Here is a 461,373-nt window from a genome sequence, read left to right as displayed (position 1 = left end):
ATAGGAGACAAGCCGAGAAAAACAATTGGAGCTTTTCAGAAAAAATCATCGGCAATTGCCAAAAAAGCAGTGGCTTTAAACAATAATATTCCGTCGCAGTTCAATCAGCCGCAAATAAAAAGCCGAATTTCTATTTTGATTACTAAAATCAAAATGATGGATTTGTTTATTCATTTAAATCAAATTCCAGATGATAAAGTCGCTTTTTTGATTGGAGAAATCAACAAAGAACTGGTTTCGCTGGAAAGACAAATGGATAAGATTGTCGAAAAAGCCAAAATTCCAAAAGAACAAGGAGAAGAAGATTTCCTTAAAATGTTAGATACAACACGCGCCATTCAAAATACAGAACCGCTAAAAGAGCCAAACCTGCCAAGAGTTGAGTAAAAACGCCTTATATACAACATACGATAATCTGCCAAAAGCACAGCAGATTGCCACAGGTTTACTGGAAGGAAACCAGGTAAAAATGAACATCAGCGGATTGTTAGGATCTGCAGTTTCATTTATTATCCGTTCCGTTTTCAGAAAAACCGAACTGCCTTTTCTGATTGTTTTAGACAATAAAGAAGAAGCCGCTTATTATTTAAACGATTTGGAGCAGATGATTGGCGAGCAGGATGTATTGTTTTATCCCGCTTCATTTCGCCGTCCGTATCAAATTGATGAAACCGATAATGCGAATGTTCTGCTTCGTGCCGAGGTTCTAAATAGAATTAATTCTAGAAAAAAACCAGCCGTAATTGTTACGTATCCAGAAGCACTTTTTGAAAAAGTAGTTACAAGGAGAGAACTGGATAAAAATACTTTAAAAGTCGCGCTGAACGATAAAATTTCGATCGATTTTATCAACGAAGTTTTATTTGAATACGAATTCAAAAGAGTAGATTTCATCACAGAACCCGGAGAATTTTCGGTTCGTGGAGGTATTGTCGATGTATTCTCTTTTTCAAACGATCATCCTTACCGAATTGAATTTTTCGGAAATGAAGTAGACAGCATTAGAACTTTTGATGTTGAAACACAATTGTCTGTAGAAACCCATAAAAAAATCACGATTATCCCGAATGTGGAGAACAAACTTTTTCAGGAAAACCGTGAGAGTTTCTTAGATTATATTGCCGAAAAAACAGTTCTTTTCATCCAAAATACTGAAGGACTTTTTAGTCAGTTGGACAAACAATTCGCAAGAGCAGAAGAAGCTTTTGAGAAACTTTCGAAAGAAATAAAACACGCCACGCCAGAACAATTATTCTTAAATCAGGCGTCATTTATAAAAAGATCTTTGGATTTTTCAGTTGTAGAATTGGCTTCAAGACCCGTTTATAAAACCACTAAAAAATTCGAATTTCATATTCAGCCGCAGCCATCTTTCAACAAACAATTTGATTTATTGCTGAATAATTTAAGCGATAATCATTTTAACGGATATGTAAATTATCTGTTTTGTTCGAATGATACGCAGGCAAAACGTTTTCATGATATTTTTGAAAGCTTAGACGAAGCCAATTCAGAAAACATCAGAAAGCAATATCATACTATTGTACTGCCTTTATACCAAGGTTTTATTGATGAAGAAAATCAAATAACGGCTTATACCGATCATCAGATTTTTGAGCGTTATCATAAATTCAACATCAAAAACGGCTATTCTAAAAAACAGAATATCACTTTAAAAGAATTAACGGCACTTTCTGTAGGCGATTATGTAACGCATATCGATCATGGAATCGGGAAGTTTGGCGGCTTACAGAAAATTCAGGTGGAAGGCAAAACGCAAGAAGCTATAAAATTGGTGTATGCCGATAATGATATTGTGTACGTTAGCATTCACTCGCTTCATAAAATCTCGAAATACAACGGAAAAGATGGAACGCCTCCGAAAATCTATAAATTGGGTTCGAACGCTTGGAAGGTTTTAAAACAGAAAACCAAAGCACGCGTAAAACATATTGCATTCAACTTGATTCAGCTGTACGCGAAACGTCGTTTAGAAAAAGGATTTCAGTTTGCGCCAGACAGTTATCTTCAAAACGAATTGGAAAGTTCGTTTATTTACGAAGATACGCCAGACCAAATGAAATCGACGGCAGAAGTAAAAGCCGATATGGAAAGCGATCGTCCAATGGATCGTTTGGTTTGTGGTGATGTTGGTTTTGGTAAAACGGAAGTTGCCATTCGTGCTGCTTTTAAAGCGGTTGACAACAGCAAACAAGTTGCGGTTTTGGTTCCGACAACCATTTTGGCTTATCAGCATTATAGAACTTTTTCGGAACGTTTAAAAGATATGCCAGTTTCAATTGGTTACTTAAACCGATTTAGGACTGCGAAACAAAAAACACAAACATTAAAAGATTTAGCCGAAGGAAAACTTGATATCGTTATTGGAACACACCAATTGGTCAATAAAAATGTGGTTTTTAAAGACCTTGGTTTATTGATTGTCGATGAGGAACAGAAGTTTGGAGTAAATGTAAAAGATAAATTAAAAACGATTGCTGCAAATGTCGATACGTTGACATTGACAGCAACGCCAATTCCAAGAACGTTGCAGTTTTCATTAATGGCAGCACGAGATTTATCGGTAATTACAACGCCTCCGCCAAATCGTTATCCGATTGAAACAAATGTGGTTACTTTTAATGAAGAAATTATCCGTGATGCGATTTCTTATGAAATTCAACGAAACGGACAGGTTTTCTTTATCAATAACCGAATTGAAAATATAAAAGAAGTGGCAGGAATGATTCAGCGTTTGGTTCCAAATGCAAGAGTCGGAATTGGCCACGGGCAAATGGACGGTGCCAAATTGGAAGAATTGATGTTAGGTTTTATGAACGGAGATTTTGATGTTTTGGTTGCCACCACAATTATCGAAAGCGGATTAGACGTTCCGAATGCCAACACGATTTTCATCAATAACGCCAATAATTTCGGATTATCCGATTTGCATCAAATGCGCGGCCGTGTTGGGCGAAGCAATAAAAAAGCATTCTGTTATTTCATTTGTCCGCCATATTCATCAATGACTGAAGATGCCAGAAAACGTATTCAGGCGTTGGAACAATTCAGTGAATTGGGAAGCGGTTTCAATATTGCGATGAAAGATTTGGAAATTCGTGGAGCAGGAGATTTATTAGGCGGTGAACAAAGCGGTTTCATCAATGAAATTGGTTTTGATACGTACCAAAAAATCATGAACGAAGCGATTGAAGAATTGAAGGAAAACGAATTCAAAGATTTGTATCCTGAAGAAAATGACATCGACACAAAAGAATATGTGAAAGACATTCAAATCGATGCCGATTTCGAGTTACTATTCCCAGATGAATATATCAATAACGTTTCAGAACGTCTGGTTTTATACAACGAATTAGGCGCGATAAAAGACGAAGCTGGTTTACAGGAATTCGAGAAAAAACTAATTGACCGTTTCGGACCATTGCCAAAACCTGCTGTTGCCTTATTAAACAGCATCAGAATTAAATGGATTGCAACAAGAGTAGGAATCGAGAAATTAGTCTTGAAACAAGGCAAAATGATTGGTTATTTCGTATCCGATCAGCAATCAGATTATTACCAATCGGTGAAATTCAGAAATGTTTTAAACTTCGTTCAAAAACATAGTACACTGTGCAAAATGAAAGAAAAACAAACTGTAAACGGATTACGTTTGTTATTGACTTTTGAAAATGTGAAGTCGATAAAACGTGCGCTAGAGTTGATGGAGTTGTTTGAGGAATAAAAAAAGAAATGAAAATAGCTTCAAAAAGCCTTTATAAATTTGGTTTTGTGGGATTGATTCCAAATTTCGGATTAATTTCTGGAGCAATTCTGATTGTTCAAGGCTTTGTTAGAAAAGATAAAAAAATGAAAATGATAGGATTGGCAGGAATACTTTTCACTCCTCTGTTTTGGTATTTTTATTTAACTAGTGATTTTCATAAAGAACATTTAATTCAATTCACAAATCATCAATTGAATGAAGTTGTAAAAGATTTGGAGTTTTACAAAAGTAAAAATGATCGATATCCCGATAGTTTAGCACAATTGAAATCTCAAAATAAATTCTTTCGGGATGATGAATTTTTCAGTAATAAATTCGATTTTGAGAAAGCGAAATCTGCACGATTTTATTATAAAAAAATTGGAAATGATTATATGCTAAAATCATTTGGTCCAGATTTGATTTTGAATACTCAAGATGATATTTATCCGGAATTGAAAAAATAAAAAATTAAATTTTATTTACCTTTTATTTAAGAAAAATCATGTAAACATAAAGTTTTCTTTTGAATAAAAATATAGATTAGTATAAGTAAGGCTTTTGGTTTTAAACTAAAGGTCTTTTTTGTTTTAAAAAATGTCTTAAGATATTGCTTTAAAAACTTTTGTGTACAAATTTGTTTTGATGCTATAAATAAATTTGCAGGATATAACAAAAAGCAATATGAAAGATAATAGTTTTAGTTTGGCAGAATTTGGAAAAAATTTTCGATCAAAATTAATTGAAGCAATCAAAAACGATTATAACAGATTGAAAAAGAAGATTAAATCTGAGCAACCTTGTTCGGTTGCTCTAGTGCTTGATAGTGATTTCACCTCATTATTTTTAGCACTTAATACAATTGAGTACTTAGATAAAAAAAAGAAAGGATTAGAAGGAGAAAGAGAACGTATAAATGTAAAATTTTCAGAATATTTGAGTAAGGAAGAGTTAAATGAATTTTTTGGAGATAGTGTGAAAAACTTAAATTCTTTACAATGGATACCAGACGAATGGCGTAATGGTGACAATGATTTGAAAAATTCAGAAATTTCAAGTGTAAGTCAATATCTATCAGCTAGTGTAGAAAAGTTAAGATACAATTACTCCGAATTTGAAATGGAGGAAAAAATAATAGAAGAAATAACTTTTTCTTTAAAAGAAATTATTGACGAAGGCTTTTGGAAGAATGATGAAATGTTCTTTTTTGTGAGTATGTCAGACGATGATCGAGCAGAAAAAATTGAAAAGTTTTCAGCAGAAAAATTGAACGATAAATTGGCTTATGAGACCTTTCTTCAAAAACTTCAATAAATGAGTTTATAATTAGCGAAGCCTATAATTGAAAGAAAAACAAACCGTAAACGGATTACGTTTATTATTGACTTTTGAAAATGTAAAGTCTATAAAACGTGCGTTGGAGTTGATGGAATTGTTTGAAGAATAGTTTTTTAATATAAGATATAGTAAAGGCTTTTGGTTTTAAACTAAAAGCCTTTTTTTATTGAATATTGTCTTAACTTATTGTTTTAAAGCTTTTTTGGGAAAGTTTTTGTTCTTTAAGAAATGTACGTTTGCATTTTTAAAAGAAAGATTAACATGCTTGAATTAAACGAACAACAAATTAAACATTTGCTTGAAACAGACGGAAGAAGTAGATACGAATTTTCGATTAAGAAAATAGTAGATTGGGAAGAAGCGTGGGGACTTTATAATGACGGATGGATAATGTTTGAAGACAGTAAGGGAAATATGGTTTTTCCAATTTGGCCTGCAAAAGATTTTGTAGAACATTATATTAAACAAACAAATAAAGATTGTGTGCCAAAAGAAATATTTCTAGATAACTTAATGGATGATCTGCTTCCTGATTTAGATGATGATAATATTGGTGTTGGAGTTTTCGATATTCCAGAACGCGAAGATACACCGGTCGTGAAAGCAAAAGATTTTTTAAGAGATTTAGAATACGAATGCAGTAAATATTAAATAATTAAAGAAGTTTAAAATTATAGTTTGATTAATGATATAGAACTCGCTTTACAGATTTTAATTGGGAATGTTCAGACAAAAAATATTGAAACTTTTTTATTGTTTGTTGAATATCTGATGAAGCTAGGTTTTTATAAAGAAGATATTGCAGATGTGATTGAAAATTTTTTTGATTAGAAAAATGAAAAAAGCTTAGAAAGAACTTACTCAATTGACATAGATCTCTAGATGTAGGTTATCATTAATTTAAAAATAAGTAAAAATGCCAAAAGTATTTAATAATCTCCAGTCTCTTGTCAACGATGTTGAAAGTAATAAACGTAATGAATGGCTATATATTAATCCAAAAGAATGGTTAAACAATCCTGAAGGAACTCGTTTCTTTTATATCGAGGAAGAATATATTTGGGATTTGGAGGAAGAAGGTCTTTATGTCGAAAATGAAGCAGGCGACTCTATTCCGAAAGAATTTGAAAACGAAGGTCTGGAGATTTGGATTGAATCGCAAACATTTGATGATATTATAAAGTATGCAAAAAATAAAAATTTAAATGTTACTCTGAATGAACTAATACTCGCAATAAATTATTACCTCGAATATGATGCTTTTAAGGAGAATTAAAATGGGATTTTTAAAGAGATTATCTAGTAATAAAATTAGTATGTTATGAAAACTTTAGTAGATTTTGTAAACTCAACAACTTATGATGTATTATTAGAGAATGTTAAATTAAGAATTAATATTGAAATCGATGATAATATTCCTGATGTTGTTTGGGGTTTCTCAATAAAAGAATTGAATTTGGCAAATGTTACAGTAGATGATTTAAAGTCTCTAATAGAATTACATACAGATTCAATATCGGCTTATGTAGAAATAAAACTCAAAAAATACTCTGATGATATTGAACAAGAATATCCAGAAGGATATGAACCTGAAGAAGAAAATGATGAAATTGTAAACCTACCATTTTACAAAAACTTTCTTATCATTTACTTAGCAGAATATTGGATATTAAAAGAAAATCCAAAAGAAATTGAAAATTATGTTCGAGCTCTTCGTATTCCATATGCTAAAAAATATGCTAAAGAGATAACAGTTATTTATAATGATATTAATTCGTCAAAGTAAGATTTGTATGTATTGCTTTGCTTGGTTTAGAGCAGATATACAATAAAAAATATTGGAAACTTCCTTTGATTTATGGATCAATTGGTTTTATTATGAATTATTATTTTTTAAGAAAAAGATAGCCACGAATTCACGAATTATTCTATTTAAATTGATAAATAAAGCTTCTAAATAAAAAAAGCGCATGAATTTCATGCGCTTTTCTATTTTACATTAAATTGACTTATTTAACGATCAATTTTTTAGTTACGTTAAAATCTTTAGAAACAATATTTACAATATAAATTCCTGAAGATAAATGGTGGTTAATTTGTCCTGATGAAGAAAGTCTTTCAGTTAAAACCGTTCTTCCATTCATATCTGTAACTGAAATTTCAGCATTTCCATTTGTTAATTCAGGCATCAAAATATGAAATTCATTATTTGTTGCAGGATTTGGATAAATACCAATTACGGGTTCAGTGAAAGCTTCTCCAATATTCAATGCTGATTTTGATGTTCCAACGGTTGTGGGTTCTAATTGCCATTGTGCGCTGTACCAGCCATCTTGTGAATTTCCGTATTGAGCAGAACCTGTTTGATTTTCGATATGAATAATATTTCCGGTCTGCCATCTGTTTCTTAAACGAGTCCAAGTTCCGTCTATGTAATCGCTTGACCACTGGGCACTCCAGAACGTAGTATCAGTAATATTACATTGAGCACTTCCAGTTTGTCCTTCGATGTTCATTAATTCGCCTGTTGCTACATTTTTCAGTACGAAATAAGTAGCATCAATTGCAATTTTCTGCCATTTGTAATTGTTACCAGAAACTGTTGTTCCATAACCAGTATTTGTTCCTGCATCAGATAAATAAGCACCCGTCCATCTGTTTTTGATAGTGTAATAAGAACCTCCAGATGGAGCTGTACTAACGGTAACCGTACAGGTACTTGTTTTGCTTCCGTCAACAGTTGTTACTGTGATGGTCGCCGTTCCATTCGCAACAGCGGTAATTAAACCAGAAGTATTTACAGTTGCAACAGATGTGTTGTTTGAACTATAGGTTACTGATTTATTTGTTGCATTTGAAGGAAGAACTGTTGGAGTAAGCTGCTGTGTTCCGCCAACGTTTAACGATGCCGTGGTTGGACTTAAACTCACACTTGTAACCGCAACACCAGTCCCCGGGTTTGAATCGTACCAAACGTTGTTCATGTACCAGCCGGTTTTGTTTCGGCTTAAATCGGCAGTTTGATTGGTTCCGTCGTTAAAGATTAAATTCGTTGAGGTTACATTTGTAAACGTATAGCTGTACCAGCCGTTTCCTGCGTTGGTCATGTTTACACCTGGCCAAGATGCATCAGCTAAAACTCCTGATGGTAAAGCGCTCCAATAATAAATTTTGATTCCAGTTCCCCAATTTGATGGTTTGTAAAAATAAACCGTGAAATTCGTATTTGGATTTACTGTAATTGTTGCCGAAGAAGTTTTATTTCCGTCCTGCGTTGTAGCTGTAATCGTTGCTGTTCCTGCCGAAACCGCTGTTACGAAACCAGAGCTGTTTACTGTTGCCACCGAAGTATTGCTAGATGACCAGATAACATTTTTATTAGTTGCATTTGCTGGTGAAATCGTTGCTGTAAGTTGCTGCGTATTTCCGGCATACAAACTAGCTGAAGTTGGAGAAACTGCTACAGATGAAACTGGGATTGCAGCCACTGTTATGGCAGAAGATGCTGTTTTATTCCCATCAGCAGTAGTAACGGTTATAGTTGCAGTTCCTGCAGAAATAGCTGTAACTAATCCCGAATTATTTACAGTGGCTACTGAAGTATTACTTGATGACCAAGTTACGTTTTGATTCGTTGCATTTGCAGGAGCAATTGTCGCATTTAATTGCTGCGTTGTTCCTAAACCAACGGTTGCGGTTGTTGGACTAACTGAAACGCCTGTAACCGCCACAACCGGAGCATTCGTATTAGTTAAAACCAAATATTCGAAAGCCGCAAAATTACGTGTAGAACCTGCTGTTAAAGTTACCGAAGCATTATTATTGTACGGATTAACATATGTTCCTGCTAGAGCCGCTGGAATAACGTATGATTTTGAAGCATTTCTTAAATTCGACATTACGATTACTTTTTCTGAACCTAATGTTTTGGTGAAAATGCTGATATCGTCGTTTGCATAAGTAGTTAAATCTCCACGACGAATTGCGGCGCTTGCAGTTCTAAAATTTAGAATTTTAGCAAAATCGGCAGCAGCAGTTGGGTTTTGCGACCAATTGAATTTGAAGTTCTGCCAAGGCCAGTCGGTTTTGGGTTCGTAGTCAATTTCTTGTCCGCTCATTAGGAAAGGAACTCCTCTCATGTAAGCCGAAACCAAAAAGTTAGCTACAATTCCATTATGGTTTTTAAATGCAACGAATGGCCTTCTTACGCCATCATCATTGGTGTAGGTGTCATGATTACCCGTATATCTAACGATCTGCTGATTTCCGGTTGCTTTAGCATATTCATACGTAGTCTGGTCTTGAAGTCTTTGCGAAACGGGTCCTCCATTCGCAATATCGTACAAACCGCTATGAAACCATCTGTCGCCGTAATTCATGTCAAAACCAACCTGAAAGTTTTCTTGTCTGTCACCTTCGGCTAACATTAATAAGTTGTGAGACGTTATGCTTCGAAGATTTGAATTTACTTCTGACCAAAAATCTAAAGGAGGATTATTGGCATAATCACATCGGTAACCATCAATATTGGCCGCGAAAATCCAGTAACGCATGGCATCTTTTATAGCTGCTCGTGTAGCTGAATTGTTAAGATCAAGAGCTGCAATATCTCCAAAATTTCCTAATTGCTGAATAGTTGTGCCGGTTCGTTTGTAATATTCAGGATGAGAAACGGTCCAGCCATGATCCCAAGAAGTTCCGTTGATGGCAATATCTAAAATAACTGCCATTCCACGACTGTGAGCGCCGTCAACCAAAGTTCTTAAATCAGCTAAAGAACCATATTCAGAACCGACAGCTTTGAAATCTTTGATACAATAGGGCGAAGCCGAACTTCGGGAATCGGTTCCGTGGGGGAAAATCGGCATTAAATAAATAACATTGGTGCCGAGTGCTTTTATATTGTCTAATCGGGCAGTTACTCCGGCTAAATTTCCGTTGGCACTAAACGGACGAATATGCACTTGATACATGTTGATATCTCTCGTATCCGGTACTCCTGCGAATGGCGTTCCGTATTGAGCAGGATCTTGTGCATAAACAGAACTTGCTAATAATAACAGAAAACAAAATAGTGTTTTCGTAATATGAAATAATCTCGTGGTAATGTTGATTTTCATAATAGTAGTTTTTGCATGCTTGTCGGCATTTTTTAACTAAAATTCATTCTCACTCGTATTGGTTTTTAAATTCGACAAACATTTTGTGGTTAATAGTTTTCAATAGTAAGTTTTTAATTTTTTGCTCTTAAATGAGCATAGTTTTTCCGCCACGAATTCACGAATTAGTACAAATTTTATCTGTGTTCTTAATTCGCGGAATTCGTGAATTGCTTCGCCTATTCGCTATCGCTCGGGTCGTGGCGGAAAAAACTTAGTAATCTATAATTTTTTCAATCCTTTTAAATCAGAAGCAGTTCCTTCTTTGATGCTGATGGCAACACCTCCGCCGGGAGCTAAATACTGCTTCAATTTGCTTTTTGAGTTTACGATCACTTTAGTAACAGTATATTTCTGCGGATTCTGATTCCAATTTGCCTCTTTAGCATCGGCATAAATAGTGGCGACGAAATTTTTTCCTGCAGGTAAATAATCAAATGAAAGGTTTGCTGTTCTTGCATTTTCATCTGTAATTCCGCCAATAAACCATTCGTTTTTGCCTTTTGCTTTACGTGCAATTGTAATATAATCTCCAGGTTCTGCTTCTAGAATATAACTGTTATCCCAATCTACAGCCACATCTTTAATAAACTGAAATGCATCTGGAAAACGCTCATAGTTTCCTGGAATGTCAGCAGCCATTTGCAGCGGGCTGTACATGGTTACATAATAAGCCAATTGTTTTACTAAAGTCGTATTTACTCGTTGTGAACTTCCTGTTCCGTAATACGAAAGATCAGTCTGGAAAATTCCAGGCGTATAATCCATTGGACCTCCCATTAAACGGGTAAAAGGTAAAATTGTAGTGTGATCTGGAGCTAAACCTCCCATAGATTCGAACTCAGTACCGCGCGCTGATTCCTGAGCAATCCAGTTTGGAAAAGTTCTGTTTAATCCTGTTGGTCGAACGGCTTCGTGGCTGTTGATCATAATTTTATAATCGGCAGCACGTTTGGCAACGTTAATGTAATGGTTTACCATCCATTGTCCATCGTGATGTTCGCCGCGAGGGATAATCTGTCCTACGTAACCTGTTTTTACAGCATCATAACCATTATCATTCATAAATTGAAAAGCACGATCCAAACGACGTTCGTAATTGGTAGCTGATCCAGAAGTTTCGTGGTGCATGATAATTTTTACACCTTTAGAAGCAGCATAAGTATGAACTGCTTTTACATCAAAATCTGGATATGCGGTTACGAAATCAAAAACGTCTTCTTTCCAGTTGCCAATCCAGTCTTCCCAGCCAATATTCCAACCTTCTATAAGGATTGCATCGAAACCATTTTTAGAAGCAAAATCAATGTATTCTTTTGCACGTTCTGTTGTAGCTCCGTGTTTTCCGTTTGGAGTCAGTTTGGTGAAATCATCCGTCATTTTTACGTTGTTTTCTTTTCCAAAAGCCCAAGTACTTCTTCCGGCAACAAAATATTCCCACCAAATTCCGATGTATTTCACAGGTTTAATCCATGAAACATCTTTATAACTCGTTGGTTCGTTAAGATTTAAAATCAATTTTGAAGCTAAAATATCGGTTGCTTTATCGCTTACCACAATGGTTCTCCAAGGTGTTTGGGCATCAGTCTGCATATATCCTTTTGCTCCAAGAACATCTGGTGCCAAATGACTGGTCATTTTGTTGGTTTTAGCATCAACTTCAAGATACATTGCCGGATAATTGATTAATCCTGCTTCGTGAATGTTGATATATAATCCATCATCAGATTTCATCATAGATGGCGTTTGTACAGAAAGTTCTTTGATGGGCTGCTGTGCATTAATTTCAATGGTTGCTTTTTTCATCAAAGACGGAATTTCTGAAATCTTCGAAGTCGTATAAGCATATTCGTTGGTATCGTAATCTCCAGGAATCCAGAAAATTTTATGATTTCCTGCCAATTGAAATTCGGTGCGCTCTTCTTTAATTACAAAATAATTCAGATCATTCTGTTTTGGAAATTCATATCTAAATCCCAATCCGTCGTTGAATAAGCGAAAACGAATACGGATAAATCTATTGTTATTTTTTGCCTGAGCTAAGGTGACAACCAATTCGTTGTAATGATTGCGAATGGTTTTTTCTTCTCCTAAAACTGGATTCCAATTTTCATCAAAAGTAGATTGAGCGGTGTTGGTAATGGCAAAACCATCCATAAACGAAGCCCTGTTTTGCAGTTCTAAACCTAATGAACTGGGTTTAATAACAGGTTTCTGTTTGTATGATAATTGGTAAGACGGAATGCCGCCTTCTTTTAATTCAAATTTTAAGGAAAGGTTTTTGTCTGGCGAAGTTATTTCTTGTGCCTGAAGCCAGAATGTGGCAAGGATAAAAAATAAAAGCGCTGTTTTTTTGCTCAAACGCATTTGAAGCAATGATTTTTGGGATTGAAAATTCATGTTATTTAGTTTTGTGCAAATTTAGGTTTTAAAGTTGCTTTAGGTATTAATTTTTCAGCACTATATATTGATAAGGCTGAAGTGTGATATCTGAACCCACTGTTACGGCTGCTCCAGTAAAGGCATCTTTCCAGTTTCCTTTTAAGGTATTTGGAATAAGATGTTTTACAGCTGAATTGGTTAAGTTAGAAAGAACAAATACTTTTTCGGTATCGTTTACCATGGTGAAAGCACTTACGGCATCGCTGCTGTAACCTGTAAATGTTCCTTTTTTTATAGCATTACTGGTATTTCTAAAAGCAATGATTTTTTTGTATTCGGCCAGCATTTCATTATCTGCTGTCGACCAATCGATTGGTGTTCTTGAGAAATAGTTTAGTCTTTGTGCATAACCAATTTCCTGTCCGTTGTAAATCATTGGAACTGATTTTAAATACGCAGCGACAACAAATGTAGCTATAGAGCCTTTTTTACCTCCAAAAAGTTCCAAAGGTGTTCCTTCAGAAAGGTTTACGTCATGATTACTGGTGTATCTTACGACTCTGTTTTCAGGATTATAATTGTTGGCATATTCTGTAGCATTCGAATCCTGAAGTGTAGTTGCAGGTTTATTGTTTTTGAAAAGCTGCTCTAAAGTATAGAAAAAATTAAATCCAAAAGTATAATCGAAACCTGATGCAAAGTGATTGTATTTTGATCCTTCAGCTAACATCAAAATGTTTTGATTTTTTTTAATTTTTCTCAGTTTTGTTATGGCATCTGCCCAGAAATTATTCGGAACAAAATCAGCATAATCACATCTGAAACCATCAATGTTAGCATTGTAAACCCAGTAAGACATTGCATCAATCATCGCATCTTTCATTTCTGTGTTATTGAAATTTAATTGTGCCACATCGTTATAATTTGTTCCAGGCGGAATGATGATATTACCATTTGTATCCTGCTGATACCAATTTTTATGCTGTGTAATCCAAGCATTGTCCCAAGCGGTGTGATTGGCAACCCAGTCGAGGATAACAGCCATGTTTTTTTTGTGCGCTTCTTCAACTAAAGTTTGAAGGTCTTGTAAAGTTCCAAAATCAGGATTTACGGCTTTATAATCTTTCACAGCATAAGGCGATCCTAATTCTCCTGAAGCTCTTTCTTTTCCAACTGGATAAATTGGCATTAAGTAAATAACATTTGCTCCTAATTCCTGAATTTGTGTTAATCTGTCCTGAACCGCTTTTAGGGTTCCCGCCTGACTAAAAGCACGAATGTTTACCTGATAAATTATGGCATCTTCTTTCTTTGGCATTTTTTCAAAAGGTGCTCCATATTGCGTATACGGAGATTCAGGAGTTTTGTTGTCGTCATCAGAAGAGCTGCATGACATAAAGGCTAATGCAAGCAATAATCCGTAAACGATTTTTATATTAAATTTCATAGTTTGTCAATTTAGTTAATAAATTCGACAAGTTTAAGATAGCCTGCCTTTCGCTCAAAAAAGGCAGGTATCACTCAAACTAATCTAGCTTTATTATAATGTTAGATTATTTTTTAACGATAGTACAAGTTGCAGTTGCAGGATAACCTGTGGTTGCAGGATCTACTTCGTTTATTGTAAAGGTTACTTCATAGGTTCCTGCTTCGCCAATAGTGTAAGCACCTCCGTTATCCAGATTAATGGTGTTTGTACCCGGATCTGCCGGTCCGTAGTTGATGGTCCATGCATCGTTTAGTCTGAACTTTAAAGCTCCCGCAGCTAAATCGGCAGTAACTTTCCAAGTTTTTGTCTGATGATCATAACTCATTGGGGTGCTTTTGTCCCAGCCACCTGAAGTTGCGGTTCCTATGATTCCCCATGCATACGGCGCTTGTGACCATTTTAGGGTGTTTAAATTCACTTTGATTTGATAAGATCCTGCTCCTGGAAGGACAAAATCAGTATCGCTCATGTTTTTCAAATCATTATTTGTAGCACCAGCACCATAGAATTGCGCCCAGTTTCTTTCGGTATTTAATTTAAATCCAGGTCCTGCTCCTTCAGCAACCGTCATGTACCCTTGATACACTCCTTTTTGAATTGCTGTTAAAGCGGCTGCGGTTTCAACTGCCCAGCCTTGATAGCTTCCCGGCATATAAATTTCACCAAAAACTACACTTTTTTCATAAGGAGTTATCGTAAGGGTGATAGGATTTGAATAGATTTTTCGATCCATTGCAGCTTCTACACGAACTACTAATTTTCCGGGGATATCTATAGGAAGTCCTAAATCGACTGCAATTTTGTTAAGTTCCTGACCAGTTAAAGATTTGCTTAAAACATCGGTTCCTACTTCGATGCGTTTGGCTTTCTGCCAAGCCGTGCTTCCGCTTGTGTCTCCAATTAAATCAAACTGAACAGCGTAGGTTACAGGAGCTTCAATGGGAAAAGAAACTGAAGGCCATGAAATTAGTAAAACAGGATCATCGGCTGTGTCTTCTGTAAGAACTAATGTACTTGATGAAACGGTAATTTCAGATGGAAAACTAACGGATTTCAGGGTCGTTAGTTCGGCACCGCTGTCACAGGAAGAACCCAGAATGAGCAGACTGCCTAACAAGAGTAATTTATTGATATATTTTTTCATGATCGTTTTGTTTTTAGTAACCCGGATTTTGTTTTAGTCCTAAATTGGCATTTAATGCAGAAGTTGGAATTGGAAATAACTTTCTGTAAGCAGGAGATGCTGGTCTGAATTCGTTTGCCAATAAAAATTTGTCAAAACGAATCATATCTTGTCTTCTGTGTCCTTCCCAGTTTAACTCAAATCCTCTTTCGTTGTAAATGTCATCAAGAGTAGGATTGTGATCTAAAGCATTTAATCCGGCACGTTGTCTGATCTGATCAATAAAAGGTTTTGCTGCTCCGGCATTTCCTAATCGAGTATTGCATTCTGCGATCATTAAAATGATATCAGCATATCTAAAAATTGGGAAATCGTTAGAAGCACCGCCTCCGGTTCTTGGTGTTGCAGGATAAAATTTTACATTACGAACTCCCGCTTGAGGAGCTGCTCCCGGATTGTCTAATGAAGCCACATCAAGTGTGTAATTGAAACCTCCCGGTTGTTCTCCGAATAAAAATTGTTTTCTGCGGATATCATTTTCATCGTATTTCAAGAAAAATTCTTTTGGAACAATAGTACCATTCCATCCGCTGTACCCAAATAATGCCTGAGCATGAGGTCCGTATAAACTGCGGACTGCATACACATTACGAGAAACAATGTCTAAAGTTGCATAAATAGATAGGATTGTTTCATCTTCAGGAAGTACATCTCCAAATAGTTCGTAATATTTATTTCCAAGCGGATTTGCTGCATCTGCTGCACCTGAATGAAGTGAAAAACCACCTTCGGCAACTTTGTTACAAGCTGCTAAACATTCGTTCCATTTAGAAGTTCCTGTATATACTTGGGCATTTAGATATACTTTTGCTAATAAAGTATAACCAGCCCATTTATTGAATCTTCCGTAATAATTACCACCTTTTGTACCAGATAATAAATCAACGTTTTCGGTTAATTCTTTCACAATAAAATCATACACTTCTTTACGGCTTGATTGTGGGATTTTATCAACTGTGATGTTGTTATCCGTAAAGAAAGGAACATCACCAAAATCATCAATTAATAAATAGTAGAAGAAAGCTCTTAATACTTTTGCTTCGGCAATTTTAGAAGATTCGGCATTTGATTTTTCTAATAAACTTACGGCTAAATTAGCATTGAAAACAGCTTTGTATAACCAGTTCCAAGTATTGTTGATAATGAAATCGGTAGGCAGCCATTCGTGTTTGTGTAAACGGGCAAAATCCTGCTGCCAGTCACCTGTATTTCTGTGAGGTATAACCTGCTCGTCAGATGACATACAGTTCATATCGTACCAGCCGTTATCGGCACCGGCATATCCTACTCCAGAAGCACCTTCTCTTGCAAATTCACCCGGAATTTGTGCGTATACATTGGCAAGTGCGATATTAGCTCCTTCAGGAGTTCCGTAAAATTCATCTGCAGGATATCTGTCATAGACATTTTCATTGATATCTGTACAGCTAAAAAGTGTCAGGAAACACGCGCTTCCTGCTATTAGTATATTTTTAATTTTCATCTTTTTTACTATTTAAATTTTACAGTCAAACCAAACGCAACACTTCTGGTACGAGGATAAATTCCTTTATCGCCTCCGAAGTTATCTCCGCTGCCGCTTACGTTTAATTCAGGATCCATACCTGTATAATCTGTAATCAGGAATAAGTTGTTTCCTGTAAGCGAAAGTCTAATAGTATCAATATATTTATCTGAAAAACGGAAACTATATCCCGCTGTAAGATTTTCTAAACGGATAAATGAACCGTCTTCTAACCATAAATCAGAACCGTAAGGAGAAGTATAAATTCCTTGATCTACAGCACTCGCCAGAACGTTCGATTTACCAATATTTTCCATTCGGCTTAAATTAGAACGTAAGCCGTTGTAAATTTTATTTCCTCCAGAACCTCTTACTAACATCGAAGCGTCGAAGTTTTTGTAACGGTAAGAAGGGTTAAATGAAAAAGTATAAGTTGGAAGAGCCGAACCTGCATAATAACGGTCTGGACTTCTAGTTCCCTGATCAATTACCCCATTTCCGTCACGATCCAAAACGGTTTCAACATTGTTTTCATTTTTACCAGTATGCTGAAGGATGTAAAATGCTCCAACTGGTTTTCCTTTTACTAAATAAGAGTTTTCAGCTCCCCAGCCTACATAATCAGTATTCAAAGGAACTCCGTTGATGCTGCCGCTTAAGTTAAGTACTTCATTTTTCATGAAAGAAAGGTTTCCTGCAAGTGTAAGCGTACTATTGTCTGTTTTAATTACGTCGTAAGCAAGAGATACTTCAAGACCTTTGTTTGAAATACTTCCCACATTTGCCATGATTCGATCGTGTGGAAATGGCGGCTGAGGTACTACATAATTAAATAATAAGTTTTCTGTTTTAGAGGTATATACATCAACAGTTCCTCGTAATCTATTGTTTAAAAGTGCAAAATCAAGACCTAAGTTTGTCTGTTTTTTAGTTTCCCATTTAAGATCCGCATTTGAATTTTGAACAACAGCATAATTTGTAATAAGCTGTCCTCCAAAATTTACAGTACCCGAACGATCAACTAACGCAATTGACTGCTGCGGATAAAGTCCTTGCTGATTACCTGTTACACCGTATCCTGCACGAAGTTTTAATTCATCAATTAAGGTCTGGTTGTTCATAAATGGTTCTTTGTTAATCTGCCATGCTACAGATGCAGAAGGGAAATCTCCCCATTTATTATTAGCTCCAAAAACAGATGAACCGTCACGACGAATACTCGCTGTCAATAAATAACGGTCTAATAAAGAATAATTTACTCTTCCTAAAAATGAAACTAAACTTCTGTCATTTTTATAGGAAGTCATATCTCCGGGACGAACGCTTGACATGTCACCAAATTGAAGCGCATTGTAAGTTGTTTTATCATTCATAAAACCTCTTGCTTGTGCATAATTTCCTTGATAAGTCTGACTTTGCCATTCGTATAAACCTAATACGTTTATATTGTGTATGCCAAATGTTCTTTTATAATTAAGGCTGAGGTTGGTCAGCTTTTCATTTTGTCTTTGATTATTGATGTTCGCAAACCCTTTTTGATCAATAGCAAAAGCAGCTGTTGATTCTACAGGTTGGAAATAACCATAGGTTACATTAGTTTTTCTCCAGCTCCCAAACCAGTTTGCGGTTAAACCTTTTGCTAAATCCAAATCAGCTTTTAAACTTCCGAATAAATTATCGTTTTGCGCTTCGTTAGTAGTAGTTTGTGCCGCCGCATAAGGATTTAAGTATTGAAATACGTTTGGATCTGTAAAGTAAGTTCCATCTGTATTATACACAGGGTCTGTTGGACGCATCAAATAGGCATTTGTAATTAAATTTGATGTAAAAGCTGCTGTACCAATGCTTTGAATACTGTTTGTAGTATTGTTTACACCAGTATTTAAGTTAAATGTCAACTTCAGTTTATCATCAAAAGCTTGTTGAGTTGCCTGAATTCGTCCGATGTATTTTTGATTACTCGAATTGATAACAACTCCGTCTTGAAGAATAGCCGTTAAAGAAGCTCTGTAATTGAATTTATCTGTTCCGCCTCCAAAAGATAAAGTATGTGTTTGTGTAATCCCAGTTCGTGTTAAAAGTCCGTACCAGTCTGTATTTGAGCCATGATTTGCCGATGCCGGAACACCGACACTTTGCGCTGCCGACCACCATTCATCAGCATTTAACATGTTTAATTTCTTCGGAATAAAATCTAAAGCAGTAGAACCAATATATTCCATAGTAGTTTTTCCGGCTTTGTTCTTTTTGGTAGAAACGATAATAACTCCAGGTGCACCGCGAGAACCGTAAACGGCAGTGGCAGAAGCATCTTTTAAGATATCGATACTTTCGATTTCACTGGGCGGAATTTGGTTTAATAAATCCATATTGCCTTGAATTCCATCTACTACTACTAAAGGGTCACTCCCTCCAATTAAAGAAGAAATTCCACGAATACGAACGCTTGGTCCAGTACCTGGTTCGCTACCAACTTGGGTAATGTTTACACCCGCAGCTTTTCCAGAAATTAATTGCAGCGGATTTACAATTGCGCCCTGATTCATGTCTTTTGCAGCGATTGAAGAAACCGCTCCTGTTACATCTCTTTTTGTAGCAAGACCATAACCTACTACTACAATTTCCTGTAAATCAGTTGCGTCTGGAAACAATTGAATGTTGATTGTATTTTGATTCGCAGTTACTCTTTTTTCCTTGTATCCTACAAAAGATACGATAATTACAGACTGGCTGCTTTCGACAGTAAGTTTGTATTTACCATCGAAATCTGTAACCATTCCGTTTTTTGTTCCTTCTTCAATAACAGAAGCTCCCGGTAAGGGCATGCCGTTTTCATCTGTAATTACACCCGAAACTGTTTGTTTTTGAAATTCGATAATTTGGGTTTTGAGTTCTGGTTTTTTTAGGATAATCTGCGTATCGCGAATTTTAAATTCGGTTGGAGTTCCTTTAAAAAGCTTGTCTAAAACCACATATATAGACTGATCTTTTACAGAAATTGAAACCGTTCGATCTAAGTCGATATCATTCAATTTGTAAATAAACCTGAAGTCTGTTTTTTGCTCAATGGTCTCAATAACCTTTTCGATTGTTGAATTGTTTAATTCTAGGGTGACTTTTGTTTTTTGGGCATAAGTATTTCCTCTAATATTAAACATGGCGACCAAAAGAAGTAGGGTAGTTAGTTTCAATTTTAGGTCATTTTGGAACACTCGGTATAAAAACCCAGTATTCTTTGATTTTTTTTTCATAATTTTGTTAATTGATTGTAGTTAATTCGTTATATTCAATCACTTAGTTAATCGGAAATTGTTCGCAGCTCTTTCCGATTTTTTTATTCCCGTAATGTTATTTCGTCATATTTGTATTTGGTTTTAGTGGTTATTTAATTAGTATCTGATTGTTTTTTATCGTGTAGTTAATGCCATGGATTTCGTTAAAATAACTCATCACATTTTCTATAGATTCCTCTTTAAAGCTGGCATTGAATTTCTCGCTGGCGAGTTTCTCATTTTTGTTTACAATTGTAACATTATAACGTCTTTCAAGCTTCGTAATAATGTTTTTGAAAGTCATATTTCTAAACGTTAAACCTCCATCAATCCAAGAAGTATAAATATCTGTGATAACCGCTTTGGTTGAGATTTTTGCATTTTCTTTATTAAAACTTCCTTTAAATCCAGGTTTTAAAATAGTGTTTTTTGCAGCATCAAATTCCTGACTTGATTCGTACATTCCAACTGAACCTTCTACTAAAACAACATCTGTCAGTGCATCTTCTGGATAATTAGATACGTTGAAATGCGTTCCTAAAACACGAACATTCAATTCATCTGCATTTACGATAAACGGATGTTTTTTATCTTTAGCAACATCAAAGAAAGCTTCACCATCTAAAAATACCTGTCTGTTTTCGCCAGCAATAAATTTCACCGGATATTTCAGCGTTGTTCCTGAATTCAAGTGAACAAATGTTCCATCAGATAATTGCAGACGGAATTTTTTTCCATACGGAATTTTAATTGTGTTGTAAATTAATTTCTCAGAATCAGAATTACTTTCATATACTAATTTGTCTCCGTTTTGATTTCCAACAATATTTCCTTTGGCATCTTTTACTTGAGCCGAATTGTGTTCAGAAATTACCTGAACTTCACCGTTTTCAAGTTGTAAAACAATATCTGAGCTTTTAAAATCGAATTTTGGTTCTACAGCTTTGTTTGACATATTTTGTTTGTAAAAAAAGCCAATTCCCAATAAAACAATTACAGAGGCAGCAATCGAAATATACTTTCTGTAATTTGATTTTCTTGACGGAAGCTCGATTACTGTTTCTTCTTCTTTTGAAGTCTTTAAGATATCCGCAAAAATATCATCGGCTTTCTGCTTTTCCATTTTCGGCATTTCTGCTAACAGATTTTGGATATCTTCCACAGTTGGGAAGTCATCGGTAAGCTGATTTTTTTTATAATAAGCAATTACCTCGTTCGTTTCTTCGGGTGTACATTGGTTTAAAACAAACTTTTGTAAAAGACTTTTTATTTCAGGATTTGAATTCATTACGAATTATTTTGTTGGGGGTTTTAATAGTATACAGTTGAAAAGCATTTGAGTACTACTCAAACGTTGTAAATTTTTAAATTTTAACATTTAAAAACGATTGTTATATTGTAATTATTTGAATTTTAAACATTTGCAAGATTATGATTTTTGTTAAAAATGCGATATATTTTTTTTTCAAGCTTATTAATTAGCTGCAGGCAGATTTAAAAAGGAATAAATGGTACACAGAACCTAAGGTTTCAACTTGGGAACGGAAAGAATGATAATAACCCATTTTTCGAGATTGAGACCTTAGATGCGGCAAAAAAAAATCACTCTTGGCAAAGAGTGATTCAATTGGTTAAAATGTGGTTTTGGTTAGATAATTTCATCATGAACCTGAAAAAAGACCCGCATCGATTCTAATGCTTTGCTCATTTGATTCCTGACAGTATTTATAGATATGCCGAGTTCCTGACTTATTTCTTCGTAACTCATGCCTTTCTTTCGTGACATTTTGAATATTTGTTTCCGCTTTGGCGGTAATTGTTTCATGGCCTGCTTTCGGAGTTTTTTGCAGTCTTCTTCACGAATCGCGTAATCTCCGTATTCATGTGATTTCTGGCTTTCATAAAAAACAGCTTCCTTAAGTTCTAAATCATTTGCTGCTTTGTTTAATAAATTAAAAGCCTGATTTCGGGCAATTGTAAAAATATAAGCTTTAAAAGATTGTTCTGTGTTTAAGTTCTCGCGATGCTGCCAGACTTTCATAAAAACATCCTGAACATTCTCCTCTGCGGCTTCTTTCGATTTTAAAAGACTAATGCTGTAGCCATATATATCTTGATAATACAAATCAAAAAGAGCACGAAACGCTTTTTCGCTGCCATTTTTGAGTTCGCTCACCAACAATTTGTCACTATGGTCTTTGGCTTCCAACATTAAATTAATTAGTTTGTATTTTAATCTAATTATATTACGATACTATCAAAAATCGACATTCTAATCCCTTGAGAGATTAGCAAATATATAAAAATATTATTCTCATAAAAAAATGCTAAAATCAACTTATTTGTGGTTTTTTGCAGTAAAACTATCGTAATCTCAATAAATACGCTGTAAATTGCCTATTATTAAGTTGATAAATTTTTGGCTTAAAAAATAAAAATTAACTATTTTGCGGTTTTAATTTTGAGAATATTCTTATTCTGATGATAATTAAATGAAGAATTAAGAATGCATATTCATAAAAAAAATCCTTTTATCTTAGAAAGACAAAAGGATTAAATTGAAAATTGAATCTATTTAAGATATAAAATTAAATTTTTATCAAATTAGTTTTTAAGGTCTTTGATTACTTTAAAAGCAACATCAACCTGATCTTCACCTACTAAAATAGTGAATTCGTTTGAAGTAGAAATTACTTCATTGATGATGATTCCTTCCCAAGCCAAACGTTGGAAAATGAAGTAATAGATACCAGGAACAACGATATTTTCTTTTGGTAATTTTACTGTAATGGAAGCAAGATTATCTAATTTCTGAATTAGTTTTTCTCTCATAAAGTGTTTTTCAACTAAATGATTCACACTGCTGCTCACTACAATATTCGTTTCGTTTACGCCACGTGATGAGGTATAGAAAATATCAGATAATGCATTTATATCAGAAATTAAATCAGCTTGTTTATTCAATACAGTTTCTGAAGCTGCGAATGTGTAATCCGTCAATTCTGATCTTACTGTAATTTCACCAATATTCTTGATTACTTTGTTGATTTTGTGGTTTAATTTAAAATCTAATTCTTCAGTCAATCGTTTCAGAGACATCACTACAGCACCTTGTTTTACCTCTTTGCCAAATTCATTTTCCAGCTCAGTCATAATGTTCCGAGATAGAGAAGTCAAATTGATAATTCCCAGTGATAACGCGTTTAAAAGAAATGGTTTTGTTTTGATGTAATTTTCGACGATGGATGAAACGGTTTTCATAATTTTTTTTCTTTTTTTTTGTAACTTAAATTGGTTGGTTTAGTTAATTTGATGTTATAAATCTTTGCAAATATAAATAAAAAAACAAATTGTTACAATTATAACATTAAAAAATTATGTTAAAAATGATAAAAAGCATCAGTAAGGTGCTCAATTGCAAATGATTCCTCATTTTTATGGATCGCAATTATGTCAAAACGGATTTCTAAATCATCTTTAAAATCCTTTTCCCTATCGTTTATGTAGGCATTTACTGCTTTTATGAGCAGCTGAATTTTTTTCTGTTTGACAAAATCCTGCGGGGAACCAAAATCTAAATTCGATCTTGTTTTTACTTCAACGATGGCTAAAACAGCATCTTTTTGGGCAATAATATCTATTTCGGCTTTTTGTGGAGAAATCCAGTTTCGATCTAGTATGGTATACCCTTGTTTTTCGAGATGTTCTGTTGCCAGGTCTTCTCCTAATTTTCCTAAATCATTATGTTCGGCCATTTTTTAAAAGTTTTTTAGTTTGAGTCTCGGTTTTCAGTTTTAGTTTCGGTCGAATTGCGAGATTCTATAGGCAAGCAAAAACGCGAAATCACAAAGTATAATTGAACTTTGCAACTTCGCGTTTTTGCGATATGTAATAGGTGGTATTTTTGAATTTCCTTAAAAAGGATTCGTATAGTTTTATTTCTGGAACGTAACAGTACTTCCAGATGCGTTTACATCAATTGAAATAGTGCTTCCCATAATCAAAGCTCTATTATCCTGAATATGTCCGGCAGGAAAGTTAAAAATTACTGGAATATTGTATTTCTTAGTTACGTCATCAATAATTTCCAGAGCATTTTTTCCCCACGGCACTTCGTTGTCTTTCATTTTCGTCATACCACCAACGATAATTCCTTTTAAACTTTCGATACAGCCGTTTCGACGTAAATTCATCATCATACGGTCAATATGATACAAGTATTCATCTAAATCTTCAATAAATAAAATCTTGTCTTTACAGTCAATTGCAGATGGTGATCCTAATAAGCTGTATAATATAGAAAGGTTTCCTCCAACAATTTCTCCAGTTCCCTGTCCGAAACGATTCATGGCATGCGGAGGAATAGAATAGGAAAGTGGCTCGCCAAATAGACTTGATTTCATTGAGCTAATAGCAGCAGGAGTAGCACGCGGAATCGTAACCGGCATAACACCATGAATAGATTTGTAACCCATAGTATTTAAATGATTATGCAAAACCGTTACATCGCTAAAACCAATAACCCATTTTGGGTGTTGCTTGAATTTGGTAAAATCCAATAAATCTAGCATTCTTACAGTTCCGTATCCGCCTCTAACACACCATATTGCTTTAATATTTGGATTGTCTAATTGTTTTTGAAAATCGGCAGCACGCTGTTCGTCTGTTCCTGCCAGCTGGTGATAATCCAGACTAATTGAACTTCCTACGACTGCTTCTAAGCCCCAGCTTTTAAGTAAATCAATGGTTGGTTTTAAATTGTCATCGATGTTTTTTCTTGCAGTTGCGACAAGCGCTACAGTATCTCCTTTTTGTAAATAAGGCGGTGTTATCATGATTTGTTGAGATTGACAGTTGAATGATTGTAAAGCAAAAATAAGAAATGCGATTTTACAAAAGGTAAAACGTTTCTTGATGTGCCCAATATTTAAGTTCATAAGTATTCTTTTGCTTAAAATTATACATTATTTTTTTAAAACCCTGCTAAAATCAGCCTCCATATTGTTCCTGTAATTTATTTAAAAGAATCATTAAGCCTTGATCTGCTTCTTCTGATTGTACATTGGCAAATAAAATGAAAGCTTTGTTAATTGAAGGGCAAAGATACACTTTGGTTAAAAAAGTGCCCGGACTTCCGTTATGAAACGAATATTTAAGTCCGTTTTCTTTGATTTCAGATTGCCATCCAAACGAATATTCAGGAAAGCCGTAATGCATATTATTGAATTCTTCTGCAGTCAAAAGTTTCGATTTTCCTAATAAGCCTTGAAGTTGCATTTGCGTAAATTTACAATAATCAGGTAAACTACAGTTGATATTTCCTGCAGATGAAAGCCAGTTTAGTTTATAATTTAGAGCAGGTTTTTCGGGTTTTAAGTTTTCATCATGACCCCACGGTTGATTTTTATCTTTAATATTAGGTTGTCCAAAATCAAAATCGATATTTAAAGATTTTCCTAATTCTTTCACTAGAGTTTCATACGCTTTTCCAGTTGCTTTTTCAAGCATTAATCCTGCAGCCACATAACTAGGATTTGACCAGTAAATATCTTGTTTCTCTACATTAAAATTCTGTCTGAAAAACCAAGCTATAAATTCATATCGTTGCTGCTGGTTGTTTCCAGTAATTTCCTTTTGTGTTGGTGTTTGATTTCCGTATGACCAGATTGGGAGTTTTGCTCGAAAAGTCAAAAAATCTTGCAAGGTAAAATTATAAGTGTTTGGATTGCTTTTGGTTTTTAATTCAGGATATAAATCAAAGAATTTAGTGTCCCATTTTATCTTTCCTTCTTTAACCAAAAGTGTTGCAATATAACTCGTAATGGTTTTTGTCATTGACCCTAAACGAAATCGGTCATCAATTTTAGCTTTAGAAGATGGATTATTTCGCTGATATCCCAAAGCTTCCATTTCAAATATAGAATCTGAAGAAACAACTGCATAAGCCAGTTCGGGAATTTTGTATTGTTCTCTGATTTTCTCTGCCAATGCATTATTTTTTTGTGCATAAAAAGCAGGAACACAATTAAGAAAAAAGATAAAAACAAGGATTTTTTTCATTGATAAAAGCTTCAGATTTTTTAAGCAAGTTACATGACATTTTCTGAGAAACAAAAATATAAAACAGAAAATAAATTAATATAAATTTCTTACAAATATTTATTTTCTTAAATTGTGCCTTTTTAAATGCCGAAGAATTATGCGTACCATTTTCAAGCTTTATTTATTTTCTTATTTATCTGTTGCATCGTTATTCGCTCAGCCAAAAAAATACAACATTCACACAATCGCTTTTTACAACTTTGAAAACCTTTTTGATACCATTAATGATCCAAGTACAAATGATGACGAATGGATGCCAGCTGGAAGGCAGCATTGGACAAAAGAAAAATACGAACAAAAACTGAAAAATCTTTCAAGAGTAATTTCTGAAATTGGAACTCCCGAAAACTCTAATGCACCAACTTTAATTGGTTGTTCTGAAGTAGAAAACAGAGGTGTAATTGAGGATTTAATTAAACAGGAAAAACTATCAGGTTATGATTATGGAATCATTCATTTTGATTCGCCCGATCAGCGTGGAATTGATGTGGCACTTCTATATCAGAAAAAATATTTTCGGCCAACAACTTTCTCCAATATTCCTTTATTGATTTATAAAAATAAACCTGTTGCTGAAGAAGTTCAAAACGAAGATTTAGGAGATGTTGAAATCAAAATTGATAACAACCGAATTTTTACTAGAGATCAACTTTTGGTAAGTGGTTTTCTAGAAAATGAAGAAATTCATATCATTATCAATCATTGGCCTTCGAGATCTGGTGGAGAAAAAGCCAGCAGTCCGTATCGCGAGGCAGCAGGAAAACTAAATCGAAGGATTATTGATTCGCTTCAGCAAATAAATCCGCAGGCAAAAGTGATTACGATGGGCGATTTAAATGACGGCCCTTTTAATAAAAGTATAAAAATAGCTTTGGGAGCAAAAGCCAAAAAATCGGAAACCTTAGAATTTGAAACCTTTAATCCCTTTGAAGAAATGGCTGAGAAAGGTATGGGAACTCTAGCATTTAGAGATTCCTGGGATATTTTTGATCAGATTATCATGACACAGTCTTTTATTCAGCCCGATTTTTCCAGTTATAAATTTTGGAAAGCTGGGATTTTCAATAGACCTTATCTCATTCAAACTTCTGGAAAATATAAAGGATATCCATTGCGGAATACGTTAACAGAAGCGGGATTCAGTGATCATTTTCCTGTTTATATTTATTTAGTGAAAGAGTTTTAGTTTCGGTTTTTAGTCGCAGTCGCAGTTTTCGGTCTCAGTTTCAGCAAATCTGAAAACTGCGACTGCGACTGAAAACTAATAACCATTGACTGAATACTTTTCATTAACTTAGCTATTCATAAATTTAGAATCCAAAAAAATGGCTATAGCAAAACCTTTCAATCTTACTCAATGGATTGAAGAAAACCGACAATTACTAAAACCACCTGTTGGAAATAAAAATCTGTATGTTGATTCCGGCGATTATATTGTGATGATTGTAGCGGGACCAAATGCCCGAAAAGATTATCATTATAATGAAACAGAAGAACTGTTTTATCAATTAGAAGGAAATATAAAAGTTGTCATTCAAGAAGATGGAGAGCGAAAAGAAATGGTATTAAATGCGGGAGATATGTATCTGCATCCTGCTAAAGTGCCACATTCACCAGTTCGTTCAGAAGGTTCAATTGGTTTAGTAATTGAGAGAAAACGTGCCGGACTTGGTTATACTGATGGATTGCTTTGGTATTGTGATAACTGCAATCATAAGCTTTATGAGGTGTATTTTGAACTTCATAATATCGAAAAAGATTTCCTGCCTCATTTCGAGCATTTTTATAATTCAGAAGAGTTAAGAACCTGCGATAAATGCGGAACTATAATGGAAAGTGATCCGAGATTTACGGCTAAGAAATAATATTGATTCAATCTAAAATATAGACCCGATAAATTTAAAATCTGTCGGGTTTATTTATGATTATTTTTTAATAAAAAATCTTTCTCTATCTATTTTGATTTATATTTGTATCATATATGATATAAAAAAGAATTGATTATGATACAAGAAATTATTGCCTATAAGAATATTGTAGATAATATGGAGGATTTAATGAATAAATCACCTTTTAAAAAAAATTATATTATTGAACAAGTCGGAATCCCAAGTCCAACATTTTACCGTAAATTAAAAACACAGACTTTTACTCCAGATGAAATGCTCTTAATAGCAAAGATATTATCACCAGAAGAAAACTATATGTTAGAATTGAAGGCTGATATTGAACAAGGAAAGCTGGATATAAAGAATGGAAATTTTATCACACATGAAGAAATGTTAGCTAAACTCAAGAAAAGAAATCTTATATAAAGATATCTATTGGTTTTTGTCGATTGTTGTAGAAAGTAATCAATTCGATATACTCATCTGTTACTTCATAATATAATGTAACGGTTTTTGAAATGACGATACTTCGGCATTGTAATTTTGGGTTGTATTTTCCAAGTGAAGGATTATTTTCAAGCAGAGTTATTATGTGTAAAACATCATTAATAAACTTTTGAGCTATGACAGGTGACCAAAAATGTTTAAGATAATTCTCAATAGTTTCAAAGCTGTATTCTGCTTTTTTAGACCAAATAATTTTCATTTACAATTTCATTACTTGGCTAAAATATAAAAAATAACTTACAAAAAATGTAGCTATAACTCAAATTTCTTCCCTTGCTCAGGATAAATAATCTGTATGTCTAAATCATTTTGAGCTTTGAGCTGTTCTTTGATTTTAATAATGTTCTTTGCGGGAGGTTTTAAATGTGTGATAATAATTTTGAAATTTTTTAGAGAACCTTTTCCAGCTAAATCTTCCAGCACATGAAGTTCTTTCATTAAATAGTTTGGAGTTAAATGCCCGAATAAAAACTGATCTGGCTGTTCATTCGGAAACGAAACTTCAATAAAAATACCTTTCAATTGTTTATTCTGTACTAAATGAGCAACAGCTGTCCACAAGGCTTTTAATTTATCGCTTTTTTCTACTGAATCTGGACCAGTGTCTCCTAAATACAATGCATAAGAATCTTCATTTTTAACCAAAAATGCGGTACTTTCAAATGGGTTTACATGACTTAATGGAAAAGCTTTCACCTTCATTTTTGTATTTGAAACAGGAGTTTCTTCTGCTACATTTAAGGTTTGGAAATGGTATTTTTTTAATGGAAATCCAGGACCTTTATCGCCAAAATTAGCCCAAGTCTGATCGTTAAAATAATGGTTCTCCATCATTTCCATGCATTTTTCTGTAGCATAAACTGTTTTGGAAGAATCTGCTGGAGAATTAATTATTAAACCAGAAACATGATCCAAATGTGCATGCGAAATGAAATATCCTTTTATATATTTTCGTAAAACATCACTGGTTGATATTTTAAAAACTTTATTATCAATTGCTTTTTCTATTCCCGCATTTATGGTTCCGGCATCAAGACAGATAAAATCAGTTGTATTAGATGGTGCCAATAAATAAGCCGAAAGATTTTTTTCATCAATACCACCTTTTATTCCTAATGGTACAACTTGAAATGAAGATTTATCTTTTTGCGAGAAAACAGTTGTTGAAATTAAAAGCAGACAAAGCAAGAAACGAGAGAAAGTGGACATATTTTATATATTAAGTCTTGCAAATTTCATTAAATAAATCAATAAATGCCTCTTCATTTCTGTTAATACTATCAAATAAGCTTAAATTTACTTTGATTTATGAATTCATTTCAATTTGAAATTAATTCTAAAACAATATCTTTACATAAAAAATATAACAATTTTAACTAAAAAAGTTACAATGACAACAATAGCATCACAATTTGGCATGAATGAAGCACTTGAAAAACTAGGAATAAAACTAGTAAATGAAGGAACTTCAACAGGAGTAGAAAACTTTTCATCGGGTGAGATTCTAGACAGTTTTTCTCCTGTAGACGGAAAACTTATTGCTTCGGTAAAAACTTCAACACTTGAAGATTATGAAAAAGTAATGCGTTCAGCAACTGAAGCTTTTAAAACTTTTAGATTAATTCCTGCGCCGCAGCGTGGTGAAATTGTGCGTCAGTTTGGAGAAAAATTACGTCAGAATAAAGAAGCTCTTGGTAAATTGGTTTCTTATGAAATGGGAAAATCATTGCAGGAAGGGTACGGAGAAGTACAGGAAATGATTGATATCTGTGATTTTGCGGTTGGATTATCACGTCAGTTGCACGGTTTGACCATGCATTCTGAAAGACCTGGACACCGTATGTATGAGCAATATCATCCGTTAGGAATTGTGGGGATTATTTCGGCATTTAACTTTCCTGTTGCGGTTTGGTCATGGAATACGGCTTTAGCTTGGATTTCGGGTGATGTGTGTGTATGGAAACCTTCTGAAAAAACACCTCTTTGCGGAATTGCCTGCCAAAATATAATTGCTCAGGTTATTAAAGAAAATAATCTTCCAGAAGGGATTTCGTGTTTGGTAAATGGTGATTATCAAATAGGTGAGTTGTTGACGAAAGATACTCGTATTCCGTTAATTTCGGCAACAGGTTCTACCAGAATGGGTAAAATTGTGGCTCAGGCTGTTGCAGCGAGGTTAGGAAAATCATTGTTAGAGTTAGGAGGAAACAACGCAATTATTGTAACTCCAGATGCTGATATAAAAATGACTGTTATTGGAGCTGTTTTTGGAGCAGTTGGAACAGCTGGACAACGTTGTACTTCTACAAGAAGATTGATTATTCATGAAAGTATTTATGATAAAGTTAAAGATGCTTTAGTAGCAGCGTATAAACAATTACGAATTGGAAATCCTCTTGATGAAAACAATCATGTTGGACCGCTAATCGATACTCACGCAGTTGAAATGTATGCAGTAGCACTTAATAAAGTGGTAGCAGAAGGAGGAAAAATTTTAGTGGAAGGCGGAGTACTTTCAGGAGAAGGTTATGAAAGTGGTTGTTATGTAAAACCAGCAATTGCAGAAGCTGAAAATTCTTTTGAAATTGTACAGCACGAAACGTTTGCTCCAGTTTTATATTTGATTAAATATTCTGGTGATGTTGATAATGCAATTGAGATTCAAAATGGTGTAGCGCAAGGATTGTCATCTGCAATTATGACAAATAATTTGCGTGAAGCCGAAAGATTCTTATCGGTTACAGGTTCTGACTGTGGAATTGCAAATGTAAACATTGGAACTTCTGGTGCAGAAATTGGAGGCGCTTTTGGTGGTGAAAAAGAAACCGGCGGCGGACGCGAATCTGGATCTGATGCTTGGAAAATTTATATGAGACGTCAAACAAATACAATCAATTATACTACCAATCTTCCTTTGGCACAAGGTATTAAGTTTGATTTGTAAATTGTCAAACACAATAAATTAAACCGCTTTTTTCACCTTTGAGAAAAGCGGTTTTTTAATGCCATCTGCACTAAATTTTTTATTTTTACATTAAAACCAAAACCATGAAATGTAAAATACTCACTGTATTATTTTTGATTTTAGCTGTAAGTTGTAAAAAAGAAACTGAAAAAGCTTCAGTAACAGAAGATAGTAAGGTTTTGTCTGATACAATACAAGATCAAACAGATGGGGATGTAGTAGAAAACAGTCAGCTGCCCGTTTTTCCTAAAGCAGGAAAAAAGATTGAGGATTTTTTGTTGGAACCTTATAAAGTGCAGTATGAAGCAGAAGGATTTTTAAATGATGATGAGTTGGAAGACATTGTATTGGTGTTGCAGAATAAAAACGATAATACAGATGTAAGACCTACATTGGTTCTTATAAAGCAAAGTTCCGGTGGATATCGTTTACAAGAAACTTCGTGGCAGGCTTTAAATCCTGAATATTCTTATGAAGGAAATAAAATATATGATTACGAAGATATTACTATTGGAAAAGACAAAACGCTTACTGTTACTCTAAACGGAATTGGCCCAGTAGGAACTCAGGAAACAACCTATAAATATGTTAATAATGAATTAGTTTTCACTAAAATACATGTTTTTAATATGGGAGCCGGATCGCAGATTGCTGTCGATTACGATTTGATTTCAGGAACTGCGGAAATGGAGTTAGTCAATACGATGGTTGACAGTATGCCAAGCACTCATGAAACCAAAAAGTTCAAGTTGGAAAAACAGCTTTTTGTGTATGACAGCCCAGAAAGAGTTCTTAAAAAACTTCCTGCTACAGACTGGTAAATATTTATAAGAAAGGCTTCCAATCAATGGAAGCCTTTTCTCTTTTGAATCTATTTTTTAATAATCTTTTGGTTGATCAGACCAGTATTGGTTTGAATTTTAGCAATATATGTTCCAGTAGATAAATTACTGATATCAATGCTTTCAGTATTTTTTTGAACCGTTTTTACCAAAGCACCCAGAAGGTTGTAAATTTCAATAGTTTCAACTTTCTGAGCATTATCAATTAAATGCAAAGTGCTATTAACTGGATTTGGATATAATAAAACTTTTTCTTCAGATTGAACAAGAGTTTCAGAATCTGCAATTCGTAAAGTACCAGTGTTGTAAAAAGTACTCATATAGAACAGATTGGATGTGTCTTTTTTAGTAATTGTATGATTTCCTGCAGCAAGCGAAACCGTTACAATTCCTCCAGAAGCAGTTTTGTCAGCTCCATCCACTTTAATAGTCGCTGCAGATTCTACAAATACAAGAGTTAAAGTACTTGTTTGTGATGTAGTAAAAGTAATGCTTGTAGAAGATTCTATTTTTAGGCATTGCGTCAATGTCAAACCATTGTAAGTTACTGTTCCTTTTGTTGTGGAAAGATTTCCAGTTATAGTATAAAAAGAACTGGTTTTTCCAGATGCTGTAAAATTATGGATTTCATTACCAGAACTGCTCGTTGTTACTGTTATCGTTCCTGATGCAGTTGCTGTGGTTCCAGTTCCGGTAGTAGTAACGGTATAAGAAACATTGGCTGTTGGAGTTCCTGTAATAGTAATAGTTTTTGCGGATGTATTTTTTACAAAACTAATTCCAGAAGCTGGAAGTCCTGTTACTGTTGCATCTGTTGCAGTTCCGCCCCATGTAAATACAATAGAATTAATGGCAATTCCGCTGGCTACAGTTTGACTGTTATTGTTTGTGGAAGTTAAGGTTTGTGCACCCGCCGCCGTAACTGTAATGGTTCCTGATCCTGTTGCAGGAGTACCCAAATTTCCGATCGTAGCTATTGAATAATTTACTGTAGCGGTTGGAGTTCCTGAAATTGTAATGGTTTTTGCAGAAGTATTTTTTACAAATGTCAATCCAGAAGCGGGTAATCCTGTTACAGTCGCATCTGTTGCGTCGCCTCCCCAAGTAAAAACGATTGAAGCAATTGCAGTTCCACTGGTTACCGTTTGATTGGTATTGGTGGTTGAAGTCAATGTTTGATTTCCTGTTGCAGATTCACTTTGTACAAAGACAAGATTTGTTTGGTATCCTGTTAATGCTGCTTTTAATCCTGTATTTACAGCGTCTGCACTATCATCAACAGCATTATTGAATGTCCATTGTAAATCTCCTCCCGAAATACGTCCAGCGTATTGCATTACGTTTGTTCTCGCTGTTTCAGGACTATCAGGCGTGTAAGAATACATAATACTTGAATTCGTGTCGAAGTTGTTGTAAGTTTTAGCTCCTTTTTTAGAAGTAATACTGCTGCTGATGGTTTCATTTCTTGAAGCCGCAACATAAGCATCAAATTCAACAGGATAAGTGGAAGCATTGTAAGTCACAAAACGTGTCTGACCGCTCATAGTATTATTGAATGCTTTTATAGTTCCTCCATCTTCGCTCGAAAAAGTTCCTGTTGCTCCATTGTACACATCAGTTCCTTGCATAGAAGTCAGCATTGGATATTTACAGTTTCTAAAATAGTTGGCTTCCACAAAAACTGAGGACCCCATAGTAGATCCAACACCATATTTTGAATTTCCATCATAATAATTGTTGTAGACATGAGCTGAATAATACCTAACTCGGGGATGACGAGAATCTGAATGATCATACCAGTTATGATGATATGTGATATACAAACCTGCCGTTGTTCCTTCACTTAGACCTAAAAGATTTGATTTTCCAGAATCCCAAAAGTGATTGTATGAAAAAGTAATATAAGTAGATTTTTTACAGTCCAAAGCACCATCACCTTTTACCTGATCGGCATCGCTTCCTGCATTTCCATAAAAGAAATCGCAATTGTGTACCCAAATATAATCGTTGTCTTGCTGTAAACCAATGTTGTCACCTTCACCGCTGTCACAATTCATTGTTCCTATATTTCTGACTTCAACATTTGACGCATTTTTAATTCGTATTCCCCAGCCGTCAGCTACTGCATCGTTTCCAATTCCTTCTAATGTAATATAACTTGAAGCATAATTATTGTTTTCGATTACAATATCACCATTTAGCATGTATGACAAATCTGTTATTTGTCCAATGATTCGGATTATTAATGGTCTCGCATCTTTACCCTTTTTATAACCGTCTAAAATTGTTTGTAAACCCACGCAAGGATTGGTTGTAGCTCCTGTTACGGTTAACGAAACAGTGTTTTTAGTTTGTTCAGTGATATACAAAATCACTGCATTGCTTTTAGGAGTTCCATCTGCATTATAAGCGCCAGGAACGCGTGAATTAGCAAAAGCAAATCCTGAACGATCGTGTGCTTTAACAATTAAAGAGCTGCTTGTTGTTCCTGTTCCTTCAGTTCCTGAAATTACGGGTTTAATTTTTACAGTATAAGTCCCAGCTTTTAATCCCGGAATATCTGCACGAAAATAACTGCCGTAACTTCTAATAAGCTGTGTGTCAATTTTTCGGTCAACTATTCCTTCTCCGGAATAATAAATATTATACGATTGAGCATTCGAAACAGACTGCCATTTTACAAAAACAGATTCAAGCCATCCGCTGGCTTCAGTAATTTGCTGTGCCCAAGTTTGTGACACAAAAAGAAAGACCGCTAGAAAAAGTAAGTTTTTTTTCATAATAGTTTAAGTTAAACATTAATAATAGTTTTTGTGGTTTTTTGTAATTGTGGTTTTATGATTTATTGTAATCGATTACACTAAATTATATAAAATTTTGATATTCTTATTAATTTTAGCCTTAAAATAGTTATATATTAAAATATTATCTTTTAAATGATTATAATGTAATTTATTGCATAAATTGTAATAAATTACACATTAGTATTGATGCGGTTTAAGAAATCTTTTACCTTATATTTTAAATTTTTTAATGGATTTTACCAATTTTTGTTAAATTTTTTAGTTAGTAAGTTTTTTCTTCTTTTTCGTTTGAAATTATTAAATTTGTATGTAGTTAAAAATGAATATTTTAAAAGATTTTAATTAAAAGTGCTCAAGTGAAATTGGTAATTTATGCGATTTATTCAGGAGATGGAAAAAATTTGTTTTCATGGAAACCTGAGGACGATTTGGTTTTTATAGAGTCTATACTTATGGATATAGGAGAGAAAAATAAAAAAGGAGCGGATCTTTTTTCTATAAGAATTGCGACTCCTGAAGGGTTAAAGCTTTTGAAGGCAGAAGATGGAATACTGGCAGCACGTCCTTTAATTATTGTAGAGAAATATGATTTTAATGAACTATGGACTTATTTGAATAAGATTGTCCTTTCTTGCGAGGCAGATAGTTGGAGTGATTGTGTTGAAAAATTACGATATCATTTTAATTGGGAATATGATGGCTATCGATAAATTATGATCTATATTCTGTATATACACTTAAAATAAAAAAGCCTTCTTGATTTTCAAGAAGGCTCTGTAATATGTTTTAGACCTAAATTTAGTCTTTACTTGAAATTTTAGCAAGTAATCTTAAAAACTCAATATATAACCATACAAGAGTAATCATTAATCCCATGGCTCCGTACCATTCCATGAATTTTGGCATTCTTTCTTGAGCTCCTTTTTCAATTAAGTCAAAGTCTAAAAATAGATTTAAAGCAGCTACGATAATGACAAAAACACTAATTCCAATACTCATCAATGAGTTTCCATAATGTACTGGAGTGAAATTGAAAATAAGCGATGCAATCCAAGAAATTAAATAATAAGTAGCAATGGCAAGTGTTGCAGCAATTACGATTGATTTAAATTGTTCGTTAACTTTTACAACTTTAAATTTGTATAAACCTAAACAAACCAAGAATGTTACTAATGTTGCGCCTACGGCATTGATTACGATTCCTGGAAATTTAGCTTCAAATATCGCAGATATTCCTCCTATAAATAAACCTTCAAACAAAGCATATCCCGGTGCTAAATACGGAGAAGCTTGTGGTTTAAAAGCTGAAATTAAAACTAAAACAAATCCAACAATTGCACCACCAATAGCTGGCAGCATAATGTTCATACCATTAAATGCCATCCACCATGTAACCATTGCAGATCCGCATAGTATTAAAAATAAAATAGCCGTTTTATTAATGGTACCAGAAATAGTCATTTCCTGATTGTAATCAATAATCTGAGCTTGATGTACTTCTTCGGCTTTTGAAGCAGCATTTGAAAAACGCTTGCTGTTTAAAAATGGATTTTTTGAATTAAAGTTCATGTTTTTGATGCTTTGATTTAGCCCAAATATATGGAGTTTTTTTGAAGTTAGATTGTTTTGTCCGTTTTTTTAACACGATATTTTCTTTTAAAAAATCAATTGTAAATAAAAAGTCCGTCAGAGAAATTCTTGACGGACTTTAATTATATGAGATGAAATTTTATTTATTTCAAAAGATCTAATACTAAAGAAGGGAATAAACCTAAAGCGATATTCAATCCTATTGAAATAACTGCAACAGCATAAATAAGGAATGGTTTTCCAGTGCGCTCTTCGTTTGGTTCTTTAGAATACATGGCTAAAATAAGTTTGAAGTAATATCCAACACTTATAATGGAGTTGATTACTGCTACGATTACTAAAATTACATATCCAGCTTGAATTGCTTGATCGAATAAAAATAATTTTGCGAAGAATCCAGAGAAAATAGGAATACCCGCCATAGATAATAATGAACCGGTCAGGATTGCAGCTAATAAAGGATTTGTTTTTCCTAAACCATGGAAATTGGTAACATCTTCATTATCTTGATTTTTACATACATAAAGGATAACACTAAAAGCAGCAATACCCGCTAAGGCATAAGCCGCAGTGTAATATAAAAGTACACCAGCAGAAATACTTATACTTAAGAAAGTCATTAACATAAAACCTGCGTGTGAGATTCCTGAAAAAGCCAGCATACGTTTTACATTTATTTGACGCAATGCCATAATATTTCCAACAGTCATTGAAGCAATAGAAATAGTAATTACAACATTGATAAATGTATACGAAAGATCTTGATTTTCTAATGAAGGGATTAAATTTAATCCAGATGCTAATTTGTATAATGTAGCAATGGCAATTACTTTTGCTAAAGTGCTCATTAAAGCAGTTGTTAAAGCAGGAGAACCTTCGTAAACGTCTGGTGCCCAAAAGTGAAACGGAACTGCAGCAATTTTAAAGAACATTCCAATAACCATTAAAATCATTCCAATTGGAAACCAGATTGGTAATTCGGCAGATAAAGCGCTATCGTGGATTTCTGTAATATCAAAAGTTCCCATTGCTCCGTAAATCAAACAAATTCCGAATAAGATAATTCCAGATGCGAAAGATCCCATTAAGAAATATTTCATTCCCGCTTCGTTACTCTTAATATTCAAACGATCACTTGCTGCTAAAACATACAATGCAATAGATAAGATTTCAATTCCAAGGAAAAACATCGCTAAGTTTCCAAAAGAAACCATAGCAACCCCACCTGCTAATAAAAATACTTTTATCGCTACGTAATCAGAGATTTTGGTCTGATGGTTTTCGTAAAAATTATGGCTTAACGCTACCAGGAAAATAGTTAGAATTATAAATAATGATGAAAACGCAGTCGAAAATTTGCTTACTGCAATCATATTATTGTAATAACTTGCTGTCGATCCAAATTCGTAATAGTTAAGTGCTAAAACGCCCAATAAACCTAAAATGGTAAACGGAACAATGCCTTTTCTAAAATTTAGAATTTCAAACAATAGGCAGAAAATACCCAATCCTGTTATAGCTATTAATGTATTCATTTTTGTTTTTTTGATTTAGGAAATCTAAAACTAATGACGCCCTAATTTTTATTTTTATTTAAAATATTAATTTTTGTTGATAACGTTTAAAATAGTTTCTAAACTTGGTGTAATCAAATCTGTAATTGGTTTTGGATAGAATCCGAAGAACAATAAAACTCCAATAATTACAGCCATTGAAATTCCTTCGTTAACCGAAACATCTGCAAAAGTTTTTGAATTTGTTTCTCCAAGCATTACATTTTGAAACATTTTAAGCATATAATAAGCTCCTAAGATAATCGTAGTTCCGCCCAAAACAGCAAACCAGATATTCACTTGAGAAAGACTGTATAATACGGTAAACTCTCCAACAAAGTTAAAAGTACTTGGCAACGCAACAGATGCCAAAACCAAAATCAAAAACATTGAAGTAAATTTTGGAGATTGCGTACGGATTCCGCCCAATTCATCAATTTGTCTCGTTTCATATCTTCTAAAGATAATTTCTGCAGCAAAGAATAAACCTACCACAACAAAACCGTGAGCAATCATTTGTAGAACAGATCCTCTTAAACCATCAAGAGTTAAAGTGTAAGATCCGGCTGCAATTAATCCAACGTGAGCTAAAGATGAATATGCTAATAATTTCTTTAAATCTTTTTGTCTTAAAGCGACAATCGATCCGTAGATAACTCCTGCAATTCCTAATACAATAAAAATGTTCATGTATTCTTTTGCTGCAAGTGGTGCAAGCGGTAACTGCCAACGGATAACGCTGTATAATCCCATTTTAAGCATGATACCTGATAAAAGCATGGTTCCAACAGTTGGTGCTTTTTGGTACACATTTGCCTGCCATGTGTGAAAAGGAATAATTGGAATTTTGATTGCATAAGCAAGGAAGAAAGCTAAGAAAACCCAAAGCTGTTCGAATGCTGATAAGTTTACTTTATACAAATCCTCAATTAAGAAGCTTCCTGCTTTTTGATATAAATAAATGAAAGCTGTTAACATGAACAACGAACCTGCAAGTGTGTAAATAAAGAATTTAACTACTGCTTTTCTACGTTCATCAGCATCTCCGTTACCCCAGATAAGAGCAATAAAATATATAGGAATAAGAGCTAATTCCCAGAAAATATAGTATAAAAGACCATCTGCAGCAAGGAAAGTTCCTATCATTGCAAACGCCATAAATAAGATTAGTGCATAAAAAGCTTTAGCATTTTTATAGTCATTTCCGAAAGAAGAGAATATAATAATTGGAGTTAAAGCAGTTGTTAGTAAAAGCATCGCAATTGCTAAACCATCGGCATTTAAAGCAAATGAAATTTTAGGCTGATTGATCCATGCATTCATAAAGCTGATATTTTCTCCAGCATTCAAATGGTTTAACAATACAACCGAACAGCCAAGAGCTGCCAAACTAAAGAACAAAGCTACTTTTGAAGCGAGTTTGTCACCAGCAAAATAGGTGATAAATGCACCAACTAAAAGAATAATTAATATAAGAGAAACGTTCATAGTTATAAAATTATTGAGCTAAAAATATATAGGAAATGATGGCACAAAGACCCAAAACAAAAACAAAAAGATATAATCCGATACTTCCGCTTTGTAATTTTTTTCCTTGAAATGCTAATTCATTCGTTACTTTTCCTAATCCGAAAACAAGTGCTGATAAACCAGTCTCGATATAATCTCTAAAGAATCTTGACAATCCGTTTACAGAACGCACAAATACTGCATCGTAAAATTCATCAACATAATATTTGTTGTATAACACTTTTGCAATACCAGTAATATTTTCATCACTTTCAGGAACATTATCTTGTTTGAAGTATTTCACATATGCAATTAAAATACCCAATAATCCGCCTAATACGGCAACTCCCATTAAAGTATATTCAGTTGCGCCTAAATGATGTTCTTCTCCGGCTGCTTTTGTGAAAAGAGGTGCTAAGTACTCATTCAACCAGCTGTTTCCTGGCAAGCTGATTAATCCTCCAAAAGTGGCTAAAATTGCTAAGATGATAAGTGGAATAGTAATTAAGGAACCACTTTCGTGTAAATGATGTTTCTGCTCTTCTGTTCCTCTAAACTCTTTGAAGAAAGTCAAGAACATTAATCTAAACATATAGAAAGCTGTCATAATCGAAGCAACAGATCCAACAACGTATAATGGAATACTGTGGTGGAAAGCTGTCAATAAGATTTCGTCTTTAGAGAAGAATCCAGAGAAAAATGGAACTCCAGAAATGGCTAATGAAGAAATCATCATAGTCCAGAACGTAATTGGCATCGCTTTACGCAAACCTCCCATATTACGCATGTCTTGCTCACCATGTAAACCGTGAATAACAGAACCTGAACCTAAGAATAAACAAGCTTTGAAGAAAGCGTGTGTGATTACGTGGAAAACAGCTACTTCATAAGCTCCAAATCCTAATGCTAAAAACATTAACCCTAATTGTGAAACGGTAGAGTAAGCCAATACTTTTTTGATGTCGTTTTGAACTAATCCAATTGTTGCAGCAACTAATGAAGTAATAGCTCCAATAACCGCAATTACGGTTTGAACGTCAACTGCTAAATCAAAAACAAAATTTAATCTAGTTACCATAAAGATACCTGCAGTAACCATTGTTGCTGCGTGTATCAATGCAGAAACTGGAGTTGGTCCAGCCATCGCATCAGGTAGCCAAGTGTATAACGGAATTTGAGCCGATTTACCACAAGCTCCAATAAACAAACATAAAGCAGCTAAAGAAAGTAAAGGTAAATTTAAGTTTGAAGCTCCAGTAATTGCCGTTTTTAAAGTTGCGTAATCTAAAGTAGAGAACATTGAACCAATGATGAACATACCAATTAAAAGACCTAAATCCCCAATTCTGTTCATGATAAAAGCTTTCTTTGCTGCATCATTGTAATCTTGGTTTTTATGCCAGAATCCAATCAATAGGTAAGAGCAAAGTCCAACACCTTCCCATCCAATAAATAGTACTAATAAGTTGCTTCCTGTTACAAGTGTAATCATAAAGAATACGAAAAGATTTAAATAGGCAAAAAATTTGTGCATATTCTCATCATCGTGCATGTAACTGATAGAGTATAGGTGAATCAAAGATCCGATTCCGGTTACGAAAAGCAACCAAAGAACAGACAATTGATCTAATAAAAATCCAAGATTAATTTTTAAGTTGCTTATCTGAATCCAATCAAACAAAGTAACTTCAATTGCTTTTCCAGTTGAAGTAATTTGATTAAAAAGTACAAGAGTAACAATAAAAGGAATTACTACAGCAACAGTTCCGATTGCTCCTGAAACTGTTTTGCCTAAGCTTTTTCCAAAGAAAACATTGATTAAAAATCCTAAAAAAGGAGTTAATACTAAAAGTAAAGCTAAATTAATATCCATTTCTTTTTATCCTTTTAAATTTTTTAAGTTATCGATACTAATTGAACCAATGTTTCTGAAAATAGAAACCAGAATTGCTAACCCAACTGCAACTTCGGCAGCTGCAACGGCCATCGAAAAGAACACAAATACTTGTCCTTGTGCATCCTGATGATAAGTTGAAAAAGCCACAAATAAAAGGTTTACTGCATTAAGCATGATTTCGATTGACATAAAAACGATGATAGAATTTCGTCTGTATAACACACCAAAAACACCAATACAAAAAAGTACAACACTTAAAAAGATGTAATTTTCAATACCTATTTGATTTAATATATTACCCATTACTTATTTAATTTTTCTTTTTTAGACAATAATACAGTTCCAATCATTGCCACTAAAAGTAGGATTGAAGCAAATTCAAATGGTACCATATATTCGTTTAATAATATTTTACCTAGTACTTCAATAGACTGGAAATCTTCTCCTGTTGAGTCGTATTCTCCAACAATTGGTTTAGAGTTGATGAAGATTGCAATTAAAACAATAACAATTAAACAGAAAGAGACAATTGCACCCAAACGCGTAATTCTAGGTCGGTGAACATCTTTTTGTTCGTTAAGGTTCATCAACATAATCGTAAACAGGAACAAAATCATGATTGCTCCAGAGTAGACTATAATATGTACAACAGCTAAAAATTGAGAATTCAATAATAAATAATGACCGGCAATTGAGAAGAAACAAATCACTAAGTAAATAGCTGAGTGAATAGGATTTCTGCTGAAAATAGTCAAGAAAGCAGTGATTACTGTAATAAACGCTAAGATACAGAATATCACTCCAACAGGAGTTGCGTTTGCAAGATCTGGAATGTGTATCATTTAGTTAGCGTTATTAAGTTGAGTATTTTTAATTGCCATTTCTAAAGGCATCACTAATTTATCTTTTCCAAAAATGAAATCTTCTCTGTCATAATTAGCAGGAACTAATACTTTAGATTTTGTCAAATAGATGGCATCTTTCGGGCAAGCTTCTTCACACAATCCGCAGAAAATACAACGAAGCATGTTGATCTCATAGATTTCAGCATATTTTTCTTCTCTGTATAAGTGTTTTTCATCTGGTTTGCGTTCAGCAGCTTTCATAGTGATTGCTTCTGCAGGACATGATAAAGCACATAATCCACATGCAGTACAGTTTTCACGACCTTGCTCATCGCGTTTCAACATATGTTGTCCACGGTATACAGGACTCATTTCACGAACCTGCTCTGGATAGTGAATGGTAATTTTTTTTCTAAAAAGGTGTTTTAATGTAATAAACAAACCTTTTACAATCGCCACAAGATACAATCGCTCAATAAAAGTCATGTCTTTATTTGACACCACTTTTTTTCTACCCGATAATGATATAGTTTCTATTGACATTTTATTAGTATAATTTATGATTCAAAATTTGATGAATCAAATTCAAATCTATTTTGTTTTTATTTGATACTGATTACGGTTCTTAGAATCCTAACGCTGCTGCGATATCGTGTCTTAATATAACAGCACCTGTAATCATGATGTTAATAATCGAAAGCGGAATTAAAATTCTCCAGCCTAAGTTCATTAACTGGTCATATCTAAATCTTGGAATCGTCCAACGTACCCACATGTAAAAGAATATGAAGAAACATATTTTTACAAACAATACTGCAATTCCTAATAAGTTTGCTGAATTTACGCCAACATTATCTACCATCCACTGCATTCCTGGATAGTTATAACCTCCAAAGAATAATACAGAAATAATAGTAGCAGAGATAAACATACTTGCATATTCAGCAAATAAATAGAATCCCATTTTCATAGATGAATATTCGGTATGATAACCTCCAATTAATTCGTTTTCACATTCTGCTAAGTCGAAAGGAGTTCTGTTAGTTTCTGCAAATGAACAAATTAAAAAGATTAAGAAGGATAATGGCTGATAAAAAACATTCCAGTGCATTCCTGGCTGTTGTAATGAAATTTCTTTTAAGCTCATTGTTCCAGTCATCATCAATAAAGCAATCATCGATAATCCCATTGCGATTTCGTAAGAAACCATTTGAGAAGCCGCACGAACAGCTCCCATTAATGAGAATTTATTATTAGACGCCCATCCACCAATCATGATACCGTAAACTCCAACAGAAAGTACTCCAAAAATGTATAGTAAAGCGATATTAACATCAGTTGCCTGAAGAATAATGTCTTTTCCAAAAAGGTGAAGTTTGTCTCCCCACGGAATTACAGCACTTGTCATTAAAGCGGTACTCATGGCTATTGCCGGACCTACGATGAATAAAAATCGGTTTGGTGTATTTGGGAAAAATTCCTCTTTTGAGAATAATTTCATACCATCAGCAAGTGGTTGTAATAAACCTCCCCATCCGGCACGGTTTGGACCAACACGATCCTGAAGGAAAGCAGCAACTTTACGTTCTGCCCATGTAGAATACATTGCCATAATCATTGTTACCGCAAAAACGACAACAATAACAACACTTTTTTCTATAATAAATGCACTTTCCATTTCTTACTATTTTTTATCTTTATTAGTTAATGGAATTGCTGCCATACTAATTTTTTTACGGTCAACATCACGGCCTAAAAGAATGTTCTTTTCAGTATCGATTTGAACTTTCTCTAATTTTTGAGTATAATTATTTTGGTTGATTACAGAATCTTTTTCAAATTCTCTTGGACCTTCAATCACCCAGTCATTAACATCTTTATGGTCAAAACGACAGCTGTTGCAGATAAACTCTTCAACTTCATGGTACTCGTCTTTACGACCCGTTACACGCTGAATTTCTCCACCAAACATCCAAACGGTAGTTTTACCGCAGCATCCTGGAGTTGTACATTCTCTATGTGCATTGTAAGGTTTGTTAAACCAAACTCTTGATTTAAAACGGAAAGTTTTGTCTGTTAAAGCTCCAACCGGACAAACGTCAATCATGTTTCCAGAAAACTCATTGTCGATTGCTTTAGAAATTCCGGTAGAAATATTAGCGTGGTCACCACGATCTAATACTCCGTGAACTCTGTTGTCTGTTAATTGATCTGCAACTTGTACACATCTTTGACATAAAATACAACGGTTCATATGTAGTTGAATATTTGGACCAATATCTTCTGGTTCAAATGTTCTTTTTTCTTCAATATAACGTGATTTTGGGTTTCCGTGCTCAAAACTTAAATTTTGAAGATCACATTCACCAGCTTGATCACAAATAGGGCAGTCTAATGGGTGGTTGATCAATAAAAATTCTGTTACAGATTTACGGGCATCCATAACTCTGGCAGAAGATTTACTGTTTACTTCCATTCCGTCCATACATCCTGTTACACAAGATGCCATTAATTTTGGCATTGGTCTTGGGTCAGCTTCACTTCCTTTCGAAACTTCAACTAAACAACAACGACATTTTCCACCGCTGCCTTTTAATTTTGAGTAATAGCACATGGCTGGCGGCACTAAATCTCCACCAATCATACGTGCAGCCTGCAGGATTGTTGTTCCTGGCTCTACGTCTATACTTTGACCGTCTATCGTTACTTTCATCTCTTTGTTTTGTTTTTTTAGTTTCAGGTTTAAAGTTTCAGGTTATTGAACTTGAAACCAAAAAAACATGAAACTTGAAACTATATTTTAAACTGTTTGTTTGCCTACTAAATGCTTAACTTGTGAGAAAGGCTCGGCAACAAAGTGATCTCTATTTTTGATTTTTTCTGGGAAACGAACATGATATTCAAATTCATCTCTAAAGTGACGAATTGCAGCAGCTACTGGCCAAGATGCAGCGTCTCCAAGAGGACAAATTGTGTTTCCTTCAATTTTACTTTGAATGCTCCACAATAATTCGATATCTTCTTCACGGCCATGACCGTTTTCGATTCGGTGTAATACTTTTTCTAACCATCCAGTTCCTTCACGGCAAGGCGTACATTGTCCGCAAGATTCGTGGTGGTAGAAACGAGCAAAGTTCCAAGTGTTTCTTACGATACAAGCAGTGTCGTTGTAAACGATAAATCCACCAGAACCTAACATCGATCCAGTAGCAAAACCACCATCACTTAAAGATTCGTAAGTCATTAATCGGTCTTCACCGTTTGCTGTTTTGAAAATTAAATCAGCTGGTAAAATGGGCACAGAAGAACCTCCTGGCACAAATGCTTTTAATGGACGATCTGAAGACATTCCTCCTAAATATTCATCAGAATTCATGAATTCGTCTACACTTAATCCCAATTCAATTTCGTAAACACCAGGGTTCTTAATATGTCCTGAAGCAGAAATTAATTTAGTACCTGTAGAACGTCCAATACCAATTTTTGCGTAATCATCACCAGAATTGTTTACAATCCAAGGCACAGTCGCAATTGTTTCAACATTGTTTACTACTGTTGGATTTGCCCAAAGACCAGAAACCGCTGGGAAAGGTGGTTTAATACGAGGATTTCCTCTTTTTCCTTCTAACGACTCAATAAGAGCAGTTTCTTCTCCACAGATATAAGCTCCAGCACCACAGTGAACGTGTAGTTCAAGATCGTAACCCGAACCTAATATGTTTTTTCCTAACCAACCAGCAGCTCTTGCTTCGTTGATTGCTCTTTCTAAAATTTTGAAAACCCACATATATTCTCCACGAATGTAGATATACGATAGGTTAGCGCCTAATGCGTAGCTTGATGTAATCATTCCTTCGATCAATAGGTGAGGAATAAATTCCATCAAATAACGGTCTTTGAATGTTCCCGGCTCAGACTCATCGGCATTACACACTAAATGTCTTGGTCTTCCTGATTTTTTATCAATAAAGCTCCATTTCATTCCAGCAGGGAAACCCGCACCACCACGTCCGCGAAGACCTGATTTTTTTACTTCTTCAGTAACTTCGTCTGGAGTTAATGTTTTTAAAGCTTTTTCTACAGATGCATAACCACCGTTTTGGCGATATACTTCGTAGGTTTTAATTCCAGGAATATTGATTTTATCTAATAATATTTTTTGTGACATCTTATTTATCGTGTAATATTATTTTATCATCTCTACAATCAGCAATAATCTGATCGATTTTTTCTTCTGTCAATTTCTCTTTGTAGAAATCCCCCAACTGCATCATCGGAGCGTATCCGCAAGCACCTAAACATTCTACACCAGCAATGGTAAACATTCCATCTGGAGTTGTTTCGCCCATTTTAATGCCTAATTTTTCAGAAGTGTAATCCATTAAATCTTCGGCACCTCTTAAACAACAACAAGACGTCTGGCAGAATTCAAACATGTACTTACCAATTGGCTTCTGGTTGAACATCGTATAAAAAGTTACCACTTCATAAACCTCAATTGGTTTGATCTGAAGAATTTCGGCAACTTTATCTTGCAGTTCAATGCTAAGCCAGTTGTTATGCGCATCCTGTACTTCGTGCAAAACAGGCAGTAAAGCCGATTTTTGTTTGCCTTCCGGATAATGGCTGATCAATTCATTGATGCGGTTCATCAATGCCTCAGTCATGTTTATTTCTTGTTTGTAATGTTTACGTTCCATTTTTAATTTTAGATTTTAGATTTTAGATTTTAGATTTTTTTAATCTTGTTCTATAATCTATGATTCTTCCATCATTATTTAAGTTTTAGATTCTTCAATCTGAATTTTTCAATTCCTAATTATAATTTTTAGATCTACATTCTAAATTCTGCATCTCCATCAGAATCTAAAATCTACAATCTAAAAACCTGCAATTTGTTAGGCATCTAATTCTCCTGCAATTACATTTAAACTCGATAAAATGATAATGGCATCTGAAAGTAATGCACCTTTAATCATTTCAGGGAATGCTTGATAATAAATAAAACAAGGTCTTCTAAAATGTAATCTATATGGAGTTCTACTTCCGTCAGTTGATAAATAAAAACCTAATTCTCCATTTCCTCCTTCTACAGCATGGTAAATCTCTGCAACTGGAACAGGAACTTCACCCATAACAATTTTAAAGTGATAGATTAAGGATTCCATTGAATTATATACGTCTTCTTTTGGAGGAAGGTAATAATCCGGAACTTCTGCGTGGTATTCGTTTCCTGCAGGCATTTTTTCTAAAGCCTGACGAATAATGCTTAAACTTTCCCAAACTTCAGCATTACGAACACAGAAACGATCATACGTATCACCTGATTTTCCAACAGGAACAATAAAATCGAAATCTTCGTAAGATGAATAAGGATGTGCCACACGAACGTCATAATCAACTCCAGCAGCACGTAAGTTTGGACCTGTAAATCCGTAAGCCATTGCTTTTTCGGCAGTGATTCCACCTACGTTTACGGTTCTGTCAAGGAAAATTCTGTTTCTTTCGAATAAGTTTTCGAATTCTTTCCAAGCTGGAGGGAATTCTTCAAGGAATTTATCTAGTTTTCTGAAAGCTTCTGGAGACCAGTCTCTTTCAAAACCACCAATTCTTCCCATATTTGTAGTTAAACGAGCTCCGCAAATTTCTTCGTAGATTTCGTAGATTTTTTCTCTAAATTGAAAAACGTATAAGAAACCTGTATACGCACCAGTATCTACCCCTAAGATTGAGTTACAGATAATGTGGTCTGTAATACGAGCCAGCTCCATAACGATAACTCTTAAATATTGTGCTCTTTTAGGAACTTCAATACCTAACAGTTTTTCTAATGTCATCCACCATCCCATATTATTAATAGGAGATGAACAATAGTTCATACGGTCTGTAAGAGGTGTAATTTGATAAAAAGGACGATTTTCGGCGATTTTTTCAAAAGCTCTGTGAATGTAACCAATAGTAGGTTCAGCTTCTAAAATTCTTTCACCATCCATCAATAAGATATTTTGGAAAATACCGTGAGTCGCAGGGTGAGTTGGACCTAAGTTAAGAACCGAAAGCTCGCTTCCGTCTTCATTGTGTCGCTCCTTAATTATTTTAGCATAACGATGCTCTGGTGGTAGTAATAGTTCTGACATTTTATAATGTTGAATTATTTAGCAATTTGATACTGTTCTTCCGAAGAATCTGTCGTCTTTGTCAGTTCTTCCGCTGTCTTCTAATGGAAATTCTTTTCTCATTGGGAAAGACACCATTTCATCCATATTTAAAATACGTTTCAATTGCGGGTGACCAATAAAGTCAATTCCGTAGAAATCGTATGTTTCTCTTTCCATCCAGTTTGAACTCAAGAATATATTTGAAATAGTTTTGATCTCAGGTTTTTCTCCGTTTAGGTAAACTTTGATTCTAATACGTTTGTTTTCGAACCAGTTGTGTAAGTGGTATACAACTGCAAACTGACGTTCTAATTCATTATCAGGATAGTGAATCCCGCATAAATCCGTTAAAAAGTGAAATTGTAGTTCAGGATCATTTTTTAAGAATAGAATCAATGCTGTAATTTTATCTGCAGAAGCTTCTAAAGTATAAATATCTCTTTCTTCGTGAAAGTTGAAAACATCATTATTAAATGTTTCTGTAAGTTTGTTTTGAATTTGGGTATTTTCTAAAGCCATCTTATGAGATATTATATGATGCTAATAATTCTTGGTATTCTGGAGAGCTTCTGCGTCTAACAGATTCGCTTTTTACCAATTCTTGTAATCTCATTACTCCATCGACAATTTGTTCTGGTCTAGGAGGGCATCCTGGAACGTAAACGTCTACTGGAATTACTTTGTCAATTCCCTGAAGTACTGAATATGTGTCGAAAACACCACCTGAAGAAGCACAGGCTCCTACGGCGATTACCCAGCGAGGTTCAGACATTTGTTCGTAAACTTGTCTTAAAATTGGCGCCATTTTTTTAGAGATAGTTCCCATTACAAGCAGCATATCGGCTTGACGAGGAGAGAAACTTACACGTTCTGAACCAAATCGGGCTAAATCGTAATGTGCAGCCATTGTTGCCATAAACTCAATTCCGCAGCAAGAAGTTGCAAATGGTAAAGGCCAAAGAGAATTCGCACGTGCCAAACCTACGACATCATTTAGTTTTGTAGCGAAGAAACCTTCACCGGCAAGACCTTCAGGAGGAGACACCATATTTACTTTTGAATCGCTCATTTTATTTTAGATTTTAGATTGCTGATTTTAGATTTTATCAATCTTAGACTGAAATCAATATTTTAAAAATCAATATTATATTTTGAGGAATTTTATTTTTCAAATTTCTAAATCAAAAACAATCTAAAATCTAGAATCTGAAATCTAAAATTCTTTATTCCCACTCTAATGCTTTCTTTTTGATGATGTAGAAGAATCCCACTAAAAGTAAAGCCATGAAAACAATCATTTTCAACATTCCTTCAACACCAAGATCTTTAAAGTTTATTGCCCATGGGTAAAGGAAAATTACCTCTACGTCAAACAATACAAACAAAATGGCAACCAAGAAGTATTTTACTGAAAATGGAATACGGGCATTACCAACAGATTCGATACCGCACTCAAAGTTTTTATCTTTAACTTCCGAGTTCCTTTTTGGGCCTAATTTTCCTGAAATAATGATTGTTCCTACCACAAAACCAACAGCCAGAACGAACTGCATTAAGATAGGAATGTAACTGTATTGATCGGATTGCATAAACTTAGTTTTTTTACTTTAAGAATAAGCCACAAAGATAGCTTTCAACGTTGTAACACACAAGCTAAACGGGGAGATAAGTAGACTATAAAAGCTCGTTTACATGTAATTTTTATTCATTATAAATAACATCATCTTTTTTTAATATTTTTTTAAGAAATGGGCAAAAAAAAACGTTCCGAAATTAATCGGAACGTTTTAACCATTCAGAGGCAAAAAAAATAAATTGCTATATTTTTCTTAGATTACTGCCACTTTAGCAGCAACTTTCCCTTTTCTTCCTTCTTCTTCTTCGTAGCTTACACGGTCACCTTCGCGTAATTCTTCCGCGTTAATTCCTGAAGCGTGAACGAAGATGTCCTTTCCTGTTTCTTCGTCTGTAATGAATCCATAACCTTTAGACTCATTGAAAAATTTTACTGTACCTGTACGCATTGTAATTGTAATAATAATTTATAATAAAGCAAATGTAACATATAAATTCATACAAAAGACATCAAGCTGTTAATTTTTTGTAAAAATTATTGATTTACAGTGTTTTTGCGTAGTTTATTGCATCAATTTATTTATAAAATACCATTATTTGAGAATCATTAATTGTAAGAATATAAAAATGAGTGAATTGTAAGAATTTGATAATTCGAAAAATGAATGTCTTGGGATTTTTCTTAATATTTTGATAAAAACAAAAAGACGCTGAAATTTCAGCGTCTTTTTAAGCTTGTAATTAAATTTTTACAATTATATCGTATCAATTTTAATGTGAAGTTCTTTCAACTGTGCATCATCAATTGCCGCAGGAGCATCGATCATGACATCACGTCCTGAATTGTTTTTAGGGAATGCGATAAAATCTCTAATCGTTTCTTGTCCGCCTAAAATAGCCACAAGTCTATCCAAACCAAAAGCTAATCCTCCGTGAGGCGGTGCTCCAAATTGGAAAGCATCCATTAAGAACCCGAATTGTGCTTTAGCCTCTTCCTCAGTAAATCCTAAATATTTGAACATTAATTGCTGCGTCGCTTTATCGTGAATACGGATTGATCCTCCACCAATTTCGTTTCCGTTTAAAACCATATCGTATGCGTTTGCACGAACTTTTCCTGGTTCTGTTTCCAGTAAAGCCATGTCTTCTGGTTTTGGAGACGTAAACGGATGGTGCATAGCGTGATAACGACCGCTTTCTTCGTCTAGTTCTAATAATGGGAAATCTACAACCCAGAGAGGTGCAAATTCTTCTGGGTTACGTAATCCTAAACGAGTTGCTAACTCCATACGTAATGCAGAAAGCTGAGCACGTGTTTTGTTTGCAGGACCAGAAAGTACAAAAATCATATCTCCAGGATTTGCTTCTGTTGCTTTTGCCCAGTTTGACAAATCTTCATTATCATAGAATTTATCTACAGATGATTTGTAAGTTCCGTCTTCATTGCATTTTACGTAAACCATTCCAGATGCACCCACTTGCGGACGTTTCACCCAGTCAATTAATCCGTCGATTTCTTTACGAGTATAATTTCCTGCTCCAGGAACCGCGATTCCAACAACTAATTCAGCTGCATTGAAGACAGGGAATTCTTTGTGCTGTGCAAATTCGTTTAATTCGCCAAACTTCATTCCGAAACGAATGTCCGGTTTGTCGTTTCCATATGTTTTCATGGCGTAGTCGTAGGTAATCCTTGGAAATTTGTCTACTTCAATACCTTTAATTTCTTTTAATAAATGTCTTGTTAAGCCTTCAAAAACATTTAAAATGTCTTCTTGCTCTACAAACGCCATTTCGCAGTCAATTTGAGTAAATTCTGGCTGACGGTCTGCGCGTAAATCTTCGTCACGGAAACATTTCACGATTTGGAAGTATTTATCCATTCCCCCAACCATCAATAATTGTTTGAAAGTTTGTGGAGATTGTGGCAGTGCATAAAACTGACCTTCATTCATACGGCTTGGCACCACGAAATCTCTTGCTCCTTCTGGAGTCGATTTGATTAAGTAAGGCGTTTCAACTTCGCAGAAATCAAAATCAGATAAATATTTACGAACTTCCATTGCCACTTTATGACGGAATAATAAACTGTTTTTTACCGGATTTCTACGAATATCCAAGTAACGGTATTTCATTCTGATATCTTCCCCGCCGTCCGTTTCATCTTCAATTGTAAATGGAGGAGTTAAAGCAGTATTTAAAATCGTTAATTCAGAAACTAAAATTTCGATTTCTCCCGTTGGAATATTTTTGTTTTTAGCTTCACGCTCAATAACAGTTCCTTTTACCTGAATTACAAATTCACGTCCAAGAGTTTTAGCCAATTCAAAAACGTTTTTTTCAGTACGGCTTTCATCAAAAATAAGCTGCGTAATTCCGTAACGATCTCGAAGATCTACCCAATTCATAAATCCTTTATCACGTGATTTTTGTACCCAGCCTGCAAGAGTAACTTCGGTATTAATATTTGAGGCATTTAATTCGCCGCAATTATGACTTCTATACATAATCAAAATTTTAGACTGCAAAAGTAAATACAAAATTCAAGATAATATAGTAAAGTGGTAAACTTGATGCTTATAATTTTAAATATTTTGTTAATTCTGAAATTTCAAAGCGGTTATTTCTTTAGATTTGAATCACTAAAAACAAACTATATTCTATATGAAAAATCTTTTTGCTGCAGGTCTGCTGATTTTTAGTACGTTGAATGCTATTGGTCAAGCCAAAAATGAAATAAAATTTACCGCTAAAATTGCTAACAGAAACAGTGATACTTTGGTAATTAAAGGAAGAAATAATTTTAAACAAGTTATCCCAATTAATAATAAGGAGATTTTTGCTGCGAATTTTGAAGCTCCAAAAGGGTTTTATGTTTTCTCTGATGGTAAAGAATCTTCAAACATCTATTTAAAACCAGACTCTGAAATTAATCTGACAATGGATGCCAAAGAGTTTGACGAAACAATTGTATATAAAGGTAAAGGAGTAAACGAAAGTAACTTTTTGGCGCAACAATCTTTAAAAGATGAGAAATTCCAAAATGAAGCTTTTTCTAAACCAGAAGCCGAATTTACGTCTCTTTTGGAAACCAAGAAAAAAACAGATTCTGAAAGTCTTGAAAAAGGAGATTTTGATCCTGAGTTTAAAACGGCCTTGAAAATGAGTTTTGAAAGTTTTAATCAATACGCATTTCAAGAATACGAAAGAGCATCGAAAGCTGCTAAAATGACTGGAAAAGCTTCGCCTGAATTTGACTATGAAAATTATAAAGGCGGGAAAACCAAACTTGCTGATTTAAAAGGGAAATACGTATATATAGATCTTTGGGCTACTTGGTGCGCGCCATGCCGAGCTGAAATTCCTTATTTGCAAAAAGTAGAAGAGATGTACCACGGTAAAAACATCGAGTTTGTGAGTATTTCTATAGATAAGGCAAAAGATCATGAAAAATGGAAAAAGTTTGTAAATGATAAGAATTTAGGGGGAGTGCAATTATTTGCCGATAAAGATTGGGAATCAGACTTCGTAATGAAATATGGTGTAACTGGAATTCCAAGATTTATTATCATTGATCCAAAAGGTAATGTGGTAAGTTCTGATGCTGCAAGACCATCTGATCCAAAGCTTCAAGAGCAGTTAAACGGCTTATTGAACTAATTTATTTACGAAATTGAAAACGTTATCGTAATTTTCTTTTTTGATAAAAATACCAGTAAAACCAATGCCTGAGCATTGGTTTTTTTTGTTGTTGGGAAATTTCCAATGTTAAGTTTTTATTCAATGTTACCAAATTGTTAAGCAAAAGTTTTTTTAATGTAAACAATTAATTATATTTGGTAAAGATTTCTTAACATTAAATACCTAAAGATATGAAAAAGAGTGTAATTTTAGCTGCAATATTGTTCTCAGGAATTGTAGTTGCACAAGAAGGAAAGCCTGAATTAGAAGCTGTTGGAAACAAGGTAAAAGCCACTTATTATTATGATAATGGTAAAGTACAGCAAGAAGGCTTTTTTAAAGATGGTAAATTAGACGGTGTCTGGGTATCTTATGATGAAAAAGGGAACAAAAAAGCCGTTGGAGAATACACAGACGGTGTTAAAACCGGAAAATGGATTTATTTTAATGAAAACAATTTAAACGAAGTTGCTTATGTAGATAATAAAGTAAGTTCGGTTAAGAGTTTACAAAAAAATGCTTTAGCAAATAGAAATTAATCACATAATTTCAGACTTTATAAAAAAACCGTTCCGTTTTTAGGACGGTTTTTTTATGCTTTTACTTTTTTTAGATTTTCGGCTTCTTCCAAACCAAATTATAAATCCGCTTACAGGCAGAGCAGAAGCAATTAAACTAACTGTGAAAGCTATAATTTTTCCAGGAAGATCTAAAACTTGTCCGGTGTGAATTCCATAATTCATTTCGACAACCTGTAAGCCTAAAGATTTTTTATCGAAAGTCTGGCTCTGAATTAATTTTCCGCTTGACGGATGAAAATAATAATTGCTCTGCTGATCATATCGCAAAGTATGCGGATAAGCGCCTGTGCTTACAATATCGCCTTTTTGCTGTGGAATCATGACAAAAAACATTTCAGCTTTTGGCTGTAATTTCATTGTCTGCACAAAAGCATTATCAATGGCAGTAATTGAATTGGTTTTGAATGTCGTTGTGTCGATTACGGGCGTTTTTGTTTCAGCTGCTTTATCTCCTCCTAAATTGAAGGATTTGTAAATTCCTTCACCAACCCATTCGTATGTAAAAGTAAGTCCGGTTATGGCTAAAATTAATGCGATTAGAGAAATGTAAAAACCTGTAGTATTATGCCAGTCATAATTTACGCGACGCCATTTTGCAGACCATTTTATACTGAAACTTCTTTTAATATCGCTTTTACGTTTGGGCCACCATTGTATAATTCCTGAAATCAATAATAAAATAAAGATTATGGTTGCTCCGCCAATGATATGTTTTCCAATATAATCCGGAAGAAGCAGATAGAGATGAATGTATTCTACGATTATAAAGAAATCAGTATCTGGATTTTCACATTTAAGATATTTTCCAGTATACGGATTGAAATAGAGATACCGATTTCCAGTATCTGAAAATGTATAGACAATTGCCGATCTATTTTTACCATAATAGGCCACCATGCTGGCTTTATTTTCTGGAAAAGCTTCTTGAGCTTTTTTCTGTAATTGAGAGGGTAATAAGAAAGGTTTGTTTTGAGGTTCTACAAAACGCCATTCTTTTCGGGTAATGTCTTTTATCTCATCGTGAAAACAAAATATACATCCGGTAATACAGATTATAAAAACAATAAGCCCGGAGATTAATCCGAGCCATTTATGTAGAAAACGTATTTTTGTTTTGAAGCTCATTTTTGATTAAAAGCGTAAAAGTATACGCAAAATCAATAGAGCACAAATTATTTTAAGCTAATTTTTCTGAAACCGCCTTTTTAGGTTTTAAATGATAGACAACATATAATGAAGTTGCTGCAAGAAAAATCCAAAAAACATCAATAAAGAAAATCTGGATTTTGTGCTGCATAAAAGAATTCCAAAACCAATTTCCAGTTACGATTCCGTTAGTAATTGGAATGAAGAAACCTAATATACTTCCCGAAATCAAACAGAATTTATTCGTAAAGGCATCATTCTTTTTAATGATAAAAAAGATTGTGAGCAATAACCATCCGCCAAAATAAAGGATGTATAAATTAGATTGGCTTAGAGGATAGAAAAGTTTACTCCCTATAAAAGCTAAAGCGGTAATTGGATACATACTTAAACAGATGGCAAGATAAATTCTAACCACTGTGGCGTTAAAACGTCTTTTCTTTTCAGGTATGTTGTTTTTTTGTCGGGCAACGAGCCAGATCATTACTCCTGAAATGATGACAAAACAAGAAATAATTCCCAAAATGAAACTCACGATTCTTAAAGCATATCCGCCATAATCACCAAAGTGTATTCTATACAATACATTTTTTACAACGTCAAGATAACCATTTTGAGTAATGGGATCTTTTTTGGCAATTTCTTTTCCGTCAGAAACCCGATAGATTACTTTTCCAATGCCAGTAAATTTCTTCTGGCTCGGCAATTCACCTTCAATTAAAAGATGCATATTGATATCGCCATAATTTTGAATTATAACACGTGTAATTTCAAAATCAGTCCAATTGCTTTTTGCTTTTGCAACAAGCTCATTAATATTAAAAGGATTAGCTAATTTTTTGTTTTCAAATTTATAATCGGCGTCTGTGTATTCCAGTTCTTTATAAAGTTTGTCTTGATCTCCTTTATATAAAGCCATTACTGCGGGCGCTACAATTAAAAGTTTAATCATGAAAAAAGCTCCGGTTACGGCATAAACAAATTGAAACGGAAGTCCGATCATTCCTAAAGCTGTATGAGCATCTGTCCACAATGTTTTTAATTTTTCCTTTGGACGAAAAACATAAAAGTTAGAAACGATTTTTTTCCAGTGTAGTAATACTCCAGTAATGATGGCAAATAGAAAAAACAAAGCTGTAAATCCGGCGAGATAATATCCAGTTGGATAAGGAATTTGTGCCAGGAAATGCAAACGATATAATAATTCTCCTAACGAATAAGATTCTTCGTATGTATAAGGTTTGAAGGTTTTATTATCAAGGTAAAAGAAAGATCCTTCTTTTTGTTTGGCTGGTGCCAAAGTATCTTTGGTGCCTTCCATGTAAACCGCAACTCTATTTTGTATTGATGGTTTAGAAATGGTAATATTTCTTCCGTGTAAAATGTGTTTTTTATCAAGATTTTCTAAAGCGCTATTGTAATCTAACTTAATTTCTCTGCTTACAGCAGTAGATTCACTTCTTTCCCAATTGATGATTTCATCTCTAAAAAAAGAAAAGGACCCTGCAAAGAAAATTACAAAAAGCACTACGCTGATAACAATGCCGCTTACGGTATGCGTATGAAAATAGATATTGTAATGACGATTATTCATAGATTATGCCGCAGGATTATAAGTTTGACCAAGATAGATAAGTAAGGAAAAAAGCAAAGAAAGCAGAATGTAAATACCCCAGATTTTCCATCCGCTTTTGGCAAGAAAAGCGATAATCATCAACACCACCCATAAAATAAAACCGCTAAATGCCATTGTAATTAGAACATCTGCACGACTGAACCATGAAGCCAAAGCGAGATGAAAAGTTACAGAAACAAAGTATCCACCAAGGATAGCCGCCGTAATTTTAGAAAAACGAGGCCAAAAAGCAGGTGTTAAGTATTTTGGATTTGCAGGCATTGTTAGGTATGGTTTTAATTGTAATAAAATTCTAATAAAGCTGCGATAATCAAAATTGCTAAAAGAACTTTACTATTTACTTTTTTTAATGGAGTAAGAATGATAATTAAGCTTCCAATTGTCATAAGCTGAATAAAAAACATCAAAGTACCACAGCCAATTGATTGTGTAAAAAGCCACATCATATAAGCAGTTAAAAGCAGAATCAATCCTGTAATTTTTGTTTGTTTTGGATTTTTCTGCATCCATTTTTCAAAACCTAAATCATATGATAATGCGGCTCTTTTTGAAGTGTAATACAATGTGTAAAAAGCTAAAAAGACTATAAGACTTGCTATTGTTATCATAATTTTTAAAATTTAAAAAACACCTTTCCAATTAAAGAAAGGTGTTTTTGTTTAACTTTTTTTAGAATCTATAAGAGAAATTCGCCGCAACAGTTCTCATGTTTCTTGGATGAATAGTTGACCATCCATCATAGGTGTCAACATTGGCAATATTGTCTAATTTTAGTGTCAATGTGTATTTTTCTGTTCCGTAGAAAATAGAAGAATTTAAAACAGTGTAAGAAGGTAGTGCAAACTGACCTACAACATTTCTGTTCATAATTAGGTTTTTATCAGCATAGTTTCCTCCAAAACCTAAACCGAATCCTTGTAAATCTCCTTCTTGGAATTTATAACTTGCCCAAAGATTTGCCAGATTTCTTGGTCCAGAGCTTTCGGGTCTGTGACCTACAAATGAAGGGTCTCCAGCATTTAAGATAGCGTCAACATAGCTATAACCTGCAACAATGTTTAAACCATTAATTGGGTTTGCCACAAATTCTGCTTCAAAACCTTTGTTTCTTTGTGCTCCATCTTGATGAGCGATTTGAGTTGTTGCTCCATAAACGATGTAAACCTGATCTTTTACTTGAATATCGTAGTAGCTGAATGTAGCGTAAAGTTTATCTTTAAATAGATTTAATTTTGTTCCAACTTCAAATTGATTAGCGTGTTCTGGTTTAAAAGTTCTCGGACGAGTACTTCCATCTGCCAAAATTTCTGTAACAGGAGCAGAATTAGCAAATCCGTCCATGTAGTTCGCAAAAATCGAAACTTTATCAAGAATTGGTTGGTATACTAAACCAAATTTTGGTGAAAAAGCAGTTTGATTAAAATCATCAGATTTTGTAGTTACATTACCAGCAGTAATGAAACGGTCTACACGTAAACTAGCCATTGCAGACAAAGCAGGAGTGAAGTTAAATACGTCAGAAACGTAAGCGCTGTACACTTCTTGTTTTGTTTTGTTGTTGCTCATACCTGCAGAAGCGATAAGTGCATCAGTTCCTGCTTTAGTTAAATTTCCATTATCTCCATTTGTAATATACTTAGCAGGATCAGTAATTCCATAAAGATTTTCGTTTACAGTTTTTAAATCTAGATTACCAATATAGATATTTCCATTTGATACATAATTAGAACTATTATCGATCACACCTCTATTGAAGTAATCCAAACCGGCAACAATTCTGTTTCTCATGTTTCCAATTTTGAAATCTCCAATAAAGTTTTGTTGGATATCAGTTGTAAGTGTTGTTGAATTTTGATAGTTCATAAAACGTCCCAAAACAATTCCTTGATTTATTGCAGCTGGAGCGTATTGTGTACCTTCATAAATATAAGAGTAGTATCCTTCAGATGAAGATGAACCTCTTGAAACTACAGTTTGTGAAGTCCATTGATCATTGAATTTATACATCATTTGACCTTGTAAATTGTATGATGGAGTTTCGATTGCTAATTCATTACTAGTGTAAGAACGTTTGTTATCGTAACCTAATTCATCAATATTATGAACTCTTAACGGAGCGCCTCTGTCTAAAAACAACATTGTAGGATTCGTCTGTTTGTTATTCATAAATTCTGTATTAATGAAAAACGAAAGTTTGTCACTAACTTGGTAAGATAATGATGGAGCAAAAAAGAATGATTTTTTGAATCCAGCATCTTGAAAACTATTTTCTGTATGGTAAGCTGTGTTTACACGGAAGTTAATTCTGTGTTCCTCATCTACAGGCGTATTAATATCAGCAGTAACTCTGTTTAAGCCATTGCTTCCAGCTGTATAACTAACTTCTCCGCCAAAGTGATCGTAAGGTTTTTTAGTAGTCAAGTTAATTAAACCTCCATAAGAAATTAAGCTGCTTCCGAATAGAGTTCCTGAAGGTCCTTTGATTACTTCAATTTTGTCAATATTTGCAGGATCTAAACCTCCGTTTGATAATCCAGGTAATCCATTAATCATAGTGGGCTGAACAGCAAATCCTCTCAAAGAGAAATATCCTGCTCCATCACCTCCACGACCTGTAGAAGCCCAAAGTGGTGTTAATCCTGGCGCATTTTTAAGTGCATCATCAATGTTTGTAACTACTTGTTCTTTTAAAAGTTCGGCAGTAATAGTGGTATATACTTGTGGGTTTTCAAGATTTTTAAGTGGTAATCTTGATACTTGTTGAGTTTCTTTACGTGCTAATGGATTTCTTTTCCCATTTCCGTTTACTACAATTTCATCTAACTGTTCAGAATTAGCATTGATTTTGAAATCTTCTATAATAGCGTCTCCACTATTTAGAGAAACACTTTTTTCTTTAGAAGAATAACCAATCCCAGAAACTCGAATCACATAATTTCCTGGTTTAATGTTTTTGATTTCATAAAAACCATTCGCATCTGTTGTGGTTCCTATTTTTGTTCCTTTTAATACTACAGAAACATTATCTACAGCATCATTATTGGTTAAGCTGATCTGACCTTTGATAGATGCTCTTTCTTGTGCCCAAACTGCTGGTCCAGTAAAAAGAGCAAAACAAAAAGTTAAGAGCAAAATTGTATTTTTTAATCTCATTTTTATTTAGAATTAATTTTGATAGTGCAAATGTATGTTTTGAATTGCAACAAAACAAGTTGTTTTAATTTATTCTAAATAAAATATTTAAAAAAATGTAAAAATTACGTTTTTAACAAGAAAGACTCTATTTCTAGAAGGCTTAAAAGCAAAAAACCTGCTCAGAAACTGAACAGGTTTTTTATATATATTTTAGAAATTATCTTCTAATTACAATTCTAAAGCTCGTTTAGCATCGCCATTCATTAATAATTCTAATGGGTTTTCTAGAGCTTCTTTTACAGCAACCAAGAAACCAACTGACTCACGTCCGTCGATGATTCTGTGGTCGTAAGAAAGTGCTACATACATCATTGGGTGAATTTCAACTTTTCCATTCACAGCAATCGGACGCTCGATAATGTTGTGCATTCCTAAGATTCCTGATTGAGGAGGGTTGATGATTGGAGTAGATAACATACTGCCAAAAACTCCACCATTTGTAATTGTGAAAGTTCCTCCAGTCATATCGTCAACTGTAATTTGACCATCACGAGCTCTTAAAGCTAATCTTTTGATTTCAGCTTCAATTCCGCGGAAAGTTAAGTTTTCAGCATTACGAACAACAGGAACCATTAATCCTTTTGGTCCAGAAACTGCGATAGAGATATCACAGAAATCGTATCCTACTTTGTAATCTCCATCGATCATAGAGTTTACATCTGGATATAATTGAAGTGCTCTTGTAACTGCTTTTGTAAAGAATGACATGAAGCCTAAGCCAAGACCACCGTGTTTTGCTTTGAAAGCATCTTTATATTCATTACGGATATTGTTAATTGGCGTCATGTTTACTTCGTTGAAAGTAGTAAGCATAGCTGTTTCGTTTTTAGCCGAAACAAGTCTTTCTGCTACTTTACGACGTAACATCGATAATTTTGTACGTTCAGTTCCACGGTTTCCTCCAGTTGGAGTTCCCATTGAAGCTACAGCTGTTGCATTTACTGCATCATCTTTAGTAATTCTGCCACCTTTTCCAGTTCCTGTAACTGCTGCCGGAGCAATATTTTTTTCGTCTAATATTTTTCTTGCTGCTGGAGATGGAGTTCCTGCTGCATAACTTGTTGCTGCTGGAGCTTGAACAGGTTCTGCTTTTGGAGCTTCAGCTTTTACTTCAGCCTTTGGAGCCTCAGCTTTTGGTGCTTCTGCTGCTGGAGCTGCAGATCCGCTTCCTGCAGGTTTCGCTGCATCTGTATCAATTAAACAAACCACAGCACCTACTGCTACTGTATCACCTTCTTCAGCTTTTAATGTAATTACACCGCTCATTTCAGCAGGTAACTCAAGAGTAGCTTTATCTGAATCAACTTCAGCAATAGCCTGATCTTTTTCTACATAATCTCCGTCTTTTACTAACCAAGTTGCAATTTCAACTTCTTTTATTGACTCCCCTGGTGATGGGACTTTCATTTCTAAAATCATCTTTGTTTTTGTTTAAGGTTTTTAAGGTTTCAAGTTTCAGGTTTCAGGTTGTTAAACTTGAAACTTAAAACTTGAACTTGAAACATATTTTAATTATCTAAATAAATTTTTATCGAATACCATTCTAATTGCATCTGCGTGACGACGTTTAGCACGTGTGTAACTTCCTGATGCTGGAGCAGCGTATGCTTTTAATGAAGCTAATCTCCATTTTACAAGATCAAAGTTCATTAACATAAAGCTGTAAGCGCCCATGTTTTTAGGCTCTTCTTGTGCCCAAACATAATCATCTGCATTTGGATATTTTGCTATGATTTCTTTGATTTGCTCAACAGGGAAAGGGAATAATTGCTCAATACGAACAACTGCAACGTCATTTCTTCCGTTATTTTCTCTTTCGGCAACAATATCATAGTAGAATTTACCTGTACAGAAAACTAAAGTTTTTACTTTCTTTTTATCTACAGCATTGTCATCAATTGTTTCTTGGAAACTTCCGTTTGCTAATTCTTCAACGGTTGATACGCATCTTGGATCACGTAATAAACTTTTTGGAGAGAAAACAACTAAAGGTTTACGGAAATTTGTTTTCATCTGTCTTCTTAACAAGTGGAAGAAGTTTGCTGGAGTTGTACAATCTGCAACATACATATTTTGTCTTGCACAAAGTTGTAAGTAACGCTCCATTCTTGCAGAAGAGTGTTCTGCACCTTGTCCTTCATATCCGTGTGGCAATAACATTACAATACCATTTTGGTTGTTCCATTTGTCTTCACCACAAGAAATGTACTGGTCAATCATAATTTGAGCTCCGTTAGAGAAATCTCCAAATTGTGCTTCCCAGATTGTTAAGGCTTTTGGATTTGCTAATGCATATCCGTAATCAAAACCTAAAACTCCGTATTCCGATAAAAGTGAATTGAATACGCCAAATTTTCCTTTTTTGTTTTCGATTCCGTTTAATAAAATTACTTCTTCTTCAGAATCTTCAACTTTAACTACGGCATGACGGTGAGAGAAAGTTCCTCTTTCAACATCTTGACCTGAAATACGAACATCAAATCCTTCTGTTAAAAGTGAACCGTAAGCTAAAGCTTCTGCTGTTCCCCAGTCAACAGTATTATTGTCATATCCAGATTTTCTGTCCGTAACAATTTTAGTTATTTTACTGATGAATTTTTTGTCTTCTGGTAATGTTGAAATTGTATTGATGATAGAATCTAAACCTTCTTTAGGGAAAGTAGTATCTACTTTTTGAAGCATTTGTGTATCTGTTACCTGAACAAATCCGTCCCATTCGTTTTTCATGAATGGAGTAATGATTGTTAAATCTTTTTTACGGGAAGCTTCTAAGTTTTCTTCTAAAGCAGATTTATATTCTTTTTCTAAACCATTTACATAAGAAGCATCGATTACGCCTTCAGAAAGTAATTTGTCAGCATAAATGTCTCTTGGGTTTTTGTGTTTAGCAATGATTTTATATAAAACAGGCTGCGTAAAACGAGGTTCATCACCTTCGTTATGGCCGTATTTTCTATATCCTAATAAATCGATAAATACGTCACGTCCAAACTGCATTCTGTAGTCTAATGCAAAAGATACAGCGTGTACAACAGCTTCAGCATCATCAGCATTTACGTGTAATACCGGTGAAAGAGTTACTTTAGCAACGTCTGTACAATATGTAGAAGAACGAGCGTCTAAGTAGTTCGTTGTAAATCCAACTTGGTTGTTGATTACAATATGGATTGTTCCTCCAGTTTTGTAACCATCAAGCTGAGCCATCTGGATAATTTCGTATAAAATACCCTGACCTGCGATTGCAGCATCTCCGTGTACCGCAATTGGCAATACTTTAGAGAAATCGTCAGCGTAATATTTATCTTGTTTAGCTCTAGTAATACCTTCAATAACAGCTCCAACAGTTTCTAAGTGAGAAGGGTTTGGCGCTAAGTTAATATTGATGTTTTTACCAGATCTTGTTTTTTTGTCTGCAGTAAGACCTAAGTGGTATTTTACGTCACCATCAAAATATTCTTGATCGTAATCTTTACCGTCGAACTCACCAAAAATATCTTGAGTTGATTTTCCGAAGATGTTTGCCAAAACGTTCAAACGACCACGGTGAGCCATTCCCATTACGAATTGTTCAACACCTTTTTCAGCAGCCTGCTCGATTAAAGCATCAAGAGCTGGAATAATCGATTCTCCACCTTCTAATGAGAAACGTTTTTGCCCAACATATTTAGTGTGAAGGAAGTTCTCAAAAGATACGGCTTCGTTTAATTTATTTAAGATAGTTTTCTTTTCTTCTGTAGAGAAATTAGGCTGATTTGTATTTACAGCTAATTTATCCTGAATCCATTTTACAACGCCAGGATTTCTAATATACATATATTCAATACCAATATGCTGGCAGTAAATTGCTTTAAGACGATTTACGATAGCTTCTAATGAAGAAGGAGTCATTCCGATTGTCTGCGCAGCATCAAAAACAGTTGAAAGATCAGCTGAAGATAATCCGAAGTTTTCAATATCTAAAGTTGGCGACGATTGTCTGCGGTCACGAACTGGATTTGTTTTGGTAAACAAGTGTCCGCGTGTACGGTAACCATCGATTAATTTTAGAACGTTAAACTCTTTCTGTAATTTTTCTGAAACCTGACTGTAATCTGTGTTTGGGCTAGTCACATACTCAACTATCGTCTGCACTGGATTTTCGTCATTGTAAGTAGTCATTCCAAAGTCAAAACCTTGAAAAAAACTTCTCCAGCTAGGCTCAACGCTGTCTGGGTTTACTAGATATTGATCGTATAATTGTGCAAAAAACTCGGTATGCGCTGCATTTAAAAATGAAAACCTATCCATAATATTTTATTGAATATACTTTTTGTTAAATAGAATGGCAAAAGTACAACAATCGCCTCTATTTAAATCTTTTTTTTACGTACTTTTACGTAAAAATTTGTTAAAATAAACGTTAACTATGAATAAAATTCAATTTTCAATCGATTGCAAATCTTTTTTTGTGATTTTGACAGTGTTATTTTCAAGTTATACTATTGCACAGCAAACTTATGTTATTGATAACAAAAACGATTTTTGGGATAAAGTTCAATTTGGAGGAGGGCTTGGATTAGGAATTGGTTCGGGTTATACTGACATTTCTGTAATGCCAAGTGCAATTTATAATGTAAATGAAATTGTAGCAGTTGGAGTTGGAGTACAGTTTGGTTATTTGTCTTCAAAAAATTATTACGAGTCCTATGTTTATGGGGGAAGTTTAATTACTCTTGTAAACCCAATTCCCGAAGTTCAGTTATCTGCCGAGTTAGAGCAGGTAAGAGTCGATACGAGATATGAATCTAATGTTAACAGACCGGCTTTTTCAGATAGTTATTGGAATACGGCCTTATATCTAGGCGCTGGTTACCGAACTGGAAATGTTACTATTGGTGCTAGATACGACGTTTTATATGATCCTAATAAAAGTCTTTACGGTTCTGGATTTATGCCTTTTGTTAGGGTTTATTTTTAAAAGGTGCTAAGATGCAGAGGTACAAAGAAGTAAAGTTTCAATAGAGAGAAAACCTTTTTACTTGAATTTCTGCATCTCTAAACTAAAAACAAATAAAAAAGCGGTCCAATTGGACCGCTTTTATTTTGTTTTCAAGGTTTTATTTACAATACACAAAACATCGAATACATACTGCGAGGATCTGTGTGCTCTGGAGCTGCCACAACTGTACTAGTACCTCCTATAATTTTTTTAGCTTCTTCTGAATTAAGCTCAATAATGTTAGTTTTTTTTAACACTAATTTTTTTAAGTTATTTTTTTTCATAATCTTTGGGTTTTGAATGGTTTTTTAATTGGTTTTGAATGTGTTGTGAAAATCATATGGTGAAATTATCTCAAAAAAGCCTCAAAAAAAAGTCATAAATCCCCAGATTTATAAAAATAGTCTGTTTTAGAATCCAAGTAACTACCTGATTGTTAATGTTTTATTTTTAAAAATAAACAAATATGAATGTAATAAGTAAGATTTATACCTTGGTTGTATTATTTACGATCAATTTTACTTTTTCTCAAAATAAAATTGAAACTTATAAGGATTCTGTTAAAAGCTTATTGTACAATAATCCCACGAAAGCGAAATATTATTGTCATAAGGTTCTTAAATACGCTAAAGCCAATGATTTGGTCGTTGAAGAAGCGAAATCATATTGCTTTTTAGCTGATTTAAGCGGCGCTTTAACCCAAAAAGACAGTGCTTTTTACTATTTTGACAAAGCCATTCAGAAAGCAGATGCAATCGACAATCAAAAACTAGAAATGGTTTTTAAAATCAATAAAGCGAATTATTTATTCAATGAATTTGATTTCCAGGAAGCTCTTACATTGTACGAAGAGTGTGTCACTTTATCCAAAAAACTCAATGATACCGATGCTTACAACTATATCTCGATAAAAAAAGGAAGTATTGCTTACGAATTAGAACGTTATCAGGAAGCACTCAAAATTTACAAAGAAAATCTGTCTAAAAAAGGTTTTAATAATGTAAGCAAGCTGGACATAAAATTAGGCTTAGTTAAAACTTATATTAATTTAAATAAACAGGACTCAGCCTATGTTTTTATAAAAAGTGGTATTGAAGAATCCCGAAAAAACCATCTAAAAGAGCACGAAATCCATTTTTTGGAACAATTGGGTTTAATTTATATCGATAAAAAGGACTTTTCAAATGCAAAAATAACCTTCGAAAATGCCCTTAAAATTGCTGAAGAAATTGACAGTAATAATCTAATTACCGAAATTAATATCAGGATTTCTAAACTTTATTCGCTTCAGAAAGAATATGATAAAGCAATCGACCTTTTAAAATCGATTATTAAGAACGAAGCGCCGTCAAATATACCGGTCGAGAAGCTTTCTGAGATCTATTATTTACTGGCAGAGAACTATAAATCGATCGAAAACTATTCAGAATCAAATTATTACTACAGTCAGTTTATAGATAAATCCAAGAAAATAGGTGAAAAGCGAATTGAAGCCATAGATCACCTGCACAAAATTGACATTAATGAAAGTAAAGAAAGAGAAACAGAACAGAAGAACCAAAAATGGATATTGCTGGGTATAACGGGTTTTCTGATTCTTTTATTTATTGGGTTTTTCATTAAAAGAAGAAAAGAATCTATTCAAAACCAAGTTAAATTTGAGGAACTGCTGCTTAAAATCCAAAATTTTGAGAACCAGAAATCTTCCGAAGAAACGGCAGTTACAGCCCATAATGCGGAGACTGTAGACACTTTTATTGATAAAAAAGACGAAGAGTTTGAGACTGAACTTATATCTAATAGTATAGTAACAATCAATAGTCCTTCTGACGGATCAAGCACAGAAGAAGATCATATTGATGCCGATATCGAAAGCGAAAACATTGATATTGAAGAAACTGCCAATAGTAATTTCATTATAAAAGATGAAACCAGAACAGAGATTTTGGACAAACTAATTAAGCTGGAAGAGAAAAAATTGTTCTTAAGACAAGACTTTACGCTTCATAATGTTGCCAAACGATTAAAAACGAATACAGCTTATTTGTCTAAAATCGTGAATAGTGAGCTGGATAAAAACTTCAGTTCCTATGTAAATGAGCTTAGAATTAACTTTATTATTATCGAATTAAAGAATAATGTGAAGCTAAGATCGTATTCAATTAATGCAATTGCAGAAGAAATTGGGTATAAAAGTCCTGAATCTTTTACCAAATATTTTAAGATTGCAACCGGAATCAGCCCCTCAATTTATATAAAAAAGATAAATCAGATGAAGGAAAACGAAAACAAGTAGTTTTGTTGTAACTTGTTGGAAATAAATGTTTTAAACCTTAAAATAGACCCCCTTATTTTATAAATATGGGGGTTTTTCGTTTTTTTTTCAGGAAAAAAGCTTTTTACTTTGTCTCAGAAATTAATCGGAAAAACAAGATTAGTTTCGACTTTGGTTTTGAAGGGTGGCGAAAGCGAAAGTGAGTAGCCACTTCAAAAACAAAACCAGAGTAAAAAAATAAAACAGAGTGTGGAGACTCTGTTTTATAAGTTGATTTAACAAAAACGTAATTACTAACAAGTTGCCAGAAATTACTTCTACAAAAGTAAAAAAAAATGTGTTTAATAAAACTTTTTTTTACTATTTCTAAAAGTACACTTCTATAGGGCATTACTTGTTAGGCAAAAAGAAAATTTTATGACTAATAGTAATCAGTCTGGCCCAAAACGCCTCAGCAAAAATTCAATTTTTAAGATTGAAGACAATGATGCTGTAAAACAGCCTAAGTCGTTGTTTTACAAACTCAAAAAACGCATTTCAAAACTTTTCAAATAGGACTTTGTCTGGATTTTTTCCGGAACTAATTTCTGTGCTTTTTATTTAAGCATTGCCAAAACTTAGATCTAGTATCTATTTGAAATTGTTATGCATTTCATCCAGCTAAATCATTTTTTAGCCAACTCATCATGCTCTATTTTGAATCATTGATTCTCAATACATAATTATTTGCACAAGCTATTCAATAACTAAAAAATTAAACAAGATGAAAAAACAAAATCAAAACAAACTGATTTTCAGCAAATCTGCTGTAACAGAACTAAATGTTCTACAATTAAGAAATATAAACGGAGGAATATCTGGATATGATATTGATACGAATCCTAATTCTGGATGTATATGTGATCCAATTTTAACGAAAATAACTGTAATTAAACCTAATCAATTATAAAATATGAAAGACTTAAGCCTAAACAACAAACTGTATTTCAAGAAAGCAGATGTTACAGAACTAAACGACAATTTATTAGCCGCAATCAACGGAGGAACTTCAATTATTGGAGGCGACGAGACCTGTACAGGATGCTGCTGCTTAAAAGTGACATTCGATTTAATGTAAAATAATAACCTAAAAATCATTTAAATATGAAAAATCAAAACCCAAAGAACAAACTGGCTTTTAATAAAGCAGCGGTTACAGAATTAAACAGTAATCAATTAGAAACTGTAAATGGCGGAACAATAACGGTGACAACCACAAGTCTTATCATCGTAACTGTTATAACTCTTCAAGCTGAATAATATGAAAAATCAAAATCCAAAGAACAAACTGGCTTTTAATAAAGCAGCTGTTACAGAACTAAACAGTAATCAATTAGAAAATGTTAAAGGTGGAACGTCTACATCTACAACAGTAGGAACTACAAGTCTTGTCATCGTAACCATCCTAACTCTTCAATCTGAATAATATGAAAAAACAAATCCCAATGAACAAGCTTTCTTTTAATAAAGCGGCTGTTACAGAACTAAACAGTAATCAATTAGAAACTGTAAATGGTGGAACTTCAACAACAACTATAAGTACTACAAGCTTAGTTACAATATCTGTTGTGCTTACTGCCGAATAAATAACATCTTAAAATTTAAATCATTATGAAAAAACAAAACCTAAACAACAAGCTTGCTTTCAACAAAGTGGCTGTTACCGAACTGAATGACAAACAAATGCAGGATGTCGATGGAGGAACTACACTTCTTTGTACCATCATATTTATTACTGTCGTTGTTGTTGTCGAATAATCTCTATCCTTAAAAATTTAAAATAGTATGAAAAATCAAAACCCAAACAAACTGGCTTTCAATAAAGTGGCTGTTACAGAGCTTAATGACAAACAAATGCATGATGTAGACGGTGGCACAACCTCTCTTTGTATCGTAGTTTTCACAACAATATTTCTGGCAGCAGAATAATTATTAACCCCTTTAAATTATAAATAAGATGAAAAATCAGAACCCAAACAAATTAGCTTTCAACAAAGCAGCAGTAGCAGAATTAAACGATAAACAAATGCATGATGTAGACGGCGGAACAAGCCCTTTATGCATCGGAGTGATCATCGGTCTTACTATCACAATCTACGCAGACTAATCCATTAACCCTTTAAATTATAAATAAGATGAAAAATCAAAACCCAAACAAATTAGCTTTCAACAAAGCGGCAGTAGCAGAATTAAACGACAAACAGATGCACGACGTAGACGGCGGAACAAGCCCGTTATGCATCGGAGTGATTATCGGTCTTACTATCACAATCTACGCAGACTAATCCATTAACCCTTTAAATTATAAAAAAGATGAAAAATCAGAACCCAAACAAATTAGCTTTCAACAAAGCAGCAGTAGCAGAATTAAACGACAAACAAATGCACGATGTAGACGGTGGAACAAGCCCTTTATGTATCGGAGTGATCATCGGTCTTACCATCACAATCTACGCAGACTAATCCATTAACCTTTTAAATTATAAATAAGATGAAAAATCAAAACCCAAACAAATTAGCTTTCAACAAAGCAGCAGTAGCAGAATTAAACGATAAACAAATGCATGATGTAGACGGTGGAACAAGCCCGTTATGTATCGGAGTAATCATCGGTCTTACCATCACAATCGCTTCAGATAATTAATTAACTAACCCTTTAAATTATAAATAAGATGAAAAATCAGAACCCAAACAAACTAGCTTTCAACAAAGCAGCAGTAGCAGAATTAAACGACAAACAGATGCATGATGTTGATGGTGGAACAAGCCCATTATGTATTGGAGTGATCATTGGTCTTACCATCACAATCTACGCAGACTAATCCATTAACCTTATAAATTATAAATAAGATGAAAAATCAGAACCCAAACAAATTAGCTTTCAATAAAGCGGCAGTAATAGAATTAAACGACAAACAAATGCACGACGTAGACGGCGGAACAAGCCCTTTATGCATCGGAGTAATCATTGGTTTAACAATCACAATCGCATCAGATAATTAATTAACTAACCCTTTAAATTATAAATAAGATGAAAAATCAAAACCCAAACAAATTAGCTTTCAACAAGGCGGCAGTAGCAGAATTAAACGATAAACAAATGCACGACGTAGACGGTGGAACAAGCCCTTTATGTATCGGAGTAATCATCGGTCTTACCATCACAATCGCTTCAGATAATTAATTAACTAACCCTTTAAATTATAAATAAGATGAAAAATCAGAACCCAAACAAATTAGCTTTCAACAAAGCAGCAGTAGCAGAATTAAACGATAAACAAATGCATGACGTAGACGGCGGAACAAGCCCGTTATGCATCGGAGTGATTATCGGTCTTACCATCACAATCTACGCAGACTAATTAATTAACTAATCCTTAAATTATAAATAAGATGAAAAATCAGAACCCAAACAAATTAGCTTTCAATAAAGCAGCAGTAGCAGAATTAAATGATAAACAAATGCACGACGTAGACGGCGGAACAAGCCCGTTATGTATCGGAGTGATCATCGGTCTTACTATCACAATCTACGCAGACTAATCCATTAACCCTTTAAATTATAAATAAGATGAAAAATCAGAACCCAAACAAATTAGCTTTCAACAAAGCAGCAGTAGCAGAATTAAACGATAAACAGATGCATGATGTAGACGGCGGAACAAGCCCGTTATGTATCGGAGTGATCATCGGTCTTACAGTTACAATTGCAGCAAAATAATCCATTAACCTTTAAATTATAAATAAGATGAAAAATCAGAACCCAAACAAATTAGCTTTCAATAAAGCAGCAGTAGCGGAATTAAACGACAAACAAATGCATGATGTTGACGGTGGAACAAGCCCATTATGTATTGGAGTTATCATCGGTCTTACTATCACTATCGCTTCAGATAACTAGTCCCCGGTTTTTCTCAAAAAACAAAAACGTAGACAACAAGCATGTCTCTATATAAAGAGTTTACAATGTTGAATAATTTTCAAATGAATGACGAAGATGGTGGATGCTCTTCTCATAAAAAAGCACATTTGAATTAACTTTTGTAACATGCATATTCTAAAAAAGCATTATCAATTTGATTTGATAATGCTTTTTTTATGCTCTAAAATCGTAAAAACCAGATCTCTGGAAGTTTTGCGCCTAATTATCTAAAATCAAAAATAAGTCATTGATTATCAGTGTTTTATTTGCTTAAATTGAATACGATTTTTTATAAAAATGGGGGTTTTTCATTTTTTTCTTCCTTAAATAATAGGTTCATTTGCCATAGAAAATTAATACAGATAATTATGAACGATAAAGAAATTTTTCCAGAAGAGATTTTAAACAACACTGTTGAAAGTCATATTATTAAACACAATAAAAAAACATCCCGTTTATTTGTGATTACATTTTTAGCTTTATTAATAGCTTTTATTTCGCTTCCTTTTATATATATAGATGTTTACACAACTAGTAGAGGAACTATCATTCCACAGGAAAAGAAACTAACACTTTATTCTCCTATAAGCGGTAAAATATCTTTTTTTAATGTTGAAGAAAATAAGAAAATCAAAAAGGGCGACACCTTACTTATAATAGATCACAACATATTAAAAGAAAGAGAAAATTTAAACACGATTCAGAGTTCAGAAAATGCTCTCTACTTAAGCGATCTAAAGAATCTTATAAATCATAATTACAGTCAGGTTCAGTCAGATCAATATAAAAGAGAACTTTTAAAACACCAGCAGGAATTATACAATCTTGATATAGTGGTTAAAAATACTCAAGCCGATTTTGACCGAAAAGAACAGCTGTATCGAAAAGAAGTTATTTCAAAATCAGAATTCGAAAAGGCAGAACTGGAACTCAACAAAATCAAGAACGACCGAATCAATCTGATCAAACAAACAGAATTGTCCTGGCAGAAAGAATACACACAGCTGAGCCAGTCGAATAAAAACATTTATTCAAATCAGAAACAGCTTAAAGAAGAGGAAAACAATTACATCATAATTGCCCCAATTGATGGCGAACTGGTCAATATGCAAGGTTTTCATAAAGGAAGCGGAGTCGCCGCTGGAAATCCGATAGTAGAAATTTCTCCAGATAAAAACATAATCGTTGAAACGTATGTAAATCCATCAGAAATAGGATATTTAAAAGAAGGCGGAGATGCCATTTATCAAATAGACGCTTTCAATTCCAATCAATGGGGATTTGCAAAAGGAAGAATCTTCGAAATAAGCAAAGATGTTTTAATCGTAAACAATGCTCCTTATTATAAAATAAAAAGCAATCTGCACAATGACAGTTTAACACTAAAAAACGGAGCCAAAGGAAATCTCAAAAAAGGAATGAGTTTAACCAGCCGTTTTTTCCTGACTAAGCGAACTGCATTTCAGTTAATATTTGACAAAGTAGAAGATTGGTTTAATCCTTACAATAGCAAAAATGAGTAAAATAGAAATAAAACAACATGATTTTTCAGATTGTGGCGCTGCTTGTTTAGCTTCAATTTCGGAACATTATAATTTAAGCCTGCCAATTTCAAGAATCCGCCAGTATGCCAATACTACTCAAAAAGGAACAACATTACTTGGATTACGAGAAGCAGCAGTTAAATTAGGTTTCCTGGCTAAAGGAGTAAAAGTAGATTTTGAAGGATTAAAAGACCTGCCAATTCCGGCTCTTTTACATGTTGTAATAAAACATGAAGGACACGAATTTCCTCATTATGTTGTTGCTTACAAAATAACTAGTAAATACATCCAGATCATGGATCCTTCAAACGGGAAACTGGAAAAAAAGCCACTAGCCGAATTTGAAGAAATGTTTACAGGTTATGCCTTAATATTAGTTCCGGATGATGATATTTTCAAGGAAAAAAACGAGAAAATATCAAATTTTAAAAGAATACTATTTTTATTAAAGCCTCATAAATACATTTTATTACAAGCCATAATTGGAGCCGTTTTATACACTTTATTAGGTTTTTCGGTATCGATTTACGTAGGTAAGATTACAGATTTTGTACTCGTAAGCGGTAACAAAAGCTTACTAAACCTTATGAGTGTTATTGTTATTGGATGTTTGCTGCTGCAGATTGTATACAGCGTTTTAAAAGATGTTTTCATCCTAAAAACAAGCCAGCAGATCGATTCACGATTAATTCTGGGCTATTACAAACATCTTTTCACCATGCCTCAAAAGTTTTTTGACACGATGAGAATTGGTGAAATCATGTCTAGAATAGGCGATGCAGTAAAAATTCGTGCCTTGATAAACGAAACTGCTTTAAGTATTTCAGTAAACGTGCTTATTGTCTTTTTTTCCTTTATTTTTATGTTTTCATTCTATTGGAAACTGGCACTGATTATTTCGCTTATTATTCCGTTTTATGTTATTATTTATTTGATAACAAATAAATTGAACAAAACAGCAGAACGTTCTATAATGGAAAAAAATGCCATGCTCGAATCACAGCTGGTAGAATCCATAAAAAACATTGGAACTGTAAAAAGACTGTCTTTAGAAGATTTCTCTAAAACCAGAACAGAATTAAAATTTGTCGATCTGTTGAAAAGCATTTACAAATCAGGAATGAACGGAATCTTTTCAAGAACCGCTACTGATTTTATTTCCAGATTGTTTACCATCATTCTTTTATGGGTAGGAACCTATTATGCTATTGATGGAGATATTACGCCGGGTGAACTGTTTTCATTTTACTCTATTATAGGATACTTTACAGGACCGGCATCACAGTTAATTGGAACAAATCAGGCGATTCAGAATGCCATGATTGCTTCAGACCGTTTATTTGGAATCATGGATTTGGACAGAGAAGAAATGGAATCAAAAGTAAATCTAACCAGAAACAACTTTGATGATATTAAATTCAAAAACATTGATTTCTCATACGAATTAGGACGTTACATTTTTAAAGATTTAAATATTACCATCAAAAAAGGAGCTTTCACCGCCTTTGTTGGAGAAAGTGGAAGCGGAAAAAGTACCATTGCCTCATTAATTCAAAACATTTACAGTCCAAAAGAAGGTAAAATATTAATTGGAGAATACGACTTAAATTACATTTCAAAAGACAGCATAAACGCTCTTATTACAACTGTGCCTCAAAACGTTGAGCTTTTTGACGGAACAATTGCCTTCAACATTTCTATTGGAGAATCAAATCCCGATATGGAAAAGATAATTGAAGTCAGTAAAAAAGTTGGCGCTTATGATTTTATCGAATCTCTGCCAAACGGATTCAATACCTATTTAGGAGAATTTGGAGCCAATTTATCGGGAGGAGAAAAACAGCGAATTGCCTTTGCCAGAGCGCTATATAAAGATCCTGAAGTATTGATTTTAGATGAAGCAACATCAGCACTGGATTCTGAATCAGAAATGGTGATCAAAAAACTAATTGACGAACTGCATGCACAAGGAAAAACGATCATTGTAATTGCACACAAACTACAGTCAATTAAAAATGCTGACGTTATTTATGCCTTCAAAAAAGGAGAAATCGTCGAATCTGGCTCACACCAAGAGCTTATGAATAAAGAAGAATACTATTATAGAATGTGGAATAATATAATTGTTTAATAAGGAAATTTAACAAAAATGAAAAATTACTCTTTTGCAAAAACGGCTATTGTGAGAACTCCAATTGAAGAAAAACAAATGGATCTTACTTGGGAAAAAATCGTGGAAATTTTTTCTAAAAAAGAAAACAGAGAAGCATTGTTTATTGGTTCTCCAAACATTTATAAAGCACTTGTTATGTGGGAAACTGGAGAAGGTTTTCAAACAGAAGAGGAACTAAAAAACCTAAAAGGATCATTATACAAATATGCTTCACGTTTAGCAAACCGAAGCACGCCTTTTGGAATGTTTGCTACAGTAGCCGCAGTGGAATTAAATTCGGAAACCAATCTTAATATTGCCGAAAGCACTTTAGGAAGATTCACCAAATTCGACATGTACTTTTTAGGAAGTTTTCTGCCGGTGATTGTGAAAAATGACGCCATCAAAAACGTATTGAAATATTACAGCAACAATTCAATCTATACCGTTTTTGATAAATACCGTTATGTCGAATATTACTTCAAAGACAACGTGCGTTTTCACAAAATTTCAGAAGTTGAAATAAGCGATTATTTGGAACTTATTTTCGAAAAAGCAAAAGACGGTGTTTTATTAAGCGAACTGGCAGAATTACTTGTTTCTGATGAAATTACACTAAAAGATGCCAACGAATTTATCGACACTTTAATCAAAAGTCAGTTTATTGTATCTGAATTAGAATTTACAATTACAGGCGAAGATTATTTTGAAAAACTTCTAAAAACATTCTCTGAAAAAAGATTTGATTTTTATGAAGCCGAAGTTATCAGAGAATTAATTACCAATTTAAAAACCAAAATCAATAATCTTGATACAAATACTATTAACGATCCTGCTTTATATACTCAAATTCATGAGTTAATAAACGAAGAATTAGATCACGTAGACATTTCAAAACTATTTCAAGTAGATAGTTTTAGAAAAATTGAAAATGGCTCGATTAGCTTTAAAACCTTAAAAAATCTGCGCCCAGCGTTAACCGCTTTAAATAAATTGCAATCAGGTTCAGAAAATGCAAACTTAAAAGAATTCAAAAAGAAATTCCTAGAGCGATATGAAGAGTACGAACAGCCTTTGGTAAATGTTTTAGATCCAGATGTTGGAATTGGATATGCAAAAACATCAGGTGCAAAATCGCCGTTAGTTGATGATTTGCTAATTAGTGGAAACCAAGCGCAGGTAAATCAGATCGCGATGGATGCCAAAAAATCATTTCTGTTTAAAAAACTGCTTCATGCGGCTAAAAATAATTTACAATCAATCGAATTAACTGATGAAGAAATCAACCAATTCGAAGAAAATGAAGCTTTGTATCCTGATACATTCTCGGCATTTGTAAATGTGTTTCACGAAAACGGAACCGAAAAAATCAATATTAAAACAGCCAGCGGACCATCTGCAAATGGTTTAATTGGACGATTCGGGCATCTTGATACTAAAATTCTGGATCTTTGCAACGAAGTAGCTTCAGTAGAAAACCAGCTGAACTCAGATAAAATTATTGCCGAAGTAGTGCATTTACCGCAGGCAAGAACCGGAAATATTCTATATAGAAACTTCCAGAGAGAATATGAAATTCCGTATTTAGGAAATGCTTCTGTAGACAGAGATCACCAAATTATGATTGATGATTTGTACGTTTCTGTAAAATCAGGAAAAGTAGTGCTGCGCTCAAAACGATTAAATAAAGAAATCATTCCAAGATTAAGCAACGCACACAATTTTGCCTCAAATGCATTGCCAATCTATCACTTTTTATGCGACCTGCAGAATCAAAATTCATTTGGATTTGGATTCAACTGGGGCGGACTTCAGAATGAATTTGATTTCCTGCCAAGGGTTAATTACAAAGACACCGTGTTCAGCAGAGCTACATGGACTCTTAATAAAACAGAAATTGAAAATCTTGTTGCCGCTGCCGAAGCAAAAAATCTTGATTTTATTACTGATTTCAAAGAAAAAAGAAACATTCCAGATGTCGTATATATTTCTCAAGGAGATAATGAAGTCCTAATCAACTTCAATAACGAATTAAGCCGAAATGTTTTTTACTACATGCTGAAAGGAGAAAATGTGATTAAGCTGAAAGAATTTTTATTTGCAGAAAATACCATCACACCAGATTATTGCAATGAAATTATCTTCACGGCACATAAAAACATAGAGAAAAAGGTTGAAGTTGCTGAGGTAAATCAATTCGTTTCTCAAGAAAACAAAAACAATGTTCAAACTTCATTTTCAATAGGAGAAAAATGGCTGTATTATAAATTTTACTGCGGAGAAAGAGCAGGAGAAGAGCTTCTTAAAAAAGGCATTACACCAATTGTAGAAGAATTACAAGCAAAAGGTTTAATCGACAAATGGTTCTTTATTCGTTATTATGACGTTCAAGGACATCATATTAGATTCCGTGTTTTATTAAAAAACAGCAATTTATTTACAGACTGCATCAACATTATAAAACAACACGTTGAACCATTTGAGCAGACAAGAATTATCTGGAAAACACAAACAGACAATTACCTGCGCGAATTACAACGATACGGATATGAAGCAATCGAAGCAACAGAATCATTGTTCTTTAACGACAGTGAATGCACTTTGAAATTTGCCGATATGATCGAAGGTGACACTGGAGAAAAAATAAGATGGATGTTCTCATTATTATCGATCGACCATTTCTTAAATGATTTTGATGTAAAATTAGAAGGAAAAGTGAAGTTGTTCAATGCGGCTAAAACTAGTTTTGGAAAAGAATTCAACCGTTCTGGAAGACTAAACAAACAAATCAACGAAATGTTTGTACAGCACGAATCTGAGATTGAATCCTTCTTAGATCCAAACTTGATGGATGAAATTTACGAACCATTAATTGAAATCCTTGAAGAACGTTCTCAAAAAAATGCGCCAATAGTAGCAGAGATAAAAGAGCTAAGCAAAGAACACCGTTTGCCAACTTATCTTGACAACATTATGTTGAGTTATGTACACATGATTTGTAACCGAATCTTCTTGACCAAACACAGAATTCATGAAATGGTAGTTTACGATTACTTATACAAATATTACAGCAAACAACTTCATACAGGAAAAAAGAAAGAAACCAAAGAAGTTGAAGAATCTATAGCGTAACAAAAAGGGGAATTCAGGAGAGGTTAGAATTTAATAGTTTTTTCTAAACCAAACCTTCTGCCATTCCCTTTTTAAAATTAAAAAAGAAACTTGTTCGGCAAGGATTACCAAATCTGAGCCGTCAAGTTTTTTTATTTCATTTTCGGGAACATCAATAATATAAAGCAGATTCAGGTATTCAGCAAATTTGTACTGAATCATTCGGTAGACTTTTTCGTGAAGCTGGATTTTCAATTCTTCAGGCGTAATACTCATCGGGAAATCAATTCCTTCATTAGCCAGATTAAAATCCTTATTAATCTGTCCGATTAAGTTTAGATATAAATTTTCTTTTTCGGCATCAGCCAATAAAAAATCAGTATTTTCAGGAATCGGAAACATTACGAATCGTTAAGAATTGATGCAAAGTTAGAATTAAAAATCATTTAATGGTAGATTCTCTTTCTATGATTCTAGTAGGAAGTTCAATAATTTGATGGGTAACTTCGCGATGCTCTTTAATATCAGCTATTTCATCAATTAAAATCGAAACCGCTGTATGTCCCATTTCAAATCCAGGCTGGTCAATTGTGGTTAATTTTGGCGAAATAACTGTACTCATAAACCAATTGCTGAATCCAAAAACAGCCACCTGATCCGGCGTTTTTATTCCAGCCTCATTAAAATATTTAATAATCCCGATCGCTACTAAATCGGTAATCGCAAAAATGGCATCGACATCAGGATGTTCATTCATTATTTTCTGAGCATTTTCGTAACCATCTTCAAAATCAGTATTGTTGTCGCAAACATAGACCAGTTTCGAATCATATTCAATTCCGTGTGCTTCAAGTGCCCTTTTATAGCCTAAAAAACGATCAATAGAATTTTGAGGAACATATGAACCTCTAAAATGGGCAATTTTTTTGTAGCCTTTATTAATAAGATATGAAACCGCATCAAAAGCTGCTTTGGCATCATTAATTACCACTTTGGAACAATTCACTCTTTTGGCAATTTTATCAAATAAAACCACTGGCGTATTTTTTCGGATCGCATCATTAATATGAGAGAAATCATCCGTTTCATTCGAAAGCGACATCAAAACACCATCAACCCTTTTCTGAATTAACAATGCAAGCTGTTTTTTCTCCAGCTCATATTTTTCGTTCGACTGCAGAATAATAACCAGATAACCTCTCTTTTCAGCCTCTTCTAAAATCCCGTTCAGCACACTCGAAAAAAAGTGATGAACCGTAGCCGGAATAATGACACCAATAGTTTTGGTTTCGTTCGTTCGAAGGTTAACCGCAACAGAATTAGGAATATAATTCATCGTCTCAGCCATTTCGAGAACCTTGGCACGAGTTGATTTACTTATATCTGTATATCCTTTGAGAGCTTTAGAAACCGTTGTAACCGAGATTCCTAACGCCGAAGCTATATCTATTAATTTAGTATCATTCATAAAATAAATGTACTAAAAAATCAATTTCATAATCTAAAAATTAATTTTCGAAAACGTTTTAGGTCATTTCGAAAACGTTTTCGATTTTTAATTCTTAAATTCAAATTAATTAGTATTTAAGTTTACATAGATGAAATGAAAATTTTACTAACGAAACCAAACCAAAATGAAAAAACAGCATTATTATTTACAGATATTATTTTTGATATTTTGTATAATTTTTGTTCCAAACAGTTTATTCGCTCAGGCAAAAAATACTGTTTCGGGAAAAGTTTTAGATGAGAATGGACAAACCATTCCGGGAGCAAATGTATCTTTAAAAGACACAGGAAAAAATGTAATAACAGACGAAAACGGAAACTTTATTTTTACCGATGTTATTGCAGGAAACTATTATGTAGAAGCCACAAACGTGGGTTATAAAACGTATAAAAAAGAAATTTCAGTAAAAGAAGGACAATCGGTAACCGTAGATTTACTGCTGGAAACTGAATCTCAAAGTTTAAAAGAAGTAGTTGTAACAGGTTCATCTTCGCCAAGATCCAAATTAGAATCGAGCGTTGCCATTACAACAATGGGAGCCAAAGCTATTGAAGACAGAGCGCCATCGAGTACTGCAGCCTTATTGCAGACTATTCCGGGATTTGTGGTTGAAGCATCAGGAGGAGAAATAGGAAATAACCTTTTTGCAAGAGGTATTCCATCAGCCGGAGCGTATGAATATGTACAAATTCAAGAAGATGGACTGCCGGTTTTTGAAGATGGAGCACTTCAGTTTGCTAATGCCGATACTTTTTATAGACTCGACGAAACCGTAAGTAAAATGGAAGCCGTACGAGGAGGTTCTGCATCAATTTTTGCCAATAATGCGCCGGGAGGAATCATCAACTTTATTTCGAAAACGGGACAAAATGATTTTCAAGGAAGAGCCAAATTCACCACTTCTGATTACGGAATGTTCAGAACTGACTTAAATTTATCTGGTGCATTAGTTCAGGATAAATTATTCTTTAATGTTGGTGGATTTTACAGAACCGATAATGGAGTAAGAAATACAGGATTTACAGCCAACAAAGGTGGACAAATCAAAGGAAACCTTACATATAAATTTGATGAGGACGATTATTTAAGAGTAAACTTCAAACATTTGGATGACAGGAACACATTTTATCTGCCAATTCCTTTAAAAAGCAACAATGGAAAAATAGAAGGAATTCCAGGTTTCAATCCAAATTACGGAACGTTGACTTCAGTTAATTTTAGTCATTTAAACGTTCCTCAATATGGAGGAGGTACTTTCAGTGCTGATTTAGAAGATGGTTCACACCCAATTATCAACTCAATTGGAGCTGAGTTTAAAAAGAAAATTTCAGATAAAGTTACGTTCAAAAACGTTTTCAAAAAGACAGCGATCGATTTAAATTACAATGCTATTTTTCCTAACGGAGGGCCGTGGACACAAGATGCATACGCAACAGGAGTTCAAAACACAACCGCTTCTAACTTGACTTATAGTTATGTAGATAACGGACAAACATTAGATCCAAATGCATTAATCATGCGCGCTGATCTTTGGCACATTCAAAAGAAAATGGACAATTTTGCGAATAATTTCTCTTTCTCTTTCGACTTAGATCCAGTTAAATTAACAGCTGGTTACTACTATTCTAATTGGAAATCAAATCAATACTGGAACTGGAATTCGTATTTAGTAAGCGTTTCAGACAATCCAAGATTATTAAACGTAAAAGACAATACAACTGGAGTAGACCATACTTGGAACGGTATCGAGCGAATCACTTGGTTAGAAAGAGATGCACAAACCAAAGGACTTTTAAATGATGTTTACGCTGACGCGGAAATCAAAGCAACCGATAAATTGACTTTTAATGCCGGATTACGTTACAACAAAGACAAATATTCAGGTTATCGAGACAATGCAAGATTTTTTGCTGAAGACTTAGGAATTTTAGACAACAATACAGCCGATGATGCCGTAACAACCGTAAAAGGAAATCCATACACTTATTGGAGATATGATGTAAGCGAATGGTCATATACAGCAGCGGGGAACTATAAATTTAATGATAACATGGCATCTTACGTTCGTTACAGCCACGGATTTAGATCACCAATCGAAGAATCATTTTATGATAACGCAGCCAATTTAAGCAAACTTGAAAACACAGAAGTAAATCAATTCGAATTAGGATACAAATACTCGAATTCATTCTTCTCTGTAAACGCTAACTTATTTCACATGAATTTGAAAAATGTTGCTTTTACTGATATTTTATCCGATGGTTCATCCGAAAATAAATTTGCCGATGTAAACAATATTGGTTTAGAAGTCGAAACCAATGCGAGATACAAATTTGCTAAATTGAACTTTACGTTTACGGTTCAAAAACCAGAATACGACAACTTTACAGGAACAAATGCAGATGGTTCTACGTTTGATTTTAATGGAAATACAGCACGAAGAATTCCTAAATTTTTCTGTAACTTAAGACCAGAAGTAGATATTACAAAGGACTTTACCGCTTATGTACAGTTTTCATATTACGATAAAAAATACACCAATCAAGACAACAAACAAGTTTTACCAGCTTACAAAGAAGTAGGAGCAGGTTTAAATTATACCTACAACAATCTTCGTTTTGCGGTTGATGCTTCGAACTTGTTCAACGAAATTGGTTTAACAGAAGGAGATCCAAGACAAACTACATCTGCAGCCAGCGATGTGTTTATGGCAAGACCTATTTTAGGACGTGCGTTTAGATTTTCAGTTGCCATTAATTTCTAATTTTATATAGATTAGTGGCGTAATTTTTAAAAATATTAAACACATAGAAACATAGATTTCATCATTAAACAAGAGCAAAAAAGAAACTAGTTTCTACACAAAGCTATGTGAATTTGATAAAAGTGAAACGCCTTTTGAATGCGAATTAAAACTATGTTTCTATGTGTTAAAAATTAAATATAGAGTATAGATGCTGTAGAAGCGCACACCAGTGCGTCTACACTGCGCAACCACAAAGAAGAGAACAAAAAAATGAAAAACATAGGAATTAAAATCTCACTCTATCTCAATTATTTTGTCTTCGCTATTTTATTAAACAGCGTTGGGATTGTGATTTTAAAATCGCAGAAAAACTACGGAGTCGACGAAGTGCAGGCCAGCATTTTAGAAGCTTTTAAAGACATGCCTATCGCCATAGTATCCTTTTTTATAGCCTCTTTTTTACCCAGAATCGGCTATAGAAAAGCCATGCTTACCGGATTAGGATTGGTCACTCTGGCGTGTATTTCTATGTATTTTGGAAACTCTTTTGACAATGCTAAAATTCTATTTGCAGCCGTTGGAGTCTCATTTGCCCTGATTAAAGTTTCCGTTTATTCCTTAATAGGAACCGTTACAGAAACCAAAAAAGAACACAATGCCTTAATGAGCAGTATCGAAAGCTTTTTCATGATAGGAATTGCGCTGGCTTACTTTTTATTTCCAGCCTTTAACAATGAAAACGATCCCAATTCATGGCTGAATGTCTATTGGTTATTGGCAGGATTATCCTTTTTATCATTCTTGTTTTTATTCTTTGTAAAATTCGAAGAAACCCAAGCAGCAGGAGCGAACTTAAAAGATGATTTCAGTCAGATGTTCAAATTAATCATAAAACTGCTGACGATTATTTTTGTCATCAGCGTCTTTTTATTCGTTATGATCGAGCAAGGAATTCTATCTTGGCTGCCTACATTCAATACAAAAGTCCTTCGTCTGCCGGAAAACATCAGTATTATGATGGCCAGTATTCTGGCTGTTTCACTGGCAGTAGGAAGATTTATTGCTGGAATTGTAACCAAAAAAGTAAACTGGATTTGGGTGTTAAGTGTCTGTATAATATCGGCAATGCTGCTCGTTATTTTTGTACTTCCCAAAACCGTAGGATTAGAAGTTAAAGAAATTCACACACTTTCGGATATTCCTTTAATTGGATTCGCATTTCCCTTAATTGGACTTTTTATTGCGCCAATTTATCCGTTGTTAAATTCGATTGTATTAAGCGCCTTGCCCAAAAACCTGCAAAGTTCCATGACGGGATTAATCGTGATTTTTTCGGCTCTTGGCGGTACTTTGGGTTCCAGAATAACAGGATGGCTTTTTAAACATCAAGGACCTGAAAACGCATTTTATTTTACCCTGATTCCGATGTCCTTGTTATTGATATCCTTTTTTATTCTTAAAAAAATAACTGCAGAAGATGAAATTTAAATTACATATAACCCAGACCATTGAAAAATTATTGGCTCAGGAAGATACTGATGGCGATAAAAAAATAACGATTGACGATAACGGTCCGAAACAATTTCTGCTGATAGATGAAAACGGAAATTCAGCAAAAATTGAAGGAACTTATCAGCTTTCGAACTTACTGCAGGAACTGGCTTTAGCCAAAAAAGAAGAAACTGAATTTGCCGAAATAACACTCGACATTATTACCGAAGATCCTGTAAAAAGAATTTCTCGAAAAATAAAAGATTTATATTGGAAAGGACTTACCAGAACCATTGATGCTGTCGGCGTAAAAAAAATACTGGAAGACGATAAAATTGAAAATGAAATCTCGTATTTGTATGTTCCGTTTGGCGATGAAATAGTACTCGATTATTTTCAAAAACTCGAAGCGGTAACTCCGAAGTTAAAAGCAGTACAGTTGCCAAAAAACATCACGCCAGAATATGTTTTGTCACTCAACAAAAAACCAGGAATTTTGGCATTGGCACTACAGATAAAAAACAATGAAATCTCTGGAGTTCCTTTTGTAGTTCCGGGCGGAAGATTTAATGAAATGTACGGCTGGGACAGTTATTTTATTGCCAAAGGACTTTTAATAGACGATGAAATTGATCTCGCTTTGGGCATTGCAGAAAACTTTAAATACCAAATTGATCATTACGGAAAAATTCTAAACGCCAACCGAAGCTATTACTTGACGCGAACACAGCCGCCACTTTATACTTCTTTGATTATGGATGTTTTACAAAAGTCTGATCCTGATATTTTTTGGATTGAAAGACATTTAAAAACGGCTATAAAAGAATATAAAACCGTTTGGATGGAAGAAGGAAAACGACTTACAGCCAATGGTTTAAACCGATATAAAGCAGAAGGAATCGGACTTCCATTTGAAGTTGAAGAAGGACATTTTGATGATATTCTCGAGCAATACGCTCCAAAATACAATCTCTCTACACGAGAGTTCGAAAAAAAATATCTTGAAAGAGAAATCGTTGATCCTGAACTAGATAAATATTTTACCCACGATAGAAGTATGCGTGAAAGCGGACACGACACAACACACCGTTTAGTGGGAGTTTGTGCCAATTTAAACACCGTTGCCATCAACAGTCTGCTGTATAAATATGAAACTGATATTGCCTTTTTGATCGAAAAGTATTTTAAAAATGAATTTCAATATTTTGAAGACAAATCCTATTCTGGTGATTATTGGAGAGAAAAAGCAGCCATTAGAAAGGAGCGTATCAACAAGATTTTGTGGAATCAAGAAAACGGCATTTACTACGATTATGATTTTGTAAATGAAAAACAGCACGTTTTTGAAGCTGCGACTACTTTTTATCCGCTTTGGGCGAAAATAAGCACGCAGGAACAAGCCGAAATTCTGGTAAAAAATACATTGCCAAAATTTAAAATGAAAGGAGGAATTGCAGGAAGTACAAAAGAATCTATTGAAGATGTCGATAAAAATTCACCAATAAGACAATGGGATTATCCGTTTGGATGGGCGCCGCACCAAATGCTTTTATGGGAAGGACTTTTAAATTACGGTTTTAACGATGAGGTTCAGGAAATGGTGTATCGCTGGCTTTGGCTCATTACCAGAAATGCGGTCGATTACAACGGAACCATTCCGGAGAAATTCGATTTATCCATCAGTTCCCATAAAATTTTTGCAGAATACGGGAATGTAGGAACCGAATTCAATTACATAACCGAAGAAGGTTTTGGGTGGATGAATGCTTCTTATCAGTTTGGTTTGACAATTCTAAAAGGCGATTTAAAACAAAAATTATCAGATTTGGTTGATCCAGATGAACTTTTCAAATAAACAAGCCTTCGACTTTGCTCCGGATAACATTCAGTTCTATGATCACGTTTGTCTAGCTGAGCGGAGTCGAAGCCCTTTTACTATACTTTTCTTCCCATTAAGTTTTCACCAAATGTTTTAAGAATATCTTTTTTCTCAGTACTGATATCCATTTTATCCAAAGTTTCAAAAGCTTTAAAAGTATACATTTCAATAGCTTCCTGAGTCGCTTTTGAAGCACCAGATCCATTAAAAATGGCTTTGGCAGTTTCTATTTTTTGAGAATTATCTTCTAGCTGTAAACTGAATAATTGTTGTAATTCACTTGCTTTTTCTGGATTTGAAAACTCTAACGCTTTTAAATACAAATACGTTTTCTTGTTTTCAATAATATCACCTCCAACCTGTTTTCCAAACGTTTCAGGATCACCAAAAGCATCCAGATAATCATCTTGTAATTGGAAAGCCAATCCTAAATTCAATCCGAAATCGTATATCAAATCACCTTCTTTTTCTGAAGTTTTGGCTACAATTGCTCCCATTTTCATCGCAGCAGCTACTAAAACAGCTGTTTTGTATTCAATCATTTTTAAATACTCAGGAACTGTAACATCTTTTCTGGTTTCAAAATCAACGTCCCATTGCTGTCCTTCGCAAACTTCAAGAGCGGTTTTGCTGAAAAGCTTTGCTAAATCTCTAAAAATCTCGGGTTCGTATTGCTCAAAATACTGATATGCCAAAATTAACATCGTATCTCCAGAAAGAATGCTGGTGTTTAAATTCCATTTTTCATGAACGGTCACCTGTCCTCTTCGCAAAGGCGCATCATCCATTATATCATCATGTACGAGTGAAAAATTATGAAAAACTTCAACCGCCATGGCAGCCGGAAGTGCTACCGTATAATCAGTATCAAAAACTTCTGCAGCCATTAAAGTTAAAACCGGACGCATACGTTTTCCGCCAAGTCCTAAAATGTATTCAATAGGTTCGTAAAGATTTGTGGGTTCTTTGTGTATGTCTTGTTTTTTTAAATAATCAATAAAAAAATCTTGGTACTGACTAATATCGTGCATAATGAAATTCTGATTTGCGAGCCTCAAAGATACAATTCAAATATGAATAATTTATGAGCAATATCATTAAAAGCAAATTAATGAACTAAAACGTTTTCAAATTTCTTCTCATTTTAAATATGTTAAAATTTTTTTCAAAAAACTTGGAAACTTTTTTGGTATTCAGAGTTTCCTGTTTATATTTGCGGCAACAAATGGAAACTCGGAACACTCAAAAAGTTTCCATTGTAGACTTAAGAAAAGTATAATATCAATAAAATCAGATATTTATGAAAACAAAATGGACTTTAGATTCTACCCAATCGGATGTTTTAATTAAAATGAGACATTCTAGAATTGCTTACTTAGGAGGAAATACAAATAAGTTTGGTGGTTATGTGAATATTGAAGATAATGAAATTGAAGATGCATCGGTAGAGTTTTCATTAGATATAAATAATAAAAACGAAAGTTTCCAGCAGATAGATTCTCATTTACAGCTTCAAGATTTTTTTCAAGAAGATGAGCATCCAATCATCAGCTTTAAATCAACTTCATTTCAAAAAGTGAACAACAACATTAACTTCTTCAAAGGCGATTTAACCATAAAAGATGTAACTAGAGTAGTAGAACTCGATGCAGAATTTATTGGTGTGAATAACTATAACGGAGAGAAAAAAGTAGCTTTTGAGATTAAGGGCGATATTAAACGCCAGGATTTCGGACTAGATTATAATTCTTTCAATCACCAGAATGGAGAAGCACTTGGAAAAGATATTAAACTGATTGCCAACTTGGAATTTAGTATATAAATCTTACATCAAGAATAATTTAATGTAAAATTATTACAAATAGTGCGGAAACTATTTTTTAAATTTTAGTTTCCTAAGTATATTTGTGATGCAATAGGGGATCACCAAAATGAAAGAGAAAATTATATCGAAAGCAAGTGAACTTTTTTTAAGACTTGGTTTTAAGAGTGTTACGATGGATGATATTGCAGGAGAAATGTGTATTTCAAAAAAAACGATCTACAAATATTTCTGTAATAAAGAAGTCTTAATTGAAGAAAGTACTTCGATGGTTCATAGACAAGTTCATGAAATTATGGACACAATTGTAGCCAAAAACTACAATGCGATTCATGAGAATTTTGAAATCAGAGAAATGTTTCGTGATATGTTTAAGAACAATATTGATACTTCTCCAATTTATCAGCTTAAAAAACATTATCCAGAGATTTATCAAAACATCTTGTCGCATGAAATCGATCAGTGTACACAATGTTTTAGAGATAATATCGAAAAAGGAATTCGTGAAGGACTTTACAGAAGTGATTTAAATGTAGAGGTATATGTTAAATTTTATTACACATTGATTTTTCACATTAACGAAAATACAGTTTCTGAAAGTGAAGCCCAAAGAATAGAGTTAGAAGCATTGGAATACCACACAAGAGCAATGGCTACTCCAACTGGTATTACAGAATTAGAAAAACAGCTTCAAAAAGTTAAAGTATAATCATCAATCTATATAAATAAGATGATTTTTTAATCATCAATAAAAACCAATAATAATAACTACATATGAAACGAATAGTTCTTATATTTTTATGCACAATAGGTCTGTCGGCCAGCGCGCAGGTAACCACTTTAACCTTAAAAGAGGCAGTTAACTACGCACTTCAAAATAAAGCCGATGCTAAAAAAGCGAAACTTCAGGTTGAAAATAGTGAATATAAAATTCAGGAAGTACGTTCAAGAGCATTGCCGCAAATTTCTGCAAACGGAAATTTAACTTACAATCCAATTATTCAAACTACTGTTATTGATGGAGCAGCATTTGGCGCACCGGGAACAACCATTCAGGCAGCGTTTGGACAAAAATGGACTTCAACTGCTGGGGTTTCTTTAACTCAGGCAATTTTTGACCAGTCAGTTTTTACAGGATTAAAAGCGGCAAAATCTACTCGTGAATTTTATCAAATAAACGATCAGTTAACAGAAGAGCAAGTTATTGAAAGAGTTGCCAATAACTATTACTCAGTGTATGTACAACAGGAAAGATTATTGCTGTTAGACAGCAGTTATGTGAACACTACTAAAGTACGTGACATTGTAAAAGGACAATTTGACAATGGTTTAGCAAAAAAGATTGACTTGGATCGTATTGTGGTAAAAATGTCAAATATCGATACGGAACGCCAGCAGATTAAAAATCAAATTACTTTACAAGAAAATGCTTTGAAGTTTTACATGGGGATGCCTATTGAAACGCAAATCGTATTGCCAAAAGAAGAATTTGAAGTAGTTCCTGCAGCATTAACACAAGAGCCAAATATTGAAAACAGAACCGAATACCTGCTTTTGAAAAAACAAGAAGAGCTTTTAGTTTACAATAAAAAAGCAGTTCAAGCTGGATATTACCCAACACTTTCTTTAACCGCTGGTTACAATTATATTGGTCAGGGACCAGAATTTCCTTGGTTTGCAAAACCAGAAAAAGGTGTTTACTGGTCTGATTTCTCTGCCATTGGATTAAACTTACACGTGCCTATTTTTACAGGTTTTGGAACTCGTGCTAAAGTAAGACAAGCAGATGTTGAAATTAGATCGCTTCAAGAAGATATTAAAGACACCAAACTTTCTCTTGATTTAGATTATAGAAATGCCATGGCTCAAATAGAGAACAACTTGGTAACCATTGAAAATCAAAGAGAAAACATGCGTTTGGCAACAGAAATTCTAAGTAATACTAAAAACAATTACCTTCAAGGTTTAGCTTCTTTAACCGATTTGCTGGACGCAGAAAATGCATCTCTTGAAGCGCAAAATAATTATACAAGAGCAGTTTTAAATTATAAAATTGCCGAAATATCTCTAATCAAATCAAAAGGCGAACTTAAATCTCTTATTAAATAACTAATTACAATGAAGAAAACTATTATAACAATCGTAATCATAATTGCATCTCTGGGTGTAATTGGATATGTCTTAAATAATAATAAGAAAAAGAACAAGGAGAAAACAGATATCGTAGCTGAGAAAAATGCAGCGATTTCAGTTAAAGTATCTCCAGTAAAAACAGAAGAAGTTTCATTAGATTTCGTTGCAAACGGAAACTTTCAGCCAATTCAGGAATTAACTTTCTCTGCAGAAAAATCTGGAAAAGTGATCAGCGTTTTAGCTAAAGAAGGTGACTATGTACGAGTTGGACAGACATTATTAACCGTAAGAGGAGATGTTATTAATGTCAATGCGCAACAAGCTCAAGCAGTATATCAAAATGCAAAATCAGATTACAGCAGATATGAAAATGCATTTAAAACTGGAGGGGTTACAAAACAACAATTAGATCAGGCAAAATTAGCTTTAACAAATGCAGAATCTAACTTAAAACAAGCTAACATCAATGTTGGAGATACTAAAGTAAAAGCTCCAATCAACGGATTTATCAATAAAAAATATGTTGAGCCAGGATCTATTTTAGCAGGAATGCCGGCTACAGCGTTATTTGATATTGTAAACGTTTCTAAATTAAAATTAGTAGTTACGGTAAACGAAAATCAAGTAGCAAGCTTAAAAGTAGGAAACCATATTAATGTAACAGCTAGTGTGTATCCTGATAAAAATTTCTCTGGAAAAATTACTTTCATTGCTTCAAAAGCAGATGAGTCATTAAACTTCCCAGTAGAAATTGAAATTACAAATAATGCAAACAACGACCTAAAAGCAGGTATGTACGGAACGGCAAACTTTGCATCAAACCAACAAAAACAAAACTTGATGGTTGTTCCTAGAAATGCATTCGTAGGAAGCGTGAGCAGTAATGAAATCTTTGTTGCAGAGAACGGTGTTGCAAAATTAAGAAAAGTAGTTGCTGGAAGAATTTTGGGTGATAAAGTAGAAGTTATCAAAGGATTATCTGATGGAGAAAAAGTAATTGTTACAGGTCAGATTAACTTACAAGACGGAAATACAGTAGAAATTATTAAGTAATTGTACCGCTTTAAGCCGTAAGTAATAAGCTTTAAGCATTTTAATAAAAGCCTAAAGCCGACTGCTTACAGCCTACAGCCTAAAACAAAATATATGAAATTAGCCGAAATATCCATAAAACGTCCGTCGTTGGTAATTGTGTTATTTACAATTCTAACACTTGGTGGATTGTTCAGCTACAGCCAGTTAGGTTATGAGCTGATCCCAAAATTTGAACAAAACGTTATTACAATTTCTACTATTTATCCTGGAGCTTCTCCAAGTGAGGTAGAAAATACAGTGACCAAGAAAATTGAAGATGCGATTGCATCTTTAGAAAATGTCAAGAAAATTGATTCAAAATCATACGAAAGTTTGTCTATTGTTTCCATTACATTGACCTCAAATGCTAAAGTCGATTTCTCTTTAAATGATGCGCAGCGTAAAATCAACGCCATTATTAGTGACTTGCCAGATGATGTTAAAACACCGGCATTAACTAAATTCTCGCTGAGTGATTTACCAATTATGACACTTGGTGCCAATGGTAAAATGGATGAAGCGGCGTTTTATGACTTAATTGACAAGAAAATCGCCCCGATTTTATCTCGTGTACAAGGTGTTGCTCAGGTAAATATTATTGGTGGTTCTGAGCGTGAAATTCAGGTAAACCTTGATGCTGTAAAAATGCAAGGTTACGGACTTTCTGTTCCTCAGGTACAACAGACCATTTTGTCTTCAAACTTAGATTTCCCTACTGGAAATATCCAGACTCGTAATCAAAAAATATTAATTCGTTTAGCGGGTAAATATAAAAATGTTGAAGAATTAAGAAACTTAGTAGTTTCTTCTCAAAACGGAATTCAAATTCGTTTAGGTGAAATTGCTGATGTTCAGGATTCACAAAAAATTGCCGAGAAAATATCTCGTGTAGATCAAAAAAGTGCCATCGTTTTACAAATCGTAAAACAATCTGATGCAAATGCCGTAGCGGTAAGTGAGCAGTTATTAAAAACGGTTGCTCAGCTTGAAAAAGATTATAAAGTAAATCAATTAAAACTTGAAGTAGCAAAAGATAGTACCATCTTTACACTTGAGGCTGCAGATTCTGTAGTTCACGATTTATTGATTGCCGTAATTCTGGTAGCATTTGTAATGTTGTTCTTCCTTCACAGTATTAGAAACTCATTAATTGTAATGGTTTCTATTCCAGCGTCGTTGATTGCAACTTTCATCGGAATTTATTTAATGGGATATACATTAAACTTAATGAGTTTATTAGGATTATCTCTTGTGGTTGGTATTCTGGTCGATGATGCGATCGTGGTATTGGAAAATATTTACAGGCACATGGAGATGGGTAAAAGCCGAATTCGTGCATCATATGATGGAACAGCTGAAATTGGTGGAACCGTAACTTCGATTACTTTAGTAATTGTGGTGGTGTTCTTGCCTATCGCGATGAGTTCTGGATTAGTATCGAACATTATTACGCAATTCTGCGTTACGGTAATTATATCAACGATGTTGTCTCTTTTAGCGTCGTTTACTATTATTCCTTGGTTGTCTTCTCGTTTCGGGAAATTAGAGCACATTGAAGGAAAAAATTTATTTGGAAGAATAATTCTTGGTTTCGAAGATTATCTAACACGTTTCACAAACTGGGTCTCTCATTTATTAACTTGGTGTTTAGATCATTACATTAAAACAATTGTAGTTGTAGTTATCTTGTTCTTTGCTTCTACAATAGGATTAATGGGTGGAGGATTTATTGGAGGTGAGTTTTTTGCATCATCTGATAGTGGTGAGTTCTTAGTTCAAATCGAAATGCCAAAAGACGCATCGTTAGAACAAACTAACTTCATGACTCAAAAAGCTGAAGCATTCTTAAAACAACAAGAATACGTTCACAGTCAGATTACAACAGTTGGACAAACTTCTGAAGGTTTTGGAGCATCGCAAGCTACAGCTTACAAAGCAGAGATCGACGTAAAAATGATCGAACAAAAAGATCGTACAGATGATGCGAATGTATATGCTGCAAAAATTAAACGTAAGTTAGAAAAAGTATTAGTTGGAGCAAAAGTTAAAACCGTTCCAGTAGGTATCTTAGGTACTGCAGAAGATGCAACTTTAGGATTAATTGTAACTGGTCCTTCAACAGAAGCGGCAATGGCTTTTGCTAAACAAGCTGAAGCAGAATTACGTACTATTCCTGGAACAACAGAGATCAAATTAACGGTTGAAGATGGAAATCCAGAAATCAACGTAAAAGTAGACCGTGATAAAATGGCTGCTTTAGGATTAACACTTCAAACAGTTGGTTTAACCATGCAGACTGCTTTTAGTGGAAATACAGACGGTAAATTCAGAGCCGGTGAATATGAGTACGATATCAATATAAGATATAATGCTTTTGACAGAAAAAGTATTACTGACGTTAGTAACCTGATTTTTGTTAACTCAGCTGGACAGCAGATTAAATTATCTCAATTTGCTGATATTACAGAAGGTTCTGGGCCTAGCCAGTTAGAACGTAGAGATAAATCTGCATCTGTAACAGTAAAAGGACAAAACGTCGGGGTTCCTTCAGGAACAATTGTTCAGCAATGGCAGGCAAAATTAGATAAATTGAAAAAACCAGCAGGAGTAAACTACATTTGGGGTGGTGACCAAGAAAACCAATCTGAAGGATTTGGTACTTTAGGAATCGCTTTATTAGCCGCTATTATTTTGGTTTACCTTGTAATGGTGAGTTTGTATGACAGTTTTGTGCACCCATTCGTAGTATTATTTGCTATCCCGCTTTCGTTTATTGGGGCAATGCTTGCACTTGCTTTGACAAACAACTCATTAAATATCTTTACCATCTTAGGTATCATCATGTTGATTGGTCTGGTGTGTAAAAATGCGATCATGCTTGTCGATTATACCAACCAGCGAAGAGCGGCTGGAGAATCGATCAGAACAGCCTTGATTCAAGCTAACCACGCACGTTTACGTCCAATCTTGATGACCACAATTGCCATGGTATTTGGTATGTTCCCAATTGCATTAGCATCTGGGGCAGGAGCAGAATGGAAAAACGGACTAGCATGGGTAATCATTGGAGGTTTGATTTCATCATTATTCCTAACCTTGATTGTAGTGCCTGTAATTTATAATATCATGGAGAAAATTATTCATAAATTCTCTAAAGGAGAAAAAATCGACTACGAAGCTGAAATGGTTGCTGATTATACACCAACAGAATTAAGCGAAGACGGTTTTAATCCTAAACATACCCATTAATTGATTTAATTTTAGACGAAAAATCCCAGATTCCGAAAGGAGTTTGGGATTTTTTATTTTTAAATATTGAATTTTTTCTCTTACTTAAGATACAGATAATGATTAAAATAATCAATAATTGCTTTTCCTTCCAATAAAACGTCAGCGCCAATAATGCCGTGAACTGGTTTTGCTTTGTACGATTCTAAAGCTTCGTTTACATGCGAAAGATCAAAAATAACAATGCTGAAATCTTTATTCTGCCAGCTGCCTAATTGCAATTGATTTTGTGATGAAATCTGGGTTTTCATTCCTGTGGCTCCCGCTCCAGAAGCTTTGGTTTTTGATTTTTTAGCATTTAATTCAAAATACTCAATACTTTCAAAACCAATACAAGTGTTTGATGCGCCGGTATCTAAAATGAAATTTCCAGAAACACCATTGATTTTGGCTTTTATTAAAAGATGCTGGGTTTTGGTAACCTTGAATTTTATTTTTTTGTATTTCTCCTTTTTGAGAATCTCGTGAAGATTTTCCATTTTGTATAATGATTGAAAACCAAAAATAAGGCAATTACCGTCAATATACTAATCACATAATAGATATAATTTGTTGATTTATCTGCTGTAGAAATAGAACCATAATACACAAACGAACTCCAGTAATAAGGAGATTTCTTAGCGTTTGGAATTGATTTGTTGTTCAAATAATCACGTTTTGCATGGGTATTGGCTTCAAAATAAGAAGCATCGTTTTTGATGTTTTTATAAAAATCCGACATAAAAACCGAGGTCGTAAAGTCGTTTACTTTCCATAATGAAAACAATAAATTCTGCGCTCCCGCAAACTGAAAACCTCTTGCAATACTCATAGCGCCTTCAGCCTTGTATAATTTGCCAATTCCCGTTTCGCAGGCGCTCAAAACCACTAAATCTGGATTGATATGCAGATTATACAATTCAGAATACAATACTTCCTGATCGTAAAATTTAATGCTCGCCGGAGTTTCAATATCGCCCGAAGAAGCATGTGTACTTAAATGTAGAATTGAATATTGAGAAGCATTGTTTTTGAAATTATCAAAACGTGCATCAGCATTTTCTAAATATTTTCCTTTAAAATTGTTTCGAATAGATTCTAATTCTTTCTTCGAATAACTCAGTTCATAAGCTGTTTTCTCAAAAACCGGAAAAACGCCCAAAACGGTTTTTTCAGATTTAGAATTAGATTTTGAATTCACATAAATATTGGCCGAAGTATTATAAGCAATCTTAAAATTATTTAGAAAATAATGCATTTTGGCAAAATTTGTCGTTTTGGATTCTTTCGTAATCAAAGCTTCAAAAGGAAGGAAATTCAAAATACCGTCTGGAACAATAATGAGATTTGAATAATCATTAATTAAGGGAAGTTTTAATAAATCATAAACATCTTTTCCATAATGATTGTAACCCGAAATATCATTTGTAATGGCATCAGGACTATTGAAATAATCAATAAATTGAGCAATTCTCGGAATACCAAGATGCGTTATGTTGATGTAATTTAAGGCAATCCGATTATGCTGTAAAACAAAATAATACAGTTTTTCTGAACCCATAAAATAATATACCATCATCGCTTTGTCGTTTTCTAATTTTGAAAACAAAGCTTTGATATCGCATTTTTCAGGGATATAATCAGGATTTTGCGATTGGATTTTTTTCAGCGAAATCATCAGTTCGTGCTGTTTTTTTATAAACTGATTGATCTTCGAAATATTCGCCAAATCACCTTTTTGCTGTTCTTTTAAAATGTGGTTATTTAAATTTTGAAGTTGTTGCAAAAGCTGTTTTTCTTCTGCGGAAGCGTTTTTAATATTCGATCTATAGCTTTTTAAGATTCCTGCTTTTGTTCTTTCAGATAATTGAAAAGCGTCTTCCACATATTGGGTTTTGCCTTCCTTTTTAAACAATTGATCGTAAATAGAAATGCATTTTTCGGTTCGGTTACGCGATCGTAACTGCATTAGGATTTTCGAATTTTCATATACCAAAGCATTCATCAAAACTTCTTCTATATAAAATGAAAGTTCAAAAACTTTGAGTGCTTTTTTGGGTTCGTTTATCTTTAGAATTTCAGCTTGTAAATCGAGTGCATCCACCAAAACACTTTCGGCATATAATTGGTCTTGATTTGGAAGTATATTTTTTGAATTGTAATTCGGAATCAGTGTTTTAAAAACAACCGAAATCTCCTGTATGCTTTCGTCGTATTTTTTTTCATCAAAAAGGAGTAAAGCCTTTTCATAGTGCAATTTGGCAACTTTACGAGGTTGCTGATTGGGAGTTTCTAGAAACAATTTTTCAGCTTTTTCCATATATGAATCTGCAGTGTCAAATCGATGCCACTGACGGTTCATGGAAGCCAGATTCCGATAAGAATTTGATAACGTTTCTGATTGATTTTTTTCTTTTTCCAAATATTTAATAGAGGATTTAAATGCTTTTTCAGCGTTGTCGGAAGCATTTTTAAGCATTAAACTATTTTGTGATCCCAGCCAATAATTATTGCCCAGGTTATTCAATAAAATACCTTTTTGAATATTGCTTAATTTCTCTGTTTTTAAAGTGTTTTCTAATATTTCAATGGCGGAAGAAATCTTTCCTGAACTTTGATAAACATTCGATAAATTCAAGATCGCAGCAAATTTTTGCGCAGCGGTATCTGGATAATTTTTGGAAGTGTTGATTATAAAATAGTACTGTTTTATAGTGTTTTCGGCACTATCGTAATCACCTAAAACCGTATATAAATTGCCCAAAGGCTTAAGACAGTATTCAATAATATCATAATCGCCGAGTTTGTTTTTCTGATAAATCTGCCAGGCTTTTTCATAACTCGAAACTGCATTTTGAACCTGTCCAAACTGATTTTCATAATAGCCTTTATTGCAGTTTAAAACCACAATGGCCAGTAATTCGCCTTTGGTTTTTGGTTTTTGACTTTTCCAGAAATCAGCTTCAGCATTTGCTAAATTTTGTAGCGCTTTCGCGGAAGGATGAGCTGTAAAAACATCAACGGCATGGTATATTTTATCTTCCCGACTCTGTCCAAAAACAGCCAGACTCAAAAAAAGAAAAATAAAACCAGATAAGCGATGTAAGTGCATATATAAAAAGTTGATTGTATTTAGGTGTCAGTCTGAGCGGAGTCGAAAACCATTTTTGTTATAAAGCCTTCGACTCTGCTCAGTATAACATTATTTTTTAAAACTTCCATATTCCATACACTTGGAAATAATTGAAATTCTGTTCAAAATTCATCACATAACGCGCTCCTAAACTCGGACCGATTCTGGCAAAACCAGCCGTTAAATCAAATAAAAGTCCTGTTTTGATATCGGTAAAAGTGTTTTTGATTTGGTTTGAAGTTGTAGTAGAACTAATTAAAAAGCTTTCTTTATCGCCTTCATAAAGATCCGTTTGTATACTCTGGTTTTGTTCTGATGCAACATTGACATTCGCCTGAATTCCAGCTCCGATTCCGATGTAATTATTGATGTTATAGCGAATCAGAATAGGAATTTCCCAATTGATATTTTTGTTTTCGGTTGCCGTAGTAGTACGCTGCAATTGTCTTACTCCATTGGCGTTGGTTATTGACTGATCGACAACCGTAACATCGCTATTGTATTTATTTAAAGCATTTTCCCATTCGACCTGCCAATAAAAACGGTATGATTTAAAAGGCGAAAGAGTTGCACCCACAAAATAACTGGTGGATTTGTCTAAATCAGGATAGAAATTATAACCTGCTTTTACACCAATTGAAATTCCTGGAAGAAATCGGGTAGTGGCGTAATTGGTAATAATAGGTTCGTTTTTATCGAAAATAATAGCCGTTCGGCTTTTGGTTTTTACTTTATGAAAATCTTCGCCAAACTTCATCGAATACTTGACAAAACCTTTTGTAGAATCTTTTTCATGCACATTTTTCTGTTCGCTTCCTGGCAGATAAATATTCTTAAAAGTAAAAATGATTTGCTTTTGTTTGATGATCGTATCGAGACAGCTTACCGTTGGTTCTTCACCTTTTGGGCAAATCGGACATTCTGGGTACATGCTTTCGATCTGAAAAGTCTTTTTATCAAACATATCAGGGACATCGGTTTCTAGGCGGATTTTTCGCGCCGGACCTTCACCATTATTTTGAAAACGGGTTTTAAAATTCACTCTTTTAAAACGCACCAATCTGTAATTCATAAAACTTCCGTTAGATCCCATTTTGTTAGGATCGTGAGAAGTCACAATTTCCATTTCGAGGTTTTTAATTTTATGATTTTTATAGCTTCTATTCGGAACAAAAATACCACGCATTGTAACTGTTGCGCTGGTATCTTTAATCATTTCGGGAGTGGTTTTAAAAGTATAGAAAACATTTCGGGTTTCTCCCGGATTGGCATCATCAAATTCTAAAACCGATACATTGTGATAGATTTTATTGGCGTCTAAAAGTGACGCATCTAAATCTTCTTCGGTAGTAGTATTTCGGTATTTTTTGGTTTTGAAATTTCCTTCGGCGGAAGCCACAAAATTATTCGAATCGTCAAGATCATTTACAGAAGCCACAAGGTTTTCTTTTACCTCACGTTCGCCAGCGTAGGTTCTGAAATCGCTTAATTCGAAATTGTTGTTTTTGAATTGCTTTTCATTATAAAAAAGATACAGTTTTCCGCTTGAAACATAATTCTCCAGATTTTGATAACTTACTACGACTACCATTTCTTGTTCTGGAATAGGATCGCAGTTTTTAATAATAGCAAAACCATTCTGGTCTGCAATAGAAGCAATGTCTTTATAATTATTATCTGTAATATCGTTTACAGCCACTTTTTTTGGTCGTGTCGCTGGAGGTTTTCCGTTGTCGTAATTATTGGTTACAGCAAGTCTGGCGGTATAAGTGCCTTTCTTTTTGTAAACATGTTTTGGTTCTGCTTCTTTGCTGTAATGTCCGTCGCCCAATTCCCATAAATACGAATAACTCGGTTTTGGCGCACCCGCAATCGGAATCAAAGGCGGCGTTTCGGGTTTATAAGAAACGGCATTTCCGTTTTGGATAAAACCAATATTGGCTCTTCGGGTTATGGTGTCTTTTACTTTGGTTTGACCTATGCAGAAAATAGAGAATAGCAACAAGAAAATAGACAGTTGTGGTTTCATAGCTAGACAGTTTTTAGCCTTAAAATCATCAGAATCAATTTTAAAACGGGATTAAATGTAAAAAAAAGTGATGAGCAAATCACCACTTTTTCTTAAAAAAGCATTTGTAAGTTACTGAATAGCATTGATTGCTGCTACCAATTGCGCTTCGGTACCGACTGTTGTTTCGGAAAGATTAAAAGTATACACAGCATTTGCAGTTGTAGTTACTCCTTTAATGGCATATCGCCAGTTTCCGTTGTCTTCTGTTGCGAAAATAATGTGGCACGCAAGACCAATTGGGATTTGTCCGTAGTGTTCGCTAAACAATCCTTGGGCTGTATAAGTATCTAGTTTAGCAAGAGCGTTTGTACCTTCACCATCATAAGAAAGATAAACTGCGCTGTTTGTATTATCATATCCTTCTGGAACATCCACCAAAATAGTTGTTTTTGGTCTTGGATCGCTGTAAAAACGGTCAACGTTTGTCCATCCGAAGTTTCCAAAAGTCACATAATAATTGTTTCCTTCACCTTGTACACCACCTTTTCCGTCAGCACCTCTGGCATCTTTCCAAGCCAAATCACCATCCTCATCAATAACTCCAGTCCATAAAGTCATTAAGTTATCAAAACCATCAGTTAAACTCGTTGGTACAATCATGTTCATATTGCATGACGTTTGTAATTCGACTCCTCCCTGAGTTGCTTTGATGAAGAATTCTCCTCCCGAAATTAAAAGATTTCTGTTTCCGTCAGGCATGATTCCCATGGTTGGTTTATTGGTTACCAGCATATTTCCTTTGTCAAAAAGTTCGATATATTCGATATTAACTTCTCCAGTTACAGGATTTCCGTTTTTGGTTAAACAATCACCGTTAATGTATAATTTTACTCCTTTTGCAGAAGTTAAAGTCACAACGCCGTTTCCGGCAGTTAACGTAAAGTTTTGTGTATTTCTTTTTACTCCTTTTTCGCTGATACTTTTGAAAGCGGCTGCAGATGGAGGAGAAATTTTGATATCGTCTCCGTCGCTGTTATCACAGCTTACAACAGAGATTAGTAGAAAGAATAAAAGTCCGATTGTTTTAAATTTTGTGTTCATAATTTCTGGTTTTAATGATTATTATATTGATAGATGTTCGGGGTTTAGAATTTGTTACCCCTCTTTTTGAAAGTTTTTTATTTAAATCGAAAGGCATTTGTCTTCAAACAGATTTCCGTCTTCGTCAACAGCCACAAGAATGCTTCTCTTTCGCGAAAGCGTAACAATTAAATACAGCCATACAATTGACCAAAGTCCGAAAGTGAGACAAGTAAGCAATAAATGTAATGTGTGTTTGATGACTTTTTTTTCTTTCGATAAAACAACATAAGGGAGTTTCTCGTTATGTTCTACGACAACAAAACCGTTTCGTTTTTTAGCCGAAATCATTTCGTAAAATTTGTTCAGTGCCTTTTCATTTGTAAATTGATACGTTTCCATTTTCTCTTAATTTTAACTGTTTTAAAAGATTTTTGTTCTCTTATATCCACTCACATAATGAATTGTTACCCTATAATTTGAAATTTATTTAATATTCTTTTTTAACTTTAGCTGATAAAAAGTTTTTTATGGGGCGAAATAAAATACATCCTGATCAAAAATATATTGATGGACTTGCTGCTAACGATTCGGTAATAATTAAGTCTATTTATAAAAAGTTTGTTCCTAAAGTGGTCATGTTTATCATGAACAATTCCGGCGATAAAGATCATGCTCAGGATGTGGTACAGGAAATTTTGATTTTGCTATTCAATCAAGCCAAAGAAGGTTCTTTGCAATTAACCTGTCCGTTTGATGCTTACTTTTTTTTATTGTGTAAAAGAAAATGGCTTAATGAATTGAAAAAGACTTCTAATAAAGGGGTAACAATTCTGGAAGATGTTTTATCTATCAATGAATCAGCACATGAACTGATTGGACATACCGAAGAATTTGATGAAAAACAACAGCTTTTTGATGCCATGTTCCAGAAACTTGGAGACAAATGCAAAGAAGTTTTAAAGCTGAGTTTTGAAATTAAATCGATGGAAGAAGTCGCAGAAAAACTAAACGTAACGTATGGCTATGTCCGCAAGAAAAAGTCGTTATGCATAGGTCAGTTAACGCAGTGGATTCAGGAAGCAAAAAACTTTAACTCTTTAAAAAACAATTAGTCATGAACGAAGAACGCTATATATTATTTGATGAATATCTTCAAGACGAATTAACGCCTGGGGCAAAAACTGATTTTGAAAACCAACTTACTCAAGATCCTGAATTTGCGTCGCAGTTTGAGACTTTTAAAAACGTTCACACACAGCTGAACACCAAATTTGGAATTGAACAGGAAAGGCAAGCTTTTAAAGAAAATCTAACTCAAATATCTAAACAACATTTCGATAAAGACACCAAAGTAATTGGGTTAAAACCTTGGTATCTGGCCGTTGCGGCTTCGGTTGCGGTTTTATTCGGATTGTTCTTTTTCAATTACAATCAAAATCCATCTTTTGCGGATTACAATAATCCTGAACATGCTTCATTTACCGAAAGATCAACAGCTGATGAGACTTTAAAACAAGCCGAAACCGCTTATAATAAAAAGAGATACAACACTGCGATTCCGCTTTTCGAAACCATTTTGCAGAAACAAAAAACAGCCGAAATCCAGTTTTTTTACGGAGTTTCACTTTTAGAAGAAAGTCATTATAAAAAAGCGGAAGACGTTTTTAACGCACTGAAAAATGGAACTTCGGTGTATAAAGAAAAAGCATTGTGGTATTTGGCTTTGTCTAAATTAAAACAAAAAGATTACGAAGAATGTAAAAAAATCTTAGAATCTATATCTGAAGATTACGAAGATTACGATCAAGTTGAAGAACTTTTGCATCAGCTGGATTAGCAGGAATTGAATTTCAATAAATAAAAATCCAAATACCAATTAACGTTTTAAACCTTTGTCAAAATTCAAAACTTTGACAAAGGTTTCGCTTTTTAAGTGATAATTTAAAAAATCCGTGTCTCATGCACATGAAATTGCTATTCTTTTAATATTGTCGTAATTTTGATGACTTTAAAATTACAGCTTTGAATTCAACACCTATTATTACCGATACGCATACGCATTTATATTCTGAAGAATTTGATCAAGATCGTGACGAGATGATTCAGCGTGCTATTGATGCCGGAATTACCCGTTTTTTTATTCCAGCAATCGATGCAGCAGCCACTCAGTCAATGTACGATTTAGAGAAAAATTATCCTGAGAATGTTTTCTTAATGATGGGTCTGCATCCCACGTACGTGAAAGACAATTATCTAGACGAGCTGGCTCATGTAGAAACGGAATTGTCTAAGCGAAAATTCTATGCTGTGGGCGAAATAGGAATCGATTTGTATTGGGATAAAACACATTTAAAAGAACAGCAGATCGCTTTTAAAAAACAAATTCAGCTTGCAAAACAACACAAACTTCCTATCGTAATTCATTGCCGTGAAGCATTTGATGAAATTTTTGAAATTTTAGAAGAAGAAAAATCTGAAGATTTGTTTGGGATTTTTCATTGTTTTTCCGGAACTTTAGAACAAGCGAAGCGTGCGATTTCTTATAAAATGAAACTTGGAATTGGCGGAGTGGTGACTTTTAAAAACGGAAAAATCGATCAGTTTTTAGATCAAATTGATTTAAAACACATTGTTTTAGAAACAGATTCACCTTATTTAGCACCAATTCCGTATAGAGGAAAACGAAATGAAAGCAGTTATCTAATCAACGTAATTTCAAAACTTGCAGATATATATAAAGTTTCTGAAGAGGAAATAGCAGCAATAACAACGCAAAATTCAAAAGAGGTTTTTGGTATTTAACGCATGCCTTACAAAACTTTAATTTTTTTTTTGTTCTTTTGCCCACTTTAAACAATTATAAATAATGCAGAAATTTGATGCCATTCGACCGTTTTATGATTCCGAAATAAATGAAGCACTTCATGCTGTGGTTAATCATCCTATGATGAAAACTATGATGAACTTTACTTTTCCGGAGGTAGATGATGAGGTTTGGAAGGATCAACTAAAGAAAACACACTCTATTCGTGATTTTCAATGCAACTTTATTTACAATACCATTCAAAAAGTGCTGGAAAAAAGCTCTGAAGGTTTAACGACTTCGGGGTTTGAAAAACTAGAACCCAACACTTCTTACTTGTTTATCTCAAATCATAGAGATATTCTTCTAGACACCACTTTGCTGAATGTTTGCTTGTTCGAACATGGTTTGGTCATGACGGCATCTGCAATTGGAGATAATTTAGTGAAGAAAGCTTTCTTATCAACTTTAGCCAAATTAAACCGAAACTTTTTGGTTTTAAGAGGATTATCGCCTCGTGAAATGCTGCAAAGTTCTAAACTGCTTTCTGAATATATGGGACAATTATTACTTCGCGAAAACCGCTCGGTTTGGATTGCACAAAAAGAAGGAAGAACTAAAGACGGAAATGACGAAACCAATCCGGGAGTTTTAAAAATGATTGGAATGGCTTCTGATGAAGATTTGATGAGTTATTTTAAGAAATTAAAAGTAGTTCCAGTTTCTATTTCATACGAATACGATCCAACAGACGTGTTGAAAATGCCGCAGTTAATGGCAGAAGCTAACAACGAAGTTTATATAAAAGATAAAAACGAAGATTTCATGAATATCATCAGCGGTATCATGGGAACTAAAAAAAGAATACACATTTCTGTAGGCGACGTTTTAGATACCGAAATCGACCAGATTGCAGCTGAAAATGACAATGCAAACAAGCAAATTCAAGCTTTGGCACAAACTATTGATGATGTGATCTTGAAAAACTATCAATTATGGCCGACAAACTTTATTGCTTATGATATTTTAAACGAAACTGACCGATTTGCAGATAAATACAAAGAAAGTGAAAAACAACTTTTTGAGCGTCGTTTAGAAATGAGAATCGGAAGTGATAATCCTGTTACCAGACAGGGATTTTTGGCCATGTATGCAAATCCTGTTGTCAATAAATTAAAATACCAAGATGTCATCTAAAGCAAAAATACTATTGATTTATACCGGAGGAACCATCGGTATGAGCAAAGACTTTGAAACTGGAGCACTTAAAGCCTTCAATTTTGGTAAATTAATTCAGAAAATACCCGAAATCAAACAATTGGATTGTGAAATTGAATCGATTTCATTCGAACATCCAATTGATTCTTCAAATATGAATCCTCAAATGTGGACCAAAATAGCCACAATTATCGAGGAAAATTACGCTTCTTATGATGGATTTGTGGTTCTTCACGGATCAGATACGATGTCGTATTCGGCTTCAGCATTGAGTTTTATGCTCGAAAATTTAGCCAAACCAGTTGTGTTTACAGGTTCGCAATTGCCAATTGGAGATTTGCGTACCGATGCTAAAGAGAACCTAATTACAGCGATTCAAATTGCGTCACTTTTGGAAGACGGAAAACCGGTTATTACAGAAGTTTGTCTGTATTTTGAATACAAATTATACCGCGGAAACCGAACTTCAAAAGTAAATGCGGAACATTTTAGAGCATTTACAGCACCAAATTATCCGGAATTAGTAGAATCTGGCGTTCATTTAAAATTAAATAAACATTTATTTCTTCCGTTAAATAAAGATGCAAAACTGATTGTTCACAAAAATTTAGACAATCACGTTGCGATTATTAAAATGTTTCCAGGAATGAGCGAAATTGTTTTGGCTTCAATCTTGGCAACTCAAGGTTTGCGCGGAATTGTTCTGGAAACATACGGTTCAGGAAATGCACCAACCGAAGATTGGTTTTTACATTTAATTGAAAAAGCAATAAAATCAGGAATGCATATCGTAAACGTAACCCAATGTTCAGGCGGAAGTGTGAATATGGGACAATACGAAACCAGTACTGCCTTAAAATCTTTAGGCGTTATTTCTGGAAAAGACATTACTACCGAAGCCGCCATTACAAAACTAATGTATCTGCTGGGACACAATATTCCTCAAAATGAGTTTAAAGATATTTTTGAAACGGCTTTACGCGGGGAAATATCTTAAATTGAAATTCCAAATATTAAAAAATCCAAATACCAACACTTTTGGAATTTGGATTTTTTTTGCTCCATTATCATCCTGAGCGAAATCAAAGGATTTTTACCGTAAGAACTTTGTCAAGGTTTTAAACTTTGTCAAAGTTGAAAAAGTTCAGTTTGTCATTTCCACTCCAATATTGGAATTTGGGGTTTTTGTTTTTGGGATTTTCTTAGAATTGGAATTTAATTTTTGGAATTTGTATACGTTACCGGACAAGTCTCTAAATCCTCAATTGCTTTGTGTTTTTTGTAATACAAATAAACAAGTACCGAAATAATACAAATGATTCCCTGAATCGCAACTGTGGTTCTTACGCCAAGAGAATGAGAAACGTAACCAATAATTAAACTTCCCACAGGAATCATTCCCTGATACGCCATCATATAATAACTAATACTTCTAGAACGCATATTTACAGTGCTATGCGTTTGAATGTAAATGTTGATAGAAGAAGTTTGTCCCATCATCCCGATTCCGCTTAATGTCATACAAATCAAAGCAATTGTAATACTGCTTGAAACCGCTAAAATAATCACACTGAAACCCAAAAGTAAACTCGCTGCAATCATCAATTTGCTCATATTTTCGGAAGATTTTAGATTTGCTAAATAAATTGCAGACAAAACAGAACCAATTCCGGCAGCACTTTCGAACCAGCTGAAGGTTTCGGCATTTCCTCTAAAAATATCTTTGGCAAAAACGGGCATTAAAGTGTTAAAAGAAATAACAAACAAGCTACTGCATGTTAGCATTAACAACATTCTGGCCATTTCGGTTTCTTTTTTTACATAATCTAGACCTTCAATAAGATCGTCTAACATATTTAATTTGTTTTCGGCTTTAATGTGAGGCGTAATTTTCATCATCATTAATGAAATTAAAACCGGAACATAACTCACAAAATTCCCAATAAAACAAATATCTTCTCCATATTGATGCAGAATAATTCCGGCAAGCGCTGGACCAGCAATTCGGGCAGAATTATTTAGAGTTGAGTTCAGTGCAACAGCATTGGACAAATCTTCTTTATTATCGACAATATCAATCATCATCGTTTGTCGGCAGGTCATATCAAAAGCATTGATGATTCCCTGAATAAGGCTCAGCGTCAGAATAAAGTTGATATTGTAAATTTTGAAATAAATCAGTAACGCTAAAGTTCCCGCCTGAAGCATTGCCAAAGACTGTAAGACCATCATAGCGCGGTGACGATCGTAACGACCAATAATACTTCCGGCTAAAGGTGCCAGAAACAAAGATGGAATCATGCTTAAAAACGTTGCTAATCCCAATAAAAACACAGAACCTGTTATGCTGTAAACCATCCAGCTTACTGCGGTTTTCTGCATCCAGGTACCAATCACCGAAACAGATTGTCCGTAAAAGAACAATTTGAAATTTTTAGATTTTAAGGCTTTAAACATAATCTTAATTATTTGATACAAAGTTCGTGATTATGATTTCATTAGAAAAATTAATAATTTTACTGATAATAAGTACTTAAACTTATCAATATGGAAATTTATCAACTTGAATATTTTGTTAAAACGGCTGAAGTATTGCATTTTACAAAAGCAGCAGAACTTTGTTTTGTAACGCAATCTGGACTTTCGCAGCAAATAAAAAAACTCGAAGAAGAACTCGAAATGCCTTTGTTTGTTAGAATTGGGAAAAAAGTACAGCTTACCGAAGCCGGTTCTGTTTTCTTGATTCATGCCAAAAAAGTTCTCGAAAATGTCCAGAACGGAAAACAAGCCATTGAAGATTTAAACCAAATGATTGGTGGTGAATTGCGAATTGGTGTTACCTACATTTTTGGATTATTGATTCTGCCCATCGTTAACACATTTGCCAAAAGATATCAAAACCTAAAAATTATTGTCGAATACGGCACAACAGAATCATTGGAACAAAAACTCATTAATAATGCTGTCGATGTAGTTTTGGTAATTCCATCTCATGCCATCGAGCGTCCTATTCAGAAAGTGCCTTTGTTTACTTCAAATATGGTGATGGCGGTTTCTAAAAATCATGCTTTGGCAAATTTGGATAAAATTGCTTTTAAGAAAATAGAAGAGATCCCGCTGATTCTGCCCGGAAAAGGTTCTAATTCAAGGGAATTTGTCGAAGAATTATTTCAGAAGTTTAACATGAAACCTAAAATTTCAATCGAACTGCATTCCATTCATGCTTTATTGCAAATGGTAGAAAACAGTGATTGGTCCACCATTGTTGCCGAAAAAGCCCTGAAAGGCTGGGATCAGCTTCGTGCGATACAAATTACAGGAGTTGCAACAAAGCGTGAAGCTTTTATGCTTACTATTGGCGGATATCAGAAAAAAGCAGTAAAAATATTTATGGAAGAATTTAAAAAGAGTATTTAAGGATTATGAAAATTGCTTTTGTAAAGTCATATTTTTTTGTGTTCTTTGCAGTCCTAAAATAGAAAGGTGTCCGAGTGGTTGAAGGAGCTAGCCTGGAAAGCTAGTATATGGGTAACTATATCGAGGGTTCGAATCCCTTCCTTTCTGCGAATTAATTTAAAAAAAAAACCTCGGAATGAAGATTCCGAGGTTTTTTTATTACAGGAATTTATTTCCCTTTCAATAACGTCTCTAAATACTCATTTTTATCTTTTTCAGATTGAAGTAATCTTTCGTAAAGTTTTTTGTTTTCCTCATAAACTTCAACCAATTTGTCTAATGGATTGAATGTACAATGATTAGATTGTGGTGCGACAATACTTCCATTAATTTCATTGTCATAAAAATTATTGAAATAATTAATCACATTTTCTTCAGAAAAATTTTTGATTGCTTCAACAGTAACACCAAGCGCTTTTGCCACTTCTTTAAGTTTTTCTTCGTCTATGTTTTCGCTGTTTTCCATAGCCGAAATTGCCTGCTGGTTTGTTCCCAAAGCTTGTGCTAAAGCTTCTTGTTTCATGTCTTTCAGTTCACGAATACGGCTTATTTTTCGCCCTATATGATATGGTTTTGTTGCTGTGCTCATAAATCAAAGATATTTAAAATTCTTAAAAATAATATTGCGTTTGGTAAAGTACAGAAGTTTTTTGTAAGATACGCTTTTCAATATTGAAACAAAAGTACAGCTTTTTTGAATGAGTATTTAGTATCTTTAATGAACTAAACAGATAATTTATGAGATTACTAATTTATCTTTTCGTAATTCTGCTCATGTGTTCCTGCGCTTCATTTTCAGATAAAATGATAAGGGAAAACAAAACAGCATTATCAGAAAATGATTTTTCGAAGTTGGAAGGAAAATACGAGTTGTTTCCAGATTTGAAATATGATGAAAAAGGAAATCCTGAAATTATAGATTCTCAGGATTATAAAACAAGAAATAATTTGAATTATTTCGTGAAATCTGAAAAATCAACGTACGATTATGATAATTCATATTTTGTAGAAATCAAGCTTTTAAGCAAAAATCGAATAAAATTTATCACTCAAAAAAATAACATTAAAATTGACAGCACTGAACTTGGTGTAGAATTAAAAAACGGACTTTTTTATTTGGATAATAAATACCTCAAACGAAACGGAATTCCATATCTTGCGGGAGGTTATAATAATCATAAAACCAGAATTGGACTTTCTAAAAACAACGGACTTTTGGTGAATTACGCTTATGATAATTCCGGAGCGATTTTGTTTTTATTCTGGGCAGGATCAAGTTATAATTTAGGATATCATTATAAACGCATAGAATAATGTATAAATACTATCTCCGTCCTGGTTATCAATCTCAAAATCTTCTAATTGAAGTTTTTTACGGTGCCGAAAACGAAACATTTGTTTCTGATTTTCTTTCATCAATCGAAGAGATAAATCCACAATTGATTGATGCTCTCGATTTATGGATGAATGATGAAGTTTTAATAACCTACGATTCTGAAATTGGAAAATTCACACTTTCAAAAGACATTTGGGGTTTTGCTTTTATTATGGCAGAAGACAGTCAGAACAGTATAATCGAGATAAATTCAATTCTAGAAAAATCAGCACTTTTTGAAAAAGTTGAGGTTGATTTTGAGAAGTATAAATAGAAAACCCAACGCTGCTTTTTGTTTCTTCAAAACTAAAAATAAAGTATAACTACTCATTTTTTTGTAAGATTATGTTGTTATATTGCATTGCTTTTCAGTGACTTGTGTTTGTTTTGTTTTCTGAAAAAACACTGGTTTCTGTCTGCAAAAAATCATTGTAAAACATTTAAAACCTCGCCCCATGCTTTCAAATACAGGAATTGTTTCGTTTTGGCTTTATTTATTTTTTGTTTTCATCGGATTATTGTCTCTTGTTATTTTATACAGGTTGATAAAAAAAGCAGAAATAGCACCAGAAAATCTCGATAAATTTATCGATTACTTCAAATGGGTTATCGTAACACTTGCCATAAGCACCGTTACTTTAGTAGTGAGTGATTTGTTTAAAGAAAGAGATCAGGATATTAAAGAACTCGAATATTTTGACCGATATGTAAATGATGTTAAAGATGAAAAAAATTCACTTGTAAGACTTCAGCTCGTGAGATATTTATCGATAGTGGCGCCAAGCGGTGAAATGAAGAAATCTTGGACGAATTATTATACTGAAATTAAAAAGGAATACGACGATTACCTAAAAGCACAACAAAGCATAAAAACTGATACGGTAATGAATCCTTCTAAATCTCAAATAAAACAGATTGAAGAAAGCCAAAAGAAAATAGAATTATTTGAAACGCCTTTATCGAGTACAGAATCTCCTGTTGAATATTATATAATTGCAGGAGGCGATAATTTAATTACAGAAGCCAATACAGAATTAAGTAAAGCGGTGCGAATAAATCCTAATTCGGCTATTGTTAAAAAGAATAATATTTACAGAACCGTCTTGATGGGATATAATTCAAATTCCGAAGCCTTGAATCAGTTGCAAACTGTTCGAAAACAAATCAATAGAAGTTCTTATATTGTCAAGAAATCAAATTGGTGTAAATCGTACGAACAAACACAGGAATGTTTGCTTTGCCAGTAAATAACATCATTTTTCTTAAAGATATAGCTGCAGTTCGTGAATGCAAAACCATTCTCTTTTCTGCATTATATTATTAGAGAAATTATTATATATTTGGCAGCTGTTATATAAATATTTGAATGGATTTACCTCCTTATTCGCCGGGACTTCATAAACTGGTTACTTTACAAGTCGATAAAACGGAACTGCTTACGAATAGTAATGATTTTGTTACTATTACAAATTCTATTTTAGAAAAATATGGCTTAGAAAAAGTTGGAGTAGTAGTACATGATTTTGAAAACAAAAGCTTTACAATTTCATTCTGTCTTAAAGAATCCCATATTTGTATACATACCTGGCCAGAATACAATCAGCTTACATTAGATGTTTATTTGTGTAATTATCTTCAGGATAACTCACACAAAGTACGCAGTGTCACGGCAGATTATATCAGCTATTTTGAAGCAAAGATTATTAAAGATTTTGAAATTAACCGATAAAGCATGAAAATTCCTTGTTACGATTGTAATACAGAAACCGAATTAGAGGTTGGTTTTGAAGTAATAAATTTCGTTTGTCCTAATTGTCAAAGTTTATACGCTCGCGATAAAGAGGGCGGATTTCGCAGAAAATCACAATATAAAACAACTCTCAACGACTTTCCTTTATCAATTGGCGATGTTGGATTTTTAAAAGGAAGCGAATACAAAGTCACCGGAATTTTAGTTAAAAATGTTCAGCCAAGTTACAGATGGACAGAGTTTATACTTCAAAATAAAGAGAATGAATTCATTTATTTGTCGCTTTCAAATGGACATTGGATGATCCTTACCGAAATGGAAGAAACATTCAACGTAAAATCGCATCCTTTGACTTTGGAATACAATGATGAAGATTATGATATTTTCGAATTTTCAAACGCAGAAATTATAAACGCTCAAGGATTTTTTGACTTTGAACTTCCCGTAAATCAAATTATATATCTTGTTGAATATATAAAACCGCCTTTTATAATTTCTGTTGAAAGAATGAATAAGGTTGAAACTGCTTTTCATGGCGAATACATTGAAAAAGCGGCGATAAAGAAAGCATTTCCAAACATTCTGCTTCCTTTTCAGTTTGGCGTAAATATGATTCAGCCTTATCGATTTAATGTAAAAGATACGGCTATTATTTTCTGTTTTGCGGCTTTGCTTATTATCACAGCGAACTGGTATATTTACAAAGATCAGTTTGAACAGTTTGTTTTTTCGAAAACACTGTCGTTTAATGAATTTGACAACAAAGAAATCACAAGTGATGCTTTTGTGCTTAAAGGAGGCTCGGCGCCTCTGACGATTAAAGTATCAACAGATGTCGATAATTCTTGGGCAAACCTTAATGTGGCTTTAATAAATGAAGAAACAAACGATGAGATTTATGCCAATAAAGACATAGAATATTATCATGGTTATTCAGATGGTGAATCTTGGAGCGAAGGAAGTAATTCGGAAGAATTTAATATCTGCGGCGTGAAAGAAGGAAAATACCATTTGCTCATAACGCCAATGAAAGCTCCAGAAGATCACACAAATGCAGAAATGCGAGTTAATGTGGTTTGGAATGAACCTTCAAGCCGAAACGTCTGGCTGGTGATTATTGGTTTGATTGTCGTTTACTTAATCATCCGATTTTTTAACTATAACTTTGAAAAAGAACGTTGGTCAGACAGTTCATATTCTCAATACGATAACTAATCACTATGAAGAAAATCACTGATTTTGTATTTAATAACAAAATAGCCCTTTTAATAGGATTTGCCAGTATTGGTATTTACCTCTATTTTGCAATGGCAGGAAATAGAATCTGCGATTGCGAAACCACCGAAAATTACAAATCATCGGGAAGCCGTACATCATATAATCGTTTTTACCACAAATAATACTCAACCATATGGAATTTATTCACTTTCAGCCAATCGCTAATTCAATTATTTATTCTCTTCTAGGAATCGTTATTTTACTAGTTGGTTATTTTATTATTGAAAAACTTACTCCAGAAAATACTTGGAAGGAAGTTGTAGAAAAAAATAATGTTGCTGTTGCCATTGTTCTGGCAGGGTTTATAATTGGAATCTCGATGATTATTAGTGCCGCAATTCATGGGTAAAAAATTTCTAAGGTTTGAATTTCTTTTACTGTTTGCCGTATTTATAATTGCTACCTGCGGACTTATTTATGAGCTTGTTGCAGGAACTCTGGCCAGTTATTTATTAGGCGATTCAGTAAAACAATTTTCATTTATTATTGGCGTGTACCTGTTTTCAATGGGTATTGGCTCCTTTTTCTCAAAGTTTTTTCATAAAAACTTACTCAATACTTTTGTCGAAATCGAGATACTGGTGGGACTTATCGGAGGATTAAGTTCCGTAGTTTTATTTCTTTTATTTGAAAATGTTGGTTCGTTTCAACTCATTTTATATTTATTCGTTTTTGTAACCGGATTTTTAGTTGGGTTAGAGATTCCGCTTTTAATGAATATATTAAAAGACAGGGTCGAATTTAAAGATTTAGTTTCGAATGTGTTTACATTTGACTACATCGGAGCTTTACTGGCATCCATCTTATTTCCATTAGTTCTCGTTCCGAAATTAGGTATAATGGGAACTTCACTTTTCTTCGGAATGATCAATGTAAGTATTGCTATTGCTTTGTGTTTTTTATTAAAAAGAGAATTGAAAAACGCTTATTTACTAAAAACAAAAGCTATTTTTTCATTTGTATTATTGTTCGCAGTATTTGTTTTTTCGAATGATATTCTGGCTTATTCAGAAGGAAAACTTTACGGAGAAAACATCATTTATACCAATTCAACGCCTTATCAGCGTATTGTTTTAACGCACAATAAAAGTGATTACCGATTGTATCTCAACAACAATCTTCAGTTCAGTTCTGCCGATGAATACCGTTATCACGAAGCTTTGGTGCATCCGGTAATGTCGATTTCCAAAGAAGTAAAAAATGTGTTGGTTTTAGGCGGCGGCGATGGTTTGGCAGTACGTGAAATATTGAAATACAAAGACGTTCAAAAAATAACCCTTGTCGATCTTGACGAAGGAATGACAAAACTTTTTAAAACCAATAAAGTATTAAAGGATTTCAACAAGAATTCTTTAAACAATCCAAAAGTAACTGTAATCAATACCGATGCCTATATCTGGGCGAAAAACAGCAAAGAAAAGTTTGATGTGGCGATAATCGATTTTCCCGATCCGTCTAATTACAGCTTAGGTAAATTGTATTCCTTAAACTTTTATAAAACCATAAAACAGATTTTAAAACCAGATGCAGCAGTAGTTATACAAACCACTTCGCCTTATTTTGCCCCAAAATCCTTTTGGTGTATCAATAAAACGGTAATGGAAGTTTTTCTACAAGTCGATGCCTATCATGCCTATGTTCCTTCGTTTGGTGAATGGGGATATACGATAGCAATAAATGGTTTTGGAACTACTTTTAACGAAGTAAAAAGAAAAGCTCAAGGGTTGAGGTTTTACAATTATCAGTTTGACCGATTTAATTATTTTACAAACGATATGATTTCCAATCAAATAGAAGTTAATCGTTTAGACAATCAGATTTTAGTACGCTATTTTGATGAAGAGTGGGGAAGATTGCAATAGAGGAAGACGAAATTTCGTAAAAGGAATAGCGGCTTCTTTGCTTTTAATTCCGCTTTTACAATTTTGTACCGATAAAATAGCGGTTCTTGTAATGCGTTTAACAGGAACAAATCATATTTTGGGACATCGTTTATGGATTAAAGATTTTCCAAAACCGGTTGAACAAATTCATATTCCGTATCTCATAATTGGCGGTGGTATATCAGGATTAAGTGCGGCGCGACAGTTTCATAAAAAAGGTATTTCAGATTTTCTGCTGATTGAAATGGCAGATCATTTGGGAGGAAATTCTTCAAACGGTCAAAATAAATATTCCAAATATCCTTTAGGTGCGCATTATTTGCCGCTTCCTAATTTTGAAGACAAAGAGCTGCTTAATTTTTTAGAAGAAGAAAAAATCATAACAGGTTATCATGCCAACGGACTTCCAATTTTTGACGAACTTCAATTGACTTTCGCTCCTGACGAACGTTTGTTTTATAAAAACAATTGGCAGGAAGGAGTAGTTCCTAAAGAAGGAAATTCAACGGAAGATGATAAAGAATTTCAGCGTTTTTTTAAGCTCATGGATGGATTCAGAGCTGCGAAAGGAACAGACCAAAAATACTTATTTAATATTCCGCTTTATCTTTCTTCTAAAGATGAAAATACCCGAAAACTGGATACAATAACCATGAAAAACTGGTTTGAAGAAACTGGTTTTCGCTCAATTCCCTTATTCAATTATATTGATTATTGCTGTAAAGATGATTTTGGTTTAGGAATTGAATTCGTTTCTGCTTGGGCTGGAATCCATTATTTTGCAGGACGAAAACAAGATTCTGTTTTAGAAAAAAACGACAGCGTTTTAACTTGGCCCGAAGGAAATGCAAGATTGGCGCATCATTTACAAAAATATGCAGACCAGAAAACTTTAAAAAATCATTTGGTGTATGAAGTAAAAACCGAAAATAATAAAGTGTTTGTTAAAGCATTTGATGATGTTAAAAAAATTTCGTTAGAAATTATAGCCAACAAAGTGGTTATGGCAACTCCGCAGTTTGTAAACCAGCATTTAATAAAGGATCGAAAAGTTTTTACCAAATCTTTTCATTACACGCCATGGCTTTTGGCAACTTTAACGGTCGACGATTTGTCTGATAATTCCAGTTTTCCACTTTCGTGGGATAATGTTATTTATGACGCAAAAGGATTAGGTTATGTATACGCCCAACATCAGGCGCTGAATCAGGTTCAGGAGAAAAAAATTATTACATACTATTACAGTTTTTCATCGGGAGATTTAAAGAAAACCCGAAGAGAAATTTATAAAAAAGACAAAGAGTATTGGAAACAGCTTGTTTTTAATGACTTAAAAATTGCACACCCCGATATTGAAGAATATACAGAAGAAATGGAAGTCTTTTTGTTAGGACACGGAATGATTTCGCCTGTACCCGATTTTATATTTGGGAACGCTAAAAAACAAGCATCACAAAACATCGGAAATAAAATTTATTTCGCCCATACCGATTTATCAGGAATTTCGATTTTTGAAGAAGCTTTTCATCAGGGAATTAATGTCGTAAACCAGATTTTGCATGAAACAACCTTGGATACATAAAGCCAAAACGGACTGGTTGTTTATTATTGGGCCTTCATTTTTTGTATTGGCTCTTGTTTTTCTTTTTCAGGATTATATAACCAAAATCGAAAACGAATATTCCTTTTATACTTGGCTTTTTTTGATCGTTTTTATAGATGTGGCGCACGTTTATGCGACTTTGTTTAAAACGTATTTTGTAAAAGATGAATTTCAGAAAAAGAAAAAGCTGTTAATTCTGCTGCCCATTATTTGTTTCGCAATAAGTCTGATTCTGTTTTCTTTTGGAAGTTTGGTTTTTTGGTCTTTTCTCGCTTATATCGCTGTTTTTCATTTTATACGACAGCAATATGGTTTTATGAGATTGTACGCTCGTACTGAGGAAAAAACAAGAATTTCAGTTTTTCTGGATAATCTCACCATTTATTCTGTAACGGTTTATCCTATGTTGTTTTGGTTTTTTTCGTCTAATAGAAAATTTAACTGGTTCGTCGAGAATGAGTTTTTTCATTTTGAAAACCAAGGTGTTTTGGAAATCCTTTTCTGGATTTATATTGCGATTTTGATTCTATATGCTGTTCGAACAGTAATCCTTTCGGTTAAGAATCAATTTTTTAATGTTCCTAAAAACAGCATTATTGTAGGAACGGCTCTTTCATGGTATTTTGGCATTGTTTATTTTAATGATGATTTGATTTTTACTTTATTGAATGTAATATCGCATGGAATGCCTTATATGGCTCTTATTTACTTTAAAGAAATAAAAAACAGAACTAATTACCGTTCTGGTATTTTAAGTCTTCTAAAGGGCTATAAAGCAGTTTTTATATATGTCGCCATTTTAGTACTGATCGCATTTACCGAAGAATTCTTTTGGGAATTTTTTGTGTGGAATGAAAATATTTCTGTGAGCAGTTTTGATTTTTCAGGTTGGCAGTTTTTAGTAGTGCCTCTTTTAAGCGTTCCACAGTTTACTCATTATCTATTGGATGGCTTTATTTGGAAAACTAAAAAGACCATTTGATGGTTTCTGAAAACGAAAAGTTTTTTTTTAGCCCGATAGAAGCGGCATCCTTTTATACTGGCGTTTAGCATAAAAGATACAGCGGATAGCGGGACTAAATGTTGTTTTGAAAACGGATTTTTCTGCTCCTGAAATCAATAAAATTAATCTTGAAGTGCTATTTTTACTTTTGGCAGCATTCGTTCCACAAACATTTTATAAGCAGTTTCAGAAGGATGAAGACCATCTGATGCCACCAAACTTGTGTTGTTTAATCCTTGACGTGTAATATCGGTTATAGATACAAAAGTAATGCCTTGCTGCATACAATAATTTTCGGCGAATGAATTGTAATTGTTGAGTTCGGTTGTTATTTTCATTTGTCCGTCGGCACCAAACATTTTTCCAAAAGGGGTGTATGCATAATCTGGAATTGAAAGTACAATTACATTTTTTTTATCGCCTTTAGCCAGTATTACAGCTTTGTTGACCAGCTCAGGAAATTCTTTTTCATACACCGAAAAATCTCTGCCCTGATATTGGTTATTTACACCAATCAACAACGTAACCAGATCATAATTTGATTCTGGATTTTGTTCTTTTATGGCTGTTAGTAAATTATTAGTCGTCCATCCAGTAGTAGCGATGACTTTTAGTGAAAAACTGGTTTCGGGATAAAGTGCTTTTAAACTTGCTTTAAGCTGTTCAGGATATCTGCAGGTTTCGCAGACGCTCTGACCAATTGTATAACTGTCTCCTAAGGCCAGATAATTTATAGACTTAGAGATAGGTGTAGTGGGAACTTGTGTGGTAGGAGGAATTACTGGAGCTGGTGAAACAGGAGTTTCTGAGGGAGAATCTTCGGTATTACAGCTCAGTAAAAATACAGAAAGTATAACGGTAACTATTTGTTTGAATTGCGGTTTCATAATTTGTTTAAAATTAGTTTAGGCTCATTAAACAAATAGTTACGTTAAATATGCGGTTTCGGTTTTACACCATCTCGGCTTTTAGCACGATTTCTTCTTCAATGGCATTCCAAAGTCCGATACGTTTTTCAAGAGCTAAAATAGAAACTTCTTCAACTTCTTTCCATTTCTGGGCATCTTCTTCGCATAAATCAGTAATCATCTGCATGGCCATTGGTCCATGTTCATCGGCATCCAATTCAATATGTCTTTCGAAGTAGTAAAGCAATTTCGCTAAATCGACTTCCGGAAGGTTCTTTTGAAAGTTTTTAAGGATTTCAGTAAACATACTCGGAATTAAATCTTCTCTTCCAAAGGTAAATGCCGCAGCGATTTCGTGTGGTTTTCCTTCTTCGATAACTCTGAAGGTAAAATCTAAAAATGATTTTACATCAGGATGTAATGAACTTTGTTTGATTGCAACAAAAATATTGTGAAGAGAGTGAACTTGAGATAAAAATGTATTAATACCTTCTATATCTGCACCGCAAGCTTCCATAGCTTCAATGTACATTTCGTAGTGGCTTTGTCTTCTGCCGTCGATACTAATATCTGTTTCTTCTGCTAAGACAATTTCATTAATTAAATATCTGGTTTCTGGATTTTTGGTAGCAAACCAAGGTGTTGTAGTGCAGGTAAGTTTAGCTTGTAAAGCTTTTAATAAAGACATAAAATCCCAAACTGCAAAAACATGATTTTCTACAAAACTATGCAAGTCGTCGATACTTTGAATTTTTTTGTATAAAGAATGGTTTAAAAGCTGATCTTTTTGAGGTTGAATGCTATTGTGTATAGTTTCAATATTCATTTATATAAAATTTTGTGCAAATATAAAAAGCTTCTCGGTTAGAAGAAGCTTTTTATATTGTTTTTGTATATAATTTAATAGTTGTTTATGATTTAAATGCTGGAATTCCAGTCACATCCATTCCGGTTATGAGTAAATGAATATCATGAGTTCCTTCGTAAGTAATGACACTTTCAAGGTTCATCATGTGTCTCATAATAGAATATTCACCCGTGATTCCCATTCCGCCTAACATTTGTCTAGCTTCACGGGCAATGTGTATAGCCATATCAACATTGTTGCGTTTTGCCATTGAAATCTGCGCAGAGGTTGCTTTTCCTTCATTTCTTAAAACACCTAGACGCCATGTTAATAATTGCGCTTTTGTGATTTCGGTAATCATCTCTGCTAATTTTTTCTGCTGAAGTTGTGTTCCGCCAATTGGTTTTCCAAACTGGATTCTTTCTTTAGCATAACGTAAAGCGGTATCGTAGCAGTCCATTGCAGCTCCAATAGCGCCCCAGGCAATTCCATATCTCGCTGAATCTAAACAGCCAAGTGGTGCTCCTAATCCTGATTTATTAGGCAGAAGATTTTCTTTCGGAACTTTTACATTATCAAATATTAATTCTCCAGTTGCAGATGCACGTAGTGACCATTTGTTGTGAGTTTCAGGAGTTGTAAAACCTTCCATTCCTCTTTCAACAATCAAACCGTGAATTCTGCCTTCTTCATTTTTTGCCCAAACAACAGCAATATCTGCAAAAGGAGCATTTGAAATCCACATTTTGGCACCATTTAGCAAATAGTGATCACCCATATCTTTAAAATTGGTAATCATGCTTCCTGGATCAGAACCATGGTCAGGTTCAGTTAATCCAAAACATCCTATATATTCTCCTGTTGCTAATTTTGGGAGATATTTCATTCGTTGTTCTTCGTTTCCGTATTTCCAGATCGGGTACATAACCAGTGAAGATTGCACAGATGAAGTCGATCTTACACCAGAATCACCTCTTTCAATTTCCTGCATTATCAACCCATATGAAATCTGGTCCAGACCAGCACCACCATATTCTACAGGAATATAAGGTCCAAATCCGCCAATTTCACCAAGTCCTTTTATAATTTGCTTAGGAAATTCTGCCTTTTGAGCATATTCTTCAATGATTGGAGAAACTTCTCTTTTAACCCATGCACGAGCAGATTCGCGTACTAATTTATGTTCTTCTGTTAATAAATCGTCAAGGTTGTAATAATCTGGAGCTTGAAATAAGTCTGGTTTCATTTGATTAGTTTTTTTCAAAACAAATTTAAGGAATAAAAATATAACAAAACAAAGTAAAATTGTTATATTTATACTATATAGTTAAAAAATAATCACAAATAAGATAAATTAATTTTAGTTTATTGATAATTTATAGACTAATTTTGAGATTCCAAAAAATAATAAATTGAATGAGGCTGATCATCTCTTTTCTACTTTTTTTTGTTCTTAATACTGCATTTGCCCAACATAAAAGTGCATTGACTGAAGAAGAGTATTTGATATTGCAAGAAAAAATTCGACTAAATTATAATGCTAATGTCGATAGTGCCCTTGTATACGCTAATCAGATGGCAAAATCAAACAATTTTAAGCACTTGGCTTTTGCAAATGGTGCAATGACACAATTGTTTCAGATTAAGGGAAATACCAAACTCTCTAAAGAAAAGTACACACTGGCACTTAAATATCTTGAAAAAGTGCCTGACTCACGAGATAAAACTCAGCTTAAATCCTACATCTACAATTATGGTGGTTTAGCCGACTGGAAAAGGGGTAACTTTAGTGCTGCACTCGAAAAATACCAGCAAGGGATGAAACTTTCGCTGGAAATTGGTGATATAATTCAAATTGTAAAGTTTAAAGGAAATATCGCTTTGATAAACGAAGCTGTAGGGAATTATCAATTAGCAATCAAAAATTTAAGGCAGTTAAATGATTTTGTCGATCAAAATGAAGGACTTTTTTCTAAAGAAGATTTTTTAAATAGAAAGAGTAACATTAATGTAAGTCTTGGAAGTTCATATGAAAATTATTTTATTAAGAATTTAGATAAAAAAATCTTGCTTGATTCTGCCGAATATTTTTATAAAAGAGCCATTAATTATTCGCAAAATTTCGCAGACAATAAAATCACAGCAAAATTAAGCTTAGGCAATATATATAACTGGAAAGGAGATTATAAAGCAGCCGAAAAGACTTACTATGATATTTTATTGTATTCGAGACAAAATAATCAGCCAGATCTTACATGCGTTGCAAATTACAACTTGGGAGATATTTATTTTACTACAAAAAAGTATGATAAAGCAATTGTTTTCTTTAAAAAATGTGATTCACTGGCTGAAATAACAAAATCAAATAATATAGATTTTCTAAAGTCAAATTACTATCAGGCAAAGATTTATAATTTGATGAAAGAGCCAGAACTTGCCTATAAGCATTCTAAAATTTATCTGGATAATTATGAGCAGTTTCAAACGAAGTTAAATCATGAAGCTTTAGAAGTAAATTATAAATTGGGAGTAAATGATTTAACGGAAGAAATGGTTGTGATTCAAGAAAAATATCGGTACGATGTTTTCTTGAACAAAGCTTTAAAAGTATTTTATGTTTTATTAGTAGTTGGAATTGTATTCCTTCTTATAAAAAATATTAGGGATAAAAATAAAGCACATAAAAAAATGAACGCTTTAATAGAAGAATTTAAAGCAAACATTGAGAAGAAAAATAATCCAGAGTTAGCGCTTGTGGAAGTACATGATGAAGAAGTGTTTGAAACGGAAGAAATTCATCTTAAAAAAGAGAATATCAATTTGAGTATTGATGAAGCGAAGGAGAACAAAATTGTCGAAAAGCTTCTTGCTCTTGAAAACAAATTAGAGTATTTGAATGCTGATTTTACCTTGCCGTATGTGGCAAAAAAAATCAAAACAAATACAACGTATTTGTCTTATGTGGTAAATAAACGATTTGGTAAATCTTTTGGAGAGTACTCGAACGAACTTAAAATTAATTACGTAATCAATGAGATGATTACAAACCATATGTATAGAAAATATTCTACGCAGGCAATCGCCGAAAGTGTAGGATTTAAAAATGCAGTATCTTTTGCAAAATCATTTCGCAAAAGAACTGGAGTATCTCCAGCTCAGTTTGCGAATAATATTTAGTAGCTATAAAAATATTTTTTTGGAGCTTAAATTGATTCGGAAATTATACGTTTCCGTTGGTGTCTTTTTTACCAGGATCTACTGGTGCTGATGATGTTGTTACTTCATCTCCCCCTCTTACTTTTTTTTGTTGATTTTTAGTCAATTTTTCTACTTCAAAATCTTCAAGTTTAAAATTCATAGTTGCCATCTTTAATTGTATTAAGGTTACTGATATGTCAAAACTAAAGAAAATGACATGCTCTTGATCGAGAATTGGGTTTTTAGTGTTTTTAAATCTTAATTTTTCATTTAATTTATTGATAATCAGCTAATTGAATTAACATAAAGGATGCTATAATTTATAAATTGTATGTAGTATAATTAATAAATTGTGTGCTTTCGGAATTATTTTTTGAATAAAAACACCAATCTTTGTACTGCAATTACGATTTAAAACAGTCCAAGAACATGTTGAAACTCATTCAAAAATTTCTTCAAATAAACCGATATTCCGAAGTGAAAAGCGAATTTAAAGATTTGTTCCTTTCGCATCCGAATTATCCAAGCTTGTTTGCGATAACTGATTCGTTCGATTTGTTATCAATTGAGAATGCAGCGGTACGAGTTCCAAAAGAACAAATAGTAGATCTGCCTTCAAATTTTTTGGCCTATTTTAAAGATGAATTGATTTTGGTTGAGAAGGCAAAGAATTTTGTCCGAATCAATACCATGAAAAAAGGATCGCAGAAAATATCTTATGATAAATTCCTTTTGGATTGGAATGGTGTTATTGTGGCAATTGAGCCAAATAATGTGGTGGCAAGAGAAAATTTAAGAGTAGAATTGAGCTGGTTAAAATACTTCGTTCCTTTTTTACTTCTAGGCGGATTATCATTTTTTTACAATACATACAATGTTTTTAGTATCATATTTTTATTGACATCATCATTAGGATTGATCGTGAGTACATTAATTGTTCAGGAAAAACTTGGTTTTAAAAATAGTGTTATCTCAAATTTCTGTAATCTAAGTACCAATTCATCTTGTAATTCTGTACTTGGATTTAACGAAAATTATGAGAATAAATGGATAAGTTTTTCAGACTTGCCATTGTTGTTCTTCGGCGCAAGTTTTATTGCGATTTTAGTACAGCCACTGAGTTCATCTATTTTTGTTGGTTTCTTGAGCTTATTGGCTATCCCTGTTATAGTGTCGTCAATATGGATTCAAAAATTCGAACTTCAAAAATGGTGCGTCATGTGTTTAATGGTTTCGTTTTTGATTTTTACTCAAAGTCTTATATGGTTTTCGTCAGACTTATTTACATTAAGTTTTAGTTTTAGTGCCATTTTTCCGTATGTGTTCTCTTTGGCTCTTTTAATACCAATTTGGTTTGTAGTAAAATCAGCAGCAAAGAATGTTCTTGACAATGAGAATTCATTAAAGGAATTAAAAAAGTTCAAAAGAAATTACAGTCTGTTAAACTTCTTATCTAAAAAAGTCACACACACAAACGGATTTGAAGATTTAAGAGGTTTGAATTTTGGAAACCGAAACGCAGTAGTAAGATTAACGATAGTGATAAGCCCAAGTTGTGTACACTGTCATAAAACATTTCAAGAAGCGTTTGATTTAGTTTTAAAGTTTCCTGATAAAATATATTTGACAGTATTATTTAATATTAATCCTGAGAATGTAGATAATCCATATAAAGCAGTTGTCGAAAGACTTCTAACAATTAATAGATTAACTCCAGGAAAAACGGTAGAGGCAATTTCAGATTGGCATATTAAAAAAATGAGTCTGAAAAGATGGTTAAAAAAATGGCAGATTGAAAATGTCAGCATGATGATTAACCAAGAGATCAATAAACAATATGAGTGGTGTTCTAAAAATGATTTTAATTATACACCAGTGAAGATTGTAAACGAAAAATTGTTTCCTAACGAATATGAATTAAGTGAATTGAAATATTTCTTAAATGATTTCGTAGACGAAAAAGAAACAATTCTCGAAAGAATAGCTTAAGTTTTTGACTTAAGATTTGAATAAAGAATGAATAAAATTTAGTGTTATGTTGAAGTATATTTTAAATCTAGAAGGTTCACAAGAAATAAGTGCAAGCGAACAAAAAACAATAGTAGGCACTACTAATGTCGAGGCATCAAAATGTGAAACATGGAATTCAATTATATCTTTTGAAGACTGTGCAGATTATTACCCTGAATTATACTATTCAGAAGTAAGTTAGTTTTTAAAATTATTTAATAAGTAATGTACAATAAAGCCTTTTTAAAATTTAGTCATGTTTTTTTTAATTCGTAGGCGCTCGATCGTGGAACATTGAGCAATTTATCCCAACATTGATGATTGGTGTCGGGATTCTCAGGAAAATTGGTCACTTAGATTGGTTTTATTTGGTTAGGGCTGATCAAGTGACATCTCCTAGAGAAAATTGTATATTACAAATAATATATCATATTTAGATTGTTTTATATAGAGAGGAAAAATGTTTCCTCTCTATTTTTTTTATACCTAAATCACTTTTTTAAAAGCTGCTTCAAAACTGAATTTTCTTCTTCTAATTTCTGGCTGTATTTAATAATCATTTCAATAATCTGTAAATACATTTTATGATTATCAATTTCGTTAGCTTGTGAAAAATTATTTTTAAGGTCATCGATATTTTTATCTAATATTTTAGCAAAACGAGCCCATTCGTTTTCACGTATTCGAGATATACCTCTCTCTTTTTTAGAATAAGTAGTCTGCTCCATAGCTAGCATTTCTGCCATTTCCTTTTGGGTTAGACCTTTTTCTTTTCTGGCTTTTATCAAATTTTCATGTTCCATTATCATCAAAAATAAAAAACCAATATACAGTTATTTCTTAATAAATTTTAAGTATTTTTTTGAATTTCCTAAAAATAGCCTAAAAATTTCCTACAAAAAACGATTGAGTAATTTTTGTTTCAGCCATTTTTGCAATGTAAATCTTAAAAAAACTTGATCGCGGCAAATTTTTATTTTTTGATTTAGAATGCATAATAATTAAAAATTTTAAAACTATGAAAATTCAAAAAATGTCTCTTGCAACAGCGCAAGGAAAATTATCAAGAAAAGAAATGAAGACTATTATGGCTGGGAGCGCTAGCGGTACTGGAGGTGTTTGCGTATCTACACGTGCTTGTGATTCTGGTTGTGCAGTAACAAATAATGGAGAAACAGGTGTTTGCAGTTATTGTTGTTATGCCTAATTTTTAAGACATCATATTTCCCATTTTTAAGTTTCACGACAAAATGTAGTGAAACTTATTCCTAAATAACTAAAGATGATAAATAAAACGATTACAATTTTTACTTTATTTATTTCTGGCTTGATTTATAGTCAGGTTAAAATTACAGTACATGGAAACATAGAGACAAAAGAAAACATTAACGATACTATTTCTTTTATTCCAGGACTATTTTTAGATGATAAATATTATGAAAATCAACTCTTAAGCATTCCTATCATTAAAAATGAATTTCATTTGAATCTTAGTATCGATTATCCTCAAATGTATGTAGTTGGTTTAAATAGTGAAAAAAATAGTGGTAAGCTTAGATTTGATTGTTGTTTTATTGATAATACGACGACCTTAATATCATTGGATTCAAATTTCAGAATAAAAAAATCAAACGGGAATACCAATAAAGAATTTTTAAATAGATTCATCCCTTATATTTTTAAAGGTAAAAAAGAAAATTTTCATTTTTACAATTTTGATGAAAGTTTAGACGAGAGATTATTCAATTATATTAAAGAGAATCCAGATTCATATGTTGCACTTTGGTTTTTAATTGGAAGATTCAATAAAGAAGGGTATACGGAATTATATAATAAAAGTCTGCAATCTTTTTCACAAAAAATTAAAAATGACATTCTTTGGAAAAAGATAAATGAAGAGTTCTTAGATATAGAAATAAGAGAAGGTTTAGAGTTTCCTGAAATAGTTTTGAAAAACATTAATTTAAAATTTGAAACATTACAAATACCCGAAACAGAATATACTTTAATAGATTTTTGGTTTAGTCGCTGTCGGCCGTGTTTAGAAGAAATGCCAAAATGGATTGCCTTATACGAAAGATATAATTCAAATGGTCTGAATATAATCAGCATTTCTACAGATAAAACAGAAAATGTAAAGACATATTGGCAGAAAAGAGTAATTGAAAAAAAAATACCGTGGAAAAATTATTTAGATGAGAATGGTGTTTTTGCCTCTAAAGAAAAAATATTTTCATTTCCCACCAATTACCTGCTTAATAATAAAGGTGAAGTTATTCAAAAAAATATTGCACCCGAAGAACTCGAGAAATTATTAATAAATTCTTATAAAATTAAAACATATTTTGATGATTATGTCAGACAGCCTCAAGTTCCTATTTCGGTGTTTAAAAAAGATTAATGTAAGAATTGACTAAACCGAATTTGTATTTCAAATGCAATTATATTTCAATTTCCAAAAAAAGCCTAAAAAATTCCTACAGAAAACGATTGAGTAATTTTTGTTTTAATCATTTTTGTAGCGTAAATCTTAAAAAAAAACTTAATCGCGACAATTTTTATTTTTTGATTTAGAATGTATAATATTAAAATTTTAAAACTATGAAAATTCAGAAAATGTCTCTTGCAACAGCGCAAGGAAAATTATCAAGAAAAGAAATGAAGACTATTATGGCTGGGAGTGGAGTATATGATGAAAATAAAAAAGGGTGTGGTGCGTGTTCTAGTGCGTATGATTGCGGATCAGGTTGTAATGCGTGCGATGGACGTTCTTGTTTTACATTTAAATAATTAGTACTTGTTAGTAAATTATTCTTAAAAGCAGGGAATCTTAATTTAATTAAGATTTCTTGCTTTTGATTAAACTTGATTATATGAAATTAAAACTTTCAATTTCCCTTTTCTTTCTCTCATTTATAATGGTAGCGCAGCACAACTTTATGTTAAATGGCATCTGCTCAAAAAATGCTAACACAAAAAGCATTTATTTGAGATATAAGATTAATGGCAAAAGCATCACCAAATCTTCAAGGATTCATAACAATAAATTTGTATTTACAGGAGAAATTGATTTCCCAACCCAAGCAATTATTTGTACTCACCCTAAATTTTACATGACAAATTTAAATTCAAAAATATTTTATTTGGAGCCATGTAAAATGGATGTTAAACTCGATTTTAATGATTTCAATACTATAGTTGTACATAATTCAAAATCTAACGATGAGTTTGATTCCTTACAAAATACAATGGAGAAGAAAAAAAATCATAAAAAAATTGATTCTATTAGAGAATTAAGTAGATCTTATTCTGATAAAATGATTACAATAAGTGATAATTCTTTAAAAAATCAAATCCAAAAGAGTTTAAATTCGCTTGATCTACAGTTAGATCAATTGGTCGATCAAAATATTAAAATAAATAAACAATCGGAATTTGAATTTATAAAAAAGAATCCAAATTCATTTATAGCACCTGATTTATTGTATCACATATTAATGCAGGAAGATGAACAAATTTCATATGATACAATTAAAAATTTATACAATAAATTATCGCCAGAAGTTAAAAAATCTTATGGGGGAAAACAGTTGGCTGAAAAATTAATATACTCTAAGAATAGTAGAATTGGAAGCCTAGCCCCTGATTTTAAAGGAAGAGATGTAAATGATAACTTATTACAACTAAGTTCATTTAGAAATAATAAGTGTGTGCTTCTTGATTTTTGGGCAAGTTGGTGTGGTCCGTGCAGAGAAGATTTTCCTTTTTTAAAAGAAATATATTTTAAATATAAAGACAAAGGTTTAGAAATTATAAGTGTTTCGAGGGACGAAAAACTTGATTTATGGAGAAATACAATAAAAACAGAAAATGTTGAAAAATGGAAACATTTTTCAATTAAGGAAAACAAAAGTGCAATCGAAGATATATATGCGGTAACAGGAATTCCAGTAAAAATATTAATAGATAAAGATGGCAATATCATTGGCAGGTGGATAGGTAGCAGTGTAGAAATCAAAGCAGAAATAGAAAGCATGATTAGTAAAGTATTTCAGGACTAATCTATAATGTCATTTTCCAAATAATCAATAACAAAAACCTTCTATTGATTCTTACACAATTTTTCTTTTAGGAAAAGAATCAATTAAAATTATGGCAATGCAATAGCTTATATGAAATGCCTCAATTAAATTTTACTCGAAAAAATGAAAAATGAATTAAATTACCTATTTCAATACCTTGACAAAGAAAACATTGGCATCGACAAAGAAGAATTCTTATTCCAAAATCAGTCACATCCCGATTATCCTTCTTTACTATCAATTACAGACACATTAAGTTTTTTTAATATTGAGAATGGAGTAATGCGAGTAAAAGTCTCTGATATTAAGTTGTTGCCAGATCATTACGTTACTTTTTTAAATGAAGAAACTAATAGCCCACAACTCTACTTTGTTGAAAGAAAAGACAATATCTATCTTTGGAATAAAGGTAAAAAAACGTTAACAATTACTGAATCAGAACTAGAATCAAGATGGAATGGTATTGTACTTTTAATAGAGAAATTAGAAAATGAAGAAACACTAAAACAAACTAAAAGTTCTTTATCAAAGGTTTTACAAATCTTCGCTTTATTGTTGTTTGCATTATTGCTTTCTCAATTCGAGACAGACTTTTTAACTAAACTTTTTCTTGTTTTTCCAATTATTGGTATTTTTTTCTCTATTGCCGCCCTGAAGGATTTGTTTGGTACAAAAAGTACCTTGCTTAACAGTTTTTGTAATATGACGTCATCCACTAGTTGTGCTAATGTCGTGGATTCTACTAAATGGAAAATTTTTGAAGTTGTAAATTTTAGTGATTTGAGTATTGTATTCTTTGTTTCTCAATTTTTAGGCTTACTGGTGTTTTTATTTTCTAACAATGTGAGAGACTATTTTACAATTCAAAAAATACTGCTTTTAATATCCATTCCCATTTTATTTTTATCGGTATATTATCAAAAATTTGTCGAGAAAAAATGGTGCCCCATTTGTATGGCTATTATTTCTATTATCCTTTTAGAGTTGGGTTATCTGGCTCTTCTTCAAAATATAACTTTTAGAATTTTAACCAAATCAGTAATTATTTTTGGATTTATTTTTTTGTCAATAACTCTAATTTGGTCTAATTTGAAAAAATTGCTTACCAAACAAAAAGAATTGAAAGAATATCAATTAAAGGCTATTCGATTTGAGCGAAATTATGATATTTTCAAAAACTCGTTACTTTCAAAAAATAAAGTTCTATTGCCACAAAGCCTATTATTAGTTGGCAATAAAGAAAGTAAAACTATAATTACAGTTATTTCGAGTCCATTTTGTAGTCATTGTAAAGGTGCGCACAAATTGATAGAGACAATTTAAAAAAAACATTATAATGATTTACAAATACAAATAATATTAAAAATAAATTTTGAAACAGAAAACGAAGAGAGAAAAAAGCTATTTAGAAATTTGATAAAAATATACCAACAAAATGGCGAATCTGATTTTATCAAAGCATTAAATGATTGGTTTGAGATCAAAAATTTAAGAGAATGGTTTAGTTTGTTTCCCATAGACGCAACTATCGAATTTGATGAAATGTTTAGCTCTCAATACAAATGGTGCGAAGAAAATGATTATAATTTCACACCCACCATTTTTGTCAATGGTTTTGAATATCCAAAAACATACAGTAGAGATAACCTCGAGTTTTTTATAAATGATTTAATAGAAGATGATTTTTAGCTCGTAAATGAAATCAATAGCAGTTATAACCTGTTGGTATGGTGAATATCCATGGTATTTTCCTTATTTTATACATTCTTGTGCATTTAATCCCAGTATTGATTTTTACATTATCACAGACAATTTAGAGACTATATTGAGAAAACCTGATAATGTAATTATTGTGCTTAAAACTTTAGAAGAATTAAAATTAGATGCATCGGAAAAACTTGGCTTTCAAGTAAATATTGATTATCCTTATAAACTCTGCGATTTTAAGCCAGCCTATGGTTTTTTATTTCCAGAAATTATAGAGGAATATGATTTTTGGGGACAAAGTGATTTAGATATTATTTATGGTAATATACGTGATTTTATTACTATAGATATGTTAGATAAATATGATTTCATTAGTGTTAGACATGATTATACAACAGGATGTTTTGCATTATATAAAAACAACCCAATAATGAATACTTTTTTTATGAAAAGTAAAGACTATATGAAAGTTCTTTCTAATTCCAAACATTATTGTTTTGACGAATGTAACTTTGCATGGGATGAGTTGACATCAGGGAAAGCAATATTTGATCTGGATACAGAAATTGAAAGTTTTACTCATATAATTAAAAAAGCAGAATTGAAAAATGAAATTAAAGTTCATTTTGATTTTATTCTTCTTGAAGGATTAACTGGGAGAATAACATTTGATAATGGTAGAGTTTATTACAAAAACCAATTTGAGGGAATAATGTATCATTTATTTTGGTTTAAAAAGATTTATAATGTAAATAAAAAAGTTCTCAAAGTGCCCGATAAATATTACATTAGCAAAACCAAAATTTACCATTCGAGGTAGGAAATAATTGAGAATTGAAAAAATTCACGCATTATAAACAGGCAGATTTTAAAGATTGCGGGCCAACGTGTTTAAAGATTATAGCAAAACACTATGGCAAAACAATCAGAATCCAGGAATTACGAGACAGCAGTGAAACGACTCGTGAAGGAAGTAATCTGCTTTTTTTGAGCGATGCGGCTGAAAAAATCGGTTTTAGGACTTTAGGTGTCAAGCTGAGTTTAGAAAGACTGGAAGAAGCGCCTCTGCCGGGTATTCTGCATTGGAATAAAAATCATTATGTCGTACTTTACAAAATCAAAAAAGGAACGTATTATATTTCTGATCCTGCTTTTGGTTTGATCGAATATAATAAAGAAGATTTTTTGAAGTTCTGGATTGGCAATAATGCCGACGACCAGACTCAGGAAGGTGTTGCACTGCTCATGGAGCCCACTCCAAAATTCTTTCAGTCGGATTTTGATAAAGAAGACGGAAAGTCACTTGGTTTTGGACTTTTATCTCAGTATGTACTCCGTTATAAATCATTTTTGATCCAGTTAAGCATTGGACTGCTGGCCAGCAGTTTACTGCAGCTTATTTTTCCTTTTCTAACACAGAGTATTGTTGATATAGGAATCCAGAACCAGAATATCCATTTTATTTATCTCATTCTTTTTGCGCAGCTGTTCCTTTTTGCCGGAAGAACAGGTTTGGAACTTATCAGAAGCTGGATCCTGCTGCATCTTTCCACCCGTATAAACATTTCATTGATATCGGATTTCTTCATTAAATTGATGAATCTGCCTATTTCATTTTTTGATGTAAGAATGACAGGGGATATTATGCAGCGTATTAATGACCACCGCAGAATCGAAAAAATCCTTACGACATCATCGCTCAATGTATTGTTTTCTGTAATTAATATGTTTGTTTTAGGAGGTGTGCTTGCTTATTTCAACCTGAAAATATTCTTAGTATTTTTTGCCGGAAGCCTTCTTTATTTCGGATGGATTGTTTTGTTTTTAAAACGAAGGGAAGCATTAGACTACAAACGATTTTCGGAAGTTTCACAGGAGCAGAGCAAAGTGATGGAGCTTATTAACGGAATGCAGGAAATCAAGCTTCATAACGCCGAAAAGCAGAAACGCTGGAGCTGGGAATACGTACAGGCAAGACTCTTCAGGGTTTCAATAAAAGGTCTGGTTTTAGAACAGACACAAACTATAGGCTCTTCGGTAATTAATGAATTAAAGAATATATTTATCATATTTCTATCGGCAAAACTGGTAATTGATGGTTCTATTACACTGGGAATGATGCTTGCCATCAGCTCGATTGTGGGGAGTTTAAACGGGCCGATTACGCAGTTAATTGAGTTTGTAAGAGAACTTCAGGATGCTAAAATATCGCTGGCAAGATTATCAGAAATTCATGAGAAAGAAGATGAAACCCAGCAGGAAAGCCATCAGAGCAGTGATGTTCCGTATAATTCAGATATTGAGATCAAAGATTTATCGTACCGCTATCTGGGATCTGATATTCCTGTTCTCGATAATTTAAGTCTGACTATTCCGGCTAATAAAGTAACGGCGGTTGTAGGGGTAAGCGGAAGCGGGAAAACAACTTTGATGAAACTGCTTTTAAAATTCTACGAACCTGAAAAAGGAGAAATTACAATTGGAAATTCACAGTTTAAAAATATTTCACAGAGAGCATGGCGGGCAAACATTGGAGCGGTTATGCAGGAAGGATTTATCTTCAGCGATACGATTGCCAATAATATTGCTATAGGAGTTGATATAATCGATAAGGAAAGACTGGTTTATGCTGCTGATGTGGCCAATATTAAAGAATATATAAGCGAACTTCCTTTAGGATATAATACAAAAATCGGTGCCGAAGGAACCGGGATGAGCACCGGACAGAAACAAAGGCTGCTTATTGCAAGAGCGGTATATAAGAATCCTGAAATCTTGTTTTTTGATGAAGCAACATCCGCTCTGGATGCCAATAACGAAAAAGAAATTATGCAGAAACTGGATGTTTTCTTTAAAAACAAAACCGTTATTGTAATCGCGCACCGTTTAAGCACAGTCATGAACGCAGACCAGATAGTAGTTCTGGACAAAGGAAAAATAATAGAAATAGGTTCTCATACTTCGCTTGTAGAACAGAAAGGAAACTATTTTGAACTGGTAAAAAACCAATTACAGCTGGGAAATTAATATGGCAGAAGATACTACTACATTTGAATTAAGAAGTGAAGAAGTGCAGGACATCCTCACCAAAGTACCGCATTGGATGATCCGGTGGGGAACGGTTTTGATTTTTGTCATCATTATCATGCTGTTTTTTATTTCCTGGTTTGTAAAATATCCCGATGTTGTCAATACCGAAATTGTAATTACAACCAATATTCCGCCCGAAAAAATTGTAGCTAAATCATCAGGACGAATTGAAGCAATTCTGGTAAAAAATAAAGGCACGGTTTCTAAAAACAGTACGCTTGCCATAATAGAAAATACTGCCGATTACAGAGATGTTTTTCTTTTGAAAAGCATTGTGGAAGGATATAATATTAACGATCCGGGAAAGGAATTTCCTTTTGCTCTGCTTAAAAACAAACAGCTTGGGGAAATAGAAAGCGCTTATGCTGTTTTCCAGAAAGATTACCAGGCCCAGGAATTAAACAAAGACCTTCATCCTTTTGAAGTGGAAAGCAGAGCACAGCAGTCGGAAAAAATCCAGATTAAGGAAAGGCTTGAAATTCTGCAGCAGCAGAAGATAATAAATGAAGGCGAGCTGGAGCTTCAGAAAAATGAAATTGCCCGTTTTGAAACTTTGTTCAATAAAGGAATTATTTCAGCTCAGGAAATGGAAGCTAAAAAATTAAGTTTTCTTCAGGCGCAGAAAAGTTATCGAGGTCTTCTTTCTTCCATTTCGCAGTTAAAGTCTTCTTTGATTGATAATACAAAATCAAGCCAGAATTCGCAGATAAACAGCACTAAAGAAGAAGTTAATCTCGGACGCAGCGTGTCGCAGTCCTTTTACCAGCTAAAAAAAGTTATAAGAGACTGGGAACTGGCATATGCCTTAAAATCTTCGATAAGCGGAAAGGTTACTTTTCTGCAGGTCTGGACAGAAAACCAGACTATAAACGCAGGAGATAATGTTTTTTCGATTATTCCGGATGCGAAAAACAGTTTTATCGGAAAAGTAAAAGCGCCGGCATTGAATTCGGGTAAAATAAAAGTAGGGCAGAGAGTTAATATCCGTCTGGCTAATTTCCCAGACAGAGAATTTGGTGTTTTAAAAGGAAAAATTAAAAACATTTCGCTTGTTCCGGATAAAGACGGAAATCTGCTTCTGGATGTCGCTCTTCCAAACGGACTGGTGACTTCGTACCATAAACAAATCGTTTTTCAGCAGGAAATGAAAGGAAGCGCTGAAATTGTCACCGAAGACCTTCGTCTGCTGGAAAGGGTTTTATACCAATTTAAAAGTATATTTGAACAGGTTTAAAATTTCAAATAAAAATCTTTAGTGAGCTCAATGTATTCTGGCGTATAAACATGTCTTTCGATCTCGATTGTTAATTCATCGATTTCGATTTCAGTATTTTCATGTCGGCTGAAAGCCAGCAGACTACGTTTAAGAGGTGAGGTCCCATGTCCTTTAACTCGTGTAATTTTTATGGGATATAATGCTGCTTCTTTTGCTAAAGCAATAAATTTTTCTTCTTCTTTATAAGGGATTATGAGGGCGAAAATACCGTTTTCAGATAAAAGCAAATCAGCGGCTTCAACCAATTCTTCAAAAGGCATTGCATCTTGAAATCTTGCTAAATCACGTTGTTCGTTTTCAGTTTTATAATCTTCAGCATAAAAAGGAGGATTGGAAACAATTAAATCATATTCATCTTCTGGTTCTTCGATAAACTCATCTAAACCAGCGTGAAAACAAAATAATCGATCTCCCCACGGTGAAGCTTCAAAATTTTCAACAGCTTGTTCGTAAGCGTCTTCATCAATTTCTAAAGCGTCAATTTGTTCGGCATGAGTTCTTTGTGCCAGCATTAAAGCAACAATTCCAGTTCCTGCACCAATATCTAAAATACTAAATGGATTATGATGAATAGGAGCCCAAGCACCAAGTAAAACACCATCTGTGCCCACTTTCATAGCGCAACGATCTTGATTGATAGAGAATTGCTTAAATTTAAACATGATGAAAATTTTTTAAGTTCAGTTAGAAAACTGAACACTTAAAACTGTGACTGAATACTTCTTAAAGGTACATCTCCACAAGACCTTCGGGAAGATTCATGATTACCTTTTTGTTCTCACGATCGATTTTTACAAGGAAATTGTCGATCATTGGCACTAAGATTTCGACTTCGCCATTTAAAACTTCAAAAAGGGGTTGTGCAGAAGAATCATTGATTGAGGTTATTTTACCGAAAACGCCTAAACGCTGGTCTTCGATTTCAAAACCTATAACTTCGTGGAAATAGAATTTGTTGCCTGTAAGTTTTGGTAACATAGTTAATGGAAGGTAGATGGCGTTTCCAACAAGAGCATCAGCATCTTCTTCGGTGTTTACATCTTCAAAACGAACCCTTAGAAAGTCGTTTTTGTGTAAAGAACTTGATTCAATAAAAAAAGGAACCAAGTGTTTGTTGTGTTCAACAAACACTGATTCCAGATTTTCGTATAACTCAGGCTCATCTGTGTCTAAGTAGATTAAGACTTCGCCCTTGAAACTAAATTTTTTAGCGATTTTACCTAAATAAAAACATTCTTCTTTACGCATTATCGCTAAGTAAAATTATGCTTCAGTTGTTTCGTTATTCTCTTCAGCAGCAGGAGCTTCTTCAGTTGCTTCAGCAACTTCTTCAGTAGCCTCTTCTGTTGCAGAAGCAGCAGCAATAGCATCAGCCTCAGCTTGAGCAGCAGCAGCGATACGTTTAGCGTTTACTTCTTTTTCAGCTTTTAAAGCTTTAGCTTTAGCATCAGCTTGTGCTTTTGATAAACCATCTTTTTTAGCGTCAACTTTTCCAGCTTTTGCTTCTAACCAAGCAGTTAATTTAGCATCAGCTTGTTCTTGAGTTAAAGCTCCTTTACGAACTCCTCCATCAAGGTGGTGTTTCAATAAAGCACCTTTGTAAGAAAGGATAGCTCTTGCAGTATCAGTTGGTTGTGCACCATTGTGTAACCATTTAACTGCGCTGTCAAGGTTTAACTCAACAGTTGCTGGGTTAGTGTTTGGATTGTAAGTACCAATTTTCTCTAAGTATTTACCATCTCTTTTTGAGCGTGCATCTGCAGCTACTACCCAGTAAAAAGGTTTTCCTTTTTTACCGTGTCTTTGTAATCTAATTTTTACTGACATAATCTTATGATTAAATTTTGAGGTACTCGACCTCTGTTAATTAAGGGCGCAAAGATATAATTTTTTTATCAATAATACGTTGAAATGTATAATAATTGTATTTAGTTAGATTTTTGTTAAAAAATCAACTCGCCTGAGTTTCTATTTTACTTATTTCTTTAGAAAACAATACTTTTGCTAAAATTTTCTCGATAATACCACAACAAATGAAAAAATGGATCTTTTTATTGTGCCTGATAGGTTTTTTTACTTCTTGCACAGAAGATGTTAAATTTAATAATCCGGCCTTTCAAACTTTAAAAGACAAAGACTTTTGGAGAGCACAAACGTATAAAGCTCATTTAGAAACAAATGGAACTGTTGTAATAGAAGGTTCTCTAGGTTATGAAAATGTTATTTTAAAAACTGCTTCTTCAGAAGAAGGAACATATGTTTTAGGTAACAATGATGTGTCAAAAGGAATTTATACTAATACACTTCCGTCAGCAGCAGTTTCATTCTCAACAGGAACAAATTCGGGCAGCGGACAAATTATAATAACAGAACTAAATACTGCCAACAACACTATTTCAGGAACATTCCGATTTACTGCAGTTAATGAAGATCAAACCAATACAGAAAAACCAAGCATTAATTTTACTGAAGGTGTTTTCTATAAAGTTCCAATTCAATAAAAAAGGGATCAACGAAAAGCTGATCCCTTTTTTTGTTTCAGGTTTCAAGTTTCAGGTTGTTGGAACTTGAAACTTGAAACAAAATTAACTTTTATACATTCGCAGCTAACCAGTCACCAACTTCTTTAGTACCGTAAGCTTTGCCTCCGTTGGCTAAATCCTCAGTAACTACTCCAGCTTCTAGGGCTTTGTTTACAGCATCTCTCATTGCTTTTCCTTCTTCCATTAATCCGAAGTTTTCGAACATCATAGCAGCAGATAAAACAGTCGCCATTGGGTTCGCAATGTTTAATCCTGTAGCTTGTGGATATGAACCGTGAATAGGTTCAAATAAAGATACTTCAGCTCCCATAGATGCAGAAGGCATTAATCCCATTGAACCAGAAATTACAGAAGCTTCATCTGTTAAGATATCTCCAAATAAGTTCTCCGTAATTAATACATCATAAGAGTTTGGCCATTGAACCAAACGCATAGCAACAGCATCAACAAATTCGTATGAAACTTCAACTTCTGGATAATCTTTTTCCATTGCTTGAACGGTTTCTCTCCATAAACGTGAAGTTTCCAAAACGTTTGCTTTATCAACGCAGCATAATTTTTTAGAACGAGTCATTGCTAATTCGAAACCTTTTTTAGCCAAACGCTGTACTTCTTCCCTTGTGTAAACACAGTTGTCATAAGCAGTATCTCCGTTGTCTTTTCTTCCTTTTTCACCAAAGTAAATTCCGCCAGTTAATTCTCTTAAGAAAACTAAATCAGTTCCTTCGATTCTTTCTCTTTTTAGCGGCGATTTGTCTAATAAAGATGGAAATGTAAAAGTTGGTCTTACGTTTGCAAACAAACCTAAAGCTTTACGCATCTTTAACAAACCTTGTTCAGGACGTACTGGTGCAGAAGGATCATTATCGTATTTAGGGTGGCCAATTGCTCCAAAAAGAACGGCATCAGCATTTTTGCAGATTTCGTGTGTTGCATCTGGATAAGGTTCACCTACTGCATCAATTGCGGCAGCACCAGTTAAAGCTGGTTTCCAAGTGATTTCATGTCCAAATTTTTGCGCAACAGCATCTGATACTTTTACAGCTTGATCGATTACTTCTGGTCCGATTCCGTCTCCGGCTAAAAGGGCTATGTTTAATTTCATTCTATATTTTTTTAAAAGGTTCAAAGGTTCTGAGTTGCTAAGGTTTTAAGTTTTTTATGCTAAGGTTCTGAGGTCAAAGAAAAATCTTAGAGCCTCAGAACCTTAGCCTCTTAGTACCTTAAGTAATAATATTCAACATTTTCTGCGTTGCAATAATCGCTGCAACGGTTTGATCTGAATCTAATCCACGGGTTTTGAATTCTTTACCGTTGTTGACCCATGTAATAATGGTTTCGCACAAGGCATCAGAACTACTTCCAGGCGGAATTCTCACAGCATAGTCAATCAATTTTGGAAGTGTTAGTTTTTTGCTTTTGTAAATTTTAGATAAAGCATTCATAAAAGCATCGAACTGACCGTCTCCTTGCGCATTTTCCTCGATTATTTCTCCGTTAAGATTTAAAGATAAAGTAGTCGAAGGGCGCATTCCTTTTGAGTGGACTAATATATAAGATTCGATTTTGATTTTTTCTTCGTAAGTATGGCTGTCCAAAACATCAGAAATGATGTAGGGAAGATCTTCCTTCGTTACGGTTTCTTTTTTGTCGCCCAATTCGATAATTCTTTGGGTAACCAATTTCAAATCTTCGTTGTTTAATTTTAAACCTAATTCCTGAAGATTCTTTTCGATATTGGCTTTTCCAGAAGTTTTTCCGAGAGCGTATTTACGTTTTCTTCCAAAACGTTCCGGAAGAAGGTCGTTAAAATAAAGATTGTTTTTGTTGTCTCCGTCAGCGTGAATTCCGGCTGTTTGCGTAAAGACATTGTCGCCCACAATTGGCTTATTCGCAGGAATTCTGTAACCTGTAAATGTTTCAACCAGTTTGCTTACAGAATACAACGAAGTTTCTTTTACATTGATATTTACTTGCGGTAAATAATCGTTGATTACAGCAACCGTACTTTCAAGAGGTGCATTTCCAGCACGTTCTCCCATTCCGTTTACGGTTACGTGAAGACCGTTGATTCCCGCTTTTATAGCTTCCATAACATTAGCAACACTTAGATCGTAATCGTTATGTGCATGGAAATCAAAATGGATATTTGGATATTTTGCTTTAATTTTTAAAATAAATTCAAAAGTCAAAGACGGAATTAAAACCCCTAAAGTATCCGGCAGTAATATTCTTTTGATTGGCTGCGTCGATAAAAACTCCAAAAATTGAAAAACATATTCAGGAGAATTTCGCATTCCGTTGCTCCAATCTTCTAGATATACATTGGTTTCAATGTTATTTTTTTTGGCTAAAGCAATAATTTGAGCGATTTCTGAAAAATGCTGTTCAGGTGTTTTTTTCAACTGATGCGTTAAGTGATTCATTGAACCTTTGGTCAATAAATTCTGCACTTTGGCACCCGCTTTTTTCATCCAGTCGATTGAAACTCCTCCGTCAACAAATGTCAGGACTTCAATTCTGTTAATGTATCCTTTTTCTTCAGCCCAAGAAGTAATGCCTTTTACAGCTTGAAATTCTCCTTCGCTCACACGCGCCGAAGCAATTTCGATTCTATCAATATTTAATTCCTCCAACAACAATTGCGCAATGGTCAGTTTTTCTGCAGCAGAAAATGATACTCCCGAGGTTTGCTCACCATCACGAAGCGTCGTATCCATTATTTCAATTTTTCTTTTTTCCATATTGATATTCTATATTTCTTTAATTTCGAAATGATAGTGGGTTCGTATTATTAATTTAGAAAGACCCGAAAGGTTTTGAAGCCTTTCGGGTCTAATAGACTGAATGATATTGCTATTAGTAAGGAAGTTTATCAGCAAAAGCTTTAATCTCTTCTTTCATGTTTTGTAAGTAATCAATATCGTCAAAACCATTAATTAGATTGTTCTTTTTGTAACCGTTAATAGCAAAAGATTCTTGCTCGCCAGTTGACAATAAAGTAATGGTTTGGTTAGGAAGATTGATTTCTAATTCTGTTTTAGGATCAGCTTCGATTGCTTTGAAAATATTTTCTAAGAATTCTGGACTGATTTGTACTGGCAAAACACCAATATTTAAACAGTTTCCTTTGAAGATATCAGCAAAGAAACTAGAAACTACAGCGCGGAATCCGTAATCATAAACTGCCCATGCAGCGTGCTCTCTAGAAGATCCAGAACCGAAGTTTTTTCCCCCTACAAGGATTTTTCCGCTGTAAGTTGGATTGTTTAAAACGAAATCTGCTTTTGGAGTATCGTCTCCATTGTATCTCCAGTCTCTAAAAAGGTTATCTCCAAAACCTTCGCGTTTTGTAGCTTTTAAGAAACGAGCTGGAATAATTTGATCTGTATCTACGTTCTCAATTGGCAACGGCACTGCGCTGCTTGTAAGTATATTAAATTTATCGTATGCCATTTTTTGGAATTTTAGATTTTAGATTTTGGATTTTAGATTTTCTTTCGAAAATGTAAAACTTTGAATCTAAAATATTTTGTTTTAATAATGTTAGTCAATTTCATTTGAAGACATTTGGATTCAGTTACATCAGCAATCTAAAATCTTCAATCTAAAATTAAAAAAGCTCCCTTGGATCCGTTAGTTTTCCTGTAACAGCAGCTGCAGCAGCCATAATCGGACTTGCTAAAAGCGTTCTAGAACCAGGACCTTGACGGCCTTCAAAGTTTCTGTTTGAAGTACTTACTGCATATTTACCAGCAGGAACTTTATCATCGTTCATGGCTAAACAAGCAGAACATCCAGGTTGACGTAGTACGAAACCAGCTTCTGTCAGGATATCTAAAATTCCTTCTTCTTTAATTTGCGCTTCAACAACGTGAGATCCAGGAACTAACCAAGCGGTAACATTATCTGCTTTTTTTCTTCCTTTTACAATTTCAGCGAAAGCTCTAAAATCTTCAATACGTCCGTTTGTACAGCTTCCTAAGAAAACGTAATCGATTTGTTTTCCAATCATTACATCATCTTCGTTGAAGCCCATATAAGCTAAAGATTTTTTGTAAGTTTCCTCACCGCCTTCAACTTCTTTTGCACTTGGGATATGTTTTGTAATACCAATTCCCATACCTGGGTTAGTACCATAAGTAATCATTGGCTCGATATCAGCAGCGTTGATGTTTAATTCAGCATCAAAAACCGCATCAGCATCTGTTTTTAGTGTTTTCCAATATTCAACAGCTTTAGTCCAGGCTTCTCCTTTTGGAGCGTATAATTTTCCTTCTAAGAAATCAAAAGTAGTTTGGTCAGGGGCGATCATTCCGCCGCGAGCACCCATTTCGATACTTAAGTTACAAACCGTCATACGACCTTCCATAGTCATGTTTTCAAACACATCACCAGCGTATTCAACAAAGTAACCCGTTCCTCCAGAAGTAGTTAATTGAGCAATAATGTAAAGCGCAACGTCTTTTGGTCCAACACCTTTACTAAGTTGTCCGTTTACGTTAATACGCATTTTCTTTGGTTTAGGCTGCATAATACATTGAGTAGAAAGCACCATTTCAACTTCAGAAGTTCCGATACCGAAAGCGATAGCTCCAAAAGCACCGTGAGTAGACGTATGCGAATCTCCGCATACAATAGTAGCGCCTGGCAAAGTAATTCCGTTTTCAGGACCCACTACGTGTACAATTCCATTTTTTTGGTGACCTAGTCCCCAGTGCGAAATTCCGTATTCGTTCGCATTATCTTCAAGAGCTTTCAGCTGGTTTGCAGAAAGAGGATCCTGAACTGGTAAATGTTGGTTTATGGTTGGTGTATTGTGGTCTGCAGTGGCAAAAGTACGTTCTGGGTATAAAACGTTAACGCCTCTTGATTTTAATCCTAAAAAAGCAACAGGACTCGTAACTTCATGAATGAAATGGCGGTCAATAAAAAACACATCTGGCCCATCTTCAATTTTACGCACAACATGTGAATCCCATACTTTGTCAAATAATGTCTTACTCATTTTTTATTTTTTTAAATTGTAATTTCTATAACCACAGCAATTTCCTGTTCATTATAATAGCAAAACAAAAGTAAAAAAAGATAAAAAAGCGTCAATTTCAATATTTCATTATATACGATACCCAAACTAAATTACAAATTGCCAATTGGCTTTTGCAACTTCAAATTTGAAAGAAAAATGATTTAGAAACTGATTTTGTTTTTCTTTTTCAGATTTAATTCTGCTTGATTGTTTTTTGTTTTAATAGTTTGCAAATTTATCTCATAATCACCATAAAACGGAGGGTTTAATTTGAAAAAATGTAACAAAACAAATAAAAATAGTAATAATTGTTAGTTTTGATTTTGTGGTCTCTTTTGTGCTTTTTCACTTTTATAACGCTTAAATTGATGTTTTTTAGGCGTTATTTAGATTCAATAAACAATTGAAATACTACGACATCCAAGAAGTGAATTTTTATGAATTTTTATGAAATAAGAGTTCTAAATTGCATTCAGAAAAAAACAAAAACCGATCTCTTTTTTTGGATAAATAAAAAGAAATCGGCTGGATTAATTTAATGAGTTTTTAAACTCTAAAGGAGTAAGACTGGTTTTCTTTTTGAATAGTTTGCTGAAGGATTGTGGATATTCAAAACCTAATTGATATGCTATTTCAGCAACTGAAAGATTGGTCGTAATTAGGAAATCTTTTGATTTTTCGATGAGTTTGGAGTGAATGTGCTGTTGCGCATTTTGTCCCGTTAAATTCCGAAGCATATCGCTTAAATAATGACTCGAAACATTAATTTGTGAAGCCAGAAATTCTACAGTTGGTAATCCTTTTTTTAAAGTTTCGGCGTTGCTGATATAATTATCAAGAGTTTCTTCAACTTTTAATAATAAATCGTGGCTGATTGTTTTTCTGGTGATGAATTGGCGTTTGTAAAAACGATTGCTGTAATTTAACAGTACATCAATATAAGAAACGATAACATCTTGGCTCATTTCGTCAATTGCCGTATTGAGTTCATTTTCGATGCTTTTTAATAAACCAATAATAATTGTCTTTTCGCTGTCTGAAAGGTGCAGTGCCTCATTGGTGTCATATGAAAAGAAACCATATTTTTTGATACTTTTCCCTAAAGGATAATTTCTAATAAAATCAGGATGAAACAAAAGCGTATAACCTCCATATTTAGCGCCTTCCTCGTTTTCGGTAAAAATTAATTGGTTGGGAGAAGCAAACATAAGCCCGCCTTCATTAAAATCGTAATATCCCTGACCATAACCCATTTTTCCAGTGGCCGAAAATTTATAGGATATTTTATAAAAGTCAAGCAAAAAAGAAAAATTGGCTAAATCCTCATTTACAACCAATTTCGCATTGTCCATCAAACTCACCATCGGGTGAAGTGGTTTTGGCAGTCGAAGCAAGTCATGAAACTGCGATATAGAAGAAATTTTTGCAGGAGTATTGTTTTTCTTTTCCATGATATAAAAGTATGAAAATTAAAGGACTAATGAGGCTTTCCAAAAAGCATTGAAGTTTTCTTTGATTTTGAAAGATCAGCTTCAGAGAAGCAAAAATATTTATAGGAAGATATTTATTATTGAGAGCAAAGCTTCAGCGGAGCATAATATCCATATGATGCGAGTATATTTCGCTCCGCTGGAGCTTGATAAGAATTATTATTCTCCAAAAAATTGTTTGCTAAATTCAGTACGAAAAACTTCGTCTCCAACTTCTAGTCTTTGTTTGTACATTGCTTTTGCATCTTCTCCGGCAACGTATCTTAATTGGCTTTTTCCATCTGTAGCAGCTTCATAAACCACATCAGCAATTTGTTCTGGAGTTGACGCCATTTCAAACATCGTGTCAACATTGGCAAACAATTTATTTGACAATGTTTCATATTCAGGCTGAATTCCTGTGTCGAGAGAACCGTGTAAAAATTCAGTTTTAATGCCGCCAGGAGAAACTGTTTTAATGTTTATCCCAAATTGATTTAGTTCGAAAGCCATGCTTTCGCTCCAGCCTTCAAGTCCCCATTTTGTGGCGTGATAGATTGAGCTTAAAGGAAAAGCGATCAGCCCGCCAATTGAAGTTGTAGAAATAAACAAACCGCTTTTTCTTTCTCTGAAATACGGAATAAAAGCATTTGTAACGCGAATAACTCCCAATAAATTAGTGTTTAATTGTTTTGTAATTTGATCATCTGTAAGACTTTCCAAAGGGCCAATTAAACCGTAGCCAGCATTGTTGAAAACAATATCTATATCGCTAATTTCAAGTGCTTTTTTTACTGTAGTTTGAATTTGATCAAAATTGGTAACGTCTAATGGCAAGAGCGTTACATTCTTTAATTGAGAAAGTTCGGTTTCCTTCTCTGGAGTTCTCATGGTTGCGATTACATTCCATCCTTTTTCGTGGAATAATTTTGCTGTTGCTTTTCCTAAACCTGATGATGCCCCTGTGATAAAAATTGTTTTCATGATTATTGTTTTTTTAATTGTTATAATTTGATGAAGCAAAGTTCAGGATACATCAGAGCTTAAAAGTGTTCATTTTGGAGCAATGAGTGTTCAAAATGAATAATCGAAGTTTTTGGATTAAAAAACTTTGAGCGTAATTGTTTTAAACACATAGAAACATAGTTTTTCTTGCTCTACAAAGGCGTTTCACTTATTTAAACAAACATAGCTAGGTGTGAAAATCTAGATTTTTTTCAAACTTCTTTTTACAAGACCGAGATCTATGTTTCTATGTGTTCAAAAATTTTAAGAGAGTTGCATTTGACAGGCTTTATTTAACTCATTTGTTAACAACTTTCGCTTCGTTATTTCTCTAAAAAAAGCGTAAATTTGAATTCTTTCCATTTCTCATTTCGTATTTTGTTATGTTTCATGTTGTCAGTGTTTTGCAATATGGAAGACTTGAGATTTGGAGTTTCAAAATTTCACTTTTTAGAATTCTATGTATTTAATATTCGATACCGAAACAACCGGATTACCAAAACGCTGGGATGCCCCAATTACTGATTCTGATAACTGGCCTAGATGTATACAGATTGCTTGGCAGCTTCATGACGAAATGGGACAGCTTATTGAGCATCAGGATTATTTGGTAAAACCAGAAGGATTTAATATTCCGTACGATGCTGAGCGTATTCACGGAATCTCGACTGAATTGGCTGAGGCCGATGGAATCACTTTGGCTGAAGTTTTAGAGAAATTTAATATTGTTTTAGGAAAAACTAAGTTTATCGTAGGTCAGAATTTAGGTTTTGACGTTAATATTATGGGAGCCGAATTCCATAGAATGGGAGTAGATTCTACTATGGCTTCCATTCCTGTTCTGGATACTTGTACCGAAGTTACCGCTTCATTATTGCAGCTTCCTGGGGGACGTGGAGGAAAATTTAAACTTCCAACCTTAACAGAATTACACAGCTATCTTTTCGATCAGCCTTTCGCGGAAGCGCACAACGCAACTGCCGACGTTGAGGCAACTACGCGCTGTTTCTTGGAATTGGTAAGAAGAGAGGTTTTTACCAAAGAAGAACTGGATGTTCCGAAGGAGTATTTCAAAGATTTTCAAGAAAGAAATCCACAGCCATTTCAGCTTATTGGTTTAAAACATATTAATTTAAAAGCAGCTTCTGATAAAATCAGAGAACAGCTTAAGGCTTTAGCCGGAGAAGGTCAGCAGACTGTAGTTTCAGAAGAAGATAAAGCTGATTTTAAGGCTGCAAAATTTGCACATTTACACAATCATACACAGTTTTCGGTTCTTCAATCAACAATCGGAATTGGAAATATCGTTGCCGCTGCCGCGAAAAACGGAATGCCGGCCGTGGCCATGACCGATACTGGAAACATGATGGGAGCGTTTCATTTTGTGAGCGCTGTTATGAATCACAACAAAGCGGCTTCTGGAAAAAACAAAGCTTTAGTAGAAGCAGGAGAAGAGCCAACCGAAACAGAGGTTAAACCTATTGTAGGTTGTGAATTTAATATCTGTGAAAACCATTTGGATAAAAGTAAAAAAGACAACGGTTACCAAGTTGTTTTATTGGCTAAAAACAAAACAGGATATCACAACTTAGCCAAAATGGCTTCGATTGCTTATACGGATGGTTTTTATTATGTTCCCAGAATTGACAGAAAGATTGTGGAACAATACAAAGGCGATATCATGGTTTTGTCTGGGAATTTATATGGAGAAATTCCGAGTAAAATCTTGAATATTGGTGAAAACCAAGCCGAGGAAGCTTTAATTTGGTGGAAAGAGCAATTTGGCGAAGATTTCTATCTGGAAGTCATGCGCCATAATCAGGAAGATGAAAACCGTGTTAATAAAACTCTGATTGAGTTCTCTCAAAAACACAATGTAAAGCTCATTGCTACCAACAATACCTATTATTTAAATAAAGAGGATGCCAATGCACACGACATTTTATTGTGTGTAAAAGACGGTGAAAAGCAAGCCACACCAATTGGTCGTGGTCGTGGTTATCGTTACGGACTTCCAAATCAGGAATACTATTTCAAGTCCGAAGAAGAGATGAAAAAGCTCTTTGCTGATCTTCCTGAAGCGATTATAAACATTCAGGAAATTGTAGATAAGGTAGAAGTATATTCACTTTATCGAGATGTACTACTTCCAAAATTTGATATTCCAGAAGAATTTGTTGATCCGGAAGACGAGAAAGACAATGGCGTTCGCGGTGAAAATGCTTATTTACGTCACCTTACAATGGAAGGTGCGAAAAGAAGATATGGCGAAATTACTGAATCAATTCAGGAACGTCTGGATTTTGAATTATTGACGATTTCGAATTCAGGATATCCAGGTTATTTCTTGATTGTACAGGATTTCATTGCCGAAGCTAGAAAAATGGACGTTTCGGTGGGGCCAGGACGTGGTTCTGCAGCCGGATCTGCGGTTGCTTACTGTCTCGGAATTACCAATATTGACCCAATTAAATACGACTTGCTTTTTGAGCGTTTCCTAAATCCTGACCGTGTATCGATGCCCGATATTGATATTGACTTTGATGATGAGGGTCGTGGACGTGTAATGGAATACGTAATCAACAAATACGGTCAAAAACAGGTGGCACAGATTATCACGTATGGTAAAATGGCGACCAAATCGGCGATTCGTGATACGGCTCGTGTACTGGATTTACCTTTATTTGAAGCCGATAGAATTGCAAAACTGATTCCGGGAATGATGCCGTCCAAATGGAATTTGGCGCGTTTTATTTCGGAAAGTGAAGATGAAGTTAAAAAAGCACTTCGTTCTGACGAATTTGATAATGTAAAAGAATTAATCGCGATTGCCAATGAAGATGATTTGGCAGGAGAAACCATTCAGCAGGCAAAAATCCTTGAAGGATCGATGCGTAATACGGGAATTCATGCCTGCGGGGTAATCATTACGCCGTCGGATATTACGAATTACGTTCCGGTTACCACCGCAAAAGATTCGGATTTATATGTAACACAGTTTGACAACTCGGTTGCAGAAAGTGCTGGATTGCTGAAAATGGACTTCTTGGGTCTGAAGACCCTGACGCTGATAAAAGATACCGTAAAACTGGTAAAATACAGAACAGGAATTGAACTCAATCCAGATACTTTCCCCATTGATGACGAAGAAACGTATGCGCTTTTCCAAAGAGGTGAAACCGTTGGAATCTTCCAATACGAGTCGCCTGGGATGCAGAAATACATGAAAGATCTGAAACCAACGGTTTTCGGGGATTTAATTGCCATGAATGCCTTGTATCGTCCGGGACCTTTAGAGTATATCCCGTCTTTCGTTCGAAGAAAAAATGGAGATGAGGAAATTAAATACGATTTGGATGCCTGTGCCGAATATTTATCAGAAACCTATGGAATTACAGTTTACCAAGAGCAGGTAATGCTTTTGTCTCAGTCTTTGGCAGGGTTTACAAAGGGTGAGGCCGACGTCTTGCGTAAAGCGATGGGTAAGAAACAAAAAGACGTACTAGATAAAATGAAGCCGAAGTTTGTTGAACAAGCGGCAGCAAAAGGACACGATGCTAAAATTCTAGAGAAGATTTGGAAAGACTGGGAAGCTTTTGCGAGTTACGCCTTCAACAAATCGCACTCGACCTGTTATGCTTGGATTGCGTATCAAACTGCTTATTTAAAAGCACATTATCCGGCAGAATATATGGCGGCGGTACTTTCGAACAACATGAACGATATCAAACAGGTTTCGTTCTTTATGGAAGAATGTAAACGTATGGGATTGCAGGTTTTAGGACCATGTGTAAATGAATCATACTATAAATTTACCGTAAACGATGATTATGCGGTTCGTTTTGGAATGGGAGCTATTAAAGGAGTAGGAGCAGGAGCTGTAGAAACTATTGTAGAAAATAGAAAAGACGGAAGATATAAATCGATTTTTGATTTAGCAAAGCGAATTGACCTTCGTGCAGCCAACAAAAAAGCGATTGAGAATTTAGCTTTGGCAGGAGGTTTTGATTCTTTTGAAGGAACAACAAGAGCACAATATTTTCACGATGATGGCGACGGAATTACTTTCTACGAAAAAGCAATGCGTTACGGATCGAAATTTCAAGAAAATGAAAATTCATCTCAAGTAAGTTTGTTCGGAGAAACCAGCGAAGTTCAAATTGCAGAACCTGTTGTTCCTCCATGTGAAGATTGGAGCACAATGGAAAAACTGGCAAAGGAAAAAGAGGTTGTTGGAATTTATATTTCAGGGCATCCGCTTGATGATTTTAGATTTGAAATGAAATATTTCTGTAATGCCCGATTAGAAGCGCTGAAAAATATGAACGATTATGTTGGTAAGAACCTGACTGTTGCAGGAATTATCAATAACGTCCAGCATCGCGTGGCCAAAAACGGAAAAGGCTGGGCAGCGTTTAATTTAGAAGGATATGATGAAAGTTTTGAGTTCAAGATTTTTGGTGAGGAATATTTAAAATTTCGCCATTTCTTAATTCAGAACAACTTTGCATTCATGAAAATTCTAATTAAAGAAGGCTGGGTAAATCATGAAACCGGTAAAAAATCAGATCCAAGAATGCAGTTCGTTGAGGTAAAACAATTGCAGGATATATTAGAAACTTTAGCCAAAAAACTGATTTTATTGTTGAATATTAAAGATTTGCATCCTGATTTTATCCACAAACTAAACCATCTTTTTAATGAAAATAAAGGAGATAATTCGGTAACCTTTGAAATCATGGAACTAGAAAACATAAAACGCTTAATTGAAGTAGAAACAACAAGTGAATTTGAAGATAATGAAGATGCCGTTTTTGAAGATGAAAATGATGATGTAGAAACTGCCGCAGGTGAAGCCAAAATGCAGGAGGTAAAAGAGGTTGAAGAAGTCAAAGTGGTGACCAAATTAACAATGCCAAGCCGTAGGCTGAAAGTTAAGATTTCAGCCGAATTACTGGCAGAATTAGAGAAAATGCAGATTAATTTTAAATTGAACTAAAAAATTAACAGTTAAAATTTAAACGTATGTTAATTTTTTATGTTAAAAATATGCATGCATAATACTTTTTTAGTAATATTGTCGGAAATTACAACGTTTTCGTTGAATGTCTAACAAGGCAAATTATAGGAATATGTTAAATTGTCCTAAGTTTGTATAAATCAATTAAATCAGAATTATGAAAAAGAACCTATTTTTATTAGGATTATTAGTTTGCTCTATGACCGCCATGGCGCAGACAGGAAGTGCGGACAAACCAGAAAGCTGGTATTTTAAATTGGGTGGATCATATTTCAACCAAACTGCATCAACTGAATTTCCAGAAGTAGGAGGTCAGGCACCAAATAGAGATGTTTATTCAGGAACATTATCAAATAATAAACTAGTTTCGAGAGAAAGTATTACGGGGTCTTTTGGACAAGGTTTTAGAAGTGGAATTACGGCAGGATATCGTTTTTCTACACGTTTAGGAGTAGAGCTATCTGCAAATTATTATATCAGCAATAGTAAAACTATGGCTCAAACTACTAATAGACTTTATTCTTATGATCCAGCTACTACTGTTGCTACATATATTAGTTTTGAGGCAAACGGGCAGATTAAAGCTTTTGATGTAGCTCCAGCAATTGTAATGTTTTTAGGTGAAGCGCATGGTTTTGAACCATATACTAAAGTTGGAGTTATTGTGCCAATTCACGGTACATTAGATATTAAAACAGATAGAGAGCTTTTGTCTTATGTAGGTACTAATCAAGTAGCAAAAAATAATATCTATTCGAAAGATGTTGTAAAACCAAATCCAACAATTGGATTCATGGCATCTTTAGGTACATCTTATAAATTAGGAAAACACATTTCTGCTTTTGCTGAATTAGAGTATCGTAATTTTACTGTACACGGTAAAACTAAAGAAACTACTGAATATACTGTGAATGGTCAAGATGCTTTGGCAACAAGAAATACATCTCAAAGATATACAGTATATCATGATAAATTAAATTCAAATTCTAATAATGCTTTATTTAACCCAAATACAGCAACTACAAACGATACAACAGATACAACTAGACCTAATGACAAAATGGACGAATTAAGTTCTTATGTTGGAATCTCTGGTTTAGGATTAACTGTAGGTTTAAAATACAGCCTATAATTTCCAAGTTTTTTATAGTTTACAAAAGAGGATATTCGAAAGAATATCCTCTTTTTTATTTGAATTGCCTCCTGCTTTAGCTGGAGGTTGAGAAAATGGATTAAAATGAAAGGCTTTAGCCAAATTACCTGTTTGGCTAAAGCCTTAAAATTCTTTGAAAAAATTCCTCCAGCTAAAGCAGGAAGCAATTCAAATTAGAACATAATAATTATCTCGAAGTTTCTCTGAATTCCTTCAAAACCTGATCAATAACCCAGGTTGTTCTTGCGCCAGAAACTCCTTTTGATGGAGAAGCGCCTTCATTACCCAAAAGTTCAGCAATAACAGTTTCAATAAACGGCTGCTGAATATGTAGCGGATTTTCTATCGTAATACTTTCTTTTTCTCCATTTGCATATTGAATATGAATAGGATCATTTCCGAAAGTAGAAAAAGAGATTTTTCCTTTGTCACCCACAATTTCGGTATTGTCGTAACGTTCGAAACTGGCAAAATTCCAAATTCCAGATCCGTGAATTCCGTTTTCAAATAAAAACGACATCGAAACCGCATCTTCTGCAGGATAAGCTAGTAATTGAGAAGTGGCATGTCCGCGGACAGATTTTATGGGACCTAAAACAAAATCCAAGAAATCAAGAGTATGACAAGCCAAATCCACAAAAATTCCTCCACCTGAAATATGTGGCAAAACAGTCCACGGAAGATTGATTTCATCATCGTAGCGTTTCTCAAACGGATGGTATAAAACACAATTTACGTGTCTAATAGTTCCTAATTTTCCTTGATCGATTATTTCTTTAATTTTTAAAAAACGAGGCAGACCTCTTCTGTAATATGCCACAAATAGAGGTACATTATGTTCTTTGCAGGCACTGATCATTTCGTTACATTCTTCAAATGTCAAAGCCATTGGTTTTTCAACGTAAACCGGTTTTCCGGCTTTAGCGCATAAAATAGTGTATTCTTTATGAGAAGATGGAGGAGTGGCAATATAAACAGCATCTACTTCTGGATCGTTTATTAAATCTTCAGCATTTGAATACCATTTCGGAACGTTGTGACGTTTTGCGTAATCTTCAGCAAGAGCTGCATCTCTTCGCATGACGGCAACTAAAGCAGAGTTTGAAGCTTTCTGAAAAGCAGGTCCGCTTTTAACTTCGGTAACATTTCCGCAGCCAATAATTCCCCATTTTATAATTTCCATTCTTTAAGTTTTTAGTTTCTCAAATTTAGTATAAAAGCTTTGTATAAAAAAGGTAGCCACGAATTCACGAATTTTATTTTAATCTATGAGTTTAAAAATGCTGTGGCTAATTGTTCGAATTTATTTCACGCAGATTTAAAAAGATTTAAGCAGATGCTCTCAGATTTTTTAAATTAAATCAATTTAGATCTGCCTAAATCTGCCAGATCTGCGTGAAATAAAATAGCCACGATATTCAGAAAATAATTCGTGAATTCGTGGCTAATAAAAAAATTAAGCTTAAAGTTTTACTTTTTTGGCAAAGCAGTAAACCCCATATTGTAAAGTGTGAATGCTTGAATGTCTACATTCTCTTGAATGGTAGCCGCAACAGATTTTCCTGCTCCGTGTCCTGCTTTAACATCGATTCTAATTAAAACCGGATTGTTGCCTGTTTGTTTTTCTTGCAATTCAGATGCAAATTTGAAACTATGAGCTGGAACTACACGATCGTCATGATCTCCAGTAGTTACCATTGTTGCAGGATAATGCGTTCCTTGTTTTACGTTGTGAACCGGAGAATATCCTTTTAAATATTCGAACATTTCTTTGCTATCCTGAGCAGTTCCGTAGTCGAAAGCCCATCCTGCACCGGCTGTAAAAGCATTGTAACGAAGCATATCCATAACTCCAACAGCTGGTAAAGCTACTTTCATCAAATCTGGGCGTTGTGTCATTGTAGCACCAACTAATAAACCTCCATTAGATCCTCCGCGAATTGCTAAATAATCAGATGAGGTATATTTTTGGGTAATTAGATATTCTGCGGCAGCGATAAAATCATCAAATACATTTTGTTTTTGAAGTTTGGTTCCTGCATCGTGCCATTTTTTTCCGTATTCACCGCCACCTCTTAGGTTGGCAACAGCGTAAACGCCGCCGTTTTCCATCCAAACTGCATTTGCAATGCTGAAACTTGGTGTTAAACTAATATTGAATCCGCCATAACCGTAAAGGATTGTTGGGTTTTTACCGTCTAATTTTGTTCCTTTTTTATACGTAATAATCATTGGAACTTTTGTGCCGTCCTTTGAAGTATAGAAAACTTGTTTAGACTCGTAATCTTCGCTTTTGAAATCTACTTTTGGTTTCTGATAAATTTCTGATTTACCTGATTTTGGCTCAAAAGAAAAGATAGTTCCTGGAGTGGTATAATTGGTAAAACTGTAGTATAGAATCTTTTCGTCTTTTTTACCGCCAAATTCGCTGGCAGTTCCTACAGCTGGAAGTTTGATTTCACGGATTAATTTTCCGTTATAATCATATTGAATCACAAACGAAACGGCATCTTTTGTATAGTTTGCAAAAAAGTATCCAGCTCCAGTTGATGGATTGAGTACATTTTCGGTTTCTTTGATGAAATCTTTCCAGTTTTCTTGTTTTGGATTATTGGCATCAGCTAAAACTACACGCCCGTTAGGCGCTTTGTAATCTGTTTCGATAAATAATTTTGTTCCTTCGTTTTCTATTATGGAATATGAATTATCAAAGTTGTCTATAATAGTAACAATCGGACTGTTTGGTTTAGTTAAATCTTTGATATATAATTCATTTCCGTAAGTAGAATTGGCAGCTGTAATAATTAAGAAATGATCATCTTCGGTAACATAACCGCTAACATATCTTCGTTTTTGATCAGCACCAAAAATGACTTTATCTTCTTTTTGAGAAGTTCCTAACTTATGAAAGTACAATTTATGCTGATCTGTTTTAGCAGATAATTCACTTCCTTTTGGCTTTTCATAACTTGAATAGTAAAAACCTTCATTTTTATACCAAGAAATACCGCTGAATTTTACATCCACCAAAGTATCTTCTAAAACCTTTTTAGTAACGGCATCAATTATAATGACTTTTCTCCAGTCACTACCGCCTTCAGAGATAGAATAAGCCGCTTTGTTTCCGTCTTTCGAAAAATCCAATCCTCCAAGAGAAGTAGTTCCGTCTTTTGAAAATGTATTCGGATCTAGGAAAATTTCTTCTTTACCGTTTTGATCTTTTCTATAAACCACAGACTGATTTTGAAGTCCGTTGTTTTTATAATAATAGGTAAACTTTCCTTCTTTAAATGGAGCTCCGATTTTTTCGTAATTCCAAAGTTTTTCCATTCGTTTTTTTAATTCTTCACGAAACGGAATTTTATCTAAATAACCATAGGTCACTTCATTTTCAGCTTTTACCCAAGCAGCTGTTTCGGCAGATTTATCATCTTCTAGCCAACGGTATGGATCGCTTACTTTAGTATCAAAATAAACATCAACAGTTTCTCCTTTTTTAGTTTGCGGATATTGAATTTTACCTTGTCCAAATGAAATCCCTGCAGTTGTTATTGCCATTAATAAAAATGTTTTTTTCATAGTTAGTTTTATCTGTTGTAACAAAAATAATGCTTTTTGTGAGAATGATAAGTTTTTAACCGCAAAGGACGTAATGAGTTTTTGCAATCCCCATAGTTATCGAGAGCAAAATTTTAATCTCGCAAAGGCGCAGAGACGCAAAGTTTTTTAATTACTTGCGACTTCGCGTCTTTGCGAGATTTTTAAAAGTGAAATAAGCTTGTGTATTTTGCGAAACCTTCGCTTACTTAGCGGTTAAATTAAAAATCTTATAAATTGAAATTAACTCCCAAAACGATGTTTCTTCCAATATTTGGAATACCATCTGTTTTTAATCTTGAAAGGTGCGCAATGTATTTTTTATCAAATAAATTGTTTCCGTTTAAGTTAATGTCGAAAGCAGTTTTTCCTAATTTAACAGTTCCTCCAAAACCTAAATTTACCAAAGTATATCCTTTTGAAGCTGTTTCGAAACCGCTTACATTATCTTGGCTGAAAGTTGAAGAAACATTTAAAGAAGCAAAACCTTCACTTAACCAGTTTTTGATATTGAATTCTGTTCTAAGTGTATTATTCCAGTTGTTTGCAGGAATCAAAGGCAGATAATCTTTGTTCTCTTTTTTACCGGTAACCGTTTCAAAACTCGTTTCAAAATGCAGCCAATCTAAAGGATGCGGGTGAAAATGTAAACCAACTTCACCACCGTATAATTGTGCATTATCTTGAACGTAAGCAAACACATCATTATCATCACGAGTTTCTCCAGTTGGCGAAGTATAAATGTAATTGTTTACGTGGTTGTAAAATCCGTTTACAAAAAACTCAAAATGGGTGTTTTTATATTCTAAATTTAAATCGGTTTGAACGTTTTGTTCGGTTTTCAAAGCGGCATTTCCAATTTCGTAACGATTTGTTCCTTCATGCACACCATTTGAAGTTAATTCGGCTAAGTTTGGCGCTCTAAATCCGGTTGCCACATTTAAACGAAGCGTAAATGGTTCTGCCAATTTGGTTTTGTAACCTAACGATGCATTAAAACTATCGAATGATCTGTCAAGAGGCAGAAAATATCCTTCTTCACCTTCAGTTCCGTGAGCGATAGAAGTAATATTTCGATTGTCGAAACGTAATCCAGCTTGAATAACGCTGTTGTCCCATTCGTAATTTGCAGTTCCAAAAACACCAAAATCATTCGTTGTAGCATCTGGAATTAAATATTCTTCACCAGAATTTTTATTGGTTTGGTGCATTCCTTGAACTCCTACAATAGTTTCGATTTTTCCGAATTTAGGAAAATGATATTTTGCATTGTAATTGAAAGTGTTCAATTTCATGTGTAAAGATGCTTCGTTGCTGTCTTCAAACTCGCTTCGGTCATTAGAAATATATCCTAAATCGACATCTAATTTTGAGTTTTCGAAGAAAATAACATTGTTTAAACTCAATAAATGATTGAAGATTCCTTGTCTTGGAAATTGTGTGTCCTTGCTTGACGATTGTTCAGCGATTCCTTCTTCTGGAATTCCAATATCCAATTTGTTGTAATTGTATCTTAAAACACTTGAAAAACTGGAATTGCTATATCCAATTCCAGTTTTAAAATCGGTTTCGTTGTAACGTGAATTCGTTACGCGGTCGCCGCCTGAGATTTTATAATCAGAATGGGTATTGTAGCTTCCTCTAGCTAAGAATTTCCAATTGTCAGTTGAGGTTTTTAATCCGATAGAAGAGTTGCTTCCTTCTGTATTGGTAAAATATTTTTGACTGAAATTGGCTTTAAAAGTACCGGCATCGGCAAATTTCTCAGGATTAAAGTATAAAACTCCTCCTAAAGCATCAGAACCATATAATAGCGATGCCGGGCCTTTGATAACTTCAACACTTTCTATTCCAGCATCATTTAAACCTAAACCATGCTCGTCTCCAAACTGCTGATTTTCGATACGAACGCCTTGCGAATACACCAAAACACGATTGCCGCTAAGTCCTCGGATTACTGGTTTTCCAATCGAAGTTCCAGTTGAAATTTGAGAAACTCCGGGAATAGTGGCTAAACCTTCAATTAGAGTAGAGGTTCCTTTTTGTTGTAATGTTTTGATGCTTTCATGCTCAATTTTCATTACGTTCTGTGATTGGAGTTTGTTGAAAGGTGTAGAAACCACCACTTCATCCATTTCTAAAATAGATTCTTCAAGTGTAATATCTAAAGTATTCTGTTTTAATAATTTCGCGATTGTTTTATTTTGATTGGCATAACCAACATATGTAAAAGCAATACGTAAACTTCCGTTTGGAAGATTGTTTAATTCGTACTTTCCGTTTGCGTCAGTTGTAGTTCCTTTATGTAATTCAGGAGCATAAACAGAGACTCCAGGCAATGGATTATTTTGTGTATCAGTTACAGTTCCTGAAACTGAATTTTGAGCAGATACAATGCTCGAGATCCCTAAAATAAGGGCTAATATGAATTTTTTCATTTGGATGATGCTATAGTTAATTGTTTTTCCTTCAACAAAATTGAAACATACAGCAAAGTATTCTGATCCTGATTTTTAAAATAGGATTAGGAAACTCAACGTAGTTTTGAATTTAAATGAAAGAAAGATTTTTTTGATGGTGGAGTTTAAGCAACTACAGCAGGAGGTCCTCGTAATAAATACGGGGTTTTTGAAATTGAAAAAATCTTTTCAGTCAGCGGAAAGAAATAAGGAATATCGCTGTTGAAATAATAAAACTGAAAAGAAAAGCTCTGTGGAACAGTGAATGATTCAAAAGCAAAATTACAAACAAAACAAACGTCGTAATTATGGTGCTGGTGTGTTATTTCGCCGCTTGGGTCGTTGTAACTATGATGACACTGCTTTTCGGAAAGCTGTTTTACAATATGCTCATAACTGTGTATCGACTGAAACAATATTGAGAACAATACTGTTACAGCAAAAGAGAAACTTAATATGAGCTGTTTTTTCTTCATCGAGCAACAAAGGTATAAAAGATCATACAAATACGGATTGATTTTTTGCTTTCAGCTGCGTATTATTTGAAAAAAGTTCAGTAAACCCTTTTATTCGTCATCAAAAACAGAATATTTTGTTTAGAATCGCATCCTGAACTGGCATTATATTATATTTGTAAGTGAAATAAAACTAATCTTAAAAACGTTTCAATATTTAATTCTGTTTTAAAATCTAAAAAATATATGCGATCACTGTTTAGCTGTTTGTTTTTAATCTTGTTTTTCAATGTTTTTGCGCAGGAAAGTGCTAAACCAGAAATAAAACCTATAGTTAAAATAGATTCTTTGTACAGAGAAGACCAGTTTTATTTTTCGGTAACCTATAACATGTTTACAGATCTTCCAGATAAATTCAAACAGAATAAATTTTCACTAGGACTTTCTGGAGGTTTTCTGCGCGATATGCCTATTAACAAATCGAGAACAATTGCTATTGCAGCAGGTTTAGGATTGAGTTATCAAAATTATTATCAAAACCTTACAATTTCTAAAGATCCGGCAGGAGCGCCTGTTTATGCCGTTAATAATTACGGAGAATTTGTTTCTAACCGATACCGACAATATTCTGTAGAACTTCCAATAGAATTTAGATGGCGTAATTCCACTTTTGAAAGTTATAAATTCTGGCGTGTTTATTTAGGAATGAAATTCAGTTATGCTTTTTCAAACACATCACTTTTAGATGATGGCGAAAATAAATACAGAATCAATAATAATCCAGATATTAATAAATTTCAATACGGACCTTATCTTTCGGCAGGATATAATACTTGGAATATTTATGTGTATTATGGTTTAAATCCGTTGTTTGATTCTTCCACTACCTTATTAACAGGAGAAAAACTGAATTTAAAAACCTTAAATGCAGGTTTGATCTTCTACATCTTATAACCACAGGTATAAAAATAATACCTGAGGCAGAACACCAATTAATAATCCTGCTACGAGTTCTTTTGGTGTATGTGCTTCCATCTCAAGTCGTGATGAAGCCACAACTCCAGTCATTAAAATTAAAAAAGCGGACCAATACGGATTCTGCATTTGAAGATGCAGATTTAATCCCGCAGCAAATACCATAAAACCGCTTATTGCTGCCACATGCAGACTTGCTTTAATTTTGAATAATGACAATACCAATGCCGCAATAGTGGTAAACAAAGCGCCCAGAAAAAAGAAATGCAGTTCGGGATAACGAACAATTACAATACTTCTTTTTACCAGTAAAATATATAAAAAACACTGCAGTATAAGCGGAACTCTTCTTTGAGAATTCTCAGGAAGCATCATCGATTTTACATGTCCTGTAGAACGCAATAGCATAAAAAATAATATTGGGACAATAATGGTAATGACCAAAATTTGAAAAAGGACAAAATATTTTTCTTGAGTTGTAAAAATATCATCTTTACAATACAAGTAAAACAATGTGGCATACATCGATATAAAAATCGGATGAAATATATAGGAGAATAAAACTAGGATTTTTTTCAAAACGTAATTTTTGTGGTATTAAACAAATATAATCAAATAATGTTTTTGTTGGCAATTACAAGAATTTCTCTGACTAAACATCTTTCTAACTCAAAAATAAATTAGCGAAAAATTGAGAGATTCGTCGCAAACCTTTTTTTAAATTTGACAAAAAGAAATTTCAAAATGAGCATAAACCTAAAAAACCTGATTTCAGTTTTTAATGCTGAATGGACAGGTTCTGATAATGACACTTTTATCGATCACGTTTCGATCGACAGCCGTTCTTTACAAAACGGGTCGCAAACCTTGTTTATTGCCCTTTCTGGTGTTAATAACGATGCTCATTTATACATTTCAGAACTTATAGAAAAAGGAGTTCAGAACTTTGTGGTGCAATATATTCCCGAAAATGTAAAGGGAAAAGCCAACTTTTTAGTAGTTAAAAATACGCTGAAAGCACTTCAGGAATTAGCAGCCTATTATCGTAATTTATTCGATATTCCGGTAATTGGTTTAACGGGAAGTAACGGAAAAACAATTGTAAAAGAATGGCTTAATTTTTTGCTGAGTCCCGATTACAATATCATTCGAAGCCCGAAAAGTTACAATTCGCAAGTTGGAGTTCCATTATCAGTTATTGCGATAAACGAAAAACACAATTTAGGAATTTTCGAAGCCGGAATCTCAACGGTTAATGAAATGGTGAATCTTGAAAAAATCATCAAACCCAGCATTGGTGTTTTAACTAGTATTGGTTCTGCTCACGATGAAGGATTCGAAAATGCTGAACAAAAAATCAAAGAGAAATTACAGCTTTTCAAAAAATCAAAAGTTATTGTATACCAAAAAAATAAATTGGTAGATCAATGTCTGGCAGATTTTTGTGCCGAATATCCGCTTCCAGAAAGAATACTTTTTTCATGGAGTTTTACAGATGATTTAGCTTCTGTTTATATTCTGAAAAAAGAAACCCAAGACGATATTACGACTATTCAATATCAATATAATGACGAAATATTCAATTTAGAAATTCCGTTCAGCGATTCAGCATCCATAGAAAATACGATTTCTTGTTTGTTGGTCTTATTGTATTTCAAATACGATTTTGAAATTATTCAAAGCCGTGTAAAACTGCTCTATCCAGTTGAAATGCGTTTGGAAGTTAAAAACGGAATTCACAATTGCAGTATTATCGACGATAGTTATAGTTCTGATTTCCAGTCTTTAAAAATTGCTTTGGACTTTTTGGAAAGCCAGAAAAAGAATGCTTCAAAAACCGTGATTCTATCGGATATTTTTCAAAGCGGATTTTCGAATGAAGAATTGTATTCAAAAGTTTCCCAGTTAATTTCAGACAATAAAATTCATCGTGTAATTGGAATTGGCCCTACGATTTCTTCTTTCAAAGATAAATTTGCTAACAGTACGATGTTTCAAAATACAGCCGATTTTATCAATGAAATAGAAAGGTTTGATTTTAATAATGAAACCATTTTGATAAAAGGAGCAAGATCTTTTCAGTTTGAAGAAATTGTATCGCTTCTAGAAGAGAAAACTCACGAAACCGTTTTGGAAATTAACTTAGATGCCATAACTCATAACTTCAATTACTTTAAATCAAAGCTGAAACCAGACGTTAAAATGATGGTTATGGTAAAAGCATTTGGTTATGGAAACGGTGGACTTGAAATTGCTAAATTACTCGAACATCATAAAGTAAATTATTTAGGTGTGGCTTTCGCCGATGAAGGAATTTCATTGAAAAATGGCGGTATCAAACTGCCTATAATGGTTTTAAACCCTGAATCAACCAGTTTTCCTTCGATTATTCAATATCAATTAGAACCTGAAATTTATAGCTTAAAAGGATTGAATGCTTTTTTAAAGATTGCCAGAGAAAAGAACTTAAAAGACTATCCAATACATATTAAAATGGATACTGGAATGCATCGTTTAGGTTTTGAAAACAATACAATCGATGAACTGATTGCAACTTTAAAAGGGAATTCAAGCGTTCGTGTACAAAGCATTTTATCACATTTGGCAACAAGTGATGATCCGCAGTACTTTGATTTTGTGAGACAGCAGATTGCGTTGTTTGAAAAACTGTCTTCAAAATTAATGACAGAATTAAACATAAACCCAATCCGACATACTTTAAATACTTCTGGAATCAGTAATTTTCCAGATGCACAATATAATATGGTACGTTTAGGAATTGGTTTATATGGAGTTTCCAATGATCCAGCAGAACAGAAATATTTGGAAAATGTTGGAACTTTAAAATCGATTATTTCGCAGGTTCGAACTATTCCTGCCGGCGACAGCGTAGGTTACGGACGTCGTTTTATGGCCGATAGAGAAACCAAAATCGCAACCATTCCTATTGGTTATGCCGACGGAATTGCAAGGCTATGGGGAAATGAAGTTGGGTATGTGACGATTAAAAATCAAAAAGCCAAAATCGTAGGAAGCATCTGCATGGATATGTTAATGGTAAACGTAAGCCATATCGATTGCAAAGAAGGCGATTCGGTGATTATTTTTGGCGAAAGCCCAACTGTTATCGAAATGGCTGTGGCGTTAAAAACCATTCCGTATGAGATTATGACCAGTATTTCGCAAAGAGTAAAGCGCGTATTTTTCCGATAGCGTTAAGAATTTTCAATTAAATTGCGTATTTTCGATATTCATTTAATGTTAAACTAAACAAATCAGATATGGGATTTTTTTCAGAATTTAAGGCATTTGCAATGAAAGGCAATGTAGTTGACCTTGCTGTTGCTGTAATTATTGGAGCTGCTTTTGGTAAAATTGTAAGTTCATTCATTGAAGACGTAATTACACCTTTGGTATTAAAACCCGCTCTAGAAGCAGCACATTTAGAAAAAATTCAGGATCTTACGGCTTTTGGAGGCGTAAAATACGGAATGTTTCTTTCGGCGGTAATTAACTTTATAATTGTAGCATTTGTTTTGTTCTTAATTATTAAAGGGATAAGTAATCTTAAAAAGAAAGAAGAACCAGCTCCGAATCAGCCTGCAGCTCCAACTCAGGAAGAACTGCTTACACAAATTAGAGATCTTTTGAAAAATAAAAATATATAATACCGCTACACTAAGTCTAACTTAACCGCCTTCTAAAGAGGCGGTTTTTTTGGTTTATAGATACTTGTTTGTAGGAAAAGTAATATTTTTACAAAAAAAATAATCTATAATTTTGATAATAATGAAAGTGGAATTAATACCTGTACTTGAAATTTTTAATAGTAATGAAAATATAAAACTCCCTGATTTAGGGCCTTCTTGGAAATACAAGGACGAATGGGAAACTTATCATTATTTATGTAATAAAGCGGATGGTTTTTCGGAGAATCTTAAATCCTATACTAAAGGCTCTTGGCTGTATAAAGTGGATGAAATATCAGACGAAGATTTACTGTTGCTTATTTATAAAGAAATTGAAACGCAACAAACAGAAGAAAATAATGGAATAGAAGATTTAGCTTGCTCTTTTAGTGGAGGTTATGTTTTACGACTTGATGATGTTGATGTTTATTTTCCTCAATGTTGTGGCTGCTTAGCCGATATAAAAGAATGGGAAGGTTTGATATCAGGAAAAACAAGGAGTTTTTATCCAGGTCATCCTTTTCCGCGGGTAACCGAGAACGAGAATAAAATTCGTTTTGATTTTATTGACATTGAAATAAGAGAAAGTTTTGCTCCCCCAGTTCCTGTAAATATAGTTGAAATTGAAAAAATAGATTTAAAATTAGCAATTGCCGAGGCAAACAAAATCTTACAGATATTTGCAGACCAACTTATAAAAATTAATGAAAAGGAGAACCTCAGTATCTCAAATATTGATAGAAGGCTTATATGGGCAGATGAAGAGTTTGACTAATTTACAGAAATCCCAAGTGATTTTAATATTTTCAAAATTTGTTTAAATTATAACATTTTGTTATTTTTTGTGAATCGCCTTGTAGAGACTTTTATTATACTTACTTTTGCGTTACAAATTTGATTAATTGATTATTTAAAAATATAAAAATGAGAATTGCAGTTGTAGGTGCTACCGGAATGGTTGGCGAAGTAATGCTTAAAGTTTTAGCAGAAAGAAATTTTCCTGTTACAGAATTAATTCCTGTTGCATCAGAAAGATCAGTGGGAAAAGAAATCGAATACAAAGGAACCAAATATAAAGTAGTAGGCTTACAGACAGCTGTTGATATGAAAGCTGATATTGCTGTTTTTTCTGCAGGAGGAGATACTTCGTTAGAATGGGCTCCAAAATTTGCTGCTGCTGGAACAACGGTTATCGACAACTCATCTGCATGGAGAATGGATCCAACTAAAAAATTAGTAGTTCCAGAAATCAATGCTGACGTTTTAACTAAAGAAGATAAAATTATTGCAAACCCAAACTGTTCTACTATTCAAATGGTTTTGGCTTTGTCACCTTTACATAAAAAATACAACATTAAAAGAATCATCGTTTCTACGTACCAATCTATTACAGGTACTGGTGTAAAAGCGGTTAAACAATTAGAAAACGAGTACGCAGGAGTTCAAGGCGATATGGCTTACAAATATCCTATCCACAGAAATGCCATTCCACACTGCGACAGTTTTGAAGATAACGGCTACACTAAAGAAGAAATGAAATTAGTGCGTGAAACTCAAAAAATTCTGGGTGATAATACAATCAGAGTTACAGCTACTGCAGTTCGCGTGCCAGTTGTAGGCGGACACAGTGAAGCGGTAAACGTTGAGTTTACAAACGATTTTGATGTAAATGAAGTTCGTGAAATTCTACACCATACTGATGGAGTAGTGGTGCAGGATAATTTAGATACATTTACATACCCAATGCCTTTGTACGCAGAAGGTAAAAATGATGTTTTTGTTGGAAGAATCCGTCGTGACGAAAGCCAGCCAAATACATTAAACATGTGGATTGTTGCCGATAACTTAAGAAAAGGTGCAGCAACAAACACGATCCAAATTGCTGAATACTTAATAAAGGCAGGTTTGGTTTAATCCGTTGAGATTAAAGAAAATTGTTATAGAGAAAGCCGTAATTACGATAAGTAGTTACGGCTTTTTTGTGATAAATAGTTTCACTAAATAGTAACTTAGCAATTAAAATTTAAACGTTATGAATTTCGATAACTACAAGATTATTCCCAATTATAATACCAATAAAACGGACTTATTTACAGCTGATGAAGAAGATATATTGGCTTGCGAGAAAACATTAAACTTTTCTTTTGATGAAGATTATAAAGAATATGTCCAAACATACGGAAGCGGGATTCTTGGAGGAACTTATGTAAGGATTTATCTTCCTGAGACCATAATTCTTACTCTAGAAGAATGGAAGAACCGTATTGCCGAATATTGGTTTTGGGACGAAGGAAAAGAGGTTTTAACGAAAGAAGAAGTGCTGAACTCCATCAGAATTGGAGATACTTTTGATGGCGATGAAATCATTTTCTGGAACAATTAATATTATATATTGCCAAGATATAGTGAAATGATTTATAAAGCTGGAAATTCACTTGAAGAAACAATTACCTGGTTGTGTTCAGCTGGAATTCTAACAGAAGCATTTTCAGAAAGAGAATTTGAGCCTTTTGATCCAAGTGGTTTAAGTGAGAACTAAAAAAAATCCAAATTCCTAAGTATTGGAATTTGGATTTTTTAAATATTTGGATTTTTTTTAGTATTCAGGAGCTAATTCCAGCTCTAAACCTTCTAAATCTTCAGTAATTGGTATCTGACAGCCTAAACGACTATTAGATTTAACATAAAATGCTTCCGACAGCATGGCTTCTTCATCGTCACCCATTTCTGGTAATGCAACATCATTTAAAACATAGCACTGGCAGGAAGCGCACATTGCCATTCCTCCACAGGTTCCTTCAACAGGAAGTTCGTATGCTTTGCATAACTCCATTATGTTCATTGCCATATCAGTTGGAGCTTGTAATTCGTGTATAACTCCTTCTCGATCTTTAATCTTGATTAATACATCCATTTTAATTATTGGAATTTTATTGGTAGGATTTTATAACGTGAAAAAATCCTGTATTTAATATTAACTCGTAGGTTTTGTGCTAAACGCGTATTCTTTTCTGTTACTTTCTTTAAGGCGCATTTTTACTCCTAAAACACTGTCGTTCTTTTCAAGAATAGTGACAACTGCTATTACAGAGTAATAATCTCTATCAGATTGAAAAATTAATGTTCCTTCGTAAGTAGAGTTTAAAACTCCCTGTTTGTCGGTAGTTACAGAAACCTTTCTTGGATTTAAAAACTGAGCAGAACTGTAAGTTGTTTTATTTGCGAATTTTCCTTTTCCTTCTACAAAATCGTATAAGAAATCATAATTTCCAATACTTAAGGTTCCAGGCGGGTCATTTGGATTAATCGAAAAGACAATTTTTCCAGAATACGTAAAATCTGACCATTCTTCAGACTCATTTACCCAAGCCTTGTCCACAACAACTGTTTTATTTTGCGCGTAACTCCCTGCTGCAACGAACAATAAAATAAATAGAGCGTAAAAATTCTTCATACATTTAAGATTTTTAGGGTTATGTCACAAATTTAAGTTAAAAATGTAACAAATAATGAACTAAAACTCTTAAAACTTTGTATTGTTTTTTATCAAATCCTCAAAAACACTATATAAAATTGGCTTTTAAATGAATTATTTTGATTTTAATCCATTAAAGGCCTACTATTCTTGTTAATTGAAAGACCGCGGTGTAGGAAACAAAAAGATTGTTTTTGTTACATTATATTCACCACAGTTTCGATTTGAGGTGCATATTTTTTAATAGTAGTTTCTACTCCAGCTTTTAATGTCATTTGATTTACACTGCAGCTAATGCAGGCTCCTTCAAGACGCACCTTAACATGTTTATCATCGTCGATAGAGATTAATGTAATATCTCCGCCATCAGATTTCAAGAAAGGCCTAATCTCGTCTAAGGCCAATAAAACATTATTTGTTAATTCTTCTGTTGTCATAATATTTAAAGTATCAATATTAAAGAAATGTGCTAATTATAAAATTATTTTATCTAATTGACACATTATCTCAATTATCTAATTTTTTTTAACTGCAGAACAACCTGCCATTGTTGTAATTTTAATTGCTTCAGTAGCTGGAAGACTTTCGTTTCTGCTTACTACTTCCTGCACCACATTTCGTGTAATTGCTTCAAAAACACCTTCGATTGGCGATGCAGTCTGCAATGCAGCAGGACGACCGTAGTCACCCGCTTCACGAATGGATTGTACGATTGGAACTTCACCTAAAAATGGCACATCTAAATCAGCAGCAAGGTTTTTTGCACCTTCTTGCCCAAAGATGTAATATTTGTTATTTGGCAATTCTTCTGGCGTAAAATAAGCCATGTTTTCAATAATTCCTAAAACTGGAACGTTGATATTGTCCTGCATGAACATAGAAACTCCTTTTTTAGCATCGGCAAGAGCAACTGCTTGAGGTGTACTTACTACAACCGCTCCAGTAATTGGAAGCGACTGCATGATAGAAAGGTGGATATCTCCTGTTCCTGGAGGTAAATCAAGAAGCATAAAGTCTAATTCGCCCCAGTCTGCATCAAAAATCATTTGGTTTAAGGCTTTAGCAGCCATTGGACCTCTCCAGATTACTGCTTGGCTTGGAGCTGTAAAAAATCCGATAGAAAGCATTTTAATTTCGTAGCTTTCAATTGGCTTCATTTTTGACTTTCCGTCAACTGTTGTCGAAACCGGCTTTTCGTTTTCAACATCAAACATAATAGGCATTGAAGGACCGTAAACATCGGCATCTAAAACCCCAACTTTAAACCCCATTTTAGCCAATGTAACGGCAAGGTTTGCTGTAACAGTTGATTTTCCAACTCCTCCTTTTCCAGAAGCAACAGCAATAATATTTTTAATTCCTGGAATAGCGCGACCTTTAATTTCGGCTTTTTCAGGAGTTTCAACTTTAATATTTACTTTTACTTTTGCATCAGCCGATATCAATTCGTGGATTGTTTTTTTAATATCGTCTTCTGCTCTTTTTTTGATATGCATGGCTGGTGTATGCAATACTAAGTCAACTACAACTTCATCACCAAAAGTGAGAACGTTTGCAACGGCACCGCTTTCGACCATATTTTTTCCTTCTCCAGCTATAGTAATTGATTCTAAAGCTTTAAGAATTTCTTTTCTATCTAATTTCATTTTATTGTGCTATTATGTATGAATGAAATCAATTTGAAAATCCTATGTTAATTTAAACTGATTTCAGACTGCAAAGATAACAGATTAAGTTCGGATTTACCGACTTTTGAATTGTATTTATTGATATTGAGATTATTCAAAATGATGGATGTTTGTTTTTGAGGATTCCTTTGAAGAACATCCAATATAAACAGGTATGAAATTCGTACTCTAAAATGTAAGAATTCTCGATAATCTTGATTAAATTTGATTTGCCTTAAATCTAAGATTTCCAAATAGTTTTTGTTTAAAATTTAAACCTTAAAAATATGCGAAATTTTACTTTCTTATCTGTAATTATTGCTGGTTGTTTTTTAATGTTTTCCTTTAGCCCAGCTGCAAATGCTAAAAAGCTAAAAAACGATCTCACTGAATTTGAAAATGTGTACAAGATAAATGCTTTTTCATTTGGCACGATCAGCGTGGCTGAAATAAACAGCTTTTATAAAAAGTATCCTAAATTGAAAGTATACCAGAAAGATGTTGAGGAATTGTATAAAAAGAAGGACTACAACTTGATTTGGCACGATGATAAAAATGTCAGCGAATTTGGGGCACTATTGTATCATAAAGTAAATCTTTTAAACGATCAGGGAATAAAAGCCCAAATGCCTTATAAAGATTTGATTGATGATATTTTTAATGAAAACGTATCAAATAAACTTCCAAAATCAGAGACCGAACTTTTATTGTCGAACATGTATGTGTTTTACGCCAGTAACGTGTATTCAGGCGTTGATGCTCAGACTTTAAAAAAAATTGGCTGGTTTCTGCCTGCCAAAACTATTTCGTATGACAAAATTCTAGATTCGCTTATGGCAGATCCAGATCGATTGAATAAGGACGAAAATCTGTTGGTGGATCAATATTACAGACTTCAGAACGTATTAAAAAAATATCGAAGTATTGAGAAAAAAGGTCTTTGGAAAAAAATCGAAATTGATGAAGCGAATTACAAAGAATTAAAACCTTTAGATAGCGGAAAAATCGTTCAACAGATTAGGGAACGTTTATTTGTAGTGGGTGATTTAAAAGAAGATTCGAAAAGTCAATATTATGACCAAGAAATGATGGATGCCGTTTTGAAGTATAAAAAACGATATGGACTGAAACTGAATTATACTTTTACAAAAGAACAAATCGATCAAATGAATGAACCCATCAGCAATAGAATTAAAACGATTATGCTGAATATGGAAAGATGCCGATGGATTCCAACCGAACTTGCCAGCGCTAGAGAATACATAATGGTAAATATTCCTTCTTTCAGATTGGTGTATGTGAAAGACGGAAAATACGATTTAGTATCTGACGTATTCGTAGGAACACGAATGACCGAAACGGTTATTTTTAGCGGGAAAATCGACAAAATTGTATTCAGTCCTTACTGGTATGTGCCTGCCAGCATTATAAAAAATGAGCTGAAACTTAAAATGGCCGAGGATAAAAATTATTTGGCCGATCATAATATGGAATGGAATGGAGGTGCTGTAAGACAAAAACCAGGACCCAATAATTCGTTAGGATTAGTTAAATTCATGTTTCCTAATCCAAATGATATCTATTTGCATGATACGCCAGCGAAAAGTTTGTTTGACTTTGAAAAACGTATTTTTAGCCATGGCTGTATTAATGTAAGAGATGCCAAAAAGCTGGCGATGGAAATATTAAAAGACGATCCAGATTGGCCAGTTGATAAAATTAATAGCGCGATGAGCGGAGAGAAAGAAACACCTTGTATTCTTAAAAATAAAATTCCAATTTACATAGGATATTTTACTGCTTGGGTAAACGATGACGGAGAAATTGGTTTTTATCCAGATGTTTACGATCGTGATTCAAGTTTAGATAAACTGCTGTATTCTAATGATTCTGTAAGTATGAAATAAAACAAAATCCCCTTTAGATTCTCGTATCTAAAGGGGATTTTTATAAAAAAATGGTCTACAAGTTATTCGTATTTTAAATATTTCAATACATCTATTTTAGTTACCTGATAGGCTTTTGCCAAAACAATCAGCAAAGTCAAGATTAACAATGAAAGTAATGCCGCGCTAAACGGAACAACTGAAATATTGATTCTGAAAGCAAAATCTTCCAGCCATTTTTGTAATAAAATATAAGCTGGTACAATTCCTATTGCAAATCCCATTAAACAGAAAACAATGTATTGTTTTGATAATTCCTTCAGCAGGATATCGGTTTCTGCTCCTAATGTTTTACGAATTGCAATTTCTTTCAGTCTTCTTTCCATCGAAAATGATGCCAAAGCAAATAATCCAAACACGGCAATTATGATTACGACTAAATTTAGAATGAAAAACAGGTTTTTTTGATTTACTTGCTCCTCATAAGTTTTAGCAAATTTTTTATTAACAAATTCGTAATCAAAAGGATAATCTGAGTTTACGTTTTTCTCCCAGTATGATTTCAATTTTTCTAACGTTTCTGTTAAATTATTTGCAGAAACTTTTACCAGTACATCATTAAAATTATTCCACTTCAAAGTTTCAAGATTTATAAAAACCATTGGTGGTACTTTGTTCTGTAATCCCGTTATATTGAAATCTTTTACAACCCCAACAATTTTAAACTTTAAGTTTCCTTTTTCATTCCCCCATCCTGAAGTGATGATAGTATTAATTGGATTTTTAAGATTAAGTGCTTTAACCAGTGTTTCGTTCATTAACATACTGCTTACGGTATCTGAGGCAAACTTTGGCGATAAATCACGTCCTTGAACAATTTTGATTTTCATCATATCAAGAAAGCCAAAATCCATTTCAACATTTCGGGGCTGTACGAAAATACCATTGTGTTTAAATCCAGAACTAGAATTGGTGCTTCCGCCAAAAGAACCCGCAAAAGTAGTTACATCTACAACACCAGGAATTTTTTTGATTTCTTCTTTATCAACTAAATATTGTTCGGTTCTTTTAGACCTGTCGGGTTTGTTGTACGGAATAGAAATCACCTGATCGCCGCTAAATCCCAAATCTTTGTTCATCATATAATCAACCTGAGAGTTAACAATCAAAGCTCCAATAATGAAAAAGGCTGCAATTCCAAACTGGAAAATTAGCATTGAATTTCGAATCCAGATACCGCTTTTACTTCTGGAGAAATTGCCTTTCAAAACTTTTAAAGTTTCAAAATTTGAGATATAAATGGCAGGGAATATACCCGCAAGAATGATTACTAATCCAAAAATCAAAATGAGCTGCAGGTAAAATTCGCCGCCATTCATAGTCAAAGTTTTTCGCAAAAATGTATTATAATATGGCAGAGAAAGTTCGACAATGGCAAGTGCAAACAAAATAGCAAGGGTAACAATAATAGCCGTTTCGAAAATAAATTGTACAATTATCTGGTTTTTTGAAGCGCCCACAATTTTACGAACACCTACTTCTTTAGCGCGTTTTATAGCCGAAGCCGTTGCCAGATTGATATAATTTACAAGAGATAAAACCAAAATCAAAACCGATAATCCGGCCATAATGTAAAGCAGTTTTAAATTACCATATCCTTCTGGGAAATTAGCGCCTCCAGAACTCTTTGTGCCATACAAACGTGAATTTTTCAATTGGTCTAAAATAATCTCAATTTCACCATTTTCTTTAATGTATTGTTCAACAGTCTGACCGCTTTCTTTAGCATCTTTTACAGTTCTGTTTACATAATTTACGTGGTGCATTTTCTTTAAAACGGAAGCAACGTCAGCGCCTTTTTTAATTTTAATCATTAGACCATAATTAAAATTCCCCCAGCTGTTTAAATCGTTTTCTCTTTTTACACCGCTGAATACATAATTAGGTTCTATAGATGATGGTTTGATGAGATGATAAACGGCTTTTACAGTATACTCGTTGTTATTATATGAAATAGACTTGCCAATTGGGTCTTCATCTTTAAAAAGTAATTGTGCTTGTTCATCAGAAACGGCAACACTATTTTTCTCTTTCAGGATATTCTGTTTGGCACCTTTTATAATTTCAAAAGGGAAAAAATCAAAGAAATTCTCGTCAGAAACCATGATCTTTTTCACTAACATTTTTTGTTCGCGGTATTTGATTACCTCTTCGTCGTACCAAGTGTTCAGAAAACAAACTTTTTCGATTTCAGGAATAGTAGCTTTACAAGCTTCTCCAAACGGAATTGAACTTGTGGCCCAGGTATCGCCAGTAGCTCCAATTTTATTCAGAACTACATATGCATTCTCTTTTTCAGGATTCCATTGATCATAAGAGTGTTCATTATTCCAGTACAAAATGGCAAAAATGATACTGGCAATCCCAATGCTTAATCCTAAAACATTTAAAAACGAAAACAATTTGCTTTGCTTTAAATGATAAATAAATATTTTAAACCAGTTAAAAATCATGGTATGGGTTTTTATAGTTATTTTAAAATGGTAAGACTTTTATATTTTATAAAAGAGTAAAAATTTTGCACACAAATTCTACCAGAATTACGAGTGCAGTAACAATAATTTTGATCATCTTTTGACTATTTAGCGTCCATAAAAACATCTACATTTCTCTGATTTAATTTTTCAGAGAATATAACTCCGTCTTTCATATGAATGGTTCTTTGCGAAAAAGAAGCATCATAATCAGAGTGGGTAACCATCAAAATCGTAGCACCTTTAGCATGTAAATCTGTTAAAAGTTCCATAACTTCATTACCATTTTTACTGTCAAGATTTCCTGTAGGCTCATCGGCTAAAATAATTTTAGGATCATTTACCAAAGCTCTTGCTACGGCAACTCTTTGCTGCTGACCTCCCGAAAGTTGCTGCGGAAAATGTTTTAAACGATGAGAAATATTTAATTTTTCGGCAATGGCCTCAATTTTTTGTTTTCTTTCAGAAGCTTTTACGTTGTTGTAAAGCAGCGGTAATTCGATATTATCATAAACCGAAAGTTCGTCGATCAAGTTAAAATTCTGGAAAATAAACCCGATGTTTTCTTTACGCACCTGTGCTCTTCCTTTTTCTTTTAAACCAATCATTTCCTGATCCAGAAGTTTGTAACTTCCGTCAGTAGCACTGTCCAAAAGACCAATGATATTTAATAAAGTTGATTTTCCGCATCCAGAAGGTCCCATGATAGTTAGGAAATCTCCTTTTTTGATTTCTAAATTAATACCGCTCAATGCAGCAGTTTCAACTTCTTCTGTTCTAAATACTTTGGTTAAGTTTTGTATTGTTATCATAGTTTTTAAAGATTAGTTATTATTACGTTTTTTGATTGATGATTGATTTTTTATAATTGTGAATTGTGAATTGTAAGTTGTGAATTGTGTATTAATGCTTATTGCGACTGAAAACCGAGACTGAAACTGACTGTCAACTGAAACTGAAAACTGGGACTGAAAATCACTGAATAGAAAGCTCTTCAATATCTTTATAATCCGAATAAGATGAAATCACTACCGATTCTCCTTCTTTCAAACCTTCTAAGACTTCATAATACGATGGATTTTCTCGACCTAATTTTATGAAACGCTTTTCTCCTTTATTTCCTTTCACTAGAAAGATCCATTTTCCGGCAGTTTCCTGACTGAAAATACCCTTTGGGAGTACTAAAATTTTGTTTTTCTCAGATAATACCAGTTTTACTCCAAAGCTTAAACCATCCTGCAGCGTAATATCTTCTTTAGAAGCAAAAGCCAGTTCGACAATAAAATGTCCGTTTTTAACTTCTGGAATTACTTTGGTTACAATTACCTCAAGTGTTTTTCCTTTAAATTCAACTTGGCCTTTTAAACCTTCGCGAATTTTTTCAAGATAAAACTCATCTACATTTGCAGCTAATTTATAACCTTGTTTAGAATCGATTTTTCCGATGCTTTCACCCGCTTGAAATGTTTTTCCTAAAACAGGTTCAAAAGAAGTCAATCGACCCGATGCTGGAGCAGTAATCAAGAAATTCTTTTTATTGTTTCTTAAAATATCAAGACTTTTTTCCATAGTTTGGATAGAATGGTTAATTTGTGAAATCTGAACCTGATTCGATTGTTTCTCTTTTTGAATGCTCTGCTGAATCGTTTTTCTGCGTTCTTCCTGAAAACGAAGACTTTCTTTAAAAGTATTCCAGTCATTTTTTGAAATCACATCTTTAGCAAACAATTTAGCGTTTACATCATACAATCTTTTAGCATCGTTATAATCATGTTCGATCAAAACCAAATCTTTGGTTAAATTCAATTCCTGATTTCTAATGTTTAATTTTCCAGTATTTAAATTGTTGATTTGTTCAATAATGGCAGTTTCCTGAGTCAGGTAATTCAATTCTGTGTTGGGGTTGTACAAACGAGCCAAAGATTGTCCTTTGGTAACCATAGCGCCATTTTCGACAAAAATCTCTTTTACAGATCCTCCTTCTGTAACATTTACGAGCATAACATTTAGAGGTTCGACTTTGGCTTGAAAAACAACAAAATCTTCAAAATATGCTTTTTCTACTTTTTGAATAGAAAGTTCATCTGCTTTTACATTTAAAGTTCTTTTTGAATTAAAAGAAAAAAATACAATGACAGCCAAAACTAAAAAAACTCCAATTGCTATTGAGAGATATCTAAATTTTCTATTTTTACGAGGAATTACCTTGTCCATTTTTTAAATAATTTACTGATTACCAATATGTAAATACTGTGCCACAAAATTTATTTTTTGTAAAGCACTGATTTTAAAGAGGCTCTAAAAACAATCCAAAAAATGAGTGTTCGATAATGAACAGTTGACCGTTCAGAATCGAACAAAAAAATACAGCATGAGAAAAAAGCAGGCCCAAATATTAATTGTCGACGATCAGGAAGAAATCCTTTTTTCGGCAAAAATGATTCTCAAGAAACATTTTGAAACCATTTTTACAGCAAACAGTCCTAAAAATATTATTTCGGCATTGACCGAAAATGAAATCAATGTGGTTTTACTGGATATGAATTACAGAATTGGTTTTGAAGATGGGAGAGAAGGGATTCACTGGCTGAAAGAAATTAAAACGCTTTCGCCTAATACAATAGTTATTTTAATGACCGCTTTTGGTAAAATCGAAACGGCAGTTGAAGGAATTAAAATTGGTGCTTTTGATTATGTTTTGAAACCTTGGAATAACGAAAAACTGCTGGAAACCATAGATAAGGCTGTCGCCGAAAGCAGGAAAAACAATAAAAAAACTGTGGTTGAAAATACCGAAAGAAGGTATTTTACAGGAACTTCACAAAAAATAAAACAAGCATACGCCATTGCCGAAAAAGTGGCTAAAACGGATGCAAATGTTTTGATTTTAGGTGAAAACGGAACCGGAAAATATGTTTTTGCCGAATTTATTCATCAGAACTCAGAAAGAAAAAATCAGCCTTTTGTACATGTTGATTTAGGTTCTTTAAGCGAAAATTTATTCGAAAGCGAACTTTTTGGCTACGCAAAAGGAGCTTTTACCGATGCAAAAACCGATACTGCCGGAAGATTCGAAGCCGCGCAAAACGGAACGATTTTTTTAGATGAAATAGGGAATATTCCGCTTCATCTTCAATCGAAATTATTACATGTATTGCAGACTAAAACGGTGACACGTTTGGGAGAAAGCAAGGCAAGACCTTTGAATGTCAGAATCGTTTCGGCAACTAATAATGACATTAAAGCTGAGGTAAAAAACAAAACTTTTAGAGAAGATTTACTGTATCGCATTAATACAATGGATATTAATCTGCCGCCTTTACGAGAACGAAAAGAAGATATTGTTCCAATGGCAAATTTTATCCTCGAACAAGTTGCTCAAAAATACAATCAGGAAAATTGGCAGTTTGATGATAATGTAGCGCCTTATTTAGAACGTTATCCGTGGAAAGGAAATGTGCGTGAAATGGAAAATAAAATCGAACGCGCTTTAATTCTGGCGGATAACAATACAATTTCTGTAACGGATTTGAATATTCTTGATTTTGAAGATATTCAAGAAAATGATGATAATCCATTGTCTGAAATGGAAAAAACTGCCATTGAAAAAGCACTTTTAAAACACCACGGTAACATTAGTAAAACAGCCGAAGAACTTGGATTATCAAGAGCTGCTTTGTATAGAAGAATTGAAAAATACGATTTGAAGAATTAAGAATTAAGAATTAAGAATTAAGAATTAAGAATTAAGAATTAAGAATTAAGTTTTTCTTTATCTGCTGAAACTAAATTTTTAGCAGCAAAACAAAAATATACCAATGAAAAACTGGAAATTTTATAACGCATTATTTGTTAGAGTTTTATTTGTAATGATACTCTTTTTTTTCTGCGTTTTCCTGATATATAAAACATTTTACTACAACGCCCTTTTGGTTGGTTTTTTCGTTTTTATGATGCTGGCCGAAATGTATTTTTATGTCAAAAACCAGCTTCAGTTTTATGATCGTACATTACTTTCGATTCTGCAGAACGATTTTTCGACGAATTTTCCAGAAGAAAATAAAAAAGACAATTTCCAGAGTTTGTATCTTTTATATGAAACGCTGAAAGAAAGACAGCAGGAACAAACTTCAAAAGAATTGATCTATCGTTCGCTTTTGAATAATATTGATACGGCCGCTTTGATTCTTGAAAAAGAAAATGAAGAATGGGGTATTTTTTTAATGAATGACTGCTTTTCGGATTTGTTTAAAGTGCCGAAAATCAGCCATTGGAAATACCTTAAAAATTATCTGCCTTCGCTTTGTCATGAAATCGAGAAAGAAGATTTCAGCGAATTAAAATCAGCGATTTCGATTAAAATTGAAGAACAAGATCTCCAGACTTTTATGCTTCAAACGTCTAAAACAAAAACGTATAACAAAGAATATTTTATCATTTTATTGGATAGCATTCAGCGTGTAATCGAGAAAAAAGAAAAAGAAGCCTGGATAAACCTGATGAAAATTATTTCGCATGAATTGATGAATTCCTTAACGCCTATTCGCGCACTTTCGCAGAATTTACTTCACATTGTCGATCAGGAAAAGTTAGAAGAAGACGATTTTGAAGATATAAAAGGAAGTATTTCGACCATTATCAATAGAAGTGATCACTTACAGGTTTTCGTAGAAAATTACCGTAAACTGGCGATGCTGCCCACACCAGCCAAACAAATGATTCCGATAAATGCTCTTTTTGAAGATTGTCTTCGAGTGATGAGTCCAATTTTGAAAGCCGAAAATATCGAATTGATAAACGAAATTCACAGTTCAAGATCGATAATGATTGATAAAAATCAAATGGAGCAGGTGATTATCAATTTGATTACCAACAGCGTTTATGCCTTAAAAGAAAAGTCAGAAAAAAAATTATATGTGTCAAGTCATACTGAAAACAATCGTTTTTTCATTACGATTTCAGACAACGGAAAAGGAATCGATCCGGAGATTCAAGACAAAGTATTTCTTCCGTTTTTCACCACCAGAAAAGATGGCGCAGGAATTGGTTTAACGCTTTCTAAAAACATTATAGAAGCACACGGTGGTTATTTAAGCTACCAAACCGATGAAGATAAAACTAGTTTTGTAATTTGTTTAATCTAGATTCTCCTGCAAGGTTTTTCAAACCTTGTAGGTATTAATGTGTTGAGTAAGTTTTTTGTAAAACGAAAGAATATTTAGATCTACAGGGTTTAAAAACCTTGCAGGAATTAAAGTAAAAACCTTGTCACCCTGAGCGAAGTCGAATGGCATTCCAATTGGTACCTGGCTTCTACTTCGCTCAGCCTGACAAAGGAAAAAGTTAAAGCTCAATTTCAGGCTGCCAGAAATGTTTTTCGAAATCAACAATTTGATTATCGACTACTTCTATGCCTTCGTTTTCTAGAAGTTGCTGCATTAAATTTGTTCCGTCAAAATGGTGTTTTCCTGTCAAAAGTCCTTTTCGGTTTACAACTCGATGTGCTGGAACATCATCCATATTATGAGACGCATTCATTGCCCAGCCTACCATTCGTGCAGAACGAGCTGTTCCTAAAGCTTTAGCAATTGCGCCATAAGAAGTTACTTTTCCATACGGAATTTGTCTGGCGACAGCGTATACTTTTTCGAAAAAATTCTCTTCAGCCATGATATATCTTAAATTACGTATTGTTGAAGTTTCAAATTTCAATAGCCATCAAAACCATGATTTTTCTATCCGAAGTAATAATTCAGAATATTAAAAAGTGTTGCAACAGCGACTAAACCGGTAATACTTCCAATAATAGTATTCATGTTTCGCATGATATAATCGGTTTTCTTTTCTATTCTTCCAAAAAAAGCAATATAACTGTATAAAACCGCAAGAGATCCTAAAACTGATCCTAAAACAAAAGCTACTATAATCGTGTTTTCAAATACAAAAAGGTTGTATGAAGCTAGTGTAACACTTACAACCACATAATAGGGAATAGGAAAAAAATTTAATGCAGAAAGTAACATTCCTAGAAAGAAACGGCTTTTGCGGCTGCTTTTTTTAATCTTTGATTTTTTCTTTGTTTTTGGTTCTTTAGCAATAAACAAGAAATAAATAGTCAGGATTGAAAAGATAATAAAACCAACTTCACGCAGCAGTGTAACTACATCTGGACGATTGTCTATAACACGCGCAAATAAAACGGCGATATAAACCTGAAAAAATATCACCAAAACCGCTCCAATGACAAACCAAAGGGCATTCTTTTTTCCTTCTTTCAGATTTATTTTGGCTGCCGTCATGTTGATTAATCCTGGAGGAATAATCCCAATTGCGGCGGCAATAAAGCCCGAAAGTAATGGAGTAAGATATACCATTAAATTGTTTAAGCGGTTAAAAGATATTTTTCAAAATTAAATTAGTCTTTAATTTTGAAACGAATATACGTAATTGCCTTGTTAATTTCTAAATATTGTTTTTCATAAAATGTCTGAATCGAAGTTACTACTTCTGGGCTTCCTTCATTTTTGTAAACATTATGGTTGGCGTACAATACCTCGTGGCCTTCTCCGTGAAGTAATCCAAGCGTATAACCGTGCATAAATTCGCTGTCGGTTTTTAGGTTTACGACACCGTCTTTTTTCAGGATTTTTTTGTACAATTTTAGAAATTCAGAATTGGTCATTCTGTGTTTAGTTCTTTTGTATTTGATCTGCGGATCTGGGAAAGTAATCCAGATTTCATCAACTTCGCCTTCGGCAAAAATATGATCGATTAATTCGATTTGAGTACGAACAAAAGCCACATTATGAAGACCGTTTTCTACTGCAGTTTTAGCACCACGCCAGAAACGGGCGCCTTTAATATCAATTCCGATAAAATTTTTGTTGGGATATTTTTCTGCTAATCCAACTGAATATTCACCCTTTCCACATCCTAATTCCAATACCAAAGGATTATCATTTTTAAAGAAATCCGAATTCCATTTTCCTTTTAAAGGCATTAAATCGCCTACCACTTCTTCTCTCGTTGGTTGAAAAACGTTTTGGAACGTTTCGTTTTCTCTGAATCTTTTTAGTTTGTTTTTACTTCCCACTTTTTCAAAAATTTTGGGCAAAATTAAGGAATATAAACGAATGAAAATAGCGGAATTACGTTTTAAAGTTTTTCCGCCACGAATTCACGAATAAAAAAGATTTTTTTTAACGTTTGTTGCGTATAGTCCCTACGGGACAATTTGAACTTGAAGATTATCTGTTTTACCAATATTCGATCTCTACGAGATTTATTTAAGGAATGAGGTGTTTTATAATTATTGCGTTAGGAATAAAATATCGGTAAAAAACGAATGTATAAATAAAAAATGTCCCGTAGGGACTATATTTTTAAAATGTTTCCGCCACGAATTCACGAATTATTTTTAAAATAATTTGTGAATTCGTGGCGGAAAAAAAAATTTAACCGTAATGTGGTTCTGTAATTGGTTTTAATTTTGGGTCAAGTGTTTCATCGTGCTGCGATAAATCTAATCCGATATGTTCTGATTCTTCTGAAACTCGTAACGGAATAATGAAGTTCGTTACTTTAAATAAGAAATAGGCTCCAAAGAAAGTAAAGATAGATACTAAAACCAATGCCATCATGTGATGCCCGAAAACGCTCCATCCTCCGTGAAGCAAACTTGCATTTTCTCCATGAGCAAAAATAGCAGTTAAAATCATTCCCATGATTCCGCCAACACCGTGGCACGCAAAAACGTCAAGTGTATCGTCGAATCTTTTTGAATATTTACAGTTTACAGCTGTGTTAGAAACCAATGCTGTTACAAATCCGAAGAACATACTTTCTGGAACAGAAACAAATCCTGCAGCTGGCGTAATTGCCACCAGACCTACAACAGCACCAATACAAGCACCAAGAGCAGAGACTTTTCTTCCGTTCATTCTGTCAAAGAAAATCCAAGTTAACATCGCAGCGGCAGATGAAGTTGTAGTTGTAGCAAAAGCCATAGCAGCAGTTCCGTTAGCTGCAAGTGCCGATCCAGCGTTGAAACCAAACCATCCAAACCATAACATTCCGGTTCCTAATAATACAAACGGAATATTAGTTGGAATGTGCTGGCTGTTTTTTCTTTTCCCTAAAACAATAACTCCCGCCAAAGCCGCAAAACCAGAACTCATATGAACTACAGTTCCTCCAGCGAAATCTTTAACTCCAAAATAGCTTCCTAAAACACCTGTTGGATACCAAACAGCATGACATAAAGGAGCATATATAAAAATGGTAAATAAACTAATGAATACCAAATACGAGATAAAACGAACACGTTCTGCAAATGAACCTGTGATAATTGCAGGACAGATAATTGCAAATTTCATTTGAAACAAAGCAAAAAGCATAAACGGAATCGTACTTGCCAATTGTTTATGAGGAAGAACACCCACATAATCCATAAAAGCAAACGTAGTTGGATTTCCGAAGAAACTGTAAAAATGATCTCCTGAACCAAAACCAACAGGCTCTCCAAAAGCAAGACTAAAAGCCACCACAACCCATAAAAGAGTTACCACACCAAGGCAGATAAAACTTTGAAGCATTGTAGAAATCACGTTCTTTCTGCCTACCATTCCGCCGTAAAAGAAAGATAATCCCGGTGTCATAATTAATACAAGACAACTTGAAGTAAGCATCCAAGCAACATCAGCAGGAACAATATTGTCTGTTGTGCCAAATTCTGATAAAACATAATTATTTTCTGTTACCGTTGGCCAAAATGCACCTATTGTGCACACGACACTTATCATGATAAAAGAAATGATCCAGCGTTTTTCTATTTTCATTTTTAAAAATACTTTGTTTAACCCTATTTTTTTTGGGGTCAAAGTTAAAAAAAAATAAAGATTGTTGTTTTGAAGGCTGTTAAATTAGAGGTTGTTGTTTTATTTTGGTTAATTTTTTAAAATTCGTTCTGTTTTTTTGAGACTATCTTATTTTTAACTTTCTAAAATATGCTGTTTTTGCAGAATATGTTATAATTAATTTCTTATCTAATGCTGTAAACTGCTCTAAAAGTTATGTTTATAAGAATAAAACCAAAAAATGTTTATTTTTTTTGAAGCTTTGCGATCAAAGCATCTTCAATTGGCGATTTTATTTTGGTTACGGCATCAACCTCATCATTCGGAATTGTCATGGATAACACATAATGTTTGATTTTCCATTCTTTTCCTTCTTTAACTAAAACACCAGAACCACGGCAGATTTTCATTTGAGTATCTAGTAATTCATCAAACCACGCTAATTTTCCAGATTTGTCAAAAAAGATATGACGTTCTAGAGCTTTAAAATTCCATGTTGTGCCTTTGTCGAAAAAAGGTTTTGCCCAAACAGAAAATTCTTTTTTGGTCCAATTTTCTGTCGCATCGGTACCAATGTAAATGGCATCATCGGCCAAAACATTAAAATAAGCATCAAATTTGACCTCACCTGCAGCTTTATGCCAAGCATCTAAGGTTTTGTTGATTTGATCTTTGTTGGTTTGAGCGTTTGCAAATGAAACGGCTAATAAAAGAAATAGGATTGTTTTTTTCATGAGAGATTGTATTTGACTTTAAAGGTATTAATTTTTTAAAAAGATGAAACTTGTTTTACGCTTTAAGTAGATATATAGTGTAATCCCGAAAAAACCAGTATATTTGAGTGCTTCAAAAAATACCACAAATATGAATTCGAAAATCTTTATAACCTCACTTGTTATTGCTTCGATGGTTTTCATTTCCTGCAAAAAAGAATTAGAACCACAAGAAACTACGGCAACATCTGAATTAGTCAGACTAGGACTTGCAAAAGATACTACTAAACCAGCTGCAACGGCTGTGCAAAATACGCAGACAACAAATCCAAATTCTGTATTAGCAGACACAAAAGGATTAAATCCTGCGCACGGACAACCGGGACACCGTTGCGATATTCCAGTTGGAGCGCCATTAAATACGCCTGCGCAAGGACAAACTACAGCAACTCAAGCACAGACAGTACAAGTAAACCCGAACCAGCAAAATGTAGTAACAACTACAACAACTGCTCAGGTTAAAACAGCAAAAGGAATGAATCCGCCTCATGGTCAGCCAGGACACAGATGTGATATTCCAGTTGGAGCGCCTTTAAATTCTCCGGCTGCTAAAACTACAGCATCGACCTCAACTCCAGTAAGCGGAACCTCAACACAAAACTTTACGGTTTCTCAGCCGGCTTCAAATCCGGTTCCAGCATTGTTAAGTTCAGATGCGAATCAAACAGTTGCAGAAGGAATGAACCCGCCTCACGGACAACCGGGCCACAGATGTGACATTGCTGTGGGAGCGCCTCTGCCAAAATCATAAGGAAGAGGTACAAAGGAGCAAAGTGACAAAGGTTCAAAGCGAAAACAAGCGCAAAGAAACTTTGCATCTTTGAACCTTTTCAAAATAGATAAAAAAAAGACGTTTCGATTGAAACGTCTTTTTTTTATCTATTTTGAAATTTAATGCGCTTTTATTTTTTCGAATGTGGTAGTAAGGGATTTTTTTATTTTGCTCAAAGCACCGCTAAAAGCTTTTTCAAGTGTTTCGGCGTGTTCTGTAACAGTGATTGGCTGTAATTTTACAGGACGTACCTCAATTACGCATTTTTTATCATGCAAGCTGAATTTCTCGCCATTTTCATCTCCAAAATGCACTTCTATACGAGTTATTTTATCTTCAAAACGTGCTAAACCTTTTTCTAATTCTCCAGAAAAGTAGGTTTCTAATCTTGCGTGTCCATCAATGTTTTTGTCGGTGTTGATCTGAATTTTCATAACGCTTTTATATTTAATGATTGTTACTCAAACTTATCTTTTTTCGCCTGAAAAGCCAAGCTAGTTAAGGAAACATTATGAAAAGTTTATCGATTTTTAAGGTTTGTTTTATCCTCAAGTATAAGCTGAATCGTATAGAAGACATATTTTTTTAAGATCAATAAATTCATACAAAATTTTCAAATCAATTATTATGTTGCTTGAATTACCACTAATTTTTTTGATACCTTTGCAGTCCTAAAATTTCAGAACATGAACACAACAAAACTTCTTGCCCGTGTGGTACGCTGGCGGTATTGGAAACAACTGCAACGCTCTGAAATGCGTAGGACAGCTAACCCATGCGGGTTTATATTCCTTAAAATTTCAGATTATGAGTCTAAACACCCTTTCGAAAGAAACAGAATTGCGGTTAAATGAATTTTTCAATCAGGCCACAGATCCTAAAAGTTTCGCAAAAGCAATCCGAAAAGTAAATTATCTTCTGGCCATGTCTCTGATGCGAGAATGTGAAACCCTGCAAATCGATCCAAAGTCGGTTGAACAAGGTTATTTCTGGCTGAATGAGTTAGCTGAGATATTGAATCCTTATTTTGAGGTTGAATAATGTATAGAATTGAAAAAGCCACTGATGAAGTGGCTTTTTGGTTTTTTGTAATATTAATTATTTATTGAAGATTGTGTCTAAATGATATTCTAGAAATTCTTTTCTTGGCGAATATTTTTGAGCTTCAATTATTTTTTGATTTTCAATAGAATTAAAATGCTGCGCATAGAAATCGGTATCTTTTTTTCTTTTAATAGTATCAGAAAGAATTATTTCATGGTTTAGGTTTATGCCAATCAAACCTTTGTCGAATGCTTTATCGTAAAGAGCAGAAAAACAAATTCCATTTTCAGGGTTTAAACGATGTTCTTCATTTCTTGACCAAGGCATTATATGACTTGCTAATAAAAGTTCTGGGATATCAATACCTGAAATAGCACATTTAGTATTGTAATTGGCTAAAATTATTTCTCTGAATACAGATTGGTTTACTCTTGTTTTTACTGTTCTTAAAACATCTATTCCTTTCACATTATTTATATCAGAAAGTAAATCTTGATATTTGTTTTCAATTGAAGTATTCTGTTTTTGAGCAAGAATTTTTTCACTCTGAAAAATTAATTCTTCTTGATTGTTGAAGAATTCATCCCAAATGGGACGAACTTGATTCATTCCATTTAGTAGACCACTAATGCCTCTATTTATGTGAAATGGATCGATACTGGCAAAATTGCCGAGTCTCATAACAATTGATGCTGGAGTTCTATCAATTAGTTTCGCAAGTTCATTTATTTTGGGATTACCAGTGTGAGTTTTTCCAAAGGGAATTTTTAGATATAAATTAAAAGCAAGAATTAATTCGTCTTTTGTCCAAAGTCTTGTTGCAGCCATTCTTGTAGTGATTTCAATTTGCTAAAATTCAAATATAAAAATAAGTGCAATATCTTTTGAGTAAAAATTACAAAAACAAAGCTACTTCCCCTTCTTCCCCCACTTAATTTTCATTTTTCCATTATCATCAACTGCTAGTAAATGCAGGACAATTCCACGGTCACGGACGGCGTCGCGTTCGGATTGGGAAAGCTGGGCGTCGTTTTTGGAATTTCGGAGCGGGATGGTAAGGGCGAGATTGGTGCCTCGGCCAAAAGAATAAATTCCTTCAATATCAAAGTTTAAAACGCTGGAGCTTATGGTTAGATTTTTGACATCGACTTGTTCGCCGCGCAGATTAAGATCGCCAGATAAATCGCTGAATGTAATATTCTCGACATCACGCAGCGGAAAAGCAAGTTTGCCTATTTTTTCAATGGGTTCAAAGTGAAGTAAAGCGCCTTGTGTGACCTTGAAATTTAATTTCCCTCTCATCGAATTCACAATCAAATCGCCTTTACTGCTCATTAATCCAGTGACATTGGCATTACTGCTGAGTTTTCCGCGTAGGTTTTTCGGACTAAAAGATGTAATTCCGAAGTTATTAAATGACTTTAAAAAGCTTGCAATATCCACTCGATTTACCTGTGCCATTGAACTGAAAACATAATGATTACCATTTGGTTCGATAGCACCGCTAAAATTAATAGATCCTCCGGAAGTCTGCAGATTTCCGTTTTTGAGCAGCAGTTTTGAGTTGAGCATTTGCAAAGTGGCGCGTGTATTGGTTGCGGTTAGTTTTCCGTAATTGATTTTATCTGCTTTTAGATTGATAACGGCAGTACATTTTTCAATTACCGCTTTTAATTGGTTTGAGAAATTGACATTTTTCTGCGTCGTCTTTTTCTGGACGGTTCTTTGCGCTGGATTTCTTTTTAAAACACCTAAAAATTGTTTTACATCAATATTAGGGCAATAGATATTCCAGTTTACGACCATTTTTTCGGGAGCATCGTAATATAGGTTTAGGAAATTATCGATTCGTCCGTCGATCTGAATGATATTTTTCTTGTGCTTGTAAGCAATCTTCTGAATGTAAAGCGCTTGTTCTGTAAAAGATAGTTTTACATCGGTTTTTTCGGCGCGAATGTTTTTCGGGATATAATCGAAAGTTGTTTTATCAATATCAACATTTCCTAAAACACGCGGTTTGTTGATGTATAAATCGACAATATCAAACTGAAATTTTAAATTGGCACGCACATGACCGCTTTCAAAATGAAGTATTTTTTCATTTGCCATTCCGTTAAGTTTGGCAGCATCAAAATCGGCATTTACGAGTCCGGTAGCAATCGGTTTTTCTAAATTATTGATAACAGCCTGCGGAATCGTAAGCGGAATATTCTCATATTCTCCTGTAAAACGGGTTAAAATAATAGCCGAATTGGGATCGTTAAATCCGTTTTGAGGTTTGAAATTATTGGTAAAAATTCCTCCGAAACTGCAATTGGTAAACAAACCGTCGGGAATGGAAAGTTCGTTGTTTTTTATAAGTGCCTGCACTACAATTTTAGGATCGCCTTGCGCATTAAGATCGCCTAACAGACTGCAATTTACCTTTATAGGTTTCTTTAAATCGAATTGATTGAGTTTAGCGGTTATATTGGCCGACAAAAGATTGGAAGCATTTCGCCAAAGAATTCGGGTTTCGATATTGATTCCGAAAAGGGAACTGTTTTTCCCAATATCAAAAAAAGCTTTAATGTCGAATGAATCAGAACCAATTTTGAGCTTTTGGGTTTCTATATTTATTTTCTGTTTCTCTTCAGAATAGGCAATATCAAAATTACCTTCAAGATCTTTGCTCTTAGCAAAACTTCCGTGAACGGTATTAAAAGCGAGGCTGTTTATTTTGGTTTTTAAATACAGGTTGGTTCGCCAGTTGTTGTTTTCATATTCTACTTTCGATTGCAGATTCGCAACTTCAAAATCAAATAATTTATGTCCCAGCTGATTGTCGATTGTAATATGAACATCGTTGAGATTTACATTTTCAATTGTCGTTTCGGTTTTTTCTTTTTCAGATTTTGGTTTTTTCTTTTTGAGTTTAAAGATGTTTACATTCGAATACCCATTTTCGGCTTTATAAATGTAAATATCAGCATCGTTAATCAAGATTTTATGAATGTTGATTTCTTGTTTCAGCAAGCTCCAAATGTTTAAACGAGCTTCAATTTCATCCGCTTTTAATAAAGTATGTTTGTGAATATTCCATTGATTGTCTCTGATTTCGACATCTTTTAAAGCCAGAGTAAAATTCGGGAAACCGGTTAAAAACTTATAATGAAAATCACCCACGTGAAATTGTCCGTTTATATTTTCATTGATTTTATCGTTTATTTTGGCAATGATTTCTTTTTTGTTCTGATTGAAGTAAATCGATAATCCTCCAGAGGCAAGTAATAATAATGCAATCAATCCTAAAAAAGCAAATCCTAAACGTTTTGCATATCTTTTAAAACGCTGAGATTGGAAAAAGGTTTTGATCTGAAGTAGAGTTTCCTTCATAAGTGTGGTATTTTCAGGATGATTAAAGGTACTAATAAAAAACGATTTTATTTTACAACACATTAATGCTTGTAAATAAAGCACATGTGAATAGTATAATTATTGACGATGCATTTATAATCAAAACTAATTTCGGGATAGTGTATGATTTGTTTTTAATTTTTAACTTTGTACCTCAGTTCTGAAAGTTTTTTGAAAGTCTCTCCGAGATAAGGAACTGAAGATAACTTTAAAGAAAAATAATTATGGCATTAGCAATAACAGATGCTACTTTTGATGAAGTAGTTTTAAAATCAGATAAACCAGTAATGGTAGATTTTTGGGCAGCATGGTGCGGTCCTTGTAGAATGGTTGGTCCGATCATCGACCAATTAAGCGAAGAGTATGCAGGTAAAGTAGTTGTTGGTAAAGTAGATGTAGATGCTAACCAAGAATTCGCTGCTAAATATGGTGTGCGTAACATACCAACTGTTTTGGTTTTCCAAAATGGTGAAGTGGTAGGCAAACAAGTAGGAGTAGCTCCTAAACAAGCCTACGCTGACAGCTTAGACGCTTTATTATAATCAGACGATTATATTTGATATAAAGAAGGTTTGACGAAAGTCAAGCCTTTTTTATTTGGTTTTTTCCGCCACGAATTCACGAATTATTGATACAGGAAATGTTTTTGCTCAGATTACACGAATTAAAATCGCAGCTAATTTATCCGTGAAATTTATCCCAATCTGGTTTTTAAGCAACAAACAATTCGTGAATTCGTGGCGAAAATTTATTTAAAACTTAATCGTAAAAGTTGTTCCTAAACCTGGCTTAGAACAAACTTCTATTTTGCAGTTAATAGCGTTTGCCAGATCACGAATTAGATGCAGTCCTAAACCGGATTTAATTCCTATAACTTCTGATTCGTCGTATAGTGCTTTGAATTTTTCCTGAGTTCCTCCAGGACCATTATCGGTTATGGAAAGATAAAATTGATGATCTTTTTGTCCGGCTTTCCAGATTATGCTTGGGTTTTTGGTTTTATCCAATGCTTTTATGGCATTTCCGGTAAGGTTTCTAATGATGGTTTTCAGGTAATTTTCATCGGTGTTTAGAACGATATTTTCTGGATTTTCAAATGAAATGGAAATGTTATCAATACTTGAGAAATGTTTCCGTGTTTCTTCAAAAACTGTTTCAACAGGAATTTCTTTAAAATGAGGTTTGAAATTTTCCATTTGTCCTTTGCTCCAAAGCAGGATATCTTCCATAGACGATAATAAATTCTCCGCACCCGAAATGATTTTGGTCTGCATTCGCTGTGCAGTTTCTTCGTCTATCAATTCAGGACTTTCTTTTTGAAGATGCAGAAAATGAATCAGATTTGAAACAGGACTTCTTAAATCATGGTTTAAAATGCTGAAGAATCGTGCTTTTATTTTATTGGCTTCATCAAGTTCCTGATTTAAAAGCTGTAATTTTTTATTGGTTTTCTTTCTAATTTGACTTTGCCTAAACAATAATAATCCAATAATACCAACAAGCGCCAATCCCGAAATTAGAAACAAACGCTGTTTTTTGGCTTCGGAAATTTGTATGTTTTTAATCGTGTTTTCGGTTGAAAGGTTTTGAATTTTCTGCTGTTTGGTTTTGTTCTGATAACGGGCTTCGGCATTGGCAATATTCTGCTTGGCAGATTCCTGCATCATTTCATCATTATATTTACTGTAGATTTCGTTATAATAATAGGCTTCTTTCCAAAGTCCGAGTGCGGCATAACTCTGCGAAAGTTTTTTGTTTATGGTTACAAAGAATTCTTTATCGTAATTAAGCGCATTGACAGACGCTTTTTTTAATGTTTCAATCGCATTTTTATAATCTTTCTTTTCATATAAAACCCTTCCCATAATGGTGTTGGCTTCCATTAGAATTTCCTCATCTGTTGATTTTTGTCCAAACAAAACTGCTTTTTTGGCATAATTATAAGCGGTATTAATCTGTCTTTTATCGGCATAAAATTTAGACATACTTTGGTTAGCAAAACTAAGATTAAGATAAAGCGAATCTTTAACCGTAGGGTAAGTATATATTAACTTGTAATATTTAAGAACACTATCTGTTTTTTTCTGGGCCGAAAAGCATTGCATATAATAGTTGCACGAAAAAGCACTTACATAAGGCGAAGTTTTAATATAAGGAGCGGCTTCATTTAAATATTCGATTGCCTTATCAAATTGTTTCATTTTGATATAAGCGCTGGCAATCTGACTGTAGGAAACCCCAATATTTTCGGTATTTGGAATGCTTTTCGGAAGTTGTTTTTTATAATTAATTGCTTTTAGCTGATACTTAATAAAATTCTCATATTCAGCATAATCAAGATAATATTCGCCAAGACTTCCGTTTAGAACAGATTGCGTATAAACATTCTTTGTAGTATCGAGTACCTTTTTGATGTAATCAATCAGATTTTTTCTTTTGATGGTATCCTGAACAGAATAATACACATAATTTAAGCGCATTATAGCCGAAGTTTCATTTTTAAGATGATTGGCTTTTCGGGCGTATTTCCACGATTGCTCGTAATTGATTAATGCTTTTGGATATTGATTGTTGCTGAATTCGTAAGCAGTCCCAATTTGAAGATAAAATCGGCTGATATAAGCGGGATGATTTTTAGCCAGTTGAATTCCCTTTTGTGCTTCAACAATTAGTTTTGGATAATCTTCCAAATCCAAAAGTTCATTGGTGTATTTGAGCCAAACTTTTAGTTTTTCATCAGTAGATTTAAGTCTTGCCAAATTTGGTTCTTGCTGCCCAAAAACAGAAAAAGTAATGAGAAACAAAAACAAAAATCGAGCTTGCGTCATTTAAATCAGGTTTAGGTTTTCTTTGTAACTTCTGCCAACTGGAATAGAAACATTGTTGTTCAGGATAATTTCTGAAGAATTCATTTTCTGGATAAACTGTTTCTGTACGGCATAACTTCTGTGAATACGAATAAAAGATTGAAAATGATCTTCTTTCAATAAATTTCCAATACTCGACAACACGCAATGTCTTTTTTTGTTTGTGATTATTAAGGTATAATCCTTTAGCGCTTCGAGATATAAAATTTCGTGCAGTTTTACTTTGGTCTGTTCGTGGCCTTCTTTTATATAAATAGTATCGCCGCCAATGCTGGCTTCAAAAAGAGAAGCTTTGAGTTTGATTTCCATAAACTCCTCAATGCGGTTCATGGTTTGTGTAAAGCGATCTAGTTTTAGAGGTTTTACAATGAAATCCAGAGTTTCTATCTGAAAACTTTCAACTGCATGTTCAGGATGTGCGGTTATGAATACACAAACCGGAATTTCCAGAGCTTGTTTTCTAAAATCAATTCCGTTTAAACCTGGCATATCGATATCCAGAAACAAAATATCTACCTTTTCTTTTTCTAAGAAAGGAAGTGCATCTTCGGCATCTTCAAAAACACCAATAATATCCAGAACAGGAAATTTTTTGGCAAAAGACAATACGGTTAATCTATCAATTTCGTCATCATCAATAATAATACAACTGTATTTTTTCATCATTCGAAACTCAATTTATGTTGTCTGTCTATTTAAAATGTTGTTTGTCTATTGGCAGTTTTTACCCTGATTTTATTGGCGCAAATTTGTCTTGTAATTAATTCAGAAGCTGTTCAACAAGCTTTTGGGTTTTACAAAAATAAGGTTATTGAATTAAATAAGAATCATTTGACTAATTTTTTAAGACTAAAATTATTATGAAAACTTTTAAAACCATTTTTACAATTTTATTAGCTGCTTTTACAATAATCTCTTGCAGCGGAGATGACGGAACAGACGGAGTTGATGGAGCACAAGGTGCACAAGGTGCTGCAGGAACCGCAAATGTAATTTACAGCAGCTGGATAAATGCTCCGGCGGGAACACCAGAAACAATTGACGGTACTTATGGATTATCTACTACTATTTCGGTGCCACAATTAACCGCCGATATTATGTCTAAAGGAACTGTTTTAGTTTACATGACTTTTGGCTCAGGAACAAATGTTTTTCCGCTTGCTTATACCTCAACAGCAGGAGGATCAATTAATACCATTACAGCGATTAGCAGCCTTAATACTATCAAATTATTCCGATTTAAACATGCTAATGATGGTACTACAGTAGCACTTCCGGCAAGTCTTAACTGGCGCTATATTTTGATTCCTGGAGGCGTTGCGGCAGCGACATCAAAAGCTGCAAAAGTAGACTATTCTAAAATGAGCTACGAAGAAGTTTGTGCACGCTTTAATATTCAACCTTAATCAATAAAACAACCAAATCAGGGAACTAATCAAAAAATACTATTATGAAAACTTTCAAAACAATTTTTGCAATTTTAATTACCGCAGCATTGGCAGTTTCATGCAGCAGTGACGACGATAAGGATAATACACCAAAGTTTGAAACAGAAAATCCATTAGCAGCTTATTATACTCAAACAGGTTTTTCTACAGTAACTAATTTTATAAACTCAGGGGATTATGAATTCGGATTGGCATTTACGCCAACTGTAAAAGGAAAAATCAAGGCGATTACCTTAAAATTACCCGCGACGAATTCTGCTCTGCGTGTAACGATCTGGGACTATACAGCGAAAACTGTACTTCGTACCGAAACTTTAAATGTAGCAACAGCAGATGTTCAGGTAACCAAAGAAATCAGTGAATTGGCTTTGGAAAAAGATAAAAAATACATGATCACCATGAATTCTAATGATTGGTATAAAAAAAGCAAAGCCGATAATAGTATTGTAACATATCCTATCGTAGCCGGAAATATAACATTTAACGAATACAGATGGTTAAGCGGTACGACACAGACTTTCCCAACCAATGTTTCTTCTAGTTACAATGCAGGAGATTTAAGTTTCGATTTTCAACAAACTGAATAATTTATTTTTGGATATTTAATTAGTGAGTTTGTAAAAGGTTTGATGAATAATCAAGCCTTTTTTTTTATTTTTAACGAATCTTATATATTCCTTTAAAAATGAAAATTCTATACACTTCTTTCTGTTTTTTGATGATTATTGCAATTGGTTTCTCTCAATCTAAAGTAAAAGAAAGTGTGCTTGTAGAAAATGGTGTTTCAGAACAATTGGCTCAATTTCGTAAAAAGCAGATTTCGGATGTACAATATGTATTGTCTTTTGAAATCCCGAATCAGAAGAATGAAAATATCAAATCAGATTTAACTCTAAATCTCAATTTGTCAGACTTAAGTCAGCCTCTTATCTTAGATTTTAAAGAGAAAACACAAAACATACGATCAGTTTCTGCTAATGCAAAAAATATTGCGATTGTTCATCAAAACGGACACATTGTAATTCCTATTCAAAATTTGATTTCAGGAAAAAATACCATTTCAATTACCTTCATTGCCGGAAATTTATCTTTAAACAGAAATGATGATTTTCTATACACTTTGTTAGTCCCAGATCGAGCAAGTACTTTATTTCCGTGTTTAGATCAGCCTGATATAAAAGCAACTTATAAATTGAGTCTTTCTGTACCAAAAGATTGGTCGGTTTTGGCTGGAGCCGATGTAAAAGAGAAAGTTGAAAAAGGGGATTTTACTTCATACATTTTTGGAGAATCGGATAAAATGAGTACGTATTTATTTTCATTTGTGGCTGGAAAATTTAAAAGCATAAAGCAAAAGCCAGCAAATATGGAAATGACAATGCTGTATCGCGAAAATAATCCTGAAAAAATAAAAATCAGTACCGATACCATTTTCAATCTGCACCAGCAATCGTTAGACTTTTTAGAAAAATATACAACCTATAAATTTCCTTTTCAGAAGCTGGATTTTGCTTCAATTCCTGTTTTTCAATATGGCGGAATGGAACATGTTGGTGCGATTCAATACCGAGAATCTTCTTTGTTTTTAGATAATAGTGCCACCGACAGCGAGAAATTAAACCGAGCCAAACTCATTGCACATGAGACTTCACACATGTGGTTTGGCGATTTGGTTACGATGAAATGGTTTGACGATGTTTGGATGAAAGAAGTTTTTGCCAATTTTATGGCAGACAAAATCATGAATCCAATTTTCCCGAAAGTCAATCATAATCTGCAGTTTTTCCCGGCGCATTATCCTAGCGCTTTTGCGGAAGATCGCTCTTTGGGTACACATCCAATACGACAGCATTTGGCTAATTTGAAAGATGCAGGTTCGCTTTATGGCGCTATGATTTATAATAAAGCTCCAATTATGATGCGTCAGTTAGAAGCTTCAATGGGAAAAGAAGCTTTCCAGAAGGGAATTCAAAAATACATTCACAAATATGCCAACGACAATGCGGACTGGAATAATCTGGTAGAAATTCTAGATGCCGAAACGCCTTTGGATATGAAGAAATGGAGCGAAGTTTGGGTAAACCAATCGGGAAGAGCAATTTTTTCAGATAATATCGAATACGATGCTCAAAACAAAATTAAAAACTTTGAAATTAGACAACAAGCAGAAGATAAATCGAATAACGTTTGGCCTCAGATTTTTCAAATAGGATTGGTTTATTCAAATGAAGTAAAAGTTTTGACCGCAAATATCATAGATAAAAGTTTGGTTTTAAAAGAAGCCATTGGACTTAAAAAACCGCTTTTTATTATTTACAATTATAACGGTTTTGGATACGGTGTTTTTCCGCTTGACGGGAATTATTTAAATGCAATTTCAAGTTTAAAAGATGAGGTGGCAAGAGCTTCTGCTTATAGTAATCTTTATGAAAATACTTTGATTGGAAATATTTCTCCAGAAAAAGCCTTTGATTCTTTTTTTAAGGGAATTCAAACAGAAGAAAATGAATTGGTGTTACGAATTGCGTCTAATAATTTGAATACGATTTATTGGAGATTCTTCACAGAAAAGCAACAAAACAAAGTGCAGAAACAGCTTACTTACACTTTGTTTACTCGTTTACCAGCGAATTTATCAGCTAATATTAAAAAGACCTTGTTTGGATTGTTTAGTTCAATTGCGTATTCCGATTCGGCGAAAGCCAAATTATATCAGATTTGGAATAAAGAAATTGTCATTCCGAATTTAAAATTAAACGAAGACGATTTTACCAATATCGCAATGAATCTGGCGATTTTTAAACATGAAAAAGCCGATGAAATTTTGGAAAAAACAAGAACAACGATCACAAATCCAGATAAGCAAAAGCGATTTGAATTTCTGCTTCCATCATTATCAAAAGACGAATCGGTTCGAAATGCTTTCATTGAATCTTTAAAAGACGATGCCAATCGAGAAAAAGAATCTTGGGTTTCGGTTGGTTTGGCCAATGTAAATCATCCGCTTCGTCAGGAAAGCGCTCAAAAGTATATTAGATTTTCACTAGATTTGGTAGACGAAATTCAGCGCACGGGAGATATTTTCTTTCCAAAAGATTGGCTTGATAATACGGTTGGAAAATATTCCTCGAAATATGCTTTTGATGAAGTAAAGCGATTCTTAAAAGAAAACCCTAATTTTAGTCCGATCTTGAAACGCAAGTTATTCATGGCGACAGATTTGCTTTATAAAGCGCAAAATATTAAAAAAGAAACCGAATGAAAATTGAATCGGAAATAGAGAAAGTCTCGAGTTTTCAGCATCTGGAAATGCTGGCAAATCAGGTTGTGGAAGGTTTTATATCTGGAATGCACAAAAGTCCGTTTCATGGATTTTCAGCAGAATTTGCCGAGCATAAGGTTTATAATGCAGGTGAAAGCACGAAACATATCGACTGGAAATTATTTGCCAAAACCGATCGTTTGTACACGAAACGTTTTGAGGAAGAAACCAATTTACGTTGTCATTTAATTGTTGATAATTCCTCTTCCATGCATTATCCTGAACTAAAATCGAATCAGCCTTTTTATGAAAAGAAGATAGGTTTTGCGGTTTTGGCTTCTGCAGTTTTGATGAATATCTTAAAGAAACAGCGCGATGCAGTGGGTTTAAGCGTTTTCTCAGATCATTACGAATATTACGCTCCAGAAAAAGGAAGCGATCGCCACCACAGAATGTTGTTGAATAAACTGGAACAATTATTAGAACAGCCAAAAGCAAAGAAAACTACGGATACTATTACGTATCTGCATCAGATTGCGGAGAAAATGCACCGTCGTTCGATGATTATTTTGTTTACAGATATGTTCCAAACTCAGGATGATGAAAAATTATTCAATGCCCTGCAACATTTAAAACACAATAAACATAAAGTAGTTTTGTTTCATGTGGTTGATAATCAAACCGAATTGAAGTTTGATTTTGATAATACGCCAAGGAAATTTATCGATTTAGAATCAGGAGAAGAAGTTTCGATTTTTGCTGATAATGTAAAAGAAGCATACGAAAAGAGAGTAGAAGACTATTTTAAAAACTTGGCTTTAACCTGTGCAAAGAACCAAATTAAGTACGTTCCGGTAAATGTTGGCGATAATTTCGAAAAAATATTGACTACATATTTGGTTGAAAAACAAAACTTTGGGTAATTTTTCAAACAAATTTTTGATTTTTTTTATAAAAATGCTTGCAGAAATGAAATTCTGTTATATCTTTGCAACCGCAATAACGCAGAGGTTTGGTAGTTCAGTTGGTTAGAATACATGCCTGTCACGCATGGGGTCGCGGGTTCGAGTCCCGTCCAGACCGCAATATTGGGAAAAGCCTTTCTTAACGGAAAGGCTTTTTTGCCCAAAATCGGTATCTAAGATTAGTTGTGTTGTTTTGCTGCGACTTTGTAACTCGCAGCTGGTTTAGTAGTTAGACCAATGAAAAGCTTTCCACTTTTGTGGATGGCTTTTTTGATTTAAGACCTTTTGTGAAAGGTAAATTCCAAATATATTGAATCCTCAAAATAAATTCCAAATTCCGATTTACATATAGTTTGTCATTTCGACCGAGAGGAGAAATAGCATACGAAATTCCATAAAGATTTTTACTGCAAAGCACACGAAGATGTACGCAAAGTCCGCAATTTTTTTTATAAAGCTTTGCGGACTTTGCGCTTTTAACCTTGTGCCTTTGCGGTTGAGTAAAAGAAAGTTCCTACTTTTTGTTTAAAACCTGAGTTTTTAAAATATTGGATTTTAGTCGATTAAAAATTTCTCAAATTTTATTCCCAAAAACGCTTGCAGAAACGAAATTCTGTTGTATTTTTGCACCCACAATAACGCAGGGTTTGGTAGTTCAGTTGGTTAGAATACATGCCTGTCACGCATGGGGTCGCGGGTTCGAGTCCCGTCCAGACCGCCTAAGTTTGTAAAAAGCTTCTCTTAATGAGAAGCTTTTTTGTTTTATATCCTTCTTAAAATTAACAAAAAAAGATAGTTAAGTTTCGGAATTTACATTTTACTATTTTTCAAATAAAATTATATGTTCAGTTTTGGCGAAGTTCTTTTTACTTCTTTTGCTATTTTTAGCCAAGATTGTATTCCCTAATCCGTTACCTTGGGATTTTACAAAAGATCAAATTAGGTATTGTTGTAAAGATTAGTTTATTCAAAATAGCGAATTGGATTTGCCATTCCTTTAATTTTCGGTACTGCTTTATTCAAATATAGGTCATGAATTTCTTTGTCCGAAATTTCAGTTCCTTCAAAACCCCATCTTTTTCGACCTCGATCTTCACCTGCCTGTAGCCATTTCTCAGGTTTAAATATTGCTCTAATTACACCTCGATATTCTGCCAAAACATATTCTGCTTTTTTTGCTCTATTATTGTCTAAAACCCACCAACCTCTTGTTGCCTCATAAATATTTGGTCTATTGTAAATAGGGTCATTATTTTTGCGATTTCGTTTGCTGCCAAATGTTTTATTTATGTTGATCACTAAAATCTTGTGTTTAACATTTTCTTTCTTTAATTCTTCACAGTTATACAATATTTCGCATTCTTCAACAGTTTTAATGCCTTGATTAAATGAATAATGTCCCGATGAAATGTTTGTAATTTTAGCAATTTCTGCAAAATCTTTATAAGTTAAAAAATCAATCAAAACAGATTCTATAAGTATTGCTTCATTATCTTCTAGTCCATGACGAATTATAAAGTGTTTTACTTTTTGATTGTTATTTTTTATATCTCGAATAGTTTCTAATTTATCGGTTTCCCTTGGATTTAAGATAGCTTCATTAATATGAGAAAAAACACGATTAGCATTTCCTTTTCCAATATAAAATATTTTGTAATCTCTAGGATCAATCAAAGCATAGACATAAGATTTTAATTCTTCTTGTGTTTTTTGAGTAAATTGTTCAGTCATAGATATTTTTTTATGTTATTTATGGATGACTTGCTATTAACTAAACGATAATATACAAGCAGTTTAAAGCAAGTTCTAATGGTTAAGAGGCGCTTATGAGGTTTAATACGAAACAATTGCTTAAATGCTTAGAATTATTACTGTCAGCTATATTTTACTAACAAGTAAAAGAATTAAGTAATTAAGGGCTTGTTCAAGTTGTTCTTAGTTTGTATTATGTATCATTACTCTTGTGTCTTAATAGTTATTTTACTTATACTCGCTTATTGTATAGATTAAGCTAATTTAGCTAATAAATAATACCCTTATTATAGTAAAGAATTTATTTTTTTTTCAAAAGCTTCGTAAATCTCCGTTTTATAATCAATTTTTTTGTCTAAAAACATTTCGTAGTTTTTAATAAATGCGTTCGTTTTGGTGCTTCTATTTGTGCTTGTATTAGTAAGCTCAAATTTTTCCAATTCTCTGATAAAGCCGTTTCTTTTTATTTTTTGGAATTTTAAATATTTTTCATGATCCCTTTTGCTAATCTTGCTCGAATCTATTGTCTTTTCTTCTGAAATTAAATCGACAAATTGTATTTTTTTAAATCGTTCTTTCAGCTTGTCGTTTATTTGTTCCCAGTTTATAATTATGTCATTAATAGTTCGGACATTTTCTTTATAAAACGGTATTCCTGATACTTTTTTAATAACCATTTCAAAACGGAAAAAGAAGAATTTTTTATGGACATTTTTTTTAATAGGGTTAGTTTTAAAGTTTTTATCGTTTTTGTTGATTTCTAAGTATTTTTCATAAAATTTATATTTGATGTTGTTCTCCTTGTTTTCTTTATTTTTTTTGCCTTTGAAATAAACTGTTGTGTCTTCAACTTCCCTTCTAAAACTGCGATACTTTACAAAACAATTTATTAATTCTTTTAGTACAGATTTCAATAAAAGCGTCACTCCGATTTCTAATTGTTTTACTTTTGCATTTAATAAATCTTCTTATTTAATGCCGATTTTAAGACTTAAAAGCTTTATGCAATCTATAAGTTGATATAGAGATAGGTTTTGTCTCGTATTTCGTCCAAAATACCATTTTCTTATGCTTCCATTGAAACCAATTGTGCATTTATCTTTTGCATAATCGTAGTATAAAATCAAGTTTATCTGAAATGGATTTTTAACGCCTGATTTTTCATTTCCAATTGTACGACTAAAACTACATCTATTTGGGAATTTACTTTTTCGATAACTCTCAAGTTTCCAATAATTTTTTTCAGCTGTAAAATCTGATATTTTTACTTTAATTCGATCCATGGTTTTGTTATTTTTTTAAAAGAAATTTTTCTAACTCGCTTCGTCTGATAAGGATTTTTCCATTGGGATTTTTTTGATTGTTTTTCAAGCCTTTTTTTCGATATCCATCGATCATTTTTCTGCTTAAGCCAAATTCACTTTCAATATCAGAGATTGATAACCACTCTTTATTGAATTCAGTACGATTTGATAAATCGAGTAATAATTTTCTCGTTTCAATAACACATTTTACCATATTGCTGAAGAATTTTTCGTCAATTATAATTTTTGTACTCATAACTTTTTGGATTTATACTTTAAGTGCATAATACCAGTTTAGTAATCTTTTATATTGAATAAATTGAATATTTAACTTTTTTTAAATCCAAGTGATTGATTTGTAGTTATTTGTAAAATATCAAAATTTGCTGTAAAATTAAATCTTATCCAAGCTATCGAAAATCAATATCTAGGAGAGCAATTGTGGTCTGGAGTAGTTTATCAGTAAGATTTTTGCTTGTATATTTTAAAGTAAAACTTATTTATTTCTGAAATTATAGAAAATAGAAGCCTGAAAATGTAAGTTGGAAATGTATTTAACTTTAGACTCAGTTGTCGTATTTTGTTTATATATTTGCTTATTAGACTATATTTTACGACCATAAATACATTAGCAGAATTGTTAATAATAGAGACGTTGATATTAGGAAGCTAATAAAACCTTCAAAGTGAATAAAAACATAAAAAACATAAAAAGAAATATCAATGCTATAAGTTCAGAAACACTGAATGGTGAAAACTATTCTAGAAATGATTTTGCAAGAAGTATTCTTAATTATCCTGCAATGATGGTTCCATCTGTTCAAGAGCCTATTATTGAAAAGCTTTCGGAAGCCCTTAATAATAATGTTTCTTTGTTAGACCCTTTTATGGGAGCATCTAATACACTCGTTACTGGAATGAAATACGGAATGAATGTATTTGGACAGGATATAAATCCATTATCTATTTTATTAAGCCAAGTAAAGACTACTTTTTATTCAATTGAAGAACTTGTTGATGCAGAAAAGAGATTAATAAGTTTAACTATCTCTGATAATTCAGAGATAGTCGAAGTTGCGTTTGTAAATATTGATAAATGGTTTACAAAGAACATTCAAATTGAACTATCTAAAATATACAGGGCTATAAGAAGTGAGCAATCCTTAAAAATTAGAAAGTTTTTTTGGGTGGCTCTGGCCGAAACAATTAGATTAACAAGTAATGATAGAACATCTACCTTTAAAATGCATATGCGCCCAATTGAAGAAATCAATTCAAGACAAATATCTGCATTAAAGACATTTCTTTCGGTATCTAAAAAGAACATTAAAAATATTAGTGATTATATTTCTGTATTGGTACAAAATGGACATGTAGAAAACGATAAATATATTAAAAATGTAGATGTCGTTTGGGGAGATACAAACGCTGAAATTAGAACAGATAAAAGTTTTAATCTGCTTGTGACTTCTCCGCCTTATGGAGATAATCAAACAACTGTAACTTATGGGCAATTTTCATATCTGCCTTTACAATGGATACCAATTGAGGATATTGATAAGTCTATAACAATAGATTATTTAAAAACGGCTCAATCCATAGATAATAAAAGTTTAGGTGGAGAGATTAAAGAACATATAAAAGATGTTGAATATAAAGTTTTCGAGAAGTCTAAAACATTAAAAAAGTTTGTAAGTCAATTTAAAGAAGAGGAACGAAAGAGAGCAGAGAAGGTTACAAGATTTATCAATGATTTAGATAGTAGTATTGACAAAATGCTTCCAAAAATGGAGAAAGATTCTTTTTTAGTTTGGACAATTGGTAATAGAAATGTAAATAAACAAATAGTTCAAAATGACCTTATTTTAAAAGAATTATTTGCATATAAAGGGGTAGGTTTATTTACTGATTTGGAAAGAGAAATTTTAAGTAAAAGAATGCCTGGTAGAAACAACTTCTCAAATATGATGAGTAAAGAGAAAATTATAATTTTCAAAAAAACCAATTAATGGCAAATCAAAAATACCATTTTGATATAACACCTCATATTGTTAAACAATTAGGAGAACAACTTGTCTCTGATGAGATTACAGCATTGCTGGAGTTAATTAAAAATTCGTATGATGCTGATGCTACATACGTTTCAATCGAAATTAACACAAATGGGCAGTATGCAAAGGGGAATCTTTTTTATCCTAATCATGGTGGATTTATTATTGTTGAAGATGACGGATTTGGTATGAATGAAGAAACCATAATGAAATCGTGGTTAATTATCTCTTATTCTCAAAAACGACAACTAAAAGAAGCTAAAGAAACTACTCCAGGAGGAAGAACTCCTCTAGGAGATAAAGGGTTGGGAAGACTTAGTACTCAAAGATTGGCAGACATTTGCGAAATTTTTACAAATAAGGAAAACGAAGAAGGAACACATATTGCTTTTAATTGGAAAGACTTTGAAAAAGAAGATGCCTTAAGTGAAGTTAGAATTCAAGCAGAATCTTTTGCTCCAAAAAAAACAAGTGGTACCAAATTAATTTTAGCTAATCTAAACCATTCGGAAGTTTGGGAGGGACAAAATTTAGAAAAATTTAAAGGACAAGTTTCTCAAATTATATCTCCATATAAAGAAAATAGACCTTTTACTGTTTATTTGAAAATCAATGGTATTAGTATTGACTTGGATAAATCAAATGAAGATTTAAGAGATTTTGCAATTTCTCATTTTGATTTTTACTTTGATGGAAAAATATTAGGGATAAAAGGGAAAACGAAGCTAACGAAGTTCATTGGAAATAGTAGAGATGAATTTAATAGTTTTTTGGAGATAGATAATGGTAAAAAATTCTATGATTTCCTTAAAAATAAATATTCAGATATTAGTAAGACTTCAGCACCTTATTTTATTGAGTTTGAGAAGAAATTTGATTTCGATAAAGATATAGGTGGTTTGGAAATCTTTAATGGAGAAAGAGCTAATCCTGGTTCATTCAATGGGATTATTGATGAATTTACTTATGATAATTGGATGTCTTCAGACGAGAATTTAAAAGAAATTTTTGGTAAGCTTTCAAATTATAGGGAATTTGCTCAAAGTCAAGCAGGAATAAAGCTGTTTAGAAATGGATTTGCTGTTAAGCCTTTTGGAATTGATGGAGATGATTGGCTTCGTCTGAGAGAATCTCAAACTTTTGCAAGTTCATATTATCCATTAAGGCCAGCAAACGTGTTAGGGTATTTTTCGATAGACGAAGGAGAGAATAGAGAATTAAAAGATAAAACTGATAGAGAAGGTTTATTATCAAATCCATATTCCCGTAATTTCTTCGCGTTAGCTTTTTTTATTCGTGATGAAATTAACCGTTACCAAGAAAATATTAGAAGAACCTACAATGATTTCCTTAAAACTTATAAGACTACGAATAGCGGAATAAAAACACCAATTCAGGCATTTAATCAATTAAAAGATACAAAGGATAAAACTGAAGAGGTTAAGCCAGAATTAAAAGATGCTGTAAATACTGTTGGTAAAGCAATAAAAGACTCGGGTCAAATTGTAAAATCTGTTCAAGACAATCCAATGTTTTCTACAGACTTAGAAAAGGAAACTGTAGAGAAAGTAGATGATTTATTAACTAAGCTAAAAGTTATTCAGGGGACTTTACAAAAGCTTGAGAAGGTAATAACAAAGGCAGAAAGAATAAATGAAGTTATAGATGTACTTGAACCCAAAATTCAAGTTTTAGAGGAACAACTAGCTAACTTTTCGGAGCTGGCAAGTTTGGGATTAACGGCAGAATCTGTAAGTCATGAATTTGCTTCAATTGCAGATAGATTGGCTGAAAAAGCTTCATTTTATTCCGCAAAATTACAAGGGAAAAAATTAAACGATTCCGATATTTATGTTTTCATTGAATACATAAATACAACAGTAAACGGATTAAAAACACAATTAAAACATCTTGATCCAGCCCTAAAGTACAATAAAGAAAAAAAGTCTTCTTTTAAATTATCGGACTTTTTTAAGGATGAAAAGGATTATTATAAAAATAGATTCGATAAACTTCAAATCGCATTTGATATTGTTTTAGAAGACGATTTTTTAATTAAGGTAAATCGAGGCAAATTGGTTCAGGTTTTGGATAATGTTTTAAATAATTCACAATATTGGCTGACGGAAAAAAAGAAAAGCGAATCAAAATTTTCTCCTGCTATTACTGTAAAAATAGAATCACCATGGATTTATATTTCTGATAATGGTTATGGGGTTTCTCCAGCAGTAGAGAATCAAATATTTGAACCATTTGTAACTACGAAACCCAAAGGTGAAGGAAGAGGTTTGGGATTATTTATTATTCAACAATTATTAGATTCTGTAGGCTGTACAATTGTATTAGAGCCTACTAGAAATGAAGACAAAAGAAAATATATTTTTGCTATTAACCTTTCAAATATCATTGTGAGCTAATGGACGAGAGAATCATAATAAATGCTAATGGTGAATCATTGGAAATTCAACCTAAAAATAATTTATCGCTAAATCTCCGTGATAAGGCAATAACAACAACTTTTGATTTATTAGACACTGAAAATATTGCTCATATTATCTATATAGATGATAAATTTGATATTGAGGGACAAAAAGAGGTATACAAAGCACGTTTGCTTCAGTTAAAAAACGATGAGAAGTACATAGAAAGTGATAGATTCAAATCTATAGATTGGACAGGTCCAATTCCGAGATTTGAAAGCTTAATCTTGGGACTTTGGGATGAAACAGAAAGCAAGTCTGAATTATTATATGAGGTTTGTACTCATGTTATAGATGAAGACAGTGCTAATATTATTCCAGCTTTAGAAATTAAGAATTGCTATGGGGAAAGAATCAAATTAATGACGCCAGATGAATGGGTAAAGGACAAATATCAAATAATAAAGGAACTTGAAGAAGGTAAAAAGGCTTTATGTTTGTTTGATTATGAGTTTCAAAGTGGTAATGCCTTAGTAGAAGGGCGTAATGGGGCTCAGCTTGCAAAATTACTTATTGAGGAAGAAGGTTGTACAGAAAGGATTGTATGTGGTATTTTTTCCCACAAATTTACAGAAGAAGAAGAAGATGAATATAGGGAAAAATATTCCACTGATTATGATATTGAAGAACATAAATTTTATACTATATCAAAACGTAGATTTGCTTTTGATCCACAAATATCAGGTTTCGCTGAAGGTGTAAAAAACTTGTTATTACTTCCTTATGTAGAACAGCTAAAAACAGAATCTCTAAATGTTTTGGAAGATTCTAACATAAGGGCAGGAAATCGAATAAAAAAAATGACTCCCAAAACTTTTAATCAGATAATTCAAAAATCATCTTTAAAAGAAGGTGTATGGGAAATAAGTACTCTTTTTAGATTGTATGGGATACTTTCGAAAGAAGAGAATTATAATATGATTGCTGACCCCGTAGTAAGACAAAAATTTAATGATTCGATTAAAAATATTAGAGAAATAGATTTAAAGGACACTGGATATAATTCAAGTGTTCCTAATCAACAATTAACTGAACTCAGAAACAGCGAATTGTATTTGTCGGGAGATGTTATAAATAATTTGCATTTACCATTAACTAATGGAGACATTTTTGAAATTAAAGGTAAAGAATATATCTTATTAGTTCAACCTTGTAATTTGGCACTGAGAGCAAAGGACGAAAACTGTGGAAAGAGGGACTATAATTATGATGTTGGGATGTTAATTCCTTTGAGAAGTATTCCAAAGGATAAATTAAATGTTACAATGGAAGAGGTTAAAATTGCTGAAAATTCAGATCAGTTCTGTGTAGCATATTTCCCGAGTTTTCAGATTGTATCATTAAATATTTTAGATTTATCAGTTTTCAATGTTGAAGGCAGAACTTTAATCAATTTTAACCAATCAACATTGACAAATGATGTTATTCATTCTTCATGGTTAAAAAGATATGAATATATATATAAAGGGTTATCAAGTTATGAAACAAAAATTATTGAGTTTAAAACAGTAAAAGATAATCTTCTATTGTCGATTAATAAAAAAAGAGGAGAGTTACAAAATGCTGATGCTGGAGAGAAAGATGCTTTAAAACAAGAAATTGGAATTCTTCAAAGCCATTTAAATAATACTGAAAAAAATATTTATGAAATTCATGACCTTGTAAAATTTGGAATTAAATGTTCAGGGCTATATGATGATAAGGAAAGAGTTTTAGATATGAATATAAAAAGAGTGAGACATTATAAATCGCCTCATTCAGATGATTTGCTTCAAAAGTTTATGCTGTATTTATCACGAAATGCGTTTGAGCATGACTTTACAAATAGTTAATGGCAAAAAAGAAGAGACATCATTATATTCCACGATTTTATTTAAAGCGCTTTTCTATTAATAATGAGGGTAATCTTTTAGGATTGTATAATCTTACTAATAGAAAATTTATACAAAATGCGCCATTAAAAAGTCAGGCTTATGAAAATTTCCTCTATGGAGAAGATGACGAAATAGAAAATGCTTTGGCTAAAATGGAAAGTAACGTAGCCAAAATGTTTTATTATTGGACAGACGAAAAGATATTATATCCCCCTCCTATTGAAAGTAATGGTTTTGCATTGCTAAAACGATTTATTTTGTATCAAGCTTTTAGAACTCCTCAATCTGGTAATGATATTACAGAAACAGTTAATCAAGGATTAAAAACGGTTCTAAAAGAACTTGAGCCTGAATTATGGGAAAAAATGAAAGAAGCGACTTTAGTTTATGATAATCCTGTTTTGCTTGGGCTTCTTAATTCAATAAAACATGAAAAATTATTGAATTTTCTTGATTGCAAATTTTTGATAAACTTATCGGTACTTCCTTTTCTAACATCTGACTCGCCCATCATTTTTTATAATCAATTGATGGAGAAAGCGAATAATTATATGGGTGCGACTGGTTTGGGATCTGCTGGTCTCCAAATTTTTTATCCTATCCATCCTAGATTAATGATATGTCTTTTTGATTCAAATGTATATGAGTTTGGAGATAACTGCATTAATTGCTGCTCCACTGAATCTATTGAAGAAATACATCAATTAAATGGATTACAACTTGCAAATTGTGAATCACAATTATTTTTTGACGATTTAATTTCTGAAGAATACATAAATGAGCTTTGTAAAAATTTTGAAGAATATCGAGGCACATCAAAAAAAATTAATAGAATTATTAATCATGAAAATAAAAAATACTTTTACATGAGTTCCGAAGATATTCACATTAATTTAAAGTTGGATTTTTTTAAGTTAAAGGTAAATCCAATTAATTTTAAAAATCAAGGTGTTCATTTCAGACATCCTTCATTAGCAGATTGATTACAATTAAATTTTTTTCTCTAAGAGAGCTTTTGATTTGTCTATTACAGATGATATTTCGACCTTATAAAGTCCTCCTTTTTCGTTTTTTTTATTTAGATATATCTCGATAATAATGTTATTCTTTTCAAAATTGTAATATTCGTCATTTTTTTCTACAAGTTTAAAATCGGAATTTTTTAATTCAAGGAGAACTTCATCTAATAGTTCTTTTTGAGAAAACTCAAATGAAGTTATTTTTACATCTTTTCCAATTCCATTATCCCATCCTAAATAACTTTCGATTACCTGATTAGAATTTTTATAAGAGTACCATTCATCAAGAGGTTCTAAATTTTCAGGATATGAAACTTTTTCCCAGTCAGGACTTAAAACAATAGAGATTTTCTTGATAGAAGTTGTTGCTATTCGCATTAGGTCTGATAAGTTTGTTATGTCAATTATTTTTTTGGAAGTGCTATTTTCTGAGTTTGAAATGTTGTCTAAAGGATTTGTCTTTTGTACAGCAATGTTTTTCTTTGAATTGTTTGTTGACTGGTATCTATTATTAATTGATTTGTTTACAATAACATTTATAGAATAGCAATCTTTGGGAAGTTTAAAGTCATTATCAGATTGTGTTTGGATTGTTACAATTCGATTTCCATCTTCGTACATTAAGTTTACTTTTTGTTTTCCTTTCAATTCGAATCCCTGATAAATTAGGTTTTTAGTGATTCTATCCAATAAGCTTTTGTCGTCTGAAATGAAGTTTGTAAGCCAGAAAGTTTCCTTACTATTTAAATCCATTTTCCCGCACTTTTTCAAGATTTATCTTTTATTATCTCTGTTATATGAAAAAGTATATCGCTCCGTAACAAAACCTTTTTCAGATGTATCTTGAATAGGGGGATGTAGCTTCCATGTATATTGTAGCTCAATCACCATTTGTTTTACAATTAGTTCTGAAATTTCCAGTAAATCCTTTAGGTTGTTAACTTGAGAGCTTACTTTTAAGATTGGAAAAATAACAATTATGACAGTAAATAATAAACGTTTCATACATTAACTTTTTAGCTTAAGTAATAAAAAAGCTTAATATATGCGGTTTATTTAATGAGGTAAATTATATGCGGTAAAATGCCAAATTTAGTTCAATGGAAAATTTGGACAAAGACATAGATACTATAATTCTACAAATTGCAGATAAGATTAAAACTTTAAGAAAAGAAAAAGGTTTCACGAGTTATGAAACCTTTGCCTTTGAGTATGATATAAATCGAGTCCAATATTGGTGAATTGAAAAGGGTAATAATATTACATTAAAAACTCTTATCAAGGTTCTTGCTATACATGATCTAACACTTAATGAATTTTTTAAAGATTTGTAATTTATTATTGCCGTTTAAATTTTGATGTAAATTAAAACTTTACATTAACCATAATGTCTTTCATTTTTCCAACATTTATCCCTGTATATGCGTAAGTTTGACTTAGTTTTTTTATGTCCCATCATTTTAGAGATATAAAAGACATTTACATTATTATTTAGCAAGGTAGTACCAAAGGTATGACGAGCAAGGTGGAAATGAAGCGTCTTTTTTATTTCGGCAATTTCTCCAATCTTTTTTAAATATCTATTTACAGTTTGATTTTCTATCGAAGGGAAAATGTTTTCGTGATCTTCTCTTTGATTGTAAAATTTACAGATTATTTTTTTGCATTTAGATTAACAGGCACTTGTAAATCGACATTAGTTTTAATTTGCTTTAAAGTTATTATTCCATTTTTATAATTTTCCTTTTTCAATGCAACAATATCACTAAAACGCATCCCAGTGTAGCAACTGAATAAAAACATATTTCGGGCTAATTCCAGATGTTTTTTTAAAGAGAGATCACATTTTATAATTTGATTAATTTCAGGAGCTGTTAAATATTCCTCTCTTGTTCTAGGAGAAACATTTTGTAATCCTTTCCAAGATTCATTTTTTAAAACATCTAATTTTACAGCTTCTTTCAAAGTTCTTTTCAGAAACTTAATCATATTATATCTTCCACTGTTGGTTTGAATCAAATAGTTGTCAAATTCAACCATAAAAGAATAATCGATTTGAGAGAGTTTTAAATTTGGTTTAAAATCTTTTATTTTCTTACCTAAGGTCGTATAATGTATTTGGGTACTTTCTTTGATGGTAAGGAAATGTCTTTTGCAAAATGATTCGTAAAATTTGGAAAACAATAAATCGCCTTCAGAATCGGATTTGCCATTCCAAAAGTTTGAGATTTCTTCTTTAGAAAGTGATTTACCAATACTTTTACTCTCCCGAATAAAATCTTCAAGTTTTTGCTTCTTTTTTTTAATTACAGCATTTAAATTACCATAACCTTTTCCAATTCCTTGTTCAGCATTTTTATCCCAATACTTTTCTTCAATAAATTCAGAAGAAGAAAATTTCTGTGTTACATTATTGCGTTGTAATACAATGTGGATAGGACAAGTTCCATCTTTTCTAATTTTGTCCGTTCTTAACACCGCTCTCACGGTAAAGTAATTTGTTTCCATATAAAAATATTTTGGAGTTCATACTTTATGTAATAACTCTAGTAGGCTTTTTTTTCTCTTGCGAAATTTCAGCTAAATCATATATAAAAATCTTACAAATAAAATTCAATATGCTGATTTGGTGACGATTGGCTATTTTTACAAGTTTAAAACTTTAACATTTTTTAACAATTTTTGATACAGAAAAGACTATTTATGTGGAATAAAAACTCATTTTACTGATAAAAAATGATTGTAGAATTAATTTATTTTATCAGAGAGTAATAATTTTTTTAACTGTAAAATTTACAGGAAACATCCCCTAAGACATTCCCTTTTATTTTTTAATCTCTGTAAAGTATTGGATTTACTAACAATATTTGGATAAGTTCGAGTCCCGTCCAGACCGCCTAAGTTTGTAAAATGCCTCTCATTACGAGAGGCATTTTTTTTATGTAAACTTTGTGGGGCTTAACCGCAAAGAGCGCTAAGATTTTTTTACGCAAAGTCCGCAAAGCTTTATATATAGCTTTGCGGACTTTGCGTTTATAAGCGTAATCCTAGAAAAAAATCCTTGAGTGCTTTGGGTTAAATAATTGTGTCTTATCACTAAATTTCATTTAAAATAGCAGGATTGGTTTTATTATTTAAAAACTGAGTTCGATATTCTTTTGGGGTTATACCAGCTATTTTTTTGAATAATTGAGTAAAGTGGGAAGCCGTATGAAAATTAAGTTCGTATGCAATTTCGGCGATATCTTTACTAGAATAGAGAAGTGCCTTGCTATAATTGATGTCTATTTCGTTAATCCAATGTTTAACGGATTTCAAGGTTACATTTTTGACACATTTATTAAGATAGTTTTCCGTAACAGACATTTTCTGGGCATAAAAACCGGCTTTTTTTTCTTCTAAATGATATTTAATAAGTAAATCTCGAAACTGTAATGAAACTTCCATTTGTCGGGTTGCAGATGTATGTGCTACTCCTGAATTTATGCATAGAATTTTCACTAAAATAAGGTGAAGCATACAAATTATAACATCATTTGTATTAAGATTGTTGAGCATTAATTCTTGCTCCATTACAGGTAAAAGCTGTGTAAGGGTATGGTATGAAAGATGATCAAGTTTAAGAAACGGAGATATGAAGAAAATACTGGTTTTGTGTTTTGGTAATTCCTGTTCTGAAAGAACATTGTTTTCGTAAGCCAAAAAAAAGCCTTCGATATCATCAGATAATTCTAGGGTAGCAGTAATGCTTCCTTGTTTAATAAAGATAATTTCGCCTTCTTGTGCATGGTATTCCTTATTTTCAAGATGTTGTTTGATATGCCCATTTGTAACAAAAATAATAAAATTAAAAGCAGTACGATAAGGAATAACCGGCATTAAAATTCCTTTGAGATAATTCTCAATACGATAAAGTTGTATATCTGCATTATTGGCTAATATTTGCTCTGTTATATTTGGAAGAAACAGTTTCTTATATTCAAAATTAGAGAGAAACTCCATATTTCTTATTTACGTATTTGAGGTTCATTTATATTTATTATGTATGGATAAAAGGTTTTGTTTTTTTGGTAGAAAAAACGATTAATCGGATACAAATGTAAATTAAAATGTAAAAAAATGGTTACAAAATTGTAATAAGAAAATCTTAAAGTTTGTGAGCGGTTATTTTAGAATTTATAGTACACTCCAGCCTTGATTCCAAAAGGATTTCCAGGCGTATATGTAAGATCAGTAATAGGTTCTGGTTCGTTTTTTAGCTGTGTTTCTGTTGCAAATTGTGCTTCATTCCATTTGACATTGAAAAGATTGCTAAACTGCAGGTTTGCTCCCCATTTCTGACGATTATACGAAAGCATAAGGTCATTTACAAAATACGCTTTTGTTCTAATACTATCATCTTCCGTCGCTGGTCTAGCACCCATATAACGATATTGCAATCCTAAAGAAAAACCATTTAAGAAATCCCAATTGGCAGACCCAGTACTTGTTATAATAGGAGCAAGAGGAATATAATCCTGGCCTTTTTCTTCATCAATAAATCTGGCGTGAGAATAATTGATGTCGGCATTTAAATAAAAGTTTTTAAAGGGCTGAAAACGTATTCCTAAGTCGGCACCGTAACGTCTTGATTTTCCTGAAGGCTCAACGACAGCTTCGTCTCCAACATATACAAATTCTTGCTGAAGATCTAGATACCATATTGTAGGAGTAATAATTAGCGAACTGAATGGATGCAATCTTACGCCGAAATCTCCGCCAATTGAATAAGGAAGTGTTTTCTGGTCTTTATTAGTAACCACCACTCTCATATCGTTAGAATGAAAACCCATTCCGGTTTTAAGAAACCACATTACATTGTCGTTTTGGGCAAAAGAAAAATTAAGTTTCGGACTTAGTCTGGTTGCTTCGGAAGATTGTTCAGAAGGCAATTGTTCTAAATTTAATAAATCATGCATATTGAAAATAAAATGATCTAATCGCAAAGCAGGATTAATAGTCCATTTTCCAGTTTGCCAAATTACTCCGGTAAAAGCATGCATATTGGTTTCTGTTCCAGTTACATCGGCCAATTTATCGAGTAGCAAATCTCTATGATATACATGATTTAGCTGTAAAGTATTAATATCATCATTTCTGAATCCAATACCTGAAATCCAATCCAATGTTCCGTTGGAAGTTGAGAAGTTTTTGGTGTATTTTAATTCAGTTCCATAAATATTTCTTCCATCCGTTTGCTGAATTTCATCGCCACGATCTTTGTCATTTAGATAAAAAGTGAAATTAGAAAATAGATTAAAATTATATTTTGAATACCACGCCATAGCATCAATTTGCTCTGTTGATGATATAATGTGTTTAAAATTCATTTGGAGATTGGTTCTTGAGGTATTTCCTCCTTCAGTAGGATCGATACTTCCCCAGCGGCTAATAATACCTTCTGCAACGGCGCGCTCAGGAATTTGTCCAGAAGCATTCCACGATGAATTAAAAGTCGAAAATTGGATATTAAAATAATCGTTATCGGTAATCCATTTGTTGTATTTCCCGAAAATATTTACTCGGTTAAAGTTTTGTTTCACATCAAAAGGACCATCGGAATAATTGTATTCTGCAGCCAGATAGGCACCGCTTTTTCCCGAAGGATCATTCATAATATTGAACATTCCTAGGATTCTTTTGGTGTTAAAAGAGCCGCCTTCCAATTTGATTGTGCTATTGTTTAATTTATCGAATGTTTTAAAATCGACATATCCGGCGGTATTAAAATCGCCACGATCCATATAATACGCACCTTTTCCGAAATCAATATTATTGACTGTTTCGGGAATAACAAAATGCAGATCTGAATATCCCTGTCCGTGAGCATGAGAGACAATATTTACCGGCATTCCGTCTACATTTACACTCACATCAGTTCCATGATCGGCATCAAAACCTCTCAAAAATAATTGTTCTGCTTTTCCACCTCCAGCATGCTGGGCGATGAAAAGTCCGGGAACTTTTCGAAGTAAATCCTGAGCCGAGTTGACAGGAAATTTATTCAAATCTACTTTTGTAATCGCCGATAAAAAAGAACTATGAACAACCGATACTTCAGAAAGCTGAAAAGGTTTGTGTTCTAAAAAAATCACATTATTTTTATTCTCTTCGTTCGTTATCACCAATTTTAGATCATCGTATGTCTCGTGACTAAATGTGAGCGTATCTGGCAGTGATTTAATATTGATTTTTACTACACCATTGGTTTCTGAGTGCGTATGACTGTTTCCGTTATTATAAGTAACTAAAACACCAGCAATGGGAAGTTTGTGTTCAGCATCTTTAATTACTAGTTGTTTCTCGAATCCTGTTTTCTGAGCCGAAACAATCCCGCTTATAAATGCGAGTAAAAAAGCAATCTTTATTTTCATAGATCTTGTATTATTCTTAAAACTGCTCTTGGGTTTTGGGTTTAGCGATTTTCTGCAGCAATAAAACTATCCATGTTCCTAACACGAAAGGAAATGTTAATACACCGCCTACAATGTTCAATACATTGTTGTTTACCAGAAAATCATCTATAAGAACAGTAAATATTACCGCCAAAAGTACCCATAATCCATCGATTTTTTTGAATCCTGAAAAAACTATTGCCGAAAGAACCGCATTGAAGCCAAATAATCCCATGTGGATTTTATCAATAGGTTCGCCGTAAAGATGTGAAATATAAGCTCCTACCAATGATCCTACAAATCCATACAAAGCTGCAGAAGGAGAATTAATAAAAACGGCAATGAAGAAAATAATTCCAGATAGTGCACCTCCTTGAAAGATAACTTCCCCAAAACTATTTGTTGAAGTTAAAAAATCATCAGTAGTAGTGATTGCTTTCGCAGTTATTAAATCAGAAGGCGGAATATTGGTAAAATGATGTAAAACAAACACACAACACCAAATTATTATGATAAAAGGAAAGGTAAAAACCGGAATTTTTTTCTGAATAAAAAAGTGCTGTATAATACTTGCCAAAGCTCCTCCAACAATGATAATAATCCAGATAAGCCAAGTAGTCTGAAATATAAAAGATAACGCAACGCCCACAAGTGCAGCGCTAAAACCATACAATCCAGCATTAATTTCAGATTGATCGTATTTAAGTTGTATTGCAATAAAAGTTCCTGTTACGGTTGAAAGTAAAATGGCGATACCGCTTTGCCAGCTTCCTAGAAAAATACCAATAAGGAATAATAATCCTGTCCATGCATTTTCCTGAAGCATAATTTGCCCGATTCCTTTTAAGATAATGTCTACAAAAGGTATTTTTTCAAAAAACTTGTTCATTGTATTTAAATTTTTAAAATGTCAATATTTATTTTTTACCATTCGAAAAAGACCATTCCAATACCGCAGATTGTGACAACTGCACCGCTTATTAAAGACATGTAGCGTTCAATTTTTTCGGTATTGAATAGAGTTGTGTAACCGTAACGTCCTAGAAGAACCATTCCTAACATTGTTAATACTGTTGTTATCGTAAATGAAGTAATTAAGACCGTGATTTCATAGACGGAATGTTTTACACCTGAGTAAAATAACAGCGGAATTAAAGGTTCGCTTGGGCCCATTACAAAAATCATGAAGAGAACCAGCGGCGTTACTTTTATTCGTTTTTGCGGCATTACAATTTCAGTATGATTGTGTTCAAATACATATACATCATCGCCCAAAACATCAAAGTGTTTATGAGGTTTGTTTTGAATAGCTTGAACGAAACCGTAAACAAGATAAGCACCTCCAAAAAGTAATAATGCCCATGCCGAAAAGTTTCCTCTCAAATCCTGAAACCATGAAATCTTATTTAATTGCCAACCTAGAAAAACACCTATAAATCCTAATATCAGCGAGCTCAAAACATGTCCTAATCCGCAGGTGATGGTTAGAATGGCTGTTTTTGATTTACTCCATTTTTTTGATTTGGACAATACAATGAAAGGAAGATAGTGATCTGGCCCAGAAGCCGTATGTATGAAACTTATCGAAACAGCACTTAACAAAAGCGCCCAAATTGTACTATTCATTTTATTGTTGTTTTTGATCTAATGACCAGAGCATTTCCTTAACCTGAAGGAAAAAATTATACATTATTTCGCCTCCATGAGCTATTGCTCTCAATACAAAACCGTTATTTTCCATTGTTGAAATTCCAATTTCCATTTCGCTCTGATTTTTAGACATATTGATGATGTTTTCTGCCAGATCTTCTTTATTTACATTTTCTTTTGTACTAAAAAAGATAAATGTTCCCTGATGCGTATATTGTTCTAAATTTCCAATACTGTTAATAGGAATCAGATCGGGTTGAATTACCACATTATCTTTTACCATTAATTTATTCTCATGGTAAATTTCCATCAGGTTTTGAAAGCGTTTTAGTTTGAAAACTTCCCCATGATGTTTGCGCCCGCAGGTAATAATCTCGCTGATGATGATGTCGCTTTTTTTTCCGATATGAATTTTGGCTGTACTTTTAAAGTTCGAAGCTTCATGAGGAACTATAGGATGAGGAACATACGAAAATGAGGTTTCATCTTCCATCAAAACATTTAGTTCTTGACTCGCTTGATCTTTCATATTAAAAAGCCTCTGATAGGATTGTGACTGTAATTGCAGGGAAGCACCTTTTTCTAAAGCAACCTGTAAATCATAATGATCTCCATCCAAAATTCCAGGTGAAGAACTCATTACCATTTGGTACAATCTGCCATCATTTTTAAGTTGTCCAACCGAAACTACTCGAAAAGGAAGCGAAACATATAAGTCCTTCACATACGATTTGCCTTGCTTAAATCCGGCTATGATTTTTAAATGGCTGTTCATTTATCGTACCAGATTGGGTTCTTCAATTTCTTCAAGAAGAGCATATTTTTGAATCCAGCCAATTACTTTATCAAGACCTTCGTCGGTTTTTAGATTAGTAAATACAAAAGGATTTCCGTTTCGCATTCTTCGAGCATCATTTTCCATTACCTGAAGGCTGGCGCCAACATGAGGTGCAAGGTCGATTTTATTAATAATTAAAAGATCAGATCTTGTAATTCCAGGACCGCCTTTTCTTGGTATTTTTTCACCTTCGGCTACGTCAATGATAAAAATGCTGACGTCTGCAAGATCCGGACTAAAGGTTGCCGATAAATTATCACCACCGCTTTCAATAAGAATCAGTTCAATGTCAGGAAAACGAGCTGCCAATTCATCTACCGCTTCAAGGTTCATACTGGCATCTTCGCGAATTGCAGTATGCGGACATCCGCCAGTTTCAACGCCAATAATTCTTTCGCGTGGCAAAAGACTGTTTTTTGCCATAAACTCTGCATCTTCTTTGGTGTAAATATCATTCGTAATAACGGCAAGATCATATTTACCAAATAAACTTCTGCTTAAGCGTTCCAGCAAAGCTGTTTTTCCAGAACCTACAGGTCCTGCTACGCCAATTTTTATATATTTTCTATTTTTCATTTTTTTTAGATTTAAATCGTCTCTGATAAAAATCAGATCGTATAATTTGTCTTTAATTTAAGACTAAGACATGTAAAGTCTCGAATAAAGCCTTTCGTGCTGCATGCAATTAATATCGAATGAAGTGCTGCATATTCCTATTGAGTCTCGATCCAATGCAATGGTTTCCAAAGCTGTTTTTTCTATAGTAGGATAAAGAGCGAATAGAATATCCTGTCCGTCAATCTGCCCAAGCGGAACTAGTTTTACAGCATTGGTAATCATTCCCGAAGCAGAGGTGTAATAAAATCCTAAAAGCGCTTCGTACAAAGGAATTTTCATTAAGGAAGCGTACATGCCAAATACAATGCAGTAATGCGAAGTTGCCTCTTGATTTTGTACAGCTTTCTCGTATGATTCAACCAAAGAAGAGTTTTCTTTTCGTTTGAATATTTTAATTAAACGAACTCCTAGTTTTTGGCTTGCATTTCGAATTTCTTTGGCACATTTTAAGGCATTACATTCATTGTCAAGTTTTAATAGTAACTCGATATCATTGTTCTCTGCTGCTTCATAAGCTAATTTCATGAAAGAACCATCGTTGTATTTGAGATTGTATTGAAGCATGTTTTCTACAAATTCCTTTGCGGTTTCTCGATTACAAACAATCCTCTTCTGTACATACGTTTCGAGTCCGTTAGAATGTGTATATCCTCCAATTGGCAATGTGGGATCAGAAAGATGAAGCAGCGCCGATAAAAAGTTTAAATTATTCATCTTTTGAAGCCATTTTTAAGATCTTGGTAAATATTGAAGAACCTAAATTTCCATGACCGTGAGGTTCTACGTTTGATTTAAGAAGATTCAACAGTTTTACAGATTGTTGTTTGGGCGAAAAACCGGCAGCATCGAGCCATCTGAAAATGGGCATTTCAAATGGAAGTAATACTTTTCCGTTTTGAATAAAAAGCGGAATGTGTTTGTTCCCAATTTCATAACAAATAGTTCCCATTTCCATCATAGAATGCGGATTCATTACAATTGCATCGGTCTCTAAAACGTTGACAGCTATTATTTTTTCTTCATCTTCAAAAAGAATATCGCCTTCTCGTAAACGCTGTCCTTCTTTTAGAAATTTAATGGCAATCTCAATTCCGCTGCGGGTTTTCTTGCGTTGTATTCTTTTGGTGCATTCAAACCATTCCAAGTCCAGATAATCGATTTGTTTTTCAATTGTTGGGTACTGCGAAATGTTTCCTATAGTTTCATTAATGATCATGAATGGTTAGATTTTTTTTTGAAATTGAAGTTTTTTGAGATTCCAACACCAAATGTTGAACCGCTGATACCCGCTACATAATTCTTAGTCCATCCTTCGCCTTTAGTTTTTGTATCAAGCATAGAAAGCTCTCCAAACTTAAATTTCAAAGCCCATCCACTTCCTAGAAAAACCGCAAATAAAGGATAAGCACGTAAACGATATCCGTTAAAATCTTTCATTGAAGCGGTGTCATCTGTTTGTTTTTGTCCCCATACATAATGCGCGTCTACCTGACCAATTAAGGCAAAATATTTCCCTAAAGTAACCGAAGGGCTGTACCAGATTCCTGCTTCATTTTGTTTGTAAATGGTTTTATCATTAAAAACATTTTGAGCGTAGGCATAATTTACCCCCACCACATCGTTGTTATTAATAAAATATCCCACTCCAATAGGCACGCCTGCATTGGCACTCGTACCAAAAGAACTACTGCTTGTAGAAGGTGTATTGGTTTTCGAATAATCTAATGAACCATAAATCATGAATTGTCCTTTTGGTCCGTCATCAGTATCTTTTAATCGTAAACCGCCTAATGTTTGCGCATTCATCGAAACTGAAAAAAGAGTAATTACGACTGCGAATGCAAATAATGTTTTGTTAAGAATATTTTTCATTTTGATGTCTTTTTAATTTTTAAAATAAGGCTCGGAATTGTTCCGAGCCTTTTAAAACTCTTATTTCTAAAACAAATAATATAATTGTGTTAGCGGCAGTTTTTCTGCTGGTTCGCAGGTAATGTATTCGCCGTCTACAGTTACTTTATAGTTTTCAGGATTAACTTCAATTACTGGAGTTTTGTCGTTATGGATAAGATCCTTTTTAGAAATGTTTCGGCAGTTTTTTACCGGCAGAATCATTTTTTCTAATTTGTAAGACGCTACAGCTCCGTTATCAATAGAAATTTGAGAAACGAAATTGGCACAAGTACCAAATTTGGCTTTTCCGTGAGCTCCAAACATATTTCTGTAAATTACAGGCTGAGGTGTTGGAATAGAAGCGTTAGGATCTCCCATTTTACTAGCAATTACAAATCCGCCTTTAACGATAATGTCTGGTTTTACTCCAAATAATGCAGGTTTCCAGATCACAAGATCAGCTAGTTTTCCTGCTTCGATAGAACCTACATATTCTGAAATTCCGTGAGCAATCGCAGGATTGATAGTATATTTAGCAACGTATCTTTTTGCGCGGTAATTGTCATTTTCAGAAGTTTTGTCTTCAGCTAAATAACCTCTTTGATCTTTCATTTTACTGGCAGTCTGCCAAGTTCTTGTAATGACTTCACCTGGTCTTCCCATTGCTTGAGAATCTGAACTCATGATACTGAAAACTCCCATGTCATGAAGGATATCTTCTGCCGCAATTGTTTCAGGACGAATACGAGAATCAGCAAAAGCGACGTCTTCTGGAATGTTTTTGCTCAAGTGGTGGCAAACCATCAACATATCTAAGTGTTCGTCGATTGTGTTGACTGTGTAAGGACGAGTTGGGTTTGTAGACGCAGGAAGCACATTTGGATACATTGCTGCTTTAATAATATCTGGAGCGTGACCACCACCAGCACCTTCTGTATGGAAAGTATGAATTACTCGGCCGTTAATCGCATGCATTGTGTCTTCAAGGAAACCGCTTTCATTTAAAGTATCGGTATGAATGGCAACTTGTACATCATATTTATCAGCCACTTTTAAAGAAGCATCTATTACGGCAGGAGTTGCTCCCCAATCTTCGTGTATTTTCAAACCAAGAGCACCCGCTTCAACTTGTTCTTCAAGAGGTTCTTCGGCAGAACAATTTCCTTTTCCAAAATAACCAAGATTCATAGGATATTCTTCCGATGCTTCAAGCATTTTTTGAATATTGAATTTTCCAGGTGTACAAGTGGTTGCATTTGTTCCGTCATTTGGACCCGTTCCACCACCTATCATAGTGGTGATACCGCTGTACAAAGAAGTTTCAATTTGCTGCGGACAAATAAAGTGAATGTGTGTATCAATTCCTCCCGCTGTTACAATGTAACCTTTTCCTCCATGAACTTCTGTAGATGCTCCAATAATCATATTTGGAGAAACACCATTCATTGTATCAGGATTTCCAGCTTTACCAATCGCTACGATTTTCCCGTCTTTAATACCAATATCAGCTTTTACAATTCCCCAGTGGTCAATAATTACCGCTCCTGTAATACAAAGGTCAAGAACACCTTCGTTTCTTTTTGCTGTAACATTTTGCCCCATTCCATCACGTACCGTTTTTCCACCGCCAAAAACAGCTTCATCACCATAACTTGTGTAATCTTTTTCAATTTCAATAATTAGATCTGTATCTCCCAAACGGATTTTATCTCCTGCTGTTGGGCCTAATATATTGGCATACTGTTTTCTATCTACCTTTAAGCTCATCTTATTGATTTTTAAAATTTAACTGTGCAGCTTTTGCAATACTTTCTTGTTTCTGTTTTTCAGAATCGGTTTGTCCGCATACCAGATTATTAAATCCAATTGCTTTTTTGCGTCCGCCAATTGCTACCAATTCTACTTCTTTTTCTTCTCCCGGTTCAAAACGAACAGCGGTGCTTGCTACAATATTTAATCGTTTTCCAAAAGCTTTTTCGCGATTAAAACGCATTGCTTTGTTTACTTCAAAAAAGTGAAAATGAGAGCCCACCTGAATAGGACGATCGCCCGTGTTTGTTACTTTTATTTTTACAGTTTCTCTGCCTTCATTGCAGATAATAGTGCCTTCTTTTACAAAAATTTCTCCTGGTATCATGTTTTGATTTTTAAGGATTAACGTATAGGGTTATGAACCGTTACCAGTTTGGTTCCGTCAGGAAAAGTGGCTTCAATCTGTACATCATGAATCATTTCGGCTACACCCGGCATTACATCATCAATAGTTAGGATTTGTGCGCCTTCCTGCATTAGTTGTGCTACTTTTTTCCCGTCTCTGGCACCTTCCAGTAAAAAGTGGCTTATAAGCGCTACAGATTCTGGATAATTCAATTTAAGACCTCTGGCTTTTCTTTTAAGAGCCAGCTCACCTGCCAAAAAAAGCATAAGCTTTTCTGTTTCTCTCGGAGTTAAATGCATAATTATTTTTTTTAAGTTGGATAATATTTACCTGTTAGATCTCGATCATTAACATGGTAAAATTAGAAAGGCAGTGAGCCCGCAGGCTATCAAAAAAAATATTTAGAATGTTCAAAAACGTGACAAATGAAGACTTGATTTTTGGATTTTTTTAACTTAAATAAGAAAGAAAAAATGCTATAGTTTTGATAATCTTGTTAATACGTAAAAAACGTTTTTGTTAAACTTGAAATCTAGAATTGAGATCTTCTGTACCTTTATGCTCAAAAAACAAATTGTATTCATTTCAGAATGGAACAACCACCTTTCAAAGTAGACAAATATTATATCAAGAAAGTAGATGCCGATAAAAAGAGTATTTACTGTCATCATGATATAATGGGCGAATTGCTGGTTCCAACACACAAACACGACAAAGCGCAAATGTTATACGCTGAAGGCGATGTAGTTTTTGTGACTACTGAAACAAAATCGTACTTTCTGCCTGCAAGACATTTTATTTGGATTCCGAGTGGAGTAGAGCATAGTATTCATCCGAAGTCGGAGCAGGTGATGATGCGAAATCTTTATTTTCCGGTTGAAAAAGATGAAGATGAATTCTACAAAAGCGAAGGTATTTATCCCGTGAATAATTTACTGCTTCAAATGATGATGTTTACCAATCAGTGGAATGGTGATTTGAAAAAAGGAAGCCCGAGTTTTGTTATTGCAAAAGCCATAAAAGCAATTCTTCCGCAGATATGTCATACCAACTTGCCTTTAGAATTGCCTCAGGCTAAAGATGCGCGTTTGGGAAAAATTCTTCGATATATCGAAAATAATCTGGGAGAAACGATTCTGTTTGCAGATGTGGCGAATGAATTTGGTTATAGCGAACGCTCTTTGTATCGCTTATTTCAGAAAGATCTCAAAATGTCGTTTATTCAATATTACACCATTCGAAGAATCCTTAAAGCCATCGAACTTTTATTAGAAAGAAAGCTTTCTGTAAAAGAGGTAGCTCTGGAAGTTGGTTATAATAGTGTTCCAACTTTCAGTAATACTTTTTTCAAGATTTTAGGTCAAAGACCTTCTGATTACTTAAACGGAGAGGAAATTTTGGAACGCGGTAAATAGATTTTGTTTCACGCAGATTTTACAGATTTAAGCTGATTGAGACAGATTTTCTTATTGTATCACTTAAAATTTTCTCTCGCAGATTCCGCAGATTTAGGGGATTTTTGGATTGCGCTAAATGTTTCATGCAGATTTGTTTAGATCTAAGCTGATTTGCAGATTTTTAAATTAATAATCTGCACAATCTGCCAAATATGCGAGAGCAAAAAAAAAAGAAATCTTTCTGCATCTGCTTAAATCCTTTTAAATCTGCGTGAAATATATAACTCGCAAATAATTGTTTTTCAGTGTTTTAATATATCTTTTTCGAAAAATGGAATTTTAACATTTGTCCGAAATGAATATGTTATTGACTTTTTATAATCTTCCGCCAAAGAAAAAATGAAGGAACTTTGCAGCATAAATTATTTAAACATCCATGTTCCTTACAAAAACAAACTCTAAAGAAGATTGTTTTCCCAGAAGCTTATTGATTTTACTAATGGTGTTAGTATTCAATAGTTTACAGGCTCAGGAAGTTCATACGGTTTCTTTACAAGAAGCGATGAAACTGGCGAAGGAAAACAATAAAAAAGTCCTTAAATCTCAACTGGAGATTACGCTCGCTGAGCAAAACATCAAAGAAAGAAAAGAACTTAGATTGCCAGATGTACAACTAAACGGAATGTACTCTAGAATTACCAACATTACAGAATTTAAAGGAGATAGTTTCTTAAACGGAAAAGAAGTTACGAAAGCAATTCCTGAAATCTATGAGGTGAATTCCACTTTTAAAATGCCAATTTACGTTGGAAACAAGATTAACAACGCGATTAAAATTGCGAATCAGGAAAACGAAATTGCAAAAATAAAATCGGAAAAAACAGAGAATGATATTGAACTGGAAGTTGTGGCCAACTATCTGGCGATTTATAAAATGATGGAACTTCAAAAGATATTTGAAGAAAACATCAAAGAAGAAAAAAGCCGATTAAAAGAAGTGCAATCGCTTCAGAAACACGGAACGGTAACCAAAAATGAGGTGATACGTGCCGAATTACAGCTCTCAGATCGTGAGCTGAATGCGCTTACAAACTCCAAAAACATTCAAATAGCGCTTCACGATCTGAAGACTTTAATTCAGATTCCGGAAAATGAAGAAATTGCAATTGATACGACTGCGAGTTTGGATGAAATGAACGGCGTAGATCCGTACGATTTTTACTTGAGTAAAGCCATGCAGAATGAAGAAATGCGAATGGCGAGTCAGGAATTAAACATCAGTAAAAGGGAACTGCAAATGGTAAAAGGGAATTATCTGCCAAGCGTAAACTTCTTCGGGAATTATGGTTTTTATTATCCAAACTACAAATTCTTTCCGCCAAATCCGTATTTGTACACTTTAGGTCAGGTGGGAATCGAGGCACGTTTTGATCTTTCGGCTTTGTATAAAAACAAAACTAAAGTAGCCAAAGCGAATACTAAAATCGATATGCAGAAAATGCAGAATGAAATCATAAAAGATGAAATTCAGGATCAGTTGTACAAAGAGCATACGCAGTATCAGGAAATCCTTGAAAAGTTTGTTGTGGTTGACAAAGCTCTGGATTTAGCCGAAGAAAACTACCGAATCGTTAAGCTGAAATACTTAAACCAATTGGTTTTAATTACCGAAATGGTAGATGCTGATAATGCTTTGCTTCAAGCGAAATACAACAAAATTGCTACACATTTGGATGCTGTTTTGAAACATTACGAAATGATGCACACGGCGGGGATTATGCCTCAGATTTAGATGCTGTTGAAAGATTAGGCTGAAGCCTTAGAAAAAAGAAGAAAGAAAAAAGATTAACAGTATAGTTTCTCAGTTCCGTAGGAACGTTTCATGTTGTAGCGCCGGATTTCAATCAGGGGAGAGAAAAGATTAACAGTATTGTTTCTCAGTTCCGTAGGAACGTTTCATATTGTAGCGCCGGATTTTAATCCGGGAGAGAAAAGATTAAAGAATATAGTTTTCAGTTCCGTAGGAACATTTCATATTGTAGCGCCGGATTTCAATCCGGGGGAAAAAAATTAAAGAGATAAAAAGATGGTTAAGATAAAAAATGAAACTAAAAGAAATAAAACGTTTCATATACTGATAACAATTATTGCGTGTACGCTGGTTATAAGCGGAGTTATTTTGGGAATTTGGTTTTATGTGTTTAACCGAAACCACGAAGAAACCAATGACGCTCAGGTAGAACAATACGTTACGCCAATTATGTCGAGAATTACGGGTTATGTACAAGAAGTTCGTTTTGACGAAAACCAATTTGTACATAAAGGCGATACTTTGGTAGTGATCGATAATAGAGAATACAAATCGAAATTGAATGTGGCTCTTGCTGATGTTCAAAATGCACAGCAAAATAGTGTTGTGGCTCAGAAAAATGCCATTAATACAGCAAGTGCAACGGCAATTAACGAAGCACAATTAGAAGCTGCAAAAGCAAACCTTTGGAAAACAAAATTAGAATACGAAAGATATAAAGCTTTGGTAACCGAAGAAGCGGCAACTTCTCAGCAATTAGAAAAAGTAAAAGCAGATTACGAATCGGCTCAGGCACATTTTTCGGAAATGAAAAACAGAATTCATTCGGCTTCTTTAAGTACTTCTGTTGCTGAAGCGAATGTTCCGACAACGCAAACTAATATTGCTTCAAAACAAGCGGTTGCTGATAATGCGGCATTGTTTCTTTCGTACACCATAATTACAGCGCCTTATGATGGTTGGGTTGGAAAAAGAACTTTACAGCCAGGACAAATGGTAAAAGAAGGGCAGTCTTTGCTTTCTATTGTAAGTAAAGAAAAATGGATTACAGCCAATTTTAAAGAAACCCAATTGCAGTATTTAACCGTTGGGCAAGAAGTAGAAATCAAAGCTGATGCTATAAACGACAAAATTTTCGTGGGAACAATTGCTTCGTTATCGCCTGCGAGCGGTGCGAGATTCTCATTGCTTCCTCCGGATAATGCAACTGGGAACTTTGTGAAAATAGAACAGAGAATTCCAGTTCGAATTCAGTTAAAAGAACAAGACAAACAAACCGATTTTTTAAGAGCAGGAATGAACATTACGGTTGTTGCTGCGCACAAATAAAATGGAAGATAAAAGTATATTTAAATCATGGGTTCCAAAATGGGCGATCATTACTATTTTGTTCGTTTGTTTACTGCATTCTATGATTTTATTGGGAGTTTATACGTCAAACGTAACGTATGCGGCAAGTTTTCTGGATATTGAGCCCGAAGATTTGCAGTTCGCGATGTGCGTTACCTACGGAACTTTGCTGGCAACTATCTTGATAGAAAGCCGATTTTCGAGCTTTTTTCCAACCAAAAATTATCTGATGGGCGTGTATTCCTTAATCGGAATTACGATTGTGCTATCAGGTTATGTTACCAATTTTTCGGTTTTTTTATTGCTAAGAATTGCCGAAGGTGTTCTTATGGCGCTTCCTGCCATTACAATCAGACAATTGATTATTCAGCAATTCAATTCTAAAAACGCCATTATCATCGGGTTTTCATTTTATTATGGCTCGCTGTTGTTGTCTACGCCGTTTATTATGAATATTGCCGTGTGGTTTCTCGATCATTATGACTGGAAATACATGCTGTATGTTTCGGGCGGACTGCAGGTTTTAAACGTCTTTTTAATCTTAGTTACTTTTAGAGGGCACCGAATTACAAAGAAGATTCCGTTGTATCAAATCGACTGGATGAGTTATTTTTTGGTTTTAATTTCGATTCTTTGCGGTGCCTACTTTTTTGTGTATGCCGAAAAAAAATATTGGTTTCAATCGTCAGAAATGGTTTTGGCGTTGATGATTTCGCTCATCACAGGCGGATTGTTCATCTTTAAAGAACGTTTGGTAAAAAGACCAAGTTTTGATTTTGAAGTGATAAAATACGCCAATCTACGAATAGGATTTTTATTGTTTTTCCTTTTCTATATCAGCAGAGCGACGTTGAGTCTTTGTCATTCGGCGATGTTTTCCATCTGGAATTGGGATCCATCGCGTGTGGCAGGCGTACAATACATAAACGGACTAGGAAATGTAATCGGATTAGTTCTGGCTGCTTTTTTCCTGATGAAATCTGTTTCAACTAAAATTATTTTCATGATTGGTTTTTCGCTCATTGCTATTTTCCACTTCTGGTTTACGTTTCTTTTTGTACCAGATGTTGCGCTGAGCGATATTATTGTTCCCTATATTTTGCAAGGAATTGGTGTTGGGTTTTTATTTGTTCCGCTCATCTTATTTACCACATCATCGGTTCCGGCAAATATGGCGGTTTCTTCTGGGATTGTTGGGGTTTCAGGACGTTTCTGGGGAAGCACAGTTGGTTTCTGCGTTATGCAGAATGCGATTGTTTTCTTAAATAAAAAACATTTCTTGAAGCTAAGCCAATTTATAACAGGAGAAAACCCAGAAGCACAAAACACAATTGCTTCAACCACACAAAGTTTTATCGCCAAAGGATATTCGGCAGACAATGCCAATGTTTTGGCCATGAAAAAAGTTTTCGGCACAATCGCCAAACAATCGACTTTATTGGCCGATATGGAAATTTACACCATTGTAGGTTACGGTTTAGTGGTTTTGATTATTCTAATTGCTTGTAACCAACATTTGAGACAAACTATGACTTTGGTGAAAAGTAAAATTTGGATCGGCTAAAATGCAAATTCCAATTTTTTTAAATTCCAAATTCCAAAAAAAAACGTGATTTAATCTCGCAAAGTCGCAGAGGCGCAAAGTTTTGTTTTTTGCCACAGATTAATAAGATTAAAAGGATTTTGTTTCACGCAGATTTTGCAGATTAAAGCAGATTTATTTTTTAAGATTTTAAGAATAAATAATCTGCGCATATCCGCTTAAATCTTTTTAAAATCTGCGTGAAATAAAACTTTGCGCCTCTGCGACTTTGCGAGATTAAAAAAAACTTAGCGAATCTCTGCGAGAAACCTCCGCGCATCTCCGCAGAAAAACCCTTATCTTGCACCCGTTTAAAAAACAAAATAAAATTATGAGCCAGCAATGTGTAATTTTTGATATGGACGGCGTGATTTGCCACACCAATCCGCATCATGTAGTCGCTTTTGAAGAATTTTTCAATAAATATAAAATTCCGTATACCAATCAAGAATTTGAAGAGCATATGTACGGAAAACACAATAGTTACATTATGTCGCATTTCTTCAAACGCCCAATCGAAGGAGAAGAATTGACGAAACTTGAAGACGAAAAAGAAGGAATGTTTCGTGAGATTTACAAAGACAAAGTCGAAACGATTCCGCATTACATGCAGTTTTTAGAAGAGCTAAAATCACGCGGATTCAAAACAGCTGTCGCAACGTCGGCTCCGCGTGCCAATTTAGATTTGATTGCAAATGCTTTGAAACTCGACCAAAAAATGGATTCGATGATGTCTAGCGAAGATGTTACGTTTCATAAACCAAACCCAGAAGTATATTTAAAATCGGCAGAGCGTGTTGGTGTTTCTCCGTCGGATTGTGTGGTTTTTGAAGATTCTTTTTCGGGCGTTACAGCAGGATTAAATGCCGGAATGAAAGTCGTTGGGGTTTTGAGTACGCATAAAAAAGAAGAATTGCCAATATGTGATTTTTATATCAATGATTACAGCGAAGTGAATGTGGATAAGATATTAGAATTGTTAGGGAAGTAAATTCCAATTTTTTTAAATCCCAAATTCCAAAAAACTATATGTTGAGACCTTTGTCAAAGTTTTAAACTTTGACAAAGGTTTTTTTATGTGCCAAAGTATTTGCTGCAAAGTTTGTCATTTCGACGGAGAAGAATAACACTAGAAATTCCACAAAGCAAATCTTCAATCTGTCTCGAATCTCGCGTGAGCTTTCTCCTCCGTCGAAATGACAAAATCATTGAATTGCCTCCTGCTTTAGCTGGAGGTTTTTTTATGGTTTTTAGGAAAAGGCTTTAGCCGAAATTCTAATTGTAATTTGTTCCGTTACAATTAAATTGTAAATTTAGTACTGTATCTTTTTTAAAAATACTTAAAATTGCTTCATTTTCCTTTTTTCTGATTGTGTCTCCTATTTCAATTTCTTTATAATAGTCGCAAAGCCATCTGTTTTCCTCATCATAAATGGTATCTTTATTAGTATTTAAACTTTTTCCTGTGATGTAGAAATTATGTTTTGAGAATGGTAAAGGTGTTTCTTTTACTACGATATTGAAACTTCCTTTTCTGTAAATTGATATTAGTTTTCTGCAATCAACTTTTTCACAGGAGATGAAAATTAGAAGAAAGAAAAATAAAACTTTTGAAGTTATAAAAGAATTTTTTTTCATCTTTTGTTTACTTATTTCAAAGGAAAATCCAACAATTCTTTAGGTTCAATATCTAAAGCATTGGCAATTTTCAGAAGAGTTTTTACGCCTGTATTTACTTTGGCAACTTCTAATCTTGCTATTTGAGATTTATTAATACTACAGTCGTCAGCTAAATCTTGTTGAGATAAGCCTTTCTTTTCACGTAATTGTCTAACGTGAATGCCAAGATTTACAAGAAAAGTTTCTTCTGAAATATTCATATTTCAAAAGTGGAAAGATTTATTTTGTTCATGTAGGCCAATTCGCCTACAAATTATTATATTTGCCTCAAATAAAAAATAAGATAATGACTACAGAAAACCTTTCGAAAGAAGTTGAAACTAGATTAAAAGATTTTTTTATTGATGTAATTGATGCAAAAGATATGGCGAAAACCATTCGAGAAGTCAATTATGTGATTTCGTTATGTTCGATGCGCGGATGCGAAACGATAGAATCTGAATTCAAGAATATCGATGATAACTTTTACTGGCTCAATCGATTGGCAGAAGTTCTTGATCCTTATTTAGAGATTGATTAAAATACTTTCATTTCGACGAAAGGAGAAACAAACAGTCACCAACAAATTAAGATTAATTAGCATTTTTTAAACACCGTTGGCAATGCTGTAAATCTCCTTTCGTCAAGATGATTGATATTATAGATTTTCATTTCGACGAAAGGAGAAGCCAAACAGCAAACCAACAAAAATTGAGAGTGATTTCCGCAATTTTTTTCATGTGTACAAACTGTTGGTGATGCTGGGAATCTTCTTTCGTCAAGGTGATACAACTAGATAAATAAAAGTTAAATTACATCAATCTGTAAATTATTAATTCAGAAAAATCTTATTTTTACCCGCGATTTAAAAATAATGAAATATGAAAAAGGAAATCTTAGAACGAATTAAAAAATTAGGCGGAAACATCGATAATGTAAAAGGAAATTCGCTTCAAGAAGATTTACAATCTATAACTTTTGATACTGTTCTTTATCCAAAACCAGAAGATGCACCTTGGGCTTCTGCTGAAGATCAAGAACCTATTTTCGGGATTGGAGATTTCGTCGATGAAAATGAAGCTCTTTTTAAAGAAAACAAAGAAGCTTTTTACGATAAGCTCATTCAGAAATATTTCTGCAAAACGACCGAAGGATTTGGACAGATGTTTTGGGAAGTTAGTTCTTTTACACCTTTCAAAGAAGGTACTGCTGATTATAAAGAATGGTATAGAGATTTCACAGACGAATACACGGATTTAAGCGAAATCACAAAAGTAACCAACGACACAACCCCAGATTTTATTCTGCTCGCGACAAGCTACGGTTTTCCAGATAGTTTTTATATTGCTTTATCTGACCCAAACCCAGAAAACCCAACTTTATTCGGTACTGATCGCACAGGTTTTTTCAGTGAAATAACCAATGAAGGAAACCTTCAAGATTTTATGAATTCATTTATGACCAAAGAAGAGCTTTTGGAAATCGTCAAGAAGGCGATAGAGAAATAAAGAAGATTTTCTCATTATTTGTTATTCCTCGTTCTTCGGAATGACAAGTTTTCAGTTAAAAACATAGCCAATGGTTTCAACCATTGGAACGCAATCATTGTCGACAATCTTTGTATCCCAAGGTTGAAACCTTGGGCAATGTTTTTTAATTATCAATAAATTCATTTCGACGAAAGAAGAAACCAAAACAGCAAAACCAACAAAAAATTCCAGAGTGATTTCCGCAATTTTTTTCATAGTGTACAACCTATTAGTGATGTTGGGGGGCTTCTTTCGTCAAGGTGGATTGATAAGGAAAATTACTCATATGTCGAAAAAGATATTTGCTTATGAAGATTATAAAAGAAATATATGTGAGTGAATGTATTATGTTAATTATAAATGTTTATCAAGATAATTGTAAATACTAATATTGTTAATATATTTGGAACAAGAATTTGGGTTACTTAGTCAAATGATAAAGTTATAATCAAGCAATATGAAATTGTTGAAATCACAAAAAAATTCAATATTTGAAATAATACAAGATTTTGATTTTTTTTCTCCTGATCAATTTGAAGTTATTGAAAATGAAACAATAACAGGGTATGATACTATTGTGCATTTTAAAGCAGATAAGGATAATTATTTTTCCTTTGATGACTGTAAGTATGTTAATAGGTTATATGTTAGATATTCTCCAGGCGAACAGCAAATAAGGGATTTTAGCTCTGATATTATTTGGGATCAAGCATTAGATTATTTTTTTAATTGGTTAATTTATTTGCAAAGAGAGGTTTTGTCTCCAAATCTGTGGGAGCAATTTAAATCTAGAATTTCTGAGATAAAATATGATAATGATTTTAAAAATGAGAAATTTTCATTTTCAGAATATGCAGAAATTTCAGAAAAGATAGAGGTTTTAAAAAGTAGTCTTTCAGCTATTCCCTTACTATTAGATCAACAAAATACAATTATTGCTAGGTTAGATCATCTAAATGAAACAGCTAAAGAATTAGGTAAATTTGATTGGGTAAATTTATTTGTTGGTACAATAATTAGTGTTTTGATACAGCTAAACGTTACTCATGATAATGCAAACGCAATTTGGGACTTAATCAAAAGCGTATTTAATGAATATATTTTATTAAAATAAAAACACTTAATAAATTAAGAATGCATTTGTTGGGTCTCTTCTGATTTGACATCTTCCCAATGTTGAATATATTGTTCTCTCCAGTTTGATCTTATATAAAAAAAAACAAATCCAAAAAGAAGAATGCTTAATGAATAGAATATACAGTGTTTAAACCCAGTAAAACCTTTAAATAAAAATAATGCAATATCAATAATTAGTAATCCGGCATAAATTAGTAAGACTGTTAGGCTAAATGTTAATTTTCCTTTTGATTTTGTTGCGAACTTTAAATATCTAGTTTCGTATTTAAGATTGCTTTTAGATTCAAGGAAAACATATATGTAGGAAGCTAGTCTAATTATGGATTGTAATCTTGAAATAATTATAAAGCAAGCTGGAAATATTATAAAAAGAGGTAAAAAGAAATAAAAAAATCTTTGTTGAATTGCTGGATTTGCAATTAATCCTATCAATGCAACGCTGCCTGCTACAGAAAAAGTGACAGTTGTAGCAATCATATTTGCTAAAAGAGAGTATTCATCACGTAATTTTTGATACTCCAAGACTTCGTCATTTGATAGCATATGTTTTTATACAGATTAAAGAGATTAAATGTAATGGTTTTTTTGCATTTAGATTTATTAAATAACAAAAAAGCTTCTGAAAAATATTCAGAAGCTTTTTTTGGTGCGGATAATAGGACTCGAACCTACACGCCTTGCGGCACCAGATCCTAAGTCTGGCATGTCTACCAATTTCACCATATCCGCGGAATTGTGGGTGCAAAGATAGGCATACTTTTGAATAATCAAAGCATTTTTTCAAAATTTTTTTTAATTCTCTTTTTTGTACATTTGGTTTTCTATAAAAATAATTTAAATGGAAAATATTAAGTCCTACGTTCAACAACATAAAGATCGGTTTATCAATGAATTGATCGAATTATTAAAAATTCCGTCGGTAAGTGCCGACACTGCATATTCTCAAGATGTTATTGACACAGCAGAGGCTGTAAAAGAAAGTTTATCAAAAGCAGGGTGCGAGTATGTCGAAACTTGCGACACTCCAGGTTACCCAATTATCTACGGAGAAAAAATAATCGACCCAAATCTTCCAACGGTTTTAGTTTACGGACACTACGACGTACAACCGCCAGATCCGTTAGAATTATGGACTTCACCACCATTTGAACCTGTTATTAAAACTACAGATATTCATCCAGAAGGAGCGATTTTTGCTCGTGGAGCGTGCGACGACAAAGGTCAGATGTACATGCACGTAAAAGCACTTGAATTAATGGTACAAAGCAATACGTTGCCTTGTAACGTAAAATTCATGATCGAAGGAGAAGAAGAAGTAGGTTCTGCAAGTTTGGCTTGGTTCGTAGAACGCAATCAAGAAAAACTAAAAAATGATGTGATCCTTATTTCAGATACCGGAATGATTTCGAACCAACAACCGTCAATTACAACAGGTTTAAGAGGTTTGAGTTATGTTGAGGTTGAAGTTACGGGTCCAAACCGTGATTTGCATTCTGGTTTATACGGTGGAGCTGTGGCAAACCCAATTAATATTCTGGCAAAAATGATTGCTTCTCTTCACGACGAAAACAATCATATTACGATTCCAGGATTCTACGATAAAGTTCAGGAATTATCTGCAGAAGAAAGAGCCGAAATGGCAAAAGCGCCTTTTAGCTTAGAAAAATATAAAAATGCTTTAAACATTGCTGATGTTTACGGTGAAAAAGGATATGTAACCAACGAAAGAAACTCAATCCGTCCGACATTAGACGTAAACGGAATCTGGGGCGGTTACACAGGAGAAGGTGCCAAAACGGTTATTGCGAGCAAAGCTTTTGCTAAAATCTCAATGCGTTTGGTTCCAAATCAAGAATGGGAAGAGATCACAGAACTTTTCACAAAACACTTTACAAGCATTGCTCCAGCTGGAGTTACGGTAAAAGTAACGCCTCACCACGGTGGGCAAGGTTATGTAACACCAATTGACAGCATCGGATATCAGGCTGCTAATAAAGCGTATACTGAAACTTTTGGAGTTCCTGCAATTCCGGTTCGTTCAGGAGGAAGTATTCCGATTGTGGCTTTATTCGAAAAAGAATTAAAAAGCAAAACCATCTTAATGGGCTTCGGGTTAGACAGCGATGCCATTCACTCTCCAAACGAACATTTCGGAATCTTTAATTACTTGAAAGGTATTGAGACTATTCCGTTGTTTTATAAGTATTTTGTGGAATTGAGCAAATAGTTTTTTAACCGCAAAGAGCGCGAAGAATTACGCAAAGTTCGTGAAGATTTTTTAAAACAAGATTATAAAAGTTCGCAAAGCTTTATTCACATAGCTTTGCGAACTTTGCGTTTATAAGCGTAACTTTTTGAGAAAAATCCTTGCGTCCTTTGCGGTTAAAAATACAAGGAAACAGAATAAAAAAATAAGAAAAAACTTGTTTGTTTAAAATTTAATTCTACATTTGTAGAAATAAATCTATATTTGTAGAGATAAATAATCGTTTTGTGAAGAAAGAAACGTAGCATCTTAATCTTAGAACCTAAAAAAATGCAATTATCAAATTCAGAAGAACAATTAATGGAGCATTTATGGAAGTTAGAAAAAGCTTTCATGAAAGATTTGCTCGAAGCGTATCCGGAACCAAAACCGGCAACAACAACAGTTGCAACACTCTTAAAGAGAATGATTGACAAGAAGTTTGTAGCATACAACGAATTTGGAAATTCTAGAGAATATTATCCTTTGGTGAAAAAAACAGATTATTTTTCAAAACACGTAAAAGGATTAATTAGCAATTTCTTTAATAATTCGGCATCGCAGTTTGCTTCATTCTTTACTACCGAAACTAATTTATCGGCTTCGGAATTAGAAGATCTTAAGAAAATAATCGATTCAGAAATTCAAAAAAAGAAAAAATGATAACTTATCTTTTTAAATCGGGTTTGCTGCTTATTGTATTTTTTGCAGTGTATAAACTGTTGTTAGAAAATGAAAGAATGTTTCGTTTTAATCGCGCTTATCTTCTTGCGAGTTTGGTTTTTAGTTTTGTAATTCCGTTGCAGTTATTTTCATTTAAAACTTCATTTGAAACCGGAATAAACGCATTTCAATTAGAAGGAGTTGTAATTAAAACAAGCCGTGTTCCTTTAAACGAAACATACATATTAAAGGCAGTATTAGACAATTTGATTCCGCTTTACGTAGTTGTTTCAATAGTGCTGGCATTTCATTTTATTTTAAACTTGGTTTCGTTTTTTAGGAAATTAAGAAATAAAGAAACTCGTTTCGTAAGTGGTGTAAAAGTAATTCTAACAGACGAACTTGTTTTGCCTCACTCTTTTTGGAATGCCGTTTTTGTTAATAAAACAGATTTTGAAATGGAGAAAATCCCTGCAGAATTATTAGTGCACGAAAAGACGCATTTAGAACAAAGACATACATTGGATATTCTTTTTCTTGAAATCTTGAAAATTATATTTTGGATAAATCCCTTCATTTATCTTTTTAAAAAAACCATTAAACTCAACCATGAATTTTTGGCTGATGAAGCAGTGAATAAACAATTTGGCGAAGTAAAAAATTATCAGAATCTATTGCTTGATTTTATTTCGCAGAAAAATACTATTGCCTTGGCGAGCAATATCAACTATTTAATAACTAAAAAACGTTTACTTATGATGACCAAAAAAGAATCTCAGATTAAAAATGTGTTGAAAATTTGTGTTGTAAGTGCTGTGTGCACTTTTGTATTGTTTACTTTTTCAGCAAAAAGTATTGCTCAGTCAAATGACAATACAAAAGTTCAGAAAGACTTCAAAGTTAGTTATGACACTACAAGTGTAAATGAGCCTCAATATCCGGGAGGAATGACCGAGTTTTATAAATTTATAGGTAAGAATTTTAAAATCCCAGCAGAAGTTTCAAAAAATAAGATTGCAACAAAAATAAAAATGCAGTTTATGGTTGAAAAAGATGGTAGTTTATCTGAAATTGAAGTTGTAAAAGATGCGTATGATTTAGGTGAAGAGGCGATACGTGTTTTAAAACTTTCCCCAAAATGGATTCCGGGTTCAGAAAACGGAAAGCCAGTTCGAGTAATGTATAGTCTTCCAATTACTATTCAATCAGAAAAATAAATCAAAAAAAACGTTCAGAAATGAGCGGATTTTTTTAATTAAGATTTATAAAAGCTCGCAAAGTTATATAGATATAGCTTTGCGAACTTTGCGTTTATAAACGTAACTTTTGAGAAAAATCCTTGCGCTCTTTGCGGTTATTTTTGACCACAGAGTACACTAAGTATTTACGCAAAGACCGCTAAGTTTTTTAAAAGAGATTTATTAAAGTTTGCAAAGTTTTATCCATGAAGCTTTGCGAACTTTGCGTTTATAAACGTAACTTTTGAGAAAAATCCTTGCGCTCTTTGCGGTTATTTTTGACCACAGAGTACATTAAAGTATTTACGCAAAGACCGCTAAGTTTTTTAAAAGAGATTTATTAAAGTTTGCAAAGTTTTATCCATGAGGCTTTGCGAACTTTGCGTTTATAAACGTAACTTTTGAAAAAAATCATTGCGCTCTTTGCGGTTAAAAAGCACAAAGGAAACAAGTTTAAAATTATATTTGTAATTCCAAAATCCCCAGAATAATTTAAAGAATATGAGAAAAATTTTTAGTCAGAGTTTGATTGTCATTGCAATGTTGTTGGGCGGTAAAAGTGCAGCTCAAGATTTATCAATCAGTAATGATCAATCAAATGATGTATTTGTTGCAGTCGAAATTGCTGCCGATTTTCCGGGAAGTATTTATAGTTTTCGAAATTTTGTAAAGAGTAATTTTGAGATTCCGAAGAAAGCTATTCGGAAAAAAGTAAAAGGAGAAATTCCAGTACAATTTATAGTAGAAAAAGACGGCTCATTGTCGGATATTAAAGTTTTAACAGATTTAGGATTTGGATTAAACGAAGAGGTTATCCGAGTTTTTAAACTTTCGCCAAAATGGAAACCCGCTTCTTTTAACGGAAAAAAATCTAAGAGTTTGATCACCTTCAAAATATATATAGATACCGAAAATGAAAAAGACAAACGTATTTATTTTGAAAAGAAATAAGATGTGAGAAATAAAAAATCCGCTTCTAAAAAGACAGAAGCGGATAAAATAAACTAAAAAAAAATTCTAAAAATAAAAAGGCGATCCCGACTAAAATAAGTCAGGATTATATCCAAAATAAGGCATGGTTTGTTCGTTAAAAATTACACCATAGTCTTCTAATTCTTTTAATATTGGGTCGTAAACTTCTTTTCTTATCGGAAGCTGTACACCTGGAGTTGTAATTTTTCCGTTCAAAATAAGCAGAGTTGCGATTGCTACAGGAAGTCCAACTGTTTTGGCCATTGAAGTATACGTTTGGTCATCGCCAATGCAGACCATTTTCGAATCGATTTGTTTCTTTTCGCCGTTTAATTCGTAACCAAATTTATGATACATTACGATCATATCTTTATCATCTGGTTCAAGAGCCCAGCTGTCGGTCAGGATTTTTTCTAAAATCTGAGCTGGAGTGGCATTTGGAAGATTTACAATTTTATCTGGGTTGAATAAATCCAGTTCCAAAAGTTTGTCCCACATAATATCGTCTTGATCTATTTTTAAAATCAAACGAGTTTTAATTTCAACAGAATCCGTTGGGTGATAAGGCAGAAACGAGTTTGTAAACTGACGGTAACTCATGGTTTCAGAATCTTCCATAATGTAACTGTCATCGGTCATTCCTAATTGAACAAACATATTCCAAGCTCTTGAAAAACCAACTCTTCGAATTGTTCCTCTATATAATGTTAAAACATCATCTAAACCATAAACGGATCTGTATTTAAGCGAATCGCGGTTAGAATACGCTTCAAACTTTCCGTAACCTTCTACTTCAAGAAATTCAGTTCTTCGGAACAAAGCACTATACGGAATGTATTTATAAGTGCCTTCCTGAATAAACTTCGCAGCACCGCCTTGTCCGGCCAAAACGACGTTTCTTGGCGCCCAAGTAAATTTATAATTCCACAAATTATTATCAGATTCTGGTGCGACCAAACCACCACAGAACGATTCAAACAAAAGCATTTTACCGCCTTTTGATCGGATTTCATCAATTACTTTCATGGCGCTCATGTGGTCGATTCCAGGATCAAGACCAATTTCGTTCATGAAAATAAGATTGTTTTTCTTAGCTTCTTCATCAAGAGACTGCATGGCATCGCTTATATAAGAAGCCGTTACCAGATGTTTTTTGAAATGAAGACAATCTTTGGCAATTTCGATATGCAGATGTGCCGGAAGCATTGAAATGACTATTGATGCTTTTTCGATCGCGGCTTGTCTTTCTTCTTTATTAAAAATATCTAAAGCAATAGGAGTAGCGTTAGGGTGTTTCTGCGTTTTTTTTTCGGCTAAAGCCAAAGATAAGTCGGCAACAACAAGATGAAGATTTTCACTTTCTGATTTCGCAAGCAAGTACCGTATCAAAGAAGATGCAGATCTGCCGGCTCCAATTATTAAAACGCTTCTCATAATTTAAATATTTAACACAAACATAATAAAATGTTATAATTGTAACAAATAAATTTAAAGAAATGATTATTTTTTCTGTGATTTTTTAATGAAAAAAGAATGTTTTTTAACTGAAATATTTTTGAGAAAAGGCAAATGAATATTGAGCGCGATGCTGTATTTTTGCTTAAATTTTAAAGTTAAGAAAACATGAAAAGAAGAATCGTTCTCACTGGAGCTTTTATAGGAATGTTGGCCATTATATTAGGTGCTTTTGGAGCGCATTTATTAAAAAAATATTTAACGGTTGACGAACTGAATACTTTTGAGGTCGGTGTGCGTTATCAAATGTACCATGCTCTTTTTCTTCTTTTCCTTTCTACGAGAAAAGAAATTGCCGAAAAAACCTTAAAAACAATCTATAATCTGGTTTTGGCTGGTGTGGTTCTTTTTAGTGGTTCTATTTATTTATTAGCTACTAAAAGTCTCACATTATTCGACTTTAAAATTATAGTATTCGCAACACCTTTGGGTGGATTTTTATTAATTATAGGCTGGGCGGTATTATTTCTTACTATTTTGAGGAAAAAATCATAAAATCCCGAAAAAAAAATTCTGTATAAAAATTAATCTTTAATTTTGTCTCATAATTAACATATAAGGTTGCTTATGTGAATTTTTATTGCTTTTTATCTCCTTTGATAAAAAATATAACAATTTGCAAACTTGAGGTTTACGCCTTAAATAAAGTAAAATTATATTTTGTTGCACCGAAAAAATAACACAACAACATTAAAATTTATGGACAATAATATCCTATTCGCGCAATCGATTTCGTTAAAAGACTTAGGGATTGAAAATGCGACAGTTCGCTACCAGTTATCACCAGAAGAATTACATGCGATTACTGTGCAGTCAGGACAAGGTGTTGAGGCCTCTACAGGTGCTTTGGCGATTAATACGGGTGAATTTACAGGACGATCTCCACAAGATCGTTATATTGTAAAAGATAAAATTACAGAAGATAAAGTTTGGTGGGGAAATGTAAATATTCCTTTTGCTCCAGAAGCTTTTGAAAAACTATATAATAAGGTAACAGCATTTTTATCAGACAAAGAGGTTTTTGTTCGTGATTCTTATGTGTGTTCTGATAATAACTACAGATTAAATGTTCGCGTTGTAACAGAGACTGCATGGTCAAACTTATTCTGCTACAATATGTTCCTAAGACCAGAGGATTCTGAATTATCGAATTTTACTCCAGAATGGACGGTAGTTTGTGCTCCAAGTTTTATGGCAGATCCAGCTGTAGACGGAACACGCCAGTCTAATTTTGCTATTTTGGATTTTACTAAAAAAATAGCTCTTATTGGCGGAACTGGATATACAGGAGAAATGAAAAAAGGAATTTTCTCTGCTTTGAACTTCATTTTACCAGTTTTCGAAAATACATTACCAATGCACTGTAGTGCTAACGTAGGTAAAGAGGGTGATACAGCAATTTTCTTTGGACTTTCAGGAACAGGAAAAACAACTTTATCTGCAGATCCAGAACGTAAATTAATCGGAGACGATGAACACGGATGGACAAGCGAGAACACGGTTTTCAACTTCGAAGGAGGTTGCTACGCTAAAGTAATCAACTTATCTGAAGAGAATGAACCAGATATTTTTAGAGCCATTAAAAAAGGTGCGCTTTTAGAAAATGTGGTTTTTAAAGCAGGAACAAACGAAGTTGATTATGATGATGTTTCGATCACACAAAATACACGTGTAAGTTATCCTATTACACATATTGATAATATTCAGCCGGGTTCTATTGGGCATAATCCAAAAAATATATTTTTCTTAACAGCGGATTCATTCGGAATTCTGCCTCCAATTTCAAGATTGACTCCAGGTCAGGCCGCTTACCACTTTATTTCTGGATATACTGCAAAAGTTGCCGGAACAGAAGCAGGAGTTACAGAACCACAGCCAAACTTCTCAGCTTGTTTTGGAGCGCCATTTATGCCTTTGCATCCAACTAAATATGCCGAAATGTTAAGCAAAAAAATGAAAGATGCAGGAGTAAAAGTGTGGTTAATCAACACTGGATGGACAGGCGGAGCTTATGGAACTGGAAGCCGTATGAAACTAAAATACACTCGTGCTATGATTACGGCAGCATTAAACGGAGAATTGGATAATGTTGAGTACGTAAACCACAAAGTATTTGGAATTGCAAAACCACAATCTTGTCCAAACGTTCCAAGTGAAATTCTAAATCCTAGAAATACTTGGGAAGACAAAGATTTATACGATAAAAAAGCGTTAGAATTAGCTCATAAATTCAAAGCGAATTTTGCGAAATTTGAAGAGTTTGCCAATGCTGAAATTTTAGCTGGCGCACCAATTACAGAATAAAGGATTTTATTAATTCAAATATAAAAAAGCTGTTCAGAAATGAACAGCTTTTTTTGTTATTTTTTGTTTTTCTTTTGAAATTCATTAATTATTTTTTTTAGCTCATCCAGTACTATACTAGAAGAAATTTCGATACTAAAATTTTCCTCTTCTTCTTCTGATTTTTTTTCTGGAGTAAAAAAATCTAAGGACTTGTTGAAATACTTACATATCTCAATCATGAGATAAATGTCAATTTTTTTTGCCCTTCCATTCTCAATTTTTGACAACTCACTTTGTGATATTCCTAATTGATCAGCTAATAAGCTTTGAGATAAATTATTCTCTTCTCTTAATTTTTTGATTTTAAATCCTACAGGCATAATAACAGGTTTATTGGTAAATAATTAGTTTAAATCAGAATAAATTATATTCTATATCGATATAGTAAGAAAAAATCTATAAAAATATCTTTGTAAAATACAAAAAATTAGTATTAATATTACAAATTTAATTTATGAAAAAATTATTATTAACAGTTTTTGCTGTTTTAGGGCTTAGCGCCATGTCTGTCGCTAATAATCATTTAGAGGTTAAAAAGTTTCAATTTAGAAATATCGTTTTTGCTAATTGTGCGCAAGATCAGGAAGCTGAATTTGATCTTTATATATCACATGGATCTTCTTATTGGGAATCATATTTTGCTGGTGCAAGAGCATGGGGGACTTGTATGGGAGGATAATGATTAATGATAATTGGTTTTCTTAATAGAAAACCAATTATTTAAAATATTTAACATGATAGATAAATTAATTAATATAGTTTTTATAAGTTCTTTTATTTCTTTTGGACAAGTACAAAATGGCAAAGTTGAATATGGAGTTAGTATCGAAATGATAGATGGCTTTATAGGAACTAGAGCAGAAAAGTCATATGGTGAATCTATTAGCAATGCGAAGTACTTGTCTTTTTCATTAAATTTTGATAAAGAAAGAGCGATTTTTTCTTTCAATGAAGGTTTAGCAATTGACAATTCTGACCTTTTTATGTCTAAAGTGGCTGCTGGTTATATGAATGAGGTGTATCAATATAAAGATTTTTCGCTTTGCGCTGTTTTCGGTTTTGGTAATTATGTGTTAAAAACAGACGCCATAAAAGATTGGGTACTAGAAAATGAAACTAAAGAAATTGAAGGGTTTCTATGTTATAAAGCAACTTCAACTAAAAAAGTAAATAATGGCAAAGGAAGTTTTGTCTTTCCAGTTATTGCTTGGTATTGTCCCAAAATTCCTGTTTCATTTGGACCTAATGGATATGGCAATCTGCCTGGTCTGATATTAGAATTACAAGTGCGAAACGTTGTTTACGGGGTTAAAAAAATTGATTTGAATTTATCAAAGCCACCGATTTTAGGGAAGCCACAGGACTATCCTATAATTAATCAAGAAGAATTTGACGAAATAATAATGAAACAAATGAAAAACAGGAATTCTATTAATGGTTTTAAAAAACCTGATGATAAGTTTTAGGTTTTGGTTTTTAAAATAATATTTAACACCTCCAAAAGAGGTAATGCTAATGATTAAAGTTGCCCTTTTCTTTTTACTTCCTATAATTTGTTTTTCTCAAGTAAAAACTTTAAGAGGGACAATATCTTCTGAAACAGATGTTTTTTTAGAATCAGCTAATGTAATTGCTAGACCTTTGCAGGATAAAGCAAGTATAAAATTTGCCATAACCGAAAATAAGGGACGATATCTTTTAGAGCTCGATAAAAATATAGATTACGAAATTGTTGCTTCCTATATTGGTTTTAAAGATGAATTGTTAGTGCTTAAATCTAATTCAGACATGACAACATATAATTTTAAGTTACAGTCAAGTGGCGAAAAATTAAAGGAGATTGTCATAAAGCATGAATATAAAGCCATTGAAATAAAGAAAGACACTATTACTTTTAATGTTAAAAGTTTTGCGAATGGTAATGAGCGCAAAATGAAAGAAATATTAGAGAAACTTCCTGGAGTTGAAGTCGATAAAAATGGAACTGTAACAGTTCAGGGAAAAAAAGTCACCCAAATGCTTGTAGAAGGAAAAGCTTTTTTTGGGGGAGGCTCTAAGTTGGCGGTTGAAAATATTCCGGCTGATGCTCTTGAAAAAATTGAAGTCATTGATAATTTTAATGAGGTAGGTTTTATGAAAAAAGTTTCTGACAGTGAAGATTTAGCTATGAATGTAAAGCTGAAGGAAGAAAAAAAGAAGTTTGTTTTTGGGGATCTTGAAGGAGGCTTAGGTGTTGGAGTTGATAAATCGAATTTGTTACATTCAGGATTATTTTACTATGCTCCTAAATTGAATATAAGTTTTATAGGAGACGTAAATAATATTGGAAAAAGTACTTTCACGTATAGTGATTTACGAAGATTTACTGGTGGAACAAGTAATTATATAATAAAAAAGAAAACTTCGAATGATTTGCTGTATGAACTTACAAAAGATAATGTTGATGTTGTTGAAAATAAATCACAATTTGAAGCTTTAAATATTAGTTATAATTTTTCTGCTAAATTTAATGTTTCAGTATATTCAATTTTTTCAAAGGTTTTAACAGAAACTAAAAACATTATTCAAAATGAATATTTAGAGAATAATGATCAGACTTTTGAAAATAAAATAGAAATTAATAACGACAGAAATACTTTAAATATTACCAATTTAAAATTGGATTACATGCCAGATAAGAACCAAAAATGGCTTTATAATGGGCAGTTCCAATTGGGAGTAAATAATTTAAATGGTGTTTTAAACTCGTCAACAATTACAAATTCAAATGTTTTCAAGACAATTAGTAATACAGATAATAAATCTTTTAAACAATATTTGGAATGGCATAAAAATTATAGTATGTCACACATTCAAACGTTTGCTATTCATCAATTTTACGAAGACATTAAGCCTCAAAATCAATGGTTAACTGATAAACCTTTCTTAATGGGGGTGCTTCCATTGGAGAAAGATATGATGTATAATATTGAGCAATTAAAACAACTAAAAAGAAATACTATTGATGCTGTTTTTAAACATTATTGGATAATCAACAATCATAATCATCTGTATCTAAATATTGGAAATACATTTGAAACTTCAAATTTTGAAACTTCAGAGAAACAACTTTTAAGCGATAATACCATTAATGATTTTATTAATGCAGGTTTTGGAAATAAAACAAGATATCAATTTGTAGATGTTTATGGTGGTTTAGAGTATAAATTTAAAATACGAAAATGGGCAAATAAAGTAGGATTATATTATCATTGGTACAATTCAAAAACAGAACAATTAAGTGGAAATTATAGTTTTTCACGTAAAATAGTACTACCGCAATGGAATAGTGAATTTGAATTTAATCAATCAGAAAAAATAACATTTAATTACAAACTTGAAACAAACTTTTCAGAAGTGCCATCTCTTTCGGATGGTTTTACTCTCCAAAAATATAATTTAGTATATAAAGGAAATGCGTCGCTTGAAAATGGAAAATTTCATTCGTTTAATGTGTTTTATAATAAAATGAACCTCTATAAAGGACTTTGGTTAAATGTTTTTTCAAATTATACTAAGCGAACATCGATTATAAGAAACGAAGTAATTGTTAATGGGATTAATCAGTATAATTCTCCATTTTTAGGGAACGATCCAGAAACATCAATACTTTTAAATGGCAGCGTAGCAAAGAAAATATATCGATTTGAACTCAAACTAAATGCCAATTTAAATTGGCTAAGTTATTATCAAAAGCTAAATAATTTAGTAACGTTAAATGAGAGAAACGCTCAAAATCTGGGGTTGACTTTTAGGACAGTTTATAAAGAATGGCCAAATTTTAATTTAAGTTACGAAAAAGGATTTAGTCATTTTAGTGGATTGACAATTTCAAATTATAAATCGGACGCTATAAATGGAAATTTTGACATTACATTTTTTAAATTTTGGAACTATAAATTAGAATATCAAAATCTTAAAAACATCAACTCAAATAATCAGAGTAATTTTTACGAAATAACAAATACATCTTTACGATATCAAAAAAAGAATAGTCCCTTTGGATTTGAATTGATATGTAATAATTTGTTCAACATACAACGAAAAAATAGTTATTCGTTTTCTGATTATGTTATTAGTCAACAGTCAGCCTATATTTTGCCAAGAGTTCTGATGTTTTCTATGGGTTATAAAATATAAAAAGCTGTTCAGGAATGAACAGCTTTTTTGTTTGGTTTCCAATCGCAGCTAAAAAAAATAAACACTAACACGGCACTGCGACTGAAAACGCTGAACTTTATTTTTTCGATTCGTCAATACGTTTTTGGATTAAATCCCAAGCATAGTAATGAAAAGTCATTCCGTTGCTCATGGCTACGAAAAGTCCGTTTTGGTAAGCTCCTCCTAAGTTAATACTCGTTACATCGGCACCATCACATTCTATTGTTGATGTTGGAACTTCTGCTAATAAAGGATAACGGTTTGGGTTTCCTTTTGCACCTTCTCTTGGATACACCATAAAAGTATTAGCCTGCTGATTCGATACTAAAATATAACCTGTAGAATCTGTTTTTTTGTAGATTGCGATTCCTTCATGATCTGCTTTGAAATCTTTTTGTCCAAAAAGAGCCAATTCTTTATTATCGTTTAAAGAAGGATCTGCTTTGTATTTTCTAATTCCAAATTGTTCGTCACAATACAAAACTGTTCCTAGCTCGTTATCAACTGCAATAGCTTCAATTTCTTTTTTACCACTGTAATTACCGAATTTACGAACCACTTTTGCTGTCGCGAATTTTCCGTTTCCAGAAAGCTCATACTGCCATAAATAACTTCCAGAAGGTCCAGTTTTTCTTCCTACGATGGCGAAAATCTTTCCATCGCTTGGGCGTGTGTATAACGCAACTCCCATTGGGTCGCGCTGTGCTTCTCCTTCAAAAACAGGAATTCCGCCATTGTCGATTGGTTGTAAATCAGGCAAACTGAAGATTCTGATTTTATTTTCCTCACGCTCAGTTGTAACGGCAACGTCTACTTTTTTCCCGTCAATAATTAATCCGTAAGCGATATCAACATTGTTTGGACGTTTTAAAGTAATTGATTTTTTAAGGATTTTTCCATTCAAATCAAAAGCATATAAACCACCGTCTGTGTCTTTATCGGTTCCTATAATAATACTTTTTGAAGCATCGGCAGGATTAATCCAGATAGAAGGGTCATCGGTATCATGCGGTAAGGCTTCGGTAACTTTTGTTGGTTTTACAGCATTTGGTTGCACTGGTGCTAATTTATCATCTTTACAAGCTGTAAATGAAACGGCTAGAAGTAAAAGAGCAATTAAAGATTTATTTTTCATTTGTGTTTATCTATTTTAATGCAATTAGACAGAGCGCTAAACTCTGTCTAATTTAAGAATTTTAAAAAAGTCCAGATTACAAGTCTAATTTCAATCCGAAATTATAACGTGGCTGGTAATATTCAGCTTGTTTTGTATGGGCAGCAACTCCTTGGTAGTAACGTAACGGCTGGTTTGTTAAGTTATTAGCTTCTGCAAAAAAGCGAAGTTTTAGAGTGATTTTATAAGAAGCATTTGCATCTAAGAAAAACTGCTTGTCATAATAACTATCTTTATAAGACTCTGAACCTAATTCATCTAAATAATCTGATGTAAAGTTTGTCGAGATTCTTGCAGAGAAACGTTTGTTTTCCCAAGATAAAGATCCGTTAAACATGTGTGGAGTTGTTCCAGGAAGACTGATGTCGTTTCTTTCGTTTCCATCTTCATCTGCAATTCCGCTTGCTTTAGATTTCGTATAAGTATAGTTCAAATAGATACCAAAACCTTTTAAGAATTTCCCCGGAAGGAAATCTAACTTACGCTGGAAAGCAACTTCAAATCCGTAAACATCAACGTTATCTCCATTTCTTGATTGTAAGAAAGACCAGTTTTCTCCCGCTGGAATTGGGTTTGATTGATTTGGAAAATCAGCAGCAAATTTTGCATCTGTATATTGATTGTCGCTGTAATTGTAAATGAAATCATTTAACCTTTTGTAGAAAACTCCTCCAGAAATTAAACCAACAGATTTAAAATAGTTCTCTGCCATGAAATCATAGTTGTATGAATACGTTGCTTTAAGACTTGGATTTCCAGCTGTAATTTCTTTATCGGCAGCAATGTTGTTTACATAAGGCGCCAATGCATAATAATTAGGTCTTGCCAGCGCTGTAGTTGCAGCAGCTCTTAAAACTAAATCTTTTGTTGCGTTGTATTGGAATGAAATGCTTGGTAATAAATTCGTATAAGAGTTTGTATTGTTGATTTTATTTTCTAATTCTTCTTCATCTAATACACGGTTTCCTGTGTAATCAATGTGTGTTTTTTCCATACGGAAACCTAAAACCATCGAAAGTTTATCGTTGAAATCTTGATCCCATCGTACATAAGCAGCATAAATACGCTCTTTTGCATTGTAGTTTACTGCTAAATATTCTGCTGGATCTGCTTCTTTATCAAATAAAGCTGAGTTGTTTAAATCTAAACTTCCTAAATATGAAGCAGAAGCAAAAGTTCCCGGTACATACTTACTTCCTGGATTGAATCCTTGTCCGTCAAAATAAGAAGTTGGAACTTCAGATAATAAATCCATTCCGCCATTTATTGGCTCATAAGCAAAGAACATATTGTTTCTTTCTTTTTCTTTCAAACGAAGTCTAAGACCTGTTCTCAATCTTCCTTTTTCTCCGGCAATTACAGAGAATGGGAAACGAATATTTACTTTTGCCCCAAATTCACTCTCGCTTGTATCGTCTGTATTTTCAGTAACAGAATCAAATTTGAATTGATCAAGTGCTTCTCCAGCTGTTGTAACCAAAGGAAATCTTTGATCGGTTAAGTTTTGAAATACATCAAGCCCTTTTTGACGGTATTCAATATAACGCTCTCCCGGACGATATTCTCTAGCTTTTGCATAGTTAGCAGACCAATCTAAATCTAATGTAGAGTTGATCAAGTGCTCTCCACGAAGTGAATAGTTTTGAACTCTCTGGTCTTCTAATCTTCTGTTTTTGTTTCTGCTGTTATCTATACCGCCTTTTGTCTGACGTTTTACACGACCTTCAAAACCTGTGATTTCTTCACCATTGTAAATAGGCTCAATATCATCAATTGTCGTTCTGAAACGGTTTTCTCTATCATCTCTCCAGTTGTAAATTGCATTCGCAAAAATCGTATTGTTTTTGTTGAATTTATAATCTAAAGCAACAGATGCACTACGACGAATACGCTGTACATCGTATTTTCTGATTTCAGATGCTTGTAGATATTCATTTCCAAAGTCATCTTTTACCCATTCGTTTTCGATGTTATCAGAACCATAATCTACATTATTGTACGATCCGCTAAAAACTACTCCTAATTTATCATTAGCAAAACGGTTACCATAAACGAATCCTGCTGTGTAAGAAGCATGCTCACGAATTGGTAAATATCCTCCCGCAAGCGTTGCCGAAATTCTTTCTCCGTTTGGAGTTGCTCTAGTAATTAAGTTTACAGAACCTCCAATTGCATCAGCATCCATGTCTGATGTAAGAGTTTTGTTCACTTCGATTGTAGAAATCATATCAGAAGGAATTAAGTCCATCTGCACGTTTCTATTATCGCCTTCAGCAGATGGAATACGGTCGCCATTTAAAGTGACAGAGTTTAAAGATGGCGCTAAGCCTCTAATAATAATATTACGAGCTTCGCCTTGATCATTCTGCATAGTGATACCTGGAACACGTTTTAAAGCATCTCCCACGTTAGCATCTGGAAAACGACCCATTTGGTCAGAAGAAATTACGTTTCCGATGTTTTTGTTGTTTTTCTGCTGGTTCAGTGCTTTTGCCTGACCTTTTAAGATGTCTCCAACTACAACTTCTTTCAATTCATTTTCAGAAGCTTTAAGAGAAAAATCAATTACGTTGTTTTTTCCTTGTTCGACTTTAATTTGTTGAGATAAAGTACTGTATCCAATATATTTAACTTCAACAGTATACGTTCCTTCGTTAATATTTAATAATTCAAAACGACCGTTGTAGTCAGAAACGGTATATTTTTTTTCACCTACAATTTGAACCATAGCTCCAGGCAGAGGCAGCTTGTCATCAGCATCTAATACCTTTCCAGATATTATCGCTTTCTGAGCAAAACCTGTTAAGGTCAATAATAAAAATGCTGTTAATAAAAAGAATTTTTTCATCGTTGTGTTTAGTTTTTATTTGATTTGGTGCGAAACTAAGACCCCTGTATTACTAAACCCTTGAAAAAAAATTAACATAGCGTTATGATTGATTTGCAGTATTTGAAATTTATTAATGTTTAAATAACACTTCAGCAGACAAATAATTGATTCACAATTAAAAAGAAAAAAATAAATTGGCCATAATTAAAAATTTGGCGTTAAATTTGCCGTATCAATCACAATCAAAAATCATCAATCATGTTGAAACAATTTTTTATTCTATGTTCAGGAGTCGACCGCGACATCCTGAAAGACTGTTCAGAAGGTGAACAGACTAAATACGTTGGTATTGGCGCTACCGTATTTTTTACAGCTGTTATGGCGTTCTTAGCCAGTGCGTATGCGCTTTTTACCGTTTTCGATTCTATTTATCCCGCTTTGATTTTCGGATTTGTATGGAGTTTGCTGATCTTTAATCTAGACCGATTTATTGTTTCTACCATTAAGAAAAGAGATCGTTTTATGGATGAATTCCTGCAAGCGACTCCGCGAATTGCTTTGGCAATTATTATTGCAATCGTAATATCAAAACCTTTGGAGATTAAAATCTTTGAAAAAGAAATCAATACTGTTTTATTAAAAGAGAAAAATGAAATGGAATTGGCCAATAAAAAGCAAATTGGAACGTATTTCAAAACAGATTTAGATAAAAATAAAGCGGAGATCGCAGCGCTTAAAGCCGATATTGTAAAGAAAGAGAAAGAAGTAAACGCTTTGTATTCTACTTATATTACCGAAGCCGAAGGAACTGCTGGAACTAAGAAATTAGGAAAAGGCCCGGTTTATAAAGAAAAACGCGAAAAACACGATGCAGCGCTTAAAGAATATGAAACTTTAAAAACGACAAACGAAGCTAAAATCGCCGAAAAAGAAAAAGCTGGAAAACAACTCCAAGCTGATTTAGACAAAAAAGTTTCGCAGACGCAACCCATTATTGAAGGTTTCGACGGATTAATGGCGCGTATTAACGCTTTGAATAAATTGCCTTGGCTGCCATCATTTTTTATTATGCTGTTGTTTTTAGCAATCGAAACATCTCCAATTATTGCCAAATTATTAGCACCAAAAGGAGAATTCGATTTCAAACAAGAAGAAGCCGAAACAGCTATGAAAGCCACTTTGGCTCAAAACAAATACCAACGTGATTTATTGGTGAAAACCAGTGCAGAAATGCACGACAGAGTGTATGCTGATATTTCAGAAGACAAAGGATTATTTGACCTGCAGCGTAAAAATGCAAAAGAATTACTGGAATTACAATCGCATAAATTTGTAGATAAGCAGAAAGCTACGCTTTAGTCTAAAGTTGGAAAGTTAAAAGTTATAAAGTCGAAATGCAGACTTAAAAAAAAGTCCGAAATAGAATTCTATTTCGGACTTTTTATTTTAGACAAAGCTAGAAAGACTTTAAGACTTTCGACTTTGAACTTTAAGACTAAAAATTACATGTAGCTCAAAATCTCTTTTTTGTAAGCATCATATTCTCCTTGCATGATTAAACCATTATCAAGAAGTTTTTTGTAGTTCTGTAATTTATCGAAAAGCTCTTCTTTAGTTAAATCGCTTAATTTGCGTTCTCCAGCTGGTTGAGTCGGAAGCGGTTCGAAAGTTTCGGTAACAACAGGAGCTGCAGGTAAAATTTCAGCAAAACTGGTTACTTCTTCTGTTTCTACTTCTTCGATTTCGTCTTCGATTTCTGGTTCAGCTTCTTCAACAATTTCTTGTATTGGTGCTGCAGTTGAAGCAGGATTTTTTAATAAATCCAATTGCTCTTTAGCATACGTATAAATTTTTCTAGCCTGAATTTTCGGAATATAATCAATAGAAACCGCTAAGTCAGTTTTTGTACCAAATGAAAATTCAGAACCTAAAATGTTTTCTTTTACAAAAGTACTCGCAATATCATCCCATGCATAATCTGTAAAATCCATAGAAAGACCTAAATTTTTAGGCTTGCAGATAATGATACGCTTGTTTGTTAATACAATACTATCAGGAAAAACAGTAATTGCAGGTTTTTTTTGTACTGCAATGTATCCAACTTCTTCGCCTCTCATCAATAAATCGTTAAGTTTCGAAGTGATTTTTTCAATCGCTTTTGGATCTTGTTCTTCGTTCAGAAATTTTTTAAATTGTTCTTTCATTGCTTATAAGTTGCTAAGTTTCATAGCTGCTGAGCTGCTAAGTTTTTTTTACTGACGCTACAAATGTAATGCCTAATTTTCTAATTGCTTCGCCTGTTCGGTAAAAAAATTTACCGCAGGTCAACAATTTCATTCTGAATTTTCTTTGTCAAACTTTTGAAAACCAATTCATATGAATGGTCGATAAGTTCTTTTACGAATTTATCAGCTAAATTTCCGTTTAAAGCCACGGTATTCCAATGCACTTTACTCATGTGAAAACCGGGTTGTATTTCATCATATTCAGCTCTAAGTTCTTGCGCGCGATCTGGATCACATTTTAAATTCACCGATTGTTCATTTTTTTCCCATTGAGAAAGAGAAGACAAAGCAAACATTTTTCCGCCTACTTTAAAAACCAAAGTATCTTCATCAAAAGGAAAATGTTCACTCACTCCTTTTTTAGAAAGACAATATTCGTAAAACGTTTCTAAATTCATAATTGTTTATTTACCAATTTCACCTAAATGCGTGTATTTAAAACCTTTTTCATATTTCAGACCATAACCAAAAATACGATCCATTGCAGCATGTGAAAATAAAATAATTCCGGCTAACTGCACCGTTTCAATGTTTAAATAACATCCAACACCATAAATTAAAAGCGCTATTCCTTTGTGATGAAAGACATTATAGAGAAATGCTCCAACTTTGTTTCCAAATGCATAACCAATCATCGATAAATCGGGAGCTAAAATTAAAGCCAGAAACCACCACCACTCATAATTTAAGCGGTTGAATAAAAAGATGCCGAGAATAAACAAAGCAGCTTCTTCGAGTTTTAAAACTGTTTTCATTTGACTATTTTTTCCATCATCTTTTCAGGATGATTTAGTTTTGTAAATCCGAATTTTTCGTATAAAAAGTGAGCGTCTGTGGTTGCCAATCGCCAGATTTTGACTTCTTGTAATTGAGGATCATTCATCATCGTTTCGATTAAAATAGATGAAAATCCTTTTCCGCGGTGTTCTTCTGTAATAAAAACATCCATTACATAAGCAAAAACCACATAATCAGTTATGACTCGTGCAAAACCGACTTGCTTACCATCTAAATAAATTCCAAAACAAACCGAAGCATCAATTGTACGTTGCACTTCTTCCATTGTTCGCCCTGCAGCCCAATAAATGTCTTTTAAAAAGTTCTGTATAAACGGAACATCGAGTTTTGTTTTATCTGTAGAAACGGTGATCATTTTAATTTAGATTTTAGAGTTCAGATTTTAGATTTTTGTAGAAGCAGAATCTAAAATCTAAAATCTGCAATTTTATATAATATAGGCTTGCTCGGACTAGCATCATTTTCAAACGAAGCGATTTGAAGATTTAGTATATAATTTCCATCCTCAATTTCGTCAGGAACATAAATCATTTCCGTGATTGTTGCATGTAATCGTGCGTCTTGATTTAGATTTACAGTGTCTTTTACATTCCAAAATGCCTTGTGGGCCAATAATTTTCCTTCGTCATGTTCTTTATCAACACTTGGCAAATCAATCAATAAATGCTGAATTTCGCTTTCGCGGATGAAAATTGCGGCCTCTTCAGCCAAATACGGCGGATTTGTATTCGAATATTTTCTTGATTTTTTGTCCAACTCATTTGGAAGTGTTCTAATAATTATTGCCTCTGTCTTGCTGAGCGGAGTCGAAGCATTTGTCACACTGAGCGAAGCCGAAGTGCTTTCCATTGATGTCACATTGAGCGAAGTCGAAATGCATTCCTTCGTAATCACAAAATCATCACCAATTTTTTCTGGCTCAACGGTAATCAATTTTGCAGTAAAGAAAAACTGTTTCAGCGATTGATTGATGCTGTAAAAACCATTCGTAATATGCCCCAAACATTCCGTATGCGTACCATGTCCGTGCGGGTTAAAGAAAATATTATTGAAATTTGTAGATGATTTTCCTTCCGAAACTTTCCCAATCCAATCGCCAAAAACAACAGGTTCAATTGAAGGTTTTTCAATATACCAAGCAATCGGATTTTCATCTGTATTGGTTAAAGGAATCGAGATATCAATGGGTGTTGATAAATCTATTTCGAAGTTATTGATTTTTGCTTTCATAAATTTGGTTTAACCGCAAGGTACGCTAGGAATTACGCAAAGACCGCAAGGATATTTTATTAAAGATTGTTTGCTACTCTTTTTATTCCATTTTTTAATAAAGAAACATTGAAGTTAATTAATAAGCCTAGTTTACAGTTTGTTAGTTTTAAGTACGTCAATAGTTGAGCGAAATGAACTTCATTTAAACAATCGACTGCCTTTATTTCCAAAATTAGTTTATTTTCTATTAAAATATCTAATCTGTAACCAACATCTAATTTTACTTCTTCGTAAATTAATGGTAGTGCTTTTTGTTTTTCTATTCTAAGATCTAATTTTTTCAGCTCATAGAATAAACATTCCTCATAGGCACTTTCTAAAAGACCAGGACCTAAAGTTTGATGTACCTTTAGAGCTGCATTAAACACAATTCGCGATAAATCATTTTCTGACATAAGTAGTTTCAATAAAAATTAAAACTCAAATGTAAAATATAATTTAATTCTTACAAAAAAAAACATAATTGCGTTCTTTGCGTAATTCCTAGCGTACCTTGCGGTTAAGCTATTCTTCCAGATAAAACAAATCACTCGCAATTCCATCCGTTAAAAATTTTCCTTTTGGAGTTGGTTTTAAGATGTTGTTTTCAATTGAAAGCAGATCATCATTTAAGAATTTCTGAGCTTGTTTTTTTAGATAATTCAGATATTCCAAACCAAATTCCTTTTCGATTCTTTCCAAAGAAACTCCCCAAATCGTTCGCAATCCCGTCATAATATATTCATTATAACGATCAGAAATCGTCAGAATTTCGGTTTCAATTGGAAGTTCATTGTTTTGAATTGCTTTTATATAAAGCGAATTATTAGCAATATTCCAGCCTCTTTTCTCACCATCATAACTATGCGCCGAAGGACCAATGCCGATGTATTTTTTGCCTAGCCAATACGCCGAATTGTTTTTGGAAAAATAATTTTCTTTACCAAAATTCGACAATTCGTAATGAATAAAACCATTATTTTGAAGCATTTCAACCAAAATCATAAAATGGTTTGAAGCCGCTTCATCTTGAGGTTCAGCAATTTTACCAGTTTGAATTAATTTGCTTAAAGCCGTTTTTGGTTCAACCGTCAAAGCATAACTTGAAATATGCGGAATTCCGAAATTTAGAGCGGTTTGAATATTCTGTCTCCACATTTCGTCACTCATTCCTGGAATTCCGTAAATCAAGTCTAATGAAATATTATCGAAGTATTTTGTTGCATCTTCCAGACATTTTTTAGCTTCCGCCGAATTATGAGCGCGGTTCATCATCTTCAAATCCTCTTCATAAAAAGACTGAATTCCAATACTTAAGCGGTTTATTGGACTTCTGGATAATTCTAAGATTCGTTCTGCCGACAAATCATCTGGATTGGCTTCCAACGTAATTTCAGGATTTTCAATGACTTTGTAATTTTTATAAACTTCAGAAATCAGAAAGTTAATTTCCTCGTTACTTAAAACCGAAGGTGTTCCGCCGCCAAAGTATATTGTTTCGATGATATTGTCATCCTGAACGGAGTCGAAGGGTTTGCGCATACCGATTTCTTTAGCCAAAGCCAAAACCATATCGTCTTTCTTTTTCATCGAAGTCGAAAAATGAAAGTCGCAGTAATGACAAGCCTGCTTGCAGAATGGTATGTGAATGTAGATGCCCGACATTTTTTAATTAGATGATTAGAAAATGTGTCAATTAGATAATTTATTCGTTGTCTACAGAATTATCTAATTATCAAATTTTCTCATTGACACATTATTTTTTCACTCGATCCTCATTTTGTTTCACAAAAGCATCCCAACCCGAATAGCTCTTTCCTGCCACAACTTTTCCTGAATTGAAATGATGGCAAACCGCTGCTGCCAAACCATCTGTTGAATCGAGATTTTTAGGCAATTCTTTTAAACCTAAAAGCTGTTGCAGCATTTTAGCAACTTGCTCTTTGCTGGCATTTCCGTTCCCAGTAATGGCCATTTTGATCTTTTTAGGTTCATATTCTGTAATCGGAATACCTCTTGAAAGTCCCGCTGCCATGGCAACACCTTGCGCACGGCCTAATTTCAGCATCGATTGAACGTTTTTGCCAAAGAAAGGTGCTTCAATTGCGATTTCGTCAGGACAATGCGTCTCGATAAGTTCGATCGTCCTTTCAAAAATGATTCTTAGTTTTTGGTAATGATTGTCGTATTTGGAAAGCTGCAATTCGTTCAATTGCAGAAATTCCATTTTTTTATTGATTACTTTAATCAATCCGAAACCCATAATAGTGGTTCCAGGGTCAATCCCTAATATGATGCGTTCTTGTGTCAAGAGAGTTTTTGTTTCAAGTTTTTGTTTCAAGTGTAGAAAATTAACTCATTTTCTAATTTTCAAATTGGCACATTTTAATTGCCACATTATCAAATTCAATTACTTTTGCGGCATGATTTCAATTCCTCACAAAGCTAAGCAATTCCTAGTTCTTCTGGCCAAACTTTTAATTGTTGGCGGTGCATTTTATTTTATTTATAATCAGCTGGCTAACAACGACAAATTAGACTGGCAGAAGTTTATTGTTTTGTTCCAAAAAAATCAGTCGGTTTTAGGAATTGGATTTATTTTGCTTTTGAGTATTTTGAACCGTTATTTCGAGATTTTGAAATGGCAGAATCTGGCGCAAGTTATTTATAAAATATCAGTTTACGAAGCTACGAAACAGGTTTTAGCGGCTTTAACAGCCGGAATTTTTACGCCAAATGGAGTAGGAGAGTATGCCGGAAAAGCGCTTTATTACCCAAAAGCTGAAGCCAAAAAAGTTGTTTTCTTAAATTTAATCTGTAACGGAATCCAGATGATTTTAACGATCATTTTTGGGATTTTCGGCTTGTTGTATTTCAATGCACAATTTAATGTAATCACAACTAAGACAGTTTTAATTCTATTTGGTGGATTTGTATTGCTTCTGATTGTTGTATTTTCTATTAAAAAGATAAAAGTTAAAGGATATTCGATTGAAAAACTGATTCATAAGATCAACGAAATTCCAAAATCAGTTCATCAAAAAAACATCTTTTTGGGAATCTGCCGTTATTTGGTTTTTTCACATCAATATTATTTTTTATTCTTGGGTTTTGATGTCGATTTGCCTTATTTAACTTTAATGGCAGCGATTATATCGGTTTATTTTTTAGCTTCTTCACTACCTACATTTCAATTTTTGGATTTTGCCGTAAAAGGAAGTGTAGCTATTTATTTCTTCGGAATTTTGGGCGTAAACGAATGGATTGTTATTTTCATCAGCACTTTAATGTGGTTTTTAAATGTCGTTCTTCCAGTAGTTTTAGGAAGTTATTTTGTACTGAATTTTAAAACTAAAGCAACAGAATGATTCTTGGATTATTCTTCATATTAGCCATTTATGTAATGAGCATTGCGTTGCTCATTTATGGCTTTTTCAGAATAAAAGCGTATCAAAAACAGAATTTAAAACCAAAAAACAGTTTTACAATTATAGTTCCTTTTCGAAACGAAAAAGAAAATCTGCCAATACTTTTGGAAAGTTTTTCGAATTTAAATTACCCGACAGATTTATTTAAAGTAATTCTGGTAGACGATAATTCAGACGAGAAATTTCACATTTCACATTTCACATTTGACGTTTCACAAATCGACAATATTCGGGTTTCAAATTCTCCAAAAAAAGATGCCATTACCACCGCAATGCAGCATGTAAAAACGGATTGGGTTATTACAACCGATGCTGATTGTATTGTTCCAAAAAACTGGCTTTTGACCTTTGATAATTATATTCAAGAAAACAAAATTTCAATGCTGGCGGGCGCTGTAACATACAAATGCGGAAATTCTTTTTTAGATCATTTCCAGCAATTAGATTTAACAAGTCTGCAAGGTGCGACGATTGGCAGTTTTGGTTTGAATAAAGGTTTTATGTGTAATGGGGCCAATTTTGCTTATACAAAATCATTATTTGAAAGCTTAAATGGCTTTGGAGGAAATGATAAAATTGCGAGCGGAGACGATGTTTTTTTACTTCAAAAAGCAATTGAAAAATTTCCAAGCCAAGTCCATTATTTAAAAGCTCATGACGCCATTGTAACCACAAAACCAACTGAAAATTGTAAAGCATTGTTTCATCAAAGGGTGCGCTGGGCTGCGAAAACTAGCTCGTATAACAGTATTTTTGGTAAATTCTTAGGTTTAATTGTTTTCTTCGGAAATCTGAGTTTCGTAATTGGATTTTTCTTGCTTCTCTTCAGAATTTGGGCATACCCAATTTTTGTAATTTTTGCTTTTTCTAAAATTACAATTGATTTCGTTTTGCTTTCAATCACAAATCAATTTTTGACAAGAACCAAAATTAAAAGTCTTTTACTGAGCAGTTTATTGTATCCGTTTTTCAGTTCAACAGTAGCTTTGTACAGTTTGTTCGGTTCTTACGAATGGAAAGACCGTCAGTTTAAAAAATAGCTATTTTTTATATAGTTGATTTTTTGCTTCTTTAGATTTAAGAATTACAGGTAAAATAAACTGTGTTTTAACCGGAAGACCTCTTTTTATAGCTGGATTTACCTTTGGAAAATCTACCAAACGTGCCTGCAGAATGCTGTCTATTTCGGTTTTATTATAAGAAGTTGAGTCTTTAGAAAACTGAGGTTCAAATTTAATTTTAGCATTGGGAAAAACAGTCACTTTTACATTAACTGTATCTAATTCGGGATATAACAAAGACAAAGTGTCTGTGTCTAATTTTTGCTGGATTTGCTGTGACATAAAATCAAAAAAACATTTCTGGCGTTCTTTTTTGTCTGTAATAGTTTCACAATCAGCAACAGTAGGATATTCATCAACTTCTTTCCAGTTAATAGATTTTAATTCTTTTTGAAGTAATTCTTTTTCAGATGGTACCTGCTTCTCAAAATATTGACAAGAATTGAAAAATATGAAAATTGAAAAAATAAAAAACGGTCTCAAGGCTTTGATGTTGAATTGAATGAATAAAAAATTAAGATTATAAAAATACGATTATTTTTTTGAGATGTCTGGATTTCAATACTATAAAACGAAGAAAAACGCATTAAATTTTTTGAAAAGTTTTTTCTTGCTATTTTTATGAATGAAATTAAAAAAATAAGCTCAAAATTACAAGTTCAATATGGATTTACTATTAACAACATTAGGATTTATATGCATAATTGTTGGGATTTTAGGGAGTTTTATACCTGTTTTACCCGGACTTTCTTCCTGCTGGGTGGGATTGCTTTTGTTATATTTGACTGATGCTGTAGCAATTAATTACTGGGTTTTAGGAATAACATTTGTGCTCATGGTTATCATTACCATTCTAGATTATGTTATTCCCGCAAAAGGAACCAAAAAGTTCGGCGGAAGTTCGTATGGCGTTTGGGGAACCAATATTGGTTTGATTGTTGGAATTATCGCTCCAATACCATTTGGAGTTATTATTGGTCCTTTTGTGGGAGCATTAATTGGTGAGTTGCTTTACGATTCTTCTAATCATAAACGTGCTGTTAAGGCCGCAACTGGATCACTTTTAGGCTTTTTGGCTTCCAGTTTTGTAAACTTTATGTTTTGTATAATTTATCTCGGTATTTTCCTCACCATAGTATGGCAAAATAGAACAGGTTTGTTCTGATAATGTTAAAATTTGTTTAAGCTTTTTCTTATTTTTTTAAATTTTCGAAAAATATCTTAAATTTTTTTTATAGGATTTGATTTCGAAAGGGTTATTATTTATTGGGAGTTACAAGATTTTTTGCTAAAACACTGAAAATCTCACAACTAAAAATTTAACTTATTTTTTGGATATGTTGTATTATTTTATATTTTTATCACGATAAACGATAAAAAGCCCCACTTTATCGATTATTTTGATTGAGTATAAATAATTATATTATAAGTTATGAGTATGACCCCAAACCTACAAATTGAACTTAGACGTTTTATTTCTTCTAATGTTGTTTCAAAACTAAACAAGTTTTATTTTGAAAATGATGCACTTCTAATCAAAGGAATTGATGTTTCGATAGGTACAGTTTTAATGGGTCTGTACAACAAAGCCGAAGAATCAGGATTTTATAAAGAGATAGTCTCTCAGATTCAGGACAACTCAAACTTTTATCAGGAAGTTGATTTTACTTCCGGCAGAATTTTATCAGTCGATGATTGTTACCGCTTAGAAGGTAACGCAATATTAAAAGAAATCTTTACCAATAAAAAAGGAAGAATTTCTGAAATGATTTCAAACGAAGTCGGAATTAAAAGCGAAACTGCCCGCGAAATACTTAACTTCTCTGCACTACTTGTAATCTCTTATCTTAAAAACAATATCCAGTTATTAGACAGTTTGAAATTATTACTGGAAGAACAAAAAAGAGATATTTTAAACAGCATTCAGCCTGGAATTAAAATCATACTTGGATTTTCATCTTACGAATCCGTTGAAGAAAAAAACCAAAACATCGGAAGATCAATCTTTACACTTTTCGGACACAACTTTTTCAGTTTCTAAATAAAAAATCCCGTCTTACAAAGTAAAACAGGATTTGTATTTTAATTGGTTTAAAGATTTTTAAGCATTCTTTAAATTGATCACTTCTTGATTTGTTAAAAAGCGCCAGTTTCCTCTTGGAAGATTCTTTTTGGTTAAACCAGCAAAAGAAACACGATCAATACGTAGCACATTATATTCTAAATGTTCAAAAATAGCACGTACCACTTTTACATTTGAAGTGCGTAATTTTAATCCCACTTCGCTTTTTGCTTCTTTTTCAATATAACTAACTTCTTCCACAGAAACGCGGTGTCCTTCAATAACAAGACCTCTGCTGATTTTTTCTAGATCTTCATATTTCAAATTCTTATCTAAAGAAACTTGATAAATTTTAGAAGATTTCTGATTTGGTAAAGTAAACTTACGAATCAAATCATTGTCATTTGTAAACAATAATAATCCTGTAGTATTCTTGTCCATTCTTCCAACAGGAGCAATTTTTGCATTTGTAGCACCACGAACCAATTCCAAAACGTTACGGTATTCCTGACCTTCGTCTTGAGCAGTAGTAAAGTTTTTAGGCTTGTTTAATAAAATATATTCTTTCTTTTCGGGAGTTATAACCACGCCGTCAAAGTTTACCACATCATTTAATTTTACCAAATAACCCATTTCAGTAACCGGAACACCGTTTACTTTAACATTTCCTGACTGAATATATATATCAGCATCACGACGAGAACATACACCAGAATTGGCGATGTATTTATTCAAGCGAATTTCATCAGAAGCTTTTTGTCTTTTTGCCGGCTGATTCTGCTTTCTAAATTTTTCAGCAGCAGCTTCCTGCGCCGCTTTAACTTCTGGTTTCACTTTTTTAGGGCCTTGCGCACGCTTAGGCATAGGAGGTTTTGGCTTGCTTGAGTTTGATCTTGAGCTGTTTGGTCTCGATCCGCCTCTTTTATTATTGCCTTCCTTGTTGTTCATAAAATCATTAATTTGTGCAAAGATAGTTTTTTCCTGCTAATAAAACTTAAGTTCATTGTTCTTAGATTAATAGCTTTGATTTTTAGAGGAATAAGAAGGATCACAAAAGGCATTTTTTTTAACATGGCTTCCCGCTTTCCATTACAATCTTTTATGGTGAACCCCGCCATAAAAGGATTTTCATTTCAAACATGCTCACTGAACTCTCATGAAAATAAAATGCTAAGTGAAGTAATCGAGGCTAGATCCAAGCAATTGGCTTCTTTAAACATTTTAGCTGTTTCACAAAACAACACAAAGCAATACAAAAAAACTTTGCGAATCTCTGCGAACCTCTTAGCGTATCTCTGTGGAACAAAAAAACTTAATAGTTAGAAATCAACTCGCGTCCGTGCCACAAAACACTCGGATTGATTAAAACAATACAGAAAACTCCCGAAACAATCAGGAATTTCAAAACATTATGAAGTAATAAAAATTGCTCTTTCGAATTGGATCTCCATAAATACAGTAAAAAGAAAAGTAAAACGATGAAACAGACATAAAAGTAAATATCCATGTAACCCACATCGTAAATATCCACTAAAATATAAACCGGGATAATCGTTAAAAACGTTAGAATCGTAATAATCTGTTTCGACACAGTTTCATTATAAATAATTGGGATAGTATGATAATCATTTGCTAAATCTCCTTTTAAGTTTTCCAAATCTTTTATCATTTCCCGAATCAAAAGCAATAAAAACAAAAACATAGCATGAGCCGAAATAACAGCAAAATGGCTTTTATGATTTTCAATTTCTTCAAACGAAATTGAATTGTAGAAATACAATAAAATAGCAAAAAAAGGAATTACCGCCATTAAAGCAGCTGTTAGATTTCCTATAATTGGATATTTCTTTATTTTATGAGAGTAAAACCAAATCAAGAAAATATAAGCCGAAAAGAATAAAAAAGCCCTCCAGGAAACAATTCCAGCCATTAGAACAGCCAAGAAATTCAGACTAAAATAAACCGACAATTTCGTTTTCTGACTCACTAAACGATCCAGCATTGATTTATTTGGTCGATTTATTAAATCTTTCTGGCTGTCGTAAAAATTATTAATAATATATCCAGAAGCGATTGTAATAGCAGAAGCAAAAACAATCAGAAAAAGGTAAAAATCCAATAAAATATCAAGGGCTCTTTTTTCTGGTGCCAGAATAAAAATCGCCGATAAATATTGCGCTAGAATGATAATAGGAATGTTATAACCGCGTACCACAGAAAACAAACTAACAATTTTCATTACTAAAAGTTTGTGCTGTCTGCTTAACATAAATTATAAGTTGTGGATTAAATTAGATTTGAAATTAAAAGATATTTTTTGAATCTGAAATTTAGAGCCTGTTTTTTAACAATTCTTTAGAACCATAACCCAGTTTTCGAATGCATGCCAAGGCTTCTTTTTGAGAAATTCCAACTTCTCGAATATCTTTCTTTTCTACAAAAACAACTGAGCCGCTCCATGGATTTGGTGCATCTGGAACAAAAACGGTAAAGTTGTTTTCGTTAATTTGTTCGATTAAAAACGCAAATTGCCATCCAGCATCTGTAGGAACTAAAATGACTTTTAAGTCCTTATTAGATTCAATTCCCATAATATTTTCATTTATGCCTTTCATAAACGAATAGCCGGGAATAAAACTCAGAATGCTGTTTTCTATTTTTAAAATCAATTTTTGGGCAAGAGTAGTTTTGGCTAATACACCTGCAATAAAACAGAAAATAATGATTAATAGAATTCCAAAAAGTTCCTGAAGCGCTAGTCCTAAAACGTGTATTCTTGGCAGATTACTCACCAAAGGAAGAGTTACTTTTTGAATAATGTGATATCCTTTTTCAAGAATGATCAGTAATACCACTAAAGGCGCTAAAAAGAGAATTCCTCCTAAAAAAGTTGCTTTGATTATTTTAAAAATGCTTTTCATAATACTTAACTTTTTAGGATGGATACTTATGAAAATCTACTCAAATAATTTCGGCTTTTAAGGAATTAAAACTGATAGACAACTTCTAACTTATAGTCTTTTAATGAAACTTTGGCACGTTCTAAATCTTCGGTAAAACCAAGGATATAACCACCTCCGCCAGAACCGCAAAGTTTTAGGTAATAATCGTTAGTATCGATTCCGTGCTGCCAGATTCCGTGAAATTGCTCTGGAATCATAGGTTTAAAGTTGTTTAAAACTACTTTAGAAAGTTTTTTAGTATTGGTAAATAAAGATTTCATGTCGCCGTGCAGGAAGTTTTCTACACAAGCATCTGTATATTTTACAAACTGGTTTTTAAGCATCGCACGGAAACCTTTGTCTTTTAGGTTTTCCATGAAAATATTAACCATAGGCGCCGTTTCGCCAACAATTCCTGAGTCTAATAAAAACACGGCACCTTTCCCGTCAAAACTTTGAGTTGGAATTCCAGTTGCTTCAATATTATCTTTTGAATTAATAAGAATTGGAATACTCAAATAACTGTTTAGCGGATCTAAACCAGAACTTTTTCCGTGGAAAAAGCTTTCCATTTGAGAAAATATATTTTTTAACTGTAATAATTTTTCACGTGTAAGGTTCTCTAAAACTGTGATTTTGTTTGTAGCATATTTATCATAAATAGCTGCTACAAGTGCACCGCTGCTTCCAACACCATATCCTTGAGGAATACTAGAGTCGAAATACATTCCAGTTTCGACATCATTTTTTAGAGTTTCTAAATCGAAAGTGACCAATTCCGGCTGCTGAGTCTGCAAAACTTCAAGATAAGAAGCAAAACTTCTTAAGCTTTTGTTAGATGAAATTGCTTCTGCCGTAGGTTCTTCGCTTTTTTTCAAAGCGCCATTATAAAAATTATAAGGGATAGAAAGTCCTTTAGAGTCGCGGATAATTCCGTATTCTCCAAAGAGTAATATTTTTGAGTAAAATAAGGGTCCTTTCATGATTTATTTTATGTCTTTCTTTAAAAGTGAAATTTTATTTGGTTCGAAAAATTAGCCTTTAATATATAATCCAATTATCATCATAGCCAATGCAAAAAAAAGACCAACAAACCACTTTATCATGTCATTTTTTGCGTCTATAATTTCTTTCTTTACGAAATCTTTGGTCGCAATTTCATTTTTATCTTGTCTAATTTCTTCGCTAATAGTTCTGTCAATCGCCTCAACAAATTCCTTAGCCTTACTTTCGTCAAGATTAAGCTCTTTTCTAAATAAATCGTAAAGTTTTATAGTTGCAGTATTCATGTTCTGACTTAAAAAAATGTATTATAATATATAAAGATACGCAAAATTATAATGCAATTGCGCCTTCTCCAATTTTGTCGCAAATGTATTGACTATTCTGACAAAATACAACTAATTCGTCTTGAATAAATTGCAATACTTTTTCGCTAACGTTTTCAGGATATAATACATGCACATTTGCTCCCGCATCAAGCGTAAAACAAACCGGAATCTGGGTTTCGTTTCTGAATTTCCAGATCGCATTTATGATTTGCAGAGTATTGGGCTTCATCAGAATAAAATAAGGCATCGAAGTCATCATCATGGCGTGCAAAGTCAATGCTTCGCTTTCTACAACTTTAATGAATTCATCAATGTTTCCGTTTTCAAAAATCGCAATTAATTTATCTAGATTTTCGTGCGCTTGTGCAAAACGTCTTTCAGCATACGGATGATTGTACATCAAATCGTGTCCCACGGTACTCGAAACTTGTTTTTCGCCTTTATCAACCAATAAAATAGTGTCTTGGTAATTCTTGAAATTTTCGTGAATAGTATATGGAAATTCAACACCAAATAAATCGGTGCTTCCTTCTATATTGGCCTGATTTCCCCAAACGACAACATTTCCTTTTACACTTCGGCAGGCACTTCCAGAACCTAAACGAGCCAAAAATGAAGCTTTTTGATAGAAATAATCTTCTGTCATTTCGGGATTTAGTTCTCTTTCTAAACTCATAAAATTCATAGCCAAAGCAGCCATTCCAGAAGCCGAAGAAGCAATTCCCGAACTATGGGGAAAAGTATTTTGAGTATCAATTGTAAAATGATAATCTTTCAAAAACGGCAGATAAGCTTCAACTCTTTCTAAAAATTTCTGAATCTTTGGTTTAAAATCTTCTTTTGGTTTTCCTTCAAAAAGCAAATCAAAAGAAAAACCATTTGCCACATTGAGCGGAGTCGAAATGTCTTTTTTTGTAAAAGCAAGTTTGGTAATAGTTTTACAATTGTTAAGCGTAAAACTTATCGAAGGATTTGCGGGAATCTGGTTGTCTTTTTTTCCCCAGTATTTCACCAATGCAATGTTGCTTGGTGCGATCCATTCAAAGTTTCCGTTTTCGATTGTTGAAGTATATGAAGTTGGTATAAAATCAGCTGCTGAATACATGAATTATAAAATTTTGGCAAAGATAACTTTTTCACCATATAAGTCATATAAGAAATTAAGCAGCTTTACTAAAATGAACTTATATAACTTATATGGTTTAAATTTTTCTTTTACTTATTTTTGACTACAAAATATGATAAAATGAATAAGTTCGTAAAAATCGCTATAGCTATAGTTGTTTGTTTAACAGTAGGATATTCTGCAAGTTTGGTCACGCGACCAAGTATTGAGACATGGTATGTAACGCTTGAAAAACCGGTTTTTAATCCGCCGAATTGGATTTTTATGCCTGTTTGGACTTTACTTTATATTTTAATGGCCGTTGCAGCTGGTTTAGTTTGGGACAGAATAAAAGAGAATACCGAAGAAGTAAAAAAAGCCTTGCTTTTCTTCATCATTCAATTGATTTTAAACTCCATTTGGTCTTATTTATTCTTCGGATTAAAAAATCCAATGTTAGCTTTAATCGAGATTATCCTTTTATGGCTGATGATTTACGAAACGTATTTGAAGTTCATCAAGATTAATAAAACAGCGGGTTATTTATTGATTCCATATTTAGCTTGGGTTGCTTTTGCGACGGTTTTAAATGCAAGCATTTGGTGGCTTAACAAGTAGTTTCAAGTTTTAGGTTTTCTTTGTTTCAGGTTTAATCAATGCGTTTATTTGTATGAATATATTTAAGGGTTTTGTTATTGTTTTTGTTTTGATTTCATTTAAAAGTTTTGCTTGTTTGAATTGGGACATTAAGAGATTAAAAAATAAGGTTGAAGTTTATCATGATCATAAAGAATATTATGTGCCAAAAGGACATAATTTTAAAATTAAAGATTTTCCAGCGTTAATTTTAGATCTTGAAAGAGGATATGAAAAAACTAGAGATTTAGATTATTTATCTGATAAAGGTTATGTCTTAATCATTCAAGGAAAATATGATGAAGCATTAAAATTATATTTAAAGATTGAAAAAATTAAGCCTAATAGATATTCAACAGCTTCAAATATAGGAACATTGTATGAGTTAATGGGAGAAAACCAAAAGGCTTATGAATGGATTCAAAAGTCTGTTAAAATTAATCCAAACTCGCACGAAGGATCAGAATGGCTTCATATTAAAATATTGGAAGCGAAGATTAAGAAAATTCAAAATCCAACTGGAGAATTTTTTATTGGCACTAATTTCGGTTCAGAAATTGTTGCGAAGACAAATCTTTCTGATGAAGAATTAACAAAGTTGCAAGATGCTATATTTTTTCAGTTAAATGAAAGAATTTCGTTTATAAAGCCAAAAGATCAGATTATTTCTGTTTTACTTTTTGAATTAGGGAATATATCTTCAATGAATGAAAATGTATTTAGTGAAACCTCGGAAATCTTTGAGCTATCAAGAAAATATGGCTTCCAAAGTAATTTACTTAATGAGAGATTGCTCGTTTGTTATGAAAAAATGAATGAGTATTGTCTAAAAAATGGCAAAGAATTGTATGAAAGCGCTGTTCATGCAGACACATTGAACGACAAATTAGCAAAAAGAATAAGAAAAAATGATAATATTTTCAATGAAGTATTAATCGGTTTTTCAATAATCACTTTGATATTATTAATCTGCTCAGGGGTATTTTTCTTAAAATGGAAAAAATTAAAAAAACTTAAAACCTCTTAATAAATTGCTCTAATTCACCATTGTTAAATAAAACGGGACCGTGACCAAAACACAATATTTTAGGTTGTAATGAAGCCAATTTTAATATTGATTTTCTATTGGTTTCTTGATCTGAAGTAAATAAATGAGGCGGTTCGTGAAGACCAACTTTTGTAGTCAGTAAATCCATATTTATCATGGTATCACCAACGATTAAAACGCCGTCTTTTTCTCTAAAAAAAGACAAATGACCTCTAGAATGTCCAGGAGTTTCAACAACCTTAAACCCGCCTATTTGATCGCCTTCTTTTAAAGTTTGAGAAACGGGATGTCCTTTCCCAGCCCAGAATTTTTTCTGAAATTTTGAAATAATATGATTCGGATTTGGGTATTCTGTAATTACATTTCCGTTTTCGGCAAATTCTTTTTCAGGTTCGCTACACAGAAGTGGAATATGCAGCGTTTCGCAGATTGCCTTGCTGCTTCCCTGATGATCGGCATGAGCATGCGTCAATACGTGTTTGTTTACTGATTTATTTTTTATTGCTTTTAATATTTTATTAGCAGAACTTTTAATTCCAGCATCAATTAAAACATCTTCAATCAAATAACAATTGATAGTATTTCGGGGAAATAAAGGGATTTGATAAACGTCTTTGGCAATATTCTTCATCTTTTCAAATTTTGTTTTGGCAAAGATTCGAATTCGGTTTTTCAATCCACTTGATAAATGTTAAGAAATGTCTTGGCGGATTCTGCTTAGCGATTCTGGAGTAATTCCGAGAAAGGAAGCGATATAAATTAAAGGCGTTCGCTGAATGATTTTGGCTGGAGCCGAAGCTAAAAAAGTCTGGTATTTTTCTTTGGCAGGAATCATTTGCAATTTTAAAACGCGATCTGCCATACAGAGGTAATTCTGCTCGGCCAGAATTCTTCCGACACGATCCCAATTTGGAATTTCGTTATAGAGAAATTGCATTTTTTCGAAAGAAATCGAAAGCACTTCGCAATCTTCAATACATTGAATATTCTCAAAAGATGCCGTCTGGTTGATAAAACTGGAATAAGAAGCAATAAAACCATCATCACAGCTTAAATACGTCGTAATTTCTTTTCCGTCTTTTAAGTAATAAACCCTCGCCAATCCGTTCAAAATAAAGAAAATCTTGTTACTGATTTTTCCCATTGACGAAAGATATTCTTTGGCATTAAATTTTTGATATTCAAAACAAGAAGCAATTGTCTCAATTTCATTTTCAGAAAAAGAGGCAATTGCTGTGATTTGTTTTTGTAATGAAGAATTCATTTTTATAAAATTTCAATTAATTCCGAAGCTTTATTCACAACCAGTTTTGCACCGCTGTTTTTTAATTCTTCTTCGGTTCTGTAGCCCCAAGTAACGCCTACAGGAAACATGTTGGCATTTACAGCTGTTTGCATATCGATATCAGAATCGCCCACAAAAAGAATTTCTTCGGGGTTTAAATTCCATTTTTTGCCAATTGCTAAAGCCTCAAAAGGATTTGGTTTTTTTAGCGCTTCTGTGCTTAAACCAACCGCTGTATCAAAATGATTTGGAAATATTTCTGATGCTATTTTCTTCGTCAATTCATCGGCTTTATTAGAGAAAACTGCCATTTTAATGTTTTGTGAAGTCAGATTTTCTAACAACTCCACAATTCCATCATAAGGTTTTGTTTTCAGGGTGCAGATTTCACGATATTCGTTTATCATGCATTCAAAACAAATTTCAATCTGTTCGTCTGAATTGTTGGTTGAAGGAATTGCTTTGCTAACCAAATTTCGCAATCCGCTTCCAATAAAATATTGATAGGTGTCGTAAGTATGAGTTGGGAAATTTAGACCTTGCAGCACTTTGTTCATTGCATCTGAAATGTCTTCTAACGAATTGACTAATGTGCCGTCTAAATCAAAAATAATTCCTTTAAATTTCATGTTGCATTACATATTTTGAGCCAGAATAAACCCGCTTGTCCAGGCATTCTGAAAATTAAATCCGCCTGTAATGGCATCGATATTGACAATTTCACCAGCAAAATAAAGGTTTTCGTGAATTTTGCTTTCCATTGTTTTAAAGTTGATTTCCTTCAAATCGATTCCGCCAGCGGTTACAAACTCCTCCTTAAAAGTACTTTTTCCGTTGACTTTAAATTCGGCTTTTGTTAATTGCAAAGTCAGATTCTGCAATTGATTTTTAGATAAATCCGCCCATTTTGTTTGCTTCGCCTGTTCGCTGTCGCTCGAGTCAGAATCAATTCCTGAAGCCAAAACCAAACTTTCCCATAAACGATTTGGGAAATCAAAAGGAGATTTTTTAGAAACCGCTTTTTTAGCGTGTTCTTGTTTTAAATCTTTTAGAATTTTTTCAGCATCTTCATAATCGACATCATTTAACCAATTCACAAAAATCGTAAACTGATAATTTTTATCGTGTAAAATACGAGCGCCCCAAGCTGAAAGTTTCAAAATCGCCGGTCCGCTCATTCCCCAATGCGTGATTAACAAAGGTCCTGTCGATTCTAATTTGGTATCTTTTACATTTATGGTAACATTTGCAGCAACTCCTGGCAATTCTTTTATTCTAGAATCTTTGATATTGAAAGTAAATAGGGAAGGAACAGGGCTTACAATAGCATGACCATGTTCTTGAAGCATTTCCCATATTTTCGGGTTGCTTCCCGTTGCCATTACTAATTTTTCTGTAGCGAAGTTGTCAGATTGTGTATCAATTTTCCAGTGATTTTCTTTTTTAAAAATCGATTGAACACTTTGTCCCGTAAGTACTTTTATGCCTAATTTTTCAGTTGCTTTTAAAAAACAATCAATTATAGTTTGTGACGAATTCGAAACAGGAAACATTCTTCCGTCTTCTTCTATTTTTAATTTGACACCGTGTTTTTCAAACCATTCAATTGTATCTCCAGAACAGAACTGATGAAATGGTCCGCGAAGTTCTTTTTCGCCTCTCGGATAGAATTTCACTAATTCGTTGGGTTCAAAGCAAGCGTTTGTAACGTTACATCGTCCGCCACCCGAAATGCGGACTTTAGAAAGAACTTCTTTTCCTCTTTCTAAAATAGCGATTTTCAGTTTCGGGCTTTTCTCTGCAATATTAATTGCGGTAAAAAAACCTGCAGCGCCTCCGCCAACGATGATAATGTCGAAATTTTTAATCATATTTTATTTTTCGCCACGAATTCACGAATTATTTATTGAACTCTGTACAACTTTGTCAAAGTTTTAAACTTTGACAAAGTTTCTCGTGGCTATTATTATATTTTGTCTGGATTATCAGAGATAATTCCGTTTACTTGATAACTTTTTACTTTTTGAATGTCTTCTTCTGAGTTTACTGTCCAAGGAAAAACTGAGAATCCTTTTTCTTGAATTTCCTGTACATTTTCTTTATTCAATAACTGAAAATCTGGGTTAATTGCTTTTGCTTTTATCGATTCGGCGAAAGCCAAAGCAGTTTCAACATTTTCTTCTGTTAAAACGCCAATTGGGATATTTGGATTTAAAATTGAAGTTTCCTGAAGCATATTCCACTCGAAACTTGAAATGATAAAATTATTGTAATTCCATTTTTTTTCTGAAATATATTCTTCAATTAACCGAACAACTTTAGGAGCAGTTCCTAAACCTTTTAATTCAATATTGATCATACATTTTTTGTCAACCAAATCAAAAACTTCATTTAGAGTTGGAATTTGGTATTTTTCATCAATCAGAAACGATTTTAATTCAGATAATGAAAAAGTATTTACTAAACCTTTTCCATTAGTCGTTCTGTCTATAGTTTCGTCATGAATTACGATAATATGTCCGTCAGCGGTTAGGTGAACGTCCAGTTCGATTCCGTCTGAATGTAGATCTAAGGCTTTTTGAAAAGCTTGAAGTGTATTTTCAGGTTCGTATGCTTTTGCACCTCTATGAGCTATTTTTAGAATATTCATTTTTCTAGGTTCAGAGGTACAAAGGTACAAAGTTGTAGAGGAAAAATAATAACCACGAATTCACGAATTTTTATTTCTGAAGATTGTCAAAAAATAATTCGTGAATTCGTGGCTAAAAAACCTTCGCGTGCTTTGCGTAAAACTTTGCGACCTTTGCGGTTAAATTTTTTCGAGCAAAACAATTCCAAATCCGCTGTCGATAATTACTTTTCCATCAATAACTTCTGCTTCTTTATTAGAGAAACCATCTCGTAATTTAGTTCCGTTTTCGAAAAGAGAATACACAGACAGTTCTTTACGTCCTTCGGGCAAATCTAAACCAATTAGTACTTTATCAGTATATGATCCTCTAGAATATATTCTTGAAAATAAATAGGGCTGACTGCTTAATTGTGTATGAACTCCCGCACCAACTGCAGGGTGATCCCTTCTAAACTGACCTAATTTCTGCCAGTGTGAAAGCATGAATTTTGTATCAGGATTGTTTTGAATGTCGTCCCAATTCATGTTGGAACGTAAGGTTGCATCGCCTTGAGTTCCTTCAACAACCAAAGAACGATTCGATTCGTCTCCGTAATAAACCTGAGACATTCCAGGCGAAAGCAAGAGTTTTGTTCCTGCTTCAAAACCTTTTACTCGATTGGCATCAAAAGGCTGTCCGTCGTCGTGAGAAGAAACATAATTCAAAACTGAATATCCTTTTAATTCGTTATTTAAATGATTTGAATATTTCGAAAATAAGGTTTCATAATCGCTTTGAGCCGCATTCCATTTAAATTCAAAATTAATCATGCTGTTGAAACCGTTTTGGAAATAATTTACTTTTCGATCTCCAAAATCATAATCCTGTCCGCCACTTATTCCGTAACCGTAAACTTCAGCGATTGTATAAAATGGATTTTTATCTAGAACTTGTAAAGGGTGATGTTTTTTCCAAGTTTCAAAAGCATAATCGCATTCTTTTTTAAAATCTGCCCAAACGCCTTCTTCGGTATGTTTTACAGTGTCGGCACGGTAACCGTCAATTCCGAATTCCAGAATGTAATCAGTAAGCCATTTTATGATGTAATATTTCGGACTTCTTGGGTAACCTGTTCTTTTGAAGAATTCATTTAAAGAAGCAATTTCTTTTTCGTAACGACCTTCTTTTTTCCATTTTTCAATTAAGAAAGGAGGTAATTCCACATTTTGAGTGCTTTCGGTTTTTACATCTGGAAGATTTTCCACCAAAGTACACATGGTAGTATTTTCAAATGATTTGTAATCGCAGACAACGCCAGTTCTTACCCAATCAGAAGGCCAAACGGGATCTTCTGGAGTTACTGGACCTGTATGATTGATTACGCCATCTAAAACTATTCTGATTCCTCGTTCATGCGCTTTTTTTACCAAATTGGCTAAATCTTCTTTTGTCCCAAAGTTTGGATCTAGAGCAGTCCAATCTCTTGCCCAATAGCCGTGAAAACCATAACTCAATCCGGTTCCTTCGTCTACGCCATCATGAATCTGCTCGACAATTGGCGTAAGCCAAATGGCATTGATTCCTAATTTTTCGAAATAGCCTTCTTCGATTTTTTTAGTGATTCCGATAATGTCTCCGCCTTCAAATCCGCGCAGTTTTCCTGGAGTCTTGGTTCGATTGAAATTTAAATCGTTTGATTTGTCGCCGTTGTAAAAACGGTCTGTAAGTAAAAAATAAACATTTGCTCCTTCCCAAACGAAAGGTATTTTCGAAGTATTGTCGTTATTCATTGTAACTGATTTTGAGCCAGAACAACCCGTAATTATGAATACTAAAGATAAAAAAAGGAAAGCGTATTTTTTCATAACATGTCTATAAATTTCCGCCACGAATTCACGAATTATTTTTTGACCATTTTTGGGATAAAAAACTTGAATTTGTAGCTGGAAATATTTTTAAACACATAGAATCATAGGCTTTACTTTGTCTTGAAAAGATTTAAAGAAAATGATTTAAATCATTAACACATAGCTTAAATACTAAAAACTATGTTTATTTAAAATAAGTGAAACGCTTTTTGTTGAGCTGGAAAATCTATGTTTCTATGTGTTTAAATAAAGTTTTATTCCAATTCTAAAACCAGAGCTGATTTTGGTTCGAGCGTAATTTCAGAAGCTAAATCGAATGTTTTTCCTGTAATAACATCTTTTCCTGATTTGAAGTTTTTGATGCTTTCTTTGAAACGGTTTGTTTTAACAACTTGCTCTTTTGCATTGTTATTGAAAACTACCATAACGGTTTTAGCATCGGTATATCTGAAATATACATAGGTGTTATTTTCAGGAATATAATGTGTCATTTTTCCGAAATGAACTGCTTCGTTTGTTTTTCTCCAACTGAATAATTTTGAACTGAAATCAAAATACGCCGCTTGTTCTGGAGTTCTTCCTTCTTTTGTAAAAGCGTTGTTTTTGTCGCCAGCCCATCCGCCTGGGAAATCCTGACGAATATCGGCATCTCCACCTTTGCTTTTATCACCGCCCATTCCAATTTCTGAACCGTAATAAATCTGCGGGATTCCGCGAACTGTAGCCAATAAAGTCATTGCCAGTTTGTATTTTGGTAAATCGTATTTGAAATTATGATTCATACGATCTGTATCGTGGTTTTCGGCAAAAACTAAAATGTTGTTCGGGTTTGGATATAAAAAATCCATTGCAAAATTGTTGTAGAATTTAATCAATCCGTTGTCCCAGCTTGGTTCATTTTCGTTGAAAGCAGAAGTAATTTGGCTTTGAAGCGTAAAATCCATTACAGTTGGAAGATTCGAATTGTAGTTTTCGATTGCTCCAATTTTACTGTCTTTCTGCCAAAAAGCTAAATTCGCTTGGTTGTGCATCCAGATTTCTCCCACAATATTAAAATTTGGATATTCAGTTGTAATTGCTTTTGCCCAATTGGCCATTGCCGTTTTATCTGAATAGTTATAAGTATCTACACGGAAACCATCCAAATTTGCATATTCAATCCACCAAATAGCGTTTTGAGTTAAGTATTTAGCAACAAGCGGATTTCTTAAATTTAAATCCGGCATTGAAGGAACAAACCAGCCATCAATACAAACTTCCTGATCGATTTTTGAAGCATGGATATCTGTAATTACTTCACGTCTGTGGTGTGTTTGAGTGTAATTTTCAAATTGGTTCAGCCATGATTTTGTTGGCAAATCTTTCACCATCCAGTGCGTAATTCCCCAGTGATTGGTTACATAATCCATAACCAGTTTCATGTCTTTTTTATGCATTTCAGAAGATAGGCGAACGTAATCTTCATTTGTTCCGTAACGCGGATCAATTCTGTAAACATCAGATTGTCCGTAGGTGTGGTACGAATGCTGTTTGTCGTTGTCTTCGCATAGTGGCGTGCTCCAGATTGTTGTTGCACCAAGAGCCGAAATATAATCTAAGTTTTTGATGATTCCTTCGATATCGCCGCCATGGCGTCCGCTTGGATCTTGACGGTTTGCTTTTTCAGTTAAAGAAGGATCGCTGTCATTTTTTGGATTCCCGTTAGCAAAACGATCTGGCATGATTAAGTAAATTAAATCAGAGGCATCATAGCTTTTTCTATCGGCAGAATTGGCTCTTCTTTCTTTAAGCGTATATTTTTGTTTGAAAGCAACTTTGTTTTTGTCTTTAAAAGAGAAAACCAATTCAGAAGCTTTTACATCTTTCGTATCAATAGTTACGAAAAGGTAGTTTGGGTTTTCTGTTTTTTCGACATTTTTAATCGCAACATTGTTGGAAACCGAAGTTTCGTATTGCGAAATATTTTTTCCGTAGAACATAATCTGCAGTTCCGAATTTTTCATTCCTGCGTACCAGAAAGGTGGTTCTACTTTTTGGATTTGCGCTTTCGCGGAAGCGGAAAATAATAATACAATAATTACTGTTTTTATTGTACAAAAACTTATTTTTAGAAATTTTGTTTTTAAAGGTTTCATAGTAATTTTGGTTTGATAGTGTAATTAAAAAAGCTAATAAGCTCTTTTATTAAATACAATTGATTCCGAGCAAGTCTAAACCATTGACCCAGAATTTATTTATAGGTTTATCCTTTTTTACAATATATATTGTTCTTTTAGGAAATTTAGATTTCCTTTTTTCAAAATCTTTTCCCCAGACAAAATCATCATTATACGAAAAATAAGCGTCTCCAATATTTGCAAATATTTTCGTTTTAATATCATCTTTATAATCTAGTTTTTTATTTTCTTTTTCGTCGTATTCTTGTACTTTTTTCTCAATATCAGAATAATTTTTTCTGTATTCTATTGCTAATAATTTTGAGGAACAAAAAATTGGCTTTCCGTTTTTAGTGGTGTCAAAATTCTCAATTGGAAAAGCAATAATATTTGTAAAGCATTCGTCAATTGCATAAACAACGTTTTTTATATTGATTTTTGAAAATCCTTTTGTGCCATAAACATAATAGCTAGGTTGAATGATTTTTTTAATCTGATTTTCTAATGATTTGTTTTTTGTCAGTTTGTAAACTCCTAATGTATCATAGTATTCAAGGTTTTGATTTCTAACAGCAGTAGGATCTTCTATAAATTTGTATATAGAATCTTTTGTGCTTACTTCGTTGAAAACCTTATTAAACATTGCTCCATTATAAGTGTTTTTGTCATTCAGATTCACTACAATGGCAGTTGTTTTCTTTGATAGATCATAAACAGAAAAAAATGCTTTATCTGCAGGAATTTCGTCCGGTTCATTTGATTTTTTATTCTGAATTTGAACTTGATTTTGATTATTTACTTTAACAATTTGCTCATTCTTTTGTTGGCATGAAATCAGTAAGGATGCTAAAAGGAAACCTATAATATTTTTCATTTTATATTAATTTGTAATTGTTGAATTTCGACTTTCGAAATCTTGAGCAAATTTAAATTAAAAGTAAAATAATATGTTTTTTCCTACATTAAAATAATCATAAAGTTTCTTACATGGATAATTTGATTCTTAAAACTAATTTTTAAATCAATGTTTTATTTGATCTGATTGAATTGATGTTTAGATGGTATTTCTCATATTATGTTTTCCTGTAAGGTTTTCAAAATATATCAGATTAAAAAAAGACAAGTAATCTTGGGGGAAATTACTTGCCTTTTAAAGTGTTATTTGGTTTCAATGATACTTATCGCATATCCTCCTCCAGGAGCAGAAAATTGAGATAATTTTGATTTATTGGTTACAGCAATTTTCTTGATGGTATAAGCTTGCGGATTTGTTTTGTAATGCGCATCTTTTGCATCAGCGTAAATTGTTGCGGTATATTTTTTACCTTTTTCAAGGAAACTGAAATCGATGTTTGAAGTACGTGCAGTTTCTCCGTTTACGTTTCCAACGAACCAGTTGTTTGTTCCTTTTGCTTTACGGGCAACAGTGATAAAATCTCCTGGCTCAGCCTCGATATATTTACTTTCTGACCAATCTACAGCAACATCTTTAATGAACTGGAATGCATCTGGAAAACGGTTGTAGTTTTCTGGAGTATCAGCAGCCATTTGTAACGGGCTGTACATGGTAACGTATAAAGCCAATTGGTTACAGATTGTACTGTTTACATGCGATTTGTTATCTGGATTCATTTTGCTGATATCCATTTCGAAAATTCCCGGAGTATAATCCATTGGACCACCGATTAATCTTGTAAAAGGTAAAACAGTCACGTGATTTGGTTTAGAACCACCAAAAGCTTGGTATTCTGTTCCTCTTGCCGCCTCGTTTCCAATTAAGTTAGGGTACGTTCTTGCGATTCCTGTTGGACGAACAGCTTCGTGAGCGTTGACCATAATTTTGTAATCAGCCGCTTTTTCGATTGCATATTGATAGTGGTTTACAATCCATTGGCTGTAGTGGTTTTCACCTCTTGGTAAAATATCACCTACGTAACCGCTTTTTACAGCATCGTATCCGTTATCGTTCATGAATTTGTAAGCAGCATCCATGTGGCGCTCGTAGTTACGAACAGAACCTGAAGTTTCGTGGTGCATGATAATTTTTATACCTTTAGATTTAGCGTATTCGTGCAAACCTTTTACGTCAAAATCTGGGTAAGGCGTTAAGAAATCGAATACGTAATCTTTAGAATGTCCAAACCAGTCTTCCCAGCCTTCGTTCCAACCTTCTACTAAAACAGCGTCGAATCCATTTGCAGCAGCGAAATCAATGTATTTTTTTACGTTAGCATTGTTTGCTCCGTGTGTTCCGTTTGGTTTTGCTTTTGAAAAGTCAGAAACACCTAACTGAACTGTTGGGAAATCATTTGTGTATGACCAAGAGCTCTTTCCTGTAATCATTTCCCACCAAACACCAACGTATTTTACAGGTTTAATCCAAGAAGTATTTTCAATTTTTGATGGATCGTTTAAGTTATAAGTCATTTTTGAAGCTAAGATTTCTCTAGCATCATCGCTTACGATAATGGTTCTCCAAGGCGAGTGATTTGGTGCTTGCATATGACCTTTATCTCCTTTTGCATCTGGAGTTAACCAAGATTCGAAAACTAAGTTTTTGTCGTCTAAATTCAAGTGCATACAAGAATAGTCAATCAAAGCCGCTTCGTGAAGGTTGATGTAGATTCCGTCAGCCGTTTTCAGCATCAAAGAAGTCTGAACTCCTGTTGGAGAAAAAGATTTTTGAGAAACGTTTGCAGTATATGCTTTTTGAGATAAACCTCTAATTTCTGATAATTTAGATTTTGTATAATCGTATTCCTGAGTATCATAATCTCCAGGAATCCAGAAAGCAGTGTGATCTCCCGTCATGGCAAATTGCGATCTTTCTTCTTTGATTACAAAATAAGTAAGATTCTTTTGTGCTGGAAATTCATAACGGAAACCTAAACCATCATCAAACAAACGGAAACGAATTACGATTTGTCTGTCTGTACTTTTTTGGTTTAAAGTTACTGCTAACTCATTATAGTGATTTCTAATATGATCTACTTCGCCCCAAACTGGTTTCCAAGTTTCATCAAAAGTTGAGGTTTTAGTGTCAGCAATTGTAAAGTCGTTCAATAAAGACTTTTTATCATCTTTAAGTTCAAGACCTAATTTACTGGTTTTTACAACTTCTTTGTTTTTGTATTTTAAGTTGTAAGTTGGAGTTCCGTCGCTTTGAAGCGAAAATTCCATTACGAACTTGCCTTCGGGAGATTTTAATTGCTGCGCTTTAGCAATGGAGCTAACCGCAAACAAAACTAAACTTGCGAAAAATAAGTTTTTCATGTTTTTTAGATTTTAGAGTATGTAATTTAATTTATTTGAGCGAATTTACTTATTGTTTGTGGTTTTCCATTCACTACAATTGTTAAATCCTGATCGCCGTCTATAGTAAAAGTGGTTTCGTTGTGATTTACAGCAACTTTCAAAATTTGATTTCTGAAATTGATTTTAAACGAATACCCTTTCCATTCTTTTGGAATTTTTGGTGAGAAATGAAGCTGGTCATTTTTAACACGCATTCCTCCAAAGCCTTCCACGATACTCATCCATGTGCCGGCCATTGACGTGATATGACAACCTTCTTCAACCTCTTTATTATAATCATCCAAATCCAAACGAGATGTTCTTAGATAAAAGGTATATGCCATATCCATTTTATCTAAAGCTGCAGCTTGAATTGAGTGCACACAAGGCGAAAGCGAACTTTCGTGAACTGTAAATGATTCGTAAAATTCGAAATTGCGTTTTAATTCTTCTTTCGAAAAATGATCTTCAAAGAAATAGAAACCTTGCAAAACGTCGGCTTGTTTAATGTATGGCGAACGTAACACACGATCCCAAGACCATTTTTGATTGATCGGACGCTGTGATTTATCTAAATCTTTTACAGGAACTAATTCTTTGTCTAAGAAACCATCTTGCTGTAAATAGATTCCAAGTTTTTCAGAAATTGGAAAGTACATATTGTCTGCCACTTTTTTCCATTTTTGAATTTCTGCTGATGAAAGAGTAACTTTCTCCATCACTCTTTTGTGATCTGCAGGATATTCTGAAGCGACTTTTTCAATTTGTTCCGAAGCAAAATCAATACACCATTTTGCAATATAATTGGTGTAAAAATTATTGTTGATGTTGTTTTCGTATTCGTTCGGACCTGTAACTCCAAGAATTACATATTGATTTTTTTCATTAGAAAAAGAAGCTCTCTGATGCCAGAAACGCGCAATTCCGATTAAAACTTCTAAACCTTTTTCGGGAATATAAGAGTAATCTCCCGTGTAACGGTAATAGTTGTAAATGGCAAAAGCAATCGCTCCGTTTCTATGAATTTCTTCGTGTGTGATTTCCCATTCGTTGTGGCATTCTTCACCATTCATGGTCACCATTGGATATAAAGCAGCACCATTTTTGAAACCTAAATTGTCTTTGGCGTTTTCAATCGCTTTATTCAATTGGTTGTAACGATATGTCAATAAGTTTCTTGCCACTTGCTGATCTTTTGTAGCCATGTAAAACGGAATACAATATGCCTCAGTGTCCCAGTAAGTAGATCCGCCGTATTTTTCTCCAGTAAATCCTTTTGGGCCAATATTTAATCGGCTGTCTTTTCCTGAATACGTTTGGTTCAATTGGAAAATGTTGAAACGAATTCCCTGCTGTGCTTTAACATCACCTTCAATCGTAATGTCTGACATTTCCCAAATTTTTGCCCAAGCATCAATTTGATTTTGAAGCAGCGTTTCGTAACCTAAAGCGACAGCAGATTTAATTACTTTTTCTGCTCCGGCTAAAGTATTTTCGTGATTTAAAGAAACCGTATAACCTCCAATTTTCTGAATTGTTGAGGTTTGTCCTTTTGCGATAATAGTTCCGTAAGTGTACTGAACTTTATCTGTTGTTGAATCGATTGTTGAAGGTGAAATATGAGCATCTTCACCATTTGCCAAAATCGTATTGTGCATGAAAGTCGTAACCTTAAAATGCGTTTTGAAAGTTTGAGCGGTTACAAAAGCTTCATTTGTACCTTTTTTAACTTCAAGCGGTTCCCAGAATTTTTCTTCCCAGTTCGCATCTTCATTGGTTACACCAGCATCTATATATGGTTTGTAAACGATTTTTGCATCTTTATTTAAAGGTGTAATATCGTATTTGATTACTCCGGCTTCGTCTAAATCTAAGGAAAGAAAACGACGGATATTTACTGCGATTTCAGTTCCGTTTTTAAGAACAGCTTCAAAAGAACGATTGTACCATCCTTCTTTCATATTCAATTCTCTGCGGAAATTTCTAACTTCGGTACAATTGTGTAAATCAAGATTTTCTTCGTTGATTTCGATATCAATTCCAATCCAGTTTGGAGCATTTAAAACTTTGGCGAAATACTTCGGATAACCGTTTTTCCACCAGCCCACTTTTGTTTTGTCTGGATAATAAATACCTGCAATGTAACTTCCTTGGAAAGTTTCGCCAGAATATGTTTCTTCAAAATTCGCACGCTGTCCCATAGCACCGTTTCCGATACTAAAAAGACTTTCAGACGATTTTACTCTCTCGACATCAAATCCTTCTTCTATTATGGACCAATTGTCTGGTTTTATATAATCTTGATTCATTTGTTTTTACAGTGTTTTTTGTGATTGATTGATTATGATTGATTAATTTTTTTATTTGTTGATCAATGATTCTATAAAGCTTTCTTCCATAAAGGTGAAATCTTTAAAAATATGATCAGCTTCATGTAAAATTGTTTCCTCACCAATTCCAACACTTACCATTTCTGCGATATTTGCTGCCTGAATTCCGGCAACAGAATCTTCAAATACAATTGAATTTTTTGGGTCAATGTTTAACGATTGAGCCGCTTTTAAGAAAACTTCAGGATCTGGTTTTGCATTGGTAACGTCGTTTCCGTCAACAATAACATCGAAGTAAGAGATGATGCCTGTTTTTTCTAAAATTGGTCTTGCATTTTTACTGGCAGAACCTAATGCAATTCTTTGATCTTTCTCTTTTAATAGTTTTAGAATTTTTAAAACTCCTGGAAGAATCTCACTTTCATCCATGTCTACTAAATAAGATAAGTAATCTTCGTTTTTTTGAATCAGCCATTTGTCTTTGTCTTCTTGCGAAGCTTGAACATTGCCTAATCCAAGTATAATATCCAACGAGCGAACTCGGCTTACGCCTTTTAAAAGTTCGTTGTCCTCGTGTGTAAAGTTTATATTTAATGACTGAGCGATTTTTTGCCACGCCAAAAAGTGGTATTTAGCGGTGTCAACGATTACGCCGTCCAAGTCGAATATAAATGCTTTTTTGTTCATCTTAGGGGGAAATTATCTTAAATTATGATTTTTGAGAAAAGTCGTCTACGTCCTTTACTTTAGAAACTAAAGCAGCAGCAATCAAAAAGCTGACACCGCTTGTAACTAAAGCATAAATGGCATCTCCGTTGTAAAGATATTTTACGATTGGACCTCCAATTAATGCATTTACAATCTGTGGAATAACAACGAAGAAGTTGAAGATTCCCATATAAACACCCATTTTTTTAGGAGTTATAGATCCTGCAAGAATGGCGTACGGCATAGCGAGAATACTTGCCCAGGCAACTCCAATTAAAACCATTGGTAATACAACCCAGTCTTCATTTGGCATAAAATAAATGGAGATTAAACCAATTCCTCCAATTACTAATGAAAGTGAATGAGTTGCTTTTCGACCGATTTTTTTAGCGATGTAGGGTAAGAAAAACAAAGCGACGATAGCAGAAACTAAGTTATAAACACCAAATAGAATTCCGACCCAGTCTCCAGCATCTTGATATTGCTGGCTTGAAGTGTCATTTAATGGTAATCCGTAAATATGATGCGCAATAGCCGGAGTTGTAAAAACCCACATTCCGAATAAACCAAACCATGAAAAGAATTGTACCCAGCTAAGCTGACGCATTGTGACAGGCATTTTTGCAAAATCAGTAAAGATGTCTGTGATTTTTGATTTTTCCTCAGAATCAGAAATCACATTATTTTGAGGATCTTCAAATTTTGCCAGTTCTTCTGGTGAATATTCTTTGGTTGTGAATAAGGTTACTAAGATTGAACCAATTAAAATGGCGGCACCAATGATAAATGATAAAGTCAAATTTAACGGAACGCTTCCTGGAACTGTGCTGTTTGGCACACCAAAATATTTCGTTAAAATGTACGGAAGTGCTGAACCAATTACGGCTCCAAAACCAATTAATGAAGTTTGGATACTAAATCCTGCAGTACGCTGATCTGTTCTTAAATTGTCTCCAACAAGTGCGCGGAAAGGTTCCATCGCAATGTTAAAAGAAGCGTCCATGATCATTAACATTCCGGCTCCAACCCATAACGCAGGTAAAACAGAAATGAAAATATTAGCTTGCGGCATTAAAATTAATCCTACCGAAGCTAAAACGGCTCCTACTAAAAAGAAAGGTTTTCGTCTGCCGAATCTTCCCCAGGTTTTATCGCTGTAATGACCAATAATAGGCTGTACTATTAATCCCATTAGGGGAGCAATAATCCAGAACCATGAAAGTTCATGTACATCGGCACCAAAAATTTGAAGAATTCTGCTGGCATTTGCATTCTGAAGTGCAAATCCCATTTGTATTCCCAAGAAACCGAAACTCATGTTCCAAATTTCCCAGAAACTTAATTTACGCTTTTCCATTATCGTAATTTGAAAATTATACGATAAGCGCTTTGCTTATCAAAACTTACTGTTTTTTTCGAAGTAAAACTAAAAGCCTTGACGGGCGTAAAAGTATAAATTATTTTTTTATTTACGCTAATAAAAAAGCCATAAATATTTTTTATGGCTTTGGAATTTATTGATTTTAAGAAAATTAGTCAGTAGATTCTCTTTTTATGAGATGTGTTTCTATAACTTCTGTGGTGTAATTTTCGGTATGTTCTTCATCATCGTCCTCTTCGGCTTCTATGCGTTCAATAAGCATTTTAGCAGCCTTGTTGCCCATTTTTTCACCACTTTGGCTTACAGTCGTAATAGTTGGTGTTGAGTATTTTGAAATAATTCCGTCAGTAAAAGCAATTACGGCTAAATCTTCAGGAACTTTTAATCCCATTTTGTTAGCTGTTTTGATAATAGTTACGGCAAAAAGCTCATTTACAGCAAAAACGGCGTCAAAAGCTCTTTCATGTAAAAGCTGGCTGATGGTTATTTCGCAGGTTTCTACATCTTCAATTTTAATAATTAATTCTTCATTGAATGGAATTCCATTGTCGAGAAGTGCTTTTTCGTAACCGTCGGTTCTAAGCTTACCCACACTTACATAATCCACTGTTGTCACTAAGGCAATTTTTTTTCGTCCGCTGTCAATTAAGCTTTGAACAGCTTCATACGCAGCGGCTTTGTCATCAATAATAACTTTATCGCATAAAATGTCGTTTGTAACACGATCGAACATTACAACGGGCATTCCTTGATTGATTACTTCGGTGATATGATGAAAGTCGCCTTTGTACTGAGTTTCTTTAGAAAGAGACATGATAAAACCGTCGATACTTCCGTTGGCAAGCATCTCCATATTTAGAACTTCTTTGTCGAAAGAATCGTCTGACACACAAATAACTACACTGTATCCGTGCTCGTTGGCAACCTGTTCGATTCCATTGATTACAGTAGAGAAAAAATAATGTACAATTTCGGGAATAATGATACCAATACTTTTTGTTTTTCGGTTTTTTAAACTAAGGGCAATGTTGTTTGGTTTGTAGTTGTAAAACTTCGCAAAAGCCTGAACTTTTAGACGTGTTTCTTCTCCAATTTCGAGACTGTTTCGAAGTGATTTAGAGACAGTTGAAATGGATACGTCTAATTCCTTTGCGATCTGTTTTAGGGTTATTTTGCGTTTCATGGTATTAGTTGAAAAAAATCTAATTAATAATAAAGGTATCTGATATTTTTATAATTGACAATTTTAACGCTAAAAGATTACAAAATATAGAAAGTTTTCAACACTACCACGTTTTCGTAAAGTAATAAAAATTGTCTCTCGTTGAGCATGTTAATAAATTCATAATTTTGGAATTCGAAGTAAAATTAAAAACTTAACTAACAATCACAAACTCAAACTAATTTAAACAAAAAGTATGAAAACAATTTACAAAAAGTTGTTATTTTTATTCCTATTGTTGCCTTTTAGTGTGTTAGCTCAAAACACTCTTACAGGGACTGTTGTAGACAAAGCGACAGGTCAGCCAATACCGGGAGTAAATGTAAATGTACAAGGTGCTCCAAATGGTGCATCAACAGGATTTGATGGAAATTACCAGCTGTCAAATGTTAAAAGCGGAAGTAAAATCGTAGTTTCTTTTATTGGTTACAAAACGCAAACGATTGATTACGCTGGTCAAAAAACTCTTAACGTTTCTTTAGAAGAAGATACAAACCAGCTTCAAGAAGTTGTAGTACAGGTAGGTTATGGTACTGTTAAGAAAAAAGATGCAACAGGATCTGTATCTCAAATCTCATCAAAAGAATTTAACAAAGGAATTAACGTAACTCCAGAAAGTTTAATCGGCGGACGTATTGCTGGTGTGAATGTTGTTGGAGGAGGTGCTCCTGGAGCAAAAGCTGATATTAGAATTCGTGGAGGATCTTCTTTAAGTGCTTCAAATGATCCATTGATTATTTTAGATGGACTTCCTTTAAGTAATGCGGTTCCAAGTGGTGCTACAAGTATCTTATCTACAATTGATCCTAATGATATTGAGTCATTTACAGTTCTTAAAGATGCTTCTGCAGCTGCAATCTATGGTTCTCGTGCAGCAAATGGTGTAATCGTAATTACTACTAAAAAAGGAACTAAGGGTGGTGTAAAAGTTAATTTTAGTTCACAAGTTGGTGTAAATACAATAGCTAATACAGTTGATGTATTAAATGCAGATCAGTTCCGTGCTTTTGTAAATGAAAAAGGATCTGATGCTCAAAAAGCATTAATGGGCACAGCAAGTACAAACTGGCAGAAAGAAATTTTCCACACCGCTTTGACAACAAACAATAATATCTCTGTAAGCGGTGCTTTATTTAATAAATTGCCAGTACGTTTATCTGTTGGAAATGTTGATAATCCTGGAATTTTAAGAAATACTTCTTTTGAAAGAACTACGACATCGATATCGTTAAATCCAGTTTTATTTGATAATCACTTAAAAATTGATATTAGCGGAAATTTATCTTTCAGCAAAAATCAATTTCAAGATGAAGACGCAGTTATTGGTTCGGCAATTAGCTTTGATCCTACACAATCTCCTTATCAGGCAGGTTCTCGTTATGGAGGATATTTTGAATGGTTAGAATCAAACGGAAACGTAGCCTTATTACCTGCTAAAAACCCGCTTGCGAGAATAAATCAAGAAGACAAAAGATCTAAATCTACCAGAAAATGGGGTAATATTAGTATTGACTATAAATTCCACTTCTTTGAAGATTTAAGAGTTGTGGCAGAAGCTGGTATTGATAGATTTGACAGCAGCGGTTACAATAGACAAAGTACAGAAAGCGTTTTAGGATACCAACCAAATCCTTACAGCAGTGGGAACTGGGTAAATTTAGGAAACTATGATACTTACACTGACGATCTTCAAAACAAAAATTTAAATACTTATTTTGTTTACAGCAAAAATTTAGGAAAACTTAAATTAGACGCTACAGCTGGTTATAACTATCAGTTGTTTCAAAAAGAAAAATACCAGTCTGGAGCACTTACACAGCCAGCTGCAACTAGAAATGAAGATGTTATAACTGATCCAGACATCAATTTACAATCGTTTTTTGGTCGTTTGAATTTAGGTTGGGATAGCAAATATTTATTGACTTTAAACTACAGAAGAGACGGAACTTCACGTTTTTCTGAAGAAAACAGATGGGGTAATTTTATGGGAGGTGCTTTTGCGTGGAATATCGCTCAAGAGTCATTCCTAAAAGATAACGAAACACTTTCAAGTTTAAAATTGAGAGTAGGTTATGGTACAACGGGTCAGCAGGATATTTCTGCTCAGTACGATTATTTACGAAGAGTAACACTTGGTACAGTTAATACTCAGTATGTATTTAATGGTGTTGTTTATAGAACAGCTAGACCAGAAGGATATAATCAAAATATCAAATGGGAAGAGTTGGCAGAGATGAACATTGGTCTTGATTTTGGATTCTTAAAAGATAGAATCACTGGATCTATTAACTATTTTGATAAAAAGTCATCAGATTTATTAGCTGATGTATTGGTTCCTGACGGAGCTAACTTAAGAAATCAAGGATTTAATAATATTGGTGATTTAAGAACTAAAGGTCTTGAATTCAGTCTTCAATCGGATATTATTAAGAAAGATAACTTAACATGGAATGTTGCAGTTAATGCTACTTATTTAGATCAAAAAATTGAAAGTTTAGGTCAAACAGTTGAAGGTTTCCAAGGTTACGAAGTAGGAGATAATATTAAAGGAGGAAATGGAAATAAAGTGTTGATCAATACTGTTGGTTATGCTCCAAATTCATTTTTTGTTTACGAACAATTATATGATGCAAACAAAAAGCCAATTGCAGGAGCTTATGTAGATAGAAATGGAGATGGTAAGATTGATGCTTCAGATCGTTACAGATACAAGAAACCAACAGCAGATTATACATTTGGTTTGTTCTCTACTTTAAACTACAAAAAGTTTGATTTTACAATGAACTGGAGAGCAAGTTTAGGAAATTACATTTTTGATAACGTAAACTCTAATATGGGGTATTCTGATGCTGCTTTAAGAAGACAAACAGATTTATCAAACGTAAGTTCAGATTACTTGAATACAGGATTTACTTATGAAGATAATGGAACTCAACGTTATTTATCTAATTACTATGTAAAAGATGCTTCTTTCATAAAATTAGACAACGTAACTGTAGGTTATACTTTAGATAAAGCTTTGTTAAAAGCGGCATCTTTAAGATTCTCAGCAGGTGTTCAAAACGTTTTTGTACTTACAAAATATGATGGTTTAGATCCGGAGAAATTCAACGGAATTGATGGTAACGTTTATCCAAGAGCTAGAACTTTCTTGTTTGGAGTGAATGCAAGTTTCTAATAGTACATTGAAAAACAAAATTTAAAACATACAAAATGAAAATATCATTTAAATATATATCTTATTTCTTTCTATTCATTCTAGGAATAAGTATGACGTTTACTTCGTGTACGGACGATTTAAACGTTACGCCAAAGGATGATGATGAATTTTTATCTGAAACCTTTTTTCAGGATCCTGCATCGTACAAACAAGTATTAGCAAAACTATACGCTGGTTTATATGTAGGAGGTAATGACGGTGATGGACAGGCAGATATTGCGGGTCTTAGTGGAGATTTCAGCAGTTACTTACGTCTTCTTTTTGTAACTCAAGAATTTACAACAGACGAAGCTATTATTGCTTGGGCCGATGGTACTTTACCAACTTTAAATACACAAACATGGTCTCCTCAAAATGAGTTTTTATACGGAACTTATTCTAGAGCATCGTATCATATCAGTTTGGCAAATGAGTTTTTGAGACAAACTACTGAAGAAAAACTTAATGCAAGAGGTGTTGATGCTAATTTAAAAGCTGAAATCGCCACTTTTAGAGCTGAAGCACGTTTTTTAAGAGCTTTTTCTTATGTTAATTTAATGGATTTGTTTGGTAATGTGCCAATTACTACAGAAGCAGATCCAGTAGGATTCTTTTATCCAGTACAAAAATCAAGAGCAGAAGTTTTTGCTTTTGTAGAATCTGAATTAAAAGATTTAGACAGCAGTCTGCCAAACGCAAGAACAAATGAATATGGAAGAATTGATAAAGTGGCTGCTAAATTTTTATTAGCTCAGATTTATCTAAACTCTAAAGTATATACTGGAACAGAAAGAAATAATGAAGTAGGTACTTTATGTACTGAAATCATTAATTCAGGATACACATTTGCAAACGTTCCTTATACTTATCTATTTTCAGCAGATAATGACAAAAATGGTGCTCAAAACGAATTTATTTTCCCAATCATTAGTGATGGAAATGCAATTAGAGCTACTGGTGGAGGAATGAGTTTTATTCTTCATGCCTCTATTGGAGGAAGCATGGATGCGGCTTCAAGAGGTATGGACGGAGGATGGCAAGGTATTAGAACTCGTAAAGAGTTTGTAGCTCTTTTCCCTGATGCGACAGCGACAGCAGATAAAAGAGGAACTTTCTATACTGATGGTCAGTCTTTAGATATTAACAATGTTGGAACTTTTACAGATGGTTACGCTGTAACTAAATATATTAACAAAAAATCTGATGGTTCCCCAGCTCAAAGAACAGACATTCCAGATACAGATTTTCCTGTTTTCAGAATTTCTGATGCTTATTTAATGTATGCTGAAGCAGCAGTTAGAGGAGCTAGTACCGCTAATATTGCAACCGCAGTAGGTTATATTAACCAAATTAGAACAAGAGCACAAGCGGCTACAATATCTGCTGCAAATTTGAATCTTGATTTTATTTTAGCAGAAAGAGGAAGAGAATTGTTTTGGGAATGCCATAGAAGAACAGATTTAATTCGTTTTGGTAAATTCACAGGTGGAGATAAAATCTGGCAGTGGAAAGGTGGTACGATGAATGGGAATGCTACAGAGTCATATAGAGATCTTATGCCTATTCCTGCTAAAACAATTCAGGCAAATCCAACTTTGAAACAAAATCCAGGTTACTAATATCTATATAAGACAGTAATATGAAAAATATATATAAAATTTTAATCGCATTTATTGGTGTATTAGCGGTTTCATGTAATGCTGATGCTGTAGATGAAAGACCAGTTCTGGATTCTGTTAAAGTTCCAGAAATTACTGCACCTGCAACAGGGCAGGCTTATGTTTTGGATGTTGAAAAAGCACAACAAGAAGTAGTTAAGTTTGCTTGGTCGGCAGCAGAATATTCAACAAATGTTGTAATAAAATATACTTTGTTGATTGATAAAAAAGGAGGAGATTTTACTGCGGCTAAAACACTTGCAGTTACAACTAATGTTACAGAAGCTTCTATCTTAGCAAAAGACTTAAATCAAACTGCAATTGATCTAGGTGGTAAACCAGAAGTTGCTGCAATGTATGATGTAAAAATTGCTTCTAATGTGTCTGGAGGATTTGTGCAAACCGGAAAAGGTGTAATCACAATTTCGGTAACTCCTTATGTTGGGAAAGTTGACTATAATTTCTCAGATTGGTATTTAGTTGGTGATGCTACAGTTTCTGGATGGGATAATAATAAAGGAAACCAAATCTTATTCAGAAGCGGAACAAATGCTAATGAGTATGTGTTTACAGGATTCTTTAAAAAAGGATATTTCAAAACCATTAAAAACTTAGGAAGTTGGGCTCCAATGTATGGAGGTGCTAATGGTGCTTTAGTTTATAGAGCGACAGACGGCGACGCTGATCCTGCAAGCATTGAAGTACCTGCTGATGGATACTATAAATTTAAAATGGATGTTCAAAAGTTAACCTATACATTTGAACCATACGCTGCTGGTGCTACAGCTCCGATATATTCTACAGTAGGTATCATCGGAAGTGCTACTTCTAAAGGATGGGATGCTTCTACTGCAATGGTAAAATCTTCTTTCAATGCACACATTTGGACACTGGGTGTAACTTCACTAAATGATGGTGAAATGAAATTTAGAGCAAATGATGCTTGGGATGTTTCATGGGGAGGTAAAACAGCTTTCTCTGGAGGTGGAACAGGAGATAATATTCCAGTATCAAAATCTAAATATCTAATTTATTTTAATGATTTAGACGGAAGTTATGTGATGATTCCTAATCAATAAAAACTTCAGTTAATAACTGAAAAAGGGCTATCTCCAGATAGCCCTTTTTTAATCCAACTAACTATTTAGCTAACCACTATATTATGAAAAGAACTTTACTAATACTATTTTTATTGCTTTCTTTTGCTGTTTCTGCTCAAGTGCAGACAGTAACATACACAATAAATCCTGCAACATTTGATGATACTACATCAATTACAATTACAATTAATGGTAGCAGTGTCGATGAAACTTCGTGGGGAATAAGTGCAACTCATGCTTTATACCTTTGGTCTTGGTCTTATGATGTAAACGATACAAATCAAATGGATTCTCCGTCCAATGGTTCTTGGACTGCTTCAAATGAAGCCAGCAAATTTACATACAACGCAGGAACAGATACATATACAAAAACCTTCACACCATCTGTATATTTTAACAGAAACGGAATAGGCAGAATTGGTTTTCTTGTAAAAGCAAAAGATGGTACTGGCGATAAAAAATCTCAGGATATTTTAGTTGAAGTAGGATCTTTTCAAGTTTCTTTGACTTCTCCCATAGAAAACAGTACTACAATTATTTCTTCTGGAACGAATTTTAATATTACAGCCACAAATACAAACGGAGCAGCTAGTTATACTTTAAAAGCGAATGGAGTAACTTTGAATACTAATGCAAGTACTTCTGCTTATTCTTATACGCATACGAATGTTACCGGAAATCAGACTTATGAATTAATTGCAGTTCAAGGAGCAACGACAATTTCGAAGAAATTTTCAGTAGTGGTAAACCCAAATACAGTTTCTCAAACGATGCCGGCTGGTTTGGTTGATGGTATTAATTACAATGCTTCAGATGCTACAAAAGCAACTTTGGTTTTGGATGCGCCTTTAAAAGATTTTGTTTATGTTGCTGGAAGTTTTAATAATTGGCAGCCAACATCGGCGTATGCCATGAAAAAAGATCCAGCGTCAGGAAAATTCTGGTTGGAATTAACTGGATTGGTTTCTGGTGTCAACAATACCTATCAATATTGGGTTGTAGATGCAACTCCGCTTGCTAATTCACCTGCAATGGTAAAAACGGCTGATCCGTATTCTACTTTGGTTTTATCACCATATGATGATCCTTGGATTCCAAGTACTTCTTACCCAAATTTACCTGCTTATCCTATTGGACAACAATTTGAAGTTACGGTTTTAAAAACAGGGCAGACTCCTTACAATTGGCAGGTTACCAATTTTGTGAAGCCGGCAAAAGAAAAACTGGTGGTCTATGAAGTTTTAGTTCGCGATTTTGATGCAGCAAGAAATTATCAAAGTTTAATTGATAAAATCGATTATTTCAAAAACCTGAAAATTAATGCGATCGAATTAATGCCGGTAATGGAGTTTGAAGGTAATGAAAGCTGGGGTTACAATACTTCATTTCATATGGCTTTGGATAAATTTTATGGTACTTCAGATAAATTGAAAGAACTTATCGATTTGTATCATCAGAACGGAATTGCAGTAATTCTTGACGTTGCTTTAAATCATGCTTTTGGACGAAATCCAATGGTAAGAATGTGGATGACAGATCCTGATGGAGATGGTTTCGGATCTCCTTCGGCCGAAAATCCATATTTTAATATGACTGCAAAACATAGTTATAGCGTAGGGGAAGATTTTAATCACCAGTCTTTAAAAACACAATACTATGTGAATCGTGTTATCAAACAATGGATTGAAGAATATAAAATCGATGGTTTCCGTTGGGATTTAACTAAAGGATTCACTCAGGCTTGTACAGCATCTGATGAAAGCTGTACAAATGCATATCAGCAGGACAGAGTGGATATTTTGAAAAAATACGCTGATTTTTCATGGAGTATCGACCCAACACATTATACTATTTTTGAACATTTAGGTACAGATACTGAAGAAAAACAATGGGCAGATTATAAGGTTAATGAAACGCCAAGCAAGGGAATTATGATGTGGGGAAAAATGACCAATCCTTACAATCAATTATCAATGGGATATGCTACAGATAGTAACATTTCAAGAATGGCAAGTTCAAGCCGTGGTTTTACAGCAAATCGTTTAATGGGATATGCTGAAAGTCATGATGAAGAACGTTTAATGTATAAAAATGTACAATACGGAGCTTCAAATGGATCTTATAATGTAAAAACATTAAATACGGCTTTATCAAGAATGTCTGCAATTGGAGCAGTTTCGTTATTGGTTCCAGGACCAAAAATGATCTGGCATTTTGGAGAATTAGGAATGGATGATTCTATTTTTACTTGCAACAACGGAACGGTAAATGATGAATCAGGAACACTTCAGGGAGATTGTAAATTAGATACAAAACCACAACCTCAATGGACAGAAAACTGGTTAGGCGATTCAAACCGCAGCAAGATTTACAATGATTGGGCAAAAATGATTACCCTTAAAACAACCGAGCCTGTGTTTTTAGGAACGCCAACAATTGCAAATGCAAACTCATTAAGTGTAAATATAAAAATTACAAATGCGAGCCTTGCTGCAACACAATTAAAAGATGTTGTCATTATCGCCAATTTTGATACTACAACACAAAATGTTGCAACAGGATTTCAATATACTGGAACATGGTATAATTTAATGGATAATACAACCATTACTGTTGCCAATGTAAACACACCAATAAGCCTGAATCCAGGAGAATACAGAATTTACGGAAACAAAACGGCAAATCTGGCAATAGAAGATTTTGAAAAAGGAAATTCAGTAAATCTTCATCCAAATCCAGTTTCTAATTATTTTACTTTAAATACTGCTTTTGCAAAAGTTGAAGTGTATTCGCTTTCGGGGCAATTAGTGAAAAGTTTTGCCTCAAATACCAATAAAGATTTCCAATTTGGAGTGAGTGAATTACAAGCAGGATTATACATTGTAAAAGCTTCAGACGAGAATAATAAAACTCAGGTAATGAAATTTATTAAAAAATAAATCTTGAAAATATATCTAACAGATTAAAAATTTGGTTTGGTTAGTAATGCAAAAGGGCTGTTCTATTGAAAAATAGACAGCCCTTTTCTGGTTTAGTTGTTTATTGTTTTTGTTTATCTTTTTCTATCGTTATATTCTCCAATCACGGCAAAATAACCAAAAGTTCCTAAGCCTAAAACAATCAGCGGAGTCAGGATAAAGAGTATGATAATCCCGAAAACCAAATCATCCTGCTGATCTGATAATAATTTTGGTAAGCCAAATTCAAACACACAGAAATAAGCAGCTGCAATTGCTAAAATAACCCATAAAACGCCTAATGCTTGTTTGATTTTGTCCATGTTTTTTTAATATTTAAAGGTGGTTAGTTTTATTTTTATTGTCTACGTAAATCATTCCAATTACAAAGCAGATAGAAGCAATAATAATAGGATACCAAAGTCCGTCAAGGTAAAAATCGCTTTTTCCGGCTGCCTTGGCATGCGTTACAAAATACGTTGAAATCGCCGGTAATAATCCTCCGAAAATTCCATTTCCTACATGATAAGGAAGTGACATTGACGTATATCTAATTTTAGTTGGAAACATTTCTACTAAAAATGCGGCAATCGGACCATAAACCATTGTAACAAATACTACTTGAATAAAAACCAAAAAAATCAACGTCCACTCATCAGAAGAATTAATATTGATTACAGTACTGGTTTGAGATTCTTTCGCATTGCTAAAATCTGTCTTTTTTTGAATATACGTAGTACCGTCAGTAAAAGTTTTTGATATAGTGGTTATTTTGTTGTTATCTTTCGTTGTTTCAGTGCTTTGTGTGGTTTTTTCTACAATTTCAGTTTTATATGAAATGTCGGTTGTGTTATACATCATCTTATAAATTGGTCTGTAGAATAATATTGCCAGAAGCATTCCAAACATCATAATATATTTTCGGCCTACTTTATCGCTTAACCATCCAAAAACAATAAAAAATGGAGTTCCCAGAAGCAATGCAATTCCAAGTAAACTATCAACCTGAGATGAATCTACATTCATAACCGTTTTCATAAAACTCATTGCATAAAATTGTCCAGTATACCAAACAACACCTTGTCCCATTGTCGCACCGAACAAAGCCAGCAACACAAATTTTAAATTGTATCGGTTTCCAAAACTTTCTTTTAACGGATTAGCACTTGTTGTTCCTTCTTTTTTGGCTTTTGCAAAAACAGGAGATTCATCCATATTTTTTCTAATAAGATACGAAACGCCAACCATTGCTATAGAAACCCAAAAAGGAACACGCCATCCCCATACATCAAAAGCTTCTGACGAAAGTATGCTTTTTGTTGCCAAAATAACCATTAAAGAAATAAATAATCCAACAGTAGCTGTGGTCTGAATCCAAGAAGTCCAATATCCTTTTTGACCCACTGGAGCATGTTCGGCTACATAAGTTGCTGCGCCGCCATATTCACCGCCAAGTGCAAGTCCTTGCAATAAACGTAAAATCAAAACTAATAAAGGTGCTAAAAAACCAATAGTTTCATAACTCGGAATACAGCCTATTAAGAAAGTTGAACCTCCCATTAGTAATAGCGTTGCCATAAACGTATATTTTCGGCCAATAATATCTCCGAGTCTTCCAAAAAACAAAGCTCCGAAAGGTCTTACTACAAATCCAGCTGCAAAAGTGGCCAGAGTAGATAAAAATGCAGCAGTTGGATTATCACTTGGAAAAAATTTAGTAGAAATAACAACAGCTAAACTTCCAAAAATATAGAAATCGTACCATTCAATCATGGTGCCCATAGAAGAGGCCGAAATAACTTTCCAAATCCCTTTAGTAGAAGTCTTACTCATAAAATAGATTTATGTTCTTAATAATTATTAGAAACTAAAAATATGATTTTACGAATATAGAGGATAATTTTTTATTCAGTTAGTACTTTTTTAACAAAATATATTTATTTATTGACATTGCATTGTTAGTTGTTTAACCACAAAGTGCGGAAAGTAATGTCAATATAGGGAATGTTTAAAAGCTTTGCGGATTTTGTGTAGCCTTAACAAAAAGTATAAAAAACAAAAACCCGAATATTGCTATTCGGGTTTTGTGGTACCTCCAGGGATCGAACCAGGGACACATGGATTTTCAGTCCATTGCTCTACCATCTGAGCTAAGGTACCGTGCTTATTGCGGGTGCAAATATAAAACCATTTTTGATTTGTGCAAAACATTTTAAAGAAAAAATCAATTCGTATCTTCGCAAAAACAAAAAAAGAATATGATTTTAACTGTTGATGTTGGAAATACTAGAATTAAAGCAGCTGTTTTTGAGGGAAGTACAGCATTGGAGAATTTTAGTTTTGACAAAAGTAAACTCACTGAAAAAATTGAAAAAATTTTGGAAAAATTTCCGAATTGCTCTGATTTGGTTGCTGCATCAGTAGGGGAAATCGAAAAAGAATCCTTTTTAGCTTTCGAAAAACAGTTAAGAGTGCATTTTTTTACCCATGAAGATATTTTTCCTTTTCATAATAAATATGCGACACCTAAAACTTTAGGTATCGATCGTATGATTCTGGCTGCTGGAGCGACCCTGCAATTCCCAAAACAAAACCGATTGGTTATTGATGCTGGAACCTGCATTACCTACGATTTTATCGACGAAAATGACAATTATCTGGGCGGAGCGATTTCTCCAGGACTTCGTTTACGATACGAGTCCCTGCATAATTTTACGGCCAGACTGCCGTTACTAACTTTAGAAGCGCCTGACAATTATATAGGAAACTCAACAGCACAAGCTATACATTCGGGTGTGGTTAACGGTTTCGTCTATGAGATTGACGGTTTTATCGATGAATATCGGGAACAGTTTTCAAATTTTATAATAATTTTAACGGGTGGTGATGCAGAATTTTTGGCTAAACGATTAAAAAATACCATATTTGCCAATTCAAATTTCCTACTAGAGAGTTTGAACCAAACATATCAATATAAAATCGACAATGATTAAAAAAATTATAATAAGCGCTTGTCTGCTTATTTCATTCGTTTCGTTTGCTCAGCAAGGTACTTCTTCACCATATTCTTTCTACGGAATTGGAGAAACAAGATTTAAAGGAACTCTTGAAAATAGAACTATGGCTGGAGTTGCCGTAGAGCAGGATAGTATCCACCTTAATATTGAAAATCCGGCAAGTTATGCCAGTCTTGGTCAGACTACTTTCACCGTTGGAGGAACTTTTGGTACAAACACAATAAAAAGCAGCAGTGAATCTTCAAAAGCACAAAGATCAACTTTTGATTATTTAGCAGTTGGAATTCCGTTAGGTAAATTTGGTGCTGGTTTCGGATTACTGCCTTTGTCTTCAGTTGGGTATAAAATTTCAGATATAAATACAGCTCCAGGAGCAGTTAGCAGCCAGCTTGAAGGAAAAGGTGGTGTGAACAAAGTGTTCTTTGGATTAGGATATAAAATCACTCCAAAATGGAATATTGGAGCTGATTTACAATATAACTTTGGTAAAATTTCAACAACAAGTATTGAAGCCGTTACTGATGTTCAAAATGCCACAAGAGAAACCAATTCTTCGGAACTTTCTGGTGTAAATTTTAATTTAGGTACGATGTATCAAACTAAAATAGCTAAAAAATTAAACTTATATACAACTTTAAATTATACATTCGGTAGTACATTAAATTCAGATACTTCAAGAATCATTGAGGTAGATGGTGATCCGGATGCTGCTATGGGAGATCCTGTAAGCACTAAATTGAAACTTCCAAACAAAATTACCTTTGGTGCAGGGATCGGACAGCCTAGAAAATGGTTGGTAGGTACAACGCTGGCTTTTCAGGGAGAAGGACAACTAGCAAATTATTACAACACAAGAGATAACGTAAGATACGAGAAATATACCAAATATGCTCTTGGAGGATATTATATTCCTAATTACAGTTCATTTGCAAGCTACTTCAGCAGAATTGTTTATAGAGCAGGTTTGAAATATGAAAAACTAGGTTTAGTAGTAAATAACGAATCTGTAAACGATGTTGGAATGACATTAGGAGCGGGTTTTCCAATTACTGGAACTTTTTCAAATGTAAACTTTGGAATTGAGTTTGGTAAAAGAGGAACCACATCTGCAGGATTGGTTCAAGAGAATTATATGAACTTCAGTTTAAGCTTCTCGTTTAACGACAGATGGTTTGTGAAGAGTAAATTCAACTAAACATAAGTTTATATTTTTATAAGCTCACTACAATTTAGTACTTTTGGCAAATGAATTTACCAAAGAGATATAGTGTATTGATTGCTGCTAGTATTGTTCTTACAGCTTTTTATGGCTGTGAAAGCAATTTTAAGGAAGTTCAGAAAATTAATTTTTCTGAATTTGTTCCAGGTAGTGATGCAGATACAGTTAATATTAAATACACCGATTCAGGGCGGATTACCGGCGTTTTAATTAGTCCTAAAATGCTGGATTATTCTAATCTGAATTTTCCTTTTACAGAGTTTCCTAAAGGAATAGACGTTACTTTATATGATAAGAAACAAAAACGTACTTTTATAAAAGGGAATTATGCGGTTTCTTATAAAGACACTGGAATAATTGATTTGATCGGAAAAGTCAAAATTACATCTGAAGACGGACAAGTGCTTGAAACAGAACAATTGTATTTTGACCAGAAAAACGAATGGTTTTACACCGAACGAAAATTCAAACTTACAGATGCTAAAGGAGTTTCATTTGGTCAGGGAATTGATTTTAGCAAAGATTTTAAAGTGATTAATTCACAGCGAATAAGCGGTGAAATTGAATCAAACGAATAAAAATATTATGGGTTATTTAAAATATACACAATACGTTTACATCCTTTTTGCTGTTTTCTTTCTGTATGATGGTGCGGTAAAACTCAATGAAGGAAATGAAAGCTATCCGTTAAGTTTTATAATTGCGGGAATGGCCATTTTTATGTTTTTCTTCAGGAGAAGATTTCTTAAGAAAAATCAGGATCGTAATAAAAACCAATAAAAATGGAGATTAGTATTATAATATTGTGTTTAATACTATCAGCTTTTTTCTCAGGAATGGAAATAGCTTTTATTTCCTCCAATAAAATTTATCTTGGAATCGAAAAAAAACAAGATAATTTTCTTTCCCAAATTCTAACCAAACTTACCGAAAATCCTTCTAAGTTTATTGCCTCAATGCTTATTGGTAACACAGCAGCATTGGTTGTATATGCTTTTTATATGGGAGAAATGGTTCTAAGGTTTATTATAGGACTTGGTTTTGAATTTTCAGATCTGACCACCATTTTAGTTCAAACATTTATTTCGACTTTTATACTTTTAGTTACGGCTGAATTTTTCCCTAAAGTCCTTTTCCAGATTTATGCCAATACTTTAATTAAGGTTTTTGCAGTTCCAGCGTATCTTTTCTACAGACTATTCTATTATATATCAACTTTTTTTATTTGGATATCCGATTTTGTTTTAAAGAAATTTTTCAAAGTCGAAGCCGACCATGTGCAGATGTATTTTAGTAAAATTGAACTTGGAAATTACATAACCGAACAGATGAATTCAGTAGAAGATGATGAAGAAGTTGATTCGGAAATCCAGATTTTTCAAAATGCTCTAGAGTTTTCGGGTGTAAAAGCAAGAGATATAATGACTCCGCGTACCGAAATCGTCGCTGTAGATTTATTTGATACAGTTCAAGAACTAAGGGACTTATTCATTGAAACTGGTTATTCGAAAATTGTGGTCAGCCAGAATTCTTTAGATGATATTGTGGGTTACGTGCACTCATTTGACTTGTTTAAGAAGCCTAATAGTATAAAATCAGTTTTAATGACTGTTGAGTTTGTTCCGGAAACTATTTTGATAAAAGACGCTTTAAATCTTCTTATCAAAAAAAGAAAAAACGTTGCTGTGGTTTTAGACGAATATGGCGGAACTTCTGGAATCATAACGATCGAAGATATTGTGGAAGAGCTTTTTGGAGAAATCGAAGATGAACATGATTTAGATGAAGAACTTATTGAAGAAGAACTTGGTGAAGGTAAATATTTGTTTTCGACCCGTTTAGATGTAGAATATTTAAATGAAACCTATAAATTGATGATTCCTGAAGAAGATTCTTATGGAACATTGGGAGGGTTTATTGTCAATTATACAAAAGAAATCCCACAAAAAGGAGATAAAATTGTAATAGATAAGTTTCGTTTTGTGATCGAAGAAGCTTCTAATCATAAAATTGAATTGGTTAGAATGACAATAAAAGAGTGATTTTTTAAATAATTAAAAAAAATTGTGCAAAATAAAACGCTAGTTGTATTGTTATTAACTAGATAATTGTATTTTCGCAAACTGAATATAAAATTAACGATAATTAAAATGGCAGTTTTAGCAAAAATTAGACAGCGTTCCGCTTTATTAATAGGGGTTATTGCTCTTGCTTTATTAGCATTTATAATACAAGATCTATTTACAAGAGGAACATTTGGTCAAAGTTCAAAAGATGTAGGAAGCATCGATGGAAAAGATATTTCATTTGAAGACTTTAGAGTTAAAGTTAGTAATCTTGAAAAAAGTGGTCAGGGAATTACTTCTACTGAAGCTGCAAACAGAGTTTGGGATCAAGAAGTTTCGATCGCATTATTATCATCTCAATTTGAAAAATTAGGATTGAGAGTTGGTGAGAAGCACTTAATCGAAGTTTTAAAAGCAGATCCAAATATTGGTAAAGCACCTATGTTTTTAAACGCAGCAGGAATGTTTGATGTAGCCAAATTCAAAGACTACTTCAAAAGCAATCCTGAAGCGGCTCAATATCTTGCTGACAAAGAAAAAGATGCTGAATTAAATGCAAAATTTCAAATCTATAGTACTTTAGTTAAATCTGCACTTTACACAACTGCTAGTGAAGGAAAACTAAAATACGAAATGGAAGCCAACAAAGTTAACTTCTCTTATGCTGCAGCTTTATATTCTTCTATTAAAGACAGTGAAGTAAAAATTTCTGATTCAGAAATCGTTGATTACATGAAGAAAAACGAGAAAAAATTTAAAGCAGATGCAACTCGTGAAATTCAATACGTTTTAGTGGAAGACAAACCTTCAAAAGAAGACGAGGCTGAAATTAAAGCTAAAATGAATGCATTATTATCTGGAAGCGTTGTTTACAATGCCAAAACAGGTAAAAATGATACATTACCAGGATTCAAAAACGCAACAAACATCGCTGAATTTGTTAACGCAAATTCTGATGTTCCTTACGATTCTACATACGTTCCTAAAAATGCTTTACCAGCTGTTGATGCTGATAAATTATTCAGTCTGCCTGCTGGAGCTATTTATGGTCCTTACGTTTACGGAAAATACTATGCGATCTCTAAATCATTAGGATTTAAAGCAGGAGTGAATGCAAAAGCTAGTCATATCTTAATTGGTTATGAAGGATCTCAAGCAACCAACCAAAGAGAAAAAAGAACTAAAGAAGAAGCTAAAGCGAAAGCTGAAGAAATCTTAGCACAAGTTCAGGCTAATCCAGACAGCTTCATGATGCTTGCATTCACTAATTCTGATGATGGATCTGCACAACAAGGAGGTGATTTAGGATATTTTGGTCCAAACCAAATGGTAAAACCATTCAATGATTTTGTATTCAATAACGGTATTGGTAAAATTGGTATTGTTGAAACTCAATTTGGTTTCCATGTAATCAAAATTACAGACAAACAAGACGGAATTCGTTTAGCTACAATTGCTCAAAAAATTGAGCCATCTGAAGCTACTTCTGATAAAGTATTTACATTGGCAACTAAATTCGAAATGGAAGCTGCTGATAAAGACTTTGCTGCTACTGCAAAAGAATTAGGATTAAAAGTTGCTCCTCCAGTTTCTGTAAAAGCGATGGACGAACAATTTGGACCATTAGGAAACCAAAGAAACATCGTAAGATGGGCATTTGATAAAGAAACAGGTAAAAACGACGTAAAACGTTTTGAAATTGCTAATGTTGGTCACGTAATTGCTCAGTACAAAGGTGAAAATGAATCAGGTTTAGTATCTGTTACATTAGCAAGACCTTACGTTGAGCCAATCTTGAAAAACAAGAAAAAAGCTGAAATATTAAAAGCTAAAATGACAGGTTCTAGCATCGAAGCTATTGCGAAAAGTGCTGGTGTAGCTGTACAACAAGCTTCTAACGTAACTATGGATAATCCAGTATTACCAGGTGGAGTTGGACAAGAGCCTAAAGTAGTTGGAAATGCATTTGCATTAGCTGCAAACAAAATTTCTGCTCCAATTGAAGGAAATACAGGAGTTTATGTAGTGAAAAATATCAGCACTGTAAAAGCTCCGGCTTTAACAAACCACGCAGAATATGTAGCTAAAGTAAAAGCTCAAAGCGCATCTGATGCAAGCAGAATTTTACCAGCGTTGAAAAACAATGCTAAAATCGAAGACAACAGATTACAATTTAACTACTAGTAGTTACTAAGTAATAGTACATACTTAAAAACCCGAAATGTTCATTAGAATGTTTCGGGTTTTTTGCATTTAGATATGTCGAATGTTAATTATAGTAAAATTCTTATACAGTTTTCTTAACTATATGGGAATAATGGAAATATAATTTAAAAAATTTGTGATATTCAAATTATTACAGTTAATTTGTCCGAATTTTTGTTACAACAAAAAAAACTTATTTAGCCCCATTATAAATAAAAATAATATCAATTTTTTAATCAAATACTCTAAAAATCAGGTATTTAATGTATATGTTTAAATTGTTTAGAAGAAAACCTAAAGTATATTCCAAAATAGAAAATCATATTTTTGGGATCATTACGGAACTTTTAAAAGTAAGCACTACAGAGATCAATGTTGATGAGCTGGGGGGTAAGTATTATCTAAGTAATGATGAGCAGCATTTTAAGGTTACTATACTAAGTAACGACTATGTGATCAGGCTTACTAACACTCGTGATTCTGTTGCTGAAAAGTATGATAAGGTTTTCGTTGAAGATGTTTTGAAAGCTGTAAAAGAAGAAAAACACCGACGAATGGAATTGGTGTACGATTCTATTACCAATAGTATAGAAAAAATGGCAGAACGTCTCCACAATACTCTTATAGAATCTAACAGCGAACACGAAATAAATGTCCGCCGATTAGAGGCTGAACTTTTAGAAGATAAAAAAGTAAATTACTAAAACACTTATTCTTGTAAAATCATTTCGTCATACGTAAGGATTGTGTCATATCCTTTTGAGGTGAAATAATCTTTTGGATTTTCTTTTGAGACTACCATAACAAAATCTCCGCCCCAGGCGCCAAGACTTTTAATGGTGCCCTTAAAATCAGGAAAAGCGATTTCTTTTATCGTTTTTATTTCAAGAATGTTGCTTAAATGAATTTCGTGTTTTTCTACAGCACGAGCAAATTCATTCAGAGTTGCAGCATGTAGAATTGCATTGGTGATTTTATTGTTTTCAGCAACGCTTTTAGCTAGATTTAGGTCTTTGTGTTTGTTGTAAGCGTGAATAGCGGCTTTACTGTTCTGTTTTTTATTCAAGTAAACAAAAAAGATATTCTTTGTAAAATCGGGATTAAAAGCTACTGGTTCTACCTGGTTGTTTTCTATTTTATAGAGTATAGGAGTATTATTCTGTGCACAAGCAATATCATAACCACTTCCCCCAAAACTGTTTTTCAATAACGTGAAAGCATTAATTTTGGCCCATTGCGCAATGTTATTGATCAAAGTCGATGATGTTCCTAATCCCCAATTTCTTGGAAAAGTAAGATTAGTGGTCACTTTTAACCCTTCTGACTTGTCTAGAAATTCAGGATTTAAAAGATACGCTTCGTGAAGAATATTGATTAAAGTAGTTTTTACAGTTTCAGTTTCTGGATTAACAGGATTGATAACTTCATCGAATGTAATGGTGGTTTCAAACCAAAGTTTTTGATCGTAATCATAACTTTTCCAATCGATGATTTTAGCTGTTGTTTCTTCAACTATTAAATTTTGTCCGAATCTAGTTGGCAGTGCAAAAGCATCTGCGCCATCTAATACTAGATATTCTCCAGAGATAAATAATTTTCCGTTACTGTAAAAAGTGGTTGGCATACGTATATTTTTAGCCCCGATGGGAGTGACATCCTTTTGTGGCGGGGTTCGCCATAAAAGATATAACGGACAGCGGGATCAGCTTCTAATTATTTTCTTAAATTTTCGATAAACTCAACTACGGCACTATGAGAAACTGCGGTTTTTTTAAAATGAGTTTTGATTAAACGACGTTCTTCTTCAGTAGCTTCAAACTGGTTGATAATATTATTAAGGTGCATCTTCATATGTCCTTCTTGAATTCCGGTGGTAGTTAAAGAACGTAAAGCCGCAAAATTTTGTGCCAGTCCTGCCACTGCCGTAATTTCCATCAATTCAGTAGCCGATGGCTTTTCGAGCATTTCCAGACATAATTTTACTAATGGATGCAACGATGTTAAACCGCCGACAGTTCCTAAAGCTAAAGGAATTTCCAACCAGAATGTAAAAATTCCGTTTTCGATTTTAGCATGAGATAAGCTGGCGTATTGTCCGTTTTTAGAAGCGTAAGCATGAACTCCGGCTTCAATGGCTCTAAAATCATTTCCAGTTGCCAAGACTACTGCATCAACACCATTCATAATTCCTTTATTGTGAGTTACCGCTCTAAAAGGCTCTATTTCGGCAATTTGAACAGCTTGTACAAAACGCTCGGCAAATTCCTGCGGATTTGTAATGTGTTTTTCGGCTAAATCTTCAACAGGACAAGAAACTTCTGCTCTTACCAAACAATGCGGCACATAATTCGATAAAATACTCATAATTACTTCTAATTTATCATCAGGTGAAAACAAATCAGAGTTTTGAAATTCATCTTTTAAAGTCGATGCAAACTGCTCCAGACATGAATTGATGAAATTTGCTCCCATACTGTCTTTGGTTTCAAAAGTAGCATGAAGCTGAAAGTAATTTTCAAGTAAGTTTCTTTTGTCTTTTAAATGGATATCTAGAATTCCTCCTCCACGCTGCTGCATATTTTTGGTAATGCTTTGTGTTTCAGAGAAAAATTTAGGTTTTATTTCTTGAAAGAAAGATTGCAGTTTTTCGGCATCACCATTAAAATTAAAGTGTACCTGACCGATTTTTTCGGTATTAATAATGGTGGCTTTGAAGCCTCCGCGTGTTGCCCAGAATTTCGCAGCTTTTGAGGCAGCAGCCACAACAGAACTCTCCTCAATGGCCATTGGAATCGTTTTATACTTCCCATTAATTAAAAAATTAGGAGCAACTCCAAGCGGAATGTATAAATTGGTAATAGTATTCTCAATAAATTCATCGTGCAGCTGCTGAAGCTTTTCATCTGAATTCCAGTAATTTCTTATAATATTTAGGGCTTCTTCAGGTGTAGAAAAATATTCATTGGCAATCCAGTCAATTTTTTCTTTTTTGGATAATTTAGAAAATCCGGCAACAGCGTTGTTCATTCTCAATATATTAAATAGTAATGTTGCGGCAAAGATACTATTTTAAGAGTTTTGATTGCAATCTATTTGAAAGATCAAAATACGCAATCGTTATTTTTTTTAACATTTAACACTTAAAATGTGTATTATGTTTATTTTTTTTATTAAAATTGGACTCTTTTTATATTTAAAATAATTATAATGAATACAAGTAAATTTACTGCAGTACTTTTATTTTTAACTGCAGTCGTTTTCGGACAGCAAAAAATAACTGTCGAAAATGTTTTTGGCGGAACCTTTCGTGCTAAAGGAATGGACGAATTGCAATCGTTAAAAAATACAAATCAATACACAGTTCTAAATGTTGATCAGGCGAGCAGAAGTATGCAGGTTGATTTGTATGACTTCGCAACTTTAAAAAAAGTCTCAAATTTAATTGATACAAAAAACTTCAAAGAACTTGCAGACGGAATTGACAGCTATACTTTTGATGCTTCCGAAAAAAAGATTTTAATAGCTTGTAATTCAACAAAAATATTCCGTCACTCTTTTACTGCAGATTATTTTCTCTATGATATCGCAGCTAAAACGCTTACAAAACTGGTTGATTTTCAGATTCAAGAGCCGACTTTTTCTCCTGATGGAACCAAAATAGCTTACGCAAAAGAAAACAACCTATATATATATAATGTTGCTTCAAAAAAATCAACTCCAGTTACTACTGACGGAAAGAAAAATGCTGTTATAAATGGTATTACTGACTGGGTTTACGAAGAAGAATTCGCTTTTGTCCGGGCTTTTGACTGGAGTAAAGACAGTAAAAAACTAGCTTACATTCGTTTTGACGAGAGCCAGGTTCCAGAATTTTCAATGTCAATGTTTCATAAAGATTTATATCCAACAATTGAAACTTTTAAATATCCTAAAGCAGGAGAGAAAAATTCAGTAGTTTCATTACATATTTATGATGCTGCTGGAAATACTTCTAAAAAAGTTGATTTAGGTAATTATAATGATTTCTACATTGCAAGAATGCGGTGGACAAATGATAATAATGTATTATCGGCTCAGGTTTTAAACCGTCATCAAGACAATCTTGATTTAGTATTTATCGACGGAACTACAGCTGCAGCAAAAGTGGTTCTAAACGAAAAAGACAAAGCATACGTTGACGTTACAGATAATTTGACTTTCTTAAAAGATAACAGTTTTATCTGGACAAGTGAAAAAGACGGTTTTAATCATATTTATGTGTATGATAAAAACGGAAAACTTAAAAATCAGGTTACAAAAGGGAACTGGGAAGTAACTTCATACTACGGTTTCGACGAAAAAACAAAAACTATTTTCTATCAATCTACTGAAAATGGTTCTATTAACAGAGATCTTTACAGAATTGGTTTAGACGGAAAAAATAAAACACGTTTGTCTTCAAAAACAGGAACAAGCGCAGCGACTTTCAGTCCTAATTTCCAATATTTTATTACAACTTTCTCAAGTAATACACAGCCTACTACCTATACTTTAAACGAGGCTAAAACAGGAAAAGAAATTCAGGTTATCGAAAACAATCAGGCTCTTGCTGATAAATTAAAAGCGTATAACCTTCCTTCAAAAGAATATTTTGTTTTAAAAACAGCAAAAGGAAATGAATTGAATGCATGGATTTTAAAACCAAAAGATTTCGATCCTTCAAAAAAATATCCTGTTTTTATGTTCCAGTATTCTGGTCCAGGATCGCAGCAGGTAAACAATCAATGGAACAACTCTAATGATTATTGGTTCCTTTCATTAACACAGCAAGGTTATATTGTGGCTTGTGTTGACGGAAGAGGAACGGGTTACAAAGGAGCTGATTTCAAAAAAGTGACTCAAAAAGAATTAGGAAAATACGAAGTTGAAGATCAAATCGATGCCGCAAAAGTAATTGGTGCTTATCCATATGTTGATGCTTCAAGAATTGGAATTTTCGGATGGAGCTATGGTGGATTCATGGCATCTAACTGTATTTTTCAAGGAAATGATGTATTTAAAATGGCAATCGCAGTTGCTCCAGTTACTAACTGGCGTTTTTATGACAGCGTTTATACAGAAAGATACATGCAGACTCCGCAGGAAAATGCAAGCGGATACGATCAAAACTCTCCTATAAATCACGTTGATAAATTAAAAGGAAAGTTCTTGTTGATTCATGGTTCAGGAGATGATAATGTTCATGTTCAAAATACAATGCAGATGATGGAAGCATTGATTCAGGCAAACAAACAATTTGATTCTCAAATTTATCCAGATAAAGATCATGGTATTTATGGTGGAAAAACCAGAATACAGCTTTACAATAAAATGACCAATTTCATCAAAGAAAATCTATAATCTTTAAAATATAAACCTAATTTAATTAATGAATAATATGGGAGAAACTCAAGTAAAAACCGCGCATCCAAAAGGGCTTTGGGTATTGTTTGGAACAGAGATGTGGGAGCGATTCAATTTTTATGGAATGCGAGCTTTATTAACTTTATTCCTTGTGAATTCATTATTGATGAAGGAAGAAGAAGCTTCTTTAATTTACGGAGGTTTCCTTGGACTTTGTTATTTAACTCCAATGCTTGGAGGTTTTATTGCCGATCGTTATTTAGGAAACAGAAATTGTATTATCCTAGGTGGTTTGTTAATGGCAACAGGACAAATGCTTTTGTTTACCAGCGGAAGTGTTTTTGAATCTAATTTAGAACTGGCTAAAATCATCATGTATTCTGCATTAGGAGTAATTGTTTTTGGTAATGGATTCTTCAAACCAAATATTTCAAGTATGGTGGGAAGTTTGTATCCAAAACAAGAAAAAACGAAACTGGATACCGCTTTTACTATTTTCTATATGGGAATCAACATGGGAGCTTTCTTAGGACAGTCAATTTGTCCTTTATTAGGAGACGTAAAAGATGCTGGTGGAATTAGAGATATTCATGCTTTCAGATGGGGGTTCATGGCGGCCTCTGCTGCAATGCTTATCGGAACGGTGCTTTTCTACTTTCTGAAAAACAAATACGTGGTTTCTCCTGAAGGAAGACCATTAGGAGGTTTACCTTCTAAAAATGTAGCAGAAGATTTTGAAGAAGGAGAAGCTCAAAAAGCAAATTTCTCTTCTAAATCATTATTATTAGCTGGAGTAGCATTTATTGCTTTAGGATTGTTTTTTCATTATGTAGTAGGACAGAATTTAATCTATACCTTAATTTATTCAAGTGGTTTGGCATTAGCTGGACTTATTATTTCTGATACTTCATTAACTAAAATTGAAAGAGATAGAATTATTGTAATTTACATTGTTTCTTTCTTTATCATTTTCTTCTGGGCAGCGTTTGAGCAAGCAGGTTCTTCGTTGACATTTATTGCAGATAACCAAACAGACAGACATTTCTTCGGATGGTTGATGCCGCCTTCAATGGTTCAGATTTTTAATGGACTTTTTGTTGTAGTAATGGCAGTTCCTTTTAGTATTCTTTGGGATTTCTTAAGAGCGAGAGACAAGGAGCCAATTTCGCCAGTAAAACTAGCGGCAGGATTGGTTATTATTTCAGTAAGTTTCTTTATGATTGCTACTCAAGTATCTTTTCTTGGAACTTCGGGATTATTGCTTGTAAAATGGTTAATCCTATTGTATTTCTTAAATACTTGTGCGGAGTTGTGCTTATCTCCAATTGGATTATCGTTAGTAGGTAAATTATCTCCAAAACGTTTTGCTTCTCTATTATATGGCGTATTCTTTTTATCAAATGCATCTGGTTATGCTTTGGGAGGAACTTTAGGATCTATACTTCCGGCTACAGGAGATAAATTTGCAAAAGCAAAAGAATTAGGAATTGATCTTCAGGCGGTTTTAAATAAAACAATCACGCCTACAGCAGAGCAATTGGCATTATTGGATAAACACCAAATTAGCGCTCAAAATCCCGTTTTCGCTGGATTTGAAATTCATAATTTATACGAATTCTTCATGGTATTTGTCGTACTTACAGGTATTGCAGCAATCGTATTATTTGCACTAACACCATTATTAAAAAAATTGATGCACGGGGTTAGATAATGAAGGACACAATTACACTAGAAGAAATTCAGGATTTTAAAGGCAAATATCCAAAACAATTATGGTATTTGTTTTTGGTGGAAATGTGGGAACGTTTTTGTTTCTACGGAATGAGAGGGGTTTTAGCTTTTTTTATGGTAGACCAATTGGGTTTACTTGAAGGAAAAGCAAATTTACAATACGGTGCTATTCAGGCTTTTGTTTACGCATTTACTTTTATAGGCGGAATTTTCGCTGATAAAATTTTAGGATTTAAAAAATCGCTTCTTTTCGGAGGAATTGTAATGATATTAGGAAACTTACTTATTGCAGCTTCTCCACATGATTTCTTTTATTATGGAATAACGCTTTCTATCATTGGAACTGGTTTCTTTAAACCAAACGTTTCTTCAATGGTAGGGGAGCTGTATCATGAAAGCGACGGTCGTCGAGATGCTGGTTATGGATTGTTTTATGCAGGAATTAATATTGGAGGAATGCTGGGTGGTGCAATTCCTATTTATTTAGGAAAGAACTATTCTTGGAGTCTTTGTTTTCTTTCTGCGGCAATTGTTATGATAATTGGAGTTATAACTTTTCTTTTAACGAAAAAGCATTTAGCACCAATTGGAAATTCTCCAATAGAACATTATGCGCCTAAAAAACGTAGTCTTTATGAAACAGCGGTTTATGTAGGTTCTTTTGTTGTAATTCCATTAGTGTATATAATGGTTATCAATTCTGATTTTACAGAGTACTTTATGTATACTATGGGAATAGCTGCATTAGGATATTTTGGATATGAATTGATAATGTTAAAGGATGGAAAACAACAGAGAAAACTTTTAGCAGCATTTGTATTTATTTTTGGATATTTTATGTTTATGGCCATTTCTGAGCAATCAGGAGGTTCTTTGTCTTTGTTTGCAAAGGATAATTTGTCTAACAAAATGTTGTTTTTTCATATTGACCCAAATGTCGTAAATAATAGTATCAACTCATTGTATGTTGTTATTTTCAGTCCATTAGTAGGATTGTTGTGGATATTTATGGCTAAGCGAAAAATTGAACCCAATACTGTTATTAAGTTTGGTTTATCATTTGTTTTACTGGCTGCAGGTTTCTTTATTTTTTACAGTGCCAGATTTTTTGTAGATGCAGAAGGGTTAAGTTCTCTGGATGTTTTTGCTTTAGGATATCTGGTCTATACGCTTGGTGAATTGTGCATTGGTCCAATCGGAATGTCGGTAATTACAAAATTATCGCCTAAAAGATTATTTGGTATGATGATGGGATTATGGTTCTTATCAAGTGCATTTGGCCAGTTTGCTGCAGGAAAATTAGGAGCTGAAATATCCGATGCAAATACCGGAACGACATTAATGTCTAAACTTATCGCGTATACAGACGGATATTATCAATTAGCTTTGTATTCTTTAATTGCAGGAGTTGCGTTAATTGTTTTGACTCCTTTAATTAGAAGATTAATGCAAGAAGTAAAATAAGACTAACTGTATTTTCAATTTGTTTTTTGTTTAAATTTGCCTAAAAATAAACACATTATGAAGAAAATATTACTAATAGCTTTTTTTATAGCTGGTGCTTTTGCTACTCAGGCTCAGGAATTAAAATGGTATACTGATGTTCGTGAAGCGATCAATGTAAGTAATAAAGAACAAAAACCAATGTTGATGTTTTTTACAGGAAGCGACTGGTGCGGATGGTGCATTCGTCTTCAGAATGAAGTTTTAAAAACTGCCGAATTTAAAAAATGGGCTTCAGATAATGTTGTTTTAGTAGAATTGGATTACCCAAGAAGCGTTCCGCAGACTCCGGAGTTAAAAAATCAGAATAACGAATTGCAGCAAGCTTTTGGTATTCAGGGATTTCCAACGGTGTTTTTTACAAGTGCAGAATCTAAAGATGGAAAAATCAACTTTAAAGGGCTTGGAAAAACAGGATATGTTGCCGGCGGTCCATCAGCATGGTTAACTGTCGCAGAAGGAATTGTTCATCCGAAAAAGTCTTAAAAAAATAGATAAAATTATTAAGGGAACTCCTCACAGAAATGTGAGGAGTTTTTTTGTTTAATAAGAAAAAGTTTTCAATAAAAAGATTCAATTGTGATTTCGTTATTTATTTGTAAATAAAAAAACATATAATGTATTTTTTATAGTTATATAATTTGGATAATTAAAATATTATGTTAATTTCGTCATGCTATACTAACCAAAAACCAATTATATATGACTAAAAAATTACTTATCCTACTGTTTTTTTTAGGTTCATTTTTCATGCAGGCACAAACCCTTGCCTGGCGAACAAATATGACAGATGCAATCGCCATTAGTAATGAAGAAAGAAAACCAATGTTAATCTTATTCACTGCCTCAGGTGTATCAGAAAATCTCCAAAATGAAATCTTTAAAACACCAGATTTTGCAGTCTGGTCACGAGATAATGTTATTCTTGTGAAATTAGATTTGTCTGACGCTACAGCTTCAGATGGAGATAAAGAGCAAAATATTAGATTGAAGAATGCATTTGGAGTTCAGGATCTGCCTGAAGTATGTTATGCAATTGCTTCCATACGAAAAAACAAAACTACCTTTAGCGCCCTTGGAAAAATAGCTTATAAACCTGGCGGTGCAAAAGCGTGGATCGCTGAGTCAAATAATATTTTGCATCCAAGCGAATAAAAACCAATAAATTTAAATTAAGTTTCTTAGTTTAATTTGTAGAATCCCTTTTCAAAATTATTTGGAAAGGGATATTTTTTCAAAACAAACTTAAATGTGTATTATACATTTATTATTTAAATGGGGTAAAATTTTCATTTTTTTTAAATTTTTGGGCTTAAAAAATCAAATTCATTTTAATGCATGTTTTACGTAACTATTTGTATTAAAGTACATTGTTCGGTGTTGGTTTTATGTTAAATTAGTTTCATTAACTTAACTAAAACCAATTAATTTATGAGCCGAAAACTACCCATTCTACTATTTTTATTTGTAACCTTCCTGATGAAATCCCAGAATCTCGAATGGAAAACCAATCTGACTGATGCAATTGCAATCAGTAATGAAGAACGAAAACCAATGCTTATTTTGTTCACTGGTGCGGGTGCATCAGAAAATTTGCAGAATGAAGTGTTTAAAACTGCTGATTTTGAAAAATGGTCCCGTAAAAATGTTATTTTAGTCAAGCTCGACTTATCTGATATGGCCATTGCCAGCGAAGTGCGAGAACAGAATGCTATGTTGAAAAATGCTTTTGGTGTTGTAGATTTACCGGAAGTCTGTTTTGCAAATGCGGTTATACGAAAAGGAAAAACCAATTTCAATACATTGGGAAAACTTTCCTATAGTTCGGGAGGTGCAAAAGCTTGGATAACAGATTGCAATCAGATATTAAATCCAGAATAAAATTTAATTCAGTTTATAAAATCCCTTTTCAGCAGTAGCGTGGAAAGGGATGTTTTTTTTCAAACAGCTTTCTTTCCATACTTTTTGAATGGAATAAGAATTTGAAGCATCTGCAATTATCATTTTAGGATGTATTTGATTTAAAAGTCTATCCAGATTTAATTTTGGAGACTGTGTCAGAATTAAGATATCCGGTACGATTTTGTTTTCGTAAACGCCACTGCTGTCAATTATAAGTATTTTTTGAGTATTGAAATACAAAGTGTTTTTAACAATTTTCGTTTGGCTGATCGTACTAAAACTGCCAACTAGATAAGAGTTAAGAATGTTTCCTTTTTCTTTCTTAATATCATTTGTAAAAAGCGTTATGTTTTGCCCTTTTCGCATTGATATCAGAGTCCTTTTCTTGGCATTATAAACAATTAATTCAGTTTGATCTGACAGCTCTTTTTTAGTGTAAATTAACGATAATTGAAATAAGATAATAGACAGAAGACTTACTATTATGATTCTGAAATTTGGTTTTTTGAAACCAATTGTCACTGTAATAATAACGAGATAGAGTGAAATCAAATAATAGAAATTAAAACCGATATCTTGAATAACAAATGATTCAAATGAAGCTACATAATGAATCATTTTGTTTAAAATGAAAATGCTTTTTTCAAATATAGTAACCAATAATAAAGGAGGATTGGTGAAAATAGCAATCAGCATAACGATTATTCCAGCAATCATGATAAACGATAAAACAGGTAGAATGATAATATTCGTTACAAAAAACAATCCTGGAAATTGATGGAAATAATACAAACACAAAGGTAAAGTGCCTATTTGGGCCGCAAAAGAAACCGTTAGAGCATTCCAGAGATAAATAGCTATTTTGTTTTTTGGAGTCCAGATTTGTGCAAGTACAGGCTGCAGCCAGACTATGAAAAATAAAGCTAAATAGCTTAACTGAAATCCAACATCAAATAGAAAGTAAGGTTCAAATAAAAGTATCAATAAAATTGAAACCAATAAAGTATGGTAAATGTTACCGCTTCTGCGTAAATGATTTCCAATAGCTACAAATGAGAACATAACCACAGATCGCAGAACAGAAGGTGATAATCCTGAAATCACTGCAAAACCGGCTAATGAGATTAAAATGGAAGTCAGTTTTATTGCAGAACCTTTTCGTGTATTTGGAATTGGCTTTAGAATAAACATTATAAAAAGCATTATAAAACCAACGTGTAATCCTGAAACCGATAAAACATGTGTAGCTCCAGAATATTGGTAATCTTTAATAATATCAGCTGCGATTTCTTGTTGCTGGCCAAGTATTAAAGCAAGCGCAACATTCATTTCTTCAGGATTAAAATTTGATTTTTCGAGGTTTTTTAAAATCAAAGCATGCAGACGTCCAGAGTAATACCAAATGTCTTTTTTTATGTGTTTACTTATTGTTATTTCAGATTTTTTACAGAATACCTGAGCGTAAATTTGTTTGTCGGCCAAATATCTGCTGTAGTCAAACTGATTTGGATTTTTGCTGGGAGGCGTTCGCTGTAAAACAGTTTTAACTCGAATTATGTTTCCGATAATTAACGAATTTGAAGTACTGTCTTTTTGAACATTTACGATTATTTTACCTCTCATAAAATGTTGATCGATATTGTTTACAATCGCTGTATAACGATCATTATAATCATTGCTTTTGAGTTTTTCGCGTAAAGTAAAAGTCAAAACATGCGGTTCGTCAAATGCTTTTTGAAAATGGCTGTAATTCAGTTTGTCAAAACTATCAGTATGAATTAAAAGAACACAGATTCCTATTGAAAATGCAATCAAATTAGAACTTATTCCGAAAAGAGGAATGTGCTTTTTATTGCGTTTTGCTAAAAAATAGAAAAGGATAAATAAGAGTGTAGAAAAACCTAAAATATTGAAGGCAATCGATAAAGAAGGATGGCAATAATAGGAAATTAAAATACCAATTATAAAACTGATTGTTAGCTTAACTAACGGAAAATCTAATACTTTCATAGTACGAAAGTATTAAATATTTGTAAGAAAATAAATATATTTTAGAATTAAAAAATTATTCGATTATGCGGTTTACCTGCTCGAACGAGTTTTTATAATAAGCTTCTTTGGTAGAAGAAATTATGACACCTTTGGAGGTGGATGAATGCACAAACTTTATTTCGTCATAATTCACTTCAACGATAAGTCCAACATGATTGATTTGTCGGCTTTTATTGGTTTTAAAGAAAATTAAATCGCCTTTTTTGGCATCATTAAGGGGAATTACTTTTCCAATTTTAGCTTGTTCATAAGAACTTCTGGGCAATTTTATATTTTCAGATTCAAAAGTAGTGTAGACTAATCCAGAGCAGTCGAAACCACTTTTGTTTGTGCCGCCCGCCTTGTATTTAACGCCGATATTATCTGTTGCCGTTTCGATCAAATTATTCACCAAAGCTCTATTCTCTCGTTTTGTTTCCTTTTTGCTGACAGCAGGAGAAGTCGATTTACAAGAAGTAAAAATGATTGATAGTAAGAGGAAAATGAATATCTTTTTCAAAACAAATAATTTTTAGGCTTTTAAATCTGCAACGATGAGTTTTGCGGTTTTTTTACTCGCGCCAACTCCGCCCAATTTTTCTTCAAGAATATCATAATTCTTTAAAAGTTTTTCGCGGTAAGCTGGTTCTAATAATTTCGTAAGTTCTTCTTTAATACGTTTTGTATTGCATTCATTCTGAATCAATTCTGTAACCACTTCTTGATCCATAATTAAATTCACAAGCGAAATATATTTTAAAGTAATAATTCGTTTGGCAATTTGGTACGAAATCGCACTTCCTTTATAACAAACTACTTCTGGAACCTTAAACAATGCTGTTTCCAAAGTAGCAGTTCCTGAAGTAACCAATGCAGCTGTTGAAGAACGGAGTAAATCATAAGTTCTATTGGAAACAAATGCAATATTTTTGTTTTTGATAAACTGCTGGTAAAATTCATAATCCTGACTCGGAGCGCCTGCGATTACAAATTCATAATCTTGAAAATCATCAACAACACTTAACATCACGCTCAGCATTTTGGTAATTTCTTGTTTACGGCTTCCTGGTAAAAGGGCAATGATTGGTTTATCTCCTAATTTATTCTCTGTTCTAAATGCAGCTTCATCAAAAGGTGGCTGATTCTGAATAGCATCAATCAAAGGATGACCGACAAAATCTACTGGAAAATGATGTTTGTCTTCATAAAACCCTTTTTCGAAAGGAAGAATCACAAACATTTTATCAACGTCTTGTTTAATGGCATTGATACGGTTTTCTTTCCAAGCCCAAATTTGAGGAGAAATGTAATAATGAGTTTTGTAATTCAGGTCTTTAGCCCATTTTGCAATACGCATATTAAAACCCGGATAGTCAATAAAAATGATTACATCTGGTTTGAACTCAGCAATGTCTTTTTTACAGAATTTAATGTTGTTTAAAATGGTTTTTAAATTAAAAAGCACTTCTACAAATCCCATAAAAGCTAAATCGCGATAATGTTTTACTAATGTACCGCCGGCTTTTTGCATTAAATCACCGCCCCAAAATCTAATTTCGGCTTGAGGATCTTCCTCAAATAATGCCTTCATTAGGTTTGAACCGTGTAAATCTCCTGAAGCTTCACCAGCTATTATGTAGTATTTCATATCGACAAAATTTTATTGCAGCACAAAGATAGGGTTAAATAATTAGAGTTGAAATTGCCAGAACAATTACCGCTAGAATAACACCTCTAGCCATCATTTCTTTATCTCTATTCAATAAAAGCAAGAAAACTGCCAGATCTAAAGTTGTTCCAATTGTAATTACTTTTCCTAAATAACCGTGCTCTTTTATAGTTTGAATTCCAGTGGAAAAATCAAAAGTTGTAAAAAACGTAATAAACAAATAACTGCCAAGCAGCGCAGTAAAAATCCCGACAAGGAATCCTGTAATAAAATCTTTCTTATTCATTTAATTTCCAAGTATTAAGTTGCTGCATAGAATGATGAGCCGTTAAATCAAACTGAACTGGTACTACTGATACGTATCCATTTTCAAGTGCCCATTCATCTGTATCTTCACCTTGATCTTCATTGGTAAACTTACCGGTCAGCCAGTAATAATCTTTCCCAAAAGGAGTCTGTCTTTTATCAAATTTCTGTGCATAATAGGCTTTCGCCTGACGACAGATTTTGATTCCTTTAATGTCTTTTTCACTTAATCTTGGAAAATTCACATTTAAAACGACACCAGCAGGCAATTTATTTTTTAGTGTTTCTAAAGTTATTTTTCTAACGAATGATTTTACCGGTTCAAAATCGGCATTCCAATCAAAATCCAAAAGAGAGAACCCGATAGCCTGAATGCCTTCAATTCCGGCTTCGACTGCAGCACTCATCGTTCCGCTGTAAATCACATTGATAGAAGAGTTTGACCCGTGATTGATTCCCGAAACGCACAAATCTGGTTTTCGTTTCAAGATTTCATTAACGGCCAGTTTTACACAATCAACGGGAGTTCCTGAACAGCTGTATTCTGTAATGGCATCGTCGTCTTTAGAGATTTTGTCCAAAAACAACGTATTATTGATGGTAATGGCGTGTCCCATGGCACTTTGCGGTTTGTCTGGAGCCACTACAATAACGTCGCCTATGGTTTCCATAACGCTAATTAAAGCTCTAATTCCGGGTGCCAGAATTCCATCATCATTGGTGACTAATATGAGTGGTTTTTCATTTTTCATGCTGCGATTCTATTTTCAATTTGTCAAAATTAAGGCTTGTTACAACAAATGTAATAACTGATTTTGGTTGAATACTAACAAATAAATAAAAATTACAAACTAAATCCGAGAACACTTTTAGAGAATAAACATTTTTATATCTTTAACAAAAAATTATACTGATCTTGGCATGTTGGCATAGTTTTTACCGTAACTTAGATTAAAAAATTTGATGAATGCTATTATTGAGTTTATGAAAAGAAATTATAAAATACTTATAGCCGTATTATGCTTGTCTGTGACCTTGTTTGCTTTTAAAATAAATGCAGATAAAAATGAAGATCCGGATCCTAATAAAGACAAGACATTATTAGAATTATTGGCTTTTGTTATTGAAAAAGGACATTACAGCCCGGCGGAAATTAATGATCAATTTTCAAAGGGTATTTTTAAAGATTATATTGAGGCATTAGATCCTTCTAAACGATTCTTCCTTCAGTCTGATATTGATGAATTTAAGCAATATGAGTTGATGCTTGATGATCAGTTTTTAAACAAAGATTTAACATTCTTTAATCTAACTTATACTAGATTGATGAAGAGAATGGAAGAAAGTAAAAAACGCTATAAAACTATTTTAGCGCAGCCTTTTAATTATACTACAGATGAGACTTTTAATGCCGATTATGAGAACATTCCGTATGCAAAAAGCTTAACTGAAATAAATGAGAGATGGAGAAAACAAATCAAACTTTCTACGCTTTCTTCTCTTGTAACGAAACAAAAAATTGAAGAAGAAAAGAAGAAAAAAGATCCTTCATACAAAGAAAAATCGTTTGAAACTTTAGAAAAAGAAACACGTGAAAGCTCTTTAAAATCATTAGATGATAATTTTAGTGTAATCAAAGATTTGAATAAAGATTACTGGTTCTCAGTGTATTTGAATTCAATCATGACTCGTTTTGATCCTCATACAAGCTATTTTGCTCCAGAAGAAAAAGATCGTTTTGATGTAAATATCAGCGGTAAATTAGAAGGTATTGGAGCAAGATTGACTAAGAAAAATGACTTTACTCAAATTGATGAATTAATTTCTGGAGGACCAGCATGGAAAGGAAAACAGCTTGAAGCTGGAGACTTAATCCTAAAAGTGGCTCAAGGAAATGAAGAACCTGTTGATGTAGTAGGGATGCGTCTTGATGATGTGGTTAAAAAAATCAAAGGACACAAAGGAACTGAGGTTAGGCTTACTGTTAAAAAAGTGGATGGGAGTATCAAAGTAATTTCAATTATCAGAGATGTGGTTGAAATTGAAGAAACATACGCAAAATCAAGTATTGTTGAGAAAAACGGATTGAAATACGGGGTTATTTATCTGCCTAAATTCTACATTGACTTTGAAAATAAAGACGGTCGTGATGCTGGAAAAGATATTGCTCTTGAAGTAGAAAGATTGAAAAAAGAAAATATCAACGGAATTGTACTGGATGTTCGCGATGACGGAGGAGGGTCTCTTTCTACGGTAGTTGATATTGCAGGATTGTTTATTCAAGAAGGACCAATCGTTCAGGTAAAATCTGCGGGTAAAAAGAAAGAAGTTTTATACGATAAAGACAAAAAAATCGAATGGGACGGACCGCTGGTAATTATGGTGAACAGTTTCTCTGCTTCAGCATCTGAAATCTTAGCGGCTGCTATTCAGGATTATAAACGTGGAATTATCATTGGAAGTAAACAAACTTACGGTAAAGGTACAGTTCAGAATGTATTAGATTTGAACCAATTTGTTCGTAATACAAACTATGGTGATTTAGGAGCTTTGAAAATTACAGGTCAGAAATTTTACAGAATCAACGGTGGTTCTACTCAATTAGAAGGAGTTCATAGTGATGTTGTTATGCCAGATCGTTATGCGTACTTGAAAATGGGTGAACGTGACATCGACAATGCAATGCCATGGGATAAGATTGATCCAGCCGATTATACTACTTGGACATCCAACCAAAATTTCATGAAAGCTATCGAAAACAGTAGAGCTAGGATTGCCCAAAATGCTCAATTCAAACTAATTGAAGATAATGCAAAATGGATCGATGTTAAAAACAAAGAAAACGTTTACAGCTTGAATATCAAGAATTTTAAAGAAACTCAAGAGCAAGTTGAAAATGAAGGTAAAAAGTATAAACCAATTTCAGATTATAAAAACAATTTAGTGTTTAAGTCACTTCCTTATGAAGTTACGGAAATGAATAACGACGCTACTTTGAAAGAGAAAAGAGAGGCTTGGCACCAAGCATTATCTAAAGATGTTTATGTAGAAGAAGCATTAAATGTTTTAGATGATTTGCAAGCTAAATCTGTGGTGAAAACCACAACGAATGTTTCTCCTAAAATGAAAAAAGATAAATTGGTTAAATCATAAAGAAAAATCATTTAGAAATTAATTTGTTATTGAAACGCTTCTTGAATATAATTTAAGAAGCGTTTTTTAATGGTAACCCAAAAGTATTTATGAAAAACATTTATATACTTAGTTTAATTGGTCTAATCTTGTTTTCTTGTAAAAAAGAAAATACAGAAACAGTTGAAATTGCAAATCAAGAGAAGGATACTTTTATAGCTAATCAAAGTAATACAGGATCATTATATTCCGTAAACTATCAGCCTACTTCGACGACAAATCAAATTGTAAATCACAAATATTATACACTTTCCTATAATGAAAAATACGAGCAGGCTGAATGGGTTGCTTATGAATTAAAGAAAGAATACCTGAAAAATGGCAATTACAAACGTCCGTATTTTATTGAAGATCCTAAAGTAAGTACAGGTTCTGCTGATTGGAGAAATTATAAAAAATCAGGTTATGATAAAGGGCATTTATGTCCTGCTGGTGATATGGAATTCAGTGAAGAAGCTTATAACGATACTTTTTATACTTCCAATATTTCTCCTCAAAGACATGATTTTAATAGCGGAATCTGGAACAGAATCGAGCAAAAAACACGTTATTGGGCAGGAAAATACGATGATATTTATGTAGTGACTGGCGGTGTTTTGAAAGATTCAGATAAAAAAATAGGGACAGAAAAAGTTTCTGTCCCTAAATATTTTTATAAAATCGTTCTGGCTAAATCAGGAAATGAACACAAGGCAATTGCTTTTTTAGTTCCAAATGAAGATAGTGACAAACCTATTTATGATTTTGTAGTTCCTATAGAAACTATCGAAAATATGACTGGAATTGACTTTTTTCCTAATTTGAAAAATTTAAAAAGTAGTAAGGACTTTTAAATCGGCAATCGTTTCGATTGGATTTTCGGCTCTAAAAACGAAACTTCCTGCTACTAAAACATCAGCTCCGGCTTCTACTAATTGTTTCGCATTTTTATTGGTTACACCGCCATCAATTTCGATAAGAGTTGATGCGTTTTTACGTGTAATTAATGCCTTTAGTTTTTTTACTTTGTCATATGTATTTTCGATAAATGATTGTCCACCGAAACCTGGATTTACACTCATTATGCAAACAACATCGATGTCATTAATAACATCTTCTAATAAATCCACATTAGTATGCGGATTCATAGCTACTCCTGCTTTCATTCCTTCCGCTTTAATTGCCTGAAGTGTTCTGTGCAGGTGCGTGCAAGCTTCATAATGAACAGTTAATCCATTAGCTCCTAAATCAGCAAAAGTTTTTATGTATCTGTCAGGATCAATAATCATTAAATGAACATCGATATATTTCTTCGCATGTTTAGAAATAGCTTCTAAAACCGGCATTCCAAAAGAAATATTCGGAACAAAAACTCCATCCATAATATCGATATGAAACCAATCAGCTTGGCTGTTGTTAATCATTTCAATATCACGTTGCAAATTAGCAAAATCAGCTGCAAGAACAGAAGGAGCAATAAATGTATTTTTCATTGTAGTGTAGTGTGTTGTTTTGTTTACAAAGATAAATTTTTTAACCGCATGTTTTTTGAACCATTAAGAGATTAAGAAAATTAAGTTTTTAAATCTTAATTCGCTTATTGAAAGAGGTCATTGAGTTTTTCTTTATGAAACTTAATGTCTTAATGGTTTATAGAATAAATAAAAAACTCCGGTAATCAGCCGGAGTTTCAATCATCAATCAAAAAACGAACAGTCAATCAAACTGTTGTTTGCTTTAATATCCAATTTAAGAAAATTTAAATTAAACTCCAAGTAATTTGGCGTTTGTAATTTCTCGAATTAGAATTTTGGTGATTAACCAAGATAAGTTTTAAGAATTTTACTTCTAGAAGTATGTTTTAATCTACGGATTGCTTTTTCTTTAATCTGACGAACACGCTCACGAGTTAGATCGAAAGTTTCTCCAATTTCTTCCAAAGTCATTGGGTGCTGATCGCCTAGACCAAAATACAAACGAACAACATCTGCCTCTCTTGGAGTTAATGTTTCTAATGAACGCTCGATTTCAGTACGTAATGATTCGTGAATTAACTCTCTATCAGGATTTGGAGATTCTCCAGAACGTAAAACGTCATAAAGGTTAGAATCTTCACCTTCAACAAGAGGTGCATCCATTGATAAGTGACGTCCTGAGTTTTTCATAGACTCTTTTACGTCATTTACGGTCATGTCAAGTTCTTTTGCAATTTCCTCAGCAGAAGGCGGACGCTCGTTAGATTGCTCTAATAAAGCATACATTTTGTTGATTTTATTGATAGAACCAATTTTGTTTAATGGTAAACGAACAATACGTGATTGTTCTGCAAGAGCCTGAAGGATCGATTGACGAATCCACCATACGGCATAAGAAATGAATTTGAAACCACGAGTTTCATCAAAACGTTGTGCTGCTTTGATAAGTCCTAAGTTTCCTTCATTAATTAAATCAGGAAGTGTTAAACCTTGATTTTGATATTGTTTAGCAACCGATACAACGAAACGTAGGTTGGCTTTTGTTAATTTTTCTAAAGCTCTTTGATCACCAGCCTTAATTCTCTGTGCTAATTCTACCTCCTCATCTGCGGTAATTAGGTCAACTTTTCCGATTTCTTGTAGATATTTATCTAACGATGCAGTTTCACGATTGGTTACCTGCTTGGTGATTTTAAGTTGTCTCATCTTATTTGTCTCCTCAATTTTTAAGTGTACAAGTGATTATACGTATGAAGTATCAAAAAAGTTACAACTCTGTAAAAAATATTTTGAAAATATTTGAAAAAAATAAAAACCTGCCTCTAAGAAGCAGGTTTTGTGAGTGTTGTATAATTTTTTAAAAATAAGATTTTAGTTTGCGATGGTATTTTGAACCTCGATGTTTTCTGTAATTGATACAGGAATTCCGTTTTTGGTAAAACCTTCCAATCTAATTTCGAATGTTCCTGATAAATCTGAGGTGTAGAATGAAGTTTCAGCATCTGTATTTAACTTCACATCCGGATTCCAAAGTAATTGATTTCTGAAATCAGGAATTCTGGCATTATCAGAACCGCTTTCATATTTTACTTTGTTGTAAATCTTTTTAGGCTGCGGTCTTAAAACAGTTGGTTTTGCTATAAAACTTCCTGTTTGATTGCTTTTGAAATCTTTGTTGAAAGTAGTAAAACTAATTAATCCGTTAAATGATTTTGAGCCTACATAGTATCTTCCTACGATAAGTTCAATTTTATAAACATTTTTCATGCTATAAAGAGTCAGATCATTTACATTTTCCAAATATTGTCCATCAACAAGTACAAGTGCTGGTTCTGGTAACTGCGGAAAAATACTAGGATCGTTCACATGCAGATAAAGCTTATCATCTTTTTGTTTCGAATAAATCTCAACAGCAACTTCCGTTATTGTTTCTTTTAAAGTTTTAAAACGAGTAAAATCATCTAAAATATATTCTTTTGCAAGAGGATAATAAAAAGCATCCGTCGCTGGACTTTTTTCGATATTGTCTACTTTTTTATGAAAATAGGCATTCTCAACCTGACTTGAAACAGATCTTTCCAACAGACTTTCTTTAAAAACGTAAGACAAATTTGTGTTTTTATCAAACGATATTTTTGAATATTCTATTTCAGGAGCATTGTTTATTGTAAGTTCATAATTGGCTGCTTTCTCGTCTATAATTTGTACAATTATATTAGAAGTGTAAAATGTTTTACCAACATTGAAAATAAAGTTTCCGTTACTATCAGTTTTTACCACTTGGAAAGCGAAAGATTTTCCTGGAATTGATAAGCCAACTGAAACATTTTCAATTTTTTCACTTTTTGAAGAAATCTTTCCTGTAATCATTTCACCTCTTAATTCAGGAAGAATTATTTTTTGATCTTGTTTCTGTAAATCTAACAAGATCGGATAAGATGATAATGAAGCAAATTTAACTGCGGAGATTTCATCCTGTGTTGGAATGTTATCTAATTTTCGAACAGAAAGCGAATAACTTCCATCTTTAAAATTAGCATTTGAAGTCAAGACTTTTAAATCGACTAATTCTCTATTTGTAAATGTTTTTTTATTTAGGTTAAAAGCAACATTCTCGTTTTTTAAATTTTCTGAAGAAAGTCTAGAACTGCCCGATAGAACTTTTTCTGTATTTGTTTTTTCGTCTGTTTTATACGGATTAATGATGTTTATATTCAATTGAAATAATTCAGAAATGGGTTTGTTTAGCATCCAATTCGTATATCCAATTAACTTATAATTACCCGTTTTTAAAGTGGTAGGAATAAAATAATCTCCCTGTCCAACAGAATTTTCCAGTGCAATTTTAGTTTTAAAAACTGATTTTTTGTTGTCATCTACAAGTTCTACATATGCTATTTTGCTAATACTGCTTGGTGTTCTATTAGATGATTTTAAACAATATACCTTGTATAGTAAGGTTTCTCCTGTAACAAATGAAGAAGCATTAGAATGAAGGTATACCGTTTCATCCAAAGAAATCGTTTGTTGTGCTTTGCCTAATTGTGTATTTATCAATACAAACAATAAAAGTATGTGTTTTAGTCTATCCAAAATGAAGGTTTTACGTTAGATGAAAATGATGTACAGTCTCCGCAGACAACGTCAACAAGTATATAAGCAGATCCGCTATTGGAAAAATAGGTCATAAAATTATTTTCGATATTATATATTAAACCTTCTGCATTACAATCTTCTCCTGCAAAACAAAATTTAAACGGAATGTCTTCGCAAGTGTTGAAATAAGGAGCGTCTGCTCCTGGGAAAAAGTCAGTATAATTAAAAAATATTCGCTGTTCTGAAAAAGAGGATACATCAAAATAACCAATTACTTTCGTATTAGGATCGTTTATACATTTGATGTTTCCGGATAATACTCCAGGTTGTTTTGGAGATAAAATACTTGCCGAGCTTGCAATATCTCTCATGGTTTTATGGAAATTATAAGCTGCTAAATTTTCTACATATTGTTTAACTAAAATGCTATATCTATGTCCGATAATATAATTTTTTTGTTCTATGAAACGAATAGGAAAATTTACTTTGTCTTCACTTTGATCGTTAGTATTTACCAATAAAATATCTGTCGATTTTTTAGTAGCATAACAAGTTCTAGTGCTGGAAGAGTTTGGAATGAGTTGAATGGATTCTGGACCTGTAACAATTAATTTTGACAATGACCATCTTGGAGCTATTATTTTATAGCTCTCTTCATACTCATAACGATAATACTTAGAAGTTCTGCTGGCATCGTAGCTGTTAACATTAATTTGAACTCCAGTCTCATTGTCTTTGTTTGTTGCGAGAGATGGAACTATGCTTTGAATAGGTGTTACTGTTGTAAGTGTTTCAGGACTAGATTGGTAAATTTTCCCATCTTTTGCTGTAATTTCCAAAGTGTATTGGCGGTCAGGTAAGATTTGAAATGCTGTTTGCGAAACATAGATTCCTGAATTTTCTTCGAATACATATTCATTATTCAAATTATCCTTGACAATAACCTTGGCACCGGTTTCCGTTTTAATTGATGTATCTTCAAAACGAGCAGTTTTTGTAATTTTAATTTCTTGATTTTTAAGCTCGTTAGTTAAAGTGGCTTCAACAACGATAGCTTCCTCGTATGTATTGGTTAACAATGGATATGTTTCTGTACAACTGTTTAGAAAAAAGCTGACGGATATTAGAAATATTATTTTTTTGCAAAAAGTATTCATAGTTGTAGAGAAATAGTTTTCTGGTTTTGAATTTGAAGAATCTATTTTAATTTGTAAGTTTATATTTTAGTCTGTCCAAAATGTTGGTTTTATATTCGATGCAATCGTAGTGCAATCTCCACAGGGAATATTGACCCAAAAGTAAAATCTGCCAAATAAATAATAGCTAATTTTATTTAAGCTTAAATCGTCCATAAAGTGGCCTGCATGTGTACATGGATCAGGATTGAAAGGATAGTCGGCATAACAAAATTCTTGGCAATCTGTATAATATGGCGGTGGTGCTTCCCCAAGAAATAAATCAGCATAATTAAAATAAATTCTTTCTACAGATACTGATGCAACATCAAAATATCCAACGATTTTGTTGTTTGGATTTTTGGTAGATTTTAAATTACCTAATAAAATTCCTGGTTGCGTAGGCGATAAAATACTTTCATTTCCAGACATTTTTTTTAGTGTGCTGTAATAATTGTATGCCGCCAAATTTTCAACATATTGTTTTACTAGTATACTATAGCGTGTAGTGATTATATAATCTTGATTGCTTATAAACCGAATCATATAATTAACACGATCTTCATTTAAATTATTTGTGCTTACTAAAATTAGATTAGTGCTTTTCTTAGAACCATAACAAACTTTGGCATCAGTAGAATTAGGTACAAAAGTAAGTGCCCCATTTTGACTTATGACCGCTTTTGTATTAACCCATTTGGGAGTAATAATTTTGTATGTTTCTTCATATTCATATCTGTAATACTTGGATTTATTGTTCGGGTCAAAACTATTTATTCTTATACTCACACCTCTTTGATTTTCCTTCGTTTCAACTGCCGCTTTTACGCTTTGCATTGGATTTACTGCTGAAAGAGTTTCTATAGACGATTCAAAAGATCTGCCGTCTTTCGTATTTATATGCAATTGGTATTTTACTTCTGGTACTGCTTGAAATTCTGTTTTTGAAACATAGCGATCAGATTGATCTTCAAAGTCATATCTTTTTCCTGAATTATCTGTTATAAATACTTCAGCACCACTTTCAGAGATATAACTTTCATCTTCAAAACGCGCTGTTTTAGTAAGCTTAATTTCCTGATTTTTTAGTTCATTCGTAATCGTAGCTTCAACAACAATTGCTTCTTCATAAGTATTGGTCAATAAAGGATATGTTTCTGTACAGCTATTAGAAATAAAAGCTGATGTAATTAAAATAATGATACTATTTCGGTTATAATTTTTCATTATAAACTAAGAATTAAAATTTAAAATTATAAGTAATACTTGGTACAGGTATTGAGAAAATAGATGTCTTGTATCCTTTTACTTTTCCATTTTGATCTGTTACGAAATAAATAGAGTATGGATTGTTTCTTCCAAGCACATTGTAAACAGAAATATTCCAGAAACTGTGTGCTAATTTTTTAATTTTATGGTTTCCTTCAATGTTAATTCCAATATCTAAACGAATGTAATCCGGAATTCTATAGGCATTTCTGTCACTATATAAAGTGTATTGTGAATTTCCATATTGAAAAGTTCCAATAGGGTAGGTAATTGGTCGGCCTGTTTGATATAAAAAGTTGCTTGATAAACTATAACGTTTTGTAAATCTATAGTTTAAAATAGCACTTAAATCATGAGGTTTGTCAAAATTGGCTGGAAAATATCGTCCATTATTTACGATTTCTGAACTGAATTGACTGTCAAGTTTGATAAACGAACGTGAATACGTATATCCAATCCATCCGTTTAATCTTCCGGTTGTTTTCTTTAAAAGTAACTCAACTCCATAAGCTTTTCCTTCACCTTGTAATAATTCAGTTTCTACATTATCATTTAGAAGTAATTGCGCTCCAACTTTATAATCAAGAATGTTACTCGACTTTTTGTAATAGCCTTCTAAACTAACTTCATATTCTTCATCTTTTAGTGTTTTAAATAAACCTAAAGAAACTTGCTGAGCAGTTTGAGGTTTTACATTAGAATCAGATAATTTCCAAGTATCTGTTGGAGATTGGGTAACGTTACTTGATAATAAATGAATATATTGACGTGTTAGATCATACCCTGCTTTTATCGAAAAATCTTCGGTAATAAAATATCGAGCAGCAAGGCGAGGTTCAAGTCCGCCATATGTTTTTACAACCTCATTTTTTCCATAGTGTTCTGTTCCAGTAACAGTTTCATCACTTAGTGGTAATCCAGGCTCGTATGTATTCACATTAGCTTCACCTAAAGAAGCGTAAAAAGAATATCTTAAACCAAGATCAAGAAGTAATTTGTCATTTACTTTATAACTGTCAGCAAGGTATACAGCAGATTCTAATGCTCTTTCTTTCTCTATATCAGTTGAAATTAAAGTAGCATTTGGATCTTTTGGATGCTGATATCCTGGTGAAATGTTATATAATTTGCTCGCAATACCGTAAGAAAGAGTATGTTTTGGGTTCAGTTGATAGTTAAGTTTTAACTGTAATTGTGATTCATTTATTTTATATCCGAAATCAAATGCATTTATATCATTTGAATCGTAATCGATATTGAATTTGTATTCGCTGTTTGTAAAAATTAAAGCTCCTTTACTTTTTTTGCTGAAAGTATGATCCCATTTCAAAGAAGCAAGTCTATTGCTGTATTTGTAAATAGAATCCGAACTTAGACTGAAACGATCATGGCTGTAATAAGCTGTAGCTTCTAAATTATTGTTGGCATTAATAGCATTGTTGTATTTAATAATACCATCATAAAATCCTGCCTGGCTGTTTTTTAGATTTTCATCATCAAGAGTTTTTAAAACCCAGTCAGAGTAAGTAGCGCGACCACCAACAATAATACTTGATTTGTTTTTTTGTATTGGAGTACTTAAGGTAAGATTTGAAGTTATAGGACCAATAGCTCCTTCACCAGAGAATTTTTCAGGATTTCCATTTTTAGTAGTGATGTCAAAAACAGAAGATAATCTTCCTCCAAAATCTGCAGGAATACTTCCTTTATAGATATCTGCTTTTTTTGCTGTATATGGGTTTATCGCCGAAAAGAATCCTAAAAAGTGCTGCGGATTATATAATACTGCATTATCCAAAAGAATTAAGTTTTGGTCGTCTTTTCCTCCTCGTACGTTAAATCCTGCCGATCCTTCTCCTGTAGTTTTAATTCCAGGGAAAGTTGTGGCAACTTTAAGAATATCTCGTTCACCAAGAATTAAAGGAACATTTTTAATGCCTTCAATATCAATAGATACTAGACCAGAAACAGTTGTTTCGGTAGTTTTTTGTCCTTTCTTTTTAATTACAACTTCATCTAATTGATTCGATTTTTCGTTGATATTAATATCAAACTTTCCATCGTCATATACCATTAATGTTCTTACTACTTCTTTATGGCTTAGAGATTTAACTTCAATAATATTTACTCCTCTAGGAAGCTGTAAAGAATAGTTTCCGTCAAGATCAGTTGAAGTGCTGATATTTTTGTTTCGTATTTTAATATAGATATTTGGCTCTGCTTTTCCAGTTTCTTCATTTTTAATTGATCCAGAAACCGTGTATGTTTTTTTAACATTGTCTTTGTTTTCTTTACCAATAAAAACAATTGAAGATTTTTTGTTTACACTATAATTGCTGATCGAATCATATTGCTGATGAAAAATTGGGTTTTCGCTTTGGTCATTACCCTTTTGATCTGTTTCGGCAGGAGCATCGGCGAAATAATTTGAAGGTAAAGTGTCGTGAATTGTACTGTTTAAAGTAAAAATAACTTTGTTTTTCAGAATGATAAAATTCAAATCGGTTTTGCTAAGTACTTTGTCAAGTAAATCATCAATTTTTATATCAGTATATGTTCCTGAAATCAATTCTTTATCTGAATTAACCCAAGTTGGATCAAAGTAAAATTTATATCCTGATGCTTCTTCAATACGTTTAAGCGCATTGGCTAAAGTTTCATCTTTAAAAATAATAGATAACTTCTCATTTGTATTTTGTGCAAAAGACAATTGAAAGGAGAATACAATAATTAAGGAGAGTAAAATTTTTTTCATTTGTCTTATTTGATTGCTGTTGAAAGAGAGTTATATGTATATTTCATCAAATTTTTCATGAACTGGTTTAAATCAGATTTTCTTAATTCTCTATTCATTAAATAAAACCCGTTAATCTGTTTTTTCTGCTCAGGAAATAATTTTAAAATATCGCTCTTTCCTTTAATGGCATATATTTGATTTTTAAAATCGATAAAAAAAGTATTGTTTTCTTTAAAAGTGTAGTAAAGACCATTTTCGGAAGCCGTTTTTTGCATGTCTTTATGGTGTTTTATATAGAAAGTAAAATCAGGTCCAATTTTAGTTTCTTCATAATAACCTGTTGTGAATTCTGGTACGGTATTGTTTTTTTTGTCTATTTTAACAAAATTTTTATCTAGTATAGAAAAAGATTCAACCTTATTTTGAATCAAATTAATACCTGTATTTTCAGATTCTCCATAAGGATTTAAAACTAATAAATCTCTATAAATATCATATTTAAGATTTACTTCGTAGTAATTTTGTCCTTCATAAGTAATTTTTCCTAATTCATATTTATCAATTAAATATAAATGGCTGTCATTTAAAGTTCTGTAAGGATTCGTGTGTGGCGTCCCATTATTAATATCGAGATTGTTTTTGCCAACAGATTTGTCAAACCAATTGTAAATATATACATCATTGTTTGTTTGACCGTAACTAATATAAATGTTTAGGAATACCCCAAATAATATGAGGAAAACGGATTTTTTTTGATAATTTTTCAAAGGATTTGATGGTTTTGATGATTGTCTTTGGTAGATTCCAAAAATATAAAAAAAAGCTTATAAACAAAACGGTTATCTGTTAAAATGTGATAAATCAATTGTTTTTTAAGTAAAAAAGCCTAAATCATCACAATGATTTAGGCTTTTTACTGAATATAGTTAGCGAGAATTTAGTTTTTCTTCTTTGATCTATTACATTTCATTTGGATTATCTAGAATTTCATCGAATATTTTTTTTAAAGATCTGAGATATAAGGGAAAAAAGATTGCAAGCCAGATATATTCTATTCTGAAAACCGTTACATCATCTAATACTTTATATAAACTTGGAATAATAACTGCCAAAGATACGGTGACTCCAATCCAAGGATTGTTTTTTATTTTTTTAAGAATCGTTAAAAGCTTCATCTCTGGTTGTACAATTATGGCTGTTTTCATCTGTTTTTTGTTTTATTATCACGGTAAAAATAAGTTTGATGTTTTCTTTTTTTTGTGCAATTGTCATGAAAGCTTTTTTTTATGTCACGAATTGTGCTAAAACAGGATTCAAAATAAAAATCCTCTTAGTAAGAGGATTTAATTTATTTGGGAGATATTTTTTAAGATAAGATGTTCATCTTCTTTATAAAATCTTTGTACGTATCACTTAGATTGATTTTGTGGTTTCCTTTTAATATGATAAGATTATCGGCCAAAATGATTTCTTCAATCTTGTCAATATTTACAATAGTATTTCGATGCGTTTTTACAAATTTATTTTTATCCAATAACTCACTGATTTTGGTCAATGATATTAAAATAACGAATTTTTCTTTTTCGGTAATAATGTTACAATAACGTTCTTCGACTTCTATATAAAGAATGTCTTCCAGAGCAACTTTCTTTAAGGAATTTTTCTTTTTTATAAATAATGAATCGTTGCTTATAACCGTGTTCTGCTCTTCGCTCAAGAAAACATTTGTCTGTTCGTAGAACTTTTCTACAGCCATTTCTATGGCGTATAAAATTTCTAATTCGTTAAAAGGTTTCATTAAAAAGCTGAAAGGTTTTGTAAGTTTTGCCCTTTCAAAAATCTGTCGATCTTGTGAACTCGTTAAGAAAACGAATGGTTTAGAAGCATTTGGGATGATATTGATCGATTCGGCGAAAGTAATTCCTTCTGGTTTGCCGTCAAGAAAAACATCTATAATAATAATGTCTACCGTTTTTTCATAAAAAAGTTTTAGGGCATCGGCAAAATTTGCGGCCACACCTGCAATGCTATAATTATTTTCCAGCAGCACTTTTACAAGCATATCGCTTTGTTCAGGTGTATCTTCTATAATCAAAACATTAATATTGTCCATTTTTATTTGTTTTTGGGTAATGTTATAATCATTTTCGTTCCTTTATGTGGTTCACTTTCAATTGTAAATGTTCCATTGTTTTTAGCAATCATCTGTTTACATAATTGTAATCCTAAACCCGTTCCAATAATTTCAGAATTTCCTTTTTTGGCCAGTAATTCGCCCTCTTGAAGTAATTCTGTAATGGTCTTTTCGCTCATTCCTATTCCGGTATCTTGTATTATAACCTGGCAATAATCAGAATCAAGATCGTTCGATAGAAATTTTATTTGTCCGTTTTCATTCGAAAATTTAATAGCATTATCTAAAAGATTACGAAATACAATTTTTAAAGAATCAAGATCAACAAATAGAAATATGTTCTTTGAAACTAAATTTTCAAAATCAATAGATTTATCAAGTAGTAATGGTTTGTAATTATATTCAATTTGTTGAATAACAGAATGTAAATGAACAGATTCTTTATGAAAATACAATTGTTTGGTTTGTAATAAGGCCCAGTGCAATAAATTGTCTAATAAACTATAAGCACCATTTGCAATACCGCTGTTTTGAATAATCAGGTGATTTAATTCATCGTAATTTTTAGTTTCAAGTGTTGCCGATAATTTAGCATTACTGGTTTTTAAAGCATTTACAGACGAACGTAAATCATGGCTTACAATAGAAAAAAGCTGGTCTTTAGTGGCATTTAATTCGTCAAGTTTATTTTTTTGGCGCAATATGGTTTTACCATTTCTTACTTTTTGGGCATACAAATAAACACCTCCGGTTAAAATTAAAAGCAATCCAACTGCAGAGAAGAATAAGCTATTTCGCTGCGTGTTTTTAAGTTTATTCTCAACCTGAAGAACTTTTATCTCTTTTTGTTTTTGAGCAACTGCAAACTTCTTTTCAAAATCGGCTACAGCCCAGATTTTATTTTGGTTGTTTAAAGAATCTTTCCATTGTTCAGATTCTTTTCTATAAGTCAAAGCAGCTTTAAAATTGTTTCTGTTTTCTTCAACGACTGACATGTTTTTTGCAGTCTGTCTTTTTACTTCAAAGTCTTTTACTTTAGCTGATAAAAGATACGCTTTTTCAAAATATGGAATTGCTAAATTATCTTTATATTGTTGATAATATAAATTTGCAATGTTATTGTAGCTTCCAATTAAGGAAATAGTATCTTTTTCTAATTTTAAAATTTCACTGCTTTTTAAAAAATAAGTTTCTGCTTGAGAAAATTTGTTTAAGTGCAGATAACAAACTCCTAAATTTTCGTGAAGACTTTTGATGTAGTATTTTTTCTGATCCTTATCTGAAAGCTGCTCAAGTTTATTGAAATAATAAATGCTTTTTTTGAAATCTTTTAATTCAAGTGATATTATTCCTAGATTGTTGTACACCAACGGATATAGAATAAATTCTTTTGAAAGCAAATTGAATTCTTTTTTTGCTTCTTCAAAAAGTTTTAATTCTCTGAAACTGCTTCCTCTTAAAAAATGGCAATAGTCTTTCAGTTCTTTCACTTTTCCTGAATTTAGCTGTTTCATAGAATACACTAAAGTCGAATCCCAGTTTTTTTGAAAGAAAAATTGCTGTGCTTTTTTGAAATTAATTTCATCTTTAAACTTCAACATTTTTTTATTAAGTTCTGAATTTAATAAATCATTGTTGTATTTCTCTTGTGAAGAAACGGAAAAACTTAAAAATAAAAGTAATAGACTTAGAATTAGTTTTGTTCTAAACATAATATTTGTTTTATAAAAGTAAAGGAAGCATCGGCAAAAATCCCTGACAAGAAATTTTTATCGATGCTCTTTTTATACTATACAAATACAATTTATCATGGATATTTAACCGTTGTTTCTGTACCTCTTGAAGTTTCTGGATCAATGTCTCTTAAATAAGAAATAACTCTTGAAACATTTGCAATTGTGTCTGAACTGTAATCTACTTCAACATACCAAACGTCGTATGTTTCTGGTGTGCTCTCATCCCAGTCATAGTCAAAATAAATTTCTACAGTATCAACGTGTTCTGTAATTGTGCCTACAAGGGGGCTTTGAGAATCTTTTGAGTTAATATATAAAGTAGCGCAAATCTTTAATGTGTCAACTCCATTGTTCTGATAAATAAATGCTGAAGCTAAAGGAGCTATTGGAAAAGTAAGGTTTGTTTTGTCAATAAACGAAAAATCTTCACTATTGATTTTGGTAATTTGGATGATATTAAAATCCATAATAAGGTTTTTAGGGTTAATAATTTATTTTTGGTGGTTAAAGGTATTTTTTTTCTTTAATAAAATGTAAGTTTTCACGTGTTTTTTTTAATTTTTTACATTTTCTTCACGAAAGAATAAATAATTGTAAGATTGTCCTAAATATTAAAAAAATTAAAACAGTAGTTCGAAGATTTGAATCACTGTTTTGGAAGTTAACATTTAAAAATGTAAATCTACCTGAGAATTTATCTTATCCAAATAATAGTCAATTTTTCGGATTGCTCGGTTGAAAAAGAGGTTTTGTTCTTTAATTCCAGATTGTTTTAAGGGTATTGAGTTCTGAATCTGTTGTTTAAAAAACTGATGGACATTTTTGCAGCCATCCTCATTATCAGTAATAAAATAACCTAAAAGTGTGTAAGGAACAAACATAGTTAATTTTTCATCCGTTTCAATAAGCATGTTATTGTTGAGTAAAATCAGTTCGTTGTAATAAACAGAAAAGTTATTCTCTGGATTATTACATTTTTCCTGTATCAAATTAATGATTCGTTTTAAATCTTTACAAAGTGCGTTGGCACTTTTTAAATTCAAAAGACCAGCTTCATAAAAATATAGTATTTGCTGCAGACTGCTGTTTATGGTTGTATCGTTCCAAATTTCATTTACTATAGTATTTTCGTAAATCTTTTTTAGTTTTTGCATGGAATCAGAAAAAGATTCTTCGATTATAAATTTTTCAAAAGAAATTTTTTTTTGATTGTTGTTCAAAAGATTAATCCATACAAAGGCTTTGAATTTTGATAGAATTGTTCCATCCATAAAATAAAACAAAGGAATATCCTTAGCCGAATAAAACAATGTAGTACTTGGATTTTTTGTTAACGCTTCGATTTGGATTGCAGACGATCTGAAATATTCCAGCATATCCTTCATGGAAGTAATTTCAATGGTTTTTTCGATAATAACCTTCTCTTTTTTCGAAAATATATTGTCAAGCGAAATATTAAAGTAACTAGCGAGCTTGATGGTTTCATCAATTGAAAACTTGCTCTTTTGAGATATTCGTCTGTGTGACGCATCATAGCTTATTTCCAAAATAGTGGCTATTTCATCGATTAATGAATTTGACTTAGAAATTTTGCTTCTAATAGCTTTTAAAAAAGTTTCTTGATGATTCATGATTTTGCGATAATCACAAATATATAAAAATGTTTTATTGGTTTTCGCAAATTCGAATGCGATAAACACAATACGTTTGCTTCGTAATATAAAAGTATGTTATTATGAAAGCTAAATATTTTAATAAATCAGAAGAAGAAAAAATATTTTTCTCTGCTTTAAAAGAAAAAGTCTATGAAAAATTTAAAGATAAAAATACTTCTTACGGAGATGCCAGATTTTGGTTTAAAGGAGTGTTTTGGACAATTGTGTGTTATACATGCTATGGTTTTCTTTTTTCAGATTCCATAAGTAAAATGACCTTTTGGTTGCTGTATGTTGTTTTTCAGTTATCTGGATTGTTAATTGGTTTTAGTTTCGGACACGATGCGTCTCATAATACAGCATTCAAAAATAAAAAAGCAAATTCGGTACTTCATTTTTATAGTTTTCTTACTGTTGGAATAGATCCAATGCTTTGGGGATTACGACATATTCGTTCTCATCATTTATATGCAAATGTAGAAGGAAGTGACATCGACATCGATAAAAATCCTTTTTTAAGATTAAGTCCTACACATCCGTGGAAACCAAAACACAAATATCAGGTTTATTATGCGCCTTTTGTTTATATGTTTACGCTGTTACATTCTGTTTTTATGAGTGACTGGGTCTATTTATTTTCGAATGAATATGATTGGATGAAAAGGGGAGTTCCTAAGTTTGAATTGTATTTGAGATTTATATTGTATAAAGTATTCTACTTTTCATTGGTTTTAATTTTTCCAATACTGTATACTCATTTTTCATGGAATTTTGTTACGCTGACGTATCTTTCTGCAAGTGCTTTTACTTCTATGATATTTATTATAATGCTCGTTGGTACCCATTTTTTTGATGAAGCCGATTATCCTCAGCCTGAAGGAGAATTTCTGGAGCACACTTGGGCAGTTCATCAGCTTTATACCAGCTGTGATTGGGACGCAGATAAAGGGTGGGCAAGGTTTTTAAGTGGAGGATCAAATTGCCATGCAGCGCATCATTTATTTCCAAATATCTGCCACACCAATTACAGTGAAATAAATGCCATAATTGAAGAAACGACAAGAGAATATAAACAGCCCTATCATCATAAAACATTATTTGAAATGATGTATTCTCATTTCAAACATTTGTATAAAATGGGAAAACCTGATTAGAAATTCCAAAACTTAAAAACCCCAATTCAAATACATGAATTGGGGTTTTCTATGAATAAACCTTTAGTAAACTAAGATCTGATTACTCTTTTTTCTCCTCACGTGGAGGTCTTGGAACAAGTGCTTTTTTAGACACTTTTTCTTTTTTAGTTTTAGGGTCAATTCCTAAGTATTTCACTTGGAAAACATCTCCCATTTTAACTACATCAGCAACGTTTTCAGTACGCTCCCAAGCTAATTCAGATACGTGAAGCAATACTTCATTTCCTGGTGCAGCAGTGTATTCTACAACAGCTCCAAAATCAAGCATTTTGATTACTTTCACCTCGTAAGCTTCGCCAACTTGTGGTTTGAAAGTTAAAGCGTCAATTTTAGCCAATACCGTTTTGATTCCTTCTGGATCAGTTCCTAAAATTTCAACAACTCCTTGCTCGTCAACTTCGTTGATTACGATAGTAGTTCCTGTCGCTTTTTGTAATTCTTGAATTACTTTTCCTCCAGGTCCAATTAATGCTCCAATAAAGTTTCCAGGAATAGTTCTAGTGATAATTTTAGGTGCGTGAGCTTTCACATCTGCTCTTGGAGCAGCAATTGTTTCAGTTAATTTTCCTAAAATGTGTAAACGTCCGTCACGAGCTTGCGCTAAAGCTTGTTCCATAATGTCATAACGTAATCCTTCGATTTTGATATCCATTTGACAAGCTGTGATACCGTCGGCAGTTCCAGTAACTTTAAAGTCCATATCTCCTAAGTGATCTTCATCTCCTAAAATATCAGACAATACAGCAAATTTCTCACCGTCAGTAATTAATCCCATAGCAATACCAGAAACTGGTTTTGTCATTTGAACTCCAGCATCCATAAGAGCCATTGTTCCAGCACAAACAGTTGCCATAGAAGAAGAACCGTTAGATTCTAAAACCTCAGAAACAACACGAATTGTATAAGGACAATCTGCAGGAATCATATTTTTTAAAGCTCTTTGAGCTAAGTTACCGTGACCAACTTCTCTTCTTGAAGTTCCTCTTAATGGTTTTGCTTCACCAGTAGAGAAAGGAGGGAAGTTATAGTGTAAGTAGAATTTTTCTTCGCCTTGTTCTGATGGAGAATCGATTTGGTTAGCTTCTTTAGAAGTTCCTAAAGTTACTGTAGCCAAGGCTTGAGTTTCTCCACGTGTAAATAAAGAAGATCCGTGAACAGATGGTAAATAATCAGTTTCACACCAAATTGGTCTAATTTCCGTAGTTTTTCTACCATCAAGACGAATTCCTTTTTCTAGAATTACGTTACGAACTGCTTCTTTGTTTGTTTTGTAGAAGTATTTTCCAACTAAACCTGCAAGGTCTGCATTTTCAGTATATTCTTCTTCTGTAAATAAAGCTTTTGCTTCTTCTTTTACAGCAGCAAATTTTTCACCTCTTTCAGCTTTTCCAGAAGCTTCTTGTGCAATTGCATAGCATTTATCGTAAGCAGCAGCTTTTACTTTTGCGTAAACAGCTTCATCTTCAACTTCACCTTCGTAAGTTCTGTATTCTTGAGAGCTTAATTTTGCTCTTAATTTTTGTTGAGCAACAATTTGAACTTTAATTGCTTCGTGAGCAAATTTAATAGCCTCAACCATTTCAGCTTCTGAGATTTCTTTCATCTCACCTTCAACCATGGCAACAGAATCCATAGAAGCTCCAATCATCATATCGATGTCAGATTTTTCTAATTCAGTTCTGCTTGGGTTGATTACTAATTTTCCGTCGATACGAGCAACGCGTACTTCAGAAATTAAGTTGTAAAATGGAATATCTGAAACAGCTAATGCGGCAGATGCTGCCAAACCAGCTAATGCATCTGGCATAACTTCATCGTCATGAGACATTAATTGAATCATAACCTGAGTTTCTGCGTGGTAATCGTCTGGGAAAAGTGGGCGTAACACACGGTCAACTAATCTCATAGTTAATACTTCGCTGTCGCTTGGTCTTGCTTCTCTTTTGAAAAATCCTCCAGGGAAACGTCCCGCTGCAGCGAATTTTTCACGGTAATCTACCGTTAATGGTAAAAAGTCAACACCTGGGTTAGAGGTTCTTGCAGAAACTGCTGTTGCTAAAAGCATACAGTTTCCTAAACGTACAACAACTGAACCATCGGCTTGTTTTGCTAATTTACCAGTTTCGATTGAGATGCTTCTTCCATCTCCCAAATCGATAATTTCTTGTGAAACTTGTGGAATCATAATTTTTCCTTTTTGATTATACAATGGGTTTTAGTTGTGTTGTAGTTGTTGTTGTGTGTAGTTGTTGTTATCTAAAACCCAATGAAAAACCAAACTTTTTTTCTTGTAATATGCTTATTATAAATAGCTGTAATGTAAAAACAAAAAGAGGCACTCTCGCACCTCTTTTCTATATTGATTATTTTCTGATATTCAATACTTTGATAATCTCACGATATCTGTTGATATCTTTCTTTTTCAAGTAGTCCAACAAAGATCTTCTTTTACCTACTAATAGTACAAGAGAACGCTCAGTGTTGTAATCGTGACGATTTTTTTTCAAATGTTCAGTTAAGTGAGAAATTCTGTAAGTGAACAATGCAATTTGACCTTCTGCGCTTCCAGTGTTTGTTGCACCACCGTGTTGTGCGAAGATTTCTTCTTTCTTTTCTTTAGTTAAATACATTCCAATATTATTTAATGATTTTTATGTATGTCAATACAACTTTTGTAAGACGGGTGCAAAATTAGATTAAAAAAACAGAAAAATCAAAAAAAAATAAAAGAATCTAAAAATAAGGCATTAAGAAATTCTTTTTTAATGATTTGGCGGTATTTTTGAAGACAAATCATGTGTTATTTATTGGTTTTTACAACCTTTTTGCCAGTTTGTTTTTCTGCTAAAGAAGAATACGAAAACTTCATATTATTTTCATCAACACTTGTTCCTGAAATTAGAACTCCCTTGTCATAATTATCAGTGAAAGAAATTTTGCGAACGATGTCATTTCCTTTCCATAGACCTTGTTTTAATCCGTCTTTAAGGGAGCCTTTTTGTGTTACAGAAGTATCTGTTTCTTCATATTCGCCTTCTCCGTTCGTTACGGTTTGTTCGTTGTCTTTGTTCCAAAAATTCAAAATCAGAGTCTGCGATTTTTTTGTTTTAGGATCCCAGCTATTCTGTTTTTCAGATTTTTTATTTTGGTTTTCGTACCAATTAACCTCTTTTCCAGATTTATGATCTTCAGAATAATTTACAACAGATTCTTTAGATCCGCTTTTGTAATAATAAATAAACTCGCCATCTTTCTTTAGAATATCTCTGTCCAGAGTAGAGCCAGTCATTCTCTTTCTTCCGTTTTTGTAAAAATCAGTTACAACATAACGTACGCCTTTCTGAGAATAATTGGTAATTACTCTTGTATAGGCATAGTTATCAGGTGTGGTTTCGCGATTTAACGAGTCCAGAAAGATCTTTTTTGAGACCATATTAATCTGTGCCGACAGATGAACCGAAATGATAAGGTGAAATAGTATGAAAAAGCTTTTTTTCATTCAGCGCTATTTTTTATACTAAAAATAGGACTTCTAGAATAATTTGGCAACTTCTTGGTTTACAAATTCAAGGAATCTTTCGTCAGCTTCAGTAAAAGGGTCGATAACATGGCTGTCAATATCGATTTGACCAATATTTACTCCGTTTACGAATAAAGGCACTACAATTTCAGATTTCACAGTCAGACTGCAGGCAATATAATTATCTTGAGCTTTAACATCCGGCACCACAAAGTTTGCATTGCTTTCAGCAACTTGTCCGCAGATTCCTTTACCGAAAGGAATCACAGTATGATCTGTTTCAGCACCTACATAAGGTCCTAAATGAAGTGTTTTGGCTTCGTGATTAGCAAAATAGAAACCTACCCAGTTGTAATATTCTACATTTTCATTTAATAACTGGCAGACTGCTAATAATTTTTCGTCTCTAACAAGTTTAGTATCAGAAACTATTGCGCTTATTTTTGGTTGTAATTCTTGAAATGTCATGATTTAAAAATTTTATACAAAAGTATTTAAAGCTAAACTCAAAAAATACATAAATTTGAAAAAAAAATCTATTGAAAAAATATTTGGTACAATTCAGGCCGTTTTTAATTTTTATAGGCACTTTCTTTGCGGCTTATATTGTGCTTACGGTATTGTATAAACTTTATCTAAATAGTTTTAGCACGACTGAAGTGGACGGAATTACTCAGTTTGTCGGCAAGAATGTCGAACATTTGCTGGAAGCATTTGGTTACGATGTCGATGTTCAAAGAGATATAGGAGCTTCTGGTCTTCAGGTTTTTTTTCAGAATGAATATTTGGTCAGAATTATTGAAGGCTGTAATGCAATAAGTGTTATTATCTTATTTATTTCGTTTGTACTTGCTTTTTCGGGTAAATTAAAAGCTACCTTATTATATATCCTTTTCGGAATCGTATTAATTTATATTTTAAACGTTGTACGAATTGCATTATTGACAGTTTTGTTATTTCATTTTCCCGAAAAAGGACATTTTCTACACGGAGTTGTTTTTCCTTTAATTATCTATGGCGCTGTTTTTATCCTTTGGGTTATTTGGGTAAATAAATTTTCTAAATATGCTAAATAGTCTTTTACAGCATAAAGGTAAAATTCTAATTTCTATTGGAATTGTTTTCTGTTTTGCCCTAATCAGGACATTCGAAAATTCATTGTTTTACGATCCTTTTTTAGAATATTTCGAATCAGAATTTACGAATGTGCCGTTGCCTGAAGTTGACTCTTTTAAGCTTTTTTATAATTTGATATTTCGCTTTGGTTTAAATACAATTTTATCTCTGATTTTAATTTATACACTTTTTCAGGATAAAGGAATTTTAAATTTTACGGCTATTTTATATGCTGTTTTTTCGATTTTGCTTTTTGCGGCGTTTTTTATAATTATAGAATACTTCCCAAATAGCAATTGGCTTTTGTTTTATGTGCGAAGATTTATCATTCAGCCCATATTTGTGCTTTTGTTTATTCCGGCATTTTATTACCAGCTTCAAAATTCAAAAAAATAACATTTCATTAGAGTTTATCGCAGAATCTTTAGATATATTTGCAGTATGAAAAAATGCACTGTTTTACTATTGGCTTTTCTCTTGTTGGTTTCCAACATAGGGTTTGCTTTTGACGTGCATTATTGTGGAGGAAAAATTGCTTCTGTATCTTTAAATACCAGCGTTTCGGCTAAACCAGAGAAAAAATGCTGCGGTGAAAAAGAAAAAGTATCATCCTGCTGTAAAGATAAAGTGGTTCATTTTGAGAAAAAATCAGATGATGCGACTTTAAAAATCTTCTTCTTTCAGTTAGCATTTCCTGCTGTAATTCAAGAATACAAACCAATTGCTTTTTTATCGGTTCCGAATTTTAAAAGCGGTCAGATTATTTCGTATTATTCTGATGCGAATGCGCCCCCCTTATTCAAATTATATCACCAGTATATTTTTTATTCCTGATTTTAATGTTTTTAGAATCAAGTCATTTCGTGTGGCTTGAAATGTAATGTTTGTGTGTTTCTTATTTTGAGAAATAGCATTCAAAAATCTAAACAACATTAAAGTCTTTTTTATGAAAAAAAATATCATGCTTTTTGTGGTGTTTTTGCTTTCTGTTCCTATGTTTTCACAAGAAAATCTGGAAGAAGTAAAAATCACAAAAAAGCAAAAAGGAATTAAAAAATCCTATACACTTACAGCCAATACTTCATTAATTACGAGTAAAGAACTTTTAAAAGCAGCTTGTTGTAATCTGGCAGAAAGTTTTGAAACGAATCCGTCTATTGATGTCAATTTTTCGGATGCATTAACGGGAACAAAACAAATCAAAATGTTAGGACTTACAAGCCCGTATTTAATGATTACAGAAGAAAATATTCCTTCTGTACGAGGTGCTTCACAGGCTTATGGATTGTCTTTTACACCGGGAACATGGATTGAAAGTGTTCAGATTACCAAAGGCGCAGGGAGCGTTATCAATGGTTATGAAAGTATTTCTGGACAAATTAATACAGAACTTCTAAAACCATTAAACGACATTCCGTTTTTTCTAAATGCGTATGGTTCTACCGATTCAAGATTTGAATTGAATACACATTTCAACAAGAAATTATCAGATAAATGGGCCACAAGTTTATTCGTTCATGGAAATGCACGTGTCGCCAAAAATGATATGAACAACGACGGTTTCTTGGATAATCCGCTAGGAAAACAAATCAATGTTTTAAATCGGTACCAATATTATGATGCTGAAAGCGGACTGGTGAGTTTTATCAATTTCAGATATATGAATGATAAAAAACAAACCGGAGAACTTGATTTTGATAAAGATCGTGATCGTGGTACAACCAATCACTGGGGATCAGAAATCAATACAGAACGTTTTGATGTTTCTACAAAAATTGGTTATGTTTTTCCTGATATGCCGTATCAGAGTATTGGTTTTCAAAACTCATTTAACAGCCACAAACAAGATTCTTATTTTGGTTTAAATCTCTATGATATTAGACAAAATAGTTTCTATTCGAATTTGATTTTCAATTCGATTATTAATAATACGATGCATAAATTCACAACGGGTTTGAATTTTACATACGATCAATATCAAGAGTTTGTGAATATTGTGGATTACAGCCGAATTGATAATTCTGTTGGAGCTTTCTTTGAATATACCTATGATAATACCGATAATTTCAGTGTAATTTTAGGTGGACGAGTAGACAACAGCAACCGATTAGGATTTTTTGTAACGCCACGTTTACATGTTCGTTACAATCCTTGGAAAAATGGAGTACTTCGTTTTTCTGCTGGAAGAGGCAAACGTTCGGCTAATATTTTTGCCGAAAATCAGCAGTTATTTGCCAGTTCAAGAACTTTTTCAATTTTAGATAATAATGGAAAAGTATATGGGCTAAATCCAGAAATTGCATGGAATTACGGAATCAGTTTTTCTCAGAAATTCAAACTATTTAATAAAAATGCCGAAGCTGGTTTTGATTTATACCGAACCGATTTTCAAAATCAGGCGATAGTAGATATTATGCAAAGTCCGCAGGATGTTTTGTTTTACAATTTGAAAGGAAGCTCTTTTGCCAACAGTCTGCAGGTTGAATTTAATTATGAGTTGATTCAAAATTTGAATTTGAGAACAGCTTATAAATATTATGATATCCAAACAGATTATTTAAGAGGAACTTTCCAGCGTCCGCTTCAAGCAAAACATCGTTTTCTGGGGAATTTAGAATACGAAACGACTGCAAGTGATGAAGGAAAACAATGGAAATTCGACTATACATTTAACTGGTCAGGGAAACAACAGCTTCCTTACACGGCTTCTAATCCTGCTGAGGATCAGTTTCCTGATTTTTCACCTTCGTATGCTGTAATGAATGCTCAGGTTACACGAATTTTTTCTCCTGTTTTTGAAGTATATATAGGAGGAGAGAACATCGGTAATTACAAACAGCAAAAAGCAATTTTAGGCGCTAATGATCCATTCGGTCCAAACTTTGATGCTTCTGTAGCATACGCTCCAATTTTCGGACAGATGTATTATGCAGGATTACGATTCAAAATCAAATAAAGAATATTAATTTTACACACTAAATAGATACAAAATGAAGAATTTAATTTTAATAGCGATAATTAGTTTTTTAGGATTTACGGCTGAGGCTCAAACTAAAAAAAATAAGAATTTAAAATACACGACAGAAGTAAACGGAAATTGCGAACAGTGCAAAAAACGAATTGAAAAAGCCGCATTTGGTGTTCCAGGTGTAAAAACTGCTTCGTGGGATGTAAGCACGCACCAGCTGAGTGTTATTTTGAATGAAGAAAAATCTTCTACAAAAGATTTAAATATGGCAGTTGCAAAGGCCGGACACGATACAAAGGAAGTAAAAGCGACAGATACAGATTATAATAATTTACATTCTTGCTGCAAATACGAAAGAGAACAATAATTTTTTAGAAGCCCAAGTTGATACTTGGGCTTTTTTAATAGTTAATTTATCTTTAAAATACCGCTTTTAATTGTTGTTAAAATAAATAATCGTTAATTTCACAAGCTGATACGTATAACCAAACTCATTTTATGAATAACTTTCAATGGACCCAGTTACTAAACCCTGAATTTTATATAACTTTAAGTATCGGAGGTGTTCAGATTGGGTTATTTATTGTTCTGTTTATTGTATTCGCAGAAACAGGACTTTTCGCAGGCTTTTTCCTTCCAGGGGACAGTTTACTTTTTTTAGCAGGTATTTATAGCCGAGATTTAATTCAAAATGTTGTTTATATCCCAGGTGATTTCATAAATGTATTTTTGCTTTCTACTGCAGTAGCTTTAATGGGAGTATTAGGTAACATGACAGGTTACTGGTTTGGAGCAAAAAGCGGTTATTACTTATTTAAGAAAGAAGATACTTTCTGGTTTAAGAAAAAATACCTTTTACAATCTAAAGATTTCTTCGAAAAATACGGCGGAAAAGCTATTATTTATGCTCGCTTTCTGCCAATCTTCAGAACATTTGCACCTATAATTGCAGGAATTGTTTCGATGGATAAAAAGAAGTTTATGTTCTATAATATTTTGAGTTCTTTTTTGTGGTCGTTTATTTTGATCTTTTCGGGACATTATTTATATGGTGTCTTTTTAGAACAAGGAATCGATTTAAAAGAGCATATTGAAGTTATTATTATAGTTATTATCATCATCTCGACATTCCCGGTTTTACTTAAGCTTTTAAAGAAAAAACCAACAGAGCAAATATAAAATATCATAAAAATAAAAATCCCCGAAGTATTCTTCGGGGATTTTTTTATGTCAATCTGTTAGTGAAACAGATAAAATTATTTGTCTAAAAAGAGATTTTTAAATCTCATATATATTAAGTCAATTGGAATTTGGAATTTAAATATTGGTATTCAAGATTACCATTCATTTACCTTATTAGCATCCATTTTTAAGAAGATAAATAGCAAAATGGTGAAGCCCCAGAGTCCAGAACCTCCATAAGAAAAGAAGGGCAGAGGAACCCCAATTGTTGGGAAAATACCAATAACCATGGCAATGTTAACGAAGAAATGTATAAACAGAATTCCGGCAACACAATATCCGTAAACCCGACTGAATTTTGTTTTCTGTCTTTCAGCTAAATAAATTACTCTTAAAAACAGACAAGTGAAAAGCAAGATAACGACTAAAGAGCCAACAAAACCCCATTCTTCTCCAACGGTTGTAAAAATGTAATCTGTATGTTGTTCTGGCACGAAACCTCCTTTTGTCTGCGTACCTTCTAGGAAGCCTTTTCCAAGCCATCCTCCAGATCCAATCGCAATTTCAGATTGATTGGTATTGTATCCAATACCTTTCATATCAACGGTTTTACCCAATAAAATATTGAAACGATCTCTGTGGTGCTGTTTAAAAACGTTGTCAAATACATAATCAACAGAAAGAACAAAACCAGAGATTACCGCTAGCATAATAGCACTTAAAATGATATTTCTGTCTACAGCCCTACCTTTAAAATGAATAATCAATAGTACTCCAAGTGAAATTAAAATAACCACATATGGTTCTAATACGAGTGTAAGGACGAATAATAAAATGGTAATAAATCCTGTCCATACATACCACGAAGGAAGTCCTTCTCTAAATAAAACCAAAATGAAAACGCTGTAAATTAAAGCACTTCCTGGGTCAGGCTGTGGTAAAATTAGCATTACTGGAAGAAAGACGATTGCTAAAGCCTGCAGCTGCCTGTTGGTTTCTTTTAAATTTATTTGAGTGTCACTTAAATATTTGGCCAATGCCAATGAAGTTGCGGCTTTTGCAAACTCCGAAGGCTGAAGTGTAAAACTTCCAATAGCGTACCAGCATCGCTGACCTGCAATTGTTTTTCCAAAAAGAAATAATCCGGCTAAGGACAAAAGGGAAACACCGAAAATTATACTGGCGTATTTTTCATAAAATTTTCCGTCAACAAAAAGCACAACAAAAATTAAAGGAATGGTACATCCAATGAAAATCAGCTGTTTTTGATAAGTGCCATCTGTTGATAATAGAGAAGATGAATAGATATTCAGCCAGCCTAAAGTTACCAACGCAATGTAGATAAAGACACTTATCCAATCAATATTATTTTTTACACTTTGATTTTTCATTTGAAATAATCTTTCTTAGTTCTGTTTAGTAGTGTCTATTGTTGTTTTCTTAGCTTCAGTTTTAGGAGCTTCAGTTTTTGGTTTTACGATTTTTGCTTGTAAAATAGAATCTTTCGGTACCGATTCAATTTTGCTAGCTTCGTTCATTCCGCCTAGTTTAGCATATTCAGCAGCCAAACTTTTGTTTAAAACTCTTGTTTCAAGATCTGTTCTGGTAATTTTATGTCTCAGATATTTCTCTATCATTAAACTCGCAATAGGTCCGGCTACGTTGGCACCAAAACCTCCGTTTTCAATCATGATTGCAATAGCAATTTTTGGATTGTCTTTTGGAGCAAATGCTACGAAAATAGAGTGGTCTTTAAGCTGTGTTCTTTTACCATTAATTTTAGCAAAGTTCTCAGCAGTACCAGTTTTTCCGCAAATATCAATTCCGTTTACTTTAAGCGCATAAGCTGTTCCTTTGTTATATACATCAAACAAACCGCTGATAACTGGAGGAAAATATTTCTGGTCAATCGTAGTCGTATGTTTTGTGGTAAACTTAGCATCAATTTTCTTGCCCTCAATTTTCTTAATGATGTGAGGCGTGTAATAATATCCTTGATTTGCAACAGTTGCCATCATGTTTGCAAGCTGAATCGGCGTCATTAAGACCTCTCCCTGTCCAATCGCATTAGATACAATCGTTGAACTTCTCCATCCACCATTAGGATAAATTCTTTTATATGTTTTTGATGTTGGAATATTTCCTCTTTTACCTGTTGGTAAATCATATCCCATAAATTGTCCTAAACCAAAACTTTTTACGTGATCACTCCAAACGTCAACCGCTTTTCCAGGATCTGCATATTTGTTTATGGTCAACATGTAAGCTTGGCCAAAATAGGTGTTGCAAGAATTGTAAATTCCATTATGAAGCTGATGAGGTCCAAAACCGTGGCATTTCATAAAACGTCCGCCTCCATAACTAAATCCGTGATGACACATAAAAGTCGTTTGTTCGTTTACAACGCCTTCTTGTAAAGCCACTAGTCCAGTTAAAATTTTAAATGGAGAACCCGGAGGATATTCTGCTAAAAGTCCTCTGTCATATAATGGTTTGGCGATAGAATCATGATATAAAAGCGTGTAGTTTTTAGATCTTTGTCTTCCAACTAAAATTCCCGGATCATAAGAAGGAGCAGTAACTAAAGCAAGAATTTCCCCTGATTTAGGTTCGATTGCTACAATTCCACCTCTTTTATTAATCATTAATTCTTCTCCGTATTTTTGAAGTTCTGCATCAATAGTTAAATTGATATCTTCTCCAGCAACGGCAATCGTATCGTATCGTCCTTCTTTATAAGGACCAATTTCACGGTTGTATTTGTCTTTCTGAATGTATTTTACACCTTTTATACCGCGTAAAATTTCTTCATAACTTTCTTCTACACCTTGTTTTCCAATTAAATCCCCGCTGTTATAGTACGGATTCTGTGCAATTTGTTTTTCGTTTACCTGCGTAATGAAACCAAAAATATTCGCGCCATAATCTACTTCGTAATCACGAAGAGAACGTTTCTGGAAGTAGAAACCTTCGTATTTTCTGATTTTCTCTTGAAAAGCAGCAAACTCGTTTTTATTTAACTGAGATAAAAATACAGATGGAAGTCTCGGACTATAAACTTTTGCTTTTGCAATTCGTTTATCGTATTCTTCTCTTGTAATATTTAAAAGTGCGCAAAATTCGGCCACATTAAGATCTTCTTTGATATCTCTTGGAATTACCATGATGTCATAAGAAGCTTGATTGGCAACCATAAGTTTGCCATTTCGATCATAAATATAACCTCGTTCCGGGTAGTCGTAGACCTTTTTTATCGCATTATTTTCTGATTTCAATTTAAATGAATCGTCGACAATCTGCAGATAGAATATCCGAATCACTAGCAAAGACGCTGCAATAATAATTAAAGAGGGCAGCAAGACTTTTCTCATCGTTTATTGGGCTTAATAAGATAAATTATTATAATTGAAGTGATAATAGTAAAAATGGTGCTAAAGAGTGTTCGGAGCAATACATCGATAATGAACTTAAACTGAAATGCTTCTAATGTAAACAGTACAATATGATGTAATAAAACCGAGACCAGAATAAATGAAAACCGTTCTGGTGTTAATGATTCGTTTAGTTTAATGGTTTGGTATTCATAACTTAATCCGAAAGAGAACTTGAAAATATAAGGTCTGTAATACGATAATATTAAGCAAGCTGTTGCGTGAGTTCCTCCCGAATTACAAAACATATCCATTACCAGCCCTAATAAGAAACTTGAAATAATCAAACCAGCTCTATTACTGTTTACTGGATATAATATGATGTATAAAATATAAGGGAATGAGCTTATGTATCCTAGAAAATTCATGTTATTGAAAATAACAATTTGAACTGCCAGCAGTATAATGAAACGAAAAATATTTACTAACAAAGCGCTATTCATTTTTTTCTTTGCTTTTGTTTTCTAGATTAATAAGTTCTTCTCTGTCTTTACTTTTGATAATATAAACGTGTCCTAGATTCGTCATGTCATTAAATAATTTAACATTTATGACGTAGTAACTGGTGTTCTTTTTAATAAAGATTTTATCTACTGTACCAATGTTGATTCCCTCAGGGAAAATTACCGATTGTCCTCCCGTAACAATAGTATCACCTTTTCTAATAGATGCTAGTCTAGGGACATCTTCAAGCTGTACAAATCCTGTGCTTTTTCCGTCCCAGGTAAGAGAACCAAAATGATTTGATTTTTTGATTTTAGCATTAATCTGAGACTTCATATTCAAAATACTTACTACAGTTGAGTAATTTGGAGAAGTATTGTCTATAACACCCACGATTCCTAAACTGTTAATTACTCCCATATCTTGTTTAACTCCTTCATTTCTTCCGGAATTTAATGTGATATAGTTTTCGTGTGTATTGTATGAGTTATGAATTACCTTGGAAACGATAATATCTGCTGGTTTTACCCCTTTAATACTATCAGGTAGCGGTGCTTTGGTAGTGTCTTCTTTATTAAATAAAAGACTTTTTAACCTTGCATTCTCTAATACAAGTTCATCATTTTCGGCTCTTAAATTCAAATATTCGTTTACACGATTAATTCTTTCATAAACACCTCCGCTTAGAAAATTAGCCGAACTGATTACTCTGCTTCTGTGATAAGAATGCGATTGAATTGTGAGCGTCAACGAAATACCTAAAAGCAGCAAAAACAGCAATCGATTACTGTTTCTTATAATGAAATTAAAAATTTGCTGCATTTCTTGTCTGGTTATTTTGTTTCAGGATATGCTTTAAGGTTTCAGATTTTATAAGGGTCAAATATTAAAAATCCGACCCTTATAAAAGTAAATTGATTGTTATTTTAGATCTTATTTAATTAAGATACTTTTAAATTTTGCAATGTTTTTAAGAGCCATTCCTGTTCCGCGTACAACTGCTCTTAATGGATCTTCGGCAATGTAAACCGGTAAATCTGTTTTTTGAGAAATACGTTTGTCAAGACCTCTTAACATTGATCCTCCACCAGCTAAATAAATACCAGTGTTGTAGATATCGGCAGCTAACTCAGGTGGAGTTTGAGATAATGTTTCCATTACCGCATCTTCAATACGCTGAATCGATTTGTCTAATGCTTTTGCAATTTCACGGTAAGAAACATCAACTTGTTTTGGTTTACCAGTAAGTAAATCTCTACCTTGAACAGACATATCTTCTGGTGGTCCATCTAAATCTTCGATAGCCGCTCCAATTTGAATTTTAATTTTTTCTGCGGTACTTTCTCCTACGAAAAGGTTATGCTGTGTACGCATGTAATATACGATATCATTTGTGAAAACGTCACCTGCAATTTTTACAGATTTATCACATACAATTCCGCCTAATGCGATAACTGCAATTTCAGTTGTACCACCTCCAATATCCACAATCATGTTACCTTTAGGCTGCATAATGTCGATACCAATACCAATTGCCGCTGCCATTGGCTCATGGATCAAATAAACCTCTTTACCATTTACTCTCTCACAAGATTCCTTCACCGCTCTCATCTCCACTTCAGTAATACCAGAAGGAATACACACAACCATACGTAAAGCTGGGGTAAACATTCTTTTTTTCAATGCAGGAATACTTTTAATGAACATATTGATCATTTTTTCCGAAGCATCGAAATCAGCGATTACACCATCTTTTAAAGGCCTTATAGTTTTGATGTTTTCATGTGTTTTACCTTGCATCATGTTGGCTTCTTTACCAACAGCAATGATTTTGCCAGATACTCTATCACGTGCAACGATAGACGGACTATCAATAACAACTTTATCATTATGAATGATTAAAGTGTTTGCGGTTCCAAGGTCTATCGCAATATCCTCGGTCATGAAATCAAAAAATCCCATAAGTTTTTTAGGGGTTTAAAATGTTATAAAATAATTTATCGAACAAAGTTAAACAAATTAATGTTTAAAATGACGTGTTCCTGTAAATACCATTGCAAGATTGTTTTCATTGCAATAATTTATGCTTAATTCGTCTTTTATCGAACCTCCTGGCTGAATTACAGCAGTTATTCCTGCTTTTTTGGCTAATTCTACACAATCCGGAAATGGAAAAAATGCATCACTTGCCATCGAAGCTCCGTTTAAATCAAATCCAAAAGCCTTTGCTTTGTCAACAGCTTGAATTAAAGCGTCAACTCTTGAAGTCTGACCTGTACCAGAAGAAATCAATGTTCCGTTTTTAGCAAATACAATAGTGTTTGATTTTGTATTCTTGCAGATTTTAGAAGCAAAGATCAAATCTTCGATCTCTTGAGCAGTAGGTTCTGTAACTGTAACGGTTTTTAAATGCTCTTTATTATCTGTAATATTATTTCTGTCCTGAATTAACAATCCGTTAAGACAAGTTCTTACTTGACGAGATGGTAATTCAACTTCATTTTGGACTAAAATAATTCTGTTTTTCTTTTCTTGTAAAACTGTGATTGCTTCATCATCATATGATGGTGCGATTACCACTTCGCAGAATAATTTATTGATTTCTTGTGCAGTTTCTAAATCAATTTTTGTGTTTGAAATCAAAACTCCACCAAAAGCAGAAGTTGGATCACAAGCTAAAGCAGCTAAATAGGCTTCGCTGATTGTTTTTCTTGAAGCCAAACCACAAGCATTGTTGTGTTTTAGAATAGCAAATGTTGGTCCATCTGTTTTAAATTCAGCAATTAAATTTACAGCAGCATCAACATCTAATAAATTGTTGTATGATAATTCTTTTCCGTGCACTTTTTTGAACATAGCGTCAAAATCGCCAAAGAAGAATCCTTTTTGATGAGGGTTCTCACCGTATCTTAAAACTTGACCATTTGCAATGCTTTCTTTGTAAATAGTTTCGTCAGTATTGAAATAATTAAAAATAGCTCCATCATAGTGAGATGAAACATGAAAAGCTTTTGAAGCAAACAATCTTCTGTTTTCAAGAGTTGTACTTCCGTCTTGTTCTGTAATAATATCTAAAAGCAAGCTGTATTCGTTTACAGAAGCTACGATTACAGTGTCTTTAAAGTTTTTAGCACCAGCGCGGATTAATGAAATTCCTCCAATGTCAATTTTTTCAATAATATCTTGCTCACTTGCACCTGAAGCAACAGTTTTTTCAAAAGGATACAAATCAACAATTACTAAATCAATTTGAGGAATGTCAAATTCTTTCATTTGCTGTACATCGCTCTCGTTATCCTGACGGTTTAAGATTCCTCCAAAAATTTTCGGGTGAAGTGTTTTTACTCTTCCGCCCAGAATTTCAGGAAATGATGTAATATCTTCTACTGGAACTACCGGAATTCCAAGGTTTTTAATGAATTCTTCTGTTCCTCCAGTTGAGTAAAGTGTTACGTTTTGCTCGTGTAATTTTCTAACGATTGGCTCTAATCCATCTTTTGAAAAAACAGAAATTAACGCTGATTGTATTTTTTTTGTTGTGCTCATTGTGTAGTTATGATTTTCAGACTGCAAAAGTAGTTTTTTTATATATTATTTTAAAAAAATTAGTGTAACATTCTCGTAAAAAAATCTACTGATGAGTAAGTTAACTTTTATTAGGTTTTTGTTTTTAAATTATTGAATTTTACTTTATTGAAAAATACAATTATATGCTTCTTTATCTAAGATTATTAAAAGAAAGTTTAGGTTTTGCCATCAATGCGCTGCGCAATAATAAACTGCGTACTTTGTTGTCGCTTTTAGGTGTTACAATTGGTATTTTTTCAATTATAGCCGTTTTGGCAGCCGTTGATTCTTTAGATAAAAAAATCTCTAAAGATTTGAGCAGCTTAGATAAAAATACGATTTATTTAATGAAGTTCAACTTTGGACCTTCAGAAATTCCACAATGGAAAAGAGAACAGTTCCCAAATGTAAAGTATGATGAATATGTGGGATTAAAAAATTCCATGAATAATACAGAGCAAGTCGGATATCAGCTTTTTGTAAATCACGAAACTTTAAAATACGATTCTAAAACCGTTGCCGATGTAAATATTATTCCTTCGTCTTTCGAAATGGTCGATATTGATGGATTAAGTTTTGATAGAGGAAGATTTTACAATGAATCCGAATCAAATTCAGGAACTCCAGTGATTGTTTTAGGATACGATGTTGCCGATGGTCTTTTTGGAGGCAGTGATCCAATTGGAAAAAATATTCGCTTATATGGACAAAGATTTAGTGTTATTGGGGTAATGGCGAAACAAGGCGCTGGTTTTTTTGGAGATAGTAACGATACTTCGGTTTATCTGCCAGCTAATTTTTTACGCCGAATGTATGGTGATAGTGATTCAATGACGCCGGTTATTGTTTTAAAACCAGAAAAAGGTGTGGACATGGATGCTTATAAAGCTGAAATTGCGCAAAAATTAAGAGCCATTCGTGGTATAAAAGCAGGAGAAATGGATAATTTCTTTATTAACGTGCTTTCTGGTTTTACAGATTTTATAGACGGGATTATTGGTCAGATGAATGTTGTAGGATGGATTATTAGTGGTTTTTCTCTTTTGGTGGGAGGCTTTGGAATCGCTAACATCATGTTTGTTTCGGTAAAAGAAAGAACCAATTTAATTGGTATTCAAAAATCATTAGGTGCAAAAAACAAATTTATTCTGTTTCAGTTTTTGTTTGAAGCAATAATTTTGTCTGTAATTGGCGGTATTATTGGTTTGTTAATGGTTTGGGGAATTGCTCTTATTCTAACAAAAGTACTTGATTTTGATTTTGTTTTAAGTCTCGGAAATATACTTTTAGGAACAGGATTAGCAGCGCTTATCGGGTTAATTTCGGGAATTCTTCCAGCTGTTTCGGCAGCAAACTTAGATCCCGTTGAAGCGATTCGAACTGGAATGTGATTTTTTTTTTGAGGTTCAAAGATCTAGAGTAACAAAGGTGCAAAGGTTTTTTGTGAAAGGTGCTTAGATAAGTAAGGTTCAGAGTTTTTTAGAAATGAAAAATATTTTAAAGTGCCATAAAGTTTATCTGCTTTATCTTTATTTGAACAGGTTTTTCAATTTTGTATGTAGCTCCGAAGTTGAGAGATATGGGACTAACATTATTTATAAAGATTCTTCTCCTTTTGTCTTTACAATCTTTATGATCCAATCTTCAAAGCTTCTCCAAGATTTGAGTTCATCAGAAGTTTCTGCATATTCATAGATAGGGTATTCGTGACAATAGATGTCAAAATTATTTGTATCTTGTTTTGTTGTACAAAAACCAATCCAATCACCCATTGAGAGATGACTGCCAATCATAAAATAGTTCTCTTCTGTCACTTCATCTTCTTCTTCAATTTCTTTTTGTACTAGTGCATTGTACTCTTTCAATTGTTCTAGATTGTAAAGTTCGAATTTAGCAAAATATTCACCAATAAAGAAGTGACCAGATCCTATTTCTTGTAAGAAGTAATAATATGAATCTTCTAAATTGTTATTCGTTAATTTTTTTATATCCTGTAGTTCTTCAACTGAAATATTTTGAATTTGAAAAGTTTTGATTTCAGCTTTTTCTTCTCCATAAAATGTATTTTCAACCATCACCTCATTTTTGTGAATCCAGTTTTTAAATTCATTAACAGCATTAATATATTCGGTTCTCATTTTTATGTAAATATTTATTTAATATAAGTTTCTGTCATTAAACAAACAGGTTAAGTGCAAAGATAAATAAATACATGTTAAAAATAAGATTTTTCTTTCTTTTTAATATTGTTTAATTTTATGATTTTTAAAACTTTATAAATCTTAGTTTAAGATTTTAATTTAAATCCAGAGAAATAAATTCCGCAGGAATTAAATATCGTAGCAAATGGTACATATTTAGCATAAAAAATCCCAAGAAGTAATTTCTTAGGATTTCTTTATAATTTTATATCGTTGATTTTTATTTGTCTTTTAACAATTTTTCTAAATATTCAACTTTTTCTTTTTCTGCTAAAACCAAACGCTCGTAAAGTTCTACAACTTTATCTAACGGATTGAATGTACAATGAGTTGGATTGAACATTCCATTTATTCCAGTGCTGGTACTATTATCATAAAAATTATTAAAATAACTTATCATATTTTCTTCTGTAAAGTTTTTTATTGCTTCGGCACTTACTCCAAGTGCTTTTGCTACTTCTGCAAGTTTTGTGTCGTCTATTGTTTCGCTATTTTCTATTGCAGATACAGTTTGCTGACTGGTTCCTAAAGCCTGAGCTAAAGCTTCTTGCTTCATATCTCTAAGTTCACGAATACGACTTATTTTTCGTCCTATGTGATTTTGTTTTGTTGTTATGCTCATGGTTCAAAGATATTTATAATGCTTTAATAAAAATTGATTTTGGTAAAAAACAAATCCGTTTTTGTGAGATACATTTTAATAGTTCACTTAGATAAAACTATTATTGCAGAACAAAAATACAATTTTTCGGACAAGTATTTATTTGAATATAGAAACAAAAAGTTTATCTGCCTTCCTGCAAGGTTTTCGAAACCTTGTAGGTATTTCTGAAGATTCTAATGATTAAAAAAATCTAAACCTACAAGGTTTTGAAAACCTTGCAGGATACTTAAAACTAATATGATTTAAATAAAAAAATCCCAGAAATCAATTTCTGGGATTTTCAATTTTAAATAGTTTTAAAACTATTTTCTAATATCATTATTTTGAATCAAATCGATATATAAGTTGATCTTATCTTTCAATTCTTTTCTAGGCGTGATAAAGTCTAAGAAACCGTGCTCTAAAAGAAACTCAGCAGTTTGGAACCCTTCTGGTAAATCTTTTCCTGTAGTGTCACGTACAACACGCGGACCAGCAAAACCAATTAATGCGCCTGGTTCAGAGATGTTGATATCTCCTAACATTGCGTAAGAAGCTGTTGTTCCTCCTGTCGTTGGGTCTGTACAAAGAGAGATGTATGGTAATTTAGCTTCAGCTAATTGAGCTAATTTTACAGAAGTTTTTGCTAATTGCATTAAAGAATAAGCAGCTTCCATCATACGAGCTCCACCGGATTTAGAAATCATTACAAAAGGAAGTTTGTTTTTAATAGCATGATCAATACCTCTTGCGATTTTTTCTCCTACTACAGCTCCCATAGATCCACCAATGAATGCAAAATCCATACAGCAGATTACAAGTTCTCTTCCTTTAGATTTTCCTACTCCTGTACGAACAGCGTCTTTAAGGTGAGTTTTTTCCATTACATCTTTCAAACGATCTGCATATTTTTTTGTATCCACAAAATGCAGAGGATCTTTTGATGTCATGTTTTTATCTAACTCAACAAATTCGTTGTTGTCGAATAAAATTTCAAAATAGGTTGCGCTTCCAATTCGAACGTGAAAATCATCTTCTGGGCTTACGAATAAATTTCTCGCTAATTCGTCAGCATCAATAATTTTTCCAGTAGGAGATTTGTACCACAATCCTTTCGGAACGTCCATCTTGTCTTCTGTCGCGGTCGTAATCCCTTTTTCTTGTCTTTTAAACCAAGCCATTTTTTTAATTTTAGAATGTAGATTTTAAATTTTAGATTTTTCAATCTGAATTCAAAATTTAAATTTCAGGCTCCATTAGAAATCTGAAATCTAAATTCAAAAATCTAAAATTTAAAGTGTGTTTACGTTATTTAAGTCAGCAAAAGCTTGTTCAAGTCTTGCATTGAATGTTACTTCGCTTTCACGAACCCATCTTCTTGGGTCATAATATTTTTTGTTTGGAGCATCTGGACCTTCTGGGTTACCAATTTGAGATTTCAAATAGTCAAGGTTTTTCACCATATAATCACGGATTCCTTCAGTGTATGCAAATTGTAAATCTGTATCGATGTTCATTTTGATAACTCCGTAGCTAATTCCTTCTCTGATTTCTTCAAGTGTAGAACCTGAACCTCCGTGGAAAACAAAATCAACTGGATTGTGTCCTGTGTTGAATTTCTTCTGTACGAAATCCTGAGAATTTTTTAAGATTTTTGGAGTTAATTTTACGTTTCCTGGTTTGTAAACACCGTGAACGTTTCCGAAAGCAGCAGCGATAGTAAATTTAGGGCTCACTTTAGATAATTCTTCGTAAGCATAAGCTACTTCTTCTGGCTGCGTATATAATTTTGAGCTGTCTACGTCTGAGTTGTCAACGCCATCTTCTTCACCACCTGTAATACCAAGTTCGATTTCTAATGTCATTCCCATTTTGCTCATTCTAGCCAAATATTCTTTACAGATTTCAATGTTCTCTTCGATTGGCTCCTCAGACAAATCGATCATGTGAGAACTGAATAATGGTTTTCCTGTTTCTGCAAAATGTTTTTCAGAAGCATCTAATAAACCATCAATCCAAGGTAATAATTTTTTAGCACAGTGGTCAGTGTGTAAAATTACAGTTGCACCGTAAGCCTCTGCTAAAGTATGAATATGTTTTGCTCCAGCGATTCCACCAGCGATAGCTGCTTTCTCACCTGCATTAGATAAACCTTTTCCGGCGTTAAATTGTGCTCCTCCGTTTGAAAATTGAATAATAACTGGCGCATTTAGTTTTGCTGCAGTTTCAAGAACTCCATTGATTGTACTTGATCCTGTAACGTTTACTGCTGGAAGAGCAAAACCTTTCTCTTTAGCATAGTTAAAAATCTCTTGTACTTGATCTCCTGTAGCTACTCCTGGTTTAATGTTGTGTGCCATTTTAATTTTTTTTATAGTTGTTTTTAGTTTTTAGGTTGCAAAAATAAGAATTAATTAGCATTAGAACGGATAATTTATACCAAAATTTAAAACCGAATGCCCAAAATTGTATTCCTTAAACCATCGATCGCCCTTGTCATGCGCCGGATTATAAGTCTTAAAGCCTAAATCCAAACGAATAACAAAGAAGCTTAAATCGTATCGTAAACCAAATCCAGAACCTAAAGCAATTTCATCTAAATCGTTTAAGTTGTTGAATTTTGCTTTATTGTCAATCACATTATCGAGCACATTCCAGATATTTCCTGCGTCTGCAAAGATTGCTCCCTTCACATCACCAAATATTTTAAATCGGTATTCGGCACTAAGCGCAATTTTCATGTTGGCCTCGTTAAAATCGTCAACTGCATTTGTGCTTCCTGGACCAAGTGAATAAGGCTGCCAAGCGCGGTTATCATTTGAACCTCCAGAATAATAACTTCGTGAAAACGGAACATAGTTTGAATTTCCAAACGGAACAGCAATCCCAAAGAAACTTCTTACAGCCAGAACTTTTTCTTTTCCAAAATCCCAGTGTTTGATATAATCAAATTCAGCTTTGGCATATTCGGCATATTCTAAATTGAAAATTTCATAGTTCCCATTTGAATTTTTTGGAAGACTTCCAATTGTTGAAATGGCAGATAATAATGTACCAGCCGATTCTAGTTTGGTTTTAAACTGATAGAAATTATTGTCAGCTAAATCTTTTTTTGTGGTTTTAGTAAAAGTGTAACTAGTGGCTAAAATAAAATCGTTTTCTGTTAAACGAACTCTTCTTTCTTCAATACTTTCTACATCTTTATATTCTGACGAGCCAGGTTGTAAAGCAGTTTTATTGCTTAAAACGTCATTTGTAAAGCCAGTAGTTCCATCGGGAATTCTTAGGTTTCGATCTTCTGGATTGTCAAAATAGCTTTCATTTTCATTGTATGCTTTACCAATATTATTTAACTCTCTATAAGAAGAGGTGTAAACATTAAAATAATTATTAGGATTTAAGTTTCGAACATATTGTGCATTAAGCAGATCAAATTTTACAGTGTTATGACGTTTAGGCGACCAATTGTATGAGAAACCGCCTGTGAAATTTTCTTTGTCAAGACCAATGTTGGTTTGTTTTGAAAAACCTGCCGAAATAGAAGTCGAAGGAATCATTCTTTTCGGAATAATTTTTTCGGTTCCAAAAGGCAGTAGAATTCTTGGAAAATTCAGTTTTAAATCCAATCCGTATTCTGAAACATTAAAAAAGGTGTTGTTAGGATTTGCCATGTCTTTTGAAGAACCAATATTGGCACGCGCCGAAATCTCTAAAGTTTCAGCTCTATTAAATACATTTCGAATGGTTTCCGAAATACTGGCTCCAATACCAAAATCCTGAATATTAGAATGTGTAAAATCAAGAGTAGCACCAAAACTGTATTTTTTTCTTGGCGTTAAATACACATTTGCGATCAATGATTCTGCAGTTGGATCTCTTTTGTCAACTTCATATTGAATCGACGGATAATTAAATATTTTAAGGTTATTTAAATATCGCGATGAAAGTGTTGTTCTAGTGTCAGAATATGTGCTTCCTTTATTAATAAAGATAGCATCAGTAATAGCACGAGGTTTGTACTTTAATTTTTTATAGCTGTAAAGATTAAAATTATTATACGTTACACTATCATTAACTTTAGATTTGGCATTTGCAGGCGAATAGTCAGTGTATATGTTAACGTCGCTTATTTTGTAAAGTTTAAAAGGTTCTGTTCTGCTTGAATCTCTTTCCTGAATATTATTGTTGTTGATTACAAGTGTAACATCGGCTTTATTTTTTTTGCCAATCGTATCAATATCAAAAGTTACATAAGTAGGCTGGAAAAAGTAAGCACCGTTATTTCTGAAATATGTTGTAATACGGTTTTTTTCTTCTTCAAAATCGGCAGTTTTATATTGGTTTCCTGATTTTATAAAAGAAGGTTCATTGTTGTTTTTGAATAATGAATCAAGAGCAGGAGTCATTATCTTAGATTTAATAGTATCTAGAATGTACGCAGGTCCAGTCGTAATATTGTAATTTACCTGAGCTTTCTTTTTGGCAACACTGTTAATTGTATAATCTGTCGAAACATTAAAATAACCGCTGTTGAAATAGTAATACTTCAAACGAGTTAAGGTTTTTTTTGTTTTGGATGTGTCAATAATTACAGGAGGTTCTCCAGTGTTTTTTAAAAATTCGTGGATTCCTTTATATAAAAATGACTGTCCGAGTCTGTCGACTTGTTTAGCAGATAATAATTTTGCCTGACGCTCATATAATCCAGGATGTTTTTTGAATTTTGCCTGATAAGTAGAGTCTGGATTTAAGTTAGCCAGATTGTAAAGATTTAAACGAAGTTTGTATCCTAATAGGGTACCATTTGGTTTTTGATACATTTGATTAGTTGCATTTTCGTCATTGGTAGATTTTCCATTTACCAGAATATTATTTTTGACAAGAAGATATTTTCCATCAGGAACTCTTTTTACAGCATTACAAGCACAAATAAGTATTGCTATTAGAAGAAATGCTATTATTTTTGTGGAATTATTTTTCAAGTGTTATTAAATATTTAATTCAAAAGTACATTATTTTATGGTTAGTAAAAACCAAATAAAACTTATATCAGGCTTGCATCAAAAAAAACAGCGTTTTGCTAATCGATTATTTTTTGCTGAAGGAGTAAAGGTAATTCAAGAATTATTGCAATCCAATTTTGAATTAGAGCATTTATACACCACTTTAAATGATTTTGAAGAAGTTCAAACTTCAAAACGAACTTTAATTAATGATCAAGAACTGAAAAAAATAAGTGCTTTATCGACTCCAAATACTTGTTTGGCAGTTTTTAAAATGCCACAAGAAACAGAAATTCTTAATTCTGGGTTAATTCTGGCTTTAGATGATATTCGTGATCCCGGAAATATGGGAACGATTATGCGTCTTTGCGACTGGTTCGGAATTAAACAAATTGTTTGTTCCAAAGAAACAGTCGACATTTATAATCCAAAAGTAGTGCAGGCCACCATGGGATCAATTACCAGAGTAAACGTTAGTTATGTTGATTTGAAAACGTTTGTTAGCCAGACAAAATTACCTGTTTTTGGAACATTTATGGATGGAGAAAATATTTATCAATCAAACCTGCCTCAAGATGGAATCATTATTATGGGTAATGAAGCCAACGGAATTTCGGCAGAAATTGAAAAAATAGTGACCAGCCGTCTTACTATTCCAAGATTTGGTGAGCTGCAAAAAACAGAAAGTTTAAATGTAGCAACAGCAACAGCAATTATTCTTAGTGAATTTAAACGAAATAGTTAAGATTTTGTTTTAATGAAATGTAAAATTTATTAAAATAGCTCTCGATTTCATCGAATCAATATTGTCGGTCCATGGACTGGCACCATTTATAGGTTTGTCGCGGATTAATTCATCGCCAATACCAAACATACCTCTTACTGAAGGAGAGAAAATAAAATACTCTGTAAAGAAATCAATTCCAAAACCCACTTCATAAGCGGCTGTCCATTGTTTGACTCTAAATTTTCCTTCAAAGTTGTCATCTTGAGATTTTGAATTGCTGGATAAGTTTAAAGTGGTAGACATTCCGCCTACTAAATAAGGGCGAATGTTTCCTGTACGCAGCGACGAAAATTTAAGCAGCAAAGGGAAGTGAATATAGGTGCTGTTTACTTCTCTTAAGTAATCTTTTTCTAAATCAAAGCCTGGATAGTACAAATCACGTTTTGTATAATATAAACCAGGTTCGAAACGCAGGTTGATATATTCTTGTAATCGTAAGTCAGCGACAACCCCAACATTAAATCCAGTTGTTTTTTTAACCTGAATATCATTTGTAACAGGAGTTTTATAGTCAAACTTAAAGTCGAAACTGTTAAAGCCTAAATAATACCCAAAATAGACACGTTGTTTCTGCCAGTTTTCGAGATTGATAATAGGATCTTTGCTAAACATATTTTTAGCAAACTGAGAGTATCCCTTTGTGGTTAAGGCTAATAAAACTACAATTACAATTTTTTTCATACTATTTTTTAGATGCTGAATAAATGGTTGCTACACCAAAAGTTTGCGGCATTGCTACAACATCTATAAACCCAGTTTTTCTTAAAATATTGTTTAAAGCTTCTCCATAAGGAAAAACAGCGGCAGATTCAGATAAATAGCCATATGCTGAATTGTCTTTAGAAAAAATCTTTCCTATAACCGGAAGTATATTTTTGGTGTAGAATTTATATCCTTGTTTATATGGTGTTTTTTCTGGTACCGAAGTTTCCAGAATCACGAAAATTCCGTTAGGCTTCAATACACGTAAAATTTCTGCAAAACCTTTTTCAAGATTTTCAAAATTACGAACACCAAATCCTACTGTAATAGCATCAAAATGGTTGTCTTCAAAAGGAATGTTTTCAGAATCTCCCAAAACCAAATCGATTACATTTGAAAGCTTTTTGTCTTCGACTTTCTTTTTTCCCACTTCAAGCATTCCGGCAGAAATATCCAGTCCAATAATTTTTTCTGCATTGGTTTTAGCCATCAAAATTGCCAGATCACCAGTTCCTGTAGCAATATCTAAAATAGTTTTTGGTTTGGTATCAGAAACTATTTTAAGTACTTTTTTTCTCCATTTCGTATCAATACCAAATGAGATTACGCGGTTTAAATTATCATAGTTGCCAGAAATGTTATCAAACATTTGGGCAACCTGCTCTTTCTTTCCTAAAGAAGAGTCTTTATATGGAGTTACTTTTTCAGACATTATTATAATTTACGCAAATATAAACAATCTGCTGTAACTGTAATTGAGTTTTTTAAAATGTCCGTTAAATGTTTTAAAACAAGGTCTAAAACGGGTTTTTTACGAAGTTATTCAGCATCACCAAAAACAGTGATTTGAAAAAAATCACTAAAAGTGGGTATTGTGCAACGTAGATTTTATGCCCAACTTTGCTGAAGTAAAAATGATAAAATTAATGATTGATCTTGTCATTGACTTAATCAGATGAGTGTTTTTTTTGCACTGATATTCATCTGTTCAAGTTAGTAGTTTTTAAAAGTGTTGTTCTTGGGGGAATACAATTTTAAAAGTGCGAAATACGTTCTTAGGATTAAATTTGTTTTTGGAAATTTTAATTTTCTTGCCTTTAATATCTTAGTGGTATTTGTTATTAAAGGCTTTTGAGACTCTTAGTCTCATTTAACATTAAATGTTATTCAGTTATTTCAAATGTTTTTACGCGTTTGTGATTTTTTACAAAAACTATTTTCTTGAGCGAGTCAATACAAAATTAATCAGTTTTTAAAAAACATCCTTCAAAAGAGGATGTTTTTTTATTTTCTAATGTAAGTTTCGTAAGTGTAATCGTAAAGATGTTTTTCATCTTTAAAATTTTCTTCAGCTTCAACTAACTGCCATTCACTTTTACTAATTTTTGGAAAAAAAGCATCAGCATCAAAAGTGTGATGTACTTTTGTAATTTCAAGAATATCAGAAAAAGGCATTCCAAGAGTGTAAATCTCGCCTCCGCCTATAATGTACGAATCTTCATTTTCAGGGCATAATGCAATAGCTTTTTCCATACTGTCAACCACAATGCAGCCTTCAGGTTTGTAATCTGTTTGTCTTGTTATTACAATATGAACTCTGTTAGGTAAAGGTTTAGGAAAACTTTCAAAAGTTTTTCTGCCCATAATAATATGATGATTTGTGGTAAGAGATTTAAATCTTTTAAAATCATTTGGAAGATGCCATACTAATTCGTTATTCTTCCCAAGGGCATTATTTTCGGCAATAGCCGCAATCATTATAATCATAATACGCTGAAACTAAATTTTATTCTCAGTATCTTCATTTATTTTAGATTCTAATTGACTAATTCTTTTCTGTTGTAAAGCAACTAATCGGTCAATTTGTTCTCTTTCCCATTTTTTATTCATAAATCGGTCTGTAATGTAAACTTTTATAAAGTGTAAAATAAACAGAAAGAACCATAACGTAATTCCCCATAAACACCAGTTGTGTTCTGATGATGCTCCAAACCCGAAAAATTTATTAGCGACAAATATAAATAAGCTTCCAAGTAGAAAGAGTACAAAATGGAAATACAGGACTTTTTTTTGTCTTATACGTCTTCTGGCATACTCGTATTGTTCGTGCACTTCTTTTTCCATAAGATATAAATGAGATTATAAAGTTAAAATTTATTTTGAAAACACCATATTTTGGCTACATAAATATTCTACTCAATACAGATCTAAATTCTCAATCCTAAAAAAATAGGCACTTTAAATTATAGATACAATTAAAATCATGTAGTCTTTTTATTATAATCGTAAATCGGTTATAGTAGTGTACAGAGTTCGGATGAATTTCTTTAATTTAGTGTATGAATCTAAAAACTAAATAGTTATGTCTCTTAAGAAACAATTTGTCAAAACTAAACCAGTTTGTAAAGTAACCTTTTCTATCGATGCCAAAGATGCTGATTCGGCAGCAGTTGTTGGAGATTTCAATAATTGGAACGCAGAAGAAGGTGTTTTAAGCAAACTTAAAAACGGAACTTTCAAAGCTACTTACGATCTGGTAAAAGATGCGATTTACGAATTTAAGTATGTAATCGACGGAAATTATGTAAACGATCCCGAAGCTGATTTCTACAAATGGAATGATTTTGCCGGGAGTGAAAATGGAGTAGTAGTTGTATAAAAAAATCCGCTTAAATTTATTTAGCGGATTTTTTAATATTATACAGCAACACTTCCTTTGATGGCAGGATGTGGATCATAGTCAACAAGTGTAAAATCGTCATAATCAAAATCGAAAATGTTTTTGATCTCAGGATTTAAAATCATTTTTGGTAATGGTTTTGGCTCACGTGTTAACTGCAATTCCAATTGTTCAAAATGATTGTTGTAAATATGCGCATCACCAAAAGTGTGGATAAAATCGCCTGGTTCTAAATCGCAAACTTGTGCAATCATCATCGTTAATAATGCGTACGAAGCAATATTAAAAGGAACTCCTAAAAATATATCTGCACTTCGCTGGTATAATTGGCAGGATAATTTTCCTTTTGTTTCTCCTTTTTCAGGATCTGGACTTGCCACATAAAACTGAAAAAAGGCATGACATGGAGGTAATGCGGCTTTGTTGTTGGCAACATTTTCTTCAAAAGATTTTTTAGTATCTGGCAAAACCGATGGATTCCATGCAGAGACTAGCATTCTTCTACTATTCGGATTTGTCTTTAATTCTGTAATTAATTCAGAGATCTGGTCGATTTCTTCGCTGTTCCAGTTACGCCATTGATGACCGTAAACGGGACCTAAATCGCCATTAGAATCGGCCCATTCGTCCCAGATTTTTACTCCGTTTTCCTTTAGGTATTTTATATTAGTATCTCCTTTTAAAAACCAAAGTAATTCGTAAATAATGGATTTTAAATGAAGTTTTTTAGTCGTAACCATTGGGAAACCTTCACTTAAATCAAAACGCATCTGGTAGCCGAAAACACTTTTTGTTCCTGTTCCTGTTCGGTCTCCTTTTTGATTGCCGTTTTCTAAAACGTGTTTTACTAAATCTAAGTATTGTTTCATGTGTTTGTTTATTCGGTTATTCGTTTAATGGTTTAATCGATTTAACGAATAAACGGTTCAACGATTAAACATTGAATTTATCTTCTGGAAATTTCGTCTCTAATTTTGGCTGCTTTTTCATAATCTTCTTGAGAAACGGCTTGATCCAAAAGTTCGTTTAATTCTTGAAGACTGTGTTTTGCATACACGTCGCCAGATTGGTTGCTTTCTTCTTCACGTCCAAAAGTTTCAGGATTTGAAAGAACATCATCAATTTCCTGAGTTCCCTGATCGCTTTCGGCAGTATTTGATTTTAAATAAATTCCAGCTTTATCCAGAATGTTTTTGTAAGTAAAAATAGGGGCATTGAAACGTAATGCCAGAGCTATTGCGTCTGAAGTTCTTGCGTCAATAATTTCTTCAATTTTATCTCTTTCGCAGATTAAACTTGAATAAAAAACACCATCGACTAATTTATGAATAATAACTTGCTTTACTACAATATCAAATCTTTCAGCAAAGTTTTTGAATAAATCGTGTGTTAACGGACGCGGTGGTTTTATTTCTTTTTCTAGGGCAATAGCGATTGATTGAGCTTCAAAAGCGCCAATAACAATTGGTAATTTTCTTTCGCCGTCGACTTCATTCAAAATTAAGGCATAAGCGCCATTTTGAGTTTGGCTGTACGAAATTCCTTTTATGGATAATTTTACTAGACTCATATATGTTTGTAAAAAAGGCACTTAGCGCCTCATTTTAATACTTCTTTGGATTAAAAAATAAAGCTGCAATTTTAGTCAAAAAATATGGAACAAAAAAGCCGCCTATTAACAAAGATACAACATCTTGTTTTTAGGCAGCTATATTTTTAAAGAGAATTTTAATTAAGAATGTTGTGCTTTAAAAGCTTTTAATTTCTCTGTTAGTTTAGGTACGATTTCAAAAGCATCTCCTACTATTCCGTAATCAGCCACTTTAAAGAAAGGAGCTTCTGGATCGTTATTGATTACTACTTTTACTTTAGATGAGTTGATACCTGCAATATGCTGGATGGCTCCTGAGATACCAATCGCAATATATAAGTTTGTTGCAACTGGTTTACCTGTTTGTCCAACGTGTTCGCTGTGAGGTCTCCATCCTAAATCTGAAACTGGTTTAGAACAAGCAGTTGCAGCACCTAAAACTTCAGCTAGATTTTCAACTAATCCCCAGTTTTCTGGACCTTTTAATCCACGTCCGCCAGAAACTACGATATCAGCATCAGCGATAGAAACTTTTCCAGTTACTTTTTCTACAGATTCTACTTTTACACCAAAATCATCATCTCCAATTGATGGACTGAAATCTTCTGCTGTAGCAGCTCCTGCGCTTTCAAAAAGTCCGTAAGAGTTTTTAGCTAAACCAAGCACTTTTACATCTGTGCTGATTTCTGTAATGTTGAAAGCTTTGTTTGAGAAAGCATTTCTTTTTACTTGGAAAGGAGAAGTGCTAATTGGTAACCCAACTACATTTGAAGCGAAACCAGCTTCTAAAGCTACTGCAACTAGTGGTGAAAGGTAAATGCTGTCTGTAGTTGAAGATAGTAAAACTAATTTTGTTCCTTCTTTCTGAGCTGCTTGTTTAATAACATCAGCATAAGCTTTTGCGTTAAAACCAGCTAATTTATCGTTGCTTACTTTAAGAACTTTATCAACCCCGTATTTGCCTAATTCGCTTACATCGCTAACGTTTACAGTTAGAGCTGTAACAGTAGTTCCTAATGATTCTGCTACTTTTTTAGCGTAAGAAGCTAATTCGAAAGCAACTTTTTTAAATTTTCCTTCTGCAGATTCTGCATATATTAATATTGACATAATAATTTTAGATTTTAGATTTGTGATTAACGATTTTAGATTTGTGATTAATGATTTGCGATTAACTCATTTTTGATTTTAAATCTGAAATCAAAAATCGTTAATCTTAAATTCATCAATAAATATCTTAAATCACTTTAGCTTCGCTGTGTAATAAATTGATTAACTCATCTAAATTATCTGCAGAAACTAATTTAACTGCTGATTTTGGAGCTGGTTTCTCAAATTTCACCGCTTTTGTATTTACAGCTGCATCAACCGGCTCAAGAATAGTAAGCGCTTTAGTTCTTGCAGTCATAATTCCTCTCATGTTTGGAATGCGTAAATCTTTTTCTTCAACAAGACCTTTTTGAGCGCCAATAATTAATGGAAGGGCAGTGCCTACAGTTTCTTTACCACCATCAATTTCGCGAATTGCTTTTACGTTGTTTCCGTCAACTGTTAAACCAGTACAAGAATTTAAGAAGTTATAACCTAAAATTCCTGCAATCATTCCAGGAACCATTCCTCCGTTATAATCTAAAGATTCTTTTCCGGCAATTACTAAATCGTAACCACCATTTTTGATTACTTCAGCTAATTGTTTTGCCACAAAAAAACCGTCAGTAGGATTTGCATTAACACGAATTGCTTCATTTGCACCAATTGCTAAAGCTTTACGCAATGTTGGTTCTGTATCTGGACCTCCAACGTTTACAACTGTTACATTTGCTCCTTGCTGTTCTTGAAACCAGATAGCACGTGTAAGACCGAATTCGTCGTTAGGATTAATTACATATTGTACACCGTTAGTGTCAAATTCTGAGTCACCATTGGTAAAGTTAATTTTTGAAGTAGTATCAGGCACATGGCTGATGCAAACTAGTATTTTCATAAGTATATGTTTTGAATTTGTAATATGCTTTTACAAATTTAGAATTTAATTTGGAATAATTATACTATGCATGCATAATATTTTTGAAAACTATTACGATTTCGGAAATTGCAAAGGTTTAGGCACTTTTTCTTAAAATAAAAAATGAAAATAAGAGCATTTTGCTTGATTACTAGCATTTTTTGCAACAAAAGCAAAGTTGTGATATGTTAATTTTTCGAATGATTTATACTAGTTTTGGATTTGTTCCGTTATGAAGACAGAATTTGAAGAAGCAAGAATTAAACAAATCTGTTGAAGTTTGTATAAAAAGCAGACGAAAACAGCATTAAGTGTGAATTATACGTCTATTATATCGATTTCGTAAATGGCGTCATAAACTTTTAAAAGTCAAAACCAAAATCGAGAAAGAACTTAGTGCGATTTTAAATTCAATTTATGCTTTTAAGTTATTTAAAATATTTATTTTTGCTCTTCAGAAAATTCAACATACAATAAAAAATATGAGAACAATACAATTTAGAGAGGCCATTTGCGAAGCGATGAGCGAAGAAATGCGTCGCGATGAATCCATATATTTAATGGGAGAAGAGGTTGCAGAATACAACGGAGCTTACAAAGCTTCAAAAGGAATGCTTGCTGAGTTTGGTGAAAAAAGAGTAATCGATACTCCAATTGCTGAGCTTGGTTTTTCAGGAATTGCAGTAGGTTCTGCAATGAATGGAAACCGCCCTATTGTAGAATATATGACATTCAACTTCTGTTTAGTTGGTATTGATCAAATTATAAATAATGCTGCTAAAATGCGTCAAATGACAGGAGGACAGTTTAATGTGCCTATCGTTTTCCGCGGACCAACAGCTTCTGCTGGTCAATTGGGAGCTACTCACTCACAAGCTTTAGAAAACTGGTTTGCTAACACTCCAGGTCTTAAAGTTATTGTTCCTTCAACTCCTTACGATGCAAAAGGACTTTTAAAATCTGCCATTCGCGACAATGACCCTGTAATTTTCATGGAATCTGAGCAAATGTACGGTGATAAAGGTGAAGTGCCAGACGGAGAATACACAATTCCAATTGGTGTTGCCGATGTTAAACGTGAAGGTAAAGACGTAACTATCGTTTCTTTCGGAAAAATCATTAAAGAAGCTTTCATTGCTGCTGATGAATTAGAAAAAGAAGGAATCTCTTGTGAGATCATCGACTTAAGAACTGTTCGTCCAATGGATAAAGATGCAATTCTTAAATCAGTTAAAAAAACAAATCGTTTAGTAATTCTTGAAGAAGCTTGGCCAGTTGCTAGTATTTCTTCTGAAATCACATACATCGTGCAAGAGCAAGCGTTTGATTTCCTTGATGCACCAATTCAGCGTATTACAACTGCAGATACTCCTGCGCCATATTCTCCTGTATTGCTTAAAGAATGGTTACCAAATGCAGGTGATGTAGTAAAAGCAGTTAAGAAAGTATTATACAAGTAATACAAATACGAAATACTCATAAAACTTCATCAGACAACATGGATTGGTGAAGTTTTTTTTTACATGATAATGAACAAATTAACTCTACTTCTCTTATATATTGTATTTGCTTTTGCGAATGTTGCTACTGCACAAACTAAGGTGAGTGGAGTTGTTTTGGACAAATCGAATCAGCCTGTACCTTTTGCAAATATTGTTTTTAAAGGCTCAAATACTGGAATCGTTTCAAATGAAGACGGACGTTTCTATCTTGAATCTCCAAACACCTATACTGCTTTACTAGTTTCATCTGCAGGATTTTCAGATAAAGAAGTTCCTCTTGATAAAGCCGTAAATTATAACTTTACGATCGTTTTAAGTGATCCTGAAGCGCTTAGCGAAGTCGTGATTTATACTGGAAAAACATCCAAAAAGAACAATCCGGCAATTGATATTTTAAGGAAAATCTGGGAAAGAAAACGTAAAAATGGACTTTACCAATTCAATCAATATCAAATGCAGAAGTATGAAAAAGTGGAATTTGATATGAACACTATCGATAGTGCTTTCATGAAAAACAAGCTTTTTAAAGGAATGGAATTCGTTTTTGATCATGTTGATACTTCTGATGTTACCGGAAAAACCTATCTGCCGATTTTCATTAATGAATCAGTTTATGATGTTTACGGCGATAACAGAATCAAGAAAGTAAAAGAAAACCTTACCGGAAATAAAATGTCTGGTTTCAACGGAAATCAGCAGATTTTAGCCTTTGTAAAAGATCTTTATTCGGATTACAATATTTACGACAATCACCTTAAGTTTTTTGATAAAAGCTTTACGAGTCCGTTGTCAAGAACCGGAATTGATGTTTACAATTACGTTTTAAAAGACAGTGCTTACATTGATAAAAAGTGGTGTTTTAATATTGTTTTCTATCCAAGACGTAAAAACGAATTGACTTTTAAAGGTGATTTCTGGGTAAATGATACCACTTTTGCCATCAAAAAAATTAATATGGGTGTTACCAAAAGTGCCAATATTAACTGGGTAAAAGATATTTATATTGAACAGGAATTTGAAGTTGAAAACGATTCAGTTTTCCTTTTGACACGTGATTATATGATGTCTGATTTTGCTTTGAATAAAAAAGAAAAATCAAAAGGAGTGTATGGAAAACGAACAACATTATACCGTAATCATAAATTCAACATTCAGAAACCTGAAAAATTCTATAAAGAAGAAGTCAATTTCATAGATAATGCGGTCTATGAACGACCGCCGGAATTTTGGGAAGAAAATCGTTTTGAGAAATTAAACAAAGACGAAGCTGGTATATATAAAATGCTCGACACACTGCAAACGGTCAAGCGATTTAAGCAGTTGTATAATCTCGTCTCCATTTTAGGAAGCGGTTACGTCGAATTTAAGAACTTCGATTATGGACCTATTTATTCCACATTTGGCTATAATGAAGTTGAAGGTTTACGTTTAAGAGTAGGAGGAAGAACCTATTTTGGACCAAACGATCCTTGGCGTTTACAAGCTTACACGGCTTACGGATTTGATGATAATAAATTCAAATACGGACTTTCGGGAAAATGGATGGTTGACAAGAAAAATCGTGTCATTATTTCTGGAGGGAACAGACGTGATATTGAACAGATTGGAGCAAGTTTAACCACTACAAATGATATTTTAGGTCGAAGTTTTGCTTCTTCGGCATTGTTTACAACTGGAAGTAACGGAAAGCTGACGAATATTAATTTAAGTAACGTTTCGATCGAAATGGAACCTAAAAAGAATTTTATTGTTCAAGCAGGTTTTTCATATCGAACTTTAGAATCAGCTTCGAAGACTTTTAGTCTGGACTATTATACAACATTGCCAAGCGTCGCAAATCCAATGGGAGTTGTAAAGAGCGATGTAAAACAATCAGAAGCCAATATTCAGTTTGAATATATGCCAAACCGTAAAACAATTGGTTACGGAGTAGAGAGAGATTTAGTAGATAGTCCGTTCAGTCATTTCTTTGTAAACTTTAGTTATGGACTTAAAGGGGTTTTTGATAGTGATTTTGCGTACGAAAAAATACAAGTTTTTTATAAACAGCCTATTATCATTGGACCTTTAGGAAGATCCAATATTATTTTGGAAACAGGAAAAACATTCGGTACCATTCCGTTAGGATTGATGAGCGTAATTCCGGGTAACCAGACTTATTTTACAATCGAAAATACATTCAGTAACTTGAATTTCTACGAATTCGTTACAGATCAATATACAACCCTGCAGTGGAATCATGATTTTGGAGGAAGATTATTTGCCAGAATTCCATTTATGAGAAAATTGAATTGGCGAGAATTTGTTGGTGTGAGAGCCGTTCACGGAACAATTTCTGATGCCAACCGCGCAATCAATGCTTCTGGATTGCCTTATAACGCTCCGGAAAAAGTATATTATGAATACCATGCTGGAATTGGAAATATTTTCAAAGTATTCCGTATTGATTTTTCTTGGAGAGGAAATTATCTAGATATGCCAGACGCTCATAAATTTGCCGTAAAAGGATCTTTTGGATTCTACTTTTAAAAAGGTGCAAAGGCTCAAAGCTACAAAGTCGCAAAGGTTTTAAATCTTTGCGATTTTTTGCTTTTGATAATCATTGAGATTCCAGATCAGATTTTTATCTGCAAAATCTGCGAGAGATAAAAAAACTTAGCGATTTGGCGACTTTGCGGGAACTAACTCCATTTTTCTTAAATTTGATTTACTTTCGAAAACTATAATCATGCAAGAAGCCATAGATTTTCTTTCATCCAAAAGTCCAGTATTTCTAGAGATAATCGAAAAATACGGATTACCACCAATTCCAAGACGTCCGCAAGGTTTTGAAACCTTGGTTTTGTTGATATTGGAGCAGCAGGTTTCTATTGATTCGGCGAAAGCCACATTTTTAAAAATCAAAGCTTATAAAACCTGTAATCCCGAAAATATGGCGGTTTTATCTGATGAAGAATTTAGAAGCTTAGGAGTAAGCCGTCAGAAAACAAAATATATTAAAATTTTAGCCGAAGCAGTTCTCAATAAAGAATTGGATATTGAAGGACTCGCTTTAAAAACAGCAAAAGAAGTCAGGGAAGAACTCATCAAGCTAAAAGGCATTGGAAACTGGACAATCGATATCTATTTAATGTTCTGTCTTGAAGAACCCGATATGATTCCGCTTGGTGATATTGCGGTCGTAAATACAATTAAAGAACTATTCAATATTCACGATAAACAGGAGATGGAAATCCATGCAGAACAGTGGAGTCCATACAGATCTTATGCGACCTATTTGCTCTGGCATCATTACTTAACAAAGCGAAACAGGAAAATTACCTATTAACTGTCTGTTATATAAAAAGAAAAGTATATTAATTAATGTATAAATACACAGATTAATATACTTTTTTCATTGTGAAAAGGGATTCTTTAATTACTTTTGCAATCGAAATTTTAGAAATAATAAAAAACGAAAATGACCGCAGACAAACTAACGACTTTCGATGTATTAATCGAAATCCCAAGAGGTAGCAGAAATAAATATGAGTACGATTTTGAAATCAAAAGAATGCGTTTCGACAGAATGCTATTCTCTTCAATGATGTACCCAGCAGATTACGGATTTATTCCAGAAACGCTAGCTTTAGATGGCGACCCTCTTGATGTATTGGTTTTAGTAAACGAACCAACTTTCCCTGGATGTGTTATGGAGGTAAAACCAATTGGGGTTTTCCACATGGCAGATGATAAAGGACCAGACGAAAAAATTATTTGTGTACCAGTATCAGATCCAATCTGGAATTCATTAAACGATCTTTCTGATATTAACCCGCACTTAGTAAAAGAAATTGAGCACTTTTTCCAAGTTTACAAAGACCTTGAAAACAAAAAAGTAGATGTAGAAGGATGGGGAGATGTTAAAGAAGCTTACGAAATTATCGCTGAATGCACTAAACGTTTTGATGATATTGAAAATAAACCGGCAGGATTATTCAGTATTAAATAATTAAAGCATACATATTTTATAAAAAAAGCAATACCCCGTCAGGAGTATTGCTTTTTTGTTTAAATTCGTTATAGTCAGTTTATTTACTATTAACCATAACCATTAAAATATTATGAATGCATTTATGATTTACCTGCCAATTGTTATGGCAGTTTTAGGATTACTTTTCATGGGAATTAAAAGGAGTTGGGTTTTAAAACAAGATGCCGGTGATGGTAAAATGAAAGAGATTTCAGATTACATCTATGAAGGAGCCTTAGCCTTTCTAAAAGCCGAATATAAACTATTAACCATCTTCGTAATTATTGCGAGTTTGGCACTTGCAGGAATTACTTTTATTCCAGGTGTAAAAACTCATTTATTAATCGTAATAGCATTCATTTTTGGAGCTTTATTTTCGGCTTATGCTGGAAATATCGGAATGAAAATAGCCACTAAAACAAACGTTAGAACTACTCAGGCAGCACGTACAAGTTTGCCGCAGGCCTTAAAAGTTTCTTTTGGCGGAGGAACTGTAATGGGACTTGGAGTAGCAGGATTAGCCGTTTTAGGATTAACTGCTTTTTTTATTATTTTCTTTAATTTATTTTCAGACGGAGTTTGGAAAGATACAGATACCATGACTGTTGTGTTGGAAACTCTTGCAGGGTTTTCACTTGGTGCAGAGTCTATTGCTTTGTTTGCACGTGTTGGAGGCGGAATTTACACTAAAGCAGCCGATGTTGGTGCCGATTTAGTTGGTAAAGTTGAAGCAGGAATTCCAGAAGATGATCCTCGTAATCCAGCAACAATTGCAGATAACGTAGGAGATAACGTAGGAGACGTTGCTGGTATGGGAGCCGATTTATTTGGTTCTTATGTGGCAACTGTTCTAGCAGCTATGGTTCTTGGAAATTATGTGATAAAAGATATGGGCGGAAGTATTAATGATGCTTTTGGCGGAATTGGACCCATTTTACTTCCAATGGCAATTGCCGGTTTCGGAATCCTATTCTCCATTATTGGAACAACATTAGTAAAAATATCAGATGATAATGCCAAAGAAGCACAAGTTCAGAAAGCATTAAATATAGGAAACTGGGTTTCTATTGTTTTAACAGCTGTGGCTTGTTTTTTCTTGGTTCAGCACATGTTACCAGAAACAATGCAGATGACTTTCTTCGGAGAAGGTTCTAAAGCCATTTCGTCAATGCGTGTTTTTTATGCGACATTGGTTGGATTAGTTGTGGGCGGTGCCATTTCATCTGTAACAGAATATTATACCGGATTAGGAACAAAACCAGTTTTAGCAATCGTTCAAAAATCATCAACAGGTGCCGGAACAAACGTAATTGCAGGTTTAGCGACAGGAATGATTTCTACGTTTCCAACTGTTTTGTTATTCGCAATCGCAATCTGGATTTCGTATGTTTTAGCAGGATTTTATGGAGTAGCTTTAGCGGCTTCTGCTATGATGGCCACAACAGCTATGCAATTAGCTATCGATGCTTTCGGGCCAATTTCTGATAATGCTGGAGGAATCGCAGAAATGAGCGAATTACCAAAAGAAGTTCGTACTAGAACCGATATTTTAGACTCAGTAGGAAATACAACAGCAGCTACCGGAAAAGGATTTGCTATTGCTTCTGCGGCATTAACTTCATTGGCTTTATTTGCCGCCTATGTAACTTTTACCGGAATTGACGGAATCAATATTTTTAAAGCGCCCGTTTTAGCGATGCTATTTGTCGGCGGAATGATTCCAGTTGTTTTCTCAGCTTTGGCTATGAATTCAGTTGGAAAAGCCGCAATGGATATGGTGTACGAAGTCCGACGTCAGTTTAAAGAAATTGCCGGAATTATGGAAGGAACAGGAAAACCAGAATATGGAAAATGTGTTGAAATTTCTACAAAAGCCGCTTTACGCGAAATGATGCTTCCGGGAGTTTTAACCATTGGTTTTCCAATTGCAATTGTGCTTTTAGGCAAATTAGTGTATTCAGACAACAATCAATTAATTGCTGAAATGTTAGGAGGATATATGGCTGGAGTTACTGTGTCTGGGGTACTTTGGGCAGTTTTTCAAAACAATGCCGGAGGTGCTTGGGATAATGCTAAAAAATCTTTTGAAGCAGGAGTGATGATCAACGGTGAAATGACGTACAAAGGTTCAGATGCACACAAAGCTGCTGTAACTGGAGATACAGTTGGAGATCCGTTTAAAGATACTTCTGGGCCTTCCATGAATATTTTAATCAAATTAACTTGTTTAATAGGATTAGTAATTGCTCCAATTTTAGGAGAAGGACACACACCAACAGATATTGCAGGAAAAGCTTCTTGCTGTGCTAAAACAGAAATGCATGCGGGAATCTCGAAATGTGGCGATATGTCGGGAATGACAAAAGAAGAATGTATTAAAATATGTAAAGAAAAAGGATGTTCAGCAGAAGAAACTGCTAAATGTCTGGCTCATTTTGATGCAAACGGAAAATATGCTCATTCAGAAAGTGAATCGGTTCGTGTTGAGGTTAAAAACATCAACGGCAAAACAACTGGAACCGTGACTAAAACAGTTGATGGCAAAACCACAACAGAAGTTTTTGAAGGAACTGAAGAAGAAGTTTTAGCAAAAGTTGAAACCGCAAAATAATAACTTTGTCAGAGTTTAAACTTTGACAAAGTTTCTTAAAACAAAAAGCCTCTAAATTGTTTTAGAGGCTTTTTTTATGATTTTTTTAGTTCATATGCTCAAAATAGGAAGTATTTAAAGTAGTAAAAGATAGCTTAATTATTTTTTTTGCATTTACGTTAAATGTCCTAAAGTGTTATTTTAAAAACTTCTTGTGGCTATTGGAGCCTTATTATTTAAAATATTTTTACAGTATAAAGAAATAGTAAAAGCCAAAATAGTATAGAAATTTTAAAATTAAGAAATGAAAAAAATAATGTGTATGCTGTTATTAATGCAGGGTGGATTTATGATCGCGCAGACAAAAACGGTAGTAAGTCCTTATGGAGAAAAAATACAGATTAACCCGTATGTTAATAACGGATTGGAAGCTAATAATGGCTATGTGCAGTTAGGTGGTGCTTTAACAAAACCTTCTGTTTTAAATACTACTAGTGATTTTACTTTAGCAATAGAGGGATTAATCACTGGTTCTGCTACAGATAATATTTTAGTAGTAGATTCAAATAATATTTTAAGAAAAGTTAGTGCTTCTTCATTAACGGCAACAGATTGGAATTTGTTAGGAAATGCAGGCACAAATTCCTCGGTTAACTTTTTAGGGACTACAGATAATCAGCCTCTTCAATTTAAAATTAACAATACAAATGCAGGTAAGGTATCTACTGCAACAACTTCTTTTGGTTACAATGCTCTCAATCCTGTTTCGACAGGTACAGCAAATACAGCTTTCGGAACTTCGACGTTGGCTGCTAATACCGACGGATCGTTTAATACAGCTATGGGGTATTTAGCTTTATCAGGTAACACTTCAGGCAGTGGAAATGTAGCTTTTGGATATAACTCTGGCAGTAACATTACAACAGGTGGAAACAATATTATAATAGGTTCTGGAACTACAGCTAATGTAAGTTCGCCAACAGCAAGTAATGAAATGAACATTGGCAATACCTTATTTGGTACTGCTGTTAACAATACTATTGGTACAGGAAAAATAGGAATAAATACCAATGCGCCAACGGCAACTATGGATGTAAATGGTTATGCAAGAGTTCGTACAATGGATACAGGAACTCTAACGGATAATGTTGTAACAGTAGACAGTAATGGTAATTTGCGTAAAATATCGCAAATTGATGCTTCAGCGGTTACATTAGGTTTTGCAAAATTAGGTGCCGGTGCTGATCTTGTTCCTTATGGAGCATATATTTATACAGGTACAACGATTACTTTGCCACCAGGCAAATGGCTGGTAAGTATAAATATGTTAGCTACTAAGTCGTCTGGAACATTAGCTGCAACAGGCTCAAATGAAAGTTGGTGGATACGTTCTGGCTTTAGTGATACCTCTACTTCGTATGTTAGTAGTACAGATATTATTTCTACAAATTCACTTATAAGTGGTTTATTGCCACCAAGTAGTTATTATGCAATGAATATGGGAACTGTAATTATTAATAATACTAGTGGCGCTAATAAGATCTATTATTACTGGGCAGGAAATGCATGGTGTGTTAATGGAGCAGGTACAGTGTTAAAGTATGGAGGTAGTAACTGGGGTGAAGACTATATTACATTTCAAAAAATCAATTAAATATCATAAAAAAGAGAGGCTGTCTAATTTTTTAGGCAGCCTCTCTTTTTATAAATTAAACTATTTCAGATTAAAACAACCCGTTTAATTCAGCATCAATTCGATTAATGATATTTCCTAAATCTTCGGGGTTATCGACAAAATTAATATTGTCAACATCAATAATCAATAACCTTCCTTTAGTATACGTTTGAATCCATGCTTCATATCTTTCGTTCAAACGGCTTAAATAATCGATAGAAATAGAGTTTTCATATTCGCGTCCGCGTTTGTGAATCTGTCCCACTAAATTTGGAATAGAACTTCTTAAATAAATCAATAAATCTGGAGCTTTTACCAGCGATTCCATCAATTCAAACAAAGAAGTATAGTTTTCAAAATCACGGCTTGTCATTAATCCCATTGCATATAAATTGGGAGCGAAAATGTGTGCATCTTCATAAATTGTTCTGTCCTGAATGATTTTCTTTCCGCTTTCGCGAATTTGCTGCACTTGGCGAAAACGACTGTTCAAGAAGTAAATTTGTAAATTAAAAGACCAGCGTTCCATCTGGTGGTAAAAATCGTCTAAATACGGATTATCAACTACATCTTCATAGTGCGGTTCCCACTTAAAATGTTTGGCTAATAATTTGGTTAAAGTTGTTTTTCCTGCGCCTATATTTCCTGCTATTGCTATGTGCATTACGGTATTACGATTTTATAATTTACAATTTGTTTGGCTGTAAAAATAGATAAAATTTGGTCTTTGTAATAGAATTTGTCGAACGATTTTTCTAAAATTTCAATTTCAAAAACACGGTTAGAATCTCCGTTACTCATATCCTTGAAAAACAAGGAATTGTCCTTGTTGAAAACGTATTTTTGAGTATCAATTATTTCCATTTTTTCGAAATCAGAAACAGTTCCCAAACTCGAAATTTTGCCAAAGATATTACATGAAAACCAATTGTTTTTTTTATCAATCAAATAGAACGTATTAAAGTCGGTTTGGTAATATTTAATTACTTCTGTAAGCGGAATTGAAACGGTTTTGTATTCATTTTTTAAATAATCAAAAAGTCCGATCTGCTGGTTTAAAGTATTGTAAACCCAAAGCTGGTTTTGAGTAGACATTCCCACTGCACTTGCGACAATTGGAACAGGATTTTGAGAGAAATTAATTTCCGTCATTTTATTCAGCTGGTTGTCTAATAAAACACAACTGTTGAAATCTTCATAAAAAAGCACAATTTTAAGCGGATTCTGAATGTCAACTTTTGTAATATTTCCCAAAGAAACATTCTTATATTCAAAAACTTCATTACCTTTTATTTTACTAAAAACATTGTTTTTGATTTGATAGGAATAACCAAATGAATCATAACCAATGAATTTATCAACATCAGCCGTAAATTTTGAAACAAGAATAGGAGTAATTTTTTGGTTCTGGCCCAAAATCGAAGAGAACGAACACGCACTAAACAACAATAAAATAACTAGACGCATTGTTTTACTCATAATGATGCAATTTCAAAGAGCCAAAGTACAAAAACTAGACATAAGTAGGTTTTAAAATGACGGATTTACTCAATTTTAGCATTTAACCTTTATAAATTACAATAGTCTTACAAAAATGTGATTTTGTCGATGCCATTTTGGAATTGATATATTTAACTTTCAGTATTTTAAAATTAGTAATAAATTTGATTGTAAGTTTTAATGAACTTTACAACTTTTTAAACCCACAAAAGATGAAAAAACTATCATATTTACTTTTAGTATTGGCTTTCAGTCAAGTACAAGCACAAAAAGATTTTCAAGGAATGGCCGTTTACGAGACCAAAACTCAGCCGCCTAAATTTGAAGGCATGAGAGCCGGAAACCGCGATATTACACCTGAAATGCAGAAAAATATCGAAGAACGAATGAAGCAGATGCTTGAGAAAACGTTCATTTTGAATTTTGACAAATCAGCTTCAATATACAAAGAAGAAGAAAAACTTGAAACTCCGGGACAAGGAAACGGCGGTATGCGTATGATGATGAGCTCTATGATGGGTGGTGGAGGTACATTTTATAAAGATGTAAAAAACAAAACCTATACCGTTGATAAAGAATTTATGGGGAAAGAATTTTTGGTAGTTGATTCCCTGCCAAAACTAGATTGGAAACTGGAACAGGAAACCAAACAGATTGGAGGCTATAATTGTTACAAAGCAACAGCTGTAAAACAAGCCAGTAAAACTGATTTTAGAAATTTCAGACCTAAAAACAACGAGGCTAAAAAGACGGATGAAGCCAAGAAAACTTCAGGAGAAACCAAAACGAATTTTGAGGATAATTTCGAAATACCAAAAGAAATCGTAATTACAGCTTGGTATACGCCAGAAGTTCCCGTAAACCAAGGACCTGAAAATTATTGGGGACTTCCTGGATTAATTTTAGAAGTGAATGACGGAAGAACTACTATTTTATGTTCTAAAATTGTTTTGAATGCCAAAGATAAAGTAGAAATAAAACCGTCTAAAAAAGGAAAAGTAATTTCTCAGAAAGATTATGATGAAACCGTAATTAAAAAAATGGAAGAATTTAGAGAAATGAACCGCGGACGTGCGGGTGGACCGCCGCCAATGGGAAGATAAATAGTCTTCTAATTATTATCTATTTCTAAGCTTTTTTTAATGAACAAAATATATTTTTTCTTCGCCTTTTTAATTACCTCTTTTTCATTTTCTCAAAGTGTTCGTTTTGATGGTTTCATTCAGGACGAACAAAAGAATCCGTTGGAAATGGCCAATATCATGGCTGTAAACAACACTACAAAAGCAATGGATTCGTATGGGATTACGAATGATAAAGGAAAATTTCAGCTTACTTTAAAACCCAACACCTCGTATACGGTTAAGGTAAGTTATTTGGGAATGAAATCTAAAGAAATTGCGGTGGTCACCAAAGCCGAAAACATGACGCAGAATATTGTAATGGATGGTGCCGGAATCGAACTTGCAGGTGTGGAAATTGTCCGCGAAATGCCTGTTTCCATAAAAGGAGACACAATCGTTTATAATGCTGATTCTTTCAAATCAGGAACTGAAAAAAAGCTGGAAGACGTTTTGAAAAAATTGCCGGGAGTTGAGGTGAATGCCGATGGTGAGATTGAAGTAGAAGGAAAAAAAGTCAGCAAATTGATGGTGGAAGGAAAAGATTTTTTTGACGGAGATACCAAATTAGGCGTTAAAAATATTCCCGCAGATGCTATTGATAAAGTTCAGGTTTTACGAAATTTTAATGAAGTAAGCGCTTTAAAAGGACTCGAGAACGATCAGGAAAATGTGGCGATGAATATTAAACTAAAAGAAGGTAAAAAGAACTTTTGGTTTGGAGATGTAACCGCTGGAATAGGCGTTGCCGAATTGGACAGTCGGTATATCATCAATCCAAAGTTGTTTTATTACAGTCCCAAATACAGTATTAATTTAATTACGAATTTTAATAATATTGGCGAACTGCCTCTTACGGCTCAGGACTATTTCAAATTTACCGGAGGATTTAAAAATCTCATGAAAAAAGGAGGAAGCAGTTTTAATGTTTCTTCAAATGATCTCGGAATTTCCATCTTACGAAACAATCGTGCAAAAGAAATCGAAACAAAATTTGGCGCGACCAACTTTTCGTATTCCCCAACCAAAGAATGGACTCTAAGCGGTTTCGGGATTCTTTCTTCCTCAAAAACCGATTTAGAAACCAAATCACAGACTACAATTTTAGAGTCAGGAGATCAGCAGAAAAGAGACGAACTTACCCATCAAAAAAACAATCTAGGATTGTTTAAGCTGAGTTCAACCTACAAACCGAACACAAAACTTCAGTTTGATTATGATATTTTGACCAAATTATCAAAACAGGATGAAGATACAGATTTGTTGCGTGAATCGGTTGTGAATAATATTTCGGCTCTTGAAACTATTTTGACAGAAAAGAAACAAAATCCAACCTCAATAAACCAAAATCTGAGTTTGTATTATACACAAAGCGATAAAAACATTTTTGCTTTTGAAATGCAGCATTTATATCAAGATGAAAATCCATTTTACAATGCTAATTTAAAATCGCAGCCTTTTGATTTATCAGGATATATTTCGGGACAAAACCGAAATGATCTTAATCAAGATCGATTTGTAAAAACGAATAAAGTAGATGCTAAACTGGATTATTATTACATGGTGACACCAAAAAGCAATTTCAATATTACATTAGGAAATACGTATTCATATCAGAACTTTAATTCGCATATTTTTCAGATGCTGGATAATGGTAATCGAAACGATTTAAACACAGCAGAAAACAATAATGATGTTGATTATAGTTTTAATGATGTTTTTCTTGGGTTTCATTACAAAATCCTGACTGGAAAATTCACTTTTACGCCAGGTGTAAGCGTGCATTCGTATCAAATGACCAATTCGCAGCTGGGATCGGATTATTCACAGAATTTCGTAAAAGTACTGCCTGATTTCTTTGCGTTATACCAAATTAAAAAATCAGAAACATTGACTTATAATTTTTCATTGTCAAACGATTTTACCGATATCAATCAGTTAGCGGCAGGTTATGTTTTATCGGATTACAGCAGTTTGTTTCGTGGAAATCGCTTCCTAGAAAATGCAACATCGCAAGTACATTCGCTGCGTTATTTTAAATACAATATGTTCAATTTTGAGAACATTTTTGCCAATGCAACGTATACTAAAAAAGTAGATGCTATTAAAACACAAGCTGATTTTACAGGAATTAATCAATCATCATCTCCATACAATTCCAATTTAGCCGATGAAACTTTTTCAGGAATGGGAAGCTACGGACGTTCTTTCTTAAAAAATTACAAAGCATCGGCAAGTGCGAGTTTAAACTGGTCAAAATTCAACAACATTCAAAATGATAAATTAGCAACAACCGAAAGTTTTGTACAGAGTTATACGGTAAGAGCTTCGACTAATTATAAAAACCTGCCCAATATTGAATTTGGTTACAATCTTTTGGTGAATAAATACAGCGGTTCGACATTTTATACCGACAAACCTTTTGCCAGATTAGATTACTATTTTCTGGATAGTTTCTCTTTTGTTTCAGAGTACGAATTCTACCATTATTACAACGGAAATAAATCGGTTAATAATGAATACGATTTCTTAAGTGCGAGTTTAATCTATCAGAAGAAAAACAGCAAATGGGAATATAAAGTTTCGGCAACCAATCTGTTAAATACAAGATATCTCAATGATGACAGCTTTTCGCAGTTTTCAACTCGAGTTTCTCAATATACGGTACAGCCTCGTTACATCATCTTTTCAATGAAATATAATTTATAGTAATTTAACTACATATTAATAATGTAGAGTGATTTGTTTTATAGAAGAATAGAATATCTTTGTGAAGTTATTAACTACAAAATTTAAATCATGCGCAATTTTATATGGAGTTTAGTATTGTTTTCTTCGTTGACAACGGTTTCCTATTCTCAAATTAAAAACCTTGAAAAAGGAACTTATCTTTCTGTAAACAAAGGTCAAAAAATAAAGCTGAATTTATTAGATGACAGTAAATATGAACTGGTTTTTTACACTGGCAGTTACGAAATAAAAGGAGATTCTTTGGTTTTTATAAACAATCCATCGTCAGAGAACAATTTTAATCTTTCGTATAAGAATGATAAAAAAGCAAAAAACATAAAAATCAAGTTTTTAGATCCTTCTTATTATTCCTTTTACATTGGAACTCAAAATGGTACTGAAGACGTAAAATATCAAAAACTTTCTGACATCAGAACCAAACAAGATCCTGACTGGGAAAAAACAGATTTAGAATTTGAAATTGATAAAGCAGATTTTATCTATCTGGTTTACGAAGATTACTATAATCCTGCGACTGTTGCAAAATATGCAGTGCCAAAAGAGGTTTCTGAGATCACAATCAGCTATGAATTGGGTGCTGTGACTGATTTAAAATTGGCAGGTTTTTTCGATAAATCAAAAAATGAATTGCAAATTTCTGAACCTTCAGGAAAAAATCCACTTGTTTTTGTTAATGAAAAAAATCCACAGCCAGTTAAAAAAGTAGGCGTTACGCCTATTGAAACCAAATCTGTTCCAAACTGGACTTATGTAGGCAAAGAAGATTATTCGTTAGGAAATTATAACTACGATACAGACATTGTTCCTGCAGACAGCACGGCAATTGCAGACTATGCTGTAGCTCCGCCGGCAGCTTCAAATTATGATTTTAAATTAAAAATAGAGAATAGCTTAAGTAATGCACTTAAAGCGACCAAAGAATCAAGCACCAATAAATATCTGGTAGTTTATAAAGACAGTAATAAAACAGCCAAAGAAAGCTTTGATAAGTTTGTAAAAGATCAGGAAACACAAACAGGATATAATATGTATGATCAATACAATCCGCAGTATGATGTTTATAATTTTTATTTCGCTGGAGACGATGACAAAAAATGGCTGAAAAACAATAAAATTACCAATGATCCAAGTGTATTTGTGGTAAATGCAAACGGTGATGTATTGGGAAGCGCCAAATCTGATTTGTCAACACAGCAATATCAGTTTAGTTATTATGGAGATCTTTACAGAAGATTACAGCGTGCAGATGCTTTTGTTTCTATTGATAAAACCTTTAAAAACAAAAAAGCAAACGACGAAGATTTAATTAGAGCTTTTAACAAAGCCGCTTTACTGGAAAGTTCGTATGACTATGATTCTGAATATACTCCAGACGCTAATTCGACTGAATTTATTGTTACAAAAGCAAGTGTAGATAAAAAAGACGTTGCTCAAGCTTGGAAAAAACTAATTGAAGCGCACCAAAAAGATACAAAACCCAATATGTATCTGGCTGAAACCATTTTAAGAGAAATCAAAAATCAAGGTTTTACAAAACAGCTTTTTAACCAAGATAAAACGCTTAATGATACTGATTTTCTTGCCATAGATTATCTTTTAAAACATTCGGATAAAATTGAAGAAGGCCGTGCAGCGTTTAATCAAGCAAAAGGTGATAATTCATATGTTATTATGGGTAATCCTATTTCAGAAATTTCTACAGCTCTACAACAAAGTGTTTATAACAGCCAAAATGGAATTTCGGGTGATGTAAATAAAGAGAAAATCAATTCGATTTATAAAAACATAATTGCATCAGGGAAAGGGAATTTTGAAGCATACCGAAATTATTTCGAATATTTAAGCCAGGTTCAAGATAAAGACGGCTCAAACACCACTTATTTAAGAGAATTTAAAACCTATTTCGAATCTAAATTAGTTTCGCCAAGTCCAATTGAAAAATTAGACGCTATGTATACAGACTTGGATCCAACTTCGGAGTACGCCTATAACGGATGGAGTCCATTTAAAGAATACCATTCAAATATCTGTAATTCTGCTGCGTGGACAGTGGTTGAAAAACCTCTAAATTCGAGCTTTATTAAAGATGCCATTAAATGGTCAGAATATAGTTTGGTAGTTACTAAAAACAATCCGTATTATTTAGATACTTTAGCACAGCTGTATTATAAAGACGGGCAAAAAGACAAAGCAATTGCAACACAGACTCTTGCTGTAAAATATTTAGACTCAAATGTTGAAGAAACAACTGCAAATGAAATAAAAGAAGTTTTGAATAAAATGCAGAACGGTACTTATTAGCATTTTATAATCTTAAAAATAAAAATCCAACGACTAATAAGTTGTTGGATTTTTTTTGTAATATTTTATTTACAAATTATGATTTTTTTGGCTTTAATTGAATAGTAATAAAATAATTTTGCAAGATATAACTTATAAAAAAATAATTATTAGTCATGCGCAATTTTATATGGAGTTTATTGTTGTTTTCTTCGTTGACAACAATTTCCTATTCTCAAACCAAAAGCCTTGAAAAAGGAACCTATTTATCTACCAATAAAGGGCAAAAAGTAAAATTGAATTTATCAGAAGATAATAAATTCGAACTGGTTTATTATACAGGTAAATACGAGATTAAAGGCGATTCGTTGCTATTTGCCAAAAATCAATCTTCAGAGAGCCGTTTTAATCTTTTGTTTAAAAACGATAAAAAAGCAAAAAATATTAAAATTAAGTTTTTAGATCCTTCTTATTATTCTTTTTACATTGGTACGCAAAAAGGAAATGAAGAAATCAAATATCAAAAATTAGCTGATCTTAGAGCAAAATACGATCCTGACTGGAAAAGTGCAGATGTAGAGTTTGAAATAGACAAAACAGATATTCTGTATCTGGTTTATGAAAGTTATAGTGGAAAAAGCGATGTATATAAATATGCATTGCCAAAAGATGTTTCGGAAATAACAATCAGTTACGATCTATCAATTTTAGAAGATTTAAATATTACAGGATTTTTCGATAAAAAAACAAACGAGTTAAAAATTTATGATCAATCAGGACAATACCCGTTGGCTTTTATTAACGAGAAAGATTCTCAACCTGTTAAAAATGAAACAATAGTTCCTCTTGAAACAAAATCTGTTACTAATTGGACATATCCAGGTAAAAATTCTGACTATTACAGCACTGCGATAGATAGCACAAAAAATGTTGCAATAGATACTACTGCGGTGCCAGCTTATAGTGCAGTAACTCGTAATTCGCATTACGATTTTAAATTAAAGATTGAGAATAATTTAAGTAATGCCCTTAAAGCAACCAAAGAATCAAACAATAAATATTTAGTAGTTTATAACGACAGTAAAAAGACAGCCAAAGGAAGCTTTGATACTTTTATAAAAGATCAAGAAGAAGATACGGGTTATTATATGTATGATGCATACAATTCAGCATATGATGTTTATAACTATTATTTAGCTGGGGAAGGAGATAAAAAATGGTTGAAAACTAATAAAATCACCAATGATTCAAGTGTAATTATTTTAAACAGAGAAGGAGATAAGCTTGCTATTGCAAAATCAGACTTGAAAACTCAGAAAGATCAGTTCAATAATTATGGAGATCTTTACAAACGATTACAGCGTGCAGATGCTTTTGTTTCTATTGAGAAAACCTTAAAGAACAAAAATGCAAATGATGAAGATTCAATCAGAGCTTTTAACAAAGGGGCTTTATTGGCTGGCACTTATAATTATGATTCTACATACAAGCAAGATGTCAATTCAACAGATTTTATAATTACAAAAACGCCCTTAGATCAAAAAGAAGTAGCCCAAGCTTGGAAAAAACTGATTGAAGCGCACGAAAAAGATACAAAACCAGATATGTATTTGGTAGAAACAATTATAAAAGAAATCCAGAATGAAGGTTTTACAAAAGGACTTTTTAATAAAGATAAATCCCTTACTGATACTGATTTCCTTGCTATCGATTACGTATTAAAACATTCAGATAAGATTGAAGAAAATCGTGATTCATTTAATGGCCAAGAAATTGAAGTTCATAATATAGGAAATGCTGTTTCGGAAGTTTCAAATGCATTACAGCAAAATAGTTCTGATTCTCAAAACGGAATTTCTAGTGAAATAAACAAACAAAAAATCATTTCGACTTATAAAAAAATCATCGATTCGGGAAAAGCAAATTTCGATACTTATAGAAACTATTTTACATATTTAAGTCAAACTGAAGAAAAAGAAGGTTCTAATACGAAGTACTTAAAAGAATTTAAAACCTTTTTCGATTCAAATTTATCAGGAACAAATCCTATTGAGAAATTAGATACTTTGTTTTCTGGCTTAAATTCAAGTTCTAATTTTGCTTATGATGGTTGGAACTCATTTAAAATTTATAATTCAGATTTATGTAATAATGCAGCATGGTCTATCGTAACGAATCCCATAAATGAAAGTTACCTAAAAGATGCTATCAATTGGTCAGAATATAGTGTGGCCATAACAAAAAACAATTCGTATTATTTAGATACTTTGGCACAATTGTATTATAAAGATGGGCAAAAAGACAAAGCAATTGCAACGGAAACTCTTGCTGTAAAATATTTAAATTCAGATGTTGATGGAGAAACGGCAAAGGATATTAAAGATGTTTTAGATAAAATGCAGAACGGAACGTATTAAATTTCTAGTATGTAATAAAAAAAGGCTGTCTAAAATTTTAGACAGCCTTTTTTAGTATTTAAAATTCAGATTGAATTACAATCCGAATGCAGCTTTTACTTGGTCAACAAAATCAAGTTTTTCCCATGTAAATAACTCAACAGTAACTGTTTTTTCGTTTCCGCCTGGAGCAGAGAATGTTTTAGTAACCGTTTCTGGTTTACGTCCCATGTGTCCGTAAGCAGCAGTTTCGCTATAAATAGGATTTCTTAATTTTAAACGTTGTTCGATAAAGTAAGGACGCATATCAAAGATAGCTTCTACCTTTTTAGCGATTTCACCGTTAGTTAAGTTTACTTTAGAAGTTCCGTACGTTTCAATGAAAATTCCCATTGGCTCAGCAACACCAATTGCGTAAGAAACCTGAACTAAGATTTCGTCAGCAACACCAGCAGCCACTAAGTTTTTAGCGATATGACGAGTTGCATAGGCAGCACTTCTATCTACTTTACTTGGGTCTTTTCCAGAGAATGCACCACCACCGTGAGCACCTTTTCCACCGTAAGTATCCACGATAATTTTTCTTCCTGTTAAACCAGTATCTCCGTGAGGTCCTCCAATAACAAATTTTCCTGTTGGGTTAATATGGTAGTTGATTTTATCGTTGAATAAATGAGCATGCTCTGGGTTCTTAGCAATAATTCTAGGAATCAAGATTTCAACAATATCTTTTTTGATTTTAGCTAACATCGCAGCTTCTTCATCAAAATCATCGTGTTGAGTTGAGATAACAATTGCATCAATACGAGTTGGTTTGTTATCGTCGCTGTATTCTAAAGTAACCTGAGATTTTGCATCTGGACGTAAATAAGTGATTTCCTTATTTTCGCGTCTTAAAATGGCTAATTCTTGTAATAATTTATGAGACAAATCAAGAGCCAATGGCATGTAGTTTTCAGTTTCATTTGTAGCGTAACCAAACATCATCCCTTGGTCACCAGCACCTTGCTCTTCTGGCTTAGCTCTGTCAACACCTTGATTAATATCTGCAGATTGCTCGTGAATTGCTGAAAGAATCCCGCATGAATTCGCTTCAAACATATATTCACTTTTAGTATATCCAATTTTACGGATTACTTCGCGTGCAATTTGCTGAACATCTAAATAAGTATTCGATTTTACTTCACCTGCTAAAACAACCTGACCTGTTGTAACTAAAGTTTCACAAGCTACTTTTGAGTCAGCGTCAAATGCCAAAAAGTTGTCAATTAATGCATCCGAAATTTGATCTGCAACTTTGTCTGGATGCCCTTCACTAACAGATTCTGACGTAAATAAATAAGCCATAATAATGTAATAATAATGTATTAGTTTAAAATTAAGCGGGAAAAATAATTGCTAAAAAGGGCTAAAGGAGAGTTGCTGCTTTAGCATTTTTTACTGCTGAAATTAATCTTTCAGCATTCATAACGAAACCGTTTCATTATGAAGAGGTTGCAATCAGTTCAAATTTTTCCTCTGTTTCGGGTGCAAAGGTATGAAACCATTTTGATTTGCAAATTAAAGTTCAACTTTTTTTATTTTTTATGACAGAAATTTAACATTAACATACTACTTTGATAGGGTAATAGAAAATATTTCTCTTTTTGTTTGGCTGATTAAAAAATAGTTCAGACATTTGCCTCGTTAAAATAAAAAAAGAAATGAAATTTACAGTTTGCAATATGATGTCTTGTAAGATGCCGGAACTATCCGCAGAGACTCTATTGTAACTTTTTTTTAAATAGATATAGAACCTCTGCCAGATCGCAGAGGTTTTTTTTGTTCGAAAAATAAAATTGTAAGACTTTTTTGTAAGCCAAAAACAACTAATTAATCAGTAAAAAGAAATGAAGAAAAATGTTATAATCGTTTTAGGTCTTTTGACTTTTTTAGGAATTTATGCTCAAGATAACAAAACCGAGCAGGATACTTTAAAAAACAATGAATTATCAGAAGTTACCATAATTGGATCGAGAAGTAAAAACAGAGTAAAAACAGATGTGCCTGTTCCGGTTGATGTTTTCAATATCTCTGATATTACAAAAGGAGCGCCGCAGACCAGCGTTACCCAGATTTTAAATTACGTTGCGCCGTCATTTACCAGTAACGCAACATCTACAGCAGATGCAACCGATCACGTTGATCCAGCACAATTAAGAGGATTAGGACCAGATCAGGTTTTAATTTTAGTAAACGGAAAAAGAAGACATACCAGTGCTTTAGTAAACATAAACGGATCTCCAGGAAGAGGATCTGTAGGAACAGATTTAAATGCCATTCCCTCTTTTGCTATCGAAAGAATTGAAGTTTTAAGAGATGGAGCCGCTGCACAATACGGTTCGGATGCTATTGCGGGAGTTATTAATATTGTACTGAAAAAGAATGCCAATTATGTTTCTGGAGGAATTCAGTACGGTGCCAACCTATCTTCAGGATCAAATAATTTTAAAGGCGGAGCTGATGGAGAAACTCTTCAAGCCGATTTAAACTACGGGACATCTTTAGGAAAACCAGGAAGTTACTTTAATATTACCGGAAGTGCCATTACAAGACAAACAACCAGCAGAGCAGGAATTAGAAGCAACGCTATTTTTAATGCTTACAACGCAGTAGAAAACAGAGCAGCACAAAATGGAGTTGAAATCAATTCGTTGTTTAGCAATATCAATAACACTTCAAACTCGGCACAAATTATCAGTTCATTGCAGCAATATGCACCGCAGGTAAGTTATTTTACTCCAGCACAGCAAAATGCCATTTCTTCTGCCACGACAATTGCGCAAATGCAGACCGCTTTGAATTTTGATGTAACGAATAATGAATTAGCCTATAGAGGTCAGGAAAGAAGAGACTATAATATGAGTGTGGGACAGTCAGAACTGGCTTCGGGACAAGCGTATTATAATGCTAAATACCCATTAACGGAAAATACATCTTTATATTCTTTTGGAGGTGTATCTTATAGAAATGGTAAATCATATGCTTTTAATAGACTTCCAAATGGTTCAGGAACTTTCACGCAAGTGTATCAAAACGGATTTTTACCAGAAATAGAATCTAAAATTTTAGATGCCTCTGCAGCAGTTGGAGTGAATACACAATTGTTTGGGTTTGATACTGATTTAAGTACAAATCTTGGAACAAACTCTTTTCAATATGATGTAAACAATACCATCAATGCTACTTTAGGAGTAAATTCTCCAACGAGTTTTGATGCTGGAAAAGTTTCCTTTTTGCAAAGCACAACTAATTTAGATTTCAGTAAAAAGGTAGATGTTTTATCTGGTTTAAACATTGCATTTGGTGGAGAATTCAGATATGAAAACTATCAGATAAAAGCAGGAGAAGAAGCTTCTTATGGATTATATGATGTAAATGGAAGTTTAGTTTCAGGAATTCTGCCAAGTAATTCACCTTTAATTGTTACTGACTTTTTCGGAAACAAACGTGGAGCGGGAGCGCAGGGATTTTCAGGATTTCAGCCATCAGATGCTAAAGAAAAAGACAGAAAAAGTGGAGCTGCTTATATCGATCTAGAATTGAATGCTACTGAAAACTGGCTTATAGATGGAGCAGCGCGTTATGAAAACTATTCAGATTTTGGAAGTACAGTTACCTTTAAATTAGCTTCTCTTTTAAAATTAACTAACAACATTAACTGGAGAATTTCTGGGCAAACAGGTTTTAGAGCGCCTTCATTACAACAAAAATATTTTGAATCAAGCTCGACACAATTCATCAACGGATCACCATATCAAGTGGGATATTTTACAAATGATTCTCAAGCAGCAAAAAGTATTGGTGTAGAAAACTTAAGGCCAGAAAAATCAAAAAGTATCAGTACAGGATTTACTTTTAAAATTCCAGAAGCCAACATAACTATTGCAACTGATGCTTACTTTACAAGAATCAACGATAGAATTGTATTGTCAGGACAATATGCAAGACCAACAGATGCGCAGATTGCAGCTGCAACATCGCAAGAACAAAAAGATGCATTAACCTTGTTTCAGCAGGCGTTTGATTTAAAAGGAGTTGAAAGGGCTTCTTTCTGGACAAACGGAATTGACTCTGAAACAAAAGGAATAGATTTGGTAATTTCTCAGAAATACGACGTTATTCAAGATTTTGCAATTAAAAACGATTTGGCTTTAAGTTATAATGAAACCAAAAGAGTCGGAGATTTAAATGTGCCGCAATCAATTATCGATGCTGGGGGAGAACCATTTAGATATTCATTCTTCCCAGAATCTAGCCGCATTTATTTAGAAGAAGCTATTCCAAAATTAAAAGCTAATTTAATGACTACTTTCAGTATTAAAAAACTGGATATCTATTTAAGAAACAGCTATTTTGGTAAAGTAACTGATCCAGGAGCGACAGATGTAAATTTAGACGGATCAGCTTCAGTATACGAACACCCAGAATACAGCGCAAAACTAGTAACCGATTTATCATTAGGATATCAAATCAACGAACATTTTAGAGCTACAATTGGATTTAATAATATAGGAGATGTTTACCCAGATAGAAATAATCCGGCAACGCCAGCCTTTACCAATACAACTCCAACTTTATCTCCTGCGCCAAGTACTGATTTAAGCAACGCTAATCAATTTGCGTATTCTAGAGCAGTCTCGCAGTTTGGACTAAACGGAAGATTTGGATTTGCCCGTTTGAGCTTTAAATTTTAATCTACTAAAAAAAACTAAGCCACAGATTGAAAGGGTTAGACGAATTAGCATTGATTTAAAATCATTGTAATCTTTTAATCTGTGGCTAAACTTAATCACAATGCTAAGTCAAATCCTTGATTTTATAAAGGTTGAAAAAAAATAATTGAAAATATTAAATTTTTATTTGGTCGTTAAAAAAATACTTATTACATTTACTCTATCGAATTAGTCGAGTTTAAAAATAAAAAATCAATTTTAAATAAAATGAAAACAATAGCAAAAGGAAATATGATGTGTTGTAGAATGATGCAGATGTGCATCCCAATTTGCTGTTGCCAAAAGTAAAAAGATACAAATCTTTAGTTATAGTTACACTATAAGCCCTTTTGGTAGCCATCCGAAAGGGCTTTTTTAATTTCAATATTTAAAATTAAGATCATGAAAACATTAAATTCAATAGCAGTAGAATATTTATTGAGAAACGATTCTCAAAACAACAATACAAAATCAGAAAATATTACAAGAGAAGTGGCAAGACTGCATCAAGAACAAGATTTAAAAAATCAGAAATCATTACTCTTTCAACTATATTATCTGGAAGAAGAAGGCGAAGACTTTTTTGCTTAAACCAATTCTAAAATTCATTTACAATATATAATAGTATTAACAATACCTAAAAAACTAAGAAATCATGAGTACACAAAAATTTGCAACAAACGCATTACACGCAGGACATGATGTAACGAAAAACGGAGGAACAAGAGCAGTACCAATTTACCAAACGTCATCATACGTATTTAATAGCGCAGATCATGCGGCTAATTTATTCGGATTAGCCGAAGCTGGTTTTATCTACACAAGATTAAACAATCCAACAAATGATATCCTTGAACAGCGTTTGGCGGCACTAGAAGGCGGAATTGGAGCTGTAGTTACAGCATCTGGAGCATCTGCAATTGCGACTACTTTATTGACTTTACTTAGAGCTGGCGATCATATTGTTGCATCTAACAGTTTATACGGCGGAACTTATAATTTATTAAGTGTAACACTGCCACGATTAGGAATTACAACCACTTTTGTAGATCCTTCTAATCCAGAAAACTTTACCAAAGCCGCCAAAGAAAACACAAGAGCCTTCTTTGTAGAATCTCTGGGGAATCCAAAATTAGACGTATTAGACTTAAAAGGAATTTCGGCAGAAGCCAAAGCATTCAAAGTGCCGTTTATAGTAGATAATACAGTTGCGACACCTTATTTATTAAACCCAATTAAATACGGTGCCGATATTGTAATTCATTCCTTAACTAAATATATTGCCGGAAACGGAACTTCATTAGGCGGTGTAATCATTGACGCTGGAAATTTTGACTGGGCAAACGGGAAATTCCCTGAATTTACAGAACCTTCTGCCGGATATCATGGATTAGTGTATCACGAAGCTTTAGGTAATGCCGCTTTTATTGCAAAAGCAAGAATTGAAGGACTGCGTGATTTCGGATCAGCTCTGAGTCCTTTTAACGCCTTTCAGATTATTCAGGGATTAGAAACACTGTCAATCCGAATTAAAAAACACAGTGAAAATGCTTTGGCATTAGCCGAATGGTTAGAACAGCAAGATGAGGTGGTTTGGGTAAACTATCCAGGTTTGAAAACCAATAAATATTATGATTTGGCTCAGAAATATCTTCCAGAAGGACAAAGCGGAATCATAACTTTTGGTTTGAAAGGAGGATTTGATGCTGCCAAAAAAGTTGTAGATGAAACACGATTATTTTCGCTGTTAGCCAATATTGGCGATACCAAATCGCTGATTATCCACCCAGCCAGTACCACTCATCAGCAATTGTCTGAAGAAGAACAATTGTCAACAGGAGTTTCGAAAGATTTAATCCGACTTTCTGTTGGAATAGAAGATGTTGAAGATTTAATTGCCGATTTGCAAGCCGTTTTTGAAAGCGTAACCCAATCGCAATACAGCATTAATAAAAATTAGGTTTTTTTGTTTTTTGTTTGAAAAATTGCCTTTAGCAGCGTGAGTTCTGCTAAGGGTGATTTTTTATGAAAAGACTATCGATATAAAATAAACCATATAGTTAGAAACGCACCGCGTTTACTCGCTAACATGGCAGGTTCAATATAAACGTTGATTTAAATGAACTTATATAAAAATTAAAATTATGTCAAAACTAAAAATAAATATTATCCTTTTTGGAATTGGTAATATTGGAAGCACTTTAATCAATCAGATTATCGAAAGCCAAGAGTTTTTTCTTCAGAGTAGAAATGTTGATTTTCACTTTCCAATAATTACCAATTCAACAGTTGCCTTTTTCGAGAAAGAAGGTGTTGGATATTCCTGGGAAACCAATTTTCGACAATTGGCCGTTCCTTTTAGGGTAGAAGATATTATCGAATTTGCCAAAGAAAATGAATTCGAAAATTTAATTGCAGTCGATGCAACTGCAAGTGATGAACTGATTGGACATTACAATACTTTAATCGAAAACGGATTTAATATTGTTGCCGTAAATAAAAAAGCCAATACGCTTCCAATCGATCTTTATAAAAAGCTTAGAGAAAATCTCAAAAAGCATGATAAAGAGTTTTTATATGAAACCTCTGTCGATACCGGAATTCCGGTTTTACAAACTTTAAGAGATTTGTATTTCTCTGGCGAGAAAATAACAAAAATAAGAGGCGTCTTTTCAGATAATCTAAGTTATGTTTTTAATCGTTTTTCGGCTGAAGAAAACTCCTTTTCATCTGTTTTAAAAGATGCTAGTCTCCTAGGATTAATGCGATCTACTTTTAAAGAAGATTTGTCTGGAAATGACACCGCAAAGAAATTATTGATTCTTACCCGTGAAATAGGCAAAGAATTTGAATTTTCAGATATAAAAATCCATCCGCTTATAAAAGAAGAACATTTAGAAAAAAATGGCATTCTAAATAAAGAAGCAATCGACAAATCTTTTAAAATCGCCAAAATCACACAAGCAGAAAATCATGTATTGCGATATGTAGGCGAATTTGATGTGGAGAAAAACACACTTGAAGTCAAATTGATTTCGGAACCTGTTACTTCCGCAATTGGACAATTGAAAGGTTCTGATTCTATTTTTGAAATTTATACCAAATCGTATGCAAATACTCCAATAGTCATTCAAAGTGCTGCGGCAAGCCGACAAGCAATTGCAAGAGGAGTTATAGCGGATATTTTAAAAGTAGCCGAAAAAATTAAAAATAAAGAAGCTGTCTGGCTTTAAGTGGCTCTAATATTAGTAGTTCTTTGAAAGATTGAAACAGAAAGTCAGTTAATTTTTGTAAGACAAAACCTTCGTTTATTCAAAAATAAATTTTGTAAGATGTTTTTTAGCGGTAAAAAGCTGTTTTTTAACGTTATTTTAGAAAAATTGGGCTTTTATAACTTGGAATATTCGAAAAATATTCGCACATTTGTAAGACAAACTAAAAAATTGTTAAAAACAGAGAATAGTTTGTTAACAATGAATAAAACACTTTCGGTAAAATAATCAATTCGGGAAGTTTATAAAAAGTAATAAATGCAAGATTTTTTTAAAATAACAGTCAAATCGCAAATGAATAAGTCCCTTCAGATGAACAAGATGTTCAATGTCGCACGTATTTGTGTATGCGTCTGTTGATACTAAAAGTATATATAAGTTCCATAAAAACTTAGACCCTTTTGGTATTAAAAATCCAAAAGGGTTTTTTTATTCATTTTGGTTACAGTAACAAAGAATTAAAGAAAAAATAAAGATTATAAAATAATAATAACTGACTTAAACTTAAATATCATGAGTGCAATAAACTTCCTAAGAAAAAAACTTTCAACATTCAGAAACAGGAAAAACGAAAGAAATAATCCGCCGCCAACAAATGAATTAATCCATCCAAGTTTTGGAATAACAGAAACGGATAAAAAATTGGTGAAAAACCTGCCAAATTCATTAACGTTTTTGATGTACTCAAAAGAAAATGAAACGCTTTTCATCTAAGTTGAAAAAGAACCATAAATTAGGTTAAAAACCTGCATAACATTACTGGGCATAACGTTCGGTAATTTTGTGCGTACAATAGTTTCTGATTGAATTATATCTAAGAAATTGAAGAATCAGTTTCGATAAAATTTGTTTGTTTAAGAAATTAGTAGTTAATTTGCACCGTTAAGTTCAAAAACGTATTGAAATGTTATAAAGAAAGGAGGAGGGATTAGACCCGATGAATCCTTAGCAACCCTTCGTTAATTCGAAGAAGGTGCTGCATTCTACCACGCCCAAACGTGGAAAGATAACAACAAGAATTTTTCTAGTTTCACTCTAGACTTTCTTTCTAATATTTCCACATACAAATCAAAAATAAAAAAGATTTGAAATTGGAAAATATACCAAGTCCCATTATAATTCAAAATTTCATCACCGAAAGTGGTGCAGTTTATCCATCGCTGCCTTTAAGTTTTACACTTTCTGGCCAGCCGTTGCATTCTGCCCCAATTGTTCTGGTAAACCATGCTTTAACAGGAAATGCACAAGTAACTGGAGAGAATGGTTGGTGGAGCGATTTAATTGGTGATGGTAAAACAATAGATACCCATAAATTTACCATTCTAGCCTTTAATGTTCCAGGCAACGGCAATGATTCTTTTATCATTGAAAACTATCTGGATTTTAAAACACGAGACATTGCTAGAATCTTTCTGCAAGGTCTTGAAGCGTTACAAATCGAACAGGTATTTGCTATAATCGGCGGCTCTGTTGGCGGTGGAGTAGCTTGGGAAATTCTAGCTTTGGCGCCAAATATCACCGAACACTTAATTCCAATTGCAACCGACTGGAAATCGACCGACTGGATGATTGCCAATTGTTTCCTGCAAGAACAGATTCTGAACAATTCATCAAAACCAATCGAAGATGCCAGAATTCACGCTATGCTGTGTTACCGTTCTCCAGAATCTTTCAAAGAAAAATTTCAACGAACCATCAATCAGGATCTTTTGATTTTTAATATCGAAAGCTGGCTCGCACATCACGGAAACAAGCTGCAGAAACGTTATCAGCTCGCTTCTTATAAATTGATGAACCAATTGCTGAAAACAATCGATATAACTCGAAATAGTGAGGATTTCGAGACATTAATTTCCAAATCAAATGCCGCAATACATATTATTGCAATCAACTCAGATTTATTTTTTACACCAAAAGAAAATCTGGAAACTTATAATGAATTAAAGAAGTTTAAAAACAATGTTTCATACAGCGAAATAGATTCGGTTCACGGACATGACGCTTTTTTAATAGAGTACAAACAATTAGATCATTTACTTGCCGATATTTTTAAGGCAGAAACAATAGCAAAATAAAATGAAAATATTAAAATTTGGAGGTAAATCATTATCAAACGGAGAAGGACTTAACAAAGTAATTTCAATCATTTCAGATAAAGTAAATCAAGGCGAAAGAATTGCCGTAGTCGTTTCTGCCCGCGGAAATGCAACAGATGAACTAGAAGATATACTAAGAATTGCCGCTAAAAACGGAAACTACAAACCTCTTTTGGAAAGTTTTAAAGCATATCAAGCTTCCGATTATCCGCAAGTTGATTTATCAGAAGAATTCAATGTTTTAGACAAACTTTTTGAAGGAGTAAGTCTGATTGGAGATTACAGCAATAAAATCAAAGATCAGATTTTATCAAAAGGAGAATTGCTTTCGGCGAAATTATTGACTTCTATTTTAGTTGAAAAAGGAATTCCTGCCAATTTCGTAGATACAAGAGAACTTTTAAAAACAGACTCTAAATTTGGTGATGCGCAGCCTTTAGAACAACTTTCTAAGAAAAACGTTATTAATTATTTCAAGCTTCATAACGGAGAAACGGTGAATATCGTAACAGGTTTCATTGGATCTAACAACAACAACGACACAACTACTTTAGGAAGAAACGGAAGCAATTACACCGCTTCGTTAATTGCGAACTATTTGGATGCAGAAGAGCTTCAAAATTTCACGCACGTTGACGGAATTTACACAGCAAACCCAGATTTAGTAGCAGATGCTAAAAAAATCGAATTCTTATCATTTAACGAAGCAAATGAGCTGGCTAATTTTGGAGCCACTATTCTGCATGCAAAAACCATTATTCCGTTATTAGAAAAGAATATTCCACTGCGTATTTTAAACACCTTCAATCACGAAAACCACGGAACTTTAATTACTTCAAATTCTCAAAAAGAAGGAATCAAGACACTTTCGGTTTTAGAAAATGTATCACTGGTAAATCTTGAAGGACGCGGATTACTAGGGAAAGCCGGAGTTGATGCCCGAATCTTCAAAGTAATGGGCGATCACAACATCAGTGTAAGCATTATTTCGCAAGGTTCTTCAGAAAGAGGAATCGGATTGGTTGTGGCCAAAGACAAAGCAACATTGGCAATGGTCGAATTGGAAAAAGAATTCGAAAACGACTTTTATTCTAAAGACGTAAATCAGATTACCGTAACTGATAATGTGTCTGTAATTTCAATCATTGGTCAGGACTTAAGTACTTTCCACAAACCGTATACAGCTTTAATTAAAAACAAAATTGTTCCAATTTTATTCAACAATACCGTTACGGGTAAAAACGTGAGTTTGGTGGTTAAAAAAGAAGAACTCACGAAAGCTTTAAACGTAATTCACGGAGAGATTTTTGGGGTTTCTAAAAAAATCAACATTGCTATTTTCGGACACGGTTTAGTAGGCGGAACTTTGATTAACCAAATTTTAGAATCGGCTTCATCAATCGAAAAACGAAAAGATATTAAGCTGAATGTATTTGCGATTGCCAATTCTAAAAAATTGCTTTTAAACAGACACGGTGTAAATAATAACTGGAAAACCGATATTGAAACCAAAGGCGAGCCATACACGATTCAGGATATTATAGCTTATGCTAATGAACATCATTTAGAAAATTTAATTGCAGTAGATAATACAGCAAGTGCTTCTTTTGTAGAAAACTACATTCCGCTTGTAGAAAGCAGTTTCGATTTGATCTCTTCAAATAAAGTAGCCAATACGTTAACGTATGGTTTTTACAAAGAATTGAGAAAAGCATTGGCGGAAAATCAAAAGAATTATTTATACGAAACCAATGTTGGAGCAGGATTGCCATTAATTGACACCATTAAATTACTGCATCTTTCAGGTGAAAACATCACTAAAATTAAAGGCGTTTTCTCTGGAACATTAAGTTATTTATTCAATAATTTCTCTGCGAAAGATGCTCCGTTTAGTAAAATTTTACAAGAAGCAATTGATAACGGATATACAGAACCAGATCCGCGTGAAGATTTATGCGGAAATGATGTTGGTAGAAAATTATTAATTTTAGCTAGAGAATTAGACTTGCAAAATGAATTTGAAGAAATCTCAATTCAGAATTTAATTCCAGACCACTTGCGTGAAGGAAGCGCAGCCGATTTCTTGACAAAATTGAAAGAATTTGATCCAATTTATGCAAAAATAAAAGCAGAACAACAGCCAAATCACGTGTTGAGATACATTGGTGAATTGTCTGGAGATTTACAGAATGACAAAGGAAATTTAGAAGTGAAATTAGTTTCGGTTCCATCAGACACAGCTCTTGGCGGATTAAAAGGTTCTGATTCATTCTTCGAAATTTACACAGAATCTTACGGAGATCGTCCAATCGTTATTCAAGGAGCTGGTGCAGGTTCTGCTGTTACAGCGAGAGGCGTTTTCGGAGATATTTTAAGATTATCTGATAAAGGATAATTGAATTTTAGATTGCAGATTTTTGATTTTAGATTGGTGATCTTGCAATGACAAGAATAAAAAACAAAAAAAATAACAACACAATGAAAGTAACTTTAAACAGAGTAAATGACGCATTTCATTTCAAAGTAAAAAATGAACGCGGACACGTAGTTGACGTTGACAGCAGAGCCGAATTTGGCGGAAGCGATTTAGGTGCAAGTCCAATGGAATTAGTACTAATGGGAGTGGCAGGATGCAGTGCTATCGATATGATTTCAATTTTGAAAAAACAGCGTCAGGAAATCACTTCATTTGATGCTGAGGTTGAAGGACTTCGTGTTCAAGTTGGAGAAGCAAAACCCTTTAAAGAAATCGATGTGGTTTTCTATTTAGAAGGAGAAATCAATCCGGAAAAAGCAAAAAAAGCAGCACAGCTTTCTTTCGAGAAATACTGTTCAGTTGCCAAAACGGTTGAACCAACAGCAACCATTAAATACAAAGTAGTTTTAAATAAAGAAGCTTTGTAATAATTAGAAAATGAGTCAATTTGAGAATTGTTCAATTTGTAAAATGAGTCAATCAGATAATTTTTAAGATGAACATAATAACTCTATATCTGTTTGAATTTTAACGCAAAGTAAAAACTTGAAACGTTAAACTTAAAACGAAAAAGAACAAAAACACAAAAACAACACAATGAATACAGAAGAATTTGGTTTTGAAACACAAGCCATTAGAACACAATTAGAAAGATCACAATATTTAGAACATTCGGTGCCTTTGTACCTATCGTCAAGCTTTGTTTTTGAAGATGCCGAAGATATGAGAGCTTCATTTACAGAAGAAAAAGAAAGAAATATTTACAGCCGTTTCAGCAATCCAAATACAACAGAATTTGTCGATAAAATCTGCAAAATGGAAGGTGCAGAATCGGGTTATGCTTTTGCAACGGGTATGGCGGCAGTATATTCTACTTTCGCGGCGTTATTAAATTCTGGAGATCATATTGTTTCTGCGAGCAGTGTTTTTGGTTCAACTCACGCTTTGTTTATGACTTATTTTCCAAAATGGAATATCGAAACTTCTTATTTTGAAATTAATAAGCCAGAAACAATAGAGAGCTTAATTAAACCAAATACCAAAATATTATACGCTGAATCTCCAACAAATCCTGGAGTAGATGTAATTGATTTAGAATTGTTAGGAAATATAGCCAAAAAACACAACTTGATTTTAATAATCGATAATTGTTTTGCAACACCCTATTTACAGCAGCCAATTAAATTTGGAGCGGATTTGGTGATTCACTCGGCTACAAAATTAATCGACGGACAAGGTCGTGTTCTTGGTGGTGTAACCGTTGGAAACGCTGATTTAATCAGACAGATTTATTTATTTTCTAGAAATACAGGACCAGCTTTGGCGCCGTTTAATGCTTGGGTGTTATCAAAAAGTTTAGAAACATTGGCTGTTCGTGTGGATAGACACTGCGAAAATGCTTTAAAAGTAGCTGAATTTTTAGAAAGCCATCCAAATGTAAACAGTGTAAAATATCCATTCTTGAAATCGCATCCGCAATATGAAATTGCCAAAAAACAAATGAAAGCGGGTGGAAATATTATTGCATTTGAAATAAAAGGCGGAATCGAAGCTGGAAGAAAATTCTTAAACAGTATTAAACTTTGTTCATTGTCAGCAAATATTGGAGATACCAGAACAATTGTTACACATCCGGCTTCTACAACACACAGCAAATTATCTGAAGAAGATCAACTAGCAGTTGGAATCACGCAAGGTTTAGTTCGTGTTTCTGTTGGTTTAGAAACAGTAGAAGATGTAATTGCCGATTTAAAACAAGCACTTTCTTAATTGAAATTTTAGATTTCTAAATTATACAATGACGATTTTTGATAGTAATTATTTTACTGTTAAAAATCGTCATTCTTTTTTATGGTTGTTTCGGTAAAAAATCTATTTTTGTTAAAACCATATTCAAAATCATTTAACTAAACCAAACCAACCTATGAGTAACTCTACTTACATTCTTGATGAAAAATTATTGGCTTCAAAAGGGCAGCGATTTCTGAATTACCTTCTGGATAATATTATGGTACTTGCCTTATTATTTGTGTTAGGTGTTATTTTAGGATTAATTGGAAGTCTTTTTGAATTACATGGAATTTTTGTTTGGTTAGACAATATTGGGGATTTAGAAGGAAGATTGATTTTTATTCTAATCACAATAGTTTACTATGCTGTAACAGAAGGTATTTTTGGCAGATCTTTAGGCAAATTAATAACAGGAACCATTGTTGTAGATGAAAATGGTGTTAAACCTGATTTTGCAGATATTTTGAAAAGAAGCTTCAGCCGAATAATTCCCTTCGACGGACTTTCGTTTTTAGGAAATTCAGGAAGAGGCTGGCATGATTCAATTTCGGACACTTATGTAGTGAATAAAAAAGAATTAGAAGAAGAAGTTAAAGTCTTTCACGAATTCAATTTAATCGGAAATAACGAAGTAATTTGATGGATTTAGTAGAATTTAACTATTCTACTGTTATTTTTCTCATTTAAAAATCCTATTTTTGTTGCAGAAAAATATGAAGCTGTTTGTTTTAGGAAAATCTAGAATTTGCAGTCTTCAATCTAAAACATAAAAATAGTGCTTTCAAAGAAAACAAAATACGGAATTAAAGCCTTAACTTATCTGGCTAGACGGGAAAATAATGAACCTGTGCAAATAGCCGAAATTGCGAAGAGTGAACACATTTCGATTAAATTTTTGGAAAGCATTTTATTGCTTTTAAGAAACTCTGGATTTCTTGGTGCAAAAAAAGGCAAAGGCGGAGGATATTATTTAATCAAAGATCCAAAAGACATCAGTATGGCGAAAGTCTATCGTATTCTAGAGGGGCCAATCGCATTACTGCCTTGTGCAAGTCATAATTTCTACGAAAGATGTGATGACTGCGATGATGAATCGACCTGTGCGGCACGACGTTTAATGACAGAAGTTCGTGATAATACACTTAAAATATTAGAAAGTAATTCTTTAGCAGATATAGCATTCTAAAAAAATAAACCATAAAAGTTATATAAGTTCATTTTAGACTTTGCGCAAAGCTTGTTAAGTGAACTTATATAACTTGATTTTAAAATTTATCTTAAAAGATCAATTTATATCCTGCCATGAAAAGCATTACAGCAATCGCATTTCTAAGGAATTGATCCGGCACTTTTCCACTTAACATACTTCCGATATAGATTCCAGGAAGTGATCCCATTAATAATTGCACTAGTAATACTAAATCTAGATTTCCCATAGAAGCATGTCCAATTCCGGCAACTAAAGTTAGAGGAACAGCATGTGCAATTTCAGTTCCTACTAAACGTGGTGTTGGTAAAAGCGGATAGAGGAAAAATAAAGTTACCGTTCCTAATGCTCCAGCTCCAATAGAAGTTAAAGTTACAGTTGCCCCTAATAAAATTCCTATTCCAATAGTGAGCATGTTTTGAGTTTTGCTTTCTTTATGAAATTTATCTCCAGCATGTTTTTGAGAAAAGACTAAAATTTTATTTTTGAATATAATGGCAATCGAGGTAAACAATAATGCCCAGCCTAAACTATATTTTATTACACGATTTATAGTTTCAATATCGGTTTTAATACTGTTTAATATCCATAAAGTCAATAAAGCAGCGGGAACACTTCCTAAGGTAAGCCATCCGGTAATTTTCCAGTTAATGTTTCCTTTTTTGTTATGTACAAATACGCCTCCCGCTTTGGTAAAAGCAGCATAAAGTAAGTCTGTGCCCACTGCGGTTGTTGGAGAAATACCAAAATATAATAAAATTGGAGTCATTAAAGAGCCTCCGCCAACACCTGTTAATCCAACAATAAAGCCCACAGTTAAACCTGCAATTACAAGACCAATCTGAAAATCCATAATAAAAATTTGGAGCTAAAATAATAACAATTTTATAATTATCCTATGGATTTTATAGAGATTAAATGTGTATTTTTACAAATCACAAAATTAAAGTACGCTGTTATAATCTAACGAAGCAGCGCCTAATTTGTTAAATAAATTATTAATCCTTTATTAAATTTCTTTTGTCTTGGTTTATAGTAAGATAGCTTCTGTAAAAAACTAAATATATTGTTTTGATATTTCAAAATATATAGTACATTTGCAAAGTAATCTACTAAGCCGATAGGATAATAGATTTTTAAGAATAAAAAATCTTAAGAAATATGGAAAATGAACTTAAATTGAACAACACTGCGATCAAGTCTAATGCTTTTTCAAAAGGAAATTTGTGGGTTGTCATACCTGTCGTTTTGCTAGTAAGTTTATTATCTGTATTAATATACAATCATCACGCTGAATTTACGTGGGATGGATTTGTAAATGGTTTTAATGAAGAGTTCTTAGTATTTTTTGCTATTGGAGTTTTCGCTCAATTAGTTGACGGAACTTTAGGAATGGGTTACGGAGCGACTTCAACCTCATTTTTATTGGCTTATGGAGTTCCACCAGTAGTGAGCAGTACAGCGGTTCACGTTTCGGAAATGTTTACAACAGGAGCATCGGCACTTTCGCATCACCGTTTTGGAAATATCAATAAAAAACTGGTAAAACATTTGCTGATTCCGGGAGTTTTAGGTTCAATCACAGGAGCTTATTTGTTGTCGGATGTTATTGATGGAGATATTATTAAGCCATTTATTGCGGTTTACATGATTATTCTGGCGGTTGTAATTATCAAAAAGGCATTAAGAAAAAGCATTGTAAAAAAGAAGACTAAAAAATTAGGCGTTTTGGCTGTTTTTGGAGGTTTTATGGATTCTATTGGAGGAGGTGGCTGGGGGCCAATTGTGACTTCAACATTATTAGGAAGAGGAAGAAATCCAAGATATACCATTGGTTCTGTAAACGCAGCTGAGTTTGCGATTTCATTTGCAAGCGGTATTACTTTCATGCTTTTTGGAGGAATCCACGGCTGGCAGGTAATCATCGGATTAATTTTAGGAGGAGTTATTTCGGCGCCATTAGCAGCTTATTTGGTGAATAAAATCAAAAGAAAACCAATGATGGTTGCAGTTGGAGTTCTAATTATAATATTGAGTTTAAAAACATTGTCTAAATTATTGTAAAAAATAATTTTAGAAAGAAAGAGATTATGAGTGCGAGTATTGTACAAGATTTATTAGAAAAAACTAAAGATTTTTCCCTTGAAGAAACTTTGAGTTTTTTAGCAGAAAGATATCCAAATCAGGTTACTTTTTCAACTTCATTTGGGCAGGAAGATCAGGTAATTACTGACTTTGTCTTCAAAAATGATATTCCAATTAAGGTTTTTACTTTAGATACAGGAAGATTATTTCAGGAAACTTACGATGTTTTCCATAGAACTTTAAAGAAATACAAAAAACAAATTGAAGTTTATTTCCCAGAAGCGGCATCAGTAGAAAATCTGCTTCAAACAAAAGGACCAAACAGTTTTTACGATTCGGTTGAAAACAGAAAAGAGTGCTGTTTTATTCGAAAAGTAGTTCCCTTAAGAAAAGCTTTGGCAGGAAATGCAGTCTGGATTACAGGTTTAAGAGCAGAGCAATCAGAAAACAGACACGATTTAAGCTTGTTTGAATACGACGGAAACTTTGAAATTATCAAATTCAATCCACTGTTAAAATGGACTTTAGAAGAAGTTGAAAATCATCTGAAAGAATTTAATGTCCCTCAAAATGCTTTACACAAAGAAGGTTTTATAAGCATAGGATGCGCGCCTTGCACGAGAGCCATTTTTCCTGGTGAAGACATTAGAGCCGGAAGATGGTGGTGGGAATCAAGCCATAAAGAATGTGGTCTGCATAGTGCTAAGAAAGAATAGATTTTTTAGAAGAAAGAGGCAAGAGGCAAGACTTTCGTTTAAGAAAATAGAACAAAATAAAGAATATAGATTTTAGTTCCGGAGGAACGATTCATATTGTAGCGCCGGATTTTAATCCGATGAGGTTAAAGAGAATAGAATAAAGAGTGGAGATTTTAGATCGGGCAGAAAACTTGAAACTTTAAACCTGAAACAAAATTTTCACAACAAAAATATCAAACAAAAAAACAATGAGTTCAGTATTAAAAACAAACGCTTTAGAGAGTGAAGCGATATATATTTTCAGAGAAGTAATTTCACAGTTTGACAAACCGGTTTTACTTTTTTCAGGAGGAAAAGATTCTATTACATTAGTGCGTTTGGCACAAAAAGCATTTTTTCCTGCCAAGATTCCGTTTCCTCTATTACACGTTGATACGGGACACAATTTTCCTGAAACAATTGCTTTCAGAGATAAATTGGTAGAAGAATTAGGTTTAGAGTTGATTGTTCGTAATGTTCAGGATGCTATTGATGAAGGAAAAGTGGTTGAAGAAACTGGTAAATATTCAAGCCGTAACAGCTTACAGACTACAACACTTTTGGATGCCATTGAAGAATTTAAATTTGATGCTTGTATTGGCGGTGCGCGTCGTGATGAAGAAAAAGCAAGAGCAAAAGAACGTATTTTCTCTGTTCGTGATGATTTCGGGCAATGGGACGAAAAAAATCAAAGACCTGAGTTGTTTGATATCTTAAATGGAAAAATCGAAAATGGACAAAACGTTCGTGTTTTTCCAATTTCAAACTGGACAGAATTAGATGTTTGGAGTTATATCGAAAAAGAAAAAATCGAGATTCCGTCCATCTATTTCTCACATAAAAGAAAAGTTTTTTTGAGAGACGGTTTAATCTGGTCGCATTCTCCTTTTGTGTACCAAGAAGAAGACGAACAAATCGAAGAAAGAATTGTTCGCTTCAGAACCGTTGGAGATATGAGCTGTACAGCAGCTGTTGAATCTTACGCAGCAACAATCGAAGAAGTGGTTGGAGAAATCAGATCATCAACTATCTCTGAAAGAGGTGCCAGAATCGATGACAAACGTTCTGAAGCTGCAATGGAAAAAAGAAAACAACAAGGTTACTTTTAATTTAATTAAAAATTGAGAATTAAAAATTAAAAGTTAGAATCAAGAAAACAAAAACATACAGATTTAAATTTTAGTTCAAAGGCAAACAACGTGAAACTTGAAACCTGAAACAAAAAATTAAACCTGAAACAAAAATATTAGAATGGACGTTTTAAAAATAGCAACAGCAGGAAGTGTAGATGACGGAAAAAGTACTTTGATCGGAAGATTATTGTACGACACAAAATCATTGACTACAGATAAAATTGAAGCAATCGAAAAAAGCAGTAAGCAAAAAGGATACGATTATTTAGATTTCTCTTTGGCAACTGACGGATTAGTGGCGGAAAGAGAGCAAGGAATCACGATTGACGTTGCGCATATTTATTTTTCGACTGCAAAGAAAAGTTACATTATTGCCGATACTCCAGGTCACGTAGAATATACAAGAAACATGGTTACAGGAGCTTCAACTTCTCAGGTTTCGATCATTTTAATCGATGCTAGAAAAGGAGTTATTGAGCAGACATACCGTCACTTTTTTATCAACAATTTATTGAGAGTAAAAGAAGTAATCGTTGCCATCAACAAAATGGACTTAGTAGATTATTCTGAAGAAGTTTTCAATAAAATCAAAGCTGATTTTGAGGCATTAAACGCCAAAAGTACTTTCAAAGAGCAAAACGTAAGCTACATTCCGTTAAGCGCAATCAACGGTGGAAACGTAGTAGACAAATCAGAAAACATGCCTTGGTACAATGGACAAACTGTTTTAGAACATTTAGAAGGATTGCATTCTCATGATGTTTATGAGGCAGGAAAAGCACGTTTCCCAGTTCAAACCGTTATTCGTCCAAAAACAGAAGAATACCACGATTTCAGAGGTTATGCTGGAAAATTATACGGAAACTCTATTAAAGTTGGAGATGCTGTAACGGTTCTTCCTTCTTTAACACAATCAAAAGTTTCAAAAATTCACTTCTTCGATAAATCATTTGACGAAGCTTCTGCAGGTTCTTCAATCACAATCGAATTAGAAAATGATATCAATGTAACGAGAGGCGATATGATTGTAAAATCAGATGAGCTTCCAAGAATTGAAAAAGATATTACAACGACAGTTTGCTGGATGGACAGTAAAAAACTGGTTCCAGGAACTAAATATCTTGTACAGCACAATACGAATAGAGTTTTAGCAAAAGTAGAAAGCATTAAAAACACAATTGCAACTGATTATTCAGGAACAACAGAAGCTTCGCAATTAGCGATAAACGAAATCGGAGAAGTAAGCATCAAACTAAGCAAACCTTTATATTTTGACGCTTACAACGAAAACAAATCAAATGGAGCTTTTATCTTAATTGATACAGCAACGAATACAACAGCAGGAGTAGGATTCATTCGCTAGTTGATAGTTGATGGTTTTTGGTTGATAGTTATTCTGCCAGCAAACCAACAACCAGCAACAGACAACCAACAACTAAAGACAAAATGGAAAGTTTTAGAACAGAAATAGAAAATCCGGTAGTTCAGAAAGAGATTATCGAATTAGAAAAAAAGATTCATTTATTCCGTGGAGGAAAAATTGATGATGAGCGTTTTCGTAGCCTTCGTTTAGCGCGTGGTATATACGGTCAGCGTCAGGAAGGTGTTCAGATGATTCGTATCAAACTGCCTTATGGTAAAGTAACCAGCGAGCAATTGAGAAGAATTACGGAAGTATCCGATAAATATTCTACTGGACGTCTGCATATTACAACACGTCAGGATATCCAGATTCACTACGTAAGTTTGGACAGAACACCTGAACTTTGGTCAGAATTGGCAAAAGACGATATTACGTTGCGTGAAGCTTGCGGTAACACCGTTAGAAATATTACAGCAAGCGAATTAGCAGGTGTAGATGTAAACGAGCCATTTGATGTTTCGCCTTATGCACACGGTTTGTTCCAATACTTATTGAGAAATCCAATTTGTCAGGAAATGGGACGTAAATTTAAAATTTCGTTCTCTTCTTCGGATGAAGATACCGCTTTAAGTTATTTGCACGATTTAGGATTTATTCCAAAAATCAAAGACGGACAAAAAGGATTTAAAATCATGTTCGGTGGAGGTTTAGGATCTCAGCCAGCGCATGCAGAATTACTTTCTGAGTTTGTACCAGTAAACGAAATCATTCCAACAGCAGAAGGAATCATCCGTATTTTTGACCGATACGGTGAACGTGCAAAAAGAATGAAAGCGCGTATGAAATTCTTAATCAAAGAAATGGGAAAAGATGCTTTCCTTGATTTAGTTGAAAAAGAGAAAAAAGCAATTGCTTTTGAAACATACGAAATTGACACCACTGCTTTTGATGGTCCAATTCCAGAACCAGTTTTAGAAGTGCCACAAGTTAAAATCGAAGATGTAGCAGCTTATGAAGCTTGGAAAAAATCGAATGTAATTGCACAAAAACAAGCAGGATATTATGCTATCGGAATCAAAGTTTTATTAGGAGATTTTTATACGGATAAAGCCAGATTATTAGCCGATTTAATTAAAAATTACGCAGCAAATGAATTACGTTTTTCATTGCGTCAAAATATTGTAATACGTCACGTAAAAGAGGAAAATCTTCCTTTCTTTTATCAAGAATTAGCCAAATTGGGCTTTGTTCATTTGGGATATAATTCTACCGTAGATATTACGGCATGTCCAGGAACCGATACTTGTAATTTGGGGATTGCGAGCAGTACTGGTATTGCCGAAGAATTAGAAAAAGTGATAAATGCAGAATATCCTCAATATTTAAACAACCGCGAAATCGAAATTAAAATTTCGGGCTGTATGAACGCTTGCGGACAGCATAATATGTCTGCAATTGGATTCCAGGGAATGTCTATCAACTCAGGAAAATTAGTGGCTCCGGCTTTACAAGTTTTGTTGGGTGGAGGAAGATTAGGAAACGGAGAAGGACGTTTTGCTGATAAAGTAATCAAAATTCCTAGCCGTAGAGGACCAGAAGCTTTGCGTACCATCTTAAATGATTTTGACGCTAATGCGAATGGAGAAAAATTCCTAAACTATTACGATGCAAAAGGAGAGAAATACTTCTACGAAATCTTAAAACCGTTAGCTGATGTAACCAACTTAACAGAAGCTGATTTTGTGGATTGGGGTAACGCTGATAATTATGTAAAAGCAGTTGGAGTTGGAGAATGTGCTGGTGTTGTGATCGATTTAGTGGCAACTTTATTGTTTGAAGCTAAAGAGAAATTGATTTTGGCTCAGGAATCTTTCGACGAGAAAAAATGGTCTGACGCAATTTATCATGCTTACGCTGGATTTGTAAATGGGGCAAAAGCTTTATTGTTGGCAGAAAACCAAAAAACAAACCACCACGCAGGAATCGTTGATTTGTTTGACACTGTTTTTGTTGATACCAATAAAATCGAATTGAATTCAACTTTTAAAGACTTAGTTTACCAAATCAATAAAAATGAACCATCTGAAGCTTTCGCTAAAGATTACATTGCACAAGCAACCGTTTTCTTTGATAAAATCGAAACATTCAGAGCACAAGAATTAGCAAATGCTTAATATAAAACCCAAAATAACTTTAGTCGGTGCAGGTCCGGGCGATCCTGAATTATTGACGCTAAAAGCTGTAAAAGCATTGGCTGAAGCTAATGTGGTTTTATACGACGCCTTAGCCAACGAAGAAATTCTGGATTACGCACCAAAAAATGCCATCAAGATTTTTGTTGGAAAAAGAATTGGAAACCATGCTTACACGCAAGATCAAATCAATCAACTGATTGTAGATAATGCGTTGACGTACGGAAATGTAGTTCGGTTAAAAGGCGGAGATCCATTCATTTTTGGAAGAGGAGGGGAAGAAATTGATTTTGCAGAAAGTTTTGGAATTGAAACACTTGTCGTTCCCGGAATTTCATCTGTAGTGGCAGTTCCGGCAAGTCAAGGAATTTCAATAACAAAACGAGGAGTTTCAGAAAGCTTTTGGGCTATTACAGGAACTACATCCGATAGAAAATTATCTTCAGATGTAGCTTTGGCGGCTCAATCTTCTGCAACAGTTGTAATCTTAATGGGAATGCACAAACTGCCTCAGATTATCGATTTGTTTCAAAAAGAAAACAAAGGAAATCTGCCAGTTGCGATCATTCAAAACGGAACAACAGCAGAAGAAAAAGTGGGTGTAGGAACAGTAGATTCGATTTTAGAAATCGTAAAAGAAAAAGAATTAGGTTCTCCGGCCATTATCGTTTTAGGCGAAGTGGTAAAAGAAAGCCACAAGCTAAAAGGGTTTTACGAAGAATTTTTATCAAAAGAAATCGCAAGATAGAGTTCCGAAGGAACGAGTGATTTTGTAGCGTCGGGTTTTAACCCGATGTAGCAAAAAGCATTAAAAGAAATAACAAGATAAGTTCCGAAGGAACGACCGATTTTGCATCATCAGGTTTAAACCCGATATTTACATAAAATTGTTCCGTTAGGAACTACATATTGGTAACATGGAACAAAACGAATTATATCCAATATTTCTAAAGCTTCATAATTTAAATGTATTGATTGTAGGTGGAGGAAATGTAGGTCTGGAAAAGCTTTCATTCTTGCTCAAGTCAAGTCCGAATGCAAATGTTGAGGTAGTAGCAAAAGAATTTCATTTAGAAATAAAAGTTCTTGCTGAGAAACATCCTTCGATTACATTGACCAAATCGAAGTTCAAAAAGAAAATGCTCAAAAAGCGCCACATGGTAATCGCTTGTACAGATAATCTTGAAGTCAATAAAAGAGTGTACGATTTAGCCAGAAAACGCTATTTGATTTGCAATATAGCCGATACGCCAGATTTATGTGATTATTATTTGGGCGGAATCGTAACGAAAGGAAATGTAAAAATTGCCATTTCGACTAACGGAAAATCGCCAACAACAGCCAAAAGGCTTCGGGAGTTTTTCGAAGAAGTAATTCCAGAAGATATCAATCAAATGGTTGAGAATCTGAATGAATACCGAAAAACGTTAAAAGGTAATTTTGAAGATAAAGTAAGGAAGATGAATGAAATAACAGCTTCTTTGAAAAATAAAGAATAACAAAAAAGTTCCGAAGGAACGGCTGATTTTGTAGCGTCGGGTTTTAACCCGATGTAAAAGAATGAATGAGATTACCTCTTCATTAAAAAATAAAGAGTAAAAAAAGTTTCGGAAAGAAATTAATGATAAAAATCATTGAAAGTACAAGGATTTATTCGTTTCTTTGCGTTATTAAGAATGATTATAAACAACAACATAATGATTAAAACAGATATACTTATAATTGGAGCAGGCCCAACAGGTTTATTTGCCGTTTTCGAGGCAGGATTATTAAAATTGAAATGTCATATCCTAGATGCTTTGCCACAACCAGGAGGACAGCTTTCAGAATTATATCCTAAGAAACCAATTTATGATATTCCTGGATTCCCAGAAGTTTTAGCCGGAGATCTTGTAGACGGGCTAATGGAGCAAATCAAACAATTTGAGCCAGGTTTTACTTTAGGAGAACGTGCAGAAACAATCGATAAACAAGAAGACGGAAGTTTCATAGTAACTTCAAACAAAGGAACTAAATTTCACGCACCAGTTATTGCAATTGCTGGAGGTTTAGGAAGTTTCGAGCCTCGTAAACCACTTATCGAAGATATCGAGTTTTATGAAGATAAAGGAGTAAAATACTTCATCAAAAATCCTGAGAAATTCAGAGATAAAAGAGTTGTTATTGCAGGAGGAGGAGATTCAGCATTAGACTGGTCTATTTTCTTAGCAAACGTAGCTTCAGAAGTAACTTTAATTCACCGTAGAAACGAATTTAGAGGCGCTTTAGATTCTGTAGAAAAAGTACAGGAATTAAAATCGGCTGGAAAAATCAAATTAATCACTCCAGCAGAAGTTATCGGAATCAACGGTGCTGAGCATGTAGAATCATTAGATATTGAAGAAAACGGAGCACACCGTAAAATAGAATGCGACTATTTCATCCCGCTTTTCGGATTAACACCAAAATTAGGTCCAATAGGAGATTGGGGATTAGAAATCGAGAAAAATGCTATTAAAGTAAACAATGCATTAGATTATCAGACCAATATTCCTGGAATCTTCGCCATTGGAGACGTAAATACATACCCTGGAAAATTAAAATTAATCCTTTGCGGTTTCCACGAAGCAACTTTAATGTGTCAGGCAGCTTACCAAATCATCAATCCGGGTAAAAAATACGTATTGAAATATACAACAGTATCTGGAGTAGACGGTTTCGACGGAACTCGTAAAGAAGCTCCTAAAGCAGTTGTTAAAGCGATTGTTTAATCTTAGGTGCTGAGGTTCTAAGGGACTAAGGTGCTAAGGTTTTATATATAGAAAGCTCAAACTTTTATAGTTTGAGCTTTTTTATTTTTATCGATTAATGGAAAAACATAGCCAGAACGCAACGTATAGACAATATATTATCACGATCCGCATGAATTATAACAATGTGTACCCAAGCCAAGGTTGAAACCTTTGGCTATATTTGAAAAACTGAAGTCAAATTTTAAAACTTAGAACCTTAGTATCTTAGAATCTCAGAACCTTAAAAAAAACATTTGCAAATCGTATTGCCATTTCATACCTTTGCGCTGTTCTTAAAATTATTGTTCGTTATCACGAAAGGCGGAGGGATAGACCCGATGAAACCTTAGCAACCCTTTACTATAAAGAAGGTGCTAAATTCTACTTTGTATCGTAAACACACGGTATTTAAGATAGATAACACAAATACATTCTCGTATTTCCCAAAACTTTTCTAGACAACATACAAATAATTTACTGAAATCAATTTCGGTAAGAGCGAATCATTGGCGCATTTTTGCAGTCAATAGTTCCCGCTTTCGCCTATATCTCTCCGTTTCACTACGAGGATAACGGCTCAATCGGGGCTAATGAACCAGCAATAGTGCACTTTGGAATTAATGTGAAAAAAAATATCGAAGACTAAACCCGACAGGTTTTTAAAACCTGTCGGGTTTAAATAGAGTCTTCAAAATTATAATTTAAAAAAGCTTTGTGCCTTAGTGCCTTAGCGGCAAGAGAAAGATGTCGATTACAATTCAAGAAGCAATAAAGAAAAATATCCTAATCCTTGATGGAGCAATGGGAACTATGTTACAACGCTACAACTTCTCTGAAGAAGATTTTCGTGGCGAACGTTTCAAAGATTTCCCGCATCCGTTAAAAGGAAACAACGATTTATTATCCCTAACACAGCCACAGGCCATTCGTGATGTTCACGCTGCATATTACGAAGCTGGTGCAGATATCGTAGAAACCAATACATTTTCGGGAACGACAATTGGTATGGCCGATTATCATATGGAAGATTTGGTTTACGAACTAAACTACGAATCGGCTAAACTGGCAAGAGAAGTTGCGGATGAATTCACAGCAAAAAATCCGGAGAAGCCGCGTTTCGTAGCAGGTTCAATCGGACCAACAAACCGTACGGCAAGTATGTCACCAGATGTAAATGATCCAGGTTACAGAGCCGTAACTTTTGACGATTTGCGAATTGCATACAAAGAGCAAGTAGAAGCTTTAATGGACGGAGGTTGCGATTTGCTTTTAGTAGAAACGATTTTCGATACCTTAAACGCAAAAGCGGCACTTTTTGCCATTGAAGAAGTAAAAGAAGAACGAAATATCGATATTCCAATCATGGTTTCAGGTACGATTACCGATGCTTCAGGAAGAACGCTTTCTGGACAAACGGTTGAAGCTTTCCTGATTTCAGTTTCACATATTCCGTTATTAAGTGTTGGTTTCAATTGCGCTTTAGGAGCCGATTTGTTGAAACCATATTTAAAAACATTGGCGCACAACACAAGCTTTAATGTTTCAGCGCATCCAAATGCTGGATTACCAAACGCTTTCGGACAATACGATGAAACACCAGAACAAACTCAGGCATTCATCAAAGAATATTTAGAAGATAATTTAATCAATATCATTGGGGGTTGTTGCGGAACAACTCCAGATCATATTCGATTAATTGCTGAAGTTGCAAAGGATTATAAGCCGAGAGTGGCGCCGGTTAACGCTTAATATAATTTCCCTTCGTTATGTGTACGGATTAAAATCCGTCCCTACAAATGGTTTTGAGCCGATGGCTCTTTAAAAAAAAGTTCCGTAGGAACGAAATATTTTGTAGCAACGGAATTTATTCCGTTGAATATAGAAGTGATTTACGAAAGAGTTCCATGGGAACGTTATATGGATTATGAAAATTCGATAGATATATACGAATCACGCCCAAAATAACAAACATATATACCTACAAGGTTTCGAAAACCTTGCAGGAAAAAAATAAATAAGTTCCGATAGGAACTAAATATTGGTAGCAACGGAATTTATTCCGTTGAAAATTGAAAGAAATGACAGAAAAAAGAAGAGACCTTGTATTATCAGGATTAGAACCTTTGATTATTACGCCAGAAAGCGTTTTTGTAAACGTTGGAGAGCGTACGAATGTAACGGGTTCGCGAAAATTCCTTCGATTAATTAAGGAAGAGAAGTATGACGAGGCACTTGATATTGCAAGACAGCAGGTAGAAGGAGGAGCGCAGATTATCGATATTAATATGGATGAAGGAATGTTGGACGGTGTAACTGCTATGACCAAATTCCTAAACTTGATTGCTGCAGAGCCAGATATTTCGAGAGTGCCAATTATGATCGACAGTTCGAAATGGGAGATTATCGAAGCGGGTCTGAAAGTAGTACAAGGAAAAAGCGTTGTAAACTCGATTTCGCTAAAAGAAGGCGAAGAAGCCTTTATTCATCACGCCAAATTAATCAAACGTTATGGTGCGGCTGCTATTGTAATGGCTTTCGACGAAGTAGGTCAGGCCGATAATTACGATCGCCGAGTTGAAATCTGTCAGCGTTCGTATGATATTTTGGTCAATAAAGTAAACTTTCCTCCGCAGGATATTATTTTCGATTTGAACATTTTCCCAGTGGCAACAGGAATGGAAGAACACCGCCTGAATGCACTGGACTTCTTTAGAGGAACAAAATGGGTTCGCGAAAACTTGCCGCATGCACATATTAGTGGTGGTGTAAGTAACGTTTCGTTTTCTTTTAGAGGAAATGACGTGGTTCGTGAAGCAATGCACTCGGTATTTCTATATCATGCGATCAAAAACGGAATGACGATGGGAATCGTAAATCCTGAAATGTTGACGATTTACGATGATATTCCGAAAGACTTATTAGAGCATGTTGAAGACGTAATTCTAGACAGACGTGACGATGCTACAGAAAGACTTTTAGATTTTGCAGAAAACGTAAAAGGAGAAGTAAAAAGCGACGAAAAAGCGGTTCAAGAATGGCGTTTAGGATCGGTTCAAGATCGTATTACACACTCATTGGTAAAAGGAATTGATGCTTTTATTGAAGAAGATGTTGAGGAAGCGCGTTTAGCAGCTACAAAACCAATTGAAGTTATCGAGATTAATTTAATGGCCGGAATGAATGTCGTTGGAGATTTATTCGGAAGCGGAAAAATGTTCCTTCCTCAGGTAGTTAAATCGGCTCGTGTGATGAAAAAAGCAGTGGCGTATTTATTGCCGTTTATTGAAGCGAGTAAACAAGCAGGCGACAAACAAGGAAACGGAAAAATCCTGATGGCGACTGTAAAAGGAGACGTTCACGATATTGGAAAAAACATTGTTTCAGTAGTTTTGGCCTGTAACAATTACGAGATTGTAGATTTAGGAGTAATGGTACCTCCAGAGAAAATTATTTCGGCTGCAATTGAGCACAATGTAGACATTATCGGATTAAGCGGACTAATCACTCCTTCGCTTGACGAAATGGTGTATTTAGCCAAAGAATTAGACAAACAAGATATTAAAATCCCGATTATGATTGGCGGGGCAACAACTTCACGTGCGCATACCGCCGTGAAAATTGCACCTCAATACAGAGAAACTGTTATTCACGTAAACGATGCTTCGAGAGCCGTTACTGTTGCAGGAAACCTGTTGGATCATAACCGAAAAATATACGCGGCAGATATTCGTGCAGAATACGATTCGTTTAGAGAAACATTTTTAAATCGTTCGAGAGATAAAAACTTCTTAACGATCGAAGATGCTCGTAAAAACAAACTACCGTTGGATTGGAGCGAATATACTCCAGTGAAACCAAAAGTAATTGGAGCACAAACAATCGAAGTAGAATTGGATGTTTTGGTTCCGTATATCGACTGGACGCCATTTTTCCAAACTTGGGAATTGTATGGAAAATATCCAGCAATTTTAACGGATGAGGTTGTGGGCGAACAAGCAACTTCTGTTTTTAATGATGCTCAAGCAATGCTGAAAGTCATTTTAGCAGAGAAAAAACTAAAAGCAAAAGGTATTTACGGAATCTTCCCTGCGAATCAGGTAAATGACGACGATATCGAATTGCGTGATGAAAACGGAAAAGTTCTAGAGAAATTCTTAACGCTTCGTCAGCAGTCACAAAAAACGAAAGGTGCGCCAAATATCGCTCTAGCCGATTTTATTCTGCCTAAAGAAAGCGGAATCGAGGATTATATGGGAGCTTTCTGTGTAACCACTGGTTTTGGTGTAGACGAATGGGCTGCAGAATACGAAAAGAATCTAGATGATTATAATTCGATTATGGTTAAAGCACTTGCAGATCGTTTTGCAGAGGCTTTTGCCGAATATCTTCACGAGAGAGTACGTAAAGATTTCTGGGGTTACGATTCGGAAGAATCTTTAACTAACGAAGAATTGATTAAAGAGAATTATAAAGGAATTCGTCCTGCGCCAGGATATCCAGCTTGTCCGGATCACTTGGAGAAACCAACAATCTGGAAACTTTTGGATGTTGAAAAACAAATAGGCGTAAAACTGACAGAAAGTATGGCAATGTGGCCGGCTTCTTCGGTTTCGGGATACTATTTCGGGAATCCAAAAAGTAGATATTTCGGGCTAGGAAAAATAAAAGAAGATCAGGTAACAGATTACGCCAAACGCCGAAATGTACCACTTGATTATGCAATGAAATGGTTAAATCCTAATATAGCAGATTAACGAAGTTATTTTTGTTTCAAGTTTCAGGTTTCAAGTTTGCACAAAGCTTGAAACTTGGAACGTGAAACCTGAGACTTTGAAACAAACAAAAATGATTGATTTAAGTTTTTGATTTCAGATTTTTTACACAACAGACTCAAAACTCTTAATTCATAACTCATAACTCAAATAATGAAAGTAACAGAACATATAGAAAACGCCAAAGGAAAAACATTATTCTCATTTGAAATTATTCCTCCTCAAAAGGGGAAAAGTATTCAGGAATTATACGATAATATTGATCCGTTAATGGAGTTTAATCCGCCCTTTATTGATGTAACGACTTCTCGTGAAGAATACATTTACATTGACCGCGGTAACGGACTTTTGGATAAAAAATTGACACGTATGCGTCCGGGAACGCTTGGAATTTGCGCTTCTATAAAACATAAATATAATGTTGACACAGTTCCGCATTTGCTTTGCGGCGGGTTTACCAAAGAAGAAACGGAATACATGCTGGTTGACTGTCATTATTTAGGAATCAACAACGTAATGGCTCTTCGAGGCGATGCGATGAAAGACGAACAATCTTTTGTGCCAAAAGCGGGGGGAAATCATTACGCAATTGATTTGGTAAAACAAATTAAGGATTTAAATTGCGGAAAATATCTGCATGAAGTAATCGATGCCGACAACAAAGCCGATTTCTGTATTGGAGTGGCTGGTTATCCAGAAAAACATTTAGAATCTCCTTCTTTACAATCAGATTTAAAAAGATTAAAAGAAAAAGTAGATGCTGGAGCTGATTATGTGGTAACGCAGATGTTTTTTGATAATGCTAAATATTTCGCTTTCGTAGAAAAAGCAAGAGAAATGGGCATCACAATCCCGATTATTCCAGGAATCAAACCGATTGCCGTTCAAAGACATTTACAAGTTTTACCACAGATTTTCAGAATTGATTTGCCAGAAGATTTAATTGATGCAGTAGACAAATGCAAAAATAACGCTGAGATCAAACAAGTCGGAATCGAGTGGGCAATTCAGCAGTCATTAGAATTAAAAGCAGCTGGAGTTCCATTTTTACACTATTATTCAATGGGTAAATCGGAGAATATCCGTCAGATTGCGAGTCAGGTTTTTTAATTGCTCATATAACTTTGTCAAAGTTTTAAACTTTGACAAAGTTATTCCAATGTAGTTTGTAAAATTGGAATTTGAAATTTGGACTCGAGCGATAGCGAACAGGCGAAGCAATTTTCAAATTTGGAATTTGAATTGAGATATTGTTTAATTTAGAAGTCTAAATTTTCACACCATGAAAAATGAAGAATTACAAGCCATAGCCTCTCAATTAAAAAATCCAACAGGAGAGAAAGGAATTGAAATGGGAAATATGATGAACGAAACAAACATCAATATGACCAAACATTCCATCCAAAATCTAAATATATCTCAAGGAAATAAAATTCTGGAACTCGGGCACGGAAATGCAGGTCATGTAGAATTTCTTTTTGAACAAGCACAAAACCTAAAATATTACGGACTTGAAATGTCTGAATTGATGTTTAAGGAAGCACGTCAAATCAATAGAAATTTTGTTTCTCAAAAACAGGCATTTTTTTCGATTTATGACGGAAATAAAATACCATTTGAAGACGAATCTTTCGATAAAATATTCACTGTAAATACCATTTATTTTTGGCAGAAGCCTGAAGAATTGCTTTCAGAAATTTACAGAGTTTTAAAACCAAATGGAAATTTCTGTTTGACGTTTGCCGAAGAAGATTTTATGAAAAAACTGCCTTTTACTCAATTTGAATTTGAGCTTTACAGTACTGAAAAAGCACAAAAATTAATTGAAAAAACAGCTTTTCAAATGATTTACACCGAAACTCAGACCGAAAAAGTAAAAAGCAAAACAGGCGAATTAGTCGATAGAGCTTTTACTACCATAGTTTTGGAGAAGTAAAAAATAAATACATTTTACATAGAAACATAGATTTATTTTGATTTTAATCGAAAAGAATTAAAAGAAAAAACACATTTTTTCACAAATAGCTATGTGTATTTAAACAAGTTAAACACCTTTGTAGGCAAAGAGGACTATGTTTCTATGTGTTTAAAAATTATTTGCCACAGAATCTTAACCCAATTGTATCACGATGGAAACTAAAAAAATCAATTTTCTGCAAAGTTACAGCAGTATACTTCTGCTTCTTGGAGGTATCGCCATTGGAAGTATTTTTGGATTAGTTTTTGGAGAAAAAGTTCTAGTTATAAAACCAATTGGAGATATTTTTCTGAATTTGCTTTTTACAGCAATTATTCCGCTAATCTTCTTTACCATTGGTTCTTCAATTGCAAATTTGGAACAGAAAGAAAAGCTTGGAAAACTATTCTTTATCATGATTTTGGTTTTTCTTTCCACTATTCTGATTTCAGCAATCGTCATGATTTTTGCCGTTTACCTTTTCCCGATTCATCAAGATATTGCTGTTGCGAAAGTACCGTTTGAAAATATAGAATCCGGATCTGTTGGAGATCAGATTGCAAAATTAGTTACAACCAATGATTTCTTCGAATTATTGTCTAGAAAAAGCATGCTGGCGCTGATTATATTTTCGTTTTTAATTGGTTTTGCCACCTTACAATCAGGAGAAAAAGGAAATGCTTTCAAGAGTTTTCTGGATTCTGGAAATGAAGTCATGAAGCAATTGCTGTATATCATCATGAAATTAGCACCAATAGGTTTAGGAGCTTATTTTGCCTATCAGGTTGGTATTTTCGGCCCCCAATTGTTTGGTGTGTATGCAAAACCTATGGCGGTTTATTACGCGGCTTGTGTATTTTACTTCTTCGCATTTTTTAGTTTGTACGCGCTTGCGGCTGGCGGAAAAAGAGCTTTTAAAGTTTTTTGGAGCAATAACATCACGCCTTCTTTAACCGCAATAGGAACGTGCAGCAGTATCGCAACCATTCCGGCAAATCTAGATGCAGCGCAAAAAATGGAAATCCCGGCGCATGTGCGGAATCTTGTAATTCCACTTGGTGCTCCACTGCATAAAGATGGTTCAAGTATGTCATCCATCCTAAAAATCACCTTTCTGTTTGCCATGTTTGGAAAAGATTTCACAGAACCTTCAACGATTCTTTTGGCCTTAGGAATTACGGTGATTGTTTCTATTGTAGAAGGCGGAATTCCAAATGGAGGTTACATTGGAGAAGTTTTAGCCATTACCGTTTATGGTTTTCCAATGGAACAGGCTTTGCCAGTTGCTATGATTCTAGGAACTTTAGTTGACCCGATTGCCACTTTGTTAAATGCCAACGGTGATGTAATTTCATCGATGCTCGTTTCGAGGTTTTCGGAAAAAACGAAATGGTAGCTTCTCTTTAAAAAATATAAATTTTAATAACCCTTTTCATCTGCGCAATCTGCGCAACATAACTAATACAGCAAACTTATGAATTCAATACTACAGCAAGATCTCAACGATTTTGAGAATATCTTAGAAAAAACAAAACAGCAAGGAGTTGGTTTTCTGAACGATATCGAAAATATTCCAACTTCTAACACTCATACAATTGATCCAAAAACGGCTTTAAATGAAGTAGGCTTAGGTTCTATTGATGCTTTAAAAGAGTTTAATGAGAGATTGGCGCCTTTAATGGTTTCATCATCTGGATCAAGATATTGGGGATTCGTAACAGGAGGATCCACTCCAGCATCTATTGTAGGTGACTGGCTTGCATCTGTTTACGATCAAAATACGCAGGCTGTAAAAGCGCAAGGTGGGGCATCTGCATTAATAGAATTTGAAACAATTAATTTGCTGTTACAGCTTTTAGATCTTCCTGATACATTTTTAGGCGGATTTGTTACGGGAGCAACGATGTCTAATTTCACTTCTTTAGGAGTAGCGAGACAATGGTTTGGAAAACAATTCGGGAAAGATTTTGCTAAAAACGGAATTTCAGAAACGGTTAATATTTTAACAGCTACACCACATTCTTCTTCTATTAAATGTTTGTCGATGCTGGGAATTGGAAGCCAGAATTATACCACTGTAAAAACTATCCAAGGTAATCGTGAAGCGCTTGATATTGCCGATCTAGAAGAAAATATCAAGAAATTAAATGGAAAACCTTTTATTCTGATCTCAAGTGCCGGAACGGTTAATACTGCCGATTTTGATGATTTTGAAGCCATTTCGAAATTAAAGAAACAATATAATTTCTGGTGGCATATTGATGCTGCTTTTGGAGGTTTTGCTGCCGTTTCAGAAAAACACAATCATTTGGTAAAAGGTTGGGAAGGAGCAGACAGTATTACGATTGATTGTCATAAATGGCTGAATGTTCCATACGAAAGTGCTTTTTACTTAATCAAAAAAGAACATGCTAATCTTCAGATAGAAACATTTCAGAATTCAAATGCACCATATTTGGGCAATCCTTTAGAGAATTTTAATTATTTGAATGTGCTTCCAGAGAATTCTCGTCGTATGCGTGCGCTTCCAGCGTGGTTTTCACTTAAAGCGTATGGAAAAGAAGGTTTCAGAGATATTATTGAAAACAGTACTGCCTTGGCCTTACACTTCGGAAATGTTTTAATAGAAAATGACTTTGAACTATTGGCGCCAATTCGTTTAAATAATGTTTGCTTCACGCTGAAAGGGGAGCACAACCAGGAAAAAGTAAGCCAGTTTTTATTGGCTTTAAATGATACTGGAAAAGTATTTATGACGCCAACAGTTTATCAAAACAAAAAAGGGATCAGAGCTTCATTTGTAAATTGGCGAACAACAGAAAATGACGTTAAGCTTGTAATTCAGGAAATGCGAGAAATCCTTTCTAATATATAAGTTTTATAAAGTAGAAGAGCCTGTTTGAAGAACAGGCTCTTGACTAACAAAAAAACAAAAAACAAGGTATTTAAAGAACGAAATTTTTATAAACAGTATCGAATTCAGTTATTCGAATAAAATTTTTCTCACACCTAAAACATTATTCATAACATGAAATTTGATTAGTCAAATATAATATTATTTATAACAAGTCTAAATAAAAATAAAAAAATATTTTTAGTGGAAGTTTTATTTTATGATTCACAGAGAAAAGAAGAGAAAAAAAGCGGTTTGTTTTATTTAAAACAAACCGCTTTTCTAACTGAAAACCGTTACCGAGATAAGTACTTATTTCGTAATTTCTCTAAAGACAGCTTCTAAGTTTTTGTTTTTCTGATTCAATTGAAGGGTTTTTAAACCATTTTCATTGGCAAAATCAAAAATGGCCGGACGCATATCTTTTTCGGTAACAAAAGTAAGCTCCCATGTCATGTCATGTGTATTAATGTATGAAGTAATGTTTTCTAGTTTGGCTAAAAGCTGTTCTTCAACTTTGTAATCAAACTCAACTTCAATGACTTGCTCTTTATTATCAGCTACCAAATGGTCTAATTTATTGTCTGCAACAATTTGTCCTTTGTCAATAATTATGACACGATCACAGATTGCTTCGACTTCCTGCATAATGTGTGTCGATAAAAAAACAGTTTTATCTTTACCAACATTTTTAATTACATTTCGAATTTCCATTAACTGATTCGGATCCAGACCAGTAGTTGGCTCATCCAAAATTAGAACATCCGGATTGTGTAATAAAGCATTAGCAAGTCCCACACGCTGACGGTAACCTTTTGACAATTGGCTTATCTTTTTATGGCTTTCCGGTGTCAGTCCTGTCAGTTGAATAACTTCTTCAATTCTTGTTTTTGCGACATTATAAACATCAGCATTAAATGCCAAATATTCACGAACATACAAATCCAAATACAACGGATTATGTTCTGGTAAATATCCAATTGAACGTTGTACATCTTTGGTGTTTGTCATGACATCGTGACCATTTACAAGGGCTGAGCCGCTGTCGGCAAGTAAATAGGTGGTCAAAATTTTCATTAAAGTAGATTTTCCGGCTCCATTCGGACCAAGAAATCCTACAATTTCTCCTTTCTCAATTTTAAATGAAATTTCATTTAAAGCTTTTTGCTCTCCGTAACTTTTTGATATACTGTTTACTTCTATCGACATGACTTTTTATTTGTTACAAAAGTAAAGAGAATTAGTCTCGATTGCTAAAATTTTGTCTCTTAAAATAATTATAAAAAAATTAAAGAGTCCACTATTCACGGCATTGTTATTGTTAAAGGAATGCTAAAATCAAAATAAACTCAAAAAAATGAAAAAATTTTTAGTGATGGCTGCTTTAGCTATCTGCGGTTTTGCAAACGCACAAAAAGGAACAATTTTAGTTGGAGGTAACATTGGTTATTCTTCTGAAACAGTTGATTACAATGTTGGAGAAACAAAATCAAATGAATTTAGCTTTTCTCCAAAAGTAGGTTACCAATTTAATGATAACTGGACTGTTGGGGGTGAATTTACTGTAGCTTCTTCTAAAAATGATCAAGGAGTAAACGAATACAAAACTAACAGCTCTAAATTTGGAGCATTTGTACGTTATTCTGTGCCATTAAGCCAAACTTTTGCTGTTTTTGCTGATTTAGGAGCAGGTTTCCAAAATTTAACTGAGAAAGATTATGTTGGAAATAACTACACAAAATCAAAAGCAGACGGAATGTACATTGGTATAACTCCAGCTCTTTTCATTAACATGAAAAAAGGTTTTGGTCTTAACTTCAGCATTGGAGGTTTAAGCTACGATCAATTAAGCTATGATAACAATGGTCCAGATGTTAGCAGATTTAACTTCAACTTTGGACAAACATTTAACATTGGAATTTCTAAAAACTTCTAATCTTAAATTTAATAGTTATAGAAAAGCACTCCAATTGGAGTGCTTTTTTTTTGTTGTGTTTTTTAGAAATAATTTCTGGTTTAGTTCCAGTTCTATCAAGTTTTTAGGCTTTATTCTTTATGCCGAGTGAAGCCGAAACTAAATCATAACTAACTTTCGACTCCACTTCCGGACTTAAAAACAAAAATATATTCTGGTAAAACTATTAACTAACTGGATTTTCTACTGCGGCTCTCATTTCCTGTGCAGCGTTTACCATTTCGATTAACGCTTTTTTGGTTTCATCCCAATGACGCGTTTTTAAACCACAATCTGGATTTACCCAAAGCTGGTCTACTGGAATTACGTTTGAAGCTTTTTCTAATAAGCGAACCATTTCGGCACTTGAAGGAACACGAGGAGAGTGGATATCATAAACGCCAGGTCCAATTTCGTTTGGATATTTAAAGTTGGCAAAAGCATCTAAAAGTTCCATTTGCGAACGTGAACATTCAATGGTGATGACATCTGCATCCATATCGGCAATATTTTGAATAATATCGTTGAATTCGCTGTAACACATATGTGTGTGAATCTGCGTATCGTCGTTTACACCGCTTGCTGAAATTCTGAAAGCACGAACTGCCCAATCCAAATAAGATGCCCATTCTTCTTTTCGTAACGGAAGGCCTTCGCGAATTGCTGGTTCGTCAATTTGAATGATTTTAATTCCTGCCTTTTCTAAATCGACCACTTCATCACGAATGGCCAATGCAATTTGTGTACAAGTTTCAGAACGTGGCTGATCGTTACGAACAAATGACCATTGTAAAATGGTTACTGGGCCTGTCAACATTCCTTTTACCCATTTTGGAGTTAAAGATTGTGCATATTGCGACCATTTTACCGTCATTGGGTTTGGACGAGAAACGTCTCCGTAAATAACAGGAGGCTTTACACAACGGCTTCCGTAACTCTGAACCCAGCCATTTTTAGTAAAAGTAAAACCTGCCAATTGTTCCCCGAAATATTCCACCATATCGTTACGTTCAAACTCACCATGAACTAGAACATCTATTCCGGTTTCTTCTTGAAAACGAATCGTTGCTTCGGTTTCTTTTTCGATTAAATCATTGTATTCCTGAGTCGTCAATTCCCCTTTTTTGAATTTTGCTCTCCAGCTTCTCACTTCTGCTGTTTGAGGAAATGATCCAATAGTTGTAGTTGGGAACAAAGGCAGTTTTAAAGCTTCAACCTGGCTTTTTCTTCTAACAGCAAATGTACTTTTACGTTTGTCATCAGAAGCTGTGATGCCAGCAACACGTGTTTTAACTTCGTTGTTATGAATTAGTTTTGACGTTTTTCGGTTTTCATTTGCGGTAACATTCTCTTTGTAAGCAACAGAATTTTCGATGCTTACTTCATTAGAAGCAAATTGTTTTAAAAGTACAATTTCGTTGATTTTCTGTTTCGAAAAAGCCAGCCATTGTTTGATTTCTGGAGTTAACGTTTCATCGTTTGTTTCCAGATCTAAATCACACGGACTGTGAATTAAAGAACAAGATGGAGCAATTAAAACTCTGTCAGTTCCCAAAGCATCAGTAGCTTTTTTAATTAATTCCAATGATTTTTTAAAATCGTTTTTCCAGATGTTTCTTCCGTCAACTACTCCAAGAGAAAGATCTACGTGTGAAGCCAATTTCCCTGATTCTAAAATATCGCCTAATTGAAGCGGGCAACGCACTAAATCCAAATGGAAAGTATCAACAGGAAGTGCTAACGCTGTTTCTAAATTCTCTCCAAAACAATCGAAATAATTCGCTAAAACGATTTTAAGCTTTGGAAAACGAGTATGGATTTCATTGTACACTTTCGTGAAAACGCCTCTTTCTTTATCCGTTAAGTTTAAAGCCAAGAACGGTTCGTCTAACTGAATGTATTCGGCATTTTCGGCTTGCAGTTTTTCAAGAATTTCGAAATAAACTGGAAGTAAAGCATCGATAAGATCAATTCGGTTAAAACCTTCTTCTTTTTCTTTTCCTAGTAATAAATACGAAACAGGTCCAATTAAAACGGGTTTGGTTTTAATTCCAATTGTATTTGCCTCTTTAAATTCATTGATTATCTTTTCAGAAAACAGTTCAAATTTTTGGTTCTTCGTGAATTCAGGAACAATATAATGGTAGTTAGTATCAAACCATTTTGTCATTTCCATAGCCACAACATCTTGTCCGTCTTTTTGAGATCCTCTTGCCATGGCAAAATACAAATCAAGCGATGAGTTGTTTTTTGCTAATTCATGATAACGTGAAGGGATTGCACCAACAGTCAGCGTTAAATCAAGCACCTGATCGTAAAAGGAAAAATCATTAGAAGGAATCAAATCAACTCCTGCTTCAGCTTGTAATTTCCAGTTTTTAAGACGGATTTCTTTTCCGGCGTCAATAAGTTCTTCTGCCGAAATTTTTCCAGCCCAATACAGTTCGCTGGCTTTTTTCAGTTCTCTGTTGCTGCCAATTCTTGGGTAACCTAAATTGTTTGTTTTCATTTTGATTTCAGTATTTTTTACTGTACAAATGTATTGTATTGGTTTTTTAAACTTATATTTGAGCTTTATTTCAGTAAAATGTGTTTTAAAAATTATTTTTTAAAGATTTAATTACTTTAAAAATGTTTGAAATGAACTTTTAGCCGTAAAAAAAACTATGGAAAACCTAGATAAAACCGATCTGCTGATCTTGAAATACCTTCAGGAAGACTGCAATATCAACACAAAAGATCTTGCGAGTAAATTATTTCTGACTGTAACTCCTGTTTACGAACGCATCAAAAGACTTGAAAGAGACGGTTACATTACCAAATATGTAGCACTTTTGGACAAGAAAAAGATGAACAGAGGCATGACGGTATTTTGTAATGTTCGTTTAAAAGAACACGCCAAAAATGTAGGGAGCAATTTTGTAAAAGATATTGTAGCACTTCCAGAAATTATAGAATGTTATAATATCGCTGGGGATTATGATTTTATGCTAAAGATTTTGGTGCAAGATATGGCTAGTTATCAGGATTTTGTAATGAATAAATTATCTACAATCGAAAACATAGGAAATACGAACAGTATTTTTGTAATGGGAGAAATCAAACATAGTACAGCATTAGAGTTTTAATGTTTTTTAGGTTTTTTTGCCACAAATTCACGAATTAATGCAAATCATTGTACTTAAATTAATTCGTGAATTCGTCGAGAAAAAATTAAATCAAATTAATCTGCGGCCAATTTTTATTGAATATTATGCTAAAATAAAAACGTATTTTTGAGGTCTAGATCCTCAATCTAAAATCAATAATCTACAATCTAAAATAGAAAAATGAACTGGGAACAACTTTTATCATTAAAAAGACAAGGCGATACAAGTAAAAGATTACGTGCAGAACAAGATGATACACGTTTAGGTTTTGAGGTCGATTATGACCGAATTATTTTTTCGGCTGCGTTTCGTTCTTTACAAGATAAAACCCAAGTTATTCCGCTTTCTAAGACAGATTTCGTACATACCCGATTAACGCATAGTCTAGAAGTTTCTGTGGTTGGGAGATCATTAGGGCGTTTGGTTGGTAAAAAGATCATCGAAAAATATCCGTATCTAAAAGAAGTTCATGGTTATCATATGAATGATTTTGGAGCTATTGTTGCTGCAGCTTCTTTGGCACACGATATTGGGAATCCTCCTTTTGGACATTCTGGCGAAAAAGCGATTGGAGAATATTTTTCGAGCGGAAATGGATTAAAATACAAAGACAAACTTACCGCAAAACAATGGCAGGATTTAATTGATTTTGAAGGAAATGCCAATGGATTTTCGGTATTAACAGCAAGCCGTCCGGGAATCGAAGGCGGACTTAGAATTTCGTATGCTACTTTGGGTGCTTTTATGAAATATCCAAAAGAAAGTCTTCCGAAAAAACCAACTGCTAATATTGCCGATAAAAAATACGGTTTCTTTCAAACCGATAAAGTTTTCTTTCAAGAAGTTGCCGAAGATATGGGCTTAATTCCAAATAAAGAAGAAGGCGATCTGGGGTTCGAAAGGCATCCTTTGGCGTATTTAGTTGAAGCGGCAGATGATATCTGTTACACGATTATTGATTTTGAAGACGGAATAAATCTTGGTTTGGTTTCTGAAGATTATGCTCTTGAATATCTAATTAAACTCGTAAAAGACAATATTGGAATTGAGAAATACAATATGCTCGAAACCAAAGAAGATAGAATCAGTTACCTGCGTGCTTTAGCAATTGGCGCTTTGATTAATGATGCGGTTGACGTTTTTATTGAAAATGAAGAAGCAATTCTAGCAGGAAATTTCCCTTTTGCTTTAACCGATAAAAGTAAATACAAAGCACAGATGAATGATATTATCAAATTGAGTGTTGATAAAATCTACCAAAGCCGAGAAGTAATTGAAAAAGAAATTGTAGGTTATCAAATCATCCAGACTTTATTGGATAAGTTTATAACAGCATTTAATAACAAATATGAAGGAACGGCCTCAAATTATGATAAGCTGATTCTGAAAATGCTTCCTGAAAAACACCACTTAGAAAAAGGCAATTTATATGAGCGTCTGCTTCATATTTGTCATTATGTTTCGCTTTTAACAGATGGAAACGCGCTAGAGTTGTATGAAATGATCAGCGGTCGTAAAAAGCGTTAATATTTTTTATTGGAAAGCATACACCAAACCAACACCTAATACTTGTCGTAACTGGGCTCTTGGTCCGTCATTAACTTGTGATGTAGATCCTGTTGTAGGGTCTACAACATCTTTTTTAGTTTTAATATCGTCGTCGTAAATTATATGTACACCAATATTTGCTTTCACGTATGCATTTACAACTAGATCCAGACGTGTGTCGTAATCGACGTCGACATTTCCAAAACGATTTAAATAATCGGTGTATAAACTTAGTCGGTTTTCGTAAAAGACGTTTTTGTAGATTTCGTTTTTCATATATCCTGTAAAGAGGATACCAAACTCCGCTTTTACTTTTTGCCCTTCTTCCACCAAAATCTGATTGTTTGGATCTAATGGATCTGGTGCATAAACGGCTTTTTTAACACCAAAAGAACCTTGGTTAGCCAAATATTGATCTAATACTAAGGTAGTTTTTAACGTGATAGGAGAGAAGTAAAACGTTCTGTTTTTCTTTTTATTAGAATTCTCAGCTCCGGCTCCTAGAAAGATATACGCTGGAGCAAAAGGTTTAGAGATTGCAATTTCTCTGTTTGGATAATTATATCCGTTTGTAAATTGTGTATTGAAGTTAAACTTAGCAGAATAATACCAGTTTGAAATAGTGTCTTTTCTAAAACCGTAAGTAGAGTTTAATAGAAAGGCATCATCGGTTTTTCTAAGTTCTGTACCGTCTTGTTTGTTTAAACCATATTTCACAATAAGTTCGTTAACCCATTTGTGATTTCCTTTTACATAAGTTCTTCCAAATTCACCTTTAAATAAACCTGAGATAGAACTTGTTCCCCCCGCGCTCCAGTTTACAAACGCGATTTCTGAAATATCAAAACCAAGTTGATTTCTTTTAGTCCAGTTCGAGGGTGGTTTAGGTAATTGATTAGGGTCTAAAGTCGTTTGTATCAACTGAGCAAAGTTCTTAGATGAACACAAAAGCAATAGAAATAAAAGAGTAGAACGCAATAATTTCATTAGGCTTATTTTAATTTTTTTTTGGTGCCGCAAAATAATTATTTTGCGCCGTTAGAAAAAAGATTTATTAAACTTTTAACGTCAATTTTACACAATTGTTGCAGCTGAGCCACTGTTCCGTGCTCAATAAACACGTCTGGAACTCCTAAAATGTGTATATTGTTTTTAAAATCATGTGATGCTGCAAACTCTAAAACAGCACTTCCAAAACCACCGGATTGTGCTCCGTCTTCAATTGTAATAATGTTTTCGTAAGTCGAAAATATTTCATTTAAATAATTGATGTCTAGTGGTTTAATAAAAGGAAAGTCATAGTGGGCAATACTGTCTGAATGGGTGCATTCTTGTAAAGCTTCTATAACATTATTGCCAATTGTTCCAGTTGATAAAACAGCCGTTTGGGTTCCTTTTTTCAAACAATTTGCTTTGCCGATTTGAATGGCTTCATAGTGTCCGAAATTTTCTACTTCCCAGTTTTTTATAACACCGCGACCTCTTGGATAACGAATTGCGATAGGAGAATTCAGACCTAATTGAGCTGTATAGAGAATGTTTTGCAGCGCAATTTCATTAATTGGCGCGTAAATAATCATATTTGGAATCGAACGCAGATACGAAATATCAAAAACGCCATGATGTGTTGCGCCATCTTCACCCACTAATCCCGCCCTGTCTAAACAGAAAATAACAGGTAAATTTTGCAATGCTGTATCGTGTATGACCTGATCGTAAGCACGCTGTAAGAAAGTCGAATAAATATTGCAATAAACCGCCATTCCTTCGGCAGCCATTCCGGCAGCAAGAGTTACGGCATGCTGTTCGGCAATACCCACGTCAAAGGCACGTTCCGGTAATTCTTCCATCATAAATTTTAAAGAACTTCCGGATGGCATAGCGGGAGTTATTCCGATTATTTTTTCATTTTTTCGGGCTAAATCTAAAATAGTCAGGCCAAAAACATCTTGAAATTTTGGAGGAAGATTTTCTTCTGATTTTAAATGAATTTCACCCGTTAAAGCATCAAATTTTCCAGGTGCATGGTATTTTACCTGATTTTCTTCGGCTTGCTGTAATCCTTTGCCTTTTGTGGTGACAATATGAAGAAATTTAGGGCCTTTTATCTTTTTAAGACGATTTAATTCTTGAATCAAAAGCGGAAGATCATGTCCGTCAATTGGTCCAGAATAATCAAAATTTAAAGATTTTATGATGTTGTTCTGTTTCGGATTTTTCCCGTTTTTAACCGAAGTCAGGTATTTTTTTAAAGCACCTACACTTGGATCAATTCCAATTGCGTTATCGTTTAAAATCACCAGAACATTAGCATCTGTAACTCCGGCATGATTCAAACCTTCAAAAGCCATTCCGCTGGCAATGGAAGCATCGCCGATTACAGCAATATGTTCTTTGTCGAAATCGCCTTTTAGTTTAGAAGCAATCGCCATTCCGAGTGCTGCAGAAATAGAAGTAGACGAATGTCCAACGCCAAAAGTGTCATAAACACTTTCGCTTCTTTTCGGGAAACCAGAAATCCCGTTTAATTGTCGGTTCGTATGAAAAATTTCCCTTCTTTCGGTCAGGATTTTATGACCGTAAGCCTGATGCCCAACATCCCAAACCAATAAATCGTTTGGAGTATTAAAAACATAATGCAGGGCAATTGTAAGTTCTACAACTCCCAAACTTGCTCCCAAATGACCTTCTTTTACCGAAACCACATCAATAATAAACTGACGTAATTCCTGAGCCACCTGAATAAGCTGTTCTTCTTTTAAAAGACGTAAATCAGCAGGATTGTATATATTGGAAAGTAAATCGCTTTTCATTGTAAGGTAAAAAGCAAATTTACGGTTTTAAATTTAATTTCTTTGTGAGTCTTATTTCAATAAAATGGGAACAGAATACTGCACTCTGATTTTCTTTCCATTTAGTTCCGCAGGCTGCCATTTAGGACATAAACTTAAAATTCTGACAATTTCTTTTTCTAAAGGTTCATCAACGGCTGGAGAACATTCAAGAAAAGACATTTTACCATTTTTTTCTACTGCAAAAGCAAGTGTAAAATTGAGTTTCCAATATTCCACACTTTCAGGTTTCTTATATTCTTTCATAAAAAAACTATGAAATTGATCGATACCGCCTGGAAATTCTGCATTGATTTGAGATGGCGTTGTTGTAGAAACATTAGTAGATTCATTTGAAACATTACTTTTCTTACTGCTCATTTTTTCAGCTTTAAAATCAGCTTTGTTTTCAGTTTTAAAATCATTGATTCCTTCTGTTTTTTCAACTTTTACTTTGTTGGTTTTGGGCTGAGGCAGAGGAGTTTTTTCTGATTTTTGATTCTCTATTGCATTTTTATCTAAACTATAAGATTTTATTTCAGCAGTATCAGTGGTAACTTCGGTAGTCTCATTTTTGGGTTGTTTATCGTCTTTATTTTGACAGCCAAAAAAAGCTGTTGTTATAACTGCATACATCATTGCCAAAAACAATTTGTAATACTTTGTCTGGGCAGTTATTTTACGTTTATTTTCCATATTCGAATATCACGATAAATGTAATAAAAATAATGTGTAAAGTTTTACTTTTGCAAGTATGGAAAATCCTTTCACCGATGAATATTTTATGAAAAAAGCCCTGCAGGAAGCAGAAGAAGCCTACTTAAAAGGCGAAATTCCTGTTGGAGCCGTTATTGTGGTTGCTGATAAAGTAATTGCACGAAGCCACAATTTGACCGAATTGTTAAACGATGTTACGGCTCATGCCGAAATGCAGTCTATAACCGCAGCGGCCAATTTTCTGGGAGGAAAGTATTTAAAAGACTGTACGCTTTACGTTACTCTCGAGCCTTGTCAAATGTGTGCTGGAGCTTTGTATTGGAGTCAGATTTCTAAAATCGTTTTTGGTGCCCGCGACGAACAACGCGGATTTCTAAATATGGGAACCAAACTGCATCCTAAAACGACTGTTGTTTCAGGCGTAATGGCAAATGAAGCGGCTGATTTAATGAAACGTTTTTTTCTGGAAAGACGTAAGTAGTTAAAACAAAAAACCTCCCATATAAAAACATATAAATATCAGAAAACAGTTAAAGCAGACGATATTGTAAAACGTGTTTTCAGAGAAGCCTTTTTTAGAAAGCATTATCTTTATGCTGATGCCTAAAGAAAAAAGCAAAATTAGGCAGATATAAAATTGAATTCCGTTAATGCTTAAGCTACTAGAAAGAAGATTGGTGTAATTTTGTGTCTTAGACTTTATTTTTGTTACGGAATTAAATAATAAAGATGTTTCAATCTCAATATTATTCTCTTCAATATATTCTTTTGCGGTTGAAAAAGTAAAACCTTTTTGTGTCAGATAATGATAAGAAACCTTTTGTTTAGATTTTCCAGAAGTTCGAACAAAGTAATGAGTAATTAGATCGTTAGTTTTTGAAGAAGGTAAAACATAATAATCTACAAAAGCAACTAAAACAAAAAATGAAATTACAGCCATCAGATATATGATGATGTTTTTATTTTTAATAATAAATTCATTTTCAGTAGAATATTTGTTAGAGTTGTTTGCCATTTTTATATTATTAAAGCCTTGTGAAATATAATATTTTAATAATTAGTTTTTAAAGAAACTTCAACAAAAGTTAAATAACTATTGCTAAAGAATTTTCTTCTTAAAGGATTGCGAAAATATTTTACTTTTATAATAATTTAATTTGTGTTTTACTGTTATTGCCATTAACAGATGCATTTTAAATCTACAAAAATGTTAACCAATTAACTCCAAATAAAAGTGAAAGCAAAAGGACTGTCTATCGTATTTTTTGTGTTTTTTATTTTTCAATCCTGCGGACGAAAATCAGCTGCCGATTTCAACTCCGATTTTTCGTTATTCAAAGATTACATTACCAGTTTCACAGGTATCGTTTCTGCAGATTCTGATATTCGTGTGGTTTTGGCTTTCGATAAAAACGATTGGAAACCCAATCAGGAATTAGACGACGATTTGTTTGATATTTCCCCAAGTGTTCACGGGAAAGTCATTGCGCTTTCTACCAATACTTTAGCTTTTATTCCGGAGAAAAAACTAAAAGCAGGAACAGAATATCAGGTTACTTTAAACCTAGATAAACTAACTGCTATTCCAAAAGAGAAAGAAAAGGAACTTTCTAAATTCAATTTTACAGTTAAAACGGTTAAACAGGATTTTACCATTAATACGGCCGATATTCAGTCGTACAGCAAAGAATATCAATATTTGAACTGTACGCTTAAAACAGCCGATAATATTGATTTGGAAACGGCTATTAAATTGGTAAAAGCCAAACATAACGGAAACGATCTTAAGATTAAGTTTGATAAAAACGTGTCTTTGGGAAAAGAATTTCATTTTATAATTGACAGTATTCAACGTCAGTCTGAAGCTTCAAATTTGGAAATTATTTATGACGGAAATGATTTTGATATCGATCAAAAAGGGCAAATCGATTTCCCGATTACTAGCATCAACGAATTTAAAGTCATAAAAGTTGAAGTTCCAGACGGAAACAATCAGCAGGTTTTAATTAATTTCTCCGAACCTTTAGAAAAAGGACAAGATTTTGCTGGATTGGTTTCGATACAAAACACCAATAATCTTAAGTTTTCTACACAAGGAAATTTACTAAAAGTATATTTTACAAACCAAAATGCACCTAAAAAAGAAGAAGCTGCAGCGGTGGTTGCAGAACCTGTTTATGCAGCGGCTGTGGATTCGGCAGCAGTTGTAGTAGACTCGGCGGCAGTGGCAGTTGATTCAGCCGCAGCCCCGGTTGAAGATATCGTAGAAGTGGTTCCAGATGAAGCGCCGGAACAAGTTGTGACGGGAGAATTGTTGTTGGAAGTTTTTCAAGGAATCGAAAGTCAGTACGGCAAAAAACTGGAGAACAATTACAGCGAAAAAATCTCTTTTGACCAGATCAAACCCAATATTCGTTTTATTAAAAACGGAACAATTCTGCCAAGTTCAAATAATTTAAAACTGAACTTTGAAGCCGTAAACCTGAGTGCAGTCGATGTAAAAGTATATAAAATCTACAAGAATAATATTCTGCAGTTCCTTCAATATAATGAATTAAACGGCGGACAAAACCTCAAAAAAGTAGCACAGCCAATTGCCAAAACAACACTTAATTTGAGGGAAAGCACGCTCGTAAATCTTTCAAAATGGAACACCTATGCTTTAGATTTATCTAAAATCATCAAAGCAGAACCAGGAGCCATTTACAGAGTGGAGTTTGTTTATAAAAAGAAATATTCACTTTATAAATGTGAAACATCAGAAGGAAATGATGACGAAGCTGAGGAAGAAGAAGTGGATGAAAACGACGTAAACTACAGTGGAAATTCGTATGACGATTACTCGTACTATGATGATTATAACTGGAGAGAAAGTGAAGATCCGTGCTCTGGTTCGTATTTCTATAATGCAAGAATTGCAACCAATATTTTAGCCACAGATTTAGGTGTTATTGCCAAAAGAGGAGAGAACAAATCGTACTTATTTGCAGTAAACAATATCGTTACAACAGAACCGGTTTCGAATGCGAGAGTAGATTTGTATAATTTCCAACAGCAAAAAATAGGTTCAGAAGCCACAAGCAGTGAAGGAATTGCGTCTTTCCAATTGGATAAATTCGCTTATTTCGCCATTGTAACTTTAGGCGATCAATCAACTTATGTGAAGCTCGATGACGGACTTTCGTTATCAGTAAGTAATTTTGATGTTGCGGGAGAGACTTTACAAAAAGGTTTAAAAGGATTTATTTACGCAGAAAGAGGCGTTTGGCGTCCGGGAGATAATTTGTATTTGTCTTTTATCTTGAATGATGCTGCGAATAAACTGCCAAAATCGCATCCCATTAAATTCCGATTAAATGATCCGAATGGAAAAACAGTTTATCAGACGGTTCAAAAAACGAATGATTTAAATCATTATGCTTTTACAGTGCCGACAAACCAAGATGCGCCAACAGGAAACTGGGAAGCAATGGTAAGCGTTGGAGGCGCAAAATTCTATAAGAGTATTAAGATTGAAACGATTAAACCAAATCGTTTGAAAATCAAAAATACCTTTAGCAGAAAAACACTTTCGGCATCGTATCCAAATACCGATAATCTGGAAGTAACATGGCTTCATGGTGCCATTGCGAAGAATTTGAATGTAGAAATGCAGGCAAAATTCTCTCAGCAAGCCACAACTTTCAAAGGATATGAAAAATATACTTTTGATGATTTGTCACGTCAATTCAGTACAGAAGAAATCAATGTTTTCTCAGGGAAATTAAACGAAAGCGGAAAAGCTTCGATAAACATTCAGCCAAGACTACAAGGGCAGGCGCCGGGAATGCTTCGCGCATCCTTTATCACAAAAGTATATGAAGAAGGTGGAGATTTTAGTACAGATGTAATGTCAACCACTTATTCTCCGTACAAAACCTATGTAGGTCTGAAAACGCCAGAACTGAATAAATACAGTATGCTTGAAACGAGAACAAATAATCGTTTTGAAGTGGTAACAGTGGATGAAAACGGAAGGCCAAAATCGGTTCGTAATCTCGAAGTAAGGGTTTACAAAGTAGATTGGAGATGGTGGTGGGATTCTTCAAGCGATAATTTATCCAATTATAATTCGTCGAATGCAACAACTTCTTATAAAACTTTTGTAATCAATACCGATTCAAGCGGAAAAGGAAGTTTCCAATTTGCTTTGACAGATGAAGAATGGGGACGTTATTTAATTCGTGTTGCCGATCAGGAAGATGGTCATGCAACTTCGTTAACCGTAAATATCGACTGGCCGATCTGGTCTGGAAAAACGCGTAACAGAGATGCTTCTACAGCCAATATGTTAGTATTTTCTACCGATAAGAAAAACTATGCCGTTGGAGAAAAAGCGCAGATTTCTTTCCCTTCAAGTGAAGGCGGACGTGCTTTAATTTCTGTAGAAAACGGATCAAGAGTAGTGCAGACTATTTGGGCAGAAACTAAAAAAGGAGAAACCAAAGTTGAAGTTCCGATTACAGGATCAATGGCGCCAAACGTATATTTGAACATTACGTTGTTGCAGCCGCACGCTTCAACGAAAAACGATTCGCCTATTCGTATGTACGGAATTGTGCCAATCGAAGTGGTAGATAAAAATACCATTTTGGCACCAACTCTTACTATGCCAGATGTTTTAAGGCCAGAACAGCCATTTACAGTAAAAGTAGGCGAGAAATCAGGCAAAGAAATGACGTATACAATTGCGGTTGTAGATGAAGGACTTTTAGATTTAACTCGTTTTAAAACGCCAAATGCGTGGGATAGTTTCTATGTTCGCGAAGCTTTAGGTGTAAAAACTTGGGATATCTATGATGATGTAATTGGCGCTTATGGCGGAAAAATAAATCAGATTTTCAGTATTGGTGGCGACCAAGATTTAGGCGGAGGAAAAGCTAAAAAAGCAAACCGTTTTAAACCTGTTGTATTGTATTACGGTCCATTTAAATTAGAAAAAGGAGAAACGAAATCGCATCAATTAAAGTTGCCTAAATACATTGGTTCTGTTCGAACAATGGTTGTGGCAGGAGATGCGAAAACAAGCGCTTATGGGAGTGTAGAAAAAGCAACACAAGTTAAGAGTCCGCTGATGGTTTTAGCCTCTTTACCAAGAAAAATTTCGCCATCAGAAAAAGTAACGCTTCCAGTAACAGTTTTTGCAACTGAAAGCAAAATCAAAAATGTTTCGATTCAAGTAAAAACTAGCAATGGATTGAAAGTAATGGGAAGCGCGGTTCAAAGATTGAATTTTGCTCAGCCGGATGAAAAAATGGCGTATTTTAATTTGGTTGTTGGATCTGCGACTGGAATTGCAAAAGTTCAGGTAATCGCAACATCAGGAAGTGAGAAATCAGTTTATGATGTTGAAATCGATATGACGAATCCGAATCCGGTTACGAGTACTTTTACCGATGTTGTTTTATCGCCAAATAGTACCAAAATAATTTCATGGAAAACCTTTGGAATTGCAGGAAGCAACAAAGCACGATTGGAAGTTTCGTCAATGCCATCAATGAATTTGAACGGAAGATTACAATTCTTGATTCAGTATCCTCACGGCTGTGTGGAGCAAACGACTTCATCCGTTTTTCCACAATTGTATTTGGGTGATGTAGCCGATATTGATGCAAAACGTAAAGATTTGATTCAAAAAAATATTGCTGCTGGAATTGCGAGATTGGGTAATTTCCAATTATCAAATGGAGGTTTACCTTATTGGCAAGGAAATGCAATTGCAGACGATTGGGGAACTTCTTACGCCGGACATTTCTTGATTGAAGCAGAGAAAAAAGGATATGTATTGCCAATAAACTTCAAATCAAAATGGCTGTCGTATCAGCAGAAAGAAGCGAAACAATGGCGTTTTGAACCGAAATACGGAAATGATTTAGCTCAGGCATATCGTTTATATACTTTGGCTTTAGCTGGAAATGCCGATTTATCAGCCATGAACCGATTAAGAGAAACAAAAGGCATTTCGAATGAAAGCATGCTTCGTTTGGCTGCGGCTTATGTTTTAGCAGGTCAGAAATCGGCAGGACAAAGTTTGTTCTTGAAAACAAGTATCGACGGAAGTTCAGACGGTTACAGCTACTACTATTATGGTTCAAGCGAAAGAAACAGAGCGATGGCTTTAGAAACAATGCTTCTTTTAGACCAAAAACAAAAAGCATTTGTAACAGCAACGAAACTAGCTAAAGAAATGTCGGCGAATCAATGGATGAGTACGCAGACAACAGCTTATTGCTTATATGCAATGTCGAAATTTGCCGTAAGCAATGGACCAAAAGGAATCAATATCCAATTCAGTAAAAATGGAAAAGGAGAAACGATAAATACAGGTAAATCTGTTGCAGATCGCAGTTTGTCTGTTGCTTCTGGCACAAACAGTATTACGCTGAAAAACAATAAAGCCAATACGGTTTATGTTCGTGTATTGAATACCGGAATTCTGCCTATCGGACAAGAAAATGCAGTTCAAAGCGATGTTACGGCTTCTATAGTTTTCAAAAACAGAAAAGGAAGTGTAATTAATGTTTCTAAAATCAATCAGGGAACTGAATTTGTTGCTGAGGTTACAATTAAAAATCAAAGAGGAGAAAGCGTTCAAAACGTTGCGTTATCGCAAATTCTGCCTTCAGGATTCGAAATTGTAAATACTCGTTTCACCGATTATGGAGATGCAGTAAATAACATTGCCGATTATATTGATATCCGCGACGACAGAACGAATTTCTATTTCGGGATGAAAGCCAGAGAAACTAAAGTTTTCCGAATTCTGCTGAATGCATCCTATTTAGGAAATTATTACCTGCCAGGATTACAATGTGAAGCAATGTACGATAATACATTCTTAGCAAGAACAAAAGGTTTCTGGGTTGAGGTAGTGAAATAAAATTATTAGCCACGACTCGAGCGACAGCGAACAGGCGAAGCAATTCACGAATTTAAATTATAAAAAAATAATTCGTGAATTCGTGGCGAAAAAACTTTGCGGTTAAAAAAAAACAAGCATTGAAAAATAAATTAAAGGCGTTCTTTCAACGCATTATAAACTGGATAAAAAAGAACAAAATAAAATCAGCAATTGCATTTCTGCTCTTGCTGATTTACTATTTTTCGATACCCCGAACATTATTCAAAGAACCCTATTCAACCGTAATAGAAAGCAAAGAAGGAGAATTGCTAGGCGCTAAAATTGCCAGAGATGGACAATGGCGTTTTCCTGCACAAGACAGCGTTCCAGACAAATTCAAGAAATGCATTGTTTATTTTGAAGACGAATATTTCTACAAACATCCCGGCTTTAACCCAGGTGCGATGGTAAATGCTTTTAAACAAAACAAAAGAGCAGGAAAAGTAGTCAGAGGAGGAAGTACACTGACGCAGCAAGTCATTCGATTATCTCGAAAAGGAAAAAACAGAACCTATTTCGAAAAAATAATAGAAATTATTCTTGCAACAAGATTGGAATTAGGCTATTCTAAAAATGAAATTCTCGAAATGTACGCCGCTCATGCGCCATTTGGAGGAAATGTTGTGGGATTGGAAATGGCTTCGTGGCGTTATTTTGGCGTTCAATCCAATCAATTGTCGTGGGCAGAAAGTGCAGTTTTGGCGGTTTTACCCAATGCACCAAGTTTGATTTATCCGGGAAAAAATCAAATAAAACTATTGAACAAACGTAATCGACTTTTGCTAAAACTGCATCAAGAAGGCATAATCGACAAACAAACGTACGAACTTTCGATAGAAGAACCATTACCTCAAAAACCCTATGATCTGCCTCAAATTGCTCCGCATTTGCTTCAAAGAGTCGCTAAATATGAAGAAGGAACAAGAGTTAAAACCACAATTGATTACGCACTTCAAAACAGAGTCAATCAAATTGCGCGGTATTATTACAATCAGTACAAACAGAATGAAGTTCATAATCTGGCGATTTTGGTCATTGATGTTCAGAGCAGAAATGTAATGAGTTATGTTGGAAATTCCCCAGCAGATGCAGATCATCAAAAAGACGTAGATATTATCGATGCGCCAAGAAGTACAGGAAGTATCTTAAAACCGCTTTTATACGGCGCTATGTTAGACGATGGAGAATTGCTGCCAAATACTTTAATTGCTGATATTCCAACGCAGATTTCAGGATATACACCGCAGAATTTCAATCTGACTTTTGACGGAGCTGTTCCTGCACATCGTGCCTTATCACGTTCGTTAAATATTCCTGCTGTTTTGATGTTACAGGATTTTACGGTAAACAAATTTTATGAAGAATTGCAGAAATTCAAATTAAGTAATATTAATAAAACACCTGATCATTACGGATTATCGCTTATTCTAGGAGGTGCAGAAAGCAATTTGTGGGATTTATGCCGAACGTATGCCAATCTTTCGTCTACGGTTAATTATTACACTAAAAATAAAGGACAATACAGAACCAACGAATTTACAGAACTCAATTATAAAAACGATTTTAAGCCTGATTTTGGATCAGAAACCAATCAGAAGAATATTTTGGGTGCAGGATCAATTTGGTTGACGTACAACGCAATGGAAGAAGTCAATAGACCTGAAGGAGACGAAGCTTGGAAATTTTACGACAGTTCGCTTAAAATTGCATGGAAAACAGGAACTAGTTTCGGAAATAGAGATGCTTGGGCGATTGGTACCAATTCCAGATATGTAGTTGGAGTTTGGGTCGGAAATGCAACAGGCGAGGGAAGACCAACTCTCACAGGCGTTACCAGTGCCGCACCCATTTTATTTGATGTTTTTAATTTGCTGCCAAGACAAAGATGGTTTGATACTCCGTATAATGATTTAGCAGAAGTTGAGGTTTGCCGTTTAAGCGGTTATTTGGCAAAAGATAATTGTCCGAAAATCAAACAATGGGTTCCTAAAAAAGGAAAATCGACCAAAGTTTGTCCGTATCATAAAACCATTCATTTAGACAAAACAGAGCAGTTTCAGGTAAACAGCAGTTGCGAAAGTATCGATAACATTGTGACTAAAAACTGGTTTGTGTTGCCTCCAGTTATGGCGTGGTATTACAAAAGCCAGCATATAGAATATTTGCCGTTACCTCCATTCAAAGAAGGTTGCGAAGGAACACAAACCACAACAATGGATTTTATTTATCCAAAAGCAAACAGTAAAATCTATTTAACGAAAGATTTTAACAGCAATGTACAGCCTGTAATTTTAAAAGTAGCTTATTCTGAAAGAGATAAGGAATTATTTTGGTATGTTGATGATGTATATAAAGCCACAACCAAGACATTTCACGAATTGCCAATTACGCCAACAACAGGAATACATTATATTACAGTTGTAGATGCTTCTGGAAATGAAATCAGAAGGAAAATTGAAATTGTGAGGGAATAAAATTTTGGTATTAAAACATTTTTAAAGTTTGGTAGGCATGATGTCGTTTTCCATTAAATCTTAAAGTAATTCCAGTAGTAAAACCTTTGTATACAGGTATTTTTTCATTTGTGTATGGAAAAGAGTAGCCAATACCTAAATCAAATGTGTTCAAAAAAGTAATTCCGCCTAATACATAAGCGTTTTTATGAGAACTTCCAGTTCTTAAAAAAAAATCGTTTTTATTGTATGATAAATGAATATCAGGCAGACCATAATAATTTCCGTTATAACTGTTTGTGATTCCAAAACCTGCACCTAAAAGTAATTTATCTTCATTTTTACAATCAACACAAAATTCTAAACCACCTGTAAGCAGGCTTTTATTTGCCACTTTATAGTCGAGATAAAAAATAGGTAATTCAGGAAGTTTAAATTTCTGGTGGTTGATGTTTTTGTAATTAAAATCTTTCGTATCGATTGTATTTCCATTTTCATTAAACCATTCTGCTTTTCCTGCTAAATAATTGGCATTATAGTCTTCTGAGTAACCTTTAAATTGTAACGTGTTGGTTTTTATATAGTAATCATTAATTACGAAAAGAGAATCAATGTTTTTTATATTATAACCTACAGCATTTTTGGTCTTAATTTTTGAAGGTTTAATTCGGTAATATAAAGCGTTTTCCTTGCTCACAATTTGCCAGTCTTTATCAAAATAGATAGTATCCTTCTGGGCAAATAGTTTTGAAGAAAATGAAAAAAGGATTATCAATAAAAAGCAAGAATGTAGACTAATCCTCATGTTTTTAAAATTAATTATGAGTTGCAAAAATAGACAGCCATGTTGTTTTTCTTATCCCTTAAAAGTTTTTTTTATATAAATATAAGTTCAAACTAGATGTCGATAACAAGAATAAAAACAAAAAAACCGCCAATCTTTCGAAAGGCGGTTTTTGTTTTTATTCTGAAATAACATTTCCTTGTTTATCGTAGAAATGGTATTCTAAGTACGTGTAAGCGTCACGAGGTATGATTTTCACCCATTTTTTATGTTCAAAAAACCATTTTGAACGTAATGATGGAAAACCTTTGCTGAGGTATGCAGCCACAAACGGGTGTGTGTTTAGCACAACCTTATTGTGGGTTTTTAAAAGTCTTTCTAAATCAGCGGTGATTCTATCAATGATTAAAATTGGAGCTTCAATTTCGCCATTGTGTTTGTTAGGATCTTCCTCTCTGGTTTTGATATTCACTTCTGGTCTTACGCGCTGTCTGGTAATCTGGACCAAACCAAATTTACTCGGCGGTAATATTTTATGTTTTGCTTTATCGTCGCTCATTTCTTCTCGCAAGAAGTCGAACAAAACTTTCCTGTTTTCTGGATTAGACATATCGATAAAATCAACTACGATAATTCCGCCCATATCACGCAGACGTAATTGTCTTGCGATTTCTGCTGCGGCAATCATATTCACTTCCATGGCTGTATCTTCCTGGTTGGTCGCTTTGTTTGAACGGTTTCCGCTGTTTACGTCGATAACGTGCAGCGCTTCAGTATGTTCAATGATAAGATAAGCACCTTTACTCATAGAAACAGTTCGGCCAAAAGAAGTTTTGATTTGTCTCTCTATATTGTATTTCTCAAAAATTGGAGTGTCATTTGATTGATAAAACTTAACAATCGATTGTTTTGAAGGTGCAATTTCTTGCAGATATTCCTTCGTTTGATGGTACAACTCTTCATCATCTATTTGAATACCGCTGAAGGTATCGTTGAATACATCTCTTAATATCGAAGAAGCTCTATTAAGCTCTCCTAATACTTTTGATGGATGATGAGCAGTTGGTAATTTTTTACACATTGCAGACCATCTGCCAAGCAGGTTCTGCAAATCTTTTTCTAATTCGGCTACGTTTTTGCCTTCGGCTACTGTGCGAACAATAACACCAAATCCTTTAGGTTTGATCGATAGAACAAGTTTTTTTAGACGATCCTTTTCTTTTTTGTCTTCTATTTTTTGAGAAATAGAAACGCGATCAGAAAAAGGAACTAGAACAATAAATCTTCCTGCCAGAGAAAGCTCAGCACTTATTCTTGGGCCTTTGGTCGATATAGGTTCTTTAACTACTTGAACTAAAACAGATTGATTGGCACTTAAAATATCAGTAATGATGCCATCTTTGTCAATCTCTTTTTCAAACTGAAAGGTTTTTAGGGAGAAATCTTTTAATTTACCTGCGCTTACAAGTTTTATGAATTTCAGCTGAGAAGCTAGATTAGGACCCAAATCATGGTAATGTAAAAAGGCATCTTTTTCAAAGCCTACGTTTACAAAAGCAGCATTAAGTCCAGCAACTGGTTTTCTGATTTTGGCAATAAAAATATCACCAACCTGAAAGTTGCTTTTCTCTTCTTCTTTGTGTAATTCAATTAGTTTTCCATCTTTTAATAAGGCAAAATCTACGGCTTCAGAACTAGATCTAATGATTAATTCTTTATTCACACTGTAAATTTTTATCCGTGAATTGGTTGTCGGTTGTTTGTTGATAGTTGTTGGTAAAGAAAACCAAAAACCAAAAACCAAAAACCATCAACTTCTACAAGGATGGATTAAACAATATTTTAACAGGTATTAACCCGAAGGGAAAAATTCAATTTCAAATCCCAAATTCCAATTTAAATCGTTGTTGATTTTTCAATTTTTGGATTTTAGATTTATTTTTTGAAACTTTTGAAATTTCCCAAATTTCAATGAACGTTTAAAAAGAAAAAAGTAGTTTAAAACTACTTTTTCTTTTTGTGGCGGTTAGCTCTCGCTCTTTTTTTACGTTTGTGAGTCGCTACCTTATGTCTCTTTCTTTTTTTACCACTTGGCATATCGTGTCAGATTTTATGTTAATTAAATAGTATTATTTTGCTTCGTTGTTCGTTTTTACTCCTTCTACAAAAACTTTTGCAGGTTTAAACGCAGGGATGTTGTGTGCTGGAATTTTAATTGTAGTGTTTTTAGAAATGTTTCTTCCAGTTTTTTCAGCTCTTGTTTTAACGATAAAACTACCAAAACCTCTTAGGTAAACATTGTCTCCAGTTTCTAGAGAAGTTTTAACCTCTTCCATGAATGTTTCTACTGTTGCTTGAACATCTCCTTTTTCAAGACCTAACTTCTCTGAAATTTTCGCTACGATATCTGCTTTCGTCATTTTCTTTCCTTTTTATTTTTATAAATGGTGTACTATTTTTTTGAGTTTGCAAATATAGGAATTAAAAAAATAATTAATCAAGCTAATTCGTTAAATTTTAATTACATAAACATTTACTTTTGTATTTTAACGATTTAACAATGATTTTTCATAACAAGCTGATAAAATGGTATTTACAAAATAAACGTGATCTTCCATGGCGAAAAACAGCCGATCCATACCAAATTTGGCTATCAGAAATTATGCTTCAGCAGACAAGAGTCGTGCAGGGAATGCCTTACTTTTTTGCTTTCACGAGGGATTTTCCTACTGTTTTTGAACTGGCAAATGCATCAGAAGAACAGGTTTTAAAACTTTGGCAGGGGCTTGGCTATTATTCTCGAGCTAGAAATCTGCACAATACAGCAAAATATATCGCAGAAGATTTAAACGGAATTTTTCCGCAAACCTATAAAGAATTACTTCGTTTAAAAGGTGTTGGTGAATATACAGCTGCGGCAATTGCATCTTTCTCTTATAATGAAGCCGTTCCTGTAGTCGATGGAAATGTGTTTCGTGTGCTTTCTCGTTATTTTGATATTGAATCAGATATCGCGCAGCCAGCCACAAAAAAAGAATTTGCCGAACTTGCTTATGAATTAATGCCAAAAGATGATCCTGCGACATTCAATCAAGCTATAATGGAATTTGGGGCTTTGCAATGTGTGCCTAAAAATCCAGATTGTTCGGTTTGTGTTTTTAACGACAGCTGTCTGGCTCTGCAGAAAAAGAAAGTAGATATGCTTCCTGTAAAATCTAAAAAGACAAAAGTAACCAATCGCTTCTTTAATTATCTGGTTTTGGAAGATGCTTTGGGTAATTCGCTTATGCAAAAAAGAACGGCAAAAGGGATTTGGCATAATTTATATGAATTCCCACTTTTGGAAACCACTGAAATTGCCAATTTTGATTTTGTTTCACATGAAATTAAAGACAATATTTTTCCTCATTATACTATAATAGGTGTAGAAGAATATAGTGGAGCGACGGTAATTCATAAACTATCACATCAGCATCTTCATATTCAGTTTTGGAAAATTAAAATAACAGATGTAATTGAAAACGGCATTTCATACGAAGCATTAAAAACATTTCCAGTGCCTATTGCGATACATAACTTTATAGAAAAGCTATAATAAAAAGGGCTTCTTTTCGAGAAGCCCTTTTTTGTTTAGTTTCCAGCTACTGCAAACTGAATTATTCGCACTACAATTCCAACTGCAAATCCTATTAAAGCCAAGTTACAGGCAGATTTTGCAGCTACAGGCTCATTATCCTTTTTTACAAAATAAATAATCGCCCCCGCTAGCGGAATACAGAATGACAGTACCTTTAATCCGGTATTTAAATCTTCCTGTGATTTGTCGTTTTTCTTCTCAAACTCATCAAAATTAGAATTTCCTTCAGACATAATTATATAGTTTTTAGTTATTAATTTACAAAGAGGTATTTAAAAAAGTGCACAATCCAATAAGCGATAAAATCGGAAAGACCAGCTAAACCGTAACCTGCAAGAATTCCGGTTGTGAAACGAAGAAAATTATTGCTTTCTCTGTTGAAATAAGCTTGTGTAAGTCCGTCGATAGCAGTAGGTAAAATAGCTAAAAGAGCCCAGTAAATATCAATTTTTATGAACCATAATGCCGGAATAAATATCGCATATCCTACGTAAATTCCTGTACAGCGGGCGCAAAACGGAAACTGTTTTCCTCTAAAAAAGAAAGACCTTTCGGGAAGTCTATGACAGCTTACAAATTCAATTTTTCTCATACTCAAAAATACATTATTTTTCCATTTAACAAAATTTTATTAAGATTTAATGCTTAAGTTTACATTTTCAAAAACTAAAAAAAGAAAATTTCTTAAGAACTTGCAAATGTTATTGGTTTAGTTCGGGTAAATTATTTCTTTTGCGCTTCGCATTACAATTTTTAGAAAAGCAAGAATTAATTTGCTAAAAAAATGTATCTTTGATAGAAATACCGCTATTAATTATGAATGGAACATTAAATAAAGTCATGCTTATTGGTCATTTGGGCGATGATGTAAAAATGCATTATTTCGATGGAGGAAACTGTATTGGGCGTTTTCAGCTGGCAACTAATGAAGTTTATATTAATAAAACAACCAATGAGAAAATAACGTCAACAGAATGGCATAATCTGGTTGTGCGCAATAAAGCAGCAGAAATATGCGAAAAATACCTTTCTAAAGGAGATAAAATTTATGTTGAGGGTAGAATAAAATCAAGACAATGGCAGGCTGAAGACGGCACTACAAAATATACAACCGAAATTCAGGTTACAGAATTTACTTTTCTGACTACCAAAAAAGATACTGCACATACCAAACAAAATCAGGATGCAGAATCAGCAAAAAATACTAACTTTGATGCACCAAGTGAAGGGCTGCCCATAAACGACCTGCCCTTCTGATTGTTTAACTAATCTTATGTAATTTGGACCCGGAGCCCAGTTTATTTTTTACTACCACTTTAGACACCAATTTAATAATTGGTTTTGTCGGAATATTTATTCTGCTGTTTTTATCAGCAATTGTTTCAGGTGCCGAAGTCGCACTTTTTTCTCTCTCTCAAAAAGATATTGACGATACTCTTCAAGAAAATGTTTCCAAAGGAAAAATCATTTCAAATCTTTTAGACAAACCCAAAAAACTTTTAGCAACCTTATTAGTAGCCAATAATTTTTTAAATATTGGAGTGGTTATTTTGTTTTCTTTCATTGGAAGAAACATTTTTTCCGGTATCGATTCTCCAGCTTTAAAATTTATACTCGAAGTAATTCTGGTTACTATTCTTATTTTGCTGTTTGCCGAAGTACTGCCTAAAGTATATGCAAGCCGAAATAGTTTAAAATTTGCCAGACGTTTTGCGTATTCTATTTCCTTATTAGACAAACTCCTTTCGCCAATTAGTTTGCCTATGCGAAGCGTTACTTTATATTTGCAAAATAAACTAGGGAAACAGAAAAATAATTTTTCAATCAATCAGCTTTCTCAGGCATTAGAGCTTACCGATTCTGAAGGAACTTCTACAGAAGAACAAAAAATTCTCGAAGGAATTGTTTCTTTTGGAAATACCGACACGAGACAGGTTATGAGTCCGAGAATCGATATATTTGCCTTGGAAATAACAGAATCGTTTAGTTCGATTTATCCTAAGATAATTGAAACTGGATTTTCGAGAATTCCGGTTTACAGAGATAATATTGACCAGATTGAAGGCGTTTTATTCGTAAAAGACCTTCTGCCTCATATTGATAAAGAAGATTTCGATTGGGCATCATTAATAAGAGAAGCATTTTTTGTTCCTGAGAATAAAAAACTCGATAATCTTTTAAAAGATTTTCAAAGTCTGAAAAGTCATTTGGCTATTGTAGTCGATGAATATGGAGGAACTTCTGGTTTGGTTTCTTTAGAAGATGTAATCGAAGAAATAGTAGGGGATATAAGCGATGAATTTGATGACGAAAACCTGAATTTCTCGCAGATCGATGATAAAACTTTTCTTTTTGAAGGAAAGATAAACTTAAAGGATTTTTACCGAATTGTGGATGTTGATGAAGATGTATTCGAATCGCATAAAGGCGAAGCCGAAACACTGGCTGGTTTTATTCTCGAAATTTTAGGTAACTTTCCGAAGAAAGATCAAAAAGTGCCTTTTGAAAACTGTATTTTTACAATTGAAACAGTCGACAAAAAACGCGTAAAACAAATAAAAGTAACAATAGAATAAATGTTGAAAAAAATAATTACAGTAACCACAATTTTGCTTGCGTTAACCATTGTGAGCTGTAAAAATGATGTATTGCCAAAACCAGCAAGTTTCCTTCGACTGGATTATCCAGAAGCGAAATATGCTAATTTTCAGAATAACTGTCCGTTTGGTTTTGAAATGAATGAAGAAGCAATTATAAAAGGAGAAAAAGACTGTGGTTTTACCATCACATATCCTAAAATGAAAGCGACAATATACCTAACATATAAACCCGTAAACGGCGACATCGAAAAATTACTAAAAGATGCTCAAAAACTAACTTACGAGCATGTTATTAAAGCTGATGATATTTTAGAACAACCGTATTTAAATCCAGAAAAAAAGGTTTACGGAATGTTTTATCAAGTAAACGGAAATGCAGCAACCAATTCGCAGTTTTATGTGACTGACAGTACAAAACATTTCTTAACAGGTTCGGTTTATTTTTACGCAAAACCTAATTTCGACTCGATTATGCCAGCCGCAAGTTATATCAAAAACGATATGCAGCGAATCATGGAAACTTTGAAATGGAAATAAAAATATTAAAAAAGGCGTTCAAATATGAACGCCTTTTTTGTATGAATATAATTTTAAAACTTACGATTTAAAATTAGAAACTTTATATGTTTTACCGTCTCCAGTTGCTTGAACTACTCTTGTTAAAGATTCAGAATTTTGGATGGTTTTGTCGAAAGTAACCGTTGCTGTTTTTTTATCGAAATCAACTGCGGCTTTTTCTACACCGTCTAAATTTGATAATTCTTTTTCGATTGTTTTAGCGCATCCCATTGCACAAGTCATTCCTTCGATTTCAAAACTTGCTGTTTGTACATTTTCAGGAGCAATGACTTTGTGTTCTTTAGTAGTTGTTTCTACAGGTTTTATGTTAGCAAGGTTTTTATCGACTTCTTTTTTGCATCCAGCAAGTGTTAAACCTGCAATGGCAGCAACCGCTATAATCTTTGTAATCTTCATCATATATAGATTTAAATTGAGTAATTGTGTTCTTTGCAAAATTAATAAAAAACGAGAGGTCAGTTTCTAAAAATATTACAAATTTGCAGTAAAATAGATTTGTATGGATGCAAAACAATTAAAGTGGGCCTATTTATTAATATTGTCTTTGGTTTGGGGCAGTTCTTTTATTTTAATTAAAAGAGGATTAGTCGGTTTGTCGGCGGTTCAGGTTGGTGCTTTCCGAATCATTTTTGCAGCTTTATTTCTGCTTACTTTTTGTTTTAGAAGTCTGGCTAGAATTACGCGCCAGCAATGGAAATTTGTGGCTTTGACTTCTTTCTTCGGAACCTTTACGCCAGCTTTTCTTTTTGCCATTGCCGAAACCGAAGTTGATAGTTCGATAGTGGCCATTATGAATTCGCTTACACCATTAAATACGCTGGTTTTGGGCGCTATTTTGTTTGGGATACAATTTCAGAGAAGACAAGTTTGGGGCGTTTTTATTGGTTTAATCGGCTGTTTGTTGCTGGTTTTAAGCGGTGCTTCGGCGCATCCGGGACAAAACTATTATTATGTAGGTTTGGTTGTTATTGCAACGATTTGTTATGCGACTAACGTTAATTTGATAAAAAGATACCTGCCAGATTTAAACTCGGTGAGTATTACGACAGGAAACTTTACTGTTTTATTAATTCCGGCTTTAATTATTTTAGGTTCAACTGATATTTCCCAAAAATTGAGTTTTGTAGAAACACAGCATTCCATTTTCTTTGTCATGATTTTAGGAGTTGTGGGAACGGGAATCGCCAATATTTTATTCTTTAAATTGATTCAGATTTCGTCTCCGGTTTTTGCTACTTCTGTAACGTATTTAATTCCAATTGTAGCTTTCTTTTGGGGATTATTAGATAATGAAATGCTAACGCCAATTCAGTTTTTTGGTGCGTTTATTATTTTGATTGGCGTTTATTTATCGGCAAAGAAGTAATTAAAATAGTTTAAGGTTTAGTTTGTCACCCTGAGCGAAGTCGAAGGGCATACCAATTAGGATGGGGCTTCGACTTCGCTCAGCCGGACAAAATTCGTATGATAATCTTTCAAAGTTTTAAACTTTAACAAAGATCTCGTCATTCAGATTCGATTCACTTTAAAACATATTAATTGTAATATTTTTCGTTCTTTTTTATATCTTTGCGTTTCCTAAATGCAAAAAACATGAACTCGAAAAAAACTTTTACCCGTGTAATATGGTGGCGGTATTGGAAACAACCGCAACGCTCTTTTTGCAGCGTAGGACACCTAAGTTATGCGGGTTCTTTTCCTTAAAGCAAAAAAACATGATTACAAACACCCTTTCAAAAGAAACAGAATTAAGATTGAAAGATTTTTTCAGCAATTCGATTGATCCTAAACTTATGGCAAAAACAATTCGGAAATTGAACTATATACTGGCTTTAAGTATTATGCGGGACTGCGAAACAATGGAAACCGAAAAGATAAGTCTTCAGGATGGTTTTTATTGGCTGAATGAATTAGCAGAAATTTTAAATCCTTATTTGGATGTTGAATAATCAAACAAGAAAGGCTGTCTTAAATGACAGCCTTTCTTGCTTTTTTGTTGGTTGTATAATGAATGTACAATTTGTTAATAGGTTAAAAAGGAAATCAATTGCCTCCGGCTTTAGCCGGAGGTTACAGATTGTATTCGAAATTGGCTTTAGCCTAACTATATCTTTTGGCTAAAGCCTTATAAATATCAAAAATATTTACCTCCAGCTAAAGCCGGAGGCAACTGAAAAATCTTTGATGAACTTGAGAAAACGCTGCAACTTTTGCGTAAAGTTTCTAGTGTGATTTGCTTCGCCTGTTCGCGCTGTCTCTCGGGTCTCGTTTCTCGAAATGAAAACGTTGTGTGGCTAACCTTAGAACCTCAGTCCATTAGAGCCTAAGAACCTTTATTGAAAATCTGCATCAGAAACATCTTCGTTAATTTTGATATCAGACATTTTAATATCCAATTCAAAACCCACGTTTTGTACAAGGTTAAAAGGAACTTTCACGCCTTTAACTTCTCTGTAATCGTTGAAGTTAGTGATTTGCGTAACCGATTTTCCGCCTTGCTCACGAATTTTCGATTTCGCTACTTTTAATCCTGATTTTACATCATAATAATGAATCGTATTTCCATCTTTTATAGCGTAAGCATCACTTCCGTTAATGGGTTCGATGCTTTGTACTTTAAGATCCGTTCTTTTAACTAACTGCAATTCTTCAAATGGAGCAGCGTTTGCTTTCATTTCTTTAAGATCATCGCCTTCAAGGTTTTTGCGCTTTCCTTGTTGTTCAATATAAGCACCTTTGTCGTTTACAACCTGCTTCATTAAATTAATGGTTCCCATAGAAAGTGAAACCATCATTTTTCCTTTAGAATCTAATTTTGAAACAAAAGTCAATGGTCCAGGAGCCTGCGGAATTGTTGTTCCTCCGTTCATATAAAGCGTTTTTACGGCTGTAACGGCTTTTTCTCCGCCAATAGCTTTAATGTAGTTTTCAAAAACAGTTTTAGCGGTAACGTTCGTTGGAGCTTCTTTTTTAACAGCTGGTTTTTCAACAGGATTTCCGTATCTGTCATAATAATGAATCGGAATTTGTAGTTTTTCCAAACCTGCGATTACGTCAGAACCTTTGCCCACAATCACAATTCGCATATTATCCAGAAGGAAATATTTGTTGGCCACACGATAAATATCGTCAGGAGTTACATTGTTTATAGTTTGAATGTATTTTTCGTAGAAATCTGCCGGAAGTTTTTCGGTTTCAATGTTCAATGCATAACGCGCCACTGCTTGTGGTTTTTCAACCTGCATTACAAAACGGCCAATATATCCAGCTTTTACATTTTTCAGAACTTCATCAGACACTTTTTCGGTTCTGATTCTTTTGATTTCTTTTATAAACTGAACCACAGCGCTGTCTGTAACTGTATTTCTAACCGCCGATGCCGCTTTGAATTTTGCAACGTATTTTCCGCTTCCAATGCTCGAATTTGCGCCGTATGTCCAAGCGTGCTGTTCGCGTAAATTCATGTTTAAATAACTGTTGAAATCGCCTCCTAAAATCTGATTGGCAATTACAGCTGGAAAGAAATCAGGATCGCTCATTCGTAAATTTACGGTATTGGCCAAAGCAATTTCAGACTGAACGGCATTTGGAACATCTACAAAATCAATTTGAAGATTTGCTGCTCTCTGCGGATCAGGATAGCTGTTTTTTGGAGCTGCTTGTTTTTTCCATCCGCTGAAAAGTTTTTCTACAGCCGGTTTTACTTCTTTCAGTTTTACATCTCCAATGATTACTAAATAAGCATTTTCTGGAACAAAATACGTGTTGTAGTTATTTTGAACATCGGCAAGAGTAACATTTTTCACGGTTTCTTCAGAAAGATATTCTCCTAATGGATGGTTTCTTCCAAAAGTTAAAACGTCGACCACTCGGTTTGCGATTGCAGGAACGCTTTTTTCATCGGCTTTAAGCCCTTCTAATAATTTAGCTTTTTCTTTGTCAAATTCAGTCTGCGTGAAGTTTGGCTGTAAAGCGCCTTCTGCTAAAAGTTCTAAAACACGGCCTGAGTATTTAGAAAGCGAGCTTGCAAAAGCACCTTGCGAAGTAAAGTTGATATTGGCTCCATAAAAGTCAATTTCTTCATTAAAAGCTTCTTTTGAAGTTTTTTTGGTTCCGTTACCAATTAAACTGCTGGTAAGTTCGTCGACACCTTTTTTGTTTCCTTCGGTAAAAGGAGCATTGTCTAATGTCAGGTTGAAACTTACTCGAGGTAATTTATGGTTTTCAACAACTAAAACTTTCATACCATTTGCCAAAACAAAAGTCTGAGGCTTTTTGATGTTGACTACTGGCGGGTTTCCTGGTTTTGGTTGTGGACGATCTTGTGCTTGCATAATTCCAGTTAGGAAAAAAAGGATTAAAAAAGTATGTATATATTTCATGATTCGACGGCTTAGTTTTGAGACTTTGGAGAAGGAATATAATCTAAAATTAATCGCTGATTAGGGTTTAGATATTTCTTGGCAACTTCTCTAATTTCTTCTCTGGTAATAGAATGATAAATGTCGATTTCGGTATTTATTAAATTCACATCGCCATACAAAAGGTAGTATGACGCCAGATTTTCGGCAATTCCTTCTACGCTTGAATTGGCATTGACAAAATTATTGTCGAATTTGTTTTGTAATTTTTCGTAATCTTTCTCAGAAATCAAATCGGTTTGGATTTTTACGATTTCTTCGTCAATTTCTTTTAAAATGTCAGCAGTTGTATTTGGCGCCATTGGTAATCCGTATAAAATATAAGTTCCGTAATCTTCTTGGCTAAAACCAACTGCGCCAATTTGAAGCGCCATTTTTTTGTCGTCTACAATTTTCTTATACAGTTTAGAGCTTTTTCCATCACTTAAATAAGAAGAAATCAAATCCAAAACTCTTGCATCTCTGGTTTTCATAGATGGCGTTCTGTAGGAAGCTACAACCATCGGAATTTGAATATTTGGGTCTTCGTAAGTTGCTTTTATGGTTTGTGTGATTGGTTCTTCGGTATAAGTTTGTTTCTTCACAACTTCGCCTTTCGGAATTGGACCAAAATATTTCTGAATCCATTCTTTTGCTTTCGTTTTGTCGAAATCTCCGGCAACTACTAAAACAGCATTGTTTGGCGTATAAAACTTTTTGTTGAATGCCTGAAATTCTTCTAATGTTGCAGCATCTAAATCTTTCATCGAACCAATGGTTGTCCAGCGGTAAGGATGATTTTTGAACATATTCTTTTTCACCTCAGGCAGAATGTTTCCGTATGGCTGATTGTCGTAACGCATTCTTTTTTCTTCTTTAACGACTTCATTCTGCGTTTCAACTCCAATTTTATTAATAATAGGATGCATTAATCGTTCAGATTCCATCCATAAACCTAATTCTAAGTTGTTTGATGGGAAAACCTCGTAGTAATACGTTCTATCATCAGATGTATTAGCGTTATTTACACCACCGTTTGCGGTAACGATTTTCATCCATTCGCCGCGTTTGATATTCTGTGTGCCTTCAAATAACAAATGCTCGAAAAAGTGCGCAAAACCCGTACGATCCGGACGTTCGTCTTTTGAACCCACGTGATACATTACAGAAGTAATTACTACAGGTGCCGAAGGATCGTTATGCAGGATAACATGCATGCCGTTATCTAAATTGTATTCTTCAAAAGCTACCTTTTGAGCATGAGCAGTTCCGCCAAGCATTAGTGCCGCACTTAACATCATTATTGAATTTTTCATAAAGATTAATAAATTATAGTACCTAAAAAATAATAGGTAGCTAAAAGTTGATTATAGTTACTTCAAAAGTAGTTTTTTTTACTTATGGTTTATTGATTTGTCAATATTTTGGTCTTATTTTAACAATCTTTTACTTTTTATTGTTGTAAGAATAAAGTTGAAATGCCTTGAAAAACAGCTCCTAAAGGATTGAAAATATTTTTGCTGCAAGAGATTGCGTAGTAAAATTTTAATTGTATATTTGCAACCTTAAAAATCAATAAATCAATTTGGTATGTATGCAATCGTAGAGATAGCAGGGCAACAATTTAAAGTAAGCAAAGACTTAAAGGTTTATGTTCACCGTTTAGCTAATGAAGAAGGTTCAAAAGTTTCTTTTGACAAAGTTCTTTTATTAGATGATAACGGAAATGTAACTTTAGGCGCCCCAGCTATAGAAGGTGCTTCAGTAGAAGCTAAAGTGTTACAACACTTAAAAGGTGATAAAGTTATCGTTTTCAAAAAGAAAAGAAGAAAAGGATACAAAAAAAGAAATGGTCACAGACAATATCTTACACAAATTGTAATTGAAGGTATTACTGCAGCTGGAGGAACTAAAAAAGCAGCAGCTAAAAAAGCAGTTGTAGCAGAAGATGCAGCAGCTACTGAAGAAGTAGAAGCAGCTCCAAAAGCAAAAAAAGCAGCAGCTCCAAAAGCAAAAAAAGAAGCTACTAAAGAATAATAACAATATTTAAACTCATACGTCATGGCTCACAAGAAAGGTGTCGGTAGTTCGAAGAATGGTAGAGAATCAGAATCAAAACGTCTAGGCGTTAAGATTTATGGTGGTCAAGCTGCTATTGCTGGAAACATCATCGTTAGACAAAGAGGTTCAAAACACAATCCAGGTGAAAACGTTTACATTAGTAAAGATCACACTTTACATGCAAAAGTTGATGGAGTTGTTAAGTTCCAAAAGAAAAGAGATAACAAATCTTATGTATCTATTATCCCATTTGAGGCTTAATAATCATAAAGATTACTTTTTACAAAACCCGTTCTGAAAAGAGCGGGTTTTTTGTTTTTTAGAAATGTTTTTTAAATGGCTGGATTCTTTAAATGCTAGTAAAAACTTACATTTGTAGCGTAGGGTAAATTTTGAATTTCTTAAAATTCTAAAAAATTGAAAAAAATAATAGTTATACTGCTGTGCTGTTTCAGTATGTATGGAAAAACGGTTTCAGATAGCATCAGTCATCATTTAAATTCATTAAATAATGAGCAGAAAACGGTTTTGTATGAATTGGCTGTTCTTCAAAAGAATGGTTTTAATGCTGATGAATTTTGGCTGAAACATAAACATGAATTTCCGAAGTTTAGCGATCAAGTAAGAGACGAATTGGCTAGGCAGGTTTTTGTAAATTCTCAAATAGTGTATTCTCCGCCCAAAAATTCTGCAGTTCAATTCTGGATGAAAACACAATTACTTACCAATTGGATGTTTTATTTATCGGCATTTATTGCAATTTGTGCTCTGATTGCACTGTTTAAAAAATATTGGAGTTTACTGATTGAAGTTGTGATTAAACATTTAGCTCCTTTGTTCCGATTTTTGTTTTCGCCTTTTCTTTTAACATGCGAATTATTCGTAATTGCAGTGGTCTGTGTTTTTTATGGCTGCACTATAAATGAGTTTGTAATGCGAACTGTGATTATTCATTTAGGTTTATTTTTGCTTTGGAGCCAATCAACAGCCATATTTACTGGAGAATATTGGGTTAAAAAATATATTTATGAAATAGAGAATAATTTTTGGGGAACAGATTCATGGAAAACAGTGAAAACAATTTGCCTTCCAGCAATTATTGTTACGCTAGCTCTTGTGTATGTATTGTACAAATTACCGGCGGATATTTTTTACAATTACGAAATTGTTTTGTCTGGAATTGCTGCGGTATATGCTTTGCCGTTTTGGCGTTCTTTCGAGAAATATTTGTATCCTGTTTTACTGCCTTACAAGAATGGTTATAGAACTAGAAGTGTAAATTCTTTAGCTGGTTGTACAGTTGTCGCGATTGTTGTTACGCTTATACTTGTATTTCAATGGAATCCTATTTTCTATAATGTAATTACAGCATTGATGAGTTTGTTACTCTTGTCTCTTTTAATACTGTCTTCAAAGACGAATTTTAGATACTACAGTTTTAAAAACTATTATTATTTGCAAGTGTTGACTGTTATTTTTTTTGCGGGAATTTTTCTATACGGCTTTTATTTACAGTTGAATGAAATTATTTGGTTCTCCCTAATTGGAGCTTGTTTATTTATTGTGCTGAAGTATTTCGAAATCATTTCGTTTTTCTCTAATTGGAAAAGAGGAGAAGCCTGGGCTTGGAAATTATTAGGTTTAGCTGGTTTATTATGGCTTTTAGGAAAAGGGGTTTTGTATGTATCGAAAATATTGTATGCTCATTAAGTTTGAAAATAAAAAACCTCGATGTCAAAATCGAGGTTTTGTTTTATATGCAGTATTGTAATTAGAATTCAAAACTTGAAATTTCGTTATTCAGTATCTTTTGTTTCCTCCAGATCTTCTGTTTTTCTTCCTACTTTTACTTTTGGATTATCTTGAGTTCCTGTAACCGTTAACGGAATCCCGAAGATGCCAAGAGGAGGTAATCCTAAACGCATTTTTAAGTTTAATTTTCCATCAAGACTTGTTGTTCCTTCAATTCTTGGTCTAAAGCCTGCAAATTTAAATTTAAAGCGCTCTATGGTCATGATGTTGTTTTTAACGGTCGTTTTGATGTCGACTTTAGATACATCAGGATTTTTCATCGATTCGTTGTTTGTTTTTTTGCTTACGGCATTAAACATTTTCAAACCTCGTATTTTCACATCTTTTACAGAAAGAATTCCGCCTCCAACAAGCGAAGGATAAACAGGTTCCATGTTACCGTTTAAACGTCCTTTTAGCTGATAATCTAGCGAAACAATTCCTTGTGCCTTTTCAGCGGCGCTTGCCATTTTTCTAAAAACATCAATTTCGTTGTAAGCTCTTTTAATGTCAAAATCAGAAGCTTTTATAGCGTAATCGAAATTGGCTTTTTGAGGAGTCACGGCCTGATAATTGGCATTCATGTTTACGTGGCATCCAATTAAATTAAAGCCGGTATTCTGCATGGTTAATTTACCGTTTTTCATGGTTAAAGTTCCCGTTGCATTCTGAAGGTTTAATTTATCGAAATTTACTTTTTGAGCATTTGCCAGTAATTGTAAATTTAAATTTGTTGGAATAATAATGACTCCTGTTTGTTTATTATCTCCAGTTTTTGTTTCTGTCTTTGAAGCCGAATTTTGTGTTACAGATGTATTTGGAGCTGTATTTGACATAAATTCATCCACGTTGATGTATCGCGCTGAAACATTAAAAGAGCCTTTTAAAATCCCTGTATGGCTTGTTGCATAATTAAATACGTTTTGTAAATAACCATTCATTTTAAAATCTGACTGACCGTAAGCGGCTAAGAAATTATTGAAAGACATTTTATCCTGATTAATTCTGAAAATGCCTTCTTTGATAATGAATTTTTTAGGCAGAAATTCCGATGCAATGCCAATATTTCGCAACTCAAGAGTTCCTTTGTTATGTAGTTTGCTGTAATTGCCTTTTTCGGCGTCGCTTTGTTTTCCTTTTAAGGCTAAATCTGCTTTTATGAAACCGTCTAAATCAAGTCCTTTTTGAGAGAAAACTTTATAAATTCGGTTAACATCTAGTTCGCCTTTTGCTTTAATGTCGTAAACCAGATCGTTGAAATTATTCAAATCAGCTTCAACAAAAATTGGTTTGCCTTCAAACGTAAACTGAATTGGTTTTATCTTAACTTTTAAATCATCAAAAGTTCCTTTTTGGTTGTCGATTTTAGATTTTACAACAATATTGGTAATTGGATTTGGGTAATATTTTGTTTTTAAATATCCTTTTTCCAAGTCAATATTTCCTTTGGTAATTGGGAAAAGTTTGTTCTTTTGGTCGAATTTTCCATCGGCTTTAACATCGCCAATTAAAGCTCCTTTTAACTCAATATCAGGAATTCCAAGCGCTTTTGTTAGTTTTTCAAGATCGATTTTTGCTTTAAAATCAGCATTGATTTCGGGTGCATCGACACCTTTTAAAAAGAACTTCGATTTTATATAATCCTGATTTATATTCAATGAAACATTTTTAGCATCAACCGTCAAAAGATCTGGATTTAATGACGGGACTTTAGTCTTAATCTCTAGATTTAAATTAGAAACTGGAATTGGACTTTTGTTATAATTCACAAATCCGTTACCGACTTTTACATCTAAATTTAAATCAGGAGCAATATTTTCGGATGTAATGTATTTGCCTTTCACTGTTAAAAGTAAATTCGTATTTCCTTTTAAATCAGTTTTAGAAAGCCAAGTAATGTATTTTGGTGGAAAAGCGGTAAATACATCATACAAATCACTATTGTCTGATTTTAAAACCAAATCCATGTTGTAACCATCTTTTAAAATGTCGAATTTTCCTTTGAAATCGACTAAAAGCTGATTGATTTTGAGGTTGTTTTGTTCGAAGAAAAATGATAACGAGTTTACATTTACTTTTGTAATTAAATCGGCATCGATTTTTTTGTTCATTAAATACGGTTCGTTGTCATAAACGATATTTAGCTTTTCGATTTTGGCTTTAGAATACAAATCGAAAACAGCTTTATTTAAATCTCCTTTTCCTAAATAGTTGAAATTAAAGGCATCAAAATGTACTTTGGTAGATTTGTCATCATAAACAATTTTACTGTTTAAGATTTCGATTCTTTCTAGTTTTAAAGCCGTATCTGTGCTGTCTTTTGATTCTGGAGCCTGAGATTGAGACTTGTAAATGTTATAGTTCGCTTCTCCTTCTGGATTTACTTTAACATTAATAAACGAATCTGATAAATAAATCTGGTCAATTTTAACCGATTTGCTGAAAATCAAACTAGCGACATTAATACCAAAAGAAACTTCGCTGGCAGTAATGAATTTCTCATTTTTGTATGGTGTCGAACCATTGAGGCTTAAGTTGTTAAGCGTTAAGGTAAGAGACGGAAAATGGCGGAAAAAAGAAACCGAAACGTCAGAATAATTCAATTCTGCGCTCAATCTTTCGTTGGCTGTTTTTTTGATTTGTTCTTTAATCTGGTCCTCAAAAACTATTGGAGTTAAAAATAATAGCCCTAAAAGAACGGCGAAAGTGATCCCAAAATACTTCGCAATTTTAAATACGATTGATCTGGATTTACTTTTTTGCATAGTGAATTGTAGTATTTAATATAAAAATCAAAAAAGGAGAGATTATCCGTGAACGGTTTCATTTTTACCATAATTGGTAATGATAGAACCTTCATATTCAATCCATTCTTTCCATCGTTTGTCGATGTCAACATTGTCTTGGTATTTTCGGGCAAATCCTAAAAATGTGGTGTAATGCCCGGCTTCAGAAATCATTAAATCACGATAGAATTTAGCTAATTTTTCATCTTTGATGTTTTCTGAAAGTACTTTAAAACGCTCACAGCTTCTGGCTTCAATCATAGCTGAAAATAATAAACGATCACAAAGCGCATCTCGACGGCTTCCATCTTTTTTCATGAATTTAAAAAGCTCATTTACGTAATGGTCTTTTCGTTCACGGCCTAATGTTAGTCCGCGTTCTTTTATGATGTCATGAACCATTTGAAAATGTTCCAATTCTTCTCTTGCGATAACCAGCATTTCGGTTACTAACTCTTCTATTTCAGAATTATAGGTAACGATACTAATCGCGTTTGAAGCTGCTTTTTGTTCGCACCATGCATGATCGGTCAAAATTTCTTCAATGTTTGACTCGACAATATTTACCCAGCGAGGGTCTGTAGCTAATTTTAATCCCAACATAATTTCCCAGCATTTTAGTTCTGCAAAATTAGTGTTTTTTATTGCTAAAAATCAGTAAATATCGAGGGATTGCGCTTAAAAAAGCATTATTTTGTATGTTCAAAAAAATTACCATGAATCAGATAAAAAAACTTTTAATTATTGGATTTGTCTGGCCTGAGCCAAAATCTTCTGCGGCAGGTGGAAGAATGATGCAGCTGATTTCGATTTTCAAACAAAACGGATTCGAAATTACTTTTGCGAGTGCTGCTCAGGATAGTGATTTTATGGTTGATTTGTCTGAATTTGGCGTAATCAAAAAAAGTATCGAACTTAATTCTTCAAGTTTTGATGATTTTGTAGCTGAATTATACCCAGATGTGGTTTTGTTTGACCGTTTTATGATTGAAGAACAATTTGGATGGCGTGTTATTGAAAAATGTCCAGGTGCAATCCGAATTTTAGATACAGAAGATTTGCATTGTCTAAGAACAGCCAGACAAAAAGCTTTTAAAGAAAATAGAAATTTTGAAATTAGTGATTTACTATCTGAAGAAGTAGCAAAACGGGAAATAGCTAGTATTTTAAGATGTGATCTGTCGCTGATTATCTCTGAATTTGAAATGAATATCTTGAAAAATGTTTTCAGAATCAATGCAGATTTACTCTTTTATCTTCCGTTTTTAGTAGATGAAATGAAAGAAGAGGAGCTTTTGAAACTTCCTTCTTTTGATGAAAGAAAAAGTTTTGTTTTCATTGGAAATTTTCTTCATGAACCAAATTGGAATACGGTTCAATATTTAAAAGAAGCCGTTTGGCCTCTTGTTAAAAAAGATTTCCCAGAAGCTGTTTTGGAGGTTTACGGTGCTTATCCTTCACAGAAAGTTTTGCAATTGCATCAGCCCAAAAATGGTTTTTATATCATGGGAAGGGCAGAAGATGCCAATGAAATTGTGAAAAAAGCCAGAGTGATTTTAGCGCCAATTCGTTTTGGAGCAGGTTTAAAAGGGAAATTGTTAGAGGCTATGCAATGCGGAACGCCAAGTGTAACAACTTCGGTTGGTTCTGAAGCGATGCATTCTGTTTTGCCGTGGAATGGATTTGTAGAAGATAATCCGGCTGAATTTGCTCAAAAAGCTATTGCGCTTTATCAGGATGAAAATCTTTGGAAACAATCTCAAAAAAATGGAATTGAAATCATTAATATTTGTTATCAAACAAGCAATTATGCTGATTCGCTAATTTCGATGGTAAATGAATTATTAGAAAATTCAGAAAATCATCGTCTTCATAATTTTATGGGTAATTTATTGCAGCATCACGCCTATAAAAGCACGATGTATATGTCAAAATGGATTGAAGCTAAGAATAAGTAATCAGTCGCAGTTTATAGTGGGCAGTAGAGTATAATGTAAACTACGAGTGCGACTAGAAACTATTTTAAAAGCCTTCAACGGTTTGAATAATCGCTTTATGATACATTCTTGGAACGTAGGCGACCATATGCAAATAACAGAAAACTAAATTTAGAAACAATGACATGAAATACAAATCTATATTTTCCAATTTAAAAGGTACATTTAATACTGAGATGGAAGATTTAAACGAAAATTCATCAGAGTACTTCTATCCTATAGAAATTGATGGTGTAATAATTGAGACAAACGGATTTGAGGCGTTAACTATTGACAATGTTGAAAAATATACAGAAACTCAATTAGCTCAATTTGATTACGATATAAAATATCCATACAATGACAAAGGAAAAAAATTATTAGTACTAAAGAATTATCAATTAAAAACATTTATTCCAATACATATTTTGGAAATTGAGACAGGAAAGAGGGTGGTAATAGAACTACAAATAGTGATGATACATGATGGAGAACAGATTAGGCTATTATCTACTCTATTTGGTAAAAGTAGTGAGGCAATTATCATGGAAACTACATTGTTTGAAAAATTACAAAATCAGTTAGATGAGTATTATTGCTTAGAAATATGTTCAAATTGTGAGAACTCTATTTGGAATCCTTATGGAGGAAATGATTTTTTTAATCATCTATGCTTTAAGAAAGAGGCAAGAGAATTTCAAGCAATAAAAGAGAAAAACAAACAATCGATAGGTTCTTTTATGAAATTTAAAGAAAACAAAAATTTTGAGAATGTACAATTAACAGATTATTGTGTTCAATTTGAAGCGCGAAGAGCTAAAAGTTAGAAATAATATTCATAATGTGCTCACGCGAAAGGATTCGTGCATTAGAGGAGAATTCCCATTGTTCTCATAATATTCGAAACAATACCTAATTTGGCTTGTACAGCATTGAATAAATATTTAGTTTTTCTGTTGCTTTTTACTTTAAGTCCTCGCTCAAAAGCCTGATTTTTCTAAACCATAAAACAAGCTTCAGTTAGCCGCTGTTTTCTGGCAAGAAAAATTAGGCTTTTGAGTTTCGGGCTTTCTGCTTCAATCTGAGTAATGTAAGTTTCATAAGAGTATTTTTCGTTTGTTTTGTCATTTAGATCGAAGGAAATAACAATAGCATATATAAAAAAATCTCGGATTATAATTTGTAATTGGAGATTTTAGATAATTATGATTTTATCCGTAGGGATTATATATCGGTAGAAAAAACGGTTGCATTAAATCATTTGTCCCGTCAGGGACTACATCAATTCTTTGGAATGTGTAGTCCCTGACGGGACAATAAAAAACGAT

410 protein-coding genes, 5 tRNA genes and 2 riboswitches (1 of these 417 cut by a window edge) are annotated in these 461,373 nt (G+C 33.6%); of the genes, 207 read left to right on the top strand and 208 right to left on the bottom strand.

Annotation, left to right across the window (positions count from 1 at the left end; all coding sequences use genetic code 11):
* From P2W75_RS04315 to P2W75_RS22580, 8 genes are all read left to right on the top strand, one after another.
* Positions 1 to 387, top strand: partial view of a hypothetical protein gene (locus P2W75_RS04315; protein ID WP_276379047.1) — the 3' portion only. 222 nt of this gene lie to the left of the window's left edge; only the last 387 of its 609 coding nucleotides appear in the window; the start codon falls outside the window, past its left edge; it ends in the stop codon at positions 385 to 387.
* A complete protein-coding gene (gene mfd / locus P2W75_RS04310) occupies positions 380 to 3,745 on the top strand; it encodes a transcription-repair coupling factor (RefSeq protein ID WP_276379046.1) in 3,366 nt (1,121 codons plus the stop codon). The genes P2W75_RS04315 and mfd overlap by 8 nt, the downstream gene beginning before the upstream one ends.
* Positions 3,746 to 3,753: 8 nt before the next feature.
* The gene (locus P2W75_RS04305; RefSeq protein WP_207298275.1) at positions 3,754 to 4,233 is read left to right on the top strand and encodes a hypothetical protein; all 480 of its coding nucleotides are present in this window, start codon (positions 3,754 to 3,756) and stop codon (positions 4,231 to 4,233) included.
* A 217-nt stretch (positions 4,234 to 4,450) separates the two neighbouring features.
* Entirely contained in the window at positions 4,451 to 5,080 is a 630-nt protein-coding gene (locus P2W75_RS04300; RefSeq protein ID WP_276379045.1) for a DUF4303 domain-containing protein, read from the top strand.
* Positions 5,081 to 5,365: 285 nt separating this feature from the next.
* Positions 5,366 to 5,755 carry a DUF2750 domain-containing protein gene (locus tag P2W75_RS04295; protein WP_276379044.1) on the top strand — a complete coding sequence of 130 codons (390 nt, stop codon included), beginning with the start codon at positions 5,366 to 5,368 and terminating at the stop codon, positions 5,753 to 5,755.
* A gap of 265 nt (positions 5,756 to 6,020) precedes the next feature.
* On the top strand, positions 6,021 to 6,380 hold the full coding sequence (locus P2W75_RS04290; protein ID WP_207298273.1) for a hypothetical protein: 360 nt from the start codon (positions 6,021 to 6,023) through the stop codon (positions 6,378 to 6,380).
* Between the two features lie 45 nt (positions 6,381 to 6,425).
* Positions 6,426 to 6,890 carry a hypothetical protein gene (locus P2W75_RS04285; protein WP_276379043.1) on the top strand — a complete coding sequence of 155 codons (465 nt, stop codon included), beginning with the start codon at positions 6,426 to 6,428 and terminating at the stop codon, positions 6,888 to 6,890.
* Between the two features lie 17 nt (positions 6,891 to 6,907).
* Complete coding sequence (locus tag P2W75_RS22580) at positions 6,908 to 7,012, top strand: DUF5683 domain-containing protein (RefSeq protein ID WP_373921620.1); 105 nt, start codon at positions 6,908 to 6,910, stop codon at positions 7,010 to 7,012.
* Positions 7,013 to 7,113: 101 nt separating this feature from the next.
* Here the strand turns inward: P2W75_RS22580 and P2W75_RS04280 are convergent, their stop codons facing one another.
* From P2W75_RS04280 to P2W75_RS04225, 12 genes are all read right to left on the bottom strand, one after another.
* Complete coding sequence (locus P2W75_RS04280; protein ID WP_276379042.1) at positions 7,114 to 10,224, bottom strand: Ig-like domain-containing protein; 3,111 nt, start codon at positions 10,222 to 10,224, stop codon at positions 7,114 to 7,116.
* A gap of 261 nt (positions 10,225 to 10,485) precedes the next feature.
* Positions 10,486 to 12,630: a glycoside hydrolase family 97 protein gene (locus P2W75_RS04275; protein WP_276379906.1), complete on the bottom strand. Its 2,145-nt coding sequence runs from the start codon at positions 12,628 to 12,630 to the stop codon at positions 10,486 to 10,488.
* Between the two features lie 79 nt (positions 12,631 to 12,709).
* A complete protein-coding gene (locus tag P2W75_RS04270; protein ID WP_276379040.1) occupies positions 12,710 to 14,092 on the bottom strand; it encodes an alpha-amylase family glycosyl hydrolase in 1,383 nt (460 codons plus the stop codon).
* A 106-nt stretch (positions 14,093 to 14,198) separates the two neighbouring features.
* Positions 14,199 to 15,278, bottom strand: a complete 1,080-nt coding sequence (locus P2W75_RS04265; protein WP_207298270.1) for a SusE domain-containing protein — start codon at positions 15,276 to 15,278, stop codon at positions 14,199 to 14,201.
* Positions 15,279 to 15,291: 13 nt separating this feature from the next.
* Positions 15,292 to 16,800, bottom strand: a complete 1,509-nt coding sequence (locus P2W75_RS04260) for a RagB/SusD family nutrient uptake outer membrane protein (RefSeq protein ID WP_276379039.1) — start codon at positions 16,798 to 16,800, stop codon at positions 15,292 to 15,294.
* An 8-nt stretch (positions 16,801 to 16,808) separates the two neighbouring features.
* On the bottom strand, positions 16,809 to 20,012 hold the full coding sequence (locus P2W75_RS04255; protein WP_276379038.1) for a TonB-dependent receptor: 3,204 nt from the start codon (positions 20,010 to 20,012) through the stop codon (positions 16,809 to 16,811).
* Positions 20,013 to 20,202: 190 nt separating this feature from the next.
* The gene (locus P2W75_RS04250) at positions 20,203 to 21,381 is read right to left on the bottom strand and encodes a FecR family protein (protein WP_276379037.1); all 1,179 of its coding nucleotides are present in this window, start codon (positions 21,379 to 21,381) and stop codon (positions 20,203 to 20,205) included.
* 360 nt (positions 21,382 to 21,741) lie between these two features.
* Positions 21,742 to 22,305 carry an RNA polymerase sigma factor gene (locus P2W75_RS04245; protein ID WP_276379036.1) on the bottom strand — a complete coding sequence of 188 codons (564 nt, stop codon included), beginning with the start codon at positions 22,303 to 22,305 and terminating at the stop codon, positions 21,742 to 21,744.
* Positions 22,306 to 22,697: 392 nt separating this feature from the next.
* Positions 22,698 to 23,354, bottom strand: a complete 657-nt coding sequence (locus P2W75_RS04240) for a hypothetical protein (RefSeq protein WP_012023298.1) — start codon at positions 23,352 to 23,354, stop codon at positions 22,698 to 22,700.
* A 119-nt stretch (positions 23,355 to 23,473) separates the two neighbouring features.
* On the bottom strand, positions 23,474 to 23,848 hold the full coding sequence (locus P2W75_RS04235) for a YraN family protein (RefSeq protein WP_207298265.1): 375 nt from the start codon (positions 23,846 to 23,848) through the stop codon (positions 23,474 to 23,476).
* 180 nt (positions 23,849 to 24,028) lie between these two features.
* Positions 24,029 to 24,928 carry an LD-carboxypeptidase gene (locus tag P2W75_RS04230; RefSeq protein ID WP_276379905.1) on the bottom strand — a complete coding sequence of 300 codons (900 nt, stop codon included), beginning with the start codon at positions 24,926 to 24,928 and terminating at the stop codon, positions 24,029 to 24,031.
* A gap of 154 nt (positions 24,929 to 25,082) precedes the next feature.
* Positions 25,083 to 26,153, bottom strand: a complete 1,071-nt coding sequence (locus P2W75_RS04225; protein WP_276379034.1) for a serine hydrolase — start codon at positions 26,151 to 26,153, stop codon at positions 25,083 to 25,085.
* Positions 26,154 to 26,292: 139 nt separating this feature from the next.
* On the opposite strand from P2W75_RS04225, the gene P2W75_RS04220 reads away from it, so the two are divergent.
* From P2W75_RS04220 to P2W75_RS04210, 3 genes are all read left to right on the top strand, one after another.
* A complete protein-coding gene (locus P2W75_RS04220) occupies positions 26,293 to 27,381 on the top strand; it encodes an endonuclease/exonuclease/phosphatase family protein (protein WP_276379033.1) in 1,089 nt (362 codons plus the stop codon).
* A gap of 139 nt (positions 27,382 to 27,520) precedes the next feature.
* Positions 27,521 to 28,060, top strand: a complete 540-nt coding sequence (locus P2W75_RS04215) for a 3-hydroxyanthranilate 3,4-dioxygenase (RefSeq protein ID WP_276379032.1) — start codon at positions 27,521 to 27,523, stop codon at positions 28,058 to 28,060.
* A 138-nt stretch (positions 28,061 to 28,198) separates the two neighbouring features.
* The gene (locus tag P2W75_RS04210) at positions 28,199 to 28,510 is read left to right on the top strand and encodes a hypothetical protein (RefSeq protein ID WP_276379031.1); all 312 of its coding nucleotides are present in this window, start codon (positions 28,199 to 28,201) and stop codon (positions 28,508 to 28,510) included.
* Here P2W75_RS04210 and P2W75_RS04205 read toward each other — a convergent pair.
* On the bottom strand, positions 28,503 to 28,790 hold the full coding sequence (locus P2W75_RS04205; protein WP_276379030.1) for a type II toxin-antitoxin system RelE/ParE family toxin: 288 nt from the start codon (positions 28,788 to 28,790) through the stop codon (positions 28,503 to 28,505). The genes P2W75_RS04210 and P2W75_RS04205 overlap by 8 nt on opposite strands.
* 53 nt (positions 28,791 to 28,843) lie before the next feature.
* Positions 28,844 to 29,800, bottom strand: a complete 957-nt coding sequence (locus P2W75_RS04200; protein WP_276379029.1) for an MBL fold metallo-hydrolase — start codon at positions 29,798 to 29,800, stop codon at positions 28,844 to 28,846.
* Between the two features lie 181 nt (positions 29,801 to 29,981).
* Here P2W75_RS04200 and P2W75_RS04195 point away from each other — a divergent pair, with 181 nt between their 5' ends.
* Together P2W75_RS04195 and P2W75_RS04190 are read left to right on the top strand one after the other, a co-directional pair.
* On the top strand, positions 29,982 to 31,535 hold the full coding sequence (locus P2W75_RS04195) for an aldehyde dehydrogenase family protein (protein WP_276379028.1): 1,554 nt from the start codon (positions 29,982 to 29,984) through the stop codon (positions 31,533 to 31,535).
* A gap of 104 nt (positions 31,536 to 31,639) precedes the next feature.
* Positions 31,640 to 32,377 carry a hypothetical protein gene (locus P2W75_RS04190; protein WP_276379027.1) on the top strand — a complete coding sequence of 246 codons (738 nt, stop codon included), beginning with the start codon at positions 31,640 to 31,642 and terminating at the stop codon, positions 32,375 to 32,377.
* Between the two features lie 50 nt (positions 32,378 to 32,427).
* Here P2W75_RS04190 and P2W75_RS04185 read toward each other — a convergent pair whose 3' ends face one another.
* Entirely contained in the window at positions 32,428 to 35,178 is a 2,751-nt protein-coding gene (locus tag P2W75_RS04185; RefSeq protein WP_276379026.1) for a T9SS type A sorting domain-containing protein, read from the bottom strand.
* Between the two features lie 380 nt (positions 35,179 to 35,558).
* Here P2W75_RS04185 and P2W75_RS04180 point away from each other — a divergent pair, with 380 nt between their 5' ends.
* Complete coding sequence (locus P2W75_RS04180; RefSeq protein ID WP_276379025.1) at positions 35,559 to 35,912, top strand: Imm8 family immunity protein; 354 nt, start codon at positions 35,559 to 35,561, stop codon at positions 35,910 to 35,912.
* Between the two features lie 88 nt (positions 35,913 to 36,000).
* Here P2W75_RS04180 and P2W75_RS04175 read toward each other — a convergent pair whose 3' ends face one another.
* The 17 genes from P2W75_RS04175 to aspS form a co-directional block, all read right to left on the bottom strand.
* On the bottom strand, positions 36,001 to 36,771 hold the full coding sequence (locus P2W75_RS04175) for a Bax inhibitor-1/YccA family protein (RefSeq protein ID WP_276379024.1): 771 nt from the start codon (positions 36,769 to 36,771) through the stop codon (positions 36,001 to 36,003).
* A 164-nt stretch (positions 36,772 to 36,935) separates the two neighbouring features.
* Positions 36,936 to 38,327, bottom strand: coding sequence for an NADH-quinone oxidoreductase subunit N (locus P2W75_RS04170; protein ID WP_276379023.1), 1,392 nt, complete (start codon positions 38,325 to 38,327; stop codon positions 36,936 to 36,938).
* Between the two features lie 66 nt (positions 38,328 to 38,393).
* Positions 38,394 to 39,833: a NuoM family protein gene (locus P2W75_RS04165; protein ID WP_276379022.1), complete on the bottom strand. Its 1,440-nt coding sequence runs from the start codon at positions 39,831 to 39,833 to the stop codon at positions 38,394 to 38,396.
* 10 nt (positions 39,834 to 39,843) lie between these two features.
* Entirely contained in the window at positions 39,844 to 41,727 is a 1,884-nt protein-coding gene (gene nuoL, locus P2W75_RS04160) for an NADH-quinone oxidoreductase subunit L (RefSeq protein WP_276379021.1), read from the bottom strand.
* Positions 41,728 to 41,733: 6 nt separating this feature from the next.
* Positions 41,734 to 42,054, bottom strand: a complete 321-nt coding sequence (gene nuoK, locus P2W75_RS04155; RefSeq protein WP_012023318.1) for an NADH-quinone oxidoreductase subunit NuoK — start codon at positions 42,052 to 42,054, stop codon at positions 41,734 to 41,736.
* Positions 42,054 to 42,593 carry an NADH-quinone oxidoreductase subunit J gene (locus P2W75_RS04150; protein ID WP_207298250.1) on the bottom strand — a complete coding sequence of 180 codons (540 nt, stop codon included), beginning with the start codon at positions 42,591 to 42,593 and terminating at the stop codon, positions 42,054 to 42,056. The genes nuoK and P2W75_RS04150 overlap by 1 nt, the downstream gene beginning before the upstream one ends.
* Positions 42,594 to 43,139, bottom strand: a complete 546-nt coding sequence (locus P2W75_RS04145; RefSeq protein ID WP_207298249.1) for an NADH-quinone oxidoreductase subunit I — start codon at positions 43,137 to 43,139, stop codon at positions 42,594 to 42,596. It lies immediately after the preceding gene.
* Positions 43,140 to 43,221: 82 nt separating this feature from the next.
* Positions 43,222 to 44,274, bottom strand: a complete 1,053-nt coding sequence (gene nuoH / locus P2W75_RS04140; protein ID WP_207298248.1) for an NADH-quinone oxidoreductase subunit NuoH — start codon at positions 44,272 to 44,274, stop codon at positions 43,222 to 43,224.
* A 6-nt stretch (positions 44,275 to 44,280) separates the two neighbouring features.
* Positions 44,281 to 45,309, bottom strand: coding sequence for a 2Fe-2S iron-sulfur cluster-binding protein (locus P2W75_RS04135; protein WP_207298247.1), 1,029 nt, complete (start codon positions 45,307 to 45,309; stop codon positions 44,281 to 44,283).
* 87 nt (positions 45,310 to 45,396) lie between these two features.
* Positions 45,397 to 46,764: an NADH-quinone oxidoreductase subunit NuoF gene (gene nuoF, locus P2W75_RS04130; RefSeq protein ID WP_207298246.1), complete on the bottom strand. Its 1,368-nt coding sequence runs from the start codon at positions 46,762 to 46,764 to the stop codon at positions 45,397 to 45,399.
* Between the two features lies 1 nt (position 46,765).
* Entirely contained in the window at positions 46,766 to 47,296 is a 531-nt protein-coding gene (locus P2W75_RS04125; protein WP_057115709.1) for an NAD(P)H-dependent oxidoreductase subunit E, read from the bottom strand.
* A 198-nt stretch (positions 47,297 to 47,494) separates the two neighbouring features.
* Positions 47,495 to 48,733: an NADH-quinone oxidoreductase subunit D gene (locus P2W75_RS04120; RefSeq protein WP_207298245.1), complete on the bottom strand. Its 1,239-nt coding sequence runs from the start codon at positions 48,731 to 48,733 to the stop codon at positions 47,495 to 47,497.
* A gap of 18 nt (positions 48,734 to 48,751) precedes the next feature.
* Positions 48,752 to 49,273 (bottom strand): NADH-quinone oxidoreductase subunit C, encoded by a 522-nt coding sequence (locus P2W75_RS04115; RefSeq protein ID WP_207298244.1) that lies wholly within the window; start codon positions 49,271 to 49,273, stop codon positions 48,752 to 48,754.
* A 1-nt stretch (position 49,274) separates the two neighbouring features.
* Entirely contained in the window at positions 49,275 to 49,823 is a 549-nt protein-coding gene (locus P2W75_RS04110) for an NADH-quinone oxidoreductase subunit B (protein WP_207298243.1), read from the bottom strand.
* A gap of 154 nt (positions 49,824 to 49,977) precedes the next feature.
* Positions 49,978 to 50,343, bottom strand: coding sequence for an NADH-quinone oxidoreductase subunit A (locus tag P2W75_RS04105; RefSeq protein WP_207298242.1), 366 nt, complete (start codon positions 50,341 to 50,343; stop codon positions 49,978 to 49,980).
* Positions 50,344 to 50,583: 240 nt separating this feature from the next.
* Positions 50,584 to 50,778, bottom strand: coding sequence for a cold-shock protein (locus tag P2W75_RS04100; protein WP_007137066.1), 195 nt, complete (start codon positions 50,776 to 50,778; stop codon positions 50,584 to 50,586).
* A 306-nt stretch (positions 50,779 to 51,084) separates the two neighbouring features.
* Positions 51,085 to 52,836 carry an aspartate--tRNA ligase gene (gene aspS / locus P2W75_RS04095; protein ID WP_276379010.1) on the bottom strand — a complete coding sequence of 584 codons (1,752 nt, stop codon included), beginning with the start codon at positions 52,834 to 52,836 and terminating at the stop codon, positions 51,085 to 51,087.
* A gap of 157 nt (positions 52,837 to 52,993) precedes the next feature.
* On the opposite strand from aspS, the gene P2W75_RS04090 reads away from it, so the two are divergent.
* Together P2W75_RS04090 and P2W75_RS04085 are read left to right on the top strand one after the other, a co-directional pair.
* Positions 52,994 to 53,989 (top strand): TlpA disulfide reductase family protein, encoded by a 996-nt coding sequence (locus tag P2W75_RS04090; protein WP_207298240.1) that lies wholly within the window; start codon positions 52,994 to 52,996, stop codon positions 53,987 to 53,989.
* 212 nt (positions 53,990 to 54,201) lie between these two features.
* Positions 54,202 to 54,549, top strand: a complete 348-nt coding sequence (locus P2W75_RS04085; protein ID WP_207298239.1) for a toxin-antitoxin system YwqK family antitoxin — start codon at positions 54,202 to 54,204, stop codon at positions 54,547 to 54,549.
* Positions 54,550 to 54,588: 39 nt separating this feature from the next.
* Here the strand turns inward: P2W75_RS04085 and P2W75_RS04080 are convergent, their stop codons facing one another.
* The 7 genes from P2W75_RS04080 to P2W75_RS04050 form a co-directional block, all read right to left on the bottom strand.
* A complete protein-coding gene (locus P2W75_RS04080; RefSeq protein ID WP_276379009.1) occupies positions 54,589 to 55,716 on the bottom strand; it encodes a PepSY domain-containing protein in 1,128 nt (375 codons plus the stop codon).
* A 52-nt stretch (positions 55,717 to 55,768) separates the two neighbouring features.
* Complete coding sequence (locus tag P2W75_RS04075) at positions 55,769 to 57,331, bottom strand: PepSY domain-containing protein (RefSeq protein WP_276379008.1); 1,563 nt, start codon at positions 57,329 to 57,331, stop codon at positions 55,769 to 55,771.
* 3 nt (positions 57,332 to 57,334) lie between these two features.
* Positions 57,335 to 57,634, bottom strand: coding sequence for a hypothetical protein (locus tag P2W75_RS04070; RefSeq protein ID WP_207298236.1), 300 nt, complete (start codon positions 57,632 to 57,634; stop codon positions 57,335 to 57,337).
* Positions 57,635 to 57,648: 14 nt separating this feature from the next.
* Positions 57,649 to 57,981: a hypothetical protein gene (locus tag P2W75_RS04065; RefSeq protein WP_276379006.1), complete on the bottom strand. Its 333-nt coding sequence runs from the start codon at positions 57,979 to 57,981 to the stop codon at positions 57,649 to 57,651.
* Positions 57,982 to 58,042: 61 nt separating this feature from the next.
* Positions 58,043 to 60,526: a TonB-dependent receptor gene (locus P2W75_RS04060; protein WP_207298234.1), complete on the bottom strand. Its 2,484-nt coding sequence runs from the start codon at positions 60,524 to 60,526 to the stop codon at positions 58,043 to 58,045.
* A gap of 210 nt (positions 60,527 to 60,736) precedes the next feature.
* Entirely contained in the window at positions 60,737 to 61,987 is a 1,251-nt protein-coding gene (gene odhB, locus P2W75_RS04055) for a 2-oxoglutarate dehydrogenase complex dihydrolipoyllysine-residue succinyltransferase (RefSeq protein ID WP_276379005.1), read from the bottom strand.
* 93 nt (positions 61,988 to 62,080) lie between these two features.
* Positions 62,081 to 64,855: a 2-oxoglutarate dehydrogenase E1 component gene (locus tag P2W75_RS04050; RefSeq protein ID WP_207298232.1), complete on the bottom strand. Its 2,775-nt coding sequence runs from the start codon at positions 64,853 to 64,855 to the stop codon at positions 62,081 to 62,083.
* A 118-nt stretch (positions 64,856 to 64,973) separates the two neighbouring features.
* On the opposite strand from P2W75_RS04050, the gene P2W75_RS04045 reads away from it, so the two are divergent.
* Positions 64,974 to 65,525 (top strand): hypothetical protein, encoded by a 552-nt coding sequence (locus tag P2W75_RS04045; protein WP_207298231.1) that lies wholly within the window; start codon positions 64,974 to 64,976, stop codon positions 65,523 to 65,525.
* 143 nt (positions 65,526 to 65,668) lie between these two features.
* Here P2W75_RS04045 and P2W75_RS04040 read toward each other — a convergent pair whose 3' ends face one another.
* Positions 65,669 to 65,830: a hypothetical protein gene (locus P2W75_RS04040; protein ID WP_207298230.1), complete on the bottom strand. Its 162-nt coding sequence runs from the start codon at positions 65,828 to 65,830 to the stop codon at positions 65,669 to 65,671.
* Positions 65,831 to 66,012: 182 nt separating this feature from the next.
* Between P2W75_RS04040 and P2W75_RS04035 the strand changes: the two genes are divergently transcribed.
* From P2W75_RS04035 to P2W75_RS03930, 22 genes are all read left to right on the top strand, one after another.
* Positions 66,013 to 67,842 (top strand): helix-turn-helix domain-containing protein, encoded by a 1,830-nt coding sequence (locus P2W75_RS04035; protein ID WP_276379004.1) that lies wholly within the window; start codon positions 66,013 to 66,015, stop codon positions 67,840 to 67,842.
* Positions 67,843 to 68,584: 742 nt separating this feature from the next.
* Entirely contained in the window at positions 68,585 to 68,770 is a 186-nt protein-coding gene (locus tag P2W75_RS04030) for a class I lanthipeptide (protein WP_276379003.1), read from the top strand.
* Positions 68,771 to 68,773: 3 nt separating this feature from the next.
* The gene (locus tag P2W75_RS04025) at positions 68,774 to 68,938 is read left to right on the top strand and encodes a class I lanthipeptide (protein WP_276379002.1); all 165 of its coding nucleotides are present in this window, start codon (positions 68,774 to 68,776) and stop codon (positions 68,936 to 68,938) included.
* A 26-nt stretch (positions 68,939 to 68,964) separates the two neighbouring features.
* Positions 68,965 to 69,120: a class I lanthipeptide gene (locus P2W75_RS04020; protein WP_207298226.1), complete on the top strand. Its 156-nt coding sequence runs from the start codon at positions 68,965 to 68,967 to the stop codon at positions 69,118 to 69,120.
* A gap of 1 nt (position 69,121) precedes the next feature.
* Positions 69,122 to 69,286 (top strand): class I lanthipeptide, encoded by a 165-nt coding sequence (locus P2W75_RS04015; protein ID WP_276379001.1) that lies wholly within the window; start codon positions 69,122 to 69,124, stop codon positions 69,284 to 69,286.
* Position 69,287: 1 nt separating this feature from the next.
* Positions 69,288 to 69,446, top strand: coding sequence for a class I lanthipeptide (locus P2W75_RS04010; protein ID WP_207298224.1), 159 nt, complete (start codon positions 69,288 to 69,290; stop codon positions 69,444 to 69,446).
* Between the two features lie 25 nt (positions 69,447 to 69,471).
* The gene (locus P2W75_RS04005; protein WP_207298223.1) at positions 69,472 to 69,618 is read left to right on the top strand and encodes a class I lanthipeptide; all 147 of its coding nucleotides are present in this window, start codon (positions 69,472 to 69,474) and stop codon (positions 69,616 to 69,618) included.
* 27 nt (positions 69,619 to 69,645) lie between these two features.
* Positions 69,646 to 69,789: a class I lanthipeptide gene (locus P2W75_RS04000; RefSeq protein ID WP_207298222.1), complete on the top strand. Its 144-nt coding sequence runs from the start codon at positions 69,646 to 69,648 to the stop codon at positions 69,787 to 69,789.
* Between the two features lie 28 nt (positions 69,790 to 69,817).
* Positions 69,818 to 69,967, top strand: a complete 150-nt coding sequence (locus tag P2W75_RS03995) for a class IIb bacteriocin, lactobin A/cerein 7B family (RefSeq protein ID WP_207298220.1) — start codon at positions 69,818 to 69,820, stop codon at positions 69,965 to 69,967.
* Between the two features lie 28 nt (positions 69,968 to 69,995).
* A complete protein-coding gene (locus P2W75_RS03990; protein ID WP_207298220.1) occupies positions 69,996 to 70,145 on the top strand; it encodes a class IIb bacteriocin, lactobin A/cerein 7B family in 150 nt (49 codons plus the stop codon).
* Between the two features lie 28 nt (positions 70,146 to 70,173).
* Positions 70,174 to 70,323, top strand: a complete 150-nt coding sequence (locus P2W75_RS03985) for a class IIb bacteriocin, lactobin A/cerein 7B family (RefSeq protein ID WP_207298220.1) — start codon at positions 70,174 to 70,176, stop codon at positions 70,321 to 70,323.
* A 28-nt stretch (positions 70,324 to 70,351) separates the two neighbouring features.
* Positions 70,352 to 70,504: a class I lanthipeptide gene (locus tag P2W75_RS03980; protein WP_207298218.1), complete on the top strand. Its 153-nt coding sequence runs from the start codon at positions 70,352 to 70,354 to the stop codon at positions 70,502 to 70,504.
* A gap of 28 nt (positions 70,505 to 70,532) precedes the next feature.
* Positions 70,533 to 70,682: a class IIb bacteriocin, lactobin A/cerein 7B family gene (locus P2W75_RS03975; RefSeq protein ID WP_207298220.1), complete on the top strand. Its 150-nt coding sequence runs from the start codon at positions 70,533 to 70,535 to the stop codon at positions 70,680 to 70,682.
* A 28-nt stretch (positions 70,683 to 70,710) separates the two neighbouring features.
* On the top strand, positions 70,711 to 70,863 hold the full coding sequence (locus P2W75_RS03970; protein ID WP_276379000.1) for a class I lanthipeptide: 153 nt from the start codon (positions 70,711 to 70,713) through the stop codon (positions 70,861 to 70,863).
* 28 nt (positions 70,864 to 70,891) lie between these two features.
* A complete protein-coding gene (locus P2W75_RS03965; protein ID WP_207298218.1) occupies positions 70,892 to 71,044 on the top strand; it encodes a class I lanthipeptide in 153 nt (50 codons plus the stop codon).
* A 28-nt stretch (positions 71,045 to 71,072) separates the two neighbouring features.
* On the top strand, positions 71,073 to 71,222 hold the full coding sequence (locus tag P2W75_RS03960) for a class IIb bacteriocin, lactobin A/cerein 7B family (RefSeq protein WP_207298220.1): 150 nt from the start codon (positions 71,073 to 71,075) through the stop codon (positions 71,220 to 71,222).
* A 31-nt stretch (positions 71,223 to 71,253) separates the two neighbouring features.
* Positions 71,254 to 71,403, top strand: coding sequence for a class IIb bacteriocin, lactobin A/cerein 7B family (locus tag P2W75_RS03955; protein ID WP_207298220.1), 150 nt, complete (start codon positions 71,254 to 71,256; stop codon positions 71,401 to 71,403).
* Between the two features lie 28 nt (positions 71,404 to 71,431).
* Positions 71,432 to 71,581, top strand: coding sequence for a class IIb bacteriocin, lactobin A/cerein 7B family (locus P2W75_RS03950; protein ID WP_276378999.1), 150 nt, complete (start codon positions 71,432 to 71,434; stop codon positions 71,579 to 71,581).
* A gap of 27 nt (positions 71,582 to 71,608) precedes the next feature.
* Positions 71,609 to 71,761, top strand: coding sequence for a class I lanthipeptide (locus tag P2W75_RS03945; protein WP_207298218.1), 153 nt, complete (start codon positions 71,609 to 71,611; stop codon positions 71,759 to 71,761).
* 389 nt (positions 71,762 to 72,150) lie between these two features.
* Positions 72,151 to 73,305 carry an HlyD family secretion protein gene (locus P2W75_RS03940; RefSeq protein ID WP_207298217.1) on the top strand — a complete coding sequence of 385 codons (1,155 nt, stop codon included), beginning with the start codon at positions 72,151 to 72,153 and terminating at the stop codon, positions 73,303 to 73,305.
* A complete protein-coding gene (locus tag P2W75_RS03935) occupies positions 73,298 to 75,457 on the top strand; it encodes a peptidase domain-containing ABC transporter (RefSeq protein ID WP_276378998.1) in 2,160 nt (719 codons plus the stop codon). The genes P2W75_RS03940 and P2W75_RS03935 overlap by 8 nt, the downstream gene beginning before the upstream one ends.
* Positions 75,458 to 75,475: 18 nt before the next feature.
* The gene (locus P2W75_RS03930; protein WP_276378997.1) at positions 75,476 to 78,610 is read left to right on the top strand and encodes a lantibiotic dehydratase; all 3,135 of its coding nucleotides are present in this window, start codon (positions 75,476 to 75,478) and stop codon (positions 78,608 to 78,610) included.
* A gap of 30 nt (positions 78,611 to 78,640) precedes the next feature.
* Here the strand turns inward: P2W75_RS03930 and P2W75_RS03925 are convergent, their stop codons facing one another.
* Complete coding sequence (locus P2W75_RS03925; RefSeq protein ID WP_207298214.1) at positions 78,641 to 78,991, bottom strand: hypothetical protein; 351 nt, start codon at positions 78,989 to 78,991, stop codon at positions 78,641 to 78,643.
* Between the two features lie 40 nt (positions 78,992 to 79,031).
* Entirely contained in the window at positions 79,032 to 80,057 is a 1,026-nt protein-coding gene (locus P2W75_RS03920; protein ID WP_276378996.1) for a LacI family DNA-binding transcriptional regulator, read from the bottom strand.
* Positions 80,058 to 80,223: 166 nt separating this feature from the next.
* Here P2W75_RS03920 and P2W75_RS03915 point away from each other — a divergent pair, with 166 nt between their 5' ends.
* From P2W75_RS03915 to P2W75_RS03905, 3 genes are all read left to right on the top strand, one after another.
* A complete protein-coding gene (locus P2W75_RS03915) occupies positions 80,224 to 82,863 on the top strand; it encodes a TonB-dependent receptor (RefSeq protein WP_276378995.1) in 2,640 nt (879 codons plus the stop codon).
* A gap of 252 nt (positions 82,864 to 83,115) precedes the next feature.
* Positions 83,116 to 84,333: a sugar MFS transporter gene (locus P2W75_RS03910; protein WP_276378994.1), complete on the top strand. Its 1,218-nt coding sequence runs from the start codon at positions 83,116 to 83,118 to the stop codon at positions 84,331 to 84,333.
* Entirely contained in the window at positions 84,323 to 86,191 is a 1,869-nt protein-coding gene (locus tag P2W75_RS03905; protein WP_276378993.1) for a trehalase family glycosidase, read from the top strand. Before P2W75_RS03910 ends, P2W75_RS03905 begins: the two co-directional genes overlap by 11 nt.
* A gap of 80 nt (positions 86,192 to 86,271) precedes the next feature.
* Here the strand turns inward: P2W75_RS03905 and P2W75_RS03900 are convergent, their stop codons facing one another.
* Positions 86,272 to 87,246, bottom strand: coding sequence for a polyprenyl synthetase family protein (locus tag P2W75_RS03900; RefSeq protein ID WP_276378992.1), 975 nt, complete (start codon positions 87,244 to 87,246; stop codon positions 86,272 to 86,274).
* A 269-nt stretch (positions 87,247 to 87,515) separates the two neighbouring features.
* Here P2W75_RS03900 and P2W75_RS03895 point away from each other — a divergent pair, with 269 nt between their 5' ends.
* The 5 genes from P2W75_RS03895 (at position 87,516) to P2W75_RS03875 (ending at position 94,493) form a co-directional block, all read left to right on the top strand.
* A complete protein-coding gene (locus P2W75_RS03895; protein ID WP_207298208.1) occupies positions 87,516 to 88,037 on the top strand; it encodes a YceI family protein in 522 nt (173 codons plus the stop codon).
* Between the two features lie 109 nt (positions 88,038 to 88,146).
* Positions 88,147 to 88,746, top strand: coding sequence for a TetR/AcrR family transcriptional regulator (locus P2W75_RS03890; protein ID WP_207298207.1), 600 nt, complete (start codon positions 88,147 to 88,149; stop codon positions 88,744 to 88,746).
* A 65-nt stretch (positions 88,747 to 88,811) separates the two neighbouring features.
* A complete protein-coding gene (locus P2W75_RS03885) occupies positions 88,812 to 90,146 on the top strand; it encodes a TolC family protein (protein WP_207298206.1) in 1,335 nt (444 codons plus the stop codon).
* A 9-nt stretch (positions 90,147 to 90,155) separates the two neighbouring features.
* Positions 90,156 to 91,223, top strand: coding sequence for an efflux RND transporter periplasmic adaptor subunit (locus P2W75_RS03880; protein WP_207298205.1), 1,068 nt, complete (start codon positions 90,156 to 90,158; stop codon positions 91,221 to 91,223).
* Between the two features lie 93 nt (positions 91,224 to 91,316).
* On the top strand, positions 91,317 to 94,493 hold the full coding sequence (locus P2W75_RS03875) for an efflux RND transporter permease subunit (RefSeq protein ID WP_276378991.1): 3,177 nt from the start codon (positions 91,317 to 91,319) through the stop codon (positions 94,491 to 94,493).
* 80 nt (positions 94,494 to 94,573) lie between these two features.
* On the opposite strand, the gene P2W75_RS03870 is transcribed toward P2W75_RS03875, so the two are convergent.
* The 5 genes from P2W75_RS03870 to P2W75_RS03850 all read right to left on the bottom strand — a co-directional run bounded on the left by P2W75_RS03870 (position 94,574) and on the right by P2W75_RS03850 (position 101,137).
* The gene (locus P2W75_RS03870) at positions 94,574 to 95,011 is read right to left on the bottom strand and encodes a retropepsin-like aspartic protease (protein WP_276378990.1); all 438 of its coding nucleotides are present in this window, start codon (positions 95,009 to 95,011) and stop codon (positions 94,574 to 94,576) included.
* Positions 94,963 to 97,623, bottom strand: coding sequence for a CHAT domain-containing protein (locus tag P2W75_RS03865; RefSeq protein ID WP_276378989.1), 2,661 nt, complete (start codon positions 97,621 to 97,623; stop codon positions 94,963 to 94,965). The genes P2W75_RS03870 and P2W75_RS03865 overlap by 49 nt, the downstream gene beginning before the upstream one ends.
* A 97-nt stretch (positions 97,624 to 97,720) precedes the next feature.
* Entirely contained in the window at positions 97,721 to 99,673 is a 1,953-nt protein-coding gene (locus P2W75_RS03860; RefSeq protein WP_276378988.1) for a PKD domain-containing protein, read from the bottom strand.
* A gap of 111 nt (positions 99,674 to 99,784) precedes the next feature.
* Positions 99,785 to 100,756 carry a hypothetical protein gene (locus P2W75_RS03855; protein ID WP_276378987.1) on the bottom strand — a complete coding sequence of 324 codons (972 nt, stop codon included), beginning with the start codon at positions 100,754 to 100,756 and terminating at the stop codon, positions 99,785 to 99,787.
* A gap of 81 nt (positions 100,757 to 100,837) precedes the next feature.
* Positions 100,838 to 101,137 (bottom strand): hypothetical protein, encoded by a 300-nt coding sequence (locus P2W75_RS03850; protein WP_276378986.1) that lies wholly within the window; start codon positions 101,135 to 101,137, stop codon positions 100,838 to 100,840.
* Positions 101,138 to 101,265: 128 nt separating this feature from the next.
* Between P2W75_RS03850 and P2W75_RS03845 the strand changes: the two genes are divergently transcribed.
* From P2W75_RS03845 to P2W75_RS03825, 5 genes are all read left to right on the top strand, one after another.
* Positions 101,266 to 101,850: an RNA polymerase sigma factor gene (locus P2W75_RS03845; protein WP_207298198.1), complete on the top strand. Its 585-nt coding sequence runs from the start codon at positions 101,266 to 101,268 to the stop codon at positions 101,848 to 101,850.
* A 2-nt stretch (positions 101,851 to 101,852) separates the two neighbouring features.
* Positions 101,853 to 102,575, top strand: a complete 723-nt coding sequence (locus P2W75_RS03840; RefSeq protein ID WP_207298197.1) for a tol-pal system YbgF family protein — start codon at positions 101,853 to 101,855, stop codon at positions 102,573 to 102,575.
* A 185-nt stretch (positions 102,576 to 102,760) separates the two neighbouring features.
* Positions 102,761 to 103,540, top strand: a complete 780-nt coding sequence (locus P2W75_RS03835; RefSeq protein WP_207298196.1) for a TatD family hydrolase — start codon at positions 102,761 to 102,763, stop codon at positions 103,538 to 103,540.
* Positions 103,541 to 103,604: 64 nt separating this feature from the next.
* Complete coding sequence (locus P2W75_RS03830; RefSeq protein WP_276378984.1) at positions 103,605 to 104,738, top strand: 1-acyl-sn-glycerol-3-phosphate acyltransferase; 1,134 nt, start codon at positions 103,605 to 103,607, stop codon at positions 104,736 to 104,738.
* Complete coding sequence (locus P2W75_RS03825) at positions 104,728 to 105,756, top strand: asparaginase (RefSeq protein WP_276378983.1); 1,029 nt, start codon at positions 104,728 to 104,730, stop codon at positions 105,754 to 105,756. The genes P2W75_RS03830 and P2W75_RS03825 overlap by 11 nt, the downstream gene beginning before the upstream one ends.
* Positions 105,757 to 105,974: 218 nt before the next feature.
* Here P2W75_RS03825 and P2W75_RS03820 read toward each other — a convergent pair whose 3' ends face one another.
* Entirely contained in the window at positions 105,975 to 107,216 is a 1,242-nt protein-coding gene (locus P2W75_RS03820) for an MFS transporter (protein WP_276378982.1), read from the bottom strand.
* A 90-nt stretch (positions 107,217 to 107,306) separates the two neighbouring features.
* Between P2W75_RS03820 and P2W75_RS03815 the strand changes: the two genes are divergently transcribed.
* Complete coding sequence (locus tag P2W75_RS03815) at positions 107,307 to 108,176, top strand: LysR substrate-binding domain-containing protein (RefSeq protein WP_276378981.1); 870 nt, start codon at positions 107,307 to 107,309, stop codon at positions 108,174 to 108,176.
* 60 nt (positions 108,177 to 108,236) lie between these two features.
* Positions 108,237 to 108,323 (top strand) — tRNA-Ser (locus tag P2W75_RS03810).
* A 61-nt stretch (positions 108,324 to 108,384) separates the two neighbouring features.
* On the opposite strand, the gene P2W75_RS03805 is transcribed toward P2W75_RS03810, so the two are convergent.
* Complete coding sequence (locus tag P2W75_RS03805; RefSeq protein ID WP_276378980.1) at positions 108,385 to 108,804, bottom strand: helix-turn-helix domain-containing protein; 420 nt, start codon at positions 108,802 to 108,804, stop codon at positions 108,385 to 108,387.
* Positions 108,805 to 108,953: 149 nt separating this feature from the next.
* Between P2W75_RS03805 and P2W75_RS03800 the strand changes: the two genes are divergently transcribed.
* From P2W75_RS03800 to P2W75_RS03755, 10 genes are all read left to right on the top strand, one after another.
* A complete protein-coding gene (locus P2W75_RS03800) occupies positions 108,954 to 109,529 on the top strand; it encodes a hypothetical protein (protein ID WP_276378979.1) in 576 nt (191 codons plus the stop codon).
* Entirely contained in the window at positions 109,529 to 109,864 is a 336-nt protein-coding gene (locus P2W75_RS03795) for a hypothetical protein (RefSeq protein WP_276378978.1), read from the top strand. The genes P2W75_RS03800 and P2W75_RS03795 overlap by 1 nt, the downstream gene beginning before the upstream one ends.
* A 181-nt stretch (positions 109,865 to 110,045) precedes the next feature.
* The gene (locus tag P2W75_RS03790) at positions 110,046 to 110,837 is read left to right on the top strand and encodes a hypothetical protein (protein ID WP_276378977.1); all 792 of its coding nucleotides are present in this window, start codon (positions 110,046 to 110,048) and stop codon (positions 110,835 to 110,837) included.
* Between the two features lie 119 nt (positions 110,838 to 110,956).
* Positions 110,957 to 111,319 carry an S-adenosylmethionine decarboxylase family protein gene (locus P2W75_RS03785; RefSeq protein ID WP_276378976.1) on the top strand — a complete coding sequence of 121 codons (363 nt, stop codon included), beginning with the start codon at positions 110,957 to 110,959 and terminating at the stop codon, positions 111,317 to 111,319.
* Positions 111,320 to 111,322: 3 nt separating this feature from the next.
* Positions 111,323 to 112,555: a DUF4178 domain-containing protein gene (locus P2W75_RS03780; protein WP_276378975.1), complete on the top strand. Its 1,233-nt coding sequence runs from the start codon at positions 111,323 to 111,325 to the stop codon at positions 112,553 to 112,555.
* Between the two features lie 5 nt (positions 112,556 to 112,560).
* A complete protein-coding gene (locus P2W75_RS03775; protein ID WP_207298185.1) occupies positions 112,561 to 112,740 on the top strand; it encodes a hypothetical protein in 180 nt (59 codons plus the stop codon).
* 11 nt (positions 112,741 to 112,751) lie between these two features.
* Entirely contained in the window at positions 112,752 to 112,967 is a 216-nt protein-coding gene (locus P2W75_RS03770) for a DUF350 domain-containing protein (RefSeq protein WP_276378974.1), read from the top strand.
* Positions 112,960 to 114,480 carry a polyamine aminopropyltransferase gene (locus tag P2W75_RS03765; RefSeq protein ID WP_276378973.1) on the top strand — a complete coding sequence of 507 codons (1,521 nt, stop codon included), beginning with the start codon at positions 112,960 to 112,962 and terminating at the stop codon, positions 114,478 to 114,480. Before P2W75_RS03770 ends, P2W75_RS03765 begins: the two co-directional genes overlap by 8 nt.
* Positions 114,455 to 116,083, top strand: coding sequence for an NAD(P)/FAD-dependent oxidoreductase (locus tag P2W75_RS03760; RefSeq protein ID WP_276378972.1), 1,629 nt, complete (start codon positions 114,455 to 114,457; stop codon positions 116,081 to 116,083). Before P2W75_RS03765 ends, P2W75_RS03760 begins: the two co-directional genes overlap by 26 nt.
* Positions 116,061 to 117,086, top strand: a complete 1,026-nt coding sequence (locus P2W75_RS03755) for a hypothetical protein (RefSeq protein ID WP_276378971.1) — start codon at positions 116,061 to 116,063, stop codon at positions 117,084 to 117,086. Before P2W75_RS03760 ends, P2W75_RS03755 begins: the two co-directional genes overlap by 23 nt.
* Before the next feature lie 143 nt (positions 117,087 to 117,229).
* Here P2W75_RS03755 and P2W75_RS03750 read toward each other — a convergent pair whose 3' ends face one another.
* The 3 genes from P2W75_RS03750 to P2W75_RS03740 all read right to left on the bottom strand — a co-directional run bounded on the left by P2W75_RS03750 (position 117,230) and on the right by P2W75_RS03740 (position 120,108).
* Complete coding sequence (locus P2W75_RS03750; RefSeq protein ID WP_276378970.1) at positions 117,230 to 117,994, bottom strand: SGNH/GDSL hydrolase family protein; 765 nt, start codon at positions 117,992 to 117,994, stop codon at positions 117,230 to 117,232.
* Between the two features lie 64 nt (positions 117,995 to 118,058).
* The gene (locus P2W75_RS03745; RefSeq protein ID WP_207298179.1) at positions 118,059 to 118,841 is read right to left on the bottom strand and encodes a DUF3050 domain-containing protein; all 783 of its coding nucleotides are present in this window, start codon (positions 118,839 to 118,841) and stop codon (positions 118,059 to 118,061) included.
* Positions 118,842 to 118,926: 85 nt separating this feature from the next.
* Positions 118,927 to 120,108 (bottom strand): acyl-CoA dehydrogenase family protein, encoded by a 1,182-nt coding sequence (locus tag P2W75_RS03740; protein ID WP_207298178.1) that lies wholly within the window; start codon positions 120,106 to 120,108, stop codon positions 118,927 to 118,929.
* A 329-nt stretch (positions 120,109 to 120,437) separates the two neighbouring features.
* On the opposite strand from P2W75_RS03740, the gene P2W75_RS03735 reads away from it, so the two are divergent.
* A complete protein-coding gene (locus tag P2W75_RS03735) occupies positions 120,438 to 122,039 on the top strand; it encodes an AraC family transcriptional regulator (protein WP_276378969.1) in 1,602 nt (533 codons plus the stop codon).
* A 43-nt stretch (positions 122,040 to 122,082) separates the two neighbouring features.
* Here P2W75_RS03735 and P2W75_RS03730 read toward each other — a convergent pair whose 3' ends face one another.
* Positions 122,083 to 122,229, bottom strand: a complete 147-nt coding sequence (locus P2W75_RS03730) for an rSAM-modified peptide (protein WP_207298176.1) — start codon at positions 122,227 to 122,229, stop codon at positions 122,083 to 122,085.
* Positions 122,230 to 122,489: 260 nt separating this feature from the next.
* Here P2W75_RS03730 and P2W75_RS03725 point away from each other — a divergent pair, with 260 nt between their 5' ends.
* Entirely contained in the window at positions 122,490 to 124,049 is a 1,560-nt protein-coding gene (locus tag P2W75_RS03725; RefSeq protein WP_207298175.1) for a vitamin K epoxide reductase family protein, read from the top strand.
* 46 nt (positions 124,050 to 124,095) lie between these two features.
* Positions 124,096 to 124,272 carry a hypothetical protein gene (locus P2W75_RS03720; RefSeq protein ID WP_276378968.1) on the top strand — a complete coding sequence of 59 codons (177 nt, stop codon included), beginning with the start codon at positions 124,096 to 124,098 and terminating at the stop codon, positions 124,270 to 124,272.
* 289 nt (positions 124,273 to 124,561) lie between these two features.
* Here the strand turns inward: P2W75_RS03720 and P2W75_RS03715 are convergent, their stop codons facing one another.
* Positions 124,562 to 124,873, bottom strand: a complete 312-nt coding sequence (locus P2W75_RS03715; protein WP_276378967.1) for a helix-turn-helix domain-containing protein — start codon at positions 124,871 to 124,873, stop codon at positions 124,562 to 124,564.
* A 215-nt stretch (positions 124,874 to 125,088) separates the two neighbouring features.
* On the opposite strand from P2W75_RS03715, the gene P2W75_RS03710 reads away from it, so the two are divergent.
* From P2W75_RS03710 to P2W75_RS03670, 9 genes are all read left to right on the top strand, one after another.
* Positions 125,089 to 125,277, top strand: a complete 189-nt coding sequence (locus tag P2W75_RS03710) for a hypothetical protein (protein ID WP_276378966.1) — start codon at positions 125,089 to 125,091, stop codon at positions 125,275 to 125,277.
* A 75-nt stretch (positions 125,278 to 125,352) separates the two neighbouring features.
* A complete protein-coding gene (locus tag P2W75_RS03705) occupies positions 125,353 to 126,471 on the top strand; it encodes a TlpA disulfide reductase family protein (RefSeq protein ID WP_276378965.1) in 1,119 nt (372 codons plus the stop codon).
* Positions 126,472 to 126,671: 200 nt separating this feature from the next.
* Positions 126,672 to 126,860 carry a hypothetical protein gene (locus P2W75_RS03700; RefSeq protein ID WP_207298170.1) on the top strand — a complete coding sequence of 63 codons (189 nt, stop codon included), beginning with the start codon at positions 126,672 to 126,674 and terminating at the stop codon, positions 126,858 to 126,860.
* Between the two features lie 83 nt (positions 126,861 to 126,943).
* Positions 126,944 to 128,131, top strand: coding sequence for a TlpA disulfide reductase family protein (locus tag P2W75_RS03695; RefSeq protein WP_276378964.1), 1,188 nt, complete (start codon positions 126,944 to 126,946; stop codon positions 128,129 to 128,131).
* A 144-nt stretch (positions 128,132 to 128,275) separates the two neighbouring features.
* On the top strand, positions 128,276 to 129,475 hold the full coding sequence (locus P2W75_RS03690; protein ID WP_276378963.1) for a vitamin K epoxide reductase family protein: 1,200 nt from the start codon (positions 128,276 to 128,278) through the stop codon (positions 129,473 to 129,475).
* A gap of 90 nt (positions 129,476 to 129,565) precedes the next feature.
* On the top strand, positions 129,566 to 129,841 hold the full coding sequence (locus P2W75_RS03685) for a hypothetical protein (RefSeq protein ID WP_276378962.1): 276 nt from the start codon (positions 129,566 to 129,568) through the stop codon (positions 129,839 to 129,841).
* Positions 129,842 to 129,848: 7 nt separating this feature from the next.
* The gene (locus tag P2W75_RS03680; protein ID WP_276378961.1) at positions 129,849 to 130,679 is read left to right on the top strand and encodes a DUF6625 family protein; all 831 of its coding nucleotides are present in this window, start codon (positions 129,849 to 129,851) and stop codon (positions 130,677 to 130,679) included.
* Positions 130,680 to 130,693: 14 nt separating this feature from the next.
* Positions 130,694 to 132,886: a peptidase domain-containing ABC transporter gene (locus P2W75_RS03675; protein WP_276378960.1), complete on the top strand. Its 2,193-nt coding sequence runs from the start codon at positions 130,694 to 130,696 to the stop codon at positions 132,884 to 132,886.
* 1 nt (position 132,887) lies between these two features.
* Positions 132,888 to 134,183: an HlyD family secretion protein gene (locus tag P2W75_RS03670; RefSeq protein ID WP_276378959.1), complete on the top strand. Its 1,296-nt coding sequence runs from the start codon at positions 132,888 to 132,890 to the stop codon at positions 134,181 to 134,183.
* Here the strand turns inward: P2W75_RS03670 and P2W75_RS03665 are convergent.
* From P2W75_RS03665 to P2W75_RS03655, 3 genes are all read right to left on the bottom strand, one after another.
* Positions 134,180 to 134,887, bottom strand: a complete 708-nt coding sequence (locus P2W75_RS03665; protein ID WP_276378958.1) for a tRNA1(Val) (adenine(37)-N6)-methyltransferase — start codon at positions 134,885 to 134,887, stop codon at positions 134,180 to 134,182. The two genes, P2W75_RS03670 and P2W75_RS03665, sit on opposite strands and share 4 nt — an antisense overlap.
* A 61-nt stretch (positions 134,888 to 134,948) precedes the next feature.
* The gene (gene rimM / locus P2W75_RS03660; protein WP_207298162.1) at positions 134,949 to 135,473 is read right to left on the bottom strand and encodes a ribosome maturation factor RimM; all 525 of its coding nucleotides are present in this window, start codon (positions 135,471 to 135,473) and stop codon (positions 134,949 to 134,951) included.
* 15 nt (positions 135,474 to 135,488) lie between these two features.
* The gene (locus P2W75_RS03655) at positions 135,489 to 136,052 is read right to left on the bottom strand and encodes a 30S ribosomal protein S16 (RefSeq protein WP_207298161.1); all 564 of its coding nucleotides are present in this window, start codon (positions 136,050 to 136,052) and stop codon (positions 135,489 to 135,491) included.
* Between the two features lie 206 nt (positions 136,053 to 136,258).
* On the opposite strand from P2W75_RS03655, the gene P2W75_RS03650 reads away from it, so the two are divergent.
* A complete protein-coding gene (locus P2W75_RS03650) occupies positions 136,259 to 136,726 on the top strand; it encodes a DUF6252 family protein (RefSeq protein WP_207298160.1) in 468 nt (155 codons plus the stop codon).
* A 91-nt stretch (positions 136,727 to 136,817) separates the two neighbouring features.
* Here P2W75_RS03650 and leuB read toward each other — a convergent pair whose 3' ends face one another.
* The 6 genes from leuB to P2W75_RS03620 all read right to left on the bottom strand — a co-directional run bounded on the left by leuB (position 136,818) and on the right by P2W75_RS03620 (position 144,250).
* Entirely contained in the window at positions 136,818 to 137,873 is a 1,056-nt protein-coding gene (gene leuB, locus P2W75_RS03645) for a 3-isopropylmalate dehydrogenase (protein ID WP_207298159.1), read from the bottom strand.
* Between the two features lie 118 nt (positions 137,874 to 137,991).
* Positions 137,992 to 139,512 (bottom strand): alpha-isopropylmalate synthase regulatory domain-containing protein, encoded by a 1,521-nt coding sequence (locus P2W75_RS03640; protein WP_276378957.1) that lies wholly within the window; start codon positions 139,510 to 139,512, stop codon positions 137,992 to 137,994.
* Between the two features lie 115 nt (positions 139,513 to 139,627).
* Positions 139,628 to 140,224, bottom strand: coding sequence for a 3-isopropylmalate dehydratase small subunit (gene leuD, locus P2W75_RS03635; RefSeq protein WP_276378956.1), 597 nt, complete (start codon positions 140,222 to 140,224; stop codon positions 139,628 to 139,630).
* Positions 140,225 to 140,381: 157 nt separating this feature from the next.
* Entirely contained in the window at positions 140,382 to 141,776 is a 1,395-nt protein-coding gene (gene leuC / locus P2W75_RS03630; protein WP_207298156.1) for a 3-isopropylmalate dehydratase large subunit, read from the bottom strand.
* A gap of 551 nt (positions 141,777 to 142,327) precedes the next feature.
* The gene (locus tag P2W75_RS03625) at positions 142,328 to 143,248 is read right to left on the bottom strand and encodes an AraC family transcriptional regulator (protein WP_276378955.1); all 921 of its coding nucleotides are present in this window, start codon (positions 143,246 to 143,248) and stop codon (positions 142,328 to 142,330) included.
* A 198-nt stretch (positions 143,249 to 143,446) separates the two neighbouring features.
* Positions 143,447 to 144,250: an SDR family oxidoreductase gene (locus P2W75_RS03620; protein ID WP_276378954.1), complete on the bottom strand. Its 804-nt coding sequence runs from the start codon at positions 144,248 to 144,250 to the stop codon at positions 143,447 to 143,449.
* Positions 144,251 to 144,731: 481 nt separating this feature from the next.
* On the opposite strand from P2W75_RS03620, the gene dnaE reads away from it, so the two are divergent.
* Together dnaE and P2W75_RS03610 are read left to right on the top strand one after the other, a co-directional pair.
* Positions 144,732 to 149,270 carry a DNA polymerase III subunit alpha gene (gene dnaE / locus P2W75_RS03615; RefSeq protein WP_207298153.1) on the top strand — a complete coding sequence of 1,513 codons (4,539 nt, stop codon included), beginning with the start codon at positions 144,732 to 144,734 and terminating at the stop codon, positions 149,268 to 149,270.
* A gap of 178 nt (positions 149,271 to 149,448) precedes the next feature.
* Positions 149,449 to 150,423, top strand: coding sequence for an outer membrane beta-barrel protein (locus P2W75_RS03610; RefSeq protein ID WP_207298152.1), 975 nt, complete (start codon positions 149,449 to 149,451; stop codon positions 150,421 to 150,423).
* A gap of 208 nt (positions 150,424 to 150,631) precedes the next feature.
* Here P2W75_RS03610 and P2W75_RS03605 read toward each other — a convergent pair whose 3' ends face one another.
* The 4 genes from P2W75_RS03605 to P2W75_RS03590 form a co-directional block, all read right to left on the bottom strand.
* Positions 150,632 to 151,627, bottom strand: a complete 996-nt coding sequence (locus P2W75_RS03605; RefSeq protein ID WP_276378953.1) for a Gfo/Idh/MocA family protein — start codon at positions 151,625 to 151,627, stop codon at positions 150,632 to 150,634.
* A gap of 287 nt (positions 151,628 to 151,914) precedes the next feature.
* Complete coding sequence (locus P2W75_RS03600; protein WP_276378952.1) at positions 151,915 to 154,023, bottom strand: prolyl oligopeptidase family protein; 2,109 nt, start codon at positions 154,021 to 154,023, stop codon at positions 151,915 to 151,917.
* 248 nt (positions 154,024 to 154,271) lie between these two features.
* Positions 154,272 to 156,479, bottom strand: a complete 2,208-nt coding sequence (locus P2W75_RS03595) for a TonB-dependent receptor (RefSeq protein WP_276378951.1) — start codon at positions 156,477 to 156,479, stop codon at positions 154,272 to 154,274.
* Between the two features lie 146 nt (positions 156,480 to 156,625).
* The gene (locus P2W75_RS03590; protein WP_207298676.1) at positions 156,626 to 156,976 is read right to left on the bottom strand and encodes a hypothetical protein; all 351 of its coding nucleotides are present in this window, start codon (positions 156,974 to 156,976) and stop codon (positions 156,626 to 156,628) included.
* A gap of 225 nt (positions 156,977 to 157,201) precedes the next feature.
* Between P2W75_RS03590 and P2W75_RS03585 the strand changes: the two genes are divergently transcribed.
* The gene (locus P2W75_RS03585; protein WP_207298148.1) at positions 157,202 to 157,909 is read left to right on the top strand and encodes a porin family protein; all 708 of its coding nucleotides are present in this window, start codon (positions 157,202 to 157,204) and stop codon (positions 157,907 to 157,909) included.
* Here the strand turns inward: P2W75_RS03585 and P2W75_RS03580 are convergent.
* Positions 157,904 to 158,509 carry a hypothetical protein gene (locus P2W75_RS03580; protein WP_207298147.1) on the bottom strand — a complete coding sequence of 202 codons (606 nt, stop codon included), beginning with the start codon at positions 158,507 to 158,509 and terminating at the stop codon, positions 157,904 to 157,906. The genes P2W75_RS03585 and P2W75_RS03580 overlap by 6 nt on opposite strands.
* Before the next feature lie 165 nt (positions 158,510 to 158,674).
* Here P2W75_RS03580 and P2W75_RS03575 point away from each other — a divergent pair, with 165 nt between their 5' ends.
* From P2W75_RS03575 to P2W75_RS03550, 6 genes are all read left to right on the top strand, one after another.
* Complete coding sequence (locus P2W75_RS03575) at positions 158,675 to 161,143, top strand: bifunctional UDP-N-acetylmuramoyl-tripeptide:D-alanyl-D-alanine ligase/alanine racemase (protein ID WP_276378949.1); 2,469 nt, start codon at positions 158,675 to 158,677, stop codon at positions 161,141 to 161,143.
* A gap of 68 nt (positions 161,144 to 161,211) precedes the next feature.
* Positions 161,212 to 161,598, top strand: coding sequence for a large conductance mechanosensitive channel protein MscL (gene mscL / locus P2W75_RS03570; RefSeq protein ID WP_207298145.1), 387 nt, complete (start codon positions 161,212 to 161,214; stop codon positions 161,596 to 161,598).
* A gap of 121 nt (positions 161,599 to 161,719) precedes the next feature.
* Positions 161,720 to 162,394, top strand: a complete 675-nt coding sequence (locus P2W75_RS03565) for a hypothetical protein (protein WP_276378948.1) — start codon at positions 161,720 to 161,722, stop codon at positions 162,392 to 162,394.
* A 149-nt stretch (positions 162,395 to 162,543) separates the two neighbouring features.
* Positions 162,544 to 163,533: an aspartate-semialdehyde dehydrogenase gene (locus P2W75_RS03560; protein WP_207298143.1), complete on the top strand. Its 990-nt coding sequence runs from the start codon at positions 162,544 to 162,546 to the stop codon at positions 163,531 to 163,533.
* A gap of 118 nt (positions 163,534 to 163,651) precedes the next feature.
* Positions 163,652 to 164,002: an SMI1/KNR4 family protein gene (locus tag P2W75_RS03555; protein ID WP_276378947.1), complete on the top strand. Its 351-nt coding sequence runs from the start codon at positions 163,652 to 163,654 to the stop codon at positions 164,000 to 164,002.
* A gap of 27 nt (positions 164,003 to 164,029) precedes the next feature.
* Complete coding sequence (locus P2W75_RS03550) at positions 164,030 to 164,158, top strand: hypothetical protein (protein WP_276378946.1); 129 nt, start codon at positions 164,030 to 164,032, stop codon at positions 164,156 to 164,158.
* Positions 164,159 to 164,215: 57 nt separating this feature from the next.
* On the opposite strand, the gene P2W75_RS03545 is transcribed toward P2W75_RS03550, so the two are convergent.
* From P2W75_RS03545 to P2W75_RS03530, 4 genes are all read right to left on the bottom strand, one after another.
* The gene (locus P2W75_RS03545) at positions 164,216 to 164,533 is read right to left on the bottom strand and encodes a 2Fe-2S iron-sulfur cluster-binding protein (protein ID WP_091490641.1); all 318 of its coding nucleotides are present in this window, start codon (positions 164,531 to 164,533) and stop codon (positions 164,216 to 164,218) included.
* Between the two features lie 60 nt (positions 164,534 to 164,593).
* Positions 164,594 to 165,073, bottom strand: a complete 480-nt coding sequence (locus P2W75_RS03540; RefSeq protein ID WP_207298141.1) for a hypothetical protein — start codon at positions 165,071 to 165,073, stop codon at positions 164,594 to 164,596.
* 218 nt (positions 165,074 to 165,291) lie between these two features.
* A complete protein-coding gene (locus tag P2W75_RS03535) occupies positions 165,292 to 165,531 on the bottom strand; it encodes a NifU family protein (protein ID WP_012023406.1) in 240 nt (79 codons plus the stop codon).
* Positions 165,532 to 165,609: 78 nt separating this feature from the next.
* Positions 165,610 to 166,740 (bottom strand): Mrp/NBP35 family ATP-binding protein, encoded by a 1,131-nt coding sequence (locus P2W75_RS03530; protein ID WP_207298140.1) that lies wholly within the window; start codon positions 166,738 to 166,740, stop codon positions 165,610 to 165,612.
* A 308-nt stretch (positions 166,741 to 167,048) separates the two neighbouring features.
* On the opposite strand from P2W75_RS03530, the gene P2W75_RS03525 reads away from it, so the two are divergent.
* Entirely contained in the window at positions 167,049 to 168,668 is a 1,620-nt protein-coding gene (locus P2W75_RS03525) for a murein L,D-transpeptidase (protein ID WP_276378945.1), read from the top strand.
* Positions 168,669 to 168,730: 62 nt separating this feature from the next.
* Here P2W75_RS03525 and P2W75_RS03520 read toward each other — a convergent pair whose 3' ends face one another.
* From P2W75_RS03520 to P2W75_RS03510, 3 genes are all read right to left on the bottom strand, one after another.
* A complete protein-coding gene (locus P2W75_RS03520; RefSeq protein WP_276378944.1) occupies positions 168,731 to 171,160 on the bottom strand; it encodes an ABC transporter permease in 2,430 nt (809 codons plus the stop codon).
* 125 nt (positions 171,161 to 171,285) lie between these two features.
* Positions 171,286 to 171,993, bottom strand: coding sequence for an ABC transporter ATP-binding protein (locus P2W75_RS03515; protein ID WP_207298137.1), 708 nt, complete (start codon positions 171,991 to 171,993; stop codon positions 171,286 to 171,288).
* A gap of 163 nt (positions 171,994 to 172,156) precedes the next feature.
* Entirely contained in the window at positions 172,157 to 173,395 is a 1,239-nt protein-coding gene (locus P2W75_RS03510) for an efflux RND transporter periplasmic adaptor subunit (protein ID WP_276378943.1), read from the bottom strand.
* Between the two features lie 157 nt (positions 173,396 to 173,552).
* Between P2W75_RS03510 and P2W75_RS03505 the strand changes: the two genes are divergently transcribed.
* Both P2W75_RS03505 and P2W75_RS03500 read left to right on the top strand, forming a co-directional pair.
* Positions 173,553 to 174,896, top strand: coding sequence for a sigma-54 dependent transcriptional regulator (locus tag P2W75_RS03505; protein WP_276378941.1), 1,344 nt, complete (start codon positions 173,553 to 173,555; stop codon positions 174,894 to 174,896).
* A gap of 103 nt (positions 174,897 to 174,999) precedes the next feature.
* Complete coding sequence (locus tag P2W75_RS03500; RefSeq protein WP_276378940.1) at positions 175,000 to 176,325, top strand: PAS domain-containing sensor histidine kinase; 1,326 nt, start codon at positions 175,000 to 175,002, stop codon at positions 176,323 to 176,325.
* A gap of 199 nt (positions 176,326 to 176,524) precedes the next feature.
* On the opposite strand, the gene P2W75_RS03495 is transcribed toward P2W75_RS03500, so the two are convergent.
* The 5 genes from P2W75_RS03495 to P2W75_RS03475 form a co-directional block, all read right to left on the bottom strand.
* Complete coding sequence (locus P2W75_RS03495; protein ID WP_207298133.1) at positions 176,525 to 176,851, bottom strand: MGMT family protein; 327 nt, start codon at positions 176,849 to 176,851, stop codon at positions 176,525 to 176,527.
* Between the two features lie 65 nt (positions 176,852 to 176,916).
* Entirely contained in the window at positions 176,917 to 177,555 is a 639-nt protein-coding gene (locus tag P2W75_RS03490) for a LysE family transporter (protein ID WP_207298132.1), read from the bottom strand.
* A 41-nt stretch (positions 177,556 to 177,596) separates the two neighbouring features.
* Positions 177,597 to 178,274 (bottom strand): tRNA (guanosine(46)-N7)-methyltransferase TrmB, encoded by a 678-nt coding sequence (trmB, locus tag P2W75_RS03485; protein ID WP_111368046.1) that lies wholly within the window; start codon positions 178,272 to 178,274, stop codon positions 177,597 to 177,599.
* Between the two features lie 361 nt (positions 178,275 to 178,635).
* The gene (locus tag P2W75_RS03480) at positions 178,636 to 180,018 is read right to left on the bottom strand and encodes an ammonium transporter (protein ID WP_207298131.1); all 1,383 of its coding nucleotides are present in this window, start codon (positions 180,016 to 180,018) and stop codon (positions 178,636 to 178,638) included.
* A 263-nt stretch (positions 180,019 to 180,281) separates the two neighbouring features.
* A complete protein-coding gene (locus P2W75_RS03475; RefSeq protein WP_276378938.1) occupies positions 180,282 to 180,770 on the bottom strand; it encodes a nuclear transport factor 2 family protein in 489 nt (162 codons plus the stop codon).
* 130 nt (positions 180,771 to 180,900) lie between these two features.
* Between P2W75_RS03475 and P2W75_RS03470 the strand changes: the two genes are divergently transcribed.
* Positions 180,901 to 181,560 carry a hypothetical protein gene (locus tag P2W75_RS03470; RefSeq protein WP_276378937.1) on the top strand — a complete coding sequence of 220 codons (660 nt, stop codon included), beginning with the start codon at positions 180,901 to 180,903 and terminating at the stop codon, positions 181,558 to 181,560.
* A gap of 140 nt (positions 181,561 to 181,700) precedes the next feature.
* On the opposite strand, the gene P2W75_RS03465 is transcribed toward P2W75_RS03470, so the two are convergent.
* On the bottom strand, positions 181,701 to 182,015 hold the full coding sequence (locus P2W75_RS03465; protein WP_207298128.1) for an HPF/RaiA family ribosome-associated protein: 315 nt from the start codon (positions 182,013 to 182,015) through the stop codon (positions 181,701 to 181,703).
* A gap of 373 nt (positions 182,016 to 182,388) precedes the next feature.
* Here P2W75_RS03465 and P2W75_RS03460 point away from each other — a divergent pair, with 373 nt between their 5' ends.
* On the top strand, positions 182,389 to 182,622 hold the full coding sequence (locus P2W75_RS03460) for a hypothetical protein (protein WP_207298675.1): 234 nt from the start codon (positions 182,389 to 182,391) through the stop codon (positions 182,620 to 182,622).
* 57 nt (positions 182,623 to 182,679) lie between these two features.
* Here P2W75_RS03460 and P2W75_RS03455 read toward each other — a convergent pair whose 3' ends face one another.
* The gene (locus P2W75_RS03455) at positions 182,680 to 183,453 is read right to left on the bottom strand and encodes an HNH endonuclease (RefSeq protein WP_276378935.1); all 774 of its coding nucleotides are present in this window, start codon (positions 183,451 to 183,453) and stop codon (positions 182,680 to 182,682) included.
* A gap of 81 nt (positions 183,454 to 183,534) precedes the next feature.
* The gene (locus P2W75_RS03450; protein WP_276378934.1) at positions 183,535 to 186,000 is read right to left on the bottom strand and encodes an AsmA-like C-terminal region-containing protein; all 2,466 of its coding nucleotides are present in this window, start codon (positions 185,998 to 186,000) and stop codon (positions 183,535 to 183,537) included.
* A 245-nt stretch (positions 186,001 to 186,245) separates the two neighbouring features.
* On the opposite strand from P2W75_RS03450, the gene trxA reads away from it, so the two are divergent.
* Positions 186,246 to 186,563, top strand: coding sequence for a thioredoxin (gene trxA / locus P2W75_RS03445; protein WP_008466289.1), 318 nt, complete (start codon positions 186,246 to 186,248; stop codon positions 186,561 to 186,563).
* 210 nt (positions 186,564 to 186,773) lie between these two features.
* On the opposite strand, the gene P2W75_RS03440 is transcribed toward trxA, so the two are convergent.
* Together P2W75_RS03440 and P2W75_RS03435 are read right to left on the bottom strand one after the other, a co-directional pair.
* Entirely contained in the window at positions 186,774 to 188,849 is a 2,076-nt protein-coding gene (locus tag P2W75_RS03440; RefSeq protein ID WP_276378931.1) for an ATP-binding protein, read from the bottom strand.
* Complete coding sequence (locus P2W75_RS03435) at positions 188,850 to 189,554, bottom strand: LytTR family DNA-binding domain-containing protein (RefSeq protein WP_276378929.1); 705 nt, start codon at positions 189,552 to 189,554, stop codon at positions 188,850 to 188,852.
* Positions 189,555 to 189,748: 194 nt separating this feature from the next.
* On the opposite strand from P2W75_RS03435, the gene P2W75_RS03430 reads away from it, so the two are divergent.
* From P2W75_RS03430 to P2W75_RS03405, 6 genes are all read left to right on the top strand, one after another.
* Entirely contained in the window at positions 189,749 to 190,294 is a 546-nt protein-coding gene (locus tag P2W75_RS03430) for a hypothetical protein (RefSeq protein WP_207298123.1), read from the top strand.
* A 44-nt stretch (positions 190,295 to 190,338) separates the two neighbouring features.
* The gene (locus tag P2W75_RS03425) at positions 190,339 to 190,923 is read left to right on the top strand and encodes a hypothetical protein (RefSeq protein ID WP_276378928.1); all 585 of its coding nucleotides are present in this window, start codon (positions 190,339 to 190,341) and stop codon (positions 190,921 to 190,923) included.
* A 98-nt stretch (positions 190,924 to 191,021) separates the two neighbouring features.
* On the top strand, positions 191,022 to 193,598 hold the full coding sequence (locus P2W75_RS03420) for a M1 family aminopeptidase (RefSeq protein WP_276378927.1): 2,577 nt from the start codon (positions 191,022 to 191,024) through the stop codon (positions 193,596 to 193,598).
* Entirely contained in the window at positions 193,595 to 194,521 is a 927-nt protein-coding gene (locus P2W75_RS03415; protein WP_276378926.1) for a DUF58 domain-containing protein, read from the top strand. The genes P2W75_RS03420 and P2W75_RS03415 overlap by 4 nt, the downstream gene beginning before the upstream one ends.
* Before the next feature lie 86 nt (positions 194,522 to 194,607).
* Positions 194,608 to 194,681: transfer RNA gene (locus tag P2W75_RS03410), tRNA-Asp, on the top strand.
* Between the two features lie 526 nt (positions 194,682 to 195,207).
* A tRNA-Asp gene (locus P2W75_RS03405) sits at positions 195,208 to 195,281 on the top strand.
* 245 nt (positions 195,282 to 195,526) lie between these two features.
* On the opposite strand, the gene P2W75_RS03400 is transcribed toward P2W75_RS03405, so the two are convergent.
* The 4 genes from P2W75_RS03400 to P2W75_RS03385 all read right to left on the bottom strand — a co-directional run bounded on the left by P2W75_RS03400 (position 195,527) and on the right by P2W75_RS03385 (position 197,875).
* A complete protein-coding gene (locus P2W75_RS03400) occupies positions 195,527 to 196,294 on the bottom strand; it encodes an excinuclease ABC (protein ID WP_276378925.1) in 768 nt (255 codons plus the stop codon).
* Between the two features lie 308 nt (positions 196,295 to 196,602).
* The gene (locus P2W75_RS03395) at positions 196,603 to 197,229 is read right to left on the bottom strand and encodes a hypothetical protein (protein ID WP_276378923.1); all 627 of its coding nucleotides are present in this window, start codon (positions 197,227 to 197,229) and stop codon (positions 196,603 to 196,605) included.
* A 54-nt stretch (positions 197,230 to 197,283) separates the two neighbouring features.
* Positions 197,284 to 197,598: a hypothetical protein gene (locus tag P2W75_RS03390; RefSeq protein ID WP_276378922.1), complete on the bottom strand. Its 315-nt coding sequence runs from the start codon at positions 197,596 to 197,598 to the stop codon at positions 197,284 to 197,286.
* 7 nt (positions 197,599 to 197,605) lie between these two features.
* Positions 197,606 to 197,875: a hypothetical protein gene (locus P2W75_RS03385; RefSeq protein ID WP_276378921.1), complete on the bottom strand. Its 270-nt coding sequence runs from the start codon at positions 197,873 to 197,875 to the stop codon at positions 197,606 to 197,608.
* A gap of 430 nt (positions 197,876 to 198,305) precedes the next feature.
* Here P2W75_RS03385 and P2W75_RS03380 point away from each other — a divergent pair, with 430 nt between their 5' ends.
* The 4 genes from P2W75_RS03380 to P2W75_RS03365 are packed head-to-tail and all read left to right on the top strand — an operon-like array spanning position 198,306 to position 205,007.
* Positions 198,306 to 199,628: a hypothetical protein gene (locus P2W75_RS03380; RefSeq protein ID WP_276378920.1), complete on the top strand. Its 1,323-nt coding sequence runs from the start codon at positions 198,306 to 198,308 to the stop codon at positions 199,626 to 199,628.
* Positions 199,628 to 202,087 (top strand): sensor histidine kinase, encoded by a 2,460-nt coding sequence (locus tag P2W75_RS03375; protein WP_276378919.1) that lies wholly within the window; start codon positions 199,628 to 199,630, stop codon positions 202,085 to 202,087. Before P2W75_RS03380 ends, P2W75_RS03375 begins: the two co-directional genes overlap by 1 nt.
* Positions 202,087 to 203,982, top strand: coding sequence for a hypothetical protein (locus P2W75_RS03370; protein WP_276378917.1), 1,896 nt, complete (start codon positions 202,087 to 202,089; stop codon positions 203,980 to 203,982). Before P2W75_RS03375 ends, P2W75_RS03370 begins: the two co-directional genes overlap by 1 nt.
* Positions 203,982 to 205,007, top strand: coding sequence for a DUF4238 domain-containing protein (locus tag P2W75_RS03365; RefSeq protein ID WP_276378916.1), 1,026 nt, complete (start codon positions 203,982 to 203,984; stop codon positions 205,005 to 205,007). Before P2W75_RS03370 ends, P2W75_RS03365 begins: the two co-directional genes overlap by 1 nt.
* Positions 205,008 to 205,013: 6 nt before the next feature.
* Here P2W75_RS03365 and P2W75_RS03360 read toward each other — a convergent pair whose 3' ends face one another.
* From P2W75_RS03360 to ureA, 16 genes are all read right to left on the bottom strand, one after another.
* Positions 205,014 to 205,796 (bottom strand): hypothetical protein, encoded by a 783-nt coding sequence (locus tag P2W75_RS03360; RefSeq protein ID WP_276378915.1) that lies wholly within the window; start codon positions 205,794 to 205,796, stop codon positions 205,014 to 205,016.
* Between the two features lie 21 nt (positions 205,797 to 205,817).
* Entirely contained in the window at positions 205,818 to 206,048 is a 231-nt protein-coding gene (locus P2W75_RS03355; protein ID WP_276378913.1) for a hypothetical protein, read from the bottom strand.
* Between the two features lie 373 nt (positions 206,049 to 206,421).
* Positions 206,422 to 206,697: a tyrosine-type recombinase/integrase gene (locus tag P2W75_RS22575; protein WP_373921624.1), complete on the bottom strand. Its 276-nt coding sequence runs from the start codon at positions 206,695 to 206,697 to the stop codon at positions 206,422 to 206,424.
* Entirely contained in the window at positions 206,697 to 207,551 is an 855-nt protein-coding gene (locus tag P2W75_RS03350) for a phage integrase SAM-like domain-containing protein (protein ID WP_276378911.1), read from the bottom strand. Before P2W75_RS03350 ends, P2W75_RS22575 begins: the two co-directional genes overlap by 1 nt.
* Positions 207,552 to 208,139: 588 nt before the next feature.
* Positions 208,140 to 209,045 (bottom strand): helix-turn-helix domain-containing protein, encoded by a 906-nt coding sequence (locus tag P2W75_RS03345; RefSeq protein WP_276378910.1) that lies wholly within the window; start codon positions 209,043 to 209,045, stop codon positions 208,140 to 208,142.
* 167 nt (positions 209,046 to 209,212) lie between these two features.
* A complete protein-coding gene (locus tag P2W75_RS03340) occupies positions 209,213 to 211,456 on the bottom strand; it encodes a TonB-dependent receptor plug domain-containing protein (RefSeq protein WP_276378908.1) in 2,244 nt (747 codons plus the stop codon).
* Between the two features lie 16 nt (positions 211,457 to 211,472).
* Positions 211,473 to 212,366: an urea transporter gene (locus P2W75_RS03335; RefSeq protein WP_276378907.1), complete on the bottom strand. Its 894-nt coding sequence runs from the start codon at positions 212,364 to 212,366 to the stop codon at positions 211,473 to 211,475.
* A 35-nt stretch (positions 212,367 to 212,401) separates the two neighbouring features.
* On the bottom strand, positions 212,402 to 213,103 hold the full coding sequence (locus tag P2W75_RS03330; RefSeq protein ID WP_207298116.1) for a hypothetical protein: 702 nt from the start codon (positions 213,101 to 213,103) through the stop codon (positions 212,402 to 212,404).
* 1 nt (position 213,104) lies between these two features.
* Positions 213,105 to 213,902 (bottom strand): urease accessory protein UreD, encoded by a 798-nt coding sequence (locus P2W75_RS03325; protein WP_276378906.1) that lies wholly within the window; start codon positions 213,900 to 213,902, stop codon positions 213,105 to 213,107.
* The gene (gene ureG, locus P2W75_RS03320) at positions 213,903 to 214,541 is read right to left on the bottom strand and encodes an urease accessory protein UreG (protein WP_207298114.1); all 639 of its coding nucleotides are present in this window, start codon (positions 214,539 to 214,541) and stop codon (positions 213,903 to 213,905) included.
* Positions 214,542 to 214,604: 63 nt separating this feature from the next.
* The gene (locus tag P2W75_RS03315; RefSeq protein ID WP_276378905.1) at positions 214,605 to 215,297 is read right to left on the bottom strand and encodes an urease accessory protein UreF; all 693 of its coding nucleotides are present in this window, start codon (positions 215,295 to 215,297) and stop codon (positions 214,605 to 214,607) included.
* Complete coding sequence (ureE, locus tag P2W75_RS03310) at positions 215,290 to 215,799, bottom strand: urease accessory protein UreE (protein WP_207298112.1); 510 nt, start codon at positions 215,797 to 215,799, stop codon at positions 215,290 to 215,292. The genes P2W75_RS03315 and ureE overlap by 8 nt, the downstream gene beginning before the upstream one ends.
* Positions 215,796 to 216,455, bottom strand: coding sequence for a hypothetical protein (locus P2W75_RS03305; RefSeq protein ID WP_207298111.1), 660 nt, complete (start codon positions 216,453 to 216,455; stop codon positions 215,796 to 215,798). Before P2W75_RS03305 ends, ureE begins: the two co-directional genes overlap by 4 nt.
* 66 nt (positions 216,456 to 216,521) lie before the next feature.
* A complete protein-coding gene (ureC, locus tag P2W75_RS03300; protein WP_276378904.1) occupies positions 216,522 to 218,243 on the bottom strand; it encodes an urease subunit alpha in 1,722 nt (573 codons plus the stop codon).
* A 1-nt stretch (position 218,244) separates the two neighbouring features.
* Entirely contained in the window at positions 218,245 to 218,613 is a 369-nt protein-coding gene (gene ureB, locus P2W75_RS03295; protein ID WP_207298109.1) for an urease subunit beta, read from the bottom strand.
* Between the two features lie 17 nt (positions 218,614 to 218,630).
* Positions 218,631 to 218,933 carry an urease subunit gamma gene (gene ureA / locus P2W75_RS03290; protein WP_207298108.1) on the bottom strand — a complete coding sequence of 101 codons (303 nt, stop codon included), beginning with the start codon at positions 218,931 to 218,933 and terminating at the stop codon, positions 218,631 to 218,633.
* A 291-nt stretch (positions 218,934 to 219,224) separates the two neighbouring features.
* Here ureA and P2W75_RS03285 point away from each other — a divergent pair, with 291 nt between their 5' ends.
* The 5 genes from P2W75_RS03285 to P2W75_RS03265 all read left to right on the top strand — a co-directional run bounded on the left by P2W75_RS03285 (position 219,225) and on the right by P2W75_RS03265 (position 225,764).
* Positions 219,225 to 220,049, top strand: coding sequence for an AraC family transcriptional regulator (locus P2W75_RS03285; protein WP_276378901.1), 825 nt, complete (start codon positions 219,225 to 219,227; stop codon positions 220,047 to 220,049).
* 481 nt (positions 220,050 to 220,530) lie between these two features.
* The gene (locus tag P2W75_RS03280; protein WP_276378899.1) at positions 220,531 to 221,823 is read left to right on the top strand and encodes a TolC family protein; all 1,293 of its coding nucleotides are present in this window, start codon (positions 220,531 to 220,533) and stop codon (positions 221,821 to 221,823) included.
* A 294-nt stretch (positions 221,824 to 222,117) separates the two neighbouring features.
* Complete coding sequence (locus P2W75_RS03275; RefSeq protein ID WP_276378897.1) at positions 222,118 to 223,170, top strand: HlyD family secretion protein; 1,053 nt, start codon at positions 222,118 to 222,120, stop codon at positions 223,168 to 223,170.
* A gap of 1 nt (position 223,171) precedes the next feature.
* Positions 223,172 to 224,755: an MFS transporter gene (locus P2W75_RS03270; RefSeq protein WP_276378896.1), complete on the top strand. Its 1,584-nt coding sequence runs from the start codon at positions 223,172 to 223,174 to the stop codon at positions 224,753 to 224,755.
* Between the two features lie 349 nt (positions 224,756 to 225,104).
* Positions 225,105 to 225,764, top strand: a complete 660-nt coding sequence (locus P2W75_RS03265; RefSeq protein WP_276378895.1) for an HAD family phosphatase — start codon at positions 225,105 to 225,107, stop codon at positions 225,762 to 225,764.
* Positions 225,765 to 226,048: 284 nt separating this feature from the next.
* Here the strand turns inward: P2W75_RS03265 and P2W75_RS03260 are convergent, their stop codons facing one another.
* Entirely contained in the window at positions 226,049 to 226,411 is a 363-nt protein-coding gene (locus tag P2W75_RS03260; protein ID WP_276378893.1) for a hypothetical protein, read from the bottom strand.
* Between the two features lie 11 nt (positions 226,412 to 226,422).
* Positions 226,423 to 226,653, bottom strand: coding sequence for a helix-turn-helix domain-containing protein (locus P2W75_RS03255; RefSeq protein WP_276378892.1), 231 nt, complete (start codon positions 226,651 to 226,653; stop codon positions 226,423 to 226,425).
* An 86-nt stretch (positions 226,654 to 226,739) separates the two neighbouring features.
* Between P2W75_RS03255 and P2W75_RS03250 the strand changes: the two genes are divergently transcribed.
* Positions 226,740 to 226,973, top strand: coding sequence for a hypothetical protein (locus P2W75_RS03250; RefSeq protein WP_276378891.1), 234 nt, complete (start codon positions 226,740 to 226,742; stop codon positions 226,971 to 226,973).
* 340 nt (positions 226,974 to 227,313) lie between these two features.
* The gene (locus P2W75_RS03245; RefSeq protein WP_276378890.1) at positions 227,314 to 227,940 is read left to right on the top strand and encodes a hypothetical protein; all 627 of its coding nucleotides are present in this window, start codon (positions 227,314 to 227,316) and stop codon (positions 227,938 to 227,940) included.
* A 51-nt stretch (positions 227,941 to 227,991) separates the two neighbouring features.
* Here P2W75_RS03245 and P2W75_RS03240 read toward each other — a convergent pair whose 3' ends face one another.
* A complete protein-coding gene (locus tag P2W75_RS03240; RefSeq protein ID WP_276378889.1) occupies positions 227,992 to 228,177 on the bottom strand; it encodes a hypothetical protein in 186 nt (61 codons plus the stop codon).
* Between the two features lie 241 nt (positions 228,178 to 228,418).
* Between P2W75_RS03240 and P2W75_RS03235 the strand changes: the two genes are divergently transcribed.
* The gene (locus P2W75_RS03235) at positions 228,419 to 229,075 is read left to right on the top strand and encodes a hypothetical protein (protein ID WP_276378888.1); all 657 of its coding nucleotides are present in this window, start codon (positions 228,419 to 228,421) and stop codon (positions 229,073 to 229,075) included.
* A 14-nt stretch (positions 229,076 to 229,089) separates the two neighbouring features.
* On the opposite strand, the gene P2W75_RS03230 is transcribed toward P2W75_RS03235, so the two are convergent.
* Positions 229,090 to 229,620 (bottom strand): hypothetical protein, encoded by a 531-nt coding sequence (locus P2W75_RS03230; RefSeq protein WP_276378887.1) that lies wholly within the window; start codon positions 229,618 to 229,620, stop codon positions 229,090 to 229,092.
* 122 nt (positions 229,621 to 229,742) lie between these two features.
* A tRNA-Leu gene (locus P2W75_RS03225) sits at positions 229,743 to 229,827 on the bottom strand.
* Between the two features lie 109 nt (positions 229,828 to 229,936).
* Here P2W75_RS03225 and P2W75_RS03220 point away from each other — a divergent pair.
* From P2W75_RS03220 to P2W75_RS03205, 4 genes are all read left to right on the top strand, one after another.
* Positions 229,937 to 231,325, top strand: coding sequence for a dipeptidase (locus tag P2W75_RS03220; RefSeq protein WP_276378886.1), 1,389 nt, complete (start codon positions 229,937 to 229,939; stop codon positions 231,323 to 231,325).
* A 309-nt stretch (positions 231,326 to 231,634) separates the two neighbouring features.
* Positions 231,635 to 232,006, top strand: coding sequence for a BlaI/MecI/CopY family transcriptional regulator (locus P2W75_RS03215; protein WP_035645929.1), 372 nt, complete (start codon positions 231,635 to 231,637; stop codon positions 232,004 to 232,006).
* Complete coding sequence (locus P2W75_RS03210) at positions 232,003 to 233,223, top strand: M56 family metallopeptidase (protein WP_276378885.1); 1,221 nt, start codon at positions 232,003 to 232,005, stop codon at positions 233,221 to 233,223. The genes P2W75_RS03215 and P2W75_RS03210 overlap by 4 nt, the downstream gene beginning before the upstream one ends.
* Before the next feature lie 522 nt (positions 233,224 to 233,745).
* Positions 233,746 to 234,195 (top strand): energy transducer TonB, encoded by a 450-nt coding sequence (locus P2W75_RS03205; protein ID WP_276378884.1) that lies wholly within the window; start codon positions 233,746 to 233,748, stop codon positions 234,193 to 234,195.
* A 90-nt stretch (positions 234,196 to 234,285) separates the two neighbouring features.
* Here the strand turns inward: P2W75_RS03205 and P2W75_RS03200 are convergent, their stop codons facing one another.
* Positions 234,286 to 235,650 carry a saccharopine dehydrogenase family protein gene (locus P2W75_RS03200; protein ID WP_276378883.1) on the bottom strand — a complete coding sequence of 455 codons (1,365 nt, stop codon included), beginning with the start codon at positions 235,648 to 235,650 and terminating at the stop codon, positions 234,286 to 234,288.
* A gap of 189 nt (positions 235,651 to 235,839) precedes the next feature.
* Between P2W75_RS03200 and P2W75_RS03195 the strand changes: the two genes are divergently transcribed.
* Together P2W75_RS03195 and pckA are read left to right on the top strand one after the other, a co-directional pair.
* Positions 235,840 to 236,226, top strand: coding sequence for a DUF423 domain-containing protein (locus tag P2W75_RS03195; RefSeq protein WP_207298093.1), 387 nt, complete (start codon positions 235,840 to 235,842; stop codon positions 236,224 to 236,226).
* Between the two features lie 204 nt (positions 236,227 to 236,430).
* Complete coding sequence (gene pckA / locus P2W75_RS03190; RefSeq protein WP_276378882.1) at positions 236,431 to 238,035, top strand: phosphoenolpyruvate carboxykinase (ATP); 1,605 nt, start codon at positions 236,431 to 236,433, stop codon at positions 238,033 to 238,035.
* 56 nt (positions 238,036 to 238,091) lie between these two features.
* On the opposite strand, the gene P2W75_RS03185 is transcribed toward pckA, so the two are convergent.
* Positions 238,092 to 238,397 (bottom strand): helix-turn-helix domain-containing protein, encoded by a 306-nt coding sequence (locus tag P2W75_RS03185; protein ID WP_207298091.1) that lies wholly within the window; start codon positions 238,395 to 238,397, stop codon positions 238,092 to 238,094.
* A gap of 134 nt (positions 238,398 to 238,531) precedes the next feature.
* On the opposite strand from P2W75_RS03185, the gene P2W75_RS03180 reads away from it, so the two are divergent.
* The 3 genes from P2W75_RS03180 to P2W75_RS03170 are packed head-to-tail and all read left to right on the top strand — an operon-like array spanning position 238,532 to position 242,256.
* Positions 238,532 to 238,756, top strand: a complete 225-nt coding sequence (locus P2W75_RS03180) for a hypothetical protein (RefSeq protein WP_276378881.1) — start codon at positions 238,532 to 238,534, stop codon at positions 238,754 to 238,756.
* Between the two features lie 55 nt (positions 238,757 to 238,811).
* A complete protein-coding gene (locus P2W75_RS03175) occupies positions 238,812 to 239,543 on the top strand; it encodes a GLPGLI family protein (RefSeq protein WP_276378880.1) in 732 nt (243 codons plus the stop codon).
* Positions 239,544 to 239,592: 49 nt separating this feature from the next.
* Positions 239,593 to 242,256 carry a TonB-dependent receptor gene (locus P2W75_RS03170; protein WP_276378879.1) on the top strand — a complete coding sequence of 888 codons (2,664 nt, stop codon included), beginning with the start codon at positions 239,593 to 239,595 and terminating at the stop codon, positions 242,254 to 242,256.
* Between the two features lie 97 nt (positions 242,257 to 242,353).
* On the opposite strand, the gene P2W75_RS03165 is transcribed toward P2W75_RS03170, so the two are convergent.
* Together P2W75_RS03165 and P2W75_RS03160 are read right to left on the bottom strand one after the other, a co-directional pair.
* On the bottom strand, positions 242,354 to 243,412 hold the full coding sequence (locus tag P2W75_RS03165) for a phytase (protein ID WP_276378878.1): 1,059 nt from the start codon (positions 243,410 to 243,412) through the stop codon (positions 242,354 to 242,356).
* A 76-nt stretch (positions 243,413 to 243,488) separates the two neighbouring features.
* The gene (locus tag P2W75_RS03160; RefSeq protein ID WP_276378877.1) at positions 243,489 to 246,299 is read right to left on the bottom strand and encodes a TonB-dependent receptor; all 2,811 of its coding nucleotides are present in this window, start codon (positions 246,297 to 246,299) and stop codon (positions 243,489 to 243,491) included.
* 240 nt (positions 246,300 to 246,539) lie between these two features.
* On the opposite strand from P2W75_RS03160, the gene P2W75_RS03155 reads away from it, so the two are divergent.
* A complete protein-coding gene (locus tag P2W75_RS03155; protein ID WP_276378876.1) occupies positions 246,540 to 247,640 on the top strand; it encodes a DUF4407 domain-containing protein in 1,101 nt (366 codons plus the stop codon).
* Between the two features lie 143 nt (positions 247,641 to 247,783).
* Here the strand turns inward: P2W75_RS03155 and P2W75_RS03150 are convergent, their stop codons facing one another.
* From P2W75_RS03150 to ruvC, 8 genes are all read right to left on the bottom strand, one after another.
* Entirely contained in the window at positions 247,784 to 248,485 is a 702-nt protein-coding gene (locus P2W75_RS03150) for a PH domain-containing protein (protein ID WP_276378875.1), read from the bottom strand.
* 110 nt (positions 248,486 to 248,595) lie between these two features.
* Positions 248,596 to 248,964, bottom strand: a complete 369-nt coding sequence (locus P2W75_RS03145) for an MmcQ/YjbR family DNA-binding protein (protein WP_207298083.1) — start codon at positions 248,962 to 248,964, stop codon at positions 248,596 to 248,598.
* A 6-nt stretch (positions 248,965 to 248,970) separates the two neighbouring features.
* The gene (locus P2W75_RS03140) at positions 248,971 to 249,321 is read right to left on the bottom strand and encodes a DUF4260 domain-containing protein (RefSeq protein ID WP_276378874.1); all 351 of its coding nucleotides are present in this window, start codon (positions 249,319 to 249,321) and stop codon (positions 248,971 to 248,973) included.
* Positions 249,318 to 249,719, bottom strand: coding sequence for a GNAT family N-acetyltransferase (locus P2W75_RS03135; protein WP_276378873.1), 402 nt, complete (start codon positions 249,717 to 249,719; stop codon positions 249,318 to 249,320). The genes P2W75_RS03140 and P2W75_RS03135 overlap by 4 nt, the downstream gene beginning before the upstream one ends.
* Before the next feature lie 50 nt (positions 249,720 to 249,769).
* Positions 249,770 to 250,594, bottom strand: a complete 825-nt coding sequence (locus P2W75_RS03130) for a cyclase family protein (RefSeq protein WP_276378872.1) — start codon at positions 250,592 to 250,594, stop codon at positions 249,770 to 249,772.
* Positions 250,595 to 250,653: 59 nt separating this feature from the next.
* Entirely contained in the window at positions 250,654 to 251,031 is a 378-nt protein-coding gene (locus P2W75_RS03125) for a GxxExxY protein (RefSeq protein WP_276378870.1), read from the bottom strand.
* A gap of 109 nt (positions 251,032 to 251,140) precedes the next feature.
* Positions 251,141 to 252,280, bottom strand: coding sequence for a radical SAM family heme chaperone HemW (hemW, locus tag P2W75_RS03120; RefSeq protein ID WP_276378869.1), 1,140 nt, complete (start codon positions 252,278 to 252,280; stop codon positions 251,141 to 251,143).
* A gap of 91 nt (positions 252,281 to 252,371) precedes the next feature.
* On the bottom strand, positions 252,372 to 252,926 hold the full coding sequence (gene ruvC / locus P2W75_RS03115; protein WP_111288456.1) for a crossover junction endodeoxyribonuclease RuvC: 555 nt from the start codon (positions 252,924 to 252,926) through the stop codon (positions 252,372 to 252,374).
* A gap of 112 nt (positions 252,927 to 253,038) precedes the next feature.
* On the opposite strand from ruvC, the gene P2W75_RS03110 reads away from it, so the two are divergent.
* The gene (locus P2W75_RS03110; RefSeq protein ID WP_276378868.1) at positions 253,039 to 253,983 is read left to right on the top strand and encodes a hypothetical protein; all 945 of its coding nucleotides are present in this window, start codon (positions 253,039 to 253,041) and stop codon (positions 253,981 to 253,983) included.
* Positions 253,980 to 255,083, top strand: coding sequence for a glycosyltransferase (locus P2W75_RS03105; protein ID WP_276378867.1), 1,104 nt, complete (start codon positions 253,980 to 253,982; stop codon positions 255,081 to 255,083). The genes P2W75_RS03110 and P2W75_RS03105 overlap by 4 nt, the downstream gene beginning before the upstream one ends.
* Here P2W75_RS03105 and P2W75_RS03100 read toward each other — a convergent pair whose 3' ends face one another.
* Positions 255,084 to 255,587: a hypothetical protein gene (locus tag P2W75_RS03100; RefSeq protein ID WP_276378866.1), complete on the bottom strand. Its 504-nt coding sequence runs from the start codon at positions 255,585 to 255,587 to the stop codon at positions 255,084 to 255,086.
* 181 nt (positions 255,588 to 255,768) lie between these two features.
* Between P2W75_RS03100 and P2W75_RS03095 the strand changes: the two genes are divergently transcribed.
* Together P2W75_RS03095 and P2W75_RS03090 are read left to right on the top strand one after the other, a co-directional pair.
* Positions 255,769 to 256,269, top strand: coding sequence for a DUF456 domain-containing protein (locus P2W75_RS03095; protein WP_276378864.1), 501 nt, complete (start codon positions 255,769 to 255,771; stop codon positions 256,267 to 256,269).
* A 273-nt stretch (positions 256,270 to 256,542) separates the two neighbouring features.
* Positions 256,543 to 257,145 carry a DUF937 domain-containing protein gene (locus P2W75_RS03090; protein WP_207298073.1) on the top strand — a complete coding sequence of 201 codons (603 nt, stop codon included), beginning with the start codon at positions 256,543 to 256,545 and terminating at the stop codon, positions 257,143 to 257,145.
* Positions 257,146 to 257,205: 60 nt separating this feature from the next.
* On the opposite strand, the gene P2W75_RS03085 is transcribed toward P2W75_RS03090, so the two are convergent.
* The 6 genes from P2W75_RS03085 to P2W75_RS03060 form a co-directional block, all read right to left on the bottom strand.
* Entirely contained in the window at positions 257,206 to 258,114 is a 909-nt protein-coding gene (locus P2W75_RS03085; RefSeq protein ID WP_276378863.1) for a pseudouridine synthase, read from the bottom strand.
* 364 nt (positions 258,115 to 258,478) lie between these two features.
* On the bottom strand, positions 258,479 to 259,435 hold the full coding sequence (locus P2W75_RS03080; protein WP_276378862.1) for a geranylgeranylglycerol-phosphate geranylgeranyltransferase: 957 nt from the start codon (positions 259,433 to 259,435) through the stop codon (positions 258,479 to 258,481).
* Positions 259,436 to 259,496: 61 nt separating this feature from the next.
* The gene (locus P2W75_RS03075) at positions 259,497 to 260,087 is read right to left on the bottom strand and encodes a DUF502 domain-containing protein (RefSeq protein ID WP_276378861.1); all 591 of its coding nucleotides are present in this window, start codon (positions 260,085 to 260,087) and stop codon (positions 259,497 to 259,499) included.
* 65 nt (positions 260,088 to 260,152) lie between these two features.
* The gene (locus P2W75_RS03070) at positions 260,153 to 261,091 is read right to left on the bottom strand and encodes a mevalonate kinase (protein WP_207298069.1); all 939 of its coding nucleotides are present in this window, start codon (positions 261,089 to 261,091) and stop codon (positions 260,153 to 260,155) included.
* A 51-nt stretch (positions 261,092 to 261,142) separates the two neighbouring features.
* Entirely contained in the window at positions 261,143 to 261,397 is a 255-nt protein-coding gene (locus tag P2W75_RS03065; RefSeq protein WP_207298758.1) for a hypothetical protein, read from the bottom strand.
* Between the two features lie 46 nt (positions 261,398 to 261,443).
* Entirely contained in the window at positions 261,444 to 262,544 is a 1,101-nt protein-coding gene (locus P2W75_RS03060; protein WP_276378860.1) for a diphosphomevalonate/mevalonate 3,5-bisphosphate decarboxylase family protein, read from the bottom strand.
* A gap of 141 nt (positions 262,545 to 262,685) precedes the next feature.
* Between P2W75_RS03060 and P2W75_RS03055 the strand changes: the two genes are divergently transcribed.
* Together P2W75_RS03055 and P2W75_RS03050 are read left to right on the top strand one after the other, a co-directional pair.
* Positions 262,686 to 263,162 (top strand): TspO/MBR family protein, encoded by a 477-nt coding sequence (locus tag P2W75_RS03055; protein WP_276378859.1) that lies wholly within the window; start codon positions 262,686 to 262,688, stop codon positions 263,160 to 263,162.
* 52 nt (positions 263,163 to 263,214) lie between these two features.
* Positions 263,215 to 264,207 (top strand): tetratricopeptide repeat protein, encoded by a 993-nt coding sequence (locus P2W75_RS03050; protein WP_276378858.1) that lies wholly within the window; start codon positions 263,215 to 263,217, stop codon positions 264,205 to 264,207.
* Here the strand turns inward: P2W75_RS03050 and P2W75_RS03045 are convergent.
* From P2W75_RS03045 to P2W75_RS02985, 13 genes are all read right to left on the bottom strand, one after another.
* On the bottom strand, positions 264,194 to 264,859 hold the full coding sequence (locus P2W75_RS03045) for an MBL fold metallo-hydrolase (RefSeq protein WP_276378857.1): 666 nt from the start codon (positions 264,857 to 264,859) through the stop codon (positions 264,194 to 264,196). The genes P2W75_RS03050 and P2W75_RS03045 overlap by 14 nt on opposite strands.
* 60 nt (positions 264,860 to 264,919) lie before the next feature.
* Positions 264,920 to 265,492 (bottom strand): Crp/Fnr family transcriptional regulator, encoded by a 573-nt coding sequence (locus tag P2W75_RS03040; protein ID WP_276378856.1) that lies wholly within the window; start codon positions 265,490 to 265,492, stop codon positions 264,920 to 264,922.
* 2 nt (positions 265,493 to 265,494) lie between these two features.
* Positions 265,495 to 266,142 (bottom strand): HAD family hydrolase, encoded by a 648-nt coding sequence (locus P2W75_RS03035; protein ID WP_276378855.1) that lies wholly within the window; start codon positions 266,140 to 266,142, stop codon positions 265,495 to 265,497.
* A 6-nt stretch (positions 266,143 to 266,148) separates the two neighbouring features.
* Positions 266,149 to 267,384: an NAD(P)/FAD-dependent oxidoreductase gene (locus P2W75_RS03030; protein ID WP_276378854.1), complete on the bottom strand. Its 1,236-nt coding sequence runs from the start codon at positions 267,382 to 267,384 to the stop codon at positions 266,149 to 266,151.
* A gap of 95 nt (positions 267,385 to 267,479) precedes the next feature.
* Positions 267,480 to 268,163: a glycerophosphodiester phosphodiesterase family protein gene (locus P2W75_RS03025; protein WP_276378853.1), complete on the bottom strand. Its 684-nt coding sequence runs from the start codon at positions 268,161 to 268,163 to the stop codon at positions 267,480 to 267,482.
* A gap of 159 nt (positions 268,164 to 268,322) precedes the next feature.
* Positions 268,323 to 269,990: an alpha-amylase family glycosyl hydrolase gene (locus P2W75_RS03020; protein WP_276378852.1), complete on the bottom strand. Its 1,668-nt coding sequence runs from the start codon at positions 269,988 to 269,990 to the stop codon at positions 268,323 to 268,325.
* A 257-nt stretch (positions 269,991 to 270,247) separates the two neighbouring features.
* A complete protein-coding gene (locus P2W75_RS03015) occupies positions 270,248 to 272,128 on the bottom strand; it encodes a glycoside hydrolase family 13 protein (RefSeq protein ID WP_276378850.1) in 1,881 nt (626 codons plus the stop codon).
* A gap of 49 nt (positions 272,129 to 272,177) precedes the next feature.
* Positions 272,178 to 273,023 (bottom strand): hypothetical protein, encoded by an 846-nt coding sequence (locus P2W75_RS03010; RefSeq protein WP_276378848.1) that lies wholly within the window; start codon positions 273,021 to 273,023, stop codon positions 272,178 to 272,180.
* Positions 273,024 to 273,307: 284 nt separating this feature from the next.
* Positions 273,308 to 275,422 carry a glycoside hydrolase family 97 protein gene (locus P2W75_RS03005; RefSeq protein ID WP_276378847.1) on the bottom strand — a complete coding sequence of 705 codons (2,115 nt, stop codon included), beginning with the start codon at positions 275,420 to 275,422 and terminating at the stop codon, positions 273,308 to 273,310.
* 26 nt (positions 275,423 to 275,448) lie between these two features.
* The gene (locus P2W75_RS03000) at positions 275,449 to 277,752 is read right to left on the bottom strand and encodes a glycoside hydrolase family 65 protein (RefSeq protein ID WP_276378846.1); all 2,304 of its coding nucleotides are present in this window, start codon (positions 277,750 to 277,752) and stop codon (positions 275,449 to 275,451) included.
* A gap of 51 nt (positions 277,753 to 277,803) precedes the next feature.
* Entirely contained in the window at positions 277,804 to 278,460 is a 657-nt protein-coding gene (gene pgmB / locus P2W75_RS02995; RefSeq protein WP_276378845.1) for a beta-phosphoglucomutase, read from the bottom strand.
* Between the two features lie 22 nt (positions 278,461 to 278,482).
* Positions 278,483 to 279,838 carry an MFS transporter gene (locus P2W75_RS02990; RefSeq protein WP_276378844.1) on the bottom strand — a complete coding sequence of 452 codons (1,356 nt, stop codon included), beginning with the start codon at positions 279,836 to 279,838 and terminating at the stop codon, positions 278,483 to 278,485.
* Positions 279,839 to 280,013: 175 nt separating this feature from the next.
* Positions 280,014 to 281,045 (bottom strand): LacI family DNA-binding transcriptional regulator, encoded by a 1,032-nt coding sequence (locus P2W75_RS02985; RefSeq protein ID WP_207298052.1) that lies wholly within the window; start codon positions 281,043 to 281,045, stop codon positions 280,014 to 280,016.
* A gap of 235 nt (positions 281,046 to 281,280) precedes the next feature.
* Between P2W75_RS02985 and P2W75_RS02980 the strand changes: the two genes are divergently transcribed.
* The 4 genes from P2W75_RS02980 to P2W75_RS02965 all read left to right on the top strand — a co-directional run bounded on the left by P2W75_RS02980 (position 281,281) and on the right by P2W75_RS02965 (position 289,980).
* Entirely contained in the window at positions 281,281 to 284,262 is a 2,982-nt protein-coding gene (locus tag P2W75_RS02980) for a TonB-dependent receptor (RefSeq protein ID WP_207298051.1), read from the top strand.
* Positions 284,263 to 284,297: 35 nt separating this feature from the next.
* Positions 284,298 to 285,902, top strand: a complete 1,605-nt coding sequence (locus P2W75_RS02975) for a RagB/SusD family nutrient uptake outer membrane protein (RefSeq protein ID WP_276378843.1) — start codon at positions 284,298 to 284,300, stop codon at positions 285,900 to 285,902.
* A 20-nt stretch (positions 285,903 to 285,922) separates the two neighbouring features.
* A complete protein-coding gene (locus P2W75_RS02970; RefSeq protein ID WP_276378842.1) occupies positions 285,923 to 287,020 on the top strand; it encodes a SusE domain-containing protein in 1,098 nt (365 codons plus the stop codon).
* An 83-nt stretch (positions 287,021 to 287,103) separates the two neighbouring features.
* Positions 287,104 to 289,980 carry an alpha-amylase family glycosyl hydrolase gene (locus tag P2W75_RS02965; protein ID WP_276378841.1) on the top strand — a complete coding sequence of 959 codons (2,877 nt, stop codon included), beginning with the start codon at positions 287,104 to 287,106 and terminating at the stop codon, positions 289,978 to 289,980.
* Positions 289,981 to 290,093: 113 nt separating this feature from the next.
* Here the strand turns inward: P2W75_RS02965 and P2W75_RS02960 are convergent, their stop codons facing one another.
* The 3 genes from P2W75_RS02960 to P2W75_RS02950 all read right to left on the bottom strand — a co-directional run bounded on the left by P2W75_RS02960 (position 290,094) and on the right by P2W75_RS02950 (position 292,158).
* Positions 290,094 to 290,321: a DUF6814 family protein gene (locus P2W75_RS02960; RefSeq protein ID WP_207298047.1), complete on the bottom strand. Its 228-nt coding sequence runs from the start codon at positions 290,319 to 290,321 to the stop codon at positions 290,094 to 290,096.
* A gap of 13 nt (positions 290,322 to 290,334) precedes the next feature.
* On the bottom strand, positions 290,335 to 291,831 hold the full coding sequence (locus P2W75_RS02955; protein WP_276378840.1) for an MFS transporter: 1,497 nt from the start codon (positions 291,829 to 291,831) through the stop codon (positions 290,335 to 290,337).
* 254 nt (positions 291,832 to 292,085) lie between these two features.
* A tRNA-Phe gene (locus tag P2W75_RS02950) sits at positions 292,086 to 292,158 on the bottom strand.
* Between the two features lie 98 nt (positions 292,159 to 292,256).
* Between P2W75_RS02950 and P2W75_RS02945 the strand changes: the two genes are divergently transcribed.
* From P2W75_RS02945 to P2W75_RS02915, 7 genes are all read left to right on the top strand, one after another.
* Positions 292,257 to 292,991 (top strand): type III pantothenate kinase, encoded by a 735-nt coding sequence (locus tag P2W75_RS02945; protein ID WP_276378839.1) that lies wholly within the window; start codon positions 292,257 to 292,259, stop codon positions 292,989 to 292,991.
* Positions 292,984 to 294,210 (top strand): hypothetical protein, encoded by a 1,227-nt coding sequence (locus P2W75_RS02940; RefSeq protein ID WP_207298043.1) that lies wholly within the window; start codon positions 292,984 to 292,986, stop codon positions 294,208 to 294,210. The genes P2W75_RS02945 and P2W75_RS02940 overlap by 8 nt, the downstream gene beginning before the upstream one ends.
* A 50-nt stretch (positions 294,211 to 294,260) precedes the next feature.
* Positions 294,261 to 294,812 (top strand): LPS export ABC transporter periplasmic protein LptC, encoded by a 552-nt coding sequence (lptC, locus tag P2W75_RS02935; RefSeq protein WP_207298042.1) that lies wholly within the window; start codon positions 294,261 to 294,263, stop codon positions 294,810 to 294,812.
* A 7-nt stretch (positions 294,813 to 294,819) separates the two neighbouring features.
* A complete protein-coding gene (locus tag P2W75_RS02930; RefSeq protein WP_207298672.1) occupies positions 294,820 to 295,014 on the top strand; it encodes a hypothetical protein in 195 nt (64 codons plus the stop codon).
* 2 nt (positions 295,015 to 295,016) lie between these two features.
* Positions 295,017 to 296,276: a hemolysin family protein gene (locus tag P2W75_RS02925; protein ID WP_276378838.1), complete on the top strand. Its 1,260-nt coding sequence runs from the start codon at positions 295,017 to 295,019 to the stop codon at positions 296,274 to 296,276.
* 108 nt (positions 296,277 to 296,384) lie between these two features.
* On the top strand, positions 296,385 to 298,484 hold the full coding sequence (locus tag P2W75_RS02920; RefSeq protein WP_276378837.1) for a peptidylprolyl isomerase: 2,100 nt from the start codon (positions 296,385 to 296,387) through the stop codon (positions 298,482 to 298,484).
* A gap of 284 nt (positions 298,485 to 298,768) precedes the next feature.
* The gene (locus tag P2W75_RS02915) at positions 298,769 to 299,209 is read left to right on the top strand and encodes a hypothetical protein (protein WP_276378836.1); all 441 of its coding nucleotides are present in this window, start codon (positions 298,769 to 298,771) and stop codon (positions 299,207 to 299,209) included.
* 5 nt (positions 299,210 to 299,214) lie between these two features.
* On the opposite strand, the gene P2W75_RS02910 is transcribed toward P2W75_RS02915, so the two are convergent.
* Together P2W75_RS02910 and P2W75_RS02905 are read right to left on the bottom strand one after the other, a co-directional pair.
* A complete protein-coding gene (locus tag P2W75_RS02910; RefSeq protein WP_276378835.1) occupies positions 299,215 to 300,129 on the bottom strand; it encodes a GYDIA family GHMP kinase in 915 nt (304 codons plus the stop codon).
* 89 nt (positions 300,130 to 300,218) lie between these two features.
* The gene (locus P2W75_RS02905) at positions 300,219 to 301,532 is read right to left on the bottom strand and encodes a hydroxymethylglutaryl-CoA reductase, degradative (RefSeq protein ID WP_276378834.1); all 1,314 of its coding nucleotides are present in this window, start codon (positions 301,530 to 301,532) and stop codon (positions 300,219 to 300,221) included.
* A gap of 180 nt (positions 301,533 to 301,712) precedes the next feature.
* On the opposite strand from P2W75_RS02905, the gene P2W75_RS02900 reads away from it, so the two are divergent.
* From P2W75_RS02900 to P2W75_RS02875, 6 genes are all read left to right on the top strand, one after another.
* A complete protein-coding gene (locus P2W75_RS02900) occupies positions 301,713 to 303,884 on the top strand; it encodes a S9 family peptidase (RefSeq protein WP_276378833.1) in 2,172 nt (723 codons plus the stop codon).
* 37 nt (positions 303,885 to 303,921) lie between these two features.
* Positions 303,922 to 305,598, top strand: coding sequence for a peptide MFS transporter (locus tag P2W75_RS02895; RefSeq protein WP_207298036.1), 1,677 nt, complete (start codon positions 303,922 to 303,924; stop codon positions 305,596 to 305,598).
* Positions 305,598 to 307,082 (top strand): peptide MFS transporter, encoded by a 1,485-nt coding sequence (locus tag P2W75_RS02890; RefSeq protein ID WP_276378832.1) that lies wholly within the window; start codon positions 305,598 to 305,600, stop codon positions 307,080 to 307,082. Before P2W75_RS02895 ends, P2W75_RS02890 begins: the two co-directional genes overlap by 1 nt.
* Positions 307,083 to 307,139: 57 nt before the next feature.
* Positions 307,140 to 307,607 carry a thioredoxin family protein gene (locus tag P2W75_RS02885; RefSeq protein ID WP_207298034.1) on the top strand — a complete coding sequence of 156 codons (468 nt, stop codon included), beginning with the start codon at positions 307,140 to 307,142 and terminating at the stop codon, positions 307,605 to 307,607.
* Positions 307,608 to 307,823: 216 nt separating this feature from the next.
* A complete protein-coding gene (locus P2W75_RS02880) occupies positions 307,824 to 308,276 on the top strand; it encodes a thioredoxin family protein (protein WP_207298033.1) in 453 nt (150 codons plus the stop codon).
* 276 nt (positions 308,277 to 308,552) lie between these two features.
* Positions 308,553 to 309,002, top strand: a complete 450-nt coding sequence (locus P2W75_RS02875; protein ID WP_207298032.1) for a thioredoxin family protein — start codon at positions 308,553 to 308,555, stop codon at positions 309,000 to 309,002.
* A gap of 3 nt (positions 309,003 to 309,005) precedes the next feature.
* Here P2W75_RS02875 and P2W75_RS02870 read toward each other — a convergent pair whose 3' ends face one another.
* Genes P2W75_RS02870 through surE form a run of 5 tightly spaced genes read right to left on the bottom strand, consistent with a single transcriptional unit; the run spans position 309,006 to position 313,781 of the window.
* A complete protein-coding gene (locus P2W75_RS02870) occupies positions 309,006 to 311,033 on the bottom strand; it encodes a ComEC/Rec2 family competence protein (protein WP_276378831.1) in 2,028 nt (675 codons plus the stop codon).
* Positions 311,034 to 311,088: 55 nt separating this feature from the next.
* Entirely contained in the window at positions 311,089 to 311,574 is a 486-nt protein-coding gene (locus P2W75_RS02865) for a C40 family peptidase (RefSeq protein WP_276378829.1), read from the bottom strand.
* A gap of 12 nt (positions 311,575 to 311,586) precedes the next feature.
* On the bottom strand, positions 311,587 to 312,702 hold the full coding sequence (gene lpxB, locus P2W75_RS02860) for a lipid-A-disaccharide synthase (RefSeq protein ID WP_276378828.1): 1,116 nt from the start codon (positions 312,700 to 312,702) through the stop codon (positions 311,587 to 311,589).
* Positions 312,703 to 312,736: 34 nt separating this feature from the next.
* Positions 312,737 to 313,009 (bottom strand): hypothetical protein, encoded by a 273-nt coding sequence (locus P2W75_RS02855; protein WP_276378827.1) that lies wholly within the window; start codon positions 313,007 to 313,009, stop codon positions 312,737 to 312,739.
* On the bottom strand, positions 313,002 to 313,781 hold the full coding sequence (gene surE / locus P2W75_RS02850; protein ID WP_276378826.1) for a 5'/3'-nucleotidase SurE: 780 nt from the start codon (positions 313,779 to 313,781) through the stop codon (positions 313,002 to 313,004). The genes P2W75_RS02855 and surE overlap by 8 nt, the downstream gene beginning before the upstream one ends.
* 211 nt (positions 313,782 to 313,992) lie before the next feature.
* Here surE and P2W75_RS02845 point away from each other — a divergent pair, with 211 nt between their 5' ends.
* Positions 313,993 to 316,182 (top strand): carboxy terminal-processing peptidase, encoded by a 2,190-nt coding sequence (locus P2W75_RS02845; RefSeq protein ID WP_276378825.1) that lies wholly within the window; start codon positions 313,993 to 313,995, stop codon positions 316,180 to 316,182.
* Positions 316,183 to 316,271: 89 nt separating this feature from the next.
* Positions 316,272 to 317,054: a DNA/RNA non-specific endonuclease gene (locus P2W75_RS02840; protein WP_276378824.1), complete on the top strand. Its 783-nt coding sequence runs from the start codon at positions 316,272 to 316,274 to the stop codon at positions 317,052 to 317,054.
* On the opposite strand, the gene rpe is transcribed toward P2W75_RS02840, so the two are convergent.
* The 12 genes from rpe to P2W75_RS02780 form a co-directional block, all read right to left on the bottom strand.
* Positions 317,031 to 317,693 (bottom strand): ribulose-phosphate 3-epimerase, encoded by a 663-nt coding sequence (gene rpe / locus P2W75_RS02835; protein WP_276378823.1) that lies wholly within the window; start codon positions 317,691 to 317,693, stop codon positions 317,031 to 317,033. The genes P2W75_RS02840 and rpe overlap by 24 nt on opposite strands.
* Positions 317,694 to 318,017: 324 nt before the next feature.
* Positions 318,018 to 318,881, bottom strand: coding sequence for an RNA polymerase sigma factor RpoD/SigA (locus P2W75_RS02830; RefSeq protein WP_007804760.1), 864 nt, complete (start codon positions 318,879 to 318,881; stop codon positions 318,018 to 318,020).
* A gap of 165 nt (positions 318,882 to 319,046) precedes the next feature.
* Complete coding sequence (locus P2W75_RS02825) at positions 319,047 to 320,768, bottom strand: hypothetical protein (protein ID WP_276378815.1); 1,722 nt, start codon at positions 320,766 to 320,768, stop codon at positions 319,047 to 319,049.
* Entirely contained in the window at positions 320,756 to 321,850 is a 1,095-nt protein-coding gene (locus P2W75_RS02820) for a DUF4249 domain-containing protein (protein ID WP_239023286.1), read from the bottom strand. Before P2W75_RS02820 ends, P2W75_RS02825 begins: the two co-directional genes overlap by 13 nt.
* A 144-nt stretch (positions 321,851 to 321,994) precedes the next feature.
* Entirely contained in the window at positions 321,995 to 323,173 is a 1,179-nt protein-coding gene (locus tag P2W75_RS02815; RefSeq protein WP_276378814.1) for a DUF4249 domain-containing protein, read from the bottom strand.
* 13 nt (positions 323,174 to 323,186) lie between these two features.
* Positions 323,187 to 325,970: a TonB-dependent receptor domain-containing protein gene (locus P2W75_RS02810; protein WP_276378813.1), complete on the bottom strand. Its 2,784-nt coding sequence runs from the start codon at positions 325,968 to 325,970 to the stop codon at positions 323,187 to 323,189.
* A gap of 5 nt (positions 325,971 to 325,975) precedes the next feature.
* Entirely contained in the window at positions 325,976 to 326,719 is a 744-nt protein-coding gene (locus tag P2W75_RS02805) for a hypothetical protein (protein ID WP_207298019.1), read from the bottom strand.
* Between the two features lie 192 nt (positions 326,720 to 326,911).
* Positions 326,912 to 327,157 carry a hypothetical protein gene (locus P2W75_RS02800; RefSeq protein WP_207298018.1) on the bottom strand — a complete coding sequence of 82 codons (246 nt, stop codon included), beginning with the start codon at positions 327,155 to 327,157 and terminating at the stop codon, positions 326,912 to 326,914.
* Positions 327,158 to 327,318: 161 nt separating this feature from the next.
* Complete coding sequence (locus P2W75_RS02795) at positions 327,319 to 328,065, bottom strand: LytTR family DNA-binding domain-containing protein (RefSeq protein ID WP_207298017.1); 747 nt, start codon at positions 328,063 to 328,065, stop codon at positions 327,319 to 327,321.
* Between the two features lie 2 nt (positions 328,066 to 328,067).
* Entirely contained in the window at positions 328,068 to 329,687 is a 1,620-nt protein-coding gene (locus tag P2W75_RS02790) for a tetratricopeptide repeat-containing sensor histidine kinase (protein ID WP_276378812.1), read from the bottom strand.
* A gap of 206 nt (positions 329,688 to 329,893) precedes the next feature.
* On the bottom strand, positions 329,894 to 330,289 hold the full coding sequence (locus P2W75_RS02785) for a hypothetical protein (RefSeq protein ID WP_207298015.1): 396 nt from the start codon (positions 330,287 to 330,289) through the stop codon (positions 329,894 to 329,896).
* Between the two features lie 201 nt (positions 330,290 to 330,490).
* The gene (locus tag P2W75_RS02780; protein WP_276378811.1) at positions 330,491 to 331,453 is read right to left on the bottom strand and encodes a helix-turn-helix domain-containing protein; all 963 of its coding nucleotides are present in this window, start codon (positions 331,451 to 331,453) and stop codon (positions 330,491 to 330,493) included.
* Between the two features lie 104 nt (positions 331,454 to 331,557).
* Between P2W75_RS02780 and P2W75_RS02775 the strand changes: the two genes are divergently transcribed.
* Complete coding sequence (locus tag P2W75_RS02775; RefSeq protein WP_207298013.1) at positions 331,558 to 332,631, top strand: fatty acid desaturase; 1,074 nt, start codon at positions 331,558 to 331,560, stop codon at positions 332,629 to 332,631.
* An 82-nt stretch (positions 332,632 to 332,713) separates the two neighbouring features.
* Here P2W75_RS02775 and P2W75_RS02770 read toward each other — a convergent pair whose 3' ends face one another.
* From P2W75_RS02770 to P2W75_RS02755, 4 genes are all read right to left on the bottom strand, one after another.
* Positions 332,714 to 334,858 (bottom strand): polyribonucleotide nucleotidyltransferase, encoded by a 2,145-nt coding sequence (locus P2W75_RS02770; protein ID WP_276378810.1) that lies wholly within the window; start codon positions 334,856 to 334,858, stop codon positions 332,714 to 332,716.
* A gap of 178 nt (positions 334,859 to 335,036) precedes the next feature.
* Positions 335,037 to 335,303 carry a 30S ribosomal protein S15 gene (rpsO, locus tag P2W75_RS02765; protein WP_207298011.1) on the bottom strand — a complete coding sequence of 89 codons (267 nt, stop codon included), beginning with the start codon at positions 335,301 to 335,303 and terminating at the stop codon, positions 335,037 to 335,039.
* Positions 335,304 to 335,473: 170 nt separating this feature from the next.
* Entirely contained in the window at positions 335,474 to 336,172 is a 699-nt protein-coding gene (locus P2W75_RS02760) for a hypothetical protein (RefSeq protein ID WP_276378809.1), read from the bottom strand.
* A 33-nt stretch (positions 336,173 to 336,205) separates the two neighbouring features.
* A complete protein-coding gene (locus P2W75_RS02755; RefSeq protein WP_207298009.1) occupies positions 336,206 to 336,661 on the bottom strand; it encodes a GAF domain-containing protein in 456 nt (151 codons plus the stop codon).
* Between the two features lie 71 nt (positions 336,662 to 336,732).
* Here P2W75_RS02755 and xrtF point away from each other — a divergent pair, with 71 nt between their 5' ends.
* From xrtF to P2W75_RS02725, 6 genes are all read left to right on the top strand, one after another.
* On the top strand, positions 336,733 to 337,269 hold the full coding sequence (gene xrtF, locus P2W75_RS02750) for an exosortase family protein XrtF (protein WP_276378807.1): 537 nt from the start codon (positions 336,733 to 336,735) through the stop codon (positions 337,267 to 337,269).
* Positions 337,259 to 337,705: an exosortase F system-associated protein gene (locus tag P2W75_RS02745; RefSeq protein ID WP_276378806.1), complete on the top strand. Its 447-nt coding sequence runs from the start codon at positions 337,259 to 337,261 to the stop codon at positions 337,703 to 337,705. Before xrtF ends, P2W75_RS02745 begins: the two co-directional genes overlap by 11 nt.
* A 45-nt stretch (positions 337,706 to 337,750) precedes the next feature.
* Positions 337,751 to 338,143, top strand: a complete 393-nt coding sequence (locus tag P2W75_RS02740) for a hypothetical protein (protein ID WP_276378805.1) — start codon at positions 337,751 to 337,753, stop codon at positions 338,141 to 338,143.
* Positions 338,144 to 338,255: 112 nt separating this feature from the next.
* Positions 338,256 to 340,265 (top strand): TonB-dependent siderophore receptor, encoded by a 2,010-nt coding sequence (locus P2W75_RS02735; RefSeq protein WP_276378804.1) that lies wholly within the window; start codon positions 338,256 to 338,258, stop codon positions 340,263 to 340,265.
* Between the two features lie 34 nt (positions 340,266 to 340,299).
* Complete coding sequence (locus P2W75_RS02730; protein ID WP_207298004.1) at positions 340,300 to 340,644, top strand: heavy-metal-associated domain-containing protein; 345 nt, start codon at positions 340,300 to 340,302, stop codon at positions 340,642 to 340,644.
* A gap of 131 nt (positions 340,645 to 340,775) precedes the next feature.
* Positions 340,776 to 341,456: a DedA family protein gene (locus P2W75_RS02725; RefSeq protein ID WP_207298003.1), complete on the top strand. Its 681-nt coding sequence runs from the start codon at positions 340,776 to 340,778 to the stop codon at positions 341,454 to 341,456.
* A gap of 158 nt (positions 341,457 to 341,614) precedes the next feature.
* Here P2W75_RS02725 and rodA read toward each other — a convergent pair whose 3' ends face one another.
* The 6 genes from rodA to purH all read right to left on the bottom strand — a co-directional run bounded on the left by rodA (position 341,615) and on the right by purH (position 348,880).
* Positions 341,615 to 342,850, bottom strand: a complete 1,236-nt coding sequence (gene rodA, locus P2W75_RS02720; protein ID WP_207298002.1) for a rod shape-determining protein RodA — start codon at positions 342,848 to 342,850, stop codon at positions 341,615 to 341,617.
* 15 nt (positions 342,851 to 342,865) lie between these two features.
* Entirely contained in the window at positions 342,866 to 344,830 is a 1,965-nt protein-coding gene (gene mrdA, locus P2W75_RS02715; protein ID WP_207298001.1) for a penicillin-binding protein 2, read from the bottom strand.
* Positions 344,827 to 345,333: a rod shape-determining protein MreD gene (locus P2W75_RS02710; protein ID WP_207298000.1), complete on the bottom strand. Its 507-nt coding sequence runs from the start codon at positions 345,331 to 345,333 to the stop codon at positions 344,827 to 344,829. Before P2W75_RS02710 ends, mrdA begins: the two co-directional genes overlap by 4 nt.
* Positions 345,326 to 346,156, bottom strand: a complete 831-nt coding sequence (gene mreC, locus P2W75_RS02705; protein WP_207297999.1) for a rod shape-determining protein MreC — start codon at positions 346,154 to 346,156, stop codon at positions 345,326 to 345,328. The genes P2W75_RS02710 and mreC overlap by 8 nt, the downstream gene beginning before the upstream one ends.
* A 111-nt stretch (positions 346,157 to 346,267) precedes the next feature.
* The gene (locus P2W75_RS02700) at positions 346,268 to 347,296 is read right to left on the bottom strand and encodes a rod shape-determining protein (protein ID WP_008466528.1); all 1,029 of its coding nucleotides are present in this window, start codon (positions 347,294 to 347,296) and stop codon (positions 346,268 to 346,270) included.
* Between the two features lie 57 nt (positions 347,297 to 347,353).
* Positions 347,354 to 348,880, bottom strand: a complete 1,527-nt coding sequence (gene purH, locus P2W75_RS02695) for a bifunctional phosphoribosylaminoimidazolecarboxamide formyltransferase/IMP cyclohydrolase (RefSeq protein ID WP_207297998.1) — start codon at positions 348,878 to 348,880, stop codon at positions 347,354 to 347,356.
* Positions 348,881 to 349,044: 164 nt separating this feature from the next.
* On the opposite strand from purH, the gene P2W75_RS02690 reads away from it, so the two are divergent.
* Positions 349,045 to 350,292, top strand: a complete 1,248-nt coding sequence (locus tag P2W75_RS02690) for an ABC transporter permease (RefSeq protein WP_207297997.1) — start codon at positions 349,045 to 349,047, stop codon at positions 350,290 to 350,292.
* 204 nt (positions 350,293 to 350,496) lie between these two features.
* On the opposite strand, the gene P2W75_RS02685 is transcribed toward P2W75_RS02690, so the two are convergent.
* From P2W75_RS02685 to P2W75_RS02665, 5 genes are all read right to left on the bottom strand, one after another.
* A complete protein-coding gene (locus P2W75_RS02685) occupies positions 350,497 to 351,039 on the bottom strand; it encodes an SMI1/KNR4 family protein (protein WP_276378803.1) in 543 nt (180 codons plus the stop codon).
* A gap of 283 nt (positions 351,040 to 351,322) precedes the next feature.
* Complete coding sequence (locus tag P2W75_RS02680) at positions 351,323 to 351,724, bottom strand: helix-turn-helix domain-containing protein (protein WP_276378802.1); 402 nt, start codon at positions 351,722 to 351,724, stop codon at positions 351,323 to 351,325.
* A gap of 344 nt (positions 351,725 to 352,068) precedes the next feature.
* The gene (gene accD, locus P2W75_RS02675) at positions 352,069 to 352,926 is read right to left on the bottom strand and encodes an acetyl-CoA carboxylase, carboxyltransferase subunit beta (RefSeq protein ID WP_008466538.1); all 858 of its coding nucleotides are present in this window, start codon (positions 352,924 to 352,926) and stop codon (positions 352,069 to 352,071) included.
* A gap of 111 nt (positions 352,927 to 353,037) precedes the next feature.
* A complete protein-coding gene (gene fbaA / locus P2W75_RS02670) occupies positions 353,038 to 354,105 on the bottom strand; it encodes a class II fructose-bisphosphate aldolase (protein WP_207297995.1) in 1,068 nt (355 codons plus the stop codon).
* Between the two features lie 60 nt (positions 354,106 to 354,165).
* Entirely contained in the window at positions 354,166 to 356,727 is a 2,562-nt protein-coding gene (locus P2W75_RS02665) for a BamA/TamA family outer membrane protein (protein WP_276378801.1), read from the bottom strand.
* 37 nt (positions 356,728 to 356,764) lie between these two features.
* Between P2W75_RS02665 and P2W75_RS02660 the strand changes: the two genes are divergently transcribed.
* Positions 356,765 to 357,493, top strand: coding sequence for an RNA methyltransferase (locus tag P2W75_RS02660; RefSeq protein WP_207297993.1), 729 nt, complete (start codon positions 356,765 to 356,767; stop codon positions 357,491 to 357,493).
* Positions 357,494 to 357,502: 9 nt separating this feature from the next.
* Here P2W75_RS02660 and P2W75_RS02655 read toward each other — a convergent pair whose 3' ends face one another.
* The 4 genes from P2W75_RS02655 to P2W75_RS02640 form a co-directional block, all read right to left on the bottom strand.
* Positions 357,503 to 358,216, bottom strand: coding sequence for a porin family protein (locus tag P2W75_RS02655; protein ID WP_207297992.1), 714 nt, complete (start codon positions 358,214 to 358,216; stop codon positions 357,503 to 357,505).
* A 1-nt stretch (position 358,217) separates the two neighbouring features.
* Complete coding sequence (gene ubiE / locus P2W75_RS02650) at positions 358,218 to 358,949, bottom strand: bifunctional demethylmenaquinone methyltransferase/2-methoxy-6-polyprenyl-1,4-benzoquinol methylase UbiE (RefSeq protein ID WP_207297991.1); 732 nt, start codon at positions 358,947 to 358,949, stop codon at positions 358,218 to 358,220.
* 572 nt (positions 358,950 to 359,521) lie between these two features.
* Positions 359,522 to 360,004 carry a dihydrofolate reductase gene (locus P2W75_RS02645; protein ID WP_207297990.1) on the bottom strand — a complete coding sequence of 161 codons (483 nt, stop codon included), beginning with the start codon at positions 360,002 to 360,004 and terminating at the stop codon, positions 359,522 to 359,524.
* 12 nt (positions 360,005 to 360,016) lie between these two features.
* Complete coding sequence (locus tag P2W75_RS02640; protein WP_207297989.1) at positions 360,017 to 360,361, bottom strand: 2TM domain-containing protein; 345 nt, start codon at positions 360,359 to 360,361, stop codon at positions 360,017 to 360,019.
* A 238-nt stretch (positions 360,362 to 360,599) separates the two neighbouring features.
* On the opposite strand from P2W75_RS02640, the gene P2W75_RS02635 reads away from it, so the two are divergent.
* Positions 360,600 to 360,896, top strand: coding sequence for an isoamylase early set domain-containing protein (locus P2W75_RS02635; protein WP_207297988.1), 297 nt, complete (start codon positions 360,600 to 360,602; stop codon positions 360,894 to 360,896).
* Between the two features lie 38 nt (positions 360,897 to 360,934).
* On the opposite strand, the gene P2W75_RS02630 is transcribed toward P2W75_RS02635, so the two are convergent.
* The 4 genes from P2W75_RS02630 to P2W75_RS02615 form a co-directional block, all read right to left on the bottom strand.
* A complete protein-coding gene (locus P2W75_RS02630) occupies positions 360,935 to 361,786 on the bottom strand; it encodes a thymidylate synthase (protein ID WP_276378800.1) in 852 nt (283 codons plus the stop codon).
* 77 nt (positions 361,787 to 361,863) lie between these two features.
* Positions 361,864 to 362,487, bottom strand: coding sequence for a bifunctional nuclease family protein (locus P2W75_RS02625; RefSeq protein WP_207297986.1), 624 nt, complete (start codon positions 362,485 to 362,487; stop codon positions 361,864 to 361,866).
* A gap of 162 nt (positions 362,488 to 362,649) precedes the next feature.
* A complete protein-coding gene (locus P2W75_RS02620) occupies positions 362,650 to 363,618 on the bottom strand; it encodes an electron transfer flavoprotein subunit alpha/FixB family protein (protein ID WP_207297985.1) in 969 nt (322 codons plus the stop codon).
* A gap of 127 nt (positions 363,619 to 363,745) precedes the next feature.
* Positions 363,746 to 364,492 (bottom strand): electron transfer flavoprotein subunit beta/FixA family protein, encoded by a 747-nt coding sequence (locus tag P2W75_RS02615; RefSeq protein WP_276378799.1) that lies wholly within the window; start codon positions 364,490 to 364,492, stop codon positions 363,746 to 363,748.
* A 503-nt stretch (positions 364,493 to 364,995) separates the two neighbouring features.
* Between P2W75_RS02615 and P2W75_RS02610 the strand changes: the two genes are divergently transcribed.
* The 6 genes from P2W75_RS02610 to P2W75_RS02585 all read left to right on the top strand — a co-directional run bounded on the left by P2W75_RS02610 (position 364,996) and on the right by P2W75_RS02585 (position 374,271).
* A complete protein-coding gene (locus tag P2W75_RS02610; RefSeq protein ID WP_207297983.1) occupies positions 364,996 to 365,973 on the top strand; it encodes a pyruvate dehydrogenase complex E1 component subunit beta in 978 nt (325 codons plus the stop codon).
* Between the two features lie 69 nt (positions 365,974 to 366,042).
* The gene (locus tag P2W75_RS02605; RefSeq protein ID WP_276378798.1) at positions 366,043 to 368,544 is read left to right on the top strand and encodes a DUF5686 and carboxypeptidase-like regulatory domain-containing protein; all 2,502 of its coding nucleotides are present in this window, start codon (positions 366,043 to 366,045) and stop codon (positions 368,542 to 368,544) included.
* Positions 368,545 to 368,743: 199 nt separating this feature from the next.
* Positions 368,744 to 369,343 (top strand): DNA-3-methyladenine glycosylase, encoded by a 600-nt coding sequence (locus P2W75_RS02600; RefSeq protein WP_276378797.1) that lies wholly within the window; start codon positions 368,744 to 368,746, stop codon positions 369,341 to 369,343.
* A 132-nt stretch (positions 369,344 to 369,475) separates the two neighbouring features.
* A complete protein-coding gene (locus tag P2W75_RS02595; RefSeq protein ID WP_012023556.1) occupies positions 369,476 to 370,006 on the top strand; it encodes an inorganic diphosphatase in 531 nt (176 codons plus the stop codon).
* A 112-nt stretch (positions 370,007 to 370,118) separates the two neighbouring features.
* On the top strand, positions 370,119 to 372,638 hold the full coding sequence (locus P2W75_RS02590; protein ID WP_276378796.1) for a sodium-translocating pyrophosphatase: 2,520 nt from the start codon (positions 370,119 to 370,121) through the stop codon (positions 372,636 to 372,638).
* A 283-nt stretch (positions 372,639 to 372,921) separates the two neighbouring features.
* Positions 372,922 to 374,271, top strand: a complete 1,350-nt coding sequence (locus P2W75_RS02585; protein ID WP_276378795.1) for a hypothetical protein — start codon at positions 372,922 to 372,924, stop codon at positions 374,269 to 374,271.
* Between the two features lie 70 nt (positions 374,272 to 374,341).
* On the opposite strand, the gene P2W75_RS02580 is transcribed toward P2W75_RS02585, so the two are convergent.
* Positions 374,342 to 374,956: a deoxynucleoside kinase gene (locus P2W75_RS02580; RefSeq protein ID WP_207297978.1), complete on the bottom strand. Its 615-nt coding sequence runs from the start codon at positions 374,954 to 374,956 to the stop codon at positions 374,342 to 374,344.
* A complete protein-coding gene (locus P2W75_RS02575; RefSeq protein WP_276378794.1) occupies positions 374,956 to 375,771 on the bottom strand; it encodes a hypothetical protein in 816 nt (271 codons plus the stop codon). The genes P2W75_RS02580 and P2W75_RS02575 overlap by 1 nt, the downstream gene beginning before the upstream one ends.
* 233 nt (positions 375,772 to 376,004) lie before the next feature.
* Here P2W75_RS02575 and P2W75_RS02570 point away from each other — a divergent pair, with 233 nt between their 5' ends.
* From P2W75_RS02570 to P2W75_RS02555, 4 genes are all read left to right on the top strand, one after another.
* Positions 376,005 to 376,895: a GLPGLI family protein gene (locus P2W75_RS02570; RefSeq protein WP_276378793.1), complete on the top strand. Its 891-nt coding sequence runs from the start codon at positions 376,005 to 376,007 to the stop codon at positions 376,893 to 376,895.
* A gap of 39 nt (positions 376,896 to 376,934) precedes the next feature.
* Positions 376,935 to 379,622, top strand: coding sequence for a carboxypeptidase-like regulatory domain-containing protein (locus P2W75_RS02565; RefSeq protein ID WP_276378792.1), 2,688 nt, complete (start codon positions 376,935 to 376,937; stop codon positions 379,620 to 379,622).
* Between the two features lie 90 nt (positions 379,623 to 379,712).
* Positions 379,713 to 381,965: a hypothetical protein gene (locus P2W75_RS02560; RefSeq protein ID WP_276378791.1), complete on the top strand. Its 2,253-nt coding sequence runs from the start codon at positions 379,713 to 379,715 to the stop codon at positions 381,963 to 381,965.
* Between the two features lie 155 nt (positions 381,966 to 382,120).
* Positions 382,121 to 384,361: a hypothetical protein gene (locus P2W75_RS02555; protein WP_276378790.1), complete on the top strand. Its 2,241-nt coding sequence runs from the start codon at positions 382,121 to 382,123 to the stop codon at positions 384,359 to 384,361.
* Between the two features lie 75 nt (positions 384,362 to 384,436).
* Here the strand turns inward: P2W75_RS02555 and metK are convergent, their stop codons facing one another.
* Positions 384,437 to 385,687, bottom strand: coding sequence for a methionine adenosyltransferase (metK, locus tag P2W75_RS02550; protein WP_276378789.1), 1,251 nt, complete (start codon positions 385,685 to 385,687; stop codon positions 384,437 to 384,439).
* Positions 385,688 to 386,229: 542 nt separating this feature from the next.
* Here metK and P2W75_RS02545 point away from each other — a divergent pair.
* From P2W75_RS02545 to P2W75_RS02495, 11 genes are all read left to right on the top strand, one after another.
* Positions 386,230 to 389,076, top strand: coding sequence for a TonB-dependent siderophore receptor (locus P2W75_RS02545; protein WP_276378787.1), 2,847 nt, complete (start codon positions 386,230 to 386,232; stop codon positions 389,074 to 389,076).
* Between the two features lie 420 nt (positions 389,077 to 389,496).
* Positions 389,497 to 389,685: a hypothetical protein gene (locus tag P2W75_RS02540; protein ID WP_276378786.1), complete on the top strand. Its 189-nt coding sequence runs from the start codon at positions 389,497 to 389,499 to the stop codon at positions 389,683 to 389,685.
* Between the two features lie 64 nt (positions 389,686 to 389,749).
* On the top strand, positions 389,750 to 391,054 hold the full coding sequence (locus tag P2W75_RS02535; RefSeq protein WP_276378785.1) for an O-acetylhomoserine aminocarboxypropyltransferase/cysteine synthase family protein: 1,305 nt from the start codon (positions 389,750 to 389,752) through the stop codon (positions 391,052 to 391,054).
* Positions 391,055 to 391,238: 184 nt separating this feature from the next.
* Positions 391,239 to 392,327, top strand: a complete 1,089-nt coding sequence (locus P2W75_RS02530) for an aspartate kinase (protein ID WP_207297968.1) — start codon at positions 391,239 to 391,241, stop codon at positions 392,325 to 392,327.
* A 552-nt stretch (positions 392,328 to 392,879) separates the two neighbouring features.
* Positions 392,880 to 393,080, top strand: a complete 201-nt coding sequence (locus P2W75_RS02525; protein WP_276378784.1) for a hypothetical protein — start codon at positions 392,880 to 392,882, stop codon at positions 393,078 to 393,080.
* Positions 393,081 to 393,270: 190 nt separating this feature from the next.
* A riboswitch (SAM riboswitch) is annotated at positions 393,271 to 393,379 on the top strand.
* Between the two features lie 72 nt (positions 393,380 to 393,451).
* Complete coding sequence (locus P2W75_RS02520) at positions 393,452 to 394,441, top strand: alpha/beta fold hydrolase (protein WP_373921619.1); 990 nt, start codon at positions 393,452 to 393,454, stop codon at positions 394,439 to 394,441.
* Between the two features lies 1 nt (position 394,442).
* Positions 394,443 to 396,857, top strand: a complete 2,415-nt coding sequence (gene thrA, locus P2W75_RS02515; RefSeq protein WP_207297965.1) for a bifunctional aspartate kinase/homoserine dehydrogenase I — start codon at positions 394,443 to 394,445, stop codon at positions 396,855 to 396,857.
* An 83-nt stretch (positions 396,858 to 396,940) separates the two neighbouring features.
* On the top strand, positions 396,941 to 397,366 hold the full coding sequence (locus P2W75_RS02510; RefSeq protein ID WP_207297964.1) for an OsmC family protein: 426 nt from the start codon (positions 396,941 to 396,943) through the stop codon (positions 397,364 to 397,366).
* Between the two features lie 169 nt (positions 397,367 to 397,535).
* The gene (locus tag P2W75_RS02505) at positions 397,536 to 398,708 is read left to right on the top strand and encodes a PLP-dependent aspartate aminotransferase family protein (RefSeq protein ID WP_207297963.1); all 1,173 of its coding nucleotides are present in this window, start codon (positions 397,536 to 397,538) and stop codon (positions 398,706 to 398,708) included.
* A 154-nt stretch (positions 398,709 to 398,862) separates the two neighbouring features.
* Entirely contained in the window at positions 398,863 to 399,369 is a 507-nt protein-coding gene (locus P2W75_RS02500) for an RDD family protein (RefSeq protein WP_207297962.1), read from the top strand.
* 135 nt (positions 399,370 to 399,504) lie between these two features.
* Positions 399,505 to 399,915 carry an Rrf2 family transcriptional regulator gene (locus P2W75_RS02495; protein WP_008466594.1) on the top strand — a complete coding sequence of 137 codons (411 nt, stop codon included), beginning with the start codon at positions 399,505 to 399,507 and terminating at the stop codon, positions 399,913 to 399,915.
* Positions 399,916 to 400,006: 91 nt separating this feature from the next.
* Here P2W75_RS02495 and P2W75_RS02490 read toward each other — a convergent pair whose 3' ends face one another.
* On the bottom strand, positions 400,007 to 400,789 hold the full coding sequence (locus tag P2W75_RS02490; protein ID WP_276378780.1) for a sulfite exporter TauE/SafE family protein: 783 nt from the start codon (positions 400,787 to 400,789) through the stop codon (positions 400,007 to 400,009).
* A 308-nt stretch (positions 400,790 to 401,097) separates the two neighbouring features.
* Between P2W75_RS02490 and P2W75_RS02485 the strand changes: the two genes are divergently transcribed.
* The 14 genes from P2W75_RS02485 to P2W75_RS02420 all read left to right on the top strand — a co-directional run bounded on the left by P2W75_RS02485 (position 401,098) and on the right by P2W75_RS02420 (position 419,821).
* The gene (locus P2W75_RS02485) at positions 401,098 to 402,000 is read left to right on the top strand and encodes a sulfite exporter TauE/SafE family protein (protein ID WP_207297960.1); all 903 of its coding nucleotides are present in this window, start codon (positions 401,098 to 401,100) and stop codon (positions 401,998 to 402,000) included.
* Between the two features lie 26 nt (positions 402,001 to 402,026).
* Positions 402,027 to 402,737 (top strand): phosphoadenylyl-sulfate reductase, encoded by a 711-nt coding sequence (locus tag P2W75_RS02480; RefSeq protein ID WP_276378778.1) that lies wholly within the window; start codon positions 402,027 to 402,029, stop codon positions 402,735 to 402,737.
* Positions 402,738 to 402,967: 230 nt separating this feature from the next.
* On the top strand, positions 402,968 to 403,867 hold the full coding sequence (cysD, locus tag P2W75_RS02475; protein ID WP_008466601.1) for a sulfate adenylyltransferase subunit CysD: 900 nt from the start codon (positions 402,968 to 402,970) through the stop codon (positions 403,865 to 403,867).
* A 142-nt stretch (positions 403,868 to 404,009) separates the two neighbouring features.
* Entirely contained in the window at positions 404,010 to 405,254 is a 1,245-nt protein-coding gene (locus P2W75_RS02470; RefSeq protein WP_207297958.1) for a sulfate adenylyltransferase subunit 1, read from the top strand.
* A gap of 83 nt (positions 405,255 to 405,337) precedes the next feature.
* Positions 405,338 to 407,428, top strand: a complete 2,091-nt coding sequence (locus P2W75_RS02465) for a HEPN domain-containing protein (RefSeq protein ID WP_276378777.1) — start codon at positions 405,338 to 405,340, stop codon at positions 407,426 to 407,428.
* Positions 407,421 to 408,194: a uroporphyrinogen-III C-methyltransferase gene (gene cobA, locus P2W75_RS02460; protein ID WP_276378776.1), complete on the top strand. Its 774-nt coding sequence runs from the start codon at positions 407,421 to 407,423 to the stop codon at positions 408,192 to 408,194. Before P2W75_RS02465 ends, cobA begins: the two co-directional genes overlap by 8 nt.
* 169 nt (positions 408,195 to 408,363) lie before the next feature.
* On the top strand, positions 408,364 to 408,945 hold the full coding sequence (locus P2W75_RS02455; protein ID WP_207297956.1) for a bifunctional precorrin-2 dehydrogenase/sirohydrochlorin ferrochelatase: 582 nt from the start codon (positions 408,364 to 408,366) through the stop codon (positions 408,943 to 408,945).
* 198 nt (positions 408,946 to 409,143) lie between these two features.
* On the top strand, positions 409,144 to 410,196 hold the full coding sequence (locus P2W75_RS02450) for an NAD(P)/FAD-dependent oxidoreductase (RefSeq protein ID WP_207297955.1): 1,053 nt from the start codon (positions 409,144 to 409,146) through the stop codon (positions 410,194 to 410,196).
* Positions 410,197 to 410,523: 327 nt separating this feature from the next.
* Positions 410,524 to 410,641, top strand: a riboswitch (SAM riboswitch).
* Positions 410,642 to 410,961: 320 nt separating this feature from the next.
* Positions 410,962 to 411,966: a homocysteine S-methyltransferase family protein gene (locus tag P2W75_RS02445; RefSeq protein ID WP_276378775.1), complete on the top strand. Its 1,005-nt coding sequence runs from the start codon at positions 410,962 to 410,964 to the stop codon at positions 411,964 to 411,966.
* Between the two features lie 329 nt (positions 411,967 to 412,295).
* Positions 412,296 to 414,971, top strand: coding sequence for a methionine synthase (gene metH / locus P2W75_RS02440; RefSeq protein ID WP_276378774.1), 2,676 nt, complete (start codon positions 412,296 to 412,298; stop codon positions 414,969 to 414,971).
* Positions 414,972 to 415,142: 171 nt separating this feature from the next.
* The gene (metF, locus tag P2W75_RS02435; protein ID WP_207297949.1) at positions 415,143 to 416,099 is read left to right on the top strand and encodes a methylenetetrahydrofolate reductase [NAD(P)H]; all 957 of its coding nucleotides are present in this window, start codon (positions 415,143 to 415,145) and stop codon (positions 416,097 to 416,099) included.
* Positions 416,100 to 416,271: 172 nt separating this feature from the next.
* Positions 416,272 to 416,925, top strand: coding sequence for a class I SAM-dependent methyltransferase (locus P2W75_RS02430; protein ID WP_276378773.1), 654 nt, complete (start codon positions 416,272 to 416,274; stop codon positions 416,923 to 416,925).
* Positions 416,926 to 417,118: 193 nt separating this feature from the next.
* A complete protein-coding gene (locus tag P2W75_RS02425) occupies positions 417,119 to 418,342 on the top strand; it encodes a dicarboxylate/amino acid:cation symporter (protein ID WP_276378772.1) in 1,224 nt (407 codons plus the stop codon).
* Between the two features lie 78 nt (positions 418,343 to 418,420).
* The gene (locus P2W75_RS02420; protein WP_276378771.1) at positions 418,421 to 419,821 is read left to right on the top strand and encodes an aspartate aminotransferase family protein; all 1,401 of its coding nucleotides are present in this window, start codon (positions 418,421 to 418,423) and stop codon (positions 419,819 to 419,821) included.
* Positions 419,822 to 420,151: 330 nt separating this feature from the next.
* Here the strand turns inward: P2W75_RS02420 and gldA are convergent, their stop codons facing one another.
* On the bottom strand, positions 420,152 to 421,048 hold the full coding sequence (gldA, locus tag P2W75_RS02415; protein ID WP_276378770.1) for a gliding motility-associated ABC transporter ATP-binding subunit GldA: 897 nt from the start codon (positions 421,046 to 421,048) through the stop codon (positions 420,152 to 420,154).
* Between the two features lie 148 nt (positions 421,049 to 421,196).
* On the opposite strand from gldA, the gene P2W75_RS02410 reads away from it, so the two are divergent.
* Positions 421,197 to 421,775, top strand: a complete 579-nt coding sequence (locus tag P2W75_RS02410; RefSeq protein ID WP_276378769.1) for an outer membrane beta-barrel protein — start codon at positions 421,197 to 421,199, stop codon at positions 421,773 to 421,775.
* A gap of 205 nt (positions 421,776 to 421,980) precedes the next feature.
* Here the strand turns inward: P2W75_RS02410 and metE are convergent, their stop codons facing one another.
* The gene (gene metE / locus P2W75_RS02405; protein ID WP_276378768.1) at positions 421,981 to 424,302 is read right to left on the bottom strand and encodes a 5-methyltetrahydropteroyltriglutamate--homocysteine S-methyltransferase; all 2,322 of its coding nucleotides are present in this window, start codon (positions 424,300 to 424,302) and stop codon (positions 421,981 to 421,983) included.
* A gap of 157 nt (positions 424,303 to 424,459) precedes the next feature.
* On the opposite strand from metE, the gene P2W75_RS02400 reads away from it, so the two are divergent.
* Both P2W75_RS02400 and P2W75_RS02395 read left to right on the top strand, forming a co-directional pair.
* The gene (locus P2W75_RS02400; RefSeq protein WP_012023598.1) at positions 424,460 to 424,921 is read left to right on the top strand and encodes an Lrp/AsnC family transcriptional regulator; all 462 of its coding nucleotides are present in this window, start codon (positions 424,460 to 424,462) and stop codon (positions 424,919 to 424,921) included.
* Between the two features lie 201 nt (positions 424,922 to 425,122).
* Positions 425,123 to 426,469: a deoxyguanosinetriphosphate triphosphohydrolase gene (locus P2W75_RS02395; RefSeq protein WP_207297943.1), complete on the top strand. Its 1,347-nt coding sequence runs from the start codon at positions 425,123 to 425,125 to the stop codon at positions 426,467 to 426,469.
* A 6-nt stretch (positions 426,470 to 426,475) separates the two neighbouring features.
* Here P2W75_RS02395 and P2W75_RS02390 read toward each other — a convergent pair whose 3' ends face one another.
* Genes P2W75_RS02390 through P2W75_RS02380 form a run of 3 tightly spaced genes read right to left on the bottom strand, consistent with a single transcriptional unit; the run spans position 426,476 to position 430,017 of the window.
* Positions 426,476 to 427,477, bottom strand: coding sequence for a DUF3078 domain-containing protein (locus tag P2W75_RS02390; protein ID WP_207297942.1), 1,002 nt, complete (start codon positions 427,475 to 427,477; stop codon positions 426,476 to 426,478).
* Between the two features lie 38 nt (positions 427,478 to 427,515).
* Positions 427,516 to 429,303: a 1-deoxy-D-xylulose-5-phosphate synthase gene (locus P2W75_RS02385; protein ID WP_276378766.1), complete on the bottom strand. Its 1,788-nt coding sequence runs from the start codon at positions 429,301 to 429,303 to the stop codon at positions 427,516 to 427,518.
* 51 nt (positions 429,304 to 429,354) lie between these two features.
* Positions 429,355 to 430,017 carry a hypothetical protein gene (locus P2W75_RS02380; RefSeq protein WP_276378765.1) on the bottom strand — a complete coding sequence of 221 codons (663 nt, stop codon included), beginning with the start codon at positions 430,015 to 430,017 and terminating at the stop codon, positions 429,355 to 429,357.
* 58 nt (positions 430,018 to 430,075) lie between these two features.
* Between P2W75_RS02380 and P2W75_RS02375 the strand changes: the two genes are divergently transcribed.
* Complete coding sequence (locus P2W75_RS02375; protein WP_125722166.1) at positions 430,076 to 430,519, top strand: nucleoside deaminase; 444 nt, start codon at positions 430,076 to 430,078, stop codon at positions 430,517 to 430,519.
* On the opposite strand, the gene P2W75_RS02370 is transcribed toward P2W75_RS02375, so the two are convergent.
* Positions 430,520 to 431,053 (bottom strand): hypothetical protein, encoded by a 534-nt coding sequence (locus P2W75_RS02370; RefSeq protein ID WP_276378764.1) that lies wholly within the window; start codon positions 431,051 to 431,053, stop codon positions 430,520 to 430,522.
* Between the two features lie 219 nt (positions 431,054 to 431,272).
* Here P2W75_RS02370 and P2W75_RS02365 point away from each other — a divergent pair, with 219 nt between their 5' ends.
* Entirely contained in the window at positions 431,273 to 436,957 is a 5,685-nt protein-coding gene (locus tag P2W75_RS02365) for an MG2 domain-containing protein (protein ID WP_276378763.1), read from the top strand.
* Between the two features lie 119 nt (positions 436,958 to 437,076).
* Positions 437,077 to 439,452, top strand: a complete 2,376-nt coding sequence (gene pbpC, locus P2W75_RS02360; RefSeq protein ID WP_276378762.1) for a penicillin-binding protein 1C — start codon at positions 437,077 to 437,079, stop codon at positions 439,450 to 439,452.
* A 10-nt stretch (positions 439,453 to 439,462) separates the two neighbouring features.
* Here the strand turns inward: pbpC and P2W75_RS02355 are convergent, their stop codons facing one another.
* The 3 genes from P2W75_RS02355 to P2W75_RS02345 form a co-directional block, all read right to left on the bottom strand.
* Positions 439,463 to 440,236 carry a hypothetical protein gene (locus P2W75_RS02355; RefSeq protein ID WP_276378760.1) on the bottom strand — a complete coding sequence of 258 codons (774 nt, stop codon included), beginning with the start codon at positions 440,234 to 440,236 and terminating at the stop codon, positions 439,463 to 439,465.
* A 157-nt stretch (positions 440,237 to 440,393) separates the two neighbouring features.
* Positions 440,394 to 441,938: a ribonuclease E/G gene (locus P2W75_RS02350; RefSeq protein ID WP_207297930.1), complete on the bottom strand. Its 1,545-nt coding sequence runs from the start codon at positions 441,936 to 441,938 to the stop codon at positions 440,394 to 440,396.
* 406 nt (positions 441,939 to 442,344) lie between these two features.
* Positions 442,345 to 442,635: an HU family DNA-binding protein gene (locus P2W75_RS02345; RefSeq protein ID WP_007805026.1), complete on the bottom strand. Its 291-nt coding sequence runs from the start codon at positions 442,633 to 442,635 to the stop codon at positions 442,345 to 442,347.
* Positions 442,636 to 442,775: 140 nt separating this feature from the next.
* On the opposite strand from P2W75_RS02345, the gene mutY reads away from it, so the two are divergent.
* Complete coding sequence (gene mutY, locus P2W75_RS02340; RefSeq protein ID WP_276378751.1) at positions 442,776 to 443,810, top strand: A/G-specific adenine glycosylase; 1,035 nt, start codon at positions 442,776 to 442,778, stop codon at positions 443,808 to 443,810.
* 35 nt (positions 443,811 to 443,845) lie between these two features.
* Here mutY and P2W75_RS02335 read toward each other — a convergent pair whose 3' ends face one another.
* Entirely contained in the window at positions 443,846 to 444,085 is a 240-nt protein-coding gene (locus P2W75_RS02335) for a hypothetical protein (protein WP_207297928.1), read from the bottom strand.
* Positions 444,086 to 444,105: 20 nt separating this feature from the next.
* Positions 444,106 to 444,444, bottom strand: coding sequence for a DUF2085 domain-containing protein (locus tag P2W75_RS02330; protein ID WP_276378750.1), 339 nt, complete (start codon positions 444,442 to 444,444; stop codon positions 444,106 to 444,108).
* Between the two features lie 224 nt (positions 444,445 to 444,668).
* On the opposite strand from P2W75_RS02330, the gene P2W75_RS02325 reads away from it, so the two are divergent.
* From P2W75_RS02325 to gldD, 3 genes are read left to right on the top strand one after another with little or no spacing between them, the layout of a single operon-like run.
* Positions 444,669 to 445,109 carry a single-stranded DNA-binding protein gene (locus P2W75_RS02325; RefSeq protein WP_207298669.1) on the top strand — a complete coding sequence of 147 codons (441 nt, stop codon included), beginning with the start codon at positions 444,669 to 444,671 and terminating at the stop codon, positions 445,107 to 445,109.
* Positions 445,110 to 445,132: 23 nt separating this feature from the next.
* Complete coding sequence (locus P2W75_RS02320; protein ID WP_207297926.1) at positions 445,133 to 446,428, top strand: gliding motility-associated protein GldE; 1,296 nt, start codon at positions 445,133 to 445,135, stop codon at positions 446,426 to 446,428.
* Positions 446,429 to 446,989, top strand: a complete 561-nt coding sequence (gene gldD / locus P2W75_RS02315; RefSeq protein ID WP_276378749.1) for a gliding motility lipoprotein GldD — start codon at positions 446,429 to 446,431, stop codon at positions 446,987 to 446,989.
* Between the two features lie 60 nt (positions 446,990 to 447,049).
* Here gldD and P2W75_RS02310 read toward each other — a convergent pair whose 3' ends face one another.
* Positions 447,050 to 447,427: a heavy metal-associated domain-containing protein gene (locus P2W75_RS02310; protein WP_276379904.1), complete on the bottom strand. Its 378-nt coding sequence runs from the start codon at positions 447,425 to 447,427 to the stop codon at positions 447,050 to 447,052.
* A gap of 103 nt (positions 447,428 to 447,530) precedes the next feature.
* Here P2W75_RS02310 and P2W75_RS02305 point away from each other — a divergent pair, with 103 nt between their 5' ends.
* Positions 447,531 to 448,397, top strand: coding sequence for a DMT family transporter (locus P2W75_RS02305; protein WP_207297924.1), 867 nt, complete (start codon positions 447,531 to 447,533; stop codon positions 448,395 to 448,397).
* Positions 448,398 to 448,746: 349 nt separating this feature from the next.
* On the top strand, positions 448,747 to 448,980 hold the full coding sequence (locus P2W75_RS02300; protein WP_207297923.1) for a hypothetical protein: 234 nt from the start codon (positions 448,747 to 448,749) through the stop codon (positions 448,978 to 448,980).
* Between the two features lie 384 nt (positions 448,981 to 449,364).
* Here P2W75_RS02300 and P2W75_RS02295 read toward each other — a convergent pair whose 3' ends face one another.
* The gene (locus tag P2W75_RS02295) at positions 449,365 to 451,413 is read right to left on the bottom strand and encodes a pitrilysin family protein (protein WP_276378748.1); all 2,049 of its coding nucleotides are present in this window, start codon (positions 451,411 to 451,413) and stop codon (positions 449,365 to 449,367) included.
* A gap of 11 nt (positions 451,414 to 451,424) precedes the next feature.
* Entirely contained in the window at positions 451,425 to 452,747 is a 1,323-nt protein-coding gene (locus P2W75_RS02290) for a pitrilysin family protein (RefSeq protein ID WP_207297922.1), read from the bottom strand.
* 274 nt (positions 452,748 to 453,021) lie between these two features.
* On the opposite strand from P2W75_RS02290, the gene rplU reads away from it, so the two are divergent.
* From rplU to P2W75_RS02275, 3 genes are all read left to right on the top strand, one after another.
* Positions 453,022 to 453,468 (top strand): 50S ribosomal protein L21, encoded by a 447-nt coding sequence (rplU, locus tag P2W75_RS02285; RefSeq protein ID WP_207297921.1) that lies wholly within the window; start codon positions 453,022 to 453,024, stop codon positions 453,466 to 453,468.
* Between the two features lie 24 nt (positions 453,469 to 453,492).
* Complete coding sequence (gene rpmA / locus P2W75_RS02280; protein ID WP_008466657.1) at positions 453,493 to 453,753, top strand: 50S ribosomal protein L27; 261 nt, start codon at positions 453,493 to 453,495, stop codon at positions 453,751 to 453,753.
* A 156-nt stretch (positions 453,754 to 453,909) separates the two neighbouring features.
* On the top strand, positions 453,910 to 455,202 hold the full coding sequence (locus tag P2W75_RS02275) for a hypothetical protein (RefSeq protein WP_276378747.1): 1,293 nt from the start codon (positions 453,910 to 453,912) through the stop codon (positions 455,200 to 455,202).
* An 86-nt stretch (positions 455,203 to 455,288) separates the two neighbouring features.
* Here P2W75_RS02275 and P2W75_RS02270 read toward each other — a convergent pair whose 3' ends face one another.
* Together P2W75_RS02270 and P2W75_RS02265 are read right to left on the bottom strand one after the other, a co-directional pair.
* Entirely contained in the window at positions 455,289 to 458,048 is a 2,760-nt protein-coding gene (locus P2W75_RS02270) for an AsmA-like C-terminal region-containing protein (RefSeq protein ID WP_276378746.1), read from the bottom strand.
* A 42-nt stretch (positions 458,049 to 458,090) separates the two neighbouring features.
* Entirely contained in the window at positions 458,091 to 458,672 is a 582-nt protein-coding gene (locus tag P2W75_RS02265; protein ID WP_207297919.1) for a tRNA-(ms[2]io[6]A)-hydroxylase, read from the bottom strand.
* A gap of 113 nt (positions 458,673 to 458,785) precedes the next feature.
* On the opposite strand from P2W75_RS02265, the gene P2W75_RS02260 reads away from it, so the two are divergent.
* The gene (locus tag P2W75_RS02260; protein WP_276378745.1) at positions 458,786 to 460,027 is read left to right on the top strand and encodes a glycosyltransferase; all 1,242 of its coding nucleotides are present in this window, start codon (positions 458,786 to 458,788) and stop codon (positions 460,025 to 460,027) included.
* Between the two features lie 164 nt (positions 460,028 to 460,191).
* Positions 460,192 to 460,872, top strand: coding sequence for a hypothetical protein (locus P2W75_RS02255; RefSeq protein ID WP_276378744.1), 681 nt, complete (start codon positions 460,192 to 460,194; stop codon positions 460,870 to 460,872).
* Positions 460,873 to 461,373 lie beyond the last annotated feature (501 nt).

Origin of the sequence: Flavobacterium sp. H4147 (assembly GCF_029360735.1) — a bacterium.
GTDB lineage: Bacteria > Bacteroidota > Bacteroidia > Flavobacteriales > Flavobacteriaceae > Flavobacterium > Flavobacterium endoglycinae.
The sequence above is the reverse complement of the archived record's forward strand: the minus strand, read 5'-3'. Positions and strand labels throughout refer to the sequence as shown.

What these genes read in the sequence shown, in the direction of transcription:
- P2W75_RS03455 (WP_276378935.1), bottom strand. Translation starts at nt 183,453, where the DNA reads ATGGCTGCAACAAGACTTTGGACAAAAGACGAATTAATTCTTGCTTTT.
- P2W75_RS03880 (WP_207298205.1), top strand. Translation starts at nt 90,156, where the DNA reads ATGAAGAAAACTATTATAACAATCGTAATCATAATTGCATCTCTGGGT.
- P2W75_RS02470 (WP_207297958.1), top strand. Translation starts at nt 404,010, where the DNA reads ATGGACGTTTTAAAAATAGCAACAGCAGGAAGTGTAGATGACGGAAAA.
- P2W75_RS03460 (WP_207298675.1), top strand. Translation starts at nt 182,389, where the DNA reads ATGAGTCTAAACACCCTTTCGAAAGAAACAGAATTGCGGTTAAATGAA.
- P2W75_RS02710 (WP_207298000.1), bottom strand. Translation starts at nt 345,333, where the DNA reads ATGAATAGCGCTTTGTTAGTAAATATTTTTCGTTTCATTATACTGCTG.
- P2W75_RS03090 (WP_207298073.1), top strand. Translation starts at nt 256,543, where the DNA reads ATGACCCCAAACCTACAAATTGAACTTAGACGTTTTATTTCTTCTAAT.
- P2W75_RS02570 (WP_276378793.1), top strand. Translation starts at nt 376,005, where the DNA reads ATGAAAAAACTATCATATTTACTTTTAGTATTGGCTTTCAGTCAAGTA.
- P2W75_RS03840 (WP_207298197.1), top strand. Translation starts at nt 101,853, where the DNA reads ATGAACGAAGAACGCTATATATTATTTGATGAATATCTTCAAGACGAA.
- P2W75_RS04165 (WP_276379022.1), bottom strand. Translation starts at nt 39,833, where the DNA reads ATGAACGTTTCTCTTATATTAATTATTCTTTTAGTTGGTGCATTTATC.
- P2W75_RS04010 (WP_207298224.1), top strand. Translation starts at nt 69,288, where the DNA reads ATGAAAAAACAAATCCCAATGAACAAGCTTTCTTTTAATAAAGCGGCT.
- P2W75_RS02725 (WP_207298003.1), top strand. Translation starts at nt 340,776, where the DNA reads ATGAATAACTTTCAATGGACCCAGTTACTAAACCCTGAATTTTATATA.
- P2W75_RS04115 (WP_207298244.1), bottom strand. Translation starts at nt 49,273, where the DNA reads ATGGCTTTAGAAAATACCCAAATTCAAAACAAACTTACAGAAACATTT.
- P2W75_RS04090 (WP_207298240.1), top strand. Translation starts at nt 52,994, where the DNA reads ATGAAAAATCTTTTTGCTGCAGGTCTGCTGATTTTTAGTACGTTGAAT.
- mutY (WP_276378751.1), top strand. Translation starts at nt 442,776, where the DNA reads ATGATTTTTCATAACAAGCTGATAAAATGGTATTTACAAAATAAACGT.
- P2W75_RS04295 (WP_276379044.1), top strand. Translation starts at nt 5,366, where the DNA reads ATGCTTGAATTAAACGAACAACAAATTAAACATTTGCTTGAAACAGAC.
- P2W75_RS02830 (WP_007804760.1), bottom strand. Translation starts at nt 318,881, where the DNA reads ATGAGACAACTTAAAATCACCAAGCAGGTAACCAATCGTGAAACTGCA.
- P2W75_RS02585 (WP_276378795.1), top strand. Translation starts at nt 372,922, where the DNA reads ATGAAAAAAATAATGTGTATGCTGTTATTAATGCAGGGTGGATTTATG.
- P2W75_RS03990 (WP_207298220.1), top strand. Translation starts at nt 69,996, where the DNA reads ATGAAAAATCAAAACCCAAACAAATTAGCTTTCAACAAAGCGGCAGTA.
- P2W75_RS03710 (WP_276378966.1), top strand. Translation starts at nt 125,089, where the DNA reads ATGAAAATTCAAAAAATGTCTCTTGCAACAGCGCAAGGAAAATTATCA.
- P2W75_RS03400 (WP_276378925.1), bottom strand. Translation starts at nt 196,294, where the DNA reads ATGACTGAACAATTTACTCAAAAAACACAAGAAGAATTAAAATCTTAT.
- hemW (WP_276378869.1), bottom strand. Translation starts at nt 252,280, where the DNA reads ATGTCGGGCATCTACATTCACATACCATTCTGCAAGCAGGCTTGTCAT.
- P2W75_RS02310 (WP_276379904.1), bottom strand. Translation starts at nt 447,427, where the DNA reads ATGAAGATTACAAAGATTATAGCGGTTGCTGCCATTGCAGGTTTAACA.
- P2W75_RS03260 (WP_276378893.1), bottom strand. Translation starts at nt 226,411, where the DNA reads ATGAAAAAAAATTCTTTTATAACTTCAAAAGTTTTATTTTTCTTTCTT.
- P2W75_RS03235 (WP_276378888.1), top strand. Translation starts at nt 228,419, where the DNA reads ATGAAATTGTTGAAATCACAAAAAAATTCAATATTTGAAATAATACAA.
- P2W75_RS04240 (WP_012023298.1), bottom strand. Translation starts at nt 23,354, where the DNA reads ATGAAAACCGTTTCATCCATCGTCGAAAATTACATCAAAACAAAACCA.
- ureB (WP_207298109.1), bottom strand. Translation starts at nt 218,613, where the DNA reads ATGATACCAGGAGAAATTTTTGTAAAAGAAGGCACTATTATCTGCAAT.
- P2W75_RS03690 (WP_276378963.1), top strand. Translation starts at nt 128,276, where the DNA reads ATGAAAAATGAATTAAATTACCTATTTCAATACCTTGACAAAGAAAAC.
- P2W75_RS03575 (WP_276378949.1), top strand. Translation starts at nt 158,675, where the DNA reads ATGAGCATAAACCTAAAAAACCTGATTTCAGTTTTTAATGCTGAATGG.
- P2W75_RS02925 (WP_276378838.1), top strand. Translation starts at nt 295,017, where the DNA reads ATGGAGATTAGTATTATAATATTGTGTTTAATACTATCAGCTTTTTTC.
- P2W75_RS03655 (WP_207298161.1), bottom strand. Translation starts at nt 136,052, where the DNA reads ATGTCAGTAAAAATTAGATTACAAAGACACGGTAAAAAAGGAAAACCT.
- P2W75_RS03305 (WP_207298111.1), bottom strand. Translation starts at nt 216,455, where the DNA reads ATGAAAAATATTCTTAACAAAACATTATTTGCATTCGCAGTCGTAATT.
- P2W75_RS02370 (WP_276378764.1), bottom strand. Translation starts at nt 431,053, where the DNA reads ATGGCAAACAACTCTAACAAATATTCTACTGAAAATGAATTTATTATT.
- P2W75_RS03820 (WP_276378982.1), bottom strand. Translation starts at nt 107,216, where the DNA reads ATGTTTAAAGCCTTAAAATCTAAAAATTTCAAATTGTTCTTTTACGGA.
- P2W75_RS03780 (WP_276378975.1), top strand. Translation starts at nt 111,323, where the DNA reads ATGAAAATTCCTTGTTACGATTGTAATACAGAAACCGAATTAGAGGTT.
- P2W75_RS03745 (WP_207298179.1), bottom strand. Translation starts at nt 118,841, where the DNA reads ATGAATATTGAAACTATACACAATAGCATTCAACCTCAAAAAGATCAG.
- P2W75_RS02800 (WP_207298018.1), bottom strand. Translation starts at nt 327,157, where the DNA reads ATGAAAACAGCCATAATTGTACAACCAGAGATGAAGCTTTTAACGATT.
- P2W75_RS03160 (WP_276378877.1), bottom strand. Translation starts at nt 246,299, where the DNA reads ATGAAAAAATTCTTTTTATTAACAGCATTTTTATTATTGACCTTAACA.
- thrA (WP_207297965.1), top strand. Translation starts at nt 394,443, where the DNA reads ATGAAAATATTAAAATTTGGAGGTAAATCATTATCAAACGGAGAAGGA.
- ureC (WP_276378904.1), bottom strand. Translation starts at nt 218,243, where the DNA reads ATGAGCTTAAAGGTAGATAGAAAACAGTATGCCAATATATTAGGCCCA.
- P2W75_RS04190 (WP_276379027.1), top strand. Translation starts at nt 31,640, where the DNA reads ATGAAATGTAAAATACTCACTGTATTATTTTTGATTTTAGCTGTAAGT.
- P2W75_RS02595 (WP_012023556.1), top strand. Translation starts at nt 369,476, where the DNA reads ATGACCGCAGACAAACTAACGACTTTCGATGTATTAATCGAAATCCCA.
- P2W75_RS02540 (WP_276378786.1), top strand. Translation starts at nt 389,497, where the DNA reads ATGAAAACATTAAATTCAATAGCAGTAGAATATTTATTGAGAAACGAT.
- P2W75_RS03220 (WP_276378886.1), top strand. Translation starts at nt 229,937, where the DNA reads ATGGAAAATATTAAGTCCTACGTTCAACAACATAAAGATCGGTTTATC.
- P2W75_RS02610 (WP_207297983.1), top strand. Translation starts at nt 364,996, where the DNA reads ATGAGAACAATACAATTTAGAGAGGCCATTTGCGAAGCGATGAGCGAA.
- nuoF (WP_207298246.1), bottom strand. Translation starts at nt 46,764, where the DNA reads ATGTCACAAAAAATATTATTAGATAAAATCAATATTCCTGGAATTAAA.
- P2W75_RS02255 (WP_276378744.1), top strand. Translation starts at nt 460,192, where the DNA reads ATGAAATACAAATCTATATTTTCCAATTTAAAAGGTACATTTAATACT.
- P2W75_RS03475 (WP_276378938.1), bottom strand. Translation starts at nt 180,770, where the DNA reads ATGAAAAAAACAATCCTATTTCTTTTATTAGCCGTTTCATTTGCAAAC.
- P2W75_RS03245 (WP_276378890.1), top strand. Translation starts at nt 227,314, where the DNA reads ATGAAAAAGGAAATCTTAGAACGAATTAAAAAATTAGGCGGAAACATC.
- P2W75_RS04005 (WP_207298223.1), top strand. Translation starts at nt 69,472, where the DNA reads ATGAAAAAACAAAACCTAAACAACAAGCTTGCTTTCAACAAAGTGGCT.
- P2W75_RS04040 (WP_207298230.1), bottom strand. Translation starts at nt 65,830, where the DNA reads ATGAAAAAAAATAACTTAAAAAAATTAGTGTTAAAAAAAACTAACATT.
- pckA (WP_276378882.1), top strand. Translation starts at nt 236,431, where the DNA reads ATGGACAATAATATCCTATTCGCGCAATCGATTTCGTTAAAAGACTTA.
- P2W75_RS03055 (WP_276378859.1), top strand. Translation starts at nt 262,686, where the DNA reads ATGAATAAGTTCGTAAAAATCGCTATAGCTATAGTTGTTTGTTTAACA.
- P2W75_RS04265 (WP_207298270.1), bottom strand. Translation starts at nt 15,278, where the DNA reads ATGAAAAAATATATCAATAAATTACTCTTGTTAGGCAGTCTGCTCATT.
- P2W75_RS02345 (WP_007805026.1), bottom strand. Translation starts at nt 442,635, where the DNA reads ATGACGAAAGCAGATATCGTAGCGAAAATTTCAGAGAAGTTAGGTCTT.
- P2W75_RS03905 (WP_276378993.1), top strand. Translation starts at nt 84,323, where the DNA reads ATGAAATTTAAATTACATATAACCCAGACCATTGAAAAATTATTGGCT.
- P2W75_RS03815 (WP_276378981.1), top strand. Translation starts at nt 107,307, where the DNA reads ATGGAAATTTATCAACTTGAATATTTTGTTAAAACGGCTGAAGTATTG.
- P2W75_RS02295 (WP_276378748.1), bottom strand. Translation starts at nt 451,413, where the DNA reads ATGAAATATATACATACTTTTTTAATCCTTTTTTTCCTAACTGGAATT.
- mscL (WP_207298145.1), top strand. Translation starts at nt 161,212, where the DNA reads ATGGGATTTTTTTCAGAATTTAAGGCATTTGCAATGAAAGGCAATGTA.
- P2W75_RS03735 (WP_276378969.1), top strand. Translation starts at nt 120,438, where the DNA reads ATGGCAAAATCAAACAATTTTAAGCACTTGGCTTTTGCAAATGGTGCA.
- P2W75_RS02555 (WP_276378790.1), top strand. Translation starts at nt 382,121, where the DNA reads ATGCGCAATTTTATATGGAGTTTATTGTTGTTTTCTTCGTTGACAACA.
- P2W75_RS04145 (WP_207298249.1), bottom strand. Translation starts at nt 43,139, where the DNA reads ATGTCAATAGAAACTATATCATTATCGGGTAGAAAAAAAGTGGTGTCA.
- P2W75_RS03385 (WP_276378921.1), bottom strand. Translation starts at nt 197,875, where the DNA reads ATGAGTACAAAAATTATAATTGACGAAAAATTCTTCAGCAATATGGTA.
- rpe (WP_276378823.1), bottom strand. Translation starts at nt 317,693, where the DNA reads ATGAAAAATACATTTATTGCTCCTTCTGTTCTTGCAGCTGATTTTGCT.
- P2W75_RS03010 (WP_276378848.1), bottom strand. Translation starts at nt 273,023, where the DNA reads ATGAAAAATATTATAGGTTTCCTTTTAGCATCCTTACTGATTTCATGC.
- P2W75_RS03525 (WP_276378945.1), top strand. Translation starts at nt 167,049, where the DNA reads ATGCGAAATTTTACTTTCTTATCTGTAATTATTGCTGGTTGTTTTTTA.
- P2W75_RS04050 (WP_207298232.1), bottom strand. Translation starts at nt 64,855, where the DNA reads ATGGATAGGTTTTCATTTTTAAATGCAGCGCATACCGAGTTTTTTGCA.
- P2W75_RS03585 (WP_207298148.1), top strand. Translation starts at nt 157,202, where the DNA reads ATGCGATCACTGTTTAGCTGTTTGTTTTTAATCTTGTTTTTCAATGTT.
- P2W75_RS02915 (WP_276378836.1), top strand. Translation starts at nt 298,769, where the DNA reads ATGTATATGTTTAAATTGTTTAGAAGAAAACCTAAAGTATATTCCAAA.
- P2W75_RS03375 (WP_276378919.1), top strand. Translation starts at nt 199,628, where the DNA reads ATGGCAAATCAAAAATACCATTTTGATATAACACCTCATATTGTTAAA.
- P2W75_RS04275 (WP_276379906.1), bottom strand. Translation starts at nt 12,630, where the DNA reads ATGCGTTTGAGCAAAAAAACAGCGCTTTTATTTTTTATCCTTGCCACA.
- P2W75_RS02905 (WP_276378834.1), bottom strand. Translation starts at nt 301,532, where the DNA reads ATGAACAACGCTGTTGCCGGATTTTCTAAATTATCCAAAAAAGAAAAA.
- P2W75_RS04185 (WP_276379026.1), bottom strand. Translation starts at nt 35,178, where the DNA reads ATGAAAAAAAACTTACTTTTTCTAGCGGTCTTTCTTTTTGTGTCACAA.
- P2W75_RS03435 (WP_276378929.1), bottom strand. Translation starts at nt 189,554, where the DNA reads ATGATGAAAAAATACAGTTGTATTATTATTGATGATGACGAAATTGAT.
- P2W75_RS02895 (WP_207298036.1), top strand. Translation starts at nt 303,922, where the DNA reads ATGGGAGAAACTCAAGTAAAAACCGCGCATCCAAAAGGGCTTTGGGTA.
- P2W75_RS02410 (WP_276378769.1), top strand. Translation starts at nt 421,197, where the DNA reads ATGAAAAAATTTTTAGTGATGGCTGCTTTAGCTATCTGCGGTTTTGCA.
- P2W75_RS03535 (WP_012023406.1), bottom strand. Translation starts at nt 165,531, where the DNA reads ATGACAACAGAAGAATTAACAAATAATGTTTTATTGGCCTTAGACGAG.
- ubiE (WP_207297991.1), bottom strand. Translation starts at nt 358,949, where the DNA reads ATGTCTGAAAAAGTAACTCCATATAAAGACTCTTCTTTAGGAAAGAAA.
- P2W75_RS02530 (WP_207297968.1), top strand. Translation starts at nt 391,239, where the DNA reads ATGTCAAAACTAAAAATAAATATTATCCTTTTTGGAATTGGTAATATT.
- metK (WP_276378789.1), bottom strand. Translation starts at nt 385,687, where the DNA reads ATGGCTTATTTATTTACGTCAGAATCTGTTAGTGAAGGGCATCCAGAC.
- P2W75_RS02965 (WP_276378841.1), top strand. Translation starts at nt 287,104, where the DNA reads ATGAAAAGAACTTTACTAATACTATTTTTATTGCTTTCTTTTGCTGTT.
- P2W75_RS02780 (WP_276378811.1), bottom strand. Translation starts at nt 331,453, where the DNA reads ATGAATCATCAAGAAACTTTTTTAAAAGCTATTAGAAGCAAAATTTCT.
- gldD (WP_276378749.1), top strand. Translation starts at nt 446,429, where the DNA reads ATGTTGAAAAAAATAATTACAGTAACCACAATTTTGCTTGCGTTAACC.
- P2W75_RS04120 (WP_207298245.1), bottom strand. Translation starts at nt 48,733, where the DNA reads ATGTCAGAACTATTACTACCACCAGAGCATCGTTATGCTAAAATAATT.
- P2W75_RS02305 (WP_207297924.1), top strand. Translation starts at nt 447,531, where the DNA reads ATGGATGCAAAACAATTAAAGTGGGCCTATTTATTAATATTGTCTTTG.
- P2W75_RS03860 (WP_276378988.1), bottom strand. Translation starts at nt 99,673, where the DNA reads ATGAAACCACAACTGTCTATTTTCTTGTTGCTATTCTCTATTTTCTGC.
- P2W75_RS02505 (WP_207297963.1), top strand. Translation starts at nt 397,536, where the DNA reads ATGAATACAGAAGAATTTGGTTTTGAAACACAAGCCATTAGAACACAA.
- P2W75_RS02625 (WP_207297986.1), bottom strand. Translation starts at nt 362,487, where the DNA reads ATGAGTCTAGTAAAATTATCCATAAAAGGAATTTCGTACAGCCAAACT.
- P2W75_RS02535 (WP_276378785.1), top strand. Translation starts at nt 389,750, where the DNA reads ATGAGTACACAAAAATTTGCAACAAACGCATTACACGCAGGACATGAT.
- P2W75_RS03450 (WP_276378934.1), bottom strand. Translation starts at nt 186,000, where the DNA reads ATGAAGGAAACTCTACTTCAGATCAAAACCTTTTTCCAATCTCAGCGT.
- P2W75_RS03740 (WP_207298178.1), bottom strand. Translation starts at nt 120,108, where the DNA reads ATGAAACCAGACTTATTTCAAGCTCCAGATTATTACAACCTTGACGAT.
- P2W75_RS03785 (WP_276378976.1), top strand. Translation starts at nt 110,957, where the DNA reads ATGGATTTACCTCCTTATTCGCCGGGACTTCATAAACTGGTTACTTTA.
- P2W75_RS02655 (WP_207297992.1), bottom strand. Translation starts at nt 358,216, where the DNA reads ATGAAAAAAATTGTAATTGTAGTTTTATTAGCCTTAACCACAAAGGGA.
- P2W75_RS02490 (WP_276378780.1), bottom strand. Translation starts at nt 400,789, where the DNA reads ATGGATTTTCAGATTGGTCTTGTAATTGCAGGTTTAACTGTGGGCTTT.
- P2W75_RS02325 (WP_207298669.1), top strand. Translation starts at nt 444,669, where the DNA reads ATGAATGGAACATTAAATAAAGTCATGCTTATTGGTCATTTGGGCGAT.
- cysD (WP_008466601.1), top strand. Translation starts at nt 402,968, where the DNA reads ATGAGTTCAGTATTAAAAACAAACGCTTTAGAGAGTGAAGCGATATAT.
- P2W75_RS03900 (WP_276378992.1), bottom strand. Translation starts at nt 87,246, where the DNA reads ATGCACGATATTAGTCAGTACCAAGATTTTTTTATTGATTATTTAAAA.
- P2W75_RS02940 (WP_207298043.1), top strand. Translation starts at nt 292,984, where the DNA reads ATGATTAAAAAAATTATAATAAGCGCTTGTCTGCTTATTTCATTCGTT.
- P2W75_RS03805 (WP_276378980.1), bottom strand. Translation starts at nt 108,804, where the DNA reads ATGAGCACAGCAACAAAACCATATCATATAGGGCGAAAAATAAGCCGT.
- P2W75_RS03000 (WP_276378846.1), bottom strand. Translation starts at nt 277,752, where the DNA reads ATGAATCAAGATTATATAAAACCAGACAATTGGTCCATAATAGAAGAA.
- P2W75_RS03540 (WP_207298141.1), bottom strand. Translation starts at nt 165,073, where the DNA reads ATGAAGAATTTTTACGCTCTATTTATTTTATTGTTCGTTGCAGCAGGG.
- P2W75_RS04035 (WP_276379004.1), top strand. Translation starts at nt 66,013, where the DNA reads ATGAATGTAATAAGTAAGATTTATACCTTGGTTGTATTATTTACGATC.
- P2W75_RS02970 (WP_276378842.1), top strand. Translation starts at nt 285,923, where the DNA reads ATGAAAAATATATATAAAATTTTAATCGCATTTATTGGTGTATTAGCG.
- P2W75_RS03505 (WP_276378941.1), top strand. Translation starts at nt 173,553, where the DNA reads ATGAGAAAAAAGCAGGCCCAAATATTAATTGTCGACGATCAGGAAGAA.
- aspS (WP_276379010.1), bottom strand. Translation starts at nt 52,836, where the DNA reads ATGTATAGAAGTCATAATTGCGGCGAATTAAATGCCTCAAATATTAAT.
- pgmB (WP_276378845.1), bottom strand. Translation starts at nt 278,460, where the DNA reads ATGAACAAAAAAGCATTTATATTCGACTTGGACGGCGTAATCGTTGAC.
- P2W75_RS03610 (WP_207298152.1), top strand. Translation starts at nt 149,449, where the DNA reads ATGAAAAAGAACCTATTTTTATTAGGATTATTAGTTTGCTCTATGACC.
- P2W75_RS02500 (WP_207297962.1), top strand. Translation starts at nt 398,863, where the DNA reads ATGAGTAACTCTACTTACATTCTTGATGAAAAATTATTGGCTTCAAAA.
- P2W75_RS03285 (WP_276378901.1), top strand. Translation starts at nt 219,225, where the DNA reads ATGGAACAACCACCTTTCAAAGTAGACAAATATTATATCAAGAAAGTA.
- P2W75_RS03050 (WP_276378858.1), top strand. Translation starts at nt 263,215, where the DNA reads ATGAATATATTTAAGGGTTTTGTTATTGTTTTTGTTTTGATTTCATTT.
- P2W75_RS03775 (WP_207298185.1), top strand. Translation starts at nt 112,561, where the DNA reads ATGAAGAAAATCACTGATTTTGTATTTAATAACAAAATAGCCCTTTTA.
- P2W75_RS02845 (WP_276378825.1), top strand. Translation starts at nt 313,993, where the DNA reads ATGAATGCTATTATTGAGTTTATGAAAAGAAATTATAAAATACTTATA.
- P2W75_RS03325 (WP_276378906.1), bottom strand. Translation starts at nt 213,902, where the DNA reads ATGAACAGCCATTTAAAAATCATAGCCGGATTTAAGCAAGGCAAATCG.
- P2W75_RS03520 (WP_276378944.1), bottom strand. Translation starts at nt 171,160, where the DNA reads ATGATTTTTAACTGGTTTAAAATATTTATTTATCATTTAAAGCAAAGC.
- P2W75_RS03910 (WP_276378994.1), top strand. Translation starts at nt 83,116, where the DNA reads ATGAAAAACATAGGAATTAAAATCTCACTCTATCTCAATTATTTTGTC.
- P2W75_RS03025 (WP_276378853.1), bottom strand. Translation starts at nt 268,163, where the DNA reads ATGAATATTCTAAAAATAGCTCATAGAGGTGCAAAAGCATACGAACCT.
- P2W75_RS03560 (WP_207298143.1), top strand. Translation starts at nt 162,544, where the DNA reads ATGAGAATTGCAGTTGTAGGTGCTACCGGAATGGTTGGCGAAGTAATG.
- P2W75_RS02420 (WP_276378771.1), top strand. Translation starts at nt 418,421, where the DNA reads ATGAATTCAATACTACAGCAAGATCTCAACGATTTTGAGAATATCTTA.
- P2W75_RS02300 (WP_207297923.1), top strand. Translation starts at nt 448,747, where the DNA reads ATGATTACAAACACCCTTTCAAAAGAAACAGAATTAAGATTGAAAGAT.
- P2W75_RS04000 (WP_207298222.1), top strand. Translation starts at nt 69,646, where the DNA reads ATGAAAAATCAAAACCCAAACAAACTGGCTTTCAATAAAGTGGCTGTT.
- P2W75_RS04045 (WP_207298231.1), top strand. Translation starts at nt 64,974, where the DNA reads ATGAATAAAATTCAATTTTCAATCGATTGCAAATCTTTTTTTGTGATT.
- P2W75_RS03915 (WP_276378995.1), top strand. Translation starts at nt 80,224, where the DNA reads ATGAAAAAACAGCATTATTATTTACAGATATTATTTTTGATATTTTGT.
- P2W75_RS03270 (WP_276378896.1), top strand. Translation starts at nt 223,172, where the DNA reads ATGGAAGATAAAAGTATATTTAAATCATGGGTTCCAAAATGGGCGATC.
- P2W75_RS03940 (WP_207298217.1), top strand. Translation starts at nt 72,151, where the DNA reads ATGAACGATAAAGAAATTTTTCCAGAAGAGATTTTAAACAACACTGTT.
- P2W75_RS03465 (WP_207298128.1), bottom strand. Translation starts at nt 182,015, where the DNA reads ATGAAAATTCAGATCAACACCGACAAAAACATTGATGGACACGCAAGA.
- P2W75_RS03795 (WP_276378978.1), top strand. Translation starts at nt 109,529, where the DNA reads ATGTATAAATACTATCTCCGTCCTGGTTATCAATCTCAAAATCTTCTA.
- P2W75_RS03715 (WP_276378967.1), bottom strand. Translation starts at nt 124,873, where the DNA reads ATGGAACATGAAAATTTGATAAAAGCCAGAAAAGAAAAAGGTCTAACC.
- P2W75_RS03145 (WP_207298083.1), bottom strand. Translation starts at nt 248,964, where the DNA reads ATGAATTTAGAAACGTTTTACGAATATTGTCTTTCTAAAAAAGGAGTG.
- P2W75_RS03955 (WP_207298220.1), top strand. Translation starts at nt 71,254, where the DNA reads ATGAAAAATCAGAACCCAAACAAATTAGCTTTCAATAAAGCAGCAGTA.
- P2W75_RS02560 (WP_276378791.1), top strand. Translation starts at nt 379,713, where the DNA reads ATGCGCAATTTTATATGGAGTTTAGTATTGTTTTCTTCGTTGACAACG.
- P2W75_RS02635 (WP_207297988.1), top strand. Translation starts at nt 360,600, where the DNA reads ATGTCTCTTAAGAAACAATTTGTCAAAACTAAACCAGTTTGTAAAGTA.
- P2W75_RS03130 (WP_276378872.1), bottom strand. Translation starts at nt 250,594, where the DNA reads ATGAAAGCAAAAATCAATAACTTCGAAATAGATTTATCAACACCCATT.
- P2W75_RS02795 (WP_207298017.1), bottom strand. Translation starts at nt 328,065, where the DNA reads ATGGACAATATTAATGTTTTGATTATAGAAGATACACCTGAACAAAGC.
- P2W75_RS04305 (WP_207298275.1), top strand. Translation starts at nt 3,754, where the DNA reads ATGAAAATAGCTTCAAAAAGCCTTTATAAATTTGGTTTTGTGGGATTG.
- P2W75_RS02355 (WP_276378760.1), bottom strand. Translation starts at nt 440,236, where the DNA reads ATGAGGATTAGTCTACATTCTTGCTTTTTATTGATAATCCTTTTTTCA.
- P2W75_RS02680 (WP_276378802.1), bottom strand. Translation starts at nt 351,724, where the DNA reads ATGAGCATAACAACAAAACAAAATCACATAGGACGAAAAATAAGTCGT.
- P2W75_RS03640 (WP_276378957.1), bottom strand. Translation starts at nt 139,512, where the DNA reads ATGGAAAAAAGAAAAATTGAAATAATGGATACGACGCTTCGTGATGGT.
- P2W75_RS03755 (WP_276378971.1), top strand. Translation starts at nt 116,061, where the DNA reads ATGAAACAACCTTGGATACATAAAGCCAAAACGGACTGGTTGTTTATT.
- P2W75_RS03330 (WP_207298116.1), bottom strand. Translation starts at nt 213,103, where the DNA reads ATGAATAGTACAATTTGGGCGCTTTTGTTAAGTGCTGTTTCGATAAGT.
- P2W75_RS02620 (WP_207297985.1), bottom strand. Translation starts at nt 363,618, where the DNA reads ATGTCAATATTAATATATGCAGAATCTGCAGAAGGAAAATTTAAAAAA.
- P2W75_RS04150 (WP_207298250.1), bottom strand. Translation starts at nt 42,593, where the DNA reads ATGATACACATTCCAGATCTTGCAAACGCAACTCCTGTTGGAGTGATA.
- P2W75_RS03600 (WP_276378952.1), bottom strand. Translation starts at nt 154,023, where the DNA reads ATGAAAAAAACATTTTTATTAATGGCAATAACAACTGCAGGGATTTCA.
- P2W75_RS04205 (WP_276379030.1), bottom strand. Translation starts at nt 28,790, where the DNA reads ATGAAAATTATTTGGTCTAAAAAAGCAGAATACAGCTTTGAAACTATT.
- P2W75_RS03855 (WP_276378987.1), bottom strand. Translation starts at nt 100,756, where the DNA reads ATGAACACAAAATTTAAAACAATCGGACTTTTATTCTTTCTACTAATC.
- P2W75_RS03760 (WP_276378972.1), top strand. Translation starts at nt 114,455, where the DNA reads ATGAAGAGTGGGGAAGATTGCAATAGAGGAAGACGAAATTTCGTAAAA.
- P2W75_RS03420 (WP_276378927.1), top strand. Translation starts at nt 191,022, where the DNA reads ATGAAAATTCTATACACTTCTTTCTGTTTTTTGATGATTATTGCAATT.
- P2W75_RS03985 (WP_207298220.1), top strand. Translation starts at nt 70,174, where the DNA reads ATGAAAAATCAGAACCCAAACAAATTAGCTTTCAACAAAGCAGCAGTA.
- P2W75_RS03750 (WP_276378970.1), bottom strand. Translation starts at nt 117,994, where the DNA reads ATGAAACCGCAATTCAAACAAATAGTTACCGTTATACTTTCTGTATTT.
- P2W75_RS04100 (WP_007137066.1), bottom strand. Translation starts at nt 50,778, where the DNA reads ATGCGTACAGGTACAGTAAAATTTTTCAATGAGTCTAAAGGTTATGGA.
- P2W75_RS02885 (WP_207298034.1), top strand. Translation starts at nt 307,140, where the DNA reads ATGAAGAAAATATTACTAATAGCTTTTTTTATAGCTGGTGCTTTTGCT.
- leuB (WP_207298159.1), bottom strand. Translation starts at nt 137,873, where the DNA reads ATGAAATTAAACATAGCCCTTTTAGCCGGAGACGGAATCGGACCAGAA.
- P2W75_RS03490 (WP_207298132.1), bottom strand. Translation starts at nt 177,555, where the DNA reads ATGGTATATCTTACTCCATTACTTTCGGGCTTTATTGCCGCCGCAATT.
- nuoL (WP_276379021.1), bottom strand. Translation starts at nt 41,727, where the DNA reads ATGGATATTAATTTAGCTTTACTTTTAGTATTAACTCCTTTTTTAGGA.
- P2W75_RS02840 (WP_276378824.1), top strand. Translation starts at nt 316,272, where the DNA reads ATGAAAAACATTTATATACTTAGTTTAATTGGTCTAATCTTGTTTTCT.
- P2W75_RS03770 (WP_276378974.1), top strand. Translation starts at nt 112,752, where the DNA reads ATGGAATTTATTCACTTTCAGCCAATCGCTAATTCAATTATTTATTCT.
- P2W75_RS03370 (WP_276378917.1), top strand. Translation starts at nt 202,087, where the DNA reads ATGGACGAGAGAATCATAATAAATGCTAATGGTGAATCATTGGAAATT.
- P2W75_RS03005 (WP_276378847.1), bottom strand. Translation starts at nt 275,422, where the DNA reads ATGAAAAACTTATTTTTCGCAAGTTTAGTTTTGTTTGCGGTTAGCTCC.
- metH (WP_276378774.1), top strand. Translation starts at nt 412,296, where the DNA reads ATGACAGAAAAAAGAAGAGACCTTGTATTATCAGGATTAGAACCTTTG.
- P2W75_RS03365 (WP_276378916.1), top strand. Translation starts at nt 203,982, where the DNA reads ATGGCAAAAAAGAAGAGACATCATTATATTCCACGATTTTATTTAAAG.
- P2W75_RS02600 (WP_276378797.1), top strand. Translation starts at nt 368,744, where the DNA reads ATGCAAGAAGCCATAGATTTTCTTTCATCCAAAAGTCCAGTATTTCTA.
- P2W75_RS02810 (WP_276378813.1), bottom strand. Translation starts at nt 325,970, where the DNA reads ATGAAAAAAATTTTACTCTCCTTAATTATTGTATTCTCCTTTCAATTG.
- P2W75_RS03730 (WP_207298176.1), bottom strand. Translation starts at nt 122,229, where the DNA reads ATGGCAACTATGAATTTTAAACTTGAAGATTTTGAAGTAGAAAAATTG.
- P2W75_RS03870 (WP_276378990.1), bottom strand. Translation starts at nt 95,011, where the DNA reads ATGGAAAATCTTCACGAGATTCTCAAAAAGGAGAAATACAAAAAAATA.
- P2W75_RS02730 (WP_207298004.1), top strand. Translation starts at nt 340,300, where the DNA reads ATGAAGAATTTAATTTTAATAGCGATAATTAGTTTTTTAGGATTTACG.
- P2W75_RS02385 (WP_276378766.1), bottom strand. Translation starts at nt 429,303, where the DNA reads ATGAAAAGCGATTTACTTTCCAATATATACAATCCTGCTGATTTACGT.
- P2W75_RS03185 (WP_207298091.1), bottom strand. Translation starts at nt 238,397, where the DNA reads ATGCCTGTAGGATTTAAAATCAAAAAATTAAGAGAAGAGAATAATTTA.
- P2W75_RS02930 (WP_207298672.1), top strand. Translation starts at nt 294,820, where the DNA reads ATGGGTTATTTAAAATATACACAATACGTTTACATCCTTTTTGCTGTT.
- P2W75_RS02335 (WP_207297928.1), bottom strand. Translation starts at nt 444,085, where the DNA reads ATGTCTGAAGGAAATTCTAATTTTGATGAGTTTGAGAAGAAAAACGAC.
- P2W75_RS02755 (WP_207298009.1), bottom strand. Translation starts at nt 336,661, where the DNA reads ATGACATTTCAAGAATTACAACCAAAAATAAGCGCAATAGTTTCTGAT.
- P2W75_RS04220 (WP_276379033.1), top strand. Translation starts at nt 26,293, where the DNA reads ATGCGTACCATTTTCAAGCTTTATTTATTTTCTTATTTATCTGTTGCA.
- ureE (WP_207298112.1), bottom strand. Translation starts at nt 215,799, where the DNA reads ATGATCATTAATGAAACTATAGGAAACATTTCGCAGTACCCAACAATT.
- P2W75_RS04175 (WP_276379024.1), bottom strand. Translation starts at nt 36,771, where the DNA reads ATGAACTTTAATTCAAAAAATCCATTTTTAAACAGCAAGCGTTTTTCA.
- P2W75_RS03920 (WP_276378996.1), bottom strand. Translation starts at nt 80,057, where the DNA reads ATGAATGATACTAAATTAATAGATATAGCTTCGGCGTTAGGAATCTCG.
- P2W75_RS03210 (WP_276378885.1), top strand. Translation starts at nt 232,003, where the DNA reads ATGATAACTTATCTTTTTAAATCGGGTTTGCTGCTTATTGTATTTTTT.
- P2W75_RS03925 (WP_207298214.1), bottom strand. Translation starts at nt 78,991, where the DNA reads ATGTTTCCGATTCCTGAAAATACTGATTTTTTATTGGCTGATGCCGAA.
- P2W75_RS03665 (WP_276378958.1), bottom strand. Translation starts at nt 134,887, where the DNA reads ATGTTTAAATTTAAGCAATTCTCTATCAATCAAGATCGTTGCGCTATG.
- accD (WP_008466538.1), bottom strand. Translation starts at nt 352,926, where the DNA reads ATGGCTTGGTTTAAAAGACAAGAAAAAGGGATTACGACCGCGACAGAA.
- surE (WP_276378826.1), bottom strand. Translation starts at nt 313,781, where the DNA reads ATGAAAAATGAAAAACCACTCATATTAGTCACCAATGATGATGGAATT.
- P2W75_RS03095 (WP_276378864.1), top strand. Translation starts at nt 255,769, where the DNA reads ATGGATTTACTATTAACAACATTAGGATTTATATGCATAATTGTTGGG.
- P2W75_RS03620 (WP_276378954.1), bottom strand. Translation starts at nt 144,250, where the DNA reads ATGAAAACAATTTTTATCACAGGGGCATCATCAGGTTTAGGAAAAGCA.
- P2W75_RS02960 (WP_207298047.1), bottom strand. Translation starts at nt 290,321, where the DNA reads ATGGACAAAATCAAACAAGCATTAGGCGTTTTATGGGTTATTTTAGCA.
- P2W75_RS03980 (WP_207298218.1), top strand. Translation starts at nt 70,352, where the DNA reads ATGAAAAATCAAAACCCAAACAAATTAGCTTTCAACAAAGCAGCAGTA.
- rpsO (WP_207298011.1), bottom strand. Translation starts at nt 335,303, where the DNA reads ATGTATTTAACTAAAGAAAAGAAAGAAGAAATCTTCGCACAACACGGT.
- P2W75_RS03790 (WP_276378977.1), top strand. Translation starts at nt 110,046, where the DNA reads ATGCTTTCAAATACAGGAATTGTTTCGTTTTGGCTTTATTTATTTTTT.
- P2W75_RS04020 (WP_207298226.1), top strand. Translation starts at nt 68,965, where the DNA reads ATGAAAAATCAAAACCCAAAGAACAAACTGGCTTTTAATAAAGCAGCG.
- P2W75_RS03500 (WP_276378940.1), top strand. Translation starts at nt 175,000, where the DNA reads ATGAAAAACTGGAAATTTTATAACGCATTATTTGTTAGAGTTTTATTT.
- P2W75_RS03480 (WP_207298131.1), bottom strand. Translation starts at nt 180,018, where the DNA reads ATGAAAATAGAAAAACGCTGGATCATTTCTTTTATCATGATAAGTGTC.
- ureA (WP_207298108.1), bottom strand. Translation starts at nt 218,933, where the DNA reads ATGCATTTAACTCCGAGAGAAACAGAAAAGCTTATGCTTTTTTTGGCA.
- P2W75_RS02425 (WP_276378772.1), top strand. Translation starts at nt 417,119, where the DNA reads ATGGAAACTAAAAAAATCAATTTTCTGCAAAGTTACAGCAGTATACTT.
- P2W75_RS02745 (WP_276378806.1), top strand. Translation starts at nt 337,259, where the DNA reads ATGCTAAATAGTCTTTTACAGCATAAAGGTAAAATTCTAATTTCTATT.
- P2W75_RS03670 (WP_276378959.1), top strand. Translation starts at nt 132,888, where the DNA reads ATGGCAGAAGATACTACTACATTTGAATTAAGAAGTGAAGAAGTGCAG.
- P2W75_RS03070 (WP_207298069.1), bottom strand. Translation starts at nt 261,091, where the DNA reads ATGAAAGGACCCTTATTTTACTCAAAAATATTACTCTTTGGAGAATAC.
- trxA (WP_008466289.1), top strand. Translation starts at nt 186,246, where the DNA reads ATGGCATTAGCAATAACAGATGCTACTTTTGATGAAGTAGTTTTAAAA.
- P2W75_RS02545 (WP_276378787.1), top strand. Translation starts at nt 386,230, where the DNA reads ATGAAGAAAAATGTTATAATCGTTTTAGGTCTTTTGACTTTTTTAGGA.
- P2W75_RS02485 (WP_207297960.1), top strand. Translation starts at nt 401,098, where the DNA reads ATGGAAAATGAACTTAAATTGAACAACACTGCGATCAAGTCTAATGCT.
- P2W75_RS02890 (WP_276378832.1), top strand. Translation starts at nt 305,598, where the DNA reads ATGAAGGACACAATTACACTAGAAGAAATTCAGGATTTTAAAGGCAAA.
- P2W75_RS03150 (WP_276378875.1), bottom strand. Translation starts at nt 248,485, where the DNA reads ATGAAAGAACAATTTAAAAAATTTCTGAACGAAGAACAAGATCCAAAA.
- lpxB (WP_276378828.1), bottom strand. Translation starts at nt 312,702, where the DNA reads ATGAAATACTACATAATAGCTGGTGAAGCTTCAGGAGATTTACACGGT.
- P2W75_RS02980 (WP_207298051.1), top strand. Translation starts at nt 281,281, where the DNA reads ATGAAAACAATTTACAAAAAGTTGTTATTTTTATTCCTATTGTTGCCT.
- P2W75_RS02480 (WP_276378778.1), top strand. Translation starts at nt 402,027, where the DNA reads ATGAGTGCGAGTATTGTACAAGATTTATTAGAAAAAACTAAAGATTTT.
- P2W75_RS03205 (WP_276378884.1), top strand. Translation starts at nt 233,746, where the DNA reads ATGAGAAAAATTTTTAGTCAGAGTTTGATTGTCATTGCAATGTTGTTG.
- odhB (WP_276379005.1), bottom strand. Translation starts at nt 61,987, where the DNA reads ATGATTTTAGAAATGAAAGTCCCATCACCAGGGGAGTCAATAAAAGAA.
- P2W75_RS04250 (WP_276379037.1), bottom strand. Translation starts at nt 21,381, where the DNA reads ATGAATTCAAATCCTGAAATAAAAAGTCTTTTACAAAAGTTTGTTTTA.
- P2W75_RS03565 (WP_276378948.1), top strand. Translation starts at nt 161,720, where the DNA reads ATGAAAGTGGAATTAATACCTGTACTTGAAATTTTTAATAGTAATGAA.
- P2W75_RS04030 (WP_276379003.1), top strand. Translation starts at nt 68,585, where the DNA reads ATGAAAAAACAAAATCAAAACAAACTGATTTTCAGCAAATCTGCTGTA.
- P2W75_RS02790 (WP_276378812.1), bottom strand. Translation starts at nt 329,687, where the DNA reads ATGTTGAAGTTTAAAGATGAAATTAATTTCAAAAAAGCACAGCAATTT.
- P2W75_RS03060 (WP_276378860.1), bottom strand. Translation starts at nt 262,544, where the DNA reads ATGTATTCAGCAGCTGATTTTATACCAACTTCATATACTTCAACAATC.
- P2W75_RS02380 (WP_276378765.1), bottom strand. Translation starts at nt 430,017, where the DNA reads ATGGAAAATAAACGTAAAATAACTGCCCAGACAAAGTATTACAAATTG.
- P2W75_RS03830 (WP_276378984.1), top strand. Translation starts at nt 103,605, where the DNA reads ATGCAGAAATTTGATGCCATTCGACCGTTTTATGATTCCGAAATAAAT.
- P2W75_RS04285 (WP_276379043.1), top strand. Translation starts at nt 6,426, where the DNA reads ATGAAAACTTTAGTAGATTTTGTAAACTCAACAACTTATGATGTATTA.
- P2W75_RS03605 (WP_276378953.1), bottom strand. Translation starts at nt 151,627, where the DNA reads ATGGAAATTATAAAATGGGGAATTATTGGCTGCGGAAATGTTACCGAA.
- P2W75_RS04235 (WP_207298265.1), bottom strand. Translation starts at nt 23,848, where the DNA reads ATGGCCGAACATAATGATTTAGGAAAATTAGGAGAAGACCTGGCAACA.
- P2W75_RS02985 (WP_207298052.1), bottom strand. Translation starts at nt 281,045, where the DNA reads ATGAAACGCAAAATAACCCTAAAACAGATCGCAAAGGAATTAGACGTA.
- P2W75_RS03195 (WP_207298093.1), top strand. Translation starts at nt 235,840, where the DNA reads ATGAAAAGAAGAATCGTTCTCACTGGAGCTTTTATAGGAATGTTGGCC.
- P2W75_RS04075 (WP_276379008.1), bottom strand. Translation starts at nt 57,331, where the DNA reads ATGAATAATCGTCATTACAATATCTATTTTCATACGCATACCGTAAGC.
- P2W75_RS03765 (WP_276378973.1), top strand. Translation starts at nt 112,960, where the DNA reads ATGGGTAAAAAATTTCTAAGGTTTGAATTTCTTTTACTGTTTGCCGTA.
- P2W75_RS02955 (WP_276378840.1), bottom strand. Translation starts at nt 291,831, where the DNA reads ATGAGTAAGACTTCTACTAAAGGGATTTGGAAAGTTATTTCGGCCTCT.
- P2W75_RS02735 (WP_276378804.1), top strand. Translation starts at nt 338,256, where the DNA reads ATGAAAAAAAATATCATGCTTTTTGTGGTGTTTTTGCTTTCTGTTCCT.
- P2W75_RS04195 (WP_276379028.1), top strand. Translation starts at nt 29,982, where the DNA reads ATGACAACAATAGCATCACAATTTGGCATGAATGAAGCACTTGAAAAA.
- P2W75_RS04200 (WP_276379029.1), bottom strand. Translation starts at nt 29,800, where the DNA reads ATGTCCACTTTCTCTCGTTTCTTGCTTTGTCTGCTTTTAATTTCAACA.
- P2W75_RS03425 (WP_276378928.1), top strand. Translation starts at nt 190,339, where the DNA reads ATGAAAACTTTCAAAACAATTTTTGCAATTTTAATTACCGCAGCATTG.
- P2W75_RS04225 (WP_276379034.1), bottom strand. Translation starts at nt 26,153, where the DNA reads ATGAAAAAAATCCTTGTTTTTATCTTTTTTCTTAATTGTGTTCCTGCT.
- P2W75_RS04060 (WP_207298234.1), bottom strand. Translation starts at nt 60,526, where the DNA reads ATGAGATTAAAAAATACAATTTTGCTCTTAACTTTTTGTTTTGCTCTT.
- leuD (WP_276378956.1), bottom strand. Translation starts at nt 140,224, where the DNA reads ATGGCATACGATAAATTTAATATACTTACAAGCAGCGCAGTGCCGTTG.
- P2W75_RS03550 (WP_276378946.1), top strand. Translation starts at nt 164,030, where the DNA reads ATGATTTATAAAGCTGGAAATTCACTTGAAGAAACAATTACCTGGTTG.
- P2W75_RS04125 (WP_057115709.1), bottom strand. Translation starts at nt 47,296, where the DNA reads ATGGAACGTAAACATTACAAACAAGAAATAAACATGACTGAGGCATTG.
- P2W75_RS03680 (WP_276378961.1), top strand. Translation starts at nt 129,849, where the DNA reads ATGAAATCAATAGCAGTTATAACCTGTTGGTATGGTGAATATCCATGG.
- P2W75_RS03705 (WP_276378965.1), top strand. Translation starts at nt 125,353, where the DNA reads ATGATAAATAAAACGATTACAATTTTTACTTTATTTATTTCTGGCTTG.
- P2W75_RS02990 (WP_276378844.1), bottom strand. Translation starts at nt 279,838, where the DNA reads ATGGAAAAGCGTAAATTAAGTTTCTGGGAAATTTGGAACATGAGTTTC.
- purH (WP_207297998.1), bottom strand. Translation starts at nt 348,880, where the DNA reads ATGAGCACAACAAAAAAAATACAATCAGCGTTAATTTCTGTTTTTTCA.
- P2W75_RS03110 (WP_276378868.1), top strand. Translation starts at nt 253,039, where the DNA reads ATGATTTCAATTCCTCACAAAGCTAAGCAATTCCTAGTTCTTCTGGCC.
- P2W75_RS02615 (WP_276378799.1), bottom strand. Translation starts at nt 364,492, where the DNA reads ATGAAAATACTAGTTTGCATCAGCCATGTGCCTGATACTACTTCAAAA.
- P2W75_RS03845 (WP_207298198.1), top strand. Translation starts at nt 101,266, where the DNA reads ATGGGGCGAAATAAAATACATCCTGATCAAAAATATATTGATGGACTT.
- P2W75_RS03825 (WP_276378983.1), top strand. Translation starts at nt 104,728, where the DNA reads ATGTCATCTAAAGCAAAAATACTATTGATTTATACCGGAGGAACCATC.
- P2W75_RS03495 (WP_207298133.1), bottom strand. Translation starts at nt 176,851, where the DNA reads ATGGCTGAAGAGAATTTTTTCGAAAAAGTATACGCTGTCGCCAGACAA.
- P2W75_RS02510 (WP_207297964.1), top strand. Translation starts at nt 396,941, where the DNA reads ATGAAAGTAACTTTAAACAGAGTAAATGACGCATTTCATTTCAAAGTA.
- P2W75_RS02785 (WP_207298015.1), bottom strand. Translation starts at nt 330,289, where the DNA reads ATGGATTTTAATATCATCCAAATTACCAAAATCAATAGTGAAGATTTT.
- P2W75_RS03200 (WP_276378883.1), bottom strand. Translation starts at nt 235,650, where the DNA reads ATGAGAAGCGTTTTAATAATTGGAGCCGGCAGATCTGCATCTTCTTTG.
- P2W75_RS04015 (WP_276379001.1), top strand. Translation starts at nt 69,122, where the DNA reads ATGAAAAATCAAAATCCAAAGAACAAACTGGCTTTTAATAAAGCAGCT.
- P2W75_RS03275 (WP_276378897.1), top strand. Translation starts at nt 222,118, where the DNA reads ATGGTTAAGATAAAAAATGAAACTAAAAGAAATAAAACGTTTCATATA.
- P2W75_RS03515 (WP_207298137.1), bottom strand. Translation starts at nt 171,993, where the DNA reads ATGATAACAATACAAAACTTAACCAAAGTATTTAGAACAGAAGAAGTT.
- P2W75_RS02700 (WP_008466528.1), bottom strand. Translation starts at nt 347,296, where the DNA reads ATGGGATTTTTTGATTTCATGACCGAGGATATTGCGATAGACCTTGGA.
- P2W75_RS03555 (WP_276378947.1), top strand. Translation starts at nt 163,652, where the DNA reads ATGAATTTCGATAACTACAAGATTATTCCCAATTATAATACCAATAAA.
- rplU (WP_207297921.1), top strand. Translation starts at nt 453,022, where the DNA reads ATGTATGCAATCGTAGAGATAGCAGGGCAACAATTTAAAGTAAGCAAA.
- cobA (WP_276378776.1), top strand. Translation starts at nt 407,421, where the DNA reads ATGCTTAATATAAAACCCAAAATAACTTTAGTCGGTGCAGGTCCGGGC.
- P2W75_RS03975 (WP_207298220.1), top strand. Translation starts at nt 70,533, where the DNA reads ATGAAAAATCAGAACCCAAACAAACTAGCTTTCAACAAAGCAGCAGTA.
- nuoH (WP_207298248.1), bottom strand. Translation starts at nt 44,274, where the DNA reads ATGGAAAGTGCATTTATTATAGAAAAAAGTGTTGTTATTGTTGTCGTT.
- P2W75_RS02760 (WP_276378809.1), bottom strand. Translation starts at nt 336,172, where the DNA reads ATGAAAAAAAGCTTTTTCATACTATTTCACCTTATCATTTCGGTTCAT.
- gldA (WP_276378770.1), bottom strand. Translation starts at nt 421,048, where the DNA reads ATGTCGATAGAAGTAAACAGTATATCAAAAAGTTACGGAGAGCAAAAA.
- P2W75_RS03125 (WP_276378870.1), bottom strand. Translation starts at nt 251,031, where the DNA reads ATGTCAGAAAATGATTTATCGCGAATTGTGTTTAATGCAGCTCTAAAG.
- P2W75_RS03215 (WP_035645929.1), top strand. Translation starts at nt 231,635, where the DNA reads ATGCAATTATCAAATTCAGAAGAACAATTAATGGAGCATTTATGGAAG.
- P2W75_RS02330 (WP_276378750.1), bottom strand. Translation starts at nt 444,444, where the DNA reads ATGAGAAAAATTGAATTTGTAAGCTGTCATAGACTTCCCGAAAGGTCT.
- P2W75_RS02875 (WP_207298032.1), top strand. Translation starts at nt 308,553, where the DNA reads ATGAGCCGAAAACTACCCATTCTACTATTTTTATTTGTAACCTTCCTG.
- P2W75_RS03965 (WP_207298218.1), top strand. Translation starts at nt 70,892, where the DNA reads ATGAAAAATCAAAACCCAAACAAATTAGCTTTCAACAAGGCGGCAGTA.
- P2W75_RS03595 (WP_276378951.1), bottom strand. Translation starts at nt 156,479, where the DNA reads ATGAAAAAATTCATATTAGCCCTTATTTTAGGGATCTCGAGCATTGTA.
- P2W75_RS04280 (WP_276379042.1), bottom strand. Translation starts at nt 10,224, where the DNA reads ATGAAAATCAACATTACCACGAGATTATTTCATATTACGAAAACACTA.
- P2W75_RS04215 (WP_276379032.1), top strand. Translation starts at nt 27,521, where the DNA reads ATGGCTATAGCAAAACCTTTCAATCTTACTCAATGGATTGAAGAAAAC.
- P2W75_RS04080 (WP_276379009.1), bottom strand. Translation starts at nt 55,716, where the DNA reads ATGAGCTTCAAAACAAAAATACGTTTTCTACATAAATGGCTCGGATTA.
- ureG (WP_207298114.1), bottom strand. Translation starts at nt 214,541, where the DNA reads ATGAAAAATAGAAAATATATAAAAATTGGCGTAGCAGGACCTGTAGGT.
- P2W75_RS03850 (WP_276378986.1), bottom strand. Translation starts at nt 101,137, where the DNA reads ATGGAAACGTATCAATTTACAAATGAAAAGGCACTGAACAAATTTTAC.
- P2W75_RS04245 (WP_276379036.1), bottom strand. Translation starts at nt 22,305, where the DNA reads ATGTTGGAAGCCAAAGACCATAGTGACAAATTGTTGGTGAGCGAACTC.
- P2W75_RS03930 (WP_276378997.1), top strand. Translation starts at nt 75,476, where the DNA reads ATGAAAAATTACTCTTTTGCAAAAACGGCTATTGTGAGAACTCCAATT.
- P2W75_RS03895 (WP_207298208.1), top strand. Translation starts at nt 87,516, where the DNA reads ATGAAAACAAAATGGACTTTAGATTCTACCCAATCGGATGTTTTAATT.
- P2W75_RS03720 (WP_276378968.1), top strand. Translation starts at nt 124,096, where the DNA reads ATGTTGAAGTATATTTTAAATCTAGAAGGTTCACAAGAAATAAGTGCA.
- P2W75_RS03335 (WP_276378907.1), bottom strand. Translation starts at nt 212,366, where the DNA reads ATGAACAAGTTTTTTGAAAAAATACCTTTTGTAGACATTATCTTAAAA.
- P2W75_RS02525 (WP_276378784.1), top strand. Translation starts at nt 392,880, where the DNA reads ATGAGTGCAATAAACTTCCTAAGAAAAAAACTTTCAACATTCAGAAAC.
- P2W75_RS03315 (WP_276378905.1), bottom strand. Translation starts at nt 215,297, where the DNA reads ATGAATAATTTAAACTTTTTATCGGCGCTGCTTCATCTTTCTGATCCC.
- P2W75_RS04300 (WP_276379045.1), top strand. Translation starts at nt 4,451, where the DNA reads ATGAAAGATAATAGTTTTAGTTTGGCAGAATTTGGAAAAAATTTTCGA.
- P2W75_RS03865 (WP_276378989.1), bottom strand. Translation starts at nt 97,623, where the DNA reads ATGCACTTACATCGCTTATCTGGTTTTATTTTTCTTTTTTTGAGTCTG.
- P2W75_RS02630 (WP_276378800.1), bottom strand. Translation starts at nt 361,786, where the DNA reads ATGAAACAATACTTAGATTTAGTAAAACACGTTTTAGAAAACGGCAAT.
- metE (WP_276378768.1), bottom strand. Translation starts at nt 424,302, where the DNA reads ATGAAAACAAACAATTTAGGTTACCCAAGAATTGGCAGCAACAGAGAA.
- P2W75_RS04170 (WP_276379023.1), bottom strand. Translation starts at nt 38,327, where the DNA reads ATGAATACATTAATAGCTATAACAGGATTGGGTATTTTCTGCCTATTG.
- P2W75_RS03250 (WP_276378891.1), top strand. Translation starts at nt 226,740, where the DNA reads ATGACTACAGAAAACCTTTCGAAAGAAGTTGAAACTAGATTAAAAGAT.
- dnaE (WP_207298153.1), top strand. Translation starts at nt 144,732, where the DNA reads ATGTATTTAATATTCGATACCGAAACAACCGGATTACCAAAACGCTGG.
- P2W75_RS03045 (WP_276378857.1), bottom strand. Translation starts at nt 264,859, where the DNA reads ATGAAGAATATTGCCAAAGACGTTTATCAAATCCCTTTATTTCCCCGA.
- P2W75_RS02265 (WP_207297919.1), bottom strand. Translation starts at nt 458,672, where the DNA reads ATGTTGGGATTAAAATTAGCTACAGACCCTCGCTGGGTAAATATTGTC.
- fbaA (WP_207297995.1), bottom strand. Translation starts at nt 354,105, where the DNA reads ATGGCACACAACATTAAACCAGGAGTAGCTACAGGAGATCAAGTACAA.
- P2W75_RS03360 (WP_276378915.1), bottom strand. Translation starts at nt 205,796, where the DNA reads ATGGATTTAAATAGTAAGGAAACTTTCTGGCTTACAAACTTCATTTCA.
- P2W75_RS04070 (WP_207298236.1), bottom strand. Translation starts at nt 57,634, where the DNA reads ATGCCTGCAAATCCAAAATACTTAACACCTGCTTTTTGGCCTCGTTTT.
- P2W75_RS03625 (WP_276378955.1), bottom strand. Translation starts at nt 143,248, where the DNA reads ATGGAAAAGAAAAACAATACTCCTGCAAAAATTTCTTCTATATCGCAG.
- P2W75_RS03355 (WP_276378913.1), bottom strand. Translation starts at nt 206,048, where the DNA reads ATGAAACGTTTATTATTTACTGTCATAATTGTTATTTTTCCAATCTTA.
- P2W75_RS03960 (WP_207298220.1), top strand. Translation starts at nt 71,073, where the DNA reads ATGAAAAATCAGAACCCAAACAAATTAGCTTTCAACAAAGCAGCAGTA.
- P2W75_RS02660 (WP_207297993.1), top strand. Translation starts at nt 356,765, where the DNA reads ATGGTTAGTAAAAACCAAATAAAACTTATATCAGGCTTGCATCAAAAA.
- P2W75_RS03240 (WP_276378889.1), bottom strand. Translation starts at nt 228,177, where the DNA reads ATGAAAAAAATTGCGGAAATCACTCTGGAATTTTTTGTTGGTTTTGCT.
- P2W75_RS03350 (WP_276378911.1), bottom strand. Translation starts at nt 207,551, where the DNA reads ATGGAAACAAATTACTTTACCGTGAGAGCGGTGTTAAGAACGGACAAA.
- rpmA (WP_008466657.1), top strand. Translation starts at nt 453,493, where the DNA reads ATGGCTCACAAGAAAGGTGTCGGTAGTTCGAAGAATGGTAGAGAATCA.
- P2W75_RS04110 (WP_207298243.1), bottom strand. Translation starts at nt 49,823, where the DNA reads ATGAGCGATTCAAAAGTAAATATGGTGTCTCCTCCTGAAGGTCTTGCC.
- P2W75_RS02395 (WP_207297943.1), top strand. Translation starts at nt 425,123, where the DNA reads ATGAACTGGGAACAACTTTTATCATTAAAAAGACAAGGCGATACAAGT.
- P2W75_RS03085 (WP_276378863.1), bottom strand. Translation starts at nt 258,114, where the DNA reads ATGAACAACAAGGAAGGCAATAATAAAAGAGGCGGATCGAGACCAAAC.
- P2W75_RS03065 (WP_207298758.1), bottom strand. Translation starts at nt 261,397, where the DNA reads ATGAATACTGCAACTATAAAACTTTACGATTTATTTAGAAAAGAGCTT.
- P2W75_RS02855 (WP_276378827.1), bottom strand. Translation starts at nt 313,009, where the DNA reads ATGAATAAGAAAGATTTTATTACAGGATTCCTTGTCGGGATTTTTACT.
- P2W75_RS02260 (WP_276378745.1), top strand. Translation starts at nt 458,786, where the DNA reads ATGAATCAGATAAAAAAACTTTTAATTATTGGATTTGTCTGGCCTGAG.
- P2W75_RS02880 (WP_207298033.1), top strand. Translation starts at nt 307,824, where the DNA reads ATGACTAAAAAATTACTTATCCTACTGTTTTTTTTAGGTTCATTTTTC.
- P2W75_RS03945 (WP_207298218.1), top strand. Translation starts at nt 71,609, where the DNA reads ATGAAAAATCAGAACCCAAACAAATTAGCTTTCAATAAAGCAGCAGTA.
- P2W75_RS03020 (WP_276378852.1), bottom strand. Translation starts at nt 269,990, where the DNA reads ATGAAAAAATACGCTTTCCTTTTTTTATCTTTAGTATTCATAATTACG.
- metF (WP_207297949.1), top strand. Translation starts at nt 415,143, where the DNA reads ATGAAAGTAACAGAACATATAGAAAACGCCAAAGGAAAAACATTATTC.
- P2W75_RS03725 (WP_207298175.1), top strand. Translation starts at nt 122,490, where the DNA reads ATGTTGAAACTCATTCAAAAATTTCTTCAAATAAACCGATATTCCGAA.
- P2W75_RS02775 (WP_207298013.1), top strand. Translation starts at nt 331,558, where the DNA reads ATGAAAGCTAAATATTTTAATAAATCAGAAGAAGAAAAAATATTTTTC.
- P2W75_RS03265 (WP_276378895.1), top strand. Translation starts at nt 225,105, where the DNA reads ATGAGCCAGCAATGTGTAATTTTTGATATGGACGGCGTGATTTGCCAC.
- P2W75_RS02870 (WP_276378831.1), bottom strand. Translation starts at nt 311,033, where the DNA reads ATGAAAGTATTAGATTTTCCGTTAGTTAAGCTAACAATCAGTTTTATA.
- P2W75_RS03340 (WP_276378908.1), bottom strand. Translation starts at nt 211,456, where the DNA reads ATGAAAATAAAGATTGCTTTTTTACTCGCATTTATAAGCGGGATTGTT.
- leuC (WP_207298156.1), bottom strand. Translation starts at nt 141,776, where the DNA reads ATGAGTAAGACATTATTTGACAAAGTATGGGATTCACATGTTGTGCGT.
- P2W75_RS02290 (WP_207297922.1), bottom strand. Translation starts at nt 452,747, where the DNA reads ATGAAAAATTCAATAATGATGTTAAGTGCGGCACTAATGCTTGGCGGA.
- P2W75_RS02685 (WP_276378803.1), bottom strand. Translation starts at nt 351,039, where the DNA reads ATGAGAACCGAATATATTAATGCTGTTAATGAATTTAAAAACTGGATT.
- P2W75_RS04260 (WP_276379039.1), bottom strand. Translation starts at nt 16,800, where the DNA reads ATGAAAATTAAAAATATACTAATAGCAGGAAGCGCGTGTTTCCTGACA.
- P2W75_RS03950 (WP_276378999.1), top strand. Translation starts at nt 71,432, where the DNA reads ATGAAAAATCAGAACCCAAACAAATTAGCTTTCAACAAAGCAGCAGTA.
- rimM (WP_207298162.1), bottom strand. Translation starts at nt 135,473, where the DNA reads ATGCGTAAAGAAGAATGTTTTTATTTAGGTAAAATCGCTAAAAAATTT.
- P2W75_RS02590 (WP_276378796.1), top strand. Translation starts at nt 370,119, where the DNA reads ATGAATGCATTTATGATTTACCTGCCAATTGTTATGGCAGTTTTAGGA.
- P2W75_RS03970 (WP_276379000.1), top strand. Translation starts at nt 70,711, where the DNA reads ATGAAAAATCAGAACCCAAACAAATTAGCTTTCAATAAAGCGGCAGTA.
- P2W75_RS03180 (WP_276378881.1), top strand. Translation starts at nt 238,532, where the DNA reads ATGAAAAAATTATTATTAACAGTTTTTGCTGTTTTAGGGCTTAGCGCC.
- mreC (WP_207297999.1), bottom strand. Translation starts at nt 346,156, where the DNA reads ATGCAGCAAATTTTTAATTTCATTATAAGAAACAGTAATCGATTGCTG.
- P2W75_RS03165 (WP_276378878.1), bottom strand. Translation starts at nt 243,412, where the DNA reads ATGAAAAATAAATCTTTAATTGCTCTTTTACTTCTAGCCGTTTCATTT.
- P2W75_RS04270 (WP_276379040.1), bottom strand. Translation starts at nt 14,092, where the DNA reads ATGAAATTTAATATAAAAATCGTTTACGGATTATTGCTTGCATTAGCC.
- P2W75_RS03935 (WP_276378998.1), top strand. Translation starts at nt 73,298, where the DNA reads ATGAGTAAAATAGAAATAAAACAACATGATTTTTCAGATTGTGGCGCT.
- P2W75_RS04135 (WP_207298247.1), bottom strand. Translation starts at nt 45,309, where the DNA reads ATGAAAGTAACGATAGACGGTCAAAGTATAGACGTAGAGCCAGGAACA.
- P2W75_RS03510 (WP_276378943.1), bottom strand. Translation starts at nt 173,395, where the DNA reads ATGGACAAGGTAATTCCTCGTAAAAATAGAAAATTTAGATATCTCTCA.
- P2W75_RS03035 (WP_276378855.1), bottom strand. Translation starts at nt 266,142, where the DNA reads ATGAAATTTAAAGGAATTATTTTTGATTTAGACGGCACATTAGTCAAT.
- P2W75_RS03040 (WP_276378856.1), bottom strand. Translation starts at nt 265,492, where the DNA reads ATGAATTCTTCATTACAAAAACAAATCACAGCAATTGCCTCTTTTTCT.
- P2W75_RS02770 (WP_276378810.1), bottom strand. Translation starts at nt 334,858, where the DNA reads ATGATTCCACAAGTTTCACAAGAAATTATCGATTTGGGAGATGGAAGA.
- P2W75_RS03030 (WP_276378854.1), bottom strand. Translation starts at nt 267,384, where the DNA reads ATGATTAAAAATTTCGACATTATCATCGTTGGCGGAGGCGCTGCAGGT.
- P2W75_RS03890 (WP_207298207.1), top strand. Translation starts at nt 88,147, where the DNA reads ATGAAAGAGAAAATTATATCGAAAGCAAGTGAACTTTTTTTAAGACTT.
- P2W75_RS04290 (WP_207298273.1), top strand. Translation starts at nt 6,021, where the DNA reads ATGCCAAAAGTATTTAATAATCTCCAGTCTCTTGTCAACGATGTTGAA.
- P2W75_RS02455 (WP_207297956.1), top strand. Translation starts at nt 408,364, where the DNA reads ATGGAACAAAACGAATTATATCCAATATTTCTAAAGCTTCATAATTTA.
- mrdA (WP_207298001.1), bottom strand. Translation starts at nt 344,830, where the DNA reads ATGAGAAAAGTCTTGCTGCCCTCTTTAATTATTATTGCAGCGTCTTTG.
- P2W75_RS02450 (WP_207297955.1), top strand. Translation starts at nt 409,144, where the DNA reads ATGATTAAAACAGATATACTTATAATTGGAGCAGGCCCAACAGGTTTA.
- rodA (WP_207298002.1), bottom strand. Translation starts at nt 342,850, where the DNA reads ATGAAAAATCAAAGTGTAAAAAATAATATTGATTGGATAAGTGTCTTT.
- P2W75_RS03700 (WP_207298170.1), top strand. Translation starts at nt 126,672, where the DNA reads ATGAAAATTCAGAAAATGTCTCTTGCAACAGCGCAAGGAAAATTATCA.
- P2W75_RS03440 (WP_276378931.1), bottom strand. Translation starts at nt 188,849, where the DNA reads ATGACGCAAGCTCGATTTTTGTTTTTGTTTCTCATTACTTTTTCTGTT.
- P2W75_RS02375 (WP_125722166.1), top strand. Translation starts at nt 430,076, where the DNA reads ATGGAAAATCCTTTCACCGATGAATATTTTATGAAAAAAGCCCTGCAG.
- P2W75_RS03415 (WP_276378926.1), top strand. Translation starts at nt 193,595, where the DNA reads ATGAAAATTGAATCGGAAATAGAGAAAGTCTCGAGTTTTCAGCATCTG.
- P2W75_RS03590 (WP_207298676.1), bottom strand. Translation starts at nt 156,976, where the DNA reads ATGAAGAAAAAACAGCTCATATTAAGTTTCTCTTTTGCTGTAACAGTA.
- P2W75_RS02645 (WP_207297990.1), bottom strand. Translation starts at nt 360,004, where the DNA reads ATGATTATAATGATTGCGGCTATTGCCGAAAATAATGCCCTTGGGAAG.
- P2W75_RS03255 (WP_276378892.1), bottom strand. Translation starts at nt 226,653, where the DNA reads ATGAATATTTCAGAAGAAACTTTTCTTGTAAATCTTGGCATTCACGTT.
- P2W75_RS04065 (WP_276379006.1), bottom strand. Translation starts at nt 57,981, where the DNA reads ATGATAACAATAGCAAGTCTTATAGTCTTTTTAGCTTTTTACACATTG.
- P2W75_RS02445 (WP_276378775.1), top strand. Translation starts at nt 410,962, where the DNA reads ATGTCGATTACAATTCAAGAAGCAATAAAGAAAAATATCCTAATCCTT.
- P2W75_RS04025 (WP_276379002.1), top strand. Translation starts at nt 68,774, where the DNA reads ATGAAAGACTTAAGCCTAAACAACAAACTGTATTTCAAGAAAGCAGAT.
- P2W75_RS03800 (WP_276378979.1), top strand. Translation starts at nt 108,954, where the DNA reads ATGAGATTACTAATTTATCTTTTCGTAATTCTGCTCATGTGTTCCTGC.
- P2W75_RS03470 (WP_276378937.1), top strand. Translation starts at nt 180,901, where the DNA reads ATGAATTCGAAAATCTTTATAACCTCACTTGTTATTGCTTCGATGGTT.
- P2W75_RS04230 (WP_276379905.1), bottom strand. Translation starts at nt 24,928, where the DNA reads ATGATAACACCGCCTTATTTACAAAAAGGAGATACTGTAGCGCTTGTC.
- P2W75_RS03695 (WP_276378964.1), top strand. Translation starts at nt 126,944, where the DNA reads ATGAAATTAAAACTTTCAATTTCCCTTTTCTTTCTCTCATTTATAATG.
- P2W75_RS04085 (WP_207298239.1), top strand. Translation starts at nt 54,202, where the DNA reads ATGAAAAAGAGTGTAATTTTAGCTGCAATATTGTTCTCAGGAATTGTA.
- P2W75_RS02270 (WP_276378746.1), bottom strand. Translation starts at nt 458,048, where the DNA reads ATGCAAAAAAGTAAATCCAGATCAATCGTATTTAAAATTGCGAAGTAT.
- P2W75_RS03530 (WP_207298140.1), bottom strand. Translation starts at nt 166,740, where the DNA reads ATGAAATTAGATAGAAAAGAAATTCTTAAAGCTTTAGAATCAATTACT.
- P2W75_RS02900 (WP_276378833.1), top strand. Translation starts at nt 301,713, where the DNA reads ATGAATACAAGTAAATTTACTGCAGTACTTTTATTTTTAACTGCAGTC.
- P2W75_RS02740 (WP_276378805.1), top strand. Translation starts at nt 337,751, where the DNA reads ATGAAAAAATGCACTGTTTTACTATTGGCTTTTCTCTTGTTGGTTTCC.
- P2W75_RS02580 (WP_207297978.1), bottom strand. Translation starts at nt 374,956, where the DNA reads ATGCACATAGCAATAGCAGGAAATATAGGCGCAGGAAAAACAACTTTA.
- P2W75_RS03170 (WP_276378879.1), top strand. Translation starts at nt 239,593, where the DNA reads ATGATTAAAGTTGCCCTTTTCTTTTTACTTCCTATAATTTGTTTTTCT.
- P2W75_RS04105 (WP_207298242.1), bottom strand. Translation starts at nt 50,343, where the DNA reads ATGCAATCCGATCAATACAGTTACATTCCTATCTTAATGCAGTTCGTT.
- P2W75_RS03345 (WP_276378910.1), bottom strand. Translation starts at nt 209,045, where the DNA reads ATGGAGTTTCTCTCTAATTTTGAATATAAGAAACTGTTTCTTCCAAAT.
- P2W75_RS03545 (WP_091490641.1), bottom strand. Translation starts at nt 164,533, where the DNA reads ATGGATGTATTAATCAAGATTAAAGATCGAGAAGGAGTTATACACGAA.
- P2W75_RS03105 (WP_276378867.1), top strand. Translation starts at nt 253,980, where the DNA reads ATGATTCTTGGATTATTCTTCATATTAGCCATTTATGTAATGAGCATT.
- P2W75_RS03430 (WP_207298123.1), top strand. Translation starts at nt 189,749, where the DNA reads ATGAAAACTTTTAAAACCATTTTTACAATTTTATTAGCTGCTTTTACA.
- P2W75_RS02605 (WP_276378798.1), top strand. Translation starts at nt 366,043, where the DNA reads ATGAACAAATTAACTCTACTTCTCTTATATATTGTATTTGCTTTTGCG.
- P2W75_RS03280 (WP_276378899.1), top strand. Translation starts at nt 220,531, where the DNA reads ATGGTGTTAGTATTCAATAGTTTACAGGCTCAGGAAGTTCATACGGTT.
- P2W75_RS03015 (WP_276378850.1), bottom strand. Translation starts at nt 272,128, where the DNA reads ATGAAACCTTTAAAAACAAAATTTCTAAAAATAAGTTTTTGTACAATA.
- P2W75_RS03650 (WP_207298160.1), top strand. Translation starts at nt 136,259, where the DNA reads ATGAAAAAATGGATCTTTTTATTGTGCCTGATAGGTTTTTTTACTTCT.
- P2W75_RS02910 (WP_276378835.1), bottom strand. Translation starts at nt 300,129, where the DNA reads ATGCCAACCACTTTTTACAGTAACGGAAAATTATTTATCTCTGGAGAA.
- P2W75_RS03135 (WP_276378873.1), bottom strand. Translation starts at nt 249,719, where the DNA reads ATGATCACCGTTTCTACAGATAAAACAAAACTCGATGTTCCGTTTATA.
- P2W75_RS03075 (WP_276378861.1), bottom strand. Translation starts at nt 260,087, where the DNA reads ATGAAAAGCATTTTTAAAATAATCAAAGCAACTTTTTTAGGAGGAATT.
- nuoK (WP_012023318.1), bottom strand. Translation starts at nt 42,054, where the DNA reads ATGGGTAATATATTAAATCAAATAGGTATTGAAAATTACATCTTTTTA.
- P2W75_RS03155 (WP_276378876.1), top strand. Translation starts at nt 246,540, where the DNA reads ATGTTGAAACAATTTTTTATTCTATGTTCAGGAGTCGACCGCGACATC.
- P2W75_RS02975 (WP_276378843.1), top strand. Translation starts at nt 284,298, where the DNA reads ATGAAAATATCATTTAAATATATATCTTATTTCTTTCTATTCATTCTA.
- P2W75_RS02945 (WP_276378839.1), top strand. Translation starts at nt 292,257, where the DNA reads ATGATTTTAACTGTTGATGTTGGAAATACTAGAATTAAAGCAGCTGTT.
- P2W75_RS02390 (WP_207297942.1), bottom strand. Translation starts at nt 427,477, where the DNA reads ATGAAATTATTGCGTTCTACTCTTTTATTTCTATTGCTTTTGTGTTCA.
- P2W75_RS03995 (WP_207298220.1), top strand. Translation starts at nt 69,818, where the DNA reads ATGAAAAATCAGAACCCAAACAAATTAGCTTTCAACAAAGCAGCAGTA.
- P2W75_RS03175 (WP_276378880.1), top strand. Translation starts at nt 238,812, where the DNA reads ATGATAGATAAATTAATTAATATAGTTTTTATAAGTTCTTTTATTTCT.
- P2W75_RS02815 (WP_276378814.1), bottom strand. Translation starts at nt 323,173, where the DNA reads ATGAAAAATTATAACCGAAATAGTATCATTATTTTAATTACATCAGCT.
- P2W75_RS03885 (WP_207298206.1), top strand. Translation starts at nt 88,812, where the DNA reads ATGAAACGAATAGTTCTTATATTTTTATGCACAATAGGTCTGTCGGCC.
- lptC (WP_207298042.1), top strand. Translation starts at nt 294,261, where the DNA reads ATGAATTTACCAAAGAGATATAGTGTATTGATTGCTGCTAGTATTGTT.
- P2W75_RS02690 (WP_207297997.1), top strand. Translation starts at nt 349,045, where the DNA reads ATGCTTCTTTATCTAAGATTATTAAAAGAAAGTTTAGGTTTTGCCATC.
- P2W75_RS02465 (WP_276378777.1), top strand. Translation starts at nt 405,338, where the DNA reads ATGGAAAGTTTTAGAACAGAAATAGAAAATCCGGTAGTTCAGAAAGAG.
- P2W75_RS02920 (WP_276378837.1), top strand. Translation starts at nt 296,385, where the DNA reads ATGGCAGTTTTAGCAAAAATTAGACAGCGTTCCGCTTTATTAATAGGG.
- P2W75_RS04210 (WP_276379031.1), top strand. Translation starts at nt 28,199, where the DNA reads ATGATACAAGAAATTATTGCCTATAAGAATATTGTAGATAATATGGAG.
- P2W75_RS03080 (WP_276378862.1), bottom strand. Translation starts at nt 259,435, where the DNA reads ATGTTAAGCAGACAGCACAAACTTTTAGTAATGAAAATTGTTAGTTTG.
- P2W75_RS02430 (WP_276378773.1), top strand. Translation starts at nt 416,272, where the DNA reads ATGAAAAATGAAGAATTACAAGCCATAGCCTCTCAATTAAAAAATCCA.
- P2W75_RS02400 (WP_012023598.1), top strand. Translation starts at nt 424,460, where the DNA reads ATGGAAAACCTAGATAAAACCGATCTGCTGATCTTGAAATACCTTCAG.
- P2W75_RS02640 (WP_207297989.1), bottom strand. Translation starts at nt 360,361, where the DNA reads ATGGAAAAAGAAGTGCACGAACAATACGAGTATGCCAGAAGACGTATA.
- P2W75_RS03140 (WP_276378874.1), bottom strand. Translation starts at nt 249,321, where the DNA reads ATGAAAACAGTTTTAAAACTCGAAGAAGCTGCTTTGTTTATTCTCGGC.
- P2W75_RS02565 (WP_276378792.1), top strand. Translation starts at nt 376,935, where the DNA reads ATGAACAAAATATATTTTTTCTTCGCCTTTTTAATTACCTCTTTTTCA.
- P2W75_RS03875 (WP_276378991.1), top strand. Translation starts at nt 91,317, where the DNA reads ATGAAATTAGCCGAAATATCCATAAAACGTCCGTCGTTGGTAATTGTG.
- P2W75_RS02575 (WP_276378794.1), bottom strand. Translation starts at nt 375,771, where the DNA reads ATGAGTAAAACAATGCGTCTAGTTATTTTATTGTTGTTTAGTGCGTGT.
- P2W75_RS03390 (WP_276378922.1), bottom strand. Translation starts at nt 197,598, where the DNA reads ATGGATCGAATTAAAGTAAAAATATCAGATTTTACAGCTGAAAAAAAT.